The 461,373-nt window shown below is 62.3% G+C and carries 393 protein-coding genes, 13 tRNA genes, 6 pseudogenes and 1 other annotated feature (2 of these 413 only partly in view); of the genes and pseudogenes, 250 read left to right on the top strand and 162 right to left on the bottom strand.

What is annotated here, in order from left to right:
• The 4 genes from astD to VM99_11025 form a co-directional block, all read left to right on the top strand.
• On the top strand, window positions 1-532 hold the 3' end of the coding sequence (gene astD, locus VM99_11040) for a succinylglutamate-semialdehyde dehydrogenase (protein ID AKJ98562.1). 935 nt of this gene lie to the left of the window's left edge; only the last 532 of its 1,467 coding nucleotides appear in the window; the start codon falls outside the window, past its left edge; the stop codon is at window positions 530-532.
• Window positions 533-662: 130 nt separating this feature from the next.
• Window positions 663-2,009 carry an N-succinylarginine dihydrolase gene (locus VM99_11035; protein ID AKJ98561.1) on the top strand — a complete coding sequence of 449 codons (1,347 nt, stop codon included), beginning with the start codon at window positions 663-665 and terminating at the stop codon, window positions 2,007-2,009.
• A 69-nt stretch (window positions 2,010-2,078) separates the two neighbouring features.
• The gene (locus VM99_11030; GenBank protein AKJ98560.1) at window positions 2,079-2,366 is read left to right on the top strand and encodes a topoisomerase II; all 288 of its coding nucleotides are present in this window, start codon (window positions 2,079-2,081) and stop codon (window positions 2,364-2,366) included.
• Between the two features lie 12 nt (window positions 2,367-2,378).
• Entirely contained in the window at window positions 2,379-3,386 is a 1,008-nt protein-coding gene (locus VM99_11025) for a succinylglutamate desuccinylase (GenBank protein ID AKJ98559.1), read from the top strand.
• A gap of 252 nt (window positions 3,387-3,638) precedes the next feature.
• Here the strand turns inward: VM99_11025 and VM99_11020 are convergent, their stop codons facing one another.
• Window positions 3,639-4,145, bottom strand: coding sequence for a 6,7-dimethyl-8-ribityllumazine synthase (locus VM99_11020; GenBank protein AKJ98558.1), 507 nt, complete (start codon window positions 4,143-4,145; stop codon window positions 3,639-3,641).
• A gap of 100 nt (window positions 4,146-4,245) precedes the next feature.
• Window positions 4,246-4,413, bottom strand: a binding site (FMN riboswitch).
• 266 nt (window positions 4,414-4,679) lie between these two features.
• On the opposite strand from VM99_11020, the gene VM99_11015 reads away from it, so the two are divergent.
• From VM99_11015 to VM99_10985, 7 genes are all read left to right on the top strand, one after another.
• A complete protein-coding gene (locus tag VM99_11015; GenBank protein ID AKJ98557.1) occupies window positions 4,680-5,684 on the top strand; it encodes a threonine aldolase in 1,005 nt (334 codons plus the stop codon).
• A gap of 145 nt (window positions 5,685-5,829) precedes the next feature.
• Window positions 5,830-8,451, top strand: coding sequence for an alanyl-tRNA synthetase (locus VM99_11010; GenBank protein AKJ98556.1), 2,622 nt, complete (start codon window positions 5,830-5,832; stop codon window positions 8,449-8,451).
• Between the two features lie 87 nt (window positions 8,452-8,538).
• Window positions 8,539-9,780: an aspartate kinase gene (locus VM99_11005; protein ID AKJ98555.1), complete on the top strand. Its 1,242-nt coding sequence runs from the start codon at window positions 8,539-8,541 to the stop codon at window positions 9,778-9,780.
• Between the two features lie 183 nt (window positions 9,781-9,963).
• Entirely contained in the window at window positions 9,964-10,152 is a 189-nt protein-coding gene (locus VM99_11000) for a carbon storage regulator (protein ID AKJ98554.1), read from the top strand.
• A gap of 62 nt (window positions 10,153-10,214) precedes the next feature.
• Window positions 10,215-10,305, top strand: a tRNA-Ser gene (locus tag VM99_10995).
• 106 nt (window positions 10,306-10,411) lie between these two features.
• Window positions 10,412-10,488, top strand: a tRNA-Arg gene (locus VM99_10990).
• Between the two features lie 72 nt (window positions 10,489-10,560).
• Window positions 10,561-10,637 (top strand) — tRNA-Arg (locus VM99_10985).
• Between the two features lie 40 nt (window positions 10,638-10,677).
• Here the strand turns inward: VM99_10985 and VM99_10980 are convergent.
• A complete protein-coding gene (locus VM99_10980) occupies window positions 10,678-11,181 on the bottom strand; it encodes a SmpA/OmlA family outer membrane lipoprotein (GenBank protein ID AKJ98553.1) in 504 nt (167 codons plus the stop codon).
• Window positions 11,182-11,503: 322 nt separating this feature from the next.
• On the opposite strand from VM99_10980, the gene VM99_10975 reads away from it, so the two are divergent.
• Entirely contained in the window at window positions 11,504-12,946 is a 1,443-nt protein-coding gene (locus tag VM99_10975; GenBank protein ID AKJ98552.1) for a magnesium transporter, read from the top strand.
• Window positions 12,947-13,077: 131 nt separating this feature from the next.
• Here VM99_10975 and VM99_10970 read toward each other — a convergent pair whose 3' ends face one another.
• The gene (locus tag VM99_10970; GenBank protein AKJ98551.1) at window positions 13,078-13,404 is read right to left on the bottom strand and encodes a DNA-binding protein; all 327 of its coding nucleotides are present in this window, start codon (window positions 13,402-13,404) and stop codon (window positions 13,078-13,080) included.
• Window positions 13,405-13,929: 525 nt separating this feature from the next.
• Here VM99_10970 and VM99_10965 point away from each other — a divergent pair.
• The 12 genes from VM99_10965 to VM99_10910 all read left to right on the top strand — a co-directional run bounded on the left by VM99_10965 (window position 13,930) and on the right by VM99_10910 (window position 34,978).
• Window positions 13,930-14,006 (top strand) — tRNA-Arg (locus VM99_10965).
• Window positions 14,007-14,286: 280 nt separating this feature from the next.
• Window positions 14,287-16,068, top strand: coding sequence for a membrane protein (locus VM99_10960; protein AKJ98550.1), 1,782 nt, complete (start codon window positions 14,287-14,289; stop codon window positions 16,066-16,068).
• A gap of 9 nt (window positions 16,069-16,077) precedes the next feature.
• Entirely contained in the window at window positions 16,078-16,596 is a 519-nt protein-coding gene (locus VM99_10955) for an RTX toxin acyltransferase (protein AKJ98549.1), read from the top strand.
• 47 nt (window positions 16,597-16,643) lie between these two features.
• Window positions 16,644-25,721, top strand: a complete 9,078-nt coding sequence (locus VM99_10950; protein AKJ98548.1) for an adhesin — start codon at window positions 16,644-16,646, stop codon at window positions 25,719-25,721.
• Window positions 25,722-26,618: a membrane protein gene (locus VM99_10945; GenBank protein AKJ98547.1), complete on the top strand. Its 897-nt coding sequence runs from the start codon at window positions 25,722-25,724 to the stop codon at window positions 26,616-26,618.
• A 61-nt stretch (window positions 26,619-26,679) separates the two neighbouring features.
• Window positions 26,680-27,276 (top strand): hypothetical protein, encoded by a 597-nt coding sequence (locus VM99_10940; GenBank protein AKJ98546.1) that lies wholly within the window; start codon window positions 26,680-26,682, stop codon window positions 27,274-27,276.
• A 229-nt stretch (window positions 27,277-27,505) separates the two neighbouring features.
• Complete coding sequence (locus VM99_10935; GenBank protein AKK01734.1) at window positions 27,506-28,375, top strand: hypothetical protein; 870 nt, start codon at window positions 27,506-27,508, stop codon at window positions 28,373-28,375.
• A 74-nt stretch (window positions 28,376-28,449) separates the two neighbouring features.
• A complete protein-coding gene (locus VM99_10930) occupies window positions 28,450-29,346 on the top strand; it encodes a membrane protein (GenBank protein AKJ98545.1) in 897 nt (298 codons plus the stop codon).
• A 320-nt stretch (window positions 29,347-29,666) separates the two neighbouring features.
• The gene (locus tag VM99_10925; GenBank protein ID AKJ98544.1) at window positions 29,667-31,274 is read left to right on the top strand and encodes a chemotaxis protein CheY; all 1,608 of its coding nucleotides are present in this window, start codon (window positions 29,667-29,669) and stop codon (window positions 31,272-31,274) included.
• Window positions 31,267-31,959 carry a histidine kinase gene (locus VM99_10920; protein AKJ98543.1) on the top strand — a complete coding sequence of 231 codons (693 nt, stop codon included), beginning with the start codon at window positions 31,267-31,269 and terminating at the stop codon, window positions 31,957-31,959. The genes VM99_10925 and VM99_10920 overlap by 8 nt, the downstream gene beginning before the upstream one ends.
• 231 nt (window positions 31,960-32,190) lie before the next feature.
• Window positions 32,191-33,534, top strand: a complete 1,344-nt coding sequence (locus tag VM99_10915) for a glutamate--ammonia ligase (protein ID AKJ98542.1) — start codon at window positions 32,191-32,193, stop codon at window positions 33,532-33,534.
• A 70-nt stretch (window positions 33,535-33,604) separates the two neighbouring features.
• Window positions 33,605-34,978 carry an MFS transporter gene (locus VM99_10910; GenBank protein ID AKJ98541.1) on the top strand — a complete coding sequence of 458 codons (1,374 nt, stop codon included), beginning with the start codon at window positions 33,605-33,607 and terminating at the stop codon, window positions 34,976-34,978.
• Between the two features lie 60 nt (window positions 34,979-35,038).
• Here the strand turns inward: VM99_10910 and VM99_10905 are convergent, their stop codons facing one another.
• From VM99_10905 to VM99_10890, 4 genes are all read right to left on the bottom strand, one after another.
• Window positions 35,039-35,785 carry a pilus assembly protein PilZ gene (locus VM99_10905; protein ID AKJ98540.1) on the bottom strand — a complete coding sequence of 249 codons (747 nt, stop codon included), beginning with the start codon at window positions 35,783-35,785 and terminating at the stop codon, window positions 35,039-35,041.
• A gap of 92 nt (window positions 35,786-35,877) precedes the next feature.
• Window positions 35,878-36,345, bottom strand: coding sequence for a flagellar biosynthesis protein FlgN (locus VM99_10900; protein ID AKJ98539.1), 468 nt, complete (start codon window positions 36,343-36,345; stop codon window positions 35,878-35,880).
• A 48-nt stretch (window positions 36,346-36,393) separates the two neighbouring features.
• Window positions 36,394-36,702 (bottom strand): flagellar biosynthesis anti-sigma factor FlgM, encoded by a 309-nt coding sequence (locus VM99_10895; GenBank protein AKJ98538.1) that lies wholly within the window; start codon window positions 36,700-36,702, stop codon window positions 36,394-36,396.
• Between the two features lie 172 nt (window positions 36,703-36,874).
• On the bottom strand, window positions 36,875-37,639 hold the full coding sequence (locus VM99_10890) for a flagellar basal body P-ring biosynthesis protein FlgA (protein AKJ98537.1): 765 nt from the start codon (window positions 37,637-37,639) through the stop codon (window positions 36,875-36,877).
• 78 nt (window positions 37,640-37,717) lie between these two features.
• On the opposite strand from VM99_10890, the gene VM99_10885 reads away from it, so the two are divergent.
• The 6 genes from VM99_10885 to VM99_10860 all read left to right on the top strand — a co-directional run bounded on the left by VM99_10885 (window position 37,718) and on the right by VM99_10860 (window position 42,800).
• Entirely contained in the window at window positions 37,718-38,644 is a 927-nt protein-coding gene (locus VM99_10885; GenBank protein AKJ98536.1) for a chemotaxis protein CheW, read from the top strand.
• A 54-nt stretch (window positions 38,645-38,698) separates the two neighbouring features.
• Window positions 38,699-39,526, top strand: a complete 828-nt coding sequence (locus VM99_10880) for a chemotaxis protein (GenBank protein AKJ98535.1) — start codon at window positions 38,699-38,701, stop codon at window positions 39,524-39,526.
• A 352-nt stretch (window positions 39,527-39,878) separates the two neighbouring features.
• Entirely contained in the window at window positions 39,879-40,286 is a 408-nt protein-coding gene (gene flgB / locus VM99_10875) for a flagellar basal body rod protein FlgB (GenBank protein AKJ98534.1), read from the top strand.
• A gap of 3 nt (window positions 40,287-40,289) precedes the next feature.
• On the top strand, window positions 40,290-40,733 hold the full coding sequence (locus VM99_10870; GenBank protein AKJ98533.1) for a flagellar basal body rod protein FlgC: 444 nt from the start codon (window positions 40,290-40,292) through the stop codon (window positions 40,731-40,733).
• Between the two features lie 15 nt (window positions 40,734-40,748).
• Window positions 40,749-41,471, top strand: a complete 723-nt coding sequence (locus tag VM99_10865; GenBank protein ID AKJ98532.1) for a flagellar basal body rod modification protein FlgD — start codon at window positions 40,749-40,751, stop codon at window positions 41,469-41,471.
• Window positions 41,472-41,501: 30 nt separating this feature from the next.
• Window positions 41,502-42,800, top strand: coding sequence for a flagellar hook protein FlgE (locus VM99_10860; protein ID AKJ98531.1), 1,299 nt, complete (start codon window positions 41,502-41,504; stop codon window positions 42,798-42,800).
• Window positions 42,801-43,150: 350 nt separating this feature from the next.
• Here VM99_10860 and VM99_10855 read toward each other — a convergent pair whose 3' ends face one another.
• Window positions 43,151-46,042, bottom strand: coding sequence for a ribonucleotide-diphosphate reductase subunit alpha (locus VM99_10855; GenBank protein AKJ98530.1), 2,892 nt, complete (start codon window positions 46,040-46,042; stop codon window positions 43,151-43,153).
• An 858-nt stretch (window positions 46,043-46,900) separates the two neighbouring features.
• Here VM99_10855 and VM99_10850 point away from each other — a divergent pair.
• Complete coding sequence (locus VM99_10850) at window positions 46,901-47,623, top strand: chemotaxis protein CheY (protein AKJ98529.1); 723 nt, start codon at window positions 46,901-46,903, stop codon at window positions 47,621-47,623.
• Window positions 47,620-49,230 carry a histidine kinase gene (locus VM99_10845; GenBank protein AKJ98528.1) on the top strand — a complete coding sequence of 537 codons (1,611 nt, stop codon included), beginning with the start codon at window positions 47,620-47,622 and terminating at the stop codon, window positions 49,228-49,230. The genes VM99_10850 and VM99_10845 overlap by 4 nt, the downstream gene beginning before the upstream one ends.
• Before the next feature lie 117 nt (window positions 49,231-49,347).
• On the opposite strand, the gene VM99_10840 is transcribed toward VM99_10845, so the two are convergent.
• Window positions 49,348-50,082 carry a 4'-phosphopantetheinyl transferase gene (locus VM99_10840; protein ID AKJ98527.1) on the bottom strand — a complete coding sequence of 245 codons (735 nt, stop codon included), beginning with the start codon at window positions 50,080-50,082 and terminating at the stop codon, window positions 49,348-49,350.
• Between the two features lie 167 nt (window positions 50,083-50,249).
• Entirely contained in the window at window positions 50,250-51,041 is a 792-nt protein-coding gene (locus tag VM99_10835; GenBank protein AKJ98526.1) for a dienelactone hydrolase, read from the bottom strand.
• A 152-nt stretch (window positions 51,042-51,193) separates the two neighbouring features.
• Between VM99_10835 and VM99_10830 the strand changes: the two genes are divergently transcribed.
• The 3 genes from VM99_10830 (at window position 51,194) to VM99_10820 (ending at window position 53,919) form a co-directional block, all read left to right on the top strand.
• Window positions 51,194-51,793 carry a membrane protein gene (locus VM99_10830; GenBank protein ID AKJ98525.1) on the top strand — a complete coding sequence of 200 codons (600 nt, stop codon included), beginning with the start codon at window positions 51,194-51,196 and terminating at the stop codon, window positions 51,791-51,793.
• A gap of 105 nt (window positions 51,794-51,898) precedes the next feature.
• Window positions 51,899-52,576 (top strand): transcriptional regulator, encoded by a 678-nt coding sequence (locus VM99_10825; GenBank protein ID AKJ98524.1) that lies wholly within the window; start codon window positions 51,899-51,901, stop codon window positions 52,574-52,576.
• Window positions 52,573-53,919, top strand: a complete 1,347-nt coding sequence (locus VM99_10820; protein ID AKJ98523.1) for a histidine kinase — start codon at window positions 52,573-52,575, stop codon at window positions 53,917-53,919. Before VM99_10825 ends, VM99_10820 begins: the two co-directional genes overlap by 4 nt.
• Before the next feature lie 160 nt (window positions 53,920-54,079).
• Here VM99_10820 and VM99_10815 read toward each other — a convergent pair whose 3' ends face one another.
• The gene (locus VM99_10815) at window positions 54,080-55,078 is read right to left on the bottom strand and encodes an AraC family transcriptional regulator (protein AKJ98522.1); all 999 of its coding nucleotides are present in this window, start codon (window positions 55,076-55,078) and stop codon (window positions 54,080-54,082) included.
• A gap of 332 nt (window positions 55,079-55,410) precedes the next feature.
• On the opposite strand from VM99_10815, the gene VM99_10810 reads away from it, so the two are divergent.
• On the top strand, window positions 55,411-56,742 hold the full coding sequence (locus tag VM99_10810; protein AKJ98521.1) for a C4-dicarboxylate transporter: 1,332 nt from the start codon (window positions 55,411-55,413) through the stop codon (window positions 56,740-56,742).
• Between the two features lie 205 nt (window positions 56,743-56,947).
• On the top strand, window positions 56,948-58,129 hold the full coding sequence (locus VM99_10805; protein AKJ98520.1) for a carnitine dehydratase: 1,182 nt from the start codon (window positions 56,948-56,950) through the stop codon (window positions 58,127-58,129).
• Window positions 58,130-58,249: 120 nt separating this feature from the next.
• Here the strand turns inward: VM99_10805 and VM99_10800 are convergent, their stop codons facing one another.
• Window positions 58,250-58,744, bottom strand: a complete 495-nt coding sequence (locus VM99_10800) for a sprT (GenBank protein ID AKJ98519.1) — start codon at window positions 58,742-58,744, stop codon at window positions 58,250-58,252.
• A 159-nt stretch (window positions 58,745-58,903) separates the two neighbouring features.
• Window positions 58,904-59,506, bottom strand: coding sequence for a membrane protein (locus tag VM99_10795; GenBank protein ID AKJ98518.1), 603 nt, complete (start codon window positions 59,504-59,506; stop codon window positions 58,904-58,906).
• Window positions 59,507-59,920: 414 nt separating this feature from the next.
• On the opposite strand from VM99_10795, the gene VM99_10790 reads away from it, so the two are divergent.
• Window positions 59,921-60,745, top strand: a complete 825-nt coding sequence (locus tag VM99_10790; protein ID AKJ98517.1) for a tRNA 2-thiocytidine biosynthesis protein TtcA — start codon at window positions 59,921-59,923, stop codon at window positions 60,743-60,745.
• Between the two features lie 67 nt (window positions 60,746-60,812).
• Entirely contained in the window at window positions 60,813-61,487 is a 675-nt protein-coding gene (locus VM99_10785; protein ID AKJ98516.1) for a 3-methyladenine DNA glycosylase, read from the top strand.
• A gap of 99 nt (window positions 61,488-61,586) precedes the next feature.
• Here the strand turns inward: VM99_10785 and VM99_10780 are convergent, their stop codons facing one another.
• From VM99_10780 to VM99_10770, 3 genes are read right to left on the bottom strand one after another with little or no spacing between them, the layout of a single operon-like run.
• Entirely contained in the window at window positions 61,587-62,012 is a 426-nt protein-coding gene (locus VM99_10780; protein ID AKJ98515.1) for a membrane protein, read from the bottom strand.
• Window positions 62,005-62,610 carry an NAD(P)H-quinone oxidoreductase gene (locus tag VM99_10775; protein ID AKJ98514.1) on the bottom strand — a complete coding sequence of 202 codons (606 nt, stop codon included), beginning with the start codon at window positions 62,608-62,610 and terminating at the stop codon, window positions 62,005-62,007. The genes VM99_10780 and VM99_10775 overlap by 8 nt, the downstream gene beginning before the upstream one ends.
• Window positions 62,607-62,960 (bottom strand): arsenate reductase, encoded by a 354-nt coding sequence (locus VM99_10770; GenBank protein AKJ98513.1) that lies wholly within the window; start codon window positions 62,958-62,960, stop codon window positions 62,607-62,609. The genes VM99_10775 and VM99_10770 overlap by 4 nt, the downstream gene beginning before the upstream one ends.
• Window positions 62,961-63,072: 112 nt before the next feature.
• Between VM99_10770 and VM99_10765 the strand changes: the two genes are divergently transcribed.
• Window positions 63,073-63,540: a peroxiredoxin gene (locus VM99_10765; GenBank protein AKJ98512.1), complete on the top strand. Its 468-nt coding sequence runs from the start codon at window positions 63,073-63,075 to the stop codon at window positions 63,538-63,540.
• A gap of 203 nt (window positions 63,541-63,743) precedes the next feature.
• Here VM99_10765 and VM99_10760 read toward each other — a convergent pair whose 3' ends face one another.
• The 5 genes from VM99_10760 to VM99_10740 form a co-directional block, all read right to left on the bottom strand.
• Window positions 63,744-64,148 carry a lipoprotein gene (locus tag VM99_10760; GenBank protein ID AKJ98511.1) on the bottom strand — a complete coding sequence of 135 codons (405 nt, stop codon included), beginning with the start codon at window positions 64,146-64,148 and terminating at the stop codon, window positions 63,744-63,746.
• A complete protein-coding gene (locus VM99_10755; protein ID AKJ98510.1) occupies window positions 64,145-64,582 on the bottom strand; it encodes a hypothetical protein in 438 nt (145 codons plus the stop codon). Before VM99_10755 ends, VM99_10760 begins: the two co-directional genes overlap by 4 nt.
• Window positions 64,583-64,699: 117 nt before the next feature.
• The gene (locus VM99_10750; protein ID AKJ98509.1) at window positions 64,700-65,689 is read right to left on the bottom strand and encodes a 2-hydroxyacid dehydrogenase; all 990 of its coding nucleotides are present in this window, start codon (window positions 65,687-65,689) and stop codon (window positions 64,700-64,702) included.
• Between the two features lie 66 nt (window positions 65,690-65,755).
• Window positions 65,756-68,506: a chemotaxis protein CheY gene (locus VM99_10745; protein ID AKJ98508.1), complete on the bottom strand. Its 2,751-nt coding sequence runs from the start codon at window positions 68,504-68,506 to the stop codon at window positions 65,756-65,758.
• 27 nt (window positions 68,507-68,533) lie between these two features.
• Entirely contained in the window at window positions 68,534-68,737 is a 204-nt protein-coding gene (locus VM99_10740) for a hypothetical protein (protein AKJ98507.1), read from the bottom strand.
• Here VM99_10740 and VM99_10735 point away from each other — a divergent pair.
• From VM99_10735 to VM99_10705, 7 genes are all read left to right on the top strand, one after another.
• The gene (locus VM99_10735; GenBank protein AKJ98506.1) at window positions 68,714-69,436 is read left to right on the top strand and encodes a transcriptional regulator; all 723 of its coding nucleotides are present in this window, start codon (window positions 68,714-68,716) and stop codon (window positions 69,434-69,436) included. The genes VM99_10740 and VM99_10735 overlap by 24 nt on opposite strands.
• Window positions 69,423-70,853, top strand: a complete 1,431-nt coding sequence (locus VM99_10730) for a histidine kinase (protein ID AKJ98505.1) — start codon at window positions 69,423-69,425, stop codon at window positions 70,851-70,853. Before VM99_10735 ends, VM99_10730 begins: the two co-directional genes overlap by 14 nt.
• A 239-nt stretch (window positions 70,854-71,092) precedes the next feature.
• Entirely contained in the window at window positions 71,093-71,995 is a 903-nt protein-coding gene (locus VM99_10725) for a cysteine synthase (protein AKJ98504.1), read from the top strand.
• Window positions 71,995-73,365 carry a 23S rRNA methyltransferase gene (locus tag VM99_10720; GenBank protein ID AKJ98503.1) on the top strand — a complete coding sequence of 457 codons (1,371 nt, stop codon included), beginning with the start codon at window positions 71,995-71,997 and terminating at the stop codon, window positions 73,363-73,365. Before VM99_10725 ends, VM99_10720 begins: the two co-directional genes overlap by 1 nt.
• A gap of 101 nt (window positions 73,366-73,466) precedes the next feature.
• Window positions 73,467-75,713, top strand: a complete 2,247-nt coding sequence (relA, locus tag VM99_10715; GenBank protein ID AKJ98502.1) for a (p)ppGpp synthetase — start codon at window positions 73,467-73,469, stop codon at window positions 75,711-75,713.
• Window positions 75,714-75,847: 134 nt separating this feature from the next.
• On the top strand, window positions 75,848-76,681 hold the full coding sequence (locus VM99_10710) for a nucleoside triphosphate hydrolase (GenBank protein ID AKJ98501.1): 834 nt from the start codon (window positions 75,848-75,850) through the stop codon (window positions 76,679-76,681).
• Between the two features lie 26 nt (window positions 76,682-76,707).
• Window positions 76,708-77,247 (top strand): nucleoprotein/polynucleotide-associated enzyme, encoded by a 540-nt coding sequence (locus VM99_10705; protein AKJ98500.1) that lies wholly within the window; start codon window positions 76,708-76,710, stop codon window positions 77,245-77,247.
• Window positions 77,248-77,379: 132 nt separating this feature from the next.
• On the opposite strand, the gene VM99_10700 is transcribed toward VM99_10705, so the two are convergent.
• From VM99_10700 to VM99_10685, 4 genes are all read right to left on the bottom strand, one after another.
• Entirely contained in the window at window positions 77,380-77,574 is a 195-nt protein-coding gene (locus tag VM99_10700) for a hypothetical protein (protein AKJ98499.1), read from the bottom strand.
• Window positions 77,575-77,958: 384 nt separating this feature from the next.
• Entirely contained in the window at window positions 77,959-78,672 is a 714-nt protein-coding gene (locus VM99_10695) for a dehydrogenase (protein AKJ98498.1), read from the bottom strand.
• Between the two features lie 8 nt (window positions 78,673-78,680).
• Window positions 78,681-79,331, bottom strand: coding sequence for a phosphoribosylglycinamide formyltransferase (locus VM99_10690; GenBank protein ID AKK01733.1), 651 nt, complete (start codon window positions 79,329-79,331; stop codon window positions 78,681-78,683).
• Between the two features lie 11 nt (window positions 79,332-79,342).
• Entirely contained in the window at window positions 79,343-80,401 is a 1,059-nt protein-coding gene (locus tag VM99_10685) for a phosphoribosylaminoimidazole synthetase (protein ID AKJ98497.1), read from the bottom strand.
• 366 nt (window positions 80,402-80,767) lie between these two features.
• Here VM99_10685 and VM99_10680 point away from each other — a divergent pair, with 366 nt between their 5' ends.
• The 5 genes from VM99_10680 (at window position 80,768) to VM99_10660 (ending at window position 85,331) form a co-directional block, all read left to right on the top strand.
• Window positions 80,768-81,826, top strand: a complete 1,059-nt coding sequence (locus tag VM99_10680) for a hypothetical protein (protein AKJ98496.1) — start codon at window positions 80,768-80,770, stop codon at window positions 81,824-81,826.
• 32 nt (window positions 81,827-81,858) lie between these two features.
• Window positions 81,859-82,932 carry a membrane protein gene (locus tag VM99_10675; protein ID AKJ98495.1) on the top strand — a complete coding sequence of 358 codons (1,074 nt, stop codon included), beginning with the start codon at window positions 81,859-81,861 and terminating at the stop codon, window positions 82,930-82,932.
• A 156-nt stretch (window positions 82,933-83,088) separates the two neighbouring features.
• Window positions 83,089-83,793 (top strand): DNA replication initiation factor, encoded by a 705-nt coding sequence (locus VM99_10670; protein ID AKJ98494.1) that lies wholly within the window; start codon window positions 83,089-83,091, stop codon window positions 83,791-83,793.
• Between the two features lie 212 nt (window positions 83,794-84,005).
• Complete coding sequence (locus VM99_10665; protein ID AKJ98493.1) at window positions 84,006-84,632, top strand: peptidase P60; 627 nt, start codon at window positions 84,006-84,008, stop codon at window positions 84,630-84,632.
• A gap of 165 nt (window positions 84,633-84,797) precedes the next feature.
• Window positions 84,798-85,331, top strand: coding sequence for a peptidase P60 (locus VM99_10660; GenBank protein ID AKK01732.1), 534 nt, complete (start codon window positions 84,798-84,800; stop codon window positions 85,329-85,331).
• A gap of 143 nt (window positions 85,332-85,474) precedes the next feature.
• Here VM99_10660 and VM99_10655 read toward each other — a convergent pair whose 3' ends face one another.
• On the bottom strand, window positions 85,475-86,785 hold the full coding sequence (locus VM99_10655; protein ID AKJ98492.1) for a sorbosone dehydrogenase: 1,311 nt from the start codon (window positions 86,783-86,785) through the stop codon (window positions 85,475-85,477).
• A gap of 67 nt (window positions 86,786-86,852) precedes the next feature.
• Window positions 86,853-87,437: a hypothetical protein gene (locus VM99_10650; GenBank protein AKJ98491.1), complete on the bottom strand. Its 585-nt coding sequence runs from the start codon at window positions 87,435-87,437 to the stop codon at window positions 86,853-86,855.
• Window positions 87,438-87,905: 468 nt separating this feature from the next.
• On the opposite strand from VM99_10650, the gene VM99_10645 reads away from it, so the two are divergent.
• The 13 genes from VM99_10645 to VM99_10585 all read left to right on the top strand — a co-directional run bounded on the left by VM99_10645 (window position 87,906) and on the right by VM99_10585 (window position 103,153).
• Window positions 87,906-88,532, top strand: a complete 627-nt coding sequence (locus VM99_10645) for a Cob(I)yrinic acid a,c-diamide adenosyltransferase (protein AKJ98490.1) — start codon at window positions 87,906-87,908, stop codon at window positions 88,530-88,532.
• Window positions 88,533-88,543: 11 nt separating this feature from the next.
• Entirely contained in the window at window positions 88,544-89,920 is a 1,377-nt protein-coding gene (locus tag VM99_10640; GenBank protein ID AKK01731.1) for a cobyrinic acid a,c-diamide synthase, read from the top strand.
• Window positions 89,917-90,567: a cob(II)yrinic acid a,c-diamide reductase gene (locus tag VM99_10635; GenBank protein AKJ98489.1), complete on the top strand. Its 651-nt coding sequence runs from the start codon at window positions 89,917-89,919 to the stop codon at window positions 90,565-90,567. Before VM99_10640 ends, VM99_10635 begins: the two co-directional genes overlap by 4 nt.
• The gene (locus tag VM99_10630) at window positions 90,564-91,472 is read left to right on the top strand and encodes a cobalamin biosynthesis protein CobD (GenBank protein ID AKJ98488.1); all 909 of its coding nucleotides are present in this window, start codon (window positions 90,564-90,566) and stop codon (window positions 91,470-91,472) included. Before VM99_10635 ends, VM99_10630 begins: the two co-directional genes overlap by 4 nt.
• Window positions 91,465-92,457 (top strand): threonine-phosphate decarboxylase, encoded by a 993-nt coding sequence (locus VM99_10625; GenBank protein ID AKJ98487.1) that lies wholly within the window; start codon window positions 91,465-91,467, stop codon window positions 92,455-92,457. The genes VM99_10630 and VM99_10625 overlap by 8 nt, the downstream gene beginning before the upstream one ends.
• On the top strand, window positions 92,454-93,905 hold the full coding sequence (locus VM99_10620; GenBank protein AKJ98486.1) for a cobyric acid synthase: 1,452 nt from the start codon (window positions 92,454-92,456) through the stop codon (window positions 93,903-93,905). Before VM99_10625 ends, VM99_10620 begins: the two co-directional genes overlap by 4 nt.
• Before the next feature lie 130 nt (window positions 93,906-94,035).
• The gene (locus VM99_10615; protein AKJ98485.1) at window positions 94,036-94,557 is read left to right on the top strand and encodes an adenosylcobinamide kinase; all 522 of its coding nucleotides are present in this window, start codon (window positions 94,036-94,038) and stop codon (window positions 94,555-94,557) included.
• The gene (locus tag VM99_10610; GenBank protein ID AKJ98484.1) at window positions 94,554-95,609 is read left to right on the top strand and encodes a nicotinate-nucleotide--dimethylbenzimidazole phosphoribosyltransferase; all 1,056 of its coding nucleotides are present in this window, start codon (window positions 94,554-94,556) and stop codon (window positions 95,607-95,609) included. Before VM99_10615 ends, VM99_10610 begins: the two co-directional genes overlap by 4 nt.
• On the top strand, window positions 95,606-96,181 hold the full coding sequence (locus VM99_10605; protein ID AKJ98483.1) for an alpha-ribazole phosphatase: 576 nt from the start codon (window positions 95,606-95,608) through the stop codon (window positions 96,179-96,181). Before VM99_10610 ends, VM99_10605 begins: the two co-directional genes overlap by 4 nt.
• Window positions 96,182-96,185: 4 nt before the next feature.
• Entirely contained in the window at window positions 96,186-96,917 is a 732-nt protein-coding gene (locus tag VM99_10600) for a cobalamin synthase (GenBank protein AKJ98482.1), read from the top strand.
• A 141-nt stretch (window positions 96,918-97,058) separates the two neighbouring features.
• Window positions 97,059-99,134, top strand: coding sequence for a hypothetical protein (locus tag VM99_10595; GenBank protein ID AKJ98481.1), 2,076 nt, complete (start codon window positions 97,059-97,061; stop codon window positions 99,132-99,134).
• Window positions 99,135-99,377: 243 nt separating this feature from the next.
• Window positions 99,378-101,591, top strand: a complete 2,214-nt coding sequence (locus VM99_10590) for a membrane protein (protein ID AKJ98480.1) — start codon at window positions 99,378-99,380, stop codon at window positions 101,589-101,591.
• A gap of 101 nt (window positions 101,592-101,692) precedes the next feature.
• Window positions 101,693-103,153, top strand: coding sequence for a hypothetical protein (locus VM99_10585; GenBank protein AKJ98479.1), 1,461 nt, complete (start codon window positions 101,693-101,695; stop codon window positions 103,151-103,153).
• Window positions 103,154-103,208: 55 nt separating this feature from the next.
• Here VM99_10585 and VM99_10580 read toward each other — a convergent pair whose 3' ends face one another.
• From VM99_10580 to VM99_10560, 5 genes and pseudogenes are all read right to left on the bottom strand, one after another.
• Complete coding sequence (locus VM99_10580) at window positions 103,209-104,264, bottom strand: hypothetical protein (GenBank protein ID AKK01730.1); 1,056 nt, start codon at window positions 104,262-104,264, stop codon at window positions 103,209-103,211.
• Window positions 104,265-104,361: 97 nt separating this feature from the next.
• On the bottom strand, window positions 104,362-106,875 hold the full coding sequence (locus tag VM99_10575; protein AKJ98478.1) for a ferrous iron transporter B: 2,514 nt from the start codon (window positions 106,873-106,875) through the stop codon (window positions 104,362-104,364).
• 26 nt (window positions 106,876-106,901) lie between these two features.
• A complete protein-coding gene (locus VM99_10570) occupies window positions 106,902-107,648 on the bottom strand; it encodes a pilus assembly protein (protein ID AKJ98477.1) in 747 nt (248 codons plus the stop codon).
• Between the two features lie 88 nt (window positions 107,649-107,736).
• Window positions 107,737-108,294 carry a hypothetical protein gene (locus VM99_10565; GenBank protein AKJ98476.1) on the bottom strand — a complete coding sequence of 186 codons (558 nt, stop codon included), beginning with the start codon at window positions 108,292-108,294 and terminating at the stop codon, window positions 107,737-107,739.
• A 1,002-nt stretch (window positions 108,295-109,296) separates the two neighbouring features.
• Window positions 109,297-111,177 (bottom strand): annotated as a pseudogene (locus VM99_10560) (hypothetical protein).
• A 2,604-nt stretch (window positions 111,178-113,781) separates the two neighbouring features.
• Here VM99_10560 and VM99_10555 point away from each other — a divergent pair.
• The 6 genes and pseudogenes from VM99_10555 (at window position 113,782) to VM99_10530 (ending at window position 128,305) form a co-directional block, all read left to right on the top strand.
• Complete coding sequence (locus tag VM99_10555) at window positions 113,782-114,075, top strand: hypothetical protein (GenBank protein AKJ98475.1); 294 nt, start codon at window positions 113,782-113,784, stop codon at window positions 114,073-114,075.
• 146 nt (window positions 114,076-114,221) lie between these two features.
• Window positions 114,222-116,039, top strand: a complete 1,818-nt coding sequence (locus VM99_10550) for a hypothetical protein (protein AKJ98474.1) — start codon at window positions 114,222-114,224, stop codon at window positions 116,037-116,039.
• A 136-nt stretch (window positions 116,040-116,175) separates the two neighbouring features.
• The gene (locus VM99_10545) at window positions 116,176-118,521 is read left to right on the top strand and encodes a hypothetical protein (GenBank protein ID AKJ98473.1); all 2,346 of its coding nucleotides are present in this window, start codon (window positions 116,176-116,178) and stop codon (window positions 118,519-118,521) included.
• A gap of 15 nt (window positions 118,522-118,536) precedes the next feature.
• Entirely contained in the window at window positions 118,537-121,053 is a 2,517-nt protein-coding gene (locus VM99_10540) for a hypothetical protein (protein AKJ98472.1), read from the top strand.
• On the top strand, window positions 121,043-123,850 hold the full coding sequence (locus VM99_10535) for a hypothetical protein (GenBank protein ID AKJ98471.1): 2,808 nt from the start codon (window positions 121,043-121,045) through the stop codon (window positions 123,848-123,850). Before VM99_10540 ends, VM99_10535 begins: the two co-directional genes overlap by 11 nt.
• 141 nt (window positions 123,851-123,991) lie before the next feature.
• Window positions 123,992-128,305, top strand: a pseudogene (locus tag VM99_10530) (hypothetical protein).
• 620 nt (window positions 128,306-128,925) lie between these two features.
• Here the strand turns inward: VM99_10530 and VM99_10525 are convergent.
• Window positions 128,926-129,591, bottom strand: a complete 666-nt coding sequence (locus VM99_10525; GenBank protein AKJ98470.1) for a LuxR family transcriptional regulator — start codon at window positions 129,589-129,591, stop codon at window positions 128,926-128,928.
• A gap of 124 nt (window positions 129,592-129,715) precedes the next feature.
• Window positions 129,716-129,991: a protein LasR gene (locus VM99_10520; GenBank protein ID AKJ98469.1), complete on the bottom strand. Its 276-nt coding sequence runs from the start codon at window positions 129,989-129,991 to the stop codon at window positions 129,716-129,718.
• Between the two features lie 326 nt (window positions 129,992-130,317).
• Between VM99_10520 and VM99_10515 the strand changes: the two genes are divergently transcribed.
• The 3 genes from VM99_10515 to VM99_10505 all read left to right on the top strand — a co-directional run bounded on the left by VM99_10515 (window position 130,318) and on the right by VM99_10505 (window position 132,716).
• Entirely contained in the window at window positions 130,318-130,722 is a 405-nt protein-coding gene (locus VM99_10515; protein AKJ98468.1) for a MarR family transcriptional regulator, read from the top strand.
• Between the two features lie 52 nt (window positions 130,723-130,774).
• Complete coding sequence (locus VM99_10510; GenBank protein ID AKJ98467.1) at window positions 130,775-131,983, top strand: MFS transporter; 1,209 nt, start codon at window positions 130,775-130,777, stop codon at window positions 131,981-131,983.
• 181 nt (window positions 131,984-132,164) lie between these two features.
• Window positions 132,165-132,716 carry a glutathione peroxidase gene (locus VM99_10505; GenBank protein AKJ98466.1) on the top strand — a complete coding sequence of 184 codons (552 nt, stop codon included), beginning with the start codon at window positions 132,165-132,167 and terminating at the stop codon, window positions 132,714-132,716.
• Between the two features lie 89 nt (window positions 132,717-132,805).
• Here the strand turns inward: VM99_10505 and VM99_10500 are convergent, their stop codons facing one another.
• From VM99_10500 to VM99_10490, 3 genes are all read right to left on the bottom strand, one after another.
• Window positions 132,806-134,086, bottom strand: coding sequence for a Long-chain fatty acid transport protein (locus VM99_10500; GenBank protein ID AKJ98465.1), 1,281 nt, complete (start codon window positions 134,084-134,086; stop codon window positions 132,806-132,808).
• Between the two features lie 144 nt (window positions 134,087-134,230).
• Window positions 134,231-134,713, bottom strand: a complete 483-nt coding sequence (locus VM99_10495; protein ID AKJ98464.1) for a hypothetical protein — start codon at window positions 134,711-134,713, stop codon at window positions 134,231-134,233.
• A gap of 331 nt (window positions 134,714-135,044) precedes the next feature.
• Complete coding sequence (locus VM99_10490; protein AKJ98463.1) at window positions 135,045-135,269, bottom strand: hypothetical protein; 225 nt, start codon at window positions 135,267-135,269, stop codon at window positions 135,045-135,047.
• A gap of 1,026 nt (window positions 135,270-136,295) precedes the next feature.
• Between VM99_10490 and VM99_10485 the strand changes: the two genes are divergently transcribed.
• Both VM99_10485 and VM99_10480 read left to right on the top strand, forming a co-directional pair.
• Window positions 136,296-136,547, top strand: a complete 252-nt coding sequence (locus VM99_10485) for a hypothetical protein (GenBank protein ID AKJ98462.1) — start codon at window positions 136,296-136,298, stop codon at window positions 136,545-136,547.
• Window positions 136,548-136,622: 75 nt separating this feature from the next.
• Window positions 136,623-138,125, top strand: coding sequence for a recombinase RmuC (locus VM99_10480; protein AKJ98461.1), 1,503 nt, complete (start codon window positions 136,623-136,625; stop codon window positions 138,123-138,125).
• Between the two features lie 153 nt (window positions 138,126-138,278).
• Here VM99_10480 and VM99_10475 read toward each other — a convergent pair whose 3' ends face one another.
• On the bottom strand, window positions 138,279-141,749 hold the full coding sequence (locus VM99_10475) for a histidine kinase (protein AKJ98460.1): 3,471 nt from the start codon (window positions 141,747-141,749) through the stop codon (window positions 138,279-138,281).
• Between the two features lie 251 nt (window positions 141,750-142,000).
• Here VM99_10475 and VM99_10470 point away from each other — a divergent pair, with 251 nt between their 5' ends.
• From VM99_10470 to VM99_10450, 5 genes are all read left to right on the top strand, one after another.
• Window positions 142,001-146,845 (top strand): hypothetical protein, encoded by a 4,845-nt coding sequence (locus tag VM99_10470; protein AKJ98459.1) that lies wholly within the window; start codon window positions 142,001-142,003, stop codon window positions 146,843-146,845.
• The gene (locus tag VM99_10465; protein ID AKJ98458.1) at window positions 146,842-151,380 is read left to right on the top strand and encodes a hypothetical protein; all 4,539 of its coding nucleotides are present in this window, start codon (window positions 146,842-146,844) and stop codon (window positions 151,378-151,380) included. Before VM99_10470 ends, VM99_10465 begins: the two co-directional genes overlap by 4 nt.
• An 84-nt stretch (window positions 151,381-151,464) precedes the next feature.
• Complete coding sequence (locus VM99_10460) at window positions 151,465-156,510, top strand: hypothetical protein (protein AKJ98457.1); 5,046 nt, start codon at window positions 151,465-151,467, stop codon at window positions 156,508-156,510.
• A 133-nt stretch (window positions 156,511-156,643) separates the two neighbouring features.
• Window positions 156,644-157,792, top strand: a complete 1,149-nt coding sequence (locus tag VM99_10455; protein ID AKJ98456.1) for a C4-dicarboxylate ABC transporter — start codon at window positions 156,644-156,646, stop codon at window positions 157,790-157,792.
• Window positions 157,793-157,893: 101 nt separating this feature from the next.
• On the top strand, window positions 157,894-159,768 hold the full coding sequence (locus VM99_10450) for a glycerol acyltransferase (GenBank protein AKJ98455.1): 1,875 nt from the start codon (window positions 157,894-157,896) through the stop codon (window positions 159,766-159,768).
• Window positions 159,769-159,873: 105 nt separating this feature from the next.
• On the opposite strand, the gene VM99_10445 is transcribed toward VM99_10450, so the two are convergent.
• The 3 genes from VM99_10445 to VM99_10435 form a co-directional block, all read right to left on the bottom strand.
• Window positions 159,874-160,188 (bottom strand): molecular chaperone, encoded by a 315-nt coding sequence (locus VM99_10445; protein ID AKJ98454.1) that lies wholly within the window; start codon window positions 160,186-160,188, stop codon window positions 159,874-159,876.
• A gap of 129 nt (window positions 160,189-160,317) precedes the next feature.
• A complete protein-coding gene (locus tag VM99_10440; GenBank protein AKJ98453.1) occupies window positions 160,318-161,286 on the bottom strand; it encodes a sodium transporter in 969 nt (322 codons plus the stop codon).
• Between the two features lie 143 nt (window positions 161,287-161,429).
• Complete coding sequence (locus VM99_10435) at window positions 161,430-162,350, bottom strand: recombinase RdgC (protein ID AKJ98452.1); 921 nt, start codon at window positions 162,348-162,350, stop codon at window positions 161,430-161,432.
• Window positions 162,351-162,510: 160 nt separating this feature from the next.
• Between VM99_10435 and VM99_10430 the strand changes: the two genes are divergently transcribed.
• The 4 genes from VM99_10430 to VM99_10415 all read left to right on the top strand — a co-directional run bounded on the left by VM99_10430 (window position 162,511) and on the right by VM99_10415 (window position 163,026).
• Window positions 162,511-162,586 (top strand) — tRNA-Val (locus VM99_10430).
• Between the two features lie 19 nt (window positions 162,587-162,605).
• Window positions 162,606-162,682: transfer RNA gene (locus VM99_10425), tRNA-Asp, on the top strand.
• Between the two features lie 175 nt (window positions 162,683-162,857).
• Window positions 162,858-162,933, top strand: a tRNA-Val gene (locus VM99_10420).
• A 16-nt stretch (window positions 162,934-162,949) separates the two neighbouring features.
• Window positions 162,950-163,026, top strand: a tRNA-Asp gene (locus VM99_10415).
• A 141-nt stretch (window positions 163,027-163,167) separates the two neighbouring features.
• Here VM99_10415 and VM99_10410 read toward each other — a convergent pair.
• Both VM99_10410 and VM99_10405 read right to left on the bottom strand, forming a co-directional pair.
• Window positions 163,168-164,304, bottom strand: coding sequence for a catalase (locus VM99_10410; protein ID AKJ98451.1), 1,137 nt, complete (start codon window positions 164,302-164,304; stop codon window positions 163,168-163,170).
• 31 nt (window positions 164,305-164,335) lie between these two features.
• Window positions 164,336-166,141: a hypothetical protein gene (locus VM99_10405; protein AKJ98450.1), complete on the bottom strand. Its 1,806-nt coding sequence runs from the start codon at window positions 166,139-166,141 to the stop codon at window positions 164,336-164,338.
• Between the two features lie 270 nt (window positions 166,142-166,411).
• On the opposite strand from VM99_10405, the gene VM99_10400 reads away from it, so the two are divergent.
• The 7 genes and pseudogenes from VM99_10400 to VM99_10370 all read left to right on the top strand — a co-directional run bounded on the left by VM99_10400 (window position 166,412) and on the right by VM99_10370 (window position 174,247).
• Complete coding sequence (locus VM99_10400) at window positions 166,412-167,125, top strand: peptidylprolyl isomerase (GenBank protein AKJ98449.1); 714 nt, start codon at window positions 166,412-166,414, stop codon at window positions 167,123-167,125.
• Between the two features lie 289 nt (window positions 167,126-167,414).
• Window positions 167,415-167,870, top strand: a complete 456-nt coding sequence (locus VM99_10395) for a hypothetical protein (protein ID AKJ98448.1) — start codon at window positions 167,415-167,417, stop codon at window positions 167,868-167,870.
• Window positions 167,871-167,985: 115 nt separating this feature from the next.
• Window positions 167,986-168,327, top strand: coding sequence for a Cro/Cl family transcriptional regulator (locus VM99_10390; GenBank protein ID AKK01729.1), 342 nt, complete (start codon window positions 167,986-167,988; stop codon window positions 168,325-168,327).
• On the top strand, window positions 168,324-168,695 hold the full coding sequence (locus VM99_10385) for a hypothetical protein (GenBank protein ID AKJ98447.1): 372 nt from the start codon (window positions 168,324-168,326) through the stop codon (window positions 168,693-168,695). Before VM99_10390 ends, VM99_10385 begins: the two co-directional genes overlap by 4 nt.
• Window positions 168,696-169,067: pseudogene (locus VM99_10380) on the top strand (hypothetical protein).
• Between the two features lie 215 nt (window positions 169,068-169,282).
• Window positions 169,283-173,608, top strand: a pseudogene (locus VM99_10375) (type IV secretion protein Rhs).
• A gap of 330 nt (window positions 173,609-173,938) precedes the next feature.
• On the top strand, window positions 173,939-174,247 hold the full coding sequence (locus tag VM99_10370; GenBank protein AKJ98446.1) for a hypothetical protein: 309 nt from the start codon (window positions 173,939-173,941) through the stop codon (window positions 174,245-174,247).
• 532 nt (window positions 174,248-174,779) lie between these two features.
• Here VM99_10370 and VM99_10365 read toward each other — a convergent pair.
• The gene (locus tag VM99_10365; protein ID AKJ98445.1) at window positions 174,780-176,567 is read right to left on the bottom strand and encodes a diguanylate phosphodiesterase; all 1,788 of its coding nucleotides are present in this window, start codon (window positions 176,565-176,567) and stop codon (window positions 174,780-174,782) included.
• Window positions 176,568-176,694: 127 nt separating this feature from the next.
• Window positions 176,695-178,806, bottom strand: coding sequence for a peptidase S41 (locus VM99_10360; protein ID AKJ98444.1), 2,112 nt, complete (start codon window positions 178,804-178,806; stop codon window positions 176,695-176,697).
• A 106-nt stretch (window positions 178,807-178,912) separates the two neighbouring features.
• Here VM99_10360 and VM99_10355 point away from each other — a divergent pair, with 106 nt between their 5' ends.
• Together VM99_10355 and VM99_10350 are read left to right on the top strand one after the other, a co-directional pair.
• Window positions 178,913-179,875 carry an NAD(P)H-quinone oxidoreductase gene (locus VM99_10355; protein ID AKJ98443.1) on the top strand — a complete coding sequence of 321 codons (963 nt, stop codon included), beginning with the start codon at window positions 178,913-178,915 and terminating at the stop codon, window positions 179,873-179,875.
• 129 nt (window positions 179,876-180,004) lie between these two features.
• Window positions 180,005-180,619: a hypothetical protein gene (locus VM99_10350; protein AKJ98442.1), complete on the top strand. Its 615-nt coding sequence runs from the start codon at window positions 180,005-180,007 to the stop codon at window positions 180,617-180,619.
• Window positions 180,620-180,761: 142 nt separating this feature from the next.
• On the opposite strand, the gene VM99_10345 is transcribed toward VM99_10350, so the two are convergent.
• The 6 genes from VM99_10345 to VM99_10320 all read right to left on the bottom strand — a co-directional run bounded on the left by VM99_10345 (window position 180,762) and on the right by VM99_10320 (window position 186,125).
• The gene (locus VM99_10345; GenBank protein ID AKJ98441.1) at window positions 180,762-181,415 is read right to left on the bottom strand and encodes an HAD family hydrolase; all 654 of its coding nucleotides are present in this window, start codon (window positions 181,413-181,415) and stop codon (window positions 180,762-180,764) included.
• A 34-nt stretch (window positions 181,416-181,449) separates the two neighbouring features.
• On the bottom strand, window positions 181,450-182,439 hold the full coding sequence (locus VM99_10340) for a spermidine/putrescine ABC transporter ATP-binding protein (protein ID AKJ98440.1): 990 nt from the start codon (window positions 182,437-182,439) through the stop codon (window positions 181,450-181,452).
• Window positions 182,436-183,236, bottom strand: a complete 801-nt coding sequence (locus tag VM99_10335; GenBank protein AKJ98439.1) for an ABC transporter permease — start codon at window positions 183,234-183,236, stop codon at window positions 182,436-182,438. Before VM99_10335 ends, VM99_10340 begins: the two co-directional genes overlap by 4 nt.
• Entirely contained in the window at window positions 183,223-184,068 is an 846-nt protein-coding gene (locus VM99_10330) for an ABC transporter permease (GenBank protein ID AKJ98438.1), read from the bottom strand. Before VM99_10330 ends, VM99_10335 begins: the two co-directional genes overlap by 14 nt.
• On the bottom strand, window positions 184,065-184,871 hold the full coding sequence (locus VM99_10325; protein ID AKJ98437.1) for a nucleotide pyrophosphatase: 807 nt from the start codon (window positions 184,869-184,871) through the stop codon (window positions 184,065-184,067). The genes VM99_10330 and VM99_10325 overlap by 4 nt, the downstream gene beginning before the upstream one ends.
• A gap of 186 nt (window positions 184,872-185,057) precedes the next feature.
• Window positions 185,058-186,125 (bottom strand): ABC transporter substrate-binding protein, encoded by a 1,068-nt coding sequence (locus VM99_10320; GenBank protein AKJ98436.1) that lies wholly within the window; start codon window positions 186,123-186,125, stop codon window positions 185,058-185,060.
• Between the two features lie 350 nt (window positions 186,126-186,475).
• On the opposite strand from VM99_10320, the gene VM99_10315 reads away from it, so the two are divergent.
• Window positions 186,476-187,207 (top strand): MFS transporter, encoded by a 732-nt coding sequence (locus VM99_10315; GenBank protein ID AKJ98435.1) that lies wholly within the window; start codon window positions 186,476-186,478, stop codon window positions 187,205-187,207.
• 8 nt (window positions 187,208-187,215) lie between these two features.
• Here VM99_10315 and VM99_10310 read toward each other — a convergent pair whose 3' ends face one another.
• From VM99_10310 to minC, 7 genes are all read right to left on the bottom strand, one after another.
• The gene (locus VM99_10310) at window positions 187,216-187,398 is read right to left on the bottom strand and encodes a hypothetical protein (GenBank protein AKJ98434.1); all 183 of its coding nucleotides are present in this window, start codon (window positions 187,396-187,398) and stop codon (window positions 187,216-187,218) included.
• A gap of 225 nt (window positions 187,399-187,623) precedes the next feature.
• Window positions 187,624-188,913, bottom strand: coding sequence for an aminopeptidase (locus VM99_10305; protein AKJ98433.1), 1,290 nt, complete (start codon window positions 188,911-188,913; stop codon window positions 187,624-187,626).
• Window positions 188,914-189,014: 101 nt separating this feature from the next.
• A complete protein-coding gene (locus VM99_10300) occupies window positions 189,015-190,109 on the bottom strand; it encodes a hypothetical protein (protein AKJ98432.1) in 1,095 nt (364 codons plus the stop codon).
• Window positions 190,110-190,164: 55 nt separating this feature from the next.
• Window positions 190,165-190,800, bottom strand: a complete 636-nt coding sequence (locus tag VM99_10295; GenBank protein AKJ98431.1) for a pseudouridine synthase — start codon at window positions 190,798-190,800, stop codon at window positions 190,165-190,167.
• Window positions 190,801-190,983: 183 nt separating this feature from the next.
• Complete coding sequence (locus tag VM99_10290; GenBank protein AKJ98430.1) at window positions 190,984-191,238, bottom strand: cell division topological specificity factor; 255 nt, start codon at window positions 191,236-191,238, stop codon at window positions 190,984-190,986.
• Window positions 191,238-192,050, bottom strand: coding sequence for a cell division inhibitor MinD (locus VM99_10285; protein ID AKJ98429.1), 813 nt, complete (start codon window positions 192,048-192,050; stop codon window positions 191,238-191,240). Before VM99_10285 ends, VM99_10290 begins: the two co-directional genes overlap by 1 nt.
• Before the next feature lie 201 nt (window positions 192,051-192,251).
• Window positions 192,252-192,989 (bottom strand): septum formation inhibitor, encoded by a 738-nt coding sequence (gene minC / locus VM99_10280; protein ID AKJ98428.1) that lies wholly within the window; start codon window positions 192,987-192,989, stop codon window positions 192,252-192,254.
• 118 nt (window positions 192,990-193,107) lie between these two features.
• Here minC and VM99_10275 point away from each other — a divergent pair, with 118 nt between their 5' ends.
• Window positions 193,108-194,040: a lipid A biosynthesis lauroyl acyltransferase gene (locus VM99_10275; GenBank protein AKJ98427.1), complete on the top strand. Its 933-nt coding sequence runs from the start codon at window positions 193,108-193,110 to the stop codon at window positions 194,038-194,040.
• 36 nt (window positions 194,041-194,076) lie between these two features.
• On the top strand, window positions 194,077-195,237 hold the full coding sequence (locus tag VM99_10270) for a Patatin (GenBank protein ID AKK01728.1): 1,161 nt from the start codon (window positions 194,077-194,079) through the stop codon (window positions 195,235-195,237).
• Between the two features lie 142 nt (window positions 195,238-195,379).
• On the opposite strand, the gene VM99_10265 is transcribed toward VM99_10270, so the two are convergent.
• The 6 genes from VM99_10265 to VM99_10240 form a co-directional block, all read right to left on the bottom strand.
• The gene (locus tag VM99_10265; protein AKJ98426.1) at window positions 195,380-196,165 is read right to left on the bottom strand and encodes a membrane protein; all 786 of its coding nucleotides are present in this window, start codon (window positions 196,163-196,165) and stop codon (window positions 195,380-195,382) included.
• A 472-nt stretch (window positions 196,166-196,637) separates the two neighbouring features.
• Window positions 196,638-197,939: a membrane protein gene (locus VM99_10260; protein ID AKJ98425.1), complete on the bottom strand. Its 1,302-nt coding sequence runs from the start codon at window positions 197,937-197,939 to the stop codon at window positions 196,638-196,640.
• 52 nt (window positions 197,940-197,991) lie between these two features.
• A complete protein-coding gene (locus VM99_10255) occupies window positions 197,992-198,495 on the bottom strand; it encodes an ureidoglycolate hydrolase (GenBank protein AKJ98424.1) in 504 nt (167 codons plus the stop codon).
• Between the two features lie 122 nt (window positions 198,496-198,617).
• The gene (locus VM99_10250; protein AKJ98423.1) at window positions 198,618-199,613 is read right to left on the bottom strand and encodes an allantoicase; all 996 of its coding nucleotides are present in this window, start codon (window positions 199,611-199,613) and stop codon (window positions 198,618-198,620) included.
• Window positions 199,614-199,677: 64 nt separating this feature from the next.
• Window positions 199,678-200,193: an OHCU decarboxylase gene (locus tag VM99_10245; protein AKJ98422.1), complete on the bottom strand. Its 516-nt coding sequence runs from the start codon at window positions 200,191-200,193 to the stop codon at window positions 199,678-199,680.
• Complete coding sequence (locus VM99_10240) at window positions 200,190-201,131, bottom strand: allantoinase (protein AKJ98421.1); 942 nt, start codon at window positions 201,129-201,131, stop codon at window positions 200,190-200,192. The genes VM99_10245 and VM99_10240 overlap by 4 nt, the downstream gene beginning before the upstream one ends.
• Before the next feature lie 412 nt (window positions 201,132-201,543).
• On the opposite strand from VM99_10240, the gene VM99_10235 reads away from it, so the two are divergent.
• A complete protein-coding gene (locus tag VM99_10235; protein AKJ98420.1) occupies window positions 201,544-201,897 on the top strand; it encodes a 5-hydroxyisourate hydrolase in 354 nt (117 codons plus the stop codon).
• 94 nt (window positions 201,898-201,991) lie between these two features.
• Here VM99_10235 and VM99_10230 read toward each other — a convergent pair whose 3' ends face one another.
• From VM99_10230 to VM99_10210, 5 genes and pseudogenes are all read right to left on the bottom strand, one after another.
• Complete coding sequence (locus VM99_10230) at window positions 201,992-203,230, bottom strand: hypothetical protein (protein AKJ98419.1); 1,239 nt, start codon at window positions 203,228-203,230, stop codon at window positions 201,992-201,994.
• A gap of 657 nt (window positions 203,231-203,887) precedes the next feature.
• A pseudogene (locus VM99_10225) lies at window positions 203,888-207,460 on the bottom strand (hypothetical protein).
• Window positions 207,461-207,598: 138 nt separating this feature from the next.
• On the bottom strand, window positions 207,599-208,228 hold the full coding sequence (locus tag VM99_10220) for an amino acid transporter LysE (GenBank protein AKJ98418.1): 630 nt from the start codon (window positions 208,226-208,228) through the stop codon (window positions 207,599-207,601).
• Window positions 208,229-208,289: 61 nt separating this feature from the next.
• A complete protein-coding gene (locus VM99_10215; GenBank protein AKJ98417.1) occupies window positions 208,290-209,639 on the bottom strand; it encodes a guanine permease in 1,350 nt (449 codons plus the stop codon).
• A 262-nt stretch (window positions 209,640-209,901) separates the two neighbouring features.
• Window positions 209,902-210,342: a MarR family transcriptional regulator gene (locus VM99_10210; GenBank protein ID AKJ98416.1), complete on the bottom strand. Its 441-nt coding sequence runs from the start codon at window positions 210,340-210,342 to the stop codon at window positions 209,902-209,904.
• 81 nt (window positions 210,343-210,423) lie between these two features.
• On the opposite strand from VM99_10210, the gene VM99_10205 reads away from it, so the two are divergent.
• A complete protein-coding gene (locus VM99_10205; protein ID AKJ98415.1) occupies window positions 210,424-211,590 on the top strand; it encodes a GntR family transcriptional regulator in 1,167 nt (388 codons plus the stop codon).
• 149 nt (window positions 211,591-211,739) lie between these two features.
• On the opposite strand, the gene VM99_10200 is transcribed toward VM99_10205, so the two are convergent.
• Window positions 211,740-212,111, bottom strand: a complete 372-nt coding sequence (locus tag VM99_10200; protein AKJ98414.1) for a glutaredoxin — start codon at window positions 212,109-212,111, stop codon at window positions 211,740-211,742.
• A gap of 100 nt (window positions 212,112-212,211) precedes the next feature.
• Window positions 212,212-212,757 carry a GTP cyclohydrolase gene (locus VM99_10195; protein AKJ98413.1) on the bottom strand — a complete coding sequence of 182 codons (546 nt, stop codon included), beginning with the start codon at window positions 212,755-212,757 and terminating at the stop codon, window positions 212,212-212,214.
• 393 nt (window positions 212,758-213,150) lie between these two features.
• Between VM99_10195 and VM99_10190 the strand changes: the two genes are divergently transcribed.
• Together VM99_10190 and VM99_10185 are read left to right on the top strand one after the other, a co-directional pair.
• Complete coding sequence (locus VM99_10190) at window positions 213,151-213,693, top strand: hypothetical protein (GenBank protein AKJ98412.1); 543 nt, start codon at window positions 213,151-213,153, stop codon at window positions 213,691-213,693.
• Window positions 213,694-213,698: 5 nt separating this feature from the next.
• Window positions 213,699-214,130 carry a hypothetical protein gene (locus VM99_10185; protein AKK01727.1) on the top strand — a complete coding sequence of 144 codons (432 nt, stop codon included), beginning with the start codon at window positions 213,699-213,701 and terminating at the stop codon, window positions 214,128-214,130.
• A 598-nt stretch (window positions 214,131-214,728) separates the two neighbouring features.
• Here the strand turns inward: VM99_10185 and VM99_10180 are convergent.
• The 3 genes from VM99_10180 to VM99_10170 all read right to left on the bottom strand — a co-directional run bounded on the left by VM99_10180 (window position 214,729) and on the right by VM99_10170 (window position 216,403).
• Window positions 214,729-215,286 carry a DNA mismatch repair protein MutS gene (locus tag VM99_10180; protein ID AKK01726.1) on the bottom strand — a complete coding sequence of 186 codons (558 nt, stop codon included), beginning with the start codon at window positions 215,284-215,286 and terminating at the stop codon, window positions 214,729-214,731.
• A 73-nt stretch (window positions 215,287-215,359) separates the two neighbouring features.
• Entirely contained in the window at window positions 215,360-215,680 is a 321-nt protein-coding gene (locus VM99_10175; protein AKJ98411.1) for a hypothetical protein, read from the bottom strand.
• 132 nt (window positions 215,681-215,812) lie between these two features.
• Entirely contained in the window at window positions 215,813-216,403 is a 591-nt protein-coding gene (locus VM99_10170) for an isochorismatase (protein AKJ98410.1), read from the bottom strand.
• A 253-nt stretch (window positions 216,404-216,656) separates the two neighbouring features.
• On the opposite strand from VM99_10170, the gene VM99_10165 reads away from it, so the two are divergent.
• Complete coding sequence (locus VM99_10165; GenBank protein ID AKJ98409.1) at window positions 216,657-217,565, top strand: SAM-dependent methyltransferase; 909 nt, start codon at window positions 216,657-216,659, stop codon at window positions 217,563-217,565.
• A 63-nt stretch (window positions 217,566-217,628) separates the two neighbouring features.
• Here the strand turns inward: VM99_10165 and VM99_10160 are convergent, their stop codons facing one another.
• A complete protein-coding gene (locus tag VM99_10160) occupies window positions 217,629-218,423 on the bottom strand; it encodes a hypothetical protein (protein ID AKJ98408.1) in 795 nt (264 codons plus the stop codon).
• A gap of 98 nt (window positions 218,424-218,521) precedes the next feature.
• The gene (locus VM99_10155) at window positions 218,522-219,487 is read right to left on the bottom strand and encodes an alpha/beta hydrolase (GenBank protein ID AKJ98407.1); all 966 of its coding nucleotides are present in this window, start codon (window positions 219,485-219,487) and stop codon (window positions 218,522-218,524) included.
• A 142-nt stretch (window positions 219,488-219,629) separates the two neighbouring features.
• Between VM99_10155 and VM99_10150 the strand changes: the two genes are divergently transcribed.
• From VM99_10150 to VM99_10140, 3 genes are read left to right on the top strand one after another with little or no spacing between them, the layout of a single operon-like run.
• The gene (locus VM99_10150; protein AKJ98406.1) at window positions 219,630-220,721 is read left to right on the top strand and encodes a chorismate synthase; all 1,092 of its coding nucleotides are present in this window, start codon (window positions 219,630-219,632) and stop codon (window positions 220,719-220,721) included.
• A gap of 34 nt (window positions 220,722-220,755) precedes the next feature.
• Entirely contained in the window at window positions 220,756-221,901 is a 1,146-nt protein-coding gene (locus VM99_10145) for an MFS transporter (GenBank protein AKJ98405.1), read from the top strand.
• A 34-nt stretch (window positions 221,902-221,935) separates the two neighbouring features.
• The gene (locus tag VM99_10140) at window positions 221,936-222,478 is read left to right on the top strand and encodes an acireductone dioxygenase (GenBank protein ID AKJ98404.1); all 543 of its coding nucleotides are present in this window, start codon (window positions 221,936-221,938) and stop codon (window positions 222,476-222,478) included.
• A 128-nt stretch (window positions 222,479-222,606) separates the two neighbouring features.
• On the opposite strand, the gene VM99_10135 is transcribed toward VM99_10140, so the two are convergent.
• Window positions 222,607-222,885 carry a hypothetical protein gene (locus VM99_10135; protein ID AKJ98403.1) on the bottom strand — a complete coding sequence of 93 codons (279 nt, stop codon included), beginning with the start codon at window positions 222,883-222,885 and terminating at the stop codon, window positions 222,607-222,609.
• A gap of 363 nt (window positions 222,886-223,248) precedes the next feature.
• Here VM99_10135 and VM99_10130 point away from each other — a divergent pair, with 363 nt between their 5' ends.
• The 4 genes from VM99_10130 (at window position 223,249) to VM99_10115 (ending at window position 226,727) form a co-directional block, all read left to right on the top strand.
• On the top strand, window positions 223,249-225,075 hold the full coding sequence (locus tag VM99_10130) for a long-chain acyl-CoA synthetase (GenBank protein ID AKJ98402.1): 1,827 nt from the start codon (window positions 223,249-223,251) through the stop codon (window positions 225,073-225,075).
• 94 nt (window positions 225,076-225,169) lie between these two features.
• Complete coding sequence (locus VM99_10125) at window positions 225,170-225,688, top strand: ankyrin (GenBank protein ID AKJ98401.1); 519 nt, start codon at window positions 225,170-225,172, stop codon at window positions 225,686-225,688.
• Window positions 225,689-225,934: 246 nt separating this feature from the next.
• Entirely contained in the window at window positions 225,935-226,465 is a 531-nt protein-coding gene (locus tag VM99_10120; GenBank protein ID AKJ98400.1) for a hypothetical protein, read from the top strand.
• A 70-nt stretch (window positions 226,466-226,535) separates the two neighbouring features.
• Entirely contained in the window at window positions 226,536-226,727 is a 192-nt protein-coding gene (locus tag VM99_10115) for a hypothetical protein (GenBank protein AKJ98399.1), read from the top strand.
• A 60-nt stretch (window positions 226,728-226,787) separates the two neighbouring features.
• On the opposite strand, the gene VM99_10110 is transcribed toward VM99_10115, so the two are convergent.
• The 9 genes from VM99_10110 to VM99_10070 all read right to left on the bottom strand — a co-directional run bounded on the left by VM99_10110 (window position 226,788) and on the right by VM99_10070 (window position 237,959).
• The gene (locus VM99_10110) at window positions 226,788-227,993 is read right to left on the bottom strand and encodes an MFS transporter (protein AKJ98398.1); all 1,206 of its coding nucleotides are present in this window, start codon (window positions 227,991-227,993) and stop codon (window positions 226,788-226,790) included.
• 247 nt (window positions 227,994-228,240) lie between these two features.
• Window positions 228,241-229,239, bottom strand: a complete 999-nt coding sequence (locus VM99_10105; GenBank protein ID AKJ98397.1) for a thiosulfate transporter subunit — start codon at window positions 229,237-229,239, stop codon at window positions 228,241-228,243.
• 85 nt (window positions 229,240-229,324) lie between these two features.
• On the bottom strand, window positions 229,325-230,149 hold the full coding sequence (locus VM99_10100; protein AKJ98396.1) for an ion transporter: 825 nt from the start codon (window positions 230,147-230,149) through the stop codon (window positions 229,325-229,327).
• 21 nt (window positions 230,150-230,170) lie between these two features.
• Window positions 230,171-231,073, bottom strand: a complete 903-nt coding sequence (locus VM99_10095; GenBank protein ID AKJ98395.1) for an urea transporter — start codon at window positions 231,071-231,073, stop codon at window positions 230,171-230,173.
• Between the two features lie 273 nt (window positions 231,074-231,346).
• Complete coding sequence (locus VM99_10090; GenBank protein ID AKJ98394.1) at window positions 231,347-232,762, bottom strand: pyruvate kinase; 1,416 nt, start codon at window positions 232,760-232,762, stop codon at window positions 231,347-231,349.
• On the bottom strand, window positions 232,752-234,032 hold the full coding sequence (locus VM99_10085; protein ID AKJ98393.1) for a hydroxypyruvate reductase: 1,281 nt from the start codon (window positions 234,030-234,032) through the stop codon (window positions 232,752-232,754). The genes VM99_10090 and VM99_10085 overlap by 11 nt, the downstream gene beginning before the upstream one ends.
• 147 nt (window positions 234,033-234,179) lie before the next feature.
• Window positions 234,180-235,070, bottom strand: a complete 891-nt coding sequence (locus VM99_10080; protein ID AKJ98392.1) for a tartronate semialdehyde reductase — start codon at window positions 235,068-235,070, stop codon at window positions 234,180-234,182.
• 162 nt (window positions 235,071-235,232) lie between these two features.
• On the bottom strand, window positions 235,233-236,015 hold the full coding sequence (locus VM99_10075) for a hydroxypyruvate isomerase (protein AKJ98391.1): 783 nt from the start codon (window positions 236,013-236,015) through the stop codon (window positions 235,233-235,235).
• Between the two features lie 168 nt (window positions 236,016-236,183).
• Window positions 236,184-237,959: a glyoxylate carboligase gene (locus tag VM99_10070; protein ID AKJ98390.1), complete on the bottom strand. Its 1,776-nt coding sequence runs from the start codon at window positions 237,957-237,959 to the stop codon at window positions 236,184-236,186.
• A 267-nt stretch (window positions 237,960-238,226) separates the two neighbouring features.
• On the opposite strand from VM99_10070, the gene VM99_10065 reads away from it, so the two are divergent.
• Both VM99_10065 and VM99_10060 read left to right on the top strand, forming a co-directional pair.
• Window positions 238,227-238,667, top strand: coding sequence for a GlcG protein (locus VM99_10065; GenBank protein ID AKJ98389.1), 441 nt, complete (start codon window positions 238,227-238,229; stop codon window positions 238,665-238,667).
• A gap of 209 nt (window positions 238,668-238,876) precedes the next feature.
• Entirely contained in the window at window positions 238,877-239,335 is a 459-nt protein-coding gene (locus VM99_10060) for a transposase (protein ID AKJ98388.1), read from the top strand.
• Between the two features lie 130 nt (window positions 239,336-239,465).
• On the opposite strand, the gene VM99_10055 is transcribed toward VM99_10060, so the two are convergent.
• A complete protein-coding gene (locus tag VM99_10055) occupies window positions 239,466-240,071 on the bottom strand; it encodes a TetR family transcriptional regulator (GenBank protein AKJ98387.1) in 606 nt (201 codons plus the stop codon).
• 130 nt (window positions 240,072-240,201) lie between these two features.
• On the opposite strand from VM99_10055, the gene VM99_10050 reads away from it, so the two are divergent.
• Window positions 240,202-241,116, top strand: a complete 915-nt coding sequence (locus VM99_10050) for a membrane protein (GenBank protein AKJ98386.1) — start codon at window positions 240,202-240,204, stop codon at window positions 241,114-241,116.
• A 134-nt stretch (window positions 241,117-241,250) separates the two neighbouring features.
• On the opposite strand, the gene VM99_10045 is transcribed toward VM99_10050, so the two are convergent.
• A complete protein-coding gene (locus VM99_10045; GenBank protein AKJ98385.1) occupies window positions 241,251-242,039 on the bottom strand; it encodes an ABC transporter in 789 nt (262 codons plus the stop codon).
• The gene (locus tag VM99_10040) at window positions 242,032-243,330 is read right to left on the bottom strand and encodes a serine/threonine protein kinase (GenBank protein ID AKJ98384.1); all 1,299 of its coding nucleotides are present in this window, start codon (window positions 243,328-243,330) and stop codon (window positions 242,032-242,034) included. Before VM99_10040 ends, VM99_10045 begins: the two co-directional genes overlap by 8 nt.
• A gap of 372 nt (window positions 243,331-243,702) precedes the next feature.
• Here VM99_10040 and VM99_10035 point away from each other — a divergent pair, with 372 nt between their 5' ends.
• The 3 genes from VM99_10035 (at window position 243,703) to actP (ending at window position 246,839) form a co-directional block, all read left to right on the top strand.
• Window positions 243,703-244,557: a glycine/betaine ABC transporter substrate-binding protein gene (locus VM99_10035; GenBank protein AKJ98383.1), complete on the top strand. Its 855-nt coding sequence runs from the start codon at window positions 243,703-243,705 to the stop codon at window positions 244,555-244,557.
• Between the two features lie 315 nt (window positions 244,558-244,872).
• The gene (locus VM99_10030; GenBank protein ID AKJ98382.1) at window positions 244,873-245,184 is read left to right on the top strand and encodes a membrane protein; all 312 of its coding nucleotides are present in this window, start codon (window positions 244,873-244,875) and stop codon (window positions 245,182-245,184) included.
• A complete protein-coding gene (gene actP, locus VM99_10025; protein AKJ98381.1) occupies window positions 245,181-246,839 on the top strand; it encodes an acetate permease in 1,659 nt (552 codons plus the stop codon). The genes VM99_10030 and actP overlap by 4 nt, the downstream gene beginning before the upstream one ends.
• 181 nt (window positions 246,840-247,020) lie before the next feature.
• Here the strand turns inward: actP and gltA are convergent, their stop codons facing one another.
• Window positions 247,021-248,310, bottom strand: coding sequence for a type II citrate synthase (gene gltA, locus VM99_10020; GenBank protein AKJ98380.1), 1,290 nt, complete (start codon window positions 248,308-248,310; stop codon window positions 247,021-247,023).
• 365 nt (window positions 248,311-248,675) lie between these two features.
• Here gltA and VM99_10015 point away from each other — a divergent pair, with 365 nt between their 5' ends.
• The 11 genes from VM99_10015 to VM99_09965 all read left to right on the top strand — a co-directional run bounded on the left by VM99_10015 (window position 248,676) and on the right by VM99_09965 (window position 262,783).
• Window positions 248,676-249,050 (top strand): succinate dehydrogenase, encoded by a 375-nt coding sequence (locus VM99_10015; GenBank protein AKJ98379.1) that lies wholly within the window; start codon window positions 248,676-248,678, stop codon window positions 249,048-249,050.
• Complete coding sequence (locus VM99_10010; GenBank protein AKJ98378.1) at window positions 249,044-249,412, top strand: succinate dehydrogenase; 369 nt, start codon at window positions 249,044-249,046, stop codon at window positions 249,410-249,412. The genes VM99_10015 and VM99_10010 overlap by 7 nt, the downstream gene beginning before the upstream one ends.
• A gap of 3 nt (window positions 249,413-249,415) precedes the next feature.
• The gene (sdhA, locus tag VM99_10005) at window positions 249,416-251,188 is read left to right on the top strand and encodes a succinate dehydrogenase (GenBank protein AKJ98377.1); all 1,773 of its coding nucleotides are present in this window, start codon (window positions 249,416-249,418) and stop codon (window positions 251,186-251,188) included.
• Window positions 251,189-251,199: 11 nt separating this feature from the next.
• Window positions 251,200-251,904 (top strand): succinate dehydrogenase, encoded by a 705-nt coding sequence (gene sdhB, locus VM99_10000; GenBank protein ID AKJ98376.1) that lies wholly within the window; start codon window positions 251,200-251,202, stop codon window positions 251,902-251,904.
• Between the two features lie 261 nt (window positions 251,905-252,165).
• Window positions 252,166-254,997 (top strand): 2-oxoglutarate dehydrogenase, encoded by a 2,832-nt coding sequence (locus VM99_09995; protein AKJ98375.1) that lies wholly within the window; start codon window positions 252,166-252,168, stop codon window positions 254,995-254,997.
• Window positions 254,998-255,039: 42 nt separating this feature from the next.
• A complete protein-coding gene (locus tag VM99_09990) occupies window positions 255,040-256,266 on the top strand; it encodes a dihydrolipoamide succinyltransferase (GenBank protein AKJ98374.1) in 1,227 nt (408 codons plus the stop codon).
• 110 nt (window positions 256,267-256,376) lie between these two features.
• The gene (locus VM99_09985; GenBank protein ID AKJ98373.1) at window positions 256,377-257,813 is read left to right on the top strand and encodes a dihydrolipoamide dehydrogenase; all 1,437 of its coding nucleotides are present in this window, start codon (window positions 256,377-256,379) and stop codon (window positions 257,811-257,813) included.
• 195 nt (window positions 257,814-258,008) lie between these two features.
• Entirely contained in the window at window positions 258,009-259,175 is a 1,167-nt protein-coding gene (gene sucC / locus VM99_09980; GenBank protein AKJ98372.1) for a succinyl-CoA synthetase subunit beta, read from the top strand.
• Window positions 259,175-260,059, top strand: a complete 885-nt coding sequence (locus tag VM99_09975; GenBank protein ID AKJ98371.1) for a succinyl-CoA synthetase subunit alpha — start codon at window positions 259,175-259,177, stop codon at window positions 260,057-260,059. The genes sucC and VM99_09975 overlap by 1 nt, the downstream gene beginning before the upstream one ends.
• Before the next feature lie 483 nt (window positions 260,060-260,542).
• Window positions 260,543-261,856, top strand: a complete 1,314-nt coding sequence (locus tag VM99_09970) for a branched-chain amino acid ABC transporter substrate-binding protein (protein AKJ98370.1) — start codon at window positions 260,543-260,545, stop codon at window positions 261,854-261,856.
• A 189-nt stretch (window positions 261,857-262,045) separates the two neighbouring features.
• Window positions 262,046-262,783 carry a membrane protein gene (locus VM99_09965; protein AKJ98369.1) on the top strand — a complete coding sequence of 246 codons (738 nt, stop codon included), beginning with the start codon at window positions 262,046-262,048 and terminating at the stop codon, window positions 262,781-262,783.
• A 73-nt stretch (window positions 262,784-262,856) separates the two neighbouring features.
• On the opposite strand, the gene VM99_09960 is transcribed toward VM99_09965, so the two are convergent.
• Window positions 262,857-263,108, bottom strand: a complete 252-nt coding sequence (locus VM99_09960; protein AKJ98368.1) for a lipoprotein — start codon at window positions 263,106-263,108, stop codon at window positions 262,857-262,859.
• A 157-nt stretch (window positions 263,109-263,265) separates the two neighbouring features.
• Here VM99_09960 and VM99_09955 point away from each other — a divergent pair, with 157 nt between their 5' ends.
• The 4 genes from VM99_09955 (at window position 263,266) to VM99_09940 (ending at window position 266,990) form a co-directional block, all read left to right on the top strand.
• Window positions 263,266-263,742, top strand: coding sequence for a thioesterase (locus tag VM99_09955; GenBank protein AKJ98367.1), 477 nt, complete (start codon window positions 263,266-263,268; stop codon window positions 263,740-263,742).
• Window positions 263,739-264,200, top strand: a complete 462-nt coding sequence (locus VM99_09950) for a thioesterase (GenBank protein AKJ98366.1) — start codon at window positions 263,739-263,741, stop codon at window positions 264,198-264,200. Before VM99_09955 ends, VM99_09950 begins: the two co-directional genes overlap by 4 nt.
• Before the next feature lie 87 nt (window positions 264,201-264,287).
• The gene (locus tag VM99_09945; GenBank protein AKK01725.1) at window positions 264,288-266,192 is read left to right on the top strand and encodes a heat shock protein 90; all 1,905 of its coding nucleotides are present in this window, start codon (window positions 264,288-264,290) and stop codon (window positions 266,190-266,192) included.
• 69 nt (window positions 266,193-266,261) lie between these two features.
• Complete coding sequence (locus tag VM99_09940) at window positions 266,262-266,990, top strand: DeoR faimly transcriptional regulator (GenBank protein AKJ98365.1); 729 nt, start codon at window positions 266,262-266,264, stop codon at window positions 266,988-266,990.
• A 159-nt stretch (window positions 266,991-267,149) separates the two neighbouring features.
• Here VM99_09940 and VM99_09935 read toward each other — a convergent pair whose 3' ends face one another.
• Window positions 267,150-268,010 carry a pirin gene (locus VM99_09935; GenBank protein ID AKJ98364.1) on the bottom strand — a complete coding sequence of 287 codons (861 nt, stop codon included), beginning with the start codon at window positions 268,008-268,010 and terminating at the stop codon, window positions 267,150-267,152.
• A gap of 124 nt (window positions 268,011-268,134) precedes the next feature.
• Between VM99_09935 and VM99_09930 the strand changes: the two genes are divergently transcribed.
• Window positions 268,135-269,145: a 5-oxo-L-prolinase gene (locus VM99_09930; GenBank protein AKJ98363.1), complete on the top strand. Its 1,011-nt coding sequence runs from the start codon at window positions 268,135-268,137 to the stop codon at window positions 269,143-269,145.
• A gap of 92 nt (window positions 269,146-269,237) precedes the next feature.
• Window positions 269,238-269,702 carry a helicase gene (locus VM99_09925; GenBank protein AKJ98362.1) on the top strand — a complete coding sequence of 155 codons (465 nt, stop codon included), beginning with the start codon at window positions 269,238-269,240 and terminating at the stop codon, window positions 269,700-269,702.
• A gap of 222 nt (window positions 269,703-269,924) precedes the next feature.
• Here the strand turns inward: VM99_09925 and VM99_09920 are convergent, their stop codons facing one another.
• The 5 genes from VM99_09920 to VM99_09900 form a co-directional block, all read right to left on the bottom strand.
• Window positions 269,925-271,145, bottom strand: coding sequence for a 3-oxoacyl-ACP synthase (locus VM99_09920; GenBank protein ID AKJ98361.1), 1,221 nt, complete (start codon window positions 271,143-271,145; stop codon window positions 269,925-269,927).
• An 11-nt stretch (window positions 271,146-271,156) separates the two neighbouring features.
• Entirely contained in the window at window positions 271,157-271,672 is a 516-nt protein-coding gene (locus VM99_09915) for a 3-hydroxydecanoyl-ACP dehydratase (protein ID AKJ98360.1), read from the bottom strand.
• A gap of 236 nt (window positions 271,673-271,908) precedes the next feature.
• Window positions 271,909-273,810 carry a histidine kinase gene (locus VM99_09910; GenBank protein ID AKJ98359.1) on the bottom strand — a complete coding sequence of 634 codons (1,902 nt, stop codon included), beginning with the start codon at window positions 273,808-273,810 and terminating at the stop codon, window positions 271,909-271,911.
• Window positions 273,807-274,739, bottom strand: a complete 933-nt coding sequence (locus VM99_09905; GenBank protein AKJ98358.1) for an ABC transporter substrate-binding protein — start codon at window positions 274,737-274,739, stop codon at window positions 273,807-273,809. Before VM99_09905 ends, VM99_09910 begins: the two co-directional genes overlap by 4 nt.
• Window positions 274,740-276,866: a TonB-dependent receptor gene (locus VM99_09900; protein ID AKJ98357.1), complete on the bottom strand. Its 2,127-nt coding sequence runs from the start codon at window positions 276,864-276,866 to the stop codon at window positions 274,740-274,742.
• A gap of 199 nt (window positions 276,867-277,065) precedes the next feature.
• Here VM99_09900 and VM99_09895 point away from each other — a divergent pair, with 199 nt between their 5' ends.
• From VM99_09895 to VM99_09860, 8 genes are all read left to right on the top strand, one after another.
• The gene (locus tag VM99_09895) at window positions 277,066-278,091 is read left to right on the top strand and encodes a glycerol-3-phosphate dehydrogenase (protein ID AKJ98356.1); all 1,026 of its coding nucleotides are present in this window, start codon (window positions 277,066-277,068) and stop codon (window positions 278,089-278,091) included.
• 28 nt (window positions 278,092-278,119) lie between these two features.
• Window positions 278,120-278,467 carry a lipase gene (locus VM99_09890; protein AKJ98355.1) on the top strand — a complete coding sequence of 116 codons (348 nt, stop codon included), beginning with the start codon at window positions 278,120-278,122 and terminating at the stop codon, window positions 278,465-278,467.
• Entirely contained in the window at window positions 278,464-278,916 is a 453-nt protein-coding gene (locus VM99_09885; GenBank protein ID AKJ98354.1) for a phosphohistidine phosphatase, read from the top strand. The genes VM99_09890 and VM99_09885 overlap by 4 nt, the downstream gene beginning before the upstream one ends.
• A gap of 209 nt (window positions 278,917-279,125) precedes the next feature.
• Entirely contained in the window at window positions 279,126-279,569 is a 444-nt protein-coding gene (locus VM99_09880; protein AKJ98353.1) for an esterase, read from the top strand.
• 151 nt (window positions 279,570-279,720) lie between these two features.
• A complete protein-coding gene (locus VM99_09875; GenBank protein AKJ98352.1) occupies window positions 279,721-280,515 on the top strand; it encodes an alpha/beta hydrolase in 795 nt (264 codons plus the stop codon).
• Window positions 280,512-281,363 (top strand): alpha/beta hydrolase, encoded by an 852-nt coding sequence (locus VM99_09870; GenBank protein AKJ98351.1) that lies wholly within the window; start codon window positions 280,512-280,514, stop codon window positions 281,361-281,363. The genes VM99_09875 and VM99_09870 overlap by 4 nt, the downstream gene beginning before the upstream one ends.
• Before the next feature lie 129 nt (window positions 281,364-281,492).
• A complete protein-coding gene (locus tag VM99_09865; protein ID AKJ98350.1) occupies window positions 281,493-282,311 on the top strand; it encodes a lipoprotein in 819 nt (272 codons plus the stop codon).
• Window positions 282,312-282,371: 60 nt separating this feature from the next.
• Entirely contained in the window at window positions 282,372-283,409 is a 1,038-nt protein-coding gene (locus tag VM99_09860) for a lipoprotein (GenBank protein ID AKJ98349.1), read from the top strand.
• A gap of 138 nt (window positions 283,410-283,547) precedes the next feature.
• Here VM99_09860 and VM99_09855 read toward each other — a convergent pair whose 3' ends face one another.
• The 3 genes from VM99_09855 to VM99_09845 form a co-directional block, all read right to left on the bottom strand.
• The gene (locus VM99_09855; protein ID AKJ98348.1) at window positions 283,548-284,282 is read right to left on the bottom strand and encodes a histidine kinase; all 735 of its coding nucleotides are present in this window, start codon (window positions 284,280-284,282) and stop codon (window positions 283,548-283,550) included.
• Window positions 284,283-284,425: 143 nt separating this feature from the next.
• Window positions 284,426-285,469: a histidine kinase gene (locus VM99_09850; protein ID AKJ98347.1), complete on the bottom strand. Its 1,044-nt coding sequence runs from the start codon at window positions 285,467-285,469 to the stop codon at window positions 284,426-284,428.
• The gene (locus VM99_09845; GenBank protein AKJ98346.1) at window positions 285,469-286,227 is read right to left on the bottom strand and encodes a transcriptional regulator; all 759 of its coding nucleotides are present in this window, start codon (window positions 286,225-286,227) and stop codon (window positions 285,469-285,471) included. The genes VM99_09850 and VM99_09845 overlap by 1 nt, the downstream gene beginning before the upstream one ends.
• Window positions 286,228-286,482: 255 nt before the next feature.
• Between VM99_09845 and VM99_09840 the strand changes: the two genes are divergently transcribed.
• Entirely contained in the window at window positions 286,483-287,217 is a 735-nt protein-coding gene (locus tag VM99_09840) for an orotidine 5'-phosphate decarboxylase (GenBank protein AKJ98345.1), read from the top strand.
• A 125-nt stretch (window positions 287,218-287,342) separates the two neighbouring features.
• Here VM99_09840 and VM99_09835 read toward each other — a convergent pair whose 3' ends face one another.
• Window positions 287,343-288,347, bottom strand: a complete 1,005-nt coding sequence (locus VM99_09835; protein ID AKJ98344.1) for an NADP-dependent oxidoreductase — start codon at window positions 288,345-288,347, stop codon at window positions 287,343-287,345.
• A gap of 224 nt (window positions 288,348-288,571) precedes the next feature.
• Between VM99_09835 and VM99_09830 the strand changes: the two genes are divergently transcribed.
• The 3 genes from VM99_09830 (at window position 288,572) to VM99_09820 (ending at window position 293,011) form a co-directional block, all read left to right on the top strand.
• Entirely contained in the window at window positions 288,572-289,333 is a 762-nt protein-coding gene (locus VM99_09830) for a short-chain dehydrogenase (GenBank protein AKJ98343.1), read from the top strand.
• A 205-nt stretch (window positions 289,334-289,538) separates the two neighbouring features.
• Window positions 289,539-290,936, top strand: coding sequence for a GntR family transcriptional regulator (locus VM99_09825; GenBank protein ID AKJ98342.1), 1,398 nt, complete (start codon window positions 289,539-289,541; stop codon window positions 290,934-290,936).
• 110 nt (window positions 290,937-291,046) lie between these two features.
• Window positions 291,047-293,011, top strand: a complete 1,965-nt coding sequence (locus VM99_09820; protein AKJ98341.1) for a chemotaxis protein — start codon at window positions 291,047-291,049, stop codon at window positions 293,009-293,011.
• A gap of 142 nt (window positions 293,012-293,153) precedes the next feature.
• Here VM99_09820 and VM99_09815 read toward each other — a convergent pair whose 3' ends face one another.
• Complete coding sequence (locus VM99_09815; GenBank protein AKJ98340.1) at window positions 293,154-293,912, bottom strand: hypothetical protein; 759 nt, start codon at window positions 293,910-293,912, stop codon at window positions 293,154-293,156.
• A 371-nt stretch (window positions 293,913-294,283) separates the two neighbouring features.
• On the opposite strand from VM99_09815, the gene VM99_09810 reads away from it, so the two are divergent.
• From VM99_09810 to VM99_09795, 4 genes are all read left to right on the top strand, one after another.
• Window positions 294,284-294,359 (top strand) — tRNA-Glu (locus VM99_09810).
• A 2-nt stretch (window positions 294,360-294,361) separates the two neighbouring features.
• Window positions 294,362-294,437, top strand: a tRNA-Gly gene (locus VM99_09805).
• Between the two features lie 105 nt (window positions 294,438-294,542).
• Window positions 294,543-294,618, top strand: a tRNA-Glu gene (locus tag VM99_09800).
• 3 nt (window positions 294,619-294,621) lie between these two features.
• Window positions 294,622-294,697, top strand: a tRNA-Gly gene (locus tag VM99_09795).
• Window positions 294,698-294,799: 102 nt separating this feature from the next.
• Here VM99_09795 and VM99_09790 read toward each other — a convergent pair.
• Window positions 294,800-295,669 carry an AraC family transcriptional regulator gene (locus VM99_09790; GenBank protein ID AKJ98339.1) on the bottom strand — a complete coding sequence of 290 codons (870 nt, stop codon included), beginning with the start codon at window positions 295,667-295,669 and terminating at the stop codon, window positions 294,800-294,802.
• A 276-nt stretch (window positions 295,670-295,945) separates the two neighbouring features.
• Here VM99_09790 and VM99_09785 point away from each other — a divergent pair, with 276 nt between their 5' ends.
• From VM99_09785 to VM99_09730, 12 genes are all read left to right on the top strand, one after another.
• Window positions 295,946-296,137 (top strand): pilus assembly protein PilA, encoded by a 192-nt coding sequence (locus VM99_09785; protein AKJ98338.1) that lies wholly within the window; start codon window positions 295,946-295,948, stop codon window positions 296,135-296,137.
• A 137-nt stretch (window positions 296,138-296,274) separates the two neighbouring features.
• A complete protein-coding gene (locus tag VM99_09780) occupies window positions 296,275-296,466 on the top strand; it encodes a pilus assembly protein PilA (protein AKJ98337.1) in 192 nt (63 codons plus the stop codon).
• A gap of 144 nt (window positions 296,467-296,610) precedes the next feature.
• Window positions 296,611-297,141: a membrane protein gene (locus VM99_09775; protein ID AKJ98336.1), complete on the top strand. Its 531-nt coding sequence runs from the start codon at window positions 296,611-296,613 to the stop codon at window positions 297,139-297,141.
• Window positions 297,142-297,143: 2 nt separating this feature from the next.
• Window positions 297,144-298,472, top strand: coding sequence for an ATPase AAA (locus VM99_09770; protein AKJ98335.1), 1,329 nt, complete (start codon window positions 297,144-297,146; stop codon window positions 298,470-298,472).
• A gap of 15 nt (window positions 298,473-298,487) precedes the next feature.
• Window positions 298,488-299,300, top strand: a complete 813-nt coding sequence (locus VM99_09765; GenBank protein ID AKJ98334.1) for a pilus assembly protein CpaB — start codon at window positions 298,488-298,490, stop codon at window positions 299,298-299,300.
• A 74-nt stretch (window positions 299,301-299,374) separates the two neighbouring features.
• Complete coding sequence (locus tag VM99_09760) at window positions 299,375-300,709, top strand: pilus assembly protein (GenBank protein ID AKJ98333.1); 1,335 nt, start codon at window positions 299,375-299,377, stop codon at window positions 300,707-300,709.
• Window positions 300,710-300,717: 8 nt separating this feature from the next.
• Window positions 300,718-301,197, top strand: coding sequence for a pilus assembly protein TadG (locus VM99_09755; GenBank protein ID AKJ98332.1), 480 nt, complete (start codon window positions 300,718-300,720; stop codon window positions 301,195-301,197).
• The gene (locus VM99_09750) at window positions 301,197-301,691 is read left to right on the top strand and encodes a membrane protein (protein AKJ98331.1); all 495 of its coding nucleotides are present in this window, start codon (window positions 301,197-301,199) and stop codon (window positions 301,689-301,691) included. The genes VM99_09755 and VM99_09750 overlap by 1 nt, the downstream gene beginning before the upstream one ends.
• The gene (locus VM99_09745) at window positions 301,685-302,905 is read left to right on the top strand and encodes a chemotaxis protein CheY (GenBank protein AKJ98330.1); all 1,221 of its coding nucleotides are present in this window, start codon (window positions 301,685-301,687) and stop codon (window positions 302,903-302,905) included. Before VM99_09750 ends, VM99_09745 begins: the two co-directional genes overlap by 7 nt.
• Window positions 302,906-302,908: 3 nt before the next feature.
• On the top strand, window positions 302,909-304,345 hold the full coding sequence (locus VM99_09740) for a pilus assembly protein CpaF (protein ID AKJ98329.1): 1,437 nt from the start codon (window positions 302,909-302,911) through the stop codon (window positions 304,343-304,345).
• Window positions 304,342-305,328: a secretion system protein gene (locus tag VM99_09735; GenBank protein AKJ98328.1), complete on the top strand. Its 987-nt coding sequence runs from the start codon at window positions 304,342-304,344 to the stop codon at window positions 305,326-305,328. Before VM99_09740 ends, VM99_09735 begins: the two co-directional genes overlap by 4 nt.
• 27 nt (window positions 305,329-305,355) lie before the next feature.
• Entirely contained in the window at window positions 305,356-306,321 is a 966-nt protein-coding gene (locus tag VM99_09730; protein ID AKJ98327.1) for a type II secretion system protein, read from the top strand.
• A gap of 457 nt (window positions 306,322-306,778) precedes the next feature.
• Here VM99_09730 and VM99_09725 read toward each other — a convergent pair whose 3' ends face one another.
• The 5 genes from VM99_09725 to fadE form a co-directional block, all read right to left on the bottom strand.
• Window positions 306,779-307,051, bottom strand: coding sequence for a hypothetical protein (locus VM99_09725; GenBank protein AKJ98326.1), 273 nt, complete (start codon window positions 307,049-307,051; stop codon window positions 306,779-306,781).
• A 22-nt stretch (window positions 307,052-307,073) separates the two neighbouring features.
• Window positions 307,074-307,787: a lipoprotein gene (locus tag VM99_09720; GenBank protein AKJ98325.1), complete on the bottom strand. Its 714-nt coding sequence runs from the start codon at window positions 307,785-307,787 to the stop codon at window positions 307,074-307,076.
• A 56-nt stretch (window positions 307,788-307,843) separates the two neighbouring features.
• The gene (locus VM99_09715; protein AKJ98324.1) at window positions 307,844-309,067 is read right to left on the bottom strand and encodes a secretin; all 1,224 of its coding nucleotides are present in this window, start codon (window positions 309,065-309,067) and stop codon (window positions 307,844-307,846) included.
• A 442-nt stretch (window positions 309,068-309,509) separates the two neighbouring features.
• On the bottom strand, window positions 309,510-309,917 hold the full coding sequence (locus VM99_09710) for a dehydrogenase (GenBank protein ID AKJ98323.1): 408 nt from the start codon (window positions 309,915-309,917) through the stop codon (window positions 309,510-309,512).
• Window positions 309,918-310,057: 140 nt separating this feature from the next.
• Window positions 310,058-312,505 (bottom strand): acyl-CoA dehydrogenase, encoded by a 2,448-nt coding sequence (gene fadE / locus VM99_09705; protein ID AKJ98322.1) that lies wholly within the window; start codon window positions 312,503-312,505, stop codon window positions 310,058-310,060.
• Between the two features lie 275 nt (window positions 312,506-312,780).
• Here fadE and VM99_09700 point away from each other — a divergent pair, with 275 nt between their 5' ends.
• From VM99_09700 to VM99_09685, 4 genes are all read left to right on the top strand, one after another.
• The gene (locus VM99_09700) at window positions 312,781-313,440 is read left to right on the top strand and encodes a cysteine protease (protein AKJ98321.1); all 660 of its coding nucleotides are present in this window, start codon (window positions 312,781-312,783) and stop codon (window positions 313,438-313,440) included.
• Window positions 313,441-313,486: 46 nt separating this feature from the next.
• Window positions 313,487-314,110: a glutathione S-transferase gene (locus tag VM99_09695; protein AKJ98320.1), complete on the top strand. Its 624-nt coding sequence runs from the start codon at window positions 313,487-313,489 to the stop codon at window positions 314,108-314,110.
• Window positions 314,111-314,242: 132 nt separating this feature from the next.
• Window positions 314,243-315,175, top strand: coding sequence for an ABC transporter (locus VM99_09690; GenBank protein AKJ98319.1), 933 nt, complete (start codon window positions 314,243-314,245; stop codon window positions 315,173-315,175).
• On the top strand, window positions 315,172-315,951 hold the full coding sequence (locus VM99_09685; GenBank protein ID AKJ98318.1) for a membrane protein: 780 nt from the start codon (window positions 315,172-315,174) through the stop codon (window positions 315,949-315,951). The genes VM99_09690 and VM99_09685 overlap by 4 nt, the downstream gene beginning before the upstream one ends.
• 90 nt (window positions 315,952-316,041) lie before the next feature.
• On the opposite strand, the gene VM99_09680 is transcribed toward VM99_09685, so the two are convergent.
• Window positions 316,042-316,557, bottom strand: coding sequence for an ATP-binding protein (locus VM99_09680; protein AKJ98317.1), 516 nt, complete (start codon window positions 316,555-316,557; stop codon window positions 316,042-316,044).
• A 144-nt stretch (window positions 316,558-316,701) separates the two neighbouring features.
• Here VM99_09680 and VM99_09675 point away from each other — a divergent pair, with 144 nt between their 5' ends.
• The 12 genes from VM99_09675 (at window position 316,702) to VM99_09620 (ending at window position 328,196) form a co-directional block, all read left to right on the top strand.
• On the top strand, window positions 316,702-318,948 hold the full coding sequence (locus VM99_09675) for a competence protein ComEC (GenBank protein AKJ98316.1): 2,247 nt from the start codon (window positions 316,702-316,704) through the stop codon (window positions 318,946-318,948).
• Window positions 318,949-319,013: 65 nt separating this feature from the next.
• On the top strand, window positions 319,014-319,679 hold the full coding sequence (locus VM99_09670; GenBank protein ID AKJ98315.1) for a biopolymer transporter ExbB: 666 nt from the start codon (window positions 319,014-319,016) through the stop codon (window positions 319,677-319,679).
• Window positions 319,676-320,104: a biopolymer transporter ExbD gene (locus VM99_09665; protein AKJ98314.1), complete on the top strand. Its 429-nt coding sequence runs from the start codon at window positions 319,676-319,678 to the stop codon at window positions 320,102-320,104. Before VM99_09670 ends, VM99_09665 begins: the two co-directional genes overlap by 4 nt.
• Window positions 320,104-321,114 carry a tetraacyldisaccharide 4'-kinase gene (locus VM99_09660; GenBank protein ID AKJ98313.1) on the top strand — a complete coding sequence of 337 codons (1,011 nt, stop codon included), beginning with the start codon at window positions 320,104-320,106 and terminating at the stop codon, window positions 321,112-321,114. The genes VM99_09665 and VM99_09660 overlap by 1 nt, the downstream gene beginning before the upstream one ends.
• Window positions 321,115-321,139: 25 nt before the next feature.
• Window positions 321,140-321,325 carry a hypothetical protein gene (locus VM99_09655; protein AKJ98312.1) on the top strand — a complete coding sequence of 62 codons (186 nt, stop codon included), beginning with the start codon at window positions 321,140-321,142 and terminating at the stop codon, window positions 321,323-321,325.
• Complete coding sequence (locus tag VM99_09650; protein ID AKJ98311.1) at window positions 321,322-322,086, top strand: 3-deoxy-manno-octulosonate cytidylyltransferase; 765 nt, start codon at window positions 321,322-321,324, stop codon at window positions 322,084-322,086. Before VM99_09655 ends, VM99_09650 begins: the two co-directional genes overlap by 4 nt.
• Window positions 322,086-322,550: a protein tyrosine phosphatase gene (locus VM99_09645; protein ID AKJ98310.1), complete on the top strand. Its 465-nt coding sequence runs from the start codon at window positions 322,086-322,088 to the stop codon at window positions 322,548-322,550. The genes VM99_09650 and VM99_09645 overlap by 1 nt, the downstream gene beginning before the upstream one ends.
• Complete coding sequence (locus tag VM99_09640; GenBank protein AKJ98309.1) at window positions 322,547-323,566, top strand: UDP-N-acetylenolpyruvoylglucosamine reductase; 1,020 nt, start codon at window positions 322,547-322,549, stop codon at window positions 323,564-323,566. Before VM99_09645 ends, VM99_09640 begins: the two co-directional genes overlap by 4 nt.
• Window positions 323,567-323,831: 265 nt before the next feature.
• A complete protein-coding gene (locus tag VM99_09635) occupies window positions 323,832-324,302 on the top strand; it encodes a (2Fe-2S)-binding protein (protein AKJ98308.1) in 471 nt (156 codons plus the stop codon).
• A complete protein-coding gene (locus VM99_09630) occupies window positions 324,299-326,614 on the top strand; it encodes an acylaldehyde oxidase (GenBank protein ID AKJ98307.1) in 2,316 nt (771 codons plus the stop codon). Before VM99_09635 ends, VM99_09630 begins: the two co-directional genes overlap by 4 nt.
• Window positions 326,614-327,585, top strand: coding sequence for a lipoprotein (locus VM99_09625; GenBank protein AKJ98306.1), 972 nt, complete (start codon window positions 326,614-326,616; stop codon window positions 327,583-327,585). Before VM99_09630 ends, VM99_09625 begins: the two co-directional genes overlap by 1 nt.
• A 20-nt stretch (window positions 327,586-327,605) precedes the next feature.
• Window positions 327,606-328,196, top strand: coding sequence for a molybdopterin-guanine dinucleotide biosynthesis protein MobA (locus VM99_09620; protein AKJ98305.1), 591 nt, complete (start codon window positions 327,606-327,608; stop codon window positions 328,194-328,196).
• Window positions 328,197-328,463: 267 nt separating this feature from the next.
• Here the strand turns inward: VM99_09620 and VM99_09615 are convergent, their stop codons facing one another.
• Window positions 328,464-331,682 carry a ribonuclease E gene (locus VM99_09615; protein AKJ98304.1) on the bottom strand — a complete coding sequence of 1,073 codons (3,219 nt, stop codon included), beginning with the start codon at window positions 331,680-331,682 and terminating at the stop codon, window positions 328,464-328,466.
• Window positions 331,683-332,389: 707 nt separating this feature from the next.
• Between VM99_09615 and VM99_09610 the strand changes: the two genes are divergently transcribed.
• Genes VM99_09610 through VM99_09600 form a run of 3 tightly spaced genes read left to right on the top strand, consistent with a single transcriptional unit; the run spans window position 332,390 to window position 335,007 of the window.
• Entirely contained in the window at window positions 332,390-333,346 is a 957-nt protein-coding gene (locus VM99_09610; GenBank protein AKK01724.1) for a 23S rRNA pseudouridylate synthase, read from the top strand.
• Complete coding sequence (locus tag VM99_09605; protein ID AKJ98303.1) at window positions 333,336-333,998, top strand: HAD family hydrolase; 663 nt, start codon at window positions 333,336-333,338, stop codon at window positions 333,996-333,998. The genes VM99_09610 and VM99_09605 overlap by 11 nt, the downstream gene beginning before the upstream one ends.
• Before the next feature lie 19 nt (window positions 333,999-334,017).
• Window positions 334,018-335,007, top strand: coding sequence for a peptidase S49 (locus tag VM99_09600; protein ID AKJ98302.1), 990 nt, complete (start codon window positions 334,018-334,020; stop codon window positions 335,005-335,007).
• 76 nt (window positions 335,008-335,083) lie between these two features.
• Here the strand turns inward: VM99_09600 and VM99_09595 are convergent, their stop codons facing one another.
• Complete coding sequence (locus VM99_09595; protein ID AKJ98301.1) at window positions 335,084-335,662, bottom strand: septum formation inhibitor Maf; 579 nt, start codon at window positions 335,660-335,662, stop codon at window positions 335,084-335,086.
• Window positions 335,663-335,767: 105 nt separating this feature from the next.
• Between VM99_09595 and VM99_09590 the strand changes: the two genes are divergently transcribed.
• The 22 genes from VM99_09590 to VM99_09485 all read left to right on the top strand — a co-directional run bounded on the left by VM99_09590 (window position 335,768) and on the right by VM99_09485 (window position 355,988).
• Window positions 335,768-336,295, top strand: a complete 528-nt coding sequence (locus tag VM99_09590) for a metal-binding protein (protein AKJ98300.1) — start codon at window positions 335,768-335,770, stop codon at window positions 336,293-336,295.
• A 229-nt stretch (window positions 336,296-336,524) separates the two neighbouring features.
• Window positions 336,525-337,505 carry a phosphate acyltransferase gene (locus tag VM99_09585; GenBank protein ID AKJ98299.1) on the top strand — a complete coding sequence of 327 codons (981 nt, stop codon included), beginning with the start codon at window positions 336,525-336,527 and terminating at the stop codon, window positions 337,503-337,505.
• A 123-nt stretch (window positions 337,506-337,628) separates the two neighbouring features.
• Window positions 337,629-338,567 (top strand): malonyl CoA-ACP transacylase, encoded by a 939-nt coding sequence (locus tag VM99_09580; protein ID AKJ98298.1) that lies wholly within the window; start codon window positions 337,629-337,631, stop codon window positions 338,565-338,567.
• A 15-nt stretch (window positions 338,568-338,582) separates the two neighbouring features.
• Window positions 338,583-339,326, top strand: coding sequence for a 3-ketoacyl-ACP reductase (fabG, locus tag VM99_09575; protein AKJ98297.1), 744 nt, complete (start codon window positions 338,583-338,585; stop codon window positions 339,324-339,326).
• 191 nt (window positions 339,327-339,517) lie between these two features.
• The gene (locus tag VM99_09570; GenBank protein ID AKJ98296.1) at window positions 339,518-339,754 is read left to right on the top strand and encodes an acyl carrier protein; all 237 of its coding nucleotides are present in this window, start codon (window positions 339,518-339,520) and stop codon (window positions 339,752-339,754) included.
• 108 nt (window positions 339,755-339,862) lie between these two features.
• Complete coding sequence (locus tag VM99_09565) at window positions 339,863-341,107, top strand: 3-oxoacyl-ACP synthase (protein AKJ98295.1); 1,245 nt, start codon at window positions 339,863-339,865, stop codon at window positions 341,105-341,107.
• The gene (locus VM99_09560) at window positions 341,107-341,922 is read left to right on the top strand and encodes a 4-amino-4-deoxychorismate lyase (GenBank protein ID AKJ98294.1); all 816 of its coding nucleotides are present in this window, start codon (window positions 341,107-341,109) and stop codon (window positions 341,920-341,922) included. The genes VM99_09565 and VM99_09560 overlap by 1 nt, the downstream gene beginning before the upstream one ends.
• Window positions 341,923-341,940: 18 nt before the next feature.
• The gene (locus VM99_09555) at window positions 341,941-343,086 is read left to right on the top strand and encodes an aminodeoxychorismate lyase (protein ID AKJ98293.1); all 1,146 of its coding nucleotides are present in this window, start codon (window positions 341,941-341,943) and stop codon (window positions 343,084-343,086) included.
• A gap of 19 nt (window positions 343,087-343,105) precedes the next feature.
• Complete coding sequence (locus VM99_09550) at window positions 343,106-343,738, top strand: thymidylate kinase (GenBank protein AKJ98292.1); 633 nt, start codon at window positions 343,106-343,108, stop codon at window positions 343,736-343,738.
• Window positions 343,731-344,717 carry a DNA polymerase III subunit delta' gene (locus VM99_09545; GenBank protein AKJ98291.1) on the top strand — a complete coding sequence of 329 codons (987 nt, stop codon included), beginning with the start codon at window positions 343,731-343,733 and terminating at the stop codon, window positions 344,715-344,717. The genes VM99_09550 and VM99_09545 overlap by 8 nt, the downstream gene beginning before the upstream one ends.
• Before the next feature lie 42 nt (window positions 344,718-344,759).
• Window positions 344,760-345,116 carry a pilus assembly protein PilZ gene (locus tag VM99_09540; protein AKJ98290.1) on the top strand — a complete coding sequence of 119 codons (357 nt, stop codon included), beginning with the start codon at window positions 344,760-344,762 and terminating at the stop codon, window positions 345,114-345,116.
• An 11-nt stretch (window positions 345,117-345,127) separates the two neighbouring features.
• Window positions 345,128-345,922 carry a hydrolase TatD gene (locus VM99_09535; protein ID AKJ98289.1) on the top strand — a complete coding sequence of 265 codons (795 nt, stop codon included), beginning with the start codon at window positions 345,128-345,130 and terminating at the stop codon, window positions 345,920-345,922.
• Window positions 345,923-346,307: 385 nt separating this feature from the next.
• Window positions 346,308-346,946 (top strand): TetR family transcriptional regulator, encoded by a 639-nt coding sequence (locus VM99_09530; GenBank protein AKJ98288.1) that lies wholly within the window; start codon window positions 346,308-346,310, stop codon window positions 346,944-346,946.
• Between the two features lie 136 nt (window positions 346,947-347,082).
• The gene (locus tag VM99_09525) at window positions 347,083-348,051 is read left to right on the top strand and encodes a radical SAM protein (protein ID AKJ98287.1); all 969 of its coding nucleotides are present in this window, start codon (window positions 347,083-347,085) and stop codon (window positions 348,049-348,051) included.
• Between the two features lie 137 nt (window positions 348,052-348,188).
• Entirely contained in the window at window positions 348,189-348,794 is a 606-nt protein-coding gene (locus VM99_09520) for a lipoprotein (protein ID AKJ98286.1), read from the top strand.
• 15 nt (window positions 348,795-348,809) lie between these two features.
• Window positions 348,810-349,370 carry a proteophosphoglycan precursor gene (locus VM99_09515; protein AKJ98285.1) on the top strand — a complete coding sequence of 187 codons (561 nt, stop codon included), beginning with the start codon at window positions 348,810-348,812 and terminating at the stop codon, window positions 349,368-349,370.
• Between the two features lie 175 nt (window positions 349,371-349,545).
• Entirely contained in the window at window positions 349,546-350,292 is a 747-nt protein-coding gene (locus VM99_09510; GenBank protein ID AKJ98284.1) for a GntR family transcriptional regulator, read from the top strand.
• Entirely contained in the window at window positions 350,289-351,164 is an 876-nt protein-coding gene (locus VM99_09505; protein AKJ98283.1) for a gluconolaconase, read from the top strand. The genes VM99_09510 and VM99_09505 overlap by 4 nt, the downstream gene beginning before the upstream one ends.
• Window positions 351,165-351,400: 236 nt before the next feature.
• Window positions 351,401-352,219, top strand: coding sequence for a short-chain dehydrogenase (locus VM99_09500; protein AKJ98282.1), 819 nt, complete (start codon window positions 351,401-351,403; stop codon window positions 352,217-352,219).
• A gap of 175 nt (window positions 352,220-352,394) precedes the next feature.
• Window positions 352,395-353,399, top strand: coding sequence for a sugar ABC transporter substrate-binding protein (locus tag VM99_09495; protein ID AKJ98281.1), 1,005 nt, complete (start codon window positions 352,395-352,397; stop codon window positions 353,397-353,399).
• 66 nt (window positions 353,400-353,465) lie between these two features.
• On the top strand, window positions 353,466-355,010 hold the full coding sequence (gene araG / locus VM99_09490; GenBank protein ID AKJ98280.1) for an L-arabinose transporter ATP-binding protein: 1,545 nt from the start codon (window positions 353,466-353,468) through the stop codon (window positions 355,008-355,010).
• 9 nt (window positions 355,011-355,019) lie between these two features.
• The gene (locus VM99_09485) at window positions 355,020-355,988 is read left to right on the top strand and encodes an arabinose ABC transporter permease (GenBank protein ID AKJ98279.1); all 969 of its coding nucleotides are present in this window, start codon (window positions 355,020-355,022) and stop codon (window positions 355,986-355,988) included.
• Window positions 355,989-356,144: 156 nt separating this feature from the next.
• Here VM99_09485 and VM99_09480 read toward each other — a convergent pair whose 3' ends face one another.
• The gene (locus VM99_09480) at window positions 356,145-356,525 is read right to left on the bottom strand and encodes a termination factor Rho (GenBank protein AKJ98278.1); all 381 of its coding nucleotides are present in this window, start codon (window positions 356,523-356,525) and stop codon (window positions 356,145-356,147) included.
• A 32-nt stretch (window positions 356,526-356,557) separates the two neighbouring features.
• Window positions 356,558-356,905 carry a hypothetical protein gene (locus tag VM99_09475; protein ID AKJ98277.1) on the bottom strand — a complete coding sequence of 116 codons (348 nt, stop codon included), beginning with the start codon at window positions 356,903-356,905 and terminating at the stop codon, window positions 356,558-356,560.
• 188 nt (window positions 356,906-357,093) lie between these two features.
• On the opposite strand from VM99_09475, the gene VM99_09470 reads away from it, so the two are divergent.
• Window positions 357,094-357,576 (top strand): GNAT family acetyltransferase, encoded by a 483-nt coding sequence (locus VM99_09470; GenBank protein AKJ98276.1) that lies wholly within the window; start codon window positions 357,094-357,096, stop codon window positions 357,574-357,576.
• Window positions 357,577-357,581: 5 nt separating this feature from the next.
• Here the strand turns inward: VM99_09470 and VM99_09465 are convergent, their stop codons facing one another.
• A complete protein-coding gene (locus tag VM99_09465; GenBank protein AKJ98275.1) occupies window positions 357,582-358,214 on the bottom strand; it encodes a glutathione S-transferase in 633 nt (210 codons plus the stop codon).
• A 188-nt stretch (window positions 358,215-358,402) separates the two neighbouring features.
• Here VM99_09465 and VM99_09460 point away from each other — a divergent pair, with 188 nt between their 5' ends.
• From VM99_09460 to VM99_09440, 5 genes are all read left to right on the top strand, one after another.
• Entirely contained in the window at window positions 358,403-359,386 is a 984-nt protein-coding gene (locus VM99_09460; protein ID AKJ98274.1) for a 2-dehydro-3-deoxygalactonokinase, read from the top strand.
• A 19-nt stretch (window positions 359,387-359,405) separates the two neighbouring features.
• Window positions 359,406-360,026: a 2-dehydro-3-deoxy-6-phosphogalactonate aldolase gene (locus tag VM99_09455; protein AKJ98273.1), complete on the top strand. Its 621-nt coding sequence runs from the start codon at window positions 359,406-359,408 to the stop codon at window positions 360,024-360,026.
• A gap of 49 nt (window positions 360,027-360,075) precedes the next feature.
• Complete coding sequence (locus VM99_09450) at window positions 360,076-361,224, top strand: galactonate dehydratase (protein AKJ98272.1); 1,149 nt, start codon at window positions 360,076-360,078, stop codon at window positions 361,222-361,224.
• A gap of 187 nt (window positions 361,225-361,411) precedes the next feature.
• Window positions 361,412-362,722 carry a glucarate transporter gene (locus VM99_09445; GenBank protein ID AKJ98271.1) on the top strand — a complete coding sequence of 437 codons (1,311 nt, stop codon included), beginning with the start codon at window positions 361,412-361,414 and terminating at the stop codon, window positions 362,720-362,722.
• A gap of 59 nt (window positions 362,723-362,781) precedes the next feature.
• A complete protein-coding gene (locus VM99_09440; GenBank protein AKJ98270.1) occupies window positions 362,782-363,585 on the top strand; it encodes a transcriptional regulator in 804 nt (267 codons plus the stop codon).
• A 55-nt stretch (window positions 363,586-363,640) separates the two neighbouring features.
• Here VM99_09440 and VM99_09435 read toward each other — a convergent pair whose 3' ends face one another.
• Window positions 363,641-364,693, bottom strand: coding sequence for a hydroxyacid dehydrogenase (locus tag VM99_09435; protein ID AKJ98269.1), 1,053 nt, complete (start codon window positions 364,691-364,693; stop codon window positions 363,641-363,643).
• A gap of 179 nt (window positions 364,694-364,872) precedes the next feature.
• Between VM99_09435 and VM99_09430 the strand changes: the two genes are divergently transcribed.
• A complete protein-coding gene (locus VM99_09430; protein AKJ98268.1) occupies window positions 364,873-365,763 on the top strand; it encodes an AraC family transcriptional regulator in 891 nt (296 codons plus the stop codon).
• Window positions 365,764-365,948: 185 nt separating this feature from the next.
• On the opposite strand, the gene VM99_09425 is transcribed toward VM99_09430, so the two are convergent.
• On the bottom strand, window positions 365,949-367,613 hold the full coding sequence (locus VM99_09425; GenBank protein ID AKJ98267.1) for an electron transfer flavoprotein-ubiquinone oxidoreductase: 1,665 nt from the start codon (window positions 367,611-367,613) through the stop codon (window positions 365,949-365,951).
• Window positions 367,614-368,156: 543 nt separating this feature from the next.
• Here VM99_09425 and VM99_09420 point away from each other — a divergent pair.
• From VM99_09420 to VM99_09370, 11 genes are all read left to right on the top strand, one after another.
• Complete coding sequence (locus VM99_09420; GenBank protein AKJ98266.1) at window positions 368,157-368,906, top strand: electron transporter RnfB; 750 nt, start codon at window positions 368,157-368,159, stop codon at window positions 368,904-368,906.
• A gap of 2 nt (window positions 368,907-368,908) precedes the next feature.
• Window positions 368,909-369,838 (top strand): electron transfer flavoprotein subunit beta, encoded by a 930-nt coding sequence (locus VM99_09415; protein AKJ98265.1) that lies wholly within the window; start codon window positions 368,909-368,911, stop codon window positions 369,836-369,838.
• A 178-nt stretch (window positions 369,839-370,016) separates the two neighbouring features.
• Entirely contained in the window at window positions 370,017-370,841 is an 825-nt protein-coding gene (locus tag VM99_09410) for an ABC transporter substrate-binding protein (GenBank protein ID AKJ98264.1), read from the top strand.
• 9 nt (window positions 370,842-370,850) lie between these two features.
• Window positions 370,851-371,210 (top strand): lipoprotein, encoded by a 360-nt coding sequence (locus VM99_09405; GenBank protein ID AKJ98263.1) that lies wholly within the window; start codon window positions 370,851-370,853, stop codon window positions 371,208-371,210.
• Complete coding sequence (locus VM99_09400) at window positions 371,207-372,016, top strand: membrane protein (protein ID AKJ98262.1); 810 nt, start codon at window positions 371,207-371,209, stop codon at window positions 372,014-372,016. The genes VM99_09405 and VM99_09400 overlap by 4 nt, the downstream gene beginning before the upstream one ends.
• A 196-nt stretch (window positions 372,017-372,212) precedes the next feature.
• Window positions 372,213-373,655, top strand: coding sequence for a GntR family transcriptional regulator (locus tag VM99_09395; protein ID AKJ98261.1), 1,443 nt, complete (start codon window positions 372,213-372,215; stop codon window positions 373,653-373,655).
• A gap of 86 nt (window positions 373,656-373,741) precedes the next feature.
• Entirely contained in the window at window positions 373,742-374,215 is a 474-nt protein-coding gene (locus VM99_09390) for a translation initiation factor 2 (protein AKJ98260.1), read from the top strand.
• A gap of 145 nt (window positions 374,216-374,360) precedes the next feature.
• A complete protein-coding gene (locus tag VM99_09385; protein ID AKJ98259.1) occupies window positions 374,361-374,615 on the top strand; it encodes a hypothetical protein in 255 nt (84 codons plus the stop codon).
• A gap of 48 nt (window positions 374,616-374,663) precedes the next feature.
• Window positions 374,664-375,272 (top strand): hypothetical protein, encoded by a 609-nt coding sequence (locus tag VM99_09380; protein ID AKJ98258.1) that lies wholly within the window; start codon window positions 374,664-374,666, stop codon window positions 375,270-375,272.
• A gap of 138 nt (window positions 375,273-375,410) precedes the next feature.
• Entirely contained in the window at window positions 375,411-375,647 is a 237-nt protein-coding gene (locus VM99_09375) for a hypothetical protein (GenBank protein AKJ98257.1), read from the top strand.
• Window positions 375,648-375,847: 200 nt separating this feature from the next.
• On the top strand, window positions 375,848-376,189 hold the full coding sequence (locus VM99_09370) for a superfamily II DNA/RNA helicase, SNF2 family protein (protein ID AKJ98256.1): 342 nt from the start codon (window positions 375,848-375,850) through the stop codon (window positions 376,187-376,189).
• 110 nt (window positions 376,190-376,299) lie between these two features.
• Here the strand turns inward: VM99_09370 and VM99_09365 are convergent, their stop codons facing one another.
• Window positions 376,300-377,106, bottom strand: a complete 807-nt coding sequence (locus VM99_09365; protein ID AKJ98255.1) for a cytochrome C — start codon at window positions 377,104-377,106, stop codon at window positions 376,300-376,302.
• A 595-nt stretch (window positions 377,107-377,701) separates the two neighbouring features.
• Between VM99_09365 and VM99_09360 the strand changes: the two genes are divergently transcribed.
• From VM99_09360 to VM99_09350, 3 genes are all read left to right on the top strand, one after another.
• Window positions 377,702-378,907, top strand: a complete 1,206-nt coding sequence (locus tag VM99_09360; protein ID AKJ98254.1) for an acetyl-CoA acetyltransferase — start codon at window positions 377,702-377,704, stop codon at window positions 378,905-378,907.
• 24 nt (window positions 378,908-378,931) lie between these two features.
• Window positions 378,932-381,076 carry a 3-hydroxyacyl-CoA dehydrogenase gene (locus VM99_09355; protein AKJ98253.1) on the top strand — a complete coding sequence of 715 codons (2,145 nt, stop codon included), beginning with the start codon at window positions 378,932-378,934 and terminating at the stop codon, window positions 381,074-381,076.
• An 86-nt stretch (window positions 381,077-381,162) separates the two neighbouring features.
• Window positions 381,163-381,894 (top strand): amidotransferase, encoded by a 732-nt coding sequence (locus VM99_09350; GenBank protein AKJ98252.1) that lies wholly within the window; start codon window positions 381,163-381,165, stop codon window positions 381,892-381,894.
• 102 nt (window positions 381,895-381,996) lie between these two features.
• On the opposite strand, the gene VM99_09345 is transcribed toward VM99_09350, so the two are convergent.
• From VM99_09345 to VM99_09335, 3 genes are all read right to left on the bottom strand, one after another.
• Complete coding sequence (locus VM99_09345) at window positions 381,997-382,968, bottom strand: magnesium transporter (protein AKJ98251.1); 972 nt, start codon at window positions 382,966-382,968, stop codon at window positions 381,997-381,999.
• A gap of 133 nt (window positions 382,969-383,101) precedes the next feature.
• A complete protein-coding gene (locus VM99_09340) occupies window positions 383,102-383,824 on the bottom strand; it encodes an acyl-phosphate glycerol 3-phosphate acyltransferase (GenBank protein ID AKJ98250.1) in 723 nt (240 codons plus the stop codon).
• Between the two features lie 248 nt (window positions 383,825-384,072).
• A complete protein-coding gene (locus tag VM99_09335; GenBank protein AKJ98249.1) occupies window positions 384,073-384,762 on the bottom strand; it encodes an enoyl-CoA hydratase in 690 nt (229 codons plus the stop codon).
• 307 nt (window positions 384,763-385,069) lie between these two features.
• Between VM99_09335 and VM99_09330 the strand changes: the two genes are divergently transcribed.
• Window positions 385,070-385,159 (top strand) — tRNA-Ser (locus VM99_09330).
• Between the two features lie 162 nt (window positions 385,160-385,321).
• Here VM99_09330 and VM99_09325 read toward each other — a convergent pair.
• On the bottom strand, window positions 385,322-386,974 hold the full coding sequence (locus tag VM99_09325) for a RopAA-2 (protein AKK01723.1): 1,653 nt from the start codon (window positions 386,972-386,974) through the stop codon (window positions 385,322-385,324).
• 408 nt (window positions 386,975-387,382) lie between these two features.
• On the opposite strand from VM99_09325, the gene VM99_09320 reads away from it, so the two are divergent.
• Window positions 387,383-387,862, top strand: a complete 480-nt coding sequence (locus VM99_09320; GenBank protein ID AKJ98248.1) for a ketosteroid isomerase — start codon at window positions 387,383-387,385, stop codon at window positions 387,860-387,862.
• A gap of 7 nt (window positions 387,863-387,869) precedes the next feature.
• On the opposite strand, the gene VM99_09315 is transcribed toward VM99_09320, so the two are convergent.
• The 3 genes from VM99_09315 to VM99_09305 all read right to left on the bottom strand — a co-directional run bounded on the left by VM99_09315 (window position 387,870) and on the right by VM99_09305 (window position 391,051).
• Complete coding sequence (locus VM99_09315; GenBank protein AKJ98247.1) at window positions 387,870-388,685, bottom strand: membrane protein; 816 nt, start codon at window positions 388,683-388,685, stop codon at window positions 387,870-387,872.
• A gap of 193 nt (window positions 388,686-388,878) precedes the next feature.
• Complete coding sequence (locus tag VM99_09310; GenBank protein ID AKJ98246.1) at window positions 388,879-389,937, bottom strand: alpha/beta hydrolase; 1,059 nt, start codon at window positions 389,935-389,937, stop codon at window positions 388,879-388,881.
• A 181-nt stretch (window positions 389,938-390,118) separates the two neighbouring features.
• Entirely contained in the window at window positions 390,119-391,051 is a 933-nt protein-coding gene (locus VM99_09305; GenBank protein ID AKJ98245.1) for an AraC family transcriptional regulator, read from the bottom strand.
• A gap of 567 nt (window positions 391,052-391,618) precedes the next feature.
• On the opposite strand from VM99_09305, the gene VM99_09300 reads away from it, so the two are divergent.
• The 4 genes from VM99_09300 to VM99_09285 all read left to right on the top strand — a co-directional run bounded on the left by VM99_09300 (window position 391,619) and on the right by VM99_09285 (window position 395,609).
• Window positions 391,619-392,968, top strand: coding sequence for a glucarate transporter (locus tag VM99_09300; GenBank protein ID AKJ98244.1), 1,350 nt, complete (start codon window positions 391,619-391,621; stop codon window positions 392,966-392,968).
• Window positions 392,969-393,067: 99 nt separating this feature from the next.
• Window positions 393,068-393,760, top strand: a complete 693-nt coding sequence (locus VM99_09295; protein ID AKJ98243.1) for a fumarylacetoacetate hydrolase — start codon at window positions 393,068-393,070, stop codon at window positions 393,758-393,760.
• Between the two features lie 41 nt (window positions 393,761-393,801).
• The gene (locus tag VM99_09290; GenBank protein ID AKJ98242.1) at window positions 393,802-394,560 is read left to right on the top strand and encodes a 3-oxoacyl-ACP reductase; all 759 of its coding nucleotides are present in this window, start codon (window positions 393,802-393,804) and stop codon (window positions 394,558-394,560) included.
• A gap of 92 nt (window positions 394,561-394,652) precedes the next feature.
• Entirely contained in the window at window positions 394,653-395,609 is a 957-nt protein-coding gene (locus VM99_09285; protein AKJ98241.1) for a dihydrofolate reductase, read from the top strand.
• A gap of 49 nt (window positions 395,610-395,658) precedes the next feature.
• Here the strand turns inward: VM99_09285 and VM99_09280 are convergent, their stop codons facing one another.
• Entirely contained in the window at window positions 395,659-396,612 is a 954-nt protein-coding gene (locus VM99_09280) for a LysR family transcriptional regulator (protein AKJ98240.1), read from the bottom strand.
• 133 nt (window positions 396,613-396,745) lie between these two features.
• Between VM99_09280 and VM99_09275 the strand changes: the two are divergent.
• Both VM99_09275 and VM99_09270 read left to right on the top strand, forming a co-directional pair.
• Window positions 396,746-397,481, top strand: a pseudogene (locus VM99_09275) (branched-chain amino acid permease).
• Window positions 397,478-397,804: a branched-chain amino acid ABC transporter gene (locus VM99_09270; GenBank protein AKJ98239.1), complete on the top strand. Its 327-nt coding sequence runs from the start codon at window positions 397,478-397,480 to the stop codon at window positions 397,802-397,804. The pseudogene VM99_09275 and the gene VM99_09270 overlap by 4 nt, the downstream one beginning before the upstream one ends.
• A gap of 3 nt (window positions 397,805-397,807) precedes the next feature.
• Here the strand turns inward: VM99_09270 and VM99_09265 are convergent, their stop codons facing one another.
• From VM99_09265 to VM99_09205, 13 genes are all read right to left on the bottom strand, one after another.
• Window positions 397,808-398,554 (bottom strand): peptide ABC transporter ATP-binding protein, encoded by a 747-nt coding sequence (locus tag VM99_09265; protein AKJ98238.1) that lies wholly within the window; start codon window positions 398,552-398,554, stop codon window positions 397,808-397,810.
• Window positions 398,555-398,688: 134 nt separating this feature from the next.
• Window positions 398,689-400,068, bottom strand: a complete 1,380-nt coding sequence (locus VM99_09260; protein ID AKJ98237.1) for a heat-shock protein — start codon at window positions 400,066-400,068, stop codon at window positions 398,689-398,691.
• Window positions 400,069-400,071: 3 nt separating this feature from the next.
• A complete protein-coding gene (locus VM99_09255) occupies window positions 400,072-401,763 on the bottom strand; it encodes a 2-alkenal reductase (GenBank protein AKJ98236.1) in 1,692 nt (563 codons plus the stop codon).
• A 241-nt stretch (window positions 401,764-402,004) separates the two neighbouring features.
• Window positions 402,005-403,111 (bottom strand): glycosyl transferase, encoded by a 1,107-nt coding sequence (locus VM99_09250; GenBank protein ID AKJ98235.1) that lies wholly within the window; start codon window positions 403,109-403,111, stop codon window positions 402,005-402,007.
• On the bottom strand, window positions 403,102-404,211 hold the full coding sequence (locus VM99_09245) for a UDP-N-acetylglucosamine 2-epimerase (GenBank protein ID AKJ98234.1): 1,110 nt from the start codon (window positions 404,209-404,211) through the stop codon (window positions 403,102-403,104). Before VM99_09245 ends, VM99_09250 begins: the two co-directional genes overlap by 10 nt.
• Before the next feature lie 13 nt (window positions 404,212-404,224).
• Complete coding sequence (locus VM99_09240; GenBank protein AKJ98233.1) at window positions 404,225-405,799, bottom strand: 4Fe-4S ferredoxin; 1,575 nt, start codon at window positions 405,797-405,799, stop codon at window positions 404,225-404,227.
• Window positions 405,789-406,886 (bottom strand): epimerase, encoded by a 1,098-nt coding sequence (locus tag VM99_09235; GenBank protein AKK01722.1) that lies wholly within the window; start codon window positions 406,884-406,886, stop codon window positions 405,789-405,791. The genes VM99_09240 and VM99_09235 overlap by 11 nt, the downstream gene beginning before the upstream one ends.
• Window positions 406,887-407,074: 188 nt before the next feature.
• Window positions 407,075-407,482 carry a polysaccharide synthesis protein GtrA gene (locus VM99_09230; GenBank protein AKJ98232.1) on the bottom strand — a complete coding sequence of 136 codons (408 nt, stop codon included), beginning with the start codon at window positions 407,480-407,482 and terminating at the stop codon, window positions 407,075-407,077.
• The gene (locus VM99_09225) at window positions 407,479-408,165 is read right to left on the bottom strand and encodes a methyltransferase (protein AKK01721.1); all 687 of its coding nucleotides are present in this window, start codon (window positions 408,163-408,165) and stop codon (window positions 407,479-407,481) included. The genes VM99_09230 and VM99_09225 overlap by 4 nt, the downstream gene beginning before the upstream one ends.
• A gap of 101 nt (window positions 408,166-408,266) precedes the next feature.
• A complete protein-coding gene (locus tag VM99_09220) occupies window positions 408,267-409,280 on the bottom strand; it encodes a glycosyl transferase family 2 (protein AKJ98231.1) in 1,014 nt (337 codons plus the stop codon).
• A 12-nt stretch (window positions 409,281-409,292) separates the two neighbouring features.
• A complete protein-coding gene (locus tag VM99_09215) occupies window positions 409,293-411,725 on the bottom strand; it encodes a glycosyl transferase (GenBank protein AKJ98230.1) in 2,433 nt (810 codons plus the stop codon).
• Window positions 411,726-411,755: 30 nt separating this feature from the next.
• Entirely contained in the window at window positions 411,756-414,206 is a 2,451-nt protein-coding gene (locus tag VM99_09210; protein AKJ98229.1) for a glycosyl transferase, read from the bottom strand.
• 55 nt (window positions 414,207-414,261) lie between these two features.
• On the bottom strand, window positions 414,262-415,080 hold the full coding sequence (locus tag VM99_09205; protein AKJ98228.1) for a sugar ABC transporter permease: 819 nt from the start codon (window positions 415,078-415,080) through the stop codon (window positions 414,262-414,264).
• Between the two features lie 478 nt (window positions 415,081-415,558).
• Between VM99_09205 and VM99_09200 the strand changes: the two genes are divergently transcribed.
• The 3 genes from VM99_09200 to VM99_09190 are packed head-to-tail and all read left to right on the top strand — an operon-like array spanning window position 415,559 to window position 421,078.
• Window positions 415,559-418,267 carry an ABC transporter ATP-binding protein gene (locus VM99_09200; protein AKJ98227.1) on the top strand — a complete coding sequence of 903 codons (2,709 nt, stop codon included), beginning with the start codon at window positions 415,559-415,561 and terminating at the stop codon, window positions 418,265-418,267.
• Complete coding sequence (locus VM99_09195) at window positions 418,267-418,953, top strand: oxidoreductase (protein ID AKJ98226.1); 687 nt, start codon at window positions 418,267-418,269, stop codon at window positions 418,951-418,953. The genes VM99_09200 and VM99_09195 overlap by 1 nt, the downstream gene beginning before the upstream one ends.
• Window positions 418,946-421,078: a glycosyl transferase family 1 gene (locus VM99_09190; protein AKJ98225.1), complete on the top strand. Its 2,133-nt coding sequence runs from the start codon at window positions 418,946-418,948 to the stop codon at window positions 421,076-421,078. Before VM99_09195 ends, VM99_09190 begins: the two co-directional genes overlap by 8 nt.
• Before the next feature lie 7 nt (window positions 421,079-421,085).
• Here VM99_09190 and VM99_09185 read toward each other — a convergent pair whose 3' ends face one another.
• Entirely contained in the window at window positions 421,086-421,937 is an 852-nt protein-coding gene (locus VM99_09185; protein ID AKJ98224.1) for an epimerase, read from the bottom strand.
• 2 nt (window positions 421,938-421,939) lie between these two features.
• Entirely contained in the window at window positions 421,940-422,899 is a 960-nt protein-coding gene (locus tag VM99_09180) for a glycosyl transferase family 2 (protein AKJ98223.1), read from the bottom strand.
• Window positions 422,900-423,286: 387 nt separating this feature from the next.
• Between VM99_09180 and VM99_09175 the strand changes: the two genes are divergently transcribed.
• The 4 genes from VM99_09175 (at window position 423,287) to VM99_09160 (ending at window position 428,001) form a co-directional block, all read left to right on the top strand.
• Window positions 423,287-425,476 (top strand): diguanylate cyclase, encoded by a 2,190-nt coding sequence (locus tag VM99_09175; GenBank protein AKJ98222.1) that lies wholly within the window; start codon window positions 423,287-423,289, stop codon window positions 425,474-425,476.
• A 155-nt stretch (window positions 425,477-425,631) separates the two neighbouring features.
• Window positions 425,632-425,817 (top strand): hypothetical protein, encoded by a 186-nt coding sequence (locus VM99_09170; GenBank protein ID AKK01720.1) that lies wholly within the window; start codon window positions 425,632-425,634, stop codon window positions 425,815-425,817.
• Window positions 425,818-426,759: 942 nt separating this feature from the next.
• A complete protein-coding gene (locus VM99_09165) occupies window positions 426,760-427,122 on the top strand; it encodes a hypothetical protein (protein AKJ98221.1) in 363 nt (120 codons plus the stop codon).
• A gap of 183 nt (window positions 427,123-427,305) precedes the next feature.
• Entirely contained in the window at window positions 427,306-428,001 is a 696-nt protein-coding gene (locus tag VM99_09160; protein ID AKJ98220.1) for an HAD family hydrolase, read from the top strand.
• Between the two features lie 70 nt (window positions 428,002-428,071).
• On the opposite strand, the gene VM99_09155 is transcribed toward VM99_09160, so the two are convergent.
• Entirely contained in the window at window positions 428,072-428,818 is a 747-nt protein-coding gene (locus VM99_09155) for an oxidoreductase (GenBank protein AKJ98219.1), read from the bottom strand.
• Window positions 428,819-428,943: 125 nt separating this feature from the next.
• On the opposite strand from VM99_09155, the gene VM99_09150 reads away from it, so the two are divergent.
• Window positions 428,944-429,867 (top strand): LysR family transcriptional regulator, encoded by a 924-nt coding sequence (locus tag VM99_09150; GenBank protein ID AKJ98218.1) that lies wholly within the window; start codon window positions 428,944-428,946, stop codon window positions 429,865-429,867.
• 145 nt (window positions 429,868-430,012) lie between these two features.
• On the opposite strand, the gene VM99_09145 is transcribed toward VM99_09150, so the two are convergent.
• From VM99_09145 to VM99_09135, 3 genes are all read right to left on the bottom strand, one after another.
• Window positions 430,013-430,741, bottom strand: coding sequence for an Asp/Glu/hydantoin racemase (locus tag VM99_09145; GenBank protein AKJ98217.1), 729 nt, complete (start codon window positions 430,739-430,741; stop codon window positions 430,013-430,015).
• Between the two features lie 56 nt (window positions 430,742-430,797).
• Window positions 430,798-432,327 (bottom strand): nitrate reductase, encoded by a 1,530-nt coding sequence (locus tag VM99_09140; protein ID AKJ98216.1) that lies wholly within the window; start codon window positions 432,325-432,327, stop codon window positions 430,798-430,800.
• A gap of 467 nt (window positions 432,328-432,794) precedes the next feature.
• Entirely contained in the window at window positions 432,795-433,535 is a 741-nt protein-coding gene (locus tag VM99_09135; protein ID AKJ98215.1) for a phosphoadenosine phosphosulfate reductase, read from the bottom strand.
• 171 nt (window positions 433,536-433,706) lie between these two features.
• On the opposite strand from VM99_09135, the gene thrH reads away from it, so the two are divergent.
• A complete protein-coding gene (thrH, locus tag VM99_09130) occupies window positions 433,707-434,324 on the top strand; it encodes a phosphoserine phosphatase (GenBank protein AKJ98214.1) in 618 nt (205 codons plus the stop codon).
• 115 nt (window positions 434,325-434,439) lie between these two features.
• On the opposite strand, the gene pabB is transcribed toward thrH, so the two are convergent.
• From pabB to VM99_09110, 4 genes are all read right to left on the bottom strand, one after another.
• A complete protein-coding gene (pabB, locus tag VM99_09125) occupies window positions 434,440-435,783 on the bottom strand; it encodes an aminodeoxychorismate synthase (protein AKJ98213.1) in 1,344 nt (447 codons plus the stop codon).
• 269 nt (window positions 435,784-436,052) lie between these two features.
• Complete coding sequence (locus VM99_09120; protein AKJ98212.1) at window positions 436,053-437,039, bottom strand: alpha-L-glutamate ligase; 987 nt, start codon at window positions 437,037-437,039, stop codon at window positions 436,053-436,055.
• Entirely contained in the window at window positions 437,039-438,571 is a 1,533-nt protein-coding gene (locus VM99_09115; GenBank protein ID AKJ98211.1) for a membrane protein, read from the bottom strand. Before VM99_09115 ends, VM99_09120 begins: the two co-directional genes overlap by 1 nt.
• Window positions 438,572-438,576: 5 nt before the next feature.
• Window positions 438,577-439,113 (bottom strand): ATP-dependent zinc protease, encoded by a 537-nt coding sequence (locus VM99_09110; GenBank protein AKJ98210.1) that lies wholly within the window; start codon window positions 439,111-439,113, stop codon window positions 438,577-438,579.
• Between the two features lie 282 nt (window positions 439,114-439,395).
• Here VM99_09110 and VM99_09105 point away from each other — a divergent pair, with 282 nt between their 5' ends.
• From VM99_09105 to VM99_09085, 5 genes are all read left to right on the top strand, one after another.
• Window positions 439,396-440,109 carry a GntR family transcriptional regulator gene (locus tag VM99_09105; GenBank protein AKJ98209.1) on the top strand — a complete coding sequence of 238 codons (714 nt, stop codon included), beginning with the start codon at window positions 439,396-439,398 and terminating at the stop codon, window positions 440,107-440,109.
• Complete coding sequence (gene prpB / locus VM99_09100; protein ID AKJ98208.1) at window positions 440,106-440,996, top strand: 2-methylisocitrate lyase; 891 nt, start codon at window positions 440,106-440,108, stop codon at window positions 440,994-440,996. Before VM99_09105 ends, prpB begins: the two co-directional genes overlap by 4 nt.
• A gap of 55 nt (window positions 440,997-441,051) precedes the next feature.
• On the top strand, window positions 441,052-442,179 hold the full coding sequence (locus VM99_09095; GenBank protein ID AKJ98207.1) for a methylcitrate synthase: 1,128 nt from the start codon (window positions 441,052-441,054) through the stop codon (window positions 442,177-442,179).
• A gap of 199 nt (window positions 442,180-442,378) precedes the next feature.
• Window positions 442,379-444,970: an aconitate hydratase gene (locus VM99_09090; GenBank protein AKJ98206.1), complete on the top strand. Its 2,592-nt coding sequence runs from the start codon at window positions 442,379-442,381 to the stop codon at window positions 444,968-444,970.
• Window positions 444,971-444,997: 27 nt separating this feature from the next.
• Window positions 444,998-446,191 (top strand): 3-methylitaconate isomerase, encoded by a 1,194-nt coding sequence (locus tag VM99_09085; GenBank protein AKJ98205.1) that lies wholly within the window; start codon window positions 444,998-445,000, stop codon window positions 446,189-446,191.
• 108 nt (window positions 446,192-446,299) lie between these two features.
• Here the strand turns inward: VM99_09085 and VM99_09080 are convergent, their stop codons facing one another.
• From VM99_09080 to VM99_09035, 10 genes are all read right to left on the bottom strand, one after another.
• Window positions 446,300-447,199: a metal ABC transporter substrate-binding protein gene (locus VM99_09080; protein AKJ98204.1), complete on the bottom strand. Its 900-nt coding sequence runs from the start codon at window positions 447,197-447,199 to the stop codon at window positions 446,300-446,302.
• Entirely contained in the window at window positions 447,200-448,099 is a 900-nt protein-coding gene (locus tag VM99_09075) for a zinc ABC transporter permease (GenBank protein ID AKJ98203.1), read from the bottom strand.
• Complete coding sequence (locus VM99_09070; protein AKJ98202.1) at window positions 448,099-448,851, bottom strand: manganese ABC transporter ATP-binding protein; 753 nt, start codon at window positions 448,849-448,851, stop codon at window positions 448,099-448,101. The genes VM99_09075 and VM99_09070 overlap by 1 nt, the downstream gene beginning before the upstream one ends.
• Window positions 448,848-449,777 (bottom strand): ABC transporter substrate-binding protein, encoded by a 930-nt coding sequence (locus VM99_09065; GenBank protein AKJ98201.1) that lies wholly within the window; start codon window positions 449,775-449,777, stop codon window positions 448,848-448,850. Before VM99_09065 ends, VM99_09070 begins: the two co-directional genes overlap by 4 nt.
• A 35-nt stretch (window positions 449,778-449,812) precedes the next feature.
• Window positions 449,813-450,388: a hypothetical protein gene (locus VM99_09060; GenBank protein ID AKJ98200.1), complete on the bottom strand. Its 576-nt coding sequence runs from the start codon at window positions 450,386-450,388 to the stop codon at window positions 449,813-449,815.
• Window positions 450,385-450,711 carry a hypothetical protein gene (locus tag VM99_09055; GenBank protein ID AKJ98199.1) on the bottom strand — a complete coding sequence of 109 codons (327 nt, stop codon included), beginning with the start codon at window positions 450,709-450,711 and terminating at the stop codon, window positions 450,385-450,387. Before VM99_09055 ends, VM99_09060 begins: the two co-directional genes overlap by 4 nt.
• Window positions 450,708-451,253: a thiamine pyrophosphate-binding protein gene (locus tag VM99_09050; protein AKJ98198.1), complete on the bottom strand. Its 546-nt coding sequence runs from the start codon at window positions 451,251-451,253 to the stop codon at window positions 450,708-450,710. The genes VM99_09055 and VM99_09050 overlap by 4 nt, the downstream gene beginning before the upstream one ends.
• On the bottom strand, window positions 451,250-452,464 hold the full coding sequence (locus VM99_09045) for a peptidase (protein AKJ98197.1): 1,215 nt from the start codon (window positions 452,462-452,464) through the stop codon (window positions 451,250-451,252). The genes VM99_09050 and VM99_09045 overlap by 4 nt, the downstream gene beginning before the upstream one ends.
• 229 nt (window positions 452,465-452,693) lie before the next feature.
• On the bottom strand, window positions 452,694-453,152 hold the full coding sequence (locus VM99_09040) for a glyoxalase (protein AKJ98196.1): 459 nt from the start codon (window positions 453,150-453,152) through the stop codon (window positions 452,694-452,696).
• 102 nt (window positions 453,153-453,254) lie between these two features.
• Window positions 453,255-453,707: a MerR family transcriptional regulator gene (locus tag VM99_09035; GenBank protein ID AKJ98195.1), complete on the bottom strand. Its 453-nt coding sequence runs from the start codon at window positions 453,705-453,707 to the stop codon at window positions 453,255-453,257.
• Between the two features lie 97 nt (window positions 453,708-453,804).
• Here VM99_09035 and VM99_09030 point away from each other — a divergent pair, with 97 nt between their 5' ends.
• From VM99_09030 to VM99_09010, 5 genes are all read left to right on the top strand, one after another.
• The gene (locus VM99_09030) at window positions 453,805-454,164 is read left to right on the top strand and encodes an antibiotic biosynthesis monooxygenase (GenBank protein ID AKJ98194.1); all 360 of its coding nucleotides are present in this window, start codon (window positions 453,805-453,807) and stop codon (window positions 454,162-454,164) included.
• A gap of 116 nt (window positions 454,165-454,280) precedes the next feature.
• Window positions 454,281-454,547 carry a lipoprotein gene (locus tag VM99_09025; GenBank protein ID AKJ98193.1) on the top strand — a complete coding sequence of 89 codons (267 nt, stop codon included), beginning with the start codon at window positions 454,281-454,283 and terminating at the stop codon, window positions 454,545-454,547.
• A gap of 102 nt (window positions 454,548-454,649) precedes the next feature.
• Window positions 454,650-455,264, top strand: a complete 615-nt coding sequence (locus tag VM99_09020; protein AKJ98192.1) for a lysine transporter LysE — start codon at window positions 454,650-454,652, stop codon at window positions 455,262-455,264.
• A 160-nt stretch (window positions 455,265-455,424) separates the two neighbouring features.
• Window positions 455,425-456,591, top strand: a complete 1,167-nt coding sequence (locus VM99_09015) for a class V aminotransferase (protein ID AKJ98191.1) — start codon at window positions 455,425-455,427, stop codon at window positions 456,589-456,591.
• 49 nt (window positions 456,592-456,640) lie between these two features.
• Entirely contained in the window at window positions 456,641-458,449 is a 1,809-nt protein-coding gene (locus VM99_09010) for a peptidase M24 (protein ID AKJ98190.1), read from the top strand.
• Window positions 458,450-458,458: 9 nt separating this feature from the next.
• Here VM99_09010 and VM99_09005 read toward each other — a convergent pair whose 3' ends face one another.
• Both VM99_09005 and VM99_09000 read right to left on the bottom strand, forming a co-directional pair.
• Window positions 458,459-459,049 carry a DSBA oxidoreductase gene (locus VM99_09005; GenBank protein AKJ98189.1) on the bottom strand — a complete coding sequence of 197 codons (591 nt, stop codon included), beginning with the start codon at window positions 459,047-459,049 and terminating at the stop codon, window positions 458,459-458,461.
• A 33-nt stretch (window positions 459,050-459,082) separates the two neighbouring features.
• A complete protein-coding gene (locus tag VM99_09000; GenBank protein ID AKJ98188.1) occupies window positions 459,083-459,811 on the bottom strand; it encodes a glucose 1-dehydrogenase in 729 nt (242 codons plus the stop codon).
• 89 nt (window positions 459,812-459,900) lie between these two features.
• Between VM99_09000 and VM99_08995 the strand changes: the two genes are divergently transcribed.
• Window positions 459,901-460,464, top strand: a complete 564-nt coding sequence (locus VM99_08995) for a TetR family transcriptional regulator (GenBank protein ID AKJ98187.1) — start codon at window positions 459,901-459,903, stop codon at window positions 460,462-460,464.
• A gap of 5 nt (window positions 460,465-460,469) precedes the next feature.
• Here VM99_08995 and VM99_08990 read toward each other — a convergent pair whose 3' ends face one another.
• Both VM99_08990 and VM99_08985 read right to left on the bottom strand, forming a co-directional pair.
• On the bottom strand, window positions 460,470-460,751 hold the full coding sequence (locus VM99_08990; protein ID AKJ98186.1) for a lipoprotein: 282 nt from the start codon (window positions 460,749-460,751) through the stop codon (window positions 460,470-460,472).
• 167 nt (window positions 460,752-460,918) lie between these two features.
• Window positions 460,919-461,373, bottom strand: the 3' portion of a protein-coding gene (locus VM99_08985) for a transporter (GenBank protein ID AKJ98185.1). The gene runs 433 nt beyond the window's last position; the window shows 455 of its 888 coding nt (coding positions 434-888); the start codon falls outside the window, past its right edge — the gene reads right to left on this strand; its stop codon occupies window positions 460,919-460,921.

The raw sequence follows: 461,373 nt of genomic DNA, 5'->3' as shown, positions 1-461,373 counted from the left end.
CCAGCAACCGGCGCCGTTCATGGGCTCGGTGATTTCCCTCGGCGCCGCGAAAGCGCTGATGGATGCGCAGAACCACCTGCTGGGCAAGGGCGCCGTGCCGCTGCTGGCCATGACCCAGCCCCAGGCCCAGGCGGCCTTGCTGACCCCAGGCATCCTCGACGTGACGGCCGTGGCCGAGCGTCCGGACGAAGAGCTGTTCGGGCCGTTGCTGCAAGTGATTCGCTACGCGGATTTCCCCGCGGCGATCGCCGAGGCCAACAACACGCAATATGGCCTGGCCGCCGGGTTGCTGTCGGACTCGGAGGCACGTTACCAGCAGTTCTGGCTGCAAAGCCGTGCCGGTATCGTCAACTGGAACAAACAACTGACCGGCGCCGCCAGCAGCGCGCCGTTCGGTGGTGTGGGTGCCTCGGGCAACCATCGCGCCAGTGCTTACTACGCGGCCGATTATTGCGCATACCCGGTGGCATCCCTGGAAACGCCGAGCCTCGTCATGCCGGCTGCCCTGACCCCCGGCGTGAGAATGGTGTGAACCACGATCGCGAGCAAGCTCGCTCCCACAAGGACAGTGCAAGGCCCTGCGGGAGCGAGCTTGCTCGCGATAGAAGCGCCGCCGATGTTACTTGATGCCTATAAAAACAGATTCTCGTGGAGCCTCGCTGATGAAATCCTATGAAGTCAACTTTGACGGTCTAGTGGGGCCGACCCATAACTACGGCGGGCTCTCGTACGGCAACGTCGCGTCCCAGAGCAACAGCCAGCAGTCCTCCAACCCCAAGGAAGCGGCGTTGCAGGGCCTTTCGAAGATGAAGGCGCTGATGGACATGGGCTTTACGCAAGGCGTGCTGGCGCCGCAAGAACGTCCAGACGTGGCTGCCCTGCGTCGGTTGGGCTTTGCTGGCAGCGATGCCCAGGTCATCCAGCAGGCGGCGAAGGAAGCGATGCCCCTGTTGGTCGCCAGTTGCTCGGCTTCCAGCATGTGGGTGGCCAACGCCGCCACCGTCAGCCCGAGTGCCGACACTGCTGACGGGCGCGTGCATTTCACCGCCGCCAACCTGAACTGCAAGTACCACCGCAGCATCGAGCACCCCACCACCAGTCGCGTGCTGGGCGCGATGTTCGCCGACCAGAAACACTTCGCCCATCACGCCGCCTTGCCGGCGGTGGCGCAGTTCGGCGATGAAGGCGCCGCCAACCACACGCGTTTCTGCCGCGCCTACGGCGAAGCCGGCGTGGAGTTCTTCGTGTTCGGCCGCAGCGCCTTCGACATGCGTTACCCGGCCCCGCAGAAGTACCCGGCGCGCCAGACACTCGAAGCGTCCCGCGCCGTCGCGCGCCTGCACGGGCTGAGCGAGGACGGTGTGGTGTATGCACAACAGAACCCGTCGGTGATCGACCAGGGCGTGTTTCACAACGACGTGATCGCGGTCGGCAACGGCGAAGTGCTGTTCTACCACGAGGATGCCTTCCTTGAGACTGACAAGCTGCTGGCCGAGCTGGGCGACAAGCTCGCCAAGGTCGGCGGGAAGTTCCAGGCCGTGTGCGTGCCGCGTTCGGCGGTGACGGTCGATGATGCGGTCCGTTCCTACTTGTTCAACAGCCAACTGCTGTCGCGTGCCGATGGCTCGATGCTGTTGATCGTGCCGGAAGAATGCCGTAGCAACGAGCGCGTCTGGCAGTACCTGCAAGGCTTGCTGGCCTCGGGCGGGGTGATTCGCGAAGTGAAGGTCTTCGACCTCAAGCAAAGCATGCAGAACGGCGGTGGCCCGGCGTGCCTGAGGTTGCGCGTGGCGCTCAATGAAACCGAGCTGGCGGCCGTCAACCCAGGGGTTATCATGACCGCGCCGTTGTACGAGTCGCTGACCCAATGGGTCGAACGGCACTACCGCGACCGCATGACCGAAAACGACCTGGCAGACCCGCAGTTGCTGCTCGAATGCCGTGCGGCACTGGATGAACTGACACAAATCCTTAAACTTGGCGCGGTTTATCCTTTCCAGATCAATTGAAAGCGCGCGCGACCTGACTACAGTCAAAGCAGGGCGCGTTGCCTTATCCCCAGACGAGAACGTAAAAACATGAGCGATGGCCTGCAGCTGATTCTTGAAGACACCGATGGCACCCAACTGGAAACCTCCTGCACCCGCGTCGCGGTGATGTGGCAAGGCAAGGAGCTGTGGATCCAGCAGGACGGCCGCGGCCAGTTGCTGATCGGCGTGGACGTCGAGGAAGGGGACGAGGAATACGCCAACCTGTTGTTGCGTCCATTGGCGACCAACCTGGTCAGCCTGCAACTGGAAATGGAACCGGCGGACGTCGGCGACGATGACCATGTCCATGGCCCGGATTGCGGCCACGACCATTAAGGAAACCGCGCTATGCTCGCCCTCGGCAAACTGCTTGAACTGACCCTCGCCGGCCGTGAACCGGCGGAGAAGACTCAACTGACAGTCGAAGGCGTACGGATGCGCTGGTTGAGCGAGGGCGCGCTGGAGGTCAAGCCGCCCGAAGCCCGGGATAACGGCCTGGACCTGCTGCTGTCGGCCGGTATCCATGGCAACGAGACCGCGCCGATCGAGTTGCTCGACCGCTTGCTGCATGACATCGCCCGTGGAGTCCTCAAGCCCCGGGCACGCATTCTGTTCCTGTTCGGCAACCCCGAGGCCATTCGGCGGGGCGAGCGTTTCGTCGAGCAGGACGTCAACCGGCTGTTCAACGGGCGTCACGAACTGAGCGGCGGCCCCGAGGCGTTGCGCGCCTGCGAACTGGAGCGACTGGCCGCCAGTTTCTTCAATCGCCCGGAACGCAGTCGCTTGCATTATGACCTGCACACCGCCATCCGCGGCTCGAAAATCGAGCAGTTTGCCCTGTACCCGTGGAAGGAAGGTCGCCCGCACTCACGCCGTGAACTGGCGCGCCTGCGGGCGGCGGGGATGGAGGCGGTGCTGTTGCAGAACAAACCGTCCATCGTCTTCAGCGCCTACACCTACGAACAGCTGGGTGCCGAGTCCTTCACCCTGGAGCTGGGCAAGGCGCGGCCATTCGGGCAGAACGACGGTGTCAACGTCAGCCTGCTGGAAACCCGCCTGCAACAGATCATCGAAGGCAACGAACCAGAGCTGGATGACGGGCTCGACGGCTTGCAACTGTTCAATGTGGCGCGGGAAATCATCAAGCACAGCGACAACTTTCGCCTGAACCTGCCGGCGGACATCGAGAACTTCTCGGAACTGGAAAAAGGCTATGTGCTGGCCGAAGACATCGCCCAGACCCGCTGGGTGATCGAGGAAGAGGGCGCCCGCATCATCTTCCCCAACCCCAAGGTCAAGAACGGCTTGCGGGCCGGGATCCTGATCGTGCCGGCGACTGACGAGAACCTGGCCTGAAGGGCGGCGGATTCCAACTGTGGGAGCGGGCTCGCTTGCGAAAGCGGTATGACAGCAACATTTTAGTTGGCTGACACAACGCCTTCGCGGGCAAGCCCGCTCCCACACTTACTTTTGCGGTAGCTGCGATATCTGCGGCAAGCAGAAAACCTGTGGGAGCGGGCTTGCCCGCGAAGGCGTCAGGTCAGCCACCTATGCGACGGCTGACACACCGTTTTCGCGAGCAAGCCCGCTCCCACAGGGAAGGGGTCGTCAGACCGCTACCGCACGCGGCTCGGTACGGCGCAATGCCCGGGTCTTGTGCAGGGTGTCGGCGCAGGTCTTCGCGGCTTCCTGGCCCTTGTGCACGAAATGTTCGAAGAAGAACTTCTGGTGCTCTTCCCCGGCGTGGAAGTGATGGGGCGTCAGCACCACCGAGAACACCGGCACTTCGGTTTCCAGTTGAACCTGCATCAGGCCGCTGATCACCGATTGGGCAACGAACTCGTGGCGATAGATACCGCCATCCACCACCAGGCCGGCGGCGACGATGCCGGCGTAGCGGCCCGACTTGGCCAGCAGCTTGGCGTGCAGCGGGATTTCGAAGGCGCCGCCGACTTCGAAGAAGTCGATATCGCTTTCCTGATAGCCCTGATTGATCATTTCAGCGACGAAGCCGTTGCGGCTCTGGTCGACGATTTCCTTGTGCCAGCAGGCCTGGATGAACGCGACGCGCTCGCCCGAGTGTTTGGTTTTGCTATCGATTGCAGTGGGTTGCATGTTCTGGTTCCTGTTTGTGTGAAAAACAGGGCGTCATGAATCGAAGGGGATTCGAGGGTACGCCGCGAACAGAAGGTCGCAAGCGGCCCTTGGGTGTCAATCCCGTTCTCTCTTCATCCGGACTATGACCGTCGGCCCCGGAATCACACCGGGTCTGCTGACCTTGCCGCCACACCGCAGAAGCCGTGTAGCGCCAAGCGCTCGCGGGCTATGCACCTTGCGTGCAATTACCGCCGGTGGGGAATTACACCCCGCCCTGAGAACGTTTTGCCGCCATGGTTTTTGGCTGCGGAGGATTTTTAACACATAACCTACTGTGGGAGCGAGCTTGCTCGCGATAGCGGTAGTTCAGCTTGCGTTGATGCTGGATGCACTACCGCTATCGCGAGCAAGCTCGCTCCCACAGGAGTGTTTTGATTAATCTTCAGGTACAGGTGGTGTTTTCCTGGGGTCAGGCTTGATTATTCCTGCCCATGACCGCAGTAATTGCCCTTCGAAAGGGAATTCCCGCCACCAGAACCCGAGGCCAGATTCATGAGTGTTATCGATCTTCGCAGTGACACGGTCACCCAACCTTCCGCCGGCATGCTCGATGCCATGGCCAGCGCCCCGACCGGCGACGATGTGTATGGCGAAGACCCGACCGTCAATCGCCTCGAAGCCGAACTTGCCGGGCGCTTGGGCTTTGCGGCGGCATTGTTCGTGCCCAGCGGCACCATGAGCAACCTGCTGGGATTGATGGCCCACTGCGAACGCGGCGATGAGTACATCGTCGGCCAACAGGCCCACACCTATAAATACGAAGGCGGCGGGGCGGCTGTGCTCGGGTCGATCCAGCCGCAGCCGCTTGAAGTGCAAGCCGATGGCTCCCTGGACCTGGCCCAGGTGGCTGCGGCCATCAAGCCCGACGACTTCCACTTCGCCCGGACCCGCCTGCTGGCCCTGGAAAACACCATGCAGGGCAAAGTGCTGCCGCTGGACTACCTGGCCCAGGCCCGGCGTTTCACCCGCGAGCACGGCCTGGCGCTGCACCTGGACGGCGCACGGTTGTACAACGCGGCGGTCAAGCTTGGGGTCGATGCGCGGGACATCACCCAGTATTTCGATTCGGTCTCGGTGTGCCTCTCCAAGGGCCTGGGCGCGCCCGTTGGCTCGGTCCTGTGCGGCAGTGTCGAGTTGATCGGCAAGGCGCGCCGGTTGCGCAAGATGGTCGGCGGCGCCATGCGCCAAGCCGGGATCCTGGCAGCGGCGGGGCTGTATGCCCTGGACCATCAGGTCCAGCGCCTGGCCGATGACCACGCCAACGCCCTGCGACTCGCCGAGGGCTTGCGCGCGGCGGGCTATGAGGTCGAGCCGGTGCAGACCAACATGGTCTACGTGCAAATGGGCGAGCGCGCCGAGGCGCTCAAGGCGTTTACCGCCGAGCGGGGCATCAAGCTCAGTGCTGCGCCACGTTTGCGGATGGTGACTCACCTGGATGTCAGTCGCGCGCAAATCGACCAGGTGATCGCCACTTTCGTCGAATTTTCCGGCAACTGATCGCCCAAGCGAGCCAATTGACAGTTTCTATCGCATAACACGCTGTACCCCAGGCGAAGGGCCGATATAATGCGGCCCTTTGCCGTTGCTTCGTCTGTCGACGTTTTGCACAGGCCTTTGGCCGCAGCCTCCGTGGAAGAACCTAATGAAAAGCGCAGAAATCCGTGAAGCCTTCCTTCGCTTCTTCGAAGAGCAAGGCCATACCCGAGTAGCCTCCAGCTCTTTGATTCCGGGCAATGACCCGACCCTGCTGTTCACCAACGCGGGGATGAACCAGTTCAAGGACTGCTTCCTGGGCCAGGAAAAACGTGCCTACACCCGTGCGGTAAGCAGCCAGAAATGCGTGCGCGCCGGCGGCAAGCACAACGACCTGGAAAACGTCGGCTATACCGCCCGTCACCACACGTTCTTCGAAATGCTGGGTAACTTCAGCTTCGGTGACTACTTCAAGCGCGACGCCATCACGTTCGCCTGGACCTTCCTGACCTCCGACAAGTGGCTGAACCTGCCCAAGGACAAGCTGTGGGTCACGGTCTACGCCACCGATGACGAAGCCTATGACATCTGGACCAAAGAGGTCGGTGTCCCGGCCGAGCGCATGGTGCGCATCGGCGACAACAAAGGCGCGCCTTACGCCTCCGACAACTTCTGGACCATGGGCGACACCGGCCCGTGCGGCCCTTGCACCGAGATCTTCTACGATCACGGCGCCGACATCTGGGGCGGCCCACCCGGCTCGCCGGAAGAAGACGGCGACCGCTACATCGAGATCTGGAACAACGTGTTCATGCAGTTCAACCGCACCGCCGACGGCGTGTTGCATCCGCTGCCCGCGCCGTCGGTCGACACCGGCATGGGCCTGGAGCGGATCAGTGCGGTGTTGCAGCACGTTCACTCCAACTATGAAATCGACCTGTTCCAGAGCCTGCTGGACGCTTCGGCCAAGGCCATTGGTTGCACCAACGACAACCAGGCTTCGCTGAAAGTGGTCGCCGACCACATCCGCTCCTGCGGCTTCCTGATTGCCGACGGCGTGCTGCCGTCCAACGAAGGTCGGGGCTACGTGCTGCGCCGGATCATCCGTCGTGCCTGCCGTCACGGCAACAAGCTGGGCGCCAAGGGCAGCTTCTTCTACCAGATCGTGGCGGCCCTGGCTGCCGAGATGGGCGATGCCTTCCCGGAACTCAAATCCCAGCAGGCGCACATCGAACGCGTGCTCAAGGCCGAGGAAGAGCAGTTCGCCAAGACCCTGGAACAAGGCCTGAAGATCCTCGAACAGGACCTGGCCGAGCTCAAGGGCACCGTGGTGCCGGGCGATGTGGTGTTCAAGCTGTACGACACCTACGGTTTCCCGATGGACCTGACGGGCGACATCGCCCGCGAGCGCAACCTGACCCTCGACGAGGAAGGTTTCGAGCGCGAGATGGAAGCCCAGCGGGTACGTGCGCGTTCGGCCAGCGCCTTCGGCATGGACTACAACAGCCTGGTCAAGGTCGACGTGGCCACCGAATTCACCGGTTATGCCGGTACCACCGGTTCGGCCAAGATCGTGGCCATCTACAAGGACGGGCAATCGGTCGACATCCTGAGCGAAGGCCAGGAAGGCGTGATCGTGCTGGACAAGACACCGTTCTACGCTGAGTCCGGCGGCCAGATCGGCGACAGCGGCTACCTGCAGGCCGGCAATTCGCGCTTCGACGTGCGTGACACCACCAAGACCGGCGGCGCGTTCCTGCACCACGGCGTGCTGGCTTCCGGCAGCCTGATGGTCGCCGCTCCAGTGGCAGCCCATGTCGACGCCGAGGTGCGCCATGCCACCTCGCTGAACCACTCCGCCACCCACTTGCTGCACGCGGCGCTGCGCCAGGTACTGGGCGAGCACGTCCAGCAGAAAGGCTCGCTGGTGGACAGCCAGCGTCTGCGCTTTGACTTCAGCCACTTCGAAGCCATCAAGCCGGAGCAGCTCAAGGCGCTGGAAGACATCGTCAACGCCGAGATCCGCAAGAACTCCCCGGTAGAGACCGAAGAAACCGACATCGAAACCGCCAAACAGAAGGGTGCGATGGCGCTGTTCGGCGAGAAGTACGGCGAGAGCGTGCGCGTGCTGAGCATGGGGGATTTCTCCGTGGAGCTGTGCGGCGGTATCCACGCCAACCGGACCGGCGACATCGGCCTGCTGAAGATCGTCAGCGAAGGCGGCGTGGCCTCCGGCGTGCGCCGTATCGAGGCGGTCACCGGCGCTGCGGCCCTGGCGTACCTCAACGCGGCCGAAGAACAACTCAAGGAAGCGGCAAGCCTGATCAAGGGCAGCCGCGACAACCTGATCGACAAGCTGTCGGCTGTGCTGGAGCGCAACCGCTTGCTGGAAAAGCAACTGGAGCAGTTGCAGGCCAAGGCCGCCAGCGCCGCGGGCGACGATCTGTCGGCCCAGGCCGTGGACGTCAAGGGCGTGAAAGTGCTGGCCGTGCGTCTCGACGGCCAGGACGGCAAGGGCCTGCTGGCGCTGGTCGATCAACTGAAAAACAAACTCGGCCGCGCAGTGATCCTGCTCGGCAGTGTCCATGAGGAAAAGGTCGTTCTCGTCGCAGGCGTGACCAAGGACCTGACTGGCCAACTCAAGGCCGGTGATTTGATGAAGCAGGCCGCTGCGGCAGTGGGCGGTAAGGGCGGTGGTCGTCCGGACATGGCGCAAGGCGGCGGTACCGACGTCGGCGCACTGGACGCGGCACTGGCCCAGACCGTTGCATTTGTAGAGCAGGGTATTTAAGGCAGCGCCCCGGGTTCGCGGTCTAGTGGCGGGCCCGGTCGCTGTTGTGATTATTGGGCGCCCTTCATGGGCAGAGGCGGCTTTGAAATGGCTTTGATCGTACAGAAATTTGGCGGCACTTCGGTCGGCACTGTCGAACGAATCGAACAGGTCGCCGACAAGGTTAAGAAATTCCGTGATGCGGGCGATGACCTGGTGGTTGTGCTGTCGGCAATGAGCGGCGAGACCAACCGTCTGATCGATCTGGCCAAGCAAATCAGCGGCGACCAGCAACCGGTTCCCCGCGAGCTGGACGTGATCGTTTCCACCGGCGAGCAGGTGACCATCGCCTTGCTGGCCATGGCGCTGATCAAGCGTGGCGTGCCGGCGGTGTCCTACACCGGCAACCAGGTTCGTATCCTGACGGACAGCGCGCACAACAAGGCGCGTATCCTGCAGATCGACGACCAGAAGATTCGCGGCGACCTGAAGGCGGGCCGCGTGGTCGTGGTCGCCGGATTCCAGGGCGTGGACGAGCACGGCAACATCACCACCCTCGGCCGTGGCGGTTCGGACACGACCGGCGTGGCGCTGGCGGCGGCCCTCAAGGCTGACGAATGCCAGATCTACACCGATGTGGATGGCGTCTACACGACCGACCCACGGGTGGTGCCTGTAGCCCAGCGCCTGGACAAAATCACCTTCGAAGAGATGCTGGAAATGGCCAGCCTCGGCTCGAAAGTGTTGCAGATCCGGGCGGTCGAATTCGCCGGCAAGTACAACGTTCCGCTGCGCGTCCTGCACAGCTTCAAAGAGGGTCCGGGCACCCTCATTACTATCGATGAAGAGGAATCCATGGAACAGCCGATCATTTCCGGCATCGCCTTCAACCGCGATGAAGCCAAGCTGACCATCCGTGGCGTGCCAGACACCCCCGGCGTGGCGTTCAAGATTCTCGGCCCGATCAGTGCCGCGAACATCGAAGTCGACATGATCGTGCAGAACGTCTCGCACGATAACACCACCGACTTCACCTTCACCGTGCACCGCAACGACTACCCGGCTGCCGAAGCAGTCCTGAAGAAAACCGCAGGCGAGATCGGTGCCCGGGAAGTGGTCGGCGATACCAAGATCGCCAAGGTCTCGATCGTCGGTGTCGGCATGCGCTCGCACGCGGGCGTGGCCAGCCGTATGTTCGAAGCCCTGGCCAAGGAAACCATCAACATCCAGATGATCTCCACTTCGGAAATCAAGGTGTCCGTGGTGATCGAAGAGAAGTACCTGGAACTGGCCGTGCGCGCCCTGCACACGGCTTTCGAACTCGACGCCGCTGCCCGACAGGGCGAGTAAGCGTTGTCCTTGAGGGCGCGGCTGGGCCGCGCCCTTTGTTTTTTTGAATGGCGCGTCCCAAAACTGTTCTTTTGCCCGCGCTGGTCAATACTAGGCTTGGAGGCTTCGACCGTTTCGGTTGCAGGTCCAATGCCTTTTTTTGCCGACTGTTGTCCCTGAACTGAATTGCGTGAGGAGAAAGGTATGCTGATTCTGACTCGTCGGTGTGCAGAAAGCCTGATTATTGGCGATGGCGAAATCACCGTGACCGTGCTCGGCGTCAAAGGAAACCAAGTGCGTATCGGCGTCAACGCCCCGAAAGAGGTCGCTGTACACCGGGAGGAAATTTACCTGCGTATCAAGAAAGAGAAGGACGACGAACCAAGCCATTAATTTTTATCGATTTTTATGTTTGCAAACGGGGAGGAAGGTGGTTAATATACGCCCCGTGTTGCGGAGAGCTGGCCGAGTGGCCGAAGGCGCTCCCCTGCTAAGGGAGTACACCTCAAAAGGGTGTCGGGGGTTCGAATCCCCCGTTCTCCGCCATTATTCGTTTAGTGCGTCAAACCTGGCTTGTTTAGTAAGTGCTTGAAATTACTGAAAAAAGCGCTTTACAAAAGGATTTGACGACCTATAATGCGCGGCAACAAATGCACTCGTAGCTCAGCTGGATAGAGTACTCGGCTACGAACCGAGCGGTCACAGGTTCGAATCCTGTCGAGTGCACCATTTAAGAGTTTTTTGCAGCGATGCAAATAACTTGGCTTCAACCAGTTGTGATCTGGTATAAAACCACAACTTGCACTCGTAGCTCAGCTGGATAGAGTACTCGGCTACGAACCGAGCGGTCACAGGTTCGAATCCTGTCGAGTGCACCAAACACCAAAAAGCCCGCGTTTAACGCGGGCTTTTTGCTGTCTACGATTTGCCTTTCACGCATCCTTTCTCATCGAACACGATCTCGGCGCTGCGGCCTTTCTTCGTTGCGTAGGTGTACCGCGTGCTCGAATTCCTGACCTTGATCGAGTGCGGCTTGCCCAAGGCGCTCTCCACATCCTGCTGGCTCATGCCGGCGAGAATCCTTCGGCCTATGATGGCTTCGCGGCGTTGCCGGGCGGTGATGAGGTTGGCGCAGCGGTCTTCGAACTGGCCGACCACGGTCGGTTCCTTGCGCGGCGGTTTGTTGCCGGATAGTTGCCGGTGCTCGGCTTCCGGCAGCATCGATTCGGTCGTCGGCGAGACCGTGCCAGGTTGATACGGATTGATCCGTTGCAGCGAAAGGTTTTCTCCCGGCCCGCAGCTCAGGGTCGTGTACGTCACCTGCCCGGCGCTGTTCTCGCAGCGATGCACCGTTTGCCCGGCCGCCCACAGGGGCAGGCAGGGTAGGCTGGCGAGCAGAAGCAGGTAGTGGCTGACAGGCATCCGGGCGGCCTCCTTGGCGCTGAAAAAAACAAGGGTAGCCGCTACATTTACCGCAGGGCGTGTGTTTTCTTTTCAGGATAAGTCGTCGTAACGGGACAGGTTCAGCCAGGGTTCAGGTTTGTGTCGCAAGCGCTTGTTCTTGCCATGATTTTTTAACGTTTTAAAGCGTCAAGCGGTGTATGATTGCGCCCGTCAGCCCCGCCGGGGCTTTGGAATATCTCCATGGACTTACCCAGTAGTTACTCAATATCCCGTTTTGCCAATCATGAATTGACTGATTGATCCTTCCGGCGTGCTCCACTGCTGGGAGTGGAGTTCGCCTATGACCCAAGTAGAAGTAAAGAAAACACAAGAAAGCCTTCAGGACCGCCTCGCTCAAGTCGTCGAGCTGCTGCAGCGCCAGCGGGTCGTCGAAGACCTGACGCATCGCCAGGAAGGTCCGCACCATGACCGGGTCGAGAACCTGGTCCACCGGCAGAACCTCGTCGAGCTGCAGCGCAAGCTCGATGACCTGCACTCCGCCGACGTCGCCTACATCCTTGAAGCCTTGCCGCTGGAAGAGCGCCTGACGGTCTGGCAGCTGGTCAAGGCCGACCGCGACGGTGACATCCTGCTCGAAGTGTCCGACTCGGTCCGAGAAACCCTGATCGCCGACATGGATGATCACGAGTTGCTCGCGGCGGCCAAGGAGATGGACGCCGACGAACTCGCCGACCTGGCGCCCGAGCTGCCTCGGGACGTTATCCACGAACTGATGGAAACCCTCGACGGCCAGCAACGCGAGCGCGTGCGCTCGGCGCTGTCCTATGACGAGGAGCAGGTCGGTGCGCTGATGGACTTCGAGATGGTGACGATCCGCGAGGACGTCAGCCTTGAAGTGGTCTTGCGTTATCTGCGTCGCCTCAAGGAACTGCCAGGGCACACCGACAAACTCTTCGTGGTCGATTACGACGGCGTGTTGAAGGGTGTGCTGCCCATCAAGCGCCTGCTCGTCAACGATCCGGAAAAACAGGTGGCCGAGGTCATGGCCAGCGATCCGGTGAGTTTTCACCCGGACGAAGACGCCTATGACGCCGCCCAGGCGTTCGAGCGTTATGACTTGATTTCTGCGCCGGTGGTCGACAAGAACGGCAAGCTGATCGGCCGTTTGACCATCGATGAAATGGTTGACCTGATTCGTGAGGAAAGCGAAAGCGAAGTCCTCAGCATGGCCGGTCTGCGCGAAGAAGAAGACATCTTTGCCTCGGTCTGGAAATCCCTGCGTAACCGTTGGGCCTGGCTGGCAATCAATCTGATCACGGCGTTTGTCGCCTCGCGGGTCATCGGCCTGTTCGAAGGTTCCATCGAGAGGCTGGTGGCGCTTGCGGCATTGATGCCCATTGTTGCCGGGATTGGCGGCAACTCCGGCAACCAGACCATCACCATGATCGTCCGCGCCATGGCGCTGGACCAGGTCAGCACCGGCAACACGTCGCGCTTGATGCGCAAGGAGTTGGCGGTGGCCTTGATCAATGGCGTGATCTGGGGCGGCGTGATCGGTGTGGTGGCTTATCTGCTCTATGGCAGTTGGTCGCTGGGGGTGGTGATGACCGCCGCGATGACGCTTAACCTGTTGTTGGCAGCCTTGATGGGGGTCTTGATTCCCATGACCCTGGCGCGGATGGGACGCGACCCGGCCATGGGGGCCAGCGTGATGATTACCGCCATGACCGACAGTGGCGGGTTCTTCATCTTCCTGGGGTTGGCGACGATCTTCCTGCTCTGACATTCGCCTGATTCACGGTGGCGAGGGCGTTCGCTCCCTCGCCACCGTTGCATTCATCCCTTGTACGCGCCGGGGCAAATTCCGGGCAAAAAAAAGCCAGCGCAAGGCTGGCTTTTGATTCATGCGTTCGATCAGGACGCGTCTGCGGCCATCTCTGCGTCATGGGCAATCAGCGAAACGAGGGCGTTTTGCTGGCGGTGAGAGAGTTGTCGGAAGCGTTGAAGCAACTCGCGCTCATGCAACGACAGCTCCGGGCTGTCCAGGCGCATGCTCAACTCTTCACCCAACGCGCCTTCCTGGATCAGGCTTTGCTCAAGGCGCGCGATGATTTCAGAGTTCATGCTGCGGTGATGATTGCGAGCCACCTCGGCAATGCGTTCCCGCATTCCGTCTGGCAGACGTACGACGAACTTGTCAGCCGTACGGCTGGAATAAATTGCCTGTTTCAATGGGCGCATATATTTAACCGGTTAGTTCAGGGGAGCGGTTCTCGGGATTGGCCGCAGGATGTCGATAGGACAAGCTCCAAAGCCAAATGTTCAACCTGAATCGTTAAGAGGCCCGCATCATGCCTCAAAATTGCCAGATCATTGGCGCCAATTCTGTGACAAATTCTGATCCGCGTAAAGGCGTTATGCCAGTACCCTTCGTCAAAAAATGCGGACTGGTTGGAAAAATCAACAGGTCAGGATGTGTGACCGCCGTATCGTGTCGTTGTGCCATACCGTCTGGCGGATAACCCGCCTGGTACAAAAAACACGCACTGTCCTTGTCTTGTATAGGATAGTGGCAATTGGCCGATTTACTAGGTTAAACCGCTCAAGGACGGATGAATGGCGACTGCCATTCAACGCTTGGAATCATCGAAGCGGGCCCGCCGCACCATTTGCCTACACTTAAAAACAGCGACGACATGACAAACGCAGGGCAGGTCGCTAACATGCACGCCGTTCCGCGCACCGCGTTTCTCGCGGTCGACTCGTGTCTCAGTAGCTCAATTGGATAGAGCATCCCCCTCCTAAGGGGAAGGTTGGCAGTTCGAACCTGCCCTGGGACACCATTACTTCAGCCGGCCTCCTGCCGCATACCCCTCCTTATATTCACATGATCGATTGGCGTGACGTCGCCTCAGCACGGCCTTCCTGCGGCCCGGTGCTGTGAACCAGTGCCCATTTTTTCGACTGTGTAACAAACGTGTGTGCCTGGTGCGAAACTTTCTCACCTGATGGCAATCTGACCGTCTCGGTACGTTGTAGGAAACTTCCTAATTACGCGCCTTTTTGAGGGGCATCAGTGCCGATGCTCACCGTATTCCTGGACTCAAGCCACAAGGATGTGTCATGCGCGCAGCCGCACCCTGCCGAACGCGTCAATCACGCACTGCTCGTCGCCCTGTCGACGGCGCTCGTTCTTCTTCACCCAACGCCCAGCGGCTTGCGCTGCTGTTGCTGGCCGCCTGGACGGTGGGGGCGGGGAGCCTTGCGCAGGCGGCTGGGCCGGAGGAAGAGTTGCTGCGTCAGCGTGAGCGTGAGCGGGTGCTGCGTGATCAGTTGGAGTCCCGGCCGGATGTGCGCCTGCAAGCGGCACCCGTCGCGGAAGGTGCCGATCGCCTGCCCGCCAAGGAAAGCCCCTGCTTCGCCATCGATGACATCCGGCTGATTGGCGAGGCGTCGGAAAAATTCCAATGGACCTTGCGCGCCGCCAACCCCAAGCATGACCCGGCCATCGGGCGTTGCCTGGGGGGCGCCGGGATCAACCTGACGATGAAGCGCATGCAGAATGCGATCATCGAGGCTGGCTATGTCACCACTCGGGTGCTTGCCGAAGCCCAGGACTTGAACAGTGGCGTCCTGGTGTTGACCCTGGTGCCGGGGCGCATCCGCGAGATTCGCTTCCAGGAGGGCACCAGTTCCCGGGCCAATGCCTGGAATGCGATGCCGGCCAGTCCCGGCGACTTGCTCAACCTGCGGGACATCGAGCAGGCGCTGGAAAACTTCAAGCGCGTGCCGACCGCCGAAGCCGATATCCAGATCGCACCGGCCCGTGCCGCCGACGCCAAGCCCGGTGAGAGCGACGTGGTGATTGCCTGGACCCAGCGGTTCCCGGCCCGCGTCAGCCTGTCGGTGGACAATTCGGGCAGCAAGACCACCGGCAAGTACCAGGGCAATGTGTCGCTGTCCCTGGACAACCTGCTGTCGCTCAACGACCTGTTCTACGCCAGCGTCAACCACGACCTGGGTGGCGGCGAGTCCGGCCATCGCGGTTCCGATGGCAACACCCTGCATTATTCGCTGCCGTTCGGTTACTGGCAGTTGGGTTTCACCACCAGTGAATACAACTACGAACAGTCCGTCGCCGGCGCCAACCAGACCTACCAGTACCGTGGCGAGAGTCGTAACAACGAACTGCGCCTGTCACGCCTGCTGTACCGCGACGCCGTTCGCAAGACCACCGCGTGGGGCAGCCTGTGGACGCGCTCTTCGGAGAACTTCATCGATGACACCGAGATCGGCAACCAGAAACGGCGCATGGCCGGCTGGCAACTGGGGCTGAACCATCGCGAGTTCATCGGCGCCTCGATTCTCGATCTGGGCGCTGCCTACCGCCGCGGCACCGGGGCCCATGACGCGCTCAGGGCACCCGAAGAAGATTTCGACGCAGGCACTTCACGCTCGCAGATCATCACTGCCGATGCCCAGTTGCAGGTGCCGTTCCAGGTCAGCGACCAGCGCCTGCGCTACATCGGCGGCTGGCGCGCGCAATGGAACCGGACGCCGCTGGTGCCCCAGGACCGCTTCTCGATTGGCGGGCGCTACAGCGTGCGGGGCTTCGACGGGGAAAACATTCTGTCCGCCGACCGTGGCTGGACCCTGCGCAACGAAGTCGGCCTGTTTTTGGGACAGACCGGCCAGGAGCTCTACACCGGCATCGACTATGGCGAAGTCAGTGGTCCTTCCAGCGAGTTCCTGATCGGCAAGCGCCTGGCGGGGGCCGTGGTAGGTCTGCGGGGCGGCTACAAGGGCCTGTCCTATGACTGGTCGTTTGGCACGCCATTGAAGAAGCCCGATGGCTTCGAAACGGCCAACGTGACCAGCGCGTTCACCGTCATCTGGTCATTCTGAGGTGATCCCATGCAGTTCGAGACGCTAGACATCATTGCCCCCGGCTTGATCGATGAGCCCTGGAACGAGGCTGCCGTGTTCGGCTCGGCCACCTGGCTGTGGATGCATTCCAAGGCTCACCGCGATGCGCCGTTGCACAGCTTGCCGACGTTGTTGTTGCCGGCCCTCAAGCATCGCCAATTCGTGCTCGCCAGCGAACAGGGAAAACCGGTGTTCTACCTGTCCTGGCTCAACCTCGACGCGGCCACCGAGCAACGCTACCTAAGGCAATCGCCACTGACCCTGACAGAAGCCGACTGGAACAGCGGCGAGCGCCTCTGGCTCAACGACTGGGTGGCGCCGTTCGGCCACACCGGCGTGGTCACCCGCCTGCTGCATCGACAGTTGTTCGCCAACCGGTGTGGGCGTGCGCTCTATCACCGAGGCGAGGAACGCGGCCTGCGGGTCAAGACATTCCAAGGGATCGGTGTCATCCCTGAACAGGCCAAGGCCTGGTTTGCCGCTCACCCGCTGGCAGTCGCACCGTAACGCTAACCCCGAGTTAATTGCGGGCCAGAACCGCAAATGGAATTGCCATGAACAAGCACCTGTACCGAATCGTTTTCAACAAGGCTCGCGGACTGCTGATGGTGGTGGCCGAGAATGTCACCAGTCAGGTCAAGGCTCCGGGGACCCGTAGCGGCCCGACGCCGGGACCGGTGGCCTGCGCGGCGACGCTCGGGCCGTTGCGCTTTGCCGTGATGGCGGCGATCGGATTGGTGTCCTTGAGCGTGGCGCCTGCCTGGGCCGCGACCATCGTGGCGGATCCCGGCGCGCCGGCCGGCCAGCGTCCCGGTGTGATCGAAAGCGCCAACGGTACGCCCCAGGTGAATATCCAGGCCCCCAGCGCGGGGGGCGTTTCGCGCAATACCTACAGCCAGTTCGACGTCGACAACCGTGGCGTGATCCTCAACAACGCCACGACCAACAGCCAGACCAAACTGGGCGGCTGGATCGAAGGCAACCCGATGCTGGGCAATGGCAGCGCGCGGGTCATCCTCAACGAAGTCAATTCCGCCAACCCCAGCCAACTGCGTGGCTATGTCGAAGTCGCGGGCCAGCGCGCCGAAGTGGTGATTGCCAACCCGTCTGGCATTACTTGCAACGGCTGCGGCTTCATCAATGCCGACCGGGCGACCCTCAGCACCGGTCGGGCGCAGTTGGAGAACGGACGCATCAGCGGCTACACCGTACAGGGCGGGACGATCAACATCGAAGGCAAGGGCCTGGATGCTCGCGAGACCGACTACACGGACCTGATCGCTCGTAGCGTGCAGGTCAACGCCGGGGTCTGGGCCAACGACCTGAAGGTCACGACCGGACGCAACCAGGTCAACGCCGATAACACCCAGGCCACGCCACTGCCGGGTGACGACGGGGAAAAGCCCAGCGTGGCCATCGACGTCGCCAAGCTGGGTGGCATGTACGCCGGCAAAATCATGCTGGTGGGCACCGAGTCCGGCGTGGGTGTGCGCAACGCCGGGCAGATTGGCGCCATGGCCGGTGAAGTGGTCGTCAGCGCCGACGGCAAGTTGCAGAACCAGGGCGTGATCAGCAGCGCCACCGCGACCCGTATCAAGGCCACCGAGGTCGACAACAGTGGCACGCTCTACGCCAAGGGCGACTTGACGCTCGACAGCACCGGCGACATCGACAACAGCGGCACCGTTGCCAGCCAGAACCACACGACGCTGACCGCCCGCAACATCCGCAGCACCCAGGCGTCCAGCGTGGCGGCGGGTGTCGGCGCGGACGGCAAGCTGGTCGGCGCGGGCAACCTTGCGCTGCGGGCCGGCACGGTCAAGGCACAAGGGCAGAATCTGGCGTCCGGGGACGTCAGCGTCGCCGCCGCGGACCTGGACCTGAGCGGCAGCCAGACCCAGGGGCGCAATGTCACCCTGACCGCCAGCACGGGCGACGCCAATCTCGCCGGCAGCCAGGTCGATGCCACTCAGGCGCTGAGCGCAACGGCGGCCAAGACCCTGCGCACCGGCGCGGCCAAGGTCAACGCCGGCAACCTGCAATTGAGCGCCCGGGACATTGCCAACACCGGCGGTGAGTTGATCCAGACCGGCACCGCAGACACCTCGATCAAGGCCAGCGCGACCCTCGACAACCGTGACGGGCGCATCGCCTCCAATGCCGACAACCTGAAGCTGGGCGCCAGTCGTCTGGACAACGGCAAGGGCAAGGTCGAGCACGCCGGCAAAGGCACCCTGGATATCCAGGCCAACCAGTTGGCCGGTGGCAAAGGCAGCGTGGCCAGCAACGGCAAGGTGACGATCAAGGCCACCGACGTGGTGGTGGACGATGGCCTGACCCAGGGCCAGCAGATCACGTTCGACACCCAGACCCTGTCCAACCAGCGCGGACAGATTCTGCAGACCGGCGCGCAGCCCTTGCAGGTGACCGCCCGTGAGCGCTTCGACAACCAGGACGGGCGCGTCAGCAGCCCCGGCGCGGTGAACCTTGATGTCGGCACGCTGAACAACCAGGGCGGCAAAGTCGTCGCCACCGACGGCGGGGCGCTGACGGTGACCGCCGGCCAACGGATCGACAACAGCTCAGGCACCCTGGCCGCCAGCGGCAACGCCCAGGTGAAGGGAGCCCGCCTGGACAACAGCCAGGGCACCGTGAGTGCCGGAGGCGAGTTGCGGGCGACGTTCGATCAGTTGAACAACATCGGCGGCACGATGGCCGCCACCCAGCGCATGGAGATCATCGCCGGGCAATTCAATAACACCAATGGCGTGCTGGGCTCGGTGCAGTCCGGGCTGCGGGTCAGCGTCTCCGGCGATGGGCTGAACAACAGCGGCGGGCGTCTTGAAGCGCTGGGTGACATCACGCTGTCGGCCCTGGGCCTGAACAACCAAAGTGGCGTGATCAGCGGCGGCGCCCTGGACCTGGACAGCCACGGCAACCGAGTGGACAACAGCCAGGGCACGCTGAACGCCACCGCGACCCTCGACCTGCGCAGCGGCCAATTGCATAACGCCGCCGGCTTGATCCAGGCCAAGGGCAAGCTGCTCATCGACACCGGCAACCAGGCGCTGAACAACCTGCAGTCGGGCACCACCCAAGGGATCAGCGGCCAGGACAGCGTCGAAATCCGCACGGCCAGCCTCGACAACAGTGCGGGTTTCCTGGGAGCCAAGGGCTCCCTGTTGCTCAAGGCCACCGACCTGGGCAATGGCAGCGGCGGCCAGATCATCGGCGAGAAAACCGTACGGGTCGAAAGCGTCCGGGTGGACAATCGCGGCGGTCAGTTGCAAGGCCTCGGCGATGTCCAGATGGTGCTGGGGGAGACGCTCAATAACCAGGGCGGGTTGATCCGCAGTGCGGGAACGCTGGACGTGAGCGCCGACGTGCTCGACAACGGCGCCACCCGAGGCACCCAGCAAGGCCTCGAAGGCCGCGCCATGAGCCTGGCGGTCAATACGCTTTCCAACCAGTCCGGTGCGATTCGCGCCGACCAGGGGCTGAGCCTGGGGATCAGCCAGGCGTTGAACAACGAAGGCGGGCTGATTTCCTCTGGCGCCGGGTTGAGCATCAGCGACCGTGACCCGGCGCAACGGCGCCAGGCCGTGCACAACCAGGGCGGCACCTTGCTCGCGGGCAGCCTGCTGTCGCTCAATGCGGCCTACTACGGTGGCACCGGCAGGGCCCTGAGCCTGGGCGACCTGACATTCAGGCTGCAAGGCGGCCTGGACTTGAGCGGCCAGATCCAGGCCAACGGTCAGGTCGACCTGAGTACCGAGGGCGCCTTCAACAACAGCGGGCAATTGCTGGCCGGCAACCTGCTGACGGTCCGCGCGCAGACGCTGGACAATGCCGGCAGCGGCGAGATCAGCGCCGGCCAGGTTCGCCTGACCGTCAACGACAGCCTGACCAACCGTGGCCTGATCGACGGCCAGCAAGTGCGGGTGCAGGCCCTCTCGCTCAACAACCTGGGCACGGGCCGGCTCTACGGCGACCGTCTGGCGATCAGCGCTTCGACGCTGAACAACCGGGACGAAAACGGCATCGGCGCGACCATCGCCGCCCGCGAGTCGCTGGACATCGGCGCCGGTAGCCTGGACAACCGCGAGCAGGCCCTGATCTTCAGCGCTGGCGACCTCGCCATCGGCGGCGCGTTGAGCGCGGCTGACAAGGCCCAGGACCGCGCCCAGTTGCTGACCAACGCCAGCGCGACCATCGAGGCCCTCGGCAACCTGTCGCTGAACGTGCAAAGCGTGCGCAACACCAACGAGCATTTCAGCACCCGGCAGGTGGAGGTCAGTCGTACCGCCTTGCAGGAATTCCAACTCACCGGTTCGACGAACCGCTACCAGGGCAACCAGGTTTCGGTCAGCAGCGACGAAGTGCTCTACCTGGCCACCCCCGAAGGCCGCGAGGACAACTGGAACCGCTACGACTACACCCGGGTGGTGGCGGAGACCCAGATCGCCACCTCGGCACCGGCGCAGATCCTCTCCGGTGGGACGATGCAGATCAGCGCCGGCGACGTGCTCAACGACAAGAGCCGGATCATTGCCGGCGGACTGCTACAGGCCGACATCGGCAGCCTGACCAACACTGAGCTGACGGGCCAGCGCACCACCACCGACAGCGGCACCGCCACCCACTTCTATCGCATCCAGCGCAAGGGGCGCGACCGCCAGGGCACGGCCGTCACAGACTACACGCCGGCGCCGATGATCCAGGACATCACCCTGCAACCAACCGTGTTCGCCGAGAACACCGCGGGCAATGGCACCGGCACCCAGATCGCCGCGCGCGCCACCCAGGGCGTCACCGAGCAGGTCGCCGCCACAGGCGCGGTCAACGCCACGGGCAGCCGCACCCACCAGGTCGCGCCGATCGTCCAGGTCGCCGCCCAGACCACCCTGAACAGCAAAGGCGTGGCTGAGCAGATCCGCAGCGGCGGGCCGTCCCTGGCGTTGCCGAACAACAGCCTGTTCAACACCAACCCGCAGAACACCGGCGGCTATCTGATCGAAACCGACCCGCGCTTTGCCAGCTACCGCACCTGGTTGTCCTCGGACTACATGCTGCAACGCCTGCAAGTCGACCCGGCCCTGACCCAACAACGCCTGGGTGACGGCTTCTACGAACAGAAGCTGATTCGCGAACAAGTGGCGCAACTCACCGGCCGACGTTTCCTCGATGGCTACGCCAATGATGAACTGCAATACCGTGCCCTGATCGACAACGCCGTCACTGTTGCCAACCAATGGCAATTGGTGCCCGGCGTGGCGCTGACGTCCGAGCAGATGGCCCAGCTGACCAGTGACATCGTCTGGCTGGTGCAAAAGCAAGTGACCCTCCCTAACGGCGACACCCGCAACGTGCTGGTGCCGCAGGTCTACGTGCGGGTCCAGGAAGGCGACCTCAACGGCTCCGGTGCGCTGATCGCCGGGCAGCGCCTGAACCTGAACATCGCCGGCGACCTGGTCAATAGCGGCAGCCTGGCCGGGCGCAGTGTCATGGCGATCACCGCGCAGAACATTCAGAACCTGGGTGGGCGTATCCAGGCCGACAACGCCTCGGTCACCGCCAGGGACAACCTCAACAACCTCGGTGGCCTGATCGGCGCCGTGGACAACCTGTCGGTGAAGGCTGGGCAGGACATCAACGTCATTTCCAGCAGTCGCGACAGCAGCAGCGCCCAAGGCACCCGGACGCAGTTGTCACGGGTGGCCGGGCTGTTCGTCAGCGGTGCCCAGGGCACGATGAATGTCAGCGCCGGCAAGGACTTGAATCTCACCGGGGCCCAGGTCGTCAATGCAGGCCAGGGCGGCAGCACGTCTCTGGAGGCCGGCAACAACCTCAACCTCGGCACCGTGGGCGAGGCGCATCAGCAAGCGTTGACCTGGAACAGCAGCAACTGGCGCAACGACGCCAGCCAGACCGAAGTCGGCTCGCTGATCCAGGGCCAGGGCGATGTCCGCCTGAGCGCGGGCCAGGACCTCAACGCCCGCGCCGCCCACGTGACCAGCGAGCAGGGCGCGGTGTTTGCCGAGGCCAAGCGTGACGTCAACCTCACCACGGCCCAGAACTACCAGTTCGCCGACGAAGCGCACAAGGTCAAAGGCAAGAGTGGGTGGTTCTCCAGCAAGACCACCACCACCCGCGACACCGTCAGCCAGACCCAGGCCGAAGGCTCCACCCTGAGTGGCGAGCAGACGTATGTGCAGGCCGGTCGAGACATCAACCTGAGTGGCAGCAACGTGGTCTCCACCACCAAGACCATCCTGGTGGCGGACAACAACGTCAACATCGAAGCGGCCACCGCCAGCAGCAGCGAACGCCACGACAAGACCGTCAAGAAAAGCGGCCTGTTCAGCGGCGGCGGCATCGCCGTGACCCTCGGTACTCAGAAACAGAGCGTCAAGGACCTCGCCACGGAGCACACGGCCGTGGCAAGCACCGTGGGCTCGACCACCGGCGATGTGCTGATCGAAGCGGGCAAGGGTTACCGTCAGGTGGGCAGCCAGGTGTCGGCGCCCCAAGGCAACATCGACGTCACGGCGCAGACCATTGATGTCGTCGAAGCCCGTAACACCCGTGAACGCGAGCGTGAAACCCTGTTCAAGCAAACCGGGTTCACCCTCACCGTGACCAACCCGGTGATCAGCGCGATTCAAACCAACCAGCAGATGAAACGGGCCTCGGAGAAAACCGACGACGGACGCATGAAGGCCCTGGCCGCCGCGACCGCCGTGCTGGCGACCAACAACGCCGCTACCGCCGTGGCGATGGACCCAGGCTCGGCCGGCGGGATCAACATCAGCCTGTCGCTGGGCACCAAGAAAAACGAAAGCACCACTACCTACACCAGCGACAGCGCGGCCGGCTCGACCATGACCGCCGGCAACGACATCCGCCTGCGTGCCACTGGCGCGGGGGCGGCCAGCGACATCACCGTGCAAGGCAGCGATATCAAGGCCGGACGCAACGCCAGCCTGCTGGCGGACGGCGACATCAACTTGCTCGCCGCCCGCAATGTCGACAAGCAGGAGACCGACAGCAAAGGCAGCAGCGCGAGCATCGGCATCGGCTTTTCCCTCGGTGCTCGCAACGGTTTCACCCTGGACCTGGGAGCGTCCGGCAGCCGTGGCCAGGCAGACGGCGATGGCCTCACCCACACCAATACCCATGTCCAGGCGGGCAACCAGTTGCTGCTGTCCTCGGGCGGTGACACAAACCTCAAGGGCGCGGTGGCCAGTGGCAAACAGGTACTGGCCGACGTTGGCGGCAACCTGAACATCGAAAGCCTGCAAGACACCAACACCTACGTCGTCGATGAGAAGAGCCTGGGTGTTGGCATCAGCTTGTGTGTCCCGCCGTTCTGCTACGGCATGAGTTCGGTCAACGGCATGAGTGGCAGCTTCGGGGCCACGGACATCGACTCCAACTACGCCAGCGTGATCGAGCAATCCGGGATCAAGGCCGGCGACGAGGGCTTCGACATTCGCGTGGGCGGCAACACCGACCTGGTCGGCGGGGTGATCGCCAGCAGCGACAAGGCCGTGCAGGACGGCAAGAATCGCCTGGTCACCGCCAGTCTCACCAGCCGCGACATCAAGAACAAGGCCGAGTACGACGCCAGCTCCGTCAGCGTCGGGGGCGGCTATCGCGAAGTCGGCAAGGACCAACAGGGCAATGCCACCAGCGGCGGCACGCAAACCCCGGGCACCGGGCTGCCGCAGAACGGCAATGAGCTCAGCGCCACCATGCCGATTGCCATCAGTGCCAGCGACGACGCCAGCAGCGTCACCCGCAGCGGCATCAGTGGCGGCACGGTCGTCATCACCGACGATGCCGAGCAGCAGAAGCGCACCGGCAAAAATGGCGAGCAAACCGTCGCCAGCCTCAATCGCGACGTCTCCAGCGACCGCGATACCAGCAACACGCTCAAGCCGATCTTCGACGAAGATGAGATCCGGGCCGGTTTCGAGATTGTCGGCGCGTTCGCCAACGAAGCCAGCACTTTGCTCGCCAACAAGGCCAAGGAGGTCGATGCCAAGCGCAACCAGGCCGAGAAAGACAGGGCCAAGGCCCTCGATCCGAATGCGAACCTGACCGATGCCGAGCGGTTGGCGTTGCTCAACAACTCCCAGCGACTGACTGTCGAAGCCCGCGGTATCGCCGACAAGTGGGGCGCGGGCGGCACCTACCGCCAGATCACCACCGCCCTGGTGGGCGCGGCCAGCGGCAACATCAGCGGCAGCAACGGCGCATTCGTCCAGAGCCTGGTGGTCAACTACGTGCAACAGCAAGGCGCGGGCTACATCGGCGACCTGGTGGCGGACGGCAAACTCACCGAAGGCTCGCCGCTGCATGCCGCGCTGCATGGCATCGTTGCCTGCGCGGGCGCCGCGGCCAGCAGTCAGAGCTGCGGCAGTGGCGCAGCGGGCGCGGCGGCGTCGAGCCTGCTCACCGGCCTGTTTTCCGAAGCCAGCCCCAACGAAAGCGAAGCCCAGCGCGAAGCCAAGCGAAACCTGATCGTCAGCCTGGTCACCGGGCTGGCCGCGAGCAGCGCCTCGCTCGACCCGGCCACCGCCAACAGCGCGGCTGGCGCGGCGGTGGACAACAACTGGCTGGCGACCCAGCAACTGGTCCAGGCCGAGAAGGAATACAGCGCAGCCGATGGGCTGGCGGCCAAGGCGCAGGTGATCGCCAAATGGGCGTACATCAACCAGAAGCAAGACGTACTGACCCGCTTCGGCGTGGGCAAAGGCCTGGTGCAGGCGGGATGGAGCGACGTCGAAGGCCTGGCGCAGTTCCTTCTTCATCCAATTGACGGAATCAACGGCCTCAAGGCCCTGATCAACGACCCCGAGGCCCGCAAGCAGTTCGGCGATGGCGTGGTCAATGAGCTCAACGCCAAACTCGATCGCGTCAAGGATGCCCTGGAAAATGGCGGCGACGACCGCGCTGTGCAGTTGGGCCAGGACCTTGGCGAACTGGTTTGGCAGGTGGGTAGTATTGCGACGGGTGTCGGCGGCGCCGCCAAAGGTGGCGTGGCGCTGGCGAAGGCCGGGATCAGGGTCGGGGCCGAAGGGCTTGAGGCGATGGCTGGCCTGGCCAAGTTCGACAAGCTGGTCGCCCGTGGCGGGCAGTTCAACCCCAATGGCACGCCGCTGATGGATTTCCGGGCGTTGACCAACGCGCAGAAGAGCATCATCGGTGATGTCATGGGCGGCGAGCGGATCAAATCCCTGGTGCCGGGTGCCGAGAAAATCGGCCGAGCGCCGGACATCGGGCAGACTGGTATTGATGACCTGTACAAGGTCAACAAGCCGGGTGTGGATTACCTGATCGTGGAGTACAAGTTTGGTTCGTCTGCGTTGAAACCGACCAAGGATGGTTTGCAGATGAGCGATAGCTGGTTGCAGGGGACTGCCACAAATTATGATCGTATTCTGGAGTCGGTCAGTGGTAACGGTGGAATGGCGCAAAGTATTGAAAACGCCTTGCAGGCTGGGCGGGTGGAAAAATGGTTAGTACATACCGACCCTTTTGGTAATGTCACAGTGGGTGTACTGGATGCCCGCGGAAAGTTTTTCGCTGACCCAGTTGCAGCGTCCAAGCTTCTAGGAAACAAGTAGATGATCCGTGCTCCTCTTGGCAATGTCAGTTATTGGAATCAGGTCGTCGAGGACAATGACGGCTATCTCCTGGAATCTCAAAGAATCATGAGGGAACCTGCGGGTAACCCGGATTACGCGCCGCAATACGCCTTCAACACTGCAAAGAAACATTGGCACCAGATCCTGCGTCGCTACAGCGCTGGCAATCCTATAGCTGATTTGTCGCGCTACTTTCCGGGCTTGCTTGATGCCTGGGAAGAGGCCGAACGCCTGGGTGCATCGGTCTGGACACCTGAGCAGCAATTCACCCGCCACAGCTGGCGCGTCAACTATGACCATTACATCGTCTGCTTCTGGCTGGTGGGCCTGGGGTTGGCGCTGGAGATTCCCGATGATCAATGGCGAAGGCTGCTGGCCCTTATCGGCAACGAAGGCGAGGACGTGTTGCTCGACCGGGTCATCGCGAGTCGCAGTCCCGAGCGCAAAGTGGGGGCCGTTCTCCTTTATCCCAAACCCTATGGACGACTGCTGGCGGCAGTGGATGCGCCGGTGGAGACGCAGGCTTCCAAGTTGGAAGCGTTCGTCAGTCATTGGTATCAGGAAGTCCGAACAGGGGCGAAATCCGGCTCCGATCCCCAGGCAGTCAGTTACAAGCATCCCTACTGGTACACCTATGGCGACGAGAATTTTGAAGGTGGCGCATATTTCGGTCGCTGGTGCGTGGAAGCCGTGGCGGCGGTGAAGGCTTTTGGGCTGGATGATTCACAGTGCCTGGGGCTTGAGCATTATCCCGGGGATTTACTCCGACCCGACGGCCCGAGTACACACCCGCTCAGGCAGGACGCTGAAGCGCCTATTGCGGTGGTTGTTGAGAATAAGGTTGGTTTTTGGTCGAAGTTGTTGGGGCGTCGTTAGCGGTTTCGAGCAGGTTTACAGGCCCCTTTTTCAGTTAAGCAACGACATGCGATGAGCTGAAATGAAGTATTACTTGTTGCGGGAAGATGTGCAGTTTCCTGAACGCTGGTATTTGGGAGATATAAAGCACTGCAACAACTGGCTCTTCATCGACCCCCCTTCTGAGTACATGGAGCCGTGTACCTACACCCTTGAGGTTCTTGAGGAAGGTGGGAGTCTGGATTTTTCCTTGGCTGGCTATGCCTCTGTGCCGGTTTTGAGTGAAAAAGCCAGGGATGCATTGTTGGGCTTTCCCGATGTTGATGAACCGTATATGAATGTCGTGCTCGAGCCTGTGTCGGTTGCAGGCGAGCAAGCTCATGGTCGTTACTATGTGATGATTGTCGAGACCCAATTGGATTGCGTAGACGAATCACGCTCCGCTTTCAAAAAATATGAGGTCAATGATCCCGTACGACCTGATCGAGCTGGCGAATACAGCGTTTTTCTGAATCTTGTCATTGATCCTGCCAAGGCCCAGGGAAAACATATTTTTCGTATCAAGAAACACTTGGGAGCATTGATCGTTAGCGAGGATGTGAAGCTTCGGCTGGAGCGTGCGGGTCTCAGAGGCATGCTATTGGAGGGGGTGAATGGTGAGGGTGAAGTTATTTGCTGATGGGATGAAGCTTGACACCATCCTTTTGTGCGAGGGAGCAAGTGGACTTGCCCCTACCAAACCGGACACCAACTCCCCGTTAATTGATGCTGCCGCCAAGCGCCTGAACTTAGGCAATCACCTGAAAGTGTGAGCGGAAATTTGATCGGCGTTGATTTGAAGGGAGAAGTACTAAGAGTTTTCCTTGGGCACGCAAGACGTTTTTGAGTTACATGGGAACCGCACTGAAATGGAAAAAATCAATACTCTGCTTGAACAGCATCGACGTTGGCTATCCCAGTCGGGAGACATGACGGCTCAAGAGCTTGCCTACATTGATGAGGATCTGGCTAGCGACTCGTTAGGTGGATTGGACAACGTGGCTGATTCGTTGGGGATGCTGGCGACCTACTACGGTGTTCAGGGAGAAGTTGCTATTAGTGATCGAGATCCCGCTGGCTGGGAGCACGTCTCGCGTTCGATGATGTACCGTTATTGGGCCCTGATGCTCAAAGCGAAGGCTTTCTCCAAGACGAGTTTTCTGCAAGGCGTCAAAACTGTCCCCAATTTGACTAATCAATTGAGCCTCGCTGGATGCCTATTGGCAGGATTGATAGTGGCTGATCGTCGAGACCTGGCCGCCTCCGTAGCCGATGTTTTGGCCGGGATGCTGGCTATCAATGGCGCTGTCGATGCTAGCTATCTTGAACAGCGTCGATTCGAACCTTTCATGCTCTGGCTTTATTCAGTCTATTCGCAAGGAGAGACGCTTCCAGAAATTAAGTCGATGAATTTAGGTGTTTATCAAGAGGTGATAAACGAATGGAGTAATGAGCAAGGGCTCGCTCAAGCGCTGGAAAAACTATGTAAGTATCATCTCTCCAATTTTGAGGACAGCGGTGGGGCGTGGGACCCTGAATTCAAATATGCGCCTTTCGATCTGCTACCTTTAGAGATTCACGCAATTTTTCGTGTGCGACAACAATTAGGTTTGACTACGCCAGTTGTGTCGAGTCCTTTGTTATTCGCCGAAGCTGCCGAGTTAGAGAGCGTGGGCATCATTTCTGATCAGCTTGTTGAGCGGGTGGAGGCAGCCTACGAGGGTTTCTTCGTACTTTAGCAGCGAGAGTGGTTACTGGTTCCTAATTTAAATGCCAGAAATTTCCACGATATTGGGTTGTGAAGGAAACTTAAATGGTTCGGGCACCACTGGGAGATTCCCGCTACTGGTCTGAATGGGTTGCGTATGGTGACGAACGCATTGCCCGAGCGCTGGAGAACGCGCGGGCCCCGGCACGCGATCCCGACTACGCGCCGCAGTACGTCTATACCATTGCCCAAGACCACTGGCACCAGATGCTAAGTCGCTACTCTGCCGGATGCCCTGTCGCCGACTTGCCTCCTTATTTCCCTGGGCTACTCGATGCCTGGGAAGAGGCCGAACGCCTAGGTGCATCGGTCTGGACCCCTGAGCAACAGTTCACCCGCCACAGCTGGCGCGTCAACTATGACCATTACATCGTCTGCTTCTGGCTGGTGGGCCTGGGGTTGGCTCTGGAGATTCCCGATGATCAATGGCGAAGGCTGCTGGCCCTTATCGGCAATGAAGGCGAGGACGTGTTGCTCGACCGGGTCATCGCGAGTCGCAGTCCCGAGCGCAAAGTGGGGGCCGCTCTCCTTTATCCCAAACCTTATGGACGACTGTTGGCGGCGGTGGATGCGCCGGTGGAGACGCAGGCTTCCAAGTTGGAAGCCTTTGTCAGTCACTGGTATCAGGAAGTCCGAACAGGGGCGAAATCCGGCTCCGATCCCCAGGCAGTCAGTTACAAGCATCCCTACTGGTACACCTATGGCGACGAGAATTTTGAAGGTGGCGCATATTTCGGTCGCTGGTGCGTGGAAGCTGTGGCGGCGGTGAAGGCTTTTGGGCTGGATGATTCACAGTGCCTGGGGCTTGAGCATTATCCAGGGGATCTACTCCGGCCCGATGGTCCGAGTACGCATCCGGTAAGGCAAGAGATCGTGCCACCTGCGCCAGTGGTCGCGGAGACTAAAGTGGGATTTTGGGGAAGGCTGTTGGGACGTCGCTAAGTGACGATCTGACGAGCAAAGCCGGGCATGGCACTGCCGTTTCAGCGAATCCAAAGTGGGCACGCTGTGGCGAGGGAGCTTGCTCCCGCTGGGCTGCGCAGCGGCCCGACAAGGCAAGGGCCGCTTCGCGCCCCAGCGGGAGCAAGCTCCCTCGCCACGGATTCCACTGGGGGCTGCCAGTTCCTTCTGGCGGACTGGCATTGGCGCCTTTCTCGCACTAAACCTCTCCCATACGATCGGTTAACGGAACGCCACTTGCGGCCGATAAGCTGATGAGCACCCGTTTGGGCGCATCTTTTTTACTTGCCTGGACATCCTCGATGCTGGCGTACCACCAAAAAAGTTTTCTGATCGTCGATGATTTCTCGGATTTCCGCAGTTCGATCCGCTCCATGTTGCGTGAGCTGGGCGTCAAGGACGTGGATACCGCCGACACCGGTGAAGTGGCGTTGCGCATGTGCTCGCAGAAGCGCTATGACTTCATCCTGCAGGACTATCACCTCGGCGACGGGCGCAAGAACGGTCAGCAGGTGCTTGAAGACCTGATGGTCGAGAAGCTGATCAGCCATGAAAGCGTGTTCCTCATGGTGACCGCCGAGACCAGTCAGGCGATGGTGCTCAGCGCTTTGGAGCATGAGCCCGACGCGTACCTGACCAAGCCGTTCAACCGCTCCGGCCTGGCCCAGCGGCTGGAACGGCTGGAGCAGCGCAAGACTTTGCTCAAGCCGATCCTCCAGGCGCTGGATCGCGAAAAACCGTTGGAAGTGCTCAATGCCTGCATCGCCCTGTGCAAGCAGGATCCGCGCTACGGGCCGCTGTGCCTGCGCTATCGGGCCGACGCGTTGCGCGACCTGAACCAGAACGAAGCCCTGGAGCGCCTGTACAACACCATCCTGGCCGACCGTCCGCTGCCCTGGGCCTATGCGGGCCTGGGCAAGTTGCTGTTCAAGCGCGGCCAGGTGGCGCAGGCCAAGGAGGTCTACGAAAAGGCACTGAAAACCTTTCCGATGATGCCGGCCTTGTACGACGGCATGGCCGATGTGCTGGTGGCCGAAGGCGACACGAAACAGGCGCAGCGGGTGCTGGAAGAGGCGGTTCGCCTGTCGCCCCTGGCGGTGCGTCGACAAGCGCTGCTGGGCAAGCTGGCGATGACCAACGAAGACTACGACACCGCGTCCAGGGCCTATCGCCAGGCGGTCGGGCAGGGCGCGCAGTCGCGCTTCAAGGATCCGGAGACCAACCTGGGCCTGGCTCATGCGTTGATCAGCAAGGGCAGCGAAAAGGGCCTCGATACGCGCACGCGGCTGGAGATCAACACGACCCTCAGCGCCGTGGCGAAGGAAAACCTCAACGACCCGGGCCTGCAGGTCCGGGCGCGCCTGATGAAAGCCACGAGCCTGCTGCTCAACGATGCCGAAACCGCCGAGAAGCTCACCGAGCAGGCCTTGCAGCGCCTCGACGGCATGGAGCAGTTCATGAGCGCGGAGGCGGCCTTGTTGGTGGCCAAGCAACTGCAAATGCTTGGTCAGGCCAGCGCCGGCGAGTCGATGCTCAAAAACTGCGCGGAAATCTACGGCGATGACCCGACGGTGATGCAAGGCATCGCCAAGCTCACCGACGACCCGAACATCCTCAACCAGGGCAATGCGGCGGCCGAGCTGAACCGCGAAGGCGTGCGCGTCTACAAGACCGGCGCCTTGCCGGAGGCGCGGGAGCTGTTCCGCCGCGCCCTGAAGATGCAGCCGAAGAACATCAGTATTGCCCTGAACATGGCGCAGTCCCTGCTGCACGGCACCGATACCAGCGTGGAATCGGAACTGCTGCAGGAGTGCCGCGCTTGTCTGAAGCTGGTGGGCATGATGCCCGACACCGACGCGCGGTTTGCGCGTTACCAGAAACTGCGAAGCAAGGCGTTTGGCGATGAATGACAGCGAACAGGCACTCGATTTTTCCACGGTGATCGCGTCGACCGTGCATGACATGAAGAACTCCCTGACCCTGCTCATGCAGGCGCATGCGCAGTGGCTCGAGCGCTTGCCCGACGCCGAGCGCCAGACCCCGGAGCAGGGCGTCATGGACTTCGAATTCGCCCACCTCAATGGGTTGCTGGTGCAACTGCTGGGGCTGTACAAGCTCGGCGTCAACCAGTTGCCCCTGCATCCGGCCTACCACGAGTTGGACGATTTCATCGAGGCGCAACTGGCCGGCCATGAGGACGTGTTCCGCAGCCGCGGGATCATGGCCACCTATGAAGTCGACCCCCTCAGCCCGCTGGGCTTTTTCGACCGCGAGTTGATTGCGTCGGTGCTCGACAATTGCATCACCAACGCCATTCGCCATGGGCGCCAGGCCTTGTTGATCAGCGCGAGCGATGAGGCCGGGCAGTTGGTGCTGACCATCAACGATGACGGCGAGGGCTATCCGGCCGAGATGATCGAACGCCAGGCTGAGTACGTGCAAGGCATCAACCACAGCAGCGGCAGCACCGGGCTGGGCCTGTACTTCGCGGCGCGTATCGCCGGGCTGCACCAGCGCGGCGGCGTGAGCGGGCGAACCGAGATCGCCAATGGCGGTGTGCTGGGCGGCGCGGTGTTCCGGATCTACCTGCCCTGAGGCATTCCTTGCGCATAACCCCTCTGTGGGAGCGAGCTTGCTCGCGAAGGCGGTGCATCAGTCGCTACGCAAAGGCTGACAGACTGCCTTCGTGAGCAGGTTCGCTCCTACGGTGTAGGCTGTGTATTTTCTGACGGTTTTTATTCGTCCAGCCTGCTTGATATTCCGAACAGCCGAAGCCTATTTTGTACGGGTTGCCGTTCGCGGCTCGCATATAACAAGGATTGCGTCATGACGACCGATGGCCAGTGTTCACTCGCGCAGCGATTGACGGGCATTGATGAGATTGAATGCGTTACGCCGGATTTGAACGGCGTGCCGCGAGGCAAGGTGATGACCGCCGAAGGGTTCCTCGAGGGCCGACGGTTGCAGCTGGCGCGGGGGGTGCTGCTGCAATGCATCATGGGCGGTTACCCGGCGGCGCGATTTTACGGCAGCGACGACGGCGACCTGGCCCTGGTGGCCGACCCGCAACAGATCCACCGCCTGCCCTGGAGCCAACAGCCTCGCGCCCTGGCGATTTGCGATGCCGATGAGCTGACCGGTGAAAGCTCAAGACTTTCCACGCGCGGCCAACTCAAGGCCGTGATCGCGCGTTATGCCGCCCGTGGCCTGGCGCCGGTCGTGGCGACCGAGCTGGAGTTTTTCGTGTTCGCGCCCAACCCGGACCCGACCCAGCCGTTCCAGCCGCCGCTGGGCCTGGATGGGCGACGCGAGGACGGGCATTCGGCGTTCAGTGTCAGTTCCAACAATGGCCTGCGACCTTTCTTCAATGAGGTGTACGCCTGCATGGCGGCACTGGGCCTGCCCCGCGATACGTTCATGCACGAAATGGGCGTGAGTCAGTTCGAGATCAACCTGCTCCATGGCGACCCGCTGCTGCTGGCCGACCAGACTTTCCTGTTCAAGCACCTGCTCAAGGAAGTGGCCCTCAAGCATGGGCTGATCGTGGTCTGCATGGCCAAGCCCCTGGCGAATACGCCGGGCAGTTCGATGCACATCCACCAGAGCGTCGTGGAACTGGGCAGCGGTCGCAACGTCTTCAGTGACGAGGCTGGCGAGCCGACGGCCACTTTCCGGCATTTCATCGGTGGGCAACAGGCCGGCCTGGCCGACTTCACCGCCCTGTTTGCGCCGAACGTGAACTCCTACCAGCGCCTCTACCAGCCGTGCGCCTCGCCGAACAATGCCTGCTGGTCCCACGACAACCGTTCGGCCGGGCTGCGGATCCCCGCCAGTTCACCGGTCGCCCGTCGGGTCGAGAATCGCTTGCCCGGGGCGGATGCCAACCCGTACCTGGCGATCGCCGCGAGCCTGGCCGCCGGGCTGCATGGCATCGAAAATCGCCTGGAGCCCAGCGAGGCGATCCAGGGTGAATTCGACGTGCCGGATAATCTCTCGCTGCCATGTACCTTGCATGCCGCGTTGGAGCGTCTGAAACGTAGTCATCTGGCGAAGGAACTGTTCAGTGAGGAGTTCATCGAAGGCTACGTTGCTTCGAAGACCCTTGAGCTGGCCAGCTTCTTCGATGAGATCACACCCTGGGAACGCCGCATTCTGGCGGCCCAGGCATAACGAATCGTTGTATCCGGGCTATCTTCAAGGGTAGCCCTTACCCCACCTCAAGGAGCCGCTCGGAACGCCGATGCGCCAAGTCTGGAAACCTTTTCGAGCGCTTTATTTCGCCTCGCTGATGATGTTGATCGGCTCGGGCCTCTTGAGTACCTACCTGGCCTTGCGCCTGGCCGCCGACCACGTGGACAGCCTGTGGGTCGGTGCGCTGATGGCGGCCAACTATTTCGGCCTGGTGCTGGGCGGCAAGATCGGCCATCGGCTGATTGCCCGCGTCGGGCATATCCGCGCCTACTCGGCCTGCGCCGGGATCGTCGGGGCGGCAGTCCTGGGCCACGGGCTGGTGAACTGGCTGCCGGCCTGGATCGTGCTGCGGATGATTGTCGGCCTCGGCATGATGTGCCAGTACATGGTCATCGAGAGCTGGCTCAACGAGCAGGCCGACGCCAAGCAGCGCGGGGTGGTGTTCAGCGGTTACATGATCGCCTCGTACCTGGGGATGGTGCTGGGCCAGTTGATCCTGGTGATCCATCCGGCCCTGGGCCTGGAATTGCTGATGCTGGTGGCGCTGTGCTTCACCTTGTGCCTGGTGCCGGTGGCGCTGACCCGACGGATTCACCCGGCGCCGCTGCGTCCGGCGCCGATGGAGCCGCGGTTCTTCATCAAGCGCGTCCCGCAGTCGCTCAGCACGGTGTTGGGCTCGGGGTTGATCGTCGGTTCCTTCTATGGCCTGGCGCCGTTGTATGCCTCCCAGCAGGGCCTGTCGACCGAGCAGGTCGGCCTGTTCATGGGGAGCTGCATCTTCGCCGGCCTGCTGGTGCAGTGGCCCTTGGGCTGGCTGTCCGATCGCTACGACCGGGCGTTGCTGATCCGCTGCTTTGCATTGGCCCTGGCAATCTGTGCGATGCCATTGGCGATCCTGTCGAGTGTGCCGCTGGAAGTGCTGTTCATCGCCGGGTTCTTCTGCTCGCTGGTCCAGTTCTGCCTGTATCCGCTGGCGGTGGCGTTCTCCAATGACCACGTCGAGGCGGATCGGCGAGTGTCGCTGACGGCGATGCTGTTGGTGACCTATGGCGTCGGTGCCAGTATCGGGCCGTTGGTGGCCGGGATACTGATGAAGCTGTTCGGCAGCCACATGCTGTATGCGTTTTCCGCCTTCTTCGCCTTGATACTGGTGTGGCGGATTCGGCCGAAAGCGGTCACCAACCTGCACCAGGTCGACGACGCTCCGCTGCACCACGTGGCCATGCCCGACAGCATGTCGAGCTCGCCGCTGGTAGCGTGCCTTGACCCTCGGGTGGATGAGCAGGTGGTGCAGGAGCAGATGCAGGCGCCGGCCGCATCGGACGTTGAGCCCGAGCCTGAGCCCGAGCCTGAACCGGTTGCAGAAGCCGAAGCGGCCGATGACGAGCCGCAGGCCCCCAGCTTTACTCAAGCCAGGCCGTAATCGCGCATAAAAAAACGGGCAGTCACCGCAAGGGGCTGCCCGTTTTTTTAATGCGGCGGATCAGAGATCATCTTTGTCGAAACGACGGGCTTCGCGCTGGAGCTGGTAGACGAACCGCTCGACCTGGCGCTGCACCAGGCCGCTGATGTTGTGGAAGCGCACGCCAGCGAAGGTGGTGTTGATCCTTTCTTCGAAATGCAGGTAGCGCAATTCGACCGGGGCCGTCATGTTGCCGAAGGGCAGGGCAGCGATGAAGCGCTCGTAGACCTGGCCCAGTTGCAGGCGTTCGGTGATGTCGCCGTCAAAGCGCAGCTTGCAGCCGGTGGCGGAAATGTCCAGCAACTTGCCGTTTACTGCCGCCTTGAGCTTTTCGCCGCCCAGTTCGACGTCCACCAGTTGTGCCAGCTTCAGGGCGGCACGAAAGGCGTTGCGACGTTGATGATAGACCACTTCGTCAGGCAGGGCGCCGCGGTAGCAGCGGCCGTCGCTGGTGTCGCTGATGGTCAGCGGGCCGTTGCTTTCCCAGGCGATGCGCACGCCGTCGTGGAAGCCCTCGACGCGAAATGGCTCGCCCGCCAGCAGGAACCGTTCACCGTCCCGGGGGATCATTTCGTCGAGGGCGAGGGAGTTGTTCTCGCGGTTCACGTCCACCAGGTAGCTCTGGAAGCGTTGGGTGCGTTCGTGGAAGGTGATGATCAGCGGGTCATGGCTATCTTGCAGCATCCGCAGGTTGCCGGAGATTTCCAGGGGCGTGGTAAGGACCTTGGGCGGTTGCGGAGCATCATCCGCGTTTGAGGCATTGAACACGGTGGGTCAATCTCCAGGCAAAATACGACTACAAAGAGCCAGCATTTTGCCAGCATGTATCGCGCGTTGATAGAGCGCCGGCATGGTTCGTTTCATGCCTGGCTGAGCGGGCGGTGCTTGACCATCTTGGCGGTCGAACCGCGAGCGTCATACAGCGTCGGGATTTCACCGCCATTGAGGATGCGCAACTGATTGGCGGTGGCGGCCTGCTGGACCTGGATCGACTGGCCATTGCGCGCGTTGGCGGCCTGGCATTGGGCGAGCAGGTCAGTCAGGACAGCGCTCTGGGCGAGGAGCTGGTCGCCGATCGACGACTGGCTGGCCAACTGCTCGAGGCCGTCGGGGCTGGCGGGCAGGTTGAGGCTGGCGAGGATCTCGCTGCGCTTGCGGCCATGCTGGTCGAGCAAAATGATCAATGCCTGCTTCTGTGCCAGGATGTTTTCCAGCAAGGGCATGTCGCGACCGTGCAGCGCCAGTGATTCGGTCTGCAGCAGTTCCAGCAATTGTTGCGCTGGGACAAAGTCGTCGATGATCAGTTGCAATAAAGTCGTGTCGTGCATGGCTGGCCTTAGGTCTTAAGCGTCCAAAAGCCTGGCGCAGGCGGCGGCCTAGCGCTGGGCTTCGAAGTTGAGCAGTTTGCTGGCTACGCGGTTGCTGTCGACTTTATAGCTGCCATCGGCGATGGCTGCTTTCAACTCGGCCACGCGGGCGTTGTCGACGACAGGTTGATCGCGCAGCTTGTCAGTGACCTTCTGCAACTGCTGAGCCTCATTGCTGAGGTGAACCGACTCTCCATTGCTGACTTGTTCGGCCGGCGTAGACAACGGCGCGGATTTGTCGGCTTCCTTGCTGGCGCTGGTACGCGTAGTGCCTGTCAACGGTGAAGAGCTGTTTAAACGATTGAAGTCGATGACCATGGTAGAAAACCTCTGGATATTTGGACGCTTGCCATGTTTTCGGCCATCCCTAAAAAAACTTTAGGCTCATTTATCCAATGAACGTGCGCACGTCTGCGCTTGCCTTTGCGTAAGGCACAGTCTAGGGAACAGCGAGGTCAAGCGCCAGCTTTCTGCCTGCCTGCGTAAAGTACTACATGGCCACTTCCACCTGGCCGGGGGCGATGACCTGAGCCTTGATCACCCGTTGGGAGTTGAGGTTCTTCACTCGGATCTGCTCGCGCATGCCGCCGTTGGACAGGGCCTCGCCGGGCATTCGCACGGCCAGGGTGCCGCTGCGGGCGGTGATGACCACCTGGTCGCCCTTGCGGACCACTTCGGCCTGTTCCAGGTGCACCTGGGTGATGACCTGGTCGGCGACCATTGGTCGGACAAGTTTCTGCCCGATGGCCTCATCCACCGACGTCAGGAAGCCCTGGCTGATCTGGCTGACGTCACGTTCGCGCAGCACCACGTCCTGCGGCTCGACGATCCCGGCCCGCTTGAGTGGACGAGTGGTCGTGACGATTTCACGAAACAGGCGCACCTGGGCGGGCACGAACACCGTCCAGGGCGCGGCGCTGTCGCAGCGCACCTTCACTGTGACGCGGCCCAGCGGGCGGGCCGGGCTTTCCAGCGAGGCAGTCAATTCCTTGTCGCACATCGGCATGCGCAGGCGTGGGTCGAGCTGGTTGACTTCGATTTCGTAGCGACCTTCGGTTTGACTGGTTGCCAGATAGTCTTCTACGGTGAATTCAAGAAAGCCCTGAGTGACGCCGATAAGGAGATCAGGCAAGGTAACCGGAGCCTCCGCGAGAGCCGGGTTGCCCCAGGTGAACAGGCAGGCAGCCAACAGTGCACCGAGCCAGTGGCGGCAGTGAGTGGTCAGGCGTCGAGAAAATGTCGTTTGTGCGTTCATGCCGGTTGAATAGCAAGCCCCGTGCCGTTTAGTGATGAATGCGCGTCGGACCCATTAGCGTTAGGTAGGAGTCAGGGCATGGCGGGAGTAATGGACTCGGTAAACCAGCGGACACAGCTGGTCGGTCAGAATCGCCTGGAGCTGTTGCTGTTCCGTCTCGACGGCCAGCAGTTGTACGGGATCAACGTATTCAAGGTGCGCGAGGTGCTGCAATGCCCCAAGCTGACCCTGATGCCCAAGTCCAGTCCCGTGGTGTGCGGTGTGGCAAACATTCGGGGAGCGACCATCCCCATCCTCGACCTGGCGATGGCGACCGGTTCGGGGCGGTTGATGGACCAGAGCAATCCGTTCGTGATCATCACCGAGTACAACACCAAGACCCAGGGTTTCCTGGTGCGCTCGGTGGAACGCATCGTCAACATGAACTGGGAGGAGATCCATCCGCCGCCCAAGGGCACCGGTCGCGATCACTACCTGACGGCGGTGACCCGGGTCGATAGCCAGTTGGTGGAAATCATCGACGTGGAGAAAATCCTCGCCGAAGTGGCGCCGACCACGGAAACGATTTCCCAGGGTGTGGTGGATGCCGAAACCCAGCACAAGGCGATTTCGCTGCGGGTACTGACCGTGGATGATTCGTCGGTGGCGCGCAAACAGGTGACCCGTTGCCTGCAAACCATCGGCGTCGAGGTGATTGCGTTGAACGACGGTCGGCAGGCGCTGGATTACCTGCGCACGCTGGTCGACGAGGGCAAGAAGCCGGAAGAGGAGTTCCTGATGATGATCTCCGACATCGAGATGCCGGAGATGGACGGGTACACCCTCACTTCGGAGATCCGCAGCGACCCGCGTATGCAGAAACTGCATATCATCTTGCACACGTCGTTGTCCGGGGTGTTCAACCAGGCGATGGTCAAGAAGGTCGGTGCCGACGATTTCCTGGCAAAATTCCGGCCCGATGACCTGGCGTCCCGGGTGGTCGATCGAATCAAGTCAGTAGAATAAAAGGTCGGGCGCATTGTGCGCCCGGCACATCAATACAATGAAAGAGGCGGTATCTTGTCTACGGGTAATTTGGATTTCGAACAGTTCCGGGTCTTCCTGGAAAAAGCCTGTGGCATATTGCTTGGTGAAAACAAGCAATACCTGGTGTCGAGCCGTCTCAACAAATTGATGGAGCAACAGGGCCTCAAGACGTTGGGCGAGCTGGTGCAGCGCATCCAGACCCAGCCGCGCAGTGGCTTGCGCGAGATGGTGGTGGACGCCATGACCACCAACGAAACCTTGTGGTTTCGCGACACCTATCCGTTCGAGGTGTTGAAGAACAAAGTGCTGCCGGCGGCCATCAAGGCCAGTCCGGGCCAGCGCCTGCGGATCTGGTCGGCGGCCTGCTCGTCGGGACAGGAGCCGTATTCGCTGTCGATGTCCATCGACGAGTTCGAGCGGACCAACATCGGCCAGTTGAAGGGGGGCGTGCAGATCGTCGCCACCGACCTGTCCGGGACCATGCTCAACAACTGCAAGACCGGCGAGTACGACAGCCTGGCCATCGGTCGCGGCCTGTCGCCCGATCGCTTGCAGCGCTACTTCGATCCGAAGGGGCCGGGGCGTTGGGTGGTCAAGGCGCCGATCAAGAACCGGGTGGAGTTCCGCTCGTTCAACCTGCTGGACAGCTATGCCAGCCTGGGCAAGTTCGACATCGTGTTCTGCCGCAACGTGCTGATCTACTTCTCGGCCGAAGTGAAGAAGGACATCCTGATGCGTATCCACGGCACCCTGAAGCCCGGTGGCTACCTGTTCCTCGGGGCTTCCGAGGCGTTGAACGGCTTGCCGGATCATTACCAGATGGTCCAGTGCAGCCCAGGGATCATCTACCAGGCGAAGTGATTGGCCGGTGTGTCAAAAAACGGGAGCCCTTTAAGGCTCCCTTTTTTTGCCTGCCACCTTTCATCAAATCCCCCCAATCTCCTGTGGGAGCGGGCTTGCCCGCGAAGGCGATCCAATAGAGACATTGATGCCGACTGATACACCGCTTTCGCGGGCAAGCCCGCTCCCACAATTAATCGCCGTTGACGCTGAGAGCGGCAGAAAAGCGGCAGCCAAGCGGAAACCCATTGCCGCTTTTCTGGCATTGCCGCCTTGCCGCTGCCCGCAAAGCCCCGGTTTATGGGCTTTTGGAAAGTGGCACGACGCTTGCTATAGCCATCGTACGTACATTGGTCACCCAAAGGTTTGTGCCATGAGCATCAGCTTCGATAAAGCGCTCGGTATCCATGAAAAGGCCCTGGGCTTCCGCGCCCAGCGTGCCGAAGTCTTGGCCAACAACATCGCCAACGCCGATACCCCGAACTACAAGGCCCGGGATCTGGACTTCTCCAAAGTGCTCGCCGAGCAGAACGAGAAGACCAAGAACGGCAGCTTCGCCCTGAACATGACCAACAGCCGTCATATCGAGGCCGAGGGCCTGGGCAATGGCGACGAGTCGCTGATGTATCGCACGCCGATGCAACCGTCCATCGACCAGAACACCGTGGACGCTCAACTGGAACAGTCCAACTACGCGGAGAACTCCGTGAACTTCCAGGCCAGCTTCACGCTGCTCAACAGCAAATTCAAAGGGCTGGTATCGGCCCTGCGCGGAGAGTAATCCATGTCGATCGCGAGCGTATTCAACATCGCCGGCAGTGCCATGAGTGCCCAGACCACTCGCCTGAACACCGTCGCCAGTAACATCGCCAACGCCGAGACCGTGTCGTCGAGCATCGACCAGACCTACCGTGCTCGTCACCCGGTGTTCGCCACCATGTTCCAGGCTGGCCAGAACGGCGGCAGCGACTCGCTGTTCCAGGAGCAGGACGCGGCCGGGCAGGGCGTGCAGGTGTTGGGCGTGGTCGAAGACCAGAGCAACCTCGAAGCACGTTACGAGCCTAACCATCCGGCTGCCGACGCCAAGGGTTACGTCTACTACCCGAACGTCAACGTCGTCGAGGAAATGGCCGACATGATTTCCGCCAGTCGTTCGTTCCAGACCAACGCCGAAATGATGAACACCGCCAAAACCATGATGCAGAAGGTCCTGACCCTCGGTCAGTGATAAGGGGCGAGTCACATGAGTGTTACCAACACCACCGGTGGTCTGAGTCTCAACGAGATCCTGGCGAACTCGTCGGTCAAGACCACTAGCGCCAGCGACAGCCTGACCTCGGCCACCAGCGCGGCGACCGGCAAGAAGGAGCTGGGCAAGGATGCGTTCCTGCAACTGCTCGTTACCCAACTGAAGAACCAGAACCCGCTGGAGCCCCAGGACAACGGCGAGTTCGTGGCCCAACTGGCGCAGTTCAGCAGCCTGGAAGGCATCACCACCCTCAACCAGACGGTGAGCGGTATCGCCGGCAACTACAACTCGTCCCAGGCCTTGCAGGCGTCGTCGCTGGTCGGGCGCTCGGTCATTGCCCCGGGCGACAAGGCCGTGGTCGATACCTCCAAGAGCCTCAACGGCACGGTGGTGGTCCCGGCATCGGTTTCCTCCGTCGCGGTCAAGATCGTCGACAAGGACGGCAAGACCGTGCGCACCATCGACCTGGGCAGCCAGAAGGCCGGCAATTCCGCCTTCATCTGGGATGGCAAGAACGACGCGGGCACGACGGTCGAGTCGGGCACTTATACCTTCGCGGCCTCGACGACTATCGACGGCCAGGCCACGTCGCTGATCACCAACCTGCCGGCAACGGTCAGCAGCGTGACGATCAGCCAGACGGGCGGTGAGTTGATGCTCAACCTCGCCGGGCTGGGCAGCATCGCCCTGTCCAAAGTACAAACTATTGGTATGTAAGAGCCGACTAACCCGGCAAAGGAGTGGAAAATGTCTTTCAACATCGGCCTTAGCGGTCTCTATGCAGCCAACAAGCAGCTGGACGTTACCGGCAACAACATCGCCAACGTGGCGACCACCGGTTTCAAATCGTCTCGCGCGGAATTCGAAGATGTCTACTCGGCCACCAAGCTGGGTTCGGGCAGCAAGACCGTCGGCAACGGCGTGCGCCTGGCCAACGTTTCCCAACAGTTCGGCCAGGGTGACGTCAACAACACCGGCAACGTGCTGGACATGGGCATCCAGGGCCAGGGCTTCTTCGTCCTGAGCAACGACGGTTCGCTGAGCTACACCCGTGCCGGTACCTTCAAGACCGACAAGGAAGGCTTCATCACCAACACCGATGGCACTTCGCGCCTGCAAGGCTACGGTGTGGACGCCAACGGCAAGATCCAGAACGGCATCCTGACCGACCTGCGCATCGACACCTCCAACCTGCCGCCGCAAGCGACCAGCCTGGTGTCGTCGACCATCAACCTGAACTCGACGGCGCCGGCGATCACCGCGGCGTTCAACCCGAGCGACACGGCGACCTTCACCAAGCAGTTCACCACCCCGGTCTATGACACCCAGGGCAACCAGCACTCCATGGACCAGTACATGGTCAAGACGGCTGGCAACACCTGGAACGTCTATACGCTGATCGACGGTCGTAACCTCAACGGCAGCTTGCCGACCACGACGGGGGCGACCGCACCGGTGCCTTCGACCATGACCTTCGATTCGAGCGGCAAGCTGACCCAGGTGAGCACGCCTCCTGCGACCATCAACAACGACCTGGTGCTGACGGGCTGGGTGCCGGGCACCGTGACCAACGGCGTGTGGGCGGCCAACGGGGCTGCGAGTGCGCCAAGCATCACGATCTCGATGACCAACACCACGCAGTTCAACGCCGACACTGCGCGTTCGATCCCGACCCAGAACGGCTACGCCACCGGCCAGATCACCAACCTGACCATCGACGGCAGCGGCGTATTGCTGGCCAACTTCAGCAACAACCAGACCAAGCCGATCGGCCAGCTCGCCCTTGCCAGCTTCACCAACGAGCAGGGCCTGCAACCGGTAGGTGGCACCAGTTGGAAGGAAACCTTCGACTCGGGTATCCCGGGCTACGACGCTCCAACCACTGGCACCCTGGGTTCGATCGTCTCCAACTCCCTGGAAGAGTCCAACGTCAACCTGACCAACGAACTGGTCGAGCTGATCAAGGCGCAGAGCAACTACCAGGCAAACGCCAAGACCATCTCCACCCAAAGCACCATCATGCAGACCATCATTCAGATGACCTGATGCCTCAGGTGGCTTGAAGGCTGCACAAGGAGCCCCTCGCAAGAGGGGCTTTTTTCTGCTCCGCTTGTTCTGGCCGTATCGCGAATAGACCTGTGTTCATTCAGATCCCTGTGGGAGCGGGCTTGCTCGCGAAAGCGGTGGTTCAGTCAATGACTGTTGTTGGATGTACCGACGCCTTCGCGAACAAGCCCGCTCCCACATTGGAATGCGTTCCCTTGTGGGAGCGAGCTTGCTCGCGATGGGGCCAGGTCAGGCGCTACTTTCCTCCACCCAAAAGAAAACCCCCGATAAACCAGCGGTCTATCGGGGGCTTCTTTCAGCGGGCGCTTTGCAACGCCCGCCGGCTCAGCTTATTGGCAAGCTTCGCAATCCGGCTCGTCGATCGCGCAGGCCTTTGGCACTGGCGCCGGGCCGGCGGGAGCGGCCAGGACCGAATCGTCACCGTGGTTGCCGCCGCTGGAAACAGCGTTCAGCTTGCCGGTGTTGATGGTCGACTTCTCGGTGCTGGTAGCGGCCAGGGCACGGAGGTAGTAGGTGGTCTTCAGGCCACGGTACCAGGCCATGCGGTAGGTCACGTCCAGCTTCTTGCCCGAGGCGCCGGCGATGTACAGGTTCAGCGACTGAGCCTGGTCGATCCACTTCTGGCGACGGCTGGCGGCGTCGACGATCCACTTGGTGTCCACTTCGAATGCGGTGGCGTAGAGCGCCTTGAGTTCCTGCGGGATGCGCTCGATCTGCTGCACCGAACCGTCGTAGTACTTCAGGTCGTTGATCATGACCGAGTCCCACAGGCCACGGGCCTTGAGGTCGCGGACCAGGTACGGGTTGATCACGGTGAACTCGCCCGACAGGTTCGATTTCACGTACAGGTTCTGGTAGGTCGGTTCGATCGACTGCGACACGCCGGTGATGTTGGCGATGGTGGCGGTCGGTGCGATGGCCATGATGTTGGAGTTACGGATGCCTTTCTGCACACGGGCGCGAACCGGTGCCCAGTCCAGGGATTCGTTCAGGTCAACGTCGATGTACTTCTCGCCACGGGACGCGATCAGGATCTGTTGAGAGTCCAGCGGCAGGATGCCCTTGGACCACAGCGAACCCTGGAACGTCTCGTAGGCACCGCGCTCGTCGGCCAGGTCGCAGGACGCCTGGATCGCGTAGTAGCTGACCGCTTCCATGGACTTGTCGGCGAACTCGACCGCGGCATCGGAACCGTACGGGATGTGTTGCAGGTACAGCGCATCCTGGAAGCCCATGATGCCCAGGCCGACCGGACGGTGCTTGAAGTTGGAGTTCTTCGCCTGTGGGACCGAGTAGTAGTTGATGTCGATCACGTTGTCGAGCATGCGCACGGCGGTGTTCACGGTGCGTTGCAGCTTGGCGGTGTCCAGCTTGCCGTCGACGATGTGGTTCGGCAGGTTGATCGAGCCCAGGTTGCAGACGGCGATCTCGTCCTTGTTGGTGTTCAGGGTGATCTCGGTGCACAGGTTCGAGCTGTGGACCACGCCCACGTGCTGCTGCGGGCTGCGCAGGTTGCACGGATCCTTGAAGGTCAGCCATGGGTGGCCGGTCTCGAACAGCATCGAGAGCATCTTGCGCCACAGGTCCTTGGCCTGGACGACCTTGAACAACTTGATCTTGTTGTACTCGGTCAGGGCTTCGTAGTACTCGTAGCGCTCTTCGAAGGCCTTGCCGGTCAGGTCGTGCAGGTCCGGTACTTCGGACGGCGAGAACAGGGTCCACTTGCCGTCGTCGAAGACGCGCTTCATGAACAGGTCAGGGATCCAGTTGGCGGTGTTCATGTCGTGGGTACGACGGCGATCGTCACCGGTGTTCTTGCGCAGCTCGATGAACTCTTCGATGTCCATGTGCCAGGTTTCCAGGTACGCACAGACCGCGCCTTTGCGCTTGCCGCCCTGGTTGACCGCAACGGCGGTGTCGTTGACTACCTTGAGGAACGGCACGACGCCCTGGGATTTGCCGTTGGTGCCCTTGATGTACGAGCCCAATGCGCGCACCGGGGTCCAGTCGTTGCCCAGGCCGCCGGCGAATTTCGACAGCATGGCGTTGTCGTGGATCGCGCCGTAGATGCCCGACAGGTCGTCCGGAACGGTGGTCAGGTAGCAGCTGGACAGCTGTGGACGCAGGGTGCCGGCGTTGAACAGGGTCGGGGTCGACGCCATGTAGTCGAAGGACGACAACAGGTTGTAGAACTCGATGGCACGGTCTTCTTTCTGCTTCTCTTCGATGGCCAGGCCCATGGCCACGCGCATGAAGAAGATCTGCGGCAGTTCGAAGCGGATACCGTCCTTGTGGATGAAGTAACGGTCGTACAGGGTTTGCAGGCCCAGGTAGGTGAACTGCTGGTCACGCTCGTGGTTGATCGCCTTGCCGAGTTTTTCCAGGTCGAAGGACGCCAGGACCGGGTTCAGCAATTCGAACTCGATGCCCTTGGCCACGTAGGCCGGCAGCGCCTTGGCGTACAGGTCGGCCATCTCGTGGTGGGTGGCGCTCTCGGCGACGTCCAGGAAGCTCAGGCCTTCGGCACGCAGGGTGTCCATCAGCAGGCGGGCGGTGACGAAGGAGTAGTTCGGCTCGCGCTCCACCAGGGTCCGCGCGGTCATGACCAGGGCGGTGTTGACGTCCTTGAGGGCGACGCCATCGTAGAGGTTCTTCAGGGTTTCGCGCTGGATCAGGTCGCCGTCGACTTCTTCCAGGCCTTCGCAGGCTTCGGTGACGATGGTGTTCAGGCGGCCCATGTCCAGCGGTGCCAGGCTGCCATCGGCGCGGGCGATGCGGATCGACGGGTGGGCTTGTACCGGGGCTTCGCTGGGGGCGCGGGTGGCGCGTTCCTTGGCGCGGGAGTCACGGTAGATCACGTAGTCGCGGGCCACTTTCTGCTCGCCGGCACGCATCAGGGCCAGTTCGACCTGGTCCTGGATTTCCTCGATGTGGATGGTGCCGCCCGATGGCATGCGACGCTTGAAGGTCGCGGTGACCTGTTCGGTCAGGCGGGCCACGGTGTCGTGGATTCGCGACGAAGCGGCGGCGGTGCCACCTTCAACTGCGAGGAAGGCCTTGGTGATGGCGACGGTGATCTTGTCATCGGTGTAAGCAACGACAGTGCCGTTACGCTTGATCACACGCAGTTGGCCCGGTGCGGTGGCGGACAGATCCGGGCTCGAATCGGCGGCCAGCGGCGCGGTGCCCTGCGGGTTCTCGCGAGTTGTGTCGGTGTGCATGGGTGTCTCCACAGTCTCTATGTTTGTTTGGGCACCATCACGGTGCCCACCGTTCCGTCCTGAAGCACTACAACCGGCTGGCGCGCCGGGTATAACAACTTCGGGACAGTAGGAAACAGGCGTATGGCGCTGTTTCCATCCGAAGTTCTCGGGTTGCGAGCCGGGGCTCGGAACCGGATTTGCGGGTGGCAGCAATGGACTGCAACACCCGTACCGTTGTGGTCGTTTTCGACCTCGAAACGGTCGCCATCCGCAGGGGCGGTCTGGGCTTGGGGAAACGCGGTACTTCAGTTGGACAGAAGCAAGAAAAGCGCTTGAAATCTCTGTCCAACTAGTGTTTGGTTTTTGGCCTAAAACCCTACATGTAGGGTTTTTTGCGCGGCGGGCTACAAGATAATGCGTTTTGGGGGGTGATGCAACGTACTACCTGTGGATAAGCCTGTGCGTAATTTGTGTGCGAAACATGGAACTACGCTGTAGGCCGCGACCTAGCTGGAGCGAGGCTTTTTTCATCGTTTTCAACCAGTCGAAAACAGTCCGGTGGTTTTTGCGGGCGCGGACGTTACCACACAAAACCCGGCTGACCGCACGCATTTAATGGCTTGTTTTCTCCGGGGGTGGCGTTTATACAATCGGCCGGTGTGCTGGCATGTTTATCCTCCTTTGATATGACAAAAAGAGGGGGCTGTAATCGAACCTCTGGAGCGAGCACTGTTGTGGCGAGGGAGCTTGCTCCCGCTGGGCTGCGAAGCGGCCCGGCTTTTTGCGATTGCTGCGCAATCGAGCGGGAGCAAGCTCCCTCGCCACAGGTAAGTGCTGATCCTTCTTTTTTATACTCACAGCAAGACGAGGCCCCCAGTGGAACAAGAAGCCTGGCAGGTATTGATCGTCGAGGATGACCAGCGTCTGGCCGAGCTGACCCGTGAGTACCTCGAAAGCAACGGCTTGCGCGTCGCCATCGAGGGCGATGGGGCGGTGGCGGCGGCGCGGATCATTGCCGAACAACCGGACCTGGTGATCCTCGACCTGATGCTGCCCGGCGAAGACGGCCTGAGCATCTGCCGCAAGGTGCGTGAGCAGTATGACGGACCGATCCTGATGCTCACGGCCCGCACCGACGACACCGACCAGATCCAGGGCCTGGACCTGGGCGCCGACGATTACGTCTGCAAGCCGGTGCGCCCGCGCCTGCTGCTGGCGCGGATCCAGGCCCTGCTGCGACGCAGTGAGCCGGAGCCGTCCGCCACGCAAAAGCCGCGCCGCCTGGAGTTCGGCCCGCTGGTGGTGGACAACGCCCTGCGCGAAGCCTGGTTGCAGGGCAATGGCATCGAATTGACCAGCGCCGAGTTCGACCTGCTGTGGCTGCTGGTGTCGAACGCCGGGCGCATCCTGTCCCGGGAAGAAATCTTCACCGCGTTGCGCGGCATCGGCTATGACGGTCAGGACCGGTCCATCGACGTACGCATTTCGCGCATCCGTCCCAAGATCGGCGACGACCCGGACCATCCACGACTGATCAAGACCGTGCGCAGCAAAGGTTACCTGTTCGTGCCCGAAGCCTGTGTAGACGCGGCGCCGTGAACTCGATCTTCCTGCGTATCTATGGCGGCATGTGCGCGGCCCTGGTGCTGGTGGCGGTGCTGGGCGTGCTGGCCCTGCACCTGCTCAACCAGGCCCGCAGCGAGCAATACCGCGAGCGCCTGGCCCACGGCACGTTTTCGTTGATGGCCGACAACCTGCGGCCGATGAACGACACCGAACGGCACCGGGCGCTGTTGGTCTGGGAGCGCCTGCTGGGCATTCCCCTGACGGTGCAGACGTTCAACCAGACCCACCTGGACCTCAGTCAACGCACCCGCGTGCTGCGGGGCCAGGCGTTGGTCGAGCAGACCGGGCCCCACGCGGCGAAGGTCTACCGCCTGGTCAGCGATGGCGAGCAATTGGTGCTGGTGGGGGAAGTCCAGCAGATCAGCGAGCAACTGGCGCGGGCGACCATCTACCTGTTGGCCGACGAACTGGTGCGCTACCCGGTGGCCGAGCAACCCCGGAGGCTCGCCCAACTCAAGGAGGAAAAAGGCTTTGGTTTCGATTTGCGCCTCATGACCGCCGAGCAGGCGGACATGGACGAAGACCAGCGCCGCCGGGTGTCCGAGGGCGATACGGTGATGGCCTTGGGCAAGGGCGGCGATTCGATCCGCGTGTTCGCCGGCATGGTCGGCACGCCGTGGGTCCTGGAGATCGGGCCGCTGTACCAGATGAACCCTTATCCGCCGCAATGGCTGGTGCTGATCGCGGCGTTGGGGTTGAGCCTGATTGGCCTGATCGTCTACCTGCTGGTGCGTCAACTGGAGCGGCGCCTGCGTGGCCTGGAGTCGGCCGCTACGCAAATCGCCCAGGGCAGCCTGGAAACCCGGGTGCCGGCTCGCGGCGCCGACTCGGTCGGGCGCCTGGCCGCTGCGTTCAACGGCATGGCCGAGCACTTGCAACAACTGTTGGCGATCCAACGTGAGCTGGTGCGAGCGGTGTCCCACGAACTGCGCACCCCGGTGGCGCGCCTGCGCTTCGGCCTGGAAATGCTCGGCACGGCCTCCACGCCCCAGGCCCGGGACAAATACCTGGCGGGCATGGACCACGACATCGAAGACCTCGACCGGCTGGTGGACGAGATGCTGACCTACGCCCGGTTGGAGCAGGGTTCGCCGGCGTTGAATTTCCAGCGGGTCGACCTGGACGCGCTGGTCAATCAGGTGATCGATGAACTGGGCCCGTTGCGCGCCGGTATCACCGTCGAGCGCGGACTATGCCTGTCGGCCGCCGATTGCGACGGCGCCTGGGTCGAGGCCGAGCCACGGTTCCTGCACCGGGCCTTGCAGAACCTGGTGAGCAACGCCATGCGCCACGCCAGCTCGCGGGTGACCGTCAGCTACCAGGTAGGCCAGTTACGTTGTCGGGTGGACGTGGAGGATGACGGGCCAGGCGTGCCGGAGGCGGCCTGGGAGCGCATCTTCAAGCCCTTCCTGCGCCTGGACGACAGCCGCGCCCGCGCTTCGGGCGGGCATGGTCTGGGCCTGTCGATCGTGCGGCGGATCATCCACTGGCACGACGGCCGGGCGTTGATCGGCAAGAGCAAGAGCCTGGGCGGGGCATGTTTCAGCTTGAGCTGGCCGCGGCATCAGGATCGGTCTTGAATGATGCAGCGCCTGATCCGCCGTCTTCGCGAGCAAGCCCGCTCCCACTGAGTGGAATGCATTCCAGATGTGGGAGCGGGCTTGCTCGCGAAGAGGCCCTTACAGCCACCACCTATCTCAGGCCTTGATCCCCACCAGGCTCAATAACTGCCCATCCTGCACCCCAAACTGCGCCTGCAGCTCACTGCCATGGCGCCATTCGGTCGACAGGTCCGTCAGCAGGCGCAGGTGCACTTGTCCATCGCGCGTCCAATCCAGCACCTCGGCATGCTCGAAATAAAAGCGTTGCCCAACGAGGGGGTACAGCGCCTTGAACAGGCTTTCCTTCACGGAAAAGGTCAGGGTCACGAGCAGGGCCCGCTCATCGCGGCCTAGGGTGGCCATGCGCAGCAGCTCGGGTGGGGTGAGGATTTCACCGCACAGGCGCTCGGCGCGCTCGGGTTCCAGCAGGTTTTCCAGGTCCATGCCCAACCCGCGCCAGTGGGTTCTCCTGGCGACGATGGCGGCCGCGTGGCCGTTGCTGTGGGTGATCGAGCCGCTGACATGGGCCGGCCACACCGGGGCCCGGTCTTCGCCAATGGCCGGCACGCAAGGCTGGCCATCGAGCCGTTGCAAGGCGGCCCGGGCGCAGATGCGTCCGGCGAGGAATTCGGCCTGGCGCTTGGCTACCGAACGCTGGATGCTCGCCGGCGGCTCGATGGCGCTGTTCAGGAAGTCATCCGCGCCCAGCCGTGCTGGATCGAAGCGGGTGCTCAGCAGCACCGTACCGGGCAGGGGTTCGGGCAACGGCCAGTGTTCATCCAGGGGCGAGCAGCAGGCGGGTAGGGTGGGGAGTGCGTTCATGGCGGGCATTTTGCCGGGTTGCCCGGGAGCTGTGTAGTGGGAGCAATGATGCCCTGAGTGAACAAGGCTTTTGTGGCGAGGGAGCTTGCTCTCGCTGGGCTGCGCAGCGGCCCCCCAAATTTGCGGGCGCTGCGCACCCGAGCGGGAGCAAGCTCCCTCGCCACGGATCTACAGGATCAATCGAAGATTTTCTTGAAGAACGCCTGCATGTCCGCCCACGATTTTTCGTCGGCCGACTTGTTGTAGCCAATGTCCGGCCCGCCGTGCTCGCCGTGGCTCAGGCGGTCGGCGTCAGGGTTGCTGAAGCCGTGCTTGGCACCGTCGAGGCTGACGAACTTATAGTCGGCGCCGGCCTTGTCCATCTCGCTCTTGAAGGCCTTCACGTTCTCTTCAGTGACCATGCTGTCCAGCGCGCCGTGCTCGACCAGCACCTTGGCCTTGACGCTGCCGGGCGTGGCCGGGGTGTTGGTCACCAGGGCACCGTGGAAACTCACCACGCCGGCCAGCGGCACGCCCTGGCGCGCAGCGTCCAGCACCACCTTGCCGCCGAAGCAGTAACCAATGGCGGCGAGTTTGTCCGGGTCGGTCTGGGGCTGCTTCTTCAGCAGGTCGAGCCCGGCCTGGAAGCGCGCACTGGCGGCCTTGCCATCCTTGAGCGCGGCCTGCATGAACGCCATGGCGTCCTTCGGATGTTCGGTGTTCTTGCCATCGCCGTACATGTCGATGGCCAGGGCACTGTAGCCCAGGCCGGCGAGGTCACGGGCGCGACGCTTGGCGTAATCGTTCAGCCCCCACCACTCGTGCACCACCACCACGCCCGGGCGCGGACCTTTGACGGCGTCGTCGAAAGCGTAATAGCCGATCAGCTTCGTGCCGTCGGCACTGGTGTAGGGAATCTCCTGGGTCTGGACAGCGGCGTGGCTCATGCCACTGAGGGCCAGAAGTGCAACGGCAAGCAACCTGCGCATGGTGGATCTCCTTGAGAGGGGGGCGTATGGGACAAGACACTCTAGCCGATTCATTCAGCCAAGGTTCAGAGAACGTTCAAGGGGTGTTCAGGGACCGCTGGTTAACGTGACTGCGACTTCACCCACCACCCACGCTTGAAAGGAATTTGATCATGACTGCGATGAAGAAACTGCTGCTGGCTTTCACCGTGCTGGGCGCCAGCGCCATGGCCCACGCCGATGACAATTTCGCCAGCCTGACCCTGGGCCAGACCAGCGACAAGGTCAAGAAGTCCGATGCCTTGAACGACAACCTGAACCACCCGAACGCCGACGGCATCATCGGTAAAGACACCACCTATGGCATTCGCCTGGGCAAGCAGAACGATCAGGGTCGCTACTACGCCACCTATGACAATGTCTCGGGCACCCACAACGGCATCAAGCTGCGCCAGGAAAACCTGCTGGGCAGCTACGACGTGTTCTATCCGGTCACCAGCACCACCAAGCTGTTCGGCGGTGGCACGGCGGGCCTGACCAAGCTGACCCAGGATTCCCCCGGCTACAGCCGCGACAGCGACATCGGTTACGCCGTGGGCTTGCAGGGCGGCGTCCTGCAACAAATTTCGCAGAACACCTCGGTAGAACTGGGTTACCGTTACCTGCGCAGCAACGCCAGCACCGAGATGAGCCCCCACGGCGGCGACAAGGTCGGCTCGCTGGACCTGACCAGCAGCGCCCAGACCTACCTGTCGGCCAACTACACGTTCTAAGCGGCGTGGGGTGAGCGTATCCCGCCGGATCGGTCCAAGACGATCCGGCGCCTTTCGTTGTGGTACACAGCACTGGATCGTTTGATTTGCCTGGGGAGAGGCTTCATGAAATTACTGGTCGTCGAAGACGAGGCTCTGCTGCGTCATCACCTGCAAACCCGTCTCACCGACAGCGGCCACGTGGTGCAGGCCGTCGCCAACGCTGAAGAGGCCTTGTACCAGGTCGCGGAATTCAACCATGACTTGGCCGTCGTCGACCTCGGCCTGCCGGGCATCAGCGGCCTGGAGCTGATCCGCCGGCTGCGTTCCCAGGACAAGACGTTCCCGATCCTGATCCTGACCGCCCGCGGCAACTGGCAGGACAAGGTCGAGGGCCTGGCCGCCGGGGCCGACGACTATGTGGTCAAGCCCTTCCAGTTCGAAGAGCTGGAAGCCCGCCTGAATGCGCTGTTGCGGCGCTCCAGCGGCTTCACCCAGTCGACCATCGTCGCCGGGCCATTGCTGCTGGACCTCAACCGCAAGCAGGCGTCCCTCGACGAAGAACCCCTGGCCCTGACCGCCTACGAGTACCGCATCCTCGAGTACCTGATGCGTCATCACCAGCAGGTGGTCGCCAAGGACCGCTTGATGGAACAGCTGTATCCCGATGACGACGAGCGCGATCCGAATGTCATCGAAGTGCTGGTCGGGCGCCTGCGCCGCAAGCTGGAGGCCCCTGGTGGCTTCAAGCCGATCGACACCGTGCGAGGACTGGGCTACCTGTTCAACGAGCGCTGCCAGTGATTCGTTCGCTACGCCTGCGCTTGATGCTGGCCGCCATGACCCTGGCGGTGTTGTTCATGCTGGCGCTGCTGCCGGCGATGCAAGGTGCGTTCAGCCTGGCGTTGCAGGAGTCCATCGAGCAGCGCCTGGCGTCGGACGTGACCACGCTGATTTCCGCCGCCCGGGTGGAAAACAACCACTTGAAAATGCCGACGCAACTGCCCGATGAGCGCTTCAACCTCGCCGATGCAAGGTTGCTGGGCTATATCTATGACCGCGACGGGCGATTGGTGTGGCGCTCGAAGGCCACGCGGGAAGAAAACATCAACTACACGCCGCGCTACGACGGCCAGGGCAACCAGTTCGCGCGAATCCGCGAGAACGATGGCCAGGAGTTTTTCGTCTATGACGTCGAGATCCAACTGCTCGGCGGGCAGAACGCGGCCTTCAGTATCGTCACCCTGCAACCGGTCCGCGACTACGAGGTGACCCTGCAAGGCCTGCGGGACAATCTCTACCTGGGTTTTGGCGCGGCCCTGCTGGTATTGCTGGCGCTGTTGTGGATCGGCCTGACTTGGGGCCTGCGGGCCTTGCGGCGCTTGAGCCAGGAGCTGGACGAAATCGAAAGCGGGGCCCGGGACAGCCTCAGCACCGAGCACCCCCGCGAGCTGTTGCGCCTGACCGGCTCCCTCAACCGCCTGCTGTACAGCGAGCGCGAGCAGCGCAGCCGCTACCGTGACTCCCTCGATGACCTGGCCCACAGCCTGAAAACCCCGCTGGCGGTGCTGCAGGGCGTCAGCGAAGACATGGCCCGGCGCCCCGCGGACCGGGACCAGGCCTGGGTCCTGCAATCCCAGATCGAACGCATGAGTCAGCAGATCGGCTACCAGTTGCAGCGTGCCAGCCTGCGCAAGAGCGGACTGGTGCGTCACCAGGTGCCCTTGCGCCCGGTGTTGCAAAGCCTGTGCGACACCCTGGACAAGGTCTATCGCGATAAACGGGTCGAGGTCGGTTTCGACCTGCCGGAGCACTGCCAGGTGCCGATCGAGCAGGGCGCCTTGCTGGAAATGCTCGGCAACCTGTTGGAAAACGCCTATCGACTCTGCCTGGGGCAGGTGCGCGTCAGCGTCCACCAGACCCTCGGCGGCATGGAGCTGTGCGTCGAGGACGATGGACCGGGCGTACCGCCGGATCAGCGGGCGCGGATTCTCCAGCGTGGCGAACGGCTCGACCGCCAGCACCCGGGGCAGGGGATTGGCCTGGCGGTGGTCAAGGACATCATCGAAAGCTACGGCGCCACGTTGACCCTGGGGGATTCGGAACTGGGCGGCGCGGCGTTCCGGATTCATTTTCCGGTGGTGTGACTGACATTTTTGCTGTGTCGGCGGGGCCTGTGGCGAGGGAGCTTGCTCCCGCTCGAGTGCGCAGCGCTCGCAAGTTTTTAGGGCCGCTTCGCAGCCCAACGGGAGCAAGCTCCCTCGCCACAGGGGCCGGCAGCACGCCACAGAGGTTGGATGTTACCCCCTAGTTCTCCTGCTCCCGATAAGCCCCCGGTGTCACCCCCGTCCACTTCTTGAACGCCCGATGAAACGCCGACGGTTCCGAGAACCCCAGCTGCTCGGCAATCTCCTGCAATGACAGCTGCGCGTGCCCCAGGTGATAGATGGCGATATCCCGCCGCAGTTGGTCCTTGAGCGCCTGGAAACTGGTGCCTTCCTCGCGCAGGTGCCGGCGCAGCGTCTGGGGGCTGATGTGCAGGTGGCTCGCCACGGTGTCCAGGTCGGGCCAGCGTGCCGTGTCGCGGCTGAGCAGGCGCCGCAGCTGGCTGCTCAGGCTGTGGCCGTCGTCCGGGCGCGACAGCAGGTCGGCGGGGGAGCGTTCGAGAAAATGCTTGAGGGTGCGTTCGTCCTGCAGCAACGGCATGTCCAGGTAGCGGCTGTGGAACAACAAGCTGCTGCTGGGAGCCCCGAACACCAACGGACAGGGGAACAGCAAGTCGTACTCGGCCCCGTGGGCGGGCCTCGCGTAGCCAAACGTTGCCTGTTCCAGGCCGATCCGCTGGCCGATCAACCAACTGCCGAGGCGATGCCAGATCACCAGCAGGCTTTCGCTCAGGAAGTGATCCGGGTCCCACAGCGTCGAGTCGTCCAGCACCAGCCGGACCCGCTCGCCTTCGGCTTCCAGTGACAGGCGCGGGGCGTCGGGGAACAGGCCGTAGAACAACAGGCCGCGCTGGAGCGCCTTGCCCAGGGTTCGGCAGTGGATCAACGCGTGGCACATCATTGCAAACGTCCCGGGTTTACTCGGCGCCCGGCCGAACCCCAGGTATTCATCGTCCAGTTGTTGCCACAGCGCCTGCAACAGGCGCGCGAACTGTTCCGGCGCGATGCGCGCCCGTGACTCCTCCAGCAATTGGGGGCTGATGCCCAACTGTTGCAGCAGGGGAAGGTAATCGAAGCCTTGCCGGCGCGCGCCACCCAGGGCTGCGCGGGCGAAATGGCTGGCGATCGTGCGTTGGCGCATGGCAAGAAATCCGTCCGTTAAGCCGGCGATGGTAGCAGCGGGACGGACCTGGACAAGGCGGATATCCGCCAAATTCCGGAGCGGGAAGCGGTCAGCAGGCGGAAATCCGCCACCTTACACGCCCTGTTTAAACCCTTGTGGAATGCGCCAACCCGTCTGCTATACCGGATGTAGGAGGTTTCGCAAAAATGGCACGCGCTTTGCGATGCGTTAGGTAGGTCTGCCGCGTGCAGCCGACAAAACAAATCCCTCCAGTGCAGGAGGGTTCGCAATTGAGGTTTCGTGGACGACAGGTGGATGTTGTCGCACGGGACGCTTGAGGAAGGTTTGCCATGACGACTCGTCAGCCCCTGTACAAATCCCTGTATTTCCAGGTGATCGTAGCCATTGCCATCGGTATTTTGCTCGGCCACTTCTACCCGCAGACCGGTGTTGCCCTCAAGCCGTTCGGTGACGGGTTCATCAAACTGATCAAAATGGTCATCGCCCCGATCATCTTCTGTACCGTCGTCAGCGGTATCGCCGGCATGCAGAACATGAAGTCGGTCGGCAAGACAGGCGGCTATGCGCTGCTGTACTTCGAGATCGTCTCCACCATCGCCCTGCTGATCGGCCTGGTCGTGGTCAACGTCGTGCAACCGGGTAACGGCATGCACATCGACGTGTCGACCCTGGACACCAGCAAGATCGCCGGCTTCATCTCCGCCGGTAAAGACCAGAGCATCGTTGCCTTCATCCTCAACGTGATCCCGAACACCATCGTCGGCGCGTTCGCCAACGGCGACATCCTGCAAGTGCTGATGTTCTCGGTGATCTTCGGTTTCGCCCTGCATCGCCTGGGCGCCTACGGCAAGCCGGTCCTGGACTTCATCGACCGCTTCGCCCACGTCATGTTCATCATCATCAACATGATCATGAAACTGGCGCCCCTGGGTGCATTCGGTGCCATGGCCTTCACCATCGGTGCCTACGGTGTCGGTTCGCTGGTGCAACTGGGCCAGCTGATGATCTGCTTCTACATCACCTGCGTGGTGTTCGTGCTGGTCGTGCTGGGTGCCATCTGCCGCATCCACGGCTTCAGCGTGATCAAGCTGGTTCGCTACATCCGTGAAGAGCTGCTGATCGTGCTGGGCACCTCCTCGTCGGAATCGGCCCTGCCACGCATGCTGATCAAGATGGAACGCCTGGGCGCCAAGAAGTCTGTCGTTGGCCTGGTCATCCCGACCGGCTACTCGTTCAACCTGGACGGTACTTCGATCTACCTGACCATGGCCGCGGTGTTCATCGCCCAGGCCACCGATACCCACATGGACATCACCCACCAGATCACCCTGCTGCTGGTGTTGCTGTTGTCGTCCAAGGGGGCTGCCGGCGTGACCGGTAGCGGCTTTATCGTACTGGCCGCCACCCTGTCGGCCGTGGGTCACCTGCCGGTGGCTGGCCTGGCGCTGATCCTGGGTATCGACCGCTTCATGTCCGAAGCCCGCGCCCTGACCAACCTGGTGGGCAACGCCGTTGCCACGGTCGTGGTTGCCAAGTGGGTCAAGGAACTGGACGAAGACCAACTGCACGCCGAACTGGCTTCCGGTGGTCGCGGCATCTCCGACGTCCGCGAAGAGGACGAGCAGATTGCGGCAGCCGAAGCACCGGGCGCTGTGAAGTAAGCGTCAGCCTGCACTGAAAAGACCCGCCTCGGCGGGTTTTTTCATGACTGACGAAAAGGCCACTGCATCCCCTGTGGCGAGGGAGCTTGCTCCCTCGCCACGGCTCGCTTCTTGAGCGCATTGGTCACCCCAAACAACACCCGCGGTAATTGCCCCGCCTCTCATCCCTGCCTAGGCTTGAGCCATCACCCCTCGGAGATCGCTCATGCAAGGCCCACTGGCATCGCTCAAGGTTCTGGACTTTTCGACCCTGCTGCCCGGCCCGTTCGCCTCGTTGCTGCTGGCCGACATGGGCGCCGAGGTGCTGCGCATCGAGTCGCCGAACCGTGCGGATCTGTTGCGGATGCTGCCGCCCCATGACCACGGGGTGTCTGCCAGCCACGCGTACCTCAACCGCAACAAGCGCAGCCTCGCCCTGGACCTCAAGCAACCACAGGCGCTGGCGGTGATCGAGGCCTTGCTCGCCGACCACGACATCCTGCTGGAGCAGTTCCGGCCCGGGGTCATGGAGCGACTGGGCCTGGGATACGAAGCGCTGAAGGCCATCAATCCGCGGCTGATCTACGTCTCGATCACCGGCTACGGCCAGACCGGGCCGTACAAGGAACGCGCCGGCCACGACATCAACTACCTGGCCGTGGCAGGCCTGGCCAGCCACACCGGTCGTGCCGACAGCGGGCCGTTGCCGCTGGGGATCCAGGCAGCCGATATCGCCGGTGGCTCGCTGCATGGAGTGATCGGGCTGTTGGCGGCGGTGATCGCCCGGCAGCAGACCGGGCGGGGCCAACACCTGGACGTCAGCATGACCGACTGTGTCTTCAGCCTGAACGCCCTGGCCGGTGCCGGGTACCTGGCCTGCGGTCAGGTGCCAGGGTTTGAAAGCCAGATGCTCAATGGCGGCAGTTTCTATGACTATTACCGCACGCGGGAGGGCCGCTGGATGTCGGTGGGCAGCCTGGAGCCGGGCTTCATGCAGGCCCTGTGCGAGGCCTTGGGGCGACCGGAACTGGCGACCCAGGGCCTCTCGCCCGACCCCGCGCAACAGCGGGCGCTCAAGCAGGCGCTGCAGGTCGAGTTCGAAAAACATGATTTCGCCGAGTTGTGCCAGTTGTTCGCGGGCATCGATGCCTGTGTCGAGCCGGTGCTGGGGTTGGACGAAGCGTTGCAACACCCGCAGTTGCAGGCGCGCGAGGTGGTGACCCAGGTGCCTCGGGGCGATGGTTCGCGCCAGGCGCAGATGGCGTGTCCGCTGAAGTTTTCGGATGGGCTGCCCGCGCCCCGGCACATTGGCGCGAAGGTTGGGGAGCATACGGACCAGGTGTTGGGGGAGCTGGGGTTTAGTGCGCAGCAGATTGCCCAATTGCGCGGTGACAAGGTGATTTTGTAGTGCTTTTTAGGGCCCCTTCGCGAGCAAGCCCGCTCCCACATCGGACCTACGGTGTACACAAGTCCCCTGTGGGAGCGGGCTTGCTCGCGAAGAGGTCAGTCCAGGCACCGCAAAATCAGGCTATTCCACCCGCGTCTCCCCACTGAACACCAACGTCCCCCGGCAACTGCGACACAAGTACCTGCGTCCCTGGCGTACCAGGCTGTGGCGCTGGGCCGAGAACGGGAAGTCACTGCCGTCGCACGGGCATTTATAGATGTAGCGGGTCACGCTGCGGCGTTTGATGGCGTAGGTGTGACAGCGATTGGGCGGCAGTTCGTACACCCCGCGCATGATCAGTTGCCACTCTTCGCCATGGGGCTGGATGCGCTCGCCAAACAGTTGGTGGGCGATCAGGTGTGCGACTTCGTGGGCAACGGTCTGCTTGAGGAAGTCATCGGCGTTTTCCCGGTACAACTGTGGGTTGAAGCGCAGCAGGTTCTCATGCAGGTGAGCGACCCCGGCTTTCTGGCCACGCAATTTGAAGCTGACCACCGGGCGTTTGAAAGGACGTTTGAAAAAGGCTTCGGCTTGTTGGTAACACTCTTCGACGCGGGTATTGAGTTGCTCGAGCATGCTGTACGGGTCTCCAGAAACCCGAGTATGCCGCAAGCATCGACCGTTGCGAATCGCCGGGGCGCCCAGCGGTCGTTTTCGCCATTGCCAACACAGGAAGGCCGCCTTGCGGCGGCCTGTGTTGGCAGGATTGCTTGTTATCGGAGGGGCTTCTTGCGGTTAATTGGTATACACCGGGCCAACGCCCAGGCCCCAGACGATCACCGTGAACGCCATGATGGCGACCAGCACCACCAGGCCGACGGCAAGCACCGAGCTGGAGAAGAGGAAGCCTTCGTCCTGGGGAATGTTCATGAAGGTCGGCAGGCCCACGTACAGCAGGTAGACCGTGTAGCAGATGGCCGCCGTGCCGACGATCATCCCCAGCCACATGTGCGGGTAGAGCGCCGCCAGGCCACCGATGAACAAAGGGGTTGCCGTGTAGGTGGCAAACGCGACACAACGGGCCAGGCTCGGGTTGGCGTCGTAGGTGCGGGCCATCCAGTGGATGAAGGCGCCCATCACCGCCACGCCGCCCAGCATCGCCAGGTATGACATGACCGTCATCCACAGCGCGCTTTCCTGCGTCAGCATCACCGGAGGGCGGTTGCCGATGACCCAGCCCACCTGCGTGGTACCGATGAACGCTGATATGGCGGGGATGGCCGCCAGGATCAGCGTGTGGGTCAGGTACATGTGGCTGATGCTTTCCTCTTGATCGCCACGGATCTCCTTCCATTCTTGATCAGGGTGGGTAAAGAGTCCCACGACATGATGGATCATAGTCAGTCACTCCTTTGTTATTGCCATCGCCCCCCAACGGAGCGCCTACGGGCCAAATGGCCAAGTAAGTAAAGGTCTGTATGTGTGTGCGACCTTATGCCGCAGTATAGAAAGGAGTTATCGCCAGCGGGATGGGAGGCTTAGAGCAAATTGCGCTGTGGGGCGGGGTGTTAATCGCCGATGGGTCTGTGCACACCTAGGCCTGTAGGAAATCCCCGTGGCGAGGGAGCTTGCTCCCGCTGGGGTGCGAAGCAGCCCCCCAATGCATCTGCCACCCGCGATGTGTCGGCTAAAGCTCAGGGGCTGCTGTACAGCCCAGCGGGAGCAAGCTCCCTCGCCACAGGGGACGGTGCCACATCCGGGATTTTTTGCGTAAAATGCCGGCCTTTCGTCACACCTCACGGATTTCGCGTCATGGGCACTCTTACGGTCAACCAGAACAAACTGCAAAAGCGCTTGCGCCGCCTGGCCGGTGAGGCGGTCGCCGATTTCAACATGATCGAGGACGGTGACAAGGTCATGGTCTGCCTGTCCGGCGGCAAGGACAGCTACACCTTGCTCGATGTGCTGATGCACTTGCAGAAGGTTGCCCCGATCAAGTTCGACATCGTCGCCGTGAACATGGACCAGAAGCAGCCCGGTTTTCCCGAGCACGTGCTGCCGGCCTACCTCGAGTCGCTGGGCGTGGAATACCACATCGTCGAGAAAGACACCTATTCGGTGGTCAAGGAACTGATTCCCGAAGGCAAGACCACCTGCTCGTTGTGTTCACGCCTGCGGCGCGGGACGCTCTACACCTTCGCCGACGAGATCGGCGCGACCAAGATGGCCCTGGGGCACCACCGCGACGACATCGTCGAGACGTTCTTCCTGAACATGTTCTACAACGGCACCCTCAAGGCCATGCCGCCCAAGCTGCGGGCCGATGACGGGCGCAACGTGGTGATCCGGCCGCTGGCCTATTGCAACGAGAAGGACATCCAGGCCTATTCGGACTTCAAGCAATTCCCGATCATCCCCTGCAACCTTTGCGGTTCCCAGGAGAACCTGCAGCGCCAGGTGGTCAAGGAAATGCTCCAGGAGTGGGAGCGCAAGACCCCTGGGCGTACCGAGAGCATCTTCCGTGGCCTGCAGAACGTTGTCCCATCGCAACTGGCGGATCGCAACCTGTTCGACTTCACCAACCTGCGCATCGACGAAAACGCCACGCCGCGCTTCGTCAACGTGGTGAACCTCTGACGCGACCAAGGCCTCTATTTCACGGCGCTCGCGAGCGCCGTTTTCATTTCTGACCCCAGGAGAGGGCATGCGCGATTACAAGTGGCTGCACGAGTATTGTCTGAACCGCTTCGGTTCGGCGGCTGAACTGGAAGCCCACCTGCCTGTTCCCAAGACCCCGGCGCAATTGCGCAAGATCAGTGACGACCGCTACCTCTCGACCATGGCGCTGCGGGTCTTTCGCGCGGGCCTCAAGCACAGCCTGGTGGATGCCAAGTGGCCGGCGTTCGAAGAGGTGTTCTTCAAGTTCGACCCGGAAAAAGTCGTGCTCATGAGTGCCGAGCACCTGGAGCGACTGATGCAGGACGCACGGATCATCCGCCACCTGGGCAAGCTCAAGAGCGTGCCGCGCAACGCCCAACTGATCCTGGATGTGGCCCACGAAAAAGGCAGCTTCGGCGCGCTGATCGCCGACTGGCCGGTGACCGACATCGTCGGCCTGTGGACCTACCTGAAGAAACACGGCCATCAACTGGGCGGCCTGTCGGCGCCGCGCTTCCTGCGGATGATGGGCAAGGACACCTTCGTGCCGAGCTATGACGTGGTGGCCGCGCTCAATGCCCAGGAGATCATCGACAAAGTCCCCACCAGCCTGCGGGACCTGGCGACGGTGCAGAATGCTTTCAACCGCTGGCATGAAGAGAGCGGCGGACGGCCGATGTCGCAGATTTCGATGATGCTGGCCTACACCGTCAATCATTGAGACCGCGTCGCGCCCATCGCGAGCAAGCTCGCTCCCACAGGGGATTTGTGAACACCACAGACCTCATGTGGGAGCGAGCTTGCTCGCGATGGCGGCCTCTCAGGCGACAGGGACCTCGCCTTCCCCCGCCAACCGCCGGTTCAACTGAAACCGCCACCGCACATACAACAACGCCGAGCAGAACACCGCCAGGCTCGCCGCCATTTCCAGCAGGCCGAACAGTTGCCGGTTCGGGTCATAGGCCGCCAGCGCGCCCTTGATGAAGTACAGGTTCACCACGAAGCACATCCACGAGTGGCCGCGGGCGCTGCCGGTGAGCATGCCGGGGGCGAGGATCAGCAGCGGCACCAGCTCGATCAGCAGGATGACCCAGGGCCGCGCACCGTGCAGGTCAGCGATCAGCAGGTAATAGGCGCTGAGTAACCCCACCAGGCCAAAGAAGCACAGCAGGCTGAGGAGGCGGGCGATGCGCACCCGCGGTTCCAGCCACGCAATGGGCGGCAGGATCTTGGGCTTCTTAGCCACGGCCTTTCTCCAGCAACTGTGCCGTCTTCGCCAGGCGCGAACCCAGGGCCCGGCACAGCGCGACTTCGTGTTCGTTCAGGCCGCGCTTGCCGTCGCTTCCCGCGTGATGGCTCGGCCCATAGGGCGTGCCGCCGCCTTCGGTGTCGATCAGCGCCGACTCGCTGTAGGGCAGGCCGGTAATCAGCATGCCGTGGTGCAACAGCGGCAGCATCATCGACAGCAGGGTGGTTTCCTGGCCGCCATGCAGGCTGGCCGTGGACGTGAACACCCCGGCCGGCTTGCCCACCAGGGCGCCGGTCAGCCACAGGTTGCTGGTGCCGTCGAGGAAATACTTCAACGGCGCGGCCATGTTGCCGAAACGGGTCGGGCTGCCCAAGGCCAGGCCGGCGCAGTGCTTGAGGTCATCGAGAGTGGCGTAAAGCGGGCCTTGCTCGGGGATGTCCGGCGACACCGCTTCACATTCGGTGGAAATCGCCGGCACCGTGCGCAGCCTGGCTTCCAGCCCGGCCTGCTCGATGCCACGGGCAATCTGCCGGGCCATCTCATGGGTCGAGCCGCTGCGGCTGTAATACAACACCAGGATGTACGGTGTGCTCACGGCAGGATCTCCAGGATCTTCTCCGGCGGACGACCGATCACGGCCTTGTCGGCGGTTTCCAGGATGGGCCGTTCCATGAGTTTCGGGTGGGCGGCGATGGCGGCGATCAACTGCGCCTGGCTCAGGCTTTCGTCGGCCAGGTTCAGGTCTGTGTAGGCCTCTTCACCGGTGCGCAGCAGTTGCCGGGCGGTAATGCCGAGCTTGCCCAGCAGGCGTTCCAGTTGCGCGGCGTCCAGTGGGGTTTCCAGGTAGCGGACCACGGTGGGCGTCAGGCCGCGGGCCTCCAACAGTTCCAGCGCACCGCGGGATTTCGAGCAGCGCGGGTTGTGATAAAGCGTCAGATCGGTCATGAGCGGGTCGCATCTTGCGTAAGGTGGCGGCTATTCTACTGTGCCGCGAGGCCCCAAGCACCCAACAGAGGCAACGGGTCGCGGCAGCTCACATTCAGACAAGGATCGGCACATGGTAAGGCGACTGACGGCGGCAATGACATTCATGGGCATTTTGTTGCTCGCCGGCTGCGGCAACGACTACGGGGTAGACCAGAACGGCCAGGCCGTCGCCTCGCAGCGGCTGGACAAGCAATGGCTGGTGCTCAACTACTGGGCGGAGTGGTGCGCGCCGTGCCGCACCGAAATTCCCGAGTTCAATGCCCTGGCCGACCAGCTCAAGGGCCGCAACGTCGGCGTGTTCGGGGTCAATTTCGACCAGGTGCAGGGCGAGGAGCTCAAGAGCGCCAGCGACAAGATGGGCATCCGCTTCACCGTATTGGCTCGCGACCCGGCCGAGATCTTCGACCTGCCACGCAGTGAAGGGCTGCCGGTGACCTACATCATCGACAACCAGGGCAAGCTGCGCGAGCAGTTGCTCGGGGAGCAGACGGCGGCGGGGGTGATGGCGAAGCTGGAGGCGTTGCAGGCGCTCAAATAAGACCTGTTGCAAGGTGGATACCTTGTGGCGAGGGGATTCATCCCCGTTGGGCTGCGAAGCGGCCCCCATATATCAATGCCACCGCGATATATCAGACCAAACGCAAGGGGGCTGCTACGCAGCCCAGCGGGGATGAATCCCCTCGCCACAATCATCGCATCTACATCAGCTCATTAGTGTTGCCAGCCACAGGGGGGGCGGTCTCAGCCTTCTTCTAGCCACCAGCGCAGCGGCTTGCCCTGGGCGGGCCAGAAGCGCATCTGCTCGTTGGGCGCGATGTCCCAGCGCTCGACCTTTTCCAGCGCCTGCAAGAAGCGGCCTTCCTGCTCCATCACGGCCGGGGCGCAGAGCTTGCGGGTGCTGCCGATCTTGCCGAAGTTCAAGCGGTGGCCTTCCAGGGTGTAGGCGGCAAACCAGTGGTTGCAGCCGCCGTTGCCATAGGCGCGACCATCGTCGCCGAGGGTGATGGTCAGGTGGCTGTAGTCCATCAACGGCCGTTCGCCGATCCACTCCAGGATGTAGCTGCGATTGTGCTGCAGTTGCACAGGTTCAGCGGCGCAACCCATCAGGCTCATGCCGATCAACGCGGCCAGGGCCGTGTGTTTCATCGGGCTGCTTCCTGGCATTTCGGGCACAGGTGTTTTTCACCGACCGTGGTCCAGCCCAACTCGGCGATACGCGCGTTGGCGGCTGGCTTCTGGGCCTTGACGCCCAGCTGGGCATCGACGGCGAACTCGAAGCTCAGTGCCTTGGCGCAGCCGTCGCATTTGACCTGCCAGGTGTGGATCGCCAGTTCGCCGAACACTGGGCCGGTGGTCATGGCAGTCCATTGGCCCATGGGCTTGAGCAGGTGCCGGACGGTGTCCACGGTCAGTCGCATGGACAGGTCCTTGCTGCCCTTGAGGGTGACCAGCAAGACATCGTTGGCCTGGATCGAGCCGCCATTACCGGTCACCTGATAGCGGCCCGGCGCCAAGGCGCGGACTTCGGTCAGGGTGTGCTGCGGGTTCATCAGGGTGTAGCGGAAATCGTGTTCGGCCATGGGTCCTCCAAATAGGCGCGACATGCTAGCACGGGGGCATGGCTGGGGATGGGCAACCACGAGTCTTGCCGACGAAACTCCATCCTGTGGGAGTTATGTGTTGGCTGATAGAGCAGGTCAGCCATCTACCAGGTTCTGTGGCGTGCCAGCCGCCCAGGCGGCGATGTTGTCCAGAGTGGTGGTGGCGATCGCCGCCAGCGCTTCATGGGTCAGGAAGGCCTGGTGGGCGGTGACGATCACGTTGGGAAAGGTCAGCAGCCGGGCCAGGACATCGTCCTGCAGGGGCTGGTCGGAGCGGTCCTTGAAGAACAGTTGGGCCTCTTCTTCATAGACATCCAGCCCCAGGTAGCCCAACTGACCGCTCTTCAGCGCTTCGATCAGCGCCGGCGTATCCACCAGCCCGCCGCGCCCGGTGTTGATCAGCATGGCGCCGCGTTGCATCGCGGCCAGGGACTGGGCGTTGATCAAGTGGCGGCTCTGTTCGTTGAGCGGGCAGTGCAGGCTGATGATCTGCGCCTGTTCCAACAGTTGCGGCAGCGGCAAGTAATGGGCGCCCAGCGCTTCGAGCTGGGCATTGGGGTAGGGGTCGTAAGCCAGTAACCGGCAACCGAAGCCGGCCATGATTCGCGCGAACGTCGCGCCGATCTGCCCGGTGCCGATCACCCCGACGGTCTTGCCCACCAGATCGAAGCCGGTGAGGCCATGCAGGCTGAAGTTACCGTCGCGGGTACGGTTGTAGGCGCGGTGCAGGCAGCGATTGAGGGCCATGATCAGCGCCACCGCATGTTCGGCGACGGCGTGGGGCGAGTAGGCAGGCACCCGGACGATGGCCAGCCCCAGGCGCTGGGCGGCCATCAGGTCGACATGGTTGTAGCCGGCCGAGCGCAGGGCGATCAGCCGGGTCCCGCCGCTTGCCAGCCGCTCCAGCACCGGGGCGCTGAGGTCGTCGTTGATGAAGGCGCAGACCACTTCGTGGTGTTCGGCCAGGGCGACGGTGTCCAGGTTCAAGCGCGCCGGCTGGAACTGCAGTTCAAGGCCGGCGGGGGCTACAGCCTTGCTGAAACTGTCGCGGTCGTAAGTCTGGCTGCTGAAAAGAATCACACGCATGGCGGCCTCCTGAGGCTTGGATGGCATCAGCTTAGCCGTGATGGCCCCGACGGTTATTGCGCTGGGTCAGGCGCTGATACGGGCCTCGCTCGCCAGCCGATTGATGGCGCGCTCCAGTTCTTCCAGGGCGGCGGCGGCTTTGGGGTCCTGTTGCTTGAGCAGGGTTTCGCTGCGCTGGCAGGCGGCGCGCAGTTGCGGAACCCCGCAGTAGCGCGTCGCCCCGTGCAGGCGATGGACTCGTTCGATCAAGGCGTTGTGATCGTTGGCCTCGCTGGCCTGGCGGATCGCTTCGCGGTCGGCTTCCAGGGACGCCAGCAACATCGCCAGCATGTCCGCCGCCAGGTCGGCCTTGCCGGCGGCCAGGCGCAGGCCCTCCTCGTGGTCGAGCACCAGCAGTTCACCGCCGGTCTGGGCGTCGCCGTGGCGCTCCGGCGACTGATTGCGCAAGGCCAGGCCGGTCCATTTGAGCACCACCTGGGCCAGTTGCCGTTCGCTGATGGGTTTGGTCAGGTAGTCGTCCATGCCGCTTTGCAGCAGAGCGCGCTTTTCGTTGGCCATGGCATGGGCGGTGAGGGCGACGATCGGCAGCGGCGTGCAGTGGCGCTCGCTTTCCCACTGGCGGATCGCCTCGGTGCTCTGGCGCCCGTCCATGCCGGGCATCTGCACATCCATCAGCACCAGGTCGTAGGTTTCCTTTTGCACGGCCTTGACCGCGGCATAGCCGCTTTCCACCGCCAGCACCTTGGCCCCCATGTCTTCGAGCAGGGTCTGCACCAGCAACAGGTTGGCCGGGTTGTCATCCACGCACAGCACTTTGGGCGCGCGGCTGGCCACCGGCTCGTTCGGCTCGCTGCGGGTTGGCCGTGGGTTCACCAGGTCGGACAGCGAGCGGCGCAACTTGCGGGTGCAGGCGGGCTTGGCCTGCAACTGGCTGTGGGGGTTGGGCACCGAGAGATGGTAGAGCGTCTGTTCGGTGGTGGGGCACAGCACCAGCACCTTGCAGCCCAGGTGTTCGAGGTCCCAGATGTGCTGGTTGAGGCGTTCCGGCGGCATGTCGTTGCTGGTGATGCCCAGCACGGCCAGGTCGAACGCCTGGTCGGTCGGGTGGGCGACGGTGACGCCGTTGGTCAGGCTTTCCAGGGTGTTGAAGGGCGTGACGTGCAGGCCGCAGTCCTCGAGCTGGTGTTGCAAGGCCTGGCGCGCCAGCTCGTGGTTTTCCAGCAGCGCCACGCGTCGGCCCAGCAACGGCGGGCCGGGCAGGTCCTCGGCGTCGTCGCGGGTCTTGGGCAGGCGCAGGCTGATCCAGAACTCCGAGCCTTCGCCCGGCGTGCTGTCCACGCCGATCTCGCCGCCCATCTGTTCCACCAGGCGCTTGGAAATCACCAGGCCCAGCCCGGTGCCGCCCGGCTGGCGCGACAGTGAATTGTCGGCCTGGCTGAACGCCTGGAACAGCGCCCGCACGTCCTGGGCGGACAGGCCGATGCCGGTGTCCTGGATGCTGATGCGCAACTGCACGCTGTCTTCGTGTTCGTCTTCGAGCATGGCCCGGGCGACGATGGTGCCCTCGCGGGTGAACTTGATGGCGTTGCTCACCAGGTTGGTGAGGATCTGCTTGAGGCGCAACGGATCGCCCACCAGCGACAACGGCGTGTCGCGGTACACCAGGCTCACCAGCTCCAGCTGCTTGGCATGGGCGGCGGGGGCGAGGATGGTCAGGGTGTCTTGCAGCAGGTCCCGCAGGTTGAACGGGATGTTGTCGAGCACCAGCTTGCCGGCCTCGATCTTCGAGAAGTCGAGGATCTCGTTGATGATGCCCAGCAGGCTGTCGGCGGATTTTTCGATGGTGCCCAGGTAGTCGAGCTGGCGTGGGGTCAGCTCGCTTTTCTGCAAGAGATGTGTGAAGCCGAGGATGCCGTTGAGCGGGGTGCGGATCTCATGGCTCATGTTCGCCAGGAATTCGGATTTGATCCGGCTCGCTTCCAGGGCTTCCTTGCGCGCCAGGTCCAGCTCGATGTTCTGGATCTCGATGGTTTCCAGGTTCTGGCGCACGTCCTCGGTGGCCTGGTCGATGCTGTGCTGCAGTTCTTCCTGGGCGTTCTGCAAGGTGCCGGCCATGCGGTTGATGCCCGACGCCAGTTCGTCCAGCTCCTGGCTGCCCAAGGGCGGCAGGCGGGTTTCCAGGTGACCGTCCTTGAGCTGGGCCACGGCCTGCTTGATCTGGCTCAACGGGCGGTTGATCGTGCGGCCCATGCGCAGGGCCAGCAGCGCGGTCAGGCCCAGGCCGGCGGCAATCAGCAACAGGCTGGCGAAGAGGCTGCGATAACCGCGCAATAACATGCCGCTGTGGGACAGCTCCAGCTCGACCCAGCCCAGCAGGCGGTCGGCTTCTTCGGGAATCAGTTCGCCCGCCAGGTTGCGGTGCTTGCCGAAGACCGGCAGCAGGTAGCGCGTGGCGTCGTTGCCGGTGCGTTGCAGCAATTGCGTGCTGTTGCCCTCAGGCGCCCGGTTGAGCATGGTCGGGCCGGCGTGGGCCAGCGGCGAGCGGTCGGGGGCGAGGAAGGTCACGGCGCGTACGTCGGTTTGTTCCAACGACTGGGTGGCGATGCGCTCCAGCAGCTCGGTGTCTTGCCGGCTCATGGCGGGGGCGACCAGCGGGGCCAGTTGTTCAGCGATCATTTCGCCACGTTGCAGCAACTGGGCATGCAGGTCAGATTGCTGCATCCAGGTGAAATAGCCGCCCAAAACCAGCGCCATCAGGCTGGTCGGCAACAGGGTCAGCAACAGCACGCGGCCTTTGATTCCCAGTTTCTTGAGCACACTTGTCTCCTGCATCCAGCGGTTCGATTAAGCGTTGCGCGCATCCGGCACGCAGTACCTGCGCAGTGTAGCGATTTGCAGGCGGGCAATCTTCGTAAAATTCAAGTCGCCGCGCATCGCGGCCGCCGGGCGAAGGGCGTAGACGGTGGTTGCCTCTTGGGGGTTGATCTTGAATAATCGCCAACTGAGAATTATTTGCAGATAGTCATGACTCCCACTTCCGCCGTTCACCCGCGCATCCTGTCCATCGAAGACGATCCCGTGCTGGGCGCCTACGTGCATGAGCACCTGGGCCGCAGCGGGTTCGACGTGACCTGGTGCCAGAATGGCCAGGAAGGCCTGGACATCGCCTGCCAGCAGGCTTTCGACGTGGTGCTGATGGACATCCTGTTGCCGGGCCTGGATGGCCTCGCGGCGCTGACCCGCCTGCGCCAGAGCCACTCGACCCCGGTGCTGTTGATGTCGGCGCTGGGGGCCGAGGCTGATCGCATCAGTGGCTTTCGCCTGGGCGCCGACGATTACTTGCCCAAGCCCTTCAGCATGGCAGAGCTGCACGTGCGTATCGAAGCCATCCTGCGGCGGGTGGCGCTGGACCGACGACCGGCGCTGGCGGCGAGCGGTCGCCAGGCCCGGGACCTGGCCTTCGACGAAGAGCGTGGCGATGTACACGTCGGCGGGCAATGGGCCGGCCTGACCCGCAGCGAATACCGCCTGCTCGATGTCCTGCAGCGCAGCGGCGATGAAGTGTTGAGCAAGGCCTTCCTTTATCAGCATGTGTTGCAACGCGGCTACGCCCCCCACGACCGCAGCCTGGACATGCACGTCAGCCAGATCCGGCGCAAGCTCAAGGCGATCGACTACAGCGCGCGCCAGGTGCGCACGGTGTGGGGCAAGGGCTACGTGTTGAGTGCCGACGATGAAATGGTCTGACCTGCCGGGCCGGCACTCGCTGTTCTGGAAACTGGCGTGCCTGCTGGTGGCGTTCTGTCTGCTGATGATCTGGCTGAGTTGGTCCTGGGGCCGCTACATGGAGGTGCGCAACCAGTTCCTCTCTGACGAAGCCCGCCACACACTGAGCCATTATGCCGCCGAGGCCGAGCAAGCCTGGTCTGCCGGCCAGCAGGCGGGCGTCGAGCAATGGCTGCAAGGCATGCAGCAGCGGGAAGCGAGTTGGGTCGGGGTCATTGGCGGTGACTTGCAATCGCTCGGCGACCGCCCGCTGACCGACAGTGAAACCCAACGCCTGACGTTCCTGCGCGGGCTCGACTGGCCGATCCACAAGAAGGGCCGTCCGTGGCTGCGGGTGCCGTTTCCCGGTGACCCGTCCGTCGGTAGCCTGGTGATCGAGCTGCCAGAGCGTTTCCTGCCAGGGCAGTACCGGGTGTTCTGGCGCGTGATCACCAACGGCGTGATTCCGGGCTTGTTCACCCTGCTGCTATGTGTGGGCCTGTATCGCCTGCTGGTGGTGCCGCTCAACCAACTGCGCGAACAGGCCAACGCCTGGCGGGCCGACCAATTGAACGTGCGCCTGTCCAGCCACACGACCAACCGGACCGATGAACTGGGCGAGCTGGGACGCGCCTTCGATCACATGTCCGAGCGCCTGCAATCCACGGTTGCCCTGCAACAACAGCTGTTGCGCGACCTGTCCCATGAACTGCGCACGCCGCTCAGCCGCTTGCAGGTGGCCAGCGAAAGCGAGCAGGCGCTGCCGCAACTGCGCGAACGCGTTGCGCGGGAAGTCGCCGGCATGCAGCGGCTGGTGGACGACACGTTGCAACTGGCCTGGCTCGACACCGAGCGCGCGCCGTTGCCAGGCGAGGCGATCCAGGTCCAGGCGCTGTGGGAAATGCTCAGCGAAAATGCCTGCTACGAAAGCGGCTGGCCCGCTGACCAACTGCATTGCAGCGTGCCTGCCGATTGCTGGGTCCAGGGCAACCTCAACACCCTGGCCCAGGCCCTGGAAAACGTCTTGCGCAACGCCATCCGCCACTCACCGCCCGGCGGCGTCGTGCGGTTGGCCGGCCAACGCGACGGCGCCCACTGGCATCTGTGGCTGGAGGACGAGGGCGGCGGGGTGGCCGAGCAGGATCTTTCACGCATCTTCGACCCCTTCATCCGCCTCGACGGCTCCCGTCCGGGGGACGGTGGTTTCGGGTTGGGCCTGAGCATCGCGCGCAATGCGGTGCTGCGTCAGGGCGGGGGGATGTGGGCCGAGAACGCGAGAAAGGGATTACGCCTTAACCTGCTGCTAATCGCCAGTGAGCCCTGCACGGCCCCTGTGGCGAGGGGATTTAGCGAAACGTCGCACCGCCCCGCTGGGCTGCGAAGCAGCCCTCAGGCCTGAGTCCTCGGTGTGTCAGATCGGTTATCGGGGGCCGCTTCGCGCCCCAACGGGGATAAATCCCCTCGCCACAAAAAAATGTGTGCACTGCGCTCCTTGCTTGCAGCTTGCAGCTTGCAGCTTGCAGCTTGCAGCTTATGCGCTTATTCCCATAAGCCATAACCACCTCACTTTGCGTGATATGGCCTCGCCGGGTTTGCCGGTATGATAGGCGCCCCCGCAGCCCGGATTGCGAATACGCCATGACTTTGCAGTACCCCACCATCGCCGATTGCGTCGGCAACACTCCGCTGGTCCGTTTGCAGCGCTTGCCCGGCGCCACCAGCAATACGCTTTTGCTCAAGCTCGAAGGCAACAACCCGGCGGGTTCGGTCAAGGACCGGCCGGCATTGTCGATGATCACCCGTGGTGAATTGCGCGGGCAGATCCGGCCGGGTGACACGCTGATCGAGGCGACCTCCGGCAACACCGGCATCGCCCTGGCCATGGCGGCCGCGATCAAGGGCTACAAGATGATCCTGATCATGCCCGACAACTCCAGCGCCGAGCGCAAGGCGGCCATGACCGCCTACGGTGCCGAGCTGATCCTGGTCTCCCAGGAGCAGGGCATGGAAGGTGCCCGGGACCTGGCCGAGCGCATGCAGGCCGAGGGCCGTGGCAAGGTGCTCGACCAGTTCGCCAACGGCGATAACCCCGAGGCCCACTACACCACCACCGGCCCCGAGATCTGGCGCCAGACCGGCGGCAGCATCACTCATTTCGTCAGCTCGATGGGCACCACCGGCACCATCATGGGCACCTCGCGCTATTTGAAGGAACAGAACCCGAACGTGCAGATCATCGGCCTGCAGCCGATGGAAGGCGCGGCCATCCCCGGCATCCGTCGCTGGCCCGAGGAATACCTGCCGAAGATCTACCAGGCCGATCGCGTGGACCGCATCATCGACATGGCCCAGGCCGAAGCCGAAGACGTGACCCGTCGCCTGGCGCGCGAGGAGGGCATTTTCTGCGGCGTCTCTTCGGGCGGTGCCGTGGCGGGCATGCTGCGCTTGTCGAAGGAGGTTGAAAACGCGGTGATCGTCGCGATCATCTGCGACCGCGGCGACCGCTACCTGTCGACCGGCATTTTCGACGCGCCCAACTGATGGCCAGGCAAGAAAGAGGCTTGCGCTTCCAGCCCAGTGGCGGAAGCCGGGCCCCGCAAGTGCCCACCGGTAAAAAGCAGCGCCTGACCATCGAGCGCCTGGCCAACGATGGCCGGGGCATCGCCTTTGTCGACGGGCGTACCTGGTTCGTCATCGGCGCGCTGGCCGGCGAAGAGGTCGAGGCACGGGTGCTGGGTGCTCACGGCAAAGTGGTCGAGGCCCGCACCGAGCGTGTGTTCCTGCCCAGTGAACTGCGGCGTCCGGCGCCTTGCGTGCATGCCGGTCGCTGTGGCGGTTGCAGCGTCCAGCATCTGCCCCACGCCGAACAGCTTGCCCTGAAACAGCGCATGCTCGCCGAGCAATTGTCGCGGGTGGCCGGTGTGGAACCGGAGCAATGGGCCGCGCCACTGAGTGGCACCGAATTCGCTTATCGGCGCCGTGCCCGCGTGGCCGTGCGCTGGGATCAGAAGGCGAAACGACTCGAGGTGGGGTTTCGCGCCGCTGGCAGCCAGGACATCGTCGCCATCGATGATTGCCCGGTGCTGGTACAGCCCTTGCAGCCGATCATGAGCCGCTTGCCGGACATGCTCAGGCGCTTGAGCAAACCCCAGGCGTTGGGGCATGTGGAGTTGTTCGCCGGTTCGTCCCTGGCAGTGCTGCTGCGGCACATGGCGCCGCTGTCCGAGGCCGACCTGACGATCCTCAAGGATTTTTGCGACTTCCATCAGGCCCAGCTGTGGCTGCACGGCGAGGGCGAGCCGCAACCGGTGGTGCCGGGCCAGGCCCTGGGTTACCGCCTGGACACCTGGGCGCTGGAGCTGGCCTACCGGCCGGGGGATTTCATCCAGGTGAACGCCCACGTCAATGAGGCGATGATCGTCCAGGCCTTGCAATGGCTGGCGCCGCAGCCCGATGAGCGGGTGCTGGACCTGTTCTGCGGCCTGGGCAATTTCGCCTTGCCGTTGGCCCGGACGGTGCGTGAAGTGGTGGCCGTGGAAGGCGTGCAGGCCATGGTGGACCGTGCGGCGGCCAACGCTGTCAGCAACAATTTGAATAACACTGCTTTTTTTCAGGCCGATTTATCCCAGCCCCTGACGACTGCGCAGTGGATCGGCGAAGGCTTTTCTGCGGTACTCTTGGACCCACCCCGTGACGGTGCTTTCGAGGTGGTACGCAAGCTGGCGTCCCTGGGCGCCAAACGGTTGGTTTATGTATCGTGCAACCCGGCAACTTTGGCCCGGGACACGGTCGAACTGATCAAGCAGGGCTACCGGTTAAAACGTGCCGGGATTCTCGATATGTTTCCTCAGACGGCGCATGTCGAGGCCATGGCGTTATTTGAAGCGAGCCAGGATGGCTTGTCCGACTGACCCGTTCGTGCCACCCCGCCACGGTCCTGGGCGGACACACGGGCAATGAAGGTCAGCGATGTTGACGCATTGAATCTGCGTCGTAGGGAAGGTAAGCAAAGATGGTACAGGTGAGAGCACACCAGCCGATCAACACCGACGGCAGTATCAATCTCGAGGCTTGGCTCGATCACACGGTCAGTATCGACATGGTGCTCGATCGTGAAGCCTTGAAAGAGGCCTGCGAGTTCGCTCGTGAGGCCGAGCAACAACACAATGCGGCGAAGAACCTCTGGTCCGAGGGCACCTCGAGTTTCCAGACAGGGCTTGAGATCGCCGAGATCCTTGCCGACCTCAAGCTCGACCAGGATTCGCTGGTGGCGGCGGTCTTGTACCGCGGCGTGCGCGAAGGCCAGATCCAGCTCTCGGTGGTCAGCCAGCGCTTCGGCCCGGTGGTCGCCAAGCTGATTGACGGCGTGTTGCGCATGGCCGCTATCAGCGCCAGTCTCAGCCCGCGCCACTCCATGGTCCTGGGCACCCAGGGCCAGGTGGAGAACCTGCGCAAGATGCTCGTGGCGATGGTCGATGACGTGCGCGTCGCGCTGATCAAGCTGGCCGAGCGCACGTGCGCCATCCGCGCCGTCAAGGCGGCGGACGATGAAAAGCGCAACCGGGTCGCCCGGGAGGTGTTCGACATCTATGCGCCCCTGGCCCACCGCCTCGGCATCGGTCATATCAAGTGGGAGCTGGAAGACCTGTCTTTCCGCTACCTGGAGCCGGACCAGTACAAGCAGATCGCCAAGCTGTTGCATGAGCGGCGCCTGGACCGCGAGCGCTTCATCACCGACGTGATGACCCAGTTGCGCGAAGAGCTGCAGGCCACCGGCGTGGAAGCCGACATCAGCGGCCGGGCCAAGCACATCTATTCGATCTGGCGCAAAATGCAGCGCAAGGGCCTGGAGTTCAGCCAGATCTACGACGTTCGCGCCGTTCGCGTGCTGGTCCCGGAGATGCGCGATTGCTACACCGCGCTGGGGATCGTCCACACCTTGTGGCGGCACATCCCCAAGGAATTCGACGACTACATCGCCAACCCCAAGGAAAACGGCTATCGCTCGCTGCACACCGCGGTGATCGGCCCCGAGGGCAAGGTGCTGGAAGTGCAGATCCGCACCCACGCCATGCACGAGGAAGCCGAGCTGGGCGTTTGCGCGCACTGGAAATACAAGGGCACCGACGTCAAGTCCGGGTCCAACCACTACGAAGAGAAAATCTCCTGGCTGCGCCAGGTCCTCGAATGGCATGAGGAACTGGGCGACATCGGTGGCCTGGCGGAACAACTGCGCGTGGACATCGAGCCGGACCGGGTCTACATCTTCACCCCCGACGGCCACGCCATCGACCTGCCCAAGGGCGCGACGCCGCTGGACTTTGCCTACCGGGTCCACACCGAGATCGGCCACAACTGCCGTGGCGCCAAGATCAACGGGCGGATCGTGCCGCTCAACTACAGCCTGCAGACCGGCGAGCAGGTCGAGATCATCACCAGCAAGCACGGTACGCCGAGCCGCGACTGGCTGAACCCGAACCTGGGCTACATCACCACTTCGCGGGCACGGGCGAAGATCGTCCACTGGTTCAAGTTGCAGGCCCGCGACCAGAACGTCGCCGCCGGCAAGACCCTGATCGAGCGCGAACTCAGTCGCCTGGGCCTGCCCCAGGTGGATTTCGACAAGCTGGCCGAAAAGGCCAACATGAAAACCGCCGAAGACATGTTCGCCGCCCTCGGTGCTGGCGACCTGCGCCTGGCGCAACTGGTCAACCTGGCCCAGCAACTGGTGGAGCCGGAACGCGGCAACGAGCAACTGGAGCTGATCCCGCGCAAGGCCACCGGCTACAAGCCCGGCAAGCGCGGCGACATCCAGATCCAGGGCGTGGGCAACCTGATGACACAGATGGCCGGCTGCTGCCAGCCGTTGCCGGGGGACGCGATCGTCGGCTACATCACCCAGGGCCGTGGCGTCAGCATCCACCGCCAGGATTGCGCCTCGGTGCTGCAACTGGCCGGCCGCGAGCCGGAGCGGATCATTCAGGTCAGTTGGGGCCCGGTGCCGGTGCTCACCTACCCGGTGGACATCGTCATCCGCGCCTACGACCGCTCCGGTCTGCTGCGTGACGTGTCCCAAGTGTTGCTCAATGAGCGGATCAACGTGCTGGCGGTCAACACCCGCTCGAACAAGGAGGACAACACGGCGCTGATGTCCCTGACCATCGAGATTCCGGGGCTGGATGCGCTGGGGCGGTTGTTGGGGCGGATTTCCCAGTTGCCGAACATCATCGAGACCCGGCGTAATCGGACGCCGGGTTAAAGGTCCGGCGCGATCAAAAATGTGGGAGCGAGCTTGCTCGCGATGAGGGTCTGGCAGTCAAAGATGCAGTGACTGAAAAGGCGCCATCGCGAGCAAGCTCGCTCCCACAGAGATTCATTGGATGGGATGGATTGATGTACAGCCTTGAAGACCTGCTCCACCTGATGAACCGCCTGCGGGATCCGCAATACGGCTGCCCGTGGGACGTCAAGCAAACCTACGCAACCATCGTCCCCCACACCCTGGAAGAAGCCTATGAAGTGGCCGATGCCATCGAGCGCGGGGACTTCGATCATTTGCAGGGAGAGTTGGGCGACCTGCTGTTCCAGGTGGTGTATTACAGCCAGTTGGCGCGGGAAGAAAACCGTTTCGAATTCGCTGGCGTTGTCGACAGCATCACCCGCAAGCTGATTCGTCGCCATCCCCATGTGTTTCCCACTGGCGACCTATACGCGCCGCTGGATGTGCCGCGCCTGAATGAAGAACAGGTCAAGCAGCGTTGGGAAGCGATCAAGGCAGAGGAGCGGGCCGAGAAAGCCTCGGCGCCCGAGCAATTGTCGTTGCTCGACGACGTGCCCGGTGCCTTGCCGGCGCTGTCGCGCTCGGCGAAATTGCAGAAGCGTGCCGCCCAGGTCGGTTTCGACTGGCCCGGCCCGTTGCCGGTGCTCGACAAGGTCCGGGAGGAGCTGGACGAAGTGCTTGAAGCCATGGCCGACAACGACGCGGCGGCCATCAGCGACGAGATCGGCGACCTGCTGTTCAGCGTGGTGAACCTGGCCCGCCACCTCAAGGTGGACCCGGAAACAGCCTTGCGCGGTGCCAATGGCAAGTTCGAGCGGCGGTTCCGATTTATCGAACAGGCATTGCGCGACACCCGCCGTCCCATGGAAGATTGCACCCTCGAAGAGTTGGACGCCTTGTGGGGCGAAGCCAAACGTCAGGAAAAGAATTTGCCCAGCTGTGGCTGAGGCCGTTGCCTAAGTGAGTAAGCACCATGAGCCTTTCCCTTCGCGACCAGTTGCTCAAAGCAGGGCTGGTCAACCAAAAGCAGGCCAAGCAGGTCGGCAAAGAGAAACAGAAGCAGCAGCGCCTGGCCCACAAAGGCCAGATCGAACTCGATGACTCCCAACAGCGTGCCGCCCAGGACGCCATGGCCGAGAAGGTCAAGCGCGACCAGGAGCTTAATCGCCAGCAGCAGGAAAAAGCCGAGCAGAAGGCCCGGGCCGCGCAGATCAAGCAATTGATCGAAGTCTCGCGCCTGCCGAAGCTGAACACCGAGGATTACTACAACTTCGTCGACGACAAGAAGGTCAAGCGCCTCTCGGTCAACGCCCTGATGCGCAACAAGCTGAGCAGCGGCTCGCTGGCGATCGTCCATCATGCCGGCGGCTACGAAGTGATTCCGCGCGAGGCGGCTCTGAAGATCCAGGAGCGCGACCCCAAGCGCATCGTCCAGCTCAACACCCAGACCGAAGAAGTGGACGCGGACGATCCGTACGCGGCGTATCAGATCCCTGATGATTTGATGTGGTAAGCCGGACGGCGAGGTAAACGCGGAGCCTGTGGGAGCGGGCTTGCCCGCGAAGACGGTGTGTCAGGCAACGATTGTGTCGACTGACCCACTGCTATCGCGAGCAAGCCCGCTCCCACAAGTTCAGTGCTGACCTCAGGATTCAGCGGTCTCCCGCGAGCGCGTCATTTCCTGGTATTCCAGCTCGGCCTTGTAACGGTTCGCCTCGGTCTCCGAGTGGAACATCCCCACCAGCAAATCCTGTTGATGCACATCCCAGATCCGGATACCCGCCGCAATGGCTTCGTGGGACATGTGGGCGTCGTCGCGTTCATTTACTTTCACAGTCATCTTGCAAGCTCCAATCTCTGTCATCTGCAGCAAGGCGTGTGCAGGACTTTGTTATAGGTTTTGATAGCCTGCTAAGTAAATGCCCGAAAGCGTTAAGAAGTTTTCATGAAAAGTGCAGCAATCCTGCAGGCCAGGCAGGGCGCGGCATTCGGTCGCAGGTGGTTTTTCATGAAGAAGTTTTCATGTTGCAGCGGTAAACCTTGAGTGAAAGCGCAACCCTGTGGGAGCGGGCTTGCTCGCGAAGGCGGAGTGTCAGTCGACCTCAATGTTGTTTGACACACTGCTTTCGCGAGCAAGCCCGCTCCCACAGGGTCATTGGGTGGTCATGAAATCCAGGCAACAAAAAGCCCCGCATTGGCGGGGCTCTCTTGATCGCGGCGTGGATCAGCTGCCTTTCACAGCCTTCCCGTTGACCGTACCGTCCTGGAGCATGATGTTGTACTCCTTGCCATCGGTCTCGACCTGTTGCAGGCGCACCAGCAGGTAGTCCCAGTCCTTGGCGAACCAGAGCACGGTGATGCGCTTGCTTTGCGTCGGGTCGCGCACGCGCTCGACCTTGATGGCGTCGATCTGGCCGGCCTTGGTCTCGACTTTTTCCGAACCCAGCACGCGGAAGTCATAGGTGTCGACTTCGCCATCGTCGACCACCTGATAACTCATGCTTTTCTTGCCGGCCGCGACGTCGTGCTGCAAGGCCAGTTGATAGGTGGACTTGTCGACCATGCCCCGGTTGAGCGGTAGCTTGACCGCGTCACCGCGGTCGGTGCCGGTGACCATCTTGGTGTTCCAGTCGAAGTCCAGGTCGGCCTTCTTGGCCTTGCCCAGGCCACCGCGTTCGAAGTGGTAGGACTGGGGCAGCAGGGTGTCCTTGTCCAGGGTCAGGGTGCTTTCTTCGGTCAGGCTGGCGATCATCATCGAAGCCTTGAAGCTCAGCTTCCAGGTGCCGTTGGCTTCCTTGGTCAGGCTGCGTTCGGCGGTGCCGCTCATGGGCAGCTGTTTCCAGTCGGCGGTGTAGCTGGCGGAGAACGGTTGAAGTTCCGAAGCCTGTGCCAGGGGCAGGGCAAGCAGAGCGCAAGCGAAGAGCAGGGCGCGACGCATAAAATCTCCTAGTGTCGAATCAAATGGCCGCTGGCGGCGAGCAACTGGCCGTCCAGTGAGGCCCCACGATCGTCGAGGGTAAGCCGTCCTTCGGCAAACCAACGCACGGCCATCGGGTAGATCTGGTGCTCCCGGGCGTGAACCCGTTGCGCCAGGCTTTGCGGCGTGTCGTGCAACTCTACCGGTATTACTGCCTGTACGACCAGTGGTCCGCCATCGAGTTCCTCGGTGACGAAGTGCACGGAGCAGCCGTGTTCCGTGTCTCCGGCCTCCAGCGCGCGCTGGTGAGTGTGTAACCCTTTGTATTTGGGCAGCAGCGAGGGATGGATATTGAACAGGCGGCCCTGGTAGTGACGCACGAAGCCGGCGCTGAGGATACGCATGAAGCCGGCCAGCACCACCAGTTGCGGATTGAAGGTGTCGATCTGTTCGATCAGCGCGGCGTCGAAGGCTTCGCGGCCTTCGAAGGCCTTGTGATCGAGGACCCGGGTGTCGATACCCGCGTCCCGGGCGCGTTGCAGGCCGTAGGCGTCGGCGCGGTTGGAAATCACCGCGCGGATACGGACCGGGCTGTCGCCGGTCCGCGTGCTGTCGATCAGGGCCTGCAGGTTACTGCCGGTGCCGGACAGCAGCACCACGACGTTACAGGTTGCAGGCATCCGTTCGTGCATCAGTGCGCCTTGAGGTTTTGCAGCTCGACCTGGGCAGCGCCTTCGGCGGCGGTGGCGATCTGGCCGATCACCCAAGGCTGTTCGCCGGCTTCACGCAGCACGTTCAGGGCGGTTTCGACGTGCTCCTGGGCCACGCAGATGACCATGCCCACGCCGCAGTTCAGCACGCGGTGCATCTCGGTTTCGTCGACGTTGCCTTTTTCCTGCAGCCAGTCGAACACCGCCGGGCGGGTCCAGCTCGCCACGTCGACCACGGCCTGGGCGCCTTTTGGCAGCACGCGCGGGATGTTGTCCAGCAAGCCGCCACCGGTGATGTGGGCCATGGCCTTGACGGCGCCCGTGTCCTTGATCAGCTTGAGCAGAGGCTTGACGTAGATGCGGGTCGGGGCCATCAGCAGGTCGGTCAGCGGCTTGCCGTCGAGCTGGGTGTTCTCGATGTCGGCACCCGAGACTTCGATGATCTTGCGGATCAGCGAGTAGCCGTTGGAGTGCGGGCCGGAAGACGGCAGGGCAAGCAGGGCATCGCCGGCGGCGACTTTCGAGCCGTCGATGATCTCGGCTTTCTCGACCACGCCGACGCAGAAGCCGGCCAGGTCGTAGTCTTCGCCTTCGTACATGCCAGGCATTTCAGCCGTTTCGCCGCCCACCAGGGAGCAACCCGACAGTTCGCAGCCGGCACCGATGCCGGTCACGACCTGGGCGGCGGTGTCGACGTTCAGCTTGCCGGTGGCATAGTAATCGAGGAAGAACAGTGGCTCGGCGCCGCAGACCACCAGGTCGTTCACGCACATGGCGACCAGGTCGATGCCGATGCTGTCGTGCTTGTTCAGGTTCAAGGCCAGGCGCAGCTTGGTGCCGACGCCGTCAGTGCCCGACACCAGCACCGGTTGCTTGTAGCCGGCCGGGATCTCGCAGAGGGCGCCGAAACCGCCCAGGCCGCCCATGACTTCCGGGCGCGCAGTGCGCTTGGCGACGCTCTTGATGCGTTCGACCAATGCTTCACCGGCGTCGATGTCTACACCGGCGTCCTTGTAGCTCAGGGAGGGTTGCTTGCTCATGATCCAGGCCTTTAGGGGGGATTTCTGGGTAACGACCGACTGCCGGGGCCATTGAATAACCGTTGTACGAATTATTCCGGATGCCCGACGGTTGCCGGTCTGCGAAGGCGCGCGATTTTATCAGGCTTGTGGGGCAGCGGCCATCCTCGCGCCGACGGGCAGGGACATATCCACGGAAAAAAAACCGATATTTCTTATTTTGGTACTGCGCGACGCGGCTGTATAAGGTGTAGCGGTAACCGGCTATGGTGATGACAGTGCGAAACTTCCATCGGGTGGGTGAATGTTTTGCCCGATGCCGTGGTCACAGCCATGCTCAATCTTCTCCACACGGCCTGTTCCAGCCGTTATGTCCGGGAATCTTCCATGCGTTTGTTCAAATTCTTGTCCGTGGGTTGCCTGTCGCTGATCAGCCTGGCGAGCCATGCCGAAACCGTCAATGGCCTCTATCAAGTGTTCGAACCGGTCAGCAACCAGACGCCGGAGGAGCGCAACCAGGCGACGCTGCGCGCCCTGGACACGCTGGTGCTGCGCCTGACCGGCGACGCCAAGGCCGCACAGAATCCCAGTCTGGCAGCGGTCCGCAAGGACCCGCAGCAAATCATTCTCCAGTACGGCTACGACGCGGGCCCTCCGGAAAGCCTGAAGGTCGACTTCGACCCGGCGAGCACCGACCGTGCGCTGCGCTCGGCGGGGTTGTCGCTGTGGAGCGCGAACCGGCCGTCGATCCTGGGCTGGTGGCTGAACGATTCGGTCGAGGGCTCCAGCCTGGTGGGTGATGGCCAGGCCAGCGCGGCGCCACTACGGCGTGCCGCGCAACATCGGGGCCTGGCGTTGCACCTGCCGCTGGCGGACCTGAGCGAGCAGATCGTCGCCACCGCGCCGAACCTGGAAGGCACCGACCCGGCGCCGTTGCAGGCAGCGTCGGAGCGTTACGCGGCGGATGCGTTGCTGGCAGTCCATGCCAAGGAAGAGGGCGGGCAGTGGCACGGCACCTGGCGCCTGTGGCTGGGCGACCAGCGCGAGCAAGGCACGGCCCAAGGGGCCGATCCGGCGGCGCTGGCCGACGCGGTCATGCTGGCGGCGAGCCAACGCCTGGCGCCGCGCTTCGTCGCCAAGCCGGGCCTGGCCAGCGAGCAACTGCTGGAAGTGCAGGGCATGAACCTTGAGCGCTACGCGGCGCTGTCGCGCCTGCTCGAACCGTTCGCTGGGCAGTTGCAGCGGGTCGACGCTGACCGGGTCCTCTATCGGGTCAACGGCAGTGCCGACCAGTTGAAGGCGCAATTGGCCCTGGCGAAACTGCAAGAGGTCCCGGCCGGTGAAGCCCCGGCACCCGCACCACAGACGCCACCCGCCGTCGATGGCGCGGCCCCGGTAGCGGCGCCTGCGCCGGCGCCAACCGCCAATCTGCGTTTCCGCTGGTAGGTTTTCTTTCTTTATATAGCTAGGAGTGGTTCATGGGTGATACGCGGCGTTGGTTCTGGTTGGGTGGGGTCGCCCTGCTGTTTGCATTCATCTATCTGCTGCACCCGATCCTCACGCCGTTCCTGGTTGCGTTGCTGCTGGCCTATCTGTTCGATCCGGTGGTCGATCGCCTGGAAAAATTCGGCCTGTCGCGAACCTGGGGCGTGGTGGCGGTGTTCGCCCTGTTCACCTTGATTGTCAGCGCCTTGTTGTTGGTGCTGGTCCCGATGCTCGCCAAGCAGTTGGTGCGCCTGTATGAGTTGGCCCCGCAGATGCTGGACTGGTTGCAGCACACCGCGATGCCTTGGGTGCAGTCGAAGCTGGGGCTGGCGGACGGCTTCTGGAAGTTCGACAAGGTCAAGGCGGCGATCAGCGAGCACATGGGCCAGACCACCGACATCGTCGGCGTGGTGCTGAGCCAGGCCACGGCCTCGAGCCTGGCGCTGATCGGCTGGCTGGCGAACGTGGTGCTGATTCCGGTGGTGGCCTTCTACCTGTTGCGGGACTGGGACCTGATGATGGCGAAGATCCGCAGCCTGCTGCCTCGTCATCGCGAAGAACACATCATGGCCCTGACCGGCGAATGCCACGAGGTGCTGGGGGCGTTCGTGCGTGGGCAACTGCTGGTGATGGTCGCGCTGGGCTTCATCTATGCGGCCGGGTTGATGCTGGTAGGGCTGGAACTGGGCCTGTTGATCGGCATGATCGCCGGGTTGGCGGCCATCGTGCCGTACATGGGCTTCGTGATCGGTATCGGCGCGGCGTTGATTGCCGGGTTGTTCCAGTTCGGCGGCGACCTGTACCCCATGGTGGGCATCGTGGCGGTGTTCATGGTGGGCCAGGCGCTGGAAGGCATGGTGCTGACACCGTTGCTGGTGGGCGACCGGATCGGCCTGCATCCGGTGGCGGTGATCTTCGCGATCCTGGCGGGCGGCGAGTTGTTCGGCTTCACCGGGATCCTGCTGGCGCTACCGGTGGCGGCGGTGATCATGGTGCTGGTGCGACACATGCACGACCTGTACAAGGATTCGGACATCTACAGCGGCACCGAAGACCCCGAGCTGTAGGAGCAACGTCAGGAAAACCGTCGATCCCTGGTGCTGTCGCTGCAAACCTTTGATTTTGCTCGTGGTCCGGCGCATTGTGCGGTCCGCGCCACGGGTATAAACTTTGCCAACTTTACACAGAGGCCACTCGCGGCTCCCCGCAGCCGTTCAGTCAGCATGAAACCGATTCAGCTGCCCCTAGGTGTGCGTCTGCGTGATGACGCCACCTTTATCAACTACTACCCAGGCGCCAATGCCGCTGCACTCGGCTATGTCGAGCGGCTTTGCGAAGCCGACGCTGGCTGGACCGAGAGTCTGATTTATCTGTGGGGCAAGGACGGAGTAGGGCGCACGCACCTGTTGCAGGCCGCTTGCCTGCGGTTCGAGCAGTTGGGCGAGCCGGCGGTGTACCTGCCGCTGGCCGAGTTGCTGGACCGCGGTGTGGAAATCCTCGACAACCTTGAGCAGTACGAACTGGTCTGTCTGGATGATCTCCAGGCCGTTGCCGGCAAGGCCGACTGGGAAGAAGCCCTGTTCCATCTGTTCAACCGCTTGCGCGACAGCGGTCGGCGCTTGCTGATCGCCGCCTCGACGTCGCCACGGGAGCTGCCGGTGAAGCTGGCGGATCTCAAGTCCCGGCTCACCCTGGCACTGATTTTCCAGATGCGCGCACTGTCCGATGAAGACAAGCTGCGTGCCTTGCAACTGCGAGCTTCCCGTCGTGGCCTGCACCTGACCGACGAAGTCGGGCATTTCATCCTCACCCGTGGCACCCGCAGCATGAGCGCGCTGTTCGAATTGCTCGAACGTCTCGACCAGGCTTCCCTCCAGGCTCAGCGCAAGCTGACTATTCCTTTTTTGAAAGAAACTTTGGGCTGGTAGAACCGTTGTCTGTAGTGGCCCTTGGCTGTGTCCGGACGCGACGAAACCCGCGGTCCTGCTGGGTTGCAGGCTACGTGACATTCAAAATGGGCTTAAGCGCTTAGATGTAAACGCAAAACCGGGAAGTCACATTTTCATCGATTGAATTTGCAAATGAGGTTGATAGAGGGCATAGTCTCGCCATCTTTACTACTTCAGCCACGGTCGTGCCCATGCTAAATCGCTTCGCACCCCTCGTGCCTCTCGCACTCGTTACCCTGTTGTTCGGTTGCGCTGCCCACACTCCAGTGTCTCAGCAAGTACAACAACCACAGGTTCAGAACACCGTTACCGCCCAGTCTTCCTCCGTGTCCTTCCAGGAAGAGATGGCCAACGACAAAGAGCTGGCAGCGTTCGCCGGCAACAAGCCTTACCAGCTTCCGGTGCTGGCCGACAGCATCCTGGAACGCGGCATGTCGTTGATCGGCACCCGTTACCGCTTTGGCGGCACCTCCGAAGCCGGCTTCGATTGCAGCGGTTTCATCGGCTACCTGTTCCGCGAAGAGGCCGGCATGAGCCTGCCACGTTCGACGCGGGAAATGATCAACGTGAACGCCCCGCTGGTAGCGCGCAATCAACTGGAACCTGGTGACCTGCTGTTCTTCAGCACCAGCGGCCGTCGCGGGCGCGTCAGCCACGCCGGTATCTACCTGGGCGACAACCAGTTCATCCATTCCAGCAGCCGCCGCAGCGGCGGCGTGCGAATCGACAGCCTGGGCGACAGCTACTGGAGCAAGACCTTCATCGAAGCCAAGCGCGCCCTCGCCATGGCTCCGACTGTGGTCACCGCTCGCAAGTAAGCGCACAGTTTGTAAGGCAAACTTAAAGTCTTACTTGAAGTTTGCCTCATAGCCGCTAGAATCCATGATCATTGATTGATGGCAATCCGCCTGCGTACCTCGCAGGCGGATTTGTTTTCATGCCCACGGCAGAAAAGCCGCATCCAGATCAGGATTGTTCTGCATATGTCGACGTCGGCCCGCCTTGCTCTCATGTGTCTCGCCGCGCTGCTCAGCGCTTGCGCCAGCCGTACTCCGCCACCCGCGCCGGTACGGGCTCCGGTGGTCTTTGCCCCCTCACAAACCTTTTCCCCGGCCGCTGAAGACGTGCTCTTCCGGGCGTTGGGCCTGGTGGGCACGCCGTATCGCTGGGGCGGCAATACGCCGGATTCGGGGTTTGATTGCAGTGGCCTGATCGGCTACGTCTACCGCGACGCCGCCGGTATCTCGTTGCCGCGCTCCACGCGCGAAATGATCGGCATGCGCGCGCCGGACGTCGGCAAGGAGGCGTTGCAGACCGGTGACCTGGTTTTCTTCGCCACCAATGGCGGCTCACAGGTCAGCCATGCGGGGATCTATGTGGGGGAGGGGCGTTTCGTGCATGCGCCGGCCACAGGCGGGACGGTCAAGCTCGACAGCCTGTCCAAGGCCTATTGGCAGAAAGCCTACCTGGGTGCCAAGCGGGTACTGCAGCCGGAGCATCTGGCGCGTAATCCCTGACGACTGAGTTCGTCACAGCCGGATGGATTTTGTGGCGAGGGAGCTTGCTCCCGTTCGGTTGCGTAGCAACCGTCGAGAACCGGGGCCGCTGCGCAGCCCAGCGGGAGCAAGCTTCCTCGCCACGGGGTTATTTCAAAGATCGGTTACTTACCCGACACCCGCCAGATCTTGTTCCCCACGTCGTCAGCCACCAACAGCCCGCCCTGTTTATCGATTACCACGCCTACCGGCCGGCCCTGGGCTTTTTCGTCGGCATTGAGGAACCCGGTCAGCACATCCACCGGTTGTCCTACCGGCTTGCCGCCGCTGAACGGTACGAAAATCACTTTATAGCCACTGTGAGGCTTGCGGTTCCAGGAACCGTGCTGGCCGATGAAGGCACCTTCGGTGAAGGGCGCGGGCAAGCGGCTGCCTTCGGCGAAGGTCAGGCCCAGTGACGCCGTGTGGGGGCCGACGGCGTAGTCCGGGGCGATGGCCTTGGCCACCAGCGCCGGGTTCTGCGGTTCGACGCGCACATCGACGTTCTGCCCGTAGTAGCTGTAGGGCCAGCCATAGAAGGCGCCGTCCTTGACCGAGGTGATGTAGTCCGGCACCAGGTCGCTGCCGATCTCATCCCGCTCGTTCACCGCCGTCCACAGCGCGCCGCTGCTCGGCTCCCAGGCCAGGCCGTTGGGGTTGCGCAGGCCCGAAGCGAAGATGCGGTGGCTGCCGCTGGCCCGATCGACTTCCCAGATCGCCGCCCGGCCTTCTTCGGCCTCCATGCCGTTCTCCGCCACGTTGCTGTTCGAGCCCGTGGTGACGTACAGCTTGCTGCCGTCGCGACTGGCGATGACGTTCTTGGTCCAGTGATGGTTGAGGGTGCCGCCGGGCAGGTCGACGACCTTGGTCGGCTGAGCGGTGATTTGCGTGTCGCCTTCCTTGTAGGGGAAGCGAATCAGCCGGTCCGTGTCGGCCACGTACAGGTCGTTGCCCACCAGGGTCATGCCGAACGGCGAGTTGAGGTTCTCCAGGAAGACGGTGCGGGTCTCGGCGACGCCATCGTGATTGGCGTCGCGCAGCAGCGTGATGCGGTTGGGGCTGGGCACCCCGGCACCGGCGCGGCCCATGACCTTCTTCATCACCCAGCCACGGATGCCCTTGGCGTCATCCGGTTTGGGCGGGGCGTTGGTCTCGGCCACCAGCACATCGCCATTGGGCAGGACGTAGAGCCAGCGCGGATGGTCCAGCCCTTCGGCGAATGCGCCCACTTGCAGGCCCGGGGCCGCGGTCGGCTTGGCGCCCTGTGGCCAGCCGATGGCTTCGGCGATGTTGACGGTGGGAATCAGAGTCTTGTTCGGCTCGGGCAGTTTCGGCGCCGGGCCGGTGCCGTCGGACACCTGCAAGGTAGAAGACTCGCCACAGGCGGCGAGCCCGACGGCAAGGGCGAGGATCAGTAAATGGGGTGGCTTGAGCATGCTGGCTTCCCTATGAATGCATGTGGTTATTCATAGAGAAGCGTAGATGCCCGTATGGTTCAACCCATCAGCCGTGGGCCTGCTTGAACAGCACGGCAATGCCCGGATGGTAATGGCCGCTCTCGTTGCGCAACTTGCGATAGGCGTAGGGGAAGTACCAGGCCACGGCGCAGGTGTTTTCCTTCTGCAGGTCGTCGAGCATGTCCTGCAATTCTTCCGGCGTGGCGCTCTGCTGGGCTTTTTGCGGCGCCACGAACAGGCAGCCGAGCTTCAAGTCGCTGGCATAGCTGATGCGCTTGGCATCGCTGGTGATTTCGGCCAGAGGCTGGGTCAGGTTCAGGTGGCTGACCTTGGGCCAGCGCTGGGTGGCCTGGATGAAGGCGCGCTCCTCGCTGCTGGCAATGAACAGATCGGCGCTGGCGTTGCGTTCGCCTTCTTCGTTTTGCTTGCGGGTGGGGGTGTCTTGCAGCGTGACCATCTCGGCCATCCAAGCCGCGGCCGACAGCAATCCGAGGTTGGCCTTTTCATCGTGCCAGTAGGGTGTGTCGTTATCGCCGCGCAGGGCGTTGTAGCGGTCGATGCAGTCAAACCAGCGCTCCAGCATCGGGCGCAGGAATTCCAGCTTCGGATTGCTGATGATCATGCCTTGCATACATTTTGCCCTCTTATTCTTGTGATATCGGGGTAATGTCTATTTGATATCACTTGCTGCAGCCTGACACAAGATTGGCGTCACTTTATTGATCCGGGCCAATGACCGGTAAACCAGCTTTAATTGACGCTCCACCCCCAACCCTCTAACCTTCGCCGCTTGTTTCAGGTGCTTTGTGGCCATGGCCGACAGAGTGAAACAGGGAAGCCGGTGAGTGCACACGAACCCGGCGCTGCCCCCGCAACGGTAAATGAGTCAAGGTTGCCCACAGGCCACTGTGTCCTAGGATGTGTACGAAATAGTTACATAGCCTAGCCATGGGAAGGCGCGCAGCCCGGCACACGCCACTCATGAGCCCGGAGACCGGCCTGATTCATCCAACGGCGTCACGGTGGGCGATGCCAGGCTTTGTTGCCGTCCTTTTTCGTGCCTGCCCGCCGTTATTCCATCCCAACGGAGGCTTCCCCCATGTCCGGTTCCCCCCACATTGACGCGCCCGATCGCGACGAGCGCCACCTGGCGCGCATGCTGCGCAAGAAGGCGGTGATCGACGAACGCATCGCCAACTCGCCGAATGAATGTGGCCTGCTGCTGGTGCTGACCGGCAACGGCAAGGGCAAGAGCAGCTCGGCGTTCGGCATGCTGGCGCGGGCCATGGGCCACGGCATGCAATGCGGCGTGGTGCAGTTCATCAAGGGGCGCAACAGCACCGGCGAGGAACTGTTTTTCCGCCGTTTCCCCGAGCAGGTGCGCTTTCACGTCATGGGCGAAGGCTTCACCTGGGAAACCCAGGACCGCCAGCGCGACATCGCCGCCGCCGAAGCGGCCTGGGCCGTCTCGCGGCAATTGCTCAGCGATCCGGCCATCGGCCTGGTGGTGCTCGACGAGTTGAACATCGCCCTCAAGCACGGTTACCTCGACCTCGATCAGGTTCTCAGTGATTTGCAGGCGCGTCCGCCGATGCAGCATGTCGTAGTGACCGGACGCGGCGCCAAGCCTGAGATGATCGAGCTGGCCGATACCGTGACCGAGATGGGCATGATCAAGCATGCGTTCCAGGCCGGGATCAAGGCGCAGAAGGGCGTCGAACTGTGAGTGATGTCGCCCTGAACCGCCATTGTCCGGCGGTGCTGATCGCGGCCCCCGCTTCGGGCCAAGGCAAGACCACCGTCACCGCCGCCCTGGCGCGCCTGCATCGCAATCGAGGGCGCAAGGTGCGCGTCTTCAAGTGCGGCCCGGACTTCCTCGACCCGATGATCCTCGAGCGTGCCAGCGGCGCGCCGGTCTACCAGTTGGATATGTGGATGGTCGGCGAGCAGGAAAGCCGGCGACTGCTATGGGAAGCCGCCGCCGAGGCGGACCTGATCCTGATCGAAGGGGTGATGGGTTTGTTCGACGGCACCCCGTCCAGTGCCGACCTGGCGCGGCATTTCGGCGTGCCGGTACTGGCGGTCATCGACGGCACGGCCATGGCCCAGACGTTCGGCGCCCTGGCCCTGGGCTTGGCGCGCTACCAGCCGGACCTGCCATTCGCCGGAGTGCTGGCCAACCGTGTCGGCACCTTGCGCCACGCGCAGTTGCTCGAAGGCAGCGTGACCGAAGGCCTGCGTTGGTACGGGGCGCTGTCGCGGGAAACCGGCATCGAGTTGCCCAGTCGCCACCTCGGGCTGGTCCAGGCCAGCGAGTTGAATGACCTCGACCTGCGTCTCGATGCCGCCGCCGATGCCCTGGCCGGCAGTTGCGAGGTCGCGTTGCCGCCCGCCGTCGAGTTCGCCGCGCCTGAAGTCATCAACCCCGAGCTGTGGCTCGACGGTGTGCGCATTGCCGTGGCCCGCGACGAGGCGTTTGCCTTCACCTACGGCGCGAGCCTCGACCTGCTGCGGGCCATGGGCGCGCAATTGCACTTCTTTTCGCCGATTCATGACACCGAGCTGCCTGAGGCTGACAGTCTTTACTTGCCCGGCGGTTACCCCGAGCTGCACCACGTTGCGTTGGCTGAAAATGCCTCGATGCTGGCGGCGATCCGGGCTCATCATTCAGCCGGCAAGCCATTGCTCGCGGAGTGCGGTGGCATGCTCTATCTGCTGGATTCCTTGACCGACGTCGACGGCACCCGCGCTGAACTGCTGGGCTTGCTGGCCGGCGAAGCGCAGATGCAAAAACGCCTGGCGGCCCTGGCGCTGCAATCGGTGGAGCTGCCGGAAGGCACCTTGCGCGGGCACACTTATCATCATTCGTTGACCAGCACCGAGCTTGCGCCGATTGCCCGGGGGCACAGTCCCAATGGCGGGCGTGGCGCGGAAGCGGTTTTCCGGCAAGGACGGATGACGGCTTCCTATGTGCATTTTTATTTTCCGTCCAATCCGCGGGCGATTGCCGCGTTGTTTGCGCCTGATCTTGAGGCCGCCTTCGCGGGCAAGCCCGCTCCCACATTTGAACACCTGACCCCTGTGGGAGCGGGCTTGCTCGCGAAGAGCCCATGACCGACACCGCTTTCTCCCAGGCCGAACGCGACGCTGTCTACCGCGCCATCGGCGAGCGCCGCGACATGCGCCATTTCAGCGGCGGCACGGTCGAGCCGGCCTTGTTGCGCCGCTTGCTGGAGGCTGCGCACCAAGCGCCCAGCGTCGGCCTGATGCAACCCTGGCGCTTCATCCGCATCAGCGACCGCGCCTTGCGCCGCGACATCCACCGGCTGGTGGAGCAGGAGCGCGTGCGCACCGCCGAGGCCCTGGGCGAGCGCAGCGATGCGTTCATGAAACTCAAGGTCGAAGGCATCAACGATTGCGCCGAAGTGTTGGTGGCAGCGTTGATGGACGGCCGCGAGCGGCACATCTTCGGTCGCCGGACCTTGCCGGAAATGGACCTGGCCTCGCTGTCCTGCGCGATCCAGAACCTGTGGCTGGCCTCCCGCGCCGAAGGGCTGGGGATGGGCTGGGTGTCGCTGTTCGAGCCCCAGGCCCTGGCCGATCTGCTGGGCTTGCCCGCCGGCGCCAAGCCGCTGGCGATCCTCTGCCTGGGCCCGGTCGAGGGGTTTTATCCGGCGCCGATGCTCGCCCTCGAAGGCTGGGCGCAGCCGCGCCCGCTGAATGAACTGCTGTATGAAAACCGTTGGGGAGTGAGCCCATGAGCGTGGCGTTGCTCAGTGCCGCCGCGGTGGCCCTGGATGCGCTGCTGGGCGAGCCCCGGCGCGGCCATCCACTGGTGGCATTCGGCGGTTTCGCCGAGCGTATCGAACGGCGTTTCAATGCTGGAGGGCGTGGCTGGCGCAGCCATGGGGTGACGGCCTGGATCATCGCCGTGGTGCCGCTGACATTGCTTGCCACGGCACTGTCCTGGGCACCGATGGTGGGGTGGCTGGTGGAGATCCTGGCGTTGTACTGCGCCCTTGGCCTGCGCAGCCTCGGTGAGCACGTCGAACCGGTGGCCCAGGCGTTGCGCAGCGGCGATCTCGAAAAGGCGCGCCAGCGCGTCGGCTACCTGGTCAGCCGCGAAACCCGCGAGCTGGACGAAACCGCCGTGGCCCGCGCCGCCACCGAATCGGTCCTGGAAAACGGCAGCGACGCAGTGTTCGCCGCGCTGTTCTGGTTCGCCGTGGCCGGCGCGCCTGGCGTGGTGTTGTACCGGTTGAGCAACACCCTCGACGCCATGTGGGGCTACCGCAACGAACGCTTCGAGCGCTTCGGTTGGGCGGCGGCAAAAATCGATGACTTGCTCAACTACATCCCGGCGCGTTTGGTGGCGCTGACCTACGCGCTGCTCGGCAAGACCCGCCTGGCGCTCACGTGCTGGCGCCGCCAGGGCCCGACCTGGGACAGTCCGAATGCCGGGCCGGTGATGGCCGCCGGTGCCGGTGCCCTGGGGGTCGAGCTGGGCGGGGCGGCGGTGTATCACGGCGAACTGCACCAGCGCCCGCCGCTGGGCGAGGGCGTGCCGGCGAGTGCCGACTCCATCGATCGCGGCTGGCAATTGGTCCAGCGGGGGGTATGGTTGTGGTTGCTGATTCTTTGCCTGGGAGCTGAGTTCTATGCTTGAGCACGGTGGGCGCCTGCGCAACGCGGCCCTGCACTATGGCATCGCCGAGGCTGACTGGCTCGACTTGTCCAGTGGCCTTGCGCCGTGGCCATTCGACATTCCGCCGATACCGCCGCGCGCCTGGGCTCGTTTGCCGGAGACCGACGACGGCCTGGAGCAGGCAGCCTGCGACTACTATGGTGCGGCGCAGGTGTTGCCGGTGGCCGGTTCGCAGATGGCGATCCAACTGCTGCCGCGCTTGCGCCGGGCCGGCAAGGTCGGCGTGTTATCACCGTGCTATGCCGAGCACGCCGAAGCCTGGCGTCGCAGCGGCTACATCGTGCGCGAAGTGCTCGAAGCCGAAGTGGATTTCTTCCTCGACAGCCTCGACGTGTTGGTGGTGGTCAACCCGAACAACCCCACCGGCGTGAGCCTGGACCCCGAGCGCCTGCTGGACTGGCACGCCCGGCTGGCCCAGCGCGGTGGCTGGCTGGTGGTGGACGAAGCCTTCATGGATGTCACCCCGCAACACAGCCTGGCCAGGCACAGCCATCAGGTCGGGCTGATCGTGCTGCGTTCCTTCGGCAAGTTTTTTGGCCTGGCCGGGGTGCGCCTGGGGTTTGTCCTGGCCGAGCGGCATTTGCTCAGGCTGCTCGCCGAACAAGTCGGGCCGTGGGCCGTCAGCGGGCCGACCCGGGTGCTGGGCCAGACGTGCCTGCTGGACACCGCCGCCCAATTGCGCCAGCGCCAACGCTGCGAGCACACCAGCCAGCGCCTGGCCTCCACGCTGGAGCGGCATGGCTTCAAGCCCCAGGGCGGTTGCGGATTGTTCCAATGGCTGGTGACCGAACACGCCCAACCGCTTCACGGGTTCATGGCCCGGCGCGGCATTCTCCTGCGCGTGTTCGTGAACACCAGCAGCCTGCGCTTCGGGCTCCCGGCCGATGACCGCGAATTCCTGCGCCTCGAACAGGCTTTAGAGGCCTACGCCAAGGACACTCCATGACCACCCTGATGGTGCAAGGCACCACCTCCGATGCCGGCAAAAGTACCCTGGTCACGGCGCTGTGCCGCTGGGTTCGGCGCCAAGGCATCAGCGTGGTGCCGTTCAAGCCGCAGAACATGGCCCTCAACAGCGCGGTGACGGCCGACGGCGGCGAGATCGGCCGCGCCCAGGCGGTGCAGGCCCAGGCTGCCGGCCTTGAGCCGCACACCGACATGAACCCGGTGCTGCTCAAGCCCAACAGCGACACCGGCGCCCAGGTGATCATCCATGGCCGCGCCGTCACCAGCATGAACGCCGTGGCCTACCACGATTACAAGGCCATCGCGATGCAGGCGGTGCTGGCCTCCCACGCGCGCTTGAGCGCGGCCTACCCGGTGGTGATGGTGGAGGGTGCCGGATCGCCGGCGGAGATCAACCTGCGCGCCGGCGACATCGCCAACATGGGCTTTGCCGAGGCGGTGGACTGCCCCGTGCTGCTGATCGCCGACATCAATCGCGGCGGGGTGTTCGCCCATCTGGTGGGCACCCTGGAGTTGCTGTCGCCCAGCGAACAGGCGCGGGTCAAGGGCTTCGTCATCAACCGCTTTCGCGGCGACATCGCCTTGTTGCAACCGGGGCTGGACTGGCTCGAAGCGCGTACCGGTAAACCGGTGGTGGGCGTGTTGCCCTACGTGATGGACCTGCACCTGGAAGCCGAGGACGGCCTCGACCAGCGCCAGGCCGACAAGGCCGAACAGGTGCTCAAAGTGGTGGTGCCGGTGCTGCCGCGCATCAGCAATCACACCGACTTCGATCCGCTGCGCCTGCACCCGCAGGTCGACCTGCAATTCATTGGCCCCGGCCAGGCGATCCCGCCGGCCGACCTGATCATCCTGCCGGGCTCCAAAAGCGTGCGCAGCGACTTGGCCTACCTGCGCACCAACGGCTGGGAAGCCGCGTTGCAGCGGCACCTGCGTTACGGCGGCAAGCTGTTGGGCATTTGCGGCGGCTTGCAGATGCTCGGCGAGCAGGTCCACGACCCGTTGGGCCTGGAAGGTGCGGCGGGCTCCAGTGCCGGCCTGGGTTTGCTGGACTTTGAAACGACGCTGGAATGCGAGAAGCAACTGCGCAATGTGCGAGGACGGCTGACTCTGGAAGACGCTGAGGTCCGCGGCTATGAGATCCACGCGGGCGTGACCACAGGCCCAGCCTTGGAACACCCAGCGGTGCAACTGGACGATGGCCGTTGCGATGGCGCCCAGAGCCTCGACGGGCAGATTTTCGGCACCTACCTGCATGGATTGTTCGAATCGCCTGCGGCCTGCAGCGCCTTGTTGCGTTGGGCGGGGTTGGCGGATGTGCAGACGGTGGATTACCACGGGTTGCGCGAGCGGGACATCGAGCGGTTGGCGGACCTGGTGGAGCAGCATCTGGATGTTGGGGTGTTGCGTGAACTCTGTGGGATCTAGGGTGATTGTGAGGCCCTCATCGCGAGCAAGCTCGCTCCCACAATGGGACGGTGTTCACAATCTCCTGTGGGAGCGAGCTTGCTCGCGATGAGGCCAGCCGCCACGGCGCCAATTTTGAAGGTAATGCACCATGCTCCAACTGATCCTGGGCGGCGCCCGCTCCGGCAAAAGCCGCCTGGCAGAAAAACTCGCCACCGACAGCCAATTGCCCGTGACCTACATCGCCACCAGCCAACCCCTGGACGGCGAGATGAACGCTCGCGTCGCCCAGCACCGTGCCCGGCGCCCGGCCGAATGGGCGCTGGTGGAGGAACCGCTGGCCCTGGCCCGAGTGCTGCGAGAACACGCCGCGCCTGGTCGCTGCCTGCTGGTGGACTGCCTGACCCTGTGGCTGACCAACCTGCTGATGCTCGACGACCCGCAGACCTTGAATGCCGAGCGCGAAGCCTTGCTCGATGGCGTGGCCGCGCTGCCCGGTGAAATCATTTTTGTCAGCAACGAAACCGGCATGGGTGTCGTGCCGCTGGGCGAGCTGACTCGCCGTTACGTCGATGAAGCCGGTTGGCTGCATCAAGCCCTGGCCGAACGTTGTCAGCGCGTCGTGCTGACCGTCGCCGGCCTGCCCCTGACTCTCAAAGGTAGTGCGTTATGAATCACCGCTGGTGGCTGGACCCGTGCAAGCCCCTCGACACCCAGGCCCTGGAACAGGCCGCGGCCCGTCAGCAACAATTGACCAAGCCGGCCGGCTCCCTCGGGCAACTGGAGACGGTCGCGGTGCAGCTGGCGGGGCTGCAAGGGCAGGTCAAGCCGAGGCTGGAGGCCGTGTCGATTGCGATTTTCGCCGGTGACCATGGCGTGGTGGCCGAAGGTGTGTCGGCGTTTCCCCAGGAAGTCACCGGGCAGATGCTGCTCAACTTCGTCAGCGGCGGGGCGGCGATCAGCGTCCTGGCGCGGCAGTTGGGAGCCACGCTGGAGGTGGTGGACCTGGGCACGGTGACGCCGGCGCTGGACCTGCCCGGTGTGCGCCATCTGCGCGTCGGGCCTGGCACGGCGAACTTCGCCCTGGGCCCGGCCATGACCGTGGCCCAGGGTGAGCAGGCATTGCAGGCCGGACGCGACAGTGTGTTGCGGGCTGTCGCCGCCGGCAGCCAGTTGTTCATCGGCGGCGAGATGGGCATCGGCAACACCACGGCCGCCAGCGCCTTGGCCTGCGCCTTGCTCGATTGCCCGGTGGCGCATCTGGTCGGGCCCGGCACCGGATTGGACGCAGCCGGTGTCAATCGCAAGGCCCAGGTGATCGAACGTGCCCTGGCGTTGCACGCGGCCCAGCGCCACGACCCGTTGCAGACGTTGTTCAACCTCGGCGGGTTTGAAATCGCCGCGTTGGTCGGGGCTTACCTGGCCTGCGCCCAGCAGGGTGTCGCGGCGCTGGTGGACGGCTTCATTTGCAGCGTCGCCGCGTTGCTGGCGGTGCGCCTGAACCCTGAGTGCCGGTCATGGCTGCTGTTCAGCCATCGCGGCGCCGAGCCCGGCCATCGCCATGTGCTGGAAACCCTCGGCGCCGAACCGCTGCTCGACCTCGGCCTGCGCCTGGGCGAGGGCAGTGGCGCGGCGCTGGCGGTGCCGTTGTTGCGCCTGGCCTGTGACCTGCACGGGCAGATGGCGACGTTTGCCGAAGCGGCCGTGGCGGACCGCCCGGCATGATCTTGCACCTGGACCTGCTGCGCCATGGCGAAACCGAGTTGGGTGGCGGCTTGCGCGGCAGCCTCGACGATGCCCTGACCGCCAAGGGCTGGGCGCAGATGCACGCGGCGGTCGAAACGGGCGGCCCGTGGGATCGGCTGGTGAGTTCGCCACTGCAACGTTGCGCCCGTTTCGCCGAGCAGCTCGGTGCCCGCCTCGGCGTGCCGGTGCAGGTGGACAAGGACCTGCAGGAACTGCATTTTGGCGCCTGGGAAGGGCGCAGCGCGGCGGCGTTGATGGACACCGATGCCGACGCCCTGGGCCGATTCTGGGCCGACCCCTATGGCTTCACGCCCCCCGACGGTGAGCCGGTGCTGGCGTTTTCCAGTCGTGTCCTGGCGGCCATCGAACGCTTGCACTGCGCCTATGCCGGACAGCGGGTCCTGCTGGTCAGCCACGGTGGCGTGATGCGCTTGCTGCTGGCCCAGGCCCGGGGCCTGCCGCGCGAACAACTGCTCAATGTCGAGGTCGGCCACGGCGCGTTGTTCGCCCTGCGGGTGACGTCCGGCCCGACCTTGACGGAAGAGGCCTGAGCCGATGCTGCCGTTCTGGATCGCCCTGCAATTTCTCAGCAGTCTGCCAGTGCGCTTGCCGGGCATGCCCGAGCCCGAACAACTGGGCCGCTCATTGCTGTTCTATCCGTTGGTAGGGTTGTTGTTCGGCGGCCTGCTCTGGTTGCTCGATGCGCTGCTGGGTGGGTCGCCGCCACTGCTTCACGCCGCATTGCTGTTGAGCGCCTGGGTCCTGCTCAGCGGCGGCCTGCACCTCGACGGCCTGGCCGACAGCGCCGATGCCTGGCTCGGCGGCTTCGGCGACCGTGAACGCACCTTGCTCATCATGAAAGACCCACGCAGCGGACCGATCGCCGTCATCACGCTGGTGCTGGTACTGCTGCTCAAATTCACCGCGCTGCTGGCGCTGATCGAGCAAGGCCAGTCCCTGGCGCTGCTCATCGTCCCGGTATTGGGGCGCGGCGCGTTGCTCGCTTTGTTTCTGACCACGCCTTACGTGCGCGCCGGTGGGTTGGGGCAGGCATTGGCCGATCATCTCCCACGGCGCGCCGGTTGGCAGGTGTTGCTAGGCGCTGCGCTGGGCTGCGTGTGGCTGGCGGGATGGTTGGGTGTACTGGCCCTGCTGGTGGCCGCGGCAGCGTTCATCGGCGTGCGCCGGATGATGGTCAACCGGCTGGGGGGCTGCACCGGGGATACGGCGGGGGCGTTGTTGGAGTTGCTGGAGGTGGCGGTGTTAGTGGGGGTGGTATTGGGTTGAACCGGGCTGGGTGACCTGTCAACTCTGACAGTATCGCCTCGTTGAGAACCGGTGCTTAATTCGCTCAAGGCCTTAGCTGCCACGCAGAGCGATGGGAAGGGTTGTGTCGTGTCCGGTGTTATCGGTCTGCCAGGAATTTGGATGGCCATTGGCGTCTCAATGGCTGAACGTCGTCAATGGGAGAGCGATAGCATGGCAAATGCAGGTAATAAACGGGCGCGACGTGATGCAAACAGCGCTTATCTCAGGGAGCGCACCGAGCACCAGGCGGGGTTGGGCGAGCATTCCATAATCATTGATCATCCCATAATGGACATCAGTACGGGTCTGCTCAACGGCCCCAGTCTGAGTAACGGGTTGAGAGTGAAAATTCCTGAGTGGTCTACCCTTCCACCTCCGGAAACCCCGGAGACAATCAAGGTAATGTTCGATCGCACTGGCGCCGGTCGTTTCGAGGTCGTGGCAGAACACGAATTCGTCATACCCGCGGGCGGTACCGAGTTTCCGGAAACCTTCCCCTACCCAATGCTCATCCCGATCGAGGATCTTCCACTAAACTCCCCCTGCCGCGTGAGATATGACCATTACACCTATAACGGAACCGAACCAGACCCATCCCCTACAACCCCACTCTTTTGCGACCGAGTGCCACCTTACGACCGTGCTCCGCCGCAAGCATTGACCTTCGCAACCACCTACCTCGATGACGACAACCTGTCCCCGGGCAGCAAGCTGAAGGCCACGATCCCTGGTTATGCCGATTGGCAAGCGACTGATCGAATCGCCGTTTATCTGGTGGACGCTGCCCACATTCCTGACGAACCCACCGGGCTTACCCCGATTTTCTTGGAAAATGTCCCCGCCCCAGGCATCACGGACACCGAGATAGAAATCGATGGCGACCTCGTGCGTGAGTTTGGCGATGCCGAATGCGTGTTCATCTACGTTTTGATCGACAAGGCGACCAATACCAGCGTGCTGTCGCTTTGGCAGAAAATAAGCCTCACTTTCGGACCGCTACCGGCCAACCTGCAAGCACCGGAGGTCCCCCAAGCGGATCCGGGGCCGTTGGTGGTCGAGCATGCGTTGTCGGGGGTGAGTGTCTGGATCCCCCTGTATGACAATCACAAGAACTATGACTTCATTCGATTGAAGTGGGGGGGGACGACGCTGGAGGACGTTTCCGTTGGACCTAACCCGCCGGCCAGGATCGAGATTCCGGTGGAGCCGAAACTCCTCATGCTTCAGGAATACGGCCAGAACACCACGGGCGACAAGGAGACCAATATCAGTTATCACGTCGTGCGTAAAAGTCGGCTGTTCGGACCTGAAGACATCGATATCGACGTCAACTTCCAGGTACCGATCCCCTGGATCCCCTGGCCGCCTATCGACTGGCCGGATCCGGTGCATCCAAGCCTGTTGCTAGGTGTGGTCAAGAATATGGATGGCAGCCGGACCAACGAGTTGACGCGGGCCGACAAGAACAACCTGGCAAGATTCACCTTTATCTGGTACGCCGAGGCGGTCAACGGCCATGTCATCGATTTCTTCTGGAATGGCGCGCGTGTCGTTGAAGCCCAGTTAACCTTCGATGATTCGATTCATACGCCGGGCACTGAGCAAACCGTCGATATCCCCTGGACCTACATCAAGGACGGTGGCAATGGCCTCGAGGTGCCGGTGCACTATCAATTGAGCGCGGCAGGCATCGAGAACGATCTGGAATCCACTCCAACCCTGGTCAACGTCAATGCCATTGCGGTTGAACTGCCGCCTGCGAGTTTTCCCACCATCTCTAACCTTTATCCAGGCTGCTCGGCGCTTGATGACGATGGCGCGCTCCAGGTCGCGATCCCTGACCTCACCGGATTGCTCAAGGATGGCGACGAAATCGAGTTCGTCTTCACCCCCATGAGAGGGGAGTTTCTGACCGACCCGGAGGACCCGATCACCGGTGCGATATTCACGCGAAACTACACACTGGGCGATGCCGGTACACCGCTTACCGGCTTCATTCGGCGAGTAGAACCGTATGTGACGCACATCCTGCCGCTTTATGACGAGAACGCAGCAACGAATCGCAGGGGGCGGGTGAAAGTCCAGTATTCCCACCATGACGGCACGGAAAAAATTGAATCGGAGCCGCTGACCATCATCACGGCTTTCCACATGCCGAACACGCCGTGCGAAATCCCAAGGCCACCGAAGCCTTGACTTTCAAGCGGTACCCGGGCGTTTGTTCGCCCGGGTCTGCACGCTGATGCGGACGCATGGCAGGGGCGCTACATTGATATTTCATACGGATGTAATGAGAAAAGTCTCACGAATGCAGGGATAAATCCTACATATATCCGGGAAGCGAGTGCTTAGGATTGCCGCCTTTTGATCGTCCGGGTCCAGGCAGTAAAACGCCAGGCTTGACGGTTGCCAGACAGCTTGTTCATCCAGGAGTTATCCATGCCCGTCAGCCACGCATTCTCTATCACGCCACTTGCGCGTTTCCTCAAGCTCGTGACCCTCGCGCCGTTATTGCTGCTCAGCCCGACCGGCCTGGCGCAGACGCTCATCGAAAACGGTGCGTCCAAGACCCTCGATGCCAACACGGCGCCTGACGATTACCTGGTGGAGACCGAAAGCAAGCTGACGGCCAATGGCGCCACGACTTACCAGATCAGTGCATCCGGCGGGTCGACGATCAATCTGAGCGATACCCAGGTTACCGCTCAAGGCAATGCCCACGGCGTCGAATTGGCGGGCAGCGAAGCGAACATCGCCAACGGCAGTAAAGTCGTCAGCAGCAACGTCGGGCTGCGTCTGGCAACAGCAGCCACTGGTGGATCTACCGCGGTGGTCAGCGACAGCGAGATCATCGGTGGGCGAGTGGGGGCCCTCGTCAGCGCCCGCAGCCAATTGATTCTCGAGGCCGGTTCCATCGTGACTGGCAGCAACGCCAATGGCTCCGGCGTGCAAAGTTTCGGCGGCAGGATTTCCGCCACCGACAGCGCCATCGTGGGGGGGCGCAACGGAGTGTACCTGTTCGCTGACCTGAACCTGTCCGCCGACAACGCTTTGATCCTGAACAACTCCCACGTCGAAGGCCTGGCCGGCTCGGCGATCCTCGTCGACGGCCAGACCCAGACCAACAACGAACGGGTGAATATCGAAGTCAACAACGGCTCGACCCTGGTGGGCGGCAACGGCAAGCTGGTGGAAGTGGTCAATGGCTCTTCGGCGAACTTCAAGGCCGATAACAGTCAGTTGATCGGTGACATCATCGTGGAGCAAGGCAGCAGCGCTGATGTGGTTTTCGACAATTTTGCGACGCTCACCGGTCGCCTGGAAAACGTCCAGAGCCTGGCGGTCAACAACGAAGCCCGCTGGATCATGGTCGGCGATGGCGAAGTGGAAAAGCTCTCCATGAACGGTGGCGGCATCCAGTTCGGCAACCCTGGGGAGTTCTTCAAACTGACCGTGGGCGAGCTGTCGGGCAACGGCACGTTCTTTATGCATACCAACTTTGCCACGGGCCAGGTCGATACGCTGACCGTGACCGGAACAGCCACCGGCAACCATCTGGTGGCACTGGACAGCAGTGGTTCGGAGCCGGGCACGGCCGCTTCCATTCCGGTGGTTCACATCGGCGGTGGCGATGCCCAGTTTTCCTTGTACGGTGGCGAAGTGGACCTGGGTGCCTACTCCTACAACCTGATCAAGCAAGGTGACAACGACTGGTACCTGAACACTGCTTCGAAAATCATCAGCCCCGGCACCCAATCGGTGATCGCACTGTTCAATGCCGCTCCCACGGTCTGGTACGGCGAGCTTTCCACCTTGCGCAGCCGCATGGGCGAAGTGCGCAGGGACCAGGGCAAGGCCGGTGGGTGGATTCGGACCTACGGCAACAAGTTCGATGTCAACGCCAGTTCCGGGGTGGCTTACAAACAAACCCAACAGGGCCTGTCGTTCGGTGCCGACGCACCGTTGCCGATGGGTGATGGCCAATGGTTGGTGGGGGTGTTGGGTGGCTACAGCAAATCTGACCTGGACTTGAATCGCGGGACGACGGGCGAAGTCGACAGTTACTACCTCGGTGCTTACACCACTTGGCTGGATGACGAGAGTGGTTACTACTTCGACGGCGTGCTCAAGTTCAACCGTTTCCAGAATGAATCCAAGGTCCAGCTCAGCGACGGCAAGAAGACCAAGGGCAACTATGACAGCCATGGCGTCGGTGCATCCCTGGAGTTTGGCCGCCACATCAAGTTGGCTGACGACTATTTCGTCGAACCCTATACGCAATTGTCGGGCGTGATCATCCAGGGCAAGGATTACGACCTGGACAACGGTTTGTCCGCCGAAGGCGACCGCACGCATTCGCTGTTGGGCAAAGTCGGCGCGACGGTCGGGCGTAACTTCAACCTGGGCGAAGGCAAAGTGGTGCAGCCTTATCTTCGTGCCGCCTACGCACACGAATTCGCCAAGAACAACGAAGTGAAGGTCAACGATAACGCGTTCAACAACGACCTCTCCGGTTCTCGTGGCGAACTGGGTGCGGGGGTGGCCATGACCTTGACCGACAAGGTGTCGGTCCACGCCGATTTCGATTACAGCAACGGCAATAAGATCGACCAACCATGGGGAGCCAACGTGGGCGTGCGTTATAGCTGGTAATTCGATGGGCTGACGCAGCACGACGCGTTCAAGGTTCCTGACACGATGCGAGGAGGACGGCGGTGGCCGTGGTCCTCGCGTTTTATTGAGGAGTCCTGTTCATGAGCGAGCCAGCAAACACAACATCTTCGAATGCTTCCCGAACATTGCCTGAGCCCAGCGTGGTGGAATTGCTCGACAACATCCCCGGCGGCCAACTCAATCTGCTGCCGGAAGCCGCCACCCACGACGACCTGAAAGTCTGGTTCGAACTCTGGGAATACTCTGATCCGGAGAAGGGTGAGGAATCGGTTGAGTTGTTTCTTGATGACATTTCGGTCGATCGCCGTACCTGGAATGCCCCGATCGAGGCCTCGGACCGTTATGTGACGGTGCCCGCCAGGCTGTTGCGCAACAACGATGGGCGGCGTCGGTTGCGTTACACGGCAAAGGTCTACAACGGCGAGCCCGATAACTCCCTGGAACTGGTGATCACGCTCGATACCCAGGCACCTGTCCTGGCGTTCAACGACTCGTTGTTGATCGATCCGGACCTCATCCAGAACGGCCTCTCCGAACAGTACCTCGACGAGCATAACGGGGTCGTCACCGTGACGGTCCCCTCATACCTGGACGAGCCGGCCCCTGGCGACAGGATCACCGCCAAGTGGTTGAACGAGAACAATGGTCACTACCAGGAGGTCACCAAGGACCTCGACCGGGATAATTACGAAGACCCCATTCACCTTGAGTTTCCCGAGGCGCTGATACGCGCCATGGGCGACGGCATGCGCTCGATTTCCTATCACGTGACCGACCGGGCGGGCAATCGATCCGTCGAGTCCACGGCAGTATCCATTCTGGTCTCGGTGGTGCGCGCGCCGCATTTCGTTCCACATCCGTGGATCACTCAGGCCGAAGGCAGCCCTGCCGAGTATGCGGACCTGGACCCGCAGAAAGCCGTTGCCGGTGCTACAGCGCAAATTCCTGACGATGCTGTTTACTACGACGATGATGTTGTCCACATGCAATTTGGCGAGCCGGGCACGGTGGGGGCGATCGCCATTCCCGTACCATGGGGGACCAAACAGGTGCGCGTGCCGGCGGCCAATATCGCCGCGGCGTTCAACAAGCAACTGCCGGTGTATTACGACGTGGTCCTGGCGGACACTTCGAAAAAACAATCCGGGACGTTGACGCTACGGGTTCTCTCATACCCGACCCACAGATTCCATGTGCCGCAGCTTGAGTCTCCCTTTACCGATCCCGTTTCCAAGGCAAGTATTCCTTCGGCGGGGTTGCCCGTTCACCAACGGGCGTGGGCCTTCATAAGCGAGGCCAGTCTGGTGACCGTCACGGTCACGGGCAGGAATGCCAATGCCCAGACTGTGAGCGAGGTCGTGCTCAATGAGCATCAGGTCTTGCCGGCACAAGTGTCTGCCGGCATTCATGTGAAGGTCTCGCAGAGGTTCATGTCGTCTCTTGTGGCGAATCAGAAATTCACCGTCGAGACCAAGGTCAGTTTTGATCAAGGTGCCAACTGGATCCGGTTCGATACATTGACCCCTACGCTGCTTGAGTGATCCGGGCGGCAGAAGCCTGTGCCCGGCCCAGGCCTTCTGTGTGGGGATAGGTGCGTTATTGGAAGGTGATCGTGAAGCTCAAGGCTCCTCGGGCAATGCCTGGCGCGACTTGCCCGATGTTGCCGGTCTGGTAGAAGTTCGCGCTGAAGTCGAGGCTTTTGTTGCGTCCGTCTTCAATCGCTCCAAAGGACACATCCGTGCCCAGGGGTACGGGTGTCACACCGTCGCCGCGTAATACCTGGATGGCCACGCCGCTGGCGGTCGAGCCGTTGCCCAGGCTGAACACGCCGTTGCTGCCGTTACCTTCAGGCAGCGAACCATCGGCGCCGTCCAGGCGAATGTGGGCATTGGCCTGGTTGGCCTGGGTCGGGTCCGCCTCGCAATTGGACAAGGTGATGGTGAATCGGCTTGGCGGCGTGGTGAAGCCTGGGTGGGTGAAGTCCGAGACCTGCCAGTCACCCAGCGGCACCGGGTTGACGCTCACCGGGTTGGCGCCCACCGCGCATTGGGCCTGCATGACCGTTGCGTTCAAGCTGTAGCCGAAGCCCTTTCCAATCGTGGAAAAATACCCGTCGAACATATGCCGGTTCACCACCTGGGGACCGGGCGCGATGGGGCCGGTCTTGATCAGGGTGACCTTGCTCCTGAGCCTGGACAGGTTGAACGGGACGATCAGGTTCTGGGCCAATCGCGCATCGAACGGCACCACCGGGCTGCCGATCGGTACGAACGCGTTACCTGACTGTCCATCGAACCCGGCGTCCAGCGTAATGCGTGCACCGATGCCCGGTACGTTGGTTGCCAGTACCTTGTCGCTGCTGCCCGCACCGCCCAACAGGCTACGGACCCGATGTTCCAGGGGCGCCACGTTCAAGGCATTGAAGTCCAGCGTTACGCTGCCGTCGTTGTTGCAAGTGATAGAGGGGCCGGGGCTGTTGCTGAAGACGAATTGGTCAATGACACCGATGACACTGCCGATACTTGCGTCACGGGGTACATAGACCGTGCCCAGGTTGGCTTGATAATTAATCGGGCCCGGTGCGGCGTCCCAGCGACACGTGTTGGCCTGGGCGGATTGAGTTAATTGGCAGCCAGCCAGTACGCCGATCATGGCGAACAAAGGTCCTGATGCTGATTTCATCAAATAGGTTTCCTGCGATTAATAACGGCGTCAGTTGCAGCGACGACAACCGCCTGGATGAAGTGCGTCATTGGCAGTCGGCTGATTGCAAGCGATAGCCCTGGGACAGCGTCATGTCCTGGGGAGCGATGGACAGGCGGCATTGCTGCCCGGGTTCGTCGCCCCAGGCCACGTCGAGCGCCTGCGGATGGCCGTCGGTGTTGAGCAGCGCCACGCCCCCCTGACCGACCACGGCGACGGTCTGGCCTCGCGCATCCTTGACCTGGGCACCGAACGGCAGCGGGCGCCCCTGGAAGGTTGCGGTGATGACCACGCGTTGGACGCTGCGGGCGGCGAACGAATGCTTGACCAGCGCCCCTCGTCGAGGCACGACCTGGGTCGTGCCATTGTCCAGCTCGATGTCCGGCCCCAGTTCGTCGGTGTCCAGTTCGATCTGGTTGACCCGGTAAGGGCGCAGATACGGCACCAGGGCATAACCGCGGGCATTGGTCCGCACCCCCGGTGAACTGACGATGCCGACATTCTTCACGCCGGGTACTTCAACCAGGCCGGCGGTTTCCCCCAGGTAGGGGCCGAACTCGACCCCGTCGCCATGCAACACCACGGCGCCGGCGGCGTTGACCGACAGGTTGCGGTAGGCGCTGCCGTAGTTCAGCCCCGCGCCGACATTACCGGTGGGCATCTGATAGCTCATCGACAGTTCGGCGGCTTGCTGGCGACCGTCCTCATTGACGACCCCGGCACGGTAACCAAGGCGGTTCTGATCCATGCTGCCGGTCACACTGGCGCGTTGGCTCAAGGTCTGGCTGGTTTTCTGCAGGTCCAGGTTGACGGAGCTGGTGTGGCCGATGTCCAGGGGGAAGGACACGCTCAAGCCCATTTGCCGATCGCTCGACTGTTGGCTGCTGCGCAACGATTGGCCGGCGTACAGGCTGTAGTTCACGCCTTGATGGCGGGTATTGAAGTTGAATTGAAACTGGCGAAGCTGATAGTCGCTGCGCCAGAAATCTTCCTGGGACAGTGTCAGGCCCAGGGAGCTTCGTTGGCCCAGGCCCTGGTAGAGTGAAGCCTCCAAGCGACTGCGCCGACTGCCTCGGAACGTTGAGTCCAGGCTGCGCTGGCGCACCGCTTCATCGAAATCGCGATAGCCTTCGGTGGAATAGCGGTAGCCGGCGAAGCGCAGACTGGTCCGCGAGTCGAAGGTCTTGCCGTACTTGATCGCATAACTCAAGCCTTGCACGGAGCCAATGTCCTGGGTATCGATGTCGGCGCTGGAGCGGGTCACGTCCAGCGCCAGGGCGCCCATCGCCCCCCAATCCCTGGCCGCCCCGAGATTGGCGGCCTGGTAGTACTCGCTCGCTTGAAGTCCGCCGTAGAGGGTCGCCCCCCAACCGATGCCGGTCGCCAGCGTGCCTTGCCAGAGCAAAGGGTCATCGATGTGTCCGGTGGCGTTGTAGCGACCGATGGCGGCGCTGTATTTCCAGACGTTCTCCCGCAGCAGGTTGCCCAGGGAGGCGTAAGGCTGAGTAAAGCGCCGGACCTGGCCGTCGGCCTCGGTGAGGATGATTTCCAGTTCACCGCTGCCGCCCCCGGTGTTCAGGTCGTCGATTTCGAACGGGCCGGCGCTGACATAGGTGGCATAGATCGGAAAACCGCCCTGGCGCACTTCCAGGCGCGCCCGGCTGAAGGCCACGCCGCGTACGACAGGCGAATAATTCTGCAGGACATCGGGCAGCATGCCCGAATCCGAGTTGAGCATCACACCCTTGAGCGCAACGCTCTTGAACACGTCGCCGCCGCTGAAGGCCTCACCCAGCGTCAGGTTCGCGTGCATGCCAGGCAAGTCGCGCTGAGCGTAGGTGTAGGCGCGTGTCCAGTGGCTGCCGCCTGCGCTGTCCTGGCGTGCGCTCTGGTTGGTACGCAGGCGCCATGCTCCCAGGTTGATGCCACCGTTGAGCAGCAGGTCCTGGCTGTCGTTATGCCCCGCGTAGCGGGTAGTGCCCTGTTGTGCCGAAACCTGATAGTTGAGAAACGCCGCGTTGATGCCGTAGTCCCAACGTTGCGGGTCGACATACCCGGCTGTTTTGCGGCGCATGGCGAGCTGCGGCACAGACAGGTCGAGCTGCAGGAGCGCTGCATCGAAATCGCTGCGGGCACCGGCAATCAGACGTGGCAAATCGATGCACGCGTGCTCGAGTAATTTCGCATCAGCGACACCTTCGACGTTCACGCCGAACTGATCGAGCAGGACGCGATTCAGGCAGGGCGAGAGGGCGGCTGAATCAGCCTCGATGAACTCGATGTCGTGCTCACCCATGAATTGCTGGTTAAGCCTGACCTGCACCCGATAGCGCCCCGGCAGCACGCCTTGTTCGTTGGCGATGGCCTGCAAGGCCAGTTGGCCGGCGTCAGCGGCTTGGTCAGGCCCCTGGCGCATGAAGCCCGACACAAATGCGGTGTGAGCCTGGGCCATCGCCTGCCCGGTGCCAATCAGCACACCGCTGCCACCGGCCAACAGGTAATGGGCCAGACGCAGGCGCGCGCGCACGCGTCGACCTTCGGAAGATCTGATCATGGTCATGTGTCCTGGCAATGCGAAGGCGGGCGTTAGCGGTCCTGCCCGAGGGGCATGGTCACGAGCGGTGTGATGCCGCCGTAGTCATTGATGGTGGTGAAGGACACCTGCGCCGCGGTGCCGGGCTTTAAGCCCCCCAAGGAATAAACCTCATGGCTGAACGGCGCGGCCATGGTGGGTTCCGTGATGGCTTTCGAGCGCCCACCGCCGCTGACTTCCAGGCGCTGGAAGGTGTAGTGGAAGGGGGTCGGATTGTGCAGCACCAGGCTGGGCTGGCCGTCTACCGAACGCAGGGACCACTGCAGATCCTTGAGGCGTTCGCTCGGGTTTTGCTTGAGCCCGGCAGGGCGGTAAAAGAACTTGATGCGCGTGCGGATGGCGACGTTGAGCACATTGGTCATGCCCGCTTCGGCTTGGGGGATTTCCTGGGCATTGAAGTAGAACAGGCTTTCGCGGTCATCGGGCAGCGTGTTGGGCAGGCCGTTGATCTGCACGTGCTGTTCCTTGCCGGGGCCAATGCTGAACAGCAGGGGCGACGTCAGGAACGGCACGACCGTGGTGGTATCGTCGGCGCGGGTGTTGACCCACGACTGCACTGCGAACACTTTGTCGCTGGGGTTGGCGACGGTCAGCGAGACGCTGCGTTTGTCGCTGTCGAAAATCACGCGGGTGGTGCTCAGTGTCAAGGAGGCGTGACTGGAAGAGGCATACGCCAGCGCGGTCAAGGCGCACAGGAGCACCGCCCGGGCAGCGCGGGTTTTCTTGAATGATGCAAACATGGTTGATCCCTGTCGATGCGGCGTTCATGGCACGGCGAACGATGCCCCGGGTCGCACGACCGTCGGCCTTGCGACCCGGGGCCCGGCATTACGGGTAGGTCGCGACGAAGTTGATGTTGGCGATGACCGGGCCGGGCACCACCGTCGCGCTGGTCGAGCGGTAGCGGGCGCTGAACATCATCCGTGTTTCACCGGTGGCGTTCAGCGGATAGGCCTTGGAGGGCGTGCCGCTGTCGATGTGTGTGTTGTCGTCATCCTTGATGGTCAGGGCAACACCGGTGGCGCCGCCCATCTGGATCGCGTAGTAACGGCCACCGGTGCCGGCGTTGCCGTGGGTGCTGGTGAAGGTCACCCGCGCGGTATCACTGGCACCGAAACCACAGGCGGCCCCGTCCTTGACCCGCAGGGCAAACTCGCGGCCACCGGCCTCGGCATCGGCGACCCCACCGAAATCGACGGCCGCAACGCTGCCCAGGTTGATCGGGCCCGGCGCGCCGGTGCCCGGATCGATCGGGTCGATGGGGCAGGTATTGGCGTTGATGATGCCGGTGAAATTGACTTGGCCAGTGCTGGTGGCGGCAAACGCCGAATGGCCGGCCACGGCGGCGACCAGGCCCAGGGAGGCGGCCAGTACAGAGATTTTCATCTGATTCGAATCCTTGATAAGACAGGAGGGTGCGGGCGAGACATCGCCGTTCGGGCGGTGTCTCGGGGGCGGATTCTAGGAAGGGGTGGGGCGAGGGGGATATGAGAGAACTCTCACTTATCGCGAGGTGAAGGTGGCACTTTGTTGGATGATGTTTCATTCAGGACCCAGGCCCTCCGAGAGGGCCTGGAGTCAGGCTGTGGGTTTGGCGTTGGCAATATGGATACCCACGATCTGGTCTGCCATGCCCGCTCGCCTACCCGCGTACCACATTTGGCCGCCTGAGACTACATTCCGTTCCAGGAGGGCTTGGTCTCTCGCTAACAGATCTTTCACGGCAGAAGGAAGTTCGCCGCTGGCTCTTGTCCGAGTTGGACCGCTGCTGCCTAGCGATTCCACGCTCTGAGTGACGGACACTGAATTGTCGTCAACGGTTAAAGAGCCTGCCCGACTTGGACCCTCTCTGGGGGTAGGGGCGTTAGAGACGGGAGGGGTATCTACACGTTGAGAGGGACGCGCGGTTGGTGTGGGGAAGCCTTCTTCCCACACTCTCCGTGGTGCTGGTGGCAGCGGCTTGCGCAGTTGCTGCGGCTGCCGTGCTTTGAGTATCCAGTTTGTCGGTGGTTTTGTCGTCGGTGCTTTTATCTTCGGTAACTTTATTGTCGGTACCTTGAACTTGGGTATCCCAATTGTTCCGATAGCTGTTCCCGCCCACATGGCAGCTCTGGCGAGGCCTGGGTCCTGCATGAACATCGATCCGACATCCACCCCTATCGCGGCGACCGATGAGCCCACCGCAGTGGGCAGTATCAAAGAGTTGACGGCTGTAGTCACCGCCACTGTCGCTATCGTGGCGGTTTGCGACGACACGCCGGCAGCAGTCGCCACTGCGGCGATGAAAGGAGCGGGGTCAAGGGTCAGGACGGAGATGGCAATACCCAGGAGCATGGTGAATACCCCTGCGCCAGCGCTGACCCAAGGGTTATCGAGGAGCTGCCCCTGGGCCTGGTGCCCTGTCGGGTCGCTGAAGACGATCGGGTTGCCGGCGCAATACATATAGCAGTTCAAGCCACCGGCGCCGAACGGACTGAGGGCGTCAGGGCTGTGAAAGCGCATCAGGCTCGGGTTGTAGACCCGATAACCATTGCCCAGCAAATACCATCCGGTGCTTTCCAGCGCTTCGCCGTTGAAGGCCAGCAGACTTTGCATGGCGGTATTTTCGTCACGTTCGCCATAAGCACCGTAGACGGTACTGCGCACCTCGCTGCCCTGGTTTTCGGCGATGACCGAACGTTTGGCGTCGGTCAGCAACAGCAGGGTCTGGTCGTTGTCACCGGGTGTCTGTTGGCCCAAGGGCTGGCCTTCATGGTAGAGGAACTGCACATGATGATTATCGTGCAGGGTATCGGTGAGGCGCGTCCCCTGATAAAAACGCAGGGTCTGGGCCTCGCCTTGCGGGGTAATCGCCTGCAATTGGTCATGGGGGTCATAGCGGTACGCCGTCAGAGAGACGCCTGCCGCCGTCTTGACTTGCACCAGGCGCCCCAGGCTGTCATAGCTCAGCCGTTTGCCCAACTCGTCGTGTTCCAGATTGCCGTCCGGGTCGTAGCTGAAACGGCTTTCCAAGTGCTGATAGTCAGGGTGACTGTGGCTGGCGCTGACCAGTTGGCAATGATCGTCCTCGGCAAAGGTGAAATGGGCGATGTCCAGCCGGCCGTCGCTGAAGACCGTTCGCGTAAAAATAATGTTGTCCAGGGCATCGAATTCGAAGTACTGGCTGATAATTGCGTTGCCGTAACGGTCCGTGGGCAGGTCGCTGCCCGAGCACCGGTAACGCTCCAGGCGCCCGCGCAGATCGTAACTGTAGGTCTCCAGCAGGGCGCTGGCACCGCCAACCTTCAGGTGTCGGCTCTGCACGTTGCTGTCGGCCAGATAAGTCAATTCGAGTGTGCGTTCGGCTTCGAGCGGTTGGCCTTGTGCGTCCAGTAGCACCAGGGTGCGCAAGGTTTCGCGTCCGCGTTCATCGAACTCCAAGGTGGTGGTCAGCGTATTGCCGCTCGTCTTGTCGGTACTGGTAGTGCGGAACAGACGACCGATCCCGTCGTATTCGAACGCGGCCTGCAACTGACCTTGTTCAATGCCACGCAACCGTCCGTTGCGCGGGTCGTAATCCATCCGGGTCTGGTGGTTACCGATGTCGGTGCGGCTCAAGCGCCTGCCCTTGAGCGAGGTCTTGTAACGGGTGGTGTAGGTTTTGTTGTCGACGGCATCGGTCCAGCTCTCGCCGATGAGGCGTCCCGCCTCATCGTAGGAGAACTGATATTCGCCCTGGCTGTTCTTCGAGCTGTCGAGCCGGGCGTCCAACAGATCGATTTCGAAAGAGGACTCATCGTCGGGCGTGCTGATCAGCGTCGGTGTTTCGCTCAAGCCGAGCTTGTATTGATAGTCGATCTGGTTACCAGATGGCGTGACGCGGTGTTTGGGTTGGTAGTGGCCGGCGTCGTACACCAACTGCTGGGTCCTGGGGCCTACCGTGAGGCTTACCAGCCGATCCAGGCCATCGAACTGTTGCGCGCCGACCTGGCGAAAGGGCATCTGGATATTGCCCGGTTCGACCTCAATTGCGGTTCGCAGCTCGGCAGGGGAGTGCGCAGCGTAGGTGTTATGGATGATCGTCAGGTCGGGCAGGGTGGTGCTGGTCAGTCGGGCGGAAGCATCGTAGTGGTAGCGCGTGATCTGGCCGAGCTCGTCAATCTCCTGGGTGCAGTTGCCGAGTCCATCGTACTGGTACGCGGTCTGGCTGATGAGGCGTCCATCCACCCCGACTTGTTCAATGCGCTCCGGTTTGTCGAAACGATTGGTGACGGTACGGGTGCGGGCGGTGCCGTCAATCCATTCTTCGGTGGTGAAGGCTATCGGGTTGTTGAGCGTCCATTGTTTGACCCCGTCGGGCCGGGTCAGGCTGTCCTCTAGCCCCCACAGGTCGTAGGTATACGAGGTGGTCAGGCGCAGGTCGGTGGTCTCCAGCCAGTCGATTTCGGTTTCTTCGATCAAGAAGCCCTTGGCGTTGTATTTCGCGGTGTAAATATCGCGGAAGCTGGCGTTGGAGTGATCGGGGTCTTCCATCTCCTCGCGCACGACCCGACTCAGCCCGTCGAAGTGAGTGCGCACCCTGACGCCTTTGACGTCTTCCAGTTGCTGGTACGCCTGGGTCGTGACCGGGTTCTGCCCGGCGTCGGCAGGGCGGATCAAACGGTAGCTGTAGCGTCGCGAGGCGGAGTAGTCGCTGTCGGGGGCCTGGGTTTCGCTCAGCACCCGGTTCAGGGCGTCGTAGCGATAACTGTGCTGAATGCCGTTTTCGGTGACCAGCAACGGTTCGCCGTTGAGCATCGAGCGCTCGTCCACCACCGTGCGTTCAGTACTGTCGAAATCCGTCGAAGAGCGTTGTTCGGTGCGTAACGACAGGTTCGCGGTGTTCTTGGTGTAGCTGTAGTCGATAAATGACGTGGGCCCGTTGTCGTCGCCCATCGTAATGGCCTGGCGCGAACGGCGGCCATGAGTCAGTGAGTTGGCGGGCGCATCGATGTAGTCGAAGACCGTCAGGGAAAGCTGGCGCTCCATCGGTTCCTGAGCCAGGGAGTTGGAGGGTGAGCCTGGCGTATCAGGCACTTCGTACAGACGCTCCTCTACGACGCACAACCAGCGTTCCGTGATCGGGCTTGCGTTGACAGGGATGATAGGTGGCAAGGACTCATACCGAAACCGGGTGCGCAGGGTTGGCGCGCCGGGCGCAAGGTCTGCGACCTGCTCGGGGTTGCTGGCGGGCGTTACGGTCTTCTCATGCACATGTCGCACAAAGCCGTGGGGGTCTTGGGGGCAGAGACCATTGACGCCTTCAGCCGGGTAATAGCTGATTCTTTCGGTCATGCCGCTGGACGCCACCTGCAGTGTCTGATTGCCATGGATGTCGTACTCGCTGAATTCCCGGTCCATGCGCCAGAAGCGCGGGTCGTCACTGATCGACCATAGCGTCGATGTTGCTTTTGCCAATTGGCATTGCCGTGGCTGGTTGTCAAAGGACAGCTTGTCGTCATCGTCGGCGTAGTAGCGGGTCCGGATGGTTTTCTGATGATTGCCTTGGGCGATGATTTCCTGGGTCTGCAAGTGGAAGCGGTTGAAGGTGCGGGTGATGCTGCGCACCGTATCGGTCCCCTCCATCAGGCTTTCAGTCGTGGTGTAGAAATAGGGCTTGAGGACTTTGAACAGGTTGTCCAGGCCATCGTCATCCCAGTCGACGCCACTGCCAAATCCCAGGAAGTTATGACCCTCGGGGCTGTAGGTGTATTTCAGGACAATCGGCGGATTACCACCGCCCGGGGCGAGGGTGTGGTCGGTCACCCTGGGTAATTTGCGTTGCGTGTCGTTGCCAGGGAAACCGTGACCGTTGTCGTTATACAGGACGGTTTCATGGGCACCCAGTGGCGTCCAGACTTCGCTGATGCAGTCCAGGCCTTTCTCCCGCCGGTATTCGAAGCGCCAGCCGGCTCCCTCGGTGGTCGGCAGGGTGATCCGATCGACGCGATCGCTTTTGAGGTTCAGTACCACCTGGGCTGAAGGCGTGCCATTGACGATGCCCAGGGCGAACGTGACGGTATTCTTGTCCGTTTCGCGCGTGACCCGCAGCACGGCGCCAGTATTGTCGCGCATCGCGCTGAGCATCGGCTTGCCATTGGCGGAGATGTATTCAAGGGTGACCTCATGCCCTTGCGCGGAATAGATCTTCACCGGCACGGCCACCTGGGGCGTGGCGCCCTTGGGTTCGAGGATTTCCACAAGTCCTGATTTGTGGACCACTTTGAACCGGTTGTCGGGCAGGGAGAACAGCTTGAAGTTCTCTATCTTCTGCTCTTTCATCCGCAAGCGATCGGCGAAACCGGGATAAGGGCCCGTCACCCTGAAGGTTTCTCCGGAATGCACCGAAATGATCTGGGTGCTGGGTTCGTATTGGGTCAGGGCCAACTCCCAGCCCACGCCAAAGCCGGCATCGGTGGTATTCAACGGATTGAAGTTCAACGACAGCGGAATGACGGGGCCGCTGAGTTCGCAGGTCTTCACTTCCGGTAGTGACAGGGAAACGGTGTACAGGCCGGTGCGGGCGTCGACTCCGGATCTGACGAAACTGAGGAAGTTGAAGGCGGTGGAGTGGACGGCGGTGTTGGCGGCCATGAATACGGTCTCTTTTAGAGTTATTTTTTACTTTCCTTCTTCAACGCGTACGCAAGTCAGCCTACCGTTGATGGGGCCGCCATCGCGCCTTCTTACTTTCAGTACACCGGGCGCGATGAGTGTGTTATCAGGGACTCCGTACATTGCCGAGAGGTTTAAATAATCGTCTGTAGTGGTGGGGTTCTTGAGGGTACGAACCTCTATTTCCCAGCTTTTATCTTTTTGGCAGTATCCATGTACGGAATTGTCAAAGAAGGTTATATGCAGCGCAGAAGGTACGTTGACAAAACGAACCGTATACGCCTGGTCATTTGTACAACCATAGTCTTTGACATGATGGTCTCCAGGAGTAGTTGGGATACTGCATTCGCGAACACCATCATTCTCTCGAACTTTTACCACCCCGGAACTTTCAACAGTAGAATCGCTAGTGCCAGGATCATTTGCCAACGCGGAGCCGGAGATAAGAAGACTAATGAAAAGAGCTGGAAAACCTCGTCTAAAAGTATTCATTTCTATAAATCCTTTTCCTGGCTGCCAAGGTTTATGAAGTGAAGCGTCCATAAAACGCTAACAGAAAATCCACCGCCGCAAACCTAACACTTCTGATAGTTCCAAACCCCCTCGTTCGGGCGTACACCTATGGAGAAAGAAACCGAAAAACAGTGACCCAGCCCCTCCAAGCATAAGGACGCTGAAGCATGACGATCCGGACGCAAGCCGACTCCAATCCAATGCCGACCATCCCCACGTTGGGGCCGGACAATGCTCTCGACCTGGACAGTCTTGGGGGACAGGATCTGGAAACGTTCGTCAAGTACGACGCGATCGCCGATGCCGACATAATCGTCATCAGCTGGTTCGGCTGTGGCGAGCACGGTGAAATCATCGACAAATTCAACGATGAGACCGAGGTGCGTGACGATGCCCTCACACCCGACGGCATGCCGGTGATGATCGAGAACAGTGTCCTGAATAACCTTCGCAACGGCAGCGTCTTTTATTCGTATCGCGTGAAAAAGCCGGGAGGGACGCCGGGGGAGGAGTCGCTGCGCTTGTCGTTCTTTGTCGGCAGGCGCCCCAGGGCAGCCATGGCATTGCCGGTGGTGCAGTTCAGGGAATCCCATGACCTGCACCTGGACCTGGATGTGGCAGACGCGATCATCGTCCCCTGGATGGTGCCTTACCAGGCGATGGCGGTGGGTGATACGGTCACTTTGCATTGCCGTCGGTTCTACGACGACGGCAGCGAATACACCCCCGCCCTGGCCTACCCGAAGGTGATCCAGGAGGGCGAGGTGGGCAAGCCCCTTGGCCTGTTTCTCAACCGCTCCGACCTGCTACGGGTCCAGGACGGTTCCATCGAGGTGTATTACGGTATCCAGTATGTCGGCACGGCCCAGGCCAGCACGTTTTCTGCCCGGCAGACCTTGCAACTGCTGGCCCCAAGTACGGCGATGTTGCCGGCGTTGACGATCGAAGGGCACAGCGGTGGGACGATCAATCCGCTACTGTTCCCCGATGGACTGCCATTGCGCATCGAAGGCTATCCCGGCATGAGCTTCGGAGACGAAGTGCTCTGCCATGCCACCTCGTCAGCGTCTGGTGTGGCGCCACGGGTACTGCGGGCCAGTGTCGACGCTTCGACCCTGGACAAAGGCTTCTTCGAATTCCTGTTGGACCCCGAATGGCTCGGTGCCAGCCAGGGCGCCGCCATCGACCTGCGCTATGAATACGCCTGGGTTGGGGCGGCTTTGTCAGCCACGCCGTATCAGGCCAACGTGCGCACCCCGTTGAACCTGCCGATGATCATCGTCAAGAACGCCCGGCCCGATCCGGACGATCCGGTACCGGGTGAAGGCGTGCTGGATGTCCTGAACTTGAGCGCGTCCGGTGTCACCCTCGACATAGACCCGCTCGCCAACTACGGCCCGGACGACGAAGTCAAAGTGCATTGGGACGGTTACGGTACCGGCGGCAAGTATGTTGCCCTGGCACCCGTGACCTCGGGTGGGCGAACTTACAATATTCCACCGGAATATATTCCCGCCAACCTGGGCAAGGCGGTGCGGGTTTATTACACCGTTCTGCAGGACGGAGATCCGGGACCTGTCCCTTCGCAAGTATTCACTGTTCGCATATTGCCGATCGATAAAGGCCGTTATCCAACCATCCAATCGGCGCAAGCCCAGCAGACCAACGGCACGATTCATATCAGCCGGATTCCCGCCGGGGGTGAATTGTTCACCTTGCCGGGTTGGCCATATATGCGCCAAGGCCAGATCGTCAACGCAGTCATTGAGGGCAAGGACAGCAATGATGAGCCGCTGACCGTTTCCATCTTTACAAACCATTCGGTCACCGGCCCGGAAGCCACGGGCCGGTCCATTTCGACGACGCTCGCGGCCTCTGCTTTCCAGCCTTTGAAACTTGGAAGTGTGCGTGTGCAAGTCACCCTCACCTATGAACAAGGGGCGGAAACCGTATACGAGCCCGCCACGTTCGTATTGGCGACTTGATGATTCAGGTCCGTTCGATGAGTCACTCACTTCGCCCCCTGGGAAGAGCATAGGCATCATGTCCGCGCCTCGGAAAACACTTGCACAGTACCTGCAATGGGCCGCACTCAAACCCCGTACGAGTGAGTGGAGCGCATTGATTGCCTATGACCGGAACAAGTGCAACCAACTGTTGTTGCAGGAGTACATCGAAAAACATCACCAACAATCGGTGATGCCCCCTATCAATGAAGCCTACAGGAGCTCGGAAACCACCTGGCATTGGCTACTCGATTATGTCACCGATGCCCCGCGTCTGAGCTTCGAGAACGATCCTGCTTCGAATGTGGCCGAGGTCAACCTGAGCATAGCCATTGTGGGCGGGAAGAAAGTCACCCTGGACGACAGCGCTGGCTACGCCCGGATCACGAATATCAGTGCCTTCGACCCCTTGGATTATCCATGCCTGGAGGCCGAGCGAGTGTTGCTCAAGGACGTCCAGGGCAGCGTCAACCAGGCTGGAAAAGTGTTGTTGGACTTGGGCGATCCCGATTCCCAGCGCCACGACTGGCGCGTGACAGGGGAGCGAACGGAGGATGAACGGCGCATGGCCGGCGCCTTCTTCAAACGCAAGTTCCAGGAAGCCGACCTAGCCCGACGAACCTTTACCCTGGGGATGCTGGCCCCCACCAACCAAGCCTTCATGAAACCGCAGAAATTCAGGCTGCGCACGGTGATGCAAGAGGGCGCCGCTTCCCGTGGCGCGGCGAATTTCGGCGACGGCGCCCTGGAGATGCGCATTGCCATGGATGATGAGCCCGCAGGTGGCTCACCGGGACAGGACTGGGTTTATCCGTTGCCCTCCGACCGGTCTGATCTCGATACGTTGACGATATTGGGCAGCCATTTTTTCATGCATGGCGTGATCGGCAAGGGCACGGCCCGGGCCTTCAACGTTCCGCAAGCCCGGTTCGACAGCAGGACGGATGCGAAAGGCTTCGTCGAATGGCTGGGGGTAAGGCCGGTAAGTGGTGGATATCTGGAGGTCCCGCCGTTGGAGGTCACCGCCAACGGTAAGACCCTGACGTTCCTCGATTACAGAGTACCGATCTACATCAACCAGGATCACCGCCTCACGATGAGCCTGTACCGGGGTGCGGACGGTTCGCCACGCCTGGAAGTGGGCATGGGCGCGCAAAATTCGAAAAGCTCGATCGTATGCAAGATGAATGGCATTCGTTATCGCTGTTCACTGGGTTTCGGCATGAGTTCCATCTACCGCTTTACTCTCGATCCTACCTCGCGCCGGCTGGATGTGAACCTGAACTCGTTTAACGCCTATGTAGATTTTATTCCTAACCTGCTGTTGCCCCCGAGTGTCGCCAGCTATGTGCGCAGCATTGAGTTCGCCAATAGCCTGGGTAATCTCGTTGCGCTCAAGGCGCTGCAAATATTTAACGGCCTTGACGAGATCGACCTGTTCACGTTGAACACGCTTTATTTCAATGCCGAGGATGCCGTACAGCTCAAGACCGCCAACCTGACCGGTGAAATGATCCTGTTGGGTTCGATCAGTCCTCGTGCATCCGCGTTTACGATCGATCCTGTGCAGGCCCTCTTGAGCCACGGCCAGCCCCAACTGTTCAAGACCTTACCCTCGACACCTGGGGTCACTTGGACGGTCGAGGATCTTGACGGCAACACCTGCGGTGTCGGGCAAATGAATGCGCAGACCGGCGCCTACATCGCTCCTTCGCTGGCGGATATCCAAGGCACCTACAAACGGATCAAGGTCATCGCGACCGCTCCTGGCCAAGGCAGTGAGCGGCACATCAGCAGGGCGTTGATCACCGTAGTGGCCCGGGCGATTACCCTCAATCCATTGATCGATACCTGCAATGCCGCTCCCGACACCCGGGAGCTGTCGGCCCACAGCGCTGGCGGCACCTTGAGGTGGCGTGTCGAGGGTGATGGCCGCATCAATGAAACGGCCAATGCCGAAGGGAAAAATACCTACCACGCCCCGCCGGTACGAGCGCCAGGTGTCCCCACGTTCACCGTGGATGAAGTGGTCGTTGAAAACATCACGACCGGCCAACGACAACGTTCCTTGATCGTTGTGAATCATCACCGGCAAGCGATGGCGTTGAATGTCGACCTTAGTGGTGTATTGCCCAACCAAGCCCAGTTGACGGCCCTGGTGGGCGGGCAGCCGCCACCGGCGCCCTTGACATGGAGATGTATGCCCCCCGAGGCCGGGTCCATTGATTCCACCACCGGCCTGTTTACCGCCAACGAGCAGGGCGCAGGCCAGTTCGTTCTGATCACGGTGCTCATGGAACTTGGCGGCATCGAGTTCGATGGGTTCACCATCCTTCCGTTGCCGCTTGCGCCGTTTCCGCCCAAGCCTGCCCCGGAAGCCCTACACGCCAGTACAGGGGCAGTTGCCTGTGCACAGGGTGTCCGGACACCTATGTCCAGTCGAGCCGTTTCATTTAATTAAAAGAGGATGAAAACCATGGCCGGGATCCGAAAAACACTTGCCGAGTATTTGGAATGGGCCAAATTAAAACCTCGTACCAGTGAGTGGAGTGCGCTGGTGGCGTACGACCGGGGCAAGTGCAACCAGTTGCTGTTGCAGGAATACATCGAGAAGCATGACAAGCATTCGATCATGCCCCCCATCAATGAAGCGTATGGGTCATCGGAAACCACTTGGAGCTGGCTGATTGACTATGTCACCGATGCACCGCGCTTGAGTTTCGAGAACAACCCCGACACAACGTCGGCCGAAGTCAACATGAGCATGGCGGTAGTCGGCGGCAAGAACGTATCGCTGGACGATTTGGCAGGCTTTGCCCAGGTCAACCGGATCAGCTCTTTCGACCCGTTGGACTATCCGAAACTGGAGGCCAACCGGGTACCGCTCAAAGACATCCAGGGCACGGTGAACAAGGACGGCGAGGTCGTGCTGGACTTGGGCCTGCCCGAGTCCCAACTCTATATCTGGGAGGTGAAGGGCGATCGGATCGAGCATCAGCGGCGGATGGCCGGGGCTTTCTTCAAGCGCAAGTTCAAGGAGGCCGACCCGCAGAAACGGACTTTTTCCCTGGGGAAATTGGCACACACCACCCAGGAGTTCATGAAACCTCAGTCATTCAAGCTGCGCACCATCATGGAACAAGGGGCGGCGACGCGGGGGGCGGCGAATTTCGGCAACGGTGCCGTCGAAGTGCGTATCGCCATGGACGACGAACCGCAGGGTGGTTTCCCTGGAGAGGATTGGGCTTATCCCTTGCCCATTGACCGATCTGACCTCAATACATTGGTGATATTTGGCAGTCGTTTTTTCATGCACGGCATTATTGGTAAGGGGACGGCGCGAGCATTCGAGGCGCCCACGGCTGAGTTCGTGGGAGATACCAATGGCCAGGGTTTCACGCTCAGGATCAAGGCTAAGGAAGGGACTGAAGGTTATTTAAAAGTTCCGGAGTTTCAAGTCATAGTTGGTAGCCGATATTTGACTTTTTTTGGTTACACGATACCCATCTATATAGATGCCGATAGTTTGCTGACCATGACGCTTTATCATACTGCCGGTGGCGAGCCTTATTTTGAAGTGGGTATGGGAAGCGAGCATAGGCTGCGTCAGATGAATTTTTATCTGAATGGTGCAAAGTCATTCAATATGGGGCTCGGCTTCAGTGCTAAGTACAATTTTGCGATAGATCCGAGCTCGCGCCGACTTGAAGTGAAATTGAGAGAGTATCAGACCTATTTACAAGTGGATGATACGGAGCTCGGGGAGTTTCCCGCAGATGTAAGGGACTTCATGAAGTCTGACCAGTTCAAGTTTCGTGTGGGCGAAAATGTCGCTAACGCAGCGATGACGCTATTCAATGGGCTGGAAGACATCGACGTTTTTGTCTTGCATACACTTTTTTTCAACTCCGAAGATGCCGTACAACTCAAGACGCTCGATCTGACCGGGGAAATGGTCATGTTCGGGGCGATCAACCCCCGCTTGACCACGTTCTCCATCGACCCTGTGGAAGTCATGCTGGGCTACGGTGGAACCCGTCAGTTCAGGACCGAACCCCAGATTTCAGGGGTCACTTGGCGTGTAGAGGATCTGGACGGCAATGCCACGGGGGCCGGGCGAATTGACGCCAACGGCCTCTATACCGCGCCGCCATTGGCGGACATCCACGGGACCTATAAACGGGTCAAGATCATTGCCACCGGGCCCGGTAGCGGCAGCGACCGCCATATCAGCAGGGCGCTGGTCACGGTGGTGGCAAGGGCTATCACCCTCAATCCCCTGATCGAGATCTGCAATGCTTCCTCAGGCGCGCAACCCGAAACCCGTAAATTCTCCGCCCATAGCATGAGCGGTGCGCTGAAGTGGCGTGTCAATGGCGACGGAGACATCGACGAAAGGGCTGATGAAAATGGGGAAAATACTTACCGCGCCCCACCGAAGCAGGATACCGGCTCCCCGTCTTTTACGGTGGATGAAATCGTCGTGGAGAACGTCGCTACCGCTCAACAGCAGACGTCCCTGGTAGTGCTCAAGCATCGCTTGCCCATGATAGTGATCGATTTCGATTTGCAAGGGTTACCCCCCAACCAAACGAAGTTGATTCCAACATTCAACGCTCAGAATCCAGACCCGCAGTATTTGACGTGGTCCTGCCTACCCGCTGGTGCTGGGTCGATCGATCCTGCAACCATGATATTCACCGCCAGTGAAACGACCAACAGCCAGTTTGTCTTGATTACCGTGCTGCTCGACTTGATGGGCATGACGTTCGACGGGTTCATCATACTGCCTTTACCTCTCGCCTCCCTTCCGCCAAAACCAGCCCAACCGGAAATCCCGCAAACTTCCGCTTTCGATGAACTGAGCAGCTTGCTCGGGGAGGTCTACGACAAGTTCGAAGCTACCAACCTGGACACTGACGTCCGCAAAAAGGCCAAAGGATATCTGGATAACATCGCTGCACTCGCCGAGGACGCTCAAAATGGCCAGTAATTCCCTTGCCGACATTGTTGAAAAAATGAAAGAAGGCTCGATCACGCGTGGTTGGGGGGCGGTATGTGTCTTCAATCGCGAGAAACTCAACCGGATACTCCAGCAACAATGGCTGGAGAAATACGACGGCACCGGCTATCTACCTGTGTTTTCCGGCACGATGGACCTGAACGCCACCGGTACCGAATATGGTGTGATGACCAATGTCCTGCTGGGCAAGCCTTTGCTGTCGTTCGAGCCCGCACGCCTGGATACCTCCAAGGCAAAGCTGACGTTGAGTATTCTGGGCGGCAATTTCAGCGTTCATGAAAAAAACCGTGGTTTGTTGTATGAGTTCGACATCACCGAAGCCCACGGTTATACGCTGACGGTGGAGCTGGACCTGTCCCTGGTGGTGGGCGTGGTCGATCGCCTGGGCCGGGTGACGCTGGATTTGTCCAAGGGCACGAAGTTTTCCTGCAACCTCGCCGGGCCGGCGGCCAGCCGGGAGAAGCTCGGAGAGTACTTCGACCAGCGCTTCAAGGCATTGCCGCCCGAACGGCAGGTGTATGTCCTGGGCATCCTTGATCTGAAGGGCGGCAGCGACCTGACCCCGACCAACTTCATCGTGCTGACCCAGCGAGCCCCTGGTGCCGAAGTGGCAGGCGCGAAAAATGCGGCCGACGGCGCCGTGGTGGTCATGGTCAAGCTTCGGGGCAGCGAGCATGGCGGGGAGATTCCCTCCCCGGAACGCTTTCCTTACCTGATACCCGATGACGGTGACTATTCGGCCACCATCGTGTTGGCCCAGGAGTATGTCAGTCGATCCGATAACGAGAAGCTGGAACTGATCCACAGCCTGTTGTTCCCTGGGGAAAAAAACGTATTCGTGGAGCATACCCGCCGTGAGCCCAAAGACCTGGTGATATTCGGCAGCCTGGACCCCTCCAGGACATCGCTGACCATAGAGCCTGGCGTGCATGTAGTGAAAGCCGGCGGCGGGCCTGTCGAATACAAGGCTTACCTCGATGGGGTCGCGACGGATGTCGAGTGGAGCGTCAGCAGCCTCAACTCGAATACGTCGGCCGGTATGATCGACCCGGTGACCGGCGTTTACCGACCCGTCTCCGCCGCCAACCTGGGCAGGGAGCTGGTGCGCAACATCGTTAAGGCCACCTATGTCGATCCTCAGACGCGGTTGATTCATGAAGTCCAGGCCTTGTTACTGGTAACGACCCAGTCGATGAAAATTTCCCCGGCGGTCGTGTCGCGTATCGAGGGGCAGACGACGAATACCGTGACCTTCGTCGCGACGGCCCTGAGCGGCACGACGCTGACCTGGCGGCAGCCCACTTATGGAACACTGTCGGCACAAGGCAGCAGTGCCGTCTATACCCCCCCTTCCGCTGCTCAGTTGCTGCAGTTGCCCGAGTTCACCGTCGTTGACACCATCGCTGTCGAAGATGGCCTGGGCGAGTCGGTCGAGGCCTCGGTGGTGTTGACCCGGGGGGCGCCAACGCTGGAAATAGAACCGCGATTTGCCAGTGATGTGCGTCGCTCTGGAACCATAACATTCACCGAGAAGTCAGGTGCTCCCGAAGCGGTGGAGCGTATCTGGCAGGTGATCGGCGAGGGAACGATCAGCAACGCCGGGGTCTATACCGCTCCAGCGACCGCCGTTCGGCCCTATGCCATTGTCCGGTGCGAAATCTTCGGCGCGGGGATGCTTCTGTATGCTGGCTACAGCGTCGTAAAACTGGCCATCCACGATGAAGAGCCTGGCTGGACGGGCCTTTCGAAGTTCAGCCTGGAGGCATTGCGCTCCCTGCGATTGTTCGCCAACGGTTATCAGCAACTGCCCCTGGAAGCCGTGATTGAAACCAATGGCGCCAGGTTGACCCAGGAAGAAATGGACTCGCTGAAGATGGTCTATGTCTCCTCGAACCAATACGTCCCCGAGGTGCCGGCGTTGCAAGACGGTATAGAGAAGGACGATATTCCGGTCACCCATAGACTGTGGGCGCAGACGAGGATCGCCAATCGTTATAAACCTTACGCTGGGCCACCTGCAGCACAAACGCAACCTGGCGGGACGACGGCAATAACGGATCGAGTGAACTTGTTCTTGGTAGGGCATTCCGGACAGACGACCCATTTTTATGCGGTTTTTAATGATTCGTTGGGAAACCCCTGGCGTTCGGACCGTGACCCGGGGCATACCGATGGGATTATCACCCTTGAACCCATGCCCTCGCCCACTCCCAACATCGATGACTATGCATTGATACGTAAGCGTGTGGACGGGGGCGGCGGCAGTGATTCGGACGGTGATTATGATTTCGACTGGTACTTGAAGACGATCGATTACTGGGCGTTGACGTATCGTCGCTCGGGTCAGGTCGGTGTGGATTTCATGACGGCTGAAGTGCGAGGGCTGCAGTCGATCGTGCAATGGGAGAGTCCCGCCCCCAATGAAACCATGTTCAGTTACACCGGCTATGGCTTCAATGATCCGGCCAAGCCTAACGATGCCAATATCATGCGTTATGACCCGCTGTTGGTCGAGCACCTGGGCTTACCACTCAAAACCGAGATGGAACCGGGTGAGGCGCTGGACGAAGGCAAGTTCCGGATCGGTTTGTTTCGCTGCGAACATGCCGACGGTGTTCGACAGGACCAACGGGTGAAACTATACCCATTACGGTCTCAGAAACTGAAGGTTTACCTGACCGATGATGAAGGTAACCATCACAAACTTGCCATTGGTTTCAAATCGTCAGACCGCAATCGATTGTATGTCGACCATCTTGATGGTTAGAGCGACAACGGGCCCGAGTATTCGCGGGCCCTTCTCGTGAAGTTGGAAGTTCAAGCGAAGTTCGCTGCATTCAAGTAAGCACTGAATGAGCGTGCCTTCGCTCGCCTATCACTGCTTATTGAGCTGTTTGTGAGGTTAACGATGACTGCGTCTACTGCTGTGCACTCCAATGCCTTCAACTTTTTGAGTTTTGTCCAGACGGGCGTCGATCCGCGAACCGGTTTTTATACCGTGTCATTATCGTTGCCAGAATTACTAAGTAATTACCTGCGCGGGCCATTGGTGCCTCTGACACTCAACTACAACCCGTTGAATACCAATGACAGTGGATTTGGCACCGGTTGGAATCTTGCGCTAAGCCAGTACACCCCAAGTACCCAGATCGTCTCGGTGTACTCGGGACAGACATTCAAGGTGACCGGCCCGTACGAAGGCGTGGCCAATCGTAAGCGCATGAAAGAACAGAAGATCGAGGATTTTCAGTTTTTTCAATTGCCGGATGACCAGTTCAAGATCGTCCATAAGTCCGGGCTGGTGGAAATACTGGAGCTCAAGGGGGCCAGCCCCCAGGTGGCGATGCCGGTGAAAATGTACTCCGAGCAGGGGCATGAGATCACCCTGGACTACGTGACTGTCGCTGGCGCGCCGATGCTGCGCACTATTCGCGACGACACCGGCCTGCTGCTTGAAATTACCCGCAACCTCATCACCAATGCCGTCCACATCGGCTACAAGCCCGTCAATGGCACGGCGCTGGCCGAGGTGGTCCTGAACATGAAGGATGGTCGCGTCGACCGGATTACCTTGCCGACGACCGAGAATGCCGGTTGGCGCTTCGAATACCGCCCGGAGAAAGGTCTGGATTGCATCAGCGCAGTCTGGACACCCTTGGGCGCCCACGAAACTGTCCAGTACAACGATGATGGGCACGGCCTTCCCGGTAGCGGTAATGAACAGCGTAAGTTGCCCAGGGTGACCGACCATGTCACCGACCCTGGCGGCGGCCAGGGGCCCATCACGGTGAAATACACCTACAGTGCCAATGGCCATAACTTTCTGGGTTTCAACAGTGGCATCGGGTGGAGCGAGGATGGTCTGGATAACCTGTATAAGATGCTCGACGCCTACGAGTACGAGTCTACCGAAGCATTGATGGTCGGAACCGATACGGTTCGCAGCGTGACCCGTAAGTTCAACCGCTTCCACTTGCTGGTCTCGGAGACCACCTTGCAGGGCACGCATCAACAGACCCAAAAGACCCGTTACTACGCCGATGAAGACGATAAGTTGGCGTTCGATGCACAACCGCGTCAGTGCCAGTTGCCCAAAGAGGTGATGACTCGCTGGGAGTTGACCGATGATGCGCGTAAGTGGCGAGAAGATGTCGAGCGCAGTGAGTATGACATCCACGGCAACCAGACCCTGAGCGTGCAACCCAGTGGCGTCACCGAGGCGACCACCTACTATCCGGCTGGCGGAATTCCCGGCAAGTGTCCGGAGGATCCCTACGGCTTCGTCAAACATATCGAGCACACAACGGTCAGCCCGGCGACGGATCCGGAACTGGTGCCCGACCTGCAAGCTGGTGCGCCGACCCTTCGGACTCGCTACAGCTATGTCGAATTGCCGGCGCTGGATGACGTTTATATCCGCGTACCGTCGGTGGTCGTATCCGAGGAAAGCCAGCAGCAAGTCGTTGGTCAGACCGAAGTTTTGTTGGAGACCACCCGCCATGAGTATTTCAACACTCCGGTCGATCCATTGATCCATGGGCTTGAGCGACTCAAAACCGTCAGCTTGGTGGGGGAGGGCCGCGACTACGTTTCAACGACCGGTTACGAATACCGGATCAGGACGGACGAGGAAAAAGCGAAAAGTAACAAGGCAACCAACGGCAACGACATTCTTCTCGGTGAAACCGTGTTCGAGACGACCGAGACGTTCACCGGCCATGACAATCTGGTCAAGGTCGTCAGCGCCGAGCGCTCGCTGCTCAATGGTGAGCCGTTGCTGACCCGGGACAAGGACATCAGGATCCGCATGACCTATGACGCCCTGGTGCGGGTGCTGACGGAAACAGTCGCGCCCGATGATCCGGACTACGCGGCCACGCGTAGTTACAGCTACACGCTTATCCGCCCGGCGGATAAAGACCAGGCACCGGTTACCGGGCAGGCTTTCCAGGAGGTCGAGAGCGTCAAGGGTCTCAAGACTCGCACCTGGTTCGATGGGTTGAACAGGGCGGTCAGGGAAGAACAGCAGGACGCGGACTTCTCGGGCGGCGCATTTCGAGACATTTACCGCTCGACCTACAACGCATTGGGTCAATTGATCGAAGAGCAGGAAATCGACTGGCTGGAGCTCACTCCCCTTGCGTTGAAAACCACTTACGCATTCGATGATTGGGGCGAACAATCCAGCAGTACCGACCCGGCAGGGGTGACGAAGTACAGCGTGCAGGATCCGATTGCCTTCACCACCACGGAGTGGACGCACGGCCAGGGCCAGACCGTCACGACCACCAATCGCCTGGAAAAACCGGTCAAGGTCGAGCGTTTCGACCTTGCCGGAAACTCCCTTGGTATTCACGGCTATCTGTATGACGGCCTGGGCCGTACCGCTCAGGAAGAAAACGCGGCGGGCTACAAGACGTCTTACACCTACGACGTTTTCGATCGCATGCTTGAAACCACGTTGCCGACCCAGGACAAGGTCGTTCGTGAATACGCTGGCCATAGCCGCAACGATCTGCCGACCCTGATCAAGGTCGGCAATACGGAGCTGGGCACGCAGGCGTTCGACAGCCTGGAGCGGATCAGCCAGTCGACAACCGGAGGGCGGATCACCCGGCATGAGTACGACACCACGTATAGCAAAGCCAATCGCGTCATTCAGCCCAGCGGTGATGTGATCCACTACGAGTACGCTTATGAGCTGACGGATGAGCCGCTCACCCGCAACGCCGTCGCGGGGGAAGAAACCATCGGCCGCCTGAAACAAGTGCCCGCGCCGATCAAAGCGACTTATGGCTACGATCCGCGAGATGCGCGGCTCGTCAGCTCGTCGGAAATCGATATCGAGTTGGGACGAACTTACGACGATCAAGGCCAGATAAAAACCGAAACGCGTACTGTGACGGATGTCGCCGAGCCGTATGAAATGACCTATGTCCACAGCCGGCTCGGAAGACTGATTCGTTATCACGATGTCACAGGGCAGGTTCAGTCGTTCGAGTACGACCGCACCAATGGCAGGTTGACCCATACCCAACTCGCCGAGCCGGGCGCCAACAGCTATATCCGCAGCGACTTTACCTATAACGATCAGGGTCTGATGGCGCGTATCGCCACGGTGGACGCAGCCAACACCAGCGCGACCATCGAGCTTGAGTATGATGCACAGGGGCGTGAAACATTGCGCACTTTCCACCTTAACGGCAGCCGGTCCTGGTTGAAGCAATGCTGGAATAGTCTGGATCAGATCGAACAGCGTGAGTTGAGCGAAGGCGCGAGCGTGGGCGAAACCGTGCTTCGTAACGAGACCTATCGATACGAACTGCGCGGACGTCTTGAGGAATACCGTTGCGAAGGCCCGCAAGTGCCGGCGGATCCTTTCGGCAACCCGATGTCCCGGCAACTATTTTTCTTCGATGCCTTGGATAATCACGAAGAAGTTCGCACGACCTTCAAGAAAGGCCAGGCCAGCGAAAGCAACACCGCGCGTTTCTTCTACGAAAACCTGGACCCGGTTCAACTGACACGCGTCACCAACAGTCATGCCGATTACCCGGATATCGAGTTGGAATACGATGCCAACGGCAACCTGATCAAGGACGAAGAAGGGCGGACCTTGGTCTATGATCTGCTGTCCCGTTTGGTCGAAGTGAGCGGTTCCGGCTCGGATGACACCAGAACCTACGGGTATGACGGCGGCGATCAATTGTCGGTCAGCGCCAATGATACTGATCGCGAGCAGCAGTTTTACCGCGATGGCAAACCGGTCAATTCCGTTGGCGCCGCGCAGAGCAGGACCTATGTGTCGGTCGAAGGCGTGCCCCTCGCGGAGCGGCAGGAGGGTGCGCTCCCAAAGTCGTTGCTGCTGGCCAGTGATCAAAGCGGGAGCGTGCTCCGGGAAGTAGACGAGGGCGAGGTCAGCGCAATTGCCTACAGCGCTTATGGTGATCGCGATGGTGCACAGCCGGTGGGTGGGCGCATGGGCTTCAACGGTGAGGTCAGGGATGAGACCGGGTGGTATTTGTTGGGCAGTGGCTACAGGGCTTTCAATCCGTGTTTGCTGAGGTTTCATAGCCCGGACAGCTGGAGCCCGTTTGGAGAGGGAGGGCTGAATGCCTATGCTTATTGCTTGGGGGATCCGGTTAATTTCGTGGATCCGACGGGGCATTTTGGTGTTTGGACGTGGGTAAAGAAAATATTTGGCTTCAAACCTAAATCTCCGGCTGCTAGCCAGGCTTCGGCTTTTAACGTGGCGGATCCTGCTTATCAAGGCCGGTTTGTGCAGCCTGGAACAAATACTTCAACTAACCCTTTATATGATGGTTCGTCATATTCCGTGGGCAAACCTCCTCCCCGCTTGGAGACAGAGATCCCAGCAGCAGGCGCCAATCCTCCGCCAGGTAGGGCTGATTTGGGGGCTACCAGGCCAGTTGAAGGTACGGCAGTGAAACAAAAAGATCCATTGCGCCGGCCTAGAACGCCAGCTGAGATACAGGCAAAGCAAAAAGCAAGGCAGTTGCGAAATCGGGAAAAATATCCCAAAGCTTATAAAAAGGCTCTACTGCTAAGTGAACCGGGCAATGAGGTCGGGACAACTGCGCACGGTTCTAAGATAATAACGACCGATCTTATAGTGAATTACGATTCCGAATTTGGCCTTAATGTTCGCCAAACGGTTGCGCGTGTTGTATGGAGGGATAGGGGGGGTAGGTTTCGCGATATGGACTGAGTGAGTTTAATTGAGAGGTGGGTACTTGAACTGGAAGGCATTAGGTAAGTTGTTGCCTCCCCAGTTTCGATGTCTAATTCAGCATGAGTTCGACACCCCAGTCTTGCTGAGCCTTATCCCAACCCACTCACCCGAGCAAACTCCACCAACCCACCGTCATGGCCAAGCCCCAACTTGTCCATGGCGGTGCGTTTCTGTCGACTGATGGTTTTTTCGCTGCGATTGAGCTGGGCCGCGATCTGTCGGCCGGACATCCCCCGCACGAACAGCCTTACCACCTCCAGTTCTCGTTCCGACAGGCTCACCGATGCCGCTTCGGGTCCGGCGACCGCCAGGGGTTGGGCTTGCACGAGCGCCGCGAAACCTGGGCATACATAGCGTTGTCCCTGGATGACCGCCAGGATCGCTCGCTTCAGGTTGCGCAGTGGGCTGCGTTTGTCGAACAGGCCGTTCACGCCGCCATTGAGCAGGGCCTGCAGCACGGAAGTATTGCGCAGCATGGTGATCACGATCAGCGGGCAGCCGTGATGATGCCGCTTCAGGTAACCCATCAAGGCCAGCCCGTCCGGGAACTGTCCATCCGGCATCGAATAATCGCTGATCACCAGGTCACAGGGAGTGCGTTGCAGGTGCTGGATCAGTTCATCGGGATTGCGGGCGGTGGCAACGATGGCAAACCCGAGTTGCACCAAGGTCATTTCGATGCCGGCCAGCACGACCGGGTGATCGTCGGCGAGGATGATGCGAACCGGCTTATCGGCAGGGTGCCTGTGCGACACTCGCGTATCGTCACAGGTCCAGAGGCTGGGGGTGTCGCGGTGTACAGGCGTGTGGTTCGGATGCATTGAGTTCTCGACAGGGTCCGTCAACAGCCCGGGCGCTGGGAGGCAGACGTCCGGGCACTTAGAGCAAGCCTTGTTCGCGCGCGATTTTCCCCGCGAGGTGACGCGAACTGACGCCGAATTTTCGGCGGATATTGTTGAAGTGGTAATTAACGTTGGCTTCGCTGCAATCGACGATTACGGCGATTTCCCAGGAAGATTTACCGGCCTCGCTCCATTGCAGGAACTCTCTTTCCCGGTTGGTAAGGCAGATTTTCTGAGCGGGCTTGCTCTCCGTAGGTTGGAAGCGGGCCTGATAGGGCGATGAGGGGGCTGAAACAGCGGTGGTGTGGTACATGAGCGAAATCTCCCATTCATCCTCATTGATGGCGTGGGGGCGGCGGAATCTTCCTACTACTGGATGGCATGGTTCGCACGTCCCGCCTTCAGACCCCGTAGGGCTGGAGGCACGGGTTCGTTATAGCTCGATTCAAAATCCCTGAAACCTGTCAGACATGACAGGTGCGAGGACTCTAATGATGAATTGTCGAAAAGGCTGTCAGCTGAAGCGATTGATATTGTAGGAATTTTTACACTTTGCTGGCTGGACCTCGTGAGCAACGGGTCTTCTCAACCTTGATTTTAAATTTGCAATCAGTCCATCGCGGGTATATACACGCACCCATGCTTCCTTCCCAATGCTTGTGCATCAACCTGCGTCGCGCCGCCCGTGGCGTCAGCAGGTATTACGACGGCGCCCTCGATGGCTTCGGGATCAACGTTGCCCAGTATTCTTTACTGAGCAACCTGGCCCGCCTGGATCAACCGAGTATTTCTTCCCTGGCCGAGGCCATGGGTCTGGACCGCAGCACCTTGGGGCGTAACCTACGGGTGCTGGAGGGCGAGGGGTTGGTGGCGCTGGCCGAGGGCGAGGACCTGCGTAACCGTATTGTAGTGCTGACCGACGCCGGGCATGCCCGGTTGGCGGCGGCGCTGCCGGCCTGGGAGGCGGCGCAACAACGCTTGATCGATAAGCTGGGCGCCGAGAAGCGCACGGCGTTGCTGGCCTTGCTGGACGAACTGGCGTAACGCCGGTTCGTTCGAATACAAGCGGGTATATACCCGCGAGCGGAGAATAATAATGACATCGATGTGGCGTACCTGTGGTTGGGTCCTCGTGGGCAGCGCGCTGATCCTGGCGTTGTCCCTGGGCGTGCGGCATGGCTTCGGCCTGTTCCTCTCACCCATGAGCGCCGAGTTCGGCTGGGGGCGTGGGGTGTTCGCCTTTGCCATCGCCTTGCAGAACCTGATCTGGGGCATGGCGCAGCCCTTCACCGGGGCGTTGGCCGACCGTTTCGGCGCGGCGAAAGTGGTGCTGGTCGGGGGCGTCCTGTATGCCCTCGGCCTGGTGTTCATGGGGCTGTCGGATTCGGCCTGGTCGTTGTCGTTGAGCGCGGGATTGTTGATCGGCATCGGCCTGTCCGGCACCTCGTTCTCGGTGATCCTGGGCGTGGTCGGCCGGGCCGTACCGCCGGAGAAACGCAGCCTGGGCATGGGCATCGCCAGTGCCGCCGGTTCCTTCGGCCAGTTCGCCATGTTGCCGGGCACGTTGGGGCTGATCGGTTGGCTGGGGTGGTCGGCTGCCTTGTTGGTGCTGGGCCTGCTGGTGGCATTGATCGTGCCGTTGGTGAGCATGCTCAAGGACGCGCCGTTGCCGGTGACCGGCCCCGAGCAAACCTTGTCCGAAGCGCTGCGCGAGGCGTGCAGCCATTCGGGGTTCTGGCTGCTGGCCCTGGGGTTTTTCGTCTGTGGTTTCCAGGTGGTGTTCATCGGCGTGCATTTGCCGGCCTACCTGGTGGACCAGCATTTGGCCGCCAGCGTTGGCACGACGGTGCTGGCCTTGGTGGGCCTGTTCAACATCTTCGGCACCTACACCGCCGGTTGGCTGGGCGGGCGCATGTCCAAGCCGCGCCTGTTGACCGGGTTGTACCTGTTGCGGGCCGTGGTGATCGGCCTGTTCCTGTGGCTGCCGGTGACCACCACCACGGCCTATCTGTTCGGCATGGCGATGGGCTTGCTGTGGCTGTCCACGGTGCCGTTGACTAACGGCACCGTCGCCACCTTGTTCGGTGTGCGAAATCTCTCGATGTTGGGTGGGATCGTGTTCCTGTTCCACCAGTTGGGTTCGTTCCTCGGCGGCTGGCTGGGTGGGGTGGTATACGACCGCACCGGCAGCTATGACTTGATCTGGCAGGTGTCGATCCTCCTCAGCCTGCTGGCGGCGGCATTGAACTGGCCTGTGCGTGAACGTCCGGTGGCGCGCCTGCAAGTTCAGGCCGGTGCCGCATGAGCCGCGTCGGCCCGTGGTTGGTGGCGCTCGGCGCCGGCTTGCTGCTGGCCTTCGCCTGGTGGGGCTGGCAGCAGGGCGGCCTGGCGTTGATGCAATTGGGCATGGGAACCTGTTGAACGATGGACGAGGTCGGGCTCGGCGAGTAACGTCGTAGGCTGAATGCCTATAAGGAAATGCCGACATGCTGATGCGCTGGCTTGCTGTTCCGACGCTCCTACTGGCCGTAGCCGGCCCCCTCTGGGCCGCCGATTGCCCGCCGTTGCTGGAGGGCTCCTTGCCCAAGCTGCGGGCCAAGGAAACCATCGACCTGTGCCAGCGCTTCGCCGGCAAGCCGCTGGTGGTGGTCAACACTGCCAGCTTCTGCGGCTTTGCCCCGCAGTTCAAAGGCCTCGAGGCGCTGAACCAGCGCTACAAGGACCAAGGGCTGCAAGTGCTGGGCGTGCCCTCCAATGACTTCAAGCAGGAGTCCAAGGACGGCGCCGAAACGGCCAAGGTGTGCTACGTCAATTACGGCGTGACCTTCACCATGACCGAGCCGCAACCGGTGCGCGGCGCCGACGCCATCCCGCTGTTCAGGCACCTGGCGGAACAATCTGGCGCGCCGAAATGGAATTTCTACAAGTACGTCGTTGACCGCCAGGGCAAGGTCGTCGCCAGTTTCTCCAGCCGCATCAAGCCCGATGACCCCGAGTTCATCAAGGCCGTGGAAGCCGCCATCGCCTCCAAGCCCTGATCGCCGGCCACGAAAAAGCCCCGCCTCTTTGCAGAGTGCGGGGCTTTTTTTGCTTCAGTCGGCGAAGGGTTCAGCTTCGCCGTGAACCATCAGAAGCGGTAGGTTGCACCGACACCGAAGCCGTTGGCGCTGTTCTTGTATTCAGCGTTGTAGGATTGGCCCAGGGCGTTGGTTTGATTGATGCTGACTTTTTCCTCCTTGAGGTAGGAATACGCCACATCGATGGTCAGGTCGTCAGTCGGGCTCCAGCCAGCACCCAGGCTGAAGATGGTCCGGTCGCCGGTTGGGATGCGTGGCGAGCGGTCTTCATTGTTGGTAGGCGACTGGTCGAAGGACAGGCCGGTACGCAGGACCCACTGTTTGTTCAACTGGTAGGAGGTACCGATGGCGTAGGCCCAGGTGTCGTGCCAGTTCTGTTCTTCGGTGATGCTGCCCAGGAACGCAGGGGCCAGGGCGCCGCCGGCTGCCGTTACGCCTTCGTTGTTCACGGTGATTTCTTTCAGGCGGCTCCAACGGGTCCAGGTGCTGCCGGCATAGACTTTCCAGGCATCGTTGATCTCCTGGGTCACCGAGAAGTCCACCGATTCCGGGGTGGTGATGTCCAGCGAGGCGTCGTAGCGGCCATTGTTGAGCAGGAAGGCAGGGGTACCGGCGCCTGGGTTCACTTCAGTGTGACCTTCGAGCTTGTACTTGACCTTGGAGTGGTAGGTCAGGCCGACGCGCGTGGTGTCGGTCGCCTGGACCAGCAAGCCGATGTTGTAGCCGTAGCCGATGTCGTCGCCCTTGATTTTCACATCACCGTCGTTCGGCGACAGCGGGGTGGTCAGGGTCGATTCCAGCGCGCCGGAAATACGGTTGACGGTCGGACCGAAGCCGATCGAGACCTTGTCGTTGAAGGCATAGCTGACGGTAGGCTGGAAGGTCACGACCTTCACTTCGCTCTTGCTGCCGAAGTTGCCGCCCTGGAAGCCGTTTTCATAATCGGTGATCAGGCCGAACGGTGCGTACACACCGAGGCCGAAGGCCCATTGGTCATCGATCGGCTTGACGTAGAAGCCCATCGGAACGCCGGTGAGCGGGACCATGTCGCCCTTGTTGGTGCCGGCGTGAGTGCCGCTGGCATCGTCGATATCGGTGGAGGCATCAATAGCCGCGAAGCCGCCGGTCACTTGCTGGCGCTTGAGGCGCGACATGCCAGCAGGGTTGCCGAACACGGTGCTCGCATCATCGGCAGCAGAAGAACGACCTGCGAAACCAGTGCCCATGCCACTGATGCTTTGTTCGTTCAAGGCAAAGCCACTGGCGAAAAGTTGAGTGGATGCCAAGGTAACGGCAAGGCCAAGGGTGGTTTTGAGCATGATTTTTTTCATTGTTAGAACTCCTGATGGTCACCGGGGCGAAAATTACCAACATTTTCGTCCAAGCGCTATAGCCTGTATGGCTTGATTTAGAGCGGTTTTGTAGGACAATCCGACCAGATTCACGTCCGTTGTAGGAAGTTTCCAAATTCCCCATCAGCAAGCGACCGGATTCATGGATGAAACGCAGCTTTGCCAAGCGAAGGTGAAGTCTCGCAGGCGCCCCTGCGGGTGAAAGGTCTGGCGCCAGATGCGGGCCATGCCGAGCAGATCGTCGGCGTCGGGCAGGGCGGTGTTCTGTTCTTCCACCAGCAACCAGGCGATGGCGGTGGCGTAGCGCAGGTTGACGGTCAGTTCCAGGTGCGGGCCGCTGAGAAAGGCGTGCTGGCTGGCCAGGCCACGGACCAGGCTGGCGCGTTCCGGGTCCAGCGCCAGGTAATGGTCCCACAGCGCCCGGTGGCGGGGTTCGGTGATGCGATACAGGCCGTGCCCGCGCCGGTCGTGCAGTGCAGAACCGAGGCCCGATTGGCTACCGGCAATGCCCAGTAACAAGGATTCCGCCGTTGCACTGTGGCGCTCCAGGTAAAGGAGCGTCGGGCGGATCACATATCGACACAGTTCGCTGGCAGCGATACCCATAAGACCCTCGAAGCGTGAAAAGGGCGGAGCCTGAAGGGTGTGGGCTTGGCAGCGGTGGATCGGTTCAGGCTCCGCCGGAAGCGGATCATGCCGCTTGAGTTGAAGTCTAGTGTCATATTTGCGCTGTAAAGGACTGTTTTTAAAACATCTTCGGCCAACGGTTATAACCCTTATATCCCTTGGTGCTTACGCCGTTTCGCTTTTCCCGGCCTTGCACGGCCGAATGTTGGGCATTGAGCGAGGCGTTTGCGCGCCCAGCGTGGGAATGATCAGGCAATAAAAAGCCCCGCTTTCTGGGCGGGGCCTTTGGGGTGTCAGCCTTGGCGGCGAATCAGGCAATCAGTGCCTGACGGGTACGCTCGATCACGGCCTGCAGCGGTTCTGCGCTGGAGTACTGATCGGGATACAGGCGTTCGCTGTGACGGGCGATGCCGTGTTCGTTGACCACGGTGAAGCTGAAGCAGCCTTTGCGAGCGGCCATGATCAGGCAGTTCATTGGGGCAAAAGCGTTGGTTAGGGTGCGGATGGCATCCTGGGTCTGGATTTGAGTCGACATGTTATGGGTGTTCCTACAAATGACACGGTTAAGAACCGTGCAACGTTAAAACGTTCCAGTAACGTCGACCACCATTGGTCGAACGAAGAACCCGACTGGAACAAAGCAGCCAGTTTGAGCGCTATAGACAGTGCGCGCTTGGGCTGGCAGGTAGGTACTTAGGAGGGCAGGCAACACATCAGGGGCGAAGGTTCTGGGCCCGGGGTGAAGATCCTGATCAATTTGCAGGTTGGTTCGGTCAGAGCAGTGAGCCTGGCAACACCCTTCGCATTCGATCAAAGGCTGTGTTGGCGCAAGCGTTACCTGGAAACCATCGAGGGGGTCGGTCTCTTTTTTTCGGTCAGGCGTCCGTGTTGGGATGGCTGACCGCGGAGAAGTGTTCGACCCGGAATTGACTTTCAGCTTGGTACTAACGCCGCGGATAGTAACGGATCGAATGACTGAAGGAAAGGGAATTGGTTAAAAAATATTCAAATGCCCGCAGGAGCGGGGCGAGGGGGCGGTAACTCTAGCACATACTGCGCAGTGTTCGCTGATGGCTCCAGGCCATGCCCGCCGTGGGTTACGCCAGGGTTATCCCCAGCTTCCACTGCGCGATGACACAAAAAAGCAGGCGCTTATAACCGCTTCGGGTGTTACTTGTGCACACTTGCTGCGCCACTTGTCACCTTACTGTCATGTCGAAACAAACCCTTGCCAGTGCCTGCATCGAAAATTTAAGTCAATGAAAAACATCGCTTTTTTTTACTGGTGAAAAAATCGTCAGTTTGAGCGCAGGCCCCGTTCCATAGGGCTTTCGGAGAGTTAGAGGGGGGTTGTCCACTGAGTTATCCACAGCTTCTGTGGATTGTCCCAAGCGCTTGCTCTAGCACGGGCGTGCCGGTTTTTTTCGACTTTACCCGTGGGAAAAAAGGAGTAGAGTGGCGCGCCTTTCGATCTGTCCCGCAGTGCTTTATGAAGTTTCGCTCCGTATCAAATCCTGTTACCGGTACCCCTCCCAGTGTTACCCCAACCAAGCGCATTTCGATGCGGGTCGCCGAATGGCTGCTCGACAGCCCGCGCCTGGGAGAAAACCCCAGCGTCAAGCACTTGGCCGGTCGTTTGCTCAAGCAACCGGCCCGTGAAGGTGTGGTCGCCGCGCAAAGTCGTCTAGGGCAGTTGATGTGCCGTGAATGCGGAAACGCCCGGGATCGGCGGATCGGGCATGACCTGTTGCGCCAGGCTGCCCGGGCCGGCGATCACCGCGCCCGTCAGGCCCTCGGTGAAATCGACGACTGAAATCCAAGGCCGCGCTGGGCAACGCCCCGCCAGCTTGGGTAACCTTCGGGCTTTATCTCTTACGCGGGAATTGTCATGGCGATGGATTTGACCAGCCTGTTGTTCGGCCTGGCGGGCGCGGCGGTGCCGTTGCTGGGCCTGGCCTGGCACCTGCAACGCCAGGCGAGCGCCGCGCAGGCCGAACAGGCCTTGCTGGAAGAGCGCCTGGCCACCGCGCACATGGCCCACGACGGCCTCAATGCCCAGCTTGATGCCTGCCGCGACGAGATCAGCGACCTCAGCCAGGCCAACTCCGCCAAGCAGGCCGAGCTTGCCGCCGCGTCCCGGGAAGTCGAGCTGTTGCAGATCGAGCGGGACAACGCTCGCGACGCAGCCCACGCCTGGAACCTGGAACGTGCCAACAAGGAAGCGGAACTGCGCCGCCTCGATGCCCAGGCGGCGTCGTTGCAAGCCGAGCTGCGTGAGCAACAGGAAAGCCATCAGCAACGCCTGGATGACCTGCAAGGTTCGCGGGACGCACTGCGGGCACAATTTGCCGAGCTGGCCGGGAAAATCTTCGACGAGCGTGAACAGCGCTTCGCCGAAACCAGCCAGCAACGCCTGGGCCAATTGCTCGACCCCTTGAAGGAGCGCATCCAGTCCTTCGAAAAACGCGTCGAGGAGAGTTACCAGGCCGAGGCGCGGGAGCGGTTCTCGCTGGGCAAGGAGCTGGAGCGGCTGCAACAGCTGAACCTGCGCCTGAGCGACGAGGCCACCAACCTCACACGCGCCCTCAAGGGCCAGAAAACCCAGGGCAACTGGGGCGAGCTGATCCTGGAGCGGGTACTCGAACACGCCGGCCTGGAGAAAGGTCGCGAGTACCAGACCCAGGTCAGCCTCAAGGGCCCGGATGGTGAGCGCTTCCAGCCTGACGTACTGATTTATCTGCCTGGCGACAAGCAAGTGGTGGTCGATTCCAAGGTCAGCCTCACGGCTTACCAACAGTATGTGGCCGCCGAGGATGACGCCATTGGCCTGCTCGCCCTCAAGCAACACGTGGGGTCGTTGCGTGCCCACGTCAAAGGCCTGGCCGGCAAGGATTACAAGCGCCTGGACGGTTTGCACAGCCTGGATTTCGTGTTGTTGTTCGTGCCGATCGAGGCAGCATTTTCCGCCGCCCTGCAAGCCGAGCCGAACCTGTTCCAGGAGGCCTTTGACCGCAACATCGTGATCGTCAGCCCGACCACTTTGCTGGCGACGTTGCGGGTGATCGACAGCTTGTGGAAACAGGAACGCCAGAGCCAGAACGCCCGGGAAATCGCCGAACGGGCGGGGTGGCTGTACGACAAGTTCGTGTTGTTCATCCAGGACCTGGACGAGATCGGCAGTCGTCTGCAGCAGTTGGACAAGGCCTACAGCGCCGCACGCAACAAGCTGACGCAAGGGCGCGGCAACCTGATCAGCCGCAGCGAACAACTCAAGCTCCTCGGCGCCCGGGCCAGCAAGAACCTTCCGGCCGATTTGCTGGAGCGGGCGATGACGGATGCGGATGGGTTGCCGGAGTTGCCGGAAGAGGCCAGTGTCAAGCCCGATGCTTGATGCGAACCTCTAAGCTGAAACAACACCCGTGGCGAGGGAGCTTGCTCCCGCTTGAGTGCGTAGCACTCACAAAAAACTGGGTCTGCTGCGCAGCCCAACGGGAGCAAGCTCCCTCGCCACAGGGTTATGTATCAGGCAGGAAAACGATGTTTCTCACAACGGCAAATGCCGACTCAACAACGCCCTCAATGCCGCTGGTTTCACCGGCTTGGCCAGGTAATCCAGGCCTGCGGCGTGCACCTGGGCCACCGTTTCCGGCCGGCCGTCGGCGCTGATCACCACCCCGGGCACCGGTTCGCCCAGGCGCGTGCGCAACCAGGCCATCAGCTCGGTGCCGGTCTCACCGCCGTCCAGGTGAAAATCCACCAGCGCCAGTTGCGGCCGGTCTCCCTGGGCCAGCCAGTGTTCGCATTCGTCACGGTTGCGCGCGGTCCACACCTGGCAACCCCAGCGCGTCAGCAGGCTGTTCATGCCGATCAGGATGCTGTCTTCGTTATCGACGCACAGCACCCGCGCGCCGCTGGGCAGATGGCCGTTGGGTTCGACCACCGCGCCAGGTGCGCTGGCCTGGGCCGCGGCCAGGGGCACGCTGACGCTGAATACGCTGCCTTGGCCGGGCCAGGAGCGCACGCGCAGGGTGTGGCCGAGCACGCGGCATAGCCCGTCGGCGATCGCCAAGCCCAGCCCCAGGCCTTTTTCGGCGCGGGTCTGGTGGCTGTCCAGGCGTTTGAATTCTTCGAAGATGACTTGCTGTTTATCCTCGGCGATACCCGGCCCGCGGTCCCAGACTTCCAGGCACAGCTCGCCGTTGCGTCGCCGGGCGCCCAGCAACACCGGCCCCTTGGCGTAGCGGAAGGCGTTGGTGAGGAAGTTTTGCAGGATGCGCCGCAGCAGCTTGATGTCGCTGTCGATGCGCAGTCGCGAGCCGCGCACCCGGAACTTCAGGCCCTGTTCTTGGGCCAGGACGGTGAATTCCGCGCCGAGGGTGTCGAACAGGTCATTGAGGACGAACGGCTTGCGCTCGGGATTGATCTTGCCGTTCTCCAGGCGGGAAATGTCCAGCAGGTCGGTGATCAGGTCTTCGGCCGAGCGCAGAGAACTGTCCAGGTGTTGCACCAGTTGCCGGGCTTCGCTCGGCAGGCCGTCGTGCTGGTGGGACAGCGCGGCGGAGAACAGGCGTGCGGCGTTGAGCGGCTGCATCAGGTCATGGCTGACGGCGGCGAGGAAGCGGGTCTTCGATTGGTTGGCCGCTTCAGCGGTGCTTTTCGCGTCGGTCAGCGCCAGGTTCAGTTGCGACAGTTCCCAGGTGCGCTCGGCCACCCGCTGCTCCAGGCCCTCGTTGGCCTCGGTCAACGCCTGTTCGGCCTCGCGGAACGCGGTGATGTCGGTGAAGCTCATGACGAAGCCGCCGCCAGGCATCGGGTTGCCGATCAGCTCGATGACCCGCCCGTTGGGGAACATCCGTTCGGACGTGTGGGCGCGACCCTGGCGCATCCAGTGCAAACGCCGGGCGACGTGCACCTCCGCCTCGCCGGGGCCGCAAAGGCCGCGTTCGGCGTTGTAGCGGATGATGTCGGCAATGGGCCGACCGACGCTGATCAAGCCGTCCGGGTAGTTGAACAGTTCCAGGTAGCGGCGGTTCCACGCCACCAACCGCAGCGACTGATCGACCACGCTGATGCCCTGGGTGATGTTCTCGATGGCGCCTTGCAAGAGTGCGCGGTTGAATTGCAGCACTTCCGAGGCTTCGTCGGCGATGCGCACGACGTCTTCGAGTTGCATCTCGCGGCCTTCGATCGCGGCCTTGACCACCGCCCGCGTCGACGAGGCACCGAGGACACCGGCCAGCAGGCGTTCGGTGTGGGCGATCCATTCGTTGTCGGCATTCTGGTTCGGGTTGAAGCCCTTGCCCTGGCGGTAGGCGAAGCGGATGAAGCTCTGCCGGGCCCGTTCCTCGCCCACGAAGCGGGCGGCCAGTTGCAGCAGGTCTTCGATGCGCACCGCCAGCATCGAGCGGGCGTTGGGGCGGGCGCTGATTTCCTGGCCGATGAAGCGTCCGGCTTGCCAGTGTTCCGACACGCGGGTGCGCGACAGCACCGAGACCCAGGCAAACAAGGTGAAGTTGCCGGCCAGGGACAGCACCACGCCCTGGGTCAACGGGCTGATCGGCAGGTTCAACGGGTTGCCGTGCAGCCAGGCCAGGCCCGGAAAACTGTCCAGGGACCAGCCGAGGCTGTGGGCGGCGATCGGCAGCACCAGGGTGTAGAACCACAGGAAAATCCCGCTGGCGAGGCCGGCGAACACACCGCGCCGGTTGGCCTGTTTCCAGTACAGCGCGCCGAGCATGGCGGGGGCCAGTTGCGTGACGGCGGCGAAGGCAATCTGGCCGATGGTCGCCAGGCTCGCGGTCGAGCCCAGCAACCGGTAGCTGACATAGGCCAGCAACAGGATCACCACGATGCTCACGCGACGCACCGACAGCATCCACTGGCGGAACACCTCGAAGGGCCGCTCGGCGTTGTTGCGGCGCAGCAGCCAGGGCAGCAGCATGTCGTTGGAGACCATGGTGGAGAGCGCCACGCTGGCGACAATCACCATGCCGGTGGCTGCCGAGGCGCCGCCGATGAACGCCAGCAACGCCAGCGCCGGATGGGCCTGTGCCAAAGGCAGGCTGATGACGAATGAGTCCGGCAGCACCGATCGCGGCAGCATCATTTGCCCGGCCAGGGCGATGGGCACCACGAACAGCGCGGCGAGGGCCAGGTAGGCGGGGAACACCCATTTGGCCAGGCGCAGGTCCTGGGGCTCGATGTTTTCCACCACGGTCACGTGGAATTGTCGCGGCAGGCAGATGATCGCCATCATCGCCACGCCGGTCTGTACCACCATGGACGGCCAGTTGATGGTTTCCTTCCAGTATTGCTCCAGCCGTGGTGCGAGCATCGCCTGGTCGAACAGGTCGTCGAAGCCGTCGTAGAGGCCGTACGTCACGAATGCGCCGACCGCCAGGAAGGCGAACAACTTCACCAGGGACTCGAAGGCAATCGCCAGCACCATGCCGCGGTGGTGTTCGGTGGCGTCCAGGTTGCGGGTCCCGAACACGATGGTGAACAGCGCCAGGATCAGCGAGACGATCAGCGCAGTGTCCTGGGCGCGCGTGCCCATGGCGTCGGCGCCGGCACCGATCAACAGGTTCACACCCAGGACGATGCCCTTGAGCTGCAAGGCAATGTACGGCAGCACGCCCACCAGGCAGATCAGCGCCACCACCACCGCCAGGGATTGGGACTTGCCGTAGCGGGCGGCGATGAAGTCGGCGATGGAGGTGATGTTCTCCTGTTTGCTGATCATCACCATCTTTTGCAAGACCCACGGCGCCAGCACCAGCAGCAGGATCGGCCCGAGGTAGATCGGCAGGAACGACCAAAGCTGTTCGGCGGCCTGGCCCACGGCGCCGAAGAACGTCCAACTGGTGCAGTACACCGCCAGCGACAGGCTGTAGACCCAGGCGCGCACCCGCGGCGGCAGCGGCGTGCTGCGGCGGTCGCCGTAGAAGGCGATGGCGAACATGATGGCCATATAGGCCAGGGCGACAACGGCGATCAGCCCGCTGGACAACGACATGGAGACTCCCGACAAAAGGCACCGGGGCTTGAGCCCGGCAAGACAGTCTCGCACGCCCGCCTGGGTTCGTCAGTGTCGACCAAGGTCGATGCACTGTCAGTTCCTACAGTTGTCCGGCAAAAAGCGCTGTGCTCTATTCATTTCAAGGTTGTGGGGGCCAGGCGTCTTTCTTTGGAGAACTTGCAATGCCAGCCGATCTTCCCTCGTCTTCAGCATCGCCGGCTCCGTGGGCGGCCACCCTGCGGTCGCAATTGAATCCCGGTGCGAGCGCTGCGGTCGACGCCATCGTGGCCCAGGCAGGTTCCATCCTTGAGCTTGCGCGCGAGCGCCCCGAACGATGGGTGGCCCAGGGTTTGCGCATCGGCCCGGCCCGGGAACTGCACGAGCGTGCGATGAGCGCCGCCATCTGGATGACACGCCAGTATCGCGAGCGGGAACTCAGCGGCGCCGATCGACTGACCTACGATGTGCGCCGGGGTTTTGCCTCGCTCACGGATGGGCCGCGTTATGACCGGGAGTTTGACGAAGACTGGTCGAACATGGCCCGTCCGAATGCCATCGAAGCAAGAACCTCTCCTGTGGCTTATCTGTTCAGCCTCTACAGGAAGGCGTTGTTGCTGGAAGCCGCTGCAGAGGCGGGCAACCGCTTTCGCCTGGAGGACCGGCGACCGGACATTGCCAGCGAACCGATCGACAGCGCGGCGATGACTCAGGAATGCTCGGTGTTATCGCTCTCGACGCGGATTCTGGAGGCCGCCCTTCTCGATGTCGCGCAGCGAGCGGAAACCGACACGGTCGATGCCGACAGGGTCCTGGCAACGGCGCGTTATCCCTTGAGCATGCCGTACGAACATTGGGTTGAGCAGCTTCAGGTGATCCTGTCGTTGTTTGACGCCTCGGTAGCGGCCTTTGGCGAACTGGCGCGGGCGACGGATCCGGATTTCCATTATTTCGCCGTTTCAGGCATGCAGACCGATCGCGGCGACGACACCTTCCTGCTGAGCCTGCCGATCGGCCCGGCGCGTCGTGAACTGCTCCTGGAAGCACTGTTCAACGGTGCTCGGCCCGGCAACGAAGAAGAGATGGCGAACTTCTACTGGACGACCTATCGGGTCTATTCCAGGGTGGCCCTGGAGCACAGCGCGGAGTTCTGTACGCGCACCGGGATAACACAGGACACGCTCGCCAGCCTGTTCGCCGTGAAGCAAGACCTACCGATCCTGTCCGCTCATGTGCCTGCGACGCAGGAGCCCGGCCCGCAGGCGTTTGGCGCGGTGTACATCAATGGCGCGCAGCACCCTGCCATCGACCTGGTGGCAGCCCAGGACACGCCGGCTTTCCAGGAAACAAGGGATACGGAACCGGTGCCGCTCGACCCGCCTGTTCGGTTGGCCAATTTCACGGACGAACGGGCTGACCGGATCCACCGGCTGATCCGGCTCAGCCGCTGGCTTGGGACGTCTTTTCGAGAGATGGATCAACTGATTGTCGCCGCCCATCGCGCCGAGAAGGGCGACGGCGCGCCGCACATCACCCGCAACACGCTCAAGGCCCTTGGGGTTTTCTGTGAAATGCGCCAGCGTTATGGCGTGAGCGCAGAGGATTTCGCCGCCTGGCTCGACAAGGTGTCGGTCTTTGGCGCTGGCGAGGTGGCTGCTCAATACGACCGTATTTTCGTCAACCATGGGCTGCTGGGCGCCCCCCTGGTCCTGGACAATTCGCCGTTCAGCGCGAGGATCGAGGACAACATCGATGAGCACGGGCGTGAAACGGTCCAGGCGATTTGTGCAAGCCTTGGCCTGGATACATCCGAGTTCACCTACATGGCACGGGTGATCGCCAATAGCTATGACCCGCCGGAGCTCAAGCGCAACCTTGAGATTCTGTCTTCGTTCTATCGCATTGCCAGCATCGCTCGCTACCTGGAAGTGCCCCCGACCGTCCTGATCGGGCTGGTGCAGACCCTTGGCCAGTCGGGCCCAATCTTGAAGCAGATTGCTGGCGTACCGTCGGTGGAAGCGTTGCCGACGTTGGGTTCAACGGATTTTTCAGCGGCGTTGATGGCCGTCGTCGATTGTGTGCGCTGGTGCCGGGAAAAAAGCATCGATCTGGCGTGGTTCGTGCGGGCGATGCGTTCGAACACCACGGTGCCCGTGGCCAGTGACAGCGAACGGCAACTGGTCGCCAGCCTGCATACGATGCTCGACAGCCTGCGGATCACCCATGAAGCGCTGGAGCAGGCAGGGGTGCCAACCACCTTGAGTGCGCGGGCAACGGCCGTCGGCATAGACTGGATTGCGGCGCTGACGGACGTCATCGATGCCCAGGGCATCGTGCTGGATGGGGTCTCGGGTTCGGACACGGATTACGCAATGAGCGTGCGCAACATCGTCGCCGATGTGGTGGAGCGGATCGCCCAGCAGGATTCGATTCACCGAGACGACCTGGGTGAGGCGCAGACGCTCAAAGCTACGGTGGTGGAGTCCGTGACCGCGGTCATTCTGCGGATGCGGGCCTCGCAGCGGGCGCTGGTCGAAGAGCACCTGGCCAGCTACCTGGCGATTTCCGCCGATCTGGTCCTGCCGCTGATCGAGTGGGCGGATCAGAGCGTCTACGACATCTTGCGCTGGGTGTGGGAAACCGAAGGGGTGGTGACCCCCGCCGGGTCGTTGCGCACGAGGGTCTTGCGGCTGTTGAGCCCGTCCGATCCGGTCGCACGGCGTTTTCGTGTCGCCATGCCGACTCGGCACGCGTTCCTCCAGGACGATGACTTCGAAGACTGGAGCAACGTCGACGTCATGCTGCAGAAACTGGGGAGCCTGCAACGCCTGGCCGATGTGGTGCGTCAGTTCGAGCTCGATGGCGAGATGCTCAGCCGTCATGCCGCCAGCAGGCGGCAGTTGCACGCCTGGCCGCAAGCCCCCGACCCCTTTGGTTTCGCGCCGGGCCTGGATGCCACCGGTGCGATTGCCCTGGGCACCCTGTATCACCTGCAGACTTACCGCGATGTCACCTCGCGCATGCAGGCGTCCCCATCGGTCTTGATGGACTATTTATCCCTGGTCAACGATCCCTTGGCCTTCGATCCTGATCTTATCGCTGAAAGCGAGGACTATGCCCGCCTGATGCAGGACGCCGCCGCCGTCAAGGTCGCGGAGATGCTCGGGGTCAGCGCGCGCGAGGTGTTGGAGGCCGCTCGGGTGATCACGCCCACGGGGGTGATCACCCAGCTGAGCCAGTTCAATGGCTTTATCCGCATGCTGGAAATGGCCCGCTCAAGCGAGCTGAGTATTCTGGCCCTGCACGAGTTGGGCGGATTGCCGGTGTCTGCGAATACCGAAGACTATCGCTACGCCGTGCAATACGCGCTCGGCAGCCTCTACGCCGGGCGGCTGCAACGGGGCGGGTCGGGTAATGCTCCCGAGGTCGGCCAGGCGACCACGAGCGAGGCGTCGGTCGACCAGGCACGCCTGGTCGCCAATACGCTCAGTTCCGCCCCGCAAAAGGCGCAGGCGCTGTATCGCCTGCTGGTGCGGGATTTGAGCGGTAAACCGTTGGTCAACATTCGCGTGCGGTGGTCGCTGACCGGTCCCGGATCCCTGGACGCGGACGTCTCCCACACGGATGCGGACGGTGTGGTCGAGGTCATGCTGATCGCGGGCGGCGAGATGGGCATCACCACCGTCTTTGCCACCATCGGACTCGACCAGCGCATTGCCATGCCCACGGTGACCATCGACTGCGATGAGGAAACGCTGGCCCTGCGTCAGCCGAAACCGGATGAAGAGGTCGCGCCCAAATTGGCCGGTCGTCGCGAGTCCTTCGAGTTGTCGGTCATCTTGCGCGACCGCTATGGGAACTGGGGGCGCAATCGGCGGGTGCGCTGGAGCATCAGCGAAGGGCCGGGTCAGTTCAGGAAGGATACGACGGTTGCCGATGAAAACGGGGTTGCCCGTGCCCAGTTGTTCAGCAATGAAGAAGGGGTGACGAAAGTGCGCGCCAGCCTTGGCGAGGGGCTGGAGCTGGAAGGGTTTTCCGCGTTTCGGTTCATTGACGCGCCGTTCATCGATACGAAACTTTATGGGCTGCGTTTCAGGGGGCCGAATGTGATGGGGCTGGATGCGGCTGTTGCTTGCCGCGTGCTGTCGCTGAGCGGCGTGGGCAAGCCGCTGGAACACGTCGCCTGGAGCGTGCGGTTTGCCGATGGGTCGAGCCATGAGCCCGACGAACCGGTTGTTTGCGATCCTGATGGGTATGCCGTGCTCCCGTTGCCTTCCTCGGTCGTGAAGGAGGGTGTCATGACGGTCCGTGCGACCCTGTTGCCTGCTCAGGCTGGCGACGACAGGGAAGAGGTCTTCGAACAAGACATGATCATCCTTCCCGAGCCCAGGCTCGCCGCCGCGTCACCTGCCAGTGTGTCGGTGATTGCCCAGGCTGGCGAGGTGGTGCACATGCGGGTGCGGGTGGAGGCCGAGGTCGGTGAAGGCGCCGCGACGCGCTTTGAGGGGGTGGGAGAATACCCCGTGCATTGGGCCGTGGACGGTGACGAAAATGGCAAAGAGATGCAGACCGATTCCGAAGGCATGGCGGTTTTTGCCGTGCCGATCGACCGGGCAGCAGAGCACACATTGTTGGCAACATTGAGTGCCCCCGCGGGCCAGACAGTGACCTTCACGGTGAAGGTCTTGGCAGAACCGGATTGGCACTTCTCGTTGACGCCGGTCGATCAGCCGGGGAGCGACGAGCCGCTGGATTCGCTGACGTTCGTTGTCGGCAAGCGCTACACATTGAGCCTCGCGGACACGTCCGACGCCAGCATGACGGCGGGGCGCGAGATCGCCCTGACCTGGAGTGGCGTCAATCCGGTCGGCCAGGGGCTGGTGGCTACGCCGAGTTTCCTGCAGATGCGTCCGCTTCCCGAGGACGGACGATTGAGCTGGCAGATCGATTGCAGGCAACTGCCAGACCCTTCTGCGGCGTTCTCCATTGGCGCGACGCTGCAAGGCACCCGCTACAGCCAGATCCTGCGCACGAAAATCCAGGCGGATGAGCCATCGTCCCGATCAGGAATGAGTTCCAGGAGGGCGCGGCCATGACAGATCTGAAGACGAAACTCGAAGACTTGAGCAAGCAGCGCCAGACCGCTCTCCTTGAATGTTACCTGGGCGCCGTGGCGGCCCGGGATGGTGATACCAATGTATTGGCGGCGGCCGCTGATCTGGATGCGTATCACCTGTTCGACCACCATGTCGGCACGGCGCCGAAAACTTCAGCCGTGGGCGAGAAGATCGCCAGCCTGCAACGCTATATCCACGGCATCTACTCCGGCGACGAGCCGGGGTTCGGGCAGGATTTCGATGCGCGGGAAGTCGAGGCCTGGCGCCAGTGGGAAAGCCGTTATGCGATCTGGGCCGGCGCGGAGAAACTGCAAAGCTATCCGGAAAACTACATCGACCCTGAATTACGCATCGTCAAATCACGGTTTTACGAAGAGCTGGAAGGGGATCTGGCACAAGGGCGCCTCAACACCGAGCGTGCGCAATCGTCCGTGCTCGGCTATCTGGAAAAGTTCGAGGACGTCGCCGATATCGATGTGCTCAACGGTTACATCGATGGGCCTTTCGTGGTGTCCGATTCAACGGTTTATCGGGCGGACTATTACTTTCTCGGGCGCAAGCGCGCCGATAGCAAATACTACTGGCGCAAGGTCGCGGTCGTTCTTGGCGAGGCGCAAACCCGCGTGCCCCCCAGTGCCTGGAGCGAATGGGAGCCCATCGAGGCCGGCATTGGCGATGCAACGAGTGTGCGCCTGAGCTTTTTCGGTAACCGGCTTTACGTGTTCTGGGTGGGGCGCTCGTCCTTCAATGAGATTGGCCAGACCGAGGGATTGAACTGGGACCAGTTCGATATTCGTTTTTCCTATCGCGGGTTGAGCGGCACTTGGGCGCCGCCCTCGACCGTTGACACTGTCATGCTCGAACGCCAGGGCACGCCACCCGGCAAGCGCCACCGACGTGCACGTGCCGATGAAGGCCAGAGCGCTCTTCTGGCGATCACCAGTGACAGCGGGCTTGCCAAAGAAGCGAAACAGATGGTGCTCGGCATTATCCTGTCGACCGCCGATGGCGATCGCACGACCTGTTACTACGCGTGGGACGAGCTGTTGAACCGCATCGATCTGGGGACAAAAGAGCGCAGCCACATTGACCGCTTACTCGCGCAGTATTCGCAGGAGGCGCCGAATCAAGGCCCTTCTTACCTCCAGCGACGCTTGCCGCAGTTGGGTGAGGAGGGGGACTACAAGGCGTGGCCAGTCGAATCCATCCGAGTCAAAGGCAGTGCGCATCCGTCCCTGTTCACCGACTATCTGCGCCTTCGGGCAATGAACATCGCCGGAAAAAGCCTGCTCGTCACTGTGGATAGCGCGCATAAGTTGCATGAGAAGTGGTTGTCTCACGCCGTGGCACGCGTCCAATCCAATGACCCCCAAACAGAGTCTTCGTTTTTTGATATCGATATGGTGTTCCGTGAGTCGTCTTCTGGCCGCGACTACTACAGCGTGAAACTTGATTTTTCGTCGTGGCGTGGTTCATCCGTGCGGATCGAGTTATTGAACGAGCAGGGGGCGGTGGGGCACCACGTGAATTTTGTGGGGGGACCTCCCGGATTTGGCACATCTTTTCCGGCAGTGGACAGGGAGGGGGTTTATAACGATACATTCCTGCACATCGCGAATATGTCGGATGACGCCTACTACACCTTTGGAACCTGGCTGAGGGTTACGGGCGGCAGCCATTCCGACTTGAAACTCAATAGAACATTCACTCGGCGCACCCAATGGGCAAACCCTGTGGCCATGCCGATCTGGGTGGGAGAAGACGAGGCGCCCGCCGGTGAGCTGCCGCTCTTTCGATTCAATGGCGCGGCGGCGTATTTGAAAACGCTTCCCTTGGCGAGCCATTCCCAGATCGTTGCCGTCGGGTTGGGGGAATATGCCAACGATACCTGGAGCCAGGGCTACCAAGAGTACGAGGTCAGGTTGAAAGCCCCGTCGCTCGACGGGCCGAGGATCGCCTGGGGCCCCGAAAACGCTCAAGGCCAGGCCGGTCAGTTTCTTGATTTCGGTCTTGAGTTCGGCGCGGATAAAACCGTCGACGCCATCCGCCTGAACACCACGTTCGGTCGCGAATTGGTGGAGCGGGCCGCGCTCTCCATCGACAATTTGCTTTCCTGGGACAGTCAGCACACTGAAGAACCACCGCGTCCTGGGTCCAATGAACCGGAGTTTCTCGACTTCCACGGGGCGAACGGGCGCTATTTCTGGGAGATTTTCTTCCATCTTCCGCACCTGATAGCGGTACGGCTACGCCGTGAGATGAGCTACGAGGATGCGCTCGGCTGGCTGCACCATCTGTTCGATCCATCCACCAGGATCAATCCGGGGCGCATCGAAACCACCGCCTATTGGCGCTCACGCCCGCTGTTGATGGAGGGTGATCCAAGCTTCGAAGTGGCATCGCCTGCCGACCCGGATGCCATCGCCTACAGCAACCCGATTCACTATCGCAAACGGATCTTTCGCGACTATGTTGAAACCCTGATCGAATGGGGCGACTGGCTCTACAGGCAACTGACCCGCGACAGCCTGACCGAAGCCAAAATGCTTTATCTGCGGGCTGCGCGCATGATGGGACCGGCACCCGACGTGCGCGGTGCTTCCAACTGGACGCCCAAATCACTTGATGAACTGCAAGATGCACGGAACCTCGGGTGTTTCGACGCGCTCGTCCCACTCCTGTCGGCCGATAGGCTGGTCAATCTACCGCTGACATCCGGCCATGCAGGGTGGGCACCGCTGTTGGACCATCCGGACTTCCGGCCGGAAATCAACCGCGACCTGCTGGACGTCTGGGATACGCTGCAAGCCCGGCTGCACAACCTGCGGCATTACCTGACCCTCGACGGCAAGCCCATCGACCTGCCGCTTTACGACATGCCCATCAATCCAAAAGACCTGATGCGGGCCCAGGCAGGGGGTGGGGGGTTCAATCTACGGGATATCCTGACGCCGCCTATCGTCCCGCCTTACCGCTTCATGGCCATCCTGCCCCGTGCGCAACAGGCGGTACAGACCCTGTGCCGGTTTGGCGATCAACTGCGCCAATACATGGAGCAGGCCGATCGCTGCGACCAGGAAACCCTGCAACAGGAACACCTGATCGAGATGGGGGACTTCAGCCGCGAACTGCAAGCCGAGCTGTTGAAGCATGCAGGTGTCACGCTCGAGGCCCTCGAGGCCTCTCGAGATGCGATCGACGTGCGGGAAAAGTACTTCAAGGGGCTGATCTCCGGGGATCTCAACAGGGAAGAAATCAAGGCGGCCAAGAGTCTGCAACAGGCAAAAACAAACACGGTACTCGCGGGATTCGTCAGCGCTGTGGGGCAGGGAGCGGATGCCGCTCCCAACATTATCGGGATGGCTACCGGGGGGATGAAATTCAGCAGTGTGTTCCAGGCGCCTGCGACAATGCTGAGCACGTACGGTCAAGCAGAGTCGATCTGGAGCACGCTGCACGACCGCTACGGTTCGCAACAGCGCATGCGTGACGAATGGAACTTCCAACACAAGGCAGTGATCGCCGAGCTGACCGCACTGGACAAGCAGCTGCAAGCCCAGAAGATCCAGATCCAGGCCTCGGTGGTCTCGGTCAACCAGCAGGTGCGTGCCATTGAACAGGCCCGGGAGATGTACACGTTTCTCACCCAGACCCGCACGTCCAGGGCATCGCTCTATCGCTGGATGCAAAGCAAGATGGCCACGCTTTATTTTCAGACCTACGACGCGGTCACGGCCTTGTGTCTGTCGGTGCAGTCCTGCTGGCAGTACGAAATCGGCGATTATGAAAGCCATTTCATCCTGCCTGGCGCATGGGTCGACAGCCATCATGGCTTCACGGCCGGCGAGACGCTGACGCTTGGCCTGCTGCGCATGGAGTCGGCCTTTGTCCATCGTTATGAGCGGCGGCTGACGATCCGCAAAATGCTTTCGCTGCGTGACTATTTCGCGCCAGAACCCTGGGCCGATAAGCTCCAGACGCTGCAGAGCACCGGCAAGCTGGATTTCAACCTCGACAGCCGGTTTTACGACAGCGACTATCCCGGCCATTACTTGCGCCAGATCCGTCGGGTATCGATCACATTGCCGGCGCTGCTGGGCCCTTACGAAATGGTCAGCATGACGCTGACGCAAATCTCCAGCAAATTGCTGACCAAACCCGATCCGGGTGGTGCCCGGCATCTCTACGATCCGCAACACCCTGATGCCGATACCACCCATGTGCGCTACAACCTGCGCGCTCAGCCGCAAATCACCGTGTCCGATGCCCTGGACGATGACGGCACCGGCTCGCGTTTCGCTTTCGACGAAGACCGCTACGCGTCCTTTGAGCGAACCGGTGCAATTTCGTCCTGGCAGCTCGCTATCCCAAGGACGCTGCCAGGCCAGCAAGAGCAGCTCCTGGCATCGCTGACCGACATCATCATTGAGGTGGAATACACCGCCCTCGATGGCGGCCGCGACTTTGCCGCGCAAATCGAAACGCTTTTGAACGAGACGGGGTTGCGCCAGTAGCACGGGAGCGCATGCAACCGCGTTGACAACGGGCACGCAGTCGCCCGGCCTGACGTAAACACAACCTGTCTGGGAGTGTGGGACATGAGCCTGGAAAAACGGATCAAGCGCAACCTGTTGGGCACGGCGGGCGATCTGCCCAGCAGCACCTGGCCTTCCGAATGGAAGCGACGCATTGGAGAAGGCTTCAGTGGTGCCGATCTCATATTCGTGTCGAGCAACGACATCCAGCGTCGGTTTGTCCACCTTTATGGCCAAGCACAAGCGGCCATCGAGTTCGCTTTGCCCATCGATTTGCGCCTGACGGCGCCGCCCGGCTACCAGCTCCGGTTCCTGTACCAGCCGACGCAGCAAGCGAGCGAGAACCCTCGGGTGGTGGCGTATTTCAATGACGGGGCGCATTTCTGGACACGGGAGTTGCAAACGAGCACCGCGAAGGAGGATCCCCGTGATTGGCTGGTCTGCGATGACAGCATCGAGTTGAACGACGAAAACACTCAGCCCAAGGCGACCCTGGCCTTTGAGTCCGGACTGTTCGATCCATCTGCCGCGACCGCCGATGCAACGACCGATCCCGAGCTTGACCAACCCATCACCCAAGAACCGGGTTGGCCGGTCGACCCGGGCGATTTGCATTTTTCCGGAACGGCCCTGGGGACGGGGGTCTCTCCCGATTTGGCCGCCGGTGTGACGGTGTTCGTGCACCTCAAGCCGCTGGCGCTGAGCATTCCTGAACCGATGCCCGAACTGTCCGGGATCAATGCCCGCTATTGGGTGGAAAAGGAGGGGCGCGCCTATATGCCGATCTGTCGGGGCGGCGGGGTGCACCGTCTCATCCTGCCGGTGGCCGAAGACTGCGGATGGGCCGGTGGCGGCGTTCATGTCGGCACGAGCGCCTACGTTTCCTTTACCGATCCGAACGAGGCCGATCGGGCTGGGTTGCACGTGGCGCCGACCGAGCCTGATGCGGATGACGACGCCCAGCACATCGCCAAGGCCTGGGAGATTCGCCACGACGCCGACGTGGATAACGTCGAGGTCAACGGCAGGACGGCCACCCTGCGCTTCGAGAGTGTCTACCATGCCGACCCCCATGAGGGGTTGGCCTGCATGGTCGGGTCTTACAAGCTCGACATCGTCGAGCACCGCCAGCCCGACCACTGGCCCAGCGTCGAGCAAGCGCAAACCATCGATCTTCAGGTCAAGGTTCATTACGCGCTCTCCGGCAGGCCGGAACCCGGCATTGTCGTTGAATGGCGTAACGAAGATGACTGGCTGGAAACCCAGCTCACTGGCGAGGATGGTTGGACGGTATTGCGCTACCAGCCAACCGCCGATGGCACGATCACCGCCGTCGTCGACAGCCCCTACAAGCCTGAAGCCGACACCCAGGACTTTGTCATCAAAACCATCCCGACCCGCCTGTGGGCGCAGTTCGAGCTCAGCGTCGATGACGTGGCGATTTCACCCGAAGAGCAGTGGTGGATTCTCCCCGGCCAGTCCTACCAACTGACTCTCATGCCCCGCGCCGACAGCGTGCTGATCGGTGAGGAGCTGGCGCTCACCGTCGATCCCGCACTACTGCTGCAACTCGCGCCAGCCGGTGCTCGCCCCCTGGTCGCGGGCGGCCTCACCTGGAGTGTCACGACGACGCAGGGTACCACTGGCTACTTTACGTTGTACTTGGACTGCATTCGCTTCAAAGAACCACTGGAAATGAAAGGAGGCGTCAACGAGTTGCCTCCCCTCACCGTTGAGGAGGCCGCCGGCGAGCAGCTCGATCCGCTGCTGGCATTGACCACGCTGACGGCGCTGGTGCCGCACTATGAGGGCATGCGCAGCACTGACGGGGTCAGCGTCATCTGGACCGGGGCGGCGGGCAGCCCGGAGGAGGGCTCGCACACCACGCCAGTGGTTGAGGTGGGACCGGTGGAGGAGAAAGAGATCCCGTTGCCGGTATCGTTGATTGCCTTCAGCCTGGGCCAGTCGGTGACGGTGAGCTACACCGTGACCCCGGCCGGCGGCACATCGCTACCGGCTTCTGACGCCCTTGCGCTGAGCATCGGCACCTTGCCGCAGAGCGCGCTGGAACCGAGCAAGCCGCGCATCCTCCAGGCCGCGGAGGAAGGTCATGGCGACGAACTGGACATGCGCAGCGTGTCGGATGATCTCACGATACGTATCGATAGCTGGCCGCATATTGCCCACAACCAACGCACATGGATACGCGTGGAGGGCACGAAAAGCGATGGCTCCACCTATCAAAAGGTATGGAGCGGATCAGGCAGTTGGGTGAGTAAGGAATGGTATGACCGAGGATACGGTGAAAAAATCATCCCTTACGATGAACTGCCTAGGCTACGCGACAGCAGTACACTGAAGATTGAGCTCAAAGCCTCCTTCAACCAGAGCACGGACGAACGCCACGCTGTCACCTTTCCCCTGCGCACCTATACCGTCCGCGCGACCATTGACCTGCCCGCCCCTGACGTCAAGCAGGCGACCGGCAGCGCGCCCAGCCAACAGCTCAATCCGGTGGAGGCCAAGGATGCGCTCACCGTGGTCATTCCGGATTACGGCATCGAAGCCGGCGATCAGGTCAGCGTGACCTGGGCCGGTGCTGTCGAGGAGGGGTCCCATACCACTGCGATGCAAGCCCTGCCCGACAGCCGTGAGATCGATATCCCGGTGCCGGTGATCGCCTATAACCTGGGTCAGTCGGTGACGGTCACCTACACGCTCACTCGCCATGGCGAAGTGCGGCCGCCGTCTGCGGCCATGACGTTGGCTGTGCAGACGATGCCCGTCGAGGCGCTGGAACCGAGCAAGCCGCGTATTCTCCAGGCCGCGGAGGAGGGTAATGGTGCCGAACTGGACATCGGCAGCGTATCGGGCAATGTCACGGTGCGTGTTGATAGCTGGCCGCATGTGGCCCATAACCAACGCACGTGGCTGCGTGTAGAAGGCACGAAGATCGATGGTTCAGATTACGTAAAAGATCTATGGAGAGGGCCAAGCAACTGGGTGAGCATGGGATGGTATACCGACGGATACGGTGAAACATCGATTCCTTACAGTGATTTGCAGGGGGTGCGCGGCGGCACCACGTTGAAGTTGGAGTTCAAGGCTTCCTTCAACCAAAGTATCGATGAAAACCAGGCCACTGCGTTTCCGCCGCGCACCTATACCATTCGGAACCTGTCCGCCCCCAGCGTCAAGCAGGCCACCGGCATGGCGCCCAACCAGCAACTCAATCCGGTAGCGGCCAAGGATGCCCTGACCGTGGTGATTCCGAACTACGGTGTGCAACCCGGCGATCAGGTCAGCGTGACCTGGGCCGGGGTCGCCGGGGAGGGGTCCTACACCACGGCGATGCAAGCCCTGCCCGGCAGCCGCGAGATCCCTATTCCCGTGACGGTGATCGCTTTTAACCTGGGCAAGTCGGTGACGGTCACCTTCGCAATCACGCGCGGTGGCGAACCGCTGCCGCCGTTCGACGCACTGACGCTGGGTGTGCAAGCGATGCCTGCCGATGCGCTGGAGCCGAGCCGACCGCGTATCCTCGAGGCCGCGCAGAACGGCAATGGTGCCGAACTGGATATCGACGACTTGACCGGTGGTGCCTATGTTCGCGTCGATGCCTGGCCACACATTGCGCAGGACCAGTACGTGTGGCTGCGTCTGAAAGGATTCAAGGCCGATGGCTCGGCGCATGATCGGATCATCTGGCAGGCGCCATCACGGGTTACGCCGGCCGAATACGACAACGGCTTCCTGCGATCCAGCGTGCCGTATGACTACTGGCAGGCGCTGGGTTATAACAAACGGCTTGACGTGGAATTCAAGGCGGCCTTCGGCAAAAGCCTGAATGAAGCCGACGCGACGACGTTTCCGCTGCGTACCTATACGGTCAAACTGGCACTGGTGACTCCGACCCTCGACGTCGTTAAAGACGCCAACCGTCAAGACATTCAGGAAGGGGGTGTCACGGTCAGCACCACGTTGAAACTGTCGGGGCTGGCGAGCAAGGGCCAGAAAGTCGAGATCTTCGACGGCAGTGGCGCCGGTGCGGTTTCCATGGGCCAAGTGACAGCCGATGCGGCAAGCGGTGCCTGGAACCTCGATATAACCGTCGTGACGGGCGCTCGTCGCCTCTACGTCAAATCGCTTTATCACAGCGGCACGGTGTATTCGAACGTACGCAAGTTTACGGTCGTGGAACTGGTCAATCCGACCCTCGGCAGCGTAAAGAACGCCAAAAACCAAGAGGTTCCAGAGGATGGACTTACCGTCAGTACCACGCTGAAGCTGTCGGGCCAGGCCAGCAGAGGCCAAAAAGTCGAGGTCTTCGAAGGGTATGGAGGCGATGCGGTCTCCAAAGGAGAGGCGACAGCCGACCAGGCGACCGGTCTCTGGAGCCGCGATATCACCGTCGGGTTGGGAGCCTGTCGGCTCTACGCCAAGTCGCGCTATCACAGCGGCACGGTCTATTCGAACGTACGCAACCTGACGGTCGTGCCACTTATCGATCCGACCCTCAGAGATATTCAAGACAGAGATCATCAAACAGTGGAGCACCGCGGTTACACCACCAGTACCTATCTGTACTTATATGGTTCGGCAAGCAGGGACCAGACAATCGAGCTCTTGAGCATTACTGGTATCGGACTTCCGGTTTCCAGGGGCTTCGCGAGAGCTCATCCTGAAACCGGTTATTGGATTGGCAACCTCACGATGGGGAAAGGCTCCCATAGTATCTACGCTAAATCGCTCTATCACAGCGGTGACCCTGTATTCACGAACGTGCGCCTGCTTACGATCGTGGAGCTGGTTACACCGACCATAGACAGTGTTCAGGACGACTTGGGCAACGATATTCCACCTGGCGGCGACAGCAGCAGGGCTGCATTGACGTTATCGGGTCAGGCGAGCAAGGGACATACAGTTGAGATCTATGACGGCGAGGGCGCGGGTATGACTAGTCTCGGCCAGGCAACAGCCGATCGAGCCTCCGGTACTTGGCGTTTCTCGATAACCGCTGACAAAGGCCCCTACGTTTTCAGCGCCAAGTCGCTTTATCACAGAGGGGATCCGGTGTTCTCAAACAAATGGTTTGTCTGGGTCACTTGAGTCGTAGGGCAAGGTGGACCGGAGGCATGAAGGTATTTGCAAAATCGATAACAGATAGAGAAATTACCCGTTATATAGATATTCGAGTCGGCTATAGCATGGCCTCACCTCAACCGAGGACAGGAGTTCTGCCATGCCATGCTGTGCCGCCAAGACCCGCTTGCGTCCCCTGAGCCATTTGCCCAGGCCACTGGAAGCCATTCGCCAATTCACCCCCAACTGGTTCGCCGTCACCATGGGCACCGGCGTGCTGGCGCTGGCCTTGGCGCAATGGCCGGGGAGCGTGCCGGCCTTGCGTGTGGTGGGTGAAGGGTTGTGGGTGTTCAATACGCTGCTGTTCATCCTGTTCGCCGGGCTGTATGCGGCCCGTTGGTGGTTGTTCTTCGATGAAGCGCGAAGGATTTTCGGCCACTCAACGGTCTCGATGTTCTTCGGTACCATTCCCATGGGGCTGGCGACCCTCATCAACGGCTTGCTGGTGTTCGGGCTGCCACGCTGGGGTGACGCCGTGGTGCCGTTGGCGCAAGCGCTGTGGTGGGTTGACGTAGCCATGTCCCTGGCCTGCGGTGTGCTGATTCCCTTCCTGATGTTCACTCGCCAGGAACACCGGATCGACCAGATGACCGCGGTATGGCTGCTGCCGGTGGTGGCCGCTGAAGTCGCCGCCGCCAGCGGCGGGCTGTTGGCGCCGCACTTGGCCGACGCCCACGCGCAACTGATCATGTTGATCACCAGCTACGTGCTCTGGGCCTTTTCCCTGCCGGTGGCGTTCAGCATCCTGACGATCCTGCTACTGCGCATGGCCTTGCACAAACTGCCTCACGAAAACATGGCGGCGTCGAGCTGGCTGGCCCTTGGCCCAATCGGCACCGGTGCCCTGGGCATGTTGCTGCTGGGTGGCGAGGCTCCGTTGATCTTCGCTGCCAATGGCCTGCCAGGCGTGGGTGAAATCGCCGCCGGACTCGGTTTGGTGGCGGGCATCACCCTGTGGGGGCTGGGGTTCTGGTGGATGTTGATGGCCCTGCTGATCACCGCGCGATACCTGCGTGAGGGCATCCCGTTCAATCTCGGTTGGTGGGGCTTTACCTTTCCCTTGGGGGTGTATGCGCTGACCACCCTGAAACTGGCGGACCTGTTGGGGTTGGGTTTCTTCGACGTGTTCGGCAGCGTGCTGGTGGTGTTGCTGGCGCTGATGTGGCTGATTGTCGGCCGGCGCACGGTGATGGGGGCCTGGCACGGCGAGCTGTTTGTGTCACCGTGCATTGCCGGATTGGCAAAATAATCGCCGCGCCTCTCCAAGCCATGCATGGCGTGGGGTAATGTGTGGCCTGGATCGAAAAACGTTATTCCAATAAGCGTCCAGGCCACTCAGGAACACGGAAGATGAGTCACCCCTCGCAGTTCACCTTGCTACGCACGCGGCGTTTCCTGCCGTTCTTCATCACCCAGTCCCTGGGTGCGTTCAACGACAACGTGTTCAAGCAGTCGCTGATTCTCGCGATCCTTTATCGGCTGACCATCGAGGGCGACCGTTCGATTTGGGTCAACCTGTGTGCGTTGCTGTTCATCCTGCCGTTCTTCCTGTTCTCGGCTCTGGCTGGGCAGTTTGGGGAAAAATTCGCCAAGGATGCGTTGATCCGCCTGATCAAGCTGGGCGAGATCGTCATCATGGCGGTCGGCGCGGTGGGTTTTCTGTTCGATCACCTGTCGCTGATGCTGGTGGCGCTGTTCGCCATGGGCACCCATTCGGCGCTGTTCGGCCCGGTGAAATATTCGATCCTGCCGCAAGCCTTGCGTGAGGATGAGCTGGTCGGCGGCAATGGCCTGGTGGAAATGGGCACCTTCCTGGCGATCCTCGCCGGCACCATCGGCGCGGGGATCATGATGTCCTCGGCGCATTACGCGCCGGTGGTGTCGAGCGCCATCGTCGGCATCGCCGTGCTCGGCTACCTGGCCAGCCGCAGCATCCCGCGCGCGGCGGCGGCCTCGCCGCAGATGCGCCTGAACTGGAACATCTTCAGCCAATCCTGGGCCACCCTGAAACTGGGCCTGGGGCAAACCCCGGCGGTGTCCCGTTCGATTGTCGGCAACTCGTGGTTTTGGTTCGTCGGGGCGATCTACCTGACGCAAATCCCGGCCTACGCCAAAGAGTGGATGCACGGTGATGAAACCGTGGTCACCCTGATCCTGACGGTGTTCTCGGTGGGGATCGCGCTGGGGTCGATGCTCTGTGAGCGGCTCTCCGGGCGCAAGGTCGAGATCGGCCTGGTGCCGTTCGGTTCGTTCGGGTTGACGGTGTTCGGGCTGTTGCTGTGGTGGCACTCCGGCGGGATTCCCGACAGCGTCCAGGGGCATGGCTGGCTCGAGGTGCTCGGCTTCGGTCATGCCTGGCTGGTGCTGATCGACATCCTCGGCCTCGGTGTCTTCGGTGGCTTCTACATCGTGCCGTTGTACGCGCTGATCCAGTCCCGCACCGCCGAAAACGAGCGGGCCCGGGTGATCGCCGCCAACAACATTCTCAATGCCTTGTTCATGGTGGTGTCGGCCATCGTGTCCATCGTGTTGCTGAGCGTCGCCAAGCTGTCGATCCCGCAGCTGTTCCTGGTGGTGTCGCTGCTCAACGTCGGCGTAAACGCCTACATCTTCAAAATCGTGCCCGAGTTCAGCATGCGCTTCATGATCTGGCTGCTGAGCCATTCGATGTACCGCGTGGAGCATCGCAACCTGGACGCGATTCCCGATGAAGGCGCGGCGTTGCTGGTCTGCAACCACGTGTCGTTCGTCGATGCCTTGCTGATTGGCGGCGCGGTGCGTCGGCCGATTCGCTTCGTGATGTACTACAAGATCTACAACCTGCCGGTGCTGAACTTCATCTTCCGCACGGCCGGGACGATTCCGATTGCCGGGCGCCAGGAAGACATCCACATCTACGAAAAGGCCTTCAAGCGCATCGCCCAGTACCTCGCGGAGGGCGAATTGGTGTGCATCTTCCCGGAAGGCAAACTGACCGCCGATGGTGAGATCAATGAGTTCAAGAGCGGCCTGACCCGCATTCTCCAGGAAACCCCGGTGCCGGTGATTCCGCTGGCATTGCAGGGCCTGTGGGGCAGCTTCTTCAGTCGTGACCCGGCCAAGGGGCTGTTTCGCCGGTTGTGGTCGCGTGTGACCCTGGTGGCAGGGCCGGCAGTGGCGGTGGAGCTGGCGGAGCCGGCCAAGTTGCAGGCGTTGGTAGGCGAGTTGCGCGGGAGTGTCAGGTAGCACAGAGCTCCTGTGGGAGCGAGCTTGCTCGCGATAGCGATGTATCAGTCGACATAATGGTTAACTGATACACCGCGTTCGCGAGCAAGCTCGCTCCCTCAACGATTATGCGCTGACCTTCAGCCCGATCAGCCCCGCCACGATTAGCGCCACGCTGGCCAACCGAACCAGCGCCATCGACTCACCAAACAGAATGATCCCGGCGATGACCGTGCCCACGGCGCCGACCCCGGTCCAGATCGCATAGGCCGTGCCCAGGGGCAATTCCTTCATGGCCAGGCCGAGCAGGCCGAGGCTGATCACCATGGCGGCAATCGTCAGTGCAGTGGGGAGCGGGCGGCTGAAACCGTCGGTGTACTTCAGGCCGACCGCCCAGCCAACTTCGGCCAGGCCGGCAAAAAACAGAATGATCCAGGACATCGCAAACCTCCATCGAAGATGGGGTCGTCCCCGGATTGAGACTTGATCGACGGACGATTCAAGTGGCGGGGTCGTCCCCGCGCTCAAGGGGTAGAGTGCCCATTCTCGAGCACTCGATCAAGCCTGCGTTCAATCCACCGCCTGCTTCGCGGCGAGCGCCTCGCGGTCCTGCTTTTCGCTCATGCGCCGGAAATAAGTGGAGAGCAAGGCCCCGGAGATGTTGTGCCAGACGCTGAACAACGCACTGGGCACCGCCGCTAACGGCGAAAAATGCGCGCTGGCCAGGGCTGCTCCCAACCCGGAGTTCTGCATGCCCACTTCCAGCGCCAGGGATTTACGCTGGGCCAGCGGTAGCTTGAACAGGTGGCCGGTGAAATAGCCCAGCAGGAAGCCGAAGCTGTTGTGCAGCATCACCACCGCCATGATCAGCAGGCCCGATTCGGCTATTTTCGCCTGGCTGGCGGCAACGACCGCAGTGACGATGATGACGATGCTCACCACCGACACCAGGGGCAACACTTCCACCGCGTGGCGAACCTTGTCCCCCAGCAGGCGTTGTGCGACCACGCCCAGGACGATCGGCAGCAACACCACTTGCAGGATCGACCAGAACAGCTCCATGAACGACACCGGCAGCCAGGCCGAAGCCAGCAGCCAGATCAGTGCCGGCGTCAGCAGCGGCGCGAGCAGGGTGGTGACGGCGGCGATGGCGACCGACAGGGCCAGGTCGCCACGGGCCAGCCAGGTCATGACATTGGACGAGGTGCCGCTCGGGCAGCACCCCACCAGGATGACGCCGACGGCGATTTCCGGCGGCAGGTGGAACACCTGGCAGAGCAACCACGCCACGCCGGGCATGATCACGAAATGCGCCACCACGCCCAGGGCCACGCGCCAGGGATGACGGGCGACCTCGGCGAAGTCTTCGAGTTTGAGGGTCAGGCCCATGCCGAACATCACCAGCCCCAGCAGCGGCACGATGGCGCCTTTCAGGTCGATGAACCAGGCCGGTAGCAGGAACGCCACCACCGCGAAAATCAGTACCCAATAAGCGAAGGTATTGCCGACGAAGCGGCTCAATGCTGCCAATGCGCGCATGGCCAGATCCTTGTTATTATGGATTACACGAAACCATTGTGGGAGCGGGCTTGCTCGCGAAGGCGGTGTGTCAGCTGAGAAATTGCTGTCTGACACACCGCCTTCGCGAGCAAGCCCGCTCCCACACTAGAAGTCATCAGCCGTCAGATCCCCTGCGGAATCTCTTCCCCGCCCAGCGCCTCGACCAACGCCGGCAGGAACTCGCCAAAGGTCAACATCATCAGCGTGAAGCTGGCGTCCAATTGGCCGAGGGCTTCGTCGCCGCCATCCTGCTCGGCCTGGTCCTGCAACAGGTCTTCGAACTTCAGGCGCTTGACCACCATCTTGTCGTCGAGCACGAAGGACAGTTTGTCCTGCCAGGCCAGGGACAGTTGCGTGACCACCTTGCCGGTGTTCAGGTGCAACTGGATCTCGTCGCTGGTCAGGTCCTGGCGCTTGCAACGCACGATCCCGCCGTCTTCGTGGGTGTCACGCAGTTCGCATTCGTCCAGCACGAAGAAATCGTCGGCGGCTTTCTGGGTCTTGACCCAGTCGGTCATGATGGCGGTCGGGGCCATTTTGACCGTCAGCGGGCGCACGGGCAGGGTGCCGATGACTTCACGCAGGGTCGACAGCAGGTCTTCGGCGCGCTTGGGGCTGGCGGAGTTCACCAAGATCAGCCCTTGCTTCGGCGCGATGGCGGCGAAGGTGGACGAGCGGCGAATGAAGGCACGGGGCAGGAACGCCTGGATGATTTCATCCTTGAGTTGGTCACGCTCCTTCTTATAGACCTTGCGCATTTGCTCGGCCTCGATTTCCTCGACCTTTTCCTTCAGGGCATCGCGTACGACGCTGCCCGGCAGAATGCGTTCTTCCTTGCGAGCGGCAATCAGCAGGAAGTCCTGGCTGACATGCACCAGCCGCGCGTCTTCGCCTTTGCCAAACGGCGCGACGAAACCGTACGTGGTCAACTCCTGGCTTGCACATGGACGCGCCAGTTTGCTGGCCAGTGCAGTTTCCAACGCCTCGGCATCAACAGGCAGATCTTGGGTCAGGCGATAGATAAGCAGGTTCTTGAACCACATGGGGTGAGTCTCTCCTTTATACAAAGGGGGGCATTATTCTCTGCGCGGCGCCATAGGCCAACCCTTCGCTAAGCCTTTGGAAGGCCTGAAAAAATTAATTTAAAAAGTGCTTGCCAGCTTGAAGAGTGCTCCGTAGAATGCGCGCCACACCGAAAGCGAAGGGTGATTAGCTCAGCCGGGAGAGCGTCTGCCTTACAAGCAGAATGTCGGCGGTTCGATCCCGTCATCACCCACCATTCGTTTCAAGTGTTACGCGCAGCGGTAGTTCAGTCGGTTAGAATACCGGCCTGTCACGCCGGGGGTCGCGGGTTCGAGTCCCGTCCGCTGCGCCATATTTGGTTACCTGGAACACTGAACGCCAGGTCACCCCGAAAAGCCCGCTAACGCGGGCTTTTTGCTGTCTGTGGTTTGCGCGGTGCGTGTTCTTCAGTTTTTTTGCTGAATTTTGCAATTAAATCAGCACGTTACAAAAAACTGTGAGAGAATGCGCCCCGCATCGAAAGTGCAGGGTGATTAGCTCAGCCGGGAGAGCGTCTGCCTTACAAGCAGAATGTCGGCGGTTCGATCCCGTCATCACCCACCAACTTTCAATGTTACGCGCAGCGGTAGTTCAGTCGGTTAGAATACCGGCCTGTCACGCCGGGGGTCGCGGGTTCGAGTCCCGTCCGCTGCGCCATATTCGGTCACCTGGAGCACTGAACGCCAGGTCACCCACAAAAAAGCCCGCTCATTGAGCGGGCTTTTTGTTGCCTGACGTTTATCAAGAGGGCGTTCCCACGCTCAGCGCGGGAGCGCCTCGACAGAATGCTTTGCGTGTCTACTGCTCGGCATTGCGACTGTGCCGGTAATCGCTGACGGCTTCATACACCGCTTTGCGCAGACGGTTGATACCACCGATGGGGCGGTGCGCCTCCAGGCCGAACCACGGGTTGAACGACTGGTTATCACAGGCCAGGTTCAGCTTGGGGGTGTCGAAGTCCTGGGCGGGCACCTTGATGCGCGCAACGGTCTCGAACGGGGCATCACTTTCGCGCCATTCAATGCTGGTGTCTTCGATTGGCATGTACTTGCGCGGATCCTGGCGCTGGACCTGCAAGACAAAGCACGCCGGCACGCGGTCTGTGGATAACTGCTGATTGAGGGCGCTGCGCAGGAAGTTGGGCAATGCCTGGTTCTGCGCGGGCAGGGTATAGGTCGGGCAACTGTCCGGGTCTGGCGCCACGCGAAACTTCGCATTGGCCGTGCCGAACTTGTAGGGCGATACCGAAAAGTACGTGGTCTGGGTCGGGCTGGCCGGTGGCGGTGAAAGGGTCGCCAGGGCGATGAACAGATGGCGAATCTGCCAACTGCGCGGATCCACGCTCGGAAAGAAGGCCATGGCTTTCTTTCCATCGGCCTGGGCAGCCACATTCTGACGGTACTCGGCGACATCGCTGACGAAGAAGTTCGGATGGTTGAACATCACGAAATCCTGTTCGCCGTGTGATTGGCGGTCATCCAGCAGTTGCTTGCCGGGCACGTCCAGCAGCTTGATCGCCATCCCGCGCGCATCCCGCAGGCTGTCGAACTGAGGGTAGGCGTTGCCATTGGACAGGCGCATCGTCGCTTGCCAGACCTTGCCCGGCTCGGCGAACACACCCTGGCGCAACACGGTCGGCAGATCGTTCGGCACCTGCACCTCGGCCATGACGCAGCCGTGGGCCTTGGCGTGGGCGTCGCGCAGGTAGCGCGTGCCTTCGCGGTGTTGATCGACGATGCGGATCGCCGTCTGGATGATGTCCTGGGTCATGGCGGCTTCGCCGGGCGGTACCTGCTCCTGGTCAGGCACCGGGCCGCTGTGGTGCCAGGCGTACCAGGCCGTCGCCAGTGCCCAGCCGAGCAGCCCCAGGCCCAGTAGCCACAGGAGCGTCTTGCCCAAGAAGGCACCGAGGCGCAGCCAGAGCGTGGTCAACATGGAGAAATCCTTTTGCGGGTGAGGTTCATCATTACAGTTGCGACTCCAGCGGTCCGCCCAGCACTTTCAGGTATTCCAGCAAAGCCCAGCGTTCCTGCGGTTGCAACAGTCGGCCAATGACGCCGTTGCCCTTTTCACCGGCGCGGAATTCATGACCGCTGTTGTGATTGCCGGTTATGCGGGTGTCGAAGAGGAAACCGTTGGTGAAGGCTTCGGTGCGATAACCGAGGTGTCGCGGGTCGTACTCGAAGTTGCCTTTATAAAAAGTGGTGGCCCGCTCGTCCTGGGGCGACAGCAGTTGGTAGATCGTCGGCACCGAGCCGTTGTGCAGGAACGGTGGCGTGGCCCAGACGCCCGCCAGTGGCCGGGCCTTGTAAGCGCGCAGCTCGCGCACGCCGATGGGCAGGCCGAAACCGTCCAGGGCCGGACGCTCGGCGGGGGTGACGCCGGCGTCGCGGTAGGCGCGGTTCTCGACGAACGCGGTGACATAAGCCAAGCCCTTGGCGACCGAGAGCTGGCTCAGGTCCAGCGGCTCTTTCGGGGTCGGGTGCAGTTGCACCTCCAGCTTCGCCAGCTCGGCCGGATCCCACTGCAGGCTGGTCAGGTCGAAGCGGTGGTCGGCGATGTTATTGGCGGTGCCCGGGTCGGTGCCGATCACCTGCACGGGCAGCATGTGCAGTTGTTGCACCGGCCGGTCGGGCCCCTGGATCACCTGGGGCACATGGCAGCCTGCACAATTTTCGTTGAACAGGGCGCGGCCCTTGGCGGCCAGGGGTTTGTCGATCGCGCCCAGCAGCGACTCCGGCCACGCGGGTGGCTTGAGCAGTTGCAAGGTCTCTTCGATCTTGTTCAGGTCGCGTACGCGTACGCTGGAAGGGTAGCGCGCATCGCCTTGCAGCGGTTTGCCCTGGGCGTCGAAGAAACTCAACGTGGCGCCAACGCCCAGCGCCTCGCCGACGTTGCGGGCCATCGGTTGCTGGGCCGAGCCATTCCATTGCACCCAGTCGAACGTCCACATTTCCCACAACTGCGGGTAATCCACCGGGGCGTTGGCCACCCGGTAGTTGGCCGGCGAAATGGCGTCGCCGAAGCTGGCGTTGGCAATGCGCCCAAAGGCGTCGGTACGGCCGGGACCTTCTTCGGTCGGGTAGAGGCCGCGATGGGTGTCATTCCAGGCCACCCGCAAGAAGGTGTCGAGGGAGGCCTTGAACGCCTTGCGCAGGTCTTCATGACCGGCGTCGTAGTCGTTACCCAGGACCTCGCGGGCGAAACGTTCGAATTTCCACGGGTTGTAATAAGTAGAAACAAGACTGGCGACCAGTGCCTGTCCGAAACTGCCGCCGCGCAACGTCGGCACGCTGGAGGGCAGGACGTGTTGTGCCGAACCGCCATCGATCCGTATCGCCTGGCCCTTGAAGCGCAGTTCACCGGTGTGGCAGGCCGCGCAAGTGATGTCCAGGTATTCGTCGGTACCGCCCAGGTTCTGATGCCGGGCGAAACCCACTGGCAGGTTGCCGGGGTTATCGGGCGAGGCTTTCTGCGCCGGGTCCACCAGGAAGCCGAAACGCGCCAGGTACTCAGGCGAAGCGAACCGCTGTTGCGAAAACGGCAGTTCGAGGGCGGTGAACCAGTTGTAGCGCAGGCCTTTCACCTGGGTGCCTTGGGGGGTGAAGTAGTAGGTCTGACGCTCGGCGGCGCTCCATTGGTCCAGGTAATGCACCTGTTCGACGGGCGTGTAGAACGGCAGGCGAGGGTTGGCGACGTAATACAGCACCACGGCCACGGCAATGACCAGCAGCGCGAGGAGCAGCAAGAGAAGACGAGAGAGAAGGCGCACGATAACGTCCTTGTTTTTTTGATATGCCCTTATGCCTCAGCGCCGCTTTACGGGCAAGTGGCCATTATTCTTTGCGTTGCGACGAGGTGCTCATTTGTCTGTGTAGGTAACAGATGACAGAGCCTTCATCTGCCGAGGATTAAAAAGCGTTTGCCGACCTGAACTTATCCTCGCTTTGTGGCTCACATGCCGGTAGCCATTGGTCGTGGCCGCCTGATAAGCTCGCGGCTTTACTCGATTGCCCTTTAGGCGCATGAACAAGGAAATAGCATGAAACAGCATCGGTTGGCGGCGGCGGTGGCCCTGGTTGGCCTGGTACTCGCGGGTTGCGATTCGCAGACCAGCGTAGAGCTGAAAACCCCGGCGCAGAAAGCTTCCTACGGGATCGGCCTGAACATGGGCAAGAGCCTGGCTCAGGAAGGTATGGATGACCTGGACTCCAAAGCGGTTGCCCAGGGCATTGAAGATGCCGTCGGCAAGAAAGAACAGAAGCTGAAAGACGAAGAACTGGTCGAGGCTTTTGCCGCACTGCAAAAACGTGCCGAAGAGCGCATGGCCAAGATGAGCGAGGAGTCGGCAGCGGCCGGCAAGAAATTCCTCGAGGAAAACGGCAAGAAAGCTGGCGTGACCACCACCGCTTCCGGCCTGCAGTACGAAGTGGTCAAGAAAGCCGATGGCCCGCAGCCTAAGCCGACTGACGTGGTGACAGTGCACTACACCGGCAAGCTGACCAATGGCACCGTGTTCGACAGTTCCGTCGAGCGTGGCAGCCCGATCGATCTGCCGGTCAGCGGCGTGATCCCGGGTTGGGTCGAAGGCCTGCAACTGATGCACGTCGGCGAGAAGTACAAGCTGTACATCCCAAGTGACCTGGCCTACGGTGCCCAGAGCCCGAGCCCGGCGATCCCGGCCAACTCGGTCCTGGTGTTCGACCTGGAGCTGCTGGCGATCAAGGATCCGGCCAAGGAAGACGCTGCCAAGTAATCGCGTCTGCGCCGAGACAACGCCTCGCTCATGCGGGGCGTTGTTGTATCCGGGCATTGGAAATGTAAAAAAACCGAACGCACCTCGCAGGCTACAGTCATAGGCAATACGGGCGCTGTGCTAGCCGTAGACAGCCAGTCAAGTCAATGAAATATTGGGTTTTTTTAGTGAGTAAAAAACGCCCGATCTGAGCCGGGGCCTTATGATACGGGGGCTTCAGCGGTGAAATGCAGCTCTGTTCACAAGGTTATCCACAATTTGTGTGGATAACATTTCAGTGGGAGAAAAAATGAAGGCGCCGTGGAATTTTGCGCGATTTCTACCGCTGGCCGGGCGTATGCTGGCCCGTGGTCGTTTGCCCACCTTGTTGTTCGCCGTCGCCAGCAAAGGTGCCCGGGAGGGTGGGCGGCTGGGCAAGCTCAAGGAAGACCTGCGCCTGTTGCAGGCCTTGTGCCTGGCCTATTGGCGGGGCGAGTACCGGGCCGTCAGCGCCAAGTCGATGTTGTCGGTGGTGGCGGGGCTCATGTATTTCCTCAGCCCGCTGGATGCCATCCCGGACATCCTGCCGATGTTTGGCATGTTCGACGACATCGCCGTGCTGGCCTGGGTCATGAAAACCCTCGACACCGAACTCGAAGCGTTCCGGGCCTGGCGTTACCGACAATCCCCCGAGAAGCTGGCCCGGGTCGAAAGGCTGCCCGATACGCCGGAGCAACTCCAGCTCCAGCGCCACGAAAAATCCTGATCCTGCGCCGCTTGCCCCAGAGAATTCATCGCCCCGCGACCTCAGCCGTCATTTAGGATTACACTTCCAAGGAAAAAGGCTGACTCGCTAAGTGTTGTTGTCCTACGGGGTAGACATGGATATTCAAATAATCACCCGCGACGGAGAGCCCGAGTACGCGGTTTTGCCGTGGGATCAGTATCAGTCGTTGTTGAAGGCCGCCGGCCTCGATCAAGCACCGTCGCGCGAAGCTTCTGTCCGGCACGCGGCGGCACCCGACCAGGTTCTCCCTGGCCTGGATCAATTACGCAGTTTGCGCGAAGGGAAGGGCATCGCCATCGAGGCGCTGGCCCGCACGGTAGGTATCAGCCCGTCTTATCTGGCCTTGATCGAGAGCGGCGAGCGTCAGCCCGATGCCGCGATTCGGCGCAGTCTGGCCTGGGAGTTGACGGTGCCGGGTTGGAGGGACGAGTCGTGAGTGTACGCATCAGTCGGCAGCATTGGGATGGGTTGTTGGGGGAGTTGGACCAGGCGCGCCGCCAGCGCCATTTGTTGACGTACCGCGCCTTGCTGGAGCGCTTGCAGTTGCCCAGCCCGGCGATGCAGACCTTGACCGCCGCCCTGGAGCACCTGGCGGCGCTGGACGCCCGGGCGGAACAACCGCTGCGCAGCTCGCTGGTGATCAGCCAGGGCGCCAGCCGTTTGCCACGCACCGGTTTCTTCGAATGCGTCGAGCGCCTGGGCCGGTTTTCCGGGCCTTCCGATGGTGTGGCCGCCGCGTCCTGGCACGCCTCGGAAGTGGTCCGAGTGTTTGAATACGAATACCCCGAATCGGCGGAGGCCTGAGTGCTCTGGCGACTCAAGGCGCGGGCCGGCTATTGGCTGGCGCGACGCTTGTTTCACTGGTCATGGTTCGTCCGACAGCCGCGTGGCTGGGCTTGGCTCGAAGGCCAGTTCGCGCGCATGGCGAACCTGGGTGACGCAGGGGCGCAAAGTTTCTACGGGCATATCCTGACGTTCCGTGGCCAGGGGCTTGGCGCACGTGAGGAAGGCCTGCGCCTGCTGCGGCTGGCGGCCCTGGCGGGGGATGGCAAGGCGGCCTATCAGGTTGGCGTGATCAGCCTGGCCGGCAGCGCCAGCAAGGCGCCGGATCCGGCTGAAGCCGCCCGTTGGCCGAGGACAAGCTCAAGGCGCTCGAAGCCGGCGACCGTTAGGTTATCCACAGCTTGCCGGGCGCTCGCCGTTTGCGCGAGCGTTCCAGGTGGGTTGTTCTGGATGCGCGCATTTAGAGAAATGGCCTACAGTCCTCGCTGCATTTCCTGACTTATTTCCCTTTTTATCCCCGGCAAAGTCTCGCGCTCCCTGAGCGCTGCGAGACGTCTGCCCATGTTCGACTGTTTTTGTCTGCTGATCCTTGAACGAGCGATGGCCTGATGGACCAGGTGAGTCGCGTCGAGCAGGCGCTCGACAGCTTCAAGGACACCCTGACGGTCTACCGCGAACAGCTCGAACGCTGGTACAGCCGGGCTGCGGACCGGGTCAGTCATGCCGCCGACGTGCCCTCGCTGATGGGCATGGAGCGACTGATCCGCTTCGGCGACAGCCTCACCGCGGTGAGCACCGGCGACGAGGATTTCCTCTCCACGGTCACCCAATGCCCGCAGGGCGGGGTGATGACCATCGAGAGCAAGCTGGAGTCGGTGTACGACATCCCGTTGGGCGACATCGTGGTGCACGTGGTAGCGGTGGACACCGGCGAGGTCACGCCGGTCACCCTGGATGCCCAGGGCCTGGGCACCTTCAACGGCGAGGCGGGCAAGCGCTATCGGGTGCATGTCCAGGACGAGGTCTCACCGGCTCAGCTCCAGGCCCTGTTTTCTTCCTACGATGGCCTGAGCACGGAGCTGACGGACTGGCTGCGCGGCGAGTGGCAGGGCTTCAAGCCTCAGTGGGCGCAACAGTCTGCGACTCACTCGGCGGCGGCGGTCGGCAATGGCCTGCTTGCCGGCAGTTGGGCAGCGATTGAAAGCGTGTGGGACAGCATCACCCTGCTCAGCGACATTCTCAAGGATCCCGCCCGGTTCACTGAGCGCTTGGGCGCCAGTGCCGCGCAGTTGCAAAAACTGGCGCAGGACGCGCCGCAGGTGATGGCCAAGCTGCAAATGCTGGCCAGCGACGAAGCGGCGCTGTGCCTGCTGGTGCGCACCGCCAGCCTCTGGCTGGAGATGTTGCCGCCCAGCGAAGTCGCCGGCGCAACCGCCGAGGCCATGGCGATGGGGGCGGTGCAACTGGTGATTGACCTGCTGATCGGGGTCGTCCTGACCTTTGCCGGCGCGGGTGCCGCAATCGCTTACCTGTCGCTGCGCCTGGTTCGCGTGGGGGAACGTGTGCTGGCAGCCGCCCAGCGCTTCGTCAGCGCGATGTTCGCCGTGGTCAACGGCTTCATCGTCTATGTGGACCGCTACAAGACCGTCGCGGCCCGAGGCGTTGCCAGCGCGGTGAAAAAGGGCCGGATGCAACTGCGTTGGGACGCCCAGCGCAACACCACGCTGAAAAAAAACGAAGTCCACGACGATGTCCCCGCCCAATCGAAGAACCCCAACGGTGACAGCGCCGACAGCGCGGCCCTGACCCGTACCAGCGGGTGCCCGGTGTCGATGGTCACTGGCGAAGAGCTGTTGACCCTGGAGGACGGCACGCTCGAGGGGCGCTTGCCGTTTATCTTCACCCGCCTGTACCGCACCAGCGCCGTTGAACTGGACATCGGCCTGGGGCGCGGCTGGAGCCATGCCCTGGCGCATCGCCTGCAACTGGAGGATGAGCAGGTCACCTGGATCGATCAGGAAAACCGCCGCACCACGTTCCCACGGCCCAATGCCCGGCGCCCGGCCATCCATAACAGCCTGGCGCGGGCGGCCATCTACCTGGGCAGCGAGCCCGACGAACTGATCATCGCCCAACCGGGCGAACGGGCGCCTTTCCTGCATTTTCGCGACGGTCACCTGGCCGCCCTCAGCGACCGCTACGACAACCGCCTGACGATCCAGCGCAACATTTACGGCGACATCTGCCGCCTGGACAACGGCGCCGGCCGCGCGCTGCGCCTGCGTTATCAACAGCGGCACCTGATGGCCGTCGATTACCAGTCTTTTCAGCCGGCCACCACCCTGGATGACCCTTGGCGAACTGAGCAGACATTGGCGTCCTACCGCTATGACGGACGTTTCCGACTGATCGAAGCGACCAATGCAGCAGGTGAAAGCGAACGCTACGACTACGACGACCAGCACATCATCCTCCAGCGGCAACTGGCCGGTGGCGCAAGTTTCTACTGGGAGTGGCAGGGCGTCGGGCAAGCGGCCCGCTGCGTACGGCACTGGGCTTCGTTCGCACAGATGGACAGCCGCTACACCTGGGGCGACGACGGCAGCGTCACGGTCCGGCACCTCGACGGCAGTGAAGAAGTGTACGTCCACGATGACCGCGCGCGGTTGGTGCGCAAGGTCGAGCCCGATGGTGGCGAACATCTCAAGGCCTATGACGAACAAGGCCGATTGGTGGCCGAACAGGATCCGCTAGGGGCCGTCACCGAATACCGCTACGACGAAGTCGGTCAACTGGTGGCGCTGATTCCGCCTGAGGATGAGCCCACGTCCTACGAGTACCGCAACGGTTTCCTGCACGCCCGCACCCAAGGCACAGGCCGCGACAGGTCTGTCTGGACTTACCGGCGTAACGCCCAGGGCGACGTGGTCAGGTCCATCGACCCCGAAGGAAACAGCACTTTCTACAAATACGATGCCCGCGGCTGCCTGGTGGAGATCAGCCACCCTGACGGCAGTTTTCATGACTTCGCCTGGAACCCGCTCGGCCAACTGACGGAAGAGGTCCTGCCCGACGGCAGTCGCCGGCGTTTTTCTTACGATGTGCTGGGGCGCTTACTGACCCGCCAGGATGAACACGGCGCCCTCACGCATTACCAGTGGGACCCCGTGGGCCGTCTGCTCAAGACGACCCTGCCCAACGGCGCCAACCGGGCCTGGACCTACAACGCCTACGGCAAGGTTACCTCCGAGCGCGACGAACTGGGGCGTGTCACCCGTTACGAATACGCCGATGACCTGCACCTGGTCAGCCGCCGGCGCAATCCCGATGGCAGCGAACTGAAGTACCGCTACGACTCGGCGCGGCTGTTGCTGACCGAAATCGAAAACGAATCCGGCGAAAAATATCAGCTGGACTACACGCCCAACGGTTTGATCCGACAACAAGTCGGTTTCGACGGGCAGCGCACCGCCTACGTCTATGACCTCAACGGCCACCTGCTGGAGAAAACCGAGCACGGTGAGGACGGCACGCAACGGGTCACCGCTTACCAGCGCGATGCGAGCGGGCGATTGCTGGTCAAGACCTTGGCCGACGGCCAGACGATCCACTATCGCTACGATGGCCGGGGCCGGCTGGTGCAGGTCGATGACGGTACCGATCATCCGCTGGCCTTCGAATACGACGCCCAGGACCGGCTGGTCGTCGAACACCAGGGCTGGGGCACCCTGCGCTATCGCTACGACCTCTGCGGGCGCCTCAACCACCTGCGCCTGCCGGACCACAACCAGCTCGACTTCCACCACGCCAAGGGCGGTGCGCTGACCGCCATCGACCTCAATGGCAAGCGACTCACCGACCATCGATTCCAGGGCGGCCGGGAAGTGCAACGCCAACAGGGCCTGTTGCTCAGTGAATACGGTTACGACGAGCAAGGTCGCCTCAGGGCCCAGACCGTGTGGCAACACCAGCAGCAGCTGTTCTGGCGCGATTATGCCTACGACGCCAAGGGCAACCTTGAAAGCCTGGCCAACCACCGCAATCGCCGCCACTACCAGTACGACCCGATGGATCGCCTGGTCAGCATCCAGTATTCCCACACCGACCCGCCGGAACGCTTTGCCCACGACCCGGCCGGCAACGTGCTGCTGCACGACCGTCCGGGCCCGACCACCCTCAAGGGCAACCGCCTGCTGACGGAGGGGGACCGCCACTACGACTACGACGCCTTTGGAAACCTGATCCGCGAGCGCCGTGGCAACGTCCCCAGCCTTGTCGCCGACTATCGCTACGATTGCCAGCATCGCCTGATCGGCGTTACCACGGCGGACGGTCGCGAAACGTCCTACCGCTACGACGCCTTTGGCCGACGCATCAGCAAGACCGTGGACGGCCTGACCACGGAGTTTTTCTGGCAAGGCGACCAGATCGTCGCCGAAAGCAGCCCGCGCCACCACCGCAGCTACCTCTACGAACCCGGCACCTTCCGCCCTCTGGCGATGCTCGACGGCAAGGGCCTGAACGCCTGCCCGTTCCACTACCACCTCGACCACCTGGGCACCCCCCAGGAACTGACCAACCACGCCGGCGAAGTGGCCTGGTCGGCGCGCTACACCGGCTACGGCAAACTCATCGCAATCGAGCACGGCGGCGAACAACTCGAGCAGCCCCTGCGTTTCCAGGGTCAATACTTCGACCCGGAAAGCGGCCTGCACTACAACCGGCATCGCTACTACAATCCCGAGACCGGCCGCTACCTCACACCCGACCCGAGTAAGTTGGCGGGCGGGCTCAATGGGTATCGATACACCCTGAACCCGACGGGGTGGGTGGATCCGTTGGGGCTGGTGGATTGTCCGGGAGGAAACAAATGCAACCCCGGACGGGGCGGTGAAGCGCCTGAACAAAATGTAAGTGTTAATGAGGGCACACCAAGCACTCCTGATGTTCAATGGACGAGGCACGGAAATAAACACGTTGCGCCAAAGGCTCCATGGTCATCTGTCGTTAAATCCACCGCAAATGGAGGAGCAGCCAAGTATCTTCCTGACACTGATATAGAGGCTCTTGAACGTCTGGTCTTTGCCAACGGACAGGACGTAACCAACGGAAAGCCTTGGAAGGTAATGGATATGGAGCGAACGATTGGAGCAAACGACGGAAAGGAGACGAGATATATGAGAGTTGAGCTGAGCGCAAACACAATCCATGGACATCCGATCTCGGAAGAGTCATTTAGAAAATTGACCAAGAAGAAATAGCCTATGGACCTGCACGAAGTAAAAAAACTGGGTGGCGTAATAACTTTCGATGATATTTCTTGCCTCGACCAATCGGTAGGCGTGGCCGAAATATCAAATGAGCTGAAAGAGGATTTATTTCAAGCTTCCTTTCCCTTCGAGCAAATAATCGATATTGGTTGGTACCCGGAGTTTTGTGAGTCCGGTTTTTTTAGAGTGTCGCTGATTCTGGAATGCAATTGGGATGCTCCCGTCTATAGCGAGGAAGCCAAGGACTGGGTTGAGCTGGCGGTTGCTTTAACGAATACCTTAAAGAAGGTCAGGTTGGCTTGAGCTGGGACATAACTCCAGAGTTGATCGGTGTGACCGCGCCGGGGCTGGAAGCACCGACCTACCCCCCCCCCCCCCCCGGTGTCAGGATAGTTATCGCCTCTCCGAATTTTTCTGAAAACACCAATCGGGGCGGAAAAGTACGATGGGCGCGTGCCTGAGGTAGATTTCGCGGCGGACATGACGATCCGTATGGTTAGGCAGAACGGGTCGATGAAATGGAAAGGCAAGATGATTTTCGTCAGCGAATCTTTGGCCGGTGAGGCGCTAGGACTCAAAGAAGTGGACGATGATGTGTGGGATACCTCTGCAGCTACCTTTTAGGTAGGCTGAAAAGCGGCGAAAGCCGCCTTTCAAGCCAACTGAAACGTAAACGATGTCCCTGGTTTCAACTGTAAAGGATGTGTCCGTTTCTACAGATCGACACACCGAGTGCTATTCAGAAGGGGCTGCTACGCAGCCCAGCGGGAGCAAGCTCCCTCGCCACAAGGTTAGTGTCAGGCGTTCGGGCCGAGGGCGGGAGTGGGGACTCCGCTCAAACCGATAACCCTAACTCCACCGCAGCCTCCCGCTCAGCCAAACCATCAACCAAATACACACTCCCCCCCAAAATCTCCTTGGCATGATGCTTCGCCTGCGAAGCCAGTTCCGCCAACTGGCTCGCATCCAACGCCCCACAGGCGTCCGAGCGCAGGTGCACGACGCCGATGGACAACGACAGCAGTGCAAACTCCTGGCGTACGCCCTGTCGATTCAACGCCGTGAAACAGCCGGCTTCCAGGTGTTCCGGGCGGTAGAAGCGGCGGCAGTGGGTCTGGAAGTCGGTCAGGAGTTGGTCCAGGCGTTTGCGCCAGTCTTCCGGGCCGAGGACCAGGAGGAAGTCGTCGCCGCCGATGTGGCCGACGAAGTCGCGACTGGGGTCGATGCGTTCGTTCAGGCATTGGGCCAGGCACAGCAGCACTTCGTCGCCGCGGCCGTAGCCGTAGATGTCGTTGAAGGGTTTGAAGCTGTCGATGTCCACGTAGCAGATCACCGACTCTTGGCGCTGCTGGAGCAGGCGCGTCAGGCATTGCTGGATCGGTACGTTGCCCGGCAGCAGGGTTAGCGGGTTGGCGTAGCGAGCCTGTTGGATCTTCAGTTCGGTGATCAGCTTGAGCACGTCGATCACCCGGCCCAGACCCATGTAGCCGCCATTGAGGGTGATGATGAAGTCTTCTTCGATGCGCTGTCGGGCCCGGCTGGTGATGAGGCGGCTGACTTGCTGCAGCGATTGGTTCAACTCCACCGCGAGAAAATCATCGCTCATCAGCCGACTGATGGGCTTGCGGGCGAACAGGTCGGTGGCGAAGGGCTTGAGCAGGGCGTCCGAGAGTGAATGGCGATGAACGATGCCGCAGGGCTGGCCCTGGTCGTCCAGCACGGCCAGGGAATTGAGATTGGCCTGGCGCCGGAACGCGTCCAGCACGATGGCCGTCGGTGTGTTGTGAGCCACGGCCGGTTGTTCGTTGAGCAACGCGCCGAGGTCGTTGACTTCATCGGTCAGCGTCACCGCGCCGCCGTCCTGGCGGGGCATCAACGCCCGGGCATCGCGCGAAGGCTGTTCATGGGGGCGGGCGAGCAGGTAACCCTGGACCAGGTCGACGCCCATTTCGATCAGCACCGCCAGTTCTTCCGGCAGTTCTATCCCTTCGGCAATCACCTGGGCCCGCGAGGTGCGGGCGATCTTCAGGATCGAGCCGACGAACTCGCGCTTGAGCGCATCCTGGTGAATGCCGTCGATGAAATGCCGGTCGATCTTCACATAGTCGGGGCGCAATTCGGACCACAGCCGCAGGCTCGAATAGCCGGCGCCCAGGTCGTCCAGGGCAATGGAAAACCCCATCGCCCGGTAGTGATGCAGGGCGGTCTGCAGCAGTTGGAAATCATCGATGGGGGTTTGTTCGGTCAGTTCGATCACCACCTGGCTGGGCGGGATGCCGTAATCCTGTAGCAGTTGTAACGTGCGCCCGGTCTCATGGGCCGATTCCAGCAGGGATTCGGGCGAGACGTTGAGAAACAGCTTGCCCGGCAGCTTTTGCTCGTTGAAGCGCTGGCAGGCGCTGCGGCGGCAGGCCAGTTCCAGTTCGCTGAGACGCCCGGCCTGGCGGGCGACGGAGAGCAGGGCGATGGGGGAGTGCAGCGGGCTGTTCGAGGGGCCGCGCGTCAGGGCTTCATAGCCGATGATGCGTCGTTCAGAGAGGCAGATGATGGGTTGGAACAGGCTGTGCAAACCGCTTTGAGCCAGAATTGAACTCAAGGCACTCAGCTGTTCTGTCGTGGTCATGGCGATCTCTGGCGATAAAAAAAGGACCGGGCGACCCCTGCCGGGGCGCCCAGTCCTGTATTTCACGACAGACTGATGTCAGTTTGATGACAGCTCGACGAGGGTCACCATTAAATGGCCATCATCTTCAGTGTTTGGCGATCGCCGTGTTGAGTTTCAGGTAATCCAGCAGGATCCGCCCGGTCTCGCTCAGGTAGGCATCGTCTTCCGGCTTGGTTTTTTCCGGCTCGGTGATCAGGTCCTCGTCTTCTTTCTTCAGTTCCTTGAGCGGCTCCTCGCCCTTGGCCTTGCGACGCAGGTTTTCCATGGCCAGTTGCTTGGCCTCAATGTCGGCGTGTTGTGCGCGACGGTCGGCTTCGTTGAGGGAGACGGTTTTCTCCAGCATCAATTTCTGCGCCAGGGCCAGCTTGTCACGGATGAACACGAACTCCGCGTCCTGGGCCGTGCGGCTGTCATGCTCGGCCTTGAGCTGGGCCAGGAACGGCTTGAACGGGTCGAGCTCGGGCTTGATCGCCGGCTTGATGGTGTCCCACGGCATCGCCTCGGGCAGGGCGCTTTCACCGATTTCCTTGGTGTCGATGATCGACGGGTAATCGATGTCAGGCAGCACGCCCTGATGCTGGGTGCTCTGGCCGGAAACCCGGTAGAACTTCGCCAGGGTCAGTTTCAGCTCGCCATGGTTGAGCGGCTGGATGGTCTGCACCGTGCCTTTGCCGAAGGTCTGGCCGCCGATGATCAATGCGCGGTGGTAGTCCTGCATGGCGCCGGCGAAAATCTCCGAGGCCGAGGCGGACAGGCGATTGACCAGCAACGCCATCGGGCCTTTGTAGAACGCACCTGGGTTTTCATCTTCCAGCACATCCACCCGGCCGTCGGCGTTACGCACCAGTACGGTCGGGCCCTTGTCGATGAACAGGCTGGTCAACTCGGTGGCTTCCTGCAGGGAGCCGCCGCCGTTGTTGCGCAGGTCGATGACCACGCCGTCGACCTTGTCCTTCTGCAGCTCGGTCAGCAGCTTCTTGACGTCGCGGGTGGTGCTCTTGTAGTTCGGGTCGCCGGCGCGGAACGCCTTGAAGTCCAGGTAGAAGGCCGGGATCTCGATGACGCCGAGCTTGTAGTCCTTGCCGTCCTGCTTGAGGTTGAGGATCGACTTCTTCGCCGCCTGCTCTTCCAGCTTCACCGCTTCACGGGTGATGGACACGATCTTGCTGGTCTGGTCGTTCGGCGCATTGCTCGCCGGGATGACTTCCAGGCGCACCACCGAGCCTTTCGGGCCACGGATCAGCTTGACCACTTCGTCCAGGCGCCAGCCGACCACGTCGACCATTTCCTTGTTGCCCTGGGCCACGCCGATGATCTTGTCCGCCGGGGCGACCTGCTTGGTCTTGTCCGCCGGACCGGCTGGTACCAGGCGCACGATCTTGACCTGGTCGTTGTCGCTTTGCAGCACGGCGCCGATACCTTCCAGGGACAGGCTCATGTTGATGTCGAAGTTTTCCGCGTTATCCGGCGACAGATAATTGGTGTGCGGGTCGTAGGACATGGCGAAGGTGTTGATGTAGGCCTGGAAGATGTCTTCGGCACGGGTCTGGTCCAGGCGGGCCAACTGGTTCTTGTAGCGCTTGGTCAGGGTTTCCTGGATCTGCTTGGGCTCCTTGCCGGCGATCTTCATGCGCAGCACCTCGTCCTTGACGCGTTTGCGCCACAGGTCATCGAGTTCGGCGGTGCTCTTGAGCCAAGGGGCGTCCTTGCGGTCCACCAGCAAGGTTTCCTTGGCATTGAAGTCGATCTTGTCGACGCCCTTGTTCAGCTCGGCCAAGGCGTAGTCCAGGCGCGACTTCACGCGGTCCAGGTAACGCTTGTAGATGATGAACCCGGCGTTCAGGTCGCCGCTCTTGAGGAAGTCGTCGAACTGGGTTTTCCACTTGTCGAATTCGGCGATATCGCTGGCCAGGAAATAACTGCGCGACGGATCAAGCAGCTTCAGGTAGCTGTCATAGATGATGACCGAGCGGGCGTCATCGAGCGGCGGTTTGCTGTAGTGATGACGCTTGAGCAATTCGACGACGTTAAGGCTGGCGATCACCTCATCGCGATCAGGCTGAAGCTTGTCCCAGCTGTTGGCTGCGAACGTATCGCTCGACAGTGGCAACAGGCCGAGGCCAATGACAAGCGCGAGGGCGGTGCTGGGGAACAGTTGCTTCATGCTGATTCGACGCAGGGACAATTGATAACGCATATTAGGCCGTCTTTGAAGTCGCCGGTTCCATGTGGCCCGGGCGCATAATGCAAGAAAGCCCGGCGTTACAGCAGCGGGCCCAGTCGAGACTCACTATGGAGGCACCGTGAAAGCATTGCAAGGCGTTGAAGGCCAAGTGGTATGGGCAGATGAGCCAAGTCCCGTGTGTGATGTAGGACAAGTGCGCATTCGTGTGGCGGCGGCTGGCTTGAATCGAGCCGATTTGTTGCAAAAAGCCGGGCATTATCCGCCGCCGCCCGGTGCCAGCCAGGTGCTGGGGCTGGAGTGTTCCGGGGTGATCAGCGAGGTCGGCCCGGGCGCCTCCTGGCAGGTGGGCGACCGCGTTTGCGCGTTGCTGGCCGGCGGCGGCATGGCCGAGGAAGTGGTGGTCGACGGTCGCCACGTGTTGCCGGTGCCCGAGGGCCTGTCTTTGGCTGAAGCCGCCGCGCTGCCTGAGGTCTACAGCACCGCGTGGCTGAATCTGTTTCAACTGGCGGCGCTCAAGCCGGGTGAAAAAGTGCTGCTGCACGCGGGCGCCAGCGGCGTCGGTTCGGCCGCGATCCAGCTGTGCAAGGCGTTCGGCAACCCGTGCTGGGTCAGTGTCGGCTCGGCTGATCGACTGGCCTATTGCCAAGCCCTGGGCGCCCAGGGCGGCGTGGTGCGCACCGATGATATCGAGCGGCTGAACGACCTTGGCCCCTTCAACGTGATCCTCGATCCGGTGGGGGCGAGCTATGCCCAGCTCAACGTGAAACTTTTGTCAGTTGACGGGCGCTGGGTCATGATCGGGCTCATGGGCGGTCGCACGGCCGAGTTCGACCTGGGCCAGGTGTTGGGCAAGCGCATCCAGTTGCTCGGCTCGACCCTGCGCAGCCGCGACGATCAGTTCAAGGCCGACCTGATCAGCGAGTTGGGCCAGCAGGTCTGGCCGCTGTTCGCCGAGGGTCGCTTGAGTCCGCAGTTGGCCCGCACCTTTGCCATCGAGGATGCCGAAGCGGCGTTCAAGGAACTGGCGACCAACACGGTGTCGGGGAAACTGGTGCTGGTGATCGATGGGAGCCTGGGCTGATTCGGCACATTGGATAGGCGTACACCCTGTCGGATCTGACAGTAGACGCTCTCAAATGCCTGACTCTAGAGTCGAGGCGAGAGAAGGTCTCTCTGGCCAGTCTTTTCCCGATCCAGGCAGGGCTCTGTCATGTCCGATTACGCCGCTTTGCGCATGCTGGTTTTCACGCTTTCCCTGTTGGCCTATGAGGGCGCCCAGGGACAAGAGACCGGAAGAGTGCCTCCGGATACTTCGGAACAAGGCCAATGGGGAAATTGGGGACCTACGGCGTATTGCCCGCAGAGGCAATATGTCTGGGGCTTCCGGCTCAAGAGTGAGCCCTATCAGGGCAACGGCGATGATACCGCCTTGAATGCGATCCAACTGATCTGCAAGAGCAGCGCCACGGGAACGCCAACCTACATCCAGAGCCTTGAAGGAAAGTGGGGAAGCTGGGGCAAGGATCACGTTTGCCGCGAACATCCTGTCATAGGGTTTGCCATTCAGGTGGAGCGGTTTCAGGGCCTGGACAAGGAAAAGGGCTCGAAGGACGATACCGCCGCCGGCAATATCAAGATGGATTGTGGCTCGCAAACCCTGGTCGGTGACCCGCCCGCCGCATGGGGGGACTGGACCAGATTCTACCGTTGCCTCGACGGCCCTGGTGGCGGGAAAGTGAATGGGTTTCGGACCCGGGTGGAACCCGACCAAGGCAACGGCGATGATACGGCCCTCAACGCGATGCAGGTGTCTTGCGCGTACTAGGGCAAGGCATGGAAGCCACGCTGGTCCTTGTGGGAGCGAGCTTGCTCGCGATAGCGGTGTATCAGTCAAATCATCCATTGCTGACCCGACGCTATCGCGAGCAGGCTCGCTCCCACAGGTGCGTCACAGACTCTGAAAGCATTTACTTCCAGGTGTGAATCGGCCATCCGGCGGCTTCGGCATGGGCTTTCAGGACCGGATCCGGGTTCACCACGTGGGGGTGGTCCACCCGCTGCAACAACGGCAGGTCATTGCGTGAGTCGGAGTAGAAGCTGGCGCCTTCGAGGTTTTCTTCCTCGGCGTCCAGCCAGTCCAGCAGCCGGGTGATCTTGCCTTCGCGGTAGGTCAGGGTGCCCACGGTCTTGCCGCTGTAGACCCCATGGGCCACTTCAAGCTCGATCGCCAGGACCTCGTCGATGCCCAGGCGTTCGGCAATCGGCTTGACCAGGTGCGTGCCCGAGGCCGAGATCACCAGGATCCGGTCGCCAGCCTTGCGGTGTTCGGCGATGGTGCGGGTGGCGTCGCTGAAGATGATCGGCTCGATGACGTCCTCCACCCACGGCGCCACCAGGTGTTCGATTTCCTCCGGCGTGCGGCCGATCATCGGTTCCAGGCTGAAGTCCATGTACGCTTCCATGCGCAGCTTGCCGTGGCTGTAGGCGTCCATCAGTTCGTTGTTGCGCCGCATGAACGACTCGGGATCGACCCAGCCCAGGCGTCCCATCTGTTCGCTCCAGAGGGTGGCGCAGTCGCCGTGGATCAGGGTTTCGTCCAGATCAAAAATTGCCAGGGCCATCAGCGCGCTTCTCTCTTCAGAATCAACAAGGCCATCAGGCTACCTCACACAGGGCCGACGGATCGATGGAAAGCGCCAGGCGGGCGCCATCAGGGTGCAGGTCGGCGGCCGAGCGATTGAGCACGTCCACCACCAGTTCCACGCCACGGGCCTCGACCCGATAGCGGATCACGTTGCCGAGCAGGCTGTGGCTACGGATCAGTGCGTTCGGTTCGCCGTTGCGACTCAGCTCGATGGCTTCCGGGCGAATGGCGATGCGCCCGTTCACTGGCCGCTGCAACAGGCGGCTGGCGCTGTCGGCGTCCAACAGGTTGTAGTTGCCGATGAAGCCGGCGGCGAACACATCGACGGGCGCCGTATACAGGGTTTCGGCATCGCCGCTCTGTACGATCTTTCCCTGGTTCATCAGGAAAATCCGATCAGACATGGTCAGTGCTTCTTCCTGGTCGTGTGTGACGAAGATCGTGGTCAGGCCGAGTTCGCGCTGGATCTGACGGATCTGTTCGCGCAGGTGCTTGCGAATCCGCGCATCCAGGGCCGACAGCGGTTCGTCCAGCAGCAACAGGCGCGGGCGGGTCACCAGGGAGCGGGCCAGGGCGACACGCTGGCATTGGCCACCGGACAACTGATGGGGATAGCGCGCGGCGAAATCGTGCAGCTCCACCAGGCGCAGGATCTCCAGCACCCGCTGGCGGCTGTTCTGGGCCTCGACCTTTTGCATGCGCAGGCCGAAGGCGACGTTCTGTTCGACGGTCATGTTGGGGAACAGGGCGTAGCTCTGGAACACCATGCCGATCCCGCGCTTCTGCGGGCTCAGTGGGACGATGTCCTGGCCGTCCAGCAGGATCTGGCCGGCGTCCACGGCGGTCAGGCCGGCGATGCAGCGCAACAGCGTGGACTTGCCGCAGCCGGACGGGCCGAGCAGGGTGACGAACTCGCCCTGGCCGATCTGGCAGTTGATGTCGCTGAACACCGGCGTGCCGGCGTAGGTCTTTTGCAGGTGTTGGACGCTGACGTAGCTCATTGGCTTTTGTCCTTGTTCAAGATGTTGGCCGCCCAGGTCAGGACCAGTACGAAGAAGAAGTAGGAAATCACCAGCGCGCTGGTGAAGTGTCCGCTGCTGTTGCGCATGTTGTTGAGGTAAACCTGCAAGGTTTCATAGCGGGTGCCAACGAGGATGTTGGCAAACACGAACTCACCGAAGAGGAACGAGAACGACAGCAGCAGCGCTACCATCAAGCCCTTGCGCAGGTTTGGCAGCACCACCAGCACGGCCGCCTGGAACGTGCTGGCGCCGAGCAGTTGGGCGGCGTCCATCAGGTCCCGCAGGTTGATGGCTTGCAGGTTGTTGGTGATCGCCCGGTACATGAACGGCAGGGCGACGGTGAAGTAGCAGCCGATCAGGATCCAGGGCGTGCCGACCATCGCCAGCGGCCCGGAGCCGTAGAGTTGCAGCAGCCCTACCGACGACACCACCGGTGGCACCGCGAAGGGCAGCAGGATGAGGATGTTCATCAGCGCATCGAGTTTCGGGAAGTGGTAATGCACCACGAACAGCAGCGGCAGGATCAGCACCACCGACAGCACCAGCGCGCCCACGCAGACGATCAGCGACTGGCCGAAGGCGCTGAGAAAGCGCGGGTCGCTCCACAGCTGCACGTACCACTTGAAGGTGAAGCCCGCCGGCAGCACGGTGGCCGACCAACTGCTGGCGATGGAGTACACCAGCGTGCCGGCCAGGGGCAGCAGCAGGACGGCGAACAGCAGGTACACCACCGCCCGATGATAAAGCCCGGCGGGGCTCGATTCAGCGCGAGACATGGTAGCTCCTCTTGAGTAGCAACTGATGGACGATGGTCACCAGGGTCATCAGCGCCACCAGCACCACGGCCAGGGCGCTGGCCAGGTTCGGGTCCAGGGAGATGTCGCCGGAAACCATCGCGGCGATGCGGATCGGCAGGACGTTGAAGTTACCGGTGGTCAGCGCATAGACCGTGGCGTAGGCGCCCAGGGCGTTGGCCAGCAGGATCACGAACGTGCCCAGCAACGCCGGGGTCAGCACCGGCAAGCCGATGTGCCGCCAGAACTGCCAGCCGTTGGCGCCCAGCAGTTCGGCGGACTCGCGCCAGTCTTCGCGCAACGCGTCGAAGGCCGGATAGAGCAGCAGCACGCCCAAGGGGATCTGGAAGTAGGTGTAGAGGATGATCAGCCCGGTTTTCGAATACAGGTTGAAGTCCTCGATGATCCCCGCCTGCTTGAGCATGAGGGTGATGCTGCCGTTGAAGCCGAGCAGGATGATGAAGGCGAAGGCCAGGGGCACGCCGGCGAAGTTGCTGGTCATGTTGGCGAAGGCGTTGACGAAGTTGCGCAGCCGCGAATCGACCCGGCGCAGGGAGTAGCTGCCGAGCACGGCGATGATGATGCCGAATACGCTGGACCAGAAACTGATCTCCAGGCTGTGCTGGATCGCCTGCAGGTAGAACTTGGAACTGAAGATCTTGCTGAAGTTGGCCAGGCCCCAGCCGAACTCTTCCGATTCCAGGCTGTTGACCAGCACCCAGAGCAGCGGGGCGATCTGGAACACGATGAAGAAAATCGCGAAGGGCACCAGGCACAACGCTGCCAGCCATTTGCCGCGCGTCATGGCGTTCACTTGAGTAATTCCTGGCAATAGGGTTTGTCGTGGTCGATGCCGAGCAACTGGCACACGGTGCCGCACAGTTCGAGCTGCCGGGGCGTCGCGGCGGGGTCGAGGCTGAAGCCGTCACCGAGGACGAACAGCGGCACTTCCCGTTCTTCGGCCAGTAGGCCGTTGTGGGAGCGGTCATTGTTCATGCCGTGGTCGGCGGTCACCAGCACCTGGTAGCCGGCGTCGAGCCAGGCTTGCAGGTAGACCGCCAGGTTGATGTCGGCCGAGCGGGCGCTGTTGCGGTACTGCGGCGTGTCGAGGCCGTGCTGGTGGCCGGCGTCGTCGATGTTCATCGGGTGCACCAGCAGGAAGTTCGGCTGGTGGCGTTGGCGCAGGTGTTCGGCGTCGGCGAACAGGTGCGAGTCGGGGTAGTGGTCATTCCAGTAGAAATGCCCGTATTGAATGGGCAGCCCGGGGTTCTCGACATGCCGATCCCGACCGGCTGCGAACGGTGAGGCGTTGTAGAGCTCGCTGATCCAGTGGTAGGCCGCGGCCGCCGTGCTCAGGCCCGCGTCGGTGGCGTAGTGGAAAATGCTGCGCTGGTTGGACAGGCGCGAGACGTTGTTGTGCACGATACCGCTGTCGATGGGCGCGACGCCGGTGAGGATGCATTCGTAGAGTGGGCGGGACAGGGCCGGCAGTTCACATTCCAGTTTGTACAGCGCCGCGCGTCCTGCGCCGACATAAGCCTGCAAATGTCCCATGGCGTGCCGGGCGACTTCGTAATTGAGGCCGTCGAGCAGCACCAGGATGACGTTGTGCTTCATGGATACCAAAACTCCGGATGGACACCAGAAAGCTCGGATTCACCGCAGGTCCAATGTGGGAGCGAGCTTGCTCGCGATGAGGGCGTGTCAGTCGACATCAATGCTGGCTGATACACCGCTATCGCGAGCAAGCTCGCTCCCACAATTGGATCTCCGTTGGATATCCGAGCGGGGCTGACTAGCGCCTCACTGCATATTGATGATCACTTCTTCCTGCCATTTCTGTGGCAGGGCCTTGGAGGTTTTCTCCCAGGCGTCGGCGTCCTTGATTGGCGTGACGTGCTTGTACTGCTCGTTCGGCAGCAGCTTGGCCTTGACCTCTTCCGGCAGGGTCAGGTGCTCGGCGCGGATCGGCCGGGCGTTGCCCTTGGCCAGGTTGATCTGGCCGGCGTCGCTGAAGATGTATTCGCGGGTCAGCTTGGCGGCGTTCGGGTGCTTGGCGTATTTGTTGATGATGGTGGTGTAGCCGGAGATGACCGAACCATCGGACGGGATCAGCACGACGTAGTCATCCGGGTTGGCCATCTTGGCCTTGTAGCTCAGGCCGTTGAAGTCCCAGACCACGCCGACTTCCACTTCACCCTTTTCCATCGTGGCGATGGTCGGGTTGGCCATGGACAGGCGACCTTGCTTGGCAATCTCGGCAAACATCAGCAGGGCCGGTTGCAGGTTCTTCTCGTCGCCACCGTTGGCCAGTGCGGCGGCCAGCACGCCGTTGGCGGCCTGGGCGGCGGTGCTCACGTCACCAATGGAGACCTTGTACTTGCCGCCCTTCAGGTCAGCCCACTTGGTCGGTACGTCGGAGCCGTGCAGCAGTTTCTTGTTGACGATGAATGCGATGGTGCCGGTGTAGGCCAGCGCCCAGTTGCCATCCTGGTCCTTGGCCCAGGCCGGGACTTGGTCCCAGGTGCTTGGCTTGTACGGTTGGACCACGCCCTGCTTGACCGCGATAGGGCCGAAGGCGGCACCGACGTCGCCGATGTCGGCGCTGGCGTTGTCTTTCTCGGCGGCGAACTTGGCGATTTCCTGGGCCGAGCTCATGTCGGTGTCAACGTGCTTGAGGCCGTATTGTTTCGCCAGGTCTTCCCAGGTGCCTTTCCAGTTCGCCCAGTCATCGGGCATGCCGACGCTGTTGACGGCGCCTTCCGCTTTCGCAGCGGCTTCCAACGTTTTCAGATCGGTATCAGCGGCCATGGCGGCGGTGCACATGGCAATGGTCGAGCCTAACAGTGATGCCAGGAAAAGCTGTTTCATCCGAAGCTCCTATGGGCGTTTTCAACGCTGCGATTGCGGTTGTGTTGGTCTAGGTCAGCAATACCTGAGCCAATGTAGGCGAGCCCTGTGACATTTTGATGTCGGCGCCGCGGGGGCCGGCAAATCCCAGGTGCGTGCGGGTTGGCCACCGAGTAAGCGTAGACCATGGTTAAACAGCTGATCTGAAAGGACTTGGCCGGTTGTTTGCACAGTGCAAGGCCTACCGTTCGGCGCCTTTGTCATCTGCCAGTCATGTGCAATGCCTAGGCTTGCTGGAAGAAGCAGCGGGGTCGCCAGATGGGCGATCGCGCCCCGGATCAGTGCTGGTCTAGTCCAGATAGGTAACGTTGATGCGCATCGATGCAACCAAGGCGGTGACAGCCATCGGACAGGTCCTGCAAGAGCAGCTCGACCATGGGTTACTGGCGCCGGGTAGCAAGCTGCCGGCCGAGCGCAAGCTCAGTGAGTTGTTTGGCACCACGCGCATTACCGTGCGTGAAGCCTTGCTACAGCTGGAAGCCCAGGGGCAGATTTATCGGGAAGAGCGCCGGGGCTGGTTCGTCTCGCCCCCTCGGCTGGCCTACAACCTGATGCAGCGCAGCCATTTCCACGCCATGGTCACGGCGCAAGGGCGGGTGCCTTCCACCCAGGTGATCTCGGCGCGCCTGCAACCGGCCTCGGCGGCGGTGTGTGCCTGGTTGCAGTTGCCGGCGCTGTCGAGCGTGATCCAGATCTGCCGGGCGCGGCGTATCGATGAGCGCCTGGTGTTGTACGTCGAGCATTACCTGAACCCGCAGTACTTTCCGGGCATCCTCGAATTCGACCTCAACCAGTCCATGACCGAGCTGTACGCCCGGCACTACGACCTGCACTACGGTCGGGTGAAGTTCGAAATCGTGCCCACCTCACTGCAACCGGAAGCCGCGGCGGCGCTGAAGGTGTCGGTGGGCAGCCCTGGGTTGCGCATTGCTCGGGTCAACTACGACCAGCATCAGCGGCTGATCGACTGCGACCTGGAGTTCTGGCGACACGATGCGATCCATGTCGGCGTCGACGTGCCTGAGCAACCGGCGCTGACCTGAGGGCAAGGTCAGAGCGACTCGTTGAGCTTGGTCAGGATCTTGAACACCACCGTGGCGAGGATCAGCAGCATGCCGATCCACATGGCAAACACGCCGACGTTCTTGTCACGGAAGTTGAAACCGATGGCCAGCAGGATCATGCCGGCGATGATCGGCACCAGCATGGCATTGAAAGCAGACATCGAGATCATGGCGACAGCCTTGTCGGAGAGGGCGATAAGGTCAGTCTAGTTGGGGTTTGGCTGGGGTGTGATGATGTGTGTCACGGCCTCTTCGAGTTTTGAGGCAGACATCATTGTGGCGAGGGAGCTTGCTCCCGCTCCAGTGCGCAGCACTGGCAAATGTGCATTCAGTTGCAGATTTTGGGGCTGCTGCGCAGCCCAGCGGGAGCAAGCTCCCTCGCCACAGTTTAACGGCTAGGGCAATTCGCGAGACGCATAGAACGCGCTCAACACCTTCACCAGGTGCGCCAGGTCATGGCTGCCGCACAGTTCGCGGATCGAGTGCATGGCGAAGGTCGGCAGGCCGATGTCCACGGTGCGCACGCCCAGCTGGCTGGCGGTGATCGGGCCGATGGTCGAGCCGCAGCCCATGTCGCTGCGCACCACGAAGCTTTGCACCGGGACTTCTTCGGCCATGCACAGGTGGCGGAAGAACCCGGCGGTTTCGCTGTTGGTGGCGTAGCGCTGGTTGCTGTTGACCTTGATCACCGGCCCGGCGTTGAGCTTGGGGCCGTGGTTGGCGTCGTGCTTGTCGGCATAGTTGGGGTGTACGCCGTGGGCGTTGTCGGCCGACACCAGCAGGGATTTCTGAATGGTGCGTACGAACTCTTCACCTTCCGGCAGCAAGCGACGCAGGGTCTGTTCCAGCATCGGCCCGTCGGCGCCACACGCCGAGCAAGAGCCGACTTCCTCGTGGTCGTTGCACACCAGCACGCAGGTTTCTTCGGTGTCGGCATTGAGCAAGGCTTGCAGCCCCGCGTAGCACGACAGCAGGTTGTCCAGGCGCGCGCCGGCAATGAAATCGCCGTGCAGGCCAATGACCGCGGCACTCTGGGTGTCGTAGAAACTCAACTCGTAATCGAGCACCACGTCGGCGTTCAGGCCGTGTTCGCGGGCCAGTTGATCGGTGAGCACGGCGCGGAAGTCGACGCGTTCGTCGCCGGCGAACTGGGCGAGGATCGGCGGTAGCTCGTTCTGCGGGTTGATGGCCCAGCCCTGGTTGGCTTCGCGATTGAGGTGGATGGCCAGGTTCGGAATCGTCGCGATCGGTGCCTTGAAGTCGATCAACTGGCTCTCGACCTTGCCATCGCGGCGGAAGGTCACGCGCCCGGCCAGGGACAGGTCGCGGTCGAACCACGGCGCCAGCAACGCGCCGCCGTAGACTTCCACACCCAGTTGCCAGAACCCATGGCGTTGCAGTTCCGGTTGCGGCTTGACCCGCAGGCACGGGCTGTCGGTGTGGGCGCCGACCAGGCGAATGCCGTCATGCAGCGGGGCGTTGCGACCCAGCTTGAAGGCGATGATCGAGGAGTCGTTGCGCGTGACGTAGTAGCGACCGTTGGCCTCGGTGGCCCAGGTGTCGCGTTCGTCCAGGCGCTGGTAACCCGCCGCCTCCAGGCGTTGGGCAAGGCTGGCGGTGGCATGGAAAGGGGTGGGGGAGGCCTTGAGGAAGTCGATCAGGCCCTGGTTCAACTCTGCGCGCATAAGTAACTCCAGACAGCAATGGACGGCAGTTTACCCCATCGACCGTCTGCATTGCAGGCACAATCCCGGCGATGCGAGCCTCGCCGGTGTCTTGCTCGCCATCAGCCCGAAGTGGCGACTCGCTCGCGCAGGTGAGCCATGATCAGGGCCTTGTCCTGTGGCCTGGACGGTTCCGGCAGGTCCCGTGGCCAGCGTTCCAATTGGCCAAACAGCCGCTGCTGGCGCTGTGGGTCCAGGCGCTGAATTTCCCGTGCGGCCGAATCCCACCAGTGATGCCGGCAGAGGTCGTAGTACGGATGGCTCGGCGCCGCGCTGCCATACAACAGGTCGCGGCCGATCTTGCGCGCCGCGCCGCGCTGGTTGCGCAACTTCCACTTGATTGTCAGGCGCCGCCAGGCCGTCGGGAACGGCTTGCTGCGCGGTACTTCATGGCAACGCTCCACCAGCGCTGGCCTGAAGGCTTCGCCGTGCTGGGCGAAGAAGTGTGCCTGCATGGTGTGGAAGAAGCGCTTCTCGGCGAAGTAGTGATACACCTGCCGCCTGGTTTCGCGCACGGTCGCGTGTCGCAAGCCGAACGAAATGGCGATCTGCTCGATGGTGTGGATGTCGAAGCCGCCTTCGGTCCACTGATCGATCCGTTCGATGGCCTGGGCCAGCAGGCCTGCATCGTTGTCGGTCACGCCGCACAAACCGCTGTTGTAGAGCTTGAAGCCGTTGCCCCGGTTCACGCCGTGGGCGGCCAGGTGCGTGCCCAGTCGACGGTAATCCTCGCGCTCGCAGACGTAGTCCCAGTCGTACTCGAAGCTGTCCATCAGGTACTGCCCCGGCTGGATCTGCTGGAACAACAGGTCGGGGTCGTCGAGGAAGAGCGTATCGGTGTCGACGAACAGGGTCTTTTGCGCCAGCGTCAGGCCCGCTGCGATGGCGCAAGCCTTACGACGGTGAATGTAGCCATGCTCGCCCTGCCATTGCGCCAGCCGTTCGGCGCTCAGGGCAAGGGTCTCGACCGGCCAGCCCTGGAAGTCCTCGGGGCGGTCGGTGAGAACCCGGATGCGCGGCAGGGTCGACGGCTTGCCGTGGGCCAGGGCGGTCAGGATGCTGAACTTGGCCTCGTGGCGGTAGACGTCCTGGTCGCCGTAGACCAGGTAGAGCAACTGCTGGGGGACTTTGTCGACAGGGGTTTCGTGTAGAGCCATAACCGGATTGCCAAACCTTAAATCGAGGGGAGCCATCTGTTGTGTACCGCGGTGCTCAGAAGGGTGCCGGGCATTCGAAGCGCAGGCGTTCGCCGCTCAGTGGATGGGTGAAGCTCAGCATGCTGGCGTGCAGGCACAGGCGTGGCCAGGCGGCCAGGGCTTGCGGGTGGGCGTAGAGCCCGTCGCCCAGCAACGGATGACCGATGGAGAGCATGTGCACGCGCAACTGGTGCGAGCGCCCGGTGATGGGGGTCAGTTCGACCCGGCACCAGTCGCCGCAGCGCTCCAGCACGCGCCAGAACGTCAGGGCGTGCTTGCCGTGTTCGTGGTCCACCACGTGGCGAGGCTTGGTCGGCGGGTCGTAGCGCAGCGGCAGGTCGATGCTGCCACTGTCCAGCGCCGGTTGGCCCCAGCACAGGGCGGTGTAGGCTTTTTCGGTTTCGCGGTCATGAAACTGCCGGGACAGTTCGCGATGGCTGTCCGGATCGCGGGCCAGCAGGATGATGCCGGAGGTTTCCCAGTCCAGTCGGTGCACGATTCGCGCTTCCGGATAGCCGTTTTCCTGCAGGCGGGTGATCAGGCAGTCCTTGTTGTCGTCGGCCCGACCGGGCACGGACAGCAGCAGGGTCGGCTTGTCGACCACCAGCACGGCGGCGTCCTGGTGGATGATGCGAATGTTGGACAAGGGCATTGCAGACAGTCTCTTTACAAACGCCAACGGCGGCTCGGGCCCGGCCCTCGTGGGAGCGAGCTTGCTCGCGAAGGCGGTGGCACATTCAAGATCAATGTGTCTGGAAAACCGCGTTCGCGAGCAAGCTCGCTCCCACAAAAAAGGCTGTGGGGACCCGAGCCGCCGTGGCTCCCGCAGGATCTATCAGCGATCCGGCAGGGTGATATTGAGTTCCAGAATCGAGCAACTGCCCTGGCTTTCAAGTGCCACGTGCACGTCATCGCTACCGATGTTGACGTACTTGCGGATCACTTCCACCAGTTCCTTCTGCAAGGCCGGCAGGTAGTCAGGGGTGCTGCGTTGGCCGCGTTCGTGCGCCACGATGATCTGTAGACGCTCTTTCGCGACCGAGGCGGTACTGGGCTTTTTGTTGGCACGAAAGAAGTCAAAAAGATTCATTACCTACCTCCAAACAGGCGCTCGAAGAAACCTTTCTTCGTTACATCGAGGAATCGATGCTCCACGGTCTTGCCCAGCAGGCGATCGACGGCATCGCTGTACGCCTGGCCGGCGTCGCTCTGGTCGTCAAGAATCACGGGCACGCCCGAGTTGGAAGCCTTGAGTACGGCCTGGGATTCGGGAATCACACCCAGCAGGGTCACGGCGAGGATTTCCTTGACGTCTTCGACGCCGAGCATTTCGCCGTCGCTGACCCGTTGCGGGTTGTAGCGGGTCAGCAGCAGGTGTTCCTTGATCGGCTCTTCGCCGTTTTCGGCGCGGCGCGATTTGCTCGCCAGCAGGCCCAGCATGCGGTCGGAGTCACGTACCGACGACACTTCCGGGTTGGTCACCACGATCGCCTCGTCGGCGAAGTACATGGCCAGGTGGGCGCCTTTCTCGATACCGGCCGGGGAGTCGCAGACCACGAACTCGAAGTCTTCCTTGAGTTGCATCAGGACTTTTTCCACGCCTTCCTGGGTCAGCGCGTCCTTGTCACGGGTCTGGCTGGCGGCCAGCACGTAGAGGTTCTCAAGGCGCTTGTCCTTGATCAGGGCCTGTTGCAGGTTCGCTTCGCCGTTGACCACGTTGACGAAGTCATAGACCACGCGACGCTCGCAACCCATGATCAGGTCGAGGTTACGCAGGCCGACGTCGAAGTCGACGATGACTGTCTTGTGCCCGCGCAGAGCGAGGCCGGTACCGATAGCGGCGCTGGTGGTGGTCTTACCCACACCACCCTTGCCGGATGTAACCACGAGAATCTTGGCCAAGGTGTTTCACCCCTAAGGAAAAAGGACTTTGTCAGCCCCTGAAAAACATCTCTGGAAAACTGCTGCAAGTGGACAGGCCTGGCGGGAATCGGACTGGGGGCGGGATTTACCTCCGGTAAATACTGCCTGGTCCTGTTTCCTGCGTCGTTTAAGCCGTTTTCGCTACGTTTTAGAGATGCTTGGAAAATGCGGCAGTATCCGTTAAAGCCGAATGATGTTCAACACGTCGCCCGACAGGCTGATCTGTACGCCGGCGCCCCACAGCGGGTCGCGGCGCAGGTCTTCGGAGACCTTGTATTGTCCGGCGATGGAAACCAGTTCAGCGCTCAATTGCTGACAGAAGATCCTGGCCTTGGTATCGCCCTTGACGCCGGCCAGTGCGCGACCGCGCATCGGGCCGTATACATGGATGTTGCCATCGGCCAGAAGTTCCGCACCCGGGCTGACCGACGAGACGATGACCAGATCGCCACCCTGGGCATAAATCTGTTGCCCGCCGCGTACGGGCGAGGTGATGACCCGTGTCGGCTTGACGGTTGGCTCGGGTGGTTTTTCCGGGGTTTTCCTGGTGTCGACCGGGCTCAGTTCCAGCACCCGCTCGCGGGCACCGGACGGCGGCAGCACCGGAATGTCCACGGCGATGGCGGCGGCGATGTCCTCGATGCGGCTGGCGCGGATGGCCAGGGTACGCAGGCCGTGATGGCGGCACACGCGCATCAGGCCTGGCAGGTCCACCGCGCCTTCGCCGGGCGGCAGCTTGTCCAGGGCCAGCACCAGCGGGGCGTTGCTGAAGAAATTCGGTGCCTGGGCGACTTTTGCCGCCAACTGCCGGTCAAGGCTCTCCAGGTCGTTGCGGGCCAGCTCCAGCACCGTAATGGCGAGCATGCTGCCCTTCAACTGGAACACGGGATCTTGGTCTAGCGGTTCGGTTTGGCTCATGGTCGGTGTACAACGACTTGTCGCTAAAAGTGCCGAGACTTATAACGAGATCGTCCGCGAGCCGCAAGCCGGGTCGAACGATGTAGAATGCGCGGCCCATGTCTTTGTGGAAGCTGTAATGGATCGCCCGCGTTTTCGAGCTGCTTTTTTTCATCCGCGTTTCTGGCTGCTGTGGTGCGGCCTGGGGCTGTTGTGGCTGGTCGTCCAGCTGCCGTATCCGTTGCTGCTGCGGGTCGGTCGTGCATTGGGTGCACTGATGTACCGGGCCGCCGGCGACAGACGGCGCATTGCCCGCCGCAACCTGGAGCTGTGTTTCCCGGAAAAGTCCGCTGCTGAGCGCAAGCGCCTGCTCAAGGAAAACTTCGCGTCCACCGGCATTGCCTTCTTCGAAATGGCCATGAGCTGGTGGTGGTCGCGTTCGCGCCTGGCCAGGCTGGCCCATGTCGAGGGGCTGGAGCACCTCAAGCAGGCCCAGCGCGAAGGCAAGGGCGTGATCCTGATGGCGCTGCACTTCACCACGCTTGAAATCGGCGCAGCCTTGCTCGGCCAGCAGCACACCATCGATGGCATGTACCGCGAACACAAGAACCCGCTGTTCGACTTCATTCAGCGCCGAGGCCGCGAGCGGCACAACCTCGATTCCCTGGCGGTGGAGCGTGACGACGTGCGCGGCATGCTCAAGCTGCTGCGTGCCGGCCGGGCGATCTGGTACGCGCCGGATCAGGATTACGGCGCCAAGCAAAGCGTGTTTGTGCCACTCTTTGGTATCCAGGCGGCAACGGTGACCGCGACCACCAAGTTCGCCCGCCTGGGCAAGGCGCTGGTCGTGCCGTTCACCCAGGAGCGCCTGGCCGATGGCAGCGGTTATCGCCTGGTGATCCAGGCGCCGCTGGCGGATTTCCCAGGGGAGAGCGAGGAAGCCGATTGCATCCGCATCAATCAATGGGTCGAGCAATCGGTGCGCGATTGTCCCGAGCAGTACCTCTGGGCCCACCGGCGCTTCAAGAGCCGCCCACCGGGCGAGCCCAAGCTGTACGACAAACGCGGCTGAGTTTTTTTTGATATCCCTTGAGCACGGAGCATGGCGATGACCCCAGCTGAACCCGTTACAGGTTTGATTCTTTCCGGTGGCGGGGCTCGGGCAGCGTATCAAGTGGGGGTGTTGGCGGCGATTGCCGAGTTGCTGCCCGAGGGCGGGCAAAATCCCTTTCCGGTGATCGTCGGCACGTCGGCGGGGGCGATCAACGCCGTCAGCCTGGCGAGCGGGGCGATGGACTTCAAGAGCGCCATCGAACGGCTGACAGCATTCTGGCGAACGGTGCGCAGCCACCAGGTCATGCGCAGCGACTGGCGCGGCGTGCTGGGCCAGGCGACACGCTTCATCACCCACAGCTTGCTGGGCCTGGGGGCCAAGTTGCCGGTGGCGCTGATCGACAGTTCGCCCTTGCGGGCGCTGCTGGAGGCACAGTTCCACGCCTCGGGCATCGAGCAGGCCATCGCCGAGCAACAACTGCGGGCGGTGGCGGTGACGGCCTTCGGCTATGAATCCGGCCAGGCCGTGACGTTCTACCAGGGCCGCGGCACCATCGATGCCTGGCTGCGGCATCGGCGCATTGGCGTGCCGGCGCTGTTGTCGGTGGAGCACCTGCTGGCCAGCTCGGCGATCCCGCTGTTGTTCGCGCCGGTCAAGATCGGCCCGCAGTATTTCGGCGACGGTGCGGTGCGGCAATCGGCGCCGATCAGCCCGGCCCTGCACCTGGGCGCCAACCGCGTGCTGGTCATCGGCGTCAGCGGCAATCCTCGGGGCGCTGGCGGGCAAACCCCCTCCGAGCGAAGCTACACCGGCCTGCAACCGACCCTGGCGCAGATCGGTGGGCACATGCTCAACAGTACCTTCATCGACAGCCTGGAAAGCGACATCGAGTTGCTTCAACGTTTGAACGGCTTCAGCCACCTGTTGCCCGACGACGTCCCGGCTCATGCCCTGGGGGCGGCACCTGTGGACGTGCTGGTGATTTCCCCGAGCCAGCCCATCGACGAAATCGCCGCGCGCCATCGCCAGGAGCTGCCTCGTGCGCTGCGGGTATTCCTGCGCGGCCCGGGCGCGACCAAGACCAGCGGCGCGGGCGTGCTGAGCTACCTGTTGTTCGAGGCGGGGTACTGCAGCGAACTGATCGAGCTGGGCCGCCAGGATGCGCTGGCCCAACGCGAGGCGTTGAGTCGGTTTTTGCGGTTGGCTCAGGAATGACAAAGAAGGTCAGTCAACTCAGAATCCCTGTGGGAGCGGGCTTGCTCGCGAAAGCGTCGGGTCAGCTTGCATCCAGGCCGGATGTGCTGCCGTCTTCGCGAGCAAGCCCGCTCCCACAGGGGGATTAGCTGCGGGCTGAATATCAGAAGTGATACTTCAGCAAAAAGCTGGTGTTGCTCTGGTTGGTCTTGAACCCTTCGCTGTCTTCGATCCCGTACTTGTTCTTCCAGTAGTCATATTCCACCCCCACGTACAGCTGCTTGTCGCCCAGCTTCAGGGCCTTGCCCAGGTCGTACTTGATCTGCGGGTTGATGTGCAGGTTGGCGTGGTAGGTGCCTTTGGAATTACGGTCGTTGTCCACCACCCAGTCGATGAAACCGTCGATCAGGATGTCGGACGAGCCCACGGGAAGGGTGTAGGCCCAGACCGGGGTGATTTGCCAGACGTTGTCGCCGGCGCGTGGGCCTTCGGTCTGGCGGTTGTAGAAGTTCAGCTGGAAGTAATCGAAGCCGGGAATCGCCAGGTCGAAGCCCGGGCCGATCAGGTAGGACTCGTTGTCGCCTTCGCCGAACTCATACGTCATCGCCAGCAGCACGTCCTTGATCGGGCCCAGTTCCAGCTTCTGGTCGAAGATCTTGCCGAACGACAGGCGTGGGCTGAACTCGCCGTAGTAGGTGTTCGGTCCCGCCTGGCCGTCTTCCTTGCCGTTGTAGAAGATCCGGTCGAGGAAGAAGAAGTTGTCCCCGTATTTCCAGGCATCGGCGTGCTCGAAGGTCACGGTCTGCTGGATGCGCGGGTTGACCTGGAAATCCTTGCCGTACAGGTAGGTCAGGCTGTTGTTCTGCCACTGGAACAGGTCGTCGGCCATGGCCTGGCCGCCGGCCAGCAAGGATCCTGCGACGATCAGGCTGGTGCACGTGCGTTTCATTCGGTTTGCTCCCAAAGGTAAGTTGGTACCGCTTTTTTCAGTCAGCGCTCTGGTGTGGCGCCTTTTTTCACGGAGTTAAAACATCCGTTCGGTCAGCTTTTTGCTCGTGACAAGCGCTGACAGCGAGCGTCGTGCCTGTTCCGCCATGGCGGCGAAGGCTCGATCAGCCGTGTTGCAACAGTCGAAAAGGGATTTCAGGACGCCTGCGCGCAGCGTTGGAACACGCGGGCGTGTGGGTCAGGGTCTGAGTATTGTTATGAGGCGTTCGGGGTCGAACGGGCGCGCAGGATACGGGCTTGTCTCGACGGGCTCAAGTGCCGTGCGGCGGCGCCTGGACGACGGGCCTGGGGCAGGGAGGCAGGGTTGGATCATCCGGTGCTTTCCTCTTGTTTTTATTGTTGAGGCAGGCCGTCGCTGGCGGGCGGCCGGTCGTGTGCCGGCTGCCCGTCAGCGGTATCGCGTGGCGCGGTCTTCAGTGGGTCTGCGCGCCCTGGTTGATCCAGGCGCCGATCAGGTCACGTTCCTGCTGGGTCATCTGGGTGATGTTGCCCAGGGGCATGATCTGGTTGGTCACGGCCTGGGCCTGGATGCGCGCGGCCTGTTCCTTGATCTGCTGCGGCGTGTCGAACATCACCCCGGCCGGCGCCGCGCTGAACAGCGGGCTGGTGGGCTTGGCCGAGTGGCAGACCGAGCAGCGTTCCTGGATCACGTTGTGGACCTTCTCGAACGACGGGCCCTGGACGTTGGAGGCCTGGGCAGGTTGTGCCGCCGGTGCGGCCGGCGTGGTCGCCGGCTTGGCACCCCCGCCCACGGCGGTTTCCGGCAGTGGCTGATACTCGATGGTCGCCGGGGCCTTGGCGACCTCCGGGGCGCTCGATGGAGGCTTGGGCCCGGTGACATACGCCAGGCAAATCATCGCCAGGGCGCCGACCGGCAACGTCCAGGCAAACCGGTTGCTGTCGTGGCGGGTGTTGAAGTAATGACGCACCAACACCGCGGCCACGGCGATACCGGCCAGGATCAGCCAGTTGTATGGGCTGCCGTAGGTGCTCGGGAAGTGGTTGCTGATCATGATGAACAGCACCGGCAGGGTGAAGTAGTTGTTATGGCGCGAGCGCAGCAACCCCTTGGCCGGCAGGGCCGGATCGGGCGTGCGGTTCTCGGCGATGGCGGCCACCAGGGCGCGCTGGGCCGGCATGATGATGCGGAACACGTTGCCGACCATGATCGTGCCGATCACTGCGCCGACGTGCAGGTAGGCACCACGACCACTGAACACCTTGCTGAAGCCATAGGCCGCCGCGATCAGCAGCACGAACAGGATCCCGCCGAGCAGGGCGGGGCGCTTGCCCAGGGCCGAGTCGCAGAGAAACGAATAGATGAACCAGCCGGCGAGCAACGAGCCGAGGCCCAGGGCCACGCCTTGCGGGCCGCTCAGTCCGCTGCCCGGTGCCAGCAGGTAGACGGTCGGGTTCCAGTAGAACACCACGCACAGCAGCGCGATGCCCGACATCCAGGTGAAGTAAGCTTCCCACTTGAACCAGTGCAGGTTGTCCGGCATGGCCGGTGGCGCGAGTTTGTATTTTTCCAGGTGATAGATGCCGCCACCGTGGATGGCCCACAGGTCGCCGGCCAGGCCGCTCCTGGGGTTGACGCGGTTGAGGTTGTTTTCCAGCCAGACGAAGTAGAACGACGCGCCGATCCAGGCCACGCCAGTGATCATATGAACCCAGCGAACGATCAGGTTCAGCCATTCCAGCATATGTGCTTCCACAGTCTTTACCTCTCGCCCGTCACGCTTGTTTTCGCGTGATCGGACGCTTCTCTTATTGGTGGGGATCGAGGATCAAACACTCATCCTCTATGAAGAAATGCTCATCGCAGTTATTGCCTGTGCCACTGCGATCAACCACCAGGAAGTCATCCCGCTTTTCGATCGTCAGCACCGGGTGGTGCCAGACGCCGCGATGGTAATTGATGCCCTGCCTGCCGTTGGTGACGAAGGCACGGGCCAAGCCTGATACAGGTGCATCGCCAAGTGGCGCGACCACGATCAGAAAGGGGTTGCCGAGCAGCGGAATGAAGGCCTGGCTGCCCAGCGGATGACGCTCCAGCATGCGCACGGTCAACGGCATCTGCAGCGCGTCGGCGCGGAAGATGCTGATGATCGCCTTGTCGTCCGGCAGCGCGGTTTCAACCGTCGCCAGGCGATGGAAGCGCATGGTCGAACCATTGTTGATCATGAAGTGATCGCTGCCGTCGGTTTCGATCACGTCACCGAACGGGGCGAAGGCTTCTTTGGTCAAGGGTTCGATCCTGAGTGTGCGCATGCTGGTCTTCTTATCTTGAATTCTGTGTTGTTTGTTGTGCCGCCATCGCGAGCAAGCTCGCTCCCACAGGGGAATGCATTTCAAATGTGGGAGCGAGCTTGCTCGCGATTTGGGTTCACCCCTTATTTCGATACCTTGCCAAGCACGCGCAGGCGGCTCACACCCCCATCCGGGAACACATTCAGGCGGATGTGGGTGATCGGCCCCAGGGCCTTGATCTGCTCGGCGAAGGTGTGTTCGGCGTGCATTTCCAGTTTCTGGCTCGGCAGCAGTTCGCGCCAGAACAGCGACTGGGTTTCGATCTGGCTGTCGGTGCCGCCCTTGACGAACGCGCCCTGGATCGAGCAGCTGTCCGGGTAGTTGCCCTTGAAGTGCAGGGTGTCGACGATCACTTTCTCGACGATGCCGGCATGGCCCAGGGCGACGATCACCCAGTCATTGCCTGGGGTGCGACGCCGGGCGGTTTCCCAGCCGTCGCCCATGTTGACGCCACGGCCTGGGTTGAGGATGTTGCTCATGCGGCCGAAGTGTTCGTCGGAGCAGGCCAGGGCGCGACCGCCGTTGAGGGCGGCGGCCAGGTCGATCTGTTCGTTGTCGCCCACCGCCGACCAGTCGCGATGCGGAATGCCGTAGACCCGCAGCCGGGCCACGCCGCCATCGGGGTAGATGTTGAAGCGCAGGTGGCTGAACGCCTGGTCGTTACTGATCTCGTGGTAGTGGTGGCTGTTGCCTTGCAGTTCGACGGCCGACAGCACTTCAGTCCACTGGGTGTTGTCGTCCGGCTCGCCTTCGGCCAGGAAACAGGCTTCCAGGGACGCCGACGGCGGGTAGTTGCCGGTGAAGAATGAAGTGTCGATGTCCACGCCCTTGATGGTGCCGGCCACGCCCAGGCGGATCACGGCGCTGTCGTAGCCTTCGAAGCGCTTGCGACGCGATTCCCAGCCGTCCATCCATTTGCCATTGTCATCGAACACGCCCTCTTTCCAGACGGCCGGGGTCGGTTGGAACAGGCGATTGGCGTCGGCGAACCAGTCGTCGGTGACCGAGATGATCTTGGTGCCGAGACGGGCGTCGGCCAGGTTGACGAACTTCTCGAAAGGTACGGCGTAAGCTTTCATTCTTCTTGTCTGCCTTTGAATAAGTTGGCTGGGGATGCTTGCAAGCCCTGGAGGTGGCTGCTCGCTAAAGGGTCAGTAATCGGAACAACGCGATCTTGTTGATCTCTGCCAGCGCGCACTTGAACTCGGTATCTACCGGGTTGTGGATGCGCGTTTCGAATGCCGCGAGGATCTGGTGCCGGTTGCTGCCTTTTACCGCCATGATGAAGGGAAACCTGAACTTGGCCTTGTAGGCGTCGTTCAGCTCGGTGAAGCGCTGGAACTCTTCGCTGGTGCATTGGTGGATACCGGCGCCGGCCTGTTCATGCGTGCTGGCTTCGGTCAGTTGGCCCTGGACGGCCGCTTTGCCGGCCAGGTCCGGGTGAGCGTTGATCAGGGCCAGTTGGCTGGCGTGATCGGCGCTCAAAAGGATGTCGCTCATGCGCTGGTGCAGGGTTTCGATCTGGTCGATCGACGGATCCTGGCCCAGGTCGAACGCCTTCTCGGCCACCCATGGCGAATGTTCATAGATGTCGGCGAAGGCCTCGATGAAGGCTTCGCGGCTCAGGGTGGACGGCTTGAGGGTCTGGAACGCGGTCATTTCGACGCTCCTGGCTTCGATGCGCCGGGGCAGGGATGGACCTGTTGCCAGTGACGGGCGATGTCGACGCGGCGGCTGAACCAGACCTGCTCGTGGCGCTTGGCGTATTCGAGGAAACGCTTGAGCGAGGCAAGGCGGGCGGGGCGGCCGATCAGGCGGCAGTGCAGGCCGATGGAGAGCATCTTCGGCGCTTCGGCGCCTTCGGCATACAACACGTCGAAGGCGTCCTTGAGGTACTGGAAGAAGTCGTCGCCGTTGTTGAACCCCTGCACCTGGGTGAAGCGCATGTCATTGGTGTCGAGGGTGTACGGGATCACCAGGTGCGGCTTGCCGTTGGGGGTGTTGGGTTCCCAGTAGGGCAGGTCATCGTCGTAGGTGTCGCTGTCATAGAGGAAACCGCCTTCTTCCATCACCAGCCGACGGGTGTTGGGACCGGTGCGCCCGGTGTACCAGCCCAACGGACGTTCGCCGGTGATTTCGGTGAGGATGCGGATCGCTTCGAGCATGTGCTCGCGTTCCTGGGCTTCGTTCATGTACTGGTAGTCGATCCAGCGGTAGCCATGGCTGCAGATCTCGTGACCGGCGGCGACCATGGCGCGGATCACGTCCGGATGGCGCTGGGCGGCCATGGCCACGGCGAAAATGGTCAGCGGGATGTCGAATGACTTGAACAGCTTGAGGATCCGCCAGACACCGGCACGGCTGCCATACTCGTAAAGCGACTCCATGCTCATGTTGCGCTCGCCCTGCAGCGGTTGCGCCGCGACCATCTCCGACAGGAACGCTTCGGATTCCTTGTCGCCATGCAGGATGTTGCGCTCGCCACCTTCCTCGTAGTTGAGGACGAAGGACAGGGCGATACGGGCATTGCCCGGCCACTGGGGATGGGGAGGGTTACTGCCGTAACCGATCAGGTCGCGTGGGTAGTCAGCGCTCACTGCAGTCTTCCTTCTTGTTCGAACCATGTAGGTGGCGCCCCGGTGATGGATCTTGGGCTGGCGTCACGACGATGGAGTGATTGTATACAACTTTATGTGCAGTTTGTAAGCCTGAATTTTCGCAATTTTCGCACTTGTCCGGTATAGGCCTACACTGCAAGAAATCTGCCCGTTTGGTCAATTAACCGATAGAAGCTTAGCGTATCTGCTGGTTTGGCGGCAGATTGGCGAGGACCCAGGGACGATGGAGTCGGCGGAAAAGTTTCTGTTTTTTATTGTGTACAATTTTCTTTTAAAGTGTCTTAATTCGCTCATCGCCGCGACCGTTCGTGCTCCGAAATGGTGCGGCCTGTCTTTCAACCGATCAGGAGGCGTCGGGCCGGACTGCCCAGCAGCGAGGCGCGCACAATCAATGGGACGTTTGACTACTCACGTTTTGGATGCTGCACATGGCTGCCCGGGCAGTTCGATCAAGATTGAACTGTACCGCGTGGAAGGCTCGCACCTGCAGCAGGTCGCCAGCGCGCTGACCAACAGCGATGGCCGTTGCGACGCGCCGCTGCTGCAAGGGGATGACTACCGTTCGGGGGTCTATCAGTTGCAGTTCCACGCCGGTGACTACTACCGCGCCCGGGGGGTGCAACTGCCCGATCCGGCTTTCCTCGACGTGGTGGTGTTGCGCTTCGGCATTTCAGCCGAGCAGGAGCACTACCACGTGCCCCTGCTGATTTCGCCGTATGCCTATTCAACTTATCGAGGCAGCTGACCCCAAGCAGCAGCCTGGTCCTGGAAGCCATTGCGCATGTAGCTTCCCTGGTTTTTCGCCCGCCCACACTGCGGGCTTTTTTTTGCTTGCAGGTTTACAGCCGGGCGTTGTCATCGCGGATGATGAAGACGGTGTCGGCGACGCCTGGCAGGATCTGCGAACCACCCTTGAGCCAGACGATCCTGTTGGCCTCGTGGGCGTCCTTGACGGCTTGCGCGGCGGCGTCGCCGACCTGGGTTTCCAGGTTCATGCCGGTTGTGTTGGGGTTGTTGTGCGTGGGCAAGGACAGCTTCGGGATCCGGGTGCGGTGCAGGCTCATGAAAAACAGATAGTCGTGCCCCGTGCGTCGAAAGACCAATGCCGGAAAACTGTTGAAGTTGTTGGGCTCCATGACCGTGTAACCATTGCGGGTCAACAGGCCGGCCATGAAGCGCTTGAAGTCTATGGTCGAGTAGGTCGAGAGAAAGTATTCCCACTGCTGCCTGAACCGCATGGGGTCGAAGTCCAGCCGGTTTAATGCACCTGTCGAGGACGGGGCGGGCAGGTCGATGGCGCGGGAGGTGTTGGTGATTCCTGCCGTGGTGGGAAGCGTCGACAGCATCAGCAACGGATCGCTCCATTGCGGGTGAGGGGAAGGGGTGGCGTGTTTCCAGCTGTGGAAAATCTGCCGCAGAGCGGTCAGTCCCGCGGCGTCGGCATACGGGGAGCTGTTGGCCAGTTCGAACTGCCTCCTGGCGATGTTTTCCAGGGTAACGGTGGTGACCTCCGGAAAAATGTCCCTGACGTGAGCCGTCAATGTTTTTTCGAACGGCAGCCGGGCGTCGATTTCCCAGTGATCGTGCGGCGGAACACGTATCACGGCCCTGGGCTGTTCTTCGGGCGTGTGCCTGAGGATGGCTTCCAGCACATCGAAATCATAGGCCGGATGCAGGGGCGGCTGGATGTACAGGATCGGGAATTCCCGCGCGTCCATGCGGCTCATCACCTTGTAGTGGACACCGCTCACGGTGATGAACTGGGGCAGTGCGAGCGTTGGCTTGAACGCCCACTCCGGCCTGAACACTGGCGGGGGTTCCACGCTGGCTTCGTTTTGCGGTGTCGGTGCCGGAGTCGTGCGCTGGCGCTTGGGCGCCGTCGCTTCGGATGAATCATCGTCCGACAGGCTGTGCAAGGTCATGGTCAGCGAGGCGTCGCTGCTGTCCGACTCGACCGCAACGGCAACCCGCCGCCACAGCAGGCTGCCTGCCACTTGTTCCAGGCGTGGCCCGGAGGCGACCAGCTCGGCGCTGGAGCGGGCCCTGTGGTGGCCTTCGGCATCGTGGCCCAGCAGCACCGTCCCGCCTTCTTCCAGTTCGACGTACGTGCGTGTCCTGAATGTGCGGATGCCCGAGGTGGCGTCGGGCGCTGATAACAGGGGCACCAGTTCCGGCGAAAGGTAGTAGGGGTCCAGCGACAGGGCGCCGGGCAGCGTGTCGACGGGCGCCGGTGAACTGATGTCGGAGAGATGGACAGGGCTGTGCAGAGGCTCTGGCGCCTGGGTGTCGCTTCCCGATGACGAACTGGAGGTCGTCTCAACGCCATCTCCCCTGACGGGGTTCCTGGGCAATGTTTGTGCCTGCGTGTCGCGCTGGCTGTGGGGCGCTTCGGGCGGTTGGCCTGGCACCGTAGGCCGGATAGGGCGTTTTGGACTCATGGAATGTGTCTGCTCTTGAGTTGAACAAAATGGTCGAGCCTGCGGCCTGTCGCGCTGACAGGCTGGGGCCTTGAAGATGTTCAGTGAAAAAGAGCAGGCGGGTGCACTACATAGATATGGCGCTCGAACGAACCTTCGGCAAAATCCGCATCAAGACGGCGATTGCTCGGATAGCACCGCATCGAGCGTGCGAACCCAGGTGGAATAGGGGAGTTCTGCGCCGAACGTCGGGCTCAGGCTGACGGCGTAGGCCAGCATCAGCGACCTGCTCAGCGTGAAGCCCTCCACCAGTTTCACGCACTGTTCCCGCAACAGGCGCAGGGCGTTGTCGCCCAGGGGTGGGTGCTGGCTGAGGCCTTCGCGGACGAGGTCCTGATAGACCTGGAGATGGTGGTCGCACAGCTCGGTCTTTTTCAGCTGATGCGCCGTGATGACCCGCGAGGGGTCCGTATCAAGGCGCCATTGACGAGCCTGAAGGTGATAACTCAAGGTGCCGGGTGAACCGTCCTTGAGGGCCATGTGGGACACCTTCAAGGACTCGGACGACAGCTTGGCCAGTTCGCTAGGCAATGGCGCGTCGGCATCGATCATGGGCGCCAGGTAGCGGCCATCCAGCGATTCGACGTAGACCCGCTCGAACAGGCTGTCGACGCCATAGACGACGCCCTGCGCGGTAATCACCCGTATCCGGTCGACCAGGTCTTGCGCTTCATGGGCAGGTAGATGGATGACCGTTGCGCCGATGTGCAACCGGTTGGACGCGAGGGTGATCTCGACCTGGCCGAGGGCCGTGGCATCGAGCTCCCAGGTGGAGGCATGGGGCAAGCGGGGGTTGGCATTGGCCAGCGCGCCCGGCGTGGACAGGCGCAGCGTCACGTTCGGGCTCAGGTGAACCAGGTACGTCGCGCCCTGGCCGATCAGGACTTCGACACCGCTTTGGTGCGCAGAGGCCGTGAGCTTGGCGCAGGTCGCCCGGTGGCCCATGTAATGGGGCGTTTTATCCAGGGGTTGGAGGTAGGCGTAACGCTTTCGGGTGGGCGTGAGCGCCTGGGGCGCTTCGGTTTTCCAGCTCACGGGGGCTTTGTGGATGAAGCGCTTGTCCAGCAACAGGCCGTAGTCGGGAGTGGGTTGGGCCAGGCGGTATGACGCGCCGTCATTCATGACCAGGATGAACACGTGCTGCGACACCAGGGCGGAAAAGGCCCGGCGCCCGGTTGGCTTGTCGCGCGCGGTGTAGCGCTCGTCGGAACTGGCCAGATTGTTCAGCACGACCCGGTTTTTGCCAAAGTGCAGCGTCAGGCCACATTCGCCGTACCTGACGCTGTCCCCTTCGTCGTCCTGGGTGACATGGGCGTTGTAGTGGGCCTCGATCCGGGTCAACGCCGCGTGGCTGTAGTCCAGGTGAAGCGTGGTGGAGCAGTCACTTTTGTGCCTGACGTTAAGGGTGGTGAGCTCCACTCGCCGGGACACGTAATGGCTGGTGTCTCTGTCGTGGGCGATCGACAGCTCGCTGTGATCATTCAGGATGCTCGGGTTTCGCGGTGTGCCTTGCTGCACCATGATGGCTTCGACGGCGAGCCGGTTGCCATCCTCGAGGGTGTCGGGCAGGTCGGGCACCCAATGGAAGCCGTCCTGGGTGACGAAGGTCAGCCGGCTGTTTTGCAGTGCCCTTGGGTAGGCCGTGTCGCTGTAGACATTGTTGACGGTCACAGTGCGAACGTCCCAGTCGTTTGCATCGAAGCAGGCCGTCATCACCAGGTTGCCCGCTTCGATGGCCCAGCTTTCGATCAGGTCCGCGCGCCAGTCCAGGGCGATGATGCTGTGGTCCACACCGTCTTCGCTGATCCAGACATGGCCGGGGCGATGGGCGATGGCATAGACGTCGGCCCCCGGGCCGCCATCTGCGTTGCGGTTGCTGGCGCCGAGGATGAAAATCCGGTCATCCCCGGCGCCGGCCTCGATTGAATCGTGGCCGCGGGACTTGAGGGTGTTCGAGCCGGCCGTTCCCTTGATGACGCTGGTGCCGCCCTCACGGATCTCGACGTGTTCGATGCCTTCCAGGACGGTCGCGCGGTAGGCGCCGCTCGCCGCTCCGGCGATGACGCTGACTTGCCCGGCCTCCAGGTCGACGTGATAACCCAGTCGCGGCGCCGGGGAGTTGCTGTTTCGGCCGGCCAGGATCAGCGTGTCGCTGCCCGCGCCGCCCACCAGGCGATTGGGCGAAGGCGCCGGTTCCTGCGCGAGGATCTGCGGCGAGCCCTCGAAAATGAACACGTCATCTTTCGTCCCGCCGGTCAGCGTTTTCAGACCGCTGGCGTAATGGAACACGTTGGGTTTGTTTTCTGCGCCCAGGAGGGTGTCGTTGCCACCGCCGATGTACCAATGAATGCCTTTGTGATCCTCCGCTGCTTCAATGACGGCACCGGGCGTCTCGGCGGTGACGCCGTCGCGTGCATCGATCGTGTCATCGCTGTCCTGGATCCGCGGGCGCACGGTCGTCGCCGGCTGGCGCTTGCCGGTCCACCAGTTCCAGGTGTTGTAGGTCACCGGTTCGAGTTCCACGGTGAACGTGCCGTTCACGATTGCCTCGGTACTGTCCTTCAACGGCCCCCTGAGCAGCTTCAAGGCGTTGGCCTGGAGTCGTTGGGTGTGCTCGGCGGTGGCCTTGGCGACCAGGTAGCGATCACGGATTTCGTCATCCGGGCTGATCATCCAGAAGGCGAACCAGCCCGTACGCAAGCGTTCATGGACGGTGAGCTGCAGGTAGTCGTCGATTTCATCGACTTGACGGATGGCGCCCCAGATTTGTGAGCCAACCACCAGAATCAGCCCTGCGGCCAGGCCCGCGGGTCCGGCCGAGGTGAACCCGGCCAGCGCGGCGACACCCAGGGTCACGGCCATGGCGGCGCTGGTGACGCTCAACGCGGCGCTGACGTAGTGATCGGTGGCCTCGCTGCCGGTGGCGGAGGCGGCGGTCTTGAAGGCGTCGACGGCGGCGATGATGTCGAAAGGCAGGGTCAGTACGCTGGCAATCAGGCCACTTCCACGGGCCAGGCGGATGGCGAACATGGTCTTGCCGAAGTCCTCCAGAGAGCGTTGGCCGGCCTTGATCATCTGGGTGGCTTGTCGGGTCACCAGTGCCTCGACGCCGATGGACGCCACCTCGGCGCTCACGCTGGCACCGTTGAACAGCGTCTGGTAGGCGTCCTGGTCGCGGATGGCGTCTTGCAGGCCTCGCAGGCCGCTATAGATACCGAAAGCCTGGAGGCCCAGGCCGGTAGGAATGAGCACATGGCTCTTGGTCTGGCTCAACCAGCTCAGCGACTGTTGCGCCAGGCCACGGCTGTCGAGGTTCTGGGCCAGTTTCAAGAGCCGCTCCAGCGTACTCCGGTTGCTGCCCGGCTCAACCTGGATTTGCCTGGGTTGCCCCAGCAATGGGCGCGCGGCCCGGGACCGCAGGCTGGCCATTTCGAAGAGCAGGGTGGGCAGGCGATAGTCGTTGGCATCGGCGGTGAGTGTCAGGCGGGTTTCGAGGGCATCCGGGTCGAGCTGCAGTGAATCCAGGAAAAAGCGGCTGGGGATGCGAAAGAACGTGTTGTCACCGTTCAGCGGCTGCCCATCGGTCGTCGCACCCAGTGCGTCCAGGGCTGAACGGGTGACGGTTACGGAGCCGATGTGGAGCGGGCCGTAAAGTTGATCGACGACCTTGAGCTGGGCGTGCCTGTGGGCGTCTTCGGGGCTGGGCGGCGTCGTATCGGCTGCCCGAAAATCGAGTGTCTGGGGGCTGTGTTCATTCGTGTGCAGACCCAGGTCCGTGACAACGACACCGTGGTCGTCAGGGGCGGAGTGGGGCGGGGTAACCTCGGCCATGGTGAACTTCCTTGTTCAACGGTACGTGAATGGCCTTCTATGTAAGGTGTTTTCCCTGGGGTGTATATCGATGGGTTGTTGCCATGTTTTGCCAAGGTCTGGGCTCGAAGGGCGCAGGCCATCCGTGGTGAACGACGCTCAGTGGGCGGACATCAGCGATGCCGCGCCCGCGCCACCGAACAGGCCGGCACTGATGCGGTTGAACCAGCTCTGGCCCTTGCCCGTGCGCAGGTACCGCGCCGCACCGTGGGCGCCGAGCCCGTAGGCCAGCTTGCACAGCAGGTCGAGGACGGTCCAGGTGGCGATCATGATCAACAGTTGGGGCAGGAACGGCTGTTCGGCGCTCAGAAACTGCGGCAGGAAGGCGGCGAAGAACAGGATGTCCTTCGGGTTGCTGGCGCCCAACACGAAGGCCCGGCCGAACAGTGCGCGAAAGCGCGGCACGGCGGCGGCCTGGGGCACCTCGGCGCCCTGGGAGGGCTGGCGCGATTGCTGCCAGCTCTGCCAGGCCAGGTAGAACAGGTACAGCGCGCCGGCGATTTTCAGGCCGCTGAAGAGTTTTTCCGAGGCCAGCAGCAATGCGCCGAGCCCCAGCGCCGAAGCGCTCAGCAGGCAGATCGAGGCAATCACCCCGCCAAGGAATGCCGGGTACGAGCGTCGCAGGCCGTAGTTCAGGCTGTTGCCGATCATCAACAGCGACAGGGGCCCGGGGATGAGGATCACCACCAGCGCGGCGCCACTGAACAACAGCCAGGTTTCCAGATTCATTGCTTTGCTCCTGATGTACAAAAGCCTCACCCAAGGGTGAGGCGGTGGATAAGGGGGCCGCTTACAAGAAGATGAACTTGGCGATGAAGATCGCGCAGAGCACCCACAGGCTGACGGAAATGTCCTTGTGCTTGCCGGTGCCGGCCTTGAGCACCACATAGGTGATGAAGCCCAGTGCGATGCCGTCGGCCACCGAGAATGTCAGAGGCATCATGATGGCCGTGACAATGGCCGGGATGCTGTCGGTCGGTTCGTCCCATTCGATGTGCGCCATGCCGCCCATCATCAGCATGGCGACGTAGATCAGCGCGCCGGCGGTGGCGTAGGCCGGGATCATCCCCGCCAGTGGCGCGAAGAACATCGCGGCAATAAATAGCACACCGACGGTCACGGCGGTAAGCCCCGTGCGACCACCCGCGGCCACACCGGCGGCGCTTTCTACGTAGCTGGTCACGGGCGGCACGCCGACCATGGCGCCGAAGACACTGGAGGCGCTGTCGGCCTTCAGGGCGCGGGACAGGTTTTCGATCTTGCCGTCGGCCTTCACCAGCCCGGCGCGCTGGGCAACGCCCATCAAGGTGCCGGCGGTGTCGAACATGTGCACGAACAGGAAGGCCAGCACCACGCTGATCATGCTGATGTTGAACACGCCGGCCACGTCCATGGCCATCCAGGTCGGCGCCAGGCTCGGCGGCGTCGACATCACGCCGTTGTAGTGCACCAGCCCCAGGCCCCAGCCGGCCAGAGTCACGGCAATGATGCTGATCAGGATCGCGCCGAACACCCGATGGTAACTGAGCACCGCGATCATCAGGAAGCACACGGCGGCCAGCAGCGGGCCGGGTTCACGCAGCGAGCCGAGCTTGATCAGGGTCGCCGGGCTGTCGACGACGATCCCGGCGGTTTTCAGGCCGATCAACCCAAGGAACAAGCCGACCCCGGCGCCCATGGCGAACCGCAGGCTTACCGGAATGCTGTTGAGCAGCCACTCGCGCACCCGCGACAGGGTCAGGAACATGAACAACACGCCGGAAATGAACACCGCGCCCAACGCGGTTTCCCAGTTGTAGCCCATGGTGCCGACCACGGTGTAGGTGAAGAATGCGTTCAGACCCATGCCTGGCGCCAGGCCCACCGGCCAGTTGGCGTACAGCCCCATCAACAGGCACCCCAGCGCGGCGGCGATGCAGGTGGCGACAAACGCGGCGCCGTGATCGATGCCGGCGTCGGCCATGATGTTGGGGTTGACGAAAATGATGTAGGCCATGGTGATGAAGGTCGTCAGGCCGGCAATCAATTCGGTCTTCACCGTGGTGCCGTGCACGCTGAGTTTGAAGATGCGCTCCAGCCAGCCACTGCGTGATGGCGGCGAGAGGTCCAGCGTCTGGGCTTCGGGTTTGCGGCTTTCCACAGCGAGTACTCCTCAACAGTTTTATTGTTATTTCCAGCACCGCAGACCCTGAGGAGGGCTGCGAGGCTTTGAGGCAGGTAAGGCTGGCGACGTTTTGTTGACCTATTGGTCAGGAACTCGCACGAAGCGAATTATGCTTTTGTATACAAATAAAGCAAATAATGTTTTTTGTGTTGTGGACTAAAAAACGGGGGGAGAAGGATATATCGGCGTTCGCGAGCAGGCTCGCGAAAGCGTCAGCCCGGAAAACTGCGGGCCGGAATCAGTCCGCAGGCCCCTTGCCGAGCGCCTGGTTAACCGCGAGCCAGCCATTGACCGCGGTCTCCCCGGCCTCGGCGAACACCCGCTCCAGCAATTTCACCTGCTCACGTCGCAGCGCCTGCTCGAACCGCTCGCCCTCGGACGTCAATTCCAGCAGCCGCTTACGCTTGTCGGTCTCGGAGGCGAGGCTGTTGACCAGATGCATTTCCATCAACTGGCGCAACGGCATGTTCAACGCCTGCTTGCTGACGCCGAGTAGCGCCAGCAGTTCTTTCACGCTCAACGACGGGTAGCGGGCAATGAAGAAAACGATGCGCTGATGGACCCTGCTCAATCCGCGGCGCTCAAGCATTTCATCGGCCTTGGCGGTGAACGCCTGGTAACCGAAGAAGAACGCTTCCATGGCCATTTGCTGTGAAGTCGGGTTTTTAAGGTCAAGCATATTGACGTATCCAGAAAGAGCGAGGTAATTTCGGTCAACCAGTTTGACTCATTTTCCCAGCGACCGGCTACAGGTGACTCCATGGCTTTTTCCGAACGTGTCTCGCGCCTCAAAAGCTCCTTGATCCGAGAAATCCTCGCCGCGGCGCAGCGCCCTGAAGTGATGTCGTTCGCCGGTGGCCTGCCGGCCGAAGCCATGTTGCCGAAGGTGGAGTGGGCTGCCATGCCGCTGTCCATGGGCCAATACGGCATGAGCGAAGGTGAGCCGGCGCTGCGCGAAGCCCTGGCAGCGCAGGCGCGTTCGCTGGGCCTGGCCTGTGAAGCGAGCCAGGTGCTGGTGGTCAGCGGCTCCCAGCAAACCCTCGACCTCACGGCCAAGTTGCACATCGACGTGGGCACCGAAGTGCTGCTGGAAGCGCCGACGTACCTGGCGGCGCTGCAGATTTTCCAGTTGTTCGGTGCCGCTTGCATCACCGTGCCCCTGGAGACCGATGGCCCCGACCTGCACGCGCTGCGCGCCCGACTGGAGCGGCATCGGCCCGCGTTCATCTACCTGATCCCGACGTTCCAGAATCCGTCGGCGGTACGCTACAGCGAGGCCAAGCGCGATGCCGTGGCGGCGCTGCTGGACGAGTTCGGGGTCACCCTGGTGGAAGACGAGCCGTACCGTGAACTGACCTTCGACGGTGCCAGTGCTACGCCGATTGCCAGTCGCCTGAAGAACGCCAGTTGGATCTACACCGGCACCGTGTCGAAAACCCTGCTGCCGGGGCTACGGGTGGGGTACCTGATCGCCAGTCCGGATCTGTTCCCGCACCTGCTGCGGCTCAAGCAGTCGGCTGACCTGCACACCAATCGCATCGGCCAGTGGCAGGCGCTGCAATGGATCGGCACCGAGCAGTACCGTCATCATTTGAGTGAGTTGAGGGATTTTTACCGGGACCGGCGTGATCGGTTCCAGGCGGCGCTGCAAACGCACTTTTGCGACATCGCCGATTGGAACGTACCCCAGGGCGGGCTGTTTTTCTGGCTGACCCTCAAGCAACCGCTGGACACCCGCACGTTGCTCGCCACCGCGCTGGCGGCCGACGTCGCGTTCATGCCCGGGGAGCCGTTCTTCCCCGAGCCGGACCAGCATCCGGGGCACCTGCGCCTGAACTTCAGCCACATTGACCCGGCGCGACTGGATGAAGGGTTGCGTAGATTGGCGGGGGTGGTGCGGGCGGCGCTGGCTGCGCAGGCGGCTTGATAACGCGCAGTTTTGCGGGGGCTGTGCGGGCCTCTTCGCGGGCAAGCCCGCTCCCACAGGAATGGATGTGAATAAAATCCTGCATTCACACTGAACCGTTGTGGGAGCGGGCTTGCCCGCGAAGAGGCCCAGCATTCACTGCAAAATCATCAGACTGCCGAAAACCGCTTATCCAGATACTCGATGATCACCTTGGATTCATACATCCAGGTGGTCTGGCCATCTTCTTCAATACGCAGGCACGGCACTTTGATCTTGCCGCCTTGCTCCAGCAGCGTCTGGCGATCCTGTGCGTTGTTCTTCGCATCGCGCAACGCCACCGGCACGTTCAGGCGGCGCAGGGTGCGGCGGGTCTTCACGCAGAACGGGCAGGCGTGGAACTGGAACAGCGTCAAGCCGCGGGCAGCCTGGTCGACCTGCGCCTGGGCTTGCGCCGGGCGTTGTTTCTTGCCGGGACGGGTGATGAAGTCGATGAAGATGATCAGTTGGCCCAGGCCAACTCGAAGCGCTTTGACGATCACGGTATAAGTCTCGTGGCACGGGAAGAGGGCGCGCAGCTTACCTGATTTTCACGGGCGAAAAAAAACCGGCCATCGATGCCGGTTTTCTTCGCGAAACGGTTTACTTGATGAGGCTGAGGAATTCCATGCGCGTCGCGGCATTTTCGCGGAACTCGCCAAGCATCACCGAGGTGATCATCGAGGAATTCTGCTTTTCCACGCCGCGCATCATCATGCACATGTGCTTGGCCTCGATCACCACCGCCACGCCCAGGGCGCCGGTCACCTGCTGGATCGCATCGGCGATCTGGCGGCTGAGGTTTTCCTGGATCTGCAGGCGACGTGCGTACATGTCGACGATGCGCGCGACCTTCGACAGCCCCAGCACCTTGCCGCTCGGGATGTAGGCGACATGGGCCTTGCCGATGAAAGGCAACAGGTGGTGTTCGCACAGCGAGTACAACTCGATGTCCTTGACCAGCACCATTTCGCTGTTGTCAGAGCTGAACAAGGCACCGTTGGTGACTTCTTCCAGGGTCTGTTCGTAGCCGCGGCAGAGGTACTGCATGGCCTTCGCAGCGCGCTTGGGCGTATCGAGCAGGCCCTCGCGGGAGACGTCCTCGCCCAGTTGGCCGAGAATCGCGGTGTAATTCTGTTCCAGTGTCACAGAGCGTTATTCCGTATGGGTTCTAGAGGGGTACGGATTCTGTCTGTACCAATTTTTACCAATCAGGCTGTGCTCCAGCTGCCCGACTCGCTCTCCAATCTTCACTGGAATTCGGTTTATCGGGTGTAAGTCGTCAACAGCGGTTGCTGTAACTGGGCTGATTCGCAATGAACTCAAGGTTCATACCTGCCATGGAGCACATGGTAGCGTATGTATGCTGGCAGTTGTATCGCCGTCTTGCCCAGCTCTGCAACGCGATGAACGGTGCCTCGAAATGTTTTGTCAAGCACGCGCTCGCCTGGTTGGCTTTACTACCGGCTACACGATGCCATAGCATCAGCGCTTGGCTTCTCTGTATAGTATTTGAGCAATTTCGCAGGTTTGGTGACGTTTATGACCGCCGTAACGGTTCAAAGCAAAGGCTCTTGGTCGGGGCCGACCATGGCCATGGCTATGGCTGCAGCATGCTTGGTTATGACAGACCAAATGGCGTTTGCTGAGATGAGCGTGCCAGCCAGAGCGCCAGTAAGCCCAGCCAAGCAGCCGGCCGCAGCAAAACGGGTGCAGGATCTTGTGCAAAAAGCTGTCGCCGAGCTAGGCAAACTCGAAGCCGACATGGCCAAGTACACGACTATTTTGTGCCAGGATAACGTTCCGGAACGCTATCTGGAGGATCAGCCTTTTGGCTTGATTGCGGATAACTTGCGATTCGCTGAGAAGAAGCTCCGTGATTTCGGCACTCCGGTCGGTCGAGAGAAAGACTTCAGCAGGCTGATTCGGGCGGTAGCGAAAGCTCGCTCGGTTGCGGCCATGAATGACTCTCTGATCCGGCAACGCACCACCACTCCAGATGTCCTTGAAAGCGATATCGACCTGGAGGGGCTGAAAGCCCTCACCGCTCGCACTACTAAACGCCTGATCGATCAAGCCGGATAGTGGCTATCCAAGTCGAAGTTCATCCTGAATTGCGGGCTGATATCGAATCGGCGCTCGCAGGCCATCCTTTTTTACTAGATCAGATAGTTAGAGACTTCACGGCCTGTATGGCTAGCAAAGGCCAGACGCTCCCGAGTTATATGGGATGTGATCAGCCGTATCACGAGCCCGCGGCGGCTCGATCCGGTCAGTTGCGACATATTCACATCGCTCTTCCACCCCAGACATTCAGGGCTACTGATCGGCAGGCCTATAGAAAATGCGACATAAAGCGGCCACAGCTGGACGCGGCTCTTGTCTACGTACAAGGCGAGCTATACGAAGATCGATACATGATCCTTGCGTTCTTCGCGCCGTATGCCCATGACAAGGCGAAAGTTGATGCCGTGATGACTAGGCTTGGGATACTGGCGAAAAAGTTTCGAGACGAGAACTGACTGATATTAGGGGTCTGGAAAAGTACTACCCCATCGCGACGACGGGTAGGCAAGTCTCGAAAAACAGATCCAACGTTCTGAGCTCTTAAATTATTTCCAGCCGCCTTCGGGCGGTTTTTTCTCTTCTGGATAATCAGCGGTTTAAGGGCAACTCTCTGGACGGAGTCAGTGCCAAGGACGGCTGGATCTTCAGCGCGGTAGCTCATTTAGAAGACCAAACCTGATTCTTTAAACTTGATTAAAAGGTTTGGCTACCAATCAAGGACGAAACTGCGCACTGAGCAGGGACTATTAAATAGTCGGGAAACCGACACGCAAGCTCGGTGAGGATCGAAGGATCGCCGGGCCATAAAGCAAATCCCGGATGCTCAAAACGTGTCGGGTTTGTTTTGTTTCAACCCCGTCAGGATCAAGAGGAGTGCAGGGTTGGACATCAGCAAAGTTATACGCTCGATTTTATTGCTAGCTATCAAAATGCCTGCCTGGCGGTTCGTTTTGCTTTGCTTACTCGGGCTAGTAGTCGCAACTGGATATTTAGCTGGAAACGTCCCGTGGGAAAAGATTTTCTAGCGATTTAGACGTCTGGATATTTTCCGGGCTACTCGTCGCGACCTTCCATCATGGTGCGCTTGAGCATCACGTAGACCGCCCCGGCACCGCCATGTTTCGCCTGGCAGGAGGTGAAACCCAGCACTTGAGGGTGCTGGCGCAGCCAGGTGTTGACGTGGCTCTTGATCATCGGCCGCTTGCCGTCCAGGCGCACGGCCTTGCCGTGGGTGACGCGCACGCAGCGGATTTCGAACCGGGTGGCTTCGGCCAGGAAGGCCCAGAGGGTTTCCCGGGCCTTTTCGACGCTCATGCCGTGCAGGTCGAGGCTGCCCTCGAAAGGGATCTGGCCGACCTTCAGCTTGCGCATCTGGCTTTCCTGGACGCCGTCGCGCGCCCACATCAGTTCGTCTTCGGGGCCGACGTCGATCACGAACTGGTCGGACAGGCCGTCCACGGTCGTGGCATCGTTGCGCACGGTGGCGGCTTGGCGCAGCTTGGCGATCTGGGCGCGATCGGCCTTGGGCTTGCCGGTCTCGGCACGGTCGTGTTTGATCGGTTTTACGCCCTGGATCGCACTTTTGAACAGGGAAAAGTCGTCGTCTTGCATGTCAGCCTCCGCGAAGCCGGCCAGTTTACCCAACTCTGGCGGGATCAGGCGCGACAAAACGTCGGATGGCGGCTCAGTCGTGTTTTTTCATCAGGTGCGGAGCCATGGCCAGCTCCAGGGATTGACGGGCGCGACGGCGGCAGCGGCGCCAGAGCCAGACGCCCAGCCACAGGACGAGCAGGCCGACCGCCAGGATGATGGCCGAACCGAGCGGGGTGGCGTTCAAGTCGCCCAGCGCGGGCGGACGGCCCAGCAGGCTGGCGGCACCGGCCATGGCCAGCAGGACACCAAGTGTTGCCAGCAGCGCAGCGATCGCCGCGCCAATACGAAATCGCCAGTTGCTCGGGCCTTTGGGCCGCAAGCGACGTGCGTCAAAACCATCGGATAACTTCATTCCGATCTTCCTCAATGGGTATCGGCCCTTCGACCGGAAGATGTTCGGGTTGTTCCTGACACCAGGGCAATTGCGGCAAATGAGAGGCTTTTACGGATGAGCGGCGAAAGTGGCCGCTCATCGAAGGATCGATCAGATGAAGTCCCGGGTCAGGGCCAGGGTGGCGAAGTTGTCCGCCATGATCGCCATTTCGGTCTGGTGCACATGCTCGGCGCTGAGCACGCCGCCCTTGTGCGGCAGGTCGCGGGTGGCGCAAGCATCTTCCACCAGGGTGCAGCGAAAGCCCAGGTTCTTGGCCGCGCGCACGGTGGTACTGACGCTGGAGTGGCTCATGAAGCCGCAGACGATCAGGTCCAGGGGGCCGAACTCCTCCAGGCGTTTCTTCAGTTCGGTGCCGTGGAAGGCGCTGGGCAGCAGCTTGCCGATGATGGTTTCGTCGTCCTGGGGCTCGAGGCCCGGAATGAACTCGCCGCGTTCGCCTTGTGGATCGAACAGCCCGCCATGGGTGCCCAGGTGGCGCACATGCACGATCGGCCGACCGGCTGCCCGGGCCGCGCCGAGTAGCTGCTTGATGTTCGCGACTGCTTCATCCATGCCGCTCAGGGCCAAGGGGCCGGCGAGGTATTCCTTCTGGGCATCGATGATGATCAGGGTCGCTTGACTCAGGTTGGCTGCTGCGTAGCCGCGGCCGCTGAGTTGAAACATCGTTTTTGGAACGGACATTCTGGGGCTCCTTCGGGTGGGGCTTTTGCGACATTGTCCTCTGGCTGAGCGGTTCTGTGAATCGCTTCGATTGCAAGCGGCGCCGTTGCTGGCCTACAGCCTTGTCAAGATGCTCGTCTTGTTCAATAGGTTGCGCAAAAAACGGATAGATCCTACGAATGCCTCGGAGTTTTTCTTTCGTCTTTGAGGCGTGTTTGGGTGGGGCGTGTTTGACTGGTAGACTCGCCCGTCGATTTTTCTGGAGTTTGCCGCCGTGATCACTTCCCGCCTTCGCACCCTGCGCGACCATATCCGTTGGGCCGTCAGCCGTTTCCATGGGGAGGATCTGTTTTTCGGCCATGGCACCGACAACGCCTGGGATGAAGCCCGCCAACTAGTGTTGGGCGCACTCCACCTGCCGTGGGAAATTGCCGATAGCTACCTGGATTGCCGCCTCGAAGACGAGGAACTGGTCCATCTGCAGCGCCTGTTGCGCCGGCGTATCGACGAGCGCATCCCGGCGGCCTATCTGTTGGGCGAGGCCTGGTTCTGCGGGATGTCGTTCATTGTCGACGAGCGCGTACTCGTCCCGCGTTCGCCGATTGGCGAGCTGATCGAAAAACGTTTCGAGCCCTGGTTGGGCCAGGCGCCTGCGCGAATCCTCGACCTGTGCACCGGTTCCGGCTGCATCGGGATTGCCTGCGCCTACGAGTTCCCGGAAGCCGAAGTGGTGCTGGCCGACCTGTCGTTCGAAGCGCTGGAGGTGGCGAACCAGAACATCGAGCGCCATGGCGTCGACGAGCGGGTGTTCACGGTCCAGGGTGATGGCTTCGACGGCCTGCCGGGGCAACGTTTTGACCTGATCGTGTCGAACCCGCCCTACGTCGACGCGCAGGATTTCGCCGACATGCCCCAGGAATACCAGCACGAGCCGGCGCTGGGCCTGGCCTGTGGCGAGGATGGCTTGAACCTGGTCCGGCGGATGCTGGCCGAGGCGGCTGATCATCTGACCGAGAAGGGCTTGCTGATCGTCGAGGTGGGCAACAGCCAGGTCCACGTCGAGGCGCTGTACCCTGAGGTCGATTTCGCCTGGCTGGACTTCGAGCGGGGCGGCCATGGCGTGTTCATGCTCAGCGCCGAGCAGTGCCGCCAGCACCAGGGGCTGTTCGCTTCACGGGTTTGATCTTCTGGATTGCCGATCGCTTTTTGTGGCGAGGGAGCTTGCCAGCCCCCTCCCAGCCGGTCATCAATGCCGCGTCGCAATCCAAATCAATAATCCCGCCTGGAACATGGCAAATGCCACCAGGCAGGTGATGGTGAAGCGCAGGCCGGTGTCTTCGCGCTTGAACTTGTTGACCTTCTCTTCCTGCTGCTTGAGCCGGACTTCCTGTTCCGCCAGGTTCTGCTCGGCCTGTTGCAACATCTGCGCGGCTTCGAGGATCTCCACGAGCTGCAGCTTCTCGGTATTCCAGTCTCCCACCAGGTCGCCGACGTGGGTCGCCTTGACGCTGCCCTTGAGGTGCTGGGCGTCGGCGTAGACCACTTCGAAACCCTGGGCCTTGAGAAAACGGTCACGGCGCAGGCGAGTGTCTTCGTTCAGCGCGTCCTTGTTGTTCAGGTCGCTGCCTTCGACCCGGTAGCCCGACCAGCGTTTCTTCGCCCAGGTGATGCCCTGGGCGGCGAGGAAGCGGCCGATGCCACGGTTCATCGGCTCGATCTGCAGGTTGTCCGGGGAAAAGGTCAGGCGCTTTTCGACGTGATCGGCCCAGACATCCAGGTGATTCTGTTCCTTGCGCACGCGCTGGCCGGGCAACTTGATGCTCAAGCGCAACAGGCTGCGCTCCTTGCTGTGGCGTTCGGCATAGCTGAATTCGACGAAGCGCAGCGGGCGCGCACCGGTGGCGCGGTCGGTCTTGAGCGGGGCCAGCCGGAGCATTTTGTGATGCTCGGCTTGCACGTCCGCCCAAGGCAACTGCTCCGCAGGCGTGGCGGTCGCTTCAGTAGGGGCTTCGGTATCGGGTGAAGTGGGTGTTTCAGTCATAACGGCAAATCCTGTCCTGGCCGGCGGGTCGGCAGCGATTGCGCTGCCCGACACCGGTTTATCGGCCGTTTTCGCCGGGACTGGAGGGCTAAAAGCGTTTAACGGGTAGCGATCGAGCGAATGAACGCCGGGATGCGCGTGCCCAGTTCAGCGGCCAGGGGACGGTTGGGGTCCTTGTAGGAAGCCAGTTGTTGTTTCACGTCCTTGGGCACGATGCGCAGGACATGATTCATGCCCTCGACCAGCGCCAGTTCGGCGTCGGGCTTGGCGGCTTTCAACTGCCGGGCATCGTCGACACTGACCTGGATGTCATGGCTGCCCTGGATGATCAGGGCGGGCACCTTCAGCGCCGCGAACGCCTGGGCCGGGTCCTGGCGGAACAGCGAGATCAGGTACGGCTGCACGCTGGGGCGGAAAATCACTTGCAACGCAGGCGGCACGTTCGCGTCGGGCCGGCCGGCCTTGAGGCTGTCGAGCAATTCGTTACTGCGCAACATCAAAGGTGCCGGCAGGCGGCTGGCCAGTTGTTGGCGCAGGAGCTGGTCGATGGGGCGGGCGCTGCCGGACAACGAAATCACGCCCGCGGCGTTGGCCTGGGGTGCGGCGAGGCTGGCGATCAAGGCGCCTTCGCTGTGACCCAGCAGAATCACCGGGCCCATTCGCGGATCGGCGGCCAGCTTGCGGCTCCAGGCCACGGCATCGGCCACGTAGGCTTCGACGCTCAGGTTACGCTCGTCCGGCGTCGCGGCCAGGCTGGCGGCCACCCCCCGCTTGTCGTAGCGCACGCTGGCAATGTCGTGCCTGGCCAGGAGCCAGGCCAGGCGCTTGAGGCTGTCGTTGCGCCCGCCCTCCGGGTTGTTGCCGTCGCGATCGGTCGGGCCGGACCCGGAAATGATCAGGACCACCGGCACCGGCGTGTCGGACTTGGGCAGCAGCAGCGAGCCGAACAGTTCGCCGTTGCCCGTATCGAGGCTGATCGGACGTTGCAGCACCGTGGCCTGGGCCAGGCCGGAAAACAGGCCGATGAACAGGGTAACGCTCAAGACAAGCAGGTTTAACATCATCACGCCATTAGTTGCGAAGGTGCCGGTTGGACTGGCGCCGACCGAGAAGGTTCGAGGATGAACTACGCGGGGAGCCTGCGTATACTGGCGTCCACTACGAATCCAAGGTTGAGTTTCTCAGCGATTTCACGGAGCACCCTGCATGTCCGGCAATACCTACGGCAAGCTGTTCACCGTCACCACCGCGGGCGAAAGCCATGGCCCGGCGTTGGTCGCCATTGTCGACGGCTGCCCGCCGGGCCTGGAGATTGCCCTGGAGGACCTGCAGCGTGACCTCGACCGCCGCAAGCCCGGCACCAGCCGCCACACCACCCAGCGCCAGGAAGCCGATGAGGTCGAAATCTTGTCTGGCGTCTTCGAAGGGCGCACCACCGGCTGCGCCATCGGCCTGCTGATCCGCAACACCGACCAGAAGTCCAAGGACTACTCGGCCATCAAGGACCTGTTTCGCCCGGCCCATGCCGACTACACCTACCATCACAAGTACGGTGAGCGCGACTACCGTGGCGGCGGCCGCAGTTCGGCCCGGGAAACCGCCATGCGCGTGGCGGCCGGGGCCATCGCCAAGAAATACCTGGCCAGCCAGGGCATCGTCATCCGCGGCTACATGAGCCAGTTGGGCCCGATCGAAATCCCGTTCAAGACCTGGGACTCGGTGGAGCAGAACGCGTTCTTCTGCCCCGACCCGGACAAGGTGCCGGAACTGGAGGCCTACATGGACCAACTGCGTCGTGACCAGGATTCGGTGGGCGCGAAGATCACCGTGGTGGCCGAAGGGGTCATGCCCGGCCTCGGCGAGCCGATCTTCGACCGCCTCGACGCCGAGTTGGCCCACGCGCTGATGAGCATCAACGCGGTGAAAGGCGTAGAGATCGGCGCCGGTTTCGCCTGCGTCGCCCAACGGGGCACGGAGCACCGCGATGAGCTGACCCCGCAGGGCTTCCTCAGCAACAACGCCGGCGGGATCCTCGGCGGCATTTCCTCGGGCCAGCCGATCGTCGCGCACCTGGCGTTGAAGCCCACGTCCAGCATCACCACGCCGGGCCGCTCCATCGACACCCAGGGCAACCCCGTGGACGTCATCACCAAGGGCCGTCATGACCCCTGTGTCGGCATCCGTGCCACGCCGATCGCCGAGGCCATGATGGCGATCGTGCTGATGGATCACCTGCTGCGCCATCGTGGCCAGAACGCCGATGTACGGGTGAGCACCCCGGTGCTGGGTCAGCTTTGATGGCTGACCTGCCGGCCGCCGTGGCCTGACGACCATGGCGGCAGTGCCGTACTGGCGGCTCTCCAGTTTCTACCTGTTCTATTTCGCGTTGCTCGGTTCGACGGCGCCGTTCCTGGCGCTGTACTTCGATCACCTGGGGTTCAACGCGGCGCGCATTGGTGAACTGGTGGCGATCCCCATGCTGATGCGCTGCGTGGCGCCGAATATCTGGGGTTGGCTGGGAGATTACACCGGCCGACGCCTGGCCATCGTGCGCTTTGGCGCCCTCTGCACGTTGTTGGCCTTTTCGCTGATCTTCATCGACAAAAGCTACGCCTGGCTGGCGATGGTGATGGCGTTGCATGCGTTCTTCTGGCACGCGGTGCTGCCGCAGTTCGAAGTCATCACCCTTGCGCACTTGAGCGGGCAGGCTTCGCGCTATAGCCAGATCCGCCTGTGGGGTTCCATCGGCTTCATCATCACGGTGGTGTTGCTGGGGCGGTTGTTCCAATGGCTGAGCCTGGACATCTACCCGGTGGCGCTAGTGCTGATCATGGCCGGTATCGTGCTCGCCAGCTTCTGGGTCCCCAACGCCCAGCCGTTGCAGGGGCCGCGGGTGGCGGGGGAGGGCTTCGTGCGGCAATTGCGCAACCCCGGCGTGCTAGCGTTCTACATCTGCGTGGGCCTGATGCAGGTCAGCCATGGGCCGTATTACACCTTCCTGACATTGCACCTGGAGCAGTTGGGCTACAGCCGTGGGCTGATTGGCCTGCTCTGGGCGGTCGGCGTGGTGGCGGAAGTGCTGGTGTTCCTGCTGATGAGCCGGATCCTGGCGCGATTTTCGGTGCGCCGTGTGCTGCTGGCCAGTTTCCTGTTGGCGGCGTTGCGCTGGTTGCTGCTGGGTTCGTTGGCGGAGTTTCTCTGGGTGCTGTTGTTCGCCCAGGTGCTGCACGCGGCGACCTTCGGCAGTTTCCACGCCGCGGCCATCCATTTCGTGCAACGCAGTTTCGGCCCTCGCCAGCAGGGCCAGGGCCAGGCGCTGTATGCGGCGTTGGCCGGCACCGGCGGGGCATTGGGTGCCTTGTATTCCGGCTACAGCTGGAACGCCCTGGGCGCCAGTTGGACATTCAGCCTGGCCAGTCTCGCTGCCCTTGCTGCTGCCGTTATCATTGCGACACGCATGCAAGAGCACCGGCCATGAGCCTTCGAACCATTATTTTCCTGGAGCCATTGTCATGAGCAGCCTGTCCGTCTACCACGTCTCGACCCCCGATCTGCCGAACAAGGTGCTGACTCACTTCGAAGACATCGTCGCGACCCTGGCCGAACAGGGCGTTCGCTTCGATCGGTGGCAGCCTGCGGCGAGCATTCCCCCCGGCGCTCGCCAGGAAGACATCATCGCGGCCTACAGCCACTCGATCGATGCCCTGATGACCGAGCGCGGCTACGCCTCGGTGCAGGTCATGCGCGTGACCCGTGAGGATCGGCAAGACGCCGAGCTGCACGCCCGGTTCCTTGACGAGCACAGCCAGGCAGAAGAGGAAGTACGATTTTTCGTCGCGGGTCGTGGGCTGTTCGCTCTGCACATCGACGATTACGTCTACGCCGTGCTGTGCGAAAAGAATGACCTGATTACCTTGCCGGCTGGAATGCCGCGCTGGTTCGACATGGGCGAGCAACCGCATTTCATTGCGCTTCGCCTGGCGAACGCCGAGTGCGCCGATGCGCAATTCACCGGCAACGACATTGCCGGCCGGTTCCCGCGCCTGGAAGACTAAAAAACCGTGGGAGCGAGCCTGCTCGAAAGCGGTGGGTCAGTCGGCGGATAGGCTGGCTGATGTTCCGTCTTCGCGAGCGGGATCGCTCCCACAAAGGGGTGTTTCTGCTGGTTCCTGAGGGGCCAGGATCAGGCGCTGTGATAGGTCGGCAGGGCGAAACGGTGCTGGCTTTGCAGCATGGCAATCTGTGGCAACTCGCTGGCTTGTTCGGCCAGGTCGCGGCGGATTGCGCTGATGGCCCAAGACAGCTGGTCGCCGGCATGCAGCTGGGCATAGGAAATCGTGCGCTTGAACAGTTTGCCTTCGCTGTTGCGCAAGGTCAGCAGGATGCCGCCATCCGGGCGGGCTTGGGTGGTCACTTCATAGTTGGAAAACAGGGACGCGAACTTCTCTTGAATCATGTTCATATTTGACTGCTCCATGGTCTTGTTAGCAAACCGTGGAGGGGTAGTTGCAGTGTCTGTGCCAGCCTCGCTTGATTTAAAAAATACTTTAAAAACAACAGCTTAAAAAAATATTCGATTTTTGGTTTCGTGCATCTTGCATGAATAGCCATCGTGCATCCTGCATTTTGCGGGGTGGAACCAACTTTTTGGGAACCAATTGCCCTCCCGGCGCTCCCGCTTCGCCTGCGGCTGTTTTGCAGATACAAAACATTGCAAAAACCGCATGTACAGCGTCGCTAGCCCAGGCGTACTTTCGAGCGCAATCGAGCTGCAGTCCCCGCCAACACAAAAACAGGCCCACAGGGTCGGACAGGGAAGAACACCATGAGTCGGACAACCGGCGATGCCATCACCTGGGGCATGATGTTGCGCAAGTTGCCCGCCATTGCCAGGGTCGTGCCGCGAATCGTCAAGGGCATGAAGTTGGCCAACGTCCAGGACCCGACCCAGCCTTGCGGCCTGGGCTGGTGCTTCGAACAGGCCGCCCAACGCAACCCCCGGGGCGCGGCGCTGCTGTATGGCGATACCGTGTTGAGTTATGCACAGGTCAATGAGCAGGCCAATCGCATCGCCCACTACCTGTTGGCGCAGGGCATCGGGAAGGGCGACTGCGTGGCGGTGTTCATCGAGAACCGGCCCCAGTTGTTGATCACCGTGCTGGCGGTGGCGAAGGTCGGCGCAGTCAGCGCCATGGTCAATACCGCCCAGGTGGGAGACGCCCTGGTACACAGCCTGGCCCTCGTTGCGCCCGTCGCCATCGTGGTGGGCGAGGAACGGGTCGCGGCGTTCGACGACGTGCGCCGCCGTGTCGGGCTGCCGCAGGCTCGAACCTGGTGGGTGGCGGACGAGGACAGCGCCGGTGTTGCGCCCGGGTTCGTCGACCTGATGACTGGCAGCAATGACGCGTGCGCCGAAAACCCGGCGTGCAGTCGACAGGTGTTCTTCAACGACCCTTGCTTCTATCTCTACACCTCGGGCACCACGGGCTTGCCGAAGGCCGGGGTGTTTCGCCATGGGCGCTGGATGCGCACCTCCACCAGCTTCGGTTTGATTGCCCTGGACATGCAGCCCGACGATGTCCTGTATTGCACCTTGCCGCTGTACCACGCCACGGGCCTGTGCGTGTGCTGGGGCGCGGCGATCTGCGGAGCCTCGGCCCTGGCGATCCGGCGCAAGTTCAGCGCCAGCCAGTTCTGGAACGATGTGCGTCGTTACCGGGCGACCACCCTGGGCTATGTCGGCGAGCTGTGCCGTTACCTGATCGACCAGCCTGCCGGCAGCGAGGACCGCCGGCACGGGGTGAAGAAAATGGTCGGCAACGGCTTGCGACCGGGAGCCTGGTCAACCTTCAAGTCGCGCTTTGGTGTCGAACACGTCTGCGAGCTGTACGCGGCCAGCGACGGCAACATCGGCTTCACCAATGTCCTGAATTTCGACAACACCGTCGGCTTCTCGCTGATGGGCTGGGAGCTGGTGCAATACGACCACGACAGCGGCCTGCCTTTGCGCAACCTGCAAGGGCGCATGCAGAAAGTGCCCAAGGGCCAACCGGGCCTGTTACTGGCACGGATCGACGACAAGGCACCGCTGGACGGCTACACCGACCCGGCCAAGACCGAGAAGATCATCTACCGGGATGTCTTCGCGCCTGGCGATCGTTACTTCAACACCGGCGACCTGCTGCGCAACATCGGCTTCGGCCATGGGCAATTCGTCGATCGCCTCGGCGATACGTACCGCTGGAAGGGCGAAAATGTCTCCACCACGGAGGTGGAAAACGTGCTGCTGCAACATCCGCAAGTGGCCGAGGCGGTGGCCTATGGCGTGGAGATCCAGGGCACCAACGGCCGGGCCGGCATGGCGGCGATTACCCCGTCCGAATCCCTGGCGACCCTGGATTTCAGTGAGCTGCTGCAATTCCTGCACGGCAAGTTGCCGGCGTACGCGGTGCCACTGTTCCTGCGCATCAAGGTGAAAATGGACACCACCTGCACCTTCAAGTACCAGAAGACCCGCCTCAAGGCCGAAGCGTTCGACCCTTGCGTCACCGGTGACGAGCCGGTCTATGCGTGGCTGCCCGGCACCACGACCTACGTGCGGGTGGACCGGTCGCTGGCCGACCAGATCCAGGGCGGGCAATGGCGCTATTGATCCTGGCTATCGGCGGTACAGAGAAAAAAGGGATGACAGGGTCCGGGTCCGTCGGGAAACTAGCCGCTTTGCGAATGCCCAAAGGGAGTGACCCATGTCCGATACAAGCCGCCAGATGACCCCGGAAGAGGCTGCGGAGTTTGCCGAGCAGGTGTTCAACGTCGCCCGCCAGGGTGACGCCGCCATGATGGCTGCGTTGCTGAGCAAGGGCCTGCCGCCCAACCTGCGCAACCACAAGGGCGACACCTTGCTGATGCTGGCCGCCTACCACGGGCATGTGGAAACGGTAAAAGTCTTGCTGGAACACAAGGCCGACCCGGAAGTGCGCAACGACAACGGCCAGAGCCCGATTGCCGGCGCGGCGTTCAAGGGCGACCTGGCCGTGGTGTCGGCGCTGGTGGACGGTGGCGCGCAGGTGGAGGGCTCATCCTTCGACGGTCGCACCGCGTTGATGATGGCGGCGATGTTCAATCGAGTGGAAATCGTCGACTACCTGATCAGCAAGGGGGCCGATCCGCGAGCCAAGGACGCCAACGGCGCCTCGGCCCTGGACGCCGCCCGGACCATGGGCGCGGTGGACACGACGGCGCAGTTGGAGAAGTTGTTGGGCTGAGGCCTCGGACGGTACTGGCGGTTGGGGCGCAGGCCGTTGATTGTGTGGCGAGGGAGCTTGCTCCCGCTCGGCTGCGTAGCAGTCGTAACGCAAAAACGGGGCACGCCTGTTGGATTACGAGCGCTGACGCCAGGGCTGCTTCGCAGCCCAACGGGAGCAAGCTCCCTCGCCACAGCTGCCTGACGCCAGGGACGCGATGGAGTATCCTGCGCGCCCTCGCATCCCCTTATCCACAGGATCCACCCCATGAAAGCCGCCCTCGTCGAACTCATCAGCAAAATCAGCTCTGGCTGCCTCGGCGAGGCTGACATTGCGCGAATCGCCGACGAAGCGGCCCAGGCCTACGCCGATCCGGCGGCTTTCCTGGCGGCCAATCCGGACGTCAACTACGACGACACCTTCCCGATTCCGCTGGGTGAGTGGGTCGTGGTGGGCAGCCTGCCGGATACCGTGCTGTTCCAGGCCGACACCTACGTCGAACTGTTCGAACAGATCGTCGCCTCGTTCGGCCCTGGCGTGGCGTTCAACCTCAAGCCCAAGCAACTGGCGAAAACCGAGGCGCTGACCGCCCTCAACCGCATCCAGATCCAGATGAGCAGCCTGAGCAAGGAAAGCGGCGGCTATGTGCTGATGAACTTCAGCCAACTGCTGGACGATGAGTTGCAGATGGTGCTGGTGTTCGGCGACGACGTGCCGCGGGTGCTGCAGCTGTGCGCGCAAGTGGGCATCGCCGCCGCGCCGGCGCTGGAAGCCCTCAAGGTCGCGGTCCACGTCTGAGGCAATAAACGGAACCCTTGGCGCGGCCCAGCTATCCTAAGTGTGGCTATCACTATTAGGGAGCGACACCATGGGTTCCACCTTCAATGGCCTGATCGGCCTGATTATCCTGGCGCTCGATATCTGGGCGATCATCAATGTGCTCAAGAGCGGTGCTGAAGTGGGGATGAAAGTCCTGTGGGTGCTGCTGATCCTGCTGTTGCCAGTGCTGGGCCTGATCATCTGGGCGATCGCCGGGCCGCGTGGCAATGTACGGGTCTGACCCTCGATGAAAAATGCCCGGTCGCGATGGCGCCCGGGCATTTTTTTTGCCGCTCGATCCTCAAGCCGTCGCCAGGGATGCCTTGCGCGAAGCACTCAAGAAGCTCAGCAGCACCAGCAGCGGGAATGCACTGCCGACAATCACCACCCACAGCCAGCCACCGTGTTCGTACACCGCGCTGGCAATCGATGAACCGAACGCGCCACCGACGAAGATGCTGGTCATGTACAGCGCATTCAGACGGCTGCGGCTTTTGGCATCGAGGGTGTAGATGGTGCGTTGGCCCAGCACCATGTTCATTTGCACGCAGAAATCCAGGACCACGCCGGTGACGGCCAGGCCGATGACGCTGTAGAGCGGATGGATGAACGCCGGCAGGAAGCTCAGGCTGGCGAACAGCATCGCCAGCAGCGAAGCCACGCGGGTATGGCCGGCATCCGCCAGGCGACCGGCAATGGGCGCAGCGATGGCACCCAGGGCACCGACGAGGGCGAACAAGGCGATTTCGGACTGGGACAAGCCATGGTTGCGTGCCAGCTCCAACGGCGCGGCGGTCCAGAACAGGCTGAAGGTGGCGAACATGCCGGCCTGGTAAAGCGCACGCTGGCGCAACAGCGGTTGCTGGCGCAGCAGGGTGCCGAGCGAGCGCAGCAACTGACCATAGGAGGCACGATGGTCGGGCTGGCGCTTGGGCACGGTCAGCGCCAGGACGATGCTGATGGCTGCCATCAAGGCAGCCGCGATCATGAACATCGCGCGCCAGCCGAAGTGGTCGGCCACCACGCTCGCCACCGGCCGCGCCAGCAGGATCCCCAGCAGCAAGCCGCCCATGATGCCGCCCACGACACGCCCGCGGGTTTGCTCCGGGGCCAGGTGCGCCGCCAGGGGGATCAGCACCTGCACCGACACCGAGCTGAAGCCCACCAGCAGCGAGACCAGCAGGAACACGTTGGGCTGATCGGTGAACGCCGCGCCCAGCAGGCTGGCAATCGATACGAAGGTGGTGACGATCATCAGGCGGCGGTTTTCCAGCAAGTCACCCAATGGCACCAGGAAAAACAACCCCAGGGCATAACCGATCTGGGTCAGCGAGACGATCAGGCTGGCCATGGTGCTGCTCAGGCCCACGTCGGGGGCGATCAGTTCGATGATGGGTTGGGCGTAGTAGAGGTTGGCGACGATGGCGCCACAGCAGAAGGCAAAGAGCAGGACCATGCCTCGCGTCAGGCTGGCGCCGGCGTGCAGGGTGGGGGGATGGGCACTCATGGCAAACTCGTCAGTCAACAGGTGGGATGGCGAGAGGCTAAAGCGTTATGGCGCCCAGGGACAGGCTTTGAGGCTGATAACAGACATGCCTGGTGTTGATAATCGTCTGGCGGACCGATCGGGTGTCGATGATCGTCGTGGCGAGGGAGCTTGCTCCCGCTGGGCTGCGTAGCGGCCCCCAAAAAGCTGGGGACCGCTGCGCGCTCCAGCGGGAGCAAGCTCCCTCGCCACGGGGATTTGCGGTGCTTTACTGGCCGCTGTAGATCTGGTCGAAAATCCCGCCGTCATTGAAGTGGGTCTTCTGCACGGTGCGCCAGTCGCCGAAGGTCTTTTCCACCGACAGGAAATCCACTTTCGGGAAGCGGTCGGTGTACTTGGCCAACACGGCCGGGTCCCGTGGGCGCAGGTAGTTGGCGGCGGCGATTTCCTGGCCTTCTGGTGACCAGAGGTACTTGAGGTAGGCCTCGGCCGCGGCGCGGGAGCCTTTCTTCTCGACCACTTTGTCCACCACGCTCACCGGTGGCTCGGCTTCGGCGGAGACGCTGGGGTAGACCACTTCGAACTGGTCGCGGCCGAACTCCCGGGCGATCATTTCCGCTTCGTTTTCAAAGGTCACCAGTACATCGCCGATCTGGTTGGTCATGAACGTGGTGGTGGCGGCGCGGCCGCCGGTATCCAGCACCGGTGCCTGCTTGAACAGCTTGCCGACGAAGTCCTTGGCCTTGTTCTCGTCACCGCCGTTCTTGAGGACATAGCCCCAGGCCGACAGGTAGGTGTAGCGGCCGTTGCCGGAGGTTTTCGGGTTGGGCACGATCACCTGCACGCCGTCCTTGAGCAGGTCGGGCCAGTCTTTCAGCGCCTTGGGGTTGCCCTTGCGCACGATGAACACCGTGGCCGAGGTGAACGGGGCGCTGTTGTTCGGCAGGCGGGTGACCCAGTTGTCCGGGACCAGCTTGCCGTTGTCCGCCAGGGCGTTGATGTCGGTGGCCATGTTCATGGTGATGACATCCGCCGGCAACCCGTCGATCACTGAGCGCGCCTGCTTGCTGGAGCCGCCGAAGGACATCTGCACGGCGATGTTTTCGTTGTGCTCGGCTTGCCAGTGTTTCTGGAAGGCCGCGTTGTAGTCCTTGTAGAAATCGCGCATCACGTCGTAGGAAACGTTGAGCAGGGTCGGGGCGGCATGGGCCAGGTTGCCGAAGGCCAGGCCGGCGGCGAGAAGGGAGGCGCCAAAGAAGTTCTTCACTGCGAATTCCTTTTTATTGGGACGGGGAGTGCCGGGCAAACTAGCCGCAAGCGCATAGGTCTTCAAGCATTTAAAAGTACTTTGCTTATTCCAATTTCTTGAACAGCGCGTTGCCACAACGGGCACAAAAGGCCGCCGCCTGTTCATGGCTGTTCTTGTTGCACACCGGGCAGTCATGCTTGAGCTGATCGCCGCGCATGGCGGTGGCCAGTTCGGCGGTGAAAATGCCGGTGGGCACGGCGATGATCGAGTAACCCGTGATCATCACCATGGAGGACACCACCTGGCCCAGCGGCGTCTTGGGCACGATGTCGCCGAAGCCCACGGTGGTCAGTGTCACGATAGCCCAATAGATGCCCTTGGGAATGCTGGTGAAGCCGTGCTCGGGGCCTTCGATGACATACATCAAGGTGCCGAACACCGTCACCAGGGTCGAGACGCTGACCAGGAACACGATGATCTTCTGCTTGCTGCCCCGCAATGCCGCCATCAGGTAGTTGGCCTGCTTGAGGTAGGGGCTGAGCTTGAGCACGCGGAAGATCCGCAGCATGCGGATGATACGAATGATCAGCAGGTACTGGGCATCGCTGTAGTACAGCGCCAGGATCCCCGGCACGATCGCCAGCAGATCCACCAGCCCATAGAAACTGAAGGCATAGCGCAGCGGCTTGGGCGAGCAATACAGGCGCAAGCCGTACTCGACGATGAAGATGAAGGTAAAGCCCCATTCGATGCCGGCCAGCACGGACGCATAGTCCTGATGCACGCTGTCGATGCTGTCGAGCATCACGATCACCAGGCTGGCGAGGATGATCAACAACAAGGTGCTGTCGAAACGCCGGCCGGCCACGGTGTCGGTCTGGAAAATCATGATGTAGAGGCGTTCACGCCAATTGTTGTTGCTGTCCATACCCATCGCCTGATCTCGGAATCAGCGAAGCCTAGGGTGATTGCCCCGCAGAGCGCAAGGCGCAGCATCGAGACAGGCCTGGTGCCAGGTGCGACGGCTGGCCTGGACCAGCCAGCAGGCCAGGATGAACGGTGCCGTCAGCGGCGCCAGGCCGAGGGCGCCGAAGCCCGGCGTGAGCAGGATCGCCAGCAGGATGCCCGCCAACGGCAGCCACGGCCGGCGGTGTTGCGGGCTGAGGGCCAAAGCCACCAGCGCCGGGTTGTAGCCCGCCAGGCCGGACAGGGCGGCGGCGTGATCAGGGTGCAGCAGGGCGAAGCCCAGGCCGGCGACCGAACCGAACAGGGCCCAGCCGGCGGCGCGTCGGTTGGCGAGCAACAGGCCCAGGGCAATCAGTGCCCCGGCCCATGGGCCGTCGAGCAGCATGACCTGGGCCAGTCCGTTCAACGGCGCAGCCAGCAGGTTGGGCAACGACAGGGCCGCCGGGGGTGGCGACGCTGACGGCGTGGCGAACGCCAGCAGCAGCCAGCCCAGCCCCACGAACGGCGCTGTGTAGGCGGGCAGGCTGCGAGGGCTGCGAGTTCGCTTGAGCCACTGCTGGGTCAGCATCGCGCCAAGACCGCCGCCGGCGATGACCAACGGCGGCAACAGGATGGACCCGGGCAAGGTGAGACCCAACAACAACCCCAGCAGGATGCCGTTGTAGCTGAACAGCCCGGCCTGGCGATCCGCCTTGGGGTAGCCCCGCCGCTGGGCCGTGAGCAACCCGGCCACGCCGCCGAGCAACGCTCCTGCGAACAGGGCCGGGGCGCCAAGCAGGATCGCCAGCAGGCACAACAGGCCGCACAGCGGATGGCGCTGGAGGAAAATCTGGCTGAAGCCGTTGAGCAGGGCGGTGGCCCAGTCGGGGCAGTGGGGGTTGGGCATGGTTGTGTGTCTGATAAACCAGGGTGAACCCTTCGCGAGCAAGCCCGCTTCCACATTGAACTCGCAGCGTTCACCAAGCCCCTGCCGGAGCGTAACGCTGTTTACTCAAGGTTCATCACTTGTCGTGGCGAGGGGGCTTGCTCCCGCTGGGCTGCGTAGCAGCCCCAAAAAGCTTGGGACCGCTGCGCGCTCCAGCGGGAGCAAGCTCCCTCGCCACGGGGCGGTGACGTCCTTGTGGGAGCGGGCTTGCTCGCGAAGAGGCCAGTACAGGCGCTAGATCAACGTCTCGATACGCAACGAATTGGTCGACCCCGGTTGCCCGAACGGCACGCCCGCGGTGATCAGCAGGGTGTCGCCACGCTGGGCCATGCCTTGGGCCTGGGCGATTTCCAGGGCGGTGGAGCACACCTCGTCCACTTGCCGCAGCCGGTCGTTGACCACCGAGTGCACGCCCCAGGCCACGGTCAGGCGGCGCGCCGCGGCGAGATTCGGCGTGAGGTTGAGGATCGGCACCGTTGGCCGCTCCCGCGCCGCCCGGAGGCTGGAGGCACCCGACTCGCTGTAGTTCACCAGCACCGCCACCGGCAGGATGCTGCTGATGCGGCGGATGGCACAACTGATGGCGTCCGACACCGTGGCCTCGGCTTTCGGCCGGCTGACGTCCAGTTGCGCCGGGTAGTCGGGGCCGTTTTCCACCTGGCGGATGATCTTGCTCATCATCTGCACCGCCTCGAGGGGGTAGTCGCCCGACGCGGTTTCCGCCGAGAGCATCACCGCGTCGGCCCCTTCGGCCACGGCGTTGGCCACGTCGGTGACCTCGGCGCGGGTCGGCGCCGGGGAGAACCGCATCGACTCGAGCATCTGCGTGGCGACCACCACCGGTTTGCCGAGGGCGCGGCAAGTGCCGATGATGCTTTTCTGGATCTGCGGCACGCTTTCGGCTGGCACTTCGACGCCCAGGTCACCGCGGGCAACCATGATCGCGTCGCACAGTTCAGCGATTTCGCGCAATTGGCTCACCGCCGATGGTTTCTCGATCTTCGCCATCAGGAACGCCTTGTCCCCGATCAGGGCCCGGGCCTCGCGGATGTCGTCGGGACGCTGGACGAACGACAGCGCCACCCAGTCCACGCCCAGCTCCAGGCCGAAGCTCAAGTCGCGCCGGTCCTTTTGGGTCAGCGGACTCAGGTCGAGCACGGCCTGGGGCACGTTCACGCCCTTGCGGTCGGACAGCTCGCCGCCGTTGAGCACCTCGGTGTCGATGGCGTCGCTGTGCCGGGCCGTCACCCGCAGGCGCAACTTGCCGTCGTCCAGCAGCAGGTCCATGCCGGGCTCCAGGGCCGCGATGATTTCCGGGTGGGGCAGGTTGACCCGGCGTTGATCGCCCGGCGTCGGGTCCAGGTCCAGGCGCAGGGCCTGGCCGCGTTGCAGCAGCACCTTGCCGTCGGCAAACCGGCCGACCCGCAGTTTCGGGCCTTGCAGGTCCATCAGGATACCCAGCGGGTAGTTCAACTGCTGTTCGACGTCACGAATCCAGCGGTAGCGCTGGGCGTGATCGGCGTGGTCGCCATGGCTGAAGTTCAGGCGGAAGATGTTCACGCCGGCCTGCACCAGATCGCGGATGTCATCGATGCCACGGGTCGCGGGGCCGAGTGTGGCGAGGATCTTGACCTTCTTGTCAGGCGTCATGTTTGGGGGCCTCGAGAATCAGGATGGCGCGAAAGTCGTTGACGTTGGTGCGGGTCGGCTCGGTGATGATCAGCCCGTCCAGCGCGGCGAAGTAGCCGTAGCCGTTGTTGTCGTCCAATTCATCGCTGGCGTTCAGGCCCAGTTCGGCGGCGCGGCGATAGCTGTCCGGGGTCATGAGGACGCCGGCGTTGTCCTCGGAGCCGTCGATGCCGTCGGTGTCGCCGGCCAGGGCATAGATGCCGGGATACCCCTTGAGGCTGTCGGTCAGGCTCAGGAGGAATTCGGCATTGCGGCCACCCCGGCCATGGCCGCGCACGGTGACCGTGGTTTCGCCGCCGGACAGGATCACGCACGGGGCCGGCAAGGGCTGGCCGTGCAGGGCGATCTGCCGGGCGATGCCGGCATGGACCTTCGCCACCTCCCGGGATTCGCCTTCCAGGTCGCCGAGGATCAACGGGCTGAAGCCGGCCTGACGGGCTTTCACGGCAGCCGCTTCGAGGGACTGCTGGGGCCGGGCGATCAGCTGGAAATGGCTGCGGGCCAGGCTCGGGTCGCCAGGCTTGACGGTTTCCGATTCCGGGCTTTGCAGCCAGGCGCGCACGGAGGCGGGGACCTCGATGTGGTAACGCTTGAGGATTGCCAAGGCCTCGGCCGAGGTGCTCGGGTCGGCCACGGTAGGGCCGGAGGCGATGACCGTGGCGAGGTCCCCGGGCACATCGGAAATCGCATAGGTGTAGACCGTTGCCGGCCAGCAGGCTTTGCCCAGGCGCCCGCCCTTGATCGCCGAGAGGTGCTTGCGCACGCAGTTCATCTCGCCGATGGTGGCGCCGGACTTGAGCAGGGCCTTGTTGATCGATTGCTTGTCGGCCAGGGTGATGCCGGCCGCGGGCAGTGCCAGCAATGCCGAGCCTCCACCGGACAGCAGGAGAATCACCCGGTCGTCCTCGGTCAGGTGACTGACCAGTTCCAGCACTCGCCGGGCAACCGCCAGGCCGGCTGCATCGGGCACCGGGTGGGCGGCTTCCACCACTTCGATTTTCTCGCAGGGCGCGCCATGGCCGTAGCGGGTTACCACCAGGCCCGAGACCTCGCCCTCCCAGCAGCGCTCGACCACCTGGGCCATGGCGGCGGCAGCCTTGCCGGCACCGATGACGATCACCCGGCCGCTGCGGTCGCGAGGCAGGTATTGTTCAAGGACGTGCTGCGGATGCGCCGCGTCGATGGCCGTGGCAAACAGCTCGCGCAGCAATTGTTGCGGATCGACCGACATGGCGGGCTCCCGGAGTTCTTGTTATTCGAATTCAGCGCGAAACCCTTGTGGGAGCGGGCTTGCTCGCGAAGGCGGTGTGCCAGACGGCATATGTGTGGCTGACACACCTTCGCGAGCAAGCTCGCTCCCACAGGGTTTTGTGGTGGATCAGTTATCGCGGATCGAGAAATTCGCCATGTGCTCCAGGCCCTTGATCAGCGCCGAGTGATCCCAGTTGCCGCCGCCGAGGGCCGCGCAGGTGCTGAACACTTGCTGGGCGTTGGCGGTGTTGGGCAGGTTGATGTTCAACTCCCGGGCGCCTTGCAGGGCCAGGTTCAGGTCCTTCTGGTGCAGGCTGATGCGGAAGCCTGGGTCGAAGGTGCCCTTGATCATGCGTTCGCCGTGCACTTCCAGGATCTTCGACGAGGCGAAGCCGCCCATCAGGGCCTCGCGAACCTTGGCCGGGTCCGCGCCGTTCTTCGCGGCGAACAGCAGCGCCTCGGCCACGGCCTGGATGTTCAGGGCGACGATGATCTGGTTCGCCACCTTGGCGGTCTGGCCATCGCCATTGCCGCCCACCAGGGTGATGTTCTTGCCCATGGCCTGGAACAGCGGCAAGGCGCGTTCGAACGCCGCGCTGTCGCCGCCGACCATGATGCTCAGGGTGGCCGCCTTGGCGCCGACTTCGCCGCCAGACACCGGCGCATCAAGGTACTGCGCGCCTTTTTCATTGATCTTCGCCGCGAACGCCTTGGTGGCGGTGGGGGAGATCGAGCTCATGTCGATCACCACCTTGCCCGCGCCGACGCCAGCCGCCACGCCATCGGCGCGGAACAGCACGTCCTCGACCTGAGGGGTGTCCGGGACCATCACGATGATGAACTCGGCTTCCTGGGCCACTTCCCGTGGGTTGGCCAGCGCCACCGCGCCGCCGGCCAGCAGGTCGGCCGGGGCCGCGTCGTGGTGCTGGGACAGCAACAGGCTGTGACCAGCCTTTTGCAGGTTCAATGCCATTGGGTGGCCCATGATGCCGGTGCCGATGAATCCGATTTTAGCCATGGGGAAAATCCTCTTGTTGTCTAGGGCCCGGTGTTTCTGTGGCGAGGGAGCTTGCTCCCGCTGGGTCGCGAAGCGGCCCCAGAAATCGTGCCGGGTAAAATCATGCGTCTGCTTCGCAGCCGAGCGGGAGCAAGCTCCCTCGCCACAAAAGCTCGCGCGGCATCAGATCGCGTTATGGTTTTTCAGCCAGCCCAGTCCCGCTTCGGTGGTGGTCAGGGGCTTGTATTCGCAGCCGACCCAACCGGCATAACCGATGCTGTCCAGGTGTTCGAACAGGAAGCGATAGTTGATCTCGCCGGTGCCCGGCTCATGGCGTCCGGGGTTGTCCGCCAGTTGCACGTGGTTGATCTCGCCCAGGTGCGCGGCCAGGGTCCGGGCCAGGTCGCCTTCCATGATCTGCATGTGATAGATGTCGTATTGCAGGAACAGGTTGGCGCTGCCCACCTGCTCGCGGATCGACAGGGCCTGGGCGGTGTTGTTCAGGTAGAAGCCGGGGATGTCGCGGGTGTTGATGGCTTCCATCACCAGTTTGATGCCCTTGGCTTGCAGCTTCTCGGCCGCGTACTTGAGGTTGGCGACGAAGGTTTTCTGCACCAGGGCCTCGTCACAGTTCTGCGGGCGGATCCCGGCCAGGCAATTGACCTGGGTGTTGCCCAGCACCTGGGCATAGGCGATCGCCAGGTCGACACCGGCGCGGAACTCCTCGACCCGGTCCGGCAGGCAGGCAATGCCGCGTTCGCCCTTGGCCCAGTCGCCGGCCGGCAGGTTGAACAGCACTTGGGTCAGGCCATGGGCGTCAAGCTGCGCCTTGAGTTCGGCGCTGCTGTAGTCGTAGGGGAACAGGTACTCGACCCCGCTGAAACCGGCCTTGGCGGCCGCTTCGAAACGGGCGAGGAAATTCTGCTCGGTGAACAGCATGGACAGGTTGGCGGCGAAACGCGGCATGACAATCTCCTGTAGAGGTGTAGGGACCCTTGTGGCGAGGGAGCTTGCTCCCGCTTGAGTGCAAAGCACTCACAAAATGGGCTGCTGCGCAGCCAGCGGGAGCAAGCTCCCTCGCCACAGGTCCGGTGATGTCCTTCATGAACAGCAGTGCCTGTGGAGGCGTCAGTGTCAGTCAAGCAACGAAATGGCCGTCGGCGCATCGTTGCCCACCAGCGCCAGGTCTTCGAATTCGTTGACGGCGTTGATCTCGGTGCCCATGGAAATGTTGGTCACCCGCTCCAGGATAACCTCGACGATCACTGGCACCTTGAACTCCTCGATCATGGCCTGGGCCTGGCGCAGCGCCGGCTGGATGCCGGACGGCTCGAACACCCGCAACGCCTTGCACCCCAGGCCCTCGGCCACGGCGATGTGGTCCACACCATAACCGTTGAGCTCTGGCGCGTTGAGGTTATCGAAGGACAGCTGCACGCAGTAGTCCATGTCGAACCCGCGTTGCGCCTGGCGAATCAGGCCCAGGTAAGAGTTGTTCACCACCACATGGATGTACGGCAGCTTGAACTGCGCGCCCACCGCCAGCTCTTCGATCATGAACTGGAAATCATAGTCGCCCGACAGCGCCACGACCTTGCGGCTCGGATCAGCCTTGACCACCCCGAGCGCGGCCGGAATGGTCCAGCCCAAGGGGCCAGCCTGGCCGCAGTTGATCCAGTGGCGCGGCTTGTAGACGTGCAGGAATTGCGCGCCGGCGATCTGCGACAGGCCGATGGTGCTGACGTAGCAGGTGTCCTTGCCGAACACCTGGTTCATTTCCTCGTACACGCGCTGGGGCTTGACCGGCACGTTGTCGAAGTGGGTCTTGCGCTGCAGGCTCGCCTTGCGTTGCTGGCAGTCCTGCACCCAGGCTCTGCGGTCCTTCAACTTGCCGACGGCTTGCCACTGGCGGGCGACTTCGATGAACAAGGTCAGGGCCGAGGCTGCGTCGGAAACGATGCCCAGGTCAGGTGTGAATACCCGGCCGATCTGCGTGGGCTCGATGTCCACGTGAATGAAGGTGCGGCCCTCGGTGTAGACATCCACCGAGCCGGTGTGACGGTTGGCCCAGCGGTTGCCGACGCCCAGCACCACGTCGGACTTGAGCAGCGTCGCGTTGCCGTAGCGGTGGGATGTCTGCAGGCCGACCATGCCGACCATCAGCGGGTGATCGTCGGGGATCGTGCCCCAGCCCATCAAGGTCGGGATGACCGGGATGCCGGTCAGCTCGGCGAACTCCACCAGCAGCTCACTGGCATCGGCGTTGATGATGCCGCCGCCCGCTACCAGCAATGGCCGCTCGGCCTGGTTCAGCAGGCTCAGCGCCTTCTCGATCTGCACGCGGTTGGCGGCAGGCTTGGCCAGGGGCAGCGGTTGGTAGGCGTCGATGTCGAATTCGATCTCGGCCATCTGCACGTCGAAGGGCAGGTCGATCAGCACCGGGCCCGGGCGACCGGAACGCATTTCATAGAAGGCTTTCTGGAACGCGTAGGGCACCTGGCCAGGCTCCAGGACGGTGGTCGCCCACTTGGTCACCGGCTTGACGATGCTGGTGATGTCCACGGCCTGGAAGTCTTCCTTGTGCAGGCGGGCGCGGGGGGCCTGGCCGGTGATGCACAGGATCGGGATGGAGTCGGCGCTGGCGCTGTAGAGACCGGTGACCATGTCGGTACCGGCCGGGCCCGAGGTGCCGATGCACACGCCGATGTTGCCCGCTTTGGTGCGGGTGTAGCCCTCGGCCATGTGCGAGGCACCTTCCACATGGCGAGCGAGGACGTGATCGATGCCGCCCACTTTTTGCAGGGCAGAGTACAGCGGGTTGATCGCCGCACCCGGGATGCCGAAGGCGGTGTCCACGCCTTCACGGCGCATCACCAGGACGGCGGCTTCGATTGCTCTCATTTTGCTCATGGTTTTGTGCCTCTTACGTTTTGTAATTGTATACAAGTGGCTGTGCGTCGAGTGTATTCACGCTAAGCGGCGCAGGTCAATCCATTTTCTCAAGCGCCTGTTTTATTCGTCGAAAGCCCACGGGGAAGGGTGTTTTTCGTCAGTGTAGGGGCTTTGTGATAATTATTGTATACAAAAATATATTTTGTTGTGTTCTATTTGTGGTGTTCGGTTTTGCTTGAAGTGAAACCCGAAAGGCTCTCCCATCACAAAAAAAGGACAGCACCCATGAGCGCTCTAACCTTGAACGTCGCCGTCAACCTGGCCGGCCAAACCCTTGCCGCCGGCCGCGAAATCAGTGCCGCCCCCCTGACCGTCGCCATCCTCGACAGCGGCGGCCACCTGATCGCCCTGCAACGCGAAGACGGCGCGAGCCTGCTTCGTCCCCACATCGCCATCGGCAAGGCCTGGGGCGCCATCGCCCTGGGCAAGGGCTCGCGCCTGCTGGCCCAGGACGCCCAACAACGCCCGGCCTTCATTGCCGCGCTGAACAGCCTGGGGCAGGGCAGCGTGGTACCGGTTCCGGGTGGGGTGTTGATCAGGGATCAGGACGGGAGGGTGTTAGGGGCGATTGGTGTGAGTGGTGATGTTTCGGATGTGGATGAGCAGTGCGCGGTGAGAGCTGTCGAGGCGTTGGGGTTGGGAGCGGATGTGGGGATGAGCGCTTGATGCGGTGGTGAGTTGACGAACGCCTTCGCGAGCAAGCCCGCTCCCACAGGTTAGTGGACACAAAATGTATGAACACCAGAAACCCCCTGTGGGAGCGGGCTTGCTCGCGAAGGCGATCGACCAGACACATCCGGCTAAAGGTTGGCCCCAGGATTCTCCAATTCCAAAGCTAGCCTTTCAGGACTTCATCCAGGAAAGGACTCGATGGAATGCCTGCACGTTCAGCTTCGCATCGCCTGCGCATCGGTCGATGGGCAGAGCCAAATCGCATCTATCTGCTGACAGCCAACACGTTGGAGCGCGAACCTGTTTTCAGGGACTACGGTCTGGGCAGAATAGTTATCCACCAGTTCAGGGCAATAGAGAAATGTGGCATTGCAGACTCGTTGGCTTTCGTCGTAATGCCTGACCATTTTCATTGGTTGATCCAACTGCATCGCGGCTCTTTAGGGCAGTTGATGTGTCAGGTGAAATCTTTAAGTGTCAGGGGCGTCAACGAGAAGTCTGGGAGAACGGGGAGTCTCTGGCAGCAGGGCTACCATGACCGGGCGCTGCGACGGGAAGAAAATCTGGTCAAGCTTGCCCGGTATGTCGTGGCCAACCCATTGCGGGCCGGTTTGGTCAAACGGTTTGGCGACTATCCTTTGTGGGATGCGATCTGGGTTTGAGCTTGAATCGAGTCGGCCCATTCGCGAGCAAGCCCGCTCCCACAGGGGGTTGCGGTGTCCATATCTTTCGTATCAACCATCAGCACCTGTGGGAGCGGGCTTGCTCGCGAATAGGCAGCGACTCGGTGTATCAGCCTGTCTCACACCCTTTCAACACCAACCGGGTAATCGTCTGCGCCGCCGCTTCGTAATCGGCTTCATCCAGCTTCGCCTTGCCGGTGATGGCGGTGATCTGCCAGTCGAAATCAGCGTAGGTCTGGGTGGCGGCCCAGATGCTGAACATCAGGTGGTTGGGGTCGATGGGGGCGATCTGGCCGCGGTTGATCCAGGTCTGGATGCAGTCGATGTTGTGCCGGGCCTGGGCGTTGAGTTGTTCCACCAGGTCGGGGCTCAGGTGGGGGGCGCCGTGCATGATTTCGCTGGCGAAGACCTTCGAGGCGAAGGGCAGGTCGCGGGAGATGCGGATCTTGGAGCGAATGTAGTGGCTGAGCACTTCACTCGGTACGCCGTCGGCATTGAAAGGGGTGGACGCCTGGAGGATCGGTTCGATGATGCTTTCCAGGACCTCGCGGTAGAGGTTTTCCTTGGATTTGAAGTAGTAGTAGACGTTGGGTTTGGGCAGGCCGGCCTTGGCCGCGATGTCGCTGGTCTTGGTCGCGGCGAAGCCCTTGTCGGCAAATTCCTCGCTGGCGGCACGCAGGATCAGTTCTTTGTTGCGCTCGCGGATAGTGCTCATAAACCCAGGGGTTCCTTGCCTGTTCTGGCGGTGGCGCATGGTAGCACCGGCCTCGCGCGGCGCTCAAGAATGCCCCGAGGGCCGCGGCTCGCGGTATGCTGCGCGGCATTATTGTTCAAGGAGCCCCTCCATGGCTGGAAGCAGTTTGCTGGTACTGATCGACGACATCGCCACCGTGCTCGACGACGTAGCGTTGATGACCAAGATGGCCGCCAAGAAAACCGCCGGTGTGCTGGGCGACGACCTGGCGCTCAACGCCCAGCAAGTCTCTGGCGTGCGTGCCGAGCGGGAACTGCCGGTGGTCTGGGCCGTGGCCAGGGGCTCATTCATCAACAAGTTGATCCTGGTGCCCTCGGCGTTGGCGATCAGTGCCTTCGTGCCCTGGCTGGTGACGCCGCTGCTGATGGTGGGCGGTGCCTACCTGTGCTTCGAGGGCTTTGAAAAGTTGGCCCACAAGTTTCTTCACAGCCCCGCCGAGGACCAGGCCGGACACGCGCAGTTGGCCCAGGCAGTGGCTGACCCGGCGGTCGACCTGGTGGCTTTCGAAAAGGACAAGATCAAGGGCGCGGTGCGCACCGATTTCATCCTCTCGGCGGAAATCATCGCCATCACCCTGGGTACGGTGGTCGATGCCACGCTGACCCAGCAGGTGATCGTGCTTTCCGGCATCGCCATTGTCATGACCGCCGGCGTCTATGGCCTGGTGGCGGGGATCGTCAAGCTCGACGACCTGGGGCTCTGGCTGACACAAAAGCCGGGGCAGGCCGCCCAGCGTATCGGCGGCGCCATCCTGCGCGCCGCGCCCTACATGATGAAAAGCCTGTCGGTGATCGGCACGGCGGCGATGTTCCTGGTGGGCGGCGGCATCCTCACCCACGGTGTGCCGGTGGTGCACCACTGGATCGAAGGTGTGGCGGCCAGCGCCGGCGGCGCGGGGTTCATCGTGCCGATGTTGCTCAATGCGGTGGCGGGGATCGTGGCGGGTGCGGTGGTGTTGGCGGGGGTGATGGCGGTGGGCAAGATCTGGAAAGCGTTGAAGGGCTAGACCTGGCAACGCAAAACAAAAACTGTGGGAGCGAGCTTGCTCGCGAAGGCGGTGTGTCAGTTAGCACATAGGTTACCTGACACACCGCCTTCGCGAGCAAGCCCGCTCCCACACTGGTTTTGGGGGCGCCCAAACTACTCGGCAATCTGCAACTTGCGCGACTCCGTGTACACGTAGCGGACTTTTTCATACTCGAACGGCGAGTTCAGCTGGCCGTAGCGGAAGCTGGTCTGGTAACGCTTGTCCACGCCTCGCAGGAGCAGCAGTTCCGGGTGGTTGGCGCTGACTTCGGCGACGTTCAGGAAGTTGATCGCCGATTCGGCGGTGTAGTCCACCAGCAAGCCCGAGGTGTCGCGCAGGTTCGACGGGCCGAAGATCGGCAGCACGAAATACGCGCCGGCCGGCACGCCGTAGAAGCCCAGGGTCTGGCCGAAGTCTTCGCTCTGGCGCGGCAAGCCCATGGCGGTGGCCGGGTCCCACAGGCCGGCAATGCCGACGGTGGTGTTGAGCAGCAGCCGCGCGGTGGTTTCCATCGAACGCTTGCCCTTGAACTGCAGCAGGCTGTTCATCAGGTTCGGCACGTCGCCCAGGTTGTTGAAGAAGTTGCTGACCCCGGTGCGCACGAAGCTCGGGGTGATGTAGCGGTAGCCATCGACGACGGGCAGGAACACCCATTGGTCGAAGCGGTAGTTGAAGTGGTAGACCCGGCGGTTCCAGGATTCCAGCGGGTCGTACACGTTCAGGGCGTTGAGGGTCGAGCGCTCGAATTCGCGCTGGTCCAGCCCCGGGTTGAACTTGAGCTTGGTCAGTGGTTCCTTGAAGCCATCCGGGTCCACCACCGCTGGCGCAGCGGTCTTGCCGTCGTCGGCGTGCACCATGCCCGCCCCCAGGAGCGCCGCAATAAGCAGGAGATATTTAGCCACGGAAGAACTCCAGCATGGCGTCGCTGTTGACGCGGTAGTTAAGGTTGCCGCAGTGGCCGCCCAGTGGATAAACCGTCAGGCGATCGCCAAAGGTCTTGCGCAGGAAGCCCAGGTCGCCCGGGCCAAGGATGACGTCGTCGGCGTTGTGCATGACAGCGATCTTCGAACTGGCCTGCAGGTAATCCTTCAATGCATACAGGCTGACCTGGTCGACCAGTTGCAACAGGCTGCCGCCGTCGGTGCGCGCGCGCCACATCGGGATCACCTGCTCGGTGAGGTAGCAGTCGAAGTCGCATTGCAGTGCGCGCTTGAGGAACGGCGTCAGGCTGGTGCTTTCGGTGATCGGGAACTTGGGCGGGATGATCAGGCCGCGACGGTTGATCAGGTCCGACGTGAACGCGATGTCGGCCGCCGAGAAGCGGAACGACGTGCCGATCAGCATCGCCATCTGCTCGTTGCTCAGGTGTTGCTTGGATTGCTGGAAGTCGTAGAGCAGGGCGTCGTTGAGGTCGATGTAGCCTTTTTGCTGGAAGTAGCGGGTCAGCTTGTTCAGCACCAGCTCATAAAAGGTGGTGGTGCTGTTGATGCCCTTGACCTGGGTCTGCACCAGCTTGTCCAGGTTGGTGATCGAGGTGTAGAGGTTCACCGGCGGGTTGAGCAACAGGACTTTCTTGAAGTTGAAGCTGCGCCGGGTTTCGTCCAGGTGCGCGACGAAGGCCGCATCCAGTGCGCCCAGGCTATAACCGGTGAGGTAATACTCGGTCACCGGCAGCTTGGGGTTTTGCGCACGCACGGCCTGCATCACCCGGTACATGTCCTCGGCGTCTTCCTTGGAAATGCCCGGTGTGGCGAAGCGTGAAGCCGCGCTCATGAAGTCGAAGCTGGTGGGCGATGACAGCTGCACCACGTGGTAGCCGGCCTTGTAGTAGAGGCGCTTGAGGTATTCGTTGAGGCTGCTGTCGTAGCGCGCGCCGGTGCCGGCGATCAGGAAGATCAGCGGTGCCGGCTTGTCCTGGGTGGCCAGGCGGTAGGTGAGGCTTTTCACCGGCCAGAAGTTGTCCGGCAGGATGAACTCGCGTTCCGGGCGCAGTTTCAGGCTGTGGTCGGACTGATTGATGTCCTCGATCAGCGGCAACTCCGGGCGCAGGTCCGGCGGGGTGGTGGCAATGGTCGCCTCGAACGGGTTGGTCAAGGGGTAGCCATAACTGGCGGCGTCAATATCTGCCGCCAGCGCGGACGCACTCAGGATAAGGCCGCCGAAGAGGGCAGCGAAGCGCAAGGAACGGAGCATGACGAGATCCCTAAGAGGAAGGTGCCGAATGAGGTTCGCAGCCTATGACCACCGAAGCGAAGCCAAGTGCCATGATCGGCACGAAACAGGCGCGCAGTGGGTGCAATAGTAGCGGGACGATACACGTTCGGCCCCGGTGATGGCTAGTTGGGCGCTGCGTGTCGCAGCTGGCGTTCTGATGTCGTTTCTCGGTTTATCGAGGTCGCTGACAGAGCAGGATACGGATCGGCGCAGGTTGATGATCGACGCGTCAGTACTCCACTGGCGTTCGAACCGGTTTGGGTGAGCGAGCGTGATGGGGGCGCTGTGACCATAACAACACGTTGACGCTGCTCGGCATCCGTCGGGCGCAGCACTTTCGGGGAAGTAACGATGAAGATGCGACGACTCTTGGGCGCAGGTGCCGCACTGGTACTGGCGATCAGCTCCACACTGGCCAGTGCCGAAACCAAAACCCTGAGCATCGGCTACGTTGACGGCTGGTCCGACAGCGTCGCGACCACGCACGTCGCGGCCGAAGTCATCAAGCAGAAGCTGGGCTACGACGTGAAGCTGCAAGCGGTGGCGACCGGGATCATGTGGCAAGGCGTGGCTACCGGCAAGCTCGACGCCATGCTCTCGGCCTGGCTGCCGGTGACGCACGGCGACTACTGGGCCAAGAACAAAGACCAGGTGGTCGACTACGGTCCCAACTTCAAGGACGCCAAGATCGGCCTGATCGTGCCTGAATACGTCAAGGCCAAGTCCCTCGAGGACCTGAAGACCGACGACTCCTTCAAGAAACGCATCGTCGGCATCGACGCCGGTTCAGGCGTGATGCTCAAGACCGAACAGGCCATCAAGGACTACGACCTGACCGGCTACCAACTCAAGGCCAGTTCCGGCGCCGGCATGATCGCCGAGCTGACCCGTGCCGAGAAGAAGAACGAATCCATCGCCGTGACCGGCTGGGTACCGCACTGGATGTTCGCCAAGTGGAAACTGCGCTTCCTGGAAGACCCGAAAGGCGTCTACGGCGCGGCTGAGACCGTGAACAGCATCGGTAGCAAGGAACTGGACACCAAAGCGCCGGAAGTGGCTGCCTTCCTGAAGAAATTCCAGTGGGCTTCGAAAGACGAAATCGGCGAAGTCATGCTGGCCATCCAGGAGGGTGCCAAGCCTGAAGCCGCTGCCAAGGACTGGGTCGCCAAGCACCCGGACCGCGTCAAGGATTGGACTGGCAAGTAATCCGCCTGATCCAGTAATCCCGAAAGCCGCATGACGTCGTGTCATGCGGTTTTTTTATGTCTGCAACCTTTCGGTCTTGCCAATTTCCAGTGGGAGCGAGCTTGCTCGCGATAGCGGTATATCTGCTTGCATTTATATTGAATGTGCGACCGCAATCGCGAGCAAGCTCGCTCCCACAGAAGAGCCATGGCAAAAGTTTGCGGGAAACTGGCAAAACCGTCATGTCGTTCTAATACTAAGGTCGTCTGGAACCTGGCCTTGGGCCGCATAGAGTAGAGTCGTTCCAACTTAAATTGTGCTGCGAGGATAAAAACAATGAACGACAGCATTTACCTCTCGATTCAAAACAGCCCGCGCTTCAAGGAGCTGGTGAGAAAAAGGGAAAGGTTCGCCTGGATTCTCTCGGCGATCATGCTAGGGCTGTACGCCGGATTCATCCTACTGATTGCCTACGGGCCACACGTGCTCGGGGCCAAGATCGCGCCCGAGTCGACGATCACCTGGGGCATTCCCATCGGTGTCGGCCTGATTATCTCGGCTTTCATCCTGACCGGTATCTACGTGCGACGTGCCAATGGCGAGTTCGACGACCTGAACAATGCGATTCTCAAGGAGGCTCAGCAATGATCCGGCGTCTACTGGCTCTCTCGAGCATTGCAGCGTTCGCCCCGGGTGCCTGGGCGGCTGAGGCCCTGACCGGGGCCGTGCAGAAACAACCGCTCAACGTCTCGGCCATCATCATGTTCGTGGCCTTCGTCGGCCTGACCCTGTGCATCACTTACTGGGCGTCCAAGCGCAGCAAGTCGGCCAGTGACTACTACGCCGCTGGCGGCCGGATCACCGGTTTCCAGAACGGCCTGGCGATTGCCGGTGACTACATGTCGGCGGCGTCCTTCCTGGGGATTTCCGCCCTGGTATTCGCTTCCGGCTACGACGGCCTGATCTACTCGATCGGCTTCCTGGTGGGCTGGCCGATCATTCTGTTCCTGATCGCCGAGCGCCTGCGTAACCTGGGTAAATACACCTTCGCCGACGTGGCGTCCTATCGCCTGGGGCAGAAGCAGATCCGGACCCTGTCGGCCAGCGGCTCGCTGGTGGTCGTGGCGTTCTACCTGATCGCGCAGATGGTGGGCGCCGGCAAGCTGATCCAGCTGCTGTTCGGCCTGGACTACCACGTCGCGGTGATCCTGGTGGGCATCCTGATGTGCCTCTACGTGCTGTTCGGCGGCATGCTGGCCACCACCTGGGTACAGATCATCAAGGCAGTGCTGTTGCTGTCGGGTGCTTCGTTCATGGCCTTGATGGTCATGAAGCACGTGAACTTCGACTTCAACATGCTGTTCTCCGAAGCGGTCAAGGTTCACCCTAAAGGTGAAGCGATCATGAGCCCGGGTGGCCTGGTGAAGGATCCGGTTTCGGCCTTCTCCCTGGGTCTGGCGCTGATGTTCGGTACTGCTGGCCTGCCGCATATCCTGATGCGCTTCTTCACCGTGAGTGACGCCAAGGAAGCGCGCAAGAGCGTACTGTACGCCACAGGCTTCATCGGCTACTTCTACATCCTGACCTTCATCATCGGCTTCGGCGCGATCCTGCTGGTCAGCACCAACCCGGCCTTCAAGGACGCGGCAGGTGCCTTGCTCGGTGGCAACAACATGGCGGCGGTGCACCTGGCCGACGCGGTGGGTGGCAGTATTTTCCTCGGCTTTATCTCGGCGGTCGCCTTCGCGACCATCCTGGCGGTGGTGGCCGGCTTGACCCTGGCAGGCGCTTCGGCGGTGTCCCACGACCTGTACGCCAGCGTGATCAAGAAGGGCAAGGCCAACGAAAAGGACGAGATTCGCGTCTCGAAGATCACCACCATCGCCCTGGCGGTGCTGGCAATCGCCCTGGGCATCCTGTTCGAGAAGCAGAACATCGCGTTCATGGTGGGCCTGGCGTTCTCCATCGCGGCGAGCTGCAACTTCCCGGTGCTGCTGCTTTCGATGTACTGGAAGAAGCTGACCACCCGTGGCGCCATGATCGGCGGCTGGCTGGGCCTGGTCAGTGCCGTGGGCCTGATGATCCTGGGCCCGACCATCTGGGTGCAGATCATGGGTCACGAGAAGCCGATCTACCCGTACGAGTACCCGGCGCTGTTCTCGATGGCCATTGCCTTCGTGGGCATCTGGTTCTTCTCCATCACCGACAAGTCGGCTGAAGCGGCCAACGAGCGAGCGCTGTTCTTCCCGCAGTTCGTGCGTTCGCAGACGGGCCTGGGGGCGAGTGGGGCGGTAAATCACTAAGAAGCAGTTGCGAGCTTCAAGCTTCAAGCTGCAAGTTAGATGCGGTGCAGCGTAGGAAAATACCCCTGTTGAGAGGCAGGGGTATTTTTTTTGCTTGCAGCTTGCAGCTTGCAGCTCGTAGCTCTAAACCCCAGCCCAAAAAAAACGGCCTCTTCAAGAGGCCGTTTTTTCTGGCTGGGGTTTAGTGCCGATCTTCCAGCTTGGTGATGTCACGCGACTCGTAGCCGGTGTACAGCTGGCGCGGGCGGCCGATCTTGTACGGGCTGGAGAGCATTTCCTTCCAGTGGGAGATCCAGCCGACGGTCCGCGCCAGGGCGAAGATCACGGTGAACATGCTGGTTGGAATGCCGATCGCCTTGAGGATGATCCCCGAGTAGAAGTCGACGTTCGGGTACAGCGAGCGCTCGATGAAGTACGGGTCGGTCAGGGCGATCTCTTCCAGGCGCATGGCCAGTTCGAGTTGCGGATCGTTCTTGATCCCCAGTTCCTTGAGCACTTCGTCGCAGGTCTGCTTCATGACGGTGGCGCGCGGGTCGCGGTTCTTGTAGACCCGGTGACCGAAGCCCATCAGCTTGAACGGATCGTTCTTGTCCTTGGCCTTGGCGATGAACTTGTCGATGTTCGAGACATCGCCGATTTCATCGAGCATGGTCAGTACCGCTTCGTTGGCACCGCCGTGGGCCGGGCCCCAGAGTGCCGCGATACCGGCGGCGATACAGGCGAACGGGTTGGCACCCGACGAGCCGGCCAGGCGTACGGTGGACGTGGAGGCGTTCTGCTCGTGGTCGGCGTGGAGGATGAAGATCCGGTCCATGGCCTTGGCGAGCACCGGGCTGATCGGTTTGATCTCGCACGGGGTGTTGAACATCATGTGCAGGAAGTTTTCTGCATAGTTCAGGTCGTTGCGCGGGTACATCATGGGCTGGCCCATGGAGTACTTGTAGACCATGGCCGCCAAGGTCGGCATCTTGGCCACCAGGCGGATCGCGGAGATTTCGCGATGCTGGGGGTTATTGATGTCCAGGGAGTCGTGGTAGAAGGCCGAGAGGGCGCCGACAACGCCGCACATGACGGCCATCGGGTGGGCATCGCGACGGAAGCCGTTGAAGAAGGTCTTCAGCTGCTCGTGAACCATGGTGTGGTTCTTCACGGTGCTGACGAACTGGGCCTTTTGCTCTGTGGTTGGCAGCTCGCCGTTGAGCAGCAGGTAGCAGGTTTCCAGGTAGTCCGATTTTTCAGCCAGTTGCTCGATCGGGTAGCCGCGGTGCAGCAGGATGCCGTTGTCGCCGTCGATGTAGGTGATTTTCGACTCGCACGAGGCGGTCGACATGAAACCTGGGTCAAAGGTGAAACGGCCCGTGGCCGTCAGGCCCCGTACGTCGATTACATCGGGACCAACGGTGCCGGTTAAAATGGGCAGCTCGACGGGGGCTGCGCCCTCGATGATCAACTGCGCTTTTTTGTCAGCCATGTGGCCTCCTATTAATGCTTGGAATCATCAGACAGACCCCCCACGCAGGGCCCGCACCACTATAGTGAGATAAATCCGAAAGTCAATTTGCCTAAAGTCTTGCTCCAGAAGGCTTTAACCGGACTTTTTCCGCGAAATTACCTGCCGTTTACGCCTTTTGTCTGGTATGTGCAATGCGCTATTAGGGGAAGGTGAACGCGTTGTCATTAGTAGCCTAACTGTCTATACTCGGCCACCGACCGCCAGGGGCTTTTGGGCCTGCTTTCTTGGGGGTCGTCACTCCCTGGGTGGTGAGTACCTGACCAGTGCGCGCCGCAACAACTTTGCCCTGATTGTTAGGGGCTCTTCAGTGTGAAAAAAAAGCCGTGAAAAGCCAACGACCTGTAAACCTAGACCTAAGGACCATCAAACTCCCAGTCACTGCTTACACGTCCATTCTTCACCGTATCTCCGGTGTCATCCTCTTCGTCAGCCTGGCCATCATGCTTTACGCATTGGACAAGTCGCTCGACTCGGAAGAAGGCTTCGGTCAGGTGAAAGCGTGTCTGACCAGTCCGCTAGCCAAGCTAGTGATTTGGGGCATCCTGTCCGCCTTGCTGTATCACCTGGTTGCCGGTGTGCGCCACTTGATCATGGATATGGGCATCGGTGAAACGCTGGAAGGCGGCAAGCTGGGCTCGAAAATCGTTATCGCCGTTTCCGTGGTGGTGATTGTTCTGGCAGGAGTCTGGATATGGTAACCAACGTTACGAACCTCTCGCGTTCGGGCCTTTATGACTGGATGGCGCAGCGTGTGTCTGCGGTCGTTCTCGCGGCTTACTTCATTTTCCTGATCGGATATGTCGTGGCAAACCCTGGCCTTGGCTATGCCCAATGGCACGAACTGTTCGCAAACAACTGGATGCGTATCTTCAGTCTGCTGGCCCTTGTCGCACTGGGCGCTCACGCCTGGGTCGGCATGTGGACCATCGCCACCGACTACCTGACGCAAATGGCGTTCGGCAAGTCGGCGACTGCCATACGTTTCCTTTTCCAGGCGGTATGCGGCGTCGCGATGTTCGCGTACTTCGTCTGGGGTGTGCAGATTCTTTGGGGTATCTGATTCATGGCTAACATTCCTACGATTTCTTTCGACGCCATCATCATTGGTGGCGGCGGTGCCGGCATGCGCGCAGCGCTGCAACTGGCGCAGGGCGGTCACAAGACTGCCGTGATCACCAAGGTTTTCCCGACTCGTTCGCACACTGTTTCCGCCCAGGGCGGCATCACCTGCGCCATCGCTTCGGCCGACCCGAACGATGACTGGCGCTGGCACATGTACGATACCGTCAAGGGTTCCGACTACATCGGTGACCAGGACGCTATCGAATACATGTGTCAGGAAGGCCCGGCCGCGGTGTTCGAGCTGGACCACATGGGCCTGCCGTTCTCCCGTACCGAAACCGGCCGCATCTACCAGCGTCCGTTCGGTGGCCAGTCCAAGGACTACGGCAAGGGCGGGCAGGCTGCCCGTACTTGCGCGGCCTCCGACCGTACCGGTCACGCGCTGCTGCACACCCTTTATCAGGGCAACCTGAAGGCCGGCACCACGTTCCTGAACGAGTACTACGCCGTTGACCTGGTGAAAAACCAGGACGGCGCCTTCGTCGGCGTGATCGCGATCTGCATCGAAACCGGCGAAACCACCTACATCCGTTCCAAGGCCACCGTGCTGGCGACCGGCGGTGCAGGCCGTATCTACGCCTCCACCACCAACGCCCTGATCAACACCGGTGACGGCGTTGGCATGGCCCTGCGTGCTGGCGTGCCGGTACAAGACATCGAAATGTGGCAGTTCCACCCGACCGGCATCGCCGGCGCCGGTGTACTGGTCACCGAAGGCTGCCGTGGTGAAGGCGGCTACCTGATCAACAAGCACGGTGAGCGTTTCATGGAGCGTTATGCTCCGAACGCCAAGGACCTGGCCGGTCGTGACGTGGTTGCCCGTTCGATGGTCAAGGAAATCATCGCCGGCAACGGTTGCGGCCCGAATGGTGACCACGTGATGCTCAAGCTCGATCACCTGGGCGAGGAAGTGCTGCACAGCCGCCTGCCAGGCATCTGCGAGCTGTCCAAGACCTTCGCCCACGTCGACCCGGTCGTCGCGCCGGTGCCGGTCGTTCCAACCTGCCACTATATGATGGGCGGTGTTGCCACCAACATCCATGGCCAGGCAATCACCCAGAACGCCGAAGGCGTCGACCAGATCATCCCTGGCCTGTTCGCAGTCGGTGAAGTGGCGTGCGTATCGGTTCACGGTGCCAACCGCCTGGGCGGCAACTCGCTGCTCGACCTGGTGGTCTTCGGTCGTGCCGCCGGCCTGCACCTGGAGAAGGCGCTGAGCGACGGTATCGAATACGACGACGCCACCGACGCCGACATCAACGCGGCCCTGGCCCGTCTGTCCGCCCTGAACGAGCGCACCGATGGCGAAGACGTCGCCACCCTGCGTCGCGAGCTGCAAAGCTGCATGCAGAACTACTTCGGTGTATTCCGTACCGGCGAATACATGCAGAAGGGTATTGCCCAGCTGGCGCAATTGCGTGAACGAATCGCCAACGTGAAGATCAACGATAAATCGCAGGCGTTCAACACCGCCCGTATCGAAGCGCTGGAGTTGCAGAACCTGCTGGAAGTGGCCGAAGCCACCGCCATCGCCGCAGAAGTGCGTAAAGAGTCCCGTGGCGCCCACGCCCGCGAAGACTACGAAGACCGAGACGACGAAAACTGGCTGTGCCACACCTTGTACTTCCCGGGTGAAAAACGCGTCGCCAAGCGTGCCGTGAACTTCTCGCCGAAGACTGTTCCGACTTTCGAACCAAAAGTCCGGACTTATTAAGGGTGACCGCTATGTTGCAAGTCAGTGTTTATCGCTACAACCCTGATCAGGACGCTGCGCCGTTCATGCAGGATTTCCAGGTCGATACCGGTGGTAAGGACCTGATGGTGCTGGACGTGCTGGCCCTGATCAAGGAACAGGACGAGGGCTTCTCCTACCGTCGCTCCTGCCGCGAGGGCGTTTGCGGCTCCGACGGCATGAACATCAACGGCAAGAACGGCCTGGCCTGCATCACGCCGTTGTCGGCCGTTGTGAAGGGCAACAAGCTGATCGTTCGTCCGCTGCCAGGTTTGCCGGTGATCCGTGACCTGGTCGTCGATATGAGCATCTTCTACAAGCAATACGAGAAGGTGAAGCCATTCCTGCAGAACGACACGCCGGCTCCGGCCATCGAGCGTCTGCAGTCCCCGGAAGAGCGTGAGAAGCTCGACGGTCTGTACGAGTGCATCCTGTGCGCCTGCTGCTCGACCTCGTGCCCATCCTTCTGGTGGAACCCGGACAAATTCCTGGGCCCGGCCGCCCTGCTGCAAGCGTACCGCTTCCTGGCAGACAGCCGTGACACCAAGACGTCCGAGCGTCTGGCCGCACTGGATGACCCGTTCAGCGTATTCCGCTGCCGCGGGATCATGAACTGCGTCAACGTCTGCCCGAAAGGCCTGAACCCGACTAAGGCCATCGGTCACGTACGTAACATGCTGCTGCAAAACGGCGTGTGATTCAGCTGCTGTACCCGTAGAACCGCTGTACCCGTAGAGGCTAGGGCGCGGGCTTCAACCCGCGTCGTAGCATAACCAGAACAGCCGCTCACAAAGCGGCGGTTCTTATTTTGAAGAAATGAGACAAGCAGGGGCATCCGGGCTGGTACCCGGACTATCAGCGTGATCCTAAGTGGCTTGTTTTAGTCGCTGCACTCGGACTTCTGCAAGTTTGCTCGGTGTTTTCGCCGGTGGTGTTCCCCTAATCGAGGGTGACCAAGCATGCAAGAAAGCGTGATGCAGCGCATGTGGAACAGTGCCCACCTCTCCGGTGGTAACGCTGCCTATGTGGAAGAGCTCTACGAGCTCTACCTGCACGACCCTAACGCTGTGCCAGAAGAATGGCGCACCTACTTTCAGAAGTTGCCGGCTGACGGTAACTCTGCCACTGATGTTTCGCACTCGACGATTCGCGATCATTTCGTGCTGCTGGCGAAGAACCAGCGCCGCGCCCAACCGGTATCTGCCGGTAGCGTGAGCAGTGAGCACGAGAAGAAGCAAGTCGAAGTGCTGCGACTGATCCAGGCCTACCGGATGCGCGGCCACCAGGCAGCCCAGCTGGACCCGCTGGGGCTGTGGCAGCGTCCTGCACCTGCAGACCTGTCGATCACTCATTACGGCTTGACCAATGCCGATCTTGATACGACCTTCCGTGCCGGCGACCTGTTCATCGGCAAAGAGGAAGCGAGCCTACGCGAAATTCACGAAGCGTTGCAGCAGACATATTGCCGCACCATCGGCGCTGAGTTCACGCACATCACCGACTCCGAGCAGCGCCAGTGGTTCCAGCAGCGTCTGGAAAGCGTTCGTGGCCGTCCGACCTACTCCGCCGACATCAAGAGCCACCTGCTCGAGCGCGTCACGGCCGGTGAAGGCCTGGAGAAATACCTGGGCACCAAGTACCCAGGTACCAAGCGTTTCGGCCTGGAAGGTGGTGAAAGCCTGATCCCGATGCTTGACGAGCTGATCCAGCGTTCCGGTTCCTACGGCACCAAGGAAGTCGTCATCGGCATGGCCCACCGTGGTCGCCTGAACGTACTGGTCAACACCTTCGGCAAGAACCCGCGCGAGCTGTTCGACGAGTTCGAAGGCAAGAAGAAGGTCGAGCTGGGTTCCGGCGACGTGAAGTACCACCAGGGCTTCTCGTCCAACGTGATGACCACCGGTGGCGAAGTCCACCTGGCGATGGCGTTCAACCCGTCCCACCTGGAAATCGTTTCCCCGGTGGTCGAGGGTTCGGTTCGCGCCCGCCAGGATCGTCGCAACGATCCGACCGGCGAGAAGGTGTTGCCGATTTCCATCCACGGTGACGCGGCATTCGCCGGTCAGGGCGTGGTCATGGAAACCTTCCAGATGTCGCAGACCCGCGGTTTCAAGACCGGCGGCACCGTGCACATCGTGATCAACAACCAGGTCGGTTTCACCATCAGCAACCCGCTGGACTCGCGTTCCACCGAGTACGCCACCGACGTCGCGAAAATGATCCAGGCGCCGATCCTCCATGTGAATGGTGATGATCCGGAAGCCGTGCTGTTCGTGACCCAGCTGGCCATCGACTACCGCATGCAGTACAAGCGCGACGTGGTGATCGACCTGGTCTGCTACCGTCGTCGTGGCCACAACGAGGCCGACGAGCCAAGTGGCACCCAGCCGCTGATGTACCAACAGATCGCCAAGCAGCGCACCACCCGTGAACTGTATGCCGAGCGCCTGACCCAGGCCGGCGTGCTGAACGCCGAGCGCGTCCAGGAAAAAGTCGATGAATATCGCAACGCCCTGGACAACGGCCTGCACGTTGTGAAAAGCCTGGTCAAGGAGCCGAACAAAGAGTTGTTCGTGGACTGGCGTCCTTACCTGGGCCACGCCTGGACCGCTCGTCACGACACGCGTTTCGACCTCAAGACCTTGCAGGAACTGTCCGCCAAGCTGCTGGAAATCCCGGAAGGCTTCGTGGTCCAGCGCCAGGTCGCCAAGATCTACGAAGACCGTCAGAAGATGCAAGCCGGCGGCCTGCCGATCAACTGGGGCTATGCCGAAACCATGGCGTACGCGACCCTGGCGTTCGAAGGTCACCCGATCCGCATCACCGGCCAGGACGTAGGCCGCGGTACTTTCTCGCACCGCCATGCGGCGCTGCACAACCAGAAAGACGCCAGCACCTACATTCCGCTGCAACACCTGTACAAGGGCCAGCCACGTTTCGACCTGTACGATTCGCTGCTGTCCGAGGAAGCCGTCCTGGCGTTCGAATACGGTTATTCCACCACCGAGCCGAATGCGCTGGTGATCTGGGAAGCCCAGTTCGGCGACTTCGCCAACGGTGCCCAGGTGGTTGTCGACCAGTTCATCACCAGCGGCGAGCACAAGTGGGGTCGTCTCTGCGGCCTGACCATGCTGTTGCCACACGGTTATGAAGGGCAGGGGCCGGAGCACTCCTCGGCACGTCTGGAGCGTTACCTGCAACTGTGCGCCGAGCACAACGTGCAAGTGTGCGTACCGACGACCCCGGCGCAGATCTACCACCTGCTGCGTCGCCAGGTCATCCGTCCGCTGCGCAAGCCGCTGATCGTACTGACGCCCAAGTCGCTGTTGCGCCACAAACTGGCGATCTCCACGCTCGAGGACCTGGCCGAAGGCTCGTTCCAGACCGTTATTTCAGAAATCGACACGCTGGACGCGGCCAAGGTGACTCGCCTGATCCTGTGCAGCGGCAAGGTCTACTATGACCTTCTGGAAAAACGTCGTGCCGAAGGCCGCGAAGACATCGCCATCGTGCGTATCGAGCAGCTCTATCCGTTCCCGGAAGAAGACCTGATGGAGGCCATCGCGCCTTACACCAACCTCACCCACGTGGTGTGGTGCCAGGAAGAACCGATGAACCAGGGCGCGTGGTACAGCAGCCAGCATCACCTGCGTCGCAGCATCGGCAACCATAACAAGGCCCTGGGCCTGGAATATGCCGGCCGTGATGCTTCTGCTGCACCTGCGTGTGGTTATGCGTCGATGCACGCCGAGCAGCAGGAAAAACTGCTGCAAGATGCCTTCACTGTTTAATGCCTTCGCGCACCTGAAACCGAATTTAAGGAACCACAGATAATGGCTATCGAGATCAAAGCCCCCACTTTCCCGGAATCGGTTGCCGATGGCACCGTTGCCACCTGGCACAAAAAACCGGGCGAGGCCATCAAGCGTGACGAACTGATCGTCGACATCGAGACCGACAAGGTCGTGCTGGAAGTCCTGGCGACCGCCGACGGCGTGCTGGGCGAGATCGTCAAGAACGAAGGCGACACCGTTCTGTCCGACGAAGTGCTGGGCTCGATCGTTGAAGGTGGCGCTGCCGCCGCTGCTCCGGCCGCTGCTGCCGCGCCGGCCGCCGCCCAGGCTGCTGCTCCGGCTGCCGACGGCGAAGACGATCCAGTCGCTGCGCCGGCTGCCCGCAAGATCGCTGAAGAAAACGGCATCAACATCGCTTCCGTTGCCGGCACCGGCAAAGGCGGTCGCGTGACCAAGGAAGACGTCGTGGCTGCCGTTGCCGCGAAGAAAGCCGCTCCAGCGGCCGCTGCTCCGGCCAAGGCTGCCGCTCCGGCCGCCGCTGCGCCTGTGTTTGCCGCCGGCGACCGCACCGAGAAGCGTGTACCGATGACCCGCGTTCGCGCCACCGTGGCCAAGCGCCTGGTCGAAGCCCAGTCGAACATGGCCATGCTGACCACCTTCAACGAAGTCGACATGACCGAAGTCATGGCCCTGCGTTCGAAGTACAAGGACCTGTTCGAGAAGTCCCACAACGGCGTGCGCCTGGGCTTCATGTCGTTCTTCGTCAAGGCAGCCACCGAAGCGCTGAAACGCTTCCCGGCCGTCAACGCGTCGATCGACGGTTCCGACATCGTCTACCACGGCTATGCCGACATCGGTGTCGCGGTCTCCAGCGACCGTGGCCTGGTGGTTCCGGTGCTGCGTAACGCCGAGCTGATGAGCCTGGCCGAAATCGAAGGCGGCATCGCCACCTTCGGCAAGAAGGCCCGTGACGGCAAGCTGTCCATCGACGAGATGACCGGCGGTACGTTCACCATCACCAACGGTGGTACATTCGGTTCGATGATGTCGACCCCGATCGTCAACCCACCGCAAGCGGCGATCCTGGGTATGCACAACATCATCCAGCGTCCGATGGCGGTCAATGGCCAGGTTGTGATTCGTCCGATGATGTACCTGGCGCTGTCCTACGATCACCGCCTGATCGACGGTAAAGAAGCCGTGACTTTCCTGGTAACCATCAAGAACCTGCTTGAAGATCCGGCTCGTCTGCTGCTGGACATCTGATCTCGCCGCGAGGGCCGGTCTGTCGACCGGCCTCTTGCTGAAACAATCGGTCTCGTCCCACGACGGTCGCCACAAGCGGCCGTCCGGTTTGATTCGAAAAGGAATGACTCATGACTCAGAAATTCGACGTGGTAGTGATTGGTGCGGGCCCTGGCGGCTATGTAGCGGCCATCAAGGCTGCACAACTTGGCCTTAGCACTGCCTGCATCGAGAAATACACCGACGCGGAGGGCAAACAGGCCCTCGGCGGTACTTGCCTGAACGTCGGCTGCATTCCTTCCAAGGCGCTGCTGGACAGTTCCTGGAAATACAAGGAAGCGAAAGAAAGCTTCAACGTCCACGGCATCTCCACCGGCGAAGTGAAGATGGACGTCGCCGCGATGGTTGGCCGCAAGGCTGGCATCGTCAAGAACCTGACCAGCGGTGTTGCCACCCTGTTCAAGGCCAACGGCGTAACCTCGATCCAGGGCCACGGCAAGCTGCTGCTGGGCAAGAAGGTCGAAGTGACCAAGCCAGACGGTTCGGTTGAAGTCATCGAAGCCGAGAACGTCATCCTGGCACCGGGCTCGCGCCCGATCGACATCCCGCCAGCCCCGGTCGATCAGAACGTGATCGTCGATTCCACCGGCGCCCTGGAATTCCAGTCCGTGCCTAAGCGCCTGGGCGTCATCGGTGCCGGCGTGATCGGCCTCGAGCTGGGTTCGGTATGGTCGCGCCTGGGCGCGCAAGTGACCGTGCTGGAAGCCCTCGACACCTTCCTGATGGCTGCCGACACCGCAGTCTCCAAGGAAGCGCTGAAGACCCTGACCAAGCAAGGCCTGGACATCAAGCTGGGCGCTCGCGTGACCGGTTCGAAAGTCAACGGCGAAGAAGTCGTGGTCAACTACACCGACGCCGATGGCGAACAGACCATCACTTTCGACAAACTGATCGTTGCGGTCGGCCGTCGTCCGGTGACCACCGATCTGCTGGCTGCCGATAGCGGCGTTGAAATCGATGAGCGTGGTTTCATCCAGGTTGACGATTTCTGCGCCACTACCGTACCGGGCGTCTACGCCATCGGTGACGTGGTTCGCGGCATGATGCTGGCGCACAAGGCGTCCGAGGAAGGCATCATGGTTGTCGAGCGCATCAAGGGCCACAAGGCCCAGATGAACTACGACCTGATCCCGTCGGTTATCTACACCCACCCGGAAATCGCATGGGTCGGTAAAACCGAGCAGGCCTTGAAAGCCGAAGGCGTTGAAGTTAACGTCGGCACCTTCCCGTTCGCCGCCAGTGGCCGTGCCATGGCTGCCAACGACACCGGCGGTTTCGTGAAAGTCATCGCCGATGCCAAGACGGACCGCGTATTGGGCGTTCACGTCATTGGCCCAAGCGCTGCCGAGCTGGTACAGCAAGGCGCGATCGGTATGGAATTCGGCACCAGCGCTGAAGACCTGGGCATGATGGTCTTCTCCCATCCGACCCTGTCCGAAGCCTTGCACGAAGCGGCCCTGGCCGTGAATGGCGGCGCCATCCACGTGGCCAACCGCAAGAAGCGTTAATAAACAATAAGAAACCACGGCGGTTCGGCCCGTCGTGAGCCTTGCGAGCAAGACTCACCGCGGAATGTCCGCTGGACGCAGTCTTGCGTAGCCGAACCGGGCGACCGGAACGCTACGCAAGCAGCAGTCACAGGTGGTGCGGCACTCAATGGTGCAGCACCGAATGCGCAGTACCTAACGAAGACGGTAATAAGCATGAATCTTCACGAGTATCAGGGTAAGCAGCTGTTCGCTGAGTACGGCCTGCCAGTATCCACAGGCTACGCGGTAGACACCCCGGAAGCGGCAGCAGAAGCTTGCGACAAAATCGGCGGCAGCGAATGGGTTGTCAAAGCCCAGGTTCACGCCGGTGGTCGCGGTAAAGCGGGCGGCGTCAAGCTGGTTCGCAGCAAAGAAGACGCCAAAGCCTTCGCACAGCAGTGGCTGGGCAAGCGTCTGGTGACTTACCAGACTGACGCCAACGGTCAGCCAGTCACCAAGATCCTGGTCGAGTCGTGCACTGATATCGCTAAAGAGCTGTACCTGGGCGCTGTCGTTGACCGTTCGAGCCGTCGCATCGTGTTCATGGCCTCCACCGAAGGTGGCGTGGACATCGAGAAGATCGCGCACGACACCCCTGAGAAAATCCTCAAGGCCACCATCGATCCACTGGTTGGCGCACAGCCATTCCAGGGTCGCGAGCTGGCTTTCCAGCTGGGCCTGGAAGGCAAGCAAGTCACTCAGTTCGCCAAGATCTTCGTTGGCCTGGCCAAGCTGTTCCAGGACCACGACCTGGCGCTGCTGGAAGTGAACCCGCTGGTGATCAAGGCTGACGGCGACCTGCATTGCCTCGATGCCAAGATCAACATCGACGCCAACGCCATGTACCGTCAGCCTAAGCTGAAGACTTTCCACGATCCGTCCCAGGACGATCCGCGCGAAGCGCACGCTGCCAAGTTCGAACTGAACTACGTGGCCCTGGAAGGTAACATCGGCTGCATGGTCAACGGTGCCGGCCTGGCCATGGGTACCATGGACATCGTCAACCTGCATGGCGGCAAGCCAGCCAACTTCCTCGACGTAGGCGGTGGTGCTACCAAGGAACGCGTAACCGAAGCGTTCAAGATCATCCTGTCCGACACCAACGTCGCTGCAGTACTGGTCAACATCTTCGGCGGCATCGTTCGTTGCGACATGATTGCCGAAGGCATCATCGGCGCCGTGAAGGAAGTGGGCGTGAAAATCCCGGTTGTTGTTCGCCTCGAAGGCAACAACGCTGAGCTGGGCGCTAAAGTACTGGCAGAAAGCGGTTTGAACATCATCGCTGCTACCAGCCTGACCGACGCTGCTCAACAAGTTGTCAAAGCTGCGGAGGGCAAATAATGAGCGTCCTGATCAATAAAGACACCAAGGTTATCTGCCAGGGTATTACCGGTTCGCAAGGTAGTTTCCACACCCAGCAAGCCATCGAATACGGCACCAAGATGGTTGGCGGCGTAACGCCAGGCAAAGGCGGCACCGAGCACCTGGGCCTGCCAGTGTTCAACACCGTGAAAGACGCTGTAGCCGCGACTGGCGCCACCGCCAGCGTGATCTACGTTCCAGCTCCTTTCTGCAAGGACTCCATCCTTGAAGCAGCGTTCGGCGGCATCAAGCTGATCGTTTGCATCACCGAAGGCATCCCGACCATCGACATGCTGGAAGCCAAGGTCAAGTGCGACGAGCTGGGTATCACCCTGATCGGCCCTAACTGCCCAGGCGTGATCACTCCAGGCGAATGCAAGATCGGCATCATGCCAGGTCACATTCACTTGCCAGGCAAGGTCGGTATCGTTTCCCGTTCCGGCACCCTGACCTACGAAGCGGTCAAGCAGACCACTGACGCCGGTTTCGGTCAGTCGACTTGCGTCGGCATCGGCGGTGACCCGATCCCAGGCTCGAACTTCATCGACATCCTGAAGCTGTTCCAGGAAGACCCGAAGACCGAAGCGATCGTCATGATTGGTGAGATCGGCGGTTCGGCCGAAGAAGAAGCGGCTGCCTACATCAAGGCAAACGTGACCAAGCCGGTTGTTTCCTACATTGCTGGTGTGACTGCTCCTCCGGGCAAGCGCATGGGCCATGCTGGCGCAATCATCTCTGGCGGCAAAGGCACTGCAGACGAGAAATTCGCTGCACTGCAAGACGCAGGCGTGAAAACCGTGCGTTCGCTGGCAGACATCGGCAAGGCCCTGGCCGAGCTGACTGGCTGGGAAATGAAGAAGTAAGCTTCGGCTGACTGATTCGTTCCAGCAACAAAGGCCACCTTCGGGTGGCCTTTGTCGTTTTCGGCCGTCGTATTTGTGGCTGTAGGGCTTATTGTGTCGAGGGGATTTATCCCCGTTGGGCTGAGAAGCAACCCCAAAATAATTGACCGCAATTTGTCTGGAGGGACGCGGTTGCCTGGTTGGGGCTGCTTCGCAGCCCAGCGGGGATAAATCCCCTCGCCACAGGCCATCTGCTTTCCAGAGAGGCGGTGTGGGATAAATAGATACGTAAACGCGACACTAAAATGTCGTGTATCGGATACTTCGCCCCGTAACAGTGCGTTTGTCAGGCAAATTCGTTAGGCTAGCAGCCATTTTTGCGCTCGCGGCCCACAAGGCGGCGACGTGCTAAACGGGTCGGTCTGATGCGGATCGGCAGCATTTCCCTCTACCCCTAAGGGAAATCCCTCTCTAAATTCCGATTCAGTAGTGTGGTTTCCTTAAATGAAAGTGTTGAAAGGCCAGGATATCCTGGCGCTTGGTTTCATGACATTTGCCCTGTTCGTCGGGGCTGGCAACATCATCTTCCCACCTATCGTCGGTTTGCAGTCCGGGCCTCATGTCTGGATGGCGGCGCTGGGCTTTCTGATCACGGCAGTCGGCTTGCCGGTCATCACCGTTGTTGCCCTGGCCAAGGTCGGTGGCGCGATGGATGCCTTGAGCAGCCCCATCGGCAAGATCGCCGGAGGCTTGCTGGCAGCGGTGTGCTACCTGGCCGTCGGCCCGCTGTTCGCCACGCCGCGTACCGCCACCGTTTCGTTCGAAGTCGGCCTGGCGCCGCTGACCGGCGAAAGTCCATTGGCGTTGTTCCTCTACAGCGCCGTGTATTTCCTGCTGGTGTTCTTCATCTCACTTTACCCGGGCCGCCTGCTGGACACCGTCGGGCGCTTTCTCGCGCCGCTGAAGATCATTGCCCTGGCCGTGCTGGGCATCGCCGCGTTCGCCTTGCCGGCGGGCGACATCGGCGTGGCGACTCCCGAGTACGTCGCGGCGCCGTTTTCCCAAGGTTTCATCAATGGCTACCTGACCATGGATACCCTGGGTGCGCTGGTGTTCGGCATCGTCATCGTCAACGCGATCCGTTCCCGGGGCGTCGAGTCCCCGGCCCTGATCACCCGCTATGCCATCATTGCCGGGTTGATCGCCGGGGTGGGCCTGGCGCTGGTCTACGTCAGCCTGTTCCGCCTGGGTTCCGGCAGCCATGAGGTGGCGGCGGGGGCGACCAACGGTGCGGCGGTGCTGCATGCCTACGTGCAACATACGTTCGGCAGCCTGGGCAGCGGTTTCCTCGCGGTGCTGATCTCCCTGGCATGCCTGGTGACGGCGGTTGGCCTGACCTGCGCTTGTGCCGAGTATTTCAGCCGCGTCCTGCCACTGTCCTACAAGACCCTGGTGGTGATCCTGGCGGCGTTTTCGCTGCTGGTGTCCAACTTGGGCCTGACCAAGCTGATCGCATTCTCGATCCCGGTGCTCACGGCGATCTACCCGCCGTGCATCGCCCTGGTGGCGCTGAGCTTCTGCAAGGACTTCTGGCACGAGCAAGGGCGCATCGTTGGCCCGGTGATGCTGGTGTCGTTCCTGTTTGGCCTGATCGACGCCCTCAAGGGCGCCGGGCTGGCGGACTGGATGCCGGCCCAACTGGCCCACCTGCCGCTGAGCGAGCAGGGCCTGGCCTGGCTGGTGCCGTCGGTGATGACCCTGGCGGTGGCCGTGGTCTGCGACCGGCTGCTGGGCAAGCGCAGCGAAGCGCTGGCCTGACCCGGCTCTTGCGCCAATGACGAAATGCCCCGTATCAATCGATACGGGGCATTTTTTTTGTGTGCGGTGTCTTTTTTCGTGGGCTAACGTCGAAGCAGTGTCTCGAAAGGCTTGCACACAACCTTGTGGTCGGCATTTCAAGATACGTCTGGCTTTAGACGTCATGTTTTTGGACACACAGGAAATCGAATGTCATTCATCCAAGCCAACCTGATCCATCTGCTTGCCGCCGCCTGGTTCATCATCTGCTGGGCCGGCTATACCCGCTATGCCACCTGGAAGGCCCGCGACACCGCGTGCCTGGCCAGTGTGATGCACTTGTACCGCGAGGACTGGATGCGCCGCATGCTGCTGCGCGAGAACCGCATCGCCGATGCCAGCGTGATCGGCAACCTGGAGCGCAACGCGTCCTTCTTCGCCTCCAGCACGTTGATCATCCTCGCCGGCATCCTGACTGTCCTGGGGGCGTCTGACCGAGCGGTGTCGTTGCTGGCGGACCTGCCGATGGTGCAGCAGGCGTCCCAGGGCATGGCGGAAGTCAAGTTGCTGTGCCTGGCGCTGGTGTTCGTGTATGCGTTCTTCACGTTCAGCTGGTGCATGCGCCAATACAACTTCGCGGCGGTTTTGGTAGGGTCGGCGCCGATGATCGGCGAGCGCCATGTGTCGGAGCAGGAGCGCAAGGCCTTCGCCCTTCGGGCTGCGCGGGTTATTTCGATGGCCGCCAACCAGTTCAACTTCGGCCTGCGCTCTTATTATTTCGGCATGACCATGTTGGCCTGGTTCGTCAGCCCCTGGTTATTCATGTTGATGAGTGCGGGCGTGGTGTTTGTGCTGTATCAGCGTGAGTTTCACTCCGATGTACTGGATGTCATGGTCTATACGCCGACTGAAGTCCCGGCCCCGGAAGTCCTCAAGGACGTGGCATAACGGTTTCGTTCGCTGAACGGCAGGCAAAGAAAAACCCGCACCAGGCGGGTTTTCTTTTGCCGCTAAAACCGGATCAGTTGGTTTTAGGCGCTGTAGCGGGGGCTTGTTCCTGCGCGGCGGCTTTGTTCGCTTCGGCCTGATCTTTGGCAGCTTCGGCGTTTTCTTTCGCGGCGTCGTTCACTTTATCCTGTGCTTTGTTCATGTCTTGCTGAGCTTGCTCAGCGTGTTGGTTGGCATCTTGAGCTTTGTCCTCGGATTTTTTATCGCAGGCAGCGAGACCCAGGGAGGCGGCCAACATCAAGGCAATAGCTAAAGTCTTACGCATGGGGTGTTTCTCCTTATGGAAATAACTACTGGCCTTTTGAGCACAGCCCCGGAGATTAAGTTCCAGCGTTGTCACAGATATATAACGTTGCCGTGCAATGGAACTTTATCGGTCACGGCTGATATCAGCTTTCGTCACTTATCCGAGCATTAATCACATGGCCGAAGACCCCGTTTTTGAGCGTGCGACACGTTTTTTGTCGGCGCTGCGGCATTGCCAGGTATTGGGTTTGAAACTGCACAGTGCCAGCCCTGAAGGTTTGACGGTGATCCTGCCGTTCAGCCCCCGAATCGTCGGAAATCCCCTGACCGGCATCATCCACGGTGGCGCATTGACGTCTCTGATGGACACCGCGTGCGGCATGTCGACCCTGTGCGTGCTCCCGCAATTCGAGGTCTGCCCGACCCTGGACCTGCGCATCGACTATATGCACGCCGCCGAACCCCACAAGGACGTCTACGGTTTTGCCCAATGCTATCGGGTGACGCCGGATGTGATCTTCACCCGTGGAATCGCCTACCAGGACGATCCCGAGCAACCCATCGCCCATGTGGTGGGCACGTTCATGCGCCTGGGCCAGCATGCCAGGGGCATCCCCCCGCGCAGCCCGTCCGTCGCGGTGGGCACGCCATGAGCGAGATCACCCGCGAACACCTGCGCCAGGCCTGCGAGCAGGGCGACTACGCGCTGCTGCTGGCCTCGATCCCTTACGCACAGCTGATTGGCGTCGAATGCTCGCGCGAGGGCGACGGGTTGCTGTTTCGCCTGCCAGCCAACCAGGACAACATTGGTAACCCTTTACTCCCGGCGATCCATGGTGGGGTCATCGCCGGCTTCATGGAGCTGGCGGCGGCCGTTCATCTGCTGATCGCCACCGGCGTGCCGAGCGTGCCGAAGATCATCGATTTTTCCCTGGATTACCTGCGCGCCGGCCAGTTTCGCGACACGTACGCCCGGTGCCAGGTCTGGCGCCAGGGGCGCCGGGTTGCCAACGTCGCGATCACGGCCTGGCAGGACGTCGAGGCCGAACCGATCGCCACCGCTCGGGCGCATTTCAAGATCCAGGAGCCCGGGAAAGCCGATCGCCCTTGAAATCATCCGGGTTGCCCCCACCTTGTGGACATCCCGCCGCCAATCTCAGCGAGGCGGACACCACCATCCACTTGGAGTTTGATGACCATGAGCGTGGAAACTCAAAAGGAAACCCTGGGCTTCCAGACCGAGGTGAAGCAACTGCTGCACCTGATGATTCACTCGCTGTATTCGAATAAGGAAATTTTCCTTCGCGAGCTGATCTCGAACGCCTCTGACGCCGTCGACAAGTTACGTTTCGAAGCCCTGTCCAAGCCTGAGCTGCTTGAAGGTGGCGCCGAACTGAAAATCCGTGTGAGCTTCGACAAGGACGCCAAGACCGTCACCCTCGAAGACAACGGCATCGGCATGAGCCGCGAAGAGGTGATCACGCACCTGGGCACCATCGCCAAGTCCGGCACCGCCGACTTCATGAAGAACCTGTCGGGCGACCAGAAGAAGGATTCCCACCTGATCGGCCAGTTCGGCGTCGGTTTCTACTCGGCGTTCATCGTTGCCGATCGCGTGGAAGTGTTCAGCCGCCGTGCCGGCCTCGCCGCGAGCGAAGGCGTGCACTGGTCGTCCAAGGGCGAGGGCGAGTTCGAAGTCGCCACCGTCGACAAGGCTGATCGCGGCACCCGCATCGTGCTGCACCTCAAGTCCGGCGAAGACGAATTCGCCGATGGCTGGCGCCTGCGCAACATCATCAAGAAGTACTCCGACCATATCGCGCTGCCCATCGAGCTGCCGAAGGAAGTCACCGCCGCCGAGGGCGAAGAGAAGCCTGAAGTGGAGTGGGAAACCGTCAACCGCGCCAGTGCCCTGTGGACCCGTCCACGCACCGAGGTGAAGGATGAGGAATACCAGGAGTTCTACAAGCACATTGCCCATGACTACGAAAACCCGCTGAGCTGGAGCCATAACAAGGTCGAAGGCAAGTTGGAATACAACTCGCTGCTGTACGTGCCGGCCCGCGCGCCGTTCGACCTGTATCAGCGCGAAGCACCGCGCGGCCTGAAGCTGTACGTGCAGCGTGTGTTCGTGATGGACCAGGCCGAATCGTTCCTGCCGCTGTACCTGCGCTTCATCAAGGGCGTGGTGGATTCCAACGACCTGTCGCTGAACGTCTCGCGGGAAATCCTGCAGAAAGATCCGATCATCGACTCGATGAAGTCGGCGCTGACCAAGCGTGTCCTGGACATGCTGGAGAAGCTGGCGAAGAACGAGCCCGAGCAGTACAAGAGCTTCTGGAAGAACTTCGGCCAGGTGATGAAGGAAGGCCCGGCCGAGGACTTCGCCAACAAGGAAAAAATCGCCGGCCTGCTGCGCTTTGCGTCGACCCAGGGTGACGACGGCGAGCAGATCGTGGGCCTGGCCGATTACCTGGCTCGCGCCAAGGAAGGCCAGGACAAGATCTACTACCTGACCGGCGAGACTTATGCACAGGTCAAGAACAGCCCGCACCTGGAAGTTTTCCGCAAGAAAGGCATCGAAGTGCTGCTGCTGACCGACCGCATCGACGAATGGCTGATGAGCTACCTCAGCGAGTTCGACGGCAAGAGCTTCGTGGACGTGGCCCGGGGTGACCTGGACCTCGGCAACCTGGATTCGGAAGAAGACAAGAAAGCCGCCGAGGAAGTCGCCAAGAGCAAGGAGGGCCTAGTCGAGCGGATCAAGACCGCCCTGGGCGATGCCGTCAGCGAAGTGCGAGTCTCGCACCGCCTGACCGACTCCCCGGCGATCCTGGCCATCGGCGAGCAGGACCTCGGCCTGCAGATGCGCCAGATCCTCGAAGCCAGCGGCCAGAAAGTCCCGGACTCCAAGCCGATCTTCGAATTCAACCCGGCCCACCCGCTGGTGGAGAAGCTCGACAACGAACAGAGCGAAGAGCGCTTCGGCGACCTTTCCCACATCCTGTTCGACCAGGCTGCCCTGGCGGCGGGCGACAGCCTGAAGGACCCGGCGGCCTATGTGCGCCGCCTGAACAAGCTGCTGGTTGAGTTGTCAGCTTAAGCAGTGCAGGAAAAACCCGCTTCGGCGGGTTTTTTCATTTCTGGTGTTCCATTTAAAAAGGAGTGGATCATGAGTCAGGTAACGGTTCGTCCGCTGGTCTATCAGATCGAAGGCCAAACCTATGAAGGTCGCCTGGCCTTCGACGTCAGCCAACAGGGTTCGCGTCCGGGTTTGTTGATGGCGCCCAATTGGATGGGCGTGGGGGCAGGGGCCGAAGAGATCGCCCGGTCGGTGGCGGCCAATGGCTACGTGGTGTTGATTGCCGACCTGTATGGGCAGACGGTGCGCCCGGGCAATGCCGACGAGGCCGGGGCGGCGATGATGCCCCTCAAGAATGATCGCGCCCTGCTGCGCAAGCGCATGCAAGCGGCGTTCGAGCAACTGCAAAGCCAGGGCGAGGCGCAGGTCGACACGTCCAGGCTGGCTGCGTTCGGCTTCTGCTTCGGTGGCTGCTGCGCCCTGGAACTGGCCCGCAGCGGTGCACCGCTCAAGGCCGCCGTCTCGTTCCATGGCTCATTGGATACGCCTAACCCGGCGGATGCGCACAATATCAAGAGCGCGGTCCTGGTGATGCACGGCGCGGCCGATCCGTTGGTGCCGAAAGAGCAACTGCCGGCCTTCGAAGACGAAATGACCGCTGCCGGTGTGGATTGGCAACTGCTGAGCTACGGCGGCGCGGTGCATTCGTTCACCGACCCTCACGCCAACGTCCCGGGTAAGATGATGTACAACGCCAAGGTTGCCGCTCGCGCGTTCAGGTCGATGCATAACCTGCTGGACGAAGTGTTCAAGGGCTGATGTTGTGCCCGGCTTGGCACGTTTTTAGTGTCAAGGCTGGCCCCTTCGCGAGCAAGCCCGCTCCCACATTGGATCTGTGCTTACCCACACGGTATGGGTAGCTCGATCATTGTGGGAGCGGGCTTGCTCGCGAAGAGGGCCTGACATCCAACATGGGATTCAGGGCAACTCGATCCGCTCGTTTTCCCCTGGCACTGTCGGCCAGTCCCCGGCCGCCCAGCGCCGGCGGGCTTCATCGATGCGGGCCGGGTCGCTGGAGACGAAATTCCAGTTCATCCGTCGCGGCCCGTCCAGCGGCGTGCCGCCGAACAGCACGGCATGGCAGTCGCTGTCGGCGAACAGGGTCATTGTTTGCCCGGCCGGCAGGATCACCAGCGCATGGGGCTCCAGCGGCTCGCCGTCCAGCAGCGCCTCGCCGCTCAACACATACAGTGCCCGCTCCTCATGTTCGGTGGGGATCAGCAGGGTCGTCGCGGTTTGCAGGTTCAGTTCGGCATACAGCGTCGGTGACAGCACCGGCACTGGCGACTCCAGGCAGAAACCCGAGCCGGCGATCATGCGGATGCGCACACCCAGGTTGTCGCTGACCGGCAGGCTGTGCGCCGGATGATGGCTGTAGTGCCCGGGGCCCTGTTCGTGGGCCTTGGGCGAAGCCAGCCAGACTTGCAGGCCGTGGAGGCTGAAACCACTGGCCAGCAACGGGGCGGGAGTGCGTTCGACATGGGCGATGGCGCTGCCGGCGGTCATCCAGCTGACATCCCCGGCGTTCACCACCTGGTCGGAGCCGAGGCTGTCCTTGTGCTGTAACTGGCCCTCGAACAGGTAGGTGAGGGTGGACAGGCCGATGTGGGGATGCTGGCGAATGTTCATGCCTGTACCAGCCGGGTAGCGGGTCTGCAGCATGTGGTCGAAAAACACGAAGGGCCCGACGCTGCGGCATTGGGCGGACGGCAGCGGACGCAGGATCGGCTGGCCTTCGACATCTTCGGCGCGGGGGCGAACGATCAGGGGGGCGGTCATGGGGCTTCCAGGTTGAGCAATGGAGGCTCGCAGCATAACCCGCCATCGCCTTCCACGGCACAGGCGGCTGAACCCGAGCGGGACGAGAGGGGTCTATGCTGTTCATGGCCTTTGGAGTCTGCCTGTGTCCTTGTCCCGCCTGATGGTTGCCGGGTTGCTGGCGGTGTCCAGCAACGCCGTCTTGGCCCGCGAATACGCCTACAGCGATGCGCACCTGCACTATGTCGATTTTTTCCAGGAAACCGCCGGGATGCCCAAGCTGCTCCAGGCGATGGCCGACAATCGCATCGAACATGTGATGATCTCCGGCATTCCGGTGGCCAAGAAATGGCACGAAGACGAGCCCAAGCGCCCGCGCTACTACGCCGGTGACGATGCGGACGCCTACTGGTACAGCGCCACCGATGTGATCGTGGCCGCGGCGGTGAGCAAGCTGACCGCCGAGCAACGCCCGCATTTCCATCCGTTCCTGTCGGGCTTCAACCCCAACGACAAGAATTCCGACGCCCACATCCAACGCATGCTCGACCTGTACCCGGGGCTGTGGCAGGGCATCGGCGAAGTGTTCACCCGCCATGACGACCTCACGGCATTGACCTCGGGCGACACGCCGCGCGCCAACAACGAGGCCATGACACGGATCTATCATCTGGCGGCCGAGAACGACCTGCCGGTGATGCTGCATTCGAACATCACCTCCAAGCGTGAGAAAAATCCGCTTTACCTGGCCGAAATCGAAGAGCCGCTGCGCAATCACCCGCACACGCGCTTCATCTGGGCCCACGCCGGCACCAGCAAGGAAATCCATCGACACCAGAAGCAGTTGGATTTTCTCCTGCCGACCCTGACCCGGCTGCTGGAATCCTACCCGAACCTGTACATCGACCTGTCCTGGAGCCTGCTCACGCCGTATCTGCTGGACGAGACAGGCAAGCCCCGTCAGGCCTGGGTGGAGCTGGTAGAGCGTTTTCCAGAGCGGTTCATGGTGGGGTCGGACGTGGTGGGCCGTTTCAACAAGGTGGGCAAGGAGCTGCGCAGTTTCGACCCGTTCCTGGATGCCTTGCCGGAAGACGTGGCCAGGAAGGTGGCGCGGGATAATTTCCTGGCGGTGTTGCCGCGCTCCGTCCCCAAATGAGCAAGCGTTGTAGCAATGGAGAATGACTTTTTGTCATCAGCCTGTCACCACGGCGTCATACCCTCGCGCTCATCTCAATCAAGGAGCGCACTATGCACCTCACCCGTTCAAGCGCACTGGTCGCGCTGTTGTTGACCTGCGGCCTGGCGCAGGCCGAAGTCCGTGTCGAAGGCCCGGTGGAATACGGCGTGTTCGAAGGGCCCAAGGCCGAACTGCAATCGGGGGAGCGGGTCCTGCGTCGCAGCAACGAGCAGATCCGCCAGACCGAGAGCGTACCGGCCAAGCTGGGCACCAAGTTCGGCATGCGTTACCAGTTGGCGGGCAAGGTCGCGGATGACCAGCCATTGACGCTCCTGTACTTCACTCCGGGGATCCGCACCCCCGATGGCGTGCGTCACGACAAATTCGAAGTCGTGCAGAAGCTGGTGCCTGGTGCGCCACAGGATGTCATGGCCTATGAGTTCACCGAAAGCCATGAGGTGGTGCCGGGGGAGTGGCGGTTCATGGTGTTCCAAGGGGATCGCTTGTTGACGCAGCAGCGGTTCGTGGTGCGCTGATACCCATTCATCTATTGGAGTGTGGGAGCGGGCTTGCTCGCGAAGGCGGAGTGTCAGCCAGCCTGTCTGTAGCTGATGCACCGCTTTCGCGAGCAAGCCCGCTCCCACAGGGAATCGCTGTGAATGCACCCTTCCCACAGCGGGACTGCGCTGCGTTCAGCCGGCATAAAAAAACGCCCCGAACCAGTCGGGGCGTTTTTCTGTGTGACGTAGCAGTGGGGCTTACTTGCCCTGCCAGCGCTTGAGGACCAGGGTGGCGTTGGTGCCGCCGAAGCCGAAGCTGTTGCTCATCACGGTGTCGATGGTGGCGTCTTCGCGCGTCTTGGTCAGGATTGGCATGTCGGCCACTTCCGGATCCAGTTCGTCGATGTTGGCCGAGCCGGCCATGAATTTGCCTTCCATCATCAGCAGGCAGTAGATCGCTTCGTGAACGCCAGCGGCGCCCAGGGAGTGACCCGACAGGCTCTTGGTGGAGCTGATGGCCGGGGCCTTGTCGCCGAACACTTCGCGCACACCTTTCATTTCCGCGACGTCGCCGACCGGGGTCGAGGTGCCGTGGGTGTTCAGGTAGTCGATTGGCGTGTCTACGGTGGACATGGCCATCTGCATGCAGCGGATGGCGCCTTCACCGCTTGGCGCGACCATGTCGTAGCCGTCGGACGTGGCGCCGTAGCCCACGATTTCGGCGTAGATCTTCGCGCCACGGGCCAGGGCGTGTTCCAGCTCCTCGACCACCACCATGCCGCCACCGCCGGCGATGACGAAACCGTCACGCTTGGCGTCGTAGGCGCGGGAGGCTTTGTCCGGCGTGTCGTTGTACTGGCTGGACAGGGCGCCCATGGCGTCGAACAGGAACGACTGGCTCCAATGTTCTTCTTCACCGCCGCCGGCGAACACGATGTCCTGCTTGCCCATCTGGATCTGCTCCATGGCGGTGCCGATGCAGTGGGCACTGGTGGCGCAGGCCGAGGAGATCGAGTAGTTCAGGCCCTTGATCTTGAACGGGGTGGCCAGGCACGCCGAAACGGTGCTGCCCATGGTGCGGGTGACGCGGTACGGGCCCACGCGCTTGACGCCTTTTTCGCGCAGGATGTCCAGCGCTTCCATCTGGTTCAGGGTCGATGCACCGCCGGAGCCGGCGATCAGGCCGGTACGCACGTTGGAAACCTGCTCGTCGGTCAGTCCGGAGTCAGCGATGGCGTCCTTCATGGCCAGGTAGGCGTAGGCCGCCGCGTGGCCGACGAAACGGTAGATCTTGCGATCGATCAGTTCTTCGAGATTGAGGTCAATGGAGCCGGAAACCTGGCTACGCAGACCCATTTCGGCGTATTCCGGGTTGAACCGGATGCCAGGGCGACTTGCACGCAGGTTAGCGGTGACGGTCTCTTTGTCATTGCCCAGGCACGAAACGATGCCCAGACCAGTGATAACGACGCGGCGCATGCGGATAACCCTTAGAAGTTGTCAGTGGAGGTGAAAACGCCAACCCGGAGGCCTTCGGCGGTGTAGATCTCGCGCCCGTCCACGGCCACCGAACCATCGGCAATGGCCATGTTCAGCTTGCCCTTGAGGACGCGTTTGATATGAATGTTATAGGTGATTTTCTTCGCGGTCGGCAGGACCTGACCAAAGAACTTCACTTCGCCCGAACCCAGGGCGCGACCACGGCCCGGCAGACCCTGCCAGCCGAGGAAGAAACCGACCAGTTGCCACATGGCATCGAGGCCCAGGCAGCCCGGCATCACCGGATCGCCTTCGAAATGGCAGGCGAAGAACCACAGGTCCGGAGTGATATCCAGCTCGGCGACCAATTCACCTTTGCCGTACTTGCCACCCTCTTCGCTGATATGGGTGATGCGATCCACCATCAGCATGTTCGGGGCGGGCAGTTGCGCGTTACCTGGGCCGAACAGCTCACCGCGACTGCAGCGCAGCAGATCTTCCCGGGTAAAGGCGTTTTGTTTGGTCATGCGAGCTCCTCAATAGTCCCCTGCGGCAGGGTGGGGCAAATCTTCCCGGTCGATCGAAGCGGTCATGCCTCGAATCGACAGCCTACTCATAGACTATTGCGTTGTAGTGAAAGTCACAGCACACGGGAAATGAATGTACACCTGTGCACTGAAATTTTTATTCAAGCCCCAATCGAGGCATGTTCGGGTGCCTAAGACTGCCGCACTTTCGCCTTTCACGCCAGTCGCAGATGGTCCTAGCCCATCCAGCGCTGCAGAATCTGCTGCAGGTCAATCCGTTTGAACGGCTTGGCCAGGTAGTCGTTCATGCCGGCGGCCAGGCAGGCTTCGCGGTCGCCCTGCAAGGCGTTGGCGGTCAGGGCGATGATCGGTACTGCGTCGCGCCCCGGCAACCGGCGGATCTGGCGCGTGGCCTCGTAGCCATCGATGATCGGCAGCCGGCAATCCATGAGAATCGCCTCGAATGCCTGGCTTTCGGCACTGCGCACGGCCTGGGCGCCGTCGGTGGCGACACTGACGGTGAAGCCCAGGCTGCGCAGCATGGCCTGGGTGACGGTCTGGTTCACCGGGTTGTCTTCCACCAGCAGGATGTTGCGGCCCGCGCCGTCGCCTTTGTCGGCCGGCTGCTGCGCCGCCAGCACCGGCGGCGTCTGCCGCGACAGCGCCAGCGGGATCTCCAGGGTGAACACCGAGCCGTGGCCTTCCTCGCTCTGGGCGCGCAGCGTCCCGCCCATGCGTTCGGCCAGGGTGCGGGCGATCGGCAGACCGAGGCCGGTGCCGCCGTAGCGCCGGGAAATCGAGCTGTCGGCCTGCTGGAAGGCGTCGAACATGCGCTCCAGGGTCTCGGCGGCAATCCCGATGCCGCTGTCGCGCACGGTGCAGGTGAACCACAGCAGCTCGTGGTCGAGGGCCTGCCACTGGCATTGCACGGTCACTTGGCCTTGCTCGGTGAACTTCAGGGCATTGCCGATCAGGTTCACCAGGATCTGGCGTATGCGCGTCGGATCGCCCTGGACCTGCAAGGCCTGCATGTCCTCGGGAATCAGCAACTCCAGGCCCAGCTGGCGTTGTGCGGCGCTGTGCTGGAACGACTGGGCGCAACTGCCCACCAGTTCCGCCAGGTTGAACGCAATGTGTTCCAGTTCCAGGGCCGAGCGTTCGATGCGCGAGAAGTCGAGGATGTCGTTGATCACCTTGAGCAGGTGCTCGGTAGACTCCGACGCCAGGGTCGTGTACTCGTGCTGCTCGTCGCTCAGGCGGGTGGTTTCCAACAGTTGCAGCATGCCCAGCACGCCGTTCATGGGCGTGCGCAATTCATGGCTCATCATCGCCAGGAACTCGGACTTGGCGCTGTTGGCTTTTTCCGCTTCCTCACGGGTCTGGATCAGTTGCGCGATGGTCTGGTGCTGTTCCCGGCTGGCTTGCTCCAGGCCGTCGGCCAGGTTGTTGATGTGCCGTGACAAGGCCCCCAGCTCCGCATCGTCGACGATGGGCAGCGGGGTGCTGTAGTCCCCTTGCTGGATGGCCTTGACCGCGTTGCCGATGTCGCGGATCGGCTGCGACAGGTCGGTCGCCAGGCGGCGTGCCACCAGGAAGGTGAACAGCAGGGCGAACAGCGCCAGGATCGCCGCCTTGAACAGGATCTCCTGTTGCCGCTGGCTGAAGGCGTCGCTGGACATGCCGACGATCACTCGGCCCAGGTAATCCTCCACCGGCGCCTCGACGGATGTGCTGTTGCCCTGCAGGAAGTCATTGTTCAGGGTGATGCGTTGCAGGCGCACCGGGGACTGGAAGACCTCGATCTGCTGGGAGTGGCTGCGAGCCTGCTCGGGCTGTTCGACGTACACCAGCACCTTGCCGGTGCTGTCCTGCACTTCGAGAAAGCGCACGTGGGGCGTCGCCAGGGTCGCCGTGAGCAAGCTTTCGAGGACATCGTTGTTACCGGAAATGACGCCATACTCCGTGGCCGGCGCCAGTTGGTTGGCGATCAGTTGCCCGGTGTGATTGAGTTCCTGGCGCAAGTCCTGGATCCGCACGAAGGTGAAGAAGCTGATCAACAGGACGGTCAGCAGCAACGCCGGGCCGAGGGCGATGAGCTGGGTGCGGGTGTTGATGTCCCAACGGCGACGCAAGGTCATGGGCGGTGTTCTCCTTCGGCCAACGTTGCAGCGACGGATTCGGCATCAATCGGTTCGATCCCCAGCGAGCGGGTGACCTGGCGGTTGCCCAGGACTTTGAAACGGGCCGGGTACAACGTGCGCGGCCAAGTCGTGGCGGGGCGATCGAGCAGTTCGTCGAGGATCGCCAGCCAGTCGTCCTGGTCGCTGTAGGTGCTCGCCAGGCTGCCGGCCTTGACGAAGGCGGCGCTGGGGCCGATCAACGGTCGTTGCCGGGCGTAGCTGCTGAGCAACAGGTTTTTCACGGTCTTGGGGTTGTACAGGTCGGGGTCGTCGAGGCCCAGCAGCACGTCGCTCTGGCCCAGCAGGTTTTGCAGGGGGCGGCTGTCAGCGGTGTCGTCCCAGCGTTCGGTGACGATTTCCAGGCCCAGCGGCGCGGCGGCCTGGCGGATGTCGTTGAGCAAAAACTCGCTGTGCCCGTCGTACAGCACGCCGACCCGGCGCAACTGCGGCAGGATCGCGCGGATCAGGCGCAACTGCCGCGCCACCGGCGGGTCGCTCCATAGCAGGCTCAGGTGATTGGGCGTTGCCTCGCCCAGGCGGTCGCGGGCTTGCAGGCGGCTGATGCGCAGCACCAGCGTGGCCGGCCCGCGGGTGTCTTGCAGGCGCCAGTCCAGGCTGGGCAGGTCGAGCAGGACCAGGCGGACATTGGCGGGCAGCTTATCGGGCGTCGGCAGGCTGGCCAGCGGCGTGAATCGCACACTGTCTTCCGGACGCAGGGCTTTCAGGGCCTGGGTAAAGGACTGCACGCCGGGGCTGTCCTCGGCGCCGGTGAGCACGATCTCGGCGGCCCGGGCCTGGATCGCCGTCAGCCCGACCATGAGCAACAGCCCCAGCGCCAGCCTTCGGCAGCCACGCAATGGCGTCCTTCGTGCAGGGGCCCGGCACATTTAGAAGGACAACTCTGCGCTGAAATACAGCACATGGCGGGAATCGTAGCGGTTGTCGACGAACGTGGTCGGTTCGTCGTCCAGGCGCTGTTGCAGGGTGCCCGCCAATTCCAGGCTGGCCTTGCCCAGGGGAATGCGCCGGGCGACCCGCGTGTCGACCCGTTCGAAGCGGTAGCCGTCCAGGGCGTTGGCGGCGTAATAGAACACCGCGCTGTTCCAGCCCTGGCCCCAGTCCCGCAGCCAGCCGGCCGAACCGCTGTTGCGGGCGGTCAGTTGCTCGTCGAGGGGGTTGCTCGCCTGGGCGTCGACGTAGGCGTAGGTCAGGCGCAGGCGGTCGGCGCCGGTCATGCGCCAGTCGAACTGGGTTTCAGCCCCGGAGAACTGTGACTGGTTGCTGTTGCTGGCGATGTATTGGTTGTTGCGCAGCGGTTCGCTGATCATGCCGGTGATTTCGTCGTGGAACAGCTTGACATCGACAGTCAGGCCCAGGTCCATGAAATAGCCGTTGTAGCCCAGCTCCCGGGAACGCATGTGTTCCTGTTCCAGGTTGCCCGGGCCACGGGTCACGACGAAATAGCGGGCGCTGCGCTGGCCGAAGGCGGACGGCTGCAGATTGGTGACCTGGTAGCTCCAGTTGACGTTGTTCTCGAACATGTCCGGCGAGCGCACGGCTTCGGAGTACACCGCGCGCAGGCCATGGCGCGGGGTGATCAGGTAGTTGACGGCCACCCGGGGCGTCAGCGAGCTGCCGGTCAGGCGCGCGTCCTCGAACATGGCGCCACCCTGCAGTAGCCAGTGTTCGCTGGCCCGCCATTCGAGTTGGCCGAACAGGCGCCAGGTGGTGTCGTCCAGCGTGCCGTTGAAGTACGTCTCGGAGTCGGCCCGGTCGTAGCGGTAATTCGCCCCGGTCACCAGTCGCAGGCTGTCGGACAGGCTCAGGGTGTCCTGGATTTCCAGGTCGTAGCGCGATTCACGGGTGCTCTGGTCGATGTCCCCGCACAGGGTTTGAGAGGCGCCGTTGCGCCACTGGTCGATCACCTGGTTGGCCAGTGCCTGTTCCTGCGGCGTGCCGCCGGGTGGCGCGCCGGTGCGGGTGAAGGACGGCATGTTGCGCGCCAGCTTCTCGGCGTAGTTGGGGTTGAGCTGCCACAGGTCGGTCAGTTGCGGGCTGAAGGAGACTTCGGCGTCACAGGCCCGCCAGGTCTGCTGGCGATCCCAGTGCTGGATCGAGCCTTGTACATAAAGGCTGTGGTCGGGGTCCAGGTCGAGGTTCCAGCGCAGCGAACCGGCGTAGTCCTTGGCGATGACGTCGGAGTTATCCCCAGCGGCGGTGATCCCGGCAAACACCGGGTGGTAGGTGTAGGGCCGCTGGTTGGTGCCGTCCTTGGCGTTCAATTGCCAGTCGATGCTCTGTCGTTCGTCCAGGGTCTGGCTGACCGACAGGTTGAAGCGCTCCAGGCGACGGCTGTCGCGGTAGTCCGCCCCGTTGCGGTCACTGTCGAAGCCGTCGTCTTCCTGGCCGGACAACGACAGGCGCAGGTCGCCGCCTTCCCAACCGCTGCCCTGGCTGGCGTACCAGTCGCTGATGCCGCGCTGGCCGCGCGTGATCTTCAGGCGGGTGCCGTGGCTGTCGGCCGGGGCGCGGGTGATGATGTTGACCACGGCCATCAGCGCGTTGGCGCCGTAGCTGACGGTGTTGGGGCCCCGGAAGACTTCAATTCGCTCGATGTCTTCCATGGCCACCGGAATGTCGCTCCAGTCCACGGTGGCCAGGCCGGCGCGGTACACCGAGCGGCCGTCGATCAGCACCTGCATGCGCCGGGCTTCGCTGGCGTTGGTGCCGTGGTAGTTCACGGCGGCCTGGTTGCCGCTGATGTTGCCGACCATCATGCCCGGCACCAGCCGCAGCAGCTCGCTGATGTCGCGGGCGCCGCTGGCCTTGATCAATTCGCTGTCGAGCACGGTCATGCTGCCGGGCACGGCCGCCGGCGATTGCTTGAGCCGGGTGGCCGTCAGCACCTGGGGCAGGGGCTGGCTGTCCACGAACAGGTCGTCGCCCAGCACTGGCGGGCTGATGATCAGCGCCAATAGCAGGGTCGAACCGGAGCGGGAAGGGCCAACGGGCACGGTGCAGCCTTTGATAATAGGAGAATGGCGCGCATGGTAACTGAGCTGAACGACTTTTCCATTCACGTTGACAGCATTTTCCTAGGAATTGATGGTCAGCTTCCTACAGTCGTCGGTAATTGTTGCCGGGGCTGGTCGCGCTGCGGCCGCTCCGTATAATGCCCCGCATTGCCACTTGGTATGGATGAACGGATTGCATATGACTGATCAGCGCCCGATTGCGGTCCTGGGAGGCGGGAGCTTCGGAACCGCCGTGGCCAACCTGCTGGCCGAGAATGGCCACCCGGTGCGCCAATGGATGCGTGACCCGGAGCAGGCCGAGGCCATCCGGGTCAACCGCGAGAACCCGCGTTACCTCAAGGGCATCAAGATCCGCCCGGAAGTGGAACCGGTCACCGACTTGCAGGCGACCCTCGACGACAGCGAGCTGTTTTTCGTCGCCTTGCCGTCCAGCGCCTTGCGCGCGGTCCTGGCGCCCCACGCTGAACGCCTGAGCGGCAAGTCGTTGGTGAGCCTGACCAAGGGCATCGAGGCGCAGACGTTCAAGCTGATGAGCGAGATTCTCGAAGACATCGCCCCCAAGGCCCGCATCGGGGTGATTTCCGGGCCGAACCTGGCGCGCGAGATCGCCGAGCACGCGTTGACCGCGACGGTGGTGGCCAGTGAAGACGAAGCGCTGTGCCAGCAGGTCCAGGCTGCGCTCCATGGCCGCACCTTTCGCGTCTATGCCAGTGCCGATCGCTTTGGCGTGGAGCTGGGCGGGGCGCTGAAGAACGTCTATGCGATCATCGCCGGCATGGCGGTGGCGCTGGGCATGGGCGAGAACACCAAGAGCATGCTGATCACCCGGGCGCTGGCGGAAATGACCCGCTTTGCCGTCAGCCAGGGCGCCAACCCGATGACGTTTTTGGGCTTGGCCGGGGTCGGCGATCTGATCGTCACCTGTTCGTCACCCAAGAGCCGCAACTATCAGGTCGGGTTTGCCCTCGGCCAGGGCCTGAGCCTTGAAGAAGCCGTCTCGCGCCTGGGCGAAGTGGCCGAGGGGGTCAACACCCTCAAGGTGCTCAAGGCCAAGGCCCAGGAGGCCGGGGTGTACATGCCGCTGGTGGCCGGGTTGCATGCAATTCTGTTCGAGGGGCGTACGCTGGAGCAGGTGATCGAATTGCTGATGCGCGGCGAGCCGAAGACCGACGTCGATTTCATTTCCACCAGCGGTTTCAACTGAGTCTTTTGACCGCAAGCAGGAGCGAGCCATGAACGATCCGAAAGGACAACCCCAATACGAATCCATCCTGCTGCGTGTGCTGTGGATGGTGATCTACCTGCTGGTCTGGCAGGTGGCGCAGTTCATCCTGGGCGCCGTGGTGCTGGTGCAGTTGATCTATCGGCTGATCTACGGCGCGCCCAGCGCCAGCCTGATGAATTTCGGTGACAGCCTGAGCCAGTTCCTGGCGCAGATCGGTCGTTTTGGCACTTTCCACAGCGACCAGAAGCCATGGCCGTTCGCCGATTGGCCCACTCCGCGCACGCCCGAAGGTGAAGCGCCGCACGTCGTGGCACCGGCCGCGCATCCGGTCCGGGACGAAGAGCCCAAGCTATGAAACTCTGGGTATTGCGTCATGGCGAGGCCGAGCCCTACGGCAACTGTCCCGATCCCGAGCGGGCCCTGACCGAACACGGGCGCGAGCAAGTGCTGCACAGTGCCGCGCACCTGATCGGCCAGCCGTTGGCGGCCATTTACGTCAGCCCGTACCGGCGTGCCCAGCAGACCGCGCAACTGGTGCGCCAAGCGCTGGGGTTCGAGCCGCAGCTGATCACGGTCAACTGGCTCACGCCGGAGACACGGCCGCAAAAGGTTTTGGAACACCTGGCGGACCAGGCCCCGGTGCTGCTGGTCAGCCACAACCCGCTGGTGGGCAGCCTGCTGGGCCTGCTGCAACACGGCCACCTGCAACAACCCGAACAGGTGCAGACCGCCGGCCTGGCCGAACTGGAAGGCGACCTGCCGCTGGCCGGGGCGATGACGCTCAAGGCCCTGCGGCACCCCTAGGCTGTGTTTGAAAAGTCTTGAGACGAAGGTCAGGCAAGGCGAAAACCGGCGAGGAACGGCCGGGGTCGCGCTCGACTTTACTGGAGTAAATGAGCATTCCGAGCCGGTTTTCAACGCAGCATGAACGAGTATCAAGGCTTTTCAGACAGAGCCTAGGCTGTGTACGAAATGCAAGCGGCCACAATAACAACGATAAAGGAATGAACACGATGAGTCTGTGGCGCAACACCCCCAACCTCGAACAACTCAACGCCGCCGGTAAAAACACCATCAGCGAAGTGCTCGACATTCGTTTCGAGTCGTTCGACGACGAGTCCCTGACCGCGAGCATGGTGGTCGATCACCGCACCCACCAACCCTTCGGCCTGCTGCATGGCGGCGCGTCGGTGGTGTTGGCCGAGACGGTCGGGTCCATGGCCGCTTACCTGTGCGTGGACACCAGCAAGTTCTACTGCGTGGGCCTGGAGATCAACGCCAACCACCTGCGTGGCGTGCGCAGCGGACGGGTCACCGCCACGGCACGGATGGTCCACCTGGGCCGCACCACGCAGGTCTGGGACATCCGCTTGACCAACGACGACGGCAAGCTCAACTGCGTATCGCGCCTGACCATGGCGGTGGTGCCGCTCGGCGAGCAACCGCCGGCGCGGTGAAGCGCTGGGAGCTGCAAGCTATCAACTTGAGGCTTGCAGCTTCTGTCTATAGCCCAAGCTCGACTGTCATCATTCCTGGCAGTTACGGTCATTGCCGCGTCGGTGGCTTGTGCGCAGAATCGGTGCCAGTTCCCCCAATGGATCGGCTGTCATGTCGCAACAGGTATTTTTCGCCCACGCCAACGGTTTCCCCTCGGCCACCTACGGCAAGCTGTTCGCCGCGCTGGCGCCGCAGTACGAGGTCGCGCACCTGGAACTGCACGGCCACGATCCGCGCTTTCCGGTGGACGACAACTGGCACAACCTGGTGGACGAATTGATCCATCACCTGGAACGCCAGCCGGCGCCGGTATGGGGTGTCGGCCATTCCCTGGGTGGTGTGCTGCACCTGCACGCGGCGTTGCGATGCCCGCACTTGTACCGAGGCGTGGTCATGCTCGATTCGCCGGTGCTGACCCGCACCGACCGGTGGGTGATCCTGGCCGCCAAGCGCCTGGGCTTCATTGATCGCCTGACCCCGGCCGGCCGGACCCTGGGCCGGCGCGAGGAGTTCGCCGACCTGGCCTCGGCGCGGCAGTATTTCGCCGGCAAGACGCTGTTCCGCGGCTTCGACCCGGATTGCTTTGACGCTTACCTGCAACACGGCCTGCAGCCGGTGGGCGACCGCTTGCGGTTGCGCTTCGACCCGGCCACGGAAATCAGCATCTATCGCGGCGTGCCGCACACCAGCCCGGGCCGGCCCCGCACGCTCCAGGTGCCGCTGGCAGTGGTGCGTGGCCGGCAGAGTCGCGTGGTGATGCGCCATCACACTCGATCGGTGCGGCGCATGCCCCATGGCGAAGCCCTGAGCATGCCCGGCGGCCATATGTTCCCCCTGGAGCGGCCGCAAGACACGGCCAACCTGCTCAAGGACCTGTTCCAGCGTTGGCAGGGGCATCGCCCATGAGCACGGTCGAAGAGGTCCGCCTGAGCCTGCCGCATATCGAGTTGGCAGCCCACCTGTTCGGCCCGGAAGAGGGCCGTCCGGTGATCGCCCTGCACGGCTGGCTGGACAACGCCAACAGTTTCGCCCGGCTGGCCCCGCGGCTGGCGGGCTTGCGGGTCATCGCCCTGGACATGGCCGGCCATGGTCATTCCGGGCATCGGCCGGCCGGTGCCGGTTACGCGCTCTGGGACTATGCCCATGACGTGCTGCACGTCGCCGAACAACTGGGCTTGAAACGTTTCGCCCTGTTGGGGCACTCCATGGGCGCCATTGTTTCGCTGGTGCTGGCCGGCGCCTTGCCGGAGCGGGTGACGCACCTGGGGCTGATCGACGGCGTCATCCCGCCCACCGCCCAGGGCGATGGCGCGGCCGAACGCATGGGCATGGCCCTGCAAGCGCAAATGGATTTGCAGCACAAACGCAAACCGGTCTACAAAACCCTCGACCGGGCCATCGAGGCACGCATGAAAGGCCTGGTGGCGGTCAGTCGCGAGGCGGCCGAGCTGCTGGCCCAGCGCGGACTGATGCCGGTGCCTGGTGGCTACACGTGGCGCACCGACAACCGCCTGACCTTGCCATCGCCGCTGCGCCTGACCGACGAGCAGGCCATGGCGTTCGTGGCACGGGTCGCCTGTCCCGCGCACCTGGTGGTGGCGGCCGACGGCATGCTGGCGCGGCACCCGGAGTTGCTGGAGCGTCTACCCTTCAGTCATGAGCAGTTGCCGGGCGGCCATCATTTGCACCTGAATGACGAAGGCGGCGCCGCGCTTGTAGCAGACTGTTTCAATCGGTTCTTCAGCGTTTCTTGACTTGCGCCGGGCAACTGTCGAGGCTGGGCGGGTTGAAAGGGAGACAACCATGACAGACCGCTGCTTACCCGCCCCGTGGTGCACCGACGACGCTTGTCGCGTCCGGGCGCTCCAGGCCACGTCGATCCGATGAAATCATCCGTCCATTCACTCGTCCTGCTGGCGCTGGCCTGCTTCAGCCCGGCATCGTTCGCTGCCGATGTGCCGGGCAGTCGCGACCTGGAGGGCGTGCCACGCATGCCCGATGCCCAGATCGTCGATTACCGGCAAACCAATGACCTGGAACGCGTCTATCCCATGGGCTCGATCCGCCGAATCAGTGGCCAGTTGCGTTTCGACGGCCAGGTCGACGCCCGGGGCAACGTGACCTCGGTCACCTACGAACTGCCGCCCGAACATTCCGCGACCCAGGCCTTCACGGCGGCGCGCGAAGCGTTGCAGAAGCAGGGTGCCGAGCTGTTGTTCTGGTGCCAGGCCCGCGATTGCGGCGAAAGCAGCCTGTGGGCCAACGAGGTCTTCGGCAACGCCAAGCTCTACGGTGCCGACAACGGCCAGGCCTACCTGCTGTTGCGCCTGGCGCCCCCGGCGGACAACACCTTGATTGCGCTCTATGGCATCACCCGCGGCAATCGCAAGGCCTACCTGCACGTCGAACAGTTTGCGGCGAATGCCGCGCTGGGGGATTTGCTGCCCACCTCGGCGACCCTGCTGCGCCAGCTCAAGGACACCGGGGTGCTCGACTTGCCGCGCCTTGGCGGTGAGCCGGACGATACCTGGCTGCGCCTGTTGTCCCGGGCATTGAACCTGGATACGGGGCTGCGGGTCAGTATTGCCGGCCCTCGGGCCGAAGAGTGGCGGCAGGCGCTGGCGGGCCAGGGGGTGCGGGCCGCGCGCCTGGAAACCGCCAGTGGCGACGCGGCGGGCCTGCATCTGGAACTGCTGCGATAAGCTGTGGCGGGTCGCGGGCCTCACGCCGTGGCCCGCCCTGGACATTTTTCGAGACCTTACATGCTCAATAACGATCGGCTGTTGGTGCAGATTCTGCTCCTGGTGTTGTTCGGCGCAAGCCTCTGGGTGATGGCGCCGTTCTGGTCGGCGCTGTTCTGGGGGGCGGTGCTGGCGTTTGCCAGTTGGCCGTTGATGCGCCTGCTGACCCGCTGGGTCAATGGTCGCGAGTCCCTCGCGGCGGGGCTGTTGACGGTGGGGTGGATGCTGTTGGTGGCGGGGCCGCTGGTGTGGCTGGGGTTCAACCTGGCCGATCATGTGCGCGATGCCACGGCGTTCATCCGCGACGTGCAGGTCGATGGCCTGCCCGACGCACCGGCCTGGCTGGGCGGCTTGCCGCTGGTGGGTGGGCGGCTGGTGGCGATCTGGAACAGCATCGACCAGCAGGGCGCGGCGATGATGGTCACCCTCAAGCCGTACCTGGGACAGGTCGGCAACTGGTTGTTGGCCCGCAGCAAGCAGATTGGTGGCGGCATGCTCGAACTGACCCTGAGCATCGTGTTCGTATTTTTCTTCTATCGCGATGGCCCGCGCCTTGCGGCGTTCGTCCATGGATTGCTGGAGCGCCTGATCGGCGACCGCGCCGGTTACTACATCGAGTTGGTGGCCGGGACGGTACAACGGGTGGTCAATGGCGTGATCGGCACTGCGGCGGCCCAGGCCCTGCTGGCCTTGATCGGCTTCCTGATCGCTGGCGTGCCGGGCGCGCTGGTGCTGGGGATCGTCACGTTCCTGCTCAGCCTGATCCCCATGGGCCCGCCGCTGGTCTGGATTCCGGCCACGGCCTGGCTGGCGTGGAAAGGCGAGTACGGGATGGCGGTGTTCCTCGGCATCTGGGGCACGTTCATCATCAGCGGCGTGGACAACGTGCTCAAGCCCTACCTGATCAGCCGGGGCGGGAACCTGCCGTTGGTCATCGTGCTGCTGGGCGTGTTCGGCGGGTTGATTGCCTTCGGCTTCATCGGCCTGTTCATCGGCCCGACCTTGCTGGCGGTGGCGTACAGCCTGTTGACGGACTGGAGCAAAAGCCAGGCACGCTAGCTTGAACAGCACCTTCCGGAACCCAAAACCGTGGCGAATCGGGCGGCCCAGCGGGCGCCGGCGCCCTCGCCACGGAGTCTTCTAAGCCCTGAGGTCGACGCGTAGCCTGACGCCCTCGCCGCCAGGTTCGCCGTCGTCTCAGGTCGCCACGTTCAGGTGCTTGCCCACGGTCGCGACGCTGTCCAGCGAGTACTGCCGGCTGAGGTTGGCGATCATCCTGCCCAAGGCCTCGCTGGCACTGTCCTGGTTGGTGGTGCTGTCGCTGTCGCGGTTCGCCTGCAAGGCGCTGGTCAGTTCGCTGGCGGTGATGCTGCCGTCGTCATCGGCATCGAGCTGGCTGAACAGCTCGTCGCTGGAGGCCTGTTGAGGGGGCGGCGATGGGGCGAGGCTGGCGGCGAGTTCGTCGGCGCTGACGGTGCCGTCCTCATTCTTGTCCAGGGCCGAGAACACCTGTTGGCTATCGGCATTGCTGCCGGCACTGGCCAGACCGCTGCTTAATTCGTCGCTGCTGACCACGCCGTCACCGTCGGTGTCCAGCGCGCTGAGCAACGCATCGGCCAGTTCGGTATCGGGCGCCTGGTTCCGCGGTGGCGGTGGTGGCGGGGCCATCGCCGCCATTTCCTCGCTGCTCAAGTCACCACTGCCGTCACTGTCCAGGTCGTCGAAGTTGTCGCTCAGGCTGACCAGGATACCGTCGTCGCTTTTTTGCGACAGGGCGCTGCTCAGTTCATCCTGATCGATCGAACCGTCGTCGTTGCTGTCGAGCCGGCCAAGCAGTTCCTTCTGGAATGACTGGCCGTGGGCACTGTGGGTCGAGGTATTGCTGGTGCTGGTGTATGACGCGTAATTGCTGGCGCTGACGCTGCCGATCATGGGCACTCTCCTTGGGCTGGTGTTGCCGGCGGGTGCACCGGCTCAAGCAGCGTCGGCGGGCCAGTTGTCGTGGGTGTGTGGCGTTTGTATCGCAGGCCATACACAGCCCCGGCTCACCCTTGAACCCTGTGGGAACTGAGGGCTCAGGTGCGTGGCAGGTGGATGACGGCCGTCAATCCGCCGCCCGGTGTTTCTTCCAGGTTCAACTGCCCGCCGAGGCGTTCGGCGGCTTCCCGGGCGATGGTCATGCCCAGGCCGACGCCGCCGGAGTTGCGGTTGCGCGAGCCTTCCAGGCGATAGAAGGGTTCGAACACCGCTTCACGCTTGTCTGGGGCAATGCCGGGGCCGTGGTCGATGACCCGGATCAGCACCCGGTCGCCCTGGTCGTCCAGGGTGATCAAGGCGTGGCCCGCATAGCGCAGGGCATTGTCCATCAGGTTGTTGACGCACGAGCGCAGCGCCATCGGCTGCACGTGCAGCGGCGCGCACGCGCCACTGGCCTGTACGTCGGCGCCCTGGTCCTGAGCGTTTTCGCTCAGCGATTCCACCAGGGCCTGCACGTCCATCCATTGCAAGGCTTCGCTGGTGCGCTGTTCATGCAGGTAGGTGAGGGTGGCATCGAGCATGCCGATCATGTCGTCCAGGTCCTGGCGCATCTGGCCTTGCAGCTTTACGTCGTCGATCTGCTCCAGGCGCAGCTTGAGCCGCGACAGCGGCGTGCGCAGGTCGTGGGACACCGCGCCGAGCATGCGTGAACGCTGCTGCACCTGCTCGCGAATCCGTTGCTGCATCAGGTTGAACGTATGGGCTGCCTGGCGCGCCTCGCGTGGGCCGTCCTCGGCCAGCGGCGGGCTGTCGAGGTCTTCGCTCAGGCGTTCGGCGGCGTTGCTCAGGCGCTGGATCGGCCGGGTCAACAGCTTGGCGCCATACCAGGCGGCCACGATCAGGAACACGAACTGCAACGTCAGCGGCACCACCGGCCCGCCGAACCACGGACGCTCGGCATGCTCGGGCGGAGGGCCGAAGGGCGGAGGGCCGTCGCCATGCTGGGTAAACCCGGGTGGCGGTCCGGGCGGCGGTTTGTCGTAGACGGAAAACCAGGCAAAGGCCAACAGGTGCGCCAGGACAATCGCCAGCAGCAGGACGCCAAACAGCCGGCCGAACAGGGAGTCGAGGCGCAGCCGCATCAACCGATGTCCCGGGCGTCGAACAGATAGCCCTCGCCACGCACGGTCTTGATCAATTGCGGGGCCTTCGGGTCGTCGCCCAGTTTCTGGCGCAGGCGCGAGACCAGCAGGTCGATGCTGCGGTCGAACGCCTCGATGGAGCGTCCACGGGCGGCGTCCAGCAGTTGTTCGCGGCTGAGCACCCGGCGCGGTCGTTCGATGAACACCCACAGCAGGCGGAACTCGGCGTTGGACAGCGGCACCACCAGCCCGTCGAGAGAAATCAGTTGGCGCAGCACGCTGTTGAGCCGCCAGTTATCGAAGCGGATGTTGGCCCGTTGTTCGCTGCGGTCGTCGCGTACCCGGCGCAGGATGGTCTGGATACGGGCCACCAGCTCCCTGGGCTCGAACGGTTTTGCCATGTAGTCATCGGCACCCAGTTCCAGGCCGATGATGCGGTCGGTGGGTTCGCAGCGGGCAGTGAGCATCAGGATCGGGATGTCCGATTCGGCCCGCAGCCAGCGGCACAATTGCAGGCCGTCTTCACCAGGCAGCATCAGGTCGAGCACGACCACGTCGAAGTGCTCGGCCTGCAACGCCTGGCGCATGGCCGCGCCATCGGTCACACCGCTGGCGCGTATGCCGAAGCGGGCCAGGTAATCGATCAGCAGTTCGCGGATCGGCACATCGTCGTCGACGATCAGCGCCCGGGTGTTCCAGCGCTTGTCGTCGTCGCACGCTTTGTGATCATCGGCATTTGCAACAGGGGTGTTCTGCATGGATGCATCATCTGCCAGGTAAGCTGCCAATCGCAAAGGAGGCGGCAAGGTTGAGGCTTCAGCATAGGCTTCGGACCGTGAGGCGTGAAGCGCTGAAAGGACGGGGTGCGGCGGCAGACGGTAGCGTGCCGGCGTATTGGGGGCGTGTCAGCCCTGTATCGACTTCGACACAAAGGCCGGGATCGTCCATGCTCGGGGTGGACGCGGTGAGATTTACCGATCATCGGGTCCCCCAGCGGCGCTGGTTCCGCTACAATGCGCGCCGATTTCGACTTGCCTGAGAGCCCGCTCATGTCCGCCTGCCAGACGCCCATCATCGTCGCCCTGGATTTCCCTACCCGTGACGCCGCCCTTAAGCTGGCCGACCAGTTGGACCCCAAGCTCTGCCGGGTCAAAGTCGGCAAGGAACTGTTCACCAGTTGCGCGTCTGAAATCGTCGGCACCCTGCGTGACAAGGGGTTCGAGGTGTTCCTGGACCTGAAATTCCACGACATCCCCAACACCACCGCCATGGCCGTGAAGGCCGCGGCCGAGATGGGCGTCTGGATGGTCAACGTGCACTGTTCCGGCGGCCTGCGCATGATGGCGGCCTGCCGCGAAGTGCTGGACCAGCGCAGTGGCCCGCAACCGCTGTTGATCGGCGTAACCGTGCTGACCAGCATGGAGCGCGAGGACCTGGCCGGGATCGGCCTGGACATCGAGCCTCAGGAACAAGTGCTGCGCCTGGCAGCGCTGGCCCAGAAAGCGGGTCTGGACGGTTTGGTCTGCTCGGCCCTGGAAGCCAATGCACTGAAGACCGCGCACCCGTCGCTGCAACTGGTGACCCCGGGGATTCGCCCGGCGGGCAGCGCCCAGGACGACCAGCGCCGTATCCTGACCCCGCGCCAGGCGCTGGACGCCGGTTCCGACTACCTGGTGATCGGCCGTCCGATCAGCCAGGCCGTCGATCCGGCCCAGGCGCTGGCGGCGGTCGTGGCCGAACTGGCCTGACCTGATACCGAAGATCCCTGATGTGGGAGCGAGCTTGCTCGCGATAGCGGTATGTCAGTCAATATCAATGTTGACTGACAGGGCCCCTTCGCGAGCAAGCCCGCTCCCACATCAGGTGTTTTGTGTCAGACCTTGAGTACCAACTTTCCGAAGTTCTCCCCGCTGAACAGTTTGGTCAGGGTTTCGGGGAACGTCTCCAGGCCTTCGACGATATCTTCCTTGCTCTTGAGTTGCCCCTTGGCCATCCAGCCCGCCATTTCCTGGCCGGCGGCGGCGAACTGCGCGGCATGGTCCATGACCACGAAGCCCTCCATGCGCGCCCGGTTGACCAGCAGCGACAGGTAGTTGGCAGGGCCCTTGACCGCTTCCTTGTTGTTGTACTGGCTGATGGCGCCGCAGATCACCACGCGGGCCTTGAGGTTCAAGCGGCTGAGCACGGCATCGAGGATGTCGCCGCCGACGTTGTCGAAATACACGTCCACGCCCTTGGGGCATTCGCGCTTGAGGCCAGCCTGGACGTCTTCGCTCTTGTAGTCGATGGCCCCGTCGAAGCCCAGTTCATCGATCAGGAACCTGCATTTGTCGGCCCCGCCGGCGATCCCCACCACGCGGCAGCCCTTGAGCTTGGCGATCTGCCCGGCAATGCTGCCTACCGCACCGGCGGCGCCCGACAGCACGACCGTCTCGCCGGCCTTTGGCGCGCCCACATCCAGCAGGGCGAAATAGGCCGTCATGCCGGTCATGCCCAGCGCTGACAGGTAGCGCGGCAGCGGGGCCAGTTTCGGATCGACTTTGTAGAAACCCCGTGGCTCGCCGAGGAAGTAATCCTGCACCCCCAGCGCGCCGTTGACGTAGTCCCCCACCGCAAACCCCGGGTTGTTCGACGCAATCACCTGGCCAACCCCCAAGGCTCGCATCACTTCGCCAATGCCCACTGGCGCGATGTACGACTTGCCCTCGTTCATCCAGCCGCGCATGGCCGGGTCCAGGGACAGGTATTCGTTTTTTACCAGGATCTGGCCGGCGGCCGGTTCGCCGACCGGTACTTGCTGATAAGTGAACGTCTCGCGGGTCGCCGCGCCCACCGGGCGCTTGGCGAGCAGGAATTGGCGATTGGTCTGGGCAGTCATGGCTGGCACTCACGATGAATGAAGCCTTGTTGATAGCCCTTCGAGACGATTGCCGCAAGGTTTGCCGGCCCAGCGAATGCACTTCGATCCAACGCAGTGATAGTGGCGCCGGGCTCGTTATCACTGGCGCCCATGAGCCATCCACCGGCGCCTGGATAGTGCTGCCGCGCTGCACGGGGCCGTGGCTACACTGGCGAAACACCGCATTCTTCGAGGAACTGACAATGAGCATGACGTTTTCCGGGCAGGTCGCCGTGGTCACGGGCGCTGCCGCAGGCATTGGCCGGGCGACCGCCCAGGCCTTCGCCGCGCAAGGCTTGAAGGTGGTGGCGGCCGACCTGGATGTGGCGGGCGGCGAGGGCACGGTGCAGGCGATTCGCGAGGCGGGCGGCGAGGCGGTGTTCGTGCGTTGTGACGTGACGCAGGAAAGCGATGTGCAGAACCTGATGAATGAGGTGATCCACGCCTACGGTCGTCTCGACTACGCCTTCAACAACGCCGGGATCGAGATCGAGAAGGGCAAGCTGGCCGACGGCACCGTCGATGAGTTCGACGCCATCATGGGGGTCAACGTGAAGGGCGTCTGGCTGTGCATGAAATACCAGTTGCCGTTGCTGCTGGCCCAGGGCGGCGGGGCCATCGTCAATACGGCCTCGGTGGCGGGCCTGGGTGCGGCACCGAAAATGAGCATCTATGCGGCCTCCAAGCATGCGGTGATCGGCCTGACCAAATCGGCGGCCATCGAGTACGCCAAGAAAAAAATCCGCGTGAATGCGGTGTGCCCGGCCGTGATCGACACCGACATGTTCCGGCGAGCCTATGAAGCGGACCCGAAGAAAGCTGACTTCGCTAATGCCATGCACCCGGTGGGACGGATCGGCAAAGTCGAAGAGATTGCCAGCGCCGTGCTGTACCTGTGCAGCGATGGCGCGGCCTTTACCACCGGCCATTCCCTGGCGGTGGACGGCGGTGTCACGGCGTTCTGAGGACGTGTCACCTGGCTTGTAGGAAAAAGCCCGCACTGGTTGCGGGCTTTTTCTTGGTTGGTCGAAAAAGCACCGACGCGGTCCATCAAAGTATTTCAAAGGGTGTGAAACGGCTGCTTTGGCGGGTTTGTCGTACATCGCCGCAGGGCCGCCTGTGCTTAACTGTTTCCGGAAATAAAACAAACGCTTAGGAGTCTGGTCACTCATGGAATTGAGAATCGACCGACAGGCCCTGGTGCCTGTCGTGCAGCAAATTGTCGACGCGCTGACCGGCTGGATCCGCCAGGACGCCGTGCAGCCGGGCACGCGCTTGCCGTCTATCCGGCAACTGGCACGGCAGAACCTGCTCAGCCAGTCGAGTGTCAACGAGGCCTGTGAGCGTCTGGTCGCCCAAGGGGTGTTGGCGTCCCGGCATGGCTCAAGCTTCTTCGTCGCGCCACCGCCTTCCCTCGGCCTCGCATCCAACGACGGAACCTGCCCGGAACACCCGCCGCTGGCACGCGGCGGCCTTGCCGACAACTCGGCGTGGGCGCTGAAGCTGGGGGCCGGCGGGCTGCCTGAGCGCTGGCGCGAAAGCGACGACCTGGGCTATGCGATCCGCCAGGTCACCCGCACCGACATGGCGGGGCTGTTCAGCTACAGCACGTCGTTGGGCTTGCCCGCCCTGCGTGAGCAACTGTCCCGGCGCTTGAAGCAACTCAATATCGAGGCCGCGCAAGACCTTATCCTGAGCACCCACGGCGCTACCCAGGCGTTGGACCTGATCGTGCGGACACAGCTGGCGCCGGGCAGTTGCGTGGTGGTGGAGAGCCCCGGCTACCCGAAACTGTTCGAGCTGCTGAGGCTGCACGGCATCGACATGCTCGAACTGCCCAGGACCCCTCGAGGCCCGGACGTCGAGGCTTTGCAGACTCTGCTGGCGACGCATCGGCCCCGTGCGCTGTTCGTCAACAGCGCCTGCCATAACCCGACCGGCAGCAGCCTGTCCCTGGGGGTGGCGCAACGCTTGTTGGCGCTGGCCCGGGAACACGGGATGCTGGTGATCGAAGACGATGTCTACGCCGATTTCCAGGGTTCGACACGCACCCGCCTGGCGGCCCTGGATGCCGATGTGATCTATGTAGGCAGTTTTTCAAAAACCCTGAGCAGTTCGTTGCGAGTCGGGTTCGTGGTGGCGCCTGCGCCCATCATCGCCCGGCTCAGTGAGGTCAAGGAGGTCACGAGCCTGGGCGTTTCACGGTTCAGCGAAGCGGTGCTGGCCAATCTCCTGGCCAACGGTGCCTATCGCAAGCTGGTGCAGCGCCAGCGGCAGCGTTTGGGGGGCGACATGGCGGCTGTGTTGCAGGTGCTGGAGGAGGCCGACTGGGAGGTGTTCGGCAAGCCGACCGGGGGGCTGTTCATCTGGGCACGCCCACCGTTATGCGACTACGCTGGAGTGCAGCGTCTGGCCAAACGGTTCGGTGTGCAGCTGTCTTCGCCCACGGCCTTCAGCCCTTCAGGCGCCGACAGCCAGTGGCTGCGGATCAATGTGGCTTATGCCTGTGATCCGAGGGCGTTGGCGTTTTTCCGGGGCGCGGCCCTGGATCGACCTCGAGTGTCCTGAAAACGACGCGGCTGTAGCTTTTTGCCATTATTCCGACGCCAGCATCTTGTGTTGCAGGGCGTCTCGTTGCGAATCTGCGAACAACACACACTGGCAGAGGACTGAGCGCAATGATTTCGGCCGTGCAAGGACGTTTTGCCAACCTGGGTATGGCAAAGAAACTGGGTATCGGGTTTGTCCTGGTATTGTTGCTCACGGCCGTGGTCGCGGCCATTGGCGTGTGGTCCTTGCGCACCATCAGCCTGCGTTTCGACGGACTCAAGCAGATGTCCTCCCTCAATAGCGAACTGCTGAAGGTGCGCTTGCTCGAGCAGGAATACGCCTTGCGCTCCGACCCCAAGACGGCCGACACCCTGCGCAAGGGGGTCGACGGCCTGGTGGCCCAGGCCGATGCGCTCAAGGCCCAGACACCTGAAAACCTGTCGGTGATGAACGATGTGCAACAGGCGCTGGCGGATTACCGCAAGGCGTTCGATGAATTCGTCGGGTTGAGCCAGAGCAAGGACCTGGCGCTGGAAATGGCCAGTTGGTCGGTGTCCAGTGTCGCCAACAACCTGGACGTGTTGCAGGCCGGTCTGGCGGACGACGGCGCCTACACCCTGAAGGATTCCGAGGGCAAGGAGGGCGCCGAGTTCATCGAGCAGGCCAACCAGGTCAGCGAAGTGTCACGGTTGATGCTGCAGGCCATGAACGAAGCGCGCGTACGCCTGGACCAGAGCCGCAAAGGCAGCGAGGACGCCGGGCAAGGCCCGATCGAGCAGGCCGAGCAAGCCATGAAGCAGGCCGAGGCGCTCAAGACCCAGGTCAAGGACCCGGGCTACCAGACCGTGCTCAACGAGGTGGCCGGGCACATTGCCGGTTTCAACACGCAACTGGCCGAGTACACCGGCCTGTTGGCGAAGGAAAAAGGCGTCTACCAGGAACTTCACGAGCGTGCCGGCCAAGTGGTGGAGCGGGTCAACCAGGCCTACGCCGCCGAAGACCATGCCATGCAGGCGGAGTTGAAAAAGAACTCGCTGTTGATCATCGGCTCGTCGGCCCTTGCCCTGCTGGTGGGGTTGATTGCCGCCTGGGTCATTACCCGGCTGATCGTCGCGCCGCTGCGCAGCGTCATCCGCGTGGCCCAGCAGATCGCGGCGGGGGACCTGAGCGCCACGGTGCAGGTGACGCGCCGGGATGAGATCGGCCAGTTGATGCTCGCCATGCAGCAGATGGGCGCGGGGCTGAGCGGCATCGTCAGCGGCTTGCAGGCGGGTATCGAACAGCTCGCCAACTCCGCGCAATCGCTGTCGGCCGTGACCGAACAGACCAACCTGGAAGTCAGCAGCCAGAAAGAGGAGACCGAGCAGGTTGCCACGGCCATGAACCAGATGACCGCCACGGTGCATGACGTGGCCCGCAATGCCGAGGAAGCGGCCCTGGCGGCGCAGACGGCCGATGACAAAGTCGAGAGCGGCCAGCAGGTGGTGCGCCAGAGCATGGTGCGTATCGAGCAGTTGGCCGACTCGGCCACGTCGGCCAGTTCCAGTATCGAAAGCCTCAGTGCCGAGATCCAGAACATCGGCACGGTGCTGAGCGTGATCAAGAGCGTCGCCGAACAAACCAACCTGCTGGCGCTCAACGCTGCCATCGAGGCCGCACGCGCTGGCGAGCAGGGTAGGGGGTTTGCGGTGGTGGCTGACGAGGTGCGGGCCCTGGCCAGACGCACGCAGCAGTCCACCGAAGAGATCGAGCGGTTGGTGAGCGCATTGCGTTCAGCGGCCCAGGCTTCCGTGCAGCAGATCCAGAGCAGCGGCGAGCTGGTGAAGATGGCTGTCAGCGATGCGCTGCAAACCGAAAGTGCCTTGGGCAGCATTGCCGCGGCGGTGTCGTTGATTCAGCAGATGAACCAGCAGATCGCGGCGGCGGCCGAACAGCAGAGTTCGGTGGCCGAAGAGATCAACCGCAGCGTCACCAGTATCCGTGCCAGCGCCGATCAATCGTCCCTGGCGATGCAAGGCAATGCCGCTTCCAGCATCGAGCTGGCGCAGTTGGGGGTTGAGTTGAAGGGGATGGTGGGGCATTTCAGGCTGTGAGCCGCCATAGCTGGCTCACCGATGGAGGAGCGCGTAGCGAGGAGGGGATCCACTGTCGAGCACGCAGCGCTCGTACATTCCAGGGCTGCCGCGCAGCCCTGCGGGTATAAATCCCCTCGTCACCCTGAGGTTCGACGAGGTCTCAGTCGTAGACCTTCTTCTTCTTCCACTCGTCGTTCATTTCGTCTTCCTTCAAGCCTTCGGTCAACTGGTTGACCTCGCCTTCGACCGGCTTGGTGCTGGCCAGGACCATTGCGTTGGCGCGGGCCAGGAGCTTTTCGAGGTAGTCGAGCTGTTCGGCGTAGACCTGGGGCTCCTGCTGTTTGCGCAGATACTGCACGCCGCGTTCGAACGCCAGGCGGGCCTGGCCCGGTTGTTCCTGTTGCAAGGCTTGCTGGCCGAGGTTGTTGAAGAACTCGATGTGCAGCAGGACCAGGATGTGCCGCACTTCGCGGACCCAGCGCTTGGCTTCATTGGGCGGCAGGAAGCCGTCCTGGGCGGCACGGGTGATCTGGCCGTGGAGGGCTTCGAGCAGGAAGCGAACGTCCTTGGCCTTGGCTTCGGTCAGGATCGGTGCCGGCGGATTGCCCACCGGGATCGATTCACCTTGTGCTGCCAATGCGGTCAGTTCGTCCAGGCGTGCCTTGACCGCGGTATTGGTCTTGTCCAGATTCAGCAGACGCTGGCAGACGTTCATCTCAAGGCGCGTCAGCAGCAGTTTCAAGGCCGGCGTCATCAATTGCCCGGGGAAGGTTTCGGTGAGTTCGCCACAGCGCCGCATCCGGTCGTTGAGTTCAACCTTGGTGCGGACCTTTTCCAGCTTGTTGTTTTCCACCACATGGTTCATGTAGCCAATGGCGATCAACAGTGCGATCCCGGCTACGACGAGCAGGGTGATCATGAGTGGTGTCACCGGTAAGACCTCTTTATTGGGGTACGCATGTCATGAGTGTAGTGGCTTGGCTTTTAAGCGCATAGGCCTGAGCGGCGCGATTAGACGGGCGTCGTGCTGTTTATAGGGAATGCGGCTCAATGGCTGCACATTGCCACTATTTGCCGGATGCGACTATAGCGCCTTGGCGGGCGACAGAATATAGGCGTCAGAGACCGGGCGAGCAAAATCGGCGAATCGCCCTCAAACCCTGGGAAGTCATTGATTTAAATAAATTTATATCTGGGGGTTGACGACCTCCCAATCCATCCATAGAATGCGCGCCACTTACAGCGTAAAGCACTCAGCGAAACGCGATAAGCAGTGAATGTTGTACGTGTGTCCCCTTCGTCTAGTGGCCTAGGACACCGCCCTTTCACGGCGGTAACAGGGGTTCGAGTCCCCTAGGGGACGCCAATGCGGGAATAGCTCAGTTGGTAGAGCACGACCTTGCCAAGGTCGGGGTCGCGAGTTCGAGTCTCGTTTCCCGCTCCAATTTTAAACAGCGTTGCTTTCGGGCAGGGCTGAGTGAAACCAGAAACGTCATTTTCGGATGCGGGTCTGGGCACTGGAACACACACCATGTGTTCCGGGCAGCGTGTCCCCTTCGTCTAGTGGCCTAGGACACCGCCCTTTCACGGCGGTAACAGGGGTTCGAGTCCCCTAGGGGACGCCATTTGCGGGAATAGCTCAGTTGGTAGAGCACGACCTTGCCAAGGTCGGGGTCGCGAGTTCGAGTCTCGTTTCCCGCTCCAAATTCAAGAAAACGCCGCTCATTGAGCGGCGTTTTTTTATGCCTGGAGAAAAGTCATCGAGCCGACTGTGGATAACCCAATGAGCCCTGGGGCGTGCCGGGGTCATCCCTCCAGGCTCTGCACCAAGCTGTCGAGCGCCGCTGTGCTGGCCTCGTCGGGCACTGCTTGCGATGGGCTCGCGACGCGCAGTTGCTGTGCCGAGCGGTATTCGCTGGGGGTGCAACTGGCGTATTGCTTGAACGCCCGGGCGAAATAGGACGGGTCCTTGAAACCGGCCTCGTAGCCGATGCTGGTGATCGGCATCTGGCTGTTGTCGAGCAGTTCCTTGGCGAAACTCATGCGTTTGTTCAGCACGTAATCGGTGAAGCCCAGCCCGTTGGCCTCCTTGAACAGGCGGCTGAAGCGAAAGGTGGTCATGCCACAACGTTTGGCAAGATCGCGCTGGTCGATGCTTTCGCGAAAATGCTGGTCGATGTACAGCATGATGTGGCTCAGGGCCTGGTGCTTCTGGTGTCCGGAGGTCAGGCGAATGCTGTCGGGCAGGGTGGGGGCGTGGTCGATCTGCGCGGTCTTGCCCCGGCCATTGGCAGTACGGCGCAATTCGCACAATTGCACCACGGCCGTCAGGTAGCGCTTGCGCTCGTTGGCGGGCAGGGGCAGCACCATGTATTCCCAGACGCTGGAGCGCATCGCCCAGACCGCAAGCTCTTCGGAGTGCTGCACGGTGAACATGGTAATGGGAATCGTGGGCGCGGTGCGCTTGATCTCCAGCAGCCGGCGCAGCCCCGGCGTGTCGGGCCGGTCGAAATGGATGCAGATCATGTCGACCTGTTCGCCACTGGGCAACATGGCGTTCTTGGCCAGCGTGCAGTCGCAAGCGTCCTCGAACTGGGCGACCAGTTCCCGGGTGGAGCGATCGTGCGTCAGATCGAACCACAACAGCTTTGGCTTTCCAGTCAGATGTGGCGCCATAGGACGACTACCCAGCGGTTCTTGCTGCCCTTTAGCTAGCAGTATTGCCAATGTGCTATCACTTCGCCGAATAAATTTTCATAAGCCCGCCCCCCTTGGCGCCAGGCCGCGGACCGCCTGCGCCCCCCGCCGACCCACACCTGGCCTGGGGCGCAAAATAATCCTAGGGATGTGCAAAATCCTCCTAACGACCCTCCACCTCTCATGACTAGGGTTGCATCAGGCAGTTCGCAATGTGCTGCCCCCTTGCGAAAACAACCCGATGAGGTGCGCGAAATGACTCTTCAAACAATCAAGGCTTCGGTACTGAAGTTCGCCAAAGATGAAGACGGCCTGACCATTGTGGAATACGCCGTGGCCGGTGGGTTGATCACGGTGGCCGTGGCCGCGATGTTCATCCTGCTGGGCAGCGCCGTGAACACCAAGATCACCGCCCTGTGTGCGGCGGTCAAAGGCGCTGCGTGCTAACGGCCACCCCGGTCGGGAAGCGCGGTGAAGCCCATCGAGGCGCTGGTTTCGTCGAGGGTTGAAGCTTCGATGACGTCTTGCTGGGTTTTACGCCGCTCCTTCCCGCGATGTGTTGCGATTGATGTGAGGTAACTGACATGACCCTTCAAACAATCAGAACTTCGATCAGTAAGTTCGCCAGGGATGAAGATGGCCTGACCATCGTCGAGTACGCCGTCGCCGGCGGGCTGATCACCGTGGCGGTGGCCGCCATGTTCGTCCTGCTGGGCGGAGCCGTGAATGACCGGATCACTGCACTGTGTGCCGCCGTGAAAGGTGCGGCCTGCTGACCGTCATTGCTACCAAGCGTGCAGTGAAGCCTATCGAGGCCACCGGTTTTCGTTTTCGCCGACCCACGCGGCGGATGACCGCTTGATAGGTTTCCTCAGGTGCAGTGTCGCCTGCCAATGATCATTAGATGAGGGAGACGCATCATGTCCATGGAGTTGCTGGTGTCGACGTTACTGCTGCTGGGGTTGCTGGGTTTGGCGGTGGTGAGCGACCTGCGTCGCCATCGCATCCCCAACGCGCTGGTCCTGGCAGGGTTGGCCCTGGGTTTGGCGAGCCAGGCCAATGCAGGCGGGCTCGGTGCAGTGGGCGACAGTGTGCTGGGCATGTTGATCTGCTTCGCGCTGTTCCTGCCCATGTATGCCGTCGGCGGCATGGCGGCCGGCGACGTCAAGCTGATGACCATGGTCGGCAGTTTCCTGCCCTTTCATTACGCCCTGTGGGCCGCGCTGTTCAGCCTGATTGCCGGTGGCGTGTGTGGCTTGCTGATGGTGCTGGCCCGCGGTCAGTTGTTGCAGACCCTCGGGCGCTACTGGTTGATCCTGCGGGCCCAGGCGTACCTGGCGCCTGGCTCGGATGAGGTGGCCGGCAAGCCGTTTCCCTACTCGATCGCGATCCTGATCGGCACCTTGAACAGCGTTTACTGGCAGTTGGTCGCCGGCGGCTGGGGAGTGTAGTCATGCACGTCATCAATGATAGTGATGCCTACCCCAGCGAGCGGGAGGCGGTGCAACGCCTGGCACCCCAGCCGTGCACCATCCGCGACACCGGCCTGAGCGACAGTTTCCTGGGTGAGTTGGTGTGCAAGCACCTGCATGACGCCGGCGTGCTGGACCTGCCTCGGCTGGTAGAGCGCCTGGCCCTGACGGGCGCCGTGCTGGAAGAAGTCCTGGCGTTCCTGCGCAAGGACGGTCGTGTCGAAGTCCTCGGCCAGGTCGGCCAGGCCAGTGTGCAGTCGTTGCGTTACGGCCTGACCGAGCGCGGTCGCAATTTTGCCCGTGACGCCCTGGCGCGCAGCGGCTACATCGGGGCGGCGCCGTTTCCGGTGAGCACCTATCGTTCGCTGATCAAGATCCAGACCATTCACCACGGCCGCATCACCGCCACTGACATGAATCGCGCCCTGGCAGGCGTGGTGCTGACCCAGGGGATGCTCGACCAGTTGGGCGTGGCGCTCAATTCCGGCCGGGCGATCATGATCTATGGCCCGGCGGGCACCGGCAAGACCTATGTCAGCAGCCGGCTGATCCGTCTGTTTGCCGAAGCGATCTGGGTGCCCCACGCCATCGTCATCAACGAGTCGGTGATCGAGATCTACGACCCGCAAGTGCACCAGCGCCTGGATGACAATCGTCAATCGAACAACCTGATGCTCAATGAGGGCATCGACCGCCGGTTGCTCTGCTGCAAACGCCCGATCGTCATCACCGGCGGCGAGTTGAGCATGGAACAGCTGGACGTGCGCTATGACCCCTTTACCCGCCAGTACCAGGCGGCCTTGCAGCTCAAGGCCAGCAATGGGTTGTTCATCATCGATGACATGGGCCGCCAGCGCATGGCGCCGGCCGAGCTGCTCAATCGCTGGATCGTGCCCATGGAAGAGAAGCGCGACTTCATCAACCTGGGCGGTGGCCGGCACTGTGAGCTGCCGTTCGACCTGGTCCTGGTGTTTTCCACCAACCTCAATCCCTTGGAACTGGCCGACGAGGCCTTCCTGCGGCGCATTGGCTACAAGGTGCAGTTCGGCTACCTCAGGCCCGAGGAGTACGAGCGCATCTGGCGCCAGGAATGCGAGCGCCTGGGCATCGCCCATGACCCGTTGCTGGTGCGCTATGTGCTGCAGCGTTTGTACGCCGGTGAAGGCATGCCGCTGGTGCCTTGCCATCCTCGCGATCTGCTGAACATGGCGCTCGATCGCCAGCGTTACCTGGGCGGTTCCGGACCGCTGTTGCCGCAGGAGTTGGAATGGGCCTGGCACAACTATTTTGTCCAGCTCGACTTTCTTTGATTCGGAGATACCGACATGAGCTCCCGTACGCTTTCGCTGATAGGCGTTTCTCTGGTAATGGGCCTTGGTGCCGCATGGATGGCCGATTCCTGGCTGAGCGCACGACTCAATGCCACCCCCGATGACCATTTGCGCAGCGTGGTGGTGGCCACGGTGGAAATCCCCTTCGGGCAGATGGTCGAGGCCCAGCAGGTCACGACCGTGCGAATGCCCATGGACACGATTCCGGACGACGCCTTCGACTCCAGCGAGCAGGCCGTGGGCAAGATCGCCACGTTCGACATCCTGCGCGGCGACATTGTGCGCAGTGCCCGTTTGAGCGAGCACCTGGGCGGCAGCACCCTGGCCTCGCTGATCGCCCCCGACAAGCGTGCCATCTCGGTACGGGTGGATGATGTGGTCGGCGTGGGCGGTTTCCTGTTGCCGGGTAACCGGGTCGACGTCCTGGCGACGAAAAACACCGCGGCCGGCAGCAACAACGCCGTGTCCCGCACGCTCCTGGAAAATCTGCGGGTACTGGCGGTGGACCAGACGGCCGGCACCGACAAGACCCAGCCGGTGGTGGTGCGGGCGGTGACGCTGGAGATGACGACCACTGAAGCCGAGGCATTGGTGACCGCGCAGACCGAAGGCAAGCTGCAACTGGCCCTGCGCAACCCGTTGAACCTGGAGAAAAAAGCCGTGGCCGTGGCGCCGACACCGGTCGCACCGGTCGTGGCGGTGGCCGCACCGGCTCCAAGGCCTGTGGTGCAACGCATCGCCAAGGCGCAGGACAGTTCGATCACGGTGATCCGTGGGGTCGAGCGCAGCGTCATCAACCTTCGCTAGCAGGCCCCGGCGCCATCGGGCTGGCCAGGCGATGGCAATGCCGATCCTCTCCCTCAGTCAGCGAGGATGCGACGATGAAACACAGTATCCGGCAGCCTTTCACGGTGCCTCGGCGCCAGGGAGGGGCGGTGAGTGTGTTGATGGTGATCGCGTTGGTGGCGATTTCCATGATGGCGGCACTGGCCCTGGACGGCGGACACATGTTGCTGAACAAGACGCGCCTGCAAAATGCGGTGGACGCCGCCGCCCTGAGCGGCGCCAAGACCCTGAGCCAGGTCAGCGGCGGCCTCAACATGGCCAGCACGACCCGGACAGCGGCCCTGGACACCTTGAACAAGAACGCCCAGGCCTCGGGCAACGCTGAACTGGCCACCGCTGTTGGCGGTAATCCGGGTGCCTTTGCCGTGGTGGAGCTGGCCAGCAGTGTCTACGGACCGTTTTCCTATCCCGGCCCGGCGAATGCCAAGTACGTGCGGGTGTCGGTGTCCAGCTATCAGCTGAATGGTTTTTTCTGGAATTTCGTGCAGTCGATGGGCAGCGCCGGCCTGGGCGCCAAAAGCGTGGCCGCCATCGCCACTGCCGGCCCCAGTCCCACCGCGCCCTGCGACCTGGCCCCGCTGATGGTTTGCGGCGACCCCACGCAGTACAACCCGGGGGCGGGCAATTTCTGGGGGTATCACTTCGGTGACCTGGAAGTCTTGAAGACGGCCGCAGGCAACACGTCGCCCATCGGCCCCGGCAATTTCCAGTTGCTCGATTTCGGCTCAGGCGGCAGCGCGGTGCGCGAAGACCTGGCGGGCGGTGGTTCGGTCTGCCGCAGCGTCGGGGACAACGTCCAGACCGCGCCCGGTAACAAGGCCGGCCCGACGTCCCAAGGCATGAATACACGTTTTGGGATCTACAACGGCCCGGTCAGTGCGTCGGACTATCCACCGGACCTGGTCACCGCCTCGAGCACCCCGGCGATGACCTACAACGACACGCTCTCCCAGGCGCAATACAAAGGCAAGCCTGTGACGTCGAGCAACGGCGATCTCTCGGCCGGCGGCGAGGCGATCCAGGACTACAACGACTGGCGGACCAAGGTTGCCGCCTGTGTGGCCGGTGGCGCGAGCGGTTGCCAGAGCAACGGCGTGTTCGAGCGCCGGATGCTGAAGATCGTGGTCGGCAACTGCACCGGCAAGCAGGGTGGTTCGACGTCGATCCCGGTGTTGGGGTTCGGTTGCTATTTCGTCGTGCAGCCGGTGGATGGCGGCGGCTCGGACTCGCTGGTGTTCGGTCAATTCGTCCGGGAGTGCGAAGGCGACGGCGTACCGGGCCCCACGCCTTCGAGCGATGCCGGGCCGCAGATCATCCAGCTCTACAAGACCTATCTCAACGGCAGCGGCACGCCGAGCACCGACTCGTAGGAGGCGCCATGGGACTTGCCCGATTTCAATCACCCCGCGCCCAGCAAGGGGTGGCGCTGGTGGAGTTCACCCTGGTGCTGCCGGTGTTGCTGTTGTTGCTGTTGGCCTTCGGCGAGTTCGGCCGGATGCTCTACCAGTACAACGTGCTGCTGCAGGCCAGCCGCGATGCTGATCGTTTCGTCGCCAGCCAGGCCTGGAATGGCACCCTTGGTGGCGTCGCCCTGAGCAACACGCTCCAGACCCAGACCCGGAACGTGGCGGTGTATGGCGTGCCCAGCCAGGCCGGCAGCGCCGTGCTGTCGGGGTTGACCACGGCCAACGTGCAGGTCGCCGCCGTCGGCACCGACCACGTGCGCGTCACCATCACCTACACCTTCTGCCCGGTGATTGGCGCGGGCAACTGCACCGGGTCGATCCCGGGGTTGTTCGGCGCCGCCATCCCGCTGGGTATCCCGCTGGTGGCGACCACTGTCATGAGGGCGTTGTGATGAACGGCAAGCACATGGGCGGTACATACATCGTGGAGTTTTCCTTCGTCGGCCTGCTGGTGTTCGTCCTGCTGTTCGGCGTGGTGGAGATGGGCCGGCTGTACTTCACCGCCAATGCCCTGGACGAAGCCGCGCGACGCGGTGCGCGCCTGGCAGCGGTGTGCAACATCAGCGACCCGGTGGTGCTGCGCCGGGCGATCTTCAATGCCGCGACCGACGCCGGCACCAGCCAACTGATCAGCAGCCTGGCGACCTCGAACCTGGCGCTGACCTACCTGGATGTCAACGGCGCCGTGGTGGCGAACCCCGCCGACACGGTCAGCGCCACCGGCTTCCGGGCCATTCGCTACGTCCGGTTGAGCGTGCAGAACTACGTTTTCAATCTGTTCATTCCCGGGCTGGGCGTGCCCATTACCTTGCCTGCGTTCCAGGCAACCTTGCCACGCGAAAGCCTTGGGCGTCATTCCGACTCCGCGGAGATCACACCATGCTGAGTACCAGGGAAAACCCACTTGCGACCGTTACCGGCAAAGCCGGGCTGCGGTTACTGATCAGCAGCCGCGACGCCACGTCTCTGCGCGACCTGCAGTGTGTCTGCCAACGCATGCCCTGCCTGGAAGTCAGCACGCGGCTGGTGAGCAACGGGCATGTCGACCCACTCTACGGCCTGGACCGGATGCCCGACTTGTTGCTGTTGCGGGTCAGCCACCTGTGGCGCGAGGAGTTGGCGGCCTTGCTGCAACGCCCGGCCCATGAACGCCCACCGATGCTGGTGTGCGGGCCGCTGGGCGAACAGGACGGCATGCGCCTGGCGATGCAGGCCGGTGCCCGGGATGTGCTGCCTGAACCGGTCGCCGAAACGGAGTTGGTGGCCGCCCTGAATCGCCTGGTGGCGGAGGTGCGCCTGGGCAACGGCGCCGAAGGCAAGCTGGTCGCCGTGATCAGTGCCAAGGGCGGTTCCGGCGCAACGTTGGTGGCGTGCAACCTGGCCCAGCAACTCAGCGCCCGGGCGGGCAATACCCTGTTGCTGGACATGGACCTGCAGTTCGGCAGCGTGACCCATTACCTGGACGTGGCACAGACCCATAGCCACCTGGAAGTGCTGCAACAGGTCGAAGATCTGGACAGCCTTGCCCTGCGGGGTTTCTGCAGTCATTTCAGCCCGACCTTGCACGTGCTCGGTGGCCGGGCCGGCGAATTGTGCCTGCCCCAGGACGCCCAACCCGAACAACTCGATGCCTTGCTGCAATTGGCCCGCGCCAGCTACGACTGGATCGTGGTGGACCTGCCGCGCCAGATCGACTCGCTCACCGGCTCTGTGCTGGAGCAGGTGGACCGGGTCTACGTGGTGGTGCAGCAGAGCGTCAGCCACCTGCGCGATGCCAGCGCCCTGGTGCGGATACTTCGCGAGGACCTGGGCGTGCGCGGCGACCAGTTGCAGATCGTGGTCAACCGCTACGACAAGTCGACGACGATCAGCCTCAAGGATATCGGCGAGGCCCTGCGCTGCGCGAACCTGTCGAAATTACCCAATGACTTCAACCTGGTCAGCCAGAGTCAGAACACTGGCGTGCCGTTGGGGCTGCATGCGCCGAAAGCTGCGATCACCGCCGCCTTGCGCGATTTGACCGAAGACCTGGTCGGTCACCAGATGGCCACGAACAAAGGCCTGTTCAAACGCGCCTTCAACCGTTTCTTCGGGGGATGACCCATGATCAGCGACTTCCGCACCCGCTTGCGCAAACAGCCCGCCAAACCCGGCCCTTCCAGCGTCCACGGCGACAGCCTCGCGGAGCCGGCCGAAGCCTTGATGGCCTGGGAACAGGCCGTCCCGGACGTGCTCTACGAAACCCGCACCCAGGTGACACCGGTGGAAGCCGAGTGGCGGGAAAAAATCTACCAACAGTTGCTCAAGGTGATGGACCTGTCACTGCTCGATGCCCTCGAGCAGGTCGAGGCCACGCGGCAGATTCGCGACATCTGCCAGCGCCTGCTGGACGAACATTCGGCGCCGGTGAGTTCCGCCAGCCGGCAACTGATCATCAAGCAGATCACCGACGAGGTGCTGGGCCTTGGCCCGCTGGAACCGCTGTTGGCCGACCACAGCGTGTCCGACATCCTGGTCAATGGCTTTGCCTCGGTGTACGTCGAGCGCTTCGGCAAATTGCAACGCACCGATGTGCGCTTTCGCGATGACCAGCATCTGCTGAACATCATCGACCGGATCGTCTCCAGCCTTGGCCGGCGCATCGACGAATCCTCGCCGCTGGTGGACGCCCGGCTCAAGGATGGCTCGCGGGTCAACGCGATCATCCCGCCGTTGGCCATCGACGGGCCGAGCATGTCGATCCGGCGTTTCGCGGTGGACCTGCTCAACACCGACAGCCTGATCCAGGTGGGCACCATGACCCCGGCCATTGCCTTGCTGCTCAAGGCCATCGTCCGTGGACGCCTGAACGTGCTGATCTCCGGCGGAACCGGCAGTGGCAAGACCACCATGCTCAACGTGCTGTCCAGTTTCATTCCCCACAACGAACGGATCGTCACCATCGAGGACTCCGCCGAACTGCAACTGCAGCAACCCCACGTGGTCCGCCTGGAAACCCGGCCTTCGAACATCGAGGGGCGGGGTGAGGTGAGCCAGCGTGAACTGGTGCGCAACAGCCTGCGGATGCGCCCCGATCGCATCGTGATCGGTGAAGTGCGCGGCGCCGAGGCGCTGGACATGCTCACGGCCATGAACACCGGTCACGACGGCTCCCTGACCACCATCCACGCCAATACGGCTCGCGATGCCCTGGGGCGCATCGAGAACATGGTGTCGATGACCGGGGCTACGTTTCCGATCAAGGCGATGCGTCAACAAATTGCCTCGGCCATCGACGTGGTGATCCAACTGGAGCGTCAAGAAGATGGCAAGCGACGGGTGGTCAGCATGCAGGAGATCAACGGCATGGAAGGGGAGGTCATCACCATGACCGAGATTTTCTCTTTCGTGCGCCAGGGCATCGGTGAACACGGCGAAGTGCTCGGCGATTATCGACCCAGCGGCATGATCCCGGCGTTCCGCGAGGTGTTGGCCAAGCGCGGCATCGAGTTGCCACTGAGCCTGTTCCGCCCTGAATGGATGGAGGCGCGGCAGTCATGAACGGTATTCCCGGCGAATTCATCCTGATTTTCCTTGGCATGGTCTTCATCGCGGTCTTTCTGCTGTCCCAGGGCGTGGTGGTGCCGGTGTTCGGCGAGGCCGGCAAGATGCGCAAACGCATTCGTGGGCGCTTGCACGTGCTGGAGAAGGCCAACCATTTGCCCAATATGCAGACCGTGTTGCGGCACAAGTACCTGACACGCCTGTCGCCCCTGGAAGCTCGACTCGAGCAGTTGCCGTTCATGGCCAGCCTGACGCAGTTGATCGAGCAGGCCGGCCACGAGTACCGCGCCTACCGGGTGATGCTGCTGGGCCTGGTCCTGGGTGCGGTGGCGGGAGCGTCGGTGCTGATGGTGACGCCGCTCTGGTGGGTGGCGCTGCTGACCACGCTGGCCGTCACCTGGTTGCCGGTGCTGAAGATCCTGCGTGACCGCAGCAAGCGCTTCAACGCGTTCGAGGAAGGCCTGCCGGACGCGCTGGACGCCATGTGCCGGGCCCTGCGCGCCGGCCATCCGTTCAACGAAACCTTGCGCCTGGTTGCCGACGAGCACAAAGGGCCGGTCGCCCAGGAGTTCGGCTTGACCTTCGCCGACATCAACTATGGCAACGACGTACGCCGGGCGATGCTGGGCCTGCTGGAGCGCATGCCGAGCATGACGGTGATGATGCTGGTGACGTCGATCCTCATCCACCGCGAGACCGGCGGCAACCTCACCGAAGTGCTGGAACGCCTGAGTCGGTTGATTCGCGGGCGCTTCCGCTTCCAGCGCAAGATCCGCACGTTGTCGGCCGAAGGTCGCATGTCGGCCTGGGTGCTGGTGGCGATTCCCTTTGTGCTGGCGATCGCCATCGTGCTCACCAGCCCCAGCTACATGCCGGTGCTGCTCAATGATCCGATCGGCCACAAGCTGATCATCGGCGCCTTCTGCGCCATGCTGGTCGGGATTTTCTGGATCCGCAAAATCATCCGGATCCAGGTCTGATCGCTGCCCTGACACGAGGTATCAGTCATGGATTATTTGCTCGGGTTGTTCAGTCGGTTTACCGGGAGCGAGGAACTGGCGCGCCTGTTGTTCATTACTGCGATTGGCGTGAGTACCGTGCTGGCGGCGGTGGCCGTGCTCCTGCTGCTGGTGGGCCTGCAAGACCCGGTGCAGCGGCGCCTGGCGCTGATCAAGCGGGGTTATTCGGGCAGTTCGGCGGCGCAGGAGGCACCGGGTAACCTGCAACTGCTGCTGGAGCGGGTGGGCCAGCGCTTCGCTTCGGCCGACCCGGCCCGCACCTCGGCGACCCAGACCCTGCTGACCCATGCCGGTTACCGCTCTGCATCGGCGGTGCAGGTCTACTGGGCCGTGCGCCTGATGATGCCGCTGGCACTGCTCGGCCTGGCGGTACTGGTGATGCCGTTGATCAAGGTGTCCGGGGTGGTCGTGCTGCTGGCGGTGACGACGGTGACCGGTCTCGGCTGGCTGCTGCCGTCGCTGTATGTCGGCAAGCGCAAGCAGGCGCGCCAGGGCCGGCTGCGTGCCGCGTTCCCGGATGCACTGGACCTGATGGTGGTGTGCGTCGAATCAGGCCTGGCCTTGCCGACGACCATCGAGCGAGTGGCCGAAGAAATGGCGGTCAGCCAGGCCGAACTGGCCGAAGAACTGGCCTTGGTCAACGCGCAGATCCGCGCCGGCATCACCAGCACCGAGGCCCTCCGGCAACTGGCCATGCGCACTGGGCTTGAAGACATCCAGGGGTTGGTCAGCCTGTTGGCGCAGAGCATTCGCTTCGGCACCAGCGTGGCCGATACCTTGCGCATCTATGCCGACGAATTCCGCGACCGGCGCACCCAGGCCGCCGAGGAAATGGGGGCGAAAATTGGCACCAAGCTGATCTTTCCACTGATTTTCTGCCTGTGGCCCAGCTTCTTCCTGGTCGCCATCGGCCCTGCGATGATTGGCGTGTTCAGGGCGTTCGGGAACATGTAGGCGGGTGATCCTTCATTAGCCGAACAGTTGTGGCGAGGGCGCTTGCTCCCGCCGGGCAGCGCAGCGGCCCTCGCTCCTTGGCGGCGGCTGCGCACCCGAGGGGGCAAGCGCCCTCGCCACGGCGTACCTGCTGTTTCCAGGACTCAGCATGCCCCCGTGGCGAGGGGGTTCATCCCCGCTGGGGTGCGCAGCCACCCCTCGATGCCAATCCCCTTCGAACAGATACCCCGAGCGCCCAGGTTCAGGGCCGCTGCGCGCCCAACGGGGATGAATCCCCTCGCTACAAAGTAGAGTGACAACAGACCTATCCCGGCTAAACACAACATGTGGCGAGGGCGCTTGCTCCCGCTCGGGCGGCGCAGCGGCCCTTGCTTTTGGCAGCTGCTGCGCACCCGAGCGGGAGCAAGCGCCCTCGCCACGGTACGGTTTAAAACCTTTGTTCAACCCACCTCGTACTTCATTTGCTGCCGCTGCTGATGTCCCCGCCCGTGTCCTGGTCAAAGAATTCCGGAATGGGATAGTTGAAGCTATTGAGCCAGCGCTGCATGGCCAGTTCGCGCTCGGCGGCCGAGGCGGTCTGCAAGTGGGTGGACGCCACCACGCCGCGGATCTGCAGTTGCATCCAGCTTTCGGTACCTTGCTGGGCTGTCGAGGAGGGGCCCGGGTCGATCGCCCAGGCCGGGGTGGACAGGCACAGCGTGCACACGATCATCAGTTGTTTGGTTTTCATCTCATGGACTCCTCGTCACGCTCTACTTGACCGCGCCGGATGAGGCATCGACGACCTCTTCCAGGCGGTTCGCTTGCGACGTTGCTGCGTTGGGGGCCGAGCCTCTGATTCTTTCGGCGCGGGCCTGGGCGTCCGCGATCTGCTGGGGATTGAGCTTGGCCATGCTCGCCAGTTCGGCCGCTTGCTTCCAGTTGTCCTGGTAGATCAACAGGGTCACCATGTTGAGCGCCGCCAGGGCGTCGGATTGCTGGAGCTCCATGGCGGTCATGAACTCGAAGCGCGCTTGGGGAATGCGTTTCTGATTGAGGTAGACGACCCCCAGGTCATTGCGGATCTTGCCTTCGGTCGGGGCCATTTTCGCGGCCCGTTCCAGGTGCTCCGTGGCGCTCGCGTTGTCGTTCTTGACGGCGGCCAGTTGGCCCAGGCCATGTTCGCCGTCGGCGGCCAGGCAGGTTCCGAGCAGGCTTCTATACAAGGGCTCCGCCTCGCTGCGCCCCATCAGGCGCAATACCCGGGCCTTGCGCAGGCGCACCTGGACCAGGTCCTCGGGCAGGCGTTCCAGGTTCGCCAGGCTGGCGTACAAGCGCCCCTCGTTGGCCATGTCGTCGGCCATGTTGAGGGCCAGCTCCTGATCGGCGCTGGGCTTGGCGCAATGGGTCGGGTCCGACGCCACCACGCCATGGCTGGAACAGCCGGCCAGCATCAATGTTGCGGCTACCGCGATTGCTGCTTTCATGGAATATCCCCTCGCAATGGGTTGGACGCCAGGCGCCAGGTACTTAGGGCGCCGGCTCATTGGGAAAGCCCGCTGCGGTTATCGAACTCGCCATGTTCGAGGAAATACATGCGATAGAAATTCGGGTCGTAGTTGCGCAGTTGCTCACCCGGTAATGTCGGCAGTTGTGCATTGGCGGCCAAGGGCTGGACCAGGTGCGGCGTGACGATCATCAACAGCTCGCGTTCCTCGCGGTCGATGGAGTGGTCGCGGAAGAACGCGCCCAGCACAGGGATATCACCCAGCCCCGGAAGCTTGTTCACCTGTGAGCTGTTGCGCGTGCTGATCAGGCCGCTGATGACAAAGCTTTCGCCGTCGGCCAGGGCAATGCTGGTATCGGTACGGCGCACGGTGAGCGCTGGCACCAGGGTCCCGGCGATGTTCACGGCATTGGTGAAATCCAGCTCGCTGACTTCCGGCGCGACCTTCAGGGCGATGCGGTTCTGGCCGATGACAGTGGGGGTCAGGGTCAGGCGAATACCGAACTCCTTGTACTCGATGGACACGTTATCGCTGCCGGAACTGGGCACCGGGATCGGCACTTCGCCGCCGGCCAGGAAACTGGCGCTCTGTCCGCTGAGGGCCACTAGGCTCGGCCGTGCCAGGGTGTAGGCAAAACCGCTGCCCTCCAAGGCATTGATCATCAGCAGGGTTTTACCGGTGGCGAACGACAAGTTGAACATGTCGTTGTTGACCGGCAGGGAAGGGCGCACCACCCCGCCGATGGTGGGCAGGGTCCTCGGCGAGCCGAACAGGAAGTTGCCACGGGTGCCGAACAGCGACGTCGAGGCTTCCTTGAGCTTGGTCCGGCTGACCTCGACGAAACGGATGTCGGTCTGGACCTGGGCAAGCAGCATCGGGTCTTCGGAGGGCACGCTCGCCACGCTGGTCAGCGCGGCCGTGGCCCGACCCTTGACGAAAACCATGCTCTGGCGGGGTATTTTCGAGCAATCCGTCCAGACCATCAGGCTGGTGGCGCCCGGTGCCAGGCCGGTGAGAATGAAAGCGTCACTGCCACTGGGTTGTACATCGGCAATTTTCGGGTCACCCACCGCCAACTTCGTCACGGGGGCGAGGATGCGCAGTTCATTCTGCAAACCCTGGCCGACCTCGAAGGTCGCTGGCAGGCTGTCTAACTGGGAACAATCGGCGGCAACGGCCTGCGCCGTTTCCAGGCCGAAGCCCATCCAGAACAGACCATGGATAACGTGTTTCAAAGCAAGCGCGGTACGCTGGTTCATAGGATGATCCTCGACAGACTGGCCGTCCCTAGGCTTAACCAATTGCCTCGGATCATCGATGGGCCCGGGCTGCCCCCTATCGCATCACCCGGGACAAGGCCGGGTGGACGAGCGGACGGCTGCAATGGACGGCTCCCTTGAAGGGCAATTTGCCAGCCACCGTGCTCGGTTCTGTTGACGGTAGTTCACCTATGGCAAAGCGCCACGTCAAAAATGAAAAAAACGTCTGAAAAGTGGCGGTGGTGAAATTCATGACAGATTGCGCGTCAATAAACTGTCTTTTTGGTGAGGTGGGGATCTTTGGGAGCGCTTCGCGAGCAGGGGGGCGAGTGGTTATGGGAGCGATCCTGCTCGCCAGCGGGCCCATGACCATCGCCGCCGACAAGCCATGAAAAAAGGCCCGCTGGGTGATCCAGGCGGGCCTTTGTGTGTCACGACGCAATCAATGCTTGCTGTCCTGGTCGGACATTGACAGCAACTGCTTTTCCTGGTTCCAGTCGAACGGCTCGTCGTTTTGTTCGGCTTCGAAACGACGCTCCTCCAGGGCCTGGTACAGGTCGATTTCTTCATCGGGCATGTAGTGCAGGCAATCACCGCCGAAGTACCAGAGCAGGTCGCGTGGCACCAGGTGGGCGATCTGTGGATAGCGCACGATCACCTGGCACAAGAGGTCCTGGCCCAGGTACTGGCTTTCGATCGGGTCGACGGGCAACTGGGCACGCAGTTCGTCGAAGCGCTCCAGGAACAGGGCATGGCTTTCTTCGGGAACCTGTTCGGCCTCACCTACGGCGACCAGGATGCTGCGCAAGTGGTCGAGCAGGACAAGATGATCGGCAACGACATTGGACACGAGATAAGTCCTCAAGAGCAAAACGGGCGCAGGAGTATAAAGCCCCCGCGCCGGCTTTTACATGGCCGCGGATCAGTGGGACATCGCGGCGAGGGGCGCCTGCTCCCGCGGGACGGTGCAGCAGGCCCCTCGTCACGGACTCAGCGGACCTTGGCTTCGGCCAGTGTCAGCGCCTCCTTGTCGAAGTCATCCACGTCGATGACCTTGCGCCGCGCCGCTTCGGCCACGCGCAGGGCCTCGGCTTCGCCGGCTTGCAGCACCCCGGCTTGGAGGGCGGCATCGATGAGGGGTTCGCCTGGCGCCGGGTCGAGCTGACCTTGCTTGAGCGCGACGTGGAGTTTTTTCTGCGCCGGATGGGCGGCGCCCAGCAGGTCGGCGGCGTGCTGCAGGGCACCTACCGGATCGTCCGCCGATTGTGGACGGTAGCAACCCTGCAGCAGTTCTTCGAGGGTCGGATCACCCTTGGCCCGGCCTATCACCGCGGCCACCTCGGCATCCAACCTGTCGCTCGGGCCCTTGTGGTGACGGCCGAACGGGAACACCACTCCACGCAACAGACAACCCAATACCCGGTTCGGGAAATTGGCCAGCAGTTCGTCCAGCGCACGTTCCGACTGGCCGAGGCTTTCCTCCATGGCCCAGGTGAACAGCGGCGCCATGTGGTCCGGCGAATCCAGGTCGTGGTAGCGCTTGAGTGCCGCGGACGCCAGGTAAAGATTGCTCAACACATCCCCCAGGCGTGCCGACAGTCGTTCACGACGCTTGAGCTCGCCACCCAGCAGCATCATGCTCAGGTCCGCCAGCAGGGCGAATGCCGCCGCCTGCCGGTTGAGGGCGCGGAAGTAGCCCTGGCTCAAGGCATTGCCCGGTGCGTGTTCAAAGCGGCCGAGGCCCAGGTTCAACACCAGCGTGCTGGCGGCATTGCTGATGGCGAAGCCAATGTGCTTGAGCAACAGGCCGTCGAATTCCACCAGGGCCTGGTCCTTGTCCTCACGGGTGGCCAGGGCCATTTCCTTGAGCACGAACGGATGGCAGCGGATGGCGCCCTGGCCGAAGATCATCAGGTTGCGCGAGAGGATGTTCGCGCCTTCGACCGTAATGAAGATCGGCGCCCCTTGCCAGCTGCGGCCCAGGTAGTTGTTCGGGCCCATGATAATGCCCTTGCCACCGTGCACGTCCATGGCGTGGCTGATGCATTCACGACCGCGCTCGGTCAGGTGGTACTTGAGGATCGCCGACAGCACCGAGGGTTTCTCCCCCAGGTCCACGGCGTTGGCGGTCAGCATGCGGGCCGCGTCCATCAGCCAGGCGTTGCCGCCGATGCGCGCCATGGCTTCCTGGATGCCTTCGAACGCTGACAGCGGGACGTTGAACTGCTCGCGCACCTGGGTGTACTGGCCCGTCACCAGGCTGGTGAACTTGGCCGCGCCGGTGCCCACCGCGGGCAGGGAAATCGAACGCCCGACCGACAGGCAGTTCATCAGCATCATCCAGCCTTTGCCGAGCATCGGTTGGCCGCCAATGAGGAAGTCCAGCGGGATGAACACGTCCTTGCCCCAGTTCGGCCCGTTCATGAACGCCGCGCCGAGTGGCAGGTGGCGGCGGCCGATGTGTACGCCCGGGGTGTCGGTGGGGATCAGTGCAAGGCTGATGCCCAGGTCTTCTTCGTCACCCAGCAGGTGGTCGGGGTCGTACGCCTTGAAGGCCAGGCCGAGGAGGGTGGCCACCGGGCCGAGGGTGATGTAGCGCTTTTCCCAGTTCAGGCGCAGGCCCAGGGTTTCCCGGCCTTGCCATTCGCCCTTGCAGATAATGCCTGTGTCGGGCATCGCCCCGGCGTCGGAGCCGGCCAGCGGCCCGGTCAGGGCAAAGCAGGGGATATCGTCGCCCCGGGCCAGCCGTGGCAGGTAGTGGTCGCGTTGTTCATCGGTGCCGTAGTGCAGCAGCAGTTCCGCCGGGCCGAGGGAGTTGGGGACCATTACCGTGGACGCCAGGTCGCCGCTGCGGGTCGCCAGCTTCATCGCCACCTGGGAGTGGGCGTAGGCGGAGAAGCCCTTGCCGCCGTATTCCTTGGGAATGATGAGGGCGAAGAAACCGTGCGTCTTGATATGGGCCCAGGCTTCGGGCGGCAGGTCCATGGCCTGGCCGATCTGCCAGTCACTGACCATCGCGCAGAGTTCTTCCGTCGGGCCGTCGAGGAACGCCTGTTCTTCCTCGGTCAACTGCACCTTGGGGTAGGACAGCAGCAGGTCCCAGTCCGGGCGACCGCTGAACAGTTCGCCGTCCCACCACACCGTGCCGGCGTCGATGGCGTCGCGTTCGGTCTGGGACATGGGCGGCAGGGTTTTCTGGAACCAGTCGAACATCGGCGCGCTGAAATACCGGCGACGCAGGTCTGGCAGCAGCAGGGGAGCCGCGACGGCGGCGAGCATCACCCACAGAACCAGCATCAGCCACCCGGGGGCGCGGCTGAAAATGCCCATGGCCAGCAGGTAGACCGCGACGATGCCCAGTGCGGGCAACGGGGCGGTGCGCCGATGGGCCAGCCAGGCGATCCCGATGACCAGGACCAGTATCCACAACAACAGCATAGGTAATCCTCCGTGAACCAGGGCAAAACCGACCCACAGAGCTTAGACGGCCTCTGCAAAACCGGCGGTCGGCGCGATGTGATTGATTTCGTGGGAAACCCTGGATGCAGTGCGCCAGTCTGGTTGGCAACAGCCGTGGGAAATCGTTCGTTATCCAGGTGAGAAAACGCCATTGTTTGGCCGAAACGCCGTTATCGCTGCAACGGGGCTGTGGATAGACTCGGGTTTTGCCGATGCCAGCCACGATGGCCGGCGTTTCCCGGAGGCCTTCCTGCATGCAGTCCTACCTGACGCCCAGCCGCTTCATCGACAGCGATCATCCACAGGTCATCGCCTTTGCCGAGGCGCATCGCGGTGCCGACCGCGACCCTGTGGCGCAGGCGGTCAACCTTTACTACGCCGTGCGCGAGGCGGTGCGGTACAACCCGTATACCTTCAGTCGCGATCCGGCGACTCTGCGTGCCAGCCATGCGCTGAGCCACGGGGAAAGCTACTGCGTGCCCAAGGCCACGCTGCTCGCCGGCTGTGCCCGGCATTGCGGCATTCCGGCACGCATCGGCCTGGCGGATGTGCGCAACCACCTGTCCACGCCCCGTTTGCTGGCGTTGCTGCGCAGCGACGTGTTCGCCATGCACGGTTACACCGAGCTGTACCTGGACGGCCGCTGGGTCAAGGCCACGCCGGCGTTCAACCAGGGCTTGTGCGAGCTGTTCGACGTCGCGCCGCTGGAGTTCGATGGCCGCCACGACAGCGTTTTCCACCCGTTCAATCGCCAAGGCGCGAAGCTGATGGAATACATCACCGACCATGGGCAGTTCGCCGATGTCCCCGAAGCGTTCTTTTTCGAGCACCTGGAGAAATGTTATCCACACTTGTTCGGCGATCAGGCGCCGTCCTTGCTCGGCGATATGCGGGACGATTTGAGTCGCGGCTGATCCGGCGTATGCTGCTGCGGCACTTTGTCCATTGAAGGAAACCGTGATGCTGAAGATCTGGGGTCGCAAGAATTCGTCGAACGTGCGCAAGGCGCTCTGGTGTGCCGAAGAGCTGGGGCTGGCCTACGAGGCCATCGATGCGGGCGGCGCTTTTGGCGTGGTGGACACGCCTGAGTACCGGGCGAAGAACCCCAACGGCCGCGTGCCCATGATCGAGGATGACGGTTTCGTGCTGTGGGAATCCAACACCATCGTGCGCTACCTGCTGGCCCGCCACGCGCCGGATTCGGCCTGGTACCCGGCCGATGCCCAGGCACGGGCCGTCGCCGAGAAATGGATGGACTGGACCACTTCGTCCTTTGCCGCACCGTTTCGGACGGTGTTCTGGGGCGTGCTGCGCACCCCGGCCGAGCAACAGGACTGGCCTGCCATCCATTCGGCTATCAAGGAATGCAACGCTTTGCTGGCGATGGCCGACCGTGCATTGGGCGAGCAGCCTTATTTGAGCGGCGCGCAGATCGGCATGGGCGACATTCCCTTGGGCAGCTTCATTTATGCCTGGTTCGAAATGCCCATCGAGCGGGCTGCCTGGCCGAATCTGGAAGCCTGGTACCAGCAGTTGAAACAGCGTCCGGCCTACCGCAAGGCGGTCATGACCGCGTTGACTTAATACTTACTATCGACACGCGTGACTGTACTTGTGCGGCGACGCCCAGCACCATGGCCATCGTGCGCCGTGGTTGTTTTGCTCGCCGCGCGCCCTCATGTACTTCTTTCTTCCCTTCTTGGTGCGTAATCCGATATGAGTTCCGCTCTGTCCATCCGGCAGCTAACCAAAACCTACGGCAACGGTTTCCAGGCCCTGAGTGGTATCGATCTGGACGTCGCCGAAGGCGATTTCTTTGCCTTGCTCGGTCCTAACGGCGCCGGCAAATCCACCACCATCGGCATTCTTTCCACGTTGGTGAACAAGACCAGCGGCACGGTGAATGTCTTCGGCCATGACCTGGACCGCGAGCCCGCCGCCCTCAAGCGTTGCATTGGCGTGGTGCCCCAGGAATTCAACTTCAACCAGTTCGAGAAGACCTTCGACATCGTCGTGACCCAGGCCGGTTACTACGGCATCCCGCCGAAGATCGCCAACGAGCGCGCCGAGCAGTACCTGACCCAGCTGGGGTTGTGGGACAAGCGCGACGTGCCGTCCCGTTCGTTGTCCGGCGGCATGAAGCGCCGCCTGATGATTGCCCGCGCGCTGGTGCATGAGCCACGCCTGCTGATCCTCGACGAACCGACGGCGGGGGTGGACATCGAGCTGCGTCGTTCGATGTGGACCTTCCTGACCGAGCTGAACCAGAAAGGCATCACCATCATCCTGACCACCCATTACCTGGAAGAGGCCGAGCAGTTGTGCCGCAACATCGGCATCATCGACCACGGCACCATCGTCGAGAACACCAGCATGCGGCAGTTGCTCGGCCAACTGCATGTGGAAACCTTTGTGCTGGACCTCAAGCACGACCTGAAGGCCGCGCCCCAGCTCACTGGTTACCCTGCGCGCCTGGTCGACAGCCATACCCTGGAGGTCCAGGTGGACAAGGCCGTCGGCATCACCGGGCTGTTCGGCCAGTTGGCCTTGCAGAACATCGAAGTGCAGAGCCTGCGCAACAAGACCAATCGCCTCGAGGAGTTGTTCGTGTCCCTGGTGGAGAAAAACCTGGCGAAGGTGGCGGTATGAGTTCCGAACTGCGCCCCAACCTGATTGCCCTCAATACCATCGTCTACCGTGAAGTGCGGCGCTTCATGCGCATCTGGCCGCAGACCCTGCTGCCGCCGGCGATCACCATGGTTCTGTACTTCGTGATCTTCGGCAACCTGATCGGCCGGCAGATCGGCGACATGGGTGGCTTCACCTACATGGACTACATCGTGCCGGGGCTGATCATGATGTCGGTGATCACCAACTCCTACGGCAACGTGGTGTCGAGCTTCTTCGGCAGCAAGTTCCAGCGTTCGATCGAAGAGCTGATGGTCTCACCGGTCTCCCCCCACACGATCCTTATCGGCTATACCTTGGGCGGCGTCCTGCGTGGCTTGGCAGTGGGGTTGATCGTGACGCTGCTGTCGCTGTTCTTTACCCATCTGCAGGTGCATCACCTGGGGGTGACGGTCCTGGTGGTGGTGCTCACGGCGACGATCTTTTCGCTGCTGGGCTTCATCAACGCGGTGTTCGCGCGCAACTTCGATGACATCTCCATCATCCCGACGTTCGTGCTCACGCCGTTGACCTACCTGGGCGGGGTGTTCTATTCGATTTCCCTGTTGCCGCCGTTCTGGCAGACCGTTTCCCTGGCCAACCCGGTGCTGCACATGGTCAACGCCTTCCGCTACGGCATCCTGGGGGTTTCCGACATCAAGATCAGCATTGCGATCACCTTCATGCTGGTGGCCACCGTGGTGTTGTACATCGGTTGCTCGCGGTTACTGGTCAGCGGGCGCGGCATGCGCACCTGACGTTCCCCTTGGGGAGCCAGCCTGCTCGCGAAGGCGTCAGCCAGCACGCTCCAAAAAAAGGGCCTCCAGCAACGGAGGCCTTTTTTTCCTTCACATCCGGCTTTTCTTGCGCCGTTTCCACTGCCGGGTCACCCACCAGCGCCAGTAACTCATGGTGACGAAGTAGGCCAGTGCGCCGAGCACCAGACCGGTGACCACCGAACCGAGCAGGAACGGCTGCCACAAGGTCGACAACTGGCCACTGATCCATTCCCAGGTCAGTTCTTCCGGCAGCGTCCGGGCAGGTACGTCCATCAGCCATGCGCCGGTCTGGTAGGTGCAGAAGAACACCGCCGGCATGGTGATCGGATTGGTCAGCCACACCAGGCTCACGGCAATCGGCATGTTGCCGCGTACCGCGACGGCCAGTGCGGCAGCCAGCAGCATTTGCAAGGGAATGGGCAGGAATGCGGCGAACAGGCCGACGGCCATGGCGCGCGCGACGGAGTGACGGTTGAGGTGCCAGAGGTTGGGGTCATGCAGCAAGGTGCCGAGAAAGCGTAAGGATTTGTGTTCCCGGATGCTCTGCGGGTCAGGCATGTAACGTTTGAATAGGCGCCGGGGCATAAGGCTTCTCGGTCGGTTCAAAGCAGTAAGGCGGCAAGTATGTCCGGATTCTACGGTCGGCAGATTCAGACTTTGTGACAATTGATAACGCCCGGGGTGCCGTACAACGGCTAAGCCTTGAGAGGGCACTCTCAAGGACGGGTCATGCGCACAGGATTGGTCGCGCTTGCGCTGGGGCTGGTGGCCCCGGTTTTTTTCCCGGCGTTGCCGCCGCCGTGGCTGATGGTGGCGCTGCCGGTGCTGGCACTGATGGCCGTGCCGTTTCGAACCTACCCGCTGGGCTTCTTCCTGGGCGGATTGGCCTGGGCCTGTCTGTCGGCGCAGTGTGCGCTGGACGATCGGTTGCCTGCCGCGCTGGAGGGAGAAACCCGTTGGGTCGAAGGGCGTGTCGTCGGCTTGCCGCAATACAGCGACGGCGTGGTGCGCTTCGAACTGGCCGATGCCCACGGTCGTCGCGACCGGTTGCCGGCGTTGATGCGCCTTGCCTGGTTCGGTGGGCCGCCGGTCAGCAGTGGCGAGCGTTGGCGATTGGCGGTCAAGCTCAAGCGGCCCGCCGGGCTGTTGAACCCTCATGGTTTCGACTATCAGGCCTGGCTGTTGAGCCGGGGCATCGGCGCCACCGGAACCATCAAGGACGGTCGCCTGCTGCAGCCGGCCCAGGGCGCTTGGCGTGACGGGGTGCGCCAGGCGCTGGCGCGGGTCGATGCCCAGGGCCGCTCCGGTGCACTGATGGCCTTGGTGCTGGGGGATGGTGCCGGGTTGAGCCGCGAAGATTGGCGGGTGTTGCAAGACACCGGCACGGTTCATTTGCTGGTGATCTCCGGGCAACACATTGGCCTGCTCGCCGGCCTGGTGTACCTGATGGTGGCGGGTGCGGCGCGCCATGGCTTGTGGCCGGCAAGGCTGCCATGGTTGCCCTGGGCCTGCGGCCTGGCCTTCATGGCGGCGCTGGGCTACGGCTTGCTGGCTGGGTTCGAGGTGCCGGTGCGGCGGGCCTGCGCGATGATCGGCCTGGTGTTGCTGTGGCGCTTGCGCTTCAAGCCTGCGGCCTCCTGGTGGGCCTGGTTGCTGGCGTTCGACGGGGTGCTGTTGTTCGATCCGCTGGCCTGCCTGCGGCCCGGATTCTGGCTGTCGTTCGCCGCCGTCGCGATCCTGATGTTCACCTTTGGCGGCCGCCTGGGGCCCTGGCGCTGGTGGCAGACCTGGACTCGCGCCCAATGGCTGGTTGCGCTTGGCCTGTGTCCGTTGCTGTTGATCCTGGGGTTGCCGGTGAGCCTCAGCGGGCCGCTGGCGAACCTGCTGGCGGTGCCCTGGATCAGCCTGCTGGTGCTGCCGCCGGCATTGCTCGGCACGCTGTTGTTGCCGGTGCCGTTCGTGGGCGAGGGCCTGCTATGGATCGCCGGCGGGCTGCTCGACGTGTGGTTCAGGGGGCTGGCGTGGGTGGCCGGGCAACTGCCCGCCTGGACCCCGGCGGCGGTTCCGCCCTGGGCCTTGGGCATCGCCGCCCTCGGTGCGTTTGTGCTGCTGTTGCCCAAGGGCGTGCCGCTGCGTCTTTTGGGTTGGCCAATGTTGAGCTTGATGGTCTTTGCACCGCGGGAAAACCTGCCGCACGGGCAGGCCGAGATCTGGCAACTGGACGTGGGCCAGGGGCTGGCGGTGCTGGTGCGTACCCATGGCCATGCCTTGCTTTATGACGCCGGGCCACGCTGGGGCGACGCCGATGCGGGCGAGCGTGTCGTGCTGCCCACCTTGCGCAAGCTGGGGGTGCGCGAATTGGACCTGATGCTGCTCAGCCATGCCGATGCCGATCATGCCGGTGGTGCCCTGGCGGTGCGCAACGGGCTGCCCACCCGGCAGCTGATCAGCGGCGATCCCGACGCGCTGCCCGAGGCGTTGCACGCCGGGCCTTGTGACAGTGGCCAGCGCTGGGAGTGGGACGGGGTCGGTTTCGCGCTGTGGCAATGGTCATCGGCCGAGGACAGCAACCAGAAGTCCTGCGTGTTGCGGGTGGAGGCGGGCGGCGAGCGCTTGCTGTTGACCGGCGACATCGACCGACATGCCGAGCGCGCCTTGCTCGATGGCCCCCTGGCGGTGCCGATCCACTGGCTGGCCGCCCCTCATCATGGCAGCCGCAGCTCATCGTCGATGGCGCTGCTGGCACGTCTCAAGCCTCACTCGGTGCTGATTTCCCGCGGACAGGGCAATGCCTTCGGCCATCCACATCCCCAGGTGATGGCCCGTTACCGCCGGGCGGGGATGACGATCTACGACAGTGCCGAACAGGGTGCCATTCGTCTGCAACTGGGGGCCTTCGCACGGCCGCGTACCGAGGCCGGGCATCGCCGCTACTGGCGTGATCCACTGCCCGCCGGCCCCCCGGGCCGACATTGATCCAGCGCAAACGGGCAAGCGCCTATCGGCGAGTCGGGTCTTCCAAGGCGAGTCTGTGTGATAAAGTGGCGCACTTTTTCGAGGGGGCAGTCACTGTGTGGGAATTGGTCAAATCCGGCGGCTGGATGATGTTGCCGATCATTCTGAGTTCCATCGCGGCACTGGGTATCGTTGCCGAACGCCTGTGGACCCTGCGGGCCAGCCGTGTGACCCCGGAGCATCTGCTCGGGCAGGTCTGGGTCTGGATCAAGGACAAGCAACTGAACAAGGACAAGCTCAAGGAACTGCGCGCCAGTTCGCCCCTGGGGGAAATCCTCGCCGCCGGCCTGGCGAATTCCAAGCACGGTCGCGAGATCATGAAGGAGTGCATCGAGGAAGCCGCCGCCCGGGTCATCCATGAGCTGGAGCGCTACATCAATGCCCTGGGCACCATTGCCGCCATGTCCCCGTTGCTGGGCCTGCTGGGTACGGTGCTGGGCATGATCGATATCTTCAGCGCCTTCACCGGCTCCGGCATGACCACCAACGCCGCCGTGCTGGCGGGGGGCATCTCCAAGGCGCTGATCACCACTGCTGCCGGCCTGATGGTGGGTATTCCGTCAGTGTTTTTCCATCGCTTCCTGCAACGGCGCGTCGACGAGCTCGTGGTGGGCATGGAGCAGGAGGCCATCAAGCTGGTCGAGGTGGTGCAGGGCGACCGTGATGTAGACCTGGCCGGGGACAAGAAGTGAAATTCCGCCGCAAACCCCGGGAAAACATCGAGATCAACCTGGCGTCGCTGATCGACGTGGTGTTCATCCTGCTGCTGTTTTTCGTCGTGACCACCACCTTCACCCGGGAAACCCAGCTCAAGGTCGAATTGCCGCAGGCCGTCAGTGGCTCGCCGGCCGAGGACCAGCAACTGAAGAACCTGGAAGTCACCATCAGCGCCGAAGGTGCGTTCTCGGTGAACAACCAGTTGCTGCCCAAGAGTGATTTGGCGAGCCTGATCGACGCCTTGCAGAAGGAGTCCGGCGGCGACACCAACCTGCCGCTGTCCATCAGCGCCGACGGCAAGACCCCGCATCAATCGGTGATCACCGCGATGGATGCGGCCGGCAAGCTCGGCTTCAGTCATTTGCGCATGACCACCGTCGAGGCGGCGCCTGCACCCTGATGGCCATGTCCGATCGTTTGCTTGCCGCCTGGTACCAGGGGCATCCGGCCCTGGCGTTGCTGCGGCCGTTGGAGTGGTTGTACCGGCGGGTGGTGGTGCGCAAGCGCGAGCGCTTCCTGGCCGGTGACGGCCCGATCTACCAGCCGCCCGTGCCGCTGGTGGTGGTCGGCAATATCACGGTCGGCGGCACCGGCAAGACGCCCATGATCCTGTGGCTGATCCAGCATTGCCAGCGCAGCGGCCTGCGGGTTGGCGTGGTGAGCCGGGGCTACGGCGCCCAGCCGCCGCAATTGCCCTGGCGGGTCGAAGCCAGCCAGGGCGCCGACGTGGCCGGCGATGAGCCGCTGTTGATCGTCCAGCGCACCGGCGTGCCACTGATGATCGACCCGCAGCGCAGCCGCGCGGTCCAGGCGCTGTTGGAAACCGAACCGCTGGACCTGATCCTGTCCGACGACGGCATGCAGCATTACCGGATGGCCCGGGACCTCGAACTGGTGCTGATCGACAACGCCCGCGGCCTGGGCAACCGCCGGTGCCTGCCTGCCGGGCCGTTGCGCGAACCGGTCGAGCGCCTGCAATCGGTCGACGCCGTGCTGTACAACGGCGCTAGTGCGGATCGCGACGACGGCTTCGCCTTTGAACTGCGGCCCACCGCCCTGGTGAACCTGGCCAGCGGCGAGCGGCGCGACCTCGACCATTTCCCGCCCGGCCAGGCGGTGCACGCAGTGGCCGGCATCGGCAATCCCCAGCGTTTCTTCAAGACCCTCGAAACGCTACACTGGCGACCCATACCGCACGGGTTTGCCGACCATGCCCAGTACAGTGCCCAGGCCCTGGACTTCTCGCCTGCGCTGCCATTGGTCATGACGGAAAAGGACGCGGTCAAATGCCGCGCCTTCGCCGGCCCGCACTGGTGGTACCTGGCGGTGGATGCTGCGCCGTCGCCGGCCTTCGCGGCCTGGTTCGACACCCAGCTGATGCGCCTGTTGCCGGATCGCCTTTTGCCTTAAACACCTTTTACCCAAGGGAATTTCCATGGACACCAAACTGCTCGATATCCTGGCCTGCCCGGTCTGCAAGGGTCCGCTCAAGCTCAGCGCCGACAAGACCGAACTGATCAGCAAGGGTGCTGGCCTGGCCTATCCGATTCGTGATGGCATCCCGGTGATGCTCGAAAGCGAAGCCCGCACCCTGAGCACCGACGAGCGCCTGGATAAATGACCACCGCCTTCACCGTTGTCATCCCATCGCGCTTCGCCTCGACGCGCCTGCCCGGCAAACCGTTGCTGGCGATCGCCGGCAAGCCGATGATCCAGCATGTCTGGGAACAGGCTTGCAAAAGCAGCGCCCAGCGCGTGGTGGTGGCGACTGACGATGCGCGCATCGTCGAGGCCTGCAAGGGGTTTGGTGCCGAGGTCGTGCTGACGCGCGAGGACCACAACTCCGGCACCGATCGCCTGGCGGAAGTCGCGGTGAAGCTGGGCCTGGAGCCGGAGGCCATCGTGGTCAACGTGCAGGGCGACGAGCCGTTGATCCCGCCCAGCGTGATCGATCAGGTCGCCGCCAACCTCGCGGCCCACACCGAGGCGCGCATGGCGACCCTGGCCGAGCCGATCGAGGATGTGCAAACCCTGTTCAACCCCAATGTGGTCAAGGTGGTCAGCGACCTCAACGGCCTGGCCCTGACCTTCAGCCGCGCGACATTGCCATGGGCCCGCGATGCATTCGCCCAAGGCCGCGATGTGCTGCCAGAAGACGTTCCTTACCGTCGCCACATCGGTATCTATGCCTACCGCGCCGGCTTTCTCCAGGACTTCGTTGCCTGGGGCCCGTGCTGGCTGGAAAACACCGAGGCGCTGGAGCAATTGCGTGCCTTGTGGCATGGCGTGCGGATCCATGTCGCCGATGCGCTGATCGCTCCGCCGACCGGTGTCGACACCCCGCAAGACCTCGAACGCGTTCGTCGCCTGCTGGAGGCCTGATGCGGGTCCTGTTCGTCTGTCTCGGCAATATCTGTCGTTCGCCCACCGCCGAAGGCATCCTGCGGCACAAGTTGCGCGAGGCCGGGCTGGCCGGCCAGGTCGAAGTCGCCTCTGCCGGTACCGGCGACTGGCATGTCGGCAAGGCCCCGGACAAACGCAGCCAGGCCGCTGCCTTGCGCCGGGGTTACGACTTGTCGGCCCAGCGGGCCCAGCAGGTGACTCGCGCCGACTTCGCCGCCTATGACCTGATCCTGGCCATGGACAACAGCAACCTGCGCAACCTCAAGGCCCTGCAACCGGCCAACGGCAGGGCCGAGCTGGACCTGTTCCTGCGCCGCTACGAAGCGGAACTGGACGAGGTGCCGGACCCGTACTACGACGGCGAACAGGGCTTCGAGCAGGTGCTGGACTTGATCGAGCAGGCCACTGATCGCCTGGTGATCGAATTGAAGGGACGGTTATGACCTTGCAGATACAGGCCGGCGTCAGCCTCAAGCCGTTCAACAGTTTCGGCGTCGATGTGACGGCGCGCCTGTTCGCCGAGGCCCACGACGATGGCGATGTCCGCGAGGCCCTGGCCTATGCCCGTGAGCACGAGGTGCCGCTGCTGGTGATTGGCGGCGGCAGCAACCTGCTGCTGACCGGTGACATTGACGCCCTGGTGCTGCGCATGGCCAGCCAGGGGGTTCGCTTGCTCAGCGATGACGGCGAGCGGGTGGTGGTCGAAGCCGAAGCCGGGGAGCCCTGGCATCCCTTCGTCCAGTACACGCTGGCGCAGGGCTGGTCGGGCCTGGAAAACCTCAGCCTGATCCCCGGCACCGTTGGCGCGGCCCCGATGCAGAACATCGGCGCCTATGGCGTGGAGATCAAGGACGTGTTTGCCGGCCTCACGGCGCTCGACCGCCATACCGGCCAGCAACGCGAGTTCAGCCTCGAAGAGTGTCGTTTCGCCTACCGCGACAGCCTGTTCAAGCAACAGGCCGGGCGCTGGTTGATCCTGCGGGTGCGTTTTGCCCTCAGTCGCGCCGCCCACCTGCACCTGGAATACGGTCCGGTCCGCCAGCGGTTGACCGAGCAAGGCATCGACCAGGCAACGCCCATGGATGTGAGCCGGGCGATTTGCAGTATCCGCAGCGAAAAACTCCCGGACCCGGCGGTGCTGGGGAACGCCGGCAGTTTCTTCAAGAACCCGCTGGTGCCGGCCGAGCACGTTGCGCAACTCAAGGTGCAGTACCCGGACCTGGTGGCTTATCCACAGCCCGAAGGGCAGATGAAAATCGCCGCCGGGTGGCTGATCGAGCGGGCCGGCTGGAAAGGTTTTCGCGAGGGCGACGCCGGAGTGCATGCGTTGCAGGCGCTGGTGCTGGTCAACTATGGCGCCGCCACGGGGCCGCAACTGCTGGACTTGGCCCTGCGTATCCAGAAGGACATCGCCGAGCGGTTCCAGGTCGAGCTGGAAATGGAACCCAACCGGTACTGAACCTGTCATTTGTAATCATCTGAAAACGCCCTGTCCCCTCGCGCACATGGATCATTTGTGCAGGATTGTGCAGGGCGTTTTGCGTGATCCTGGGTTAATTTAGCCTCCAACCGATGCGACCATTGCATCTGCAAGGTCCCGTGCAGACGCCTGTATGCGTGTGCATAAGAGAGCCCAATAGCCTGAGCCAGTCTGCGGTACCCGAACCGTTCCCCACGCGGCAGATTGCTCGACCCCATAACCCGACCACTATGCGGGCGTGCCCATGATTACCCTGAAACTCAATGGAAAAGACCATCAACTGGATGTGACCGAGGACATGCCGCTGCTCTGGGCGATCCGCGATGTCGCTGGCTACAACGGCACCAAGTTCGGCTGCGGCATGGGCCTGTGCGGCGCGTGCACCATCCACATCGACGGCGCCCCGGCGCGCAGTTGCATCACCCCCATCGGCTCGGTGCAGGGGCAGGCCATCAACACCATCGATGCGCTGCACGCCGACCCGGTCGGGCAGGTCGTCCAGCAGGCCTGGCTCGATACCGCCGTGGCCCAGTGTGGTTACTGCCAGGGTGGGCAGATCATGTCCGCGACGGCCTTGCTCAAGACCAACCCCAACCCCAGCGATGAGCAGATCGAGGAGGCCATGGTCGGCAACATCTGCCGGTGCGGCACCTACAACCGGATCAAGACCGCCATCCGCCAAGCCTCCACCCACCTGAAGGAGGCCAAGGCATGAGCCGCTTGCCCAAGGATTTTGTGCTGAGCAACCTCAGCCGTCGCGGTTTCCTCAAGGGCGCGAGCGCCACCGGTGTACTTGTGCTGGCCGCCAGTTGGGGCTTGCCGGATGCCTTTGCCGAGGACAAGAAGTTCGGTGCCGAAGGCATGCCCCATGGCGTGATCGACGACCCGAAGGTGTACGTGAGCATTGCCGCCGACGGCAGCGTGACGGTGATCTGCAATCGTTCGGAAATGGGCCAGGGTGTGCGCACCAGCCTCAGCATGGTGGTGGCCGATGAACTGGACGCCGACTGGGCCTTGGTGAAGGTGCAACAGGCGCCGGCCGATGAAGCGCGTTTCGGCAACCAGGACACCGATGGCTCGCGCAGCATGCGGCATTGGTACGAGCCGATGCGTCGCTGCGGAGCCGCCGCGCGAACCATGCTGGAGCAGGCCGCTGCCGCGCAGTGGGGCGTTGCGGTGACTGAATGCCGGGCGCAACTGCATAAAGTGTTGCACCAGCCGTCCGGTCGGGAGTTGGGTTATGGCGCGCTGGCGGCTGCCGCCAGCGCCTTGCCGGTGCCGGCCCGGGACAGCTTGCGCCTCAAGCAGGCGTCGGAGTTTCGCTACATCGGCAAACAAGCGAGCCGGGCCATCGATGGTGCGGACATCGTCAATGGCCGCGCGGTGTTCGGTGCCGATGTGCATTTTGAGGGCATGCTCTACGCCGTCGTGGCCCGTCCGCCGGTCTATGGCGGCAAGGTCAGGACCGTGGACAGCAGCGCGGCGCTGAAAGTACCCGGCGTGGTCAAGGTGGTGGCCATCGAAGGGCGCCCGTTGCCCTCGGAATTCCAGCCCCTGGGCGGCGTGGCGGTGGTGGCGAAGAACACTTGGGCGGCGATCAAGGGCCGTGAAGCGCTGAAAATCGAGTGGGACGATGGGCCGAACGCCGGCTATGACTCCATTGCCTATCGCAAGGAGCTGGAAGCGGCGGCGCTCAAGCCCGGCAAGGTCGTGCGCAGCAGCGGCAACCTCGACGACGCGCTGGCCAAGGCCGATTCGACCCTGGAAGCGGCGTATTACCTGCCGCACCTGTCCCAGTCACCGATGGAGCCGATGGTCGCGGTCGCTCGCTTCAAGGACGGCCAGTGCGAAGCCTGGGCGCCGAGCCAGGCCCCGCAGGTGACGCGCGAGCGCATTGCCGAGCGCCTGGGCATTGGGTTCGACAAGGTCACGGTGAACATCACGTTGCTGGGCGGCGGTTTCGGCCGCAAGTCCAAGCCGGATTTCGTCGTTGAGGCCGCGGTGCTGGCCAAGGAGTTCCCCGGCCAGGCGATCCGGGTGCAATGGACCCGCGAGGACGACATCCATCATTCGTATTTCCACACCGTATCGGCCGAGTACCTCAAGGCCGGCCTGAACCAGGACGGCCTGCCGTCCGGCTGGCTGCACCGCACCGTGGCGCCGAGCATCACCGCGTTGTTCGCGCCGGGAATGACCCACGAAGCACCGTTCGAGATAGGCATGGGCGTGACCAACATGGCCTACGCCGTGCCGAACATGCGCATGGAAAATCCCGAGGCGACGGCCTACGCCCGGGTGGGCTGGTACCGCTCGGTGTCGAACATCCCCCACGGGTTCGCGATCCAGAGTTTCATCGATGAGCTGGCCCACAAGGCGGGCCAGGATCCGCTGAAGTACCAGCTCAAGCTGCTCGGCCCGGACCGCAAGATCGACCCGCGCACCGTGAATGATGAGTGGAACTACGGCGAATCGCCCGACCGTTATCCCATCGACACGGCGCGGATCCGCACCGTGCTGGAAACCGCGGCGAAGGCCGCCGGTTGGGGCCGCAAACTGCCCAAGGGTCGGGGGCTTGGCCTGGCGGTGCACTACAGCTTTGTTACCTATGTCGCCGCGGTGATCGAGGTAGAGGTCAAGGACGACGGTACGGTGATCGTGCACAAGGCGGATATCGCGGTGGACTGCGGCCCGCAGATCAACCCCGAGCGGATTCGTTCGCAGTTCGAAGGTGCCTGCGTCATGGGCCTGGGGAACGCGATGGTGGGGGAGATCAGCTTCAAGGACGGCAAGGTCCAGCAGGACAACTTCCACATGTACGAGGTGGCGCGCATGTCCCTGGCGCCCAAGGAGGTGGCCGTGCACCTGGTGACACCGCCAGGCGAGGTGCCGCTGGGTGGCGTCGGTGAACCGGGTGTGCCGCCGATTGCGCCGGCGCTGTGCAATGCGCTCTTTGCTGCTACCGGCAAGCGCATTCGCAGCTTGCCCGTGCGTTATCAGTTGCAGGGTTGGCAGCAGGCCGGTGCCTGATGGACAGCGTTGATCTGAATGTCCTGCGCAGCGTGCTCCAATGGCGCCGCGCCGGGCAGCAAGTGGTGTTGTTCACGGTGGTCCAGACCTGGGGCACCGCGCCGAGGCCGCCGGGGGCGATGCTGGCCCTGCGCGAAGATGGCGTGGTGATCGGCTCGGTGTCGGGCGGTTGTGTCGAAGATGACTTGATCGCTCGGCTGCACGACGGTCGCATACCGGCGGACGGTCCGCCGGTGCAAATGATCACGTATGGCGTCACGCGTGAAGAAGCGGCGCGCTTTGGCCTGCCGTGCGGAGGCACCCTGCGCTTGACCGAGGAACGGGTCGGCGACCCTGAATGGGTCGCCGAATTGCTGCGACGTTGCGATGCCCACGAAATTGTCGCCCGCCAGTTGAATATCGCCGACGGCCAGGTGACGTTGACGCCGGCCGATAAGACTGACGCGCTGGTTTTCGACGGCCAGGTGCTGCGGGCCATTTATGGTCCGCGCTGGCGTCTGCTGTTGATCGGTGCCGGACAACTGTCGCGCTACGTGGCGGAAATGGCCCGCTTGCTGGATTTTGAAGTGCTGATCTGCGACCCGCGCAAGGAATTCGTCTACGGTTGGGAAGAGCAGCATGGACGCTTCGTCCCGGGGATGCCCGACGAAGCCGTGTTGAATATCCGGACCGACGAGCGCACGGCCATTGTCGCCCTGACCCATGACCCGCGCCTGGACGACATGGCTTTGCTCACGGCACTGGATTCCAGGGCGTTTTATGTCGGTGCCCTGGGGTCGCGCGTCAACAGTCAGAAGCGCCGGGATAACCTGGCTCAGCTAGGCTTGTCTGAGGAAGCCATCGAGCGACTGCATGGGCCGATCGGCTTGCACATCGGCAGCCACACCCCGGCGGAAATCGCCGTGTCGCTGTTGGCTGAAATCGTGGCGATCAAGAATGGCGTCGAACTGCGTCAGAAAAAACCGCTGTAGGTCGCAGGCAAGGAGGGCGTATGCAGGATTCCATTGGGGTGATCATTCTCGCCGCCGGGGCGGGCAGTCGGTTCCGCCAGGCAGCGGGCCCGGATAAGGACAAGCTGCTGGCTGACTGTACAGGGCGGGACGGCGGCGTGCGCTCGGTGATCGAGCAGGTGCTGGTGAATCTGCCGGCCCATCTGGACAAGCGCGTGCTGGTGACCCGCGAAGACCGTCACCAGACCGTGCGCATGGCCCAGGCCTACGGGTGCGATTGCGTGGAACTGGATTCCCCCGGCCTCGGTGACAGCATTGCCGCCGGTGTCCAGGCCTGCCCGGACCTTGGCGGGTGGCTGATGGTGCTGGGGGACATGCCGTTCATCCTGCCAGCGAGTGTCGAACAGGTGGCGGCCGGGATCCGCGAGGATGGCATCAGCGTGCCGGTTTTTGCAGGAGAGTATGGACACCCGGTAGGGTTCGGCCGGGCGTTCGCTTCAAAGCTGATGGCATTGACCGGAGACCGTGGCGCCAAGGCCTTGTTTGCCGGGGCGCGAGTGGTTGAAGTGCCGGTGGATGATCCGGGCGTGACCTGGGATATCGACGTACCCGAAGCGCTGGTTTTCAAGTAACAGTCGACATACATCAATCCACAAGGACCGTTGTGCCGAACGCAGATTTTATGCTTCCTAAGATCCAAGGTAGGAGCGAGCTTGCTCGCGAAGGCGGCGTTACAGCCAACCACCCTGCACGCTGACCCATCGCTTTCGCGAGCAAGCTCGCTCCCACAGGTTGAAGGGGCGGCTGTTCAAATCCGGTAGCGTTTGATTGGGGCGCGACAAGGCATAAAAAAGCCCCGCCGGGCATGACCGGGCGGGGCTTTTTACTGGGCGCTGGAATCAAGCGTGAGGTTTAGGCTCGTGCTCTTTTTCCAGGGCTTCAGTGTGACGCGGGGCGACTTCTTCAGCGCTGTGAGGCGCTTCGTCGATCACTGGAGTCGATTCAGCCGGGGCCGATTCAGCGACGGTTTCAGCGGCCGGGGCTGGTGCCTCGACGGCTTCCACGACCGGCGCAGGCTCGGCGGCAGGCGCTTGAGCAGCGGCAGCGGCAGCTTGTTCGGCTTCCTTCTGCAGACGCTCGGCTTCACGCTTGCGGCGACGCACTTCACGTGGATCGTTCGGTGCACGGCCGTTTTCAGTCAAGGCGCTGGCAGGTGCCGGCTCTTGCACGGGGGCGGGCGCCGGGGCGACCACGGGTGCTTCGACCACTGGCGCTGCCTCGACCACGGCAGGCTCGATCGCCTTCACTGGCTCTGGCGTCGGTTCTGGCTCGACCACCGGCGCCGGTGCGGCTGGCTCGGCGTTCCAGTTGAAGGCGGTTTGCTCTTCGCGCACCGGCTCCGCTGCTTGTTCGACAGCGGGGGCTTCAACGACCGGTTCAGCGGCAACCGCAGGCTGCTCGACGACCGGTGCAGGCTCGGCGGCGACTGGCGTTTCTGGTTGGGATTCAACCGCCGGGGCGACTTCCACTTCCGGTGCAGCGACTGCTTCTACCGGCGTGGTGGCTTCAACCACGGGCGCTTCAGCAACCGAGGCGCTTTCCACGGCAGCGGTGGCGCGTTCGGCCTGCTGGTGAGCCTCGGCTTCGGCGTTGGCACTGATGGCGCTGCTGGCAACGGCCGCGGTCACGGCCAGGCCGGCAGCCAGGTCGGCAGCGCTTGGGGCCGGGGCGTTCTCGGTGGATTCGGACTCTTCCGAACCTTCGATCACGTTGCCGTTGGCGTCGCGCTGACGCTCACGACGGTTGCTGCGACGACGCTGGCCACGGGAACGGCGGCGTGGACGATCGCCTTCGGCGGTGTCCTGGCCATCTTCCTGCAGTTGCTCTTCGGCGTTCAGCACTTCTTCTTCGCTGGCCGCGGCGGCGGCCTGCTCGGCACGTGGCTGACGCTCTTCGCGTGGAGGACGCGGTGCGCGCTCTTCACGAGGCTGGCGGGCCGGACGCTCTTCAGTCGGGGCGGCGGCAGCCGGGGCGGCATCCAGTGGCTCACGCAGCTCGCGCACGCGTTCTTCACGCTCGCCACGTGGCTTGCGGTCTTCACGAGGTGCGCGCGGCTGGCGCTCTTCACGCGGCGGACGCGGTGCGCGTTCTTCGCGGGCTACGGCGGGTGCGTCCTCACGCAGTTCGCGCGGCTGGCGCTCTTCACGTGGGGCGCGCTCTTCACGCGGTGCACGCTCTTCGCGTGGGGCGCGCTCCTCACGAGGGGCACGTTCTTCACGCGGCTTGCGCTCTTCGTCGCGACGACCGTTGCGGTTGCGGGTCTGCTGGCGACCGTTGCGGCGTTCCTCGTTGCGGGCAGGGCGCTCGGGTGCGGCAGGCTTGGCAACGACGGCCGGTGCGGCGGGCTCTTCCTTGGTGGCGAACAGGCTGACCAGCGACTTCACCAGGCCTTTGAACAGGCTTGGCTCCGGCGCGGCGGCCGGTGCGGCAACCGGGGCAACCACTTCGGTCGGCACCGGAGCGTTGGCGCGAGCCGGTGCAGTCTTGACCGCGGCTTCCTGGCGAACCAGGGTGCGGGTGGCGGCGGCCGGTTGGACGTCTTCCACTTCGGCAGCGGCAGCGGCGATTTCGTAGCTGGACTGGTTGGTGTGGGCTTCCGGGCTGTCATCGCGCAGGCGTTGCACTTCGAAGTGCGGCGTCTCGAGGTGATCGTTCGGCAGGATGACGATACGGGCGCGGGTGCGCAGTTCGATCTTGGTGATCGAGTTGCGTTTTTCGTTGAGCAGGAACGCGGCCACCGGGATCGGCACCTGGGCACGCACTTCGGCGGTGCGGTCCTTCAGGGCTTCTTCTTCGATCAGGCGCAGGATTGCCAGGGACAGCGACTCGACGTCACGGATGATGCCGGTGCCGTTGCAGCGTGGGCAGACGATGCCACTGCTTTCGCCCAGGGATGGACGCAGGCGCTGACGAGACATTTCCAGCAGGCCGAAGCGCGAGATGCGACCGACCTGGACGCGGGCGCGGTCGGCTTCCAGGCACTCACGGACTTTTTCTTCCACGGCGCGTTGGTTCTTGGCCGGGGTCATGTCGATGAAGTCGATGACGATCAGGCCGCCGATGTCGCGCAGGCGCAACTGACGGGCGATTTCCTCGGCGGCTTCAAGGTTGGTCTGCAGGGCGGTTTCTTCGATGTCGCTGCCTTTGGTGGCGCGGGCCGAGTTGATGTCGATGGACACCAGGGCTTCGGTCGGGTCGATGACGATGGAGCCGCCGGACGGCAGTTCGACGACGCGCTGGAAGGCGGTCTCGATCTGGCTTTCGATCTGGAAACGGTTGAACAGCGGTACGCTGTCTTCGTAGAGCTTGATCTTGCTGGCGTACTGCGGCATCACTTGGCGAATGAAGGTCAGGGCTTCGTCCTGGGCTTCGACGCTGTCGATCAGCACTTCGCCGATGTCCTGGCGCAGGTAATCGCGGATGGCACGGATGATCACGTTGCTTTCCTGGTAGATCAGGAACGGCGCGGAGCGATCCAGCGAGGCTTCTTTGATGGCGGTCCACAGTTGCAGCAGGTAGTCGAGGTCCCACTGCATCTCTTCGCTGCTGCGGCCCAGGCCGGCAGTGCGCACGATCAGGCCCATGTCGGCGGGGGCGACCAGGCCGTTGAGGGCTTCACGCAGTTCGTTGCGCTCTTCGCCTTCGATGCGACGCGAGATGCCGCCGGCGCGCGGGTTGTTCGGCATCAGGACCAGGTAACGGCCGGCCAGGCTGATGAAGGTGGTCAGGGCGGCGCCCTTGTTGCCACGCTCTTCTTTCTCGACCTGGACGATGACTTCCTGGCCTTCGCTCAGGACGTCCTTGATGTTGACGCGGCCTTCAGGGGCCTTCTTGAAGTATTCGCGGGAGATTTCTTTGAGGGGCAGGAAGCCGTGGCGCTCGGAGCCGAAATCGACAAAGGCAGCCTCAAGGCTTGGTTCGATGCGAGTGATCCGGCCTTTATAGATGTTGGCCTTCTTCTGCTCGCGTGCACCGGATTCGATATCCAGGTCGTAGAGGCGCTGGCCGTCTACCAGTGCAACACGCAACTCTTCGGGTTGAGTTGCGTTAATCAGCATTCTTTTCATGTAGTACCGTCGGTTTCCGGGCTGCCGGAAACGGCGTTCGGCACACACGACTTCTCACGGTCGGTGTCAGGTGCGTCCTGGAAATGGCAGTGCCACCCCAGTGTCCAGCGAGTTCGACCCAATGATGGCGAAGTCGCGACGGACGCGTCCTGCTTGCTGGTACTCAAGCACTCAGTCAGGAGGAGGAATCAACCGACGCCTGTGGACGAGATGAAGCGTCTAAATATAAGCCTAGTGCTACACAGTCCGACGGTTGTACATCTCCACCCTACACGTATCCCTGATAATTCGGGTGCTGCCGCGCGCAGAATCCGCAGCGGGTTGGCATTTACCGTGAGCTCCGAAAGGGGAGGTCACGCATCATGGCTAATTTAGGCGTTGTTTCCGAAGCTCTCGCTCGGGGTCGTTCGTAGCTGACTGCACTTTGTGAACTGGCCGTGAATGTGGCGCGCAAGGCGAGTCAGAACTCTGCTTTGCGGCGTATTTCAGGCCTCATGTCACCTGCGCTCGTTACACCTGCAAACTCTACCGTTCGTAGCGAAAGCCCCGTAGGACGGCCTCTCGTCCTCGTGAATTGCGTTGGTCAGGGCGGGTTTTTGACCGTTAGTCCGCTGTCCAGCCACTTTTGGCGGCGTTCGCGACTATAGCAGCAATGATTAAGTGCTTCAATTCCATAAAAAATTGTTATGATCGCCGCCATGACAACGACTGCCCCCTCGACCCCTGGCGTTCAACTGCTTGAGGTCTCGCCGGAATATGCCGGCCAACGAATCGATAATTTCCTGCTGGCCCGGCTCAAAGGCGTGCCCAAGACCTTGATCTACCGCATTTTGCGTAAAGGCGAAGTGCGGGTGAACAAGGGACGGATCAAGCCCGAATACAAGCTCCAGGCCGGTGATGTCGTGCGCGTGCCGCCCGTCCGGGTGCCCGAGCGCGATGAGCCGGTGCCCCTGGCCCAAGGTCTCTTGCAGCGCCTCGAAGCCTCGATTGTCCATGAAGACAAAGCCCTGATCGTGATCAACAAGCCCGCAGGCATTGCGGTTCACGGTGGCAGCGGGCTGAACTTCGGTGTGATCGAAGCCTTTCGTCAGTTGCGTCCGGATGCCAAGGAGTTGGAGCTGGTCCATCGCCTCGACCGCGACACCTCCGGTCTGCTGATGATCGCCAAGAAACGCAGCATGTTGCGGCATTTGCACGAGCAACTGCGCGGCGATGGCGTCGATAAGCGCTACATGGCCCTGGTGCGCGGGCGTTGGGAGACGTCCGTCAAGCAAGTGCGTGCACCGTTGCTCAAGAGCAACCTGCGGTCCGGCGAACGCATGGTCGAGGTCAATGAAGAGGGTAAGGAGGCCTTGACCGTGTTCAAGGTGCTGCGCCGCTTCGGTGACTTCGCCACGATGGTCGAGGCCAAGCCAGTGACCGGTCGCACCCACCAGATTCGTGTCCACACCCTGCACGCCGGGCATAGCATCGCCGGTGACAGCAAGTACGGAGATGAGGATTTCACCAAGGAAATCCGCGAACTGGGCGGCAAGCGCCTGTTCCTTCACGCCTACATGCTCACTGTGCCGTTGCCCGATGGCAGCGAGCTAAAATTGCAGGCCCCTGTGGATGAGGTGTGGGCCAAGACCGTGGAGCGGTTGAGTGCATCCTGATTACAAGCTACTGATCTTCGATTGGGATGGCACGCTGGCGAACTCCATCGATCGGATCGTGGAGGCGATGCATGCCGCCTCGGATCGCATGGGGTTCGTGCGGTGCGACGACAGTGCCGTCAAGGGCATCATCGGCCTGGGATTGCCGGAAGCCATCCGCAGCCTTTATCCGGAGATAGATGACGCTGCGTTGCCGGTTTTTCGTCAGCACTATGCCGACCACTATATAGCGCTGGAGACCGAGCCTTCGCCGTTGTTCGATGGCGTGGCGGATACCCTGCATGCCTTGCGCGCCGAAGGCTATCGACTGGCTGTGGCGACCGGCAAGGCCCGTCGCGGGCTGGATCGGGTGCTCAAGTCCCATGGCTGGGACGATTATTTCGATATCACCCGCGCTGCCGATGAAACTGCCAGCAAACCGCACCCTCTGATGCTTGAGCAGATCCTGGCGCACTGCAATATGCGCCCGGAGCAAGCGCTGATGGTGGGCGACTCGTCGTTCGACCTGCAAATGGCGCGCAATGCCGGCATGGGTTCGGTGGCGGTCAGCTACGGGGCCCAGTCGATCGAGGCGCTGCGGGCATTCGAACCACGGTTGGCCATTGATCATTTTCCTGAGTTGCACGCCTGGCTGAGCCGGCGGGCCCATTAAGTTTGCTGGGGAACCACGCATGACCGATGAATGGAAGGCACCTGCCAAGGCGAGCGCCGAGGGCGGGGATGACAAAAGCTGGAAGCTGTTGGAAAAGACCCTGCTGGCCAGCGTGCAGGAACAGCGTCGCTCCCGTCGCTGGGGCATTTTCTTCAAGTTACTGACGTTTACCTATCTCTTTGTGGCATTGGCGCTGTTCACGCCGCTGATGGACATGGAGAAAAGCGCTGTCAGCGGCTCGGCCTATACCGCGCTGATCGACATCGAAGGCATGATCGCCGACAAGGAGCCCGCCAGCGCGGACAATATCGTCGGCAGTCTGCGAGCCGCGTTCGAGGATCCGAAGGTCAAGGGCGTGGTGCTGCGCATCAACAGCCCTGGCGGCAGCCCGGTGCAGTCGGGCTACGTTTATGACGAGATCGTGCGGTTGCGCGGGTTGCACCCGGATATCAAGGTGTACGCGGTCATTTCCGATCTCGGGGCATCCGGCGCCTACTACATCGCCAGTGCGGCGGACCAGATCTACGCCGACAAGGCCAGTCTGGTGGGCTCCATCGGTGTGACCGCGGCCGGCTATGGCTTTGTCGGGACCATGGAAAAGCTGGGCGTGGAGCGTCGGGTGTACACCTCCGGCGAGCATAAATCGTTCCTTGACCCGTTTCAGCCGCAAAAGCCGGAAGAAACCGCTTTCTGGCAGGGCGTGCTCGACACCACTCACAAGCAATTCATCGCCAGCGTCAAGAAAGGCCGGGGCGAGCGCCTGAAGGACAAGGAGCATCCCGAACTGTTCTCCGGGCTGGTCTGGTCGGGGGAGCAAGCGCTGCCACTGGGCCTAATCGATGGCCTGGGCAGTGCCAGCTCGGTAGCACGTGATGTCATCGGTCAGAAAGACCTGGTGGACTTCACTGTCGAAGAGTCGCCGTTCGACCGCTTCTCGAAAAAGCTGGGGGCCAGCGTCGCCGAGCACTTGGCGATGTGGATGGGCTTTCAAGGGCCGACGCTGCGCTGATTGGCGTGCGCTGTCTCATGGGGTGAGGGGATAAACCCCCTCGCCACAGGTTCAGTGTCTGCCGGGGGCTGATGAATCAGGGGATTTGCACACCCTCGGCCAGCAGCATGTCCACCAGGCGAATCAGCGGCAGGCCGACCAGGCTGGTGGCATCAGGGCCTTCGGTGCTCTGGAACAGGCTGACGCCAAGCCCTTCCGCCTTGAAGCTGCCGGCGCAATCATAAGGTTGTTCGATCCGCAGGTAGCGTTCGACGCGCGCCGCGTCCAGCGTGCGCATATTGACGGTGAACGGAACACAATCGACCTGGCAGGCTCCGGTCTGGCTGTTGAGCAGCGCCAGCCCCGTCAGAAAGGTGACCTGGGTGCCGCTGGCGGCGAGCAGTTGTTCGCGGGCGTTTTCGAAGGTGTGTGGTTTGCCGAGGATGCGCTCGCCAAGCACCGCCACCTGGTCCGAACCGATGATTAGGTGGGCTGGGTGGCTGCCGGCCAGTGCCTGGGCTTTTTCCCGGGCCAGGCGTTGGACCAGTTCGTGCGCCGACTCGCCGGGGCGATGGCTTTCGTCGATGTCGGGGGCGCTGCAGACGAACGGCAGCCCCAGGCGGGCGAGCAGTTCGCGCCGATAGATCGAGCTGGAGGCAAGTAATAAAGGCAGCATGGGCATCTCCGATAGGCAGGGGCGAATTCTAGCGAGGCGCGCAAGTGACGGACAGGGCTGAATTTCCTTTGACATGGCAGGGTGTATCCCTATAATGCTGCGCCTATGTTGAATGACCCGATTCCACCTCACGTTGACCCGCGCAAATTGGCTGACCGTGGCACCACCCTCCAGGGTGAACTGCTGCTGGCCGATTTGAAGAGACTCTGCGACCCGCTTTCCGACGACGTCGGTACGGTCCAGGCTAAATTCGTTTTTGAACGAGATGAACGTAAATCTGTGGTGATCCACAGCTTTATCGACACTGAAGTCAAAATGGTTTGCCAGCGTTGTCTTGAGCTGGTCACCCTGCCGATCCACAGCGAATGCAGTTACGCCGTGGTGAAGGAGGGTGCGAATACCCAGTCGTTGCCGAAAGGTTATGACGTGCTGGAACTGGGCGAAGATCCATTGGATCTGCAGTCACTGATCGAGGAGGAGCTTCTGCTCGCCTTGCCCATTGTGCCTGCTCATCATCCGGAAGAATGCCAGCAGCCGGCGGGAGCAGATGAGCCCGAACCGAGCGAGGACGAGGTAACGCGGTCCAACCCGTTCAGTGTATTGGCGCAGTTAAAGCGTGACCCAAACGTTTAGGAGTTAATCAATTATGGCTGTTCAGCAGAACAAAAAATCCCGCTCTGCCCGTGACATGCGCCGTTCGCACGACGCTCTCGAGGCTAGCACCCTGTCTGTAGAAAAAACCACTGGTGAAGTTCACCTGCGTCACCACGTATCGCCAGAAGGCGTATACCGTGGTCGTAAAGTGATCGACAAGGGCGCTGACGAGTAATCCTTGTCCGCTCAAGTCATCGCGATTGACGCAATGGGCGGGGACTTCGGTCCCCGCAGCATTGTTCAGGCCAGCCTTGCTTGTCTGAATGCTACGCCCTCGCTGCACCTGACCCTCGTCGGTCAACCCTCCCTCCTGGAAGACATGCTCAACGGCCAATCGGCTGTCGATCGCGCGCGCCTGACGATTACCCCGGCGTCCGAAGTCATCACCATGGACGAAAAGCCGGCGCAAGCCTTGCGCGGCAAGCCCGACGCCTCGATGCGGGTGGCCCTTGAGCTGCTGCGCGATGGTAAGGTTCAGGCCTGTGTCAGTGCAGGAAACACCGGTGCATTGATGGCGCTGTCACGTTATGTGCTCAAGACCCTTCCTGGTATCGACCGGCCGGCGATGGTGGCGGCGATCCCGACCCAGCGCGGTTTCTGTCAACTGCTCGACTTGGGAGCCAACGTCGATTGCAGTGCCGAGCATCTGCTGCAGTTTGCCGTGATGGGCTCGGTCGCGGCGCAGACCCTGGGCATCGCGCGCCCACGGGTGGCGCTGCTGAACATTGGCACCGAAGACATCAAGGGCAACCAGCAGGTCAAGCTGGCGGCCACCCTGCTGCAAAACGCCCGGGGCATCAACTACATCGGTTTCGTCGAAGGCGATGGCGTGTACCGCGGCGAGGCGGACGTGGTGGTTTGTGACGGCTTTGTCGGCAACATCCTGCTTAAATCCAGCGAAGGCCTGGCAACGATGATCAGCGAGCGCATCGAAGCACTGTTCAGGCAAAGCCTGGCCTCGCGCGTGGTGGGCGCCCTGGCGTTGCCCTTGATGCGCCGGTTGCAGGCCGACCTGGCGCCGGCTCGGCATAACGGCGCCAGCTTTCTCGGATTGCAGGGCATTGTGATCAAGAGCCACGGCTCGGCGGGCGTGCAGGGGTTTCAGAGTGCGATCAATCGCGCGGTGATCGAGATCCAGGAGAACCTTCCCGAGCGCCTGCATGGTCGCCTCGAAGATTTGTTAACTTAGGCGTTTTCTTCCGACAATGCTTAAATGTGACCGGCTGGTTCAACCGGCCATCCAACTGTCAGTTTCCTAGCGCCTCCAGGGGCGTCACTTTCTGACGACAAGATCATTAGGGGCTTTGTTTTCATGTCTGCTTCCCTCGCATTCGTCTTTCCAGGACAAGGTTCGCAGTCCCTCGGCATGCTGGCCGAGCTGGGCGCGCAATACCCGCTGATCCTTGAAACATTCAAAGAAGCTTCCGATTCCCTTGGCTATGACCTGTGGGCGCTGACCCAGCAGGGACCGGAAGAACAGCTCAATCAAACCGATAAGACCCAGCCGGCCATCCTTACCGCCTCGATCGCGCTTTGGCGCCTGTGGCTGGCTGAAGGCGGTGCGCGTCCGGCATTCGTCGCGGGTCACAGCCTGGGCGAATACAGCGCCTTGGTAGCCGCCGGCAGCCTGAGCCTCGGCGAGGCCGTCAAGCTGGTGGAGCGTCGTGGTCAACTGATGCAGGAGGCCGTTCCGGCCGGACAGGGCGGCATGGCCGCGATCCTGGGCCTGGAAGATGCCGATGTGCTGGCTGCCTGTGCCGAAGCGGCGCAAGGTGATGTGGTCAGCGCGGTGAACTTCAACTCGCCGGGCCAGGTGGTGATCGCCGGTGCAAAGGCGGCAGTCGAGCGCGCCATCGAAGGTTGCAAGGCCCGTGGTGCCAAGCGCGCCATGCCGTTGCCGGTCAGCGTGCCATCGCATTGCGAGCTGATGCGTCCGGCCGCCGAGCGCTTTGCCGAGTCTATCGCGGCCATCGATTGGCAGGCGCCGCAGATTCCCGTGGTGCAGAACGTCAGCGCCGGCGTGGCGGCGGACCTCGAGACGCTCAAGCGTGACCTGCTGGAACAGCTCTACAAGCCGGTTCGCTGGGTCGAGTCGGTACAGACCCTGGCCGCCAAGGGCGCCACTGAACTGGTTGAATGCGGCCCTGGCAAAGTGCTTGCTGGCCTGAATAAACGCTGCGCCGAAGGCGTGTCGACTTCCAACCTCAATACCCCAGACGCTTTCGCTGCCGCCCGCGCAGCGCAGGCCTGAACAGGAGAAGCTTGCATGAGTCTGCAAGGTAAAGTTGCACTGGTGACCGGTGCAAGCCGTGGCATCGGCCAGGCCATCGCCCTGGAACTGGGTCGCCAAGGCGCCATCGTCGTGGGCACCGCGACCTCCGCCGCGGGCGCCGAGCGCATCGCCGCGACCCTGAAGGAACATGACATCCAAGGTACCGGCCTTGAGCTGAACGTCACCAGTGACGAATCCGTTGCGGCCGTGCTGGCCAGCATTCAGGAGCAGTTCGGTGCACCGGCGATCCTGGTCAATAATGCCGGCATCACCCGCGATAACCTGATGATGCGCATGAAAGATGACGAATGGTTCGACGTTGTCGATACCAACCTGAACAGTCTGTACCGGCTGTCCAAGGGCGTGTTGCGTGGCATGACCAAGGCTCGTTGGGGCCGAATTATCAGTATCGGTTCGGTTGTGGGTGCCATGGGCAACGCAGGCCAAGTAAACTATGCTGCGGCGAAAGCCGGCCTGGAAGGCTTCAGCCGTGCACTGGCGCGTGAAGTGGGTTCGCGGTCGATTACGGTAAACTCGGTGACTCCGGGTTTCATCGACACCGACATGACCCGCGAACTGCCGCAAGCGCAACGTGAAGCCCTGCAGACGCAGATTCCGCTGGGTCGTCTGGGGCAAGCTCAAGAAATCGCGTCCGTGGTCGCTTTTCTTGCGTCGGACGGTGCGGCATACGTGACCGGGGCTACAATCCCGGTGAACGGCGGGATGTACATGAGTTAAATGTGACGGATTGCTTCAAAAAAATGTCATACGAGCTGTCTAAAATCCGTTATAAAGCTGCAATCAATTTATAGACAGCGGGCCACAGGGTTTGAGGAGTGAAGCTTTCGGTTGAAAAACCGAAAAGTTCTTCTATACACTTACCCACTGGCCAGCTGCCTGAATTTGTCCATTAGGAGTGAAAACAAGGTATGAGCACCATCGAAGAGCGCGTCAAGAAAATCGTTGCCGAGCAACTGGGCGTTAAAGAAGAAGAAGTTGTGAACACCGCTTCCTTCGTTGAAGACCTGGGTGCCGACTCCCTTGACACCGTTGAGCTGGTGATGGCTCTGGAAGAGGAATTCGAGACCGAGATTCCTGACGAAGAAGCTGAGAAGATCACTACTGTACAAGCTGCTATCGACTACGTTACCAGCCACCAGGCGTAATCGTTTTTAGTCGTTGCTCGCTGTCATGGAAAAACCGCACTGCCATAACGGCGTGCGGTTTTTTCTTTAGGCCTGATGCAAAGTCGTCATTAGAAAAAGGAGAGTGCTGTGTCGCGTAGACGCGTCGTAGTCACCGGTATGGGTATGTTGTCCCCACTGGGCACGGATGTGCCGGGCAGTTGGCAGGGCATTCTGGCTGGCCGCAGTGGCATTGGTCTGATCGAACACACCGACCTTTCTGCCTATTCCACCCGTTTTGGCGGCTCGGTAAAGGGTTTCAATGTCGAGGAATACCTGTCGGTCAAGGAAGCTCGCAAGCTTGACCTGTTCATTCAATACGGCCTGGCAGCCGGTTTCCAGGCAGTGCGCAACGCCGGCCTGGAGGTCACCGACGCCAACCGTGAACGCATCGGCGTGGCCATGGGCTCGGGTATTGGCGGCTTGACCAATATCGAAGAAACCAGCCGCACGCTGCACGATTCGGGGCCGCGACGGATTTCTCCGTTCTTCGTGCCGGGCTCGATCATCAATATGATTTCCGGTTTCCTGTCGATCCACCTCGGCGCACAGGGACCCAACTACGCCATCGCCACGGCGTGCACCACCGGTACTCACTGCATCGGCATGGCCGCGCGCAACATCATGTACGACGAAGCCGATGTGATGATTGCCGGCGGCGCCGAGATGGCGGCCTGTGGCCTGGGCATGGGCGGCTTCGGCGCATCCCGTGCCTTGTCGACCCGCAACGACGAGCCGACCCGCGCGAGCCGGCCATGGGACAAGGGCCGCGATGGTTTCGTGTTGTCCGACGGTGCTGGAGCACTGGTGCTTGAGGAACTGGAGCACGCCAAGGCGCGCGGCGCGACCATCTATGCCGAATTGATCGGCTTTGGCACCAGCGGCGACGCCTACCACATGACCTCGCCACCCGCCGATGGCGCCGGTGCGGCCCGCTGCATCGCCAACGCCCTGCGTGACGCTAAGATCAATGGCGACCAGGTGCAGTACATCAACGCCCACGGCACCTCGACCCCGGCCGGCGACCTGGCCGAGGCGCAGGCGATCAAGACGGTGTTCGGCGATCACGCCTACAAGCTGGCGGTCAGTTCGACCAAGTCCATGACCGGTCACCTGCTGGGTGCGGCAGGGGCGGTTGAAGCGATCTTCAGCGTGCTGGCGATCAACAGCCAGGTGGCGCCGCCGACCATCAACCTGGACGAGCCGGACGAAGGCTGCGACCTGGACTTCGTGCCGCACACGGCCCGCGGCATGGACATCGACGTGGTGTTGTCCAACTCCTTCGGCTTCGGTGGGACCAACGGCTCGCTGGTGTTCCGCCGGTTCGCCGGTTGATGGAGAGCTGGGTCGACGGTCTGCCGGCCGACGTCCTGTCGCTGAAAGATCGCGGCCTGGCTTATGGCGATGGGGTGTTTGAAACCATCGCCGTGCGCGGCGGCCGACCGCTGCTGCTGGCGCGCCACCTGCAACGCCTGGAAAATGGCTGCCGGCGGCTGGCGCTGAAGGTTGACCCGGTGGCGCTGAGCATCGAGCTGGAGGCCTACGCCCTAAGGCTGGGTGACGGCGTGCTGAAGTTGATCGTGACCCGCGGCGACAGCCTGCGCGGTTATGCGACGGACCCATCCGCCCCGGTACGACGCATCCTGCAGGGTAACCCGCCGCCGGCTTATCCTGCCGCCCATGCCGAACAAGGCGTGCATCTGTTTCCCTGTACCGTACGCTTGTCCGAGCAGCCCTTGCTCGCAGGCCTCAAGCACCTCAATCGCCTGGAGCAGGTGCTGGCCCGGGCCGAATGGACCGATGCACAGTACACCGAAGGCCTCATGCTGGATGCGTCCGGGCGAGTGATCGAAGGGGTGTTCAGCAACCTGTTCCTGGTGCGCGATGGCGCATTGATCACCGCGGACCTGAGCCGCTGCGGCGTGGCCGGGGTGATGCGCGCGGAATTATTGTTTCAAGCCGAGTCCCTGGGTATCGCCACCGACATCACCGATATTCCCCTCGAACAACTGCACCAGGCCGATGAAGTCTTCGTCTGCAACAGCGTCTATGGCGTGTGGCCCGTGCGCGCATGTGGTTCGGCACGCTGGTCGGTTGGGCCGCTCACCCGTAAACTGCAGACCCTTGCCCGCGCGTTATTGGATGCCTGATTCGTGAGACGTAAATTCTTGCTGCTGCTGGAGACCGGACTGGTTCTGGCAGGGCTGCTGATGGGCGTTTCTGCCTGGAAGATTCATTCGGCGCTGCAACAGCCGCTGAACATCACCCAGGAAGAAATGCTGGACGTACCCAACGGGACCACCCCGACCGGGACCCTCAAGCGCCTGGAGGCCGACGGCCTGATCAGGGACGCTTTCTGGCTGCGCATCTACTGGCGCTTCAATCTGGCCGACCAGCCGTTGCACTCCGGTGAGTACCGGATGGTGCCGGGCATGACCATGGAAGGCCTGATCAGTGTCTGGAAGCGCGGCGAAGTGGTGCAGTACGGCGTGACCTTCGTGGAAGGCTGGAATTTCCGCCAGGTGCGTGCAGCGCTGGCCAAGACCGACAAGCTGCAGCAGACCCTTGCCGGTCTGAGCGACAGCCAGGTCATGGAGCGCCTCGGGCATCCCGGCGTGTTCCCCGAGGGGCGGTTCTTCCCCGACACTTATCGCTTCGTGCGCGGTACCTCGGATGTCGAGCTGTTGGCCAAAGCCTATGACCGGCTGGAAGACGTGCTTGCCAAGGAGTGGGCCCAGCGTGCCGCCGATGTGCCTTACACCCAGCCCTATCAGGCGCTGATCATGGCGTCGCTGGTGGAGAAGGAAACCGGGGTGCCCCAGGAACGCGGCCAGATCGCCGGCGTATTCGTACGGCGCATGCGCCTGGGCATGTTGCTGCAAACCGATCCCACGGTCATCTACGGCCTGGGCGAGCGCTACACCGGCAAGCTCACCCGTGCCCACCTCAAGGAAGAAAACCCGTACAACACCTATCTGATTCCGGGTTTGCCGCCCACGCCGATTGCGATGGTGGGCCGCGAAGCGATTCATGCGGCGTTGAACCCGACACCGGGCGACAGCCTCTACTTCGTCGCCCGAGGCGACGGCAGCCATGTGTTCTCCGACGACCTGGAGTCGCATAACAACGCTGTGCGCGAGTTCCAGCTCAAGCGCCGTGCCGATTACCGTTCCAGCCCGGCCCCGACCGCGCCGGACGGGCAGGCCCCGATTCCGGCGGCCTCGCCCGACACACAACCCGAAGCCGTGCCCCAGGTACCGGCGCAGCAACCGGCTCCAGGGCCGGATGCCAGCGAGCCGCCGAGCCCGCAATGACTCTGATTAAGGACTGCCCGTGACTGGCTTGTTTATTACGCTGGAAGGCCCGGAAGGCGCCGGCAAGAGTACCAACCGCGACTACCTGGCCGAGCGCCTGCGGGCCGCCGGCATCGAAGTGGTGTTGACCCGTGAGCCGGGCGGCACGCCTTTGGCCGAGCGGATTCGCGAGGTGCTGTTGGCGCCGATCGAAGAAGTCATGAACCCGGACACCGAGCTGTTGCTGGTGTTTGCCGCACGCGCGCAACACCTGGCCGAAGTGATACGCCCGGCGCTGGCCCGCGGCGCGGTGGTGCTGTGCGACCGCTTCACCGATTCGACCTATGCCTACCAAGGCGGCGGCCGGGGGCTATCCCTGGAGCGTATTGGTGCACTGGAAACCTTTGTCCAGGGCGACCTGCGGCCGGACCTGACCCTGGTGTTCGACCTGCCGGTGGAAATCGGCCTGGCCCGCGCCAGCGCTCGTGGCCGACTGGATCGCTTCGAGCTGGAAGGCCAGGCCTTCTTCAATGCGGTGCGCAACGCCTTCCTGGGCCGTGCCAAGGCCGATCCGGCGCGCTACCTGTTGATCGACGCCGCTCAGCCGCTGGCCCAGGTCCAGCAGTCCCTGGACGCGTTGTTGCCAGGTTTGCTGGAGCGCGCCCGTGGCTGAAGCCTATCCCTGGCAAGACGGGCTCTGGCAGCAACTGGCCGGTCGTGCCCAGCATGCCCACGCCTATCTGTTGCACGGCCCAGTCGGGATCGGCAAGCGGGCATTGGCCGAGCGCCTGATGGCGAGCTTGCTGTGCCAGCGCCCGACGGCCTCGAACGCGTGTGGCGAGTGCAAATCCTGCCTGTTGCTCAAGGCCGGCAGCCATCCGGACAATTACGTGCTGGAGCCGGAAGAGGCGGACAAGGCGATCAAGGTCGACCAGGTTCGCGATCTGGTCAGCTTCGTGGTCCAGACCTCGCAGATGGGCGGGCGCAAGGTGGTGCTGATCGAGCCGGTCGAGTCGATGAACATCAATGCCGCCAACGCCCTGCTCAAGAGCCTGGAGGAGCCTTCCGGCGACACCGTGCTGTTGCTGGTCAGCCACCAGCCTAGCCGTTTGCTGCCCACCATCAAGAGCCGTTGCGTGCAACAGGCCTGCCCGCTGCCAAGCCAGGCGATGAGCCTGCAATGGCTGGCCCAGGCCCTGCCCGACAACACCGACGAGGAGCGTGCCGAGTTGCTGACCCTCGCGGCCGGCTCGCCCCTGGCGGCTGCCAGCCTCCAGGCCCAGGGCGTGCGCGAGCAGCGAGCGCTGGTGGTGGACGGGGTCAAGAAACTGCTCAAGCAACAGCAATCGCCCACGCAACTGGCCGAAGGCTGGAACGCCATACCGTTGCTCCTGCTGTTCGACTGGTTCTGCGACTGGTCGAGCCTGGTCCTGCGCTACCAGCTCACCGAAGACGAGGCCGGCCTTGGGCTGGCGGACATGCGCAAGGTGATCCAGTACCTGGCGCAAAAAAGCAGCCAGGACAAAATCTTGAACATTCAGGACTGGATACTTGCCCAACGTCAGAAGGTGCTGAGCAAGGCGAACCTCAATCGGGTACTGTTGCTCGAAGCGCTGTTGGTGCAGTGGGCGAGTTTGCCTGGTCGCAACTGACAGACACCGCCTAGACTGAGCTCAATCGCAGCGGAGATCAGCATGAACGAACCTGTCAGTCCCGGCCCACGCAATGGCATCCTGTCCCTCACCATCAAGGACAAGTCGGTGCTCTACGCTGCCTACATGCCCTTCATCAAGAATGGCGGCCTGTTCATTCCCACGAACAAGCATTATCGCTTGGGCGACGAGGTGTTCATGCTGCTGAGCCTGATGGATGAAGCGGAAAAAATCCCGGTCGCCGGCAAGGTGATCTGGATGACGCCCAAGGGCGCCCAGGGCAACCGCGCCGCCGGTGTTGGCGTGCAGTTCAGCGATGGCGACAATAGCGCCCGCAACCAGATCGAAACCCACTTGGCCGGCTCCCTGAAGTCCGACCGTCCTACCCATACGATGTAGCCCAGCCCTTTATGCTTGTAGATTCCCATTGTCACCTCGACCGCCTCGACCTCGCCGCCCATGATGGCTCCCTGGATGCCGCCCTGGACGCCGCCCGCCAGCGAGGTGTCGGCCATTTCCTGTGCATCGGCGTCAGCGCCGACAACGCCGCCGACGTTAAGGCGCTGGCCGAGCGTTATGCCGATGTCGATTGTTCGGTCGGTGTCCACCCGCTGGATGTCCAACCTGACGCCGCCCCTGCGCTCGACTGGCTGCTGCGTGAGCTCGATCATCCACGGGTGGTAGCCATTGGCGAGACCGGCCTGGACTACCACTACGAGCCCGAAGCCGCCGACGTCCAGCAGGCATCGTTCCGCCTGCACCTGGAAGCGGCTCGGCAGACTGGCAAGCCGGTGATCATTCACACCCGAGGTGCCCGGGCCGATACCCTGGCCTTGCTGCGCGAGGCTGCGCTGCCTCAGGCCGGAGTGCTGCACTGTTTCACCGAAGACTGGGACATGGCCAAGGCTGCGCTGGACATGGGTTATTACATCTCCTTGTCCGGGATCGTCACGTTTCGCAATGCCGATGCCTTGCGTGACGTGGCCAGCAAGGTGCCGGCCGACCGCCTGCTGGTGGAAACCGATGCGCCTTACCTGGCGCCGATTCCCTATCGCGGCAAGCCCAACCTGCCGCAATACGTGCGGGAAGTGGCGCAGTTCCTGGCGATGCTGCGTGGCGAGTCGTACGAGCGTTTCGCCGAGCAGACCACGGAGAATTTTAAGAAATTGTTTCCACTGGCCCACGTCCGCGCGGCGCAGGCCTGAATTTCATGCAAAAAAAACCCGGGTTCTGGGGGGTGAATCCGGGTTAAGACCATTAGGAGTAAAACAAAGGCACGCGGTCCTTTGGTACCTTTATCAGCGCGTCACTTGGGGGAGATGTCGCGCCGACAGTTGAAGTATTGATCACTATGCCGACGCGTCCAGTCGGGCCCGGACGGTTTTTAAACAAATTTGGAATACGCTCGCTTCGGATAGGTTCTCACTGTGGCTGCGGCCAGGGAGGTAGAGCGTATCGAGGTGAATCCTGGGAAGCCTGGCATGCGCGGTTTTCTGAAGAACTGCGGCCGAGAACGGATGATCCGTGCATTTTTGCGTAAGTTAGGCATAATACCCGGCTTCGAATTTTGACCCTTCAGACCTTTTTCTTATGCACAAAGAACCCCGTAAGGTCCGTGAGTTTCGCCGCCGCGAGCAGGAAATTCTCGACACCGCGCTCAAGTTGTTCCTCGACCAGGGTGAAGACAGTGTCACCGTCGAGATGATTGCGGATGCCGTGGGTATCGGCAAAGGCACGATCTATAAACATTTCAAATCCAAGGCGGAGATCTACCTGCGCCTGATGCTCGACTACGAGCGCGATTTGAACGAGCTGCTGCATTCGGCCGATGTGGACAAGGACAAGGAGGCGCTGTCGCGGGCCTACTTCGAGTTCCGCATGCGCGACCCGCAGCGCTACCGCCTGTTTGATCGCCTGGAAGAGAAGGTGGTCAAGGGCAACCAGGTGCCGGAAATGGTCGAGGAGCTGCACAAGATCCGTGCCTCGAACTTCGAGCGCCTGACGTTGTTGATCAAGGGTCGGATCACTGAAGGCAAGCTCGAAGACGTGCCGCCTTATTTCCACTACTGCGCGGCCTGGGCGCTGGTGCATGGCGCGGTGGCGTTGTATCACTCGCCGTTCTGGAGCAACGTGCTGGAAGATCAGGAAGGCTTCTTCCAGTTCCTGATGGACATCGGCGTGCGCATGGGCAACAAGCGCAAGCGCGATACGGACGTGCCGAGCAACTGACATTCAGCTGCCTGATTGCGCCATGTCCGCTTACATGGCGCAGTGCCCCAGGAATATACTCAGGCATGGGCCTTGCGCAGACTTGATTTCTAGGTCAAGTTTTATCAGCCCCATTATCCTTTCGCCGGAGTGATCCATGATCGTTGACCGTCAAGGCAGGCGTTTCCGCAATCTGCGGATCAGCCTGACTTCAGCCTGCAATTACGCCTGTACCTACTGCGTGCCCGACGGCAAGCGGCTGGTGGCTGCGCAGGATGAACTGTCGGCCGACGCGATGGCGCGGGGCGTGGCCTACCTGATCGAGGCGGCCGGCATCGAGCGGCTGCGCATTACCGGTGGCGAGCCGTTGGTCAGTCCGAAGCTTGAGCGATTCATGGCCGCGGTGGGGCAGATGGGCCTGGAAGACATCAGCCTGACCACCAATGGCCAGTTGCTGGCGAAAAAGCTGCCCTTACTGGTTGACGCCGGGATTCGCCGCATCAACGTTTCCCTCGATACCCTGGATCCCGCGGCGTTTCGCAGTATCGCCCGGGGCGGTGACCTGGCGACCGTGCTCGATGGCATGGAGCAGGCCCGGGCCGCCGGGATGAAGATCAAAGTCAACATGGTGCCGTTGCGCGGGCAGAACCTGGACCAGGTGATGCCGTTGCTCGAATACTGCCTGGCGCGCGGCTATGAACTGCGGTTCATCGAGCTGATGCGCATGGGGCACCTGGCCAGCGACTCGAATGCATTCTTGCAGCAGTTCGTCAGCCTCCAGCAACTGCTCAGCCTGATCGGCGACCAATACGAATACCTGCAGGCCAACGCGCCCGTGGACGCCACGGCGGTGCGCTACGAGATCCCGGGGCTGGGGTATTTCGGCGTGATTGCCAACGAAAGCGTGCCGTTTTGCCGGACCTGTTCGCGGCTGCGGTTGTCGTCCACGGGTTGGCTGCACGGCTGCCTGTCGTCGAGCAATCGGCACTTTGTCGGCGACCTGCTCGACAAACCCCGTCACCAGGCGTTGCCTGCCCTTCAACGATTGTTGGTCAAGGCGCTGGGGGATAAGCAGGAAGTCGCGTTTTCCGGCGGTGCAACCATCATGAAAATCATCGGCGGCTGACGGCCGTTGTGGCGAGGGCGCTTGCTCCCTCGCCACGGATATCCGAGGCTGAAATTCCGACAAGTTCCTGAGCTGGCGCAAAAGCTGCATCCCACGGCCATTCGCCGGTTTTCCGACACCGGTTCTTGGAGGGTAGGATGCGTAGCCTGGTTTTGCTGCTGGCCGTTTTGGCGCTTGGCGGCTGCATGAATGTCAGCGACATGGGAGAGGGCGTTCGTTACCACATGAGTGATGCCGGCCTGCTGGACCACAGCGACAGCCGTCGGGTGAACAACCTGCGTATTCAGCCGGACTCGTTCATCTTCATCGCCCAGGGAGCCTTCGCCCCGCCAGGTGGCGCTTATCCGCGGCCCAACGTGGTGGCCGAGGAGGCCTTCAACGGTTTCATCGAATACTTCCCCATGGTTCGTCGCGCCCGCGCCCCCGAAGGCCTCGACCAGGCCATGGGCGAAGCCCGCGCCGCCGGCGCTCATTACCTGCTGTACACCCGTTTCGCCAAGGCGGATAACCGCATCGGCAACACCGACGAATGGGCGGACGAGGAAGCGGTGGATCGCCTGGGGGTCGACACCAGTGTGATTCAGATCATGTTGATCGAGACCAGCACCCAGTATTTGATTGATACTGCACGCATCAAGAGTCGTGGCGGTTTACTGACGTTGCACGACAAACAGCCCCAAGACCTCATCGCCACGCCGTTGCGTGAGTATGCCCGCAGCCTGCTGGGGATGAGCGACGAGTAACCACGAGGAGTCACCATGAGCGGACCGCAAAAAGCCAATGACTTGCTGGGGCAGATCCCCAAGACCAAAGGCCTGCCACCGGTCCACTTGTGGAACCCCGACTTCTGCGGCGACATCGATATGCGCATCGCCCGGGACGGCACCTGGTACTACCTGGGCACTCCCATCGGGCGCAAGCCGATGGTCAAACTGTTCTCTACCATCATCCGCCGCGACGGCGATGATTATTTCCTGATCACCCCTGTGGAAAAAGTCGGCATCCAGGTCGACGACGCGCCGTTCGTGGCCGTGACCCTGGACGTCGAAGGCGAGGGGGAAGGGCAGCTCCTGCGTTTTACCACCAATGTCGAGGAAACCACCGAAGCCGGCCCCGAGCATCCGATGCGAGTGGTGATCGATCCTCAAACCCAGGAACCCGCGCCCTACGTCCATGTGCGCAGTAATCTCGAAGCGCTGATCCACCGCAATGTGTTTTACCAACTGGTGGAATTGGCGGTCAGTCGTGAGATGGATGGGCAGCGCTGGCTGGGTGTGTGGAGTGGTGGCGAGTTCTACCCGATAGGCCTGGAGCCTTAGATCCTGTGGGAGCGGGCTTGCTCGCGAAGGCGATAAGTCAGTCAAATCAATGTTTGCCGATCTACCGCCTTCGCGGGCAAGCCCGCTCCCACATTGTTTTGTGCAAGATTCGGATTGACACCCAATCGTATGATGATTAGCGTGGGCCACCACAAGAACAGCCCACGGGGTCTCCATGTCCAGCAGTTTTCATGCATCGACCGTCGATTGGTTGGGTGGCTGGATAGCCGCCGGCCAGGTCAAGCCTGGGCAAACCATCAAGGTCGAAGCGGACCTGGGCGAACAGCTGGGCGTCAGCCGTACGGTGATTCGCGAGGCGATCAAGACCCTGGTGGCCAAAGGCATGCTGGAGGTCGGGCCGAAAGTCGGTACCCGGGTATTGCCCGTGCGCCGCTGGAACCTGTTCGACCCGCAGGTGGTCGGCTGGTTGTCGCGCAGCGGCCTGCCGGAAAACTTTGTCGATGACCTGTTGGACCTGCGTCGTACCATCGAACCAATGGCGGTCCGCTGGGCCTGCGAGCGCGCCACGGCCGACCAGGTGACGGCGATTCGCCTGGCCTACCATGCCCTGGAACGGGCGGTGGACAGCGGCACCGATTACAACCGTGCCGACCAGTTCTTCCACGAGTGCATCCTCGCCGCCAGTCATAATCAGTTCATCGAACAGATGGTCCCGGCCCTCGGGGCGTTGCTGGCCGTGTCGTTCGAGGTGTCGGCCGCCGACCCGGATGAACTGCGGCGCACATTACCCATCCATAAGGACATCGCCGAAGCCATCGCCGCCCGTGACGCGGCGCGAGGCGTGTGGGCCTGCATGACCCTGATCGATAACGCCGACCTGGCGATCAAACGCTTTTACCCCAATGTCATGGCCGGTCGCACGGAGACCGCCGGACCCATCGGGAACAGGAGATTTCAATGAAGTGCAAGGCTGTGACGGAACACCGTGCGCAATTGGGCGAAGGGCCCTTCTGGGATGAACCGACCCAGGCGTTGTACTGGGTCGACATCGCCGGCAAGCAGGCGCTTCGGTTGATCGGCGCCAATGTGCAGATCTGGCAGATGCCCGAGCATGTCTCGGCCTTTATCCCAACCCAGAATGGCGACGCGCTGGTGACCCTGAGCAGCGGTGTCTATCGGCTGGACCTCGACTCGCCTGGGCTGCAACCGCGCCTGACGCTGCTGTGCATGGCCGATCCCCAGCCCGGCAACCGCCCCAACGAGGCCCGCTGCGATGCCCAGGGCCAGCTCTGGCTCGGCACCATGCAGAACAACATCGGCGAAGCCGGCGAAGACTTGCCCATCGAACGACGTTCCGGCGGGTTGTTTCGCGTCGGTAGCGACGGCCGGGTGATGCCGCTGTTACGTGGGCTGGGCATTCCCAATACGTTGCTGTGGAGCCCCGACGGCACCACGGTGTACTTCGGCGACAGCCTCGACGGCACGCTGTATCGGCACTTTATCTACCCCGAAGGCCACTTGGCGCCGCCCGAGGTCTGGTTCGGCCCCCACCCGCGCGGCGGGCCCGATGGTTCGGCAATGGACGCCCGTGGCTACATCTGGAACGCGCGCTGGGATGGCAGTTGCCTGCTGCGCTTGCACCCGGACGGCCATGTCGACCAGGTGATCGAGTTGCCTGTCAGCCGCCCGACCAGCTGTGTGTTTGGCGGCGAAGACCTCAAGACGCTGTACATCACCAGCGCGGCGAGCCCGCTGGGCCACCCGCTGGACGGTGCCGTGCTGTCGATGCGGGTCGATGTGCCAGGGATAGCGTGTACGAGGTTTGCTGGTTAGATCCCAAAATATGGGATGTAAATATATATATTGAGATTGTTGGCCGGCCGGGTTTATAGTCGGCTCCATCAGCAAGACGCACTCACACTAAAAAAACAAGACAGGTGAAGTGATGCAACGATCCTCCCCCGTGCGCCCCGGTGGCGTACGCGAGCCAGTGTTTTTCCAAGTGCCTCTGGACCGGTCATCCGTGGATGCCCGGTTTTCGTCATGCCTGGAAACAGGAGATTTGATCCATGGCTGATGCGCTTCGCCTGCCGCCCGTGCCGGAGCCACCCAAGGGCGAGCGCCTGAAGGGCAAGGTCGTGTTGCTCACCGGGGCGGCCCAGGGGATTGGCGAGGCGATCGTCGCCGCGTTCGCGTCGCAACAGGCACGGTTGGTGATCAGCGACATCCAGGCGCAGAAGGTCGAGCAAGTGGCCGCGCTCTGGCGTGAGCGCGGGGCGGACGTCCACGCCATGCGGGCTGACGTGTCGAACCCGCAGGACCTGGACGCCATGGCCCGCCGGGCTGTCGAATTGCATGGTCGCATCGACGTGCTGGTGAACTGCGCCGGCGTCAACGTCTTCCGTGACCCGCTGGAAATGACCGAGCAAGACTGGCGGCGCTGTTTCGCCATCGACCTGGATGGTGCCTGGTACGGTTGCAAGGCGGTGTTGCCGCAGATGATCGAGCAGGGCGTTGGCAGCATCATCAACATCGCCTCGACCCATTCGTCCCACATTATTCCCGGCTGTTTCCCATACCCGGTGGCCAAGCACGGCCTGTTGGGCCTGACCCGCGCCCTGGGCATCGAATACGCACCCAAGGGGGTACGCGTGAACGCCATCGCCCCGGGGTATATCGAAACCCAACTGAACGTCGACTACTGGAACGGCTTTGCCGATCCCCATGCCGAACGCCAGCGAGCACTGGACCTGCACCCGCCGCGGCGTATCGGGCAACCGATCGAAGTGGCCATGACGGCGGTGTTCCTGGCCAGCGATGAAGCACCTTTTATCAATGCCTCATGCATCACCATCGATGGTGGGCGTTCGGTCATGTACCACGACTGAACGAACCTGGATGGCCGGGTGAAATTTCGCCTGTCATCCAATCATCATACGATATGACTATTTAGGCCTATGCTGTGTAGCAACGTGCTGTAACCGCCCAGCCTGCGTTTTTTCACCGACGGTGGAGCAGGGCCCTGGACGTCTGGCTTTCAATAAAAAAAACAAGGAGTCAACTATGAAGCATCGTCGTGGGATCCGTTCCCTGTGCCGCGCCGCCCTGGCGGTTACCGCGGTCAGCCTCAGCAGCAGCTTGCTGGCGGCTGATCCCGTGAAAATCGGTTTCCTGGTCAAGCAGGCCGAGGAGCCTTGGTTCCAGACCGAATGGGCGTTCGCCGAGAAGGCGAGCAAGGATAAAGGCTTCGAACTGATCAAGATTGCCGTGCCCGATGGCGAGAAAACCCTTTCGGCCATCGACAGCCTGGCCGCCAACGGCGCCAAGGGTTTCGTGATCTGCCCGCCGGACGTGTCCCTCGGCCCGGCCATCATGGCCAAGGCCAAGCTCAACGACCTCAAGGTCATTGCCGTCGACGACCGTTTCGTCGACGCCAGCGGCAAGTTCATGGAAGACGTCCCGTACCTGGGCATGGCCGCGTTCGAAGTAGGCCAGAAGCAGGGCGCCGCCATGGCTGCCGAAGCGAAAAAACGTAACTGGGACTGGAAGGACACCTACGCGGTGATCAACACCTTCAACGAGCTGGACACCGGTAAGAAGCGCACCGACGGTTCGGTCGATGCATTGAAGAAGGCCGGGATGCCGCAAGACCATATCCTCTTTTCGGCGCTCAAGACCCTCGACGTACCAGGCAGCATGGACTCCACCAACTCCGCCCTGGTGAAACTGCCCAGCGGCGCGAAGAACTTGATCATCGGCGGCATGAACGACAACACCGTGCTGGGCGGCGTGCGCGCCACCGAAAGTGCCGGCTTCAAGGCAGCGAACGTGATCGGGATCGGTATCAACGGCACCGACGCCATTGGCGAGCTGAAGAAACCCGACAGCGGCTTCTTTGGGTCAATGCTGCCAAGCCCGCACATCGAAGGCTACAAGACCGCCGAGATGATGTACGAGTGGATCACCACCGGCAAGGAACCGCCGAAGTACACCGCAATGGACGAGGTGACGCTGATCACCCGCGAGAACTTCAAGCAGGAGCTGGAAAAAATCGGCCTGTGGAACTGACGGTCGGTTGATTCAAGAGTGGCCCTGGTAACGGGGCCGCTTGATCTCTGTGAGTTCGAGGTGGTTATGCAAGCGCAAACAGCGACACAACAACACAACATCGGCGGCAGCTTGCGGTTCAACGGGATCGGCAAATCCTTTCCCGGCGTGCAGGCGCTGGCCAACATCAGTTTCGTCGCGCATCCGGGTCAGGTTCATGCCTTGATGGGCGAGAACGGCGCGGGCAAGTCCACGTTGCTGAAGATCCTCGGCGGCGCCTACATCCCGAGCAGCGGCGAGCTGCAGATCGGCGAGCAGACGATGGCCTTCAAATCCACCGCCGACAGCATCGCCAGCGGCGTGGCGGTGATTCACCAGGAGTTGCACCTGGTGCCGGAAATGACCGTCGCCGAGAACCTGTTCCTCGGCCATCTGCCGGCTCGCTTCGGCCTGGTCAACCGTGGGTTGTTGCGCCAGCAGGCGCTGAGCCTGCTCAAGGGTCTGGCCGACGAAATCGACCCGCACGAAAAGGTCGGCCGCCTGTCCCTCGGCCAGCGCCAATTGGTGGAAATCGCCAAGGCGCTGTCCCGTGGCGCCCATGTCATCGCCTTCGACGAACCCACCAGCAGCTTGTCGGCGCGGGAGATCGACCGGTTGATGGCGATCATCGCGCGCCTGCGGGATGAGGGCAAAGTGGTGCTGTATGTCAGCCACCGCATGGAAGAGGTGTTCCGTATCTGCAACGCGGTGACGGTGTTCAAGGACGGTCGCTACGTGCGCACCTTCGAGAACATGGGCGAGCTGACCCATGACCAGTTGGTCACCTGCATGGTCGGCCGCGATATCCAGGACATCTACGATTACCGTGCGCGCGAGCGCGGCGAAGTGGCGTTGCAGGTCGAGCGCCTGCTCGGGCCGGGGCTGCGCGAGCCAGTGAGTTTCCAGGTGCACAAGGGTGAAATCCTCGGCCTGTTCGGGTTGGTGGGGGCCGGTCGCACCGAGCTCCTGCGCTTGCTGAGCGGTCTGGAGCGCCAGACCGAAGGGCGCCTGGTCCTGCATGGCCAGGAACTGACACTGCGTTCGCCCCGGGACGCCATCGGTGCCGGCGTGCTGCTTTGCCCGGAAGACCGCAAGAAGGAAGGCATCATGCCCCTGGCGAGCGTGGGCGAGAACATCAACATCAGCGCCCGTAGCGCCCATTCCACCCTGGGGTGCCTGTTGCGCGGCGATTGGGAGCGGGGCAACGCCGACAAACAGATCAAGGCGTTGAAAGTGAAGACCCCGACGGCGGGGCAGAAAATCATGTACCTGTCCGGCGGCAACCAGCAGAAGGCGATTCTCGGTCGCTGGCTGTCGATGCCGATGAAGGTGTTGTTGCTGGACGAGCCGACCCGCGGCATCGACATCGGCGCCAAGGCCGAGATCTACCAGATTATCCACAACCTGGCGGCCGACGGCATCGCGGTGATCGTGGTGTCCAGCGACCTGATGGAAGTGATGGGTATTTCCGACCGGATCCTGGTGCTCTGCGAAGGGGCCATGCGTGGCGAGCTGCCGCGCGACCAGGCCAATGAATCCAACCTGCTGCAACTGGCGCTGCCACGCCAACGCGTTGCCGACGCGGCGAACTGAGAGGTAATCATGACCATTCAAAACAATGCACTGCCAACGGCGCGCAAACCCCTGGATATGCGACGTTTCCTCGACGATTGGGCCATGTTGCTGGCGGCCATCGGGGTCTTCGTGCTCTGCACGCTGTTGATCGACAACTTCCTGTCGCCCTTGAACATGCGCGGCCTGGGCCTGGCGATTTCAACCACCGGCATCGCCGCTTGCACCATGTTGTATTGCCTGGCCTCCGGGCACTTCGACCTGTCGGTCGGCTCGGTGATCGCCTGTGCCGGCGTGGTCGCGGCCGTGGTGATGCGCGACACCGACAGCGTGTTGCTGGGCGTCGGCGCGGCGCTGGTGATGGGGCTGATCGTCGGCCTGATCAACGGCATCGTCATCGCCAAGCTGCGGGTCAATGCGTTGATCACCACGCTGGCGACGATGCAGATCGTCCGCGGCCTGGCCTACATCTTCGCCAACGGTAAAGCGGTGGGCGTGTCCCAGGAAGCGTTCTTCGTGTACGGCAACGGCCAGTTGTTCGGCGTGCCGGTGCCGATCCTGATCACCATTGCCTGCTTCCTGTTTTTTGGCTGGCTGCTGAACTACACCACCTATGGGCGCAACACCATGGCCATCGGCGGCAACCAGGAAGCGGCGTTGTTGGCGGGGGTGAACGTTGATCGCACCAAGATCATCATCTTCGCCGTGCACGGTGTGATCGGCGCCCTGGCCGGGGTGATCCTGGCCTCGCGCATGACCTCGGGGCAACCGATGATCGGCCAGGGCTTCGAGCTGACCGTGATCTCGGCCTGCGTCCTGGGCGGGGTGTCGCTCAGCGGTGGTATCGGCATGATCCGCCACGTGATTGCCGGCGTGCTGATCCTGGCGATCATCGAAAACGCGATGAACCTGAAGAACATCGACACCTTCTACCAATACGTCATCCGCGGCTCGATCCTGTTGCTGGCGGTGGTGATCGACCGCCTGAAACAGCGCTGAACCCTGCGGCGGCCGGGCGGGCCCCTTCGCGGGCAAGCCCGGCTCCCACAGTGGCTACAGTGGTGGGTGATTTTGTGGTGGGTGCGAATCTTGTGCCGGCCTGGGTTTTGTGGGAGCGAGCTTGCTCGCGAAGGCGTCATCCCTGACGCTCAACCATCACCCTGCCTTGCGCAACGCCTCGACCAGTTCCTGCTTGCGCATCTTCGAACGCCCGGGGATGTTCTTCGCACGGGCTTCCTTCATCAGGCTGTCCACCGTTTGCGTCTGGTGGGAGGCCTTGCTGCTGCGCGGATGGCCTTCGCGGGTCTTGGCGGCGCGGCGGGCGGATTCCTTGCGATCGGTTTTCTTCTGCGCCACCGGCTTGTCCTTCCCCGAACCGCCGGCGCGTTCGCCACCCCCCGATTGCTTGTTCACCGTCGCCCAGGCCCGGGCCTCGGCCTTCTCTTCGGACAAGCCTTTCTTCTCGTAGCTTTCCTCGATGTGCTCGGCCTTGCGCTTTTGCTCGGCGGTGTACTTGTCTTTGCTTCCACGAGGCATGGGACCTTCCTCCTCCGGTGTGTGAGGCGCGCTTACTGGCTGGCGCCGCCGCCTTCGGAACCCGAACCCCCGGTGGTGGTTTTTGAGCCCACGCCGGTCCCGGCGTTGTCGGGGGCGGTGGCGTCCGGGGTATTCATCCCGCCCTGACGCCCCATGTCATTGCCCTGCACGCGCGGGTCGGTGCCGGTGGCCGGAGGCTGACCATTGTTCAAGGTGCCGCCGCCGGTTCCGTCGGTGTTCAACTTGGGCAGCCCTTGGGTGGCCGGGGAGTTGGGCGCCTGTACCGGGTCGGTCGGCCCGGTGCCGGAAGTGGTCGCCGCGAACGCCGCCGAGGACAGCAGCGTGGCGAGGGTAAATGCAGTCAGCCTTGAAGTGATCATGGTGTCGCCTCCATTTTTTTGAATGCTTGCCTGATCTTGGGCCTTGGCGGTTCGAGGTTGGTGCCTGGAGGGCGACGAATGGCGCATTGGAAAACCGCCTGTCTATCTGCCAGAAGCTGGACGCTGCCCGTGACGAGCGCGACGTAGCGGCTTAGTATGGCGTTTTCAATTGGCTACAAGGCCTGTCCATGTCGATCGAGATCCGTCCCGCGCAACCCAGCGATGCGCCGCAAATCCTTGCCTTCATCACCGAATTGGCCGATTACGAAAAGGCTCGTCACGAAGTCATCGCCAGTGTGGCCGACATCGAGCGCAGCCTGTTCAGCGAAGGCGCGACCGCCCACGGTTTGATCTGTCTGCGCGATGGCGTGCCGATCGGTTTCGCAGTGTTTTTCTTCAGCTACTCCACCTGGCTGGGCAGCAATTGCCTGTACCTGGAGGACCTGTACATCACCCCCGACCAACGCGGCGGCGGGGCGGGCAAGACGCTGTTGCGGCATCTGGCGAAGATCGCCTGTGACAACGATTGCGGCCGTTTCGAATGGAGTGTCCTGGACTGGAACACGCCGGCCATCGAGTTCTACAAGTCCCTGGGTGCGCAGCCTCAGGAAGAATGGGTGCGCTACCGCATGGACGGCAAGGTGCTACGGGATTTCGCCCAGGGCCATTGAACGGCTCACGAGTGGTCGTTGGACGCCCACTGGGCAAACCCCGGTCGCTGCTCCAGGCGCTTGCAATACGCGGCAACGGCCGGGTAATGCGGGCGCTCCATGGGCGCCTGGCGCCAGCGGTGCACGGATAGGCCGATGAGCACGTCGGCCAGGGAAAAATCGGCACCCGCCACGTACGCGCCGGTGCGGTTCAACTGCTGCTCCAACAGGCCCATCTTCTCATTCCAGCCCTTGATGCCTGCGGCAATGGCCGACGGGTCTTGCATCGCCGGGTTCTTGCGCACCAGCGCGTGAAACGCGTAGCCCCATGACGGGTTGAGCTCCGTCGCCTGCCAGTCCATCCACTGTTCGATCCGCGCCCGCGCAGTTGGCTCGACGGGCAGCAGATCGCTGCGTCCATGCTTGCCTACCAGGTAGCGGCAGACGGTGTTCGACTCCCAGAGCACACCATTCTCGTCAATGATCACCGGCACCTGGGCGTTGGGGTTCAGCGCCAGGAATTCCGGGTTCTGGGTCGAATTGAAGCCGATGCCCCAGTCTTCCCGGTCGTAGTCGATGGCCAGTTCCTGGCAGGTCCACAGCACCTTCCTGACGTTGATCGAAGAGGTCCGACCGAGAATTTTCAACAGTTGTCCCATTACGTTTTCCCTGAGAGTAGAGGCATCCGACGCAGAACGTAGCAGGGTCGCGGGCGGATGGCGATGGGTTTGGCGGAGGGTGGTTTTAATCCCAATATATGGGAGTGTTATTTATATATTGAGATTTTTCTGTGCTCAGGTTTATAGTCCGCCTCACTCACTGCCAAAAAACAGAACAGGTGAAGCGGATGCAGGCGCAATTGATCGCGCTCGATTGGGGGACCACCTCATTACGGGCTTACAAACTCGCTGCCGGCGGCGAGGTGCTGGAACAGCGCGCGCTGTCGTCGGGGATCATGCAATTGCCCGCCGGGCCGCGCACCGTGGCCGGTCGGCTATGCAGCGATGGTTTCGAGCTGGCGTTCGACGAGGCCTGTGGCGACTGGCTCGATGCACAGCCAGGCTTGCCAGTGATTGCCTGCGGCATGGTGGGCAGCGCCCAAGGCTGGCGCGAAGCGCCTTACTGCGACACGCCGGCCAACGTGGCCAATCTCGGACATTCCCTGCAAACCCTTCGCAGTCTGCGTGGCGTTGACGTGCACATCGTACCCGGTGTGATCCAGCGTTCACGGTTGCCGAACGTCATGCGCGGCGAAGAGACCCAAGTGCTCGGCGCCTTGCATAGCCTGCCGAACGAAGCCGTGCTGATCGGCCTGCCGGGCAGCCATTCGAAGTGGGTGGAAGTGGCCGACGGCTGCATCGTGCATTTCGACACCTTCATGACCGGCGAGATCTTCGCCGTGCTCAGCGATCACAGCATTCTCGGCCGCACCCAGCAGCGTGGCGCGGCGTTCGACGGCGTGGCCTTCGACCGCGGGGTGCAGGTGGCACTGTCGGCAGACGGTCAGGTCGGTCCGTTGTCCACGGTGTTCAGCGCCCGCAGCCTGGGGCTGACCGGCGAACTCGCTGGCAGTGCCCAGGCCGATTACCTCTCCGGCCTGCTGATCGGTCACGAGTTGGCGGCACTGGCTGCGGTGCAGCGCCAGCGCCGCAACAGCGTGCACCTGCCAACGGTGGTGCTGATCGGCAATTCCCAACTCTGCGCCCGTTATCAACGAGCGCTCGACGCCTGCGGTTTTACCCGGGTGACCCTGGCCGAACAGGCCACCGAACGTGGTTTGTGGCAACTGGCCGTGGCGGCCGGGCTGCTCGATTCCACCGCATCGCGTTAACCCTGACTGGAGGTCTGACATGCTCACTCAAGCACTGGCGCACAACGGGCTGATCGCGATCCTGCGCGGTCTGCGTCCCGAAGAGGCGGCAGCCATCGGCGAAGTCCTGTACAGCGCCGGATTTCGCGTCATCGAGGTACCGCTCAATTCCCCCGAGCCGTACGAAAGTATCCGCATTCTGCGCAGTACCTTGCCCGCCGATTGCCTGATCGGTGCCGGCACCGTGCTTACGCCGGAGCAGGTGGAACAGGTCAAGGCCGCCGGCGGCCAGGTAATCGTCATGCCCCACAGCGACCCGAAAGTCTTGCGTGCGGCGAAAGCCGCAGGGTTGTACCTGTCGCCGGGGGTCGCCACGCCCACCGAAGCCTTCGCCGCACTGGCCGAAGGCGCCCATGTCCTGAAGCTGTTTCCCGCCGAGCAAATGGGCCCGGCAGTGGTCAAGGCCTGGCTCGCCGTGCTGCCGGCCGGGACCGTGCTGGTGCCGGTGGGCGGGATCACGCCGGACAACATGGCGGTGTTCGTCGAGGCCGGCGTCAAGGGCTTTGGCCTCGGTTCCGGGCTGTTCAAGCCGGGCCTGACGGCCGAGGAGGTCGCGGTGCGCGCCAAGGCCTATGTGGCCGCGTGGAATGCCCTGAACTGAAGATTTTTCCGGCGCTGCAGGCGCTGCATCCGATAAGAGAGACAACAAGATGAAAATAACCAAACTGACCACCTTCATCGTTCCGCCGCGCTGGTGCTTCCTCAAGGTCGAGACCGACGAGGGTGTCACCGGTTGGGGCGAGCCCGTGGTCGAGGGCCGTGCCCACACTGTGGCGGCAGCCGTTGAAGAATTGTCCGACTACCTGATCGGCAAAGACCCACGCAACATCGAAGACATCTGGACCGTGCTCTATCGCGGCGGCTTCTACCGCGGTGGAGCGGTGCACATGAGCGCCTTGGCCGGCATCGACCAGGCGTTGTGGGACATCAAGGGCAAGGCCCTGGGCGTGTCGGTCAGCGATTTGCTCGGAGGCCAGGTGCGCGACAAGATCCGCGTGTATTCGTGGATCGGCGGTGACCGGCCGGCGGACACCGCCCGCGCCGCCAAAGAGGCCGTGGGCCGTGGCTTCACGGCGGTGAAGATGAATGGCACCGAAGAGCTGCAGTTCCTCGACACCTTCGAGAAGGTCGACCTGGCCTTGGCCAACGTCGCCGCCGTGCGCGATGCGGTCGGGCCGAACGTCGGCATCGGCGTGGATTTCCATGGCCGCGTGCACAAGCCGATGGCCAAGGTGCTGATGAAGGAACTTGACCCGTACAAGCTGATGTTCATCGAAGAGCCGGTGCTCAGTGAAAACTACGAGGCGCTCAAGGAACTGGCTCCGCTGACCAGCACGCCGATTGCCCTGGGCGAGCGGCTGTTTTCCCGTTGGGATTTCAAGCGGGTGCTCAGCGAAGGCTATGTCGACATCATCCAACCGGACGCCTCCCACGCTGGCGGCATCACCGAAACCCGCAAGATCGCCAACATGGCCGAGGCCTACGACGTGGCGCTGGCGCTGCACTGCCCGCTGGGGCCGATCGCCCTGGCGGCGTGCCTGCAACTGGACGCCGCGTGCTACAACGCGTTCATCCAGGAGCAGAGCCTGGGCATCCACTACAACGAGAGCAACGACCTGCTGGACTACATCAAGGACCCGCAGGTGTTCGACTATGACCAGGGTTTTGTGAAGATCCCCAATGGCCCGGGCCTGGGCATCGAGATCAACGAGGAGTACGTCATCGAGCGCGCGGCCATCGGCCACCGTTGGCGCAATCCGATCTGGCGGCATGCCGATGGGAGTTTTGCTGAGTGGTAACTGCCTGACACTCCGCCAATCCCTGTGGGAGCGGGCTTGCTCGCGAAGGCGGTGTGTCAGCCGCACATTCGTCAGCTGACACTCCCTCTTCGCGAGCAAGCCCGCTCCCACAGTTTGATCTCCGTAGGTCAGGAGATCGCTCATCAAGCGTCCGCCCCCTCAATAACCATAAGAAGAGGCACCTCACATGCAAGCGCACACCCTGAGCGCGCAGGCGTCGTTGGTGACGCCCAGCCGCAAGCGTTTTTTCATCATGGTCCTGCTGTTCATCACCGTGGTGATCAACTACCTGGACCGCAGCAACCTGTCGATCGCCGCTCCCGCACTGACCAGTGAACTGGGCATCGACCCGATTCATGTCGGGCTGATTTTCTCGGCATTCGGCTGGACCTACGCCGCCATGCAGATTCCTGGCGGTTGGCTGGTGGACCGCGTGCCGCCGCGCATCCTGTACAGCGTGGCGCTGTTGTTATGGTCGGCGGCCACGGTGATGCTCGGTTTCGCCGCCAGCTTCATCGCGCTGTTCGTGTTGCGCATGGCGGTCGGTGCCCTGGAAGCGCCGGCGTATCCGATCAACAGCCGCGTGGTGACCACCTGGTTTCCCGAGCGCGAGCGGGCCACGGCCATCGGTTTCTACACCTCCGGGCAGTTCGTCGGGCTGGCCTTCCTGACGCCGGTGCTGGCGTGGCTGCAACACGCTTTCGGCTGGCACATGGTGTTCGTGGTGACCGGTGCCGTGGGCATTATCTGGGCGGCGATCTGGTACGCGGTGTATCGCGAGCCACGGGACTTCAAAGGCGCCAACGCCGCCGAAATCGAGTTGATCCGCGAGGGCGGCGGGCTGGTGGACATCCAGGCCGAAACCACCCGGGCCAAGGCGAAGTTCAGTTGGGCCGACCTCGGCATCGTCCTGACCCAGCGCAAGCTGTGGGGCATCTACCTGGGGCAGTTCTGCCTGAACTCCACGTTGTGGTTCTTCCTGACCTGGTTCCCGACCTACCTGGTGAAATACCGCGGGATGGACTTCATCAAGTCTGGCTTGTTGGCGTCGTTGCCGTTCCTGGCGGCGTTTGTTGGCGTGTTGTGCTCGGGGTTTTTCTCCGACTGGCTGATCCGGCGCGGTGCCACCGTGGGGTTCGCGCGCAAGCTGCCGATCATTGGCGGGTTGCTGATCTCCACCGCGATCATCGGGGCCAACTTCGTCGAGTCGACACCGCTGGTCATCGCCTTCCTGGCCCTGGCGTTCTTCGGCAATGGCCTGGCGTCGATCACCTGGTCGTTGGTTTCCACCCTGGCGCCGGCACGCCTGCTCGGGCTGACGGGTGGGGTGTTCAACTTCATCGGCAACCTGGCGGCCATCGCCACGCCCATCGTCATAGGCTTCCTGGCCAGTGGCGATTCGTTCGCCCCGGCCATTACCTACATCGCCGTTCTGGCACTGGTTGGCGCGCTGTCCTACATTCTGCTGGTCGGGAAGGTCGAGCGCATCGAGTTGTAGTCCGACGGGGCGGGCGACCATAATGCCGCCCGTTCCCCGCTCACTGTTGAAGGCCGGTTATGCAGCAAGACGAACCAAAAACCACCAAGGACGCAGCGCCTACGGGCACCCAGACATTGCTGCGCGGCCTGGGGGTGGTCCAGGCAGTCGCCAGCGGCGCCCGTGACCTGAAGGAAATCGCCCGGCTGATCGGCACTACCCGCAGCACCACCCATCGCCTCGCCAGTTGCCTGGTGGAGGAACGTTACCTGCGCGTGGTGCCACAAGTGGGTTACCTGCTGGGGCCGAAGTTGATCGAGCTGGGTTTCCAGGCCCGGGAAGAACTGCCGCTGGTGAACCTGGCGGGGCCGTACCTGGACGAATTGTCGGCGCTCACCGGGGACACCGTGCACCTGGCGATCCGCGAAGGCGACGAGGTTTTGTACCTGCTGAAGAACCCAGGGCGCAACGGCCCGGAAATGCGCTCACGAGTGGGCCATCGCATGCCCTTGGCGCGCACCGGGATCGGCAAGGCGTTGATGCTCGATGATTCTCCGCAGATGTGGCAGCGGTTGTATGAAATCAGTCTGCCGGCCGGCGGCAAGCATCAATTCTGGCCCCAGCATCAGGAGCAATCCTGGGAGCAGTTCCAGCAACGGATGCTGGAGTACGTGGCGGGGGGCTATGCGTTCGACCTGGAAGACAACGAACCGTCGATTCGCTGCGTGGCGGCGCCGATTCGTGACGCCGGCAAACGGATTGTCGCCGGTATCAGCATCGCCAGCACCGTGCCGTACATGCCGCTGGAAAAAATGGCCGAGCTGATTCCCCTGGTCAAAGGGGTCACAGCCCGGCTTTCGGCGGAGTTGGGCGCCAAGGTCTGATGAGTGGCCGGTGTGGCTAATTCGAGTATTCGAATTAACCGTACAGGCCACTGCGTCAGGCCTTGAGCGTGGCCATGTCGATGACGAAGCGATACTTCACGTCACCGGCGATCATGCGGCTGTAGGCCTCGTTGATCTGGCGGATGTCGAGCATCTCGATGTCGCAACTGATGTTGTGTTCGGCGCAGAAGTCCAGCACTTCCTGGGTTTCAGCGATGCCACCGATCAGCGAGCCGGCCAGGGCCCGGCGACCCATGATCAAGTTGGCCGCATGCACCGGCGGATCGATCGGCTCGACCAGGCCCACCAGGATGTGCACGCCGTCGAAGCGCAGGGTACTGAGGTAGGGGTTGAGGTCGTGCTGTACCGGAATGGTGTCCAGCAGGAAGTGGAAGCGTCCGGCTGCGGCGGCCATCTGCTCGGCGTCGGTGGACACGATCACATGATCGGCACCCTGGCGACGGGCTTCTTCGGCCTTGCTGGCCGAGCGGGTGAACAACGTGACTTCCGCGCCCATGGCCTTGGCGAACTTGATGCCCATGTGGCCGAGGCCGCCCATGCCCAACACGCCGACCTTGTCGCCGGCTTTCACGCCGTGGTGTTTGAGCGGGGAGTAGGTCGTGATGCCTGCGCAGAGGATCGGTGCGGCGCTGGCCAGGTCCAGTCCAGCCGGGATGCGCAGCACGAAGTGCTCCTGGACCACGATGCTGTTGGAGTAGCCACCCATGGTATGGCCGCCACTCACGCGGTCCGGGCTGGCGTAGGTCTGGGTCATACCCTGATAGCAGTATTGCTCCAGGTCGGCATGACAGGCTTCGCACTCGCGGCAGGAGTCGACCATGCAGCCTACGCCCACCACGTCGCCGACCTTATGGCGGGTCACATTCGCACCGACGGCGGTAACCTTGCCGACGATCTCGTGGCCAGGCATCAGCGGGTAGACGGCGATGCCCCACTCGTTGCGCGCCTGGTGGATGTCGGAGTGGCAGACGCCGCAGTAGAGAATTTCGATCGCCACGTCGTCGGCCCGTGGGCTGCGGCGTTCGAACTTCATAGGGGCGAGGGGCGCGGTGGGTGATTGAGCGGCGTATCCGATGGCGGTGTACATGATGGACCTCGCTAAGCAGTGAACAGTGAGGTGATCTATTCTGGGAGCCGTGGCGGCCTGCGGCGATGGCGATTCCTACGGGTGTCATGCCTAATCCTCCGACCTTGGCCGTGGATTGCTCCTATGGGGCGCCAGACCTGCGATGATGTCCTCATCCCTTTTTCCGTGAAGTTTTCCCCATGTTGCTGACTCGTCATCTCGATGCCAACGCGGCGCTGGTTTCGCTGATCGAACCCTTGGCGACCCGTGACGGCTTTATCCCTACACGTCTTGCGGGCGTGCAAGTGCTGCGGTGCAGCCAGGACATTGCCCGTGGCCCGCAGCTCTACGAACCGAGCCTGGTGATCATCGCCCAAGGCAGCAAATTGGCTTATCTGGGCCCGCGCACGCTGGAGTACGGCGCCGGGCATTACCTGATCCAGGCACTGCCGGTGCCGTTCGAGTGCGAAACCTATGCCATGCCCGATGCTCCGTTGCTCGGGATATCCGTGGCGATCGATCGGGCGCTGTTGGGCGAGTTGGTGCTGGCCATGGGGTTGATGCCGGGGCGAAGCCTCGCGGCCCAGACGCCGGAGTCCATGACCAGTGCCGTGCTCGATGGCGCCATGCGCGGCTGCGTCGAACGTCTGCTGCAATGCTTGCATGATCCGCTGGAGTGCCAGGTCATGGGCCAGGCGCGACTGCGCGAATTACTCTTCGCCGCCTTGCGCGGGCCCCAGGCCGATGTGCTCAGGGCGCTGGTGGAACAGCACGGCCAGTTCGCCCGGATTGCCGCGGCCCTGAGCCATCTGCACGCGCACTTCACCGAGCCGCTGAACGTCGAGACCCTCGCCAACTGCGCCAACATGAGTGCTTCGACGTTTCATGAGCATTTCAAGCGCAGCACGCTGCTCTCGCCGGTGCAGTACCTCAAGCGCTTGCGTTTGCTCAAGGCCCAGCGGCTGTTGCTCATCGATGGTATGGGGGTGGCGCAGGTGGCGCATCAGGTGGGGTATCAGAGCTCGTCGCAGTTCAGCCGGGAGTACAAGCGTTATTTCGAGCGCAGTCCCGGGGAAGAACGCGCCGCCTGATCCTGTGATGTTCACCTGTGGGAGCGAGCTTGCTCGCGATAGCGGCGGTTCAGCTTGCATCAATGTTGAATGGGCTGCCGTCATCGCGAGCAAGCTCGCTCCCACACGTTGGTCTGCGATGTTCTTGGATGGGCACGCAACAAAAAGGCCCCCATTGCGGGAGCCTTGATGTTCAGCGGGTCGGCTTACATGTTCGGGTAGGTCGGTCCGCCAGCGCCTTCCGGGGTCACCCAGGTGATGTTCTGGGCCGGGTCTTTAATGTCGCAAGTCTTGCAGTGCACGCAGTTCTGGGCGTTGATCTGGAAGCGTTTCTCGCCGTCTTCCTTGGTCACCACCTCATACACGCCGGCCGGGCAGTAGCGCTGGGCCGGTTCGTCGTACAGCGGCAGGTTCTTGGCCAGCGGGATGCTTGGATCGGTCAGCTTCAGGTGGCAGGGCTGTTCTTCTTCATGGTTGGTACCGGAGATGAACACCGAGCTGAGTTTGTCGAAGCTGATCTTGCCGTCCGGTTTCGGGTAGTCGATCTTCTTGCAATCGGCCGCCAGCTTCAGGCAGGCGTAGTCAGGCTTGTTGTCGTGCAGGGTGAACGGCAGCTTGCCACCGAAGATGTTCTGGTCGAGCCAGTTGAAGCCGCCGCCGATGATCGCGCCGTACTTGTGGATCGCCGCGCCGAAGTTACGGCTGGCGAACAGTTCTTCATACAGCCAGCTGTTCTTGAAGCCGTCGACGTAAGCGGTCAGTTCATCACCGCCTTCGGACTCGGCGAACAGGCGATCGGCCACCGCCTCGGCGGCGAGCATGCCGGACTTCATGGCGGTGTGGCTGCCTTTGATCTTGGCGAAGTTCAACGTGCCGAGGTCGCAGCCGATCAGGGCGCCGCCCTTGAAGACCATTTTAGGCAGCGAGTTCAGGCCGCCCTTGCAGATGGCGCGGGCGCCGTAGCTGACGCGCTTGCCGCCTTCCAGGTACTGCTTGAGCACCGGGTGGTGCTTGAGGCGCTGGAACTCGTCGAAGGGCGACAGGTAGGTATTGCTGTAGGACAGGTCGACGATCAGGCCGACCACCACCTGGTTGTTTTCCAGGTGATAAAGGAACGAACCGCCGGTGTTCTCGGTGCCCATGATGTCCAGCGGCCAGCCGGCGGTGTGCACCACCAGGCCCGGTTGATGCTTGGCCGGGTCGATTTCCCAGATTTCCTTCAAGCCGATGCCGTAGTGCTGGGCGTCGGCGTCGCTGTCGAGGTTGAAGCGCTTGATCAGTTGCTTGCCGATATGGCCACGGCAGCCTTCGGCAAACAGCGTGTACTTGCCGCGCAGTTCCATGCCGGGGGTGTACAGGCCTTCTTTCGGGTGGCCTTCGCGGTCGACACCCAAATCGCCGGTGATGATCCCGCGGACCACGCCATTTTCGTCGAACAGCGCTTCCTGGGCGGCGAAGCCTGGGTAGATTTCCACGCCCAGGTTCTCGGCCTGCTGGGCCAGCCAGCGGCACAGGTTGCCCAGGGAAATAATATAGTTGCCTTCGTTGTGCATGGTCTTGGGCACGAAGAAGTCAGGGACTTTGCTCGCACTGTCGGCGTTCTTCAGGACATAAATGTCATCGCGCTTGACCGGGGTATTGAGCGGCGCGCCCAGTTCCTTCCAGTCGGGGAACAGTTCGTTCAGGGCACGGGGTTCGAACACCGCACCGGAGAGAATGTGCGCACCGACTTCGGAGCCTTTTTCGACCACGCAGACGCTGATTTCCTTACCGGCTTCGGCGGCCTTCTGTTTCAGTCGGCAAGCGGCAGACAGGCCAGCGGGGCCGGCACCGACGATGACCACGTCGAATTCCATGTATTCGCGTTCCACAGGCTATCTCCTACTCAAGGCTCACGGTTTTTTTCTAATTGGAGGTTGGGCGTTGCATCCGTTGTTGACTCGCAAAACTGACGAAAGTGACAACGGATCAGACGCGGGTCTCTCTGGGTGGCGCATTATATCTACACCACTCTCAGGGTCCAATACAAACGTTTGTTTGAAATTGCCGCAGCCCAGATAAATCACTGACGTACGGCTTATGCCTGGCCATTTTGCCGTATTGACCGGAATAGGCGTTCCGGTCAAGATACGGGCGGTTTTGCGCTCGCCGTAGGCTGACTGTTGGTTTCAAGAGCACCTCTAAAGACAGGGCGAAGGCAGCACAAAGTGACGTATTGCGTGGCTCGGATGCGCAGTTTACACGCCGCGATATTGAATGACTCATCGGTCTCGCCGACCAATGGTCTTCACTCCCGTGAGCAGGGTCATGTGTGGTTCATGCCGGCGTTTTTAGAGGTGCCCTTGCGCCCATGAGCATCAACCGCCAGGTTCGCCTAGGCGACTTTCTTTTCACCGGAGAGTAACGAGGAATCCATGAAGGTTCTTGTAGCTGTCAAACGAGTGGTCGACTATAACGTCAAGGTTCGCGTCAAGGCGGACAACTCCGGCGTCGACCTCGCCAACGTCAAGATGTCGATGAACCCTTTCTGCGAAATCGCCGTAGAAGAAGCCGTACGCCTGAAAGAGAAGGGCGTGGCGACTGAGATCGTCGTTGTCTCCATCGGCCCGACCACCGCCCAGGAGCAACTGCGCACTGCGCTGGCGCTGGGTGCCGATCGCGCCATCCTCGTCGAATCCGCCGAAGACCTGACCTCCCTGGCCGTGGCCAAGCTGCTCAAGGCCGTTGTCGACAAGGAACAACCACAGCTGGTGATCCTCGGCAAACAAGCCATCGACAGCGACAACAACCAGACCGGCCAGATGCTCGCTGCATTGAGCGGCTACGGTCAGGGCACGTTCGCGTCCAAGGTCGAAGTCAGCGGCGACAGCGTTGCCGTGACCCGTGAAATCGACGGCGGCGCGCAGACCGTTTCCTTGAAGCTGCCAGCCATCGTCACCACCGACCTGCGTTTGAACGAGCCGCGCTATGCGTCCCTGCCAAACATCATGAAGGCGAAGAAGAAGCCGCTTGAAGTGCTGACGCCTGACGCTTTGGGCGTTTCCACCGCCTCCACCAACAAGACCGTGAAAGTCGAAGCGCCGGCGGCACGCAGCGCGGGCATCAAGGTCAAGTCGGTGGCTGAACTGGTCGAGAAACTGAAAAACGAAGCGAAGGTAATCTAACTATGACTATCTTGGTAATCGCCGAACACGATAACAAGGCGCTGGCTCCGGCCACGCTGAACACCGTTGCTGCCGCGGCCAAAATCGGCGGCGACGTTCACGTACTGGTCGCCGGGCAGGGCGCTGGCGCCGTAGCCGAAGCCGCCGCGAAAATTGCCGGCGTGGCAAAAGTACTGTCGGCCGACAACGCCGCCTACGCAAACCAGCTGCCGGAAAACGTTGCGCCACTGGTCACCGAGCTGGGCAAGGGCTACAGCCACATCCTGGCTGCCGCCACGTCCAACGGCAAGAACATCCTGCCGCGCGTTGCCGCTGCCCTGGATGTCGACCAGATCTCCGAGATCATCTCGGTAGAAAGCGCCGACACCTTCAAGCGTCCGATCTACGCCGGTAACGCCATTGCCACCGTGCAATCGACTGCCGCGATCAAGGTCATCACCGTGCGCGCCACCGGTTTCGACCCGGTTGCCGCCGAAGGTGGCTCGGCTGCCGTCGAAGCCGTAGGCGCTGCCCACGACGCCGGCATTTCCAGCTTCGTCAACGAAGAACTGGCCAAGTCCGACCGTCCTGAGCTGACCGCTGCCAAAATCGTCGTTTCCGGCGGCCGCGGCATGCAGAACGGTGACAACTTCAAGCACCTGTACGCCCTGGCCGACAAGCTGGGCGCTGCCGTAGGTGCTTCCCGCGCCGCGGTCGATGCCGGTTTTGTTCCGAACGATATGCAGGTCGGTCAGACCGGCAAGATCGTTGCGCCACAGTTGTACATCGCCGTCGGTATCTCCGGCGCGATCCAGCACCTGGCCGGTATGAAAGACTCCAAAGTGATCGTTGCGATCAACAAGGACGAAGAAGCGCCGATCTTCCAGGTGGCCGATTACGGCCTGGTCGCTGACCTGTTCGAAGCAGTCCCCGAGTTGGAGAAGCTGGTCTAATCCGGCTTCTTCACTTATAAAGAGCCCGGCTTTGGCGGTAGCAGTGTTCATTTGAGGGTTGTCTGGATCATCGTGGCGAGGGAGCAAGCTTGCTCGCCACAGATCCATTCCCTTGATGACAACGCTACGGCCTGGCCGGGCTTTTTATCGTCTGCATTTTGAAGGGGAGCGTGTCGCCATGGATCTTCGCCGTTTGGCCGGCTGGCCGTTGTTGGGCCTGTTGATGGTCGGGCCTGGGTTGGCGCTCGCTGCCGGCAAGTGTGAACGACTGATCGCCACCGGCAGCCCGGATGCGCCGCCTTATCTTTGGCAAGACCCCCAGGACCCCAAGCATCTGATTGGCGCCGGTGCCGACCTGCTGACGCAAGTGGCGGCGCAACTGGGCATCAAGATTGAGCTGCTCTATGCCGGCAAGCGTGCCCAGGCGCTGGACGAAGTGCGCAGCGGGCGCATGGACTTGCTCACCGATGCACCGCTGACCACGACCGGGCTCGAAGCCCTGGACTACGTGCATCCGCCGCTGCTGGAAAACGATTACCTGGTCTGGACCCGCAAGGACTCCACGCTGGTCATCAACCGCCCCGAAGACCTTCATGGACATACCGGCGCCTTGTCGGAAAAGTCACGTATGACTGCAGGATTCGGCGTTTTTGCAGAGCAGCAATTGTCCCTCACCCGTACGCCAAACCTGACCCAGGCCTTTCAGAAATTGCTGTTGGGAGAGGTGGAATATGTCCTGGCGGGACGCTACTCGGGCCTGGCCATGGCGCAGACACTGGGGATGGCGAATGACCTGCAGGCCGCGCCGCAACCGGTGGATAAGCCTGGCCTGTTCCTCGCGGTTTCCCATAACTCGGCCTGCAATGACCCATGGTTACGCGGACAGCTGGCGCAAAAGATGACAGAATTGTCCGCGTCCGGCCTGGCAGAGGCTGTGTTGCAACGCAATCTAGAGCGCTGGAACACACAGTTGCAGTCTCCTGTCGGTGCCCCAAAACAGTAGGGAACATTAGTGACTATTCGACCTCTTTTCGCTGCCCTGGCCGTTCTGGCTCTGGCGGGTTGCGCAGCCGATCCGGCGCCGAATGAACAGATCCGCCTGACCGAACAGGCCTTGGAGCAGGCCCGGGCCGTGGGCGCCAACGCCGACGAAGTGCCCGAGTTGAAACTGGCTGAAGAAAAGTTCGCCCGGGCCAAATCCAACATGGCCGACGAGTCCTACAAGAAGGCGCGCATGCGCGCCGAGCAGGCTGAACTGGATGCACGCCTGGCGGAAGCGAAGGTGTTGACCCTCAAGAGCCAGGAACAACTGAACGTGCTCGACACGCGTATCAAGCGCTTGCGCAAACAACTGAGGGAGGACGCCCAATGAAGTCGTCCCAAGTCCTCGGCGGCCTGGTTATTGCCGGCCTGGCGAGTCTGTATGGCTGTGCGGGCCAGCGTAGCGAAGCCGCGCTCGACCAGGCCAGTGCCGATTTCCAGAAGGTCAAGGAAGACGCCAATGTATTGCGCGCCGCGCCCCGGGATGTGATCCGCGCCGGCGAATCCCTGGCCCGTGCCGATCGCTTGTCCACCTACTGGGGCAGCGGGGAAGACGTGCAGCATTACGCTTACTTGAGCCAGCGCTACAGCGCGATCGCCCGTGAACACAGCAACCAGGTGCTCAACGAAGAGCGTGCGGCGAAGCTCGAACTGGAGCGCCAGCGCCTGCAACTGGCCTTGCGCGAATCCAAGCTGCTCAGCGTGCAACAGCAGGGCAAGTGGCTGGAGGAACAGATCATGGCCATGGCCACCACCCAGACCGATCGCGGCCTGGTGATGACCCTGGGCGATGTGCTGTTCGACACCGGCGAAGCGGAGTTGAAGAATTCGGCCAATCGGGTCGTGCTCAAGATCGTCCAGTTCCTGCAGCTCAACCCCAAGCGCGTGGTGCGCATCGAGGGGTACACCGACAGCACTGGCGGTCGCCAGGAAAACCTCAAGCTGTCCCGCGACCGCGCACAGGCGGTGGCGGATGTGCTGGTGGACTTAGGGATTGATGAGAAGCGCATCGAAGTCCAGGGCTACGGTGACGACTACCCGGTGGACGTCAACGCCACCGAGCGTGGCCGGGCCCAGAACCGTCGCGTCGAGATCGTGTTCTCCGACGAGAAAGGCCAGCTCGGCGCCGCCCGCTGAGGGCGGCGTCACTGGAAAGCCCGGCGCCTTGAAGGTGCCGGGTTTTTTTTGCCAGTGAATCGGGGCAATGAGTACAGTTGGGGCTGTCACTGCACTGTACGGTCGAGTAATCTGGCAACTGTCCCAGTACACTTCTAAACTGTTCCGGTATCGTTTCCGACAAGAATAAAATGCCCGTGAAATCGAGTGCTGCGTCATGACCAACCTTCTGCTCTATCAACGTATTGCTCAACAGCTGGCTGAAGACATCCGGCGCGGTGTGTACCAGCCCGGGGAGCGCGTGCCGTCGGTGCGCAAGATGAGCTCGCAGCTCAATGTCAGCCACGCCACGGTATTGCAGGCCTACGCGAACCTTGAAGACCAGGGGTTGATTCGCGCGCGGCCGCAATCGGGTTACTACGTGCACCAGACGCCGGCCCTGACGGCGCCGACGCCGGACATCGCCCGGGTAGAGCGGCCGGGGCTGGTGACGCGCAGCAGCATCATCCAGCAGGTACTGGTCGAATCGCGCCGCGAGGGGGTGTTTCCCTTGGGAGCGGCGGTGCCTAGCGTCGACTACTTACCGGTGCGGGCGTTGCATCAGCAGTTGGCGAAGGTCACGCGCTTCCACAGCCCACGGGCCTTCAGCTACATGTTCAGCCCGGGCTTCGAGCCGTTGCGACGCCAGGTGGCGATTCGCATGCGCGATGCCGGCGTGGTGGTGGACCCCTCCGAAGTAGTGATCACCCACGGTTGCGTCGATGCCTTGCAGATGTCCTTGCGGGTACTGACCCGACCGGGGGACCTGATCGCCGCCGAGTCGCCGACTTACTATGGCTTGTTGCAACTGGCCGACCTGCTGGGCCTCAAGGTCATCGAGATCCCCAGCGACCCGGTTACCGGCATGAGCCTTGAAGCCCTGCAACTGGCGGCCAACCAATGGTCGATCAAGGCGCTGGTGCTGACCACGCGCCTGAGCAACCCGTTGGGCGGCACCATGCCCGAGGAGCGGCAGAAACAATTGTTGCGCCTGGCATCGGACTTCGACATCCAGATCGTCGAGGACGATATCTACGGCGAACTGATGTTCGAGCAAGGGCGGACCAAGGCCCTCAAGGCCTACGATCGGCTGGACCGGGTCATATATTGCTCGAGTTTTTCCAAGACGTTGTCGCCGGGCGTACGCATCGGTTGGATGATCGCCGGCAAGTTCCAGCAGGAAATCCAGCGCTTGCAGACCTTCAGCACCCATTCGGCGTGCAGCGTCACGCAGATGGGGATCGCGGCGTACCTGGAAAATGGCGGGTATGACCGCCACCTGCGCTATATCCGCCAGGAGTACCGAAAGAACCTCAGTGCTTTCCAGTTGGCGGTGCAGCAGTACTTCCCCGAAGGCACTCAGATGAGCCGTCCCACCGGCGGTTTCATCCTGTGGGTCAGCCTGCCGGGCCGGGTCAACACCCAAGAGCTGCACGTCCGGGCATTGCAGCAGGGCATCAGTATTGCGCCGGGGCTGATCTTCAGTAACACCGAGCAGTTCAACCATTGCATCCGCCTGAACTGCGGTACGCCGTGGAACCGCGAGGCAGAGCGGGCCTTGATGACACTGGGGCTATTGGCCACCCAACTGTGCCAAGAGACCGCCAACGGGTTTTTATAGGAATCAGCACCTTAGCCTGATGTGCTTGTCAGCGCCTCATTATCAGGCGAGCATGGGGGCCTCTGCCGTTATTGCCGTTGTGTGTTATGAAAGCCATTGCTCCTGCTGCCTGGGTTTTGATCGGCCTGCTCACCGCGTTTCAGGCGGGAGGTGTCATGGCGGCTTCGGCGCAGGATAAACCGGCCGCCAGCGCCACCCGCGATGCCTCGAAGAAACCCGTCGTGGCCAAGAAAGCCCCGGTGAAGAAACCCGCCGCGACGAAGAAAAAACGCGCGCCCATCGCGTCCAAGAGCAAATCCGCCCGTGAGGTCGCCAAGACCCCGTTGCCCCCCGCGAAGCTGGACTTGAGCCTGCCCCACGACATGGTCGAGGCGTTGCAGCCGCCGGGCAAGGTGGTGACGCCCAAGCATGAGCCGCTGTTGCCGTCCATGTTCGGCCAGAAGCCCGGTCCCTTCCAACTCAATGGCCGTTTGCTGAGCAACGAGATGCAACTGCCCCTGCGCAACCCCGAGCGCAGTGAATTGGAGGGCGCGGCACTGGACTTCGAATTCAAGCAATAAACCGGTGCCATCATGCAGTTCGTCGCTGACCGATCGGTCATGCGTGCCGTGGTCAAAAAAACACGCAGCCAGTAATTTAAAACAGGTGTTTTAGCCGTTACTCTGTGTTTGTTACCAACCATTACCGCCGTGAGGATGTCGTCGCATGAAATGCCGTGAAGGCTGTGGCGCCTGCTGCATCGCCCCTTCCATCAGTTCACCGATCCCTGGCATGCCCGACGGCAAGCCGGCGGGAGAACGTTGCGTGCAGTTGTCGGTCGATAATCTGTGCCTGATTTTCGGTCAGCCGCAGCGTCCGGCCGTGTGCTCGGGGTTCCAGGCAGACATCGAGGTGTGCGGCAGCAGCCGTGAAGAAGCCATCCGCCTGATCGACTGGTGGGAGCAAGTCACGGCGGCGTAATGGGGCACTGTGCGCAATTCAAATGAACGAACAATAAGGAAAAAAACCATGGGTTCGCTGCATCGTATGGCCATGTTGTGTGGGTTGACCGTGTTGATGGCAACCGCAACCGCTCAGGCGGAAGACTGGCAGGTCGCCAAGGAGCAGGACGGCATCAAGGTTTCGCTCAGCGAAGTGGCCGGCTCCAAGTACAAGGCCTATCGCGGCGTGACCGTGATGAAAACCACCATGGCCAAGCTGCGCGCCCTGCAGGAAGACGTGCCGGGTGCCTGTGCGTGGATTCATGAATGCAAGAGCCAGAAGCTGCTCAAGCACGAAGGCAATCAGAGCTGGACCTACACCCAGTTCAACACGCCATGGCCGGTGACCTCCCGGGACTCGGTGTTGGAAGTCACCACCGAAGAAGGCGCCGATGGCAGCCTGACCCGCAAGCTCAAGGGCGTGCCGACCTACCTGCCGGAAGAAAAGGGTTTCGTGCGCGTCACCCAGGTCGACGGCTATTGGAAGTTCGCGCCCAAGGGCGCCGACCAGATCGAGGTGACCTATCAGGTCCACACCGAACCAGGAGGCGATGTACCGTCCTGGCTGGCGAACAAGTTCGTGGTGGATGCGCCGTTCAACACCTTGAAAGCCCTGAGGGACCGCGCCGAAAAATAATCGCCGCGTGAGCCTCGCGAGACCGCCCACGTGGCGGTCTTTTCATGTGTGCCGTCCACCGGCCTGGTGGAACGATTGTTCAGCCCTCAATGTCGAGATAAAGGTAATCCCGGCCCTGAATTGATCAAGGAGATACCGATGCAAAAGTGGGAAATCACTTTCGTGGATGATCATGGCGAAGCCATCGCCGAGCAGTTCGACTATGAACAGGAGCCCACGATGGAACAGGCGGCGCAATTGATTCGCGAAAAGCTGCTGCCGGTGCCCGCAAAGCTGGACCTCAACGATCTGGAAGGGCGCACCGAGGACCCGACGGTCAAGAATCTCAAGTCCCAGCACAGTATTGAAATCATCAGCATTAAATCGATTTCATGAAATCGTTGGCTGGCCTCGCTTGGCAGTGGCCATCACTTGAAGCTACTCTGCAATTGAGATCAGCGAAAGGATCGCCAAGGTCCGGTCTTGTCAGCTACATGCTTGTGTCCCGACGGCAATTTGATGCCGTATCGCCTGCAACCTCCGGGTGGCACGCACGGGAAGACGGAAAGTCTATCCATCTGTTAGGAGGACGTTTCATGAGCACAGCCTATCAAGAAGACATCAGCACCCACGTGTTGCGCCGCATGAAAGAAGGCGGTTTCGATTTTTCCCGATTCCATCCCATCGAGTTCTACGCCATTTTCCCGGACGAGGAGCGGGCGCGCAGGGCGGCAGGTCAATTTCGGGGCGAGTCGTTGAACGCGCAGGTCAGTGCCCGGGACGACGGGGCATGGTCGTTGGAATTGAGCCGGGTGATGTACGCGACCTACGATGACATTGGAGACTTCGAGCAAGATTTCGAGGCCGTCGTGGAACCCTTGGGCGGCGTCATCGAGGGGTGGGGAGTCAAGCAGGAGATCCGACGCCTGCAGGGCTGATTGCCTACCTGCGTAACCCGAACAACGGCTGACCTTGGGGTCGGCCGTTTTCATGTGTGGCCCGGGCTGGCCCCGCAACCGCTGTCGAGCACGGCCCGCCCGCGCCAGGGTCATTGGGGTTGCTTGCGCCCCGCCATGTGCTTGAGGTAGCCCACCAGCAGGTCCAGTTCCGAATCTGGCAGCACCGCCGCCGAAAACCCCGGCATCTTGCCCTGGGGCCAGCGGCGCAGGCCTTGCGGGTCACGGATGTAGTGCTTGAGAAAATCGCCGGAGAAGTACTCGGTCGGATTGAAGGGGATGTTCAGGTCCGGCCCGAATTGCGCGTCGCCTGCGCCGTTGAGTCGATGGCACGCCAGGCAATGCTTCTGGAACAGTTCGAAACCTTTGTTGACCGGGTCGTCCTTCGCCAGGCTGGCGGCCGGCAGCAGGGCAGGGAAGCGTTCGGCCACCGCCGGCAAGCGCTTGATGGTGGCGACCGCGTAGGGCCATTGCTCGGGGCTGATGGGGCCCGCCTGGGGATCCGTCCAGACCAGGTAGAAAGGTCCGGCGCTGGACTTGCCTTCACTCAGCGGCGGCCATGGGCTGGCCGGGTCTTCGATCGCGAGCCAGGCTCGCGCACCGTGGCGTTCGAGCAGCGGCGCGGCGGGCATTTCTGCCGCGAAGCCATCCAGGGCAACGGCCTGCAGATGATCGCTTGGCTGCACCCCCGTCAACAGCGCCGCCAGCGGCACGGCGCGATATGTCATTGGCTTCTTGTAGGAAACGTCCTCAGCGATCTGGATCGTCCGGGCTTCGGGGTGCTTGAGCAAGGCCTCGGTTTGCCAGGTGCGCGCATTCGCGCCGAGGTCCAGCACCAACTGCGCGGCATACAAGGGCGAGCTGAGCAGCAGCGCCCCGATCATGAGGAGAGCTTTCAAGGGGGTCGCCTTCCGTGTCGAGGGGAGCGCAAAGATTGGCACAGCCACCCCGACCCGAACAACGAGCCCCGCTACTTTTTTGGTGATGCAGATGTCTGGATGCAGGCGGCGCGCGTACGACTCAGCCGATCACCTTGGTGATGTTCGGCAAGATCAACAGCAGCGTCGTGGCAAAGAGAATGAGCCCGGCTTGACGAACTTTCGAATGTTTGAACATGGCTGACCCGCCTTTATTGTTATTTCCTGAGGCCAGCCTGCATCTCCATGACGGCTGGCGTTGCACTTCCTGTTTGACAAGTGCCTCGGCAAAACCCGACGACTTTCTTGTACAAGGATTACATTAGGGGCCGCAGCCGGCTTGGCTTAGATCCAATTCGTATCAATGGCTGTATTTTTTCTATTAAAACGGCATGAGGCCTATTGCCACCTTCTTGAAGGCCCTTTGGCTAGACAGCTCGCTCTCCTGAAACGGTTAACCCGATAGCTCACTACCGTTCGTCTGAGCGTGGCCGTCAACGTCATTGAGCGCTGCGGTCATTGAATCCGACGCCGTTGGGCTTATGGTGAAGACCTCGCATTACGCCCCGAGGACGTCATGACCCAAGCTTTGATTTTCGATGCCGTGCGCACGCCCCGTGGCAAGGGCAAGGCCGACGGTGCCTTGCACAGCGTCAAGCCGGTGAACCTGATGGGCGGCTTGCTCGGCGCCTTGCAGCAACGCATGGACCTGGACACCAGCCAGGTCGACGACATCGTGCTCGGATGCGTGACGCCGGTGGGCGAACAGGGCGCCGACATCGCCAAGACCGCCGCGCTGGTGGCCGACTGGGATGTCAGCGTTGCGGGTGTACAGCTCAACCGGTTCTGCGCCTCCGGCCTGGAAGCGGTGAACCTGGCGGCCATGAAGGTGCGCTCCGGGTTCGAGGACCTGGTGGTGGCGGGCGGCGTCGAATCGATGTCCCGGGTGCCCATGGGCAGCGATGGCGGCGCGTGGGCATTGGACCCGCAATCCAACCTGCACGGTCATTTCATTCCCCAGGGGATTGGCGCCGACCTGATCGCCACGCTCGAAGGTTTCAGCCGCGAGGCAGTCGATGCCTATGCGCTGCATTCCCAGCAAAAGGCGGCGCGAGCCCGGGCTGAGGGAGCGTTCGATAAGTCCCTGGTGGCGGTACGGGACCAGAATGGCATTGTGCTGCTGGACCATGATGAATTCATTCGTGCCGACTCCACGCTCGAAGGCCTGGGCCAGCTCAAGCCGAGTTTCGAAGCCATGGGCCAGATGGGGTTCGACGGCACCGCGCTGCGGGTCTACAGCCATGTCGAGCGCATCCACCATGTGCACACGCCGGGCAACAGTTCCGGCATCGTCGACGGTGCGGCGGCGATGTTGATCGGCTCCGAAGCCAAGGGGCGGGCAATGGGCCTGCAACCGCGGGCGCGCATCGTCGCCACGGCCGTCACCAGCACCGACCCGACCATCATGCTCACCGGCCCGGCCCCGGCCACTCGCAAGGCCTTGGTCAAGGCCGGGTTGCGGGTGGAGGACATCGACCTGTTCGAAGTCAACGAAGCCTTCGCCTCGGTGGTGCTCAAGTTCATCAAGGACATGGCCATTGACCCCGCCAAGGTCAACGTCAATGGCGGCTCCATTGCCTTGGGGCATCCGTTGGGCGCCACCGGGTGCGCGATCCTCGGCACCTTGCTCGATGAATTGGAGGCACGGCGCCTGCGTTATGGCCTGGCGACCCTGTGTGTCGGCGGCGGGATGGGCATTGCCACCGTCATCGAACGCCTCTGAGCCCGACTTCAAGGAACACTTTTCATGACCGATGCCATCCGTTACGAAACCGGCGCCGACCGGATCGTCGTCCTGACCCTCGACCTGCCGGGCCAGAGCGCCAACACCATGAATGCGGCGTACCGGGAGGCCATGGCGGCCTGCCTGTCCCGTCTGATCGCCGAGAAGGCGTCAATCGCCGGTGTGATCATCACCTCGGCCAAGAAGACCTTTTTTGCTGGCGGCGACCTCAACGAGCTGGTCAAGGTCGGCAAGCCCGAGGCCCAGGCGTTCTACGCCAGCGTCCTGGATCTCAAGGCGCAATTGCGCACCCTGGAAACCCTCGGCAAACCGGTAGTGGCGGCGATCAACGGCGCGGCGCTGGGGGGTGGTTGGGAGATCTGCCTGGCTTGCCATCATCGGGTGGCGCTGGATCATCCGTCGGTGCAGATCGGCCTGCCGGAAGTCACCCTCGGCCTGTTGCCGGGCGGCGGCGGGGTGGTGCGCATGGTCCGCCTGCTCGGCCTGGAGCAGGCGTTGCCGTATCTGCTGGAAGGCAAGAAGGTTCGCCCGCAACAGGCGTTGCAGGCAGGATTGATCGACGCGCTGGCGGCAGACCGTGACGAGCTGTTGGCCAAGGCCCGGGCCTGGATCCTGGCCAACCCCGGCGTGGCCCAGCCATGGGACGTGAAGGGCTACCGGATCCCAGGTGGCACGTCGACCGAGCCAAAAATGGCGCAGATGCTGGCGATCATGCCTTCGATCCTGCGCAACAAGACCCAAGGCTGCCTGCCCGCGCCGGAGAAGATACTCTGCGCGGCCGTGGAAGGCGCTCAGGTGGATTTCAACACCGCTCACCTGATCGAAACCCGCTATTTCACTGAATTGGTCACCGGCCAGGTGGCCAAGAACCTGATCGGGACCTTCTGGTTCCAGCTCAACGAGATCAAGGCTGGCGGCTCTCGCCCACACGGTTTTGCGCAGTCTCTGACGAAGAAAGTTGGCGTCCTGGGGGCCGGCATGATGGGCGCCGGCATTGCCTACGTCAGCGCCGTGGCCGGTATCGACGTGGTGCTCAAGGATGTCGACCTGGCCGCAGCGCAAAAGGGCAAGGCCCGTTCGGCGGCGCTGCTGGACAAGAAGATCGCCCGCGGCCAGCTCACTGTCGAGCAGCGCGACGCCACGCTGGCGCGGATCCATGCCACCGGCAGCGACGCGGACCTGGCCGGTTGCGACCTGATCATCGAGGCGGTGTTCGAGGACCGCGCCTTGAAGGCTCAGGTGTCGGCGGCCGCCCAGGCCGTGGCGGGGCCTGAGGCGGTGATCGCTTCCAACACCTCGACCTTGCCCATCACCGGCCTGGCCACGGCGGTGCCTGACCCGAGCCGGTTCATCGGCCTGCATTTCTTCAGCCCGGTGGAGAAAATGCCCCTGGTGGAGATCATCAAGGGGGCACGCACCGGCGATGAAACCTTGGCGCGGGCCTTCGACTTTGTCCTGCAGATCAACAAGACGCCGATAGTGGTCAACGACAGCCGCGGCTTCTTTACCTCCCGGGTGTTCGGCACCTATACCAGCGAGGGCATCGCCATGCTCGGCGAAGGTGTGAGCGCGCCGATGATCGAGACCGAGGCGCGCAAGGCCGGAATGCCGGTCGGTCCCCTGGCGATCGCTGACGAAGTGTCCCTCAGCCTGATGAACCATATCCGCGTGCAAACCGCCAAGGACCTGCAGGCCGAAGGGACAGCACCGAGCGAACACCCGGCCTTCGCCGTGATCGACGTACTGCTCAACGAATACAAGCGACCGGGCAAGGCCGCGGGCGGTGGTTTCTATGATTACCCGACCACCGGGTCGAAGCATCTCTGGCCGGGTCTCAAGAGCCGCTTCGAGCAAGCCGACGGGCAGATTTCACCGCAGGATGTCCGCGATCGCCTGCTGTTTATCCAAGCCTTGGAAACCGTGCGTTGCGTGGAGGAAGGTGTGCTCACGTCGACCGCCGATGCCAACGTCGGCTCGATCTTCGGCATCGGCTTTGCGGCCTGGACCGGTGGCGCCTTGCAGTTCATCAATCAGTACGGCTTGCCGGATTTCGTCGCTCGCGCCCAATACCTCGCCGAGCAGTACGGTGAACGCTTCTCGCCGCCGGCCTTGCTGTTGGAAAAAGCCGCTCGCCAGGAACTGTTCTGAGACGCCGTGAGGGGCTTGCCTTGGGACCGTGTTTCAGGGCAGGCTCTGGGGTGTGCAATATTCCCATCACGTGTCAGGTATTTTTTATGTCGTTACGCATCTGCATTCTGGAAACCGATATCCTGCGTCCGGAACTGGTCGACCAATATCAGGGGTACGGGCAGATGTTCCAGCGGCTGTTTTCACAGCAGCCCATCGCGGCGCAATTTATCGTGTACAACGTGATGGAGGGGCATTACCCCGACGATAGCGAACAGTTCGACGCTTATTTGGTGACCGGCAGCAAGGCCGACTCCTTTGGCACCGACCCTTGGATTCAAACCCTCAAGACCTACCTGCTGGACCGCTACCAGCGGGGCGACAAGCTGCTCGGCGTGTGCTTTGGTCATCAATTGCTGGCCTTGCTGCTGGGCGGCAAGACCGAGCGCGCCACCCAGGGCTGGGGTGTCGGCACCCATCGCTACAAACTCGCCGCCAAGGCGCCGTGGATGAGCCCGGTGAAAGAAGAACTGACGCTGCTGATCAGCCACCAGGACCAGGTCACCGAATTGCCCGAAAACGCCACGGTGATCGCTTCGAGCGATTTCTGCCCGTACGCCGCCTACCACATCAACGACCAGGTGCTGTGCTTCCAGGGGCATCCGGAATTCATCCACGATTACTCCCGCGCCTTGCTGGAGCTTCGGCAGCAGCACCTGGGCGAGCAGGTCTACAGCCAGGGCGTGGCCAGCCTCGACCAGGAGCACCATGGCACGACCGTGGCGGAGTGGATGATGCGCTTCGTTGCCCACAAGCCCGAGGCCGCGACCCAGGGTTGATGCCATTGGGCTGACCCAAGTGCCACAGTGACCCCCAGTCACTGTGGCAGTGAGCCTGCTCGCGAAGAGGTCGGCCCAATCCCCGCGCCGCGGGCTGAACCGCTACAGCCAACCCGAGCGCTTGAAGCTGGCCCACAATGCCGTGCACCCAATGGTAATCACCCCCAGCACCGTGAAGTAGCCGTAGTGCCAGCTCAACTCCGGCATGTCCTGGAAATTCATCCCGTAGATCCCGGCCACCGCCGTCGGAAACGCCAGGATCGCCGCCCACGCCGCGAACTTGCGCTGGACCACGCTCTGGCGTGAGGCCTCGAGCAGTACACCGACTTCGATGGTCTGGCTGGCGATGTCCGCCAGGGTCGTCAGGTCCTCCATCTGCCGCGTGACGTGAATCTGCACGTCGCGGAAGTATGGGCGCATGTTCTTGTCGATGAACGGGAAGTTGAGCTTCTGCAACTCTTCGCTGATCTCCACCATCGGCGCCGCATAACGACGCAGGCGCAACACGTCACGGCGCAGGCTGTGCAGATTCTGGATGTCCCGCTCGTTCAAGGCGCTGCACAGCACGTGGTGCTCCAGTTCATCGATCTCGGCATGAATGGCTTCGCCCATCGGCTGGTAGTTTTCAATCACGAAATCGAGGATGGCGTAGAGCACGAAATCTTCCCCGTGCTCCAGCAGAAGTGGACGCGCCTCACAGCGTTGTCGGACGTGGGCGTAGGATGCCGAGTGGCCGTTGCGGGCGGTGATGATGTAGCCCTTGCCGGCAAAGATATGCGTCTCGATGAACTGCAACTTGCCGTCCTTGCGAATCGGCGAATAGGTCACGATGAACAGGGCATCGCCGAAGGTTTCCAGCTTGGGGCGGCTGTGCTTTTCCATCGCATCTTCAATGGCCAGTTCGTGCAGGTTGAACTGGCGTTGCAAGTTGTTCAGCTCCTGGGCGCTGGGTTCTTCCAGACCGATCCAGACAAAATGGCCAGGTTTCGCAGCCCAGGCGCTGCCTTCGTCGAGGGTGATATTGGTGACTTTCTTACCGGCGCTGTATACCGCAGCAGCAACGACTCTACCCATGGTGATGGTTCACTTCTTGGAAAATGGCAGTGGCACGCAACGTCCAGCTTAGCGTGCGCTGTCATTTGAGAGTCAGCAAAATCTGCCGAGTTTCCGCGGGCAAAAGAAAACCCGCCATCAGGCGGGTTTGCACTCAAGCGGTTTGCGCTTGCCGGTCCAGCGAGGCGATGCACTCGCGCATCTGTTCACGGCACTGGGCGATGAGCTGGGGCATGTCATCCATGCTCAGCCCGGCTGTAGGAATTGCCGGTAATGAGCGTATGAAAATATCACCGCTGCGCCAGCGATTGAGGTGCATGTGCTTGACGTAGTTGCTCACGCACACCGGGATAATCGGCACCCCGGCCGCGATGGCCATCTGAAAGGCGCCTTTCTTGAACGGCAGCAGGTCGGCCCCGAGGTTGCGTGTGCCTTCCGGGAACACCCAGATCGAGGTGTCCTCATGTTGCAGCGTATGGGTGGTGGTCAGCATCGCCCGGCGTGCCCTGATGGCATTGCCACGGTCGATCAACACGTTGCCGGCCAACCAGAACAACTGCCCGAACAGCGGCACCCACTTCAGGCTCTTCTTGCCAATGCACACGGTACGGTACGGCACCACGTTGCCGAACACGAACAGGTCATAGTTGGATTGATGATTGGCGATGATCACGCAGCTCGGGGGTTTATCCATCAACGAGGTGACGTCGGCCCTGACCCGCAGGCGCAGGATCCACATCGCCGGCAGCGCGTACAGCCGGGCGCACAGACGGCTGTTGTCCGGGTTGAACGGCCGGCAGATACCAAGGATCAACCCCAGCACACCTGCCAGGACAAAATGCAGTCCCATCAACAACATACGCAGTACAAACAGCATCTACAGGCCCTGTTGCGACAAAAGTGGGCGCAGTGTACGGTTGTGCACTGTTTTCGGCAATTGTCCCTATAGAGGTAGGAGATGGACGACGTTCACGGGGAACGCTCCCCGAAGGCATGGCGGAAACAGGCTAAGCCGGTCGCTGATTTTTAAACAGGGCAGGTGGGAAAAGTCGACAGAGGACCGTGGCGAAGGCGCATGATCCTTCGCCACGGGGTTGATCCAGCCATGTTGGCTGGTGGAAGGGGTTAACCCAAGTGTTCCTGATCCTGCAGGATCGCACTGTCCAGTGTCTCCAACAGCGCCTTGCGCACCTTCAACTTGGTGTTCTTGTGGGCGGTCATGTTGAGTTTCTTCAACTGACGCGCCGCCTCCAGCGCGGCTTCTTGCAGTTCCTGCGCCGACACCACCTTGTCGAGGAAGCCCGCACCCACTGCGTCCTGCGGGTTGAACATCTCGGCGTTGATCACCGAGCGGTGAAAGGCCGACTTGCGCAAGCGGTCACGGGCCAGCTCGATACCGGCGTGGTGCATGGTCATGCCGATCTGCACTTCATTCAGGCCGATGCTGAACGGTCCGTCCACGCCAATGCGGTAGTCCGCCGACAGCAGCAGGAACGCGCCCTTGGCCACGGCATGCCCCGGGCACGCGACGACGACAGGGAAGGGGTGCGACAACAGGCGACGGGCCAGCGTCGAGCCGGCCGTGACCAGGCTCACCGCTTGCTGAGGGCCGGCCGTCATGACCTTCAGGTCATAGCCACCGGACAGGATCCCCGGTTGCCCGGTGATGATCACCACCGCCCGATCCGCCGTCGCCTGGTCCAGCGCAGCGTTGAGCGCGACAATCACATCGGGCGAGATGGCATTCACCTTGCCGTTGTTCAAGGTCAGGGTCGCGATACCGTCTTCGAGATGGTAGCCAATCAGGTCGCTCATCACGCTATTCCTTGTAAGAGAAGTGAGGCAGACGTTACCCACCGCCGCATGCCAGGTAAAGCGCCGTGACTGACTCACCGGTCAGCCCTGACATCGACAAACCGTCTGGCCTGCCCATCCGGCCTTACCTTCATCCCTGGCCTCGTCCCCACGCACACCCGGAGATTGGCCGGTTTGCCATGTTCCGACGCGTTTGAAATGCCCGAACACCTTAACCGCATGAAAATTCTGAAAAAAACCTTTGCCATCGGAAAGCCTTTCGACTACATTAGCGCGCCTCGACAGACTGAACAGTTTGCCGAGATACGGTGAAGTGTCCGAGTGGCTTAAGGAGCACGCCTGGAAAGTGTGTATACAGGAAACTGTATCGAGAGTTCGAATCTCTCCTTCACCGCCACATTCTGAAAACACAAACCCCTGATTTTCCTAGAGAAAGTCAGGGGTTCGTGGTTTTTGGTGTTTGGAAAAAAGCGGATATGAACCAAACGACCCTGTTCGCGCCAAGCCGAGGCGGTCCATATCCGTGCTTTCCCCTCGGAACTAAAGACGCCAGCGGGCCTTACACAATGTCTCCATCATCCTGGGCGGCGGGGCGTGTGGGCGCTGAGGACGTTGCTGGGGTCTGCGCAGCGGTGAGCGGCTGCAGGGGTATGTTCTGACCTTGAACGGCTGGGCCTTGGGAGGAGGCCACCGTGCGTTGCCTCAGCGCTCCAATGCTTTTGTCCCAGGCCGATTGGGAGGTGGAGCCAATGACGCCAGCGGCGCTGATGACGCCATCCCCTGCCGCTTGAACTGCACTTTTGGTGTGGCTGGCCCCTGAAACAGCGACCTCTTTGGCAAACTTGGCGCCGCTGAGCGATGTCTTGAGTGCAAGCTCACCGCCTTTGACGGCCACTCTGCCCACGGCATCTGCGCTCCCTTCTACTGCTTTGGGTACATGGGCATCGACAGCCTCGGTGGCTTTTTTCGGTAGTGAGCCACCTAGCGAGGCGCCGGCTGCCCACAGCCCGAAAGCCAGTGTACCCAATACGTTTTTTACCCCCTCCGAGGCAGCGGTAGCGGCCATTGCCCCTAGTTGCCTGGATTTGGCCAAGTTGGCCGTGGCGGTTGTAGCCGCGCCCATCGCAGAAAATCCCCCAGTCAGGAGGCCATTTCCCAGGACACTGACCGGGTCCAGGATCTCTTTCAGGGCATCGCCGCTGATGATCGCATTCAGAGCTGTAGCCGAGCCTTCACCAAGCCGCGCGGAGACCATCTTGACCAGGGCAGTGGCATCGAGATCCTTTAAAGTCTCGAAGTCATCCAGCCATTCGGTCTCTTGATCAAGAGGCTTATGAGGCTGCCCCTGCGGTACAGCATCTCGACGACCATAGAGCATTGCTGGCTCGGCCAAGTGGTTCGTGCGATCGCGGCTCACAGCGTAATGCTCAATTGCGATGCCCACGAGGATAGCCGTGACGGGGCGTAGGGCGGGCTGCAGGATGGCATCCAGCTCCTCTCGGCCGGCAGCCGTCATGGCCAGCGTCGATGCGTACATCGCGGTATTACGGACGGCAAACCCGACAAGCCACTTATTGGCTTCGTCGAAGGCGTTGCGCAATGGGCCTTTGTCCAATGCCAGCAGCTTTTGCGCCACTGACGCTTGAAGCGCCGGGTGCAGTGCTTGGCTATCGGGCTTAAGGTAGTAACCCGGCTTGAGGCCTGCAATCATCTTGTTGCCGGCAGCATCAGCCATACCGGCATACAAGCATGACATAGCGTTCTCTATCGCCGCTTGGCGTACGGTATTGGCATGCTGGCCCCCTACCTGAAGGATGGACGGACTGAAATTACCTGCCTCGGTAAGCGCTGCAAAGGGCGTCCCCCCCATCCCCGACTTTATTGATGCAAACAGTCTGTCGGCTCTGGCCGCGTTTTTTTCCACCTTCTCCATGTCATGGACGTTATAGCCCTTCGCCTCTAACCGTTGGGCACGGTCATCGCGAATCGCGTTCAGCTCCCTGTTGTGGGGGCTTGCGGTCGAGGCAAGGGGGTGGCCGGAGTCGGCATCTCTCTCCAGGTGAGCCTCGAAATGGTCTTGAAGCCGGCTACTCATCGCCAGCCCGGTAGGGCCGAGGTTGGGAGAGTGGGAGACCTGTGGCGCTGCATCGGGCTGTAGCTCATCAGGTACACGCGTCATCTCGCGGTTTGCACTCACATTAATCGTATCCATGGCATTACCCTCTGGTGATCGGCAGATAGAAGCATGCAAATGACTTCGGTGGCCTACGCGCCCACCCGCCATCATTCCCCCGCCCCGACACATCTCGATCTGGACGCTATGAGCGGCGACATCCTTGCCCTGAGTGGCGATGACGGAAGAAACGTTCCAAAGGAGAGCGGTTTTATTCCACTTGAACGGTTTGGCTGAGAAACCCCTTGCGGGCTTCGATGAATCGGCGATAGCTGGCTTGAGGTCGGCAACGTTGTGTCCGGTCTTCAATCGCGCCAGCACTCATCGCCAGGCAGCATCAGGCAAATACGCAACAGTATCGAGCTACAGGGGCCCGGCGCATGCCGTTAAGGTTTTCCTGCGACTTCCTATCAACGGCATTGTTGGGAGAACAACATGACCACTCGGATGAGTTCGGCTTTGCGCCCTCTAGCGATCGCACTATCGCTGGCTCTTTCAATGAGCTCAGCCTGGGCGTCGGAAAACGCCAATGCAGATCGACTGCGCCAGGCATTCACGAACTGGCAGCAAGGCAAAGGCACCGTGTTCGATCTATTGGCGCCCAATGCCACATGGACGGTCGCCGGATCCAGTCCTGTGTCGGGCGTGTACAAGAGCAAGGCCGATTTAATGGAACAAGCCGTACGGCCGATCAGTGCTCGGTTGGCGACGCCTATTTCGCCCACCGTTCAAAGCATTGTTGCCGAAGACGACGTTGTGGTCGTGCTGTGGAGCGGCCAGGCAACCGCACTGGATCGTAAACCCTATAACAACACGTACCTATGGCACATGACATTCACGCAGGGGCAGATTACCGAGGTAAAGGCTTTTCTCGACACGTATGCGCTGAACGATCTTATGCGTCGCGTGGAACCTGCACAGCAATAAGCCAGTGTCAGGTGTCCGGCACTCCAGGCACGTCCATGTTGATCTTGCGCCAGGCGGCTTCGGAAAAGCTGTAGACCGAAAAAGCGATCAAGCCCAAGGCCATCACCATCAGGGCTACACCGCCGGCCGGCAGGTTCTGGAGCGCATTGAGGGCCTCTTTCATCCCCGGTGGGTCCATGGCCTCGTAGGCCGAGCCGCTGACCATCAACAACAGGGCGATCTCGATGAAGACCACGCCACGCGCGACCAGGCCGAAGCGCGACACGGGGCGCACATAACGCATGACGTCTTCGTCAGCTTCAAAGTACTTTTCGAACGATGCTTTCCAGCCCTTGATGATGTGCGCGATGCCTACGCCCAGCGGCACCAGGGCGATCAGGTAAATCAGCAGGTTCGAGTGGTCCCAGGACAGCAGGCGGGCGAGCAGGTCGGGGGTGTGATCACCGCCGGAGCCGCTCGACCGCCTGAGGCCGCTGATGAGCAGGCTCAATGCGAAGAATGCCAGCGCACCGTTGACCAGGCCTCCAGCGAACAAGCCTGCACGAATGACCCAGCCCTTGAGATCGTGGCCGTGGTGGTCGACATCGCGGGTGGCTTGCAACACGCGCCAGCCGGCGAAAGCGAGCAGACCTGCCACCACCAGTCCCACCAGCGCGTGGCCGAAAGGTTGGCTCAGCAACGCTTCCAGGCTCTTGTGACTGTCTTTCGGGTTGCTTGAGTCTTTGGCGGCGAGCAGGGCGAACAGGCCGATGATCAGGTAGATGACGCCACGAGCGGCATAGCCACCGCGGGCCAGTAAAACCAGGCTCTGGTGTGGGGACATGGGTTGCGATTCCGTAGACGTGATACAGGAGCAGACCCATGGTGTTGCGAGGGGTTCGATTGGCGTTGCGGGCGAAACCCCAGCGCCGCTCACCCGGGACGATGGCGCCCGCTCCCGCAGGGTTGCCCTGGGCTCCAGCGCCGGGTGCTTCAGGCGCTACCCGGCGCTGTTTTCCCCGACGTTCGGCCTGGCTTCACAGATGATCGGCATCGATCACGGCCTTGGCGAAGGCCTGCGGGTCTTCCTGCGGCAGGTTGTGGCCGATGCCGCCGTTGATCAACCGGAACTCGTATTTGCCGGTGAAGCGCTTGGCATAGTCCTCGGGCGCCGGGTGCGGTGCGCCGTTGGCATCGCCCTCCAGGGTGATGGTCGGCACGCGAATGGCCGGCGCCGTGGCCAGTTTCTGTTCCAGTGCCTCGTAGCGGGCTTCACCCTTGACCAGCCCGAGGCGCCAGCGGTAGTTGAAGACGGTGATGTCGACATGGTCGGGGTTTTCCAAGGCCTTGGCGCTGCGGTCGAACGTGGCGTCGTCGAACGTCCACTTCGGCGAAGCGGTTTGCCAGATCAACTTGGCGAAATCGTGGGTGTTCTTCGCATACCCGGCGCGGCCGCGATCGGTGGCGAAATAGAACTGATACCACCATTGCAACTCGGCCTTGGGCGGCAGCGGGTTCTGGCCGGCCGCCTGGTTGCCGATCAGGTAGCCGCTGACCGACACCAGGGCCTTGACCCGTTCCGGCCACAGCGCCGAAACGATGTCCGCCGAGCGTGCGCCCCAATCGTAGCCGCCCAGCACGGCGTGCGGGATCTTCAGTGCATCCATGAAATCGATGACGTCGCTGGCCAGCGCGGCCGGCTGGCCGTTGCGCAGCGTGGTGGCGGACAGGAAATGTGTATCGCCATAGCCTCGGGCATACGGCATCAACACCCGATAGCCCTTGGCGGCCAGCAAGGGAGCGACCTGGTCATAACTGTGGATATCGTAGGGCCAGCCGTGCAGGAGGATCACCACCGGCCCATCCGCCGGACCTGTCTCGGCATACGCCACGTTCAGCAAGCCGGCCTTTACATGCTTCAGCGGGCCGAAGGGCGAGGGCGTTGCCTGGGGAGCGCTCGCTTCGGTCGAGACGGGTTGCGCGGCGGTTGCCGATTGCGCGTTGGCTGCGCCGAAAGCGCCGAACACGGCGAGCGCCAGAATCGATGAGCCGAGCAGGTGACGCTGGGGTGTGCTGTGCTGCAATGCCTTGTTCATGGTGATGCCTCCGTCGCGTGTCGTGGCCAGGGGTGCTGGTCGAACCCCTTCAAACCGTGGAGACATTTGAACGCGACGAGGTATCCGGGCTGTGTCGGGCCAGGGGGCTGGGTGAAAGGTTATGTACCGGGAAGCCTGCCTGATACAAAGCGATACATGCACGCAGCCCGCTCGCCGCGGGTCAGGTGTTCAACGGCAACTGCGGCGTGTCCGGATTCAACTGCTGTTTCCTGAACTGTCCCGGCGGCTGCCCGTGGATCTGGCGAAATCGCCGGGAGAAATAGGCCTCATCGGCAAACCCGCACAGGCGCGCCACCTCGCCCACCGGGCGCGTTCCGTTGAGCAGGTAATTGCGGGCGGCGTGCATCCGTCGCTCAAGCACCAGCTCGGTGAACGTCTTGCCGATTTCCTTGCGCAGCCAGTGGGTCAGGTAGGTGGGGGACAGGTAGGTCGCGGCGGCCACCTTGATCAGGTTGAGGTCCGGATCAGCGATGTTCTTGCGCAGGTATTCGGACATGCGGCCCAACGCATCGCGGCGGCTGACTTCAGCGGCATTTTCCTCGGCCAAGCGCTTGAGCGGTTCGGCGTACAGCGCACAGACGCTGCCGATCAGTTGCAACAGCAAACCCTTGAGCATTTCGCGGGTGCCGAACTGGCGGTGTTCATCGAGCACGCGCATCTGCTCGATCAGGCCGCAGACCCGGGCGAAATCCTCGTCGGCCAGGATGAAGTCCAGGTGCTCCTGAAAGCGGAACGGCGACAACTCCGGTGCCAGGAGGATCGAGACTTCCTCCAGGTCCATCGGGTCGCACTGCAGGTGCGGCAGCAGGAAGGTCTGGGAAAAATTGATCACCATGAAGTTGCTGTTGGCCGGGTGCGGGATCACATGCACGCGGTGGGGCAGGATGAAGGCCAGGGTATTGCGCGGGAACGGACGTTCGACGTTGCCGATGTGCTGCACCGTATCGCCGCCCAGGTTGATCTGGATCTGGAAATACTCGTGCCGATGAGGGCTGGTTTCAGCGCGCCGGCCTTTTTTGTCACGTATGTAGAAGTCCGTCAGTTCGCTGCGTTGCTGCATGACATAAGTGGGGACTCGGCTCGGTGCTGGCATCTCCTGGGAATCCTCTGCAGGGCATGGCGATGACGGTGATTGTGACGGTGCATCTGGCGAGTTTTCAAGAAGTTATACGATGAGATGCGCAGGGCGGTGATTTTCTGCCCTGCTTGGACGCAAGGCGAGTGTCCAAAACCAGAAAGGCCAGTCTATTAATATTTTTCTTTATAAAACAGTTGGTTAACTTTGATCGTAAAAGATCATGGAAAAACCGGCGGTTTTGCATTTTCTTGGACAGGGCCCATCCTCAGGGCTTTCTTCGAAAAAAACGATCTAACGCCTCGGTTGATTTTGCAAGGTTGTACGACCACTGTAGGTGCCACGCAACCCGACCTTTATCCAAAAACAATCCAGAGGTGCGCTCATCATGACGTGGTTCCCATCGTTGGCAGATCCTCCTGCCGTTTCCCCCGGCAACCCCTGGCGCCAGGCATCTTCGCCCGCCTGACACAGGCTGTTCGCATTTCCTTATTCCAGTAGCGATTGTGCTGCCCCGACATCGAGGGCAATGGCTTCGGCTGCTCGTAGATATTTCGACGCTTCTAACAATAACGAGGTCCACCCATGTCGAATTCCCACACCTCCCAGACCGCCTCGGCGCCGGTGATCGCCGCCGCCCGGGACGCCGCAGTGCCTGGGCGACTGCCGTCACGGCGGCGCTGGTTCATGCTGTCGTTGCTGTTGATCGCAACCATCATCAACTACATCGACCGGGTCAACATCTCGATCGCCGCGCCTTTCCTGGCCAAGGACCTGGGCCTGGACAAGATCGAGATGGGCCTGATTTTTTCCGCCTTCGCCTGGACCTATGCGCTCGCCCTGGTTCCCGCCGGGTTCATTGCCGATCGCTTCGGTTCACGGTTCACCTACGGGGTGTCGTTGATCAGTTGGTCGACGGTCACCGTGTGCCAGGGCTTTGCCACCGGGTTCGCCTCGTTGTTCGGCTTGCGCCTGGCGGTCGGTGCGATGGAGGCGCCGGCGTTTCCAGCCAACAGCCGAGCCGTCACGGTGTGGTTCCCGGCGCGGGAGCGGGGCATGGCCAGCAGCATCTATGTCTGTGGCCAATACCTGGGCACGGCGTTGTTCACCGGTGCGCTGCTGTGGCTGGCCACCACCTACGACTGGCGGCATGTGTTCTACAGCACCGGCGCCCTCGGCATCGTCTTCGGGGTGGCCTGGTTGTACCTCTATCGCGACCCGATGAACTGCAAGAAAGTCAGCCCGCAGGAACTCAAGTACATCGAAGCCGGCGGTGGGCTGGTCAAGAGCAGCCAGGAACGCACCCGTTTCAACTGGCGGCAGATTGCCGAGCTGTTCAGCTATCGGCAGGTCTGGGCGATTTGCATTGGCAAGTTCGCCAGCACCTCGGCGCTGTACTTCTTCCTTACCTGGTTCCCCACGTACCTGATCGAAGAACGCCAACTGACCATGATCAAGGCCGGGATCTTCGCCGTGCTGCCGTTCGTGGGCGCGACCGTCGGCATCCTGCTGGCCGGGATTATCTCCGACCTGTTGATCCGTCGCGGCTATTCGCTGTCCTTTGCACGCAAGTTGCCGCTGGTGGTCGGGTCGATGCTGGGCATGTCCATCGTGCTGGTCAATTTCACCGATTCGAACGTGATCTGCATTGCCATCCTGACCGTCGCCTTCTTCGCCCAGGGCATTGCCTCGTCCTCGTGGGCGGCGGTGTCGGAGGTGGCGCCCAAGGAACTGATCGGGCTGACCGGAGGCATCACCAGCCTGGCGGCGAACATCGGCGGCATCGTCACGCCCATCGTGATCGGCGCGATCGTCCACAGCACCGGCTCGTTTGCCCTGGCGTTCTGGTTCATTGGCGGCGTGGCACTGATGGGCACGTTGTCCTATTCGCTGCTGCTCGGCCGCTTGTACCGCATCGAACTGCGGACGCGCTGAGCCAAGAAAACCGTTTTTCTCCAAGACAAGGCGGCATTCCTCCAACTTCGCCACGGATCGCCGCCGTACGCTGACGCAACCAAGAGGACTTTTATCAGGATGAACATGCCCGAGTACGTCTTTACCCCGGACTTGCCAGTGACCTTGCCGGTGGTCGGCACTGCGCAACGCTTTCCCGTCGGCCGGGTGTTTTGTGTCGGTCGCAACTACCCGTGGCCCGACACCCAGGGCCAGAACCGCCAGCCACCGGTGTTCTTCATGAAGCCGGCCAGCAGTGTGGTGGATGCGGTCGGTGAAGTGCCGTACCCGCCGGTGACGGAAGAATTCGTTCACGAAATCGAACTGGTCGTGGCCATCGGCGAAGGTGGCGCGAATATTCCCGAGGACCAGGCGCTGGCCTATGTCTGGGGCTACGCCGTGGGGCTCGACCTGACCCGGCGTGATGTCCAGCGCCGGGCCAAGCGCAACGGCCTGCCCTGGGAAGGCGCCAAGGTGTTCGAGGCCGCAGCGCCGATGACCGCCATCGTGCCGGTCTCGCGGGCGGGGCACCCCGAAGGTGAATTGTGGCTCAACGTGAACGGCCAGGAGCGCCAGCGCGACAGCCTCGACAGCCAGATCTGGTCGGTCAGTGAAGTGATCAGCCGGATCTCGCAGTCGGTGGCGCTGCGGGCCGGCGATCTGATCATGACCGGGAGCCCGGCAGGCGTGGACCTGTTGGAGCCGGGCGATGTCATCAACGCCGGCATCGATGGCCTCGGCCAACTGGAAATGCGCGTCGGCCAGCGGCCTTGAGCCCTGCGCGCGTCAACTGATTCGAGAAAGGAAGGAACACTATGTCCCACCCATTGAAAGTGGCTCTGGTCACCGGTGCCGGTAGCGGAATTGGTCGTGCGGTGGCCCTGGGGCTGTTGGCTGACGGCTACACCCTGGTACTGGCCGGTCGGCGGCCGGAGCCTTTGCAGGCGCTGGTCGAATCGGCGGCGAGCGAGGGGCACCAGGCCCTGGCCGTGCCCACCGACGTGCGGGACCCGGCCAGTGTCGATGCACTGTTCGCCACCATCGCCGAGGTCTACGGACGCCTGGACGTCGTCTTCAACAATGCCGGGGTCAACGCGCCGGCGGTGCCACTGGATGAATTGACGTTCGAGCAATGGCGCAACGTGATCGACACCAACCTCAACGGTGTTTTCCTCTGCGCCCGTGGCGCCTTCGGCCTGATGCGCCGGCAACAGCCCCAGGGCGGGCGGATCATCAACAACGGCTCGATTTCGGCCCACACCCCGCGGCCGTTCAGCAGTGCCTACACCGCCAGTAAACATGCGGTGCTGGGCTTGACCAAATCCCTGGCGCTGGACGGGCGCGAGTACAACATCGCCTGCAGCCAGATCGACATCGGCAACGCCCTCACCGAGATGTCGGTGCGCATGACCAAGGGCGTGCGCCAGGCCAATGGCACCATCGCGGTGGAGCCGATGGTGGACGTCAAGCACGTGGCCGACGCGGTGCGCTACATCGCCGGCCTGCCGTTGTCGGCCAACGTCCTGAACATGACCGTCATGGCCACGGCCATGCCGTTTGCCGGTCGCGGTTGAGCCGTAACGCTGCTCATGAATGGCATCCAGCACGCCGTACGCGAGCAGCAAGGTGCTCGATCGATTTTTTTATTTAGCGACACGAGGTCCACATGAAGCCAGAAGTCTTGCAGCTCAGCCCGATCCTGATCCCTGAAATCAACACCCGGCTCAGCGAGCTGTTCACGGTGCGGCGCTATTTCGAACAGGCCGATAAACCGGCGTATCTGCAGGCGCATGGCGCCAACATCCGCGGGGTCATCACCGGCGGGCACACCGGCATCAGCCGGGCTGTCATGGAGCAACTGCCCAAGTTGGAAGTGGTGGCCGTCAACGGCGTGGGCACCGACGCGGTAGACCTGGCCTACGCCAGGGATCGCGGCATCCGCGTGACCGCCACCATCGGCGCGTTGACCGAGGACGTCGCCGACCTGGCCATGGGCCTGTTGATCGGCGTGTGCCGTGGCCTGTGCACCGGTGACCGCTACGTGCGCTCGGGCCAATGGCCGCAGAGCCCGACGCCCTTGGCCCCGTTGCCACTGGCGCGCCAGGTCTCCGGCATGCGCATCGGCATCGTCGGCATGGGGCGGGTCGGTCGCGCCGTGGCGAGCCGGGCAGCAGCGTTCGGGTGCCCGATCAGCTACACCGATCTACAGCCGATGAGCGACGTGCCCTATACCTTCGTTGCCGATCTCAAGGCTTTGGCGGCCGACAGCGACGCGTTGATCCTGGCGGCCGCCGCCGACAACGCCCACGCCATCATTGACGCACGCGTGCTGCAAGCGTTGGGCAAGGGCGGCTACCTGATCAACGTGGCCCGGGGCAAACTGGTCAACGAGGCCGACCTGGTGGCGGCGCTGGCTGCCGGTGACATCGCCGGTGCCGGGCTGGATGTGTTCGTCGATGAGCCCAACGTGCCCGAGGCGTTGTTCGCCCATGAAAACGTGGTGCTGCAGCCTCATCGGGCCAGCGCGACGCTGCAAACGCGCACGCGCATGGGCGAAATGGTGGTGGCCAGCCTGGTGGACAGTTTTGCCGGGAAGGTGCCGCAGGGCTGTGTGACGGGCTGAATGTCGGGCGACCTCAGGGAGCACAGGCTTCCCGAGGTCGTCACGCACGCTATTGGAACTGATCCACCAGCCACGCCTTCAAGCGTTTGCACGCCGGATCATCCACCTTGTCTTCGTTGATCATCAGGTACTGGATCGACTCCCTGAGCGCCAGCTCTTGCGGGACGGGTCGGACCAGGCGGCCCTGTTGCACCAGGTGCCGGACCAGATGGTCCCAGCCCAGCGCGACGCCCTGGTCATCCAGGGCCATTTGCACCAGCAGGCTGTAGTCGTTGCTGCTGAACCACTGCGGGCTGTCCGACACCGACAGTTGCAGGTCGTGGGATTGGTAGGCGAACCACACGTTCCAGTCGATCAGCTCCGAGAGTTGCGAACGGCCATGAGGGTTGAGGTCCAGCAACGTGTTGCTGCGCAGGCCGGCAAGCGTTCCCAGTTCCGGATGGGCCTGGAGATAGCGTGGGGTGCACACCGGATAGACGACTTCGTGCAGCAACGGCACCCGCAGGTAGCCGGGGCAGTGGTCGTTGAACTTGGCGATGAACAGGTCCGGGTTGATGCCCGACTCCATGGCCAGGAAATGTTGGGTGGTGATGACCTTCAGGTCGATGTCGGGGTTGGCGCTGAAAAAGTCCTTCAGCCGGTGGGCCAGCCAAAGCGTCGACAATGCGGGGGTACAGCACAGGGTCAGGACGTGCTTGTCGCTTTTCTCCCGGCGGATCCGTTCCGTGGCCTGGAAGATATTGAGCAGCGATAACTGCGCTGCATCGAAGAGCGCGGCGCCCGACGGCGTCAGCTTGAGTTCTCTGCCGTTGCGGATGAGCAACTCGGTACCCAGGTAGGTTTCCAGGTCACGGATCTGTCGGCTGATGGCCGCCTGGGTGACGCACAACGCCTCGGCCGCACGGGTGAAGTTGCGGTACCGGGCGGCGGCCACGAAGGATCTCATGGCCTTGAACGAAGGCATTTTCATCAGCGCCTGGTCTGGCGGATCGTTTCTGGCCATAACAAAAACTACCTGCTTTCTCGGAAAAAAAGTTGGTTCTGCCGGTCGGTCCCGCATGCCTACACTCTACCTCACGATGCTCAGGGCAACGCCAGTGGCCTGTGTCCGAACGAACCCCGCACGAGGAAACCAGATGCCGTACCGCAGTGGCGCACACGCCTTTATGCAAGGGGCCCGGGCGCTCCTTGTTGACGCCGGGCGTCATTCCGTTCGGGTTGGTGACCGGGGTCATGGCGATCGAAATGGGCCTGTCGCCGGGCATGGCCATGGGCATGACGATATTGTTCTACTCCGGCTCTGCCCAGATGGTCGCGCTGCAGTTGCTGCACAACGGCGTGCTGCCTGTGGCGATCGTGGTCACGGCCCTGATCATCAACCTGCGTTTCATCATGTACAGCGCGTCCCTGGCGCCTCACCTGCACCACTTGCCCCGACGCTGGACGTGGCCGCTGTCCTACCTGCTTTCCGATCAGTCCTACGCCCTCTGTACTTTGAAGCTGTCGTCCGGGGAGCTGGGGCCCTTTGCTCATTATTTCTATGCCGGTACCGCGGTGACCATGTGGCTGGCCTGGCAAGTTTCGGTGCTGGCCGGGGTGTACCTGGGCGCGAGCATTCCCCAGGACTGGTCATTGAGCTTTGCCATACCGCTCTCGTTCCTGGCGTTGTTGATTCCCGGCCTGCAAAGCCGCGCCAGTTGGTGCGCGGCGGCGGTGGGCGGGACGCTTGCCGTGCTGGCGATCAAGCTGCCCTATAACCTTGGCCTGGTCACCGCCTCCCTCGGGGGCGTGCTGGCCGGGCTGGTGGTGGAGCGTCTTCAGGCCTCGTCAAACAGCGCGAGTGTCGAGGGCGCCGAAGGAGAAGCCCAATGAGCGACCTGGCCCTGTGGGGGTTGTGCCTGGCGGCCGGCCTGGGCACCTTCGCCATGCGCTTGTCTTTTGTCGAGCTCTATGGCCGCTGGCGCATCCCGCCGCTGATGCGCCGGGCATTGATGTACGTACCGGCCAGCGTCTTGGCGGCCCTGGTGCTGCCTGCCGTGGTGTACCCGGCCGGGCAGGCTGAATGGGTGCTTAACAATCCTCAGGTGCCGGCGGCGATGGTTGCTGCGTGGGTGGCCTGGCGCTGGCGCAATACGCTGTTGACCCTGGCGGTGGGGATGGCGGCGTTGTGGGGTTTCAAGTTCCTGGTCGCGTGAATATCAGTGCCCGACCGGCTGTGCGTAGCGCTGCTGGATACGCGCCAGCTCACCAGATTGGCGCAACTGTTCCAGGGCGGCGGCCCAGGCAGCGACGACCTTGTCCTCGGAGTCGGGGCTGAAGGCGATGTACAGCGATGAGCGGTAGATCTCGACAGGGATCTGTCGCAGCAGGCCGGGAGCGATGGCCAACTGGCGGCTGTAGTAGGCCACCCCGGCATCGGTGTCGCCGACGATGATGGTCGTGCGTCCGGCGAGCAGCATGCGGTAGAGCTGCAGGCTCGACGTCGCACTTTTGTCGAGGTTGCCGAAGCCCATCGATTGCAGCCTGGCGGGCACCGAGCCGGCGTGCCGCGTGGTGATCTGCGGGACGTGCCGCAGTTGTTCGAGGCTGTTCACCGGCGGCGTGCTGCTCAACTGGTAGGGGTGGATGGACTCTTCCACGATCGGCCCGACCCACTTGTACAACGCCTCGCGTTCCGGGGTGCGGAACAGCGAGTACATGATGGTCTTGTCCCGGGTGTTCAGCGCCTGGGTGGCGCGCATGCTGGGCACCATCGACACCTCGAAAGCGTCTCCGGTGCGCGCCATGATGGCCCGGACAATTTCCGTGGTCATGCCGGTAAGCTGGTCGTTTTCCCGATAGTTGTAGGGTGCCCACTCTTCGGTCACGACCTGGTACTGCTCGGCCCGGGCCTGCGTGCCGAGCAACAGACAAAGCAGCACTGCAGTCGGTGCCGAATGTTTCACGTATTCACCTGGGGGCCTTTCGCCGTTGAGGGCGGTTTTGAGAAGGGGGCCAAGATAAGCATAGACGCAAAAAACCGTTCAATGCCGGTTGGCACTGAGTGGGGTAGTCCGTCCTAGGCTATGTACGAAATAGCCTAAGCCACCGCCTTCAACTTCGAATACACCCACGCCGCCGTCGCCGCCACTGCCAGCACGGCCAGGACGCCTTCGCGCTTGAGCAGGTGCCAGGGCAACCGTCCGATTTTCAACTTGATGGCTCGCGTTGCCCGATCCCAGATCGAGACCCGACCGCCGCTCAGGGCCAATTGGGTGAAATACAACGTGCCGAAGAACACCACCGCCGGGCTGACCCAGCGTAGCCACGGCGCACCGTCGGACCAGGCGCAGGCCAGGGCCGCGGGCACCGCAGCAGGGACAACGTGACGCAACACCAGCAGGCCGGCGCCTTGCCGGTACCAGCGGCGGGGGACCAGCCTTTGGCTCAGCCACACATCGAACTGTGCGGCGGCCACGGCCACGTAGGTCCAGACGTGGTAGAGCTTGACGCCCAGCCACAGCAATATCGGCATCAGGAACGGCATCAGCAGCACCGCCAGCGGTTCATCCCGGTTGACCGGCACGGTGAACAACGTTGCCACGAGTAACGCGGACAACGCGAACCAGAGAAACAGGCTGACCCCTCGATAGCTGGTGGCCGGCAGCCAGTCCCGCCAGTTGTCCAAGGGTTGCAGTTCCAGGCGTTCGGGAACCTCGGGGTACTGGTACTCGATGGTTTCAGCGAGCTGGGTGAAGCGTTGCCAGTCGAGGCCGGTAAAGTGGTCGGCCATTGCACGACGGCGGGCGTCGCTCATGGGTTTGAGCAGCAGGGCGGCGGCCTGTCCATGGAGTTTATCGGCGTCGAAACGGTCGAGGTCACTGCGCAGGGTTTCCTCGAAGGCTTGTACTTCGCAGTGCCGGATCAGTCGATCCCAACGCCAGTAGGCGCAGGGCAGGTTGCCCTGGTCTTCGTTCCAGCCCATGGCCTGGCACACGCCCTCGAAGAAGGCCGGCGACCAACTCGGGGCGGACTCGAACCAGTCCAGCACGCATTGCTCGAACTGCTGGCGGTGCTCGAACGGCACCAGCCACTCACTGCTCAGCCAGTGACGCAGGGCCTCCATGAGCTGGCGCTCCTTGCCTTCGACCAACCATTGCGCCATCTGCCCCAATGATGGCTCCGGAGGGCTGACAACCGTGGGGATTTCGATCCGCTCCACGTGCATGTCCCGCACGGGTATCTCCACTTCCTCGGGGGCGGGCGGCAGGGGCTCGGCCAACGGTGTCTCAAGGGTTTCTTCATCGGCCTGCGCGCGCCAGCGGGCCTCGGCCAGCGACGTTTCATAGGCTTCACGCAGGCGCTGGAATGCGTCGGGGTTTTCGTCCGGGCGGTGGACCTTGAGCAGCCGCGCATAAGCGCGCTTGATGCTGCGCTCGTCCGCGTCCGGGGTCAGGCTAAGCAGCTGCCAGTGGCTCATGGCTCAAATCTCCCGCTCGAAGTGCACAAGGCGCTGGGTAATGTCGCTGCGGGCTTCGCGTATCTGGTGTTCATCCTGGGTGTCGAGCATTTGCTGGAAATGGTTCGCCAGGCTGGCGATGTACTCGCGGCCCTCCCCGAGGCTTTCCTGGTACAGCCGGTCGAGCCGGGCGAGCAGCAGGGTGTTGATCTGCTGGTCGCGTGGGTGCACTTTCAGCGCTTCGAGGGCGGCCAGCCGCTGGGCGATTTCTTCGGGGGCCAGCACCCCCGGGTTGTTCTCGATCACCAGTCGCCGGGTTTCGCCATTGATCGGCAGGTGGACCTGGGCTTCGAGCAAGCCGTTGTTGTCGTAGGTGAAGCGCACATCCAGGGTCACTTCACCGGCCTTGCGCGGCGGTACGGGGATCTCCAGCTCACCCAGGAAAATGTTGTTGCTCACCAGGCGGCTTTCGCCCTGGTAGATGCCCAGCCGCACCACTTTCTGGTTATCGCTGAGGGTGGACACGTTGCGGGAACGGCTCACCGGCACCACGGTGTTGCGCTCGATGATCGGCAGGTAATGGCCGCTCTGGAAACCGCCGCCCACCTGCATGGACGTCTCGATGCCCAGGGTGTAGGGGCAGACGTCGGTCAGGACGACCTCCTCCAGGGACGCATGCCGTGCCTGCAGCGCCGCCTGGATGGCCGCCCCTTGGGCAACCACTTCGTCCGGGTTGAGCTGCATGGCCGGGATCCGCCCGAACAGCGTGGCGACCAGCTTGCGCACCAGTGGCATGCGCGTTGTACCTCCTACCAGGAGGATTTCATCCAGGTCCGCGACCTTGATCCGGGCATCGCGCAGCGCCCGTTCGATCGGCGCGCGCAAGCGGTCCAGCAAGGGTTGGACGACCGTCGTAAGATCGCCCTGGGTCAGTTCCAGGTGCCATTCACGGGATTGTTCGCGAAGGGTGAAGCGCGCAGCCTGGGCCTGGCCCAAGGCATGGCGGACCCGCTGTGCTTCGCGCCGCAAACGCTGGGTGATGGCCGGCTGGTTGAGGTCGGGCAGGTCGGCGGCGCCGATCTTGGCGATGAAGTGCTCCACCAGCAAGTCATCGAAATCCTCGCCGCCCAGGAAGTTGTCGCCGGCGCTGGCGCGAACCTCCATCACGCCTTCGAACAGTTCCAGGATCGACACGTCAAACGTGCCGCCGCCCAGGTCGAACACCAGGAACGTGGCTTCGTCCCGCTGTTCGAGGCCGTAGGCCAAGGCGGCAGCGGTGGGTTCGTTGATCAGCTTCTCGATCTTCAGCCCCGCCAGCTCGCCGGCGATACGCGTCGCCTTGCGCTGGGCATCGCTGAAATACGCCGGCACGCTGATCACCGCTTCGTGCACCGGCTCGCCCAAGGCGCGCTCGGCATCGGCCTTGAGGCTGCGCAGCAGCATCGCCGAGAGTTCTTCAGCGCGATAGACGCGGGCGCCGAGTCGCGTTTCACGGGCGCTGCCCATGTAGCGCTTGAACAGGGACGCGGTGAGGTGGGGGTGGGTGTGCAACCGCTCGCGGGCGATGTCCCCGACGACCAACTGGCCCTCATCGTCGAGGCCCACGACGCTCGGCGTCAGGAAGTTGCCCAAGGCGTTGGGGAGGATCCGGGCATGTTCGCCATCCCACGCCGCCACGAGGCTGTTGGTGGTGCCCAGGTCGATACCAATGATCACAGTCACTTTTCCTTAAATGACGCGCCGGGCCATGCAGCGCCCTGGTCGCGGGTCAGTCATTACAGTTACGCCGGAGGGCGCAGCACCCTGGCTGGGGTTATCGGCAGCGCCGGCCAGGCGCTTTAATTCACCCACCGCTTCACACCGATTTGGTCCGCGCGCCATTATCCAGAGGTTGGAGAACAAGCTCCAGTCGTTCGTCGTGGCGAGGGGCGGCGGTGGCATGGTCAACCGAGCCCCATCAGGTGGGCGCGAGGACCTGCGTCGCTGCGAAACGGTCTGCCCAGCGGTTGTCCTGGCGAAACTGCCCGATGGTGGTGCGGTCACTGGGGCAGGCAAGTGCCTGGAGGGCGGTTTGACGCAAGTCGGTGCCTTCATCCACCAACCAGACCCCCGGCGCTTCGCCGCGCAGGGCCATCTCACCGAATCGGGTGGATATCACGGGCAGGCCGAGGGCCCGGTACTCATAGTATTTGATCGGGTCCACCGAGGCGGTCAGCTGGTTGAGCTTGAAGGGAATCAGCCCTACCGAGAACGTCGCCATGGCGGCAATGGCCTCGGCATGGGCGCGCTCGGGAATCAGCTCGATGTTGGCCGGCAACGCGCCGGGCGGCGGGGTGAACACGGGGCCGATCAGGCGAACCGGGTTGGCCGGGTTGGCGCGGGCCAGGGCAATGACCAGGTCCCAGTCGAACCAGTGCCCCATCGTGCCGACATAACCGAGCACCTGTTGTTTGGGACCCAGGTCCAGTTGCTCCACCGGTGCCAGATGCTGCAGGTCGCAAGCGTTGAGGGCCAGTTCGACACGCTTTGCCACAGCCTGGTGCCGGTCGCGCAGGGCCGTGGAGGACACCAGCAGGTGAGGCACCCGTCGAATCAACTGCGCCTGGCGCCGTGCCATCGACCGTCGGGACAGGCCTTGGTAGAAGGCCGGGAAATCATCCATGGCGTCATACACCGCCGGGCTGTCCGGCAGGCGCGCGAGCAACTGCAGCGCCAGTTCCGAAGGCTTCGCGACACAGATCATGCTCGGCCCTTCGGCGCAGAACTGTGCGACGCGCCTGAACGTCTTGCGCCATAACGGCTTGAGGACCAGCGCCGCGCCGGGGATAGGTTCGATGGGCAGCGCCGGGGGCTGGCAAAGGCGCAACCAGGGCGGTACGGCGATGTGTTGTGGGCCGGCTGATGGAGGCTTGCGCCTGAAGTCGTTCAGCGAGGGCAGGCGGGTCGGATACGGGTCGATCCACAGCACCGGTTCTCCGGTCTGCTCGTGATACCAGTGGACGAAATGATGCGGGCGCTGGCTGAAGCTGGCCCATGGCACCGGCGACAGATAGATCAGGCGCATGGCGACAGGTGCTGCCTCAGCACATCGACGATCCGCCCGGCGGCCTGGCCATCGCCGTAGGGGGAAATCCCCCGGGCCATGTTCTGGTACGCCTGAGGGTCATCGAGCAAGCGTTGGGCCTGTTCGAGGATCGCCTGTGGGTTGGCGCCCACCAGCTTGACCACCCCCAGGTCCACCGCTTCCGGGCGCTCGGTTTCCTCACGCAGCACCAGGACCGGCTTGCCCAGCGCCGGTGCTTCTTCCTGGACGCCACCGGAGTCGCTGATGATCAGGTAGGCGCGTTTCATGGCCGCGATGAACGGGGCGTAGTCCAGGGGCGCGCACAGCAGGATGTTGGGGACCTGGCCGAGCACCTGGTGGGCCACTGCCTTGACGTTGGGGTTGGGGTGTACGGGGTACAGGATCTGAATGTCCGGGTTGCGTTCGGCCAGGCAGCGGAGCGCCTGGCAGATATGCAGGAAGGGGGCGCCGAAGTTTTCCCGCCGATGGGCCGTGACCAGCACCAGGCGCTTGCTGGCGTCCAGTTCGATATCCAGGGGCACGGGGTGTGCCGCGGTCATCAACAAAGCATCGATCACGGTGTTGCCTGTCAGGATGACATCGGCGGGGGCGACGCCTTCACGCAGCAGATTGTCCACCGCGCCCTGGGTCGGCGCGAAATGCCAGCGGGTCAGCTTGCCGGCGATCACCCTATTGGCTTCTTCAGGGAAAGGGTTGTGGATATCCCCGGTACGCAGGCCAGCCTCGATATGGCCGAAGGGAATCTGCAAGTAGAAGCATGCCAGGGCCGCGCTCATCACGGTGGTCGTGTCGCCCTGGGCCAGGACGACATCCGGTTTTTCGGCCTTCAGCACATCGTCGAGTGCCAGCAGCAATCGTGCGGTCAACGTCGCCAGCGACTGGTCGGGCTGCATGAGGTCCAGGTCCAGGTCCGGGGTGATTGCGAAAAACGCCAGCACCTGGTCGAGCATGCCTCGGTGTTGGGCGGTGGCCAGCACCCGGCAGTCGATGCCGTCCTGTGCCTGGAGTGCCTTGATCACCGGGGCCATCTTGATGGCTTCCGGGCGGGTGCCGACGATGCAAAGTACCTTGCGGGTCATGCCTGTTGATGTCCTATCGTTGTGTTGCAAGGGCGCGTCCGATCCGGTCCGCGTTGGCCATGAGGGTCAGGGTGTGGGATTTCTCGGAGAGACCAGGCAGGCAAGCACCGTCGACAACGTGCACGCCGGGCAGCCCGGCGACCTCTCCCAGGCTGTCGGTCTCTCCGACGTCGGGCCGTGCCCGCATGGGCAGGGTGCCCGCGTAATGGATGTCCGCCCCCGGCTGGGCCAGGGTGAAACTCATCGGCATCAGCAGCGCACCCATTTTCCAGTAGATCCGACGCAGCCTGGCCTCGGCGTTCTTCATGAGCCCTGGCGCCTCGGGTTGCAGGCCGCCGGTAACGCTCAACGAGCCATCGGGGCGTAACCTCGCCGTGTTGTTGGACAGATGGCCAGGCAGGAAGATATTGCCGACCAGGCAGGCACTGAGCAGGTTGTTCGACAGCTCGATGGCCAAGCGTTTGCTCATCGGGATCCGGCTGACGAATTCGCTCATCGGCAAGCCCGTGGTGCTGAACGTCGAGCCGAAGGCACAGGTGCCGGCCGCCAGCTCCAGGGCGAACGATAGCTGACCCAGGCCAAATGTCGAAACCCTCGGCGTGCCGAGCATGCTCGGCAGCCAGAGCAGGAAGGCGGCCGTGGGCGAGGACAGCAGTCGCACCGCCGCGGTGTGGTTCAACTGCTTGAGCACGAGCCGGGTAGTGGCCAGCGTGCCAGCCGCCAGCAGCAGGCGCCGTGCGCCCACGCGTCGGGAGGCATGACGGTCGCTGATCACCCACGAGCCGTCCGGTTGACGCGAAAGATCATCCACCAGCACACCCTGGATGTGCTGGAAGCCTGGGTACTGCTTGAGCGTTGCCAGTTCCTGCGCTGCGCTGTACAGCGCCTGGTTCTGGCACCCCCACAGGCAATTGCCGGACAGATCGCACGCCTTGCGTTCCCCCAGCGGTTGGCTCAACGCCGCCACCCGCGAACGGCCCAGGCGAAACCCCAGGGCGGGAAAACTCGGTTGACGGCGTGTGTAGCGATCAAGCAGCCGTTGATGCAAAGGGTCCATCGGCAAGGGCGGTTGGGACCACTCATCGAGGCCGAAGTAGCTGGAAAGATCATCGTCGGCTTGGCCGCTGATCCCGATTCGCCGCGACACCGCTGCATAGGATCGTTCCAGTTCGGCGTAATCGAAGGGCAGCGCGGGCAAGTCGCTGGCGTCCAGGCGCGCCACGCCACAGCCCCAGGCATTCGACAGCCCGCCGGTGGCCAATGAGCCGACCCCGATGAAGTGCCGGGTGTCGATGCGGTTGCTTTCGTTGAACCCGCGAAACACATGCGCGTGGGTGGGCGTCTTCAGCTTGGGGGAGACCGCTTCCTGTTGGTTCAGGCCGTGGAAGTCTTCGCCAATCAACCATTTCCACTGGGCTTCGTCCCGGGTGCGGCTCGTGAGGTACGGGGCCAGCGGCGCAGCCGAGATGCCGCCGTCGACCTGGGCATCGACCATGAGCACGGTCAGGCCTGCCTTGACCAAGGGGTAGGCGGCCGAGGTGCCGGCAGGGCCACTGCCGACGATGATCACATCGAATTCAGGCGTCACGCGGGGCTCCAGCGTCAAGGACCAACCGGCGCGCCAGTGGACGACACAGCGGGGTCACGGCCCGCCATGCGAGGGCCTTGGCCGCGATCCATCCCAGCGTCATCAACGTCAGGACGAAGCCACGGGGCTGATGCGTGCCGAGAAACCGCCTGGCGCCGACGGGGCTGGCTTCGGCCAGGGCGAGCGCGGCCTGCAGGCGCCAGGAAAGGTCCTGGCCACCGGTCGCCGCGAGGACGCCGGGGTTGTCCAGCAGGCTCACCAGGACCGGCCAGCGTTTCAACAAGGGCGAGCGAATGGCCGGTCGGGTTCTGCCGGCCTGTTCCAGGGCCTTGACGTAGCGGCTGACCAGGCTGCTCGGTGGTGTGCTGCCGAGCAGGTAGCCCAGCAGCACTTTGCCTTCCTCGAGGCACTGCCGACGTTGTCCCCGGCCGGAGCGGTGCAGGCCGTCCGCCAGGGGCCGCAACACGATGCCGAGTTTTTGCAGGCTGGGGGCGGTGTCCAGGGTGGGCAGGTGGATCAGCGAAAAGATCCGCTCCAGCCCCAGCTTCGTGCCCAGCGATTGGCCGAGGCACCGGCGCAGCAGGGCGAGCAGTGCTACCGGCACGGGAACGGGTAGGCGCATCGTGTGGACCCTGTGTGTCGCGATCGCCATGAGAAAGCGGCCAAAGGAAATCGGCTGCACCGCACCCAGGCTCAGCACCTCGGCGCGAATGTCCTCACGCTCGACCACGGCCAGGATCGAGGCGGCCAGGTCATCGACATGAATCGGCTGTACGCAAGGCGCCGGCACCAGCATCGGGATGACCGGGAAGCGGCGCACCAGCCTGCACAACAGGCCAAAGAGCCCACGCTCGGGACCGCCATACACCTGGCCCGGGCGAATCACCACGCCTCCGGCCGCCAGCACCGCTTGTTCGATCCGCCATTTGACCTGGCCGTAGACCGTTGGCGCGCTGGCCTGGGCCGTCTGGCTGGACATGAAAATGAACCTGGCCGAGGCTTGTCGGGCGCACTGGATCAGCGCCTCGGCGGCCTGGACCTCGGCGTCCGCGCCCATGCCGGACTCAGGCGCGGTATTGGCCGCCAGGTGGATAAACGCCTGGACACCGGCCGGGCATTGCGGGGCGGGGTCCCGCAGGTCGTAGGGGAGCCAGGCATGGGCGCGAGCGCACGGCGTGCGCGTGGCGCAGATCACCTCATGGCCGTCCGCTGCCGCGCGGTCGGCCAGTGGTAGGCCGATGTAACCCGTTGCACCGGTAATCAGCAGCTTCATGATCAGGCGCCTTCCACGCGGTCGGGCCGCTCGGACGCAGGCGTCTTGGCGGTGAACACGAACCACTTGCTGATCGAGTACGTCACGAAGACGCAGGCCACGTCGGCAACGAATTTCACCGCGCTGGGGTGGTCGACGACATACAGGCCGGCGCTGAGCAGGGCCGAGGCGAGCGGAATGTTGACCGCCAGCAACGCGAAGTAGCTCAGTGCCTGGGCCTTGCCGTTGCCCTGGTTCGACTTGAACGTGAAGTGGCGATGCAGGAAGAACGCGAACAGCCCGGCGACGACCTTGCCGGCGATATTGGCCAGCACCGGCTCATCCCGGAAAAAAACCAGGAGCAGCAGGAACGTGCCCATGTCCAGGGCATAGGCCAGCAGTTGGATGGCGCCATACCGAACGAAGGTCAAGGCTTGCTCCTGATGACGACAATGTGATGCAGGCCCAGCACCCGTCGCAGGGGATAAAGTAGTTTTTCAACGACTTTCATCAAGGGGACCAGCGCGTCGGGCAGCAACTGACGGAAGTTCAAGCCGCCCGAGACCAGGTACCGAGGATAGTTGCCGCAGATTTCCTGGTGGAGGATTTCCAGGCCAGGGTACTTGCGTTCGAAGGCTTCGCGGTCCCGCACGAAAACGATGTAGCTGAGCGCCTGGTTGGCACCGTTCATGGGGCCGGTAGAGGGTGTTTCCCACGATGGGAAGTGCCTGTCGAAGCCCTCGGACTTGAACAGGCGCTTGTACAGGAACGCGGCAAGCGGGCCGTGAAAGGGCTCGATCAGGATGGCCCCGCCACCGGGCACGAGGGTGCGTTCAAGCTCGCTGAAAAACCGATCAGGGTGAGGAAAATGGTGGAAGCAGTTCTGGCCGTAGAACGCCCTGACCGAGTGATCGCCCAGGCTCATCGATTCTGCATCCAGGGCCATGTCCAGGTGCTCGGTGGCGACGATGTCGGTGGCCAACACGCCAGGGTAGGTGTCGCGCATTGGCGCGATCCCGGCGCCGATTTCCACTTGCAGGCCTTCGACCTTGAAGTGACGCTCGGCCAGGCGATGAAAGGCATGGTGGAACTCGACGAACACGTCCTTGAGCATCCGCTTGCGTTCGAGAATTCGCTTATGCAGCTCAAGGCGCTCGACGCCGTCGACATCTAATGTCTTGAGCGAAGGGTCGGCCAGAAAATCCCTGAGCGCCTTCACGGCTGCTTTTTCCGCAACGAGGTGGCATGGCGGCGTCTCGAATGCCTTGGCCGGTTGGGCACCGAGGCGATGTCGTAGCCGAGGAAGGCCATGACCAGTTGCAGCCCCAGCAGCAGCGGCAGCGCACTGAGCATCACGGTCCCTGCGGGGGTCTGGACGCCATTTTGCGCCGATTCGTACCAGTGGTAGCTGCCGAACACGGTGCCGAACAGGAGCATGAGTAGCCCGATGGGCAATTCGATCGAGGCCAGGGACATGTCCCGCAGGTAGTAGTTGTAGAACACGCGCTTAGTGAAGTTGCGCAGGTGCTTGAACAGAAACTCGCCAATGATTTTCGAGACCGCCAGGTGACTGGTTTCGTCGCCATAGCGCGCCTCCATCGGAATATCGACCACCACGGCGCGCACGGTATTGAGGCGGAACAGGATGTCGGTCTCGAAGAAGTAGCGTTCGCTGACCTTGTCCAGGGGCAGGAGCCGGGCGACGTCACGATGGATCGCGGTGTACCCGTTGGTGGGGTCGAACAGGTCCCAGTAACCCGTCGACAGCTTGGCCATCAGTGACAACACGGCGTTGCCGAACAGCCGGACCCGTGGCATCGACTGGACTTGCTCCAGGTTGAAAAAGCGATTGCCCTTGGTGTAGTCGGCCTCGCCGGCCAGGATCGGCTCGATGAACAGCGGGATCAGGGCCGGGTCCATCTGACCATCGCCATCGATCTTGACGATGATGCTTGCGTTGTCCGCGATGGCTTCCCGGTACCCGGTCATCACGGCCCCTCCGACACCTTTGTTGACGGCATGGGGCAAAACCCTGACCCTGGGGTCGGTGCAGGCCTGCAGCACATGCTGGCCGGAGCCGTCCGGGCAGGCATCGTCGATCACGTAGATGCGCCACACCTGCGGGCCGATGGCCTCGATGACATCGATGATGTGCGCCGTCACCCGGTAGCAGGGGATGACGACCGCGACTCGAGGTTCTTCCGTGAAAAGCTCTGTTTTTGAGTTCATCGATATCGCTGGCTATTGTCTGAATGAAAGGGACTTGAACGCCACGGGCGTATCGGTATGCCCGGAGGCATAGACGATCGCGACGACGGCTTCCTCAGGTGCCACCACGGTCATTTCATGGGTCGCCCATTGCGGCGTGCAATCGAACGTTTCGATGCTGGCGGAAATGAACCGGCCTTGGGCATCCATCCAGTTGGTCTGGATTCTTCCGGACGTGGGCTGCGTCGCACAGCGTGCCGACACTGCGCTGGTGAAGCTCTGCCCTGGCGCCACCTCGACACGTTGGGTGGCCGGCGTGTTGACCGTGACCGTAAGGGTTTTGCGCGATGCGTCATAGGACGAGGGCTCGGTCAGGTGCCAGCCTTCGAGGTCGGACAGGTCGGGGTTGAGCAACCGTTCGAGAGGGACCTGATGGACTTTGCGCAGCTCCAGCCCGCCCATTTTTGCATACGGCTCGGACACGGCCAGCAGACGCTCGCGCTGCGCGGTGGGTGTGCTGGCATGGTCGATGATCAACCAGTTCACCTGGCGCTGTCGCAACCGCTGCAGCAGGGCCGGCGGCGTGGTTGCCTGGTCGACTTCACGGGTCCATTTCACGTTGTACCAGGAGGCGTATAACGCATCGCTTTTCAGGCCCGCCATCGAAGGTGGCGCAAAGACTGCCACGGGCCGATTGCCCACGTTCAGCGCGTTGACGACGTCGACCATTTTGCGGATCGGCAGGTTCTGCGCCAGATAGGCATCCCGCCCGGCCGCACTGAACAGTGCGGCCGGCTTGATCTGGCCATAGTAGGTGGCCGCCTGGATGAACAGCACATTGGCCAGCACCAGCACGGCGCCAACGATCATCCCCAGTGTCCTCGGGAAGTGCCTGTGGTCGGAAAAGGGCAGGGCGAGGACCACGGCAAACAGGGCAAAGGAAGGGAATATGTAGCGCAGGTAGGCCGTCGAGTGGAACGACAGGACAATCGCACCGGCGCCGAGCAGGAGTAGGCACCAGGCTTTGCGGTTGGTCCCCAGCAGCAGGGCGACGGCCGCGGTGGGCACCAGCAGCCATTGGAAACCGGCGGCACCGTCCTTCCCCTCGATGAACCGGGGGGCCTTGAAGACCATGCGATAGAGGGTGTCCCACGTGACCCCCTTGTCGAAGATGGCCGGCGCCTCGAAGTTGACGCTTGGCCAGAGTGGCGATTGAAAAATCGCGTTGAAAAACGGGAACACGGGATTGCCGGTCAGGAACCACGCCGAGAAGTACGGTGTGAGCCCCGCCACCAGCAGGCCGAGGCTGCCCAACAGCAGCGCCCGGATGACGCCGGGGCGGATCCAGGCCCGGTACTGCACCAGCAGGAGCACCAGCAGGACCGGCAGAATGCTCAGGGTCACCGCTTTGGTCGCCAGGGCAAACCCCAGCAGCAGCCCGGCCAGGATCAGCTGTGAATGACGCTGCGCAACTTGCGAGGTGAAGCGTGAGGCGTTCAGGATGGCCAATGACCCGGCCAGGACGAACGCGGTCCACGTTGATTCGATGAACAGGCTGCTGCTCTCGGCGAAGGCCAGGGGCGTGGACAGGAAGAACAGGCTCGCCCATCGGGCACTGGTGGCCGTGCCGCCGGCCCAGATCGTCAGGTTTCGGACCTGCCACGCCACCAGCAGCGTGAACGCGCAGTTGGTCAGGCGCGAAGCGGTTTCGCCGGCCAGCATGTAGACGATGCTGTAGATCCAGTCGGCCAGCATGGGCATGACCGCCCACACGTAGGTGCTGGCGTCGAAACCCCATTGGTGCCGCTGGGCCAGTTGAGACGGGACGAACAGGTGCATTGCCAGGGCGTCGTAGCCGACCTCCGGCATGAAGGCGACCGCTGCGTGCAGGCAGGCGATGGCGACCAACAGGCTATCCAGCAGGGTCGCCAGCGGTGCCTGCGGCGCGCGTTCGGTGCGGACCTGCGCCAGGATTCGGCGAACACTCGCCGCGGCGTCGGTATGTCCGAACACGAGGGGCAGCGACAGCAGCGCGGCATACAGCCCGGGGTAATTGATCGGGAAGTAGGCGGCCAGGCCCGTCAGCGTACCGAACGTGCCCATCCCGACCAGCAACGGGACCGTCCAGTCGGTGGGGGTTCGCTGGCCCAGTATCCATTTGCCGAGGGTGTGGGCGGACAGCGCCAGCACGGCGACCACGATCATCGGCCAGGCCTGGCCACCGGCGATGGACAAGCCCGCGATCAGGCCCAGGCCGAGCACAAACGGCGGCTTGCGGGTGAGGGCGGTGAGCGCGCCAATCGCCAGCGCGGCCAACAGGATTGTCTGGGTGGCGCTGTTCATCGACGGCCATGGCAGCGTCGAGAAACCGTACAGGCTGACCACCGTGCTGGCCAACAGCACCAACACCACCGTCGCGTACTTCAAGCTGTCTGTGTGCAAGGTATCGTCTCTGCGGTTCAACACGTCGGTGGCTTGGGAGGAACCATGGGCGGCCTATACGTCCCGGTACACATGCGGGACCCAAGGCCCCCATTTGCTTTCGTAGAGGGCTTTGTTCTTCTCGAAAAGCACGCGTTTCTTCTGCGCGCCCAACTGGTTGAACGAGGCGGACAAATGATGGTGGACGAACACGTCCTCGGCACAGAAGGCGCGCAGGCCAAGCTGCTGGACGCGGCGACAGTAGTCATCATCTTCGAAAAAGCCCAGGCCATACTCTTCGCAAAGGCCGCCGATCCGTGCGTAGGTGGTGCGCGGGAACATCACGCAGAAAAAAGCCAGGGTGTTGATCTCGAAGCTCTCGCCCATGCGCCCATAGGTCAGCTCTGCCGACTCGACGTGCATGTCCTCGATCAGCTTGTAGCGGGTGCTGACCTTGGCTTCATTGCCGATGTTGTTGGTGATCGGGCCGATGATCCCGATGTTCTGGTTGTCCCGCAGGTGCCGGAGCAGGCCCTTGACCCAGCCGGCCGTGACCACGGTGTCGTTGTTGAGGATCACCAGGTAGTCGCCGCTGGCTGCGGCGAGGCCCACGTTGTTGCCCGCCGCGAACCCCTTGTTGTCGGGGTTGAGGATGACGATCCGGTCTGGGTGTCCCTTCGCCCAGTCAGTGAGGAAGGCAGGGGTTTCGTCGCTGGAGTGGTTGTCGACGACGATGATCTCCAGGTTCGGGTAGTGACTGTGGGTCACCAGGCTGTCGAGGCAGGCCTGGGTGAGCGCGAGGTTGTTATAGGTCAGCACCACGACGCTGACCTTGGGTTGAGGCAAGGTGTCGATGGCCTGGCGCAGGCTCGCGGCGCGATGTCGCCAGGTCTGCTGCTGGGCGAACGAGCGACGCGCCTGCAGCGTGGACTGCGCCTCTGGCAGGGCCTGCAGAACCTCGCGTATGGCCGCGACGAAGTCCGTCGGGTTTTCGGCCGCCCGCACCCGATCGCCGAACTTGCTCAGTTCCGGCAGTTTCACCGAGACCACCGGTTTGCCCGCGCTCAGGTATTCATAGACCTTGACCGGGTTGGTGGCGAGGGTCAGTGGAATGACCTTGAACGGCAGCAGGCACACGTCCATCGCATGCAGGTAGTAAGGCAGCGAGGCGTAGGGGACCTCGCCTTCGAAGACCACGTTCGGACAGGCCTTGAGGGCTTTTTTCGCCTGGGTCGTGTCATTGCCGATCAGCAGTATCAGGTGCTGTGAAAAAGTCTGGGCGACGTGCTGAATCAGGTCCAGGTCGAACCATTCGGCGATAGCGCCGTAATAACCAATGATCTTGCGGCCCTTGGCATCCTGGTAAATCTGCTCGGGACGCTGGCTGAAGAAAGAGTATTCACTGGCATTGCGGATCACCGCGACGTTGGCGTTTTCGCGCCGGGCGTGTTGTTCGATCCAATCGGAGGTGGCGACCAGCAGGTCTGCCCGGCGCATCAGGGCGATTTCCAGGTCGAGCAGTTCCTGCGCCACGTTGCCAAAGCCTTCGTGGTGGTCCATGCAGTCATAGATCAGCGTGGAGTTGGGGATGCGCCTGGCCAACGGAAACCAGTAGGCATGCTGGACAATGCAGTCCACCGCGCCGACCTTTGCCCAGCGCAGCAGCATGGCGATGCTCTGGCACAACTGGCCGATTGCGGCGGCCGAAGGCGGGGCGTGATAAATGGCCGGCGCGCCGCAGACTTTGAGGCGAATCTGGAACAACCGCCTGGAGGCATCCAGCGCCTCGACCTCGAAGCCGGGCGCCTGATCGTCGATAAAATTGTTCGAGATGTAGAAGGTCGTCTGGCCGGCCTTGGCCAGTTCCTTGGCCAGGTTCTGCGGACGCTGGATGCGGAAGTGCCAATCGATGACGCCGAACATCACCACGCAGGGTTGCGTAGTGAGAGGCGGCGGTGGAAGGTTCACCAGCAGGGCTGGCAGCGGCTGGGACGCTTGCTCCGGTGATGCCGCTGACTGGCCGGGCACGGGTTTGCGTCGCTTGAGCCAGCGTCGAAGCTGGCTCGCCAGCCGGCTTTTGCGCTGGGCATCGAGCGGCAGCAAGGCGAAGACCCGCCGGGACCATCCATACAGGAATTTGCGGATCGAATAGCGCAGCGGAGCGCGCTCGATGGCGTGGCTCCAGTCCGACAACTTGAGGAGTTCGGCATGCTTGCCGGCCAGGCGATCCTGCAGGTCCGTGGCCTGGTCGGCGAGAGCGGCCGCTTCATCGGTTTTTGCCTGTAGCGACGTCGTTGCCGCAGCCAACTGCTGTTGCTGTTCGCGCAACTGCACGCGCAGCCGCCCGGTCTCGCGCTCCTGGGATGCCGCGCGGGCAGTGACCTCTTTCAGGTCCCGACGCAACTGAGCGATAAGCTGGTCGCGGTTCTCTATTTCCTTGACCAGTTGGACGGCTTCCACGGACCGGGTTTCTGTCGAGCGCCTCAGTTGGTCGATGCAATCAGCCAGGCGGTTGAGCTGTTCCATGCGGTTTAAAATCCCTTGGTTAATGCTGTTGGCTCAGTGTTGGCGGGCGACATTTTCATATGACATCGGCAAAGCCTTTGCGTGTCCTCTGGAACCAGGTAAATCCGGCCCATGCGATCAGTACAGACGCCGCCGCGTAAATTGCCAAGCTGCTCCATTGCGGCATCCTGCCCCAGAACAGCAGGTCGCGGGCGACTTCCACCGGCAGGGTCAGCGGGTTCGCCTGCAAGGCCGCCTGGTAGTTTTGCGGGAGCGTTGAGCGTGGGTAGAAAATCGGTGAGAGGAACAGCATGGCCGTGGTGACGATGCCAGTGAACTGGCCCACGTCCCGCAGGTAGACGCTGATGGCGGCGAGAAACCAGGAAACACCGAGTGTCAGCAACACCAGGGGCAGTACCACCACGGGCAGCAGGAACAGGGTCGCGGGCGGCATGCCAAACAGCAGGACGTAGAAGATCAGCCACGCCAGCAGGCTGACCGCTGCATGGAACAGCGCCGCGCCCAGTGACACCAGGGGGAGGATCTCCAGGGGAAAGACAATTTTCTTGACGTAGTTGGTGTTCGCCAGCACCAGCCCCGGCGCACGGTTCACGCATTCGGAAAACAGGTTGAACACCAGCAGGCCCGCGAACAGGATCAGGGCGAACTCGCTCTTGGATTCGCCGCCACCGGCCCAGCGGGCCTTGAACACGACGCTAAAGACGAAGGTGTAGACCACCAGCATGAGCGCGGGCGTGAAGAACGACCAGAATATGCCCAGCACCGAGCCCTTGTAGCGACCGCTGACTTCTCTGCCAATCAAGGTCCTGATCAGGTTTCGATGGGTGAACGCACTCTTGATCATGGCGATGGGCGAAGCGTTGAACGGCTGCATCAGTGGCGGGGTCCTTAAGACAGTATCGATCACAGGCGCCCTGACGAACATCGTCATGCACAGGTGAATCGACGGATCGAATCACCTCAAAGGCAGGGGGCCGGCGTTCCTGTCCAGACGGCGGGTTCTAGTGGTTATTCGTGGCCCCAAGGCCACTGTCGTACAGCCTGCAAGAGGGCTACACCTTACGTCCGTTGGGGCCTGTCGACAATAAAAACTCCCGGTTGCAGACGTCTTTCTGGATAGGAGGCGCGTGAGCGCAATGGGCGCGGGCAGGGCGGTTAATTGACGCCAGATCCTTGTGCCGGATCGACCTGGACGAGCCCGCCGCGGCGAACGTGAATTAATTGTCGGCGCCACGCACGCAAGGCTTTTTTTTCGTGGCGTCTGTGCTTAACTGCCCGCAACGTCCTGTTACAGCGCATGTTCCTGCACGCCGGTACAAACGGCAGTGATTCACGGATGGGTCTTTTTGCCGATGTCGAATGAAGTGGCGATCAACGCCGAAAACCTGAGCAAGTGCTACCAGATCTACGATGCACCCAAGGACCGCCTGTTGCAGATGGTGATGCGTGGCAAGAAGCGCTTCTATCGCGAGTTCTGGGCGCTCAACGATGTCTCCCTGAGCGTCGCCAGGGGAGAGACCGTCGGCATCATCGGCCGCAACGGCAGTGGCAAGTCGACGTTGCTCCAACTGATCTGCGGGACGCTGATGCCGACCCACGGCAGTGTCCGGGGCAACGGCCGGATCGCGGCATTGCTGGAGCTGGGAGCCGGTTTCAATCCGGAGTTCACCGGGCGCGACAACGTCTACATGAACGCCGCCGTGCTGGGTTTGAGCCGCGCGGAAATTGACGCGCGCTTCGAGGACATCCTGGCCTTCGCCAACATCGGCGACTTTATCGACCAGCCGACCAAGATCTATTCCAGCGGCATGCTGGTGCGCCTGGCCTTCGCCGTTTCCGTCGGCGTGGAGCCCGATATCCTGATCGTCGACGAGGCCCTGGCCGTCGGTGATGCGTCCTTCCAGTTCAAGTGCCTGAGCCGTCTGGAAGAGCTGACCGCCAAGGGCACCACGTTGCTGTTCGTCTCCCATGACATGAGCATGGTGAAGCGGTTCTGCCACCGGGTCATCTACCTGCGCGAAGGCCAGGTGGTCGCCAGCGGCGCGCCGGACGAAATGGCCGAGCTGTACCTGCTCGACATGCGTGACGAGCAGCGTCGCTGGGCCAGCGGCGGGGTCATACCGGTGACCCGCAAGCCGTTCATGGGCGGCCTGGACGGCATCGCGTTCGGCACCGAGGAAGGGCGCATCACGGCGGCCTGCTTCACCGATACCCAGCAGCTTACCTCCAGCTACTTGTATGGGAACGACATCGAGATTCGCGTGGAGGCAGTGCTGCATGAGTCGATTCGCCAGCCCAATATCAGCTTCACCATCCAGGAGGCGCGGTTGCTGGTCATCGGTGGGGCGAACTTTGCCTTGCCGATGGGCCCCGTCGAAAATGGCTGGCGACGGGCGGCGATCAACGTGCGCTTCCCGGCCAATCTCGCCGCGGGGCGCTACCATGTGACCCTGAAGCTGTTGCACGGGGTGACCGAAGACACTTCGCAATTGATCGAAAAACAGGTCGCGCCGCTGGCGTTCGACGTGTTGCCCAGCGCCCGCCATTTCCTCGGCATGGTCGACCTGGGCCTGCACAGCGTTGGCCCCGGTGCGCAAGCGTGCCTGGCCGAGGACAAACTCAAGGAGCGTGACGCGTTGACCGAGCCCACCCGCAAGCCCGACTGGCAGGTCGCGATATTCGGCACCTTCGATGTCGAGAATTACGGTGACCTGCTGTTCCCCATCCTCGCCGAGGCCGAGTTGGCACGGCGCTTGGGCAACGTCCACCTGCATCGGTTTTCCTATCACGCCAAGACCCCGGCCGAGTGGCCCTATGCGGTGACCTCGCTGACCGAACTGCCCCGTGTCGCCGAGGACCTGGACGGCGTGCTGATCGGCGGCGGGTTCCTGATCCGCTTTGACAAGGTCGTCGCCCCGGGCTATGGCCCGACGACCCCGGACATCCATCACCCCACGGGGTACTGGCTCACGCCGGCGCTGGTCGGGTTGCAGCATGGGATCCCGGTCCTGTGGAATGCCCCAGGGATGCATTGCAATCATGTTCCCGACTGGGCCAGGCCGCTGTTGACCATGGCCCTGGAGCAAAGTCGGTACGTGCGCGTGCGCGATGTACCGACCCGCGATGCCCTGGCCGCCTTGACCTCGCGGGCCGAGATCGACGTGCTGCCGGACACCGCCTTCGGCCTGCCGCGCCTGATCGATGAGCAGCAGCCTTCCCCAGCGTTCGTGCAACTGCGCGAACAGGCAGGGCTGGACCGGCCGTACATCGTGATCCACGCCATTCATGTGGTCGAGTCGTTCGTCCGGTTGTTCGAAGAGCATCCCCAGGCATTCGAGGCTTATCGCTTCCTGGTCGTCCCCATCGGCCCGGTGCTGGGCGACGACCCGTCGGTCATTGCCGCACGCCTGCCGGGGGCCGTCACCTTGCCGTTCTGGCCGCAACCGCTGTTGATGGCCGAGATACTCAGCCAGGCGCAAGCGGTGATCGGGCACAGTTATCACCTGGCGATCAGCGCGTTGGCGTTCGGGGTCCCGGTGTTTTGCTCGGCGGACCTGACCACGGGCAAGTACACGGCCCTGGCTGAGTTCGACTCGCTCCATGCGTTGCCCGACGTGGCGACGATCGATCCCCAGTGGTTTCTCTCGCGCGTTGGCAAAACGGCCCCGTCGCCGGCGGCGCGCGCAGCGGCGGACACCCTGATGGCGCATTGGGACCGGGTGGCCGACATCATTCGGCAGGGCCGCACGGCGTCCAGGCCGGCGCTGGGCGCGTTTTTGCAGCACCTGCCCAATCTGCTCGAAGAAGCCGCCGAGCGCGGCGCTGCCCCACATGCCCAGTGCGCGCCGGAGCCGATCACGCCTCCGGTCGTCGCTCCAGCCCCCGGCCCGTCGGCCCAGGAAGTTGCCCAGCAGGCGCTTATTTCCCAGCTCAGCCAGCAACTGGCGTCGAGTAATGCTAGGGTTCTGCAACTAGAAGGTTCCAGTTCGTTCCGAATGACCGCACCACTGCGCTCCATTGCCCGTGGTATCCGAAAACTGACAGCGACCCAGAATAAATAATGCTAGAACTTTTTCGCCTCGAATCGACTGCACTGAAGTCCTATCCATTCTCCTGGGCTGAAATCGCGAATCTGTATTCGGCCAAGGACGCCGCGGCGTTGGCCGAGACCTTTCCCCATGATCACTTCAAGACCGTGAGTGGCTATGGCGGCGAGAAAAACTATGACTACGAGGCGCGGGCATTGGTGGAGATGGGCACCCAGACCATCGCCTTTGCCGAGGCACTGAGCGATGTCTGGCTGAAACTGGCCCGGGACCTGGGTTCGGCGCCTTATCGCGAAGCCATGTCGCGATTGACCGGGATCGACCTGCGCAGCGTACCGATGGAGGTCAATGTCTTTCACTACGGCCCAGGTGCCAGCCTCGGGGCGCACCCGGATCTTCCGGACAAGCTGGTGACCCATATCCTCTATTTCAACGAGTCCTGGAACCGTGACGACGGCGGTTGCCTGCAAATCTTGAGCAGCAACGACCCCACCGCCGTGGTGGCCGAGATCGAGCCCCTGGTGGGCAACTCGGCGGTCCTGGTGCGCTCGGCCAACTCCTGGCATGCGGTGTCGCAGGTGGTGGGCAACTGCAACGCCTCGCGCCGTAGCCTGACCGCAACGTTCTACTGCCCTGGCTCCGTCAGTTCCATGTGGCCGCAAGGTGAGACGCCGGCGTTGCATGGCTACCCACGTGCATAAGCCCGACAGCAAGTTGGCCGAGCGCGAGGGTGTCGTGGCCCAACGGGATGCCGCCCTTCATGAACGCGATATCGCCCTGGCGAAAGTCGACTTCCTGCAGAAGACCAGTTCCTGGCGTTTTACCCAACCGCTGCGCACGCTTGCCCAATTGCTGCGCTATGGCTTTGCCGCCCGGCGAGACCCGCCCAAGCTGATGGAGGCCATCGTGCGTCCGGCCGGGCAGGAACTGTGGCCGATACCCGAGGTTGAACCGGACTTCGAGGCCTCGGGGCGCCTGGACATCCTCTGTTTCGCCAACATCGCCTGGGCGGCGCGATTCCAGCGGCCGCAGCAGTTGATGAGCCAGTTCGCGCAGCAGGGCTACCGGGTGTTCTATGTCGTGCCGTCCAGCGTGCCCGAACAGGGCCAGCCCTATCTGCTGACTGCCGTGGCGCCGAATGTCTATGAGGTCGCGCTGCAACGCGACACCCAGGACAAGTACTACGAAACCACGCTCTCGCCCCAGGGCGTCGAGCTTTATCGGCAGGCCCTGGCTGCGCTGGCGGCCGATTGGCAGATAAAGACGGCGCTCTCGGTGATCCACCTGCCTTACTGGAGCCCACTAGCACTGGCCTTGCGCGCCGAGCGTGGCTGGCGGATCCAGTACGACTGCATGGACGACTGGGACGGTTTTCCGAACATCGGCGAGCCGCTGCTCAGAGAAGAGCAGACCCTGGTGGCCGAGGCCGACCTGGTGACGGTGTCTTCCGCCTTGCTGCACGAAAAATGGTGCGCCAGTACCGCCCGATGCTTACTGGTCAGAAACGCCGTGGATTTCAATTTTTTCCATCAGCATTGTTTCGCCAATGACGTGCTGGAAGGGCTCGTCGGCCCTGTCATTGGCTACTATGGCGCCTTGGCGCAGTGGCTGGATTTTCCCCTGCTGGCGGCCTTGGCGGACCGGCGACCGGAGTGGAACTTCGTATTCCTGGGCGATGTGTTCGTCGACGACATGGCAGGTCTGGAGCACAAGCCCAACGTGCATCTGCTGGGCATCAGGCCCTACACCCAAATGCCTTTGTACCTGCATCATTTCGATGCCTGCCTGATCCCTTTCCGGCTCTATAACGTGACGCATGCGGTAGATCCGGTGAAGTTCTACGAGTACATCAGTGCCGGCAAACCGGTGGTTTCCACGCCGCTCAAGGAAATGAGCCTCTATGAGGACGTTTTGTATTTCGCCACCGGTGTCGATGAGTTCGTCGCCCAGCTCGAGCGGGCGCTGGCCGAGCGCGATCTGGCCAGCTACAAGAAACGCCTCGAGCTGGCCCGGGCCAATGATTGGAAGGATCGATTCGCCGCCACGCAACAGGCGATGGTGGCGCTGCACGAAAAAGTCTCCATCGTGGTGGTCACCTACCACAACCTCGCGCTGACGGTTCAATGCATCAACAGCCTCTTGCGCAACACCACCTGGCCCCACTACGAGCTGGTGGTGGTCGATAACGGTTCTGACGATGGCACCCGTGACTACCTGGAGCGCCTGCACCAGCACGTGCCGTGGGTGAAGATCGTCCTCAACGACGAGAACCGCGGCTTTGCGGCGGCCAACAATCAGGGCTTGAGGCAAGCGGACGGCGATATTCTCGTGCTGCTCAACAATGACACCGTGGTTCCCAAGGGATGGCTGGACCCGCTGGTCGGTCATTTACGCGATCCCGCTGTCGGCCTGGTCGGCCCTGTCACGAATGCCGTGGGCAACGAAGCGAAGGTCCCGGTGAGCTATACCGACATGGCGCGGATGCAGCGTTTCGCCGATGAGTACACGGCCGCCCATGCGGGGCAGTGTTTCGACATCGCGATGCTTGCCATGTTTTGCGTCGCCTTGCGCAGGGACGTCCTCGAGGCCGTGGGGTGGCTGGACGAAGCTTTCGGCATCGGCATGTTCGAGGACGATGACTACAGTCGCCGTGTCCAGGAAAAGGGCTACCGCACCGTCTGCGCCGAAGATGCGTTCATCCATCATTACGGGCAGGCTTCGTTTCGAAAACTGATCGCCAGTGGCGAGTACCAGGCCCTCTGGGATAAGAACCAGGCGTACTTCGAAAGCAAATGGGGACGCTGGCAGGCCCACGTGCAGCGCTGAAATGGCGTCAGCGCCCGGGCAGGTCCTTGTGGGTCAAGTGGAACGGCCTGGGTGAAAAGCCCAGTCGATCACGAGCGAGCGAGTGGTCAAACACCAGGTCCTGGTTCATGCGCTGCACCAGCGCGCTTGAAAGGTGCCGGTAACGCGGCAGGCAGCGCATCAGCGAAACCGCCATGCCCAACGCCGGGGCGGGCAGGGGCAGGGTGCGTTCCGGGCGCTCCAGGGCCTGGAAGATCCGGCTGACCATGGCGTGGTAGGGCAGCGTTTCGCCTCCCGAGAGGTTGTAGCCGCCACTGGGCAGGTCGTCGATACTCATCGCGGCCAGGCACGCCTGGACCACGTCGTCGCCGTGCACCGGCTGGCGCAACCCGACACTGCCACCGACGAGCGGGAAGCAGCCGAAGCGCTGGATGAACCGCGCCACTTGCGCAACGCTCTTGTCACGGCCCAGCCCATAGACCAGCGTCGGTCGCAGAACGACCCACTCGATCCCTCGTGCCGTTGCCCATCGTTCAAGGTGCGTTTCGGCATCGACCAGACGTTGTGCTATGTCCCTTTCCCTGGGATCCGGTGACATCGCCTTGGCGAAGCGGCTCGTGGAGGACAAGACAACGATGCGCTTGAGCTGTGTGTCGGCCAGGCGCTGCAGATAGTCCGGCAGAACCCAGAGGGGCGCAAAGGACAGGCATGCATCCAGCACCAGCCCTTGCCAGTCATCGGTGTGTCGCCAGCCGGCGCCAGGCAGCGGTGTGTTGGGCAGCGCTCGGGTAAAGGGGGTCACGGCATGACCCGCGTGGCCCAGCAGCGCCACGGCACGCTCACCCCATACGCTGGAAGCTCCCAATAGGCCGACGCGCAACTTCAGGCGCCTGCCAGTCGTTTCAAGGCCTTCACCAGTCGGCTGACAGCGTGACGGCAGACCATCAGGCCAAATCGGAACCAGACGCCAACGACCACGCTGACCCACAGAAACGCCGAGTACTTCTGGCGAAAAAACTTGCCATAGAACCGCAGGATGCCCTGGTGCTTGTGCCACTCGACGAAATACGGACGATGCCGGCTGCAGCCGCCGAACACATGCATGACCCGGGCATCCGGTACGAACAGGACGTTCCAGCCGGCCTGGCGAAAACGCATGCACCAGTCCAGGTCCTCGCAATGCAGGAAGTACTGCTCATCCCATGGCCCGACGCTCTCGATGGCCTCGCGCCTGACCAGCATGCACGCGCCGGAGATGGCTTCGACGACGACGGGGGCGGCCGGTAGCGGCTCTTTATGGAGCAGGAAGTCGGAACAGGCCGAGGGAAAGATTGTGGCCATACGTGAGAGCCCGAAGGCCCGCATGAACGCCCGTCGTGGGGTGGGGAATACCCGACGGCCACCGGGTTGTTCACTGCCGTCCGGATTACACAGAAAGCCGCCAACCATCCCGATCCCCGGTGAGCTGTGCAGCGCCAGCAGCAGGCGGTCTATGGCGTCGACGGCCAGCACCGTGTCCGGGTTCAGGAAAAACACATTGGGTGCCGTCGTCAGGCGTGCACCCTGGTTGCACGCGACGGCGAAGCCGAGGTTGGCGGTGTTCTTCACGATCTGGAGCGAGCGGCCGCTGCCGTGGGAGCTTTGCAACTGGACCAGGCTGTCGTCGCGGGAGTCGTTGTCCACCACGATGACCCGGGCTGCACCCGCGGCTAATACGGAACCGACACACTCAACCAACAGTTTTCCCGCGTTGTAATTGACGATGACCACATCACACTCATCGCGTCGAGGTGTCTTGTGCCGCTCATCCGTGGCGGCCAGTTGCACTGCTTCCAACTTCATCACTCCGTTTGCCGGGCTGCGGCACTGATAGGGAAGCTACGTCCAGGTAGCGCGCAGGAACAGGGGCCAATAGGGGTTGGATCTCCGGGATCTGCGAAAGGTGCCATCGTATCAACACCTGTCTTTTTCTGTTGCGAAATAAGACGTTGCACGGACGGCTGATGGGACGGCAGGTTTGCTCCCTGGGTTCATTGGGCAGAATGTTTCCACTGAACGTGTAGGACTTGGCTGTAGGTTTGTGCGCCGTTTCACCCAAGAATCGCGAACGGTGGCGCGTTGTATTCCACAATACAATCGCGCATTCGAACCCGGCACGGGATAATACGGGCCGGTATGGAGTCTCAAGCGCTCCCTGATGGCAATTGCAGTACGCAAGGATCGAACGCAATGACAGATTGGCTGCAGAGCTACGGAGAGATGGCCGAACGGGTGCGCCGCCATGATTGGGACAACACGTCGCTCGGACCACCGAAACAGTGGCCCGATGTGTTGAAGACGACCGTTGCGCTGAGCCTTGCCTCGCATTTTCCCCAGGCCATTATCTGGGGCCCGGACCTGATCACGCTGTACAACGACGCCTTCCTGCCCATCCTGGGAAACAAGCCCGAGGCCTTGGGGCGGGGGTTCGATGAGGTGTGGCGGGAAGTCTGGAGCGATATCAGCCCCATCGTGCGGGCCGCCTTCGAGGGGCAGGCCACGTACATCGAGAACTTTCCCCTGGTCATCGAGCGCGGGGGCGGCCCGGAACAGGCCTACTTCACCTTCTGCTACAGCCCTATTCGCGACCAGTTCGGCAAGGTCGTGGGCATGGTCGACACCGTCACCGAGACCACCTCCACGGTGTTCATGACCCAGCGCCTGGCCGTGCTGGATGCCATTGGTAACGCGGTGGCCAATGCCACCGACCCGCAGGTCATCATGGCCACCACCACGCGCATCCTGGCGGCGCACCTGAACCTGTCCAACTGCGCCTATGCCGACGTGGACGAGGACGAGGACGGTTTCACGATCCGCGGTGACTGGGCCCGTGCGGGATCGCCGCATATTCTGGGACATTATCGCCTGGCCGATTTCGGTCGGCTGGCGGTCGGCAACCTGCGCGCCGGCAAGCCGTTGGTGATCAACGACAACCAGGTGGAGCTGGCACCGGAAGAAGCGGCGACCTTCCAGGCGATTGGCATTGCCGCGACCATCTGCGTCCCGTTGATCAAGAACGGGCGTTTGACGGCGCTCATGGCGATCCACGATAACAACCCGCGCGTCTGGTCCTCCAACGACCTGGCGCTGTTGATGGAAGTCACCGAGCGATCCTGGGCCCACATCGAGCGCTCTCGGGCGGACGCCGCGGTGCGTGAAGGCCTGGCCGCACTGGCTGAGCTCAATGCAACGCTGGAGCAGCGGGTCGAAGAGCGCACTACGCGGCTGAAACAGACCGAGGCGGCGCTGCGCCAGTCCCAGAAGCTCGAGGCCATTGGTCAGCTCACCGGCGGCGTGGCCCACGACTTCAACAACCTGCTGACGATCATTCGCTCTTCGGTCGATTTCCTGCGCATGCCCAACCTGTCCGAAGAGCGTCGGCAACGGTACATGACCGCGGTCTCCGAGACGGTGGAGCGCGCTGCGAAACTGACCAGCCAGTTACTCGCGTTTGCCCGGCGCCAGCCGCTGAAGCCGGAAGTCTTCGAGGTGGGCAAGCAGGTTCAGAGCCTGGGTGACATGCTGGAAGCCGTCACCGGCGCGCGAATTCAGGTCAAGGTCGAGCTGTGCGGGCGTCCTTGCTACATTCGCGCCGACCTGAGCCAGTTCGAAACGGCCCTGATCAACATGGCGCTCAATGCCCGGGACGCCATGGACGGGCAGGGCACGCTGTGTCTCAGGCTTCATTGCGGCAACGGCATGCCCCCCATCCGCGGCCACGCCGGGGCCCGGCAAGCGTTTGCCGCCATCGCCCTGGCGGACACCGGCACCGGCATCGCGACGCACGTGCTCGAACACATCTTCGAGCCGTTCTTCACCACCAAGGAAGTGGGCAAGGGCACCGGGTTGGGGTTGTCCCAGGTGTTCGGTTTCGCCAAGCAGTCCGGTGGTAACGTCGATGTCTCCACCGTCGTCGGCGGCGGCACGGTGTTTACCTTGTACCTGCCGGAAGTGGAGGCCGAGGACGTTCAAGAGCCTGGCCGGGAAGAGGTCACCCAGATGGTGCTGGAAAAAGGCACTCGGCGCGTGCTGGTCGTGGAAGACAACCTCGAAGTGGGGCGTTTTGCCAACCAGATCCTCCAGGACCTGGGTTATGAAACGGCCTGGGCTACCAACGCCGAGCAGGCGCTGGAAATGGTGGGGCCGGATGCGATGGCCTTCGATGCGATCTTTTCGGATGTGGTCATGCCGGGCATCAGCGGGATCACCCTGGCCAAGGAGCTGCGCGCGCGCCGTCCGGACTTGCCGGTGGTCCTGACGTCCGGCTACAGCGAAGAGCTGGCGCTGAAGGGGCATGAAGGCTTCGAGTTCTTGCCCAAACCCTACTCGGCCGATCAGGTTTCGCGGATTTTACATCGCACCCTGCTGGGCTCCGAATGACCGTTTCCTTTCTGAAACAGTGAGTTCCATTCGTCGGTGAAGGGCGTTATCGGACTGTCAGTCTGTTGCTGACCGACTAGTCTGAAGCGCGTAGGGCCGATATTTTCCAGGCAATGGTTGTTGCCGGTATGGGCCTCGATGAAAGGGGAATGGCAATGGGAGCAGCGTACAGCGAGGACAATGCAGCCGTGTATCCGATCAACGAAGGGCTGCAGTGTGGTCAGTCGGCCTATCGGTCGGACTTTGGCGATGAACCGATCAAGTCCATCAGAACCAAGGTGTCGAAGGTGCAGCGAGGCGAAAAAGCCAAGTTCCTGCCCAGGATCCCGGTCAAGAAGTAACCGTGCAGCCCCGTTATCGAACGGTAATGCTGTTCACTTGAGGTTTATCACTTGTCGTGGCGAGGGAGCTTGCTCCCGCTGCGAGCGCGCAGCGGTCCCAAGCTTTTGGGGCTGCTGCGCAGCGCAGCGGGAGCAAGCTCCCTCGCCACGGGCCGGTGACGTCCTTACCTTAAGTGAACGGTATTACGTTATCGAACGGGGCTTTTTGTTGAGTTGCCGAAAATATTTTTCATCTTTTTTCAACGGAGTGTTTCTTTCACGTTTCTTTCACAAGCGGGCACGTAGGCTGAACTCATCCGTTAGAAAGCAGTACCTGCCCGTTTCCCCAGCGGGCTTTTTTTTGCCTGTCATAAAACGACGGCCTTCCCAGCGGCAAGAAGCACGAGAGAAAGCGCCGCTTGGCCCCACTGTTTTGCATCTGAGCACCTGAAATCATCCGGAACGTTTAGCGTTCTCTCGCCTCGAATTGTTACATCCATCAACAATTGCGAGGTGTGCCATGACCCCGGAAACCGAAGGCAAGGAAGAAAAAGGCCCGTCGGGCCTTCCTTTCGTCAATGACCCGGGCAATGAAGACCCCGGTTCGCTGATGGACGACGCCCAGGTCCCGCTGATCGACGACGAAGACGCCGAGCTTGAGGATGAGTCCTACGATTGAGGCGGGTTCGATCCGCCTCTGGAGGCTGTCATGACTGCCGATTCGCCCGCGCCCGATGACGAAACCCCGGAATACCCGCTGCCATCACCCACCAATCCGCTGAGTCGCGACCAGCTTCCGCCCGATGATGACGCGGCGGCAGAACAGACGCCTCCCGAGGACGATGATGACGGCGAGGCCGGGCCGGGCTGATCAGCCCGGTCCACCGCCTGTCGATCCGGCGGCACCATCGGCGTGCTGCCCTTGCCACACATCAGGTAAGTACCTCGAAAAGGAGACTCACCATGATGAAGTCCAATCTCACCGCGCTGACACTCGCCGGGATTCTTTCGGCCAGCTCCCTGAGCGTTTTCGCCCAGTCCTCAAGCGACAACCCGCCCGTGGACAAGGGTGGCATGCCACCTTCCACCCAGATGAATGCCGACGCCAACGGCAATGCCTTGCCACCGGGCTCCGTGAGCGGCGGCAATGGCGGCGACGCCAGCGGCAGCAGCACCAGCCCTGGCACCGGCGGCGGTTCGACCAGCGGCAGCAGCACCATGGGCGGTGATTCGGCCGGCGCCAGCACCAGTGGCGGCACGGGCACCAGCGACAGCGGGGGCAGCGGTGGCGGCTCGGGCGGTGGCTCGGGTGGTTCCGGCCAGTAACCGTTAGCGCCCTTCAACTGCGAGGCCGCCCGTAGGAGCCAGCTCCCAGGGGCGGTATCGTCGATTACCCGTTGCCTGCTCCAAGCCCCCCTCGTTATGCTGCTGAATCCTTTAAGGCGAATACCTTCCCTGGCCGCACCTGAGCCATCCCTGGAATGTTGTGTTGATAACGGATCAGATGCGATGAATGCACCGCTGAAAGAGTTTGGCCCGATCAAGGCTGTGATTTTCGACATGGATGGGTTGTTGCTGGACACCGAGGGCATCTACACCGAGGTCACGTCCATCATCGCCGAGCGCTACGGGCGTACGTTCGACTGGAGCGTCAAGCAGAACATCATCGGCCGCGGCGCCGGCGACCTGGCCCGCTATGTGGTCCAGGCCCTGGAGTTGCCGATCACCCCCGAAGAGTTCCTGGTGATTCGCGAGCCGCTGATGCGCGAGCGTTTCCCCCATGCCCTGGCAATGCCGGGGGCCGAGGAACTGGTGCGGCATCTGAAGGCCAGCGGCGTGCCCATCGCGGTGGGCACCAGCTCCTCGCGGCACACCTTCGCCTTGAAAACCACCCTGCACCGGGACTGGTTCGCGTTGTTCGACTTCATTGTCACGGCGGACGACCCGGAAGTGGGCGCCGCGAAACCGGCCCCCGATATTTTCCTCGTCGCGGCCCGTCGTCTGGGCGTCGCCCCGGCGGATTGCCTGGTGTTCGAGGATTCTCCATTTGGCGTGACGGCTGCGAAGGCGGCCGGCATGACCGCCATCGCGATCCCGGACCCGGCCATGGCGGATGAAAAATACGCCCATGCCGACGGGATCATTCGCTCGTTGAAGATGTTCCAGCCAGGCCTTTGCGGTTTGCCCGAGCTGGAATGGGCCTGACAGGCCCGCGCTAGACAGCGGAACGCCGGTCAGGGTCGAGAACCCTGGCCGGCGTTTTTGCATGCCTCGATCAAGCCCCGAAGCCGCCGTCGATGGTCAGGCTGGCCCCGGTGATATAGGCCGCTTCCGGGCCCGCCAGATAGGCCACGAAGCTGGCGATTTCATTCACGTTGCCGTAGCGCCCGATCGCCATCAGCGACAGCAGGCTGGAGGCGAAGTCGCTGTCGGCCGGGTTCATGTCGGTGTCCACCGGGCCGGGCTGCACGTTGTTGACCGTGATACCGCGGGGCCCGAGGTCGCGTGCCAGGCCTTTGGTCAGGCCCACCAGGGCGGATTTGCTCATGGCGTAGGCGGCGCCGCCGGCAAAGGGCATGCGATCGGCGTTGGTGCTGCCGATGTTGATCACCCGGCCACCCTCGCTCATGTGGCGGGCGGCCGCTTGCGTGGCGACGAACACGCTGCGCACGTTGATGGCCAGGGTCCGGTCGAAATCCTCGAGGTTGAATTCTTCCACCGGTCCCATGGCCAGGACGCCGGCGTTGTTGACCAGGATGTCCAGCCCGCCGAAGGCCTCGGCGGTGGCCGCGACGGCATTGCGGATGGCCTCGGCGTCGGCGCTGTCGGCCTTGATGGCCAGGGCCTTGCCGCCCGCTGCGGTGATGCTGTGCTGCAGCTCTTCAGCCTTGGCGGCCGAGCTGACGTAGGTGAACGCCACGGCGGCGCCCTCGGCGGCCAGGCGTTTGACGATGGCGGCGCCGATGCCGCGGGAACCGCCCTGGACCAGGGCCACTTTACCGTTCAGTGCTTGCGTGTTCATGGTGTTCTCCAAAAGGTGCCGGGGCGAGATGCCGCGGTGATGGGAGGAGTATCGACATCGCGTCGTGGGTTGTGTAGACCGCCCTTGCTATAGTCTGTGTAAACCAAAAGTTTGGAATGGCGCCCATGGAAACATTTAGTAGTATCGAATGCTTCGTCCGCAGCGCCGAGGTCGGCAGCTTCGCCGAAGCAGCCCGCCGCTTGAGCCTGACCCCGGCGGCGGTGGGCAAGAGCGTGGCCAAGCTTGAAGCGCGGCTGGGCGTGCGGCTGTTCCAGCGTAGCACTCGTCGACTGACCCTGACGGAAGCCGGCCAGTTGTTCCTGAGCGAAGTGAGCGGCAGCCTGCACACCATCCAGAACGCCGTCGCCAACCTCGCCAGTGCGGGCGGACAACCGGCGGGTACGCTGAAGGTGAGCATGGGTACGGCGTTCGGCCGTTTGTACGTGGTGCCGTTGCTGGGCAGTTTTCTACGGCGCTACCCGGCGATCAATCCCGATTGGCATTTCGATAATCGGCAAGTGGACTTGATCGGCCAGGGCTTCGATGCGGCCATCGGCGGTGGTTTCGAGCTGCCCCAAGGGGTGGTGGCGCGCAAGCTGGCGGTGGCGCATCGAGTGCTGGTGGCCTCCAGGGATTATCTGCAGGACCATGCCGCGGTGATCGAGCCGGACGATCTGGCGCACCATCAGGGCATCCTGATCCGTTCACCGCAGACCGGGCGCGTCCGTTCCTGGCAACTGACCCATCGCAGCGGGCAGCACAGCCCGCTCGTGCTCAAGGCGCGCATGACCATGAGCGACTCGGAAGCCGACTGCGCCGCCGCGGCCCAAGGATTGGGCATCGGTCTGGTGAGCATGCCGGTTGCAGTGCCTTACCTTGATTCCGGCGCGTTGCTGCGGGTGCTGCCGGACTGGTACGTCGACGATGGCAACATTTCCATTTACTACGCCGAGCACAAGTTGCTGCCGGGCAAGACCCGGGCGTTCGTGGACTTCATCATCGAACAGTTCGCGCAGCAGGGGTTGGCGGCGCGGTTCAGCGCGGTTTGAGCCTGGCTTCAGGCCGACGTGTGCCTATCGCGAGCAAGCTCGCTCCCACATCGAACTGTGTTGATCACCGCATTTGTGTGCGACACAGACCCATTGTGGGAGCGGGCTTGCTCGCGAAGAGCTCAACTCGGTTCAAGGCTGGGGCTCACCGCCCAAACCGCCCCGGCCAGCCAATGATGGTCTTGGGCCGGGGTGTTGCATAGGTGCGTACTTTCGACGTCGACAGCCCCAGTCGTACCAGGGACTCGGCGATGGTCACGGCGGCGGTGACGCCATCGACCACCGGCACCCCGGTGCGCTGGCGGATCTGTTCGTCGAGCCCGGCCATGCCACCGCAACCCAGGCAGATGACCTCGGCCTTGTCCTGGCTGACGGCCAGTTCCGCCTGCTGCACGATGGCCTCCACCGCCCGTTGCGGATCCTGTTCGAGTTCCAGCACCGCCAGGCCGCTGGCCCGCACCGAGGCGCAGCGGTCGAACAGGCCGGATAGCTTGAGGCGGTCCTCGATCAGCGGCACGGTGCGGTCCAGGGTGGTGACCACCGAATAGGCGTGGCCGAGGAACATCGCGGTGCTGGCGCCGGCGTCGGTGATGTCCACCACGGGCACGTTCAGCAACTCCTGCAAGCCTTCGCGGCCATGCTCGCCGTAACCGGCCTGGATCACCGCGTCGAACGGCTGGTCGTAGGACATCACCCGGTCCATCACTGCGATCGCGGCCAGGTAGCTTTCAAAGTTGCCTTCGACCGAGTCGGCGCCAAAGTGCGGCGTCAGCCCGATGATCTCGGTGCCCGGCGCCGCCACGGCCTGGGCCTGCTGCGCGATGGCCTGGGTGATGGACTCGGTGGTGTTGACGTTGACCACAAGAATTCGCATGAGCAGTTTCCTTAACGCAGAAAAGACGGCGACCCGCGTTGGGGCCGCCTTATGGATCAATGGCTGACGTTATCCACAGCGATGGATTCACCGCTGACGTCTTCGTAGTAGGGCTGGCGCTTGGCGATGATCAGGTACAGCAGCCCGGCAATCGACGCGCCGATCAGCCAGGAAAACGGTGAGACGCTGTCGAAGCCGGGCACCAGTGCCAGGACGATCGCGATCAGCGCCGCCGGAATGAACGCCGCCACGGCCCGCAGGTTGACGCCGTTGCTGTAGAAATACGCGCCGTTCGGGTCTTCGCTGTACAACTGCGGCACGTTGATGCGGCCTTTTCGCAGCAACCAGTAATCGACCATGATCACGCCGTACAGCGGGCCGAGCAGGGCACCCAGGCCCGACAGGAAATACACGATCACCAGCGGGCTGTTGTACAGGTTCCACGGCAGGATCAGCACGGCAATGGCGGCGCTGATCAGCCCGGCGCGGCGGAAGTTCAAGTACTTGGGCGCCAGGTTGCTGAGCACGAACGCCGGGGCGACGAAGTTGGCCATGATGTTCACCGCCACGGTGACAATCAGGAACGCCAGGCAACCGAGCACCAGGAAAAACGTGTTGGGAATCGAGGCGATGACCTGCGTCGGGCTTTCGATGACCTGGCCGTTGATCTGGAACTGCGCACCGCACAGCAGGATGGTGATCGCGGCGAACACCAGGATGTTCACCGGCAGGCCCCAGAAATTACCGACCACGATGGTCCGCCGGCACGGCGAAGAGCGGGCGAAATCGCAGAAGTTGAGGATCAACGTGCCGTAGATCGCCAGCCACAGCGCGCCGCCGGCAAAGATGTTGCGCCACATCTCACCGCCGGTGAGGGGCTCGCGGATCGACCAGGCGATGGTTGCGCCGGCCTGGGTGTACATCCAGCCGGCCAGGGCGGCGACGGTGACCAGGATCACCGGGCCGGCAAAGCCTTCGTAGCGGCGCACCGTTTCCATGCCGTAGGCCAGGATCACCAGTTGCACGAACCAGATCGCCACGAAGCACACCCAGCCCAGACTCGACAGGCCGAGGATCGAATTCTGGTCGTATTCGGCGAAGCCTGGATGGATCGCGGTCAGCAGCACACGGAACACCACCGACGCCAGGTAGGTCTGGATGCCGAACCAGGCAATGGCGATGACCGCCCTGATCAAGGCCGGGATCTGCGCCCCGTGGATACCGAAGCTGATCCGGCTGATGACCGGAAACGGCACCCCGGTCTTCTGCCCCATGTACCCGGACAGATTCATGAAACCGTACACCAGCGCCGCCCCGATCCCCAGGGACAGCAGGATCTGCCAGCCCCCCAGGCCTAGCGCATAGAGGCCGATGGCGAACGAATAATTGGCGATGTTGTGAACGTCGTTGGTCCACAGGGCAAAGATGCTGTAGCGGCCCCAGCGCCGGCCTTCGGCCTTGGTCGGGGCCAGGTCCTTGTTATGCAGCCGGGGGCTCAGGGCCAGGGAGGCCGCCTGTTTGTCAGTATGGGCGGTAGTGGAGGAGGGCAGATCCAGCGCGATGTTATTGGAGAGACTTGTACGCATTCCGGCAGGCTCCTGATTCTCGGCGCAGCGATGACTGGGCATGAGCGCAAGGCTCGACAATCTTCGTCGCGGCGCGGCGAGCATCTTGGTTATGGGGCATCTGCAGCCTGTACGGGATAGGGCGCTTCAGGCTTGCGGATCTAAAAGTGTGTGTAGGTTTTATTTGGGTTGTATACAAAACACTTGTCGACTCAAGCCAGATCTATGCCAGCCGCGGATCTAAACGACGCGCCTGTCATTTCGTTTGGTTATTGATTTTGAATAAGTAGCTGAAAAATAGACGGTATAAATTGACCGTTTGAACAGGTATTTATTTTTTCAGTGGGCGTGGCAGGGCGCAGAAGGGAGGCGGGGTAGGGAGATAGGTGTAACTTTTCAGGGCATTGATGGATAAAGTGCACACAAAAATGGCACCTGTGGTGACATTTCTGTGTACAAGGTCGAGGCGGGCGTCGGTCTGTGCGGTATCAGGCCTTGGATTTGCTGATGATATTGCCGGCGTGCAGCCCGCATTCCTTCTGGGTCGCTTCTTCCCACCACCAGCGCCCCTCGCGCTCGTGCTGGTTGGGCAGTACCGGGCGGGTGCAGGGTTCACAGCCGATGCTGATGAAGCCGCGTTCATGCAGGCTGTTATAAGGCAGCTCCAGCATGCGGATGTAACCCCAGACTTCCTCGCTGGTCATTTGCGAGAGCGGGTTGAACTTGTACAGGGTGCGCTCCGGGGTGGAGAACGCCGTGTCGATTTCCAGCACGGCCACCTGGCTGCGGGTGCCGGGGCTCTGGTCGCGGCGCTGGCCGGTGGCCCAGGCGCGCACACCGGTGAGTTTGCGGCGCAGCGGCTCGATCTTGCGAATGCCACAGCACTCGCCATGACCGTCCTTGTAGAAGCTGAACAGGCCTTTTTCCTTCACGAAGGGTTCAAGCTTGGCGTGGTCCGGCGAGATCAGCTCGATGTCGATCTTGTAATGGTCGCGCACCTGGTCGATGAACCGATAGGTTTCCGGGTGCAGGCGACCGGTGTCGAGGCTGAACACCTTGACGTTCTTGTTCAGTTTCCAGGCCATGTCCACCAGCACCACGTCTTCGGCGCCACTGAAGGATATCCACAGCTCGTCACCGAACTCGGCGAAGGCCAGCTTGAGAATGTCCTGCGGGGACTTGTTGGCATAAGTCGTGGCGAGTTCCACGACGTCAAACGATGGGCTCATCAGGGCGGTTTCCTACAGGTCGGTGGCGCTGAGCGCTCTATAGGGGGCTGATGGTAACAAAAGCTGTCGGTACTGGCGCGCCCTGTGCGTTGCGCCGGCACCGGTGAATGGCTAGAGTCGGCAGGCCTTTTGTTCCCTCAACCGATAAACATCAATAAATGGGAGTGTCCTGTGGAAATCGCCTGTCTCGACCTGGAAGGTGTGCTGGTCCCGGAGATCTGGATCGCCTTCGCCGAAAAAACCGGGATTGAATCCCTCAGGGCAACCACTCGGGACATTCCCGACTACGACGTGCTGATGAAGCAGCGGTTGCGCATCCTCGACGAACACGGCCTCAAGCTGTCGGACATCCAGGAGGTGATTGCCACGCTCAAGCCGCTGGACGGTGCCATCGAGTTCGTCGATTGGCTGCGCGAGCGCTTCCAGGTGGTGATTCTTTCGGACACGTTCTATGAATTCTCCCAACCTCTGATGCGCCAGTTGGGCTTCCCCACCTTGCTCTGTCATCGTTTGATTACCGATGACAGCGGGCGAGTGACGGGCTACCAACTGCGTCAGAAAGATCCCAAGCGGCAGTCGGTCCTGGCCTTCAAGAGCCTGTACTACCGAGTGATTGCGGCCGGAGATTCCTACAACGACACCACAATGCTCGGTGAAGCCGACGCCGGCATCCTGTTCCATGCGCCGGACAATGTGATCCGGGAGTTCCCGCAGTTCCCGGCGGTGCACAGCTTTGCCGAGTTGAAGCAGGAATTCCTCAAGGCTTCGAACCGCAACCTCAACCTGTAACCCCAATCCCTTGTGGGAGCGGGCTTGCTCGCGAATGCGGTGTGTCAGAAATGATGATGGTGACTGACACACTGCATTCGCGAGCAAGCCCGCTCCCACAGAAGATGTGTGGTCACTAAAGGTTCTGCAGGGTATCGAGCAGCACCTTTACCTTGGTAATCGACTCCTGATACTCCGCCTGCCAGTCCGAATCCGCGACAATCCCGCCGCCGCCCCAGCAGCACACCTGCCCATCCTTGACCAGCAGGCTGCGGATCGCGATGGAACTGTCCATTTCCCCGCGCACGTCCAGGTACAGCAGCGAGCCGCAATACAGGCCACGTCGGGTCGGTTCGAGTTCATCGATGATCTGCATGGCGCGGATCTTCGGCGCGCCGGTGATCGAGCCGCCGGGGAAGCTACCGGCGATCAGGTCCAGGGCATCCTTGTCGGCGGCCAGCTCGCCGGTCACGCTGCTGACCAGATGGTGCACGTTCGGGTAGCTTTCCAAGCTGAACAGCTCCGGCACCTGCACCGTGCCGATGCGGCAGGTGCGGCCCAGGTCGTTGCGCAGCAGGTCGACGATCATCAGGTTCTCCGCGCGATCCTTGGGGCTGGCCAGCAGGTCGGCGGCGTGGGCGGCGTCCTCGGCGGGCGTCGTGCCCCGGGGGCGGGTGCCCTTGATCGGCCGGGTTTCCACGTGGCCCTGGCTGACCCTGACGAAGCGTTCGGGTGACAGGCTCAGCACGGCGCCGCCCTCCGGCAGGCTCTGGAACCCGGAAAAAGGCGTCGGGCACGCAGCCCGCAGTGCCACGTAGGCCGCCCAGGCATCGCCCTGGCAAGGTGCGCGAAAGCGCTGGGCAAAATTCACCTGATAGCAATCGCCGGCCTGGATGTACGCGTGGATCTGTGCGAGCGCCTGGCGATAGGCGTCGGCGCTCAGGTCGGGTGTCATCGGCCCGGCCAGGCTGAAGTTGTCCACAGGCCGTGGGGCCGCCTGGCTGAACAGTGCAATCAGGCGCTGGCGTTCGGCTTCGGCGCAATGGGGGTGGAACACCAGTTGGCTGGTGCCGGCCTGATGGTCGCTGACCAGCGCCCAGTCGTACACGCCGAAACGCGCGTCGGGCAGGTGCAGGTCGTCCTTCGCATGGGACGGCAGGGTTTCGAGGTGTCGGCCGAAGTCGTAGCTCAGGTAGCCGATCAGGCCACCGGCGAAGGGCAATTGCACCGTGGCCGGCAGGACAGCATGCCCCAACCGGGTCAGTTGGGTGCGCAAACGTTGCAGGAAATCGCGACCACTCTCGTCCGGCAGCACCGCCAGTTGCGCCAGTGGCCAGGCGCTGAGCACATCATAACGCCCGCGTTCAGCACTCGGCCGGCCGCTGTCGAGCAGCACGCTGCCAGGGGCATGACGGATGGCCGCGAAGTACTCGGCGGGGTTGGCGCGGTAGGGCAGTGGGTGTACGGAACAGGTCGGCATGGGCGGGGCGGATCAGCCATTGAGGCGGGGGAGCGATTGTAATCCCTGTGTAGGATTTGCACCTAGAGGGATGTCGGAGATGGGTAAGTTTGGCGGCAGATACAACCCTGCACAACCCGTGGCGAGGGAGCTTGCTCCCGCTGGGTTGCGAAGCAACCCCCAACCAGATACCTCGGTGTGTCAGCTGGATCTCGTTGAATGTATCAGGGTTGCTGCGCAACCCAGCGGGAGCAAGCTCCCTCGCCACAAGGGGGAGACTGTTTCAGGGTTTATCCTTCAACCGGCGGAATATGCCCAAACAACTCCTGGGCAAAGGCCACTCGTTCTTCCACGGTCTCAACCACGCCACGGGCCTTGAGTGCTTCCAGGTGCGCTTCCACGGCGTGGGTGCGCAGGGTCAGGCCGCAGTCGTTGGCGATCTGGATGTTCAGTCCCGGCCGGGCATTGAGTTCCAGGATCAGCGGGCCTTTTTCCTGGTCCAGCACCATGTCCACGCCGATGTAGCCCAGCCCGCACAGTTCGTGACAACCGGCGGCCAGCTTCATGAAGCCGTCCCAGTAGGGCAGTTGCACGCCGTCCACCGCGTTGGTGGTGTCGGGGTGCTTGGTGATGATGTTGTTCAGCCAGGTGCCGCGCAGGGTCAGGCCCGTGGCGAGGTCGACGCCCACGCCGATGGCGCCCTGGTGCAGGTTGGCCTTGCCGCCGGACTGGCGGGTCGGCAGGCGCAGCATGGCCATCACCGGATAGCCCATCAACACGATGATGCGGATGTCCGGCACGCCTTCGTAGCTGATGCTCTTGAAGATCTGGTCCGGCACCACCCGGTATTCGATCAACGCCCGGTCCCGGTGCCCGCCCAGGGAATACAGGCCGGTGAGGATGCTGGAGATGTGGTGCTCGATTTCCTCATGGCTGACGATCTTGCCAGAGACCGTGCGATAGCGGCCCTCGAAGCGGTCGGCGATGACGATGATGCCGTCGCCGCCAGCGCCCTGGGCCGGCTTGATCACGAAGTCGGTGCGCCCGCCGATGATCCCGTCGAGCTTGTCGATTTCCTTCTCGGTGGAAATGATCCCGTACAACTCCGGCACATGGATGCCGGCCTCGATCGCCCGTTCCTTGGTGATGATCTTGTCATCGACGATGGGGTACAGGCTGCGCTTGTTGTACTTGAGCACGTAGTCGGCGTTACGCCGGTTGATGCCCATGATGCCCCGCGCTTCCAAGGCCTTCCAGGTCTTCCAGAAACCGAACATTACGAGTCAGCCTTGAGGAAGGCCTTGAACCGTACCAGCTCGGTCAGGCGGTAGCCGCGATAGCGCCCCATGGCCAGCATGAAGCCCACCAGGATCAGCAGGATCGCCGGGAACGTGAACACGAAATACACCAGCTCCGGCACGCTCATGATCAGGTGCGCCAGGGAGGCGGCGAACAGGGTGCCGATGGCGACCTTCATCGCATGGCCGGCGCCGCGTTCTTCCCAGGTAATGGACAGGCGTTCGATGGTCATGGTCAGGATCACCATCGGGAACAGCGCCACCGACAAGCCGCGCTCCAGGCCCAGCTTATGGCTGAACAGGCTGATGGCGGCGATCAGCACCACCACGAAGGTCAACACCACCGAGAGCCTGGGCAGCATCTGCAACTTGAGGTGTTCCAGGTACGAGCGCAGCGACAGCCCCAGCGCCGTGATCACCGTGAACAGGATGATCCCGAAGCCCAGTTGGGTTTCCCGGAAGGCCAGGGCAATCAGCACCGGGGTGAACGTTCCCAGGGTCTGCAGGCCGATCAGGTTGCGCAGCACCAGGATCACCAGCACGCCGATCGGGATCATCACCATGATCATGAACGTCTGCTGGGTCTGCAGGGGCAGGCCGTAGAGCGAGTATTCGAGGAAGTTGGCGTCGGTGTTCTCGTCCGTCAGCTTGGCCAGGCGGATTGCGTTCATCTCGCTGTTGTTCATGCTGAAGGTCACGGTGGCTTTCTTGCCGCCATCGACGGTGATCAGGTTTTCATCGCCGGTCCACCACAACAGCCGGTCGGTGGGCAGGCCCTGCTCGCCGGTGTCAGGGCTGAAATACAGCCAATCGGTGCCGTTGAAGCTGCGCAGCCACAGTTCCGGCGTCTGCGGCTGGTCGGCCACCAGGCGGATGGTGTGGACTTTTTCCACCGGGACGTGGGCAATCGACAGCACCAGTTCGACGATGCGCGCTTTGTTGCTCGACGACGGATCGCCGGCCAGCAGCAGCTTGACGTTGTCGTCGTTGAGGTTGTTGACCCGCTTGATGGCCTCGCTGATGAAGGTCTCGACGTCGGCCGAATGCTGGCGGATTGGGGCGAGCAGGGCTTCGGCGGCGAGTTTTTCCGGGCCCTCGACGGCGATGCTGTCACGGAAGGTCGGGCCCTTGACCTTGGTTTTTTCGGCGCTGTAACGCTTGGTCAGCACCAGGCGGTAGTAGAGCGTCTGGTTACCCTTGGCACGACGGGCCGACCACGTCACCTTGCGGTTACCGTCGACCCGGTTCACCGCCACACCGTAATTGTTGGAAATGAAGCTCTCGTTGAGGCTCACGTAGTCGCGGCTCAGGGGCGGCACGAACATCTGGACCTTGACCGGATCCTTGGCGTTGGGCACGAACTCGACCTTGGCGTCGATGTTCCACAAGTCGTCGGTGGCGTCTTCGGTCACCGGGATGCCGAGCACGAAAATCTGATAGGCCGTCACCGACAGGCCCAGCACCACCAGGATGGCGATCAGCATTTTCAAATGGAGGGTCAGGGAGCGCATTGGAATTACTCTGCGGTTTGAGCGGCATTGGCGCAGGCGGGTTTGCCGGCAGCGTATTTGAGACTGGGGTCGACCAGCGCGTCGAAGCGCTTGAGCGCTTCGGAGCCAATCAGCAACGGGTATTGGAAAGCGCTGCGGTCGGTCAGGTTCACTTCAATACTGCGCAGGGCCGAACCCATGCAGATGTCCAGTTCGATGACCGGCCGAGCCGTGTACTTCTTACCTTCTTCCGGGTCGTAGTCACCGGCGCGGCGCTTGATCTTGCTGACCCTGGCCAGCGGACGTTCGATGGGGTGCGAGTGGGCCGCGTCGATGGCCAGGTAGAAACGCACCCAGGATTCGCCGTTGCGCTTGAAGCGCTTGATGTCGCGGGCACTGAGGGACGCTGTCTTGGCCCCGGTGTCGAGCTTGGCGGCCACTTCCAGGTCGATGCCCTGCAAGGCCGCGTATTCGTTGAGGCCGTACACGGTTTTTTCGCCCGCCGCGGCAAGCCCCGGCAGGCACATGAGATAGAGAGCAGCAGATAAGGGCTTGAGTGTCATAGATCCTGGTGCGCAGCATTCCGTTCATCGGTTCAGGCCCTGGCATTACTGCGCAAGCTCCTTCAGGCGCTTTCCCTATATAGAGGAGAGCGGCAAACAGCGGCGGCATTCTAGCACGGTGGTTTTCTGACGCCACCGCTGGCCGGAGGCTACGATTGAACCATGCGAGCGGTTATGGAGAAGGTCGTTATTAGACGATTGTCGACAATATGGATTTTTACTTTGACGAATAGTTCTTTATTGGTTAGTTTTTGGCACATTGCTTTTAAAGGTGTCGACAATATGCTCGGTCAGCTCGAAACCCCGGTGATGGCCCAGGACGACTCGGAAACCCTCTCCGAGAACGTGTTCCGGCGTATCCAGGCGGCCATTGTCCAGGGCGACATTGCCCCCGGCAGCAAGATCTCCGAGCCGGAGCTGGCCCGCACCTACGGCATCAGTCGCGGGCCGTTGCGCGAGGCCATCCATCGCCTGGAGGGCCAGCGCCTGCTGGTGCGAGTGCCTCATGTCGGCGCGCGGGTGGTGTCCCTGAGCCATGCCGAGCTGTTGGAACTCTACGAAATCCGCGAATCCCTCGAAGGCATGGCCTGCCGCCTGGCAGCCGAGCGCATGACCCTGGAAGAAATCGACGAACTGCGCCGGGTCCTGGAAACCCACGAGCGCGATGCGGCGTTCCAGGCCGGTGTCGGCTACTACCAGCAGGAAGGCGATTTCGACTTCCACTACCGGATTATCCAGGGCAGCGGCAACCGCACCCTGACGCAAATGCTCTGCGGCGAGTTGTATCAACTGGTGCGCATGTACCGCATCCAGTTCTCCACCACGCCCAACCGTCCGCGCCAGGCCTTTGCCGAGCACCACCGGATTCTCGATGCCATCGCCGACCGTGACGGCGAATTGGCTGAATTACTGATGCGCCGGCACATCGGCGCCTCCAAACGCAACATCGCGCGTCATTTCCAGGACAGCGCCGCCACTGAACGAGGTGAGTCATGAGTTCCAGCAAGAGCACGCCAGGCCAGCGATTCCGCGACGCGGTCGCCCAGGAGCATCCGCTGCAGGTGGTGGGCACGATCAACGCCAACCACGCGTTGTTGGCCAAGCGCGCCGGCTTCAAGGCGATCTATCTCTCGGGCGGCGGTGTGGCGGCCGGCTCCCTCGGTGTGCCGGACCTGGGCATTACCGGCCTGGACGACGTGCTGACGGATGTGCGTCGCATCACCGACGTGTGCGACTTGCCGCTGCTGGTGGACGTGGACACCGGTTTTGGTTCCTCGGCGTTCAACGTGGCGCGCACGGTCAAGTCGATGATCAAGTTCGGCGCGGCGGCGGTGCATATCGAGGACCAGGTCGGCGCCAAGCGCTGCGGTCATCGGCCGAACAAGGAAATCGTCTCGCAACAGGAAATGGTCGACCGCATCAAGGCGGCGGTGGACGCTCGCACCGACGACAGTTTCGTGATCATGGCCCGTACCGATGCCCTGGCCGTGGAAGGGCTGGAGTCGGCCCTCGACCGTGCCGCCGCGTGCATCGAGGCCGGTGCCGACATGATTTTCCCCGAAGCGATCACCGAGCTTGAGATGTACAAGCTGTTCGCCAGCCGGGTGAAGGCGCCGATCCTGGCCAACATCACCGAGTTCGGCGCGACGCCGCTGTACACCACCGAGCAGTTGGCCGGTGCCGACGTGTCCCTGGTGCTGTACCCACTGTCGGCCTTCCGTGCCATGAACAAGGCGGCCGAGAACGTCTACACCGCGATTCGTCGCGACGGCACGCAGCAGAATGTCATCGACACCATGCAGACCCGCATGGAGCTTTACGATCGTATCGACTACCACACCTTCGAGCAGAAGCTCGATGCGTTGTTCGCGGCGAAGAAATAAGGCCCGCTCCCGAAACTTGCCGATTCCCTACAAATTCAACAATTGGAGACAGCAAATGGCCGAAGCAAAAGTACTCAGTGGCGCCGGGCTCCGTGGCCAGGTGGCCGGGCAAACCGCTTTGTCCACCGTGGGCCAGTCCGGTGCCGGCCTGACCTACCGTGGCTACGATGTTCGCGACCTGGCGGCAGAGGCGCAATTTGAAGAAGTGGCGTACCTGCTGCTGTACGGCGAGCTGCCGACCCAGGCGCAACTGGACGCCTACACCCGCAAGCTGCGTCAGCTGCGGGACCTGCCCCAGGCCCTGAAGGAAGTGCTCGAGCGCATCCCCGCCGACGCCCATCCAATGGACGTGATGCGCACCGGCTGCTCGTTCCTGGGCAACCTGGAACCCGAGCGCGATTTCACCGAGCAGCAGGACAAGACCGACCGCCTGTTGGGCGCATTCCCCGCGATCATGTGCTACTGGTATCGCTTCAGCCACCAGGGCCAGCGCATTGAGTGCGTCACCGACGAAGCCTCCATCGGTGGCCACTTCCTGCACTTGTTGCACGGCAAGAAGCCGAGCGAGCTGCACGTCAAGGTGATGAACGTGTCGCTGATCCTCTACGCCGAGCATGAGTTCAACGCCTCGACCTTCACCGCCCGGGTCTGCGCCTCGACCCTTTCGGACCTGTTCTCCTGCATCACCGCGGCCATCGGCTCGCTGCGCGGCCCGCTGCATGGCGGGGCCAACGAGGCGGCGATGGAAATGATCGAGCGCTTCGACTCGCCGGAAGCGGCGATCAAGGGCACGCTGGCGATGCTTGAGCGCAAGGACAAGATCATGGGCTTCGGCCACGCGATCTATAAGGACAACGACCCGCGTAACGAGGTGATCAAGGGCTGGTCGAAAAAGCTTGCCGACGAAGTGGGCGATACGGTGCTGTTCCCCGTCTCCGAAGCCATCGACAAGACCATGTGGGAGCAGAAGAAACTGTTCCCCAACGCCGATTTCTACCACGCCTCGGCTTACCACTTCATGGGCATCCCGACCAAGCTGTTCACACCGATCTTCGTGTGCTCGCGTTTGACCGGCTGGGCCGCCCACGTGTTCGAACAACGCGCCAACAACCGCATCATCCGCCCGAGCGCCGAATACACCGGCGTCGAACAGCGCAAGTTCGTGCCAATCGAACAACGCTGAGCTGGAGGGCGCTGGCGCTGTAACTGAAGGAACCGCCTTCTCTTGTGGGAGCGGGCTTGCTCGCGAAGACGGACTGACATTCAAGATTGATGTCGACTGACACACCGCATTCGCGAGCAAGCCCGCTCCCACAGTTGACCGGGTTCACTTCAATAGCTGCGCCGGCCCCTCTGAAACCACCGTGACCCGAGTCCTGACGATGAACACAGAATTTCGCAAACCGCTGCCCGGCACTTCGCTGGATTATTTCGACGTTCGTGGGGCCGTCGAGGCCATCCGTCCCGGCGCCTATGACGGCCTGCCGTACACCTCCCGCGTGCTGGCCGAGAACCTCGTGCGCCGCTGCGACCCGGCGACGCTGGGCGAATCGCTGCTGCAACTGATCGAGCGCAAGCGTGACCTGGACTTCCCCTGGTTCCCGGCCCGCGTGGTGTGCCATGACATCCTCGGCCAGACCGCCCTGGTGGACCTGGCCGGCCTGCGTGATGCCATCGCCCAGCAGGGCGGGGACCCGGCGCAGGTCAATCCGGTGGTGCCGACGCAACTGATCGTCGACCATTCCCTGGCCGTGGAAAGCGGCGGCTACGATCCCCAGGCGTTCGCCAAGAACCGCGCCATCGAAGACCGGCGCAACGAGGACCGATTCCACTTCATCAACTGGACCAAAAAGGCCTTCAAGAACGTCGACGTGATCCCGCCCGGCAACGGGATCATGCACCAGATCAACCTGGAGAAAATGTCCCCGGTGATCCAGCAGCGTGACGGCGTGGCATTCCCCGACACCTGCGTGGGCACCGACAGCCACACGCCTCACGTCGATGCCCTGGGGGTGATCGCCATCGGTGTTGGCGGCCTGGAAGCGGAAAGCGTCATGCTCGGCCGTGCCTCGTGGATGCGCCTGCCGGAAATCATCGGCGTCGAACTGACCGGCAAGTTGCAACCGGGCATCACCGCCACCGACATGGTGCTGGCACTGACCGAGTTCCTGCGCAAGCAAAAGGTCGTCGGCGCCTGGCTGGAGTTTTTCGGTGAAGGTGCCCAGGCCCTGACCCTGGGCGACCGCGCGACCATCTCCAACATGGCCCCGGAATACGGCGCCACGGCGGCGATGTTCTACATCGACCAGCAGACCATCGATTACCTGAAGCTCACCGGTCGTGAAGACCAGCAGGTGCAACTGGTCGAGACATACGCCAGACAAGTTGGCTTGTGGGCCGATCACCTCAAGGGTGCGCAGTACGAGCGCGGCCTGAGTTTCGACCTGTCGTCGGTGGTGCGCAACATGGCAGGGCCGAGCAACCCCCACGCCCGCGTGGCCACCACGGACCTGGCGGCCAATGGCATTGCCGGGCAATGGACCGAAGTGCCGGGGCAGATGCCCGACGGCGCGGTGATCATCGCCGCCATCACCAGTTGCACCAACACCAGCAACCCGCGCAACGTGATCGCCGCCGGCCTCTTGGCGCGCAACGCCAACCGCCTGGGCCTGGTGCGCAAGCCGTGGGTCAAGTCCTCCCTGGCGCCCGGTTCGAAAACCGTGGCGTTGTACCTGGATGAGGCAGGCCTGACCAAAGAACTGGAGCAACTGGGCTTTGGTGTCGTGGCCTTTGCCTGCACCACCTGCAACGGCATGTCGGGTGCATTGGACCCGGTGATCCAGCAGGAAATCATCGACCGCGACCTGTACGCCACCGCCGTGTTGTCGGGCAACCGCAACTTCGACGGCCGCATTCATCCGTACGCCAAGCAGGCGTTCCTCGCGTCGCCGCCGCTGGTGGTGGCCTATGCCATCGCCGGGACCATCCGTTTCGACATCGAGAAGGACGTGCTGGGCGTGGTGGACGGTCGGGAAATCCGCCTCAAGGACATCTGGCCGAGCGACGAAGAAATCGAAGCGGTGGTCAAGGCCTCGGTCAAGCCGGAACAGTTTCGCCAGGTCTACATCCCGATGTTCGCTATCCAGGAAGACACCGGGCCGAAAGTCACGCCGCTGTACGACTGGCGTCCGCAAAGCACCTACATTCGTCGTCCACCTTATTGGGAAGGCGCGCTGGCCGGTGCGCGGCCGCTCAAGGGCATGCGCCCGCTGGCGGTGCTGCCGGACAACATCACCACCGATCACCTGTCGCCGTCCAACGCGATCATGCTCGACAGCGCCGCCGGTGAATACCTGGCCAAAATGGGCCTGCCGGAAGAGGACTTCAACTCCTACGCGACCCACCGGGGCGACCACCTGACCGCGCAGCGCGCCACCTTCGCCAACCCGAAACTGTTCAACGAAATGGTCCAGGAAAACGGCAAGGTCAAGCAGGGCTCCCTGGCCCGGGTCGAGCCGGAAGGCCAGGTCATGCGCATGTGGGAAGCCATCGAAACCTACATGCAGCGCAAGCAGCCGCTGATCATCGTCGCCGGTGCCGACTACGGCCAGGGTTCCTCCCGGGATTGGGCGGCCAAGGGCGTGCGCCTGGCCGGTGTCGAGGCGATTGTGGCCGAGGGCTTCGAGCGCATCCATCGCACCAACCTGGTGGGCATGGGCGTGTTGCCATTGGAATTCAAGCCCGGCACCGACCGCAAGACCCTGGGTATCGACGGCAGCGAGGTCTATGACGTGATCGGCGAGCGTACGCCGCGGGCGACGCTGACGCTGGTGATCACGCGCAAGAACGGCGAGCGCGTCGAGGTGCCGGTGACCTGCCGTCTCGACACCGCCGAAGAGGTGTCGATTTATGAAGCCGGGGGCGTGTTGCAACGCTTCGCCCAGGACTTTCTTGAATCGGCGGTCGCCGTTTAAATCTCACGATAGGGAGTAGGAGCGTCCATGGCTCACGCACCACAAGTCAGAATCCCCGCCACCTACATGCGTGGCGGCACCAGCAAAGGCGTGTTCTTCAGCCTGCAAGACCTGCCCGAGGCCGCCCGCGTCCCGGGGCCGGCGCGCGATGCCCTGTTGTTGCGAGTCATCGGCAGCCCCGACCCGTACGAGAAACAGATCGATGGCATGGGCGGTGCGACGTCCAGCACCAGCAAGACGGTGATCCTGTCCAAGAGCTCACGCGCCGATCACGATGTCGATTACCTGTTCGGCCAGGTCTCCATCGACAAGCCATTCGTGGATTGGAGCGGCAACTGCGGCAATCTGTCGGCGGCGGTGGGCTCGTTCGCCATCAGCAGCGGCCTGGTGGAGGCAGCGCGCATTCCGCACAACGGCGTGGCCGTGGTGCGGATCTGGCAGGCCAATATCGGCAAGACCATCATCGCCCATGTGCCGATCACCGACGGCGCGGTGCAGGAAACCGGCGACTTCGAACTCGATGGCGTGACCTTTCCGGCGGCTGAAGTGCAGTTGGAGTTCCTGGACCCGGCGGCTGACGAGGAGGGCGGTGGCGGTTCGATGTTCCCCACCGGCAACCTGGTGGACGACCTTGAGGTGCCGGGTGTCGGTACGTTCAAGGCGACCTTGATCAACGCCGGGATCCCGACGATTTTCATCAATGCCCGAGACGTCGGTTATACCGGCACGGAATTGCAAGGCGCGATCAATGGCGACGCCAAGGCACTGGCGATGTTCGAAACCATTCGGGCCCACGGCGCCTTGCGCATGGGTTTGATCAAGCACCTGGACGAAGCTGCCCAGCGCCAGCACACGCCGAAGGTGGCGTTCGTCGCACCGCCGGCGGACTACGTCTCGTCGAGTGGCAAGACGGTGGCTGCCGGCGACGTTGATTTGCTGGTCCGGGCGTTGTCCATGGGCAAGCTGCACCATGCCATGATGGGCACCGCGGCCGTGGCCATCGGCACCGCGGCCGCCATTTCCGGCACCCTGGTCAACCTCGCCGCCGGCGGCACCGAACGCAGCGCCGTACGTTTCGGCCACCCCTCCGGCACCTTACGCGTCGGCGCCGAAGCCAGCCAGGTCAACGGCGAATGGACCGTGACCAAGGCCATCATGAGCCGCAGCGCGCGGGTATTGATGGAAGGGTTCGTGCGTGTGCCGGGGGATGCCCTGAACTAAGTTGAAAGCCTGTGGGAGCGGGCGTGCCCGCGAAGCGGTGTATCAGCCAGCACAAAGGTTGGAGGCGCTGGTTTTTTCGCGAGCAAGCCCGCTCCCACAGGGGCGCTGTCAGTCTCCTGCCAGTGCCGCGATGACTTGTCCAATATTGCCCTCCAGCTCCGCCACCGGGTCGGCGGCGTCGGTGCTCAGCACCAGCAATTGGCTACCGCCTTCGCGGATGGCCGCTTTCACGGCCTCCGACGGTTGGCGATGGTGCAGCACCAGCGCCACTTCGTTGTCTTTCAATTGGGCGGTCAGTTGGGCGAGGGCCTCGGGTGTCCATTCGGCGTCGGGGCGGGCGTCGGTGTCGATTGTGTCCAGGTTCAGCCCACTGATCAGGTAGCCGAAGTGTTCGCTCAGGCTGACCACGCTCAGGTTGTCGGCACTGGCGAGGCGTTTTTCGCTGTCGGCGCTGAGCTTGAGCAGGCGTTGCTTGAGGGTCGCCAGGTTGCTGTCGATGCTGGGCTTGGCCGAGGGCGCCAGGCGTACCAGGTCGGCGGCGATCACATCGGCCATCCGCCCGAGGTTATGACTGGCCATCCACGGCTGGCTCGCCAGGCCATCGGCCGTGCCCGGTTGCACGGCGATCCCTGGCAAGGCACCGTCCACCGGGCGGGCGGCATCGACTTCGACAATGCGGATGTTGCTGCGCCGGGCCATGGGGTACAGCGGATCGTCTGGCCACAGTGAGCGCAGGCCGATCACCGCGTCGGCGTCACGGGCCAGTGTGTTCAGTGCTGGAGCGCCCCGGCCACTGAAATAGGCGCTCTGCCGGGTGCCGGGCAAGTTGGCCGGGGCCGCTCGGTCCAGCTTGACGTCAGTGCCCTTGAGCAAGGTCTCGCTCAACCCGTAGGTGACAGGCAGCGAGGCCAGCAGGTGCACGGGCCGGCTGCTTTCGGCGGCGAATGCGGGGAGGGTGATCAGGCCGCCTAGCGCCACGGCTAGGCTCAAGCGTCGAAGCATCATCATTTATCCAAGGTTCCCTTTGAGGCTGGGGACGACACCGCGGGCGATGGCGCTCAAGGCGAAGGCGATGCCGGCCACCAGGATGATCGCGGCACCGGAGGGGATCGGCAGGTCGAAAACGATCGGTGCGAGGATTCCGCACAAGGTACTGACGGTGGCGATCAGCACCGAGCAGCCGAAAAAGCCTTTCAATGACTGGCTGAGCAAGCGCGCCGCCGCGGCCGGGATCACCAGTAAGGCGCCGACCAGGATCGCGCCGATGACTTTCACCGCCGCCACCGTGATCAACGTCACCAGGACCACGAACAGATAATCCAGGGTCTTGACCGCCACGCCTCGCACCGCCGCCAGTTGCGGGTTGAAACTGGCCAGCATGATGCGGTTGTACAGTGGCAACGCCAGGGCCATCACCAGCGAGCCGACCACCGCCAGCACCAGCAGGTCGTTGCCGTTGACCGTCAGTACCGAGCCAAACAGCACGTTTTCGAGGATGTGCACGTTGATCTTGCCCGCCAGGATCAGCAGCAGGCTGGCGCCCAGGGCCAGGGACACGGAAAGGAAGACGCCGATCAAGGTGTCCGGTGCCAGGCCGGTACGGTTGCGCAGGTAGTTGAGCAGGATGCCGAACAACAGGCAGTAACCGAACAGGCTGCCATACGGCCCGGTGTAGGGCTCGCCCAACAGGATGCCGATGGCGACGCCGGTCAGCGCCGCGTGGCCCACCGCCTCGGAGAAAAACGCGAAGCGCTTGACCACCACCAGTGTGCCCAGGCCGCCCAGCACCGGTCCGATCAACAGCCCGGCCAGCAGCGCATTGACCACGAACCCGTAGGCCAGCGCCTCGGGCAGGTAGCCGGACGAGGCCCAGCCCTGGACCATCAAGCGAAAGGCTTCATAGCTCATCAGGCGGCGCTCCCGTTCGTCCGTGGATGGGTGGAAAACAGCGACAGCAAGCGTTCGGGGGTGAGGGTCTGGTGCGGTGGACCGTCGAACAGCACCCGGCGGTTCAGGCCGGTGACCCGGTCGGCCAGGCGCGCGACGGCTTCCAGGTCATGCTCGATCCAGAGCACGGTGATCCCGGCTTCGCGCCAGTCCCGCAGCAACCGTTCGAAGACCTGGATCCCGGCCTCGTCCAGCGCCGACATCGGTTCATCCAGCACCAGCAATTGCGGCGGTGGGATCAAACCCTGGGCGAGCAGTACTCGCTGGCGTTCGCCGCCAGACAGCGCGCCCATGCGTCGCTTGCGTTTGTCCTGCATGCCGACCCGTTCCAGGGCCGCGCCGATGGCACCGGCGTAATGCCGGCTCAGGCCGAGAAAGGCGGGCCGTCGCTGACACATCGCCGCCATGAAATCATCCACGGTCATGGGCAGGCCCCGGTCGAACTCCAGCGCCTGGGGCACGTAGCCAATCACGCCGGGTTCGCCCGGCCATTGCAGGCTCAAGCGGCCCTGGTGTGGCATCTGCCCGAGCAATGTCTTGATCAGTGAGCTCTTGCCGCCACCGTTGGGCCCCACCAGGGCGTGGATGCTGCCGGGCGCCACCTGGAACGCCACCTCATCGAGGATGGTGGTGCGACCGAGGTCCAGGCGGATGCCGGCGAATTCAATCAACGGCCCGGTGTGAGGCCGGGTGAGGGTTTGCTGGGCGGTCATGCGCCGGACTCCTGGATGGCCCGGACCACCGTGTCGAGGTTGCCGGTCATTTCCTTCTCGTACTTCTCGGCGCTGTAGTCGCCGTAGGAAATGTGCGAGAGCGGGTACAGCTTCACGCCGGACTCACGTTGGATGGTGTCGACGTAGGTGGACGGAAAATCCATCTCGGAGAAGATCACCTTCACGTCCAGCTCGCGCAGTTGATCGATGGTCTTCTTCAGTTGGCTGGGGCTCGGCTCGATGCCATGGGCGGGCTCGACCACCGCGGTCACTTCCAGGCCGAATTCACGCAGCAGGTAGTCGTAGGCGGCATGCACCGTGGCCACCCGCAGCTCGGCGTTGGGCGCCTGGGTCAGTTTCGCCAGGGCGGCGGCGCGCATCTGGCGCAGGCGCTTGCCGTAGGCACGGGCGTTCTGGGTGTAGGTCTTGGCGTTGTCCGGGTCGAGCTTGCCCAGTTCCCGGGCGATGTTGTTGACCTGGGCAATGGAGGCGCTGATGGACAGGAACGTGTGCGGGTTCACCACTTTGCCCGCGCCGCGGGCCGCGGTACCGGTGGCCGCCAGTAGCGGCACGTTCTCGTTGGCTTCGATCACCTTCACGTCCGGGGTTTCGCTGGCGGCGATCATGCGGTCGGCGAAATCGTCATGGCCCACGCCGTTGAGCACGATCACGTCGAGGCCGCCGATGCGTTTGATGTCTTCGGAGCGAGGCTCGTAGGCGTGGGGGTTGAAACCGGCCGGGATCAGCGGGACGACCTCGGCCTTGTCGCCGACGATGTTCGCCACGTAGCTGTAATAAGGGTGCAGGGTAATGCCGATGCGCAGGCGCTTGGCTGTTTCGGCGCTGGCCGGCGCGGTGAACAGGCAGGCCAGCAGGCTGATTAGCAGCAGGCGCAGCAAGGAGCGGCGTTGAGGGGCGATAGGCATGGGCGAAGGGTCTTCTCTCGAATCAGGGGCGTGGGTCAGTGCCGATGCTGGCGGGTCACGCCGGCGTCGAATTGCGCGACGATCTGCTGCCAGCCGGCGGCGGACAGCGCGGCATCGTCCAGTGCAGTAGGCGCCGTGGGGCGATTGCCACGGTTGAGCCAGATGTCCGGTGCAGCGTCGGAAGCTTCGCCGATGCGCATCAGAAACGAACCGGCGACGGCGGGATTGCCGCTCGTACCGAAGTAGGCCCGATCCCCCAGCGACTGCCAGGCGTGGCCGCCGCGGCTGACGGAACTGGCGTCCTGGGCGAACGGGGCAAAGCCTTCATCCGCCAATGCCTGCGGGGTGGGCAGCGAGGGGTGTTCTTCGCGCAACAGGCGAATTTCATCCAGGGTCACTCGCAGGTCCGCATAGAGGCCTTGTTCCGCGGCGCTGAGGTCGCGGCGGGCGTCGAGCTGGTTCGAGGCCAGGACGTGCGTGTCTTCGGCCTTGCGGTGCCATGTCACGACCGACCCGGCCACCAGCACGATGACCAGGCACAACAGCGCGACGTAGAGGGTTTCATGGCCCGCGCCGGCAGGCCGGACGACTTGAGTCGTGGACGGGTTCATGGGGCCTCGATGTCCGCTTGGTCGATTTCCACCACGTGGCCGGGGCCGGCGTCGAAGAGCACATAGAATTCAGCGTTCGGTTTCTTGAAGGTCAGCGTTGAATCCGCCCCCAGCTTGCCCGGAACCAGGATGGTTTCGTCGTAGCCAATGACGTCCAGGGTCACCCCAGGCGCGCCGCTGCCGTCGGAAAAGCCACCGGTGCACTGGATCTGCTCGGCGTCGATGGCCTTGCATTCGCACATCGGGTTGTGGGCCAGGACACTGGAGCTGAAGCCAGCGCAGAACAGCAGCGCCAGGCGCTTGAAACAGGCGCGGGAAGTCATCGTTGGGTTCCTTGGGTGTTCAGCCAGGCGACGGTGGCCGGTGACGCCTGGCTCAGGGGAATGGAAGCCTGGTGCATCGAGCCATCCCAACCTTCGAGGGTTATCCACAGCTCGGCGTCCGGCTGAGTCTTGGACGGCACCGGCAGCAAGGCGCCCATGCGATAGGGCGAGCCGAAGAAAATCACCCCGGCGGCCCGCAGGCTGCGAGGCTTGCCGATGCGCAGGTAGGTGGCCTTGACCTGGCCGATGCAACGTTGGCACAGGGCCGCGTTGAAATGCTTCATGGGCCCGGCTGGGCCCTCCTGGCGTGGCGCTTCATTGCGAAACTCGGCCAGGCGCAGGCTCCAGGGCCCGACCTGGATTTCACCGACGTCCCGTTGACCCAGCCCCTCGTCGCCACGGAACAACGCCGCTTCGGAGAAATACTTGGGCATGAATCCCAGGGGAATCAGCAACAGCAGTACGTTGAGGTGAAAGCGCCATTTACGCCAGATCAGGTTCAGGCGTGACGGTGTCGATGGGTGGGTAGTGGACTGGCTCACAGGCTGCCCTCCGATGATTCACTGCCCATGGACGGCTGCAGTGACCGTGCAGCCCGTGCTCCTCGGCTGGGCTTCTGGCTGCGCTTGAAGGCGTTGGCGGTGGCGAGGGCCGTGCGCTTGGTCCAGATCAGCAACCCACTGAGCACCATCATGCTCAGGATCAGGCCGAAGAAGAACCAGATCAGCTTGATCCACAGCCCGCCGAAATCCCCTGTATGCAACGGCCGCATGGATTCGGTGACGAACTCCAGGGTGGTGCGGTCCGACAGCAGCCGCAAGGCCGCCACGTCACCGTCGTAGGGGTTGAGCGTGGCGGTCTGGAACATCAGCGGGTACCAGCCGCGTCCACTGATTTCCAGATGGCTGTAGGCATTGCCGGGCAGGTTGATGAAGCTCGCTTCCAAGCCGGGGATTCGCTGCTGGGCAATTTCAAGGGCCCGGTCCAGGTTCAACAGGGGCGGTGCCGTGCCGTCGGCCGACAGAGGCACGCTTTCCCGGGCGACCACCGGCAGCACGGGCTCGCTGGAAATGGAAATCTGGTTGTCGAACAGCAAGGCCTGGATCAGGAACCAGGTACCGGTGATGGAAATGACCGCGATGAACCAGATCGACCAGATGCCACTGAGGCGGTGGAAGTCGCCCCAGAAAATCCGCGCGCCGTGGCGAATGCGCAGGGTTGGACGAAAAAAGCCTTTCCAGAAGCGCTTGTAGACCACCAGCCCGGTGACCAGGGACGCCAGCAGCGGCAGGCCGAGGAACGACACCAGGTACCAGCCCCAGCTGAAACCGTTGGTGAACGGGACCAGCCACCAGCCGTGCAGGGCGCGGGTGAACGCCTGGAAGTTGAACGTCGGCGCCGAGCCCTGGATGACGCCGCTGTAGGGGTTGACGTAGACCGTGTCGGGACGGCCATCAGGGTAGGTGACCCGGACCTCCAGGGCGAAATGCGATTCATCCGGGCGGGTGATGCTCTGCACCTGGGTAAGCGGCTGGGCTTGCCTGATCGCCGCGACCACCTGCTCGTAGCCGAGCAGCGGTGCATCGTCTGTCGGCTTGCTGGCGCGCATCTCCGGGTTGGCCAGCCAGACGATCTCCTGGCTGACCACGGCAAGGGTGCCGGTGACACACACGATGAGGACGAAAAACCAGATGGGCAATGCCAGCCAGCTATGGACCAGGAACCAGAGTTTGGAGCGGGACTTCTTGGACATGATTGAACGTCTTGATTCGATGAAAGGCTCTGTATTACGGGCTTCGCAACACGGTGAACCCTGGACGGGCGGGCCGTGGCTTTTGCCGACGCGGCCCGCTGCATCTAATTAAGACGAACGAGAAACTGAAATCCCGAAGGGAAAGATGAAAGAAAATGTTTCGCAATCAGTTTTAGTCCTGTCCGTGGGAGCGAGCAGGTTTGCTCCCACAGCGGGATAGGGCTTCAGGTCAGCCTGATTGGAACATCTCCCGGGCCCGTTGCTCGATCTGTTCCTGGGTCAGGTCCTCCTTGTGCGTTGCCAGGAACCACACATGCCCATAGGGATCTTTCAGGCTGCCGGTGCGATCCCCATAAAACTGGTCTTTCACTTCCGAGATCACCGTACCGCCCGCGTCGATGGCCTGGGCAAATGCACTGTCCACGTCCTCGACGTACAGGTGCAGGCCTACCGAGGGCGATGCGTCCGGATTGCGCAGCGGGCCTTGGTCGCAAGGCGTACCGAGCATGATCGGGAAGTCGTTGATCCGCAGTTCGGCGTGTCCGACGCTGCCATCGGGCATCGGCAGGCGCATGACCTCGGTGGCGTTGAAGGCCTTTTTATAGAACTCGATGGCTTCGGCCGCTTTTTGAATGCCCAGGTAGGGCGTGATGCAATGGAAACCTTCAGGAATGGTTTTGGCACCCATGACGTTTCTCCTTGTGGGGTAGGGCGAAGAGCACCTTCGCTGACTGGCGCCCATCCACTATAGGACAGCGTTCTGGCACCTGGTCGCGCGCCGACGAACGTCTCACGGCGCGTCCAGCAGATGAGCGCCCGGCCCGCGCTTGCCCAGCACATCGCCCTGGTTGCGCAGGGGGCAATGCTCCATCGACAGGCAGCCGCAGCCGATGCAGCCGTTGAGCCGGTCGCGCAGTGCCACCAACTGGTTGATGCGCTCATCCAGCGCCTGGCCCCATTGCGCCGAGAGGCGTTGCCAGTCAGTCGCCGTGGGCGCGCGGCTATCCGGGAGGTTTTTCAAGGCCTCGCCAATTTCCGCCAAGGGAATGCCCAGGCTCTGGGCAACCTTGATCAGCGCCACGCGGCGCAACACTTCGCGCGGGTAACGCCGTTGGTTGCCCGAATTGCGCGTGCTGTTGATCAAGCCCTTGGCTTCATAGAAGTGCAGGGCGGTGACCGCCACGCCGCTGCGGGCGGCGACTTGGCCGACGGTGAGTTCCTTGTGGACATCGATCGATTTCATTGGCCTGAATTTCTCGCTTGACCTTGACTTAACTAGAGGTTTTACCCTGCAGGCCTTCGGATCTCAAGATCCGCCTTACACACATCGGGAACCTTTCATGCAGATGCCAAGGAACAATCGCAGTTTCACCCAGCTGATGGAGTTCAACATCGAACCTCAATGGCAGCAGGCCTTGGTCTCGGCGCTGTCGGAGCAGACCGAGCGCCTGGCCCGTGACCATCAGGGATTGCTGAGCGCCAGCATCCAGGCCAGCGAAGACGGTCGGCGAGTACTCAACTATTTGCAGTGGCAAACCCGTGAGGCGGGCGAAGCAGCGCTTCGTAGTGTCGAAGCCGGCGAGCAGGACTTCTGGCGGTTGGTGCACCGGGCCAAGGCCGTCACGTTCGGCTCATTCGAGGTGCTGTGCAACATCGAGCGCAGCCTCGATAACGCCTTGCATTGCCAGTTGGTCGATTAAGCGCAACGGTCGATTCGAGGACGCGATACCCACTATCGAGAGGGTTGATTTCTGCCCGGCAGGGCCCGCGAGTAGCCTTTGTTCATCGCCCAACTCCAGAACACCGGACACTTGCCATGAACCGTACCCTTGCCGTTTTGCTGCTGTTGACTGCCACCGTATTGAGCGGTTGCGCCACCTCGTCGCCGGAGCTGCGTCCCTACAGTGCCGATGAAACCCGCGAGCTGGCCCTTGAGGCCTTGAATCGCCGCGGCCTTTCGTTCGAGGAATACCACGCGAAGAAAACCGAGTTGCTCGGCACCGCGCAAAAGAATGTCGGCTTCGACGACCAGGGCGAGATGAGCGCCGAACTGGGTGTGCAGACACCTGGCCGCTCAAGCTGAGGGACTGTACTGCTCGAAGTTTTGCCCAACTGTCCATGGGTTTGCGCCAGGACGTGGGGTAGGGTCATGGCTTGACTGACCGCCCCGATGGACTGACTTCACATGACCCTCTCGCTCGACCTCTTGCTGGGCTTCGCCCTGTTTGCCCTGGTGACCTCGATCACGCCGGGTCCCAACAACACCATGCTGTTGGCCTCGGGTGTCAATTTCGGTTTCAACCGCACTATTCCTCACATGCTAGGCATCACCTGCGGCTTCTTTTCCCTGGTGCTGGCGGTAGGCCTAGGCCTGGGCGCGGTGTTCCAGGCATACCCGTTGCTCTATACCGCATTGCGCTACATCGGGGCGGCGTACCTGTTGTACCTGGCGTGGAAAATCGCCCACTCCGGCCCGGTATCGGACAGCCAGCCGGGAGCGCACACGCCCATCAGCTACTGGGGGGCGGCGGCCTTCCAGTGGGTCAACCCGAAGGCCTGGATCATGGCCATCGGTGCCATCAGCACGTACACCCCTTTGCAGGGCTATTTCTTCAATGTGGTGGTGATCGCCGCGGTGTTTGCCCTGATCAACCTGCCGAGCGTGAGCCTCTGGGTGGTTTGCGGCAGCCTGTTGCGCAACCTCTTGCGTGATCGTCGCTGGCTGCGCCTGTTCAACTGGGGCATGGCGCTGTTGCTGGTCGCTTCGTTGTATCCGCTGTTGCTCGAAAGCATCAGTTGAGGGCTGAGCTTCGACGCGATGCCTGCTAAGCTCGCTGTTCAGGAGCGTTCCTACGCACTTTTAAACGAAGTCCGACTTCTTTAAGGTCTTTGATCAGGTATTGCTTGTCTCGAATCCCAACGAGGGCGCCTGATCCCGGAGCAGGCTCTGCGAGTTTCCCATGAAAAAACGTCCGCTATATTTCGATTATGCCGCCACCACGCCGGTGGATGAGCGGGTCATACAGGTCATGGTCCAGTGCCTTGGCTTTGACGGCAACTTCGGCAACCCGGCTTCCAGTTCCCATGCTTTCGGCCAGGAGGCCCGTCTCTCGGTCGATCGGGCCCGCCAGCAAGTGGCGCATCTGGTGGGCGCCCAGCCCGAGCAGATCGTCTGGACTTCCGGCGCTACCGAATCCAACAACCTGGCCCTCAAGGGCGTTGCCCAGGCCCGCGCCGGGGGCGGTGGTCATGTCATCACCAGCCTGATCGAGCACAAGGCGATCCTCGACACGGCAAGACAGCTCGAGGAAAGCGGCGTCGAGGTCACATGGCTGGCGCCGGACGCCGAGGGGCTGATCAGCCCGCAGGCGGTTCGCGACGCTCTGCGTGAAGACACGTTCCTGGTGTCGCTGATGCTGGTGAACAACGAGTTGGGCACCGTCAATGATGTCGTGGCCACGGGCGAGATCTTGCGTGAGCACGGTGCGCTGTTTCATGTCGACGCCGCCCAGGGTGCCGGCAAGGTGAAGATCGACCTGGCCCGCTGGCCGGTGGACCTGATGTCGTTTTCCGCCCATAAAATCTATGGCCCCAAGGGGATCGGTGCGCTGTACGTCGGCGACCGTGCCCGGCCGCGGCTGGCGGCGCAGATTCACGGTGGCGGGCACGAGGGCGGCCTGCGTTCCGGGACCCTGGCGACCCATCAGATCGCTGCCATGGGCGCCGCGTTCGAACTGGCCGCCCAGGCGTTCGACGAAGAGCTGGCCAAGATCGCCCGGTTGCGCAATCGTTTGCTGGAGCCGCTGCTGGCCTTGCCCGGGGTTTGTATCAACGGCAGCGCCACCCGGCGAATTCCCCACACATTAAGCCTCACGTTCAATGAAGGGACGTTCGACCCAGCGACCCTGGGTGCGTCGATTGCCTTTTCCGCGACCTCGGCCTGCAACTCGGCGCATAACACGCCGTCCCACGTGCTGCTGGCCTTGGGGCATGATGCACGCGCGGCGGGACGCACCGTCCGTCTGAGCCTGGGGCGTTATACCACCGAGCAGGACATCGATGAAGCGGTACGGCTGATCAAGGCTGCATGTGCGACGGCGCCGGCGTTTTGGGCCACCACCCCATGAGCCGAGCGTCTTCGGCAGCGAACAACAACATTAATGAGCAGGAGAAACGATGAGCACCGAGCCTTTGACCCACGGACTGGTTCCCCAGCGCCTGGCCCGACTTCGCCAACGGATGAATCAGCAGGGTATCCATGCGCTGTTGGTGCCATCGGCCGACCCGCATCTGTCGGAATACCTGCCGGGTTACTGGCAGGGGCGGCAGTGGTTGTCGGGGTTCCATGGCTCGGTGGGCACGTTGATCGTGACCGCCGGTTTTGCCGGCGTCTGGGCCGACAGTCGGTACTGGGAACAGGCCACCCATGAGCTGGAAGGCAGCGGTATCGAGCTGGTCAAGCTGATCCCGGGCCAGCCCGGCCCCCTGGATTGGCTCGCCGAGCAAACGCCCAAGGGTGGGGTCGTGGCGGTGGACGGTGCGGTGATGGCCGTGGCTTCGGCCCGGACCCTGAGCGGCAAGTTGGCGGAACGAGGTGCGCGGTTGCGTACGGACATCGACCTGCTTGACGAAATCTGGACCGATCGCCCGAGCCTGCCCAATCAACCGGTCTACGCGCATTTGCCTCCCCAGGCGACGGTCAGCCGGGTCGAGAAACTCGCCAAGTTGCGCGAGGCCCTCAAGGAACGTGGGGCCGACTGGCATTTCATCGCCACGCTGGACGACATCGCCTGGCTGTTCAACCTGCGCGGCGCCGATGTGTCGTTCAACCCGGTGTTCGTCTCGTTTGCCTTGATCAATCAGCAGCAGGCCACGTTGTTCGTGGCCCTGGACAAAGTGGATGCAGCGCTGCGTGCCGTGCTTGAACAGGACGGGGTGTGCCTGCGTGACTACAACGAAGCGGCCCCTGCATTGCGTGAAGTGCCAGGCGGGGCGAGCCTGCTGGTCGATCCGGCGCGGGTCACGGTCGGGCTTTTGGATAACCTGGGCAGCGATGTAACGCTGGTCGAAGGTCTCAACCCAACGACGTTGGCCAAGTCCCGCAAGAGCCTGGCTGACGCCGAGCACATCCGCAAGACCATGGAGCAGGACGGCGCGGCGCTCTGCGAGTTCTTTGCCTGGCTGGAAACGGCGTGGGGCCGCGAGCGCATTACCGAGCTGACCATCGATGAACACCTGACTGCCGCCCGCACACGCCGGCCGGATTATGTGTCGCTGAGCTTCAATACCATCGCCGCGTTCAATGCCAACGGCGCGATGCCGCATTACCACGCCACACCAGAGGCTCATGCGGTCATCGAAGGTGATGGCCTGTTGCTGATCGACTCCGGCGGACAGTACCTCGGCGGCACCACGGATATCACGCGCATGGTGCCGGTCGGAACACCCACCGCCGAACAGAAGCGTGATTGCACGCGTGTGCTCAAGGGCGTGATCGCTTTGTCCCGGGCCAGGTTTCCGCGGGGCATCCTGTCGCCGTTGCTGGATGCCATCGCCCGCGCGCCGATCTGGGCCGAACAGGTGGATTACGGTCACGGCACCGGGCACGGGGTAGGGTACTTCCTCAACGTCCACGAAGGTCCGCAGGTGATTGCCTACCAGGCCGCGGCCACGCCGCAAACGGCGATGCAGCCGGGCATGATCACTTCCATCGAACCGGGAACCTATCGTCCCGGTCGTTGGGGCGTGCGCATCGAGAACCTGGCGTTGAACCGCGAGGCGGGCAGCAGCGAGTTCGGTGAGTTCCTCGAATTCGAAACCCTGACCCTGTGCCCGATCGACACTCGCTGCCTGGAACCATCGTTGCTGACCCAGGAAGAAAAGGACTGGTTCAACGCCTACCACGCCGAGGTTCAGCGTCGGTTGAGCCCATTGCTGGACGGGGCGGCGCTGCAATGGCTGAACGAGCGGACGGTGGCCATCTGACCGGCAGGATCAGGCCAGGGCTTCACGGACGAAGTCCAGCCGATCCTGGCCGAAGTAGAGCTCGTCGTCGACAAACATGCTTGGGGCGCCAAACACGCCCCGTTCAATGGCGGCTTCGGTGGCCGTCTTGAGCGCCTGCTTGACCTGATCGTTGGCGGTCAGGGCCAGCACGTACTCAGGATCGAAACCGCCTTCTTCCAACACCGCCGCCACCGTCGCCTGGTCGTTTAGGTTGCGCGCCTCCACCCACAAGGCGCGGAACAGGCAATCGAGGAAGGCTTCGAAGCGCTCGGGCCGGTGCAATTGCATGCCGGTGACGGCGCGCATCAGCAGCAACGTATTGATCGGGAAGTAGGGGTTGAGCCTGAAGGGGACGCCGTAACGGTCGGCGAAGCGTTTCAAATCCTTGAACAGGTAAGGGCCCTTGGCCGGTATGGTCACCGGGGACGCGTTGCCAGTGGCCTTGAACACCCCACCCAATAGCATCGGGCGATAGATCAACTGGCTACCGGTCTCTGCACACAGCGTTGGCAGTTGGGTATAGGCCAGGTACGTGGTCGGGCTGCCGAGATCGAAGTAGAACTCCACCGATTTGCTCATGGCGCTGCTCTCTTGTTATTTGTACGGGAGGGTTTACCAGCGTTCGTTCCAGGGGCGAAGGTCCAGTTCGAAGGTCCAGGCGTCACGGGGTTGGCTGTGCAAATACCAATAGTTGTCGGCAATGTGCTCGGGGTCCAGGATGCCGTCCTGATCCTTGGTCGCGTATTTCTCCGGAAAGTTATCGCGAATGAAGTCGGTGTCGATGGCACCGTCCACCACCACATGGGCCACATGGATGTTCATCGGACCCAGCTCACGCGCCATGCTCTGGGCCAGCGCCCGAATGCCATGCTTGGCCCCGGCGAACGCGGCAAACCCTGAAGCGCCGCGCAGCCCTGCCGTTGCGCCGGTGAACAGAATCGTTCCGCGCTGACGCGTGACCATACGCTTGGCCACTTCCCGTGCATTGAGGAAGCCTGAAAAGCAGGCCATTTCCCAGATCTTAAAGTACTTGCGGGCGGTCTCTTCGAGGATGCTGCAAGGGACGTTGGCGCCGATGTTGAACACGAAGGCTTCGATCGGGCCGATCTGCTGCTCGATCTGTTCGACCAGCGCGATGACATCGTCTTCTTTGCGTGCATCACAGGCGAAGCCATGGGCTTCACCGCCCAGGGCGCGGATCCCTTCCACCAACGGTTCGAGCTTGTCGGCGCTGCGGCGGGTGACGCAGGCGATAAAACCTTCCTGCGCGAAACGCCGGGCAATCGCTCCACCCGTTGCATCGCCCGCGCCCACGACCAGTACGACCTTGTTGTTATTCATGATTAGCCTCATTGGTAAACGATCGTTAGCTAAACGGACGTTATGCTAAGATCCGGCAAGCGTCAAGACAGGCAATCAGGGGCAGGACCATGCGTTATTCAGCCAATCACAAGATGGAAACCCGAGAGAAGCTGCTCGCCAGCAGCGCCGCGTCCGCCAAGACATTGGGGTTCTCCACGGTGGGGGTCGATGGCCTGATGAAAGCGATCGGCTTGAGCGGCGGGGCGTTCTACAGCCACTTCTCATCCAAGGATGAGCTTTTCAAGGCCATCGTCGAGCGTGAGCTGGCCCAGAGCCTGGATCGCCTGAGTGGCGAAGGGGCCATGGACCAGGCGAAGCTGGCGCGCTGTCTCAAGCAGTACCTGAGCATGAGCCACGTCGAACAACCCGAGGTGGGCTGTGCGTTACCCGTGCTGGGCGCCGAGATTGCGCGATCGGATGAGCAGGTGAGAGACGTGGCGCAAACGTGGGTTTGTCGCTTGCATGAAAGCTGGGCGCGGGTGTTGGGCAGTGAAGCCCTGGCCTGGGCCATCCTGTCCCAATGCGTGGGGGCGATGGTTGTTGCGCGGATGATGGCTGCACCTGAGGTCCAGCAGGAGGTCCTCGAGTCCAGCCGTGCCGAAATTACTCTTCGGCTGGCCGGGCTCGACTGACGTGCTTACTTGCAGATCACGATCATGCTACGGCTGGTGTAGCCGGCGGGGTTGAGCCCGAAGGGATAGTCACCGGGTTCTTCCACGGCATCACCCGACTTGGCAATGACCTTGTAGCCCTTGGGGGCACAGGAATTGGCAGCACTGGCAGCGCATTGATCCCAGGAAGAGGAAAGGCCGGAGCAATTGATATGCAGGCCTTTTTTACCGCGCTTGACTTCGGTTTTCGTCGTCGCCGCGCAGCCAGCAACGGCCAATACGGCGATCAGTATCAAAATTCGTTTCATTCCCGTCCTTAACACCGTCGTGGGTCTTATGCCTGCGTACGGTTGCGTTCGCTTGCGCTTGAAGCGTTCATGACGTCCTGTATGAAAAATCCATGTCTGACATTGGGTTACGGACCTAAACATGGCCTAAATGCGCGGCAAATGCCAGACCTTCGTTAAATCCTGCTTCAATCCGCCGCGACGGCTGGCGTTGCCTTGCTGTCCATGGTCAGTGTTGCGCCGACCGACGCCAGAATGATGCAGGCAATGGCGGACCATTGTGCCAAGGACAAGAACTCCTGGAGAAAAAGGAAACCGGACATGGCTGCGATCGCGGGTTCAATGCTCATCAGGGTGCCGAAGGTACGCGCCGGCATGCGGGTCATTGCGACCATCTCGAGGGTGTAGGGTAGGGCGGTGGACAGTACGGCCACACCGATGGCGACGGGGATCAGGCTCGGTGTCAGCAATGCAGCGCCCGCATGGACGATGCCGATCGGCGCGACGAACAGAGCGGCGATCACCACACCGAGTGCGGCGGTTTGCACGCCATGGTCGGCACCGGCCTTCTGGCCGAACAGAATGTACAGCGCCCAGCAGACGCCCGCGCCCAATGCGTAACCGGCACCAACCAGGTCGATGC

It is taken from the genome of Pseudomonas chlororaphis (assembly GCA_001023535.1).
In the GTDB taxonomy this organism is placed as follows: Bacteria; Pseudomonadota; Gammaproteobacteria; order Pseudomonadales; family Pseudomonadaceae; genus Aquipseudomonas; species Aquipseudomonas chlororaphis_E.
Note: the sequence above shows the minus strand (reverse complement) of the source record. Positions and strands in the feature narration are given on the sequence as shown.

Coding starts and splice junctions, on each gene's coding strand:
- VM99_09195 (AKJ98226.1), top strand. CDS start 418,267: ATGCTAGAACTTTTTCGCCTCGAATCGACTGCACTGAAGTCCTATCCA.
- minC (AKJ98428.1), bottom strand. CDS start 192,989: ATGAGCCAAACCGAACCGCTAGACCAAGATCCCGTGTTCCAGTTGAAG.
- VM99_10725 (AKJ98504.1), top strand. CDS start 71,093: ATGACTTTGCAGTACCCCACCATCGCCGATTGCGTCGGCAACACTCCG.
- VM99_09455 (AKJ98273.1), top strand. CDS start 359,406: ATGCTCACTCAAGCACTGGCGCACAACGGGCTGATCGCGATCCTGCGC.
- VM99_09040 (AKJ98196.1), bottom strand. CDS start 453,152: ATGGGTGCCAAAACCATTCCTGAAGGTTTCCATTGCATCACGCCCTAC.
- VM99_11035 (AKJ98561.1), top strand. CDS start 663: ATGAAATCCTATGAAGTCAACTTTGACGGTCTAGTGGGGCCGACCCAT.
- VM99_10395 (AKJ98448.1), top strand. CDS start 167,415: ATGAAGGCGCCGTGGAATTTTGCGCGATTTCTACCGCTGGCCGGGCGT.
- VM99_09990 (AKJ98374.1), top strand. CDS start 255,040: ATGGCTATCGAGATCAAAGCCCCCACTTTCCCGGAATCGGTTGCCGAT.
- VM99_10580 (AKK01730.1), bottom strand. CDS start 104,264: ATGATCGGCGTACTGGCTGGCTGCCAATTAACTCAATCCGCCCAGGCC.
- VM99_10110 (AKJ98398.1), bottom strand. CDS start 227,993: ATGAGTGCCCATCCCCCCACCCTGCACGCCGGCGCCAGCCTGACGCGA.
- VM99_10290 (AKJ98430.1), bottom strand. CDS start 191,238: ATGAATCTTTTTGACTTCTTTCGTGCCAACAAAAAGCCCAGTACCGCC.
- VM99_09060 (AKJ98200.1), bottom strand. CDS start 450,388: ATGAACCCGTCCACGACTCAAGTCGTCCGGCCTGCCGGCGCGGGCCAT.
- VM99_11025 (AKJ98559.1), top strand. CDS start 2,379: ATGCTCGCCCTCGGCAAACTGCTTGAACTGACCCTCGCCGGCCGTGAA.
- VM99_09875 (AKJ98352.1), top strand. CDS start 279,721: ATGTCGCAACAGGTATTTTTCGCCCACGCCAACGGTTTCCCCTCGGCC.
- VM99_10810 (AKJ98521.1), top strand. CDS start 55,411: ATGACGACTCGTCAGCCCCTGTACAAATCCCTGTATTTCCAGGTGATC.
- sdhA (AKJ98377.1), top strand. CDS start 249,416: ATGGCTAACATTCCTACGATTTCTTTCGACGCCATCATCATTGGTGGC.
- VM99_09105 (AKJ98209.1), top strand. CDS start 439,396: ATGCTCGGTCAGCTCGAAACCCCGGTGATGGCCCAGGACGACTCGGAA.
- VM99_09785 (AKJ98338.1), top strand. CDS start 295,946: ATGACTCTTCAAACAATCAAGGCTTCGGTACTGAAGTTCGCCAAAGAT.
- VM99_10795 (AKJ98518.1), bottom strand. CDS start 59,506: ATGATCCATCATGTCGTGGGACTCTTTACCCACCCTGATCAAGAATGG.
- VM99_10340 (AKJ98440.1), bottom strand. CDS start 182,439: ATGAGCTACGTCAGCGTCCAACACCTGCAAAAGACCTACGCCGGCACG.
- VM99_10645 (AKJ98490.1), top strand. CDS start 87,906: ATGTCCGGTTCCCCCCACATTGACGCGCCCGATCGCGACGAGCGCCAC.
- VM99_10555 (AKJ98475.1), top strand. CDS start 113,782: ATGCAGCGCAGAAGGTACGTTGACAAAACGAACCGTATACGCCTGGTC.
- VM99_10685 (AKJ98497.1), bottom strand. CDS start 80,401: ATGAGCAAGCAACCCTCCCTGAGCTACAAGGACGCCGGTGTAGACATC.
- VM99_09200 (AKJ98227.1), top strand. CDS start 415,559: ATGTCGAATGAAGTGGCGATCAACGCCGAAAACCTGAGCAAGTGCTAC.
- VM99_10495 (AKJ98464.1), bottom strand. CDS start 134,713: ATGGGTATCGCTGCCAGCGAACTGTGTCGATATGTGATCCGCCCGACG.
- VM99_10490 (AKJ98463.1), bottom strand. CDS start 135,269: ATGTCGACTCAAATCCAGACCCAGGATGCCATCCGCACCCTAACCAAC.
- VM99_10100 (AKJ98396.1), bottom strand. CDS start 230,149: ATGGACAGCAACAACAATTGGCGTGAACGCCTCTACATCATGATTTTC.
- VM99_09370 (AKJ98256.1), top strand. CDS start 375,848: ATGAGCACAGCCTATCAAGAAGACATCAGCACCCACGTGTTGCGCCGC.
- VM99_10565 (AKJ98476.1), bottom strand. CDS start 108,294: ATGAAAATCTCTGTACTGGCCGCCTCCCTGGGCCTGGTCGCCGCCGTG.
- VM99_09650 (AKJ98311.1), top strand. CDS start 321,322: ATGACCACCGCCTTCACCGTTGTCATCCCATCGCGCTTCGCCTCGACG.
- VM99_09410 (AKJ98264.1), top strand. CDS start 370,017: ATGGATCTTCGCCGTTTGGCCGGCTGGCCGTTGTTGGGCCTGTTGATG.
- VM99_10600 (AKJ98482.1), top strand. CDS start 96,186: ATGCTGCCGTTCTGGATCGCCCTGCAATTTCTCAGCAGTCTGCCAGTG.
- VM99_10085 (AKJ98393.1), bottom strand. CDS start 234,032: ATGTCGGTCGATCCGCAACAATTGCTGCGCGAGCTGTTTGCCACGGCC.
- VM99_10805 (AKJ98520.1), top strand. CDS start 56,948: ATGCAAGGCCCACTGGCATCGCTCAAGGTTCTGGACTTTTCGACCCTG.
- VM99_10690 (AKK01733.1), bottom strand. CDS start 79,331: ATGCCTGCAACCTGTAACGTCGTGGTGCTGCTGTCCGGCACCGGCAGT.
- VM99_10585 (AKJ98479.1), top strand. CDS start 101,693: ATGAGCGAGCCAGCAAACACAACATCTTCGAATGCTTCCCGAACATTG.
- VM99_10145 (AKJ98405.1), top strand. CDS start 220,756: ATGGCGGCAGTGCCGTACTGGCGGCTCTCCAGTTTCTACCTGTTCTAT.
- VM99_09310 (AKJ98246.1), bottom strand. CDS start 389,937: ATGAACAAGGCATTGCAGCACAGCACACCCCAGCGTCACCTGCTCGGC.
- VM99_09840 (AKJ98345.1), top strand. CDS start 286,483: ATGCGCGCCGATTTCGACTTGCCTGAGAGCCCGCTCATGTCCGCCTGC.
- VM99_09620 (AKJ98305.1), top strand. CDS start 327,606: ATGCAGGATTCCATTGGGGTGATCATTCTCGCCGCCGGGGCGGGCAGT.
- VM99_09515 (AKJ98285.1), top strand. CDS start 348,810: ATGAGCGGACCGCAAAAAGCCAATGACTTGCTGGGGCAGATCCCCAAG.
- VM99_10540 (AKJ98472.1), top strand. CDS start 118,537: ATGGCCGGGATCCGAAAAACACTTGCCGAGTATTTGGAATGGGCCAAA.
- VM99_09320 (AKJ98248.1), top strand. CDS start 387,383: ATGAGTTCGGCTTTGCGCCCTCTAGCGATCGCACTATCGCTGGCTCTT.
- VM99_09135 (AKJ98215.1), bottom strand. CDS start 433,535: ATGAGCCCATCGTTTGACGTCGTGGAACTCGCCACGACTTATGCCAAC.
- VM99_09020 (AKJ98192.1), top strand. CDS start 454,650: ATGACCCTCTCGCTCGACCTCTTGCTGGGCTTCGCCCTGTTTGCCCTG.
- VM99_10735 (AKJ98506.1), top strand. CDS start 68,714: ATGACTCCCACTTCCGCCGTTCACCCGCGCATCCTGTCCATCGAAGAC.
- VM99_10370 (AKJ98446.1), top strand. CDS start 173,939: ATGGACCTGCACGAAGTAAAAAAACTGGGTGGCGTAATAACTTTCGAT.
- VM99_10830 (AKJ98525.1), top strand. CDS start 51,194: ATGACTGCGATGAAGAAACTGCTGCTGGCTTTCACCGTGCTGGGCGCC.
- VM99_10455 (AKJ98456.1), top strand. CDS start 156,644: ATGCCATGCTGTGCCGCCAAGACCCGCTTGCGTCCCCTGAGCCATTTG.
- VM99_09895 (AKJ98356.1), top strand. CDS start 277,066: ATGACTGATCAGCGCCCGATTGCGGTCCTGGGAGGCGGGAGCTTCGGA.
- VM99_09345 (AKJ98251.1), bottom strand. CDS start 382,968: ATGGGTAGAGTCGTTGCTGCTGCGGTATACAGCGCCGGTAAGAAAGTC.
- fadE (AKJ98322.1), bottom strand. CDS start 312,505: ATGCTGTTGTTGTGGATACTGGTCCTGGTCATCGGGATCGCCTGGCTG.
- VM99_10320 (AKJ98436.1), bottom strand. CDS start 186,125: ATGAAACAGCTTTTCCTGGCATCACTGTTAGGCTCGACCATTGCCATG.
- VM99_09180 (AKJ98223.1), bottom strand. CDS start 422,899: ATGAAGTTGGAAGCAGTGCAACTGGCCGCCACGGATGAGCGGCACAAG.
- VM99_09815 (AKJ98340.1), bottom strand. CDS start 293,912: ATGATCACCCTGCTCGTCGTAGCCGGGATCGCACTGTTGATCGCCATT.
- VM99_10755 (AKJ98510.1), bottom strand. CDS start 64,582: ATGGCCGAACACGATTTCCGCTACACCCTGATGAACCCGCAGCACACC.
- VM99_09495 (AKJ98281.1), top strand. CDS start 352,395: ATGAAGCATCGTCGTGGGATCCGTTCCCTGTGCCGCGCCGCCCTGGCG.
- VM99_10160 (AKJ98408.1), bottom strand. CDS start 218,423: ATGACTGAAACACCCACTTCACCCGATACCGAAGCCCCTACTGAAGCG.
- VM99_10040 (AKJ98384.1), bottom strand. CDS start 243,330: ATGCTCCGTTCCTTGCGCTTCGCTGCCCTCTTCGGCGGCCTTATCCTG.
- VM99_10130 (AKJ98402.1), top strand. CDS start 223,249: ATGAGTCGGACAACCGGCGATGCCATCACCTGGGGCATGATGTTGCGC.
- VM99_09595 (AKJ98301.1), bottom strand. CDS start 335,662: ATGCTGCCTTTATTACTTGCCTCCAGCTCGATCTATCGGCGCGAACTG.
- VM99_09110 (AKJ98210.1), bottom strand. CDS start 439,113: ATGACACTCAAGCCCTTATCTGCTGCTCTCTATCTCATGTGCCTGCCG.
- VM99_10930 (AKJ98545.1), top strand. CDS start 28,450: ATGGTTCGGGCACCACTGGGAGATTCCCGCTACTGGTCTGAATGGGTT.
- VM99_11030 (AKJ98560.1), top strand. CDS start 2,079: ATGAGCGATGGCCTGCAGCTGATTCTTGAAGACACCGATGGCACCCAA.
- VM99_09340 (AKJ98250.1), bottom strand. CDS start 383,824: ATGCTGTTTGTACTGCGTATGTTGTTGATGGGACTGCATTTTGTCCTG.
- VM99_10180 (AKK01726.1), bottom strand. CDS start 215,286: ATGCAAGACGACGACTTTTCCCTGTTCAAAAGTGCGATCCAGGGCGTA.
- VM99_09995 (AKJ98375.1), top strand. CDS start 252,166: ATGCAAGAAAGCGTGATGCAGCGCATGTGGAACAGTGCCCACCTCTCC.
- gltA (AKJ98380.1), bottom strand. CDS start 248,310: ATGGCTGACAAAAAAGCGCAGTTGATCATCGAGGGCGCAGCCCCCGTC.
- VM99_09350 (AKJ98252.1), top strand. CDS start 381,163: ATGTCGTTACGCATCTGCATTCTGGAAACCGATATCCTGCGTCCGGAA.
- VM99_10860 (AKJ98531.1), top strand. CDS start 41,502: ATGTCTTTCAACATCGGCCTTAGCGGTCTCTATGCAGCCAACAAGCAG.
- VM99_09890 (AKJ98355.1), top strand. CDS start 278,120: ATGAACGATCCGAAAGGACAACCCCAATACGAATCCATCCTGCTGCGT.
- VM99_10360 (AKJ98444.1), bottom strand. CDS start 178,806: ATGCGTTATCAATTGTCCCTGCGTCGAATCAGCATGAAGCAACTGTTC.
- VM99_09675 (AKJ98316.1), top strand. CDS start 316,702: ATGCGCACAGGATTGGTCGCGCTTGCGCTGGGGCTGGTGGCCCCGGTT.
- VM99_09540 (AKJ98290.1), top strand. CDS start 344,760: ATGAACGAACCTGTCAGTCCCGGCCCACGCAATGGCATCCTGTCCCTC.
- VM99_09460 (AKJ98274.1), top strand. CDS start 358,403: ATGCAGGCGCAATTGATCGCGCTCGATTGGGGGACCACCTCATTACGG.
- VM99_10055 (AKJ98387.1), bottom strand. CDS start 240,071: ATGAGCACTATCCGCGAGCGCAACAAAGAACTGATCCTGCGTGCCGCC.
- VM99_10575 (AKJ98478.1), bottom strand. CDS start 106,875: ATGACCATGATCAGATCTTCCGAAGGTCGACGCGTGCGCGCGCGCCTG.
- VM99_08995 (AKJ98187.1), top strand. CDS start 459,901: ATGCGTTATTCAGCCAATCACAAGATGGAAACCCGAGAGAAGCTGCTC.
- VM99_09045 (AKJ98197.1), bottom strand. CDS start 452,464: ATGTCCAAGAAGTCCCGCTCCAAACTCTGGTTCCTGGTCCATAGCTGG.
- VM99_10175 (AKJ98411.1), bottom strand. CDS start 215,680: ATGAAGTTATCCGATGGTTTTGACGCACGTCGCTTGCGGCCCAAAGGC.
- VM99_10700 (AKJ98499.1), bottom strand. CDS start 77,574: ATGACTGTGAAAGTAAATGAACGCGACGACGCCCACATGTCCCACGAA.
- VM99_09745 (AKJ98330.1), top strand. CDS start 301,685: ATGCTGAGTACCAGGGAAAACCCACTTGCGACCGTTACCGGCAAAGCC.
- VM99_09220 (AKJ98231.1), bottom strand. CDS start 409,280: ATGAACTCAAAAACAGAGCTTTTCACGGAAGAACCTCGAGTCGCGGTC.
- VM99_09825 (AKJ98342.1), top strand. CDS start 289,539: ATGGAATTGAGAATCGACCGACAGGCCCTGGTGCCTGTCGTGCAGCAA.
- VM99_10150 (AKJ98406.1), top strand. CDS start 219,630: ATGTCCGGCAATACCTACGGCAAGCTGTTCACCGTCACCACCGCGGGC.
- VM99_10955 (AKJ98549.1), top strand. CDS start 16,078: ATGCAGTTCGAGACGCTAGACATCATTGCCCCCGGCTTGATCGATGAG.
- VM99_10090 (AKJ98394.1), bottom strand. CDS start 232,762: ATGACGCCTGACAAGAAGGTCAAGATCCTCGCCACACTCGGCCCCGCG.
- VM99_10610 (AKJ98484.1), top strand. CDS start 94,554: ATGAATCACCGCTGGTGGCTGGACCCGTGCAAGCCCCTCGACACCCAG.
- VM99_10890 (AKJ98537.1), bottom strand. CDS start 37,639: ATGAACGCACAAACGACATTTTCTCGACGCCTGACCACTCACTGCCGC.
- VM99_09225 (AKK01721.1), bottom strand. CDS start 408,165: ATGCTCAAGGACGTGTTCGTCGAGTTCCACCATGCCTTTCATCGCCTG.
- VM99_10500 (AKJ98465.1), bottom strand. CDS start 134,086: ATGAAAAAAATCATGCTCAAAACCACCCTTGGCCTTGCCGTTACCTTG.
- prpB (AKJ98208.1), top strand. CDS start 440,106: ATGAGTTCCAGCAAGAGCACGCCAGGCCAGCGATTCCGCGACGCGGTC.
- VM99_10450 (AKJ98455.1), top strand. CDS start 157,894: ATGAGTCACCCCTCGCAGTTCACCTTGCTACGCACGCGGCGTTTCCTG.
- VM99_09055 (AKJ98199.1), bottom strand. CDS start 450,711: ATGACTTCCCGCGCCTGTTTCAAGCGCCTGGCGCTGCTGTTCTGCGCT.
- VM99_09440 (AKJ98270.1), top strand. CDS start 362,782: ATGCAGCAAGACGAACCAAAAACCACCAAGGACGCAGCGCCTACGGGC.
- VM99_09660 (AKJ98313.1), top strand. CDS start 320,104: ATGGCCATGTCCGATCGTTTGCTTGCCGCCTGGTACCAGGGGCATCCG.
- VM99_10660 (AKK01732.1), top strand. CDS start 84,798: ATGTCGACGTCGGCCCGCCTTGCTCTCATGTGTCTCGCCGCGCTGCTC.
- VM99_09010 (AKJ98190.1), top strand. CDS start 456,641: ATGAGCACCGAGCCTTTGACCCACGGACTGGTTCCCCAGCGCCTGGCC.
- VM99_09610 (AKK01724.1), top strand. CDS start 332,390: ATGACAACGACTGCCCCCTCGACCCCTGGCGTTCAACTGCTTGAGGTC.
- VM99_09945 (AKK01725.1), top strand. CDS start 264,288: ATGAGCGTGGAAACTCAAAAGGAAACCCTGGGCTTCCAGACCGAGGTG.
- VM99_10680 (AKJ98496.1), top strand. CDS start 80,768: ATGCGTTTGTTCAAATTCTTGTCCGTGGGTTGCCTGTCGCTGATCAGC.
- VM99_10950 (AKJ98548.1), top strand. CDS start 16,644: ATGAACAAGCACCTGTACCGAATCGTTTTCAACAAGGCTCGCGGACTG.
- VM99_09470 (AKJ98276.1), top strand. CDS start 357,094: ATGTCGATCGAGATCCGTCCCGCGCAACCCAGCGATGCGCCGCAAATC.
- VM99_10900 (AKJ98539.1), bottom strand. CDS start 36,345: ATGCACGACACGACTTTATTGCAACTGATCATCGACGACTTTGTCCCA.
- VM99_10865 (AKJ98532.1), top strand. CDS start 40,749: ATGAGTGTTACCAACACCACCGGTGGTCTGAGTCTCAACGAGATCCTG.
- VM99_09080 (AKJ98204.1), bottom strand. CDS start 447,199: ATGATGATGCTTCGACGCTTGAGCCTAGCCGTGGCGCTAGGCGGCCTG.
- VM99_10595 (AKJ98481.1), top strand. CDS start 97,059: ATGGCCATTGGCGTCTCAATGGCTGAACGTCGTCAATGGGAGAGCGAT.
- VM99_09590 (AKJ98300.1), top strand. CDS start 335,768: ATGTTGAATGACCCGATTCCACCTCACGTTGACCCGCGCAAATTGGCT.
- VM99_09715 (AKJ98324.1), bottom strand. CDS start 309,067: ATGAACCAGCGTACCGCGCTTGCTTTGAAACACGTTATCCATGGTCTG.
- VM99_09295 (AKJ98243.1), top strand. CDS start 393,068: ATGAACATGCCCGAGTACGTCTTTACCCCGGACTTGCCAGTGACCTTG.
- VM99_10570 (AKJ98477.1), bottom strand. CDS start 107,648: ATGTTTGCATCATTCAAGAAAACCCGCGCTGCCCGGGCGGTGCTCCTG.
- VM99_09305 (AKJ98245.1), bottom strand. CDS start 391,051: ATGCCAGCACCGAGCCGAGTCCCCACTTATGTCATGCAGCAACGCAGC.
- VM99_10765 (AKJ98512.1), top strand. CDS start 63,073: ATGGTAAGGCGACTGACGGCGGCAATGACATTCATGGGCATTTTGTTG.
- VM99_10940 (AKJ98546.1), top strand. CDS start 26,680: ATGAAGTATTACTTGTTGCGGGAAGATGTGCAGTTTCCTGAACGCTGG.
- VM99_09770 (AKJ98335.1), top strand. CDS start 297,144: ATGCACGTCATCAATGATAGTGATGCCTACCCCAGCGAGCGGGAGGCG.
- VM99_10730 (AKJ98505.1), top strand. CDS start 69,423: ATGAAATGGTCTGACCTGCCGGGCCGGCACTCGCTGTTCTGGAAACTG.
- VM99_10910 (AKJ98541.1), top strand. CDS start 33,605: ATGCGCCAAGTCTGGAAACCTTTTCGAGCGCTTTATTTCGCCTCGCTG.
- VM99_09500 (AKJ98282.1), top strand. CDS start 351,401: ATGGCTGATGCGCTTCGCCTGCCGCCCGTGCCGGAGCCACCCAAGGGC.
- VM99_10915 (AKJ98542.1), top strand. CDS start 32,191: ATGACGACCGATGGCCAGTGTTCACTCGCGCAGCGATTGACGGGCATT.
- VM99_09905 (AKJ98358.1), bottom strand. CDS start 274,739: ATGTGCCGGGCCCCTGCACGAAGGACGCCATTGCGTGGCTGCCGAAGG.
- VM99_09525 (AKJ98287.1), top strand. CDS start 347,083: ATGATCGTTGACCGTCAAGGCAGGCGTTTCCGCAATCTGCGGATCAGC.
- VM99_10060 (AKJ98388.1), top strand. CDS start 238,877: ATGCCTGCACGTTCAGCTTCGCATCGCCTGCGCATCGGTCGATGGGCA.
- VM99_10300 (AKJ98432.1), bottom strand. CDS start 190,109: ATGGCTCTACACGAAACCCCTGTCGACAAAGTCCCCCAGCAGTTGCTC.
- VM99_09510 (AKJ98284.1), top strand. CDS start 349,546: ATGTCCAGCAGTTTTCATGCATCGACCGTCGATTGGTTGGGTGGCTGG.
- VM99_10945 (AKJ98547.1), top strand. CDS start 25,722: ATGATCCGTGCTCCTCTTGGCAATGTCAGTTATTGGAATCAGGTCGTC.
- VM99_09300 (AKJ98244.1), top strand. CDS start 391,619: ATGTCGAATTCCCACACCTCCCAGACCGCCTCGGCGCCGGTGATCGCC.
- VM99_10665 (AKJ98493.1), top strand. CDS start 84,006: ATGCTAAATCGCTTCGCACCCCTCGTGCCTCTCGCACTCGTTACCCTG.
- VM99_09615 (AKJ98304.1), bottom strand. CDS start 331,682: ATGCTGATTAACGCAACTCAACCCGAAGAGTTGCGTGTTGCACTGGTA.
- sucC (AKJ98372.1), top strand. CDS start 258,009: ATGAATCTTCACGAGTATCAGGGTAAGCAGCTGTTCGCTGAGTACGGC.
- VM99_10070 (AKJ98390.1), bottom strand. CDS start 237,959: ATGAGCAAAATGAGAGCAATCGAAGCCGCCGTCCTGGTGATGCGCCGT.
- VM99_10520 (AKJ98469.1), bottom strand. CDS start 129,991: ATGTACCACACCACCGCTGTTTCAGCCCCCTCATCGCCCTATCAGGCC.
- VM99_10895 (AKJ98538.1), bottom strand. CDS start 36,702: ATGGTCATCGACTTCAATCGTTTAAACAGCTCTTCACCGTTGACAGGC.
- VM99_10445 (AKJ98454.1), bottom strand. CDS start 160,188: ATGTCCTGGATCATTCTGTTTTTTGCCGGCCTGGCCGAAGTTGGCTGG.
- VM99_09270 (AKJ98239.1), top strand. CDS start 397,478: ATGAGCGACCTGGCCCTGTGGGGGTTGTGCCTGGCGGCCGGCCTGGGC.
- VM99_09740 (AKJ98329.1), top strand. CDS start 302,909: ATGATCAGCGACTTCCGCACCCGCTTGCGCAAACAGCCCGCCAAACCC.
- VM99_11005 (AKJ98555.1), top strand. CDS start 8,539: ATGGCTTTGATCGTACAGAAATTTGGCGGCACTTCGGTCGGCACTGTC.
- VM99_09000 (AKJ98188.1), bottom strand. CDS start 459,811: ATGAATAACAACAAGGTCGTACTGGTCGTGGGCGCGGGCGATGCAACG.
- VM99_09820 (AKJ98341.1), top strand. CDS start 291,047: ATGATTTCGGCCGTGCAAGGACGTTTTGCCAACCTGGGTATGGCAAAG.
- VM99_09165 (AKJ98221.1), top strand. CDS start 426,760: ATGATGAAGTCCAATCTCACCGCGCTGACACTCGCCGGGATTCTTTCG.
- VM99_09600 (AKJ98302.1), top strand. CDS start 334,018: ATGACCGATGAATGGAAGGCACCTGCCAAGGCGAGCGCCGAGGGCGGG.
- VM99_10120 (AKJ98400.1), top strand. CDS start 225,935: ATGAAAGCCGCCCTCGTCGAACTCATCAGCAAAATCAGCTCTGGCTGC.
- VM99_09955 (AKJ98367.1), top strand. CDS start 263,266: ATGGCCGAAGACCCCGTTTTTGAGCGTGCGACACGTTTTTTGTCGGCG.
- VM99_09935 (AKJ98364.1), bottom strand. CDS start 268,010: ATGACCGCCCCCCTGATCGTTCGCCCCCGCGCCGAAGATGTCGAAGGC.
- VM99_10140 (AKJ98404.1), top strand. CDS start 221,936: ATGAGCAGCCTGTCCGTCTACCACGTCTCGACCCCCGATCTGCCGAAC.
- relA (AKJ98502.1), top strand. CDS start 73,467: ATGGTACAGGTGAGAGCACACCAGCCGATCAACACCGACGGCAGTATC.
- VM99_09395 (AKJ98261.1), top strand. CDS start 372,213: ATGACCAACCTTCTGCTCTATCAACGTATTGCTCAACAGCTGGCTGAA.
- VM99_09625 (AKJ98306.1), top strand. CDS start 326,614: ATGGACAGCGTTGATCTGAATGTCCTGCGCAGCGTGCTCCAATGGCGC.
- VM99_09390 (AKJ98260.1), top strand. CDS start 373,742: ATGAAAGCCATTGCTCCTGCTGCCTGGGTTTTGATCGGCCTGCTCACC.
- VM99_10925 (AKJ98544.1), top strand. CDS start 29,667: ATGCTGGCGTACCACCAAAAAAGTTTTCTGATCGTCGATGATTTCTCG.
- VM99_09970 (AKJ98370.1), top strand. CDS start 260,543: ATGAAAGTGTTGAAAGGCCAGGATATCCTGGCGCTTGGTTTCATGACA.
- VM99_09315 (AKJ98247.1), bottom strand. CDS start 388,685: ATGTCCCCACACCAGAGCCTGGTTTTACTGGCCCGCGGTGGCTATGCC.
- VM99_09285 (AKJ98241.1), top strand. CDS start 394,653: ATGAAGCCAGAAGTCTTGCAGCTCAGCCCGATCCTGATCCCTGAAATC.
- VM99_09655 (AKJ98312.1), top strand. CDS start 321,140: ATGGACACCAAACTGCTCGATATCCTGGCCTGCCCGGTCTGCAAGGGT.
- actP (AKJ98381.1), top strand. CDS start 245,181: ATGATCCGGCGTCTACTGGCTCTCTCGAGCATTGCAGCGTTCGCCCCG.
- VM99_09415 (AKJ98265.1), top strand. CDS start 368,909: ATGACTATCTTGGTAATCGCCGAACACGATAACAAGGCGCTGGCTCCG.
- VM99_09910 (AKJ98359.1), bottom strand. CDS start 273,810: ATGACCTTGCGTCGCCGTTGGGACATCAACACCCGCACCCAGCTCATC.
- VM99_10840 (AKJ98527.1), bottom strand. CDS start 50,082: ATGCCCGCCATGAACGCACTCCCCACCCTACCCGCCTGCTGCTCGCCC.
- VM99_09530 (AKJ98288.1), top strand. CDS start 346,308: ATGCACAAAGAACCCCGTAAGGTCCGTGAGTTTCGCCGCCGCGAGCAG.
- VM99_11020 (AKJ98558.1), bottom strand. CDS start 4,145: ATGCAACCCACTGCAATCGATAGCAAAACCAAACACTCGGGCGAGCGC.
- VM99_11000 (AKJ98554.1), top strand. CDS start 9,964: ATGCTGATTCTGACTCGTCGGTGTGCAGAAAGCCTGATTATTGGCGAT.
- VM99_09355 (AKJ98253.1), top strand. CDS start 378,932: ATGACCGATGCCATCCGTTACGAAACCGGCGCCGACCGGATCGTCGTC.
- VM99_09155 (AKJ98219.1), bottom strand. CDS start 428,818: ATGAACACGCAAGCACTGAACGGTAAAGTGGCCCTGGTCCAGGGCGGT.
- VM99_10275 (AKJ98427.1), top strand. CDS start 193,108: ATGGATCGCCCGCGTTTTCGAGCTGCTTTTTTTCATCCGCGTTTCTGG.
- VM99_09985 (AKJ98373.1), top strand. CDS start 256,377: ATGACTCAGAAATTCGACGTGGTAGTGATTGGTGCGGGCCCTGGCGGC.
- VM99_09030 (AKJ98194.1), top strand. CDS start 453,805: ATGCAGATGCCAAGGAACAATCGCAGTTTCACCCAGCTGATGGAGTTC.
- VM99_10635 (AKJ98489.1), top strand. CDS start 89,917: ATGACCGACACCGCTTTCTCCCAGGCCGAACGCGACGCTGTCTACCGC.
- VM99_09835 (AKJ98344.1), bottom strand. CDS start 288,347: ATGACTGCCCAGACCAATCGCCAATTCCTGCTCGCCAAGCGCCCGGTG.
- VM99_09505 (AKJ98283.1), top strand. CDS start 350,289: ATGAAGTGCAAGGCTGTGACGGAACACCGTGCGCAATTGGGCGAAGGG.
- VM99_10410 (AKJ98451.1), bottom strand. CDS start 164,304: ATGTTGACCACGCTCTGGCTGCGCCTCGGTGCCTTCTTGGGCAAGACG.
- VM99_09175 (AKJ98222.1), top strand. CDS start 423,287: ATGACAGATTGGCTGCAGAGCTACGGAGAGATGGCCGAACGGGTGCGC.
- VM99_10650 (AKJ98491.1), bottom strand. CDS start 87,437: ATGCAAGGCATGATCATCAGCAATCCGAAGCTGGAATTCCTGCGCCCG.
- VM99_09280 (AKJ98240.1), bottom strand. CDS start 396,612: ATGGCCAGAAACGATCCGCCAGACCAGGCGCTGATGAAAATGCCTTCG.
- VM99_09730 (AKJ98327.1), top strand. CDS start 305,356: ATGGATTATTTGCTCGGGTTGTTCAGTCGGTTTACCGGGAGCGAGGAA.
- VM99_09075 (AKJ98203.1), bottom strand. CDS start 448,099: ATGAGCTATGAAGCCTTTCGCTTGATGGTCCAGGGCTGGGCCTCGTCC.
- VM99_09145 (AKJ98217.1), bottom strand. CDS start 430,741: ATGCGAATTCTTGTGGTCAACGTCAACACCACCGAGTCCATCACCCAG.
- VM99_10075 (AKJ98391.1), bottom strand. CDS start 236,015: ATGCCGCGTTTCGCCGCCAACCTGTCCATGCTGTTCACCGAGCAGAAT.
- VM99_09830 (AKJ98343.1), top strand. CDS start 288,572: ATGAGCATGACGTTTTCCGGGCAGGTCGCCGTGGTCACGGGCGCTGCC.
- VM99_09780 (AKJ98337.1), top strand. CDS start 296,275: ATGACCCTTCAAACAATCAGAACTTCGATCAGTAAGTTCGCCAGGGAT.
- VM99_09865 (AKJ98350.1), top strand. CDS start 281,493: ATGAAATCATCCGTCCATTCACTCGTCCTGCTGGCGCTGGCCTGCTTC.
- VM99_09205 (AKJ98228.1), bottom strand. CDS start 415,080: ATGCAGCCGTTCAACGCTTCGCCCATCGCCATGATCAAGAGTGCGTTC.
- VM99_10825 (AKJ98524.1), top strand. CDS start 51,899: ATGAAATTACTGGTCGTCGAAGACGAGGCTCTGCTGCGTCATCACCTG.
- VM99_10630 (AKJ98488.1), top strand. CDS start 90,564: ATGAGCGTGGCGTTGCTCAGTGCCGCCGCGGTGGCCCTGGATGCGCTG.
- VM99_09860 (AKJ98349.1), top strand. CDS start 282,372: ATGCTCAATAACGATCGGCTGTTGGTGCAGATTCTGCTCCTGGTGTTG.
- VM99_10210 (AKJ98416.1), bottom strand. CDS start 210,342: ATGCTTGACCTTAAAAACCCGACTTCACAGCAAATGGCCATGGAAGCG.
- VM99_11010 (AKJ98556.1), top strand. CDS start 5,830: ATGAAAAGCGCAGAAATCCGTGAAGCCTTCCTTCGCTTCTTCGAAGAG.
- VM99_09755 (AKJ98332.1), top strand. CDS start 300,718: ATGGGACTTGCCCGATTTCAATCACCCCGCGCCCAGCAAGGGGTGGCG.
- VM99_09765 (AKJ98334.1), top strand. CDS start 298,488: ATGAGCTCCCGTACGCTTTCGCTGATAGGCGTTTCTCTGGTAATGGGC.
- VM99_10030 (AKJ98382.1), top strand. CDS start 244,873: ATGAACGACAGCATTTACCTCTCGATTCAAAACAGCCCGCGCTTCAAG.
- VM99_09750 (AKJ98331.1), top strand. CDS start 301,197: ATGAACGGCAAGCACATGGGCGGTACATACATCGTGGAGTTTTCCTTC.
- VM99_09420 (AKJ98266.1), top strand. CDS start 368,157: ATGAAGGTTCTTGTAGCTGTCAAACGAGTGGTCGACTATAACGTCAAG.
- VM99_09065 (AKJ98201.1), bottom strand. CDS start 449,777: ATGCCTATCGCCCCTCAACGCCGCTCCTTGCTGCGCCTGCTGCTAATC.
- VM99_09090 (AKJ98206.1), top strand. CDS start 442,379: ATGAACACAGAATTTCGCAAACCGCTGCCCGGCACTTCGCTGGATTAT.
- VM99_09400 (AKJ98262.1), top strand. CDS start 371,207: ATGAAGTCGTCCCAAGTCCTCGGCGGCCTGGTTATTGCCGGCCTGGCG.
- VM99_09025 (AKJ98193.1), top strand. CDS start 454,281: ATGAACCGTACCCTTGCCGTTTTGCTGCTGTTGACTGCCACCGTATTG.
- VM99_10970 (AKJ98551.1), bottom strand. CDS start 13,404: ATGCGCCCATTGAAACAGGCAATTTATTCCAGCCGTACGGCTGACAAG.
- VM99_09430 (AKJ98268.1), top strand. CDS start 364,873: ATGTTGCTGACTCGTCATCTCGATGCCAACGCGGCGCTGGTTTCGCTG.
- VM99_09535 (AKJ98289.1), top strand. CDS start 345,128: ATGCTTGTAGATTCCCATTGTCACCTCGACCGCCTCGACCTCGCCGCC.
- VM99_10785 (AKJ98516.1), top strand. CDS start 60,813: ATGCGCGATTACAAGTGGCTGCACGAGTATTGTCTGAACCGCTTCGGT.
- VM99_10325 (AKJ98437.1), bottom strand. CDS start 184,871: ATGAAGCACAACGTCATCCTGGTGCTGCTCGACGGCCTCAATTACGAA.
- VM99_10770 (AKJ98513.1), bottom strand. CDS start 62,960: ATGACCGATCTGACGCTTTATCACAACCCGCGCTGCTCGAAATCCCGC.
- VM99_10270 (AKK01728.1), top strand. CDS start 194,077: ATGACCCCAGCTGAACCCGTTACAGGTTTGATTCTTTCCGGTGGCGGG.
- VM99_09645 (AKJ98310.1), top strand. CDS start 322,086: ATGCGGGTCCTGTTCGTCTGTCTCGGCAATATCTGTCGTTCGCCCACC.
- VM99_10670 (AKJ98494.1), top strand. CDS start 83,089: ATGAAACCGATTCAGCTGCCCCTAGGTGTGCGTCTGCGTGATGACGCC.
- flgB (AKJ98534.1), top strand. CDS start 39,879: ATGAGCATCAGCTTCGATAAAGCGCTCGGTATCCATGAAAAGGCCCTG.
- VM99_10295 (AKJ98431.1), bottom strand. CDS start 190,800: ATGCCCTTGTCCAACATTCGCATCATCCACCAGGACGCCGCCGTGCTG.
- VM99_10815 (AKJ98522.1), bottom strand. CDS start 55,078: ATGCGCCAACGCACGATCGCCAGCCATTTCGCCCGCGCAGCCCTGGGT.
- VM99_10115 (AKJ98399.1), top strand. CDS start 226,536: ATGGGTTCCACCTTCAATGGCCTGATCGGCCTGATTATCCTGGCGCTC.
- VM99_10205 (AKJ98415.1), top strand. CDS start 210,424: ATGGCTTTTTCCGAACGTGTCTCGCGCCTCAAAAGCTCCTTGATCCGA.
- VM99_10315 (AKJ98435.1), top strand. CDS start 186,476: ATGCGCATCGATGCAACCAAGGCGGTGACAGCCATCGGACAGGTCCTG.
- VM99_09250 (AKJ98235.1), bottom strand. CDS start 403,111: ATGCGCCTGATCTATCTGTCGCCGGTGCCATGGGCCAGCTTCAGCCAG.
- VM99_10625 (AKJ98487.1), top strand. CDS start 91,465: ATGCTTGAGCACGGTGGGCGCCTGCGCAACGCGGCCCTGCACTATGGC.
- VM99_09635 (AKJ98308.1), top strand. CDS start 323,832: ATGATTACCCTGAAACTCAATGGAAAAGACCATCAACTGGATGTGACC.
- VM99_08990 (AKJ98186.1), bottom strand. CDS start 460,751: ATGAAACGAATTTTGATACTGATCGCCGTATTGGCCGTTGCTGGCTGC.
- VM99_10695 (AKJ98498.1), bottom strand. CDS start 78,672: ATGCGTCGCGCCCTGCTCTTCGCTTGCGCTCTGCTTGCCCTGCCCCTG.
- VM99_10250 (AKJ98423.1), bottom strand. CDS start 199,613: ATGAAAGCTTACGCCGTACCTTTCGAGAAGTTCGTCAACCTGGCCGAC.
- VM99_10615 (AKJ98485.1), top strand. CDS start 94,036: ATGCTCCAACTGATCCTGGGCGGCGCCCGCTCCGGCAAAAGCCGCCTG.
- VM99_09920 (AKJ98361.1), bottom strand. CDS start 271,145: ATGCGCCGCGTCGTTATCACTGGTCTGGGCATCGTTTCGTGCCTGGGC.
- VM99_10515 (AKJ98468.1), top strand. CDS start 130,318: ATGCTTCCTTCCCAATGCTTGTGCATCAACCTGCGTCGCGCCGCCCGT.
- sdhB (AKJ98376.1), top strand. CDS start 251,200: ATGTTGCAAGTCAGTGTTTATCGCTACAACCCTGATCAGGACGCTGCG.
- VM99_10245 (AKJ98422.1), bottom strand. CDS start 200,193: ATGACCGCGTTCCAGACCCTCAAGCCGTCCACCCTGAGCCGCGAAGCC.
- VM99_09855 (AKJ98348.1), bottom strand. CDS start 284,282: ATGATCGGCAGCGTCAGCGCCAGCAATTACGCGTCATACACCAGCACC.
- VM99_09380 (AKJ98258.1), top strand. CDS start 374,664: ATGGGTTCGCTGCATCGTATGGCCATGTTGTGTGGGTTGACCGTGTTG.
- VM99_09870 (AKJ98351.1), top strand. CDS start 280,512: ATGAGCACGGTCGAAGAGGTCCGCCTGAGCCTGCCGCATATCGAGTTG.
- pabB (AKJ98213.1), bottom strand. CDS start 435,783: ATGCCGACCTGTTCCGTACACCCACTGCCCTACCGCGCCAACCCCGCC.
- VM99_09375 (AKJ98257.1), top strand. CDS start 375,411: ATGCAAAAGTGGGAAATCACTTTCGTGGATGATCATGGCGAAGCCATC.
- VM99_09290 (AKJ98242.1), top strand. CDS start 393,802: ATGTCCCACCCATTGAAAGTGGCTCTGGTCACCGGTGCCGGTAGCGGA.
- VM99_09150 (AKJ98218.1), top strand. CDS start 428,944: ATGGAAACATTTAGTAGTATCGAATGCTTCGTCCGCAGCGCCGAGGTC.
- VM99_10265 (AKJ98426.1), bottom strand. CDS start 196,165: ATGAAACGCACGTGCACCAGCCTGATCGTCGCAGGATCCTTGCTGGCC.
- VM99_10760 (AKJ98511.1), bottom strand. CDS start 64,148: ATGAAACACACGGCCCTGGCCGCGTTGATCGGCATGAGCCTGATGGGT.
- VM99_10835 (AKJ98526.1), bottom strand. CDS start 51,041: ATGCGCAGGTTGCTTGCCGTTGCACTTCTGGCCCTCAGTGGCATGAGC.
- VM99_10920 (AKJ98543.1), top strand. CDS start 31,267: ATGAATGACAGCGAACAGGCACTCGATTTTTCCACGGTGATCGCGTCG.
- VM99_09435 (AKJ98269.1), bottom strand. CDS start 364,693: ATGTACACCGCCATCGGATACGCCGCTCAATCACCCACCGCGCCCCTC.
- VM99_09140 (AKJ98216.1), bottom strand. CDS start 432,327: ATGCGTACAAGTCTCTCCAATAACATCGCGCTGGATCTGCCCTCCTCC.
- fabG (AKJ98297.1), top strand. CDS start 338,583: ATGAGTCTGCAAGGTAAAGTTGCACTGGTGACCGGTGCAAGCCGTGGC.
- VM99_10480 (AKJ98461.1), top strand. CDS start 136,623: ATGGCGATGGATTTGACCAGCCTGTTGTTCGGCCTGGCGGGCGCGGCG.
- VM99_09085 (AKJ98205.1), top strand. CDS start 444,998: ATGGCTCACGCACCACAAGTCAGAATCCCCGCCACCTACATGCGTGGC.
- VM99_10510 (AKJ98467.1), top strand. CDS start 130,775: ATGACATCGATGTGGCGTACCTGTGGTTGGGTCCTCGTGGGCAGCGCG.
- VM99_10170 (AKJ98410.1), bottom strand. CDS start 216,403: ATGTCCGTTCCAAAAACGATGTTTCAACTCAGCGGCCGCGGCTACGCA.
- VM99_09445 (AKJ98271.1), top strand. CDS start 361,412: ATGCAAGCGCACACCCTGAGCGCGCAGGCGTCGTTGGTGACGCCCAGC.
- VM99_09210 (AKJ98229.1), bottom strand. CDS start 414,206: ATGGAACAGCTCAACCGCCTGGCTGATTGCATCGACCAACTGAGGCGC.
- VM99_09585 (AKJ98299.1), top strand. CDS start 336,525: ATGGGCGGGGACTTCGGTCCCCGCAGCATTGTTCAGGCCAGCCTTGCT.
- VM99_09005 (AKJ98189.1), bottom strand. CDS start 459,049: ATGAGCAAATCGGTGGAGTTCTACTTCGATCTCGGCAGCCCGACCACG.
- VM99_10960 (AKJ98550.1), top strand. CDS start 14,287: ATGCGCGCAGCCGCACCCTGCCGAACGCGTCAATCACGCACTGCTCGT.
- VM99_09695 (AKJ98320.1), top strand. CDS start 313,487: ATGCTGAAGATCTGGGGTCGCAAGAATTCGTCGAACGTGCGCAAGGCG.
- VM99_09520 (AKJ98286.1), top strand. CDS start 348,189: ATGCGTAGCCTGGTTTTGCTGCTGGCCGTTTTGGCGCTTGGCGGCTGC.
- VM99_09245 (AKJ98234.1), bottom strand. CDS start 404,211: ATGACCCGCAAGGTACTTTGCATCGTCGGCACCCGCCCGGAAGCCATC.
- araG (AKJ98280.1), top strand. CDS start 353,466: ATGCAAGCGCAAACAGCGACACAACAACACAACATCGGCGGCAGCTTG.
- VM99_10465 (AKJ98458.1), top strand. CDS start 146,842: ATGACAGATCTGAAGACGAAACTCGAAGACTTGAGCAAGCAGCGCCAG.
- VM99_10655 (AKJ98492.1), bottom strand. CDS start 86,785: ATGCTCAAGCCACCCCATTTACTGATCCTCGCCCTTGCCGTCGGGCTC.
- VM99_09850 (AKJ98347.1), bottom strand. CDS start 285,469: ATGCGGCTGCGCCTCGACTCCCTGTTCGGCCGGCTGTTTGGCGTCCTG.
- VM99_10675 (AKJ98495.1), top strand. CDS start 81,859: ATGGGTGATACGCGGCGTTGGTTCTGGTTGGGTGGGGTCGCCCTGCTG.
- VM99_10535 (AKJ98471.1), top strand. CDS start 121,043: ATGGCCAGTAATTCCCTTGCCGACATTGTTGAAAAAATGAAAGAAGGC.
- VM99_09960 (AKJ98368.1), bottom strand. CDS start 263,108: ATGCGTAAGACTTTAGCTATTGCCTTGATGTTGGCCGCCTCCCTGGGT.
- VM99_09700 (AKJ98321.1), top strand. CDS start 312,781: ATGCAGTCCTACCTGACGCCCAGCCGCTTCATCGACAGCGATCATCCA.
- VM99_09880 (AKJ98353.1), top strand. CDS start 279,126: ATGAGTCTGTGGCGCAACACCCCCAACCTCGAACAACTCAACGCCGCC.
- VM99_10350 (AKJ98442.1), top strand. CDS start 180,005: ATGTCCGATTACGCCGCTTTGCGCATGCTGGTTTTCACGCTTTCCCTG.
- VM99_10885 (AKJ98536.1), top strand. CDS start 37,718: ATGGCGGGAGTAATGGACTCGGTAAACCAGCGGACACAGCTGGTCGGT.
- VM99_10135 (AKJ98403.1), bottom strand. CDS start 222,885: ATGAACATGATTCAAGAGAAGTTCGCGTCCCTGTTTTCCAACTATGAA.
- VM99_09940 (AKJ98365.1), top strand. CDS start 266,262: ATGAGTCAGGTAACGGTTCGTCCGCTGGTCTATCAGATCGAAGGCCAA.
- VM99_10125 (AKJ98401.1), top strand. CDS start 225,170: ATGTCCGATACAAGCCGCCAGATGACCCCGGAAGAGGCTGCGGAGTTT.
- VM99_09965 (AKJ98369.1), top strand. CDS start 262,046: ATGTCATTCATCCAAGCCAACCTGATCCATCTGCTTGCCGCCGCCTGG.
- VM99_09975 (AKJ98371.1), top strand. CDS start 259,175: ATGAGCGTCCTGATCAATAAAGACACCAAGGTTATCTGCCAGGGTATT.
- VM99_10935 (AKK01734.1), top strand. CDS start 27,506: ATGGAAAAAATCAATACTCTGCTTGAACAGCATCGACGTTGGCTATCC.
- VM99_10720 (AKJ98503.1), top strand. CDS start 71,995: ATGGCCAGGCAAGAAAGAGGCTTGCGCTTCCAGCCCAGTGGCGGAAGC.
- VM99_09775 (AKJ98336.1), top strand. CDS start 296,611: ATGTCCATGGAGTTGCTGGTGTCGACGTTACTGCTGCTGGGGTTGCTG.
- VM99_09475 (AKJ98277.1), bottom strand. CDS start 356,905: ATGATCACTTCAAGGCTGACTGCATTTACCCTCGCCACGCTGCTGTCC.
- VM99_10485 (AKJ98462.1), top strand. CDS start 136,296: ATGCGGGTCGCCGAATGGCTGCTCGACAGCCCGCGCCTGGGAGAAAAC.
- VM99_10460 (AKJ98457.1), top strand. CDS start 151,465: ATGAGCCTGGAAAAACGGATCAAGCGCAACCTGTTGGGCACGGCGGGC.
- VM99_09845 (AKJ98346.1), bottom strand. CDS start 286,227: ATGCAGAACACCCCTGTTGCAAATGCCGATGATCACAAAGCGTGCGAC.
- VM99_09725 (AKJ98326.1), bottom strand. CDS start 307,051: ATGAAAACCAAACAACTGATGATCGTGTGCACGCTGTGCCTGTCCACC.
- VM99_10590 (AKJ98480.1), top strand. CDS start 99,378: ATGCCCGTCAGCCACGCATTCTCTATCACGCCACTTGCGCGTTTCCTC.
- VM99_10080 (AKJ98392.1), bottom strand. CDS start 235,070: ATGGCTAAAATCGGATTCATCGGCACCGGCATCATGGGCCACCCAATG.
- VM99_10345 (AKJ98441.1), bottom strand. CDS start 181,415: ATGGCCCTGGCAATTTTTGATCTGGACGAAACCCTGATCCACGGCGAC.
- VM99_09760 (AKJ98333.1), top strand. CDS start 299,375: ATGAAACACAGTATCCGGCAGCCTTTCACGGTGCCTCGGCGCCAGGGA.
- VM99_09630 (AKJ98307.1), top strand. CDS start 324,299: ATGAGCCGCTTGCCCAAGGATTTTGTGCTGAGCAACCTCAGCCGTCGC.
- VM99_09450 (AKJ98272.1), top strand. CDS start 360,076: ATGAAAATAACCAAACTGACCACCTTCATCGTTCCGCCGCGCTGGTGC.
- VM99_09480 (AKJ98278.1), bottom strand. CDS start 356,525: ATGCCTCGTGGAAGCAAAGACAAGTACACCGCCGAGCAAAAGCGCAAG.
- VM99_10305 (AKJ98433.1), bottom strand. CDS start 188,913: ATGCGCGCAGAGTTGAACCAGGGCCTGATCGACTTCCTCAAGGCCTCC.
- VM99_09925 (AKJ98362.1), top strand. CDS start 269,238: ATGCACCTCACCCGTTCAAGCGCACTGGTCGCGCTGTTGTTGACCTGC.
- VM99_10155 (AKJ98407.1), bottom strand. CDS start 219,487: ATGATGTTAAACCTGCTTGTCTTGAGCGTTACCCTGTTCATCGGCCTG.
- VM99_09580 (AKJ98298.1), top strand. CDS start 337,629: ATGTCTGCTTCCCTCGCATTCGTCTTTCCAGGACAAGGTTCGCAGTCC.
- VM99_10400 (AKJ98449.1), top strand. CDS start 166,412: ATGAAACAGCATCGGTTGGCGGCGGCGGTGGCCCTGGTTGGCCTGGTA.
- VM99_10505 (AKJ98466.1), top strand. CDS start 132,165: ATGCTGATGCGCTGGCTTGCTGTTCCGACGCTCCTACTGGCCGTAGCC.
- VM99_09720 (AKJ98325.1), bottom strand. CDS start 307,787: ATGAAAGCAGCAATCGCGGTAGCCGCAACATTGATGCTGGCCGGCTGT.
- VM99_11015 (AKJ98557.1), top strand. CDS start 4,680: ATGAGTGTTATCGATCTTCGCAGTGACACGGTCACCCAACCTTCCGCC.
- VM99_09015 (AKJ98191.1), top strand. CDS start 455,425: ATGAAAAAACGTCCGCTATATTTCGATTATGCCGCCACCACGCCGGTG.
- VM99_09640 (AKJ98309.1), top strand. CDS start 322,547: ATGACCTTGCAGATACAGGCCGGCGTCAGCCTCAAGCCGTTCAACAGT.
- VM99_10220 (AKJ98418.1), bottom strand. CDS start 208,228: ATGAATCTGGAAACCTGGCTGTTGTTCAGTGGCGCCGCGCTGGTGGTG.
- VM99_09485 (AKJ98279.1), top strand. CDS start 355,020: ATGACCATTCAAAACAATGCACTGCCAACGGCGCGCAAACCCCTGGAT.
- VM99_10475 (AKJ98460.1), bottom strand. CDS start 141,749: ATGTCGTTGTCCAGCGGGCTGATCGCCGTTGTCGCCCTGGCCTATATG.
- VM99_09680 (AKJ98317.1), bottom strand. CDS start 316,557: ATGCCCCGGCGCCTATTCAAACGTTACATGCCTGACCCGCAGAGCATC.
- VM99_09685 (AKJ98318.1), top strand. CDS start 315,172: ATGAGTTCCGAACTGCGCCCCAACCTGATTGCCCTCAATACCATCGTC.
- VM99_10855 (AKJ98530.1), bottom strand. CDS start 46,042: ATGCACACCGACACAACTCGCGAGAACCCGCAGGGCACCGCGCCGCTG.
- VM99_09095 (AKJ98207.1), top strand. CDS start 441,052: ATGGCCGAAGCAAAAGTACTCAGTGGCGCCGGGCTCCGTGGCCAGGTG.
- VM99_09560 (AKJ98294.1), top strand. CDS start 341,107: ATGGAGAGCTGGGTCGACGGTCTGCCGGCCGACGTCCTGTCGCTGAAA.
- VM99_09570 (AKJ98296.1), top strand. CDS start 339,518: ATGAGCACCATCGAAGAGCGCGTCAAGAAAATCGTTGCCGAGCAACTG.
- VM99_10620 (AKJ98486.1), top strand. CDS start 92,454: ATGACCACCCTGATGGTGCAAGGCACCACCTCCGATGCCGGCAAAAGT.
- VM99_10310 (AKJ98434.1), bottom strand. CDS start 187,398: ATGATCTCGATGTCTGCTTTCAATGCCATGCTGGTGCCGATCATCGCC.
- VM99_10750 (AKJ98509.1), bottom strand. CDS start 65,689: ATGCGTGTGATTCTTTTCAGCAGCCAGACTTACGACCGCGACAGTTTC.
- VM99_10365 (AKJ98445.1), bottom strand. CDS start 176,567: ATGACCACGACAGAACAGCTGAGTGCCTTGAGTTCAATTCTGGCTCAA.
- VM99_10065 (AKJ98389.1), top strand. CDS start 238,227: ATGAGCGCTCTAACCTTGAACGTCGCCGTCAACCTGGCCGGCCAAACC.
- VM99_10035 (AKJ98383.1), top strand. CDS start 243,703: ATGAAGATGCGACGACTCTTGGGCGCAGGTGCCGCACTGGTACTGGCG.
- VM99_10255 (AKJ98424.1), bottom strand. CDS start 198,495: ATGCGCACACTCAGGATCGAACCCTTGACCAAAGAAGCCTTCGCCCCG.
- VM99_10705 (AKJ98500.1), top strand. CDS start 76,708: ATGAGCCTTTCCCTTCGCGACCAGTTGCTCAAAGCAGGGCTGGTCAAC.
- VM99_10710 (AKJ98501.1), top strand. CDS start 75,848: ATGTACAGCCTTGAAGACCTGCTCCACCTGATGAACCGCCTGCGGGAT.
- VM99_09335 (AKJ98249.1), bottom strand. CDS start 384,762: ATGAGCGACCTGATTGGCTACCATCTCGAAGACGGTATCGCGACCCTG.
- VM99_09160 (AKJ98220.1), top strand. CDS start 427,306: ATGAATGCACCGCTGAAAGAGTTTGGCCCGATCAAGGCTGTGATTTTC.
- VM99_09120 (AKJ98212.1), bottom strand. CDS start 437,039: ATGTTCGGTTTCTGGAAGACCTGGAAGGCCTTGGAAGCGCGGGGCATC.
- VM99_09735 (AKJ98328.1), top strand. CDS start 304,342: ATGAACGGTATTCCCGGCGAATTCATCCTGATTTTCCTTGGCATGGTC.
- VM99_10870 (AKJ98533.1), top strand. CDS start 40,290: ATGTCGATCGCGAGCGTATTCAACATCGCCGGCAGTGCCATGAGTGCC.
- VM99_10980 (AKJ98553.1), bottom strand. CDS start 11,181: ATGCCTGTCAGCCACTACCTGCTTCTGCTCGCCAGCCTACCCTGCCTG.
- VM99_09260 (AKJ98237.1), bottom strand. CDS start 400,068: ATGAGCCACTGGCAGCTGCTTAGCCTGACCCCGGACGCGGACGAGCGC.
- VM99_09950 (AKJ98366.1), top strand. CDS start 263,739: ATGAGCGAGATCACCCGCGAACACCTGCGCCAGGCCTGCGAGCAGGGC.
- VM99_10790 (AKJ98517.1), top strand. CDS start 59,921: ATGGGCACTCTTACGGTCAACCAGAACAAACTGCAAAAGCGCTTGCGC.
- VM99_09115 (AKJ98211.1), bottom strand. CDS start 438,571: ATGCGCTCCCTGACCCTCCATTTGAAAATGCTGATCGCCATCCTGGTG.
- VM99_09035 (AKJ98195.1), bottom strand. CDS start 453,707: ATGAAATCGATCGATGTCCACAAGGAACTCACCGTCGGCCAAGTCGCC.
- VM99_10010 (AKJ98378.1), top strand. CDS start 249,044: ATGGTAACCAACGTTACGAACCTCTCGCGTTCGGGCCTTTATGACTGG.
- VM99_10190 (AKJ98412.1), top strand. CDS start 213,151: ATGACCGCCGTAACGGTTCAAAGCAAAGGCTCTTGGTCGGGGCCGACC.
- VM99_09690 (AKJ98319.1), top strand. CDS start 314,243: ATGAGTTCCGCTCTGTCCATCCGGCAGCTAACCAAAACCTACGGCAAC.
- VM99_09385 (AKJ98259.1), top strand. CDS start 374,361: ATGAAATGCCGTGAAGGCTGTGGCGCCTGCTGCATCGCCCCTTCCATC.
- VM99_09885 (AKJ98354.1), top strand. CDS start 278,464: ATGAAACTCTGGGTATTGCGTCATGGCGAGGCCGAGCCCTACGGCAAC.
- VM99_09465 (AKJ98275.1), bottom strand. CDS start 358,214: ATGGGACAACTGTTGAAAATTCTCGGTCGGACCTCTTCGATCAACGTC.
- VM99_09790 (AKJ98339.1), bottom strand. CDS start 295,669: ATGGCGCCACATCTGACTGGAAAGCCAAAGCTGTTGTGGTTCGATCTG.
- VM99_10435 (AKJ98452.1), bottom strand. CDS start 162,350: ATGTGGTTCAAGAACCTGCTTATCTATCGCCTGACCCAAGATCTGCCT.
- VM99_10390 (AKK01729.1), top strand. CDS start 167,986: ATGGATATTCAAATAATCACCCGCGACGGAGAGCCCGAGTACGCGGTT.
- VM99_10800 (AKJ98519.1), bottom strand. CDS start 58,744: ATGCTCGAGCAACTCAATACCCGCGTCGAAGAGTGTTACCAACAAGCC.
- VM99_09070 (AKJ98202.1), bottom strand. CDS start 448,851: ATGACCGCCCAGCAAACCCTCACCCGGCCTCACACCGGGCCGTTGATT.
- VM99_10335 (AKJ98439.1), bottom strand. CDS start 183,236: ATGTCTCGCGCTGAATCGAGCCCCGCCGGGCTTTATCATCGGGCGGTG.
- VM99_09170 (AKK01720.1), top strand. CDS start 425,632: ATGGGAGCAGCGTACAGCGAGGACAATGCAGCCGTGTATCCGATCAAC.
- VM99_10050 (AKJ98386.1), top strand. CDS start 240,202: ATGGCTGGAAGCAGTTTGCTGGTACTGATCGACGACATCGCCACCGTG.
- VM99_10605 (AKJ98483.1), top strand. CDS start 95,606: ATGATCTTGCACCTGGACCTGCTGCGCCATGGCGAAACCGAGTTGGGT.
- VM99_09360 (AKJ98254.1), top strand. CDS start 377,702: ATGACCCAAGCTTTGATTTTCGATGCCGTGCGCACGCCCCGTGGCAAG.
- VM99_10440 (AKJ98453.1), bottom strand. CDS start 161,286: ATGCGCGCATTGGCAGCATTGAGCCGCTTCGTCGGCAATACCTTCGCT.
- VM99_10550 (AKJ98474.1), top strand. CDS start 114,222: ATGACGATCCGGACGCAAGCCGACTCCAATCCAATGCCGACCATCCCC.
- VM99_10095 (AKJ98395.1), bottom strand. CDS start 231,073: ATGCCCAACCCCCACTGCCCCGACTGGGCCACCGCCCTGCTCAACGGC.
- VM99_10975 (AKJ98552.1), top strand. CDS start 11,504: ATGACCCAAGTAGAAGTAAAGAAAACACAAGAAAGCCTTCAGGACCGC.
- VM99_09325 (AKK01723.1), bottom strand. CDS start 386,974: ATGGATACGATTAATGTGAGTGCAAACCGCGAGATGACGCGTGTACCT.
- VM99_09915 (AKJ98360.1), bottom strand. CDS start 271,672: ATGACCAAACAAAACGCCTTTACCCGGGAAGATCTGCTGCGCTGCAGT.
- VM99_10235 (AKJ98420.1), top strand. CDS start 201,544: ATGGGACGTTTGACTACTCACGTTTTGGATGCTGCACATGGCTGCCCG.